General features: G+C 69.7%; 414 protein-coding genes, 2 tRNA genes and 1 pseudogene (2 of these 417 only partly in view). 152 read left to right on the forward strand and 265 right to left on the reverse strand.

Going from position 1 to position 461,373, the window contains the following annotated elements; genetic code table 11:
• Together QU602_RS16710 and cofE are read right to left on the reverse strand one after the other, a co-directional pair.
• Positions 1–62, reverse strand: partial view of a TIGR03557 family F420-dependent LLM class oxidoreductase gene (locus tag QU602_RS16710; protein ID WP_308797584.1) — the 5' portion only. It extends 937 nt beyond the left edge of the window; only the first 62 of its 999 coding nucleotides appear in the window; the start codon lies at positions 60–62; its stop codon lies beyond the left edge, outside the window.
• 179 nt (positions 63–241) lie between these two features.
• Positions 242–1,033, reverse strand: coding sequence for a coenzyme F420-0:L-glutamate ligase (cofE, locus tag QU602_RS16715; RefSeq protein WP_308797585.1), 792 nt, complete (start codon positions 1,031–1,033; stop codon positions 242–244).
• A 99-nt stretch (positions 1,034–1,132) separates the two neighbouring features.
• Between cofE and QU602_RS16720 the strand changes: the two genes are divergently transcribed.
• The 5 genes from QU602_RS16720 to QU602_RS16740 all read left to right on the forward strand — a co-directional run bounded on the left by QU602_RS16720 (position 1,133) and on the right by QU602_RS16740 (position 5,512).
• Positions 1,133–1,675 carry a DUF6328 family protein gene (locus tag QU602_RS16720; protein ID WP_308797586.1) on the forward strand — a complete coding sequence of 181 codons (543 nt, stop codon included), beginning with the start codon at positions 1,133–1,135 and terminating at the stop codon, positions 1,673–1,675.
• A 46-nt stretch (positions 1,676–1,721) separates the two neighbouring features.
• Complete coding sequence (locus QU602_RS16725) at positions 1,722–2,567, forward strand: exodeoxyribonuclease III (protein WP_308797587.1); 846 nt, start codon at positions 1,722–1,724, stop codon at positions 2,565–2,567.
• A 121-nt stretch (positions 2,568–2,688) separates the two neighbouring features.
• Entirely contained in the window at positions 2,689–4,077 is a 1,389-nt protein-coding gene (locus QU602_RS16730) for a serine/threonine-protein kinase (protein ID WP_308797588.1), read from the forward strand.
• Positions 4,074–4,655: a hypothetical protein gene (locus QU602_RS16735; protein WP_308797589.1), complete on the forward strand. Its 582-nt coding sequence runs from the start codon at positions 4,074–4,076 to the stop codon at positions 4,653–4,655. Before QU602_RS16730 ends, QU602_RS16735 begins: the two co-directional genes overlap by 4 nt.
• A gap of 41 nt (positions 4,656–4,696) precedes the next feature.
• The gene (locus tag QU602_RS16740) at positions 4,697–5,512 is read left to right on the forward strand and encodes an alpha/beta fold hydrolase (RefSeq protein WP_308797590.1); all 816 of its coding nucleotides are present in this window, start codon (positions 4,697–4,699) and stop codon (positions 5,510–5,512) included.
• 6 nt (positions 5,513–5,518) lie between these two features.
• Here QU602_RS16740 and QU602_RS16745 read toward each other — a convergent pair whose 3' ends face one another.
• Positions 5,519–8,056 carry an RHS repeat-associated core domain-containing protein gene (locus QU602_RS16745; RefSeq protein ID WP_308800211.1) on the reverse strand — a complete coding sequence of 846 codons (2,538 nt, stop codon included), beginning with the start codon at positions 8,054–8,056 and terminating at the stop codon, positions 5,519–5,521.
• A 335-nt stretch (positions 8,057–8,391) separates the two neighbouring features.
• Here QU602_RS16745 and QU602_RS16750 point away from each other — a divergent pair, with 335 nt between their 5' ends.
• From QU602_RS16750 to acs, 4 genes are all read left to right on the forward strand, one after another.
• Entirely contained in the window at positions 8,392–9,276 is an 885-nt protein-coding gene (locus tag QU602_RS16750) for an ABC transporter ATP-binding protein (RefSeq protein ID WP_308797591.1), read from the forward strand.
• 108 nt (positions 9,277–9,384) lie between these two features.
• Entirely contained in the window at positions 9,385–10,422 is a 1,038-nt protein-coding gene (locus QU602_RS16755; protein ID WP_308797592.1) for an aliphatic sulfonate ABC transporter substrate-binding protein, read from the forward strand.
• A 301-nt stretch (positions 10,423–10,723) separates the two neighbouring features.
• Entirely contained in the window at positions 10,724–11,479 is a 756-nt protein-coding gene (locus QU602_RS16760) for an ABC transporter permease (RefSeq protein ID WP_308800212.1), read from the forward strand.
• Between the two features lie 318 nt (positions 11,480–11,797).
• A complete protein-coding gene (gene acs / locus QU602_RS16765; protein WP_308800213.1) occupies positions 11,798–13,807 on the forward strand; it encodes an acetate--CoA ligase in 2,010 nt (669 codons plus the stop codon).
• Between the two features lie 80 nt (positions 13,808–13,887).
• Here acs and QU602_RS16770 read toward each other — a convergent pair whose 3' ends face one another.
• Positions 13,888–14,475 carry a hypothetical protein gene (locus QU602_RS16770; RefSeq protein ID WP_308797593.1) on the reverse strand — a complete coding sequence of 196 codons (588 nt, stop codon included), beginning with the start codon at positions 14,473–14,475 and terminating at the stop codon, positions 13,888–13,890.
• Positions 14,476–14,717: 242 nt separating this feature from the next.
• On the opposite strand from QU602_RS16770, the gene QU602_RS16775 reads away from it, so the two are divergent.
• Together QU602_RS16775 and QU602_RS16780 are read left to right on the forward strand one after the other, a co-directional pair.
• Positions 14,718–16,163: a DUF6421 family protein gene (locus QU602_RS16775; protein WP_308797594.1), complete on the forward strand. Its 1,446-nt coding sequence runs from the start codon at positions 14,718–14,720 to the stop codon at positions 16,161–16,163.
• Positions 16,156–16,875, forward strand: coding sequence for an SDR family NAD(P)-dependent oxidoreductase (locus tag QU602_RS16780; protein ID WP_308797595.1), 720 nt, complete (start codon positions 16,156–16,158; stop codon positions 16,873–16,875). The genes QU602_RS16775 and QU602_RS16780 overlap by 8 nt, the downstream gene beginning before the upstream one ends.
• Positions 16,876–16,993: 118 nt before the next feature.
• Here QU602_RS16780 and QU602_RS16785 read toward each other — a convergent pair whose 3' ends face one another.
• Positions 16,994–17,971 (reverse strand): hypothetical protein, encoded by a 978-nt coding sequence (locus QU602_RS16785; RefSeq protein WP_308797596.1) that lies wholly within the window; start codon positions 17,969–17,971, stop codon positions 16,994–16,996.
• A gap of 149 nt (positions 17,972–18,120) precedes the next feature.
• Positions 18,121–19,353, reverse strand: coding sequence for an MFS transporter (locus QU602_RS16790; RefSeq protein WP_308800214.1), 1,233 nt, complete (start codon positions 19,351–19,353; stop codon positions 18,121–18,123).
• A 120-nt stretch (positions 19,354–19,473) separates the two neighbouring features.
• Between QU602_RS16790 and QU602_RS16795 the strand changes: the two genes are divergently transcribed.
• The 6 genes from QU602_RS16795 to QU602_RS16820 all read left to right on the forward strand — a co-directional run bounded on the left by QU602_RS16795 (position 19,474) and on the right by QU602_RS16820 (position 23,601).
• On the forward strand, positions 19,474–19,872 hold the full coding sequence (locus QU602_RS16795; protein ID WP_308797597.1) for a phage holin family protein: 399 nt from the start codon (positions 19,474–19,476) through the stop codon (positions 19,870–19,872).
• Between the two features lie 62 nt (positions 19,873–19,934).
• On the forward strand, positions 19,935–21,374 hold the full coding sequence (locus QU602_RS16800) for a sensor histidine kinase (RefSeq protein ID WP_308797598.1): 1,440 nt from the start codon (positions 19,935–19,937) through the stop codon (positions 21,372–21,374).
• Positions 21,371–22,093, forward strand: coding sequence for a response regulator transcription factor (locus tag QU602_RS16805; protein WP_308797599.1), 723 nt, complete (start codon positions 21,371–21,373; stop codon positions 22,091–22,093). The genes QU602_RS16800 and QU602_RS16805 overlap by 4 nt, the downstream gene beginning before the upstream one ends.
• A 101-nt stretch (positions 22,094–22,194) precedes the next feature.
• Positions 22,195–22,533, forward strand: a complete 339-nt coding sequence (locus QU602_RS16810; RefSeq protein ID WP_308797600.1) for an ArsR/SmtB family transcription factor — start codon at positions 22,195–22,197, stop codon at positions 22,531–22,533.
• Positions 22,526–23,038, forward strand: a complete 513-nt coding sequence (locus QU602_RS16815) for an SRPBCC family protein (RefSeq protein ID WP_308797601.1) — start codon at positions 22,526–22,528, stop codon at positions 23,036–23,038. The genes QU602_RS16810 and QU602_RS16815 overlap by 8 nt, the downstream gene beginning before the upstream one ends.
• Complete coding sequence (locus QU602_RS16820; RefSeq protein WP_308797602.1) at positions 23,038–23,601, forward strand: dihydrofolate reductase family protein; 564 nt, start codon at positions 23,038–23,040, stop codon at positions 23,599–23,601. The genes QU602_RS16815 and QU602_RS16820 overlap by 1 nt, the downstream gene beginning before the upstream one ends.
• 50 nt (positions 23,602–23,651) lie before the next feature.
• On the opposite strand, the gene QU602_RS16825 is transcribed toward QU602_RS16820, so the two are convergent.
• Positions 23,652–25,097, reverse strand: coding sequence for an MFS transporter (locus QU602_RS16825; RefSeq protein ID WP_308800216.1), 1,446 nt, complete (start codon positions 25,095–25,097; stop codon positions 23,652–23,654).
• A 257-nt stretch (positions 25,098–25,354) separates the two neighbouring features.
• Between QU602_RS16825 and QU602_RS16830 the strand changes: the two genes are divergently transcribed.
• From QU602_RS16830 to QU602_RS16855, 6 genes are all read left to right on the forward strand, one after another.
• Positions 25,355–26,239 carry an ABC transporter ATP-binding protein gene (locus tag QU602_RS16830; protein ID WP_308797603.1) on the forward strand — a complete coding sequence of 295 codons (885 nt, stop codon included), beginning with the start codon at positions 25,355–25,357 and terminating at the stop codon, positions 26,237–26,239.
• Entirely contained in the window at positions 26,236–27,417 is a 1,182-nt protein-coding gene (locus QU602_RS16835; protein WP_308797604.1) for an ABC transporter permease, read from the forward strand. Before QU602_RS16830 ends, QU602_RS16835 begins: the two co-directional genes overlap by 4 nt.
• Before the next feature lie 153 nt (positions 27,418–27,570).
• Positions 27,571–29,763 (forward strand): putative Ig domain-containing protein, encoded by a 2,193-nt coding sequence (locus QU602_RS16840; RefSeq protein WP_308797605.1) that lies wholly within the window; start codon positions 27,571–27,573, stop codon positions 29,761–29,763.
• Positions 29,764–29,828: 65 nt separating this feature from the next.
• Positions 29,829–30,905 carry a threonine aldolase family protein gene (locus QU602_RS16845; RefSeq protein ID WP_308797606.1) on the forward strand — a complete coding sequence of 359 codons (1,077 nt, stop codon included), beginning with the start codon at positions 29,829–29,831 and terminating at the stop codon, positions 30,903–30,905.
• Positions 30,906–31,044: 139 nt separating this feature from the next.
• Complete coding sequence (locus tag QU602_RS16850; RefSeq protein ID WP_308797607.1) at positions 31,045–31,632, forward strand: nitroreductase family protein; 588 nt, start codon at positions 31,045–31,047, stop codon at positions 31,630–31,632.
• A 64-nt stretch (positions 31,633–31,696) separates the two neighbouring features.
• Positions 31,697–31,819 carry a hypothetical protein gene (locus tag QU602_RS16855; protein WP_308797608.1) on the forward strand — a complete coding sequence of 41 codons (123 nt, stop codon included), beginning with the start codon at positions 31,697–31,699 and terminating at the stop codon, positions 31,817–31,819.
• Here QU602_RS16855 and QU602_RS16860 read toward each other — a convergent pair.
• On the reverse strand, positions 31,794–34,643 hold the full coding sequence (locus tag QU602_RS16860) for an FAD-binding and (Fe-S)-binding domain-containing protein (RefSeq protein WP_308797609.1): 2,850 nt from the start codon (positions 34,641–34,643) through the stop codon (positions 31,794–31,796). The two genes, QU602_RS16855 and QU602_RS16860, sit on opposite strands and share 26 nt — an antisense overlap.
• Before the next feature lie 90 nt (positions 34,644–34,733).
• On the opposite strand from QU602_RS16860, the gene QU602_RS16865 reads away from it, so the two are divergent.
• Positions 34,734–35,378, forward strand: a complete 645-nt coding sequence (locus QU602_RS16865) for a GntR family transcriptional regulator (RefSeq protein ID WP_308797610.1) — start codon at positions 34,734–34,736, stop codon at positions 35,376–35,378.
• A gap of 86 nt (positions 35,379–35,464) precedes the next feature.
• Here the strand turns inward: QU602_RS16865 and QU602_RS16870 are convergent, their stop codons facing one another.
• From QU602_RS16870 to QU602_RS16880, 3 genes are all read right to left on the reverse strand, one after another.
• Complete coding sequence (locus tag QU602_RS16870; RefSeq protein ID WP_308797611.1) at positions 35,465–36,370, reverse strand: carbohydrate ABC transporter permease; 906 nt, start codon at positions 36,368–36,370, stop codon at positions 35,465–35,467.
• Entirely contained in the window at positions 36,367–37,290 is a 924-nt protein-coding gene (locus tag QU602_RS16875) for a carbohydrate ABC transporter permease (RefSeq protein ID WP_308797612.1), read from the reverse strand. Before QU602_RS16875 ends, QU602_RS16870 begins: the two co-directional genes overlap by 4 nt.
• 72 nt (positions 37,291–37,362) lie before the next feature.
• Entirely contained in the window at positions 37,363–38,649 is a 1,287-nt protein-coding gene (locus tag QU602_RS16880; protein ID WP_308797613.1) for an ABC transporter substrate-binding protein, read from the reverse strand.
• Between the two features lie 114 nt (positions 38,650–38,763).
• On the opposite strand from QU602_RS16880, the gene QU602_RS16885 reads away from it, so the two are divergent.
• Positions 38,764–39,585 carry an SDR family NAD(P)-dependent oxidoreductase gene (locus QU602_RS16885; protein ID WP_308797614.1) on the forward strand — a complete coding sequence of 274 codons (822 nt, stop codon included), beginning with the start codon at positions 38,764–38,766 and terminating at the stop codon, positions 39,583–39,585.
• Between the two features lie 14 nt (positions 39,586–39,599).
• On the forward strand, positions 39,600–40,355 hold the full coding sequence (locus tag QU602_RS16890) for a FadR/GntR family transcriptional regulator (protein ID WP_308797615.1): 756 nt from the start codon (positions 39,600–39,602) through the stop codon (positions 40,353–40,355).
• Positions 40,356–40,430: 75 nt separating this feature from the next.
• On the opposite strand, the gene QU602_RS16895 is transcribed toward QU602_RS16890, so the two are convergent.
• Both QU602_RS16895 and QU602_RS16900 read right to left on the reverse strand, forming a co-directional pair.
• Complete coding sequence (locus QU602_RS16895; RefSeq protein WP_308797616.1) at positions 40,431–41,471, reverse strand: zinc-binding dehydrogenase; 1,041 nt, start codon at positions 41,469–41,471, stop codon at positions 40,431–40,433.
• Positions 41,468–42,457, reverse strand: coding sequence for a sugar phosphate isomerase/epimerase family protein (locus tag QU602_RS16900; RefSeq protein ID WP_308797617.1), 990 nt, complete (start codon positions 42,455–42,457; stop codon positions 41,468–41,470). Before QU602_RS16900 ends, QU602_RS16895 begins: the two co-directional genes overlap by 4 nt.
• A 127-nt stretch (positions 42,458–42,584) precedes the next feature.
• On the opposite strand from QU602_RS16900, the gene QU602_RS16905 reads away from it, so the two are divergent.
• Genes QU602_RS16905 through QU602_RS16915 form a run of 3 tightly spaced genes read left to right on the forward strand, consistent with a single transcriptional unit; the run spans position 42,585 to position 45,324 of the window.
• The gene (locus QU602_RS16905) at positions 42,585–43,640 is read left to right on the forward strand and encodes an Ldh family oxidoreductase (RefSeq protein ID WP_308797618.1); all 1,056 of its coding nucleotides are present in this window, start codon (positions 42,585–42,587) and stop codon (positions 43,638–43,640) included.
• Complete coding sequence (locus QU602_RS16910; protein WP_308797619.1) at positions 43,637–44,587, forward strand: NAD(P)-dependent oxidoreductase; 951 nt, start codon at positions 43,637–43,639, stop codon at positions 44,585–44,587. The genes QU602_RS16905 and QU602_RS16910 overlap by 4 nt, the downstream gene beginning before the upstream one ends.
• Positions 44,588–44,589: 2 nt before the next feature.
• Positions 44,590–45,324: an orotidine 5'-phosphate decarboxylase / HUMPS family protein gene (locus QU602_RS16915; RefSeq protein ID WP_308797620.1), complete on the forward strand. Its 735-nt coding sequence runs from the start codon at positions 44,590–44,592 to the stop codon at positions 45,322–45,324.
• Positions 45,325–45,468: 144 nt separating this feature from the next.
• Here the strand turns inward: QU602_RS16915 and map are convergent, their stop codons facing one another.
• Entirely contained in the window at positions 45,469–46,245 is a 777-nt protein-coding gene (gene map, locus QU602_RS16920; protein ID WP_308800217.1) for a type I methionyl aminopeptidase, read from the reverse strand.
• A 48-nt stretch (positions 46,246–46,293) separates the two neighbouring features.
• Here map and QU602_RS16925 point away from each other — a divergent pair, with 48 nt between their 5' ends.
• Both QU602_RS16925 and QU602_RS16930 read left to right on the forward strand, forming a co-directional pair.
• Positions 46,294–46,584, forward strand: coding sequence for a helix-turn-helix domain-containing protein (locus QU602_RS16925; protein WP_308800218.1), 291 nt, complete (start codon positions 46,294–46,296; stop codon positions 46,582–46,584).
• A gap of 71 nt (positions 46,585–46,655) precedes the next feature.
• Positions 46,656–47,255, forward strand: a complete 600-nt coding sequence (locus QU602_RS16930; protein WP_308797621.1) for a dihydrofolate reductase family protein — start codon at positions 46,656–46,658, stop codon at positions 47,253–47,255.
• Between the two features lie 126 nt (positions 47,256–47,381).
• Here QU602_RS16930 and QU602_RS16935 read toward each other — a convergent pair whose 3' ends face one another.
• Both QU602_RS16935 and QU602_RS16940 read right to left on the reverse strand, forming a co-directional pair.
• Positions 47,382–48,443, reverse strand: a complete 1,062-nt coding sequence (locus QU602_RS16935) for a TerC family protein (protein WP_308797622.1) — start codon at positions 48,441–48,443, stop codon at positions 47,382–47,384.
• 402 nt (positions 48,444–48,845) lie between these two features.
• Positions 48,846–51,050 (reverse strand): ATP-dependent Clp protease ATP-binding subunit, encoded by a 2,205-nt coding sequence (locus QU602_RS16940; RefSeq protein ID WP_308800219.1) that lies wholly within the window; start codon positions 51,048–51,050, stop codon positions 48,846–48,848.
• A gap of 167 nt (positions 51,051–51,217) precedes the next feature.
• Between QU602_RS16940 and QU602_RS16945 the strand changes: the two genes are divergently transcribed.
• Complete coding sequence (locus QU602_RS16945; protein WP_308797623.1) at positions 51,218–51,922, forward strand: YceI family protein; 705 nt, start codon at positions 51,218–51,220, stop codon at positions 51,920–51,922.
• Positions 51,923–52,140: 218 nt separating this feature from the next.
• Here QU602_RS16945 and QU602_RS16950 read toward each other — a convergent pair whose 3' ends face one another.
• Both QU602_RS16950 and QU602_RS16955 read right to left on the reverse strand, forming a co-directional pair.
• On the reverse strand, positions 52,141–52,752 hold the full coding sequence (locus tag QU602_RS16950; RefSeq protein WP_308797624.1) for a GNAT family N-acetyltransferase: 612 nt from the start codon (positions 52,750–52,752) through the stop codon (positions 52,141–52,143).
• Between the two features lie 63 nt (positions 52,753–52,815).
• Complete coding sequence (locus tag QU602_RS16955; RefSeq protein WP_308797625.1) at positions 52,816–53,070, reverse strand: hypothetical protein; 255 nt, start codon at positions 53,068–53,070, stop codon at positions 52,816–52,818.
• A gap of 400 nt (positions 53,071–53,470) precedes the next feature.
• Here QU602_RS16955 and QU602_RS16960 point away from each other — a divergent pair, with 400 nt between their 5' ends.
• Entirely contained in the window at positions 53,471–53,905 is a 435-nt protein-coding gene (locus QU602_RS16960; protein ID WP_308797626.1) for a nitroreductase family deazaflavin-dependent oxidoreductase, read from the forward strand.
• A gap of 110 nt (positions 53,906–54,015) precedes the next feature.
• On the opposite strand, the gene QU602_RS16965 is transcribed toward QU602_RS16960, so the two are convergent.
• From QU602_RS16965 to QU602_RS16985, 5 genes are all read right to left on the reverse strand, one after another.
• Positions 54,016–55,269, reverse strand: a complete 1,254-nt coding sequence (locus QU602_RS16965) for an FAD-dependent oxidoreductase (RefSeq protein ID WP_308797627.1) — start codon at positions 55,267–55,269, stop codon at positions 54,016–54,018.
• Positions 55,270–55,481: 212 nt separating this feature from the next.
• Entirely contained in the window at positions 55,482–56,282 is an 801-nt protein-coding gene (locus QU602_RS16970; RefSeq protein ID WP_308797628.1) for a methyltransferase domain-containing protein, read from the reverse strand.
• 1 nt (position 56,283) lies between these two features.
• Positions 56,284–57,426, reverse strand: a complete 1,143-nt coding sequence (locus QU602_RS16975) for a type III polyketide synthase (RefSeq protein ID WP_308797629.1) — start codon at positions 57,424–57,426, stop codon at positions 56,284–56,286.
• A gap of 125 nt (positions 57,427–57,551) precedes the next feature.
• Positions 57,552–57,875 carry an SHOCT domain-containing protein gene (locus QU602_RS16980; protein ID WP_308797630.1) on the reverse strand — a complete coding sequence of 108 codons (324 nt, stop codon included), beginning with the start codon at positions 57,873–57,875 and terminating at the stop codon, positions 57,552–57,554.
• 61 nt (positions 57,876–57,936) lie between these two features.
• Complete coding sequence (locus tag QU602_RS16985) at positions 57,937–58,362, reverse strand: DUF6325 family protein (protein WP_308797631.1); 426 nt, start codon at positions 58,360–58,362, stop codon at positions 57,937–57,939.
• A gap of 128 nt (positions 58,363–58,490) precedes the next feature.
• Between QU602_RS16985 and QU602_RS16990 the strand changes: the two genes are divergently transcribed.
• Positions 58,491–59,918: a DUF2252 domain-containing protein gene (locus QU602_RS16990; protein ID WP_308797632.1), complete on the forward strand. Its 1,428-nt coding sequence runs from the start codon at positions 58,491–58,493 to the stop codon at positions 59,916–59,918.
• A 121-nt stretch (positions 59,919–60,039) separates the two neighbouring features.
• Here the strand turns inward: QU602_RS16990 and QU602_RS16995 are convergent, their stop codons facing one another.
• From QU602_RS16995 to QU602_RS17010, 4 genes are all read right to left on the reverse strand, one after another.
• A complete protein-coding gene (locus tag QU602_RS16995) occupies positions 60,040–61,239 on the reverse strand; it encodes an AI-2E family transporter (RefSeq protein ID WP_308797633.1) in 1,200 nt (399 codons plus the stop codon).
• Between the two features lie 106 nt (positions 61,240–61,345).
• Positions 61,346–62,017, reverse strand: a complete 672-nt coding sequence (locus QU602_RS17000; protein ID WP_308797634.1) for a GAP family protein — start codon at positions 62,015–62,017, stop codon at positions 61,346–61,348.
• Positions 62,014–63,462, reverse strand: coding sequence for a DUF1254 domain-containing protein (locus QU602_RS17005; RefSeq protein ID WP_308797635.1), 1,449 nt, complete (start codon positions 63,460–63,462; stop codon positions 62,014–62,016). Before QU602_RS17005 ends, QU602_RS17000 begins: the two co-directional genes overlap by 4 nt.
• A 64-nt stretch (positions 63,463–63,526) precedes the next feature.
• A complete protein-coding gene (locus tag QU602_RS17010) occupies positions 63,527–64,858 on the reverse strand; it encodes an ion channel protein (protein ID WP_308797636.1) in 1,332 nt (443 codons plus the stop codon).
• Positions 64,859–65,038: 180 nt separating this feature from the next.
• Between QU602_RS17010 and QU602_RS17015 the strand changes: the two genes are divergently transcribed.
• Positions 65,039–65,461, forward strand: a complete 423-nt coding sequence (locus QU602_RS17015) for an SHOCT domain-containing protein (RefSeq protein ID WP_308797637.1) — start codon at positions 65,039–65,041, stop codon at positions 65,459–65,461.
• Between the two features lie 34 nt (positions 65,462–65,495).
• On the opposite strand, the gene QU602_RS17020 is transcribed toward QU602_RS17015, so the two are convergent.
• From QU602_RS17020 to QU602_RS17035, 4 genes are all read right to left on the reverse strand, one after another.
• Positions 65,496–66,680, reverse strand: coding sequence for a hypothetical protein (locus QU602_RS17020; RefSeq protein WP_308797638.1), 1,185 nt, complete (start codon positions 66,678–66,680; stop codon positions 65,496–65,498).
• A 54-nt stretch (positions 66,681–66,734) separates the two neighbouring features.
• A complete protein-coding gene (locus tag QU602_RS17025) occupies positions 66,735–67,226 on the reverse strand; it encodes a DUF2017 family protein (protein ID WP_308797639.1) in 492 nt (163 codons plus the stop codon).
• A complete protein-coding gene (gene clpS, locus QU602_RS17030; RefSeq protein WP_308797640.1) occupies positions 67,223–67,525 on the reverse strand; it encodes an ATP-dependent Clp protease adapter ClpS in 303 nt (100 codons plus the stop codon). The genes QU602_RS17025 and clpS overlap by 4 nt, the downstream gene beginning before the upstream one ends.
• A gap of 186 nt (positions 67,526–67,711) precedes the next feature.
• On the reverse strand, positions 67,712–69,049 hold the full coding sequence (locus QU602_RS17035) for a methyltransferase (RefSeq protein ID WP_308797641.1): 1,338 nt from the start codon (positions 69,047–69,049) through the stop codon (positions 67,712–67,714).
• A gap of 508 nt (positions 69,050–69,557) precedes the next feature.
• Here QU602_RS17035 and QU602_RS17040 point away from each other — a divergent pair.
• Entirely contained in the window at positions 69,558–70,310 is a 753-nt protein-coding gene (locus tag QU602_RS17040) for a hypothetical protein (protein WP_308797642.1), read from the forward strand.
• Positions 70,311–70,326: 16 nt separating this feature from the next.
• On the opposite strand, the gene QU602_RS17045 is transcribed toward QU602_RS17040, so the two are convergent.
• The 5 genes from QU602_RS17045 to QU602_RS17065 all read right to left on the reverse strand — a co-directional run bounded on the left by QU602_RS17045 (position 70,327) and on the right by QU602_RS17065 (position 74,738).
• Positions 70,327–70,743 carry a heat shock protein transcriptional repressor HspR gene (locus QU602_RS17045; RefSeq protein ID WP_308797643.1) on the reverse strand — a complete coding sequence of 139 codons (417 nt, stop codon included), beginning with the start codon at positions 70,741–70,743 and terminating at the stop codon, positions 70,327–70,329.
• Positions 70,744–70,749: 6 nt separating this feature from the next.
• Positions 70,750–71,745, reverse strand: coding sequence for a DnaJ C-terminal domain-containing protein (locus QU602_RS17050; protein WP_308797644.1), 996 nt, complete (start codon positions 71,743–71,745; stop codon positions 70,750–70,752).
• Positions 71,746–71,824: 79 nt separating this feature from the next.
• The gene (locus tag QU602_RS17055) at positions 71,825–72,484 is read right to left on the reverse strand and encodes a nucleotide exchange factor GrpE (RefSeq protein WP_308797645.1); all 660 of its coding nucleotides are present in this window, start codon (positions 72,482–72,484) and stop codon (positions 71,825–71,827) included.
• 2 nt (positions 72,485–72,486) lie between these two features.
• The gene (gene dnaK, locus QU602_RS17060) at positions 72,487–74,364 is read right to left on the reverse strand and encodes a molecular chaperone DnaK (RefSeq protein WP_308797646.1); all 1,878 of its coding nucleotides are present in this window, start codon (positions 74,362–74,364) and stop codon (positions 72,487–72,489) included.
• 119 nt (positions 74,365–74,483) lie between these two features.
• Entirely contained in the window at positions 74,484–74,738 is a 255-nt protein-coding gene (locus tag QU602_RS17065) for a hypothetical protein (protein ID WP_308797647.1), read from the reverse strand.
• Here QU602_RS17065 and QU602_RS17070 point away from each other — a divergent pair.
• A complete protein-coding gene (locus QU602_RS17070; RefSeq protein WP_308797648.1) occupies positions 74,737–75,135 on the forward strand; it encodes a VanZ family protein in 399 nt (132 codons plus the stop codon). The genes QU602_RS17065 and QU602_RS17070 overlap by 2 nt on opposite strands.
• Positions 75,136–75,271: 136 nt before the next feature.
• Positions 75,272–75,736 (forward strand): hypothetical protein, encoded by a 465-nt coding sequence (locus QU602_RS17075; protein WP_308797649.1) that lies wholly within the window; start codon positions 75,272–75,274, stop codon positions 75,734–75,736.
• Here the strand turns inward: QU602_RS17075 and QU602_RS17080 are convergent.
• Entirely contained in the window at positions 75,711–76,880 is a 1,170-nt protein-coding gene (locus QU602_RS17080) for an ATP-binding protein (RefSeq protein ID WP_308797650.1), read from the reverse strand. The two genes, QU602_RS17075 and QU602_RS17080, sit on opposite strands and share 26 nt — an antisense overlap.
• A 224-nt stretch (positions 76,881–77,104) precedes the next feature.
• Here QU602_RS17080 and QU602_RS17085 point away from each other — a divergent pair, with 224 nt between their 5' ends.
• From QU602_RS17085 to QU602_RS17100, 4 genes are all read left to right on the forward strand, one after another.
• Complete coding sequence (locus QU602_RS17085) at positions 77,105–77,695, forward strand: hypothetical protein (protein ID WP_308797651.1); 591 nt, start codon at positions 77,105–77,107, stop codon at positions 77,693–77,695.
• A gap of 103 nt (positions 77,696–77,798) precedes the next feature.
• Positions 77,799–78,809 (forward strand): permease, encoded by a 1,011-nt coding sequence (locus QU602_RS17090; protein ID WP_308797652.1) that lies wholly within the window; start codon positions 77,799–77,801, stop codon positions 78,807–78,809.
• Entirely contained in the window at positions 78,799–79,647 is an 849-nt protein-coding gene (locus QU602_RS17095; protein WP_308797653.1) for a TIGR03943 family putative permease subunit, read from the forward strand. The genes QU602_RS17090 and QU602_RS17095 overlap by 11 nt, the downstream gene beginning before the upstream one ends.
• Positions 79,637–81,106: a hypothetical protein gene (locus QU602_RS17100; protein ID WP_308797654.1), complete on the forward strand. Its 1,470-nt coding sequence runs from the start codon at positions 79,637–79,639 to the stop codon at positions 81,104–81,106. The genes QU602_RS17095 and QU602_RS17100 overlap by 11 nt, the downstream gene beginning before the upstream one ends.
• A gap of 68 nt (positions 81,107–81,174) precedes the next feature.
• Here QU602_RS17100 and QU602_RS17105 read toward each other — a convergent pair whose 3' ends face one another.
• The 10 genes from QU602_RS17105 to QU602_RS17150 all read right to left on the reverse strand — a co-directional run bounded on the left by QU602_RS17105 (position 81,175) and on the right by QU602_RS17150 (position 91,565).
• Complete coding sequence (locus QU602_RS17105; RefSeq protein WP_308797655.1) at positions 81,175–82,776, reverse strand: FAD-dependent oxidoreductase; 1,602 nt, start codon at positions 82,774–82,776, stop codon at positions 81,175–81,177.
• On the reverse strand, positions 82,776–83,483 hold the full coding sequence (locus QU602_RS17110) for a GntR family transcriptional regulator (protein ID WP_308797656.1): 708 nt from the start codon (positions 83,481–83,483) through the stop codon (positions 82,776–82,778). Before QU602_RS17110 ends, QU602_RS17105 begins: the two co-directional genes overlap by 1 nt.
• Positions 83,480–84,166 carry an N-acetylmannosamine-6-phosphate 2-epimerase gene (locus tag QU602_RS17115; RefSeq protein WP_308797657.1) on the reverse strand — a complete coding sequence of 229 codons (687 nt, stop codon included), beginning with the start codon at positions 84,164–84,166 and terminating at the stop codon, positions 83,480–83,482. The genes QU602_RS17110 and QU602_RS17115 overlap by 4 nt, the downstream gene beginning before the upstream one ends.
• Positions 84,163–85,113 carry an N-acetylglucosamine kinase gene (locus QU602_RS17120; protein ID WP_308797658.1) on the reverse strand — a complete coding sequence of 317 codons (951 nt, stop codon included), beginning with the start codon at positions 85,111–85,113 and terminating at the stop codon, positions 84,163–84,165. The genes QU602_RS17115 and QU602_RS17120 overlap by 4 nt, the downstream gene beginning before the upstream one ends.
• Positions 85,110–86,138, reverse strand: coding sequence for an ABC transporter ATP-binding protein (locus QU602_RS17125; protein ID WP_308797659.1), 1,029 nt, complete (start codon positions 86,136–86,138; stop codon positions 85,110–85,112). The genes QU602_RS17120 and QU602_RS17125 overlap by 4 nt, the downstream gene beginning before the upstream one ends.
• Complete coding sequence (locus tag QU602_RS17130) at positions 86,125–87,138, reverse strand: ABC transporter ATP-binding protein (RefSeq protein ID WP_308797660.1); 1,014 nt, start codon at positions 87,136–87,138, stop codon at positions 86,125–86,127. Before QU602_RS17130 ends, QU602_RS17125 begins: the two co-directional genes overlap by 14 nt.
• A gap of 10 nt (positions 87,139–87,148) precedes the next feature.
• Positions 87,149–88,678, reverse strand: a complete 1,530-nt coding sequence (locus QU602_RS17135; RefSeq protein WP_308797661.1) for an ABC transporter substrate-binding protein — start codon at positions 88,676–88,678, stop codon at positions 87,149–87,151.
• 70 nt (positions 88,679–88,748) lie between these two features.
• A complete protein-coding gene (locus tag QU602_RS17140; protein ID WP_308797662.1) occupies positions 88,749–89,657 on the reverse strand; it encodes an ABC transporter permease in 909 nt (302 codons plus the stop codon).
• A complete protein-coding gene (locus QU602_RS17145) occupies positions 89,654–90,583 on the reverse strand; it encodes an ABC transporter permease (protein ID WP_308797663.1) in 930 nt (309 codons plus the stop codon). The genes QU602_RS17140 and QU602_RS17145 overlap by 4 nt, the downstream gene beginning before the upstream one ends.
• A 4-nt stretch (positions 90,584–90,587) precedes the next feature.
• Positions 90,588–91,565, reverse strand: coding sequence for a Gfo/Idh/MocA family protein (locus QU602_RS17150; protein ID WP_308797664.1), 978 nt, complete (start codon positions 91,563–91,565; stop codon positions 90,588–90,590).
• Between the two features lie 317 nt (positions 91,566–91,882).
• Here QU602_RS17150 and QU602_RS17155 point away from each other — a divergent pair, with 317 nt between their 5' ends.
• Positions 91,883–93,244, forward strand: a complete 1,362-nt coding sequence (locus tag QU602_RS17155) for an MFS transporter (protein ID WP_308797665.1) — start codon at positions 91,883–91,885, stop codon at positions 93,242–93,244.
• A gap of 392 nt (positions 93,245–93,636) precedes the next feature.
• On the opposite strand, the gene QU602_RS17160 is transcribed toward QU602_RS17155, so the two are convergent.
• Positions 93,637–93,978 (reverse strand): MarR family winged helix-turn-helix transcriptional regulator, encoded by a 342-nt coding sequence (locus tag QU602_RS17160; RefSeq protein ID WP_308797666.1) that lies wholly within the window; start codon positions 93,976–93,978, stop codon positions 93,637–93,639.
• A gap of 553 nt (positions 93,979–94,531) precedes the next feature.
• Here QU602_RS17160 and QU602_RS17165 point away from each other — a divergent pair.
• Positions 94,532–95,317 (forward strand): MarR family winged helix-turn-helix transcriptional regulator, encoded by a 786-nt coding sequence (locus QU602_RS17165; protein WP_308797667.1) that lies wholly within the window; start codon positions 94,532–94,534, stop codon positions 95,315–95,317.
• A 430-nt stretch (positions 95,318–95,747) separates the two neighbouring features.
• On the opposite strand, the gene QU602_RS17170 is transcribed toward QU602_RS17165, so the two are convergent.
• The gene (locus QU602_RS17170) at positions 95,748–98,465 is read right to left on the reverse strand and encodes an ExeM/NucH family extracellular endonuclease (RefSeq protein ID WP_308797668.1); all 2,718 of its coding nucleotides are present in this window, start codon (positions 98,463–98,465) and stop codon (positions 95,748–95,750) included.
• A gap of 227 nt (positions 98,466–98,692) precedes the next feature.
• On the opposite strand from QU602_RS17170, the gene QU602_RS17175 reads away from it, so the two are divergent.
• Positions 98,693–99,316: a TetR/AcrR family transcriptional regulator gene (locus QU602_RS17175; protein WP_308797669.1), complete on the forward strand. Its 624-nt coding sequence runs from the start codon at positions 98,693–98,695 to the stop codon at positions 99,314–99,316.
• Between the two features lie 115 nt (positions 99,317–99,431).
• Positions 99,432–99,839 (forward strand): RidA family protein, encoded by a 408-nt coding sequence (locus QU602_RS17180; RefSeq protein WP_308797670.1) that lies wholly within the window; start codon positions 99,432–99,434, stop codon positions 99,837–99,839.
• Positions 99,840–99,867: 28 nt separating this feature from the next.
• On the opposite strand, the gene QU602_RS17185 is transcribed toward QU602_RS17180, so the two are convergent.
• A complete protein-coding gene (locus tag QU602_RS17185) occupies positions 99,868–100,470 on the reverse strand; it encodes a small multidrug efflux protein (protein WP_308797671.1) in 603 nt (200 codons plus the stop codon).
• 230 nt (positions 100,471–100,700) lie between these two features.
• Between QU602_RS17185 and QU602_RS17190 the strand changes: the two genes are divergently transcribed.
• Together QU602_RS17190 and QU602_RS17195 are read left to right on the forward strand one after the other, a co-directional pair.
• Positions 100,701–102,440 (forward strand): alpha/beta hydrolase, encoded by a 1,740-nt coding sequence (locus QU602_RS17190; RefSeq protein WP_308797672.1) that lies wholly within the window; start codon positions 100,701–100,703, stop codon positions 102,438–102,440.
• A gap of 125 nt (positions 102,441–102,565) precedes the next feature.
• A complete protein-coding gene (locus tag QU602_RS17195) occupies positions 102,566–104,179 on the forward strand; it encodes an alpha/beta fold hydrolase (RefSeq protein WP_308797673.1) in 1,614 nt (537 codons plus the stop codon).
• Between the two features lie 31 nt (positions 104,180–104,210).
• On the opposite strand, the gene QU602_RS17200 is transcribed toward QU602_RS17195, so the two are convergent.
• The 4 genes from QU602_RS17200 to QU602_RS17215 are packed head-to-tail and all read right to left on the reverse strand — an operon-like array spanning position 104,211 to position 108,298.
• A complete protein-coding gene (locus QU602_RS17200) occupies positions 104,211–105,011 on the reverse strand; it encodes an ABC transporter permease (RefSeq protein WP_308797674.1) in 801 nt (266 codons plus the stop codon).
• 21 nt (positions 105,012–105,032) lie between these two features.
• Complete coding sequence (locus QU602_RS17205) at positions 105,033–105,968, reverse strand: ABC transporter permease (protein ID WP_308797675.1); 936 nt, start codon at positions 105,966–105,968, stop codon at positions 105,033–105,035.
• Positions 105,968–107,146, reverse strand: a complete 1,179-nt coding sequence (locus QU602_RS17210) for an ABC transporter substrate-binding protein (protein WP_308797676.1) — start codon at positions 107,144–107,146, stop codon at positions 105,968–105,970. Before QU602_RS17210 ends, QU602_RS17205 begins: the two co-directional genes overlap by 1 nt.
• Before the next feature lie 15 nt (positions 107,147–107,161).
• On the reverse strand, positions 107,162–108,298 hold the full coding sequence (locus QU602_RS17215; RefSeq protein ID WP_457851469.1) for an ABC transporter ATP-binding protein: 1,137 nt from the start codon (positions 108,296–108,298) through the stop codon (positions 107,162–107,164).
• Between the two features lie 54 nt (positions 108,299–108,352).
• Between QU602_RS17215 and QU602_RS17220 the strand changes: the two genes are divergently transcribed.
• Both QU602_RS17220 and QU602_RS17225 read left to right on the forward strand, forming a co-directional pair.
• On the forward strand, positions 108,353–109,123 hold the full coding sequence (locus QU602_RS17220) for a FadR/GntR family transcriptional regulator (protein WP_308797677.1): 771 nt from the start codon (positions 108,353–108,355) through the stop codon (positions 109,121–109,123).
• A 4-nt stretch (positions 109,124–109,127) separates the two neighbouring features.
• A complete protein-coding gene (locus QU602_RS17225) occupies positions 109,128–109,940 on the forward strand; it encodes a PDC sensor domain-containing protein (protein WP_308797678.1) in 813 nt (270 codons plus the stop codon).
• Positions 109,941–110,367: 427 nt separating this feature from the next.
• Here QU602_RS17225 and QU602_RS17230 read toward each other — a convergent pair whose 3' ends face one another.
• Entirely contained in the window at positions 110,368–111,033 is a 666-nt protein-coding gene (locus QU602_RS17230; protein WP_308797679.1) for a TetR/AcrR family transcriptional regulator, read from the reverse strand.
• Between the two features lie 72 nt (positions 111,034–111,105).
• On the opposite strand from QU602_RS17230, the gene QU602_RS17235 reads away from it, so the two are divergent.
• Positions 111,106–112,032 (forward strand): alpha/beta fold hydrolase, encoded by a 927-nt coding sequence (locus tag QU602_RS17235; RefSeq protein WP_308797680.1) that lies wholly within the window; start codon positions 111,106–111,108, stop codon positions 112,030–112,032.
• 292 nt (positions 112,033–112,324) lie between these two features.
• Here the strand turns inward: QU602_RS17235 and QU602_RS17240 are convergent, their stop codons facing one another.
• The 5 genes from QU602_RS17240 to dcd form a co-directional block, all read right to left on the reverse strand.
• The gene (locus tag QU602_RS17240) at positions 112,325–113,461 is read right to left on the reverse strand and encodes a helix-turn-helix domain-containing protein (RefSeq protein WP_308797681.1); all 1,137 of its coding nucleotides are present in this window, start codon (positions 113,459–113,461) and stop codon (positions 112,325–112,327) included.
• 219 nt (positions 113,462–113,680) lie between these two features.
• Entirely contained in the window at positions 113,681–114,646 is a 966-nt protein-coding gene (locus tag QU602_RS17245; protein WP_308797682.1) for an alpha/beta hydrolase, read from the reverse strand.
• A gap of 196 nt (positions 114,647–114,842) precedes the next feature.
• The gene (locus QU602_RS17250; protein ID WP_308797683.1) at positions 114,843–115,196 is read right to left on the reverse strand and encodes a hypothetical protein; all 354 of its coding nucleotides are present in this window, start codon (positions 115,194–115,196) and stop codon (positions 114,843–114,845) included.
• Positions 115,197–115,288: 92 nt separating this feature from the next.
• Complete coding sequence (locus QU602_RS17255; protein WP_308797684.1) at positions 115,289–117,148, reverse strand: glycosyltransferase family 39 protein; 1,860 nt, start codon at positions 117,146–117,148, stop codon at positions 115,289–115,291.
• 205 nt (positions 117,149–117,353) lie between these two features.
• The gene (dcd, locus tag QU602_RS17260; protein WP_308797685.1) at positions 117,354–117,959 is read right to left on the reverse strand and encodes a dCTP deaminase; all 606 of its coding nucleotides are present in this window, start codon (positions 117,957–117,959) and stop codon (positions 117,354–117,356) included.
• Positions 117,960–118,106: 147 nt separating this feature from the next.
• Between dcd and QU602_RS17265 the strand changes: the two genes are divergently transcribed.
• The 3 genes from QU602_RS17265 (at position 118,107) to QU602_RS17275 (ending at position 119,541) form a co-directional block, all read left to right on the forward strand.
• A tRNA-Gly gene (locus QU602_RS17265) sits at positions 118,107–118,177 on the forward strand.
• A gap of 200 nt (positions 118,178–118,377) precedes the next feature.
• On the forward strand, positions 118,378–118,920 hold the full coding sequence (locus tag QU602_RS17270; protein WP_308797686.1) for a helix-turn-helix domain-containing protein: 543 nt from the start codon (positions 118,378–118,380) through the stop codon (positions 118,918–118,920).
• A gap of 12 nt (positions 118,921–118,932) precedes the next feature.
• Positions 118,933–119,541, forward strand: a complete 609-nt coding sequence (locus QU602_RS17275; RefSeq protein WP_308797687.1) for a PIN domain-containing protein — start codon at positions 118,933–118,935, stop codon at positions 119,539–119,541.
• A 312-nt stretch (positions 119,542–119,853) separates the two neighbouring features.
• Here QU602_RS17275 and QU602_RS17280 read toward each other — a convergent pair whose 3' ends face one another.
• The 4 genes from QU602_RS17280 to QU602_RS17295 all read right to left on the reverse strand — a co-directional run bounded on the left by QU602_RS17280 (position 119,854) and on the right by QU602_RS17295 (position 125,517).
• Positions 119,854–120,888, reverse strand: a complete 1,035-nt coding sequence (locus QU602_RS17280; protein WP_308797688.1) for a LacI family DNA-binding transcriptional regulator — start codon at positions 120,886–120,888, stop codon at positions 119,854–119,856.
• Positions 120,889–121,076: 188 nt separating this feature from the next.
• On the reverse strand, positions 121,077–122,441 hold the full coding sequence (locus tag QU602_RS17285) for a COG1470 family protein (protein ID WP_308797689.1): 1,365 nt from the start codon (positions 122,439–122,441) through the stop codon (positions 121,077–121,079).
• Positions 122,442–122,520: 79 nt separating this feature from the next.
• Complete coding sequence (locus QU602_RS17290) at positions 122,521–123,132, reverse strand: hypothetical protein (protein WP_308797690.1); 612 nt, start codon at positions 123,130–123,132, stop codon at positions 122,521–122,523.
• Positions 123,133–123,228: 96 nt separating this feature from the next.
• Positions 123,229–125,517 (reverse strand): glycosyl hydrolase 53 family protein, encoded by a 2,289-nt coding sequence (locus QU602_RS17295; RefSeq protein WP_308797691.1) that lies wholly within the window; start codon positions 125,515–125,517, stop codon positions 123,229–123,231.
• Positions 125,518–125,798: 281 nt separating this feature from the next.
• On the opposite strand from QU602_RS17295, the gene QU602_RS17300 reads away from it, so the two are divergent.
• The 7 genes from QU602_RS17300 to QU602_RS17330 all read left to right on the forward strand — a co-directional run bounded on the left by QU602_RS17300 (position 125,799) and on the right by QU602_RS17330 (position 134,510).
• Positions 125,799–127,109: an ABC transporter substrate-binding protein gene (locus QU602_RS17300; protein WP_308797692.1), complete on the forward strand. Its 1,311-nt coding sequence runs from the start codon at positions 125,799–125,801 to the stop codon at positions 127,107–127,109.
• A 90-nt stretch (positions 127,110–127,199) separates the two neighbouring features.
• The gene (locus QU602_RS17305; RefSeq protein WP_308797693.1) at positions 127,200–128,168 is read left to right on the forward strand and encodes a carbohydrate ABC transporter permease; all 969 of its coding nucleotides are present in this window, start codon (positions 127,200–127,202) and stop codon (positions 128,166–128,168) included.
• A 1-nt stretch (position 128,169) separates the two neighbouring features.
• Positions 128,170–128,970: a carbohydrate ABC transporter permease gene (locus QU602_RS17310; protein WP_308800221.1), complete on the forward strand. Its 801-nt coding sequence runs from the start codon at positions 128,170–128,172 to the stop codon at positions 128,968–128,970.
• Positions 128,967–131,996: a glycoside hydrolase family 2 TIM barrel-domain containing protein gene (locus QU602_RS17315; RefSeq protein ID WP_308797694.1), complete on the forward strand. Its 3,030-nt coding sequence runs from the start codon at positions 128,967–128,969 to the stop codon at positions 131,994–131,996. Before QU602_RS17310 ends, QU602_RS17315 begins: the two co-directional genes overlap by 4 nt.
• Complete coding sequence (locus tag QU602_RS17320; RefSeq protein WP_308797695.1) at positions 131,996–133,006, forward strand: LacI family DNA-binding transcriptional regulator; 1,011 nt, start codon at positions 131,996–131,998, stop codon at positions 133,004–133,006. Before QU602_RS17315 ends, QU602_RS17320 begins: the two co-directional genes overlap by 1 nt.
• 797 nt (positions 133,007–133,803) lie before the next feature.
• A tRNA-Ser gene (locus QU602_RS17325) sits at positions 133,804–133,879 on the forward strand.
• 334 nt (positions 133,880–134,213) lie between these two features.
• The gene (locus QU602_RS17330) at positions 134,214–134,510 is read left to right on the forward strand and encodes a hypothetical protein (RefSeq protein ID WP_308797696.1); all 297 of its coding nucleotides are present in this window, start codon (positions 134,214–134,216) and stop codon (positions 134,508–134,510) included.
• On the opposite strand, the gene mobF is transcribed toward QU602_RS17330, so the two are convergent.
• Positions 134,504–135,697, reverse strand: a complete 1,194-nt coding sequence (mobF, locus tag QU602_RS17335; RefSeq protein WP_308800222.1) for a MobF family relaxase — start codon at positions 135,695–135,697, stop codon at positions 134,504–134,506. The genes QU602_RS17330 and mobF overlap by 7 nt on opposite strands.
• Before the next feature lie 724 nt (positions 135,698–136,421).
• On the opposite strand from mobF, the gene QU602_RS17340 reads away from it, so the two are divergent.
• Entirely contained in the window at positions 136,422–137,378 is a 957-nt protein-coding gene (locus QU602_RS17340; protein WP_308797697.1) for a TetR/AcrR family transcriptional regulator, read from the forward strand.
• Positions 137,379–137,557: 179 nt separating this feature from the next.
• Here the strand turns inward: QU602_RS17340 and QU602_RS17345 are convergent, their stop codons facing one another.
• From QU602_RS17345 to QU602_RS17380, 9 genes are all read right to left on the reverse strand, one after another.
• Positions 137,558–137,965: a hypothetical protein gene (locus tag QU602_RS17345; protein ID WP_308797698.1), complete on the reverse strand. Its 408-nt coding sequence runs from the start codon at positions 137,963–137,965 to the stop codon at positions 137,558–137,560.
• Between the two features lie 20 nt (positions 137,966–137,985).
• Positions 137,986–138,378 carry a hypothetical protein gene (locus QU602_RS17350; protein ID WP_308797699.1) on the reverse strand — a complete coding sequence of 131 codons (393 nt, stop codon included), beginning with the start codon at positions 138,376–138,378 and terminating at the stop codon, positions 137,986–137,988.
• The gene (locus QU602_RS17355; protein ID WP_308797700.1) at positions 138,335–139,759 is read right to left on the reverse strand and encodes an RHS repeat-associated core domain-containing protein; all 1,425 of its coding nucleotides are present in this window, start codon (positions 139,757–139,759) and stop codon (positions 138,335–138,337) included. Before QU602_RS17355 ends, QU602_RS17350 begins: the two co-directional genes overlap by 44 nt.
• A gap of 140 nt (positions 139,760–139,899) precedes the next feature.
• Positions 139,900–140,202 (reverse strand): hypothetical protein, encoded by a 303-nt coding sequence (locus QU602_RS17360; protein ID WP_308797701.1) that lies wholly within the window; start codon positions 140,200–140,202, stop codon positions 139,900–139,902.
• Positions 140,199–140,423 (reverse strand): polymorphic toxin type 50 domain-containing protein, encoded by a 225-nt coding sequence (locus tag QU602_RS19160; protein WP_373692846.1) that lies wholly within the window; start codon positions 140,421–140,423, stop codon positions 140,199–140,201. Before QU602_RS19160 ends, QU602_RS17360 begins: the two co-directional genes overlap by 4 nt.
• Before the next feature lie 202 nt (positions 140,424–140,625).
• On the reverse strand, positions 140,626–141,042 hold the full coding sequence (locus tag QU602_RS17365) for an RHS repeat-associated core domain-containing protein (protein WP_308797702.1): 417 nt from the start codon (positions 141,040–141,042) through the stop codon (positions 140,626–140,628).
• A gap of 588 nt (positions 141,043–141,630) precedes the next feature.
• Positions 141,631–143,046, reverse strand: coding sequence for an RHS repeat-associated core domain-containing protein (locus QU602_RS17370; protein WP_308797703.1), 1,416 nt, complete (start codon positions 143,044–143,046; stop codon positions 141,631–141,633).
• 264 nt (positions 143,047–143,310) lie between these two features.
• Complete coding sequence (locus tag QU602_RS17375; RefSeq protein WP_308797704.1) at positions 143,311–143,643, reverse strand: hypothetical protein; 333 nt, start codon at positions 143,641–143,643, stop codon at positions 143,311–143,313.
• Between the two features lie 512 nt (positions 143,644–144,155).
• Positions 144,156–144,857 (reverse strand): hypothetical protein, encoded by a 702-nt coding sequence (locus QU602_RS17380; protein WP_308797705.1) that lies wholly within the window; start codon positions 144,855–144,857, stop codon positions 144,156–144,158.
• Positions 144,858–144,993: 136 nt separating this feature from the next.
• On the opposite strand from QU602_RS17380, the gene QU602_RS17385 reads away from it, so the two are divergent.
• The 5 genes from QU602_RS17385 to QU602_RS19165 all read left to right on the forward strand — a co-directional run bounded on the left by QU602_RS17385 (position 144,994) and on the right by QU602_RS19165 (position 148,310).
• Complete coding sequence (locus QU602_RS17385; protein WP_308797706.1) at positions 144,994–145,254, forward strand: toxin; 261 nt, start codon at positions 144,994–144,996, stop codon at positions 145,252–145,254.
• Positions 145,251–145,517, forward strand: coding sequence for a ribbon-helix-helix domain-containing protein (locus tag QU602_RS17390; protein ID WP_308797707.1), 267 nt, complete (start codon positions 145,251–145,253; stop codon positions 145,515–145,517). Before QU602_RS17385 ends, QU602_RS17390 begins: the two co-directional genes overlap by 4 nt.
• Before the next feature lie 401 nt (positions 145,518–145,918).
• Positions 145,919–146,878 (forward strand): hypothetical protein, encoded by a 960-nt coding sequence (locus QU602_RS17395; RefSeq protein WP_308797708.1) that lies wholly within the window; start codon positions 145,919–145,921, stop codon positions 146,876–146,878.
• Positions 146,869–147,636, forward strand: coding sequence for a hypothetical protein (locus tag QU602_RS17400; protein ID WP_308797709.1), 768 nt, complete (start codon positions 146,869–146,871; stop codon positions 147,634–147,636). Before QU602_RS17395 ends, QU602_RS17400 begins: the two co-directional genes overlap by 10 nt.
• Positions 147,637–148,058: 422 nt before the next feature.
• On the forward strand, positions 148,059–148,310 hold the full coding sequence (locus QU602_RS19165) for a DUF6572 domain-containing protein (protein WP_373692952.1): 252 nt from the start codon (positions 148,059–148,061) through the stop codon (positions 148,308–148,310).
• A 384-nt stretch (positions 148,311–148,694) separates the two neighbouring features.
• Here QU602_RS19165 and QU602_RS17410 read toward each other — a convergent pair whose 3' ends face one another.
• The 3 genes from QU602_RS17410 to QU602_RS17420 form a co-directional block, all read right to left on the reverse strand.
• On the reverse strand, positions 148,695–148,982 hold the full coding sequence (locus tag QU602_RS17410; protein ID WP_308797711.1) for a hypothetical protein: 288 nt from the start codon (positions 148,980–148,982) through the stop codon (positions 148,695–148,697).
• Positions 148,983–148,994: 12 nt separating this feature from the next.
• On the reverse strand, positions 148,995–149,651 hold the full coding sequence (locus QU602_RS17415; protein ID WP_308797712.1) for a polymorphic toxin type 50 domain-containing protein: 657 nt from the start codon (positions 149,649–149,651) through the stop codon (positions 148,995–148,997).
• A gap of 224 nt (positions 149,652–149,875) precedes the next feature.
• On the reverse strand, positions 149,876–150,226 hold the full coding sequence (locus QU602_RS17420; protein ID WP_308797713.1) for a hypothetical protein: 351 nt from the start codon (positions 150,224–150,226) through the stop codon (positions 149,876–149,878).
• 169 nt (positions 150,227–150,395) lie between these two features.
• On the opposite strand from QU602_RS17420, the pseudogene QU602_RS17425 reads away from it, so the two are divergent.
• Positions 150,396–150,631: pseudogene (locus tag QU602_RS17425) on the forward strand (IS3 family transposase); the annotation flags it as partial.
• Between the two features lie 206 nt (positions 150,632–150,837).
• Here the strand turns inward: QU602_RS17425 and QU602_RS17430 are convergent.
• The 13 genes from QU602_RS17430 to QU602_RS17490 form a co-directional block, all read right to left on the reverse strand.
• Positions 150,838–151,341 (reverse strand): hypothetical protein, encoded by a 504-nt coding sequence (locus QU602_RS17430; RefSeq protein WP_308797714.1) that lies wholly within the window; start codon positions 151,339–151,341, stop codon positions 150,838–150,840.
• 391 nt (positions 151,342–151,732) lie between these two features.
• Positions 151,733–152,026 (reverse strand): transposase, encoded by a 294-nt coding sequence (locus tag QU602_RS17435; RefSeq protein WP_373692847.1) that lies wholly within the window; start codon positions 152,024–152,026, stop codon positions 151,733–151,735.
• Positions 152,027–152,557: 531 nt separating this feature from the next.
• Positions 152,558–152,905, reverse strand: a complete 348-nt coding sequence (locus tag QU602_RS17440; RefSeq protein WP_308797716.1) for a hypothetical protein — start codon at positions 152,903–152,905, stop codon at positions 152,558–152,560.
• 444 nt (positions 152,906–153,349) lie between these two features.
• A complete protein-coding gene (locus QU602_RS17445) occupies positions 153,350–153,886 on the reverse strand; it encodes a DUF2510 domain-containing protein (protein ID WP_308797717.1) in 537 nt (178 codons plus the stop codon).
• Between the two features lie 144 nt (positions 153,887–154,030).
• Positions 154,031–154,684, reverse strand: a complete 654-nt coding sequence (locus QU602_RS17450) for a hypothetical protein (RefSeq protein ID WP_308797718.1) — start codon at positions 154,682–154,684, stop codon at positions 154,031–154,033.
• A gap of 151 nt (positions 154,685–154,835) precedes the next feature.
• Complete coding sequence (locus QU602_RS17455) at positions 154,836–159,089, reverse strand: LamG-like jellyroll fold domain-containing protein (RefSeq protein ID WP_308797719.1); 4,254 nt, start codon at positions 159,087–159,089, stop codon at positions 154,836–154,838.
• A gap of 208 nt (positions 159,090–159,297) precedes the next feature.
• Positions 159,298–160,662 carry an ABC transporter substrate-binding protein gene (locus tag QU602_RS17460; protein ID WP_308797720.1) on the reverse strand — a complete coding sequence of 455 codons (1,365 nt, stop codon included), beginning with the start codon at positions 160,660–160,662 and terminating at the stop codon, positions 159,298–159,300.
• A 57-nt stretch (positions 160,663–160,719) separates the two neighbouring features.
• Positions 160,720–161,691, reverse strand: a complete 972-nt coding sequence (locus QU602_RS17465; protein WP_308797721.1) for a carbohydrate ABC transporter permease — start codon at positions 161,689–161,691, stop codon at positions 160,720–160,722.
• Positions 161,688–162,623 carry a carbohydrate ABC transporter permease gene (locus tag QU602_RS17470; protein ID WP_373692848.1) on the reverse strand — a complete coding sequence of 312 codons (936 nt, stop codon included), beginning with the start codon at positions 162,621–162,623 and terminating at the stop codon, positions 161,688–161,690. Before QU602_RS17470 ends, QU602_RS17465 begins: the two co-directional genes overlap by 4 nt.
• On the reverse strand, positions 162,620–164,836 hold the full coding sequence (locus QU602_RS17475; protein WP_308800225.1) for an alpha-galactosidase: 2,217 nt from the start codon (positions 164,834–164,836) through the stop codon (positions 162,620–162,622). The genes QU602_RS17470 and QU602_RS17475 overlap by 4 nt, the downstream gene beginning before the upstream one ends.
• 152 nt (positions 164,837–164,988) lie before the next feature.
• Positions 164,989–165,978 (reverse strand): LacI family DNA-binding transcriptional regulator, encoded by a 990-nt coding sequence (locus tag QU602_RS17480; protein ID WP_308800226.1) that lies wholly within the window; start codon positions 165,976–165,978, stop codon positions 164,989–164,991.
• A gap of 297 nt (positions 165,979–166,275) precedes the next feature.
• The gene (locus QU602_RS17485) at positions 166,276–166,638 is read right to left on the reverse strand and encodes a glycerate kinase (protein WP_308797722.1); all 363 of its coding nucleotides are present in this window, start codon (positions 166,636–166,638) and stop codon (positions 166,276–166,278) included.
• Between the two features lie 14 nt (positions 166,639–166,652).
• Positions 166,653–167,069: a hypothetical protein gene (locus QU602_RS17490; protein ID WP_308797723.1), complete on the reverse strand. Its 417-nt coding sequence runs from the start codon at positions 167,067–167,069 to the stop codon at positions 166,653–166,655.
• A gap of 95 nt (positions 167,070–167,164) precedes the next feature.
• Between QU602_RS17490 and QU602_RS17495 the strand changes: the two genes are divergently transcribed.
• Together QU602_RS17495 and QU602_RS17500 are read left to right on the forward strand one after the other, a co-directional pair.
• Positions 167,165–167,818, forward strand: coding sequence for a MerR family transcriptional regulator (locus tag QU602_RS17495; RefSeq protein WP_308797724.1), 654 nt, complete (start codon positions 167,165–167,167; stop codon positions 167,816–167,818).
• A 427-nt stretch (positions 167,819–168,245) separates the two neighbouring features.
• Positions 168,246–169,574 (forward strand): DUF1254 domain-containing protein, encoded by a 1,329-nt coding sequence (locus QU602_RS17500; RefSeq protein ID WP_308797725.1) that lies wholly within the window; start codon positions 168,246–168,248, stop codon positions 169,572–169,574.
• Positions 169,575–169,712: 138 nt separating this feature from the next.
• On the opposite strand, the gene QU602_RS17505 is transcribed toward QU602_RS17500, so the two are convergent.
• The 5 genes from QU602_RS17505 to QU602_RS17525 form a co-directional block, all read right to left on the reverse strand.
• Positions 169,713–171,065, reverse strand: coding sequence for an FGGY-family carbohydrate kinase (locus QU602_RS17505; protein WP_308797726.1), 1,353 nt, complete (start codon positions 171,063–171,065; stop codon positions 169,713–169,715).
• Positions 171,062–171,877: a carbohydrate ABC transporter permease gene (locus tag QU602_RS17510; protein WP_308797727.1), complete on the reverse strand. Its 816-nt coding sequence runs from the start codon at positions 171,875–171,877 to the stop codon at positions 171,062–171,064. Before QU602_RS17510 ends, QU602_RS17505 begins: the two co-directional genes overlap by 4 nt.
• 2 nt (positions 171,878–171,879) lie before the next feature.
• Complete coding sequence (locus QU602_RS17515; protein ID WP_308797728.1) at positions 171,880–172,719, reverse strand: carbohydrate ABC transporter permease; 840 nt, start codon at positions 172,717–172,719, stop codon at positions 171,880–171,882.
• 169 nt (positions 172,720–172,888) lie between these two features.
• Positions 172,889–174,232, reverse strand: coding sequence for an ABC transporter substrate-binding protein (locus QU602_RS17520; protein ID WP_308797729.1), 1,344 nt, complete (start codon positions 174,230–174,232; stop codon positions 172,889–172,891).
• Between the two features lie 183 nt (positions 174,233–174,415).
• A complete protein-coding gene (locus QU602_RS17525) occupies positions 174,416–176,074 on the reverse strand; it encodes an aminotransferase-like domain-containing protein (RefSeq protein ID WP_308797730.1) in 1,659 nt (552 codons plus the stop codon).
• Here QU602_RS17525 and QU602_RS17530 point away from each other — a divergent pair.
• From QU602_RS17530 to QU602_RS17545, 4 genes are all read left to right on the forward strand, one after another.
• Complete coding sequence (locus QU602_RS17530; protein WP_308797731.1) at positions 176,003–176,884, forward strand: NADP-dependent phosphogluconate dehydrogenase; 882 nt, start codon at positions 176,003–176,005, stop codon at positions 176,882–176,884. The two genes, QU602_RS17525 and QU602_RS17530, sit on opposite strands and share 72 nt — an antisense overlap.
• The gene (locus tag QU602_RS17535) at positions 176,881–177,414 is read left to right on the forward strand and encodes an SIS domain-containing protein (RefSeq protein WP_308797732.1); all 534 of its coding nucleotides are present in this window, start codon (positions 176,881–176,883) and stop codon (positions 177,412–177,414) included. Before QU602_RS17530 ends, QU602_RS17535 begins: the two co-directional genes overlap by 4 nt.
• 418 nt (positions 177,415–177,832) lie before the next feature.
• On the forward strand, positions 177,833–179,494 hold the full coding sequence (locus QU602_RS17540; RefSeq protein WP_308797733.1) for an alkyl/aryl-sulfatase: 1,662 nt from the start codon (positions 177,833–177,835) through the stop codon (positions 179,492–179,494).
• Positions 179,495–179,512: 18 nt separating this feature from the next.
• Positions 179,513–181,192 carry a SulP family inorganic anion transporter gene (locus QU602_RS17545; RefSeq protein ID WP_308797734.1) on the forward strand — a complete coding sequence of 560 codons (1,680 nt, stop codon included), beginning with the start codon at positions 179,513–179,515 and terminating at the stop codon, positions 181,190–181,192.
• Between the two features lie 145 nt (positions 181,193–181,337).
• On the opposite strand, the gene QU602_RS17550 is transcribed toward QU602_RS17545, so the two are convergent.
• Both QU602_RS17550 and QU602_RS17555 read right to left on the reverse strand, forming a co-directional pair.
• Positions 181,338–182,219, reverse strand: a complete 882-nt coding sequence (locus QU602_RS17550) for an amidohydrolase family protein (RefSeq protein ID WP_308797735.1) — start codon at positions 182,217–182,219, stop codon at positions 181,338–181,340.
• A complete protein-coding gene (locus QU602_RS17555) occupies positions 182,220–183,044 on the reverse strand; it encodes an IclR family transcriptional regulator (RefSeq protein ID WP_308797736.1) in 825 nt (274 codons plus the stop codon).
• Between the two features lie 194 nt (positions 183,045–183,238).
• Here QU602_RS17555 and QU602_RS17560 point away from each other — a divergent pair, with 194 nt between their 5' ends.
• On the forward strand, positions 183,239–184,153 hold the full coding sequence (locus QU602_RS17560; RefSeq protein WP_308797737.1) for a dihydrodipicolinate synthase family protein: 915 nt from the start codon (positions 183,239–183,241) through the stop codon (positions 184,151–184,153).
• Between the two features lie 61 nt (positions 184,154–184,214).
• On the opposite strand, the gene QU602_RS17565 is transcribed toward QU602_RS17560, so the two are convergent.
• The 20 genes from QU602_RS17565 to QU602_RS17660 form a co-directional block, all read right to left on the reverse strand.
• Positions 184,215–184,595, reverse strand: coding sequence for a RidA family protein (locus QU602_RS17565; RefSeq protein WP_308797738.1), 381 nt, complete (start codon positions 184,593–184,595; stop codon positions 184,215–184,217).
• Positions 184,592–185,551 carry a DUF4862 family protein gene (locus QU602_RS17570; protein ID WP_308797739.1) on the reverse strand — a complete coding sequence of 320 codons (960 nt, stop codon included), beginning with the start codon at positions 185,549–185,551 and terminating at the stop codon, positions 184,592–184,594. The genes QU602_RS17565 and QU602_RS17570 overlap by 4 nt, the downstream gene beginning before the upstream one ends.
• Positions 185,548–186,684: an alanine racemase gene (locus tag QU602_RS17575; protein ID WP_308797740.1), complete on the reverse strand. Its 1,137-nt coding sequence runs from the start codon at positions 186,682–186,684 to the stop codon at positions 185,548–185,550. Before QU602_RS17575 ends, QU602_RS17570 begins: the two co-directional genes overlap by 4 nt.
• On the reverse strand, positions 186,681–187,688 hold the full coding sequence (locus QU602_RS17580; RefSeq protein ID WP_308797741.1) for an ABC transporter ATP-binding protein: 1,008 nt from the start codon (positions 187,686–187,688) through the stop codon (positions 186,681–186,683). The genes QU602_RS17575 and QU602_RS17580 overlap by 4 nt, the downstream gene beginning before the upstream one ends.
• Positions 187,685–188,716, reverse strand: a complete 1,032-nt coding sequence (locus QU602_RS17585) for an ABC transporter ATP-binding protein (RefSeq protein WP_308797742.1) — start codon at positions 188,714–188,716, stop codon at positions 187,685–187,687. Before QU602_RS17585 ends, QU602_RS17580 begins: the two co-directional genes overlap by 4 nt.
• Entirely contained in the window at positions 188,716–189,615 is a 900-nt protein-coding gene (locus tag QU602_RS17590) for an ABC transporter permease (RefSeq protein ID WP_308797743.1), read from the reverse strand. Before QU602_RS17590 ends, QU602_RS17585 begins: the two co-directional genes overlap by 1 nt.
• Positions 189,612–190,571 (reverse strand): ABC transporter permease, encoded by a 960-nt coding sequence (locus QU602_RS17595; protein ID WP_308797744.1) that lies wholly within the window; start codon positions 190,569–190,571, stop codon positions 189,612–189,614. Before QU602_RS17595 ends, QU602_RS17590 begins: the two co-directional genes overlap by 4 nt.
• Before the next feature lie 16 nt (positions 190,572–190,587).
• Positions 190,588–192,189: an ABC transporter substrate-binding protein gene (locus QU602_RS17600; protein ID WP_308797745.1), complete on the reverse strand. Its 1,602-nt coding sequence runs from the start codon at positions 192,187–192,189 to the stop codon at positions 190,588–190,590.
• 64 nt (positions 192,190–192,253) lie between these two features.
• A complete protein-coding gene (locus QU602_RS17605) occupies positions 192,254–193,114 on the reverse strand; it encodes a fumarylacetoacetate hydrolase family protein (protein ID WP_308797746.1) in 861 nt (286 codons plus the stop codon).
• 46 nt (positions 193,115–193,160) lie between these two features.
• The gene (locus QU602_RS17610; protein ID WP_308797747.1) at positions 193,161–194,078 is read right to left on the reverse strand and encodes a Gfo/Idh/MocA family protein; all 918 of its coding nucleotides are present in this window, start codon (positions 194,076–194,078) and stop codon (positions 193,161–193,163) included.
• Between the two features lie 56 nt (positions 194,079–194,134).
• Positions 194,135–195,160 (reverse strand): Gfo/Idh/MocA family protein, encoded by a 1,026-nt coding sequence (locus tag QU602_RS17615; protein WP_308797748.1) that lies wholly within the window; start codon positions 195,158–195,160, stop codon positions 194,135–194,137.
• Entirely contained in the window at positions 195,157–196,710 is a 1,554-nt protein-coding gene (locus QU602_RS17620; RefSeq protein WP_308797749.1) for an N-acyl-D-amino-acid deacylase family protein, read from the reverse strand. Before QU602_RS17620 ends, QU602_RS17615 begins: the two co-directional genes overlap by 4 nt.
• A gap of 34 nt (positions 196,711–196,744) precedes the next feature.
• Entirely contained in the window at positions 196,745–198,967 is a 2,223-nt protein-coding gene (locus tag QU602_RS17625; RefSeq protein WP_308797750.1) for a sialidase family protein, read from the reverse strand.
• A 175-nt stretch (positions 198,968–199,142) separates the two neighbouring features.
• The gene (locus tag QU602_RS17630) at positions 199,143–199,997 is read right to left on the reverse strand and encodes an aldose epimerase family protein (protein ID WP_308797751.1); all 855 of its coding nucleotides are present in this window, start codon (positions 199,995–199,997) and stop codon (positions 199,143–199,145) included.
• 2 nt (positions 199,998–199,999) lie between these two features.
• Positions 200,000–200,740 carry a PIG-L deacetylase family protein gene (locus QU602_RS17635; protein WP_308797752.1) on the reverse strand — a complete coding sequence of 247 codons (741 nt, stop codon included), beginning with the start codon at positions 200,738–200,740 and terminating at the stop codon, positions 200,000–200,002.
• Positions 200,737–201,579 carry a carbohydrate ABC transporter permease gene (locus QU602_RS17640; protein ID WP_308797753.1) on the reverse strand — a complete coding sequence of 281 codons (843 nt, stop codon included), beginning with the start codon at positions 201,577–201,579 and terminating at the stop codon, positions 200,737–200,739. Before QU602_RS17640 ends, QU602_RS17635 begins: the two co-directional genes overlap by 4 nt.
• On the reverse strand, positions 201,572–202,462 hold the full coding sequence (locus QU602_RS17645) for a carbohydrate ABC transporter permease (RefSeq protein ID WP_308797754.1): 891 nt from the start codon (positions 202,460–202,462) through the stop codon (positions 201,572–201,574). Before QU602_RS17645 ends, QU602_RS17640 begins: the two co-directional genes overlap by 8 nt.
• Positions 202,459–203,481: a Gfo/Idh/MocA family protein gene (locus QU602_RS17650; RefSeq protein ID WP_308797755.1), complete on the reverse strand. Its 1,023-nt coding sequence runs from the start codon at positions 203,479–203,481 to the stop codon at positions 202,459–202,461. Before QU602_RS17650 ends, QU602_RS17645 begins: the two co-directional genes overlap by 4 nt.
• Positions 203,482–203,558: 77 nt before the next feature.
• Positions 203,559–205,055: an ABC transporter substrate-binding protein gene (locus QU602_RS17655; protein WP_308797756.1), complete on the reverse strand. Its 1,497-nt coding sequence runs from the start codon at positions 205,053–205,055 to the stop codon at positions 203,559–203,561.
• A gap of 83 nt (positions 205,056–205,138) precedes the next feature.
• Positions 205,139–206,281 carry a mandelate racemase/muconate lactonizing enzyme family protein gene (locus QU602_RS17660; RefSeq protein ID WP_308797757.1) on the reverse strand — a complete coding sequence of 381 codons (1,143 nt, stop codon included), beginning with the start codon at positions 206,279–206,281 and terminating at the stop codon, positions 205,139–205,141.
• Between the two features lie 246 nt (positions 206,282–206,527).
• On the opposite strand from QU602_RS17660, the gene QU602_RS17665 reads away from it, so the two are divergent.
• The 8 genes from QU602_RS17665 to QU602_RS17700 all read left to right on the forward strand — a co-directional run bounded on the left by QU602_RS17665 (position 206,528) and on the right by QU602_RS17700 (position 213,190).
• Complete coding sequence (locus tag QU602_RS17665) at positions 206,528–207,355, forward strand: transporter substrate-binding domain-containing protein (protein ID WP_308797758.1); 828 nt, start codon at positions 206,528–206,530, stop codon at positions 207,353–207,355.
• Between the two features lie 63 nt (positions 207,356–207,418).
• The gene (locus QU602_RS17670) at positions 207,419–208,081 is read left to right on the forward strand and encodes an amino acid ABC transporter permease (protein WP_308797759.1); all 663 of its coding nucleotides are present in this window, start codon (positions 207,419–207,421) and stop codon (positions 208,079–208,081) included.
• Entirely contained in the window at positions 208,081–208,788 is a 708-nt protein-coding gene (locus QU602_RS17675; RefSeq protein ID WP_308797760.1) for an amino acid ABC transporter permease, read from the forward strand. The genes QU602_RS17670 and QU602_RS17675 overlap by 1 nt, the downstream gene beginning before the upstream one ends.
• Positions 208,785–209,513, forward strand: a complete 729-nt coding sequence (locus QU602_RS17680) for an amino acid ABC transporter ATP-binding protein (protein ID WP_308797761.1) — start codon at positions 208,785–208,787, stop codon at positions 209,511–209,513. Before QU602_RS17675 ends, QU602_RS17680 begins: the two co-directional genes overlap by 4 nt.
• Positions 209,514–209,515: 2 nt before the next feature.
• Positions 209,516–211,117: an N-acyl-D-amino-acid deacylase family protein gene (locus QU602_RS17685; RefSeq protein WP_308797762.1), complete on the forward strand. Its 1,602-nt coding sequence runs from the start codon at positions 209,516–209,518 to the stop codon at positions 211,115–211,117.
• Positions 211,118–211,828 (forward strand): GntR family transcriptional regulator, encoded by a 711-nt coding sequence (locus QU602_RS17690; RefSeq protein ID WP_308797763.1) that lies wholly within the window; start codon positions 211,118–211,120, stop codon positions 211,826–211,828.
• Positions 211,825–212,613 (forward strand): SDR family NAD(P)-dependent oxidoreductase, encoded by a 789-nt coding sequence (locus tag QU602_RS17695; protein ID WP_308797764.1) that lies wholly within the window; start codon positions 211,825–211,827, stop codon positions 212,611–212,613. Before QU602_RS17690 ends, QU602_RS17695 begins: the two co-directional genes overlap by 4 nt.
• 13 nt (positions 212,614–212,626) lie before the next feature.
• Positions 212,627–213,190: a GNAT family N-acetyltransferase gene (locus QU602_RS17700; protein ID WP_308797765.1), complete on the forward strand. Its 564-nt coding sequence runs from the start codon at positions 212,627–212,629 to the stop codon at positions 213,188–213,190.
• A gap of 59 nt (positions 213,191–213,249) precedes the next feature.
• On the opposite strand, the gene QU602_RS17705 is transcribed toward QU602_RS17700, so the two are convergent.
• The gene (locus QU602_RS17705; protein ID WP_308797766.1) at positions 213,250–214,470 is read right to left on the reverse strand and encodes a flavin monoamine oxidase family protein; all 1,221 of its coding nucleotides are present in this window, start codon (positions 214,468–214,470) and stop codon (positions 213,250–213,252) included.
• Between the two features lie 283 nt (positions 214,471–214,753).
• On the opposite strand from QU602_RS17705, the gene QU602_RS17710 reads away from it, so the two are divergent.
• Genes QU602_RS17710 through QU602_RS17720 form a run of 3 tightly spaced genes read left to right on the forward strand, consistent with a single transcriptional unit; the run spans position 214,754 to position 217,876 of the window.
• Complete coding sequence (locus QU602_RS17710; RefSeq protein ID WP_308797767.1) at positions 214,754–215,110, forward strand: cupin domain-containing protein; 357 nt, start codon at positions 214,754–214,756, stop codon at positions 215,108–215,110.
• A 56-nt stretch (positions 215,111–215,166) separates the two neighbouring features.
• A complete protein-coding gene (locus QU602_RS17715) occupies positions 215,167–216,624 on the forward strand; it encodes a peptide MFS transporter (protein ID WP_308797768.1) in 1,458 nt (485 codons plus the stop codon).
• A gap of 40 nt (positions 216,625–216,664) precedes the next feature.
• Positions 216,665–217,876: a flavin monoamine oxidase family protein gene (locus tag QU602_RS17720; protein ID WP_308797769.1), complete on the forward strand. Its 1,212-nt coding sequence runs from the start codon at positions 216,665–216,667 to the stop codon at positions 217,874–217,876.
• Between the two features lie 67 nt (positions 217,877–217,943).
• On the opposite strand, the gene QU602_RS17725 is transcribed toward QU602_RS17720, so the two are convergent.
• On the reverse strand, positions 217,944–219,590 hold the full coding sequence (locus QU602_RS17725) for an FAD-dependent oxidoreductase (protein WP_308797770.1): 1,647 nt from the start codon (positions 219,588–219,590) through the stop codon (positions 217,944–217,946).
• Positions 219,587–220,435, reverse strand: coding sequence for an MOSC domain-containing protein (locus QU602_RS17730; RefSeq protein ID WP_308797771.1), 849 nt, complete (start codon positions 220,433–220,435; stop codon positions 219,587–219,589). Before QU602_RS17730 ends, QU602_RS17725 begins: the two co-directional genes overlap by 4 nt.
• A 74-nt stretch (positions 220,436–220,509) precedes the next feature.
• Between QU602_RS17730 and QU602_RS17735 the strand changes: the two genes are divergently transcribed.
• On the forward strand, positions 220,510–221,175 hold the full coding sequence (locus tag QU602_RS17735; RefSeq protein ID WP_308797772.1) for a TetR/AcrR family transcriptional regulator: 666 nt from the start codon (positions 220,510–220,512) through the stop codon (positions 221,173–221,175).
• An 18-nt stretch (positions 221,176–221,193) separates the two neighbouring features.
• On the opposite strand, the gene QU602_RS17740 is transcribed toward QU602_RS17735, so the two are convergent.
• The 10 genes from QU602_RS17740 to QU602_RS17785 form a co-directional block, all read right to left on the reverse strand.
• Positions 221,194–222,624, reverse strand: a complete 1,431-nt coding sequence (locus QU602_RS17740; RefSeq protein WP_308797773.1) for an APC family permease — start codon at positions 222,622–222,624, stop codon at positions 221,194–221,196.
• A 129-nt stretch (positions 222,625–222,753) separates the two neighbouring features.
• On the reverse strand, positions 222,754–225,231 hold the full coding sequence (locus QU602_RS17745; protein ID WP_308797774.1) for a GcvT family protein: 2,478 nt from the start codon (positions 225,229–225,231) through the stop codon (positions 222,754–222,756).
• A 40-nt stretch (positions 225,232–225,271) separates the two neighbouring features.
• On the reverse strand, positions 225,272–226,141 hold the full coding sequence (purU, locus tag QU602_RS17750) for a formyltetrahydrofolate deformylase (protein ID WP_308797775.1): 870 nt from the start codon (positions 226,139–226,141) through the stop codon (positions 225,272–225,274).
• Complete coding sequence (locus QU602_RS17755; protein WP_308797776.1) at positions 226,138–227,502, reverse strand: flavin monoamine oxidase family protein; 1,365 nt, start codon at positions 227,500–227,502, stop codon at positions 226,138–226,140. The genes purU and QU602_RS17755 overlap by 4 nt, the downstream gene beginning before the upstream one ends.
• A 30-nt stretch (positions 227,503–227,532) precedes the next feature.
• Positions 227,533–228,819 carry a flavin monoamine oxidase family protein gene (locus tag QU602_RS17760; protein WP_308797777.1) on the reverse strand — a complete coding sequence of 429 codons (1,287 nt, stop codon included), beginning with the start codon at positions 228,817–228,819 and terminating at the stop codon, positions 227,533–227,535.
• Between the two features lie 60 nt (positions 228,820–228,879).
• Positions 228,880–230,061 carry an ABC transporter ATP-binding protein gene (locus QU602_RS17765; protein ID WP_308797778.1) on the reverse strand — a complete coding sequence of 394 codons (1,182 nt, stop codon included), beginning with the start codon at positions 230,059–230,061 and terminating at the stop codon, positions 228,880–228,882.
• Positions 230,058–230,849 carry an ABC transporter permease gene (locus QU602_RS17770; protein WP_308797779.1) on the reverse strand — a complete coding sequence of 264 codons (792 nt, stop codon included), beginning with the start codon at positions 230,847–230,849 and terminating at the stop codon, positions 230,058–230,060. The genes QU602_RS17765 and QU602_RS17770 overlap by 4 nt, the downstream gene beginning before the upstream one ends.
• Complete coding sequence (locus tag QU602_RS17775) at positions 230,846–231,754, reverse strand: ABC transporter permease (RefSeq protein WP_308797780.1); 909 nt, start codon at positions 231,752–231,754, stop codon at positions 230,846–230,848. Before QU602_RS17775 ends, QU602_RS17770 begins: the two co-directional genes overlap by 4 nt.
• Positions 231,755–231,764: 10 nt before the next feature.
• On the reverse strand, positions 231,765–232,847 hold the full coding sequence (locus QU602_RS17780) for an extracellular solute-binding protein (RefSeq protein WP_308797781.1): 1,083 nt from the start codon (positions 232,845–232,847) through the stop codon (positions 231,765–231,767).
• A gap of 245 nt (positions 232,848–233,092) precedes the next feature.
• Entirely contained in the window at positions 233,093–234,517 is a 1,425-nt protein-coding gene (locus tag QU602_RS17785) for a PucR family transcriptional regulator (RefSeq protein ID WP_308797782.1), read from the reverse strand.
• 110 nt (positions 234,518–234,627) lie between these two features.
• Here QU602_RS17785 and QU602_RS17790 point away from each other — a divergent pair, with 110 nt between their 5' ends.
• Positions 234,628–235,845, forward strand: coding sequence for a flavin monoamine oxidase family protein (locus QU602_RS17790; RefSeq protein ID WP_308797783.1), 1,218 nt, complete (start codon positions 234,628–234,630; stop codon positions 235,843–235,845).
• Positions 235,842–236,471: a dimethylsulfonioproprionate lyase family protein gene (locus QU602_RS17795; protein WP_308797784.1), complete on the forward strand. Its 630-nt coding sequence runs from the start codon at positions 235,842–235,844 to the stop codon at positions 236,469–236,471. The genes QU602_RS17790 and QU602_RS17795 overlap by 4 nt, the downstream gene beginning before the upstream one ends.
• Before the next feature lie 245 nt (positions 236,472–236,716).
• Here the strand turns inward: QU602_RS17795 and QU602_RS17800 are convergent, their stop codons facing one another.
• From QU602_RS17800 to QU602_RS17845, 10 genes are all read right to left on the reverse strand, one after another.
• Positions 236,717–237,694 carry a COG1470 family protein gene (locus QU602_RS17800; protein ID WP_308797785.1) on the reverse strand — a complete coding sequence of 326 codons (978 nt, stop codon included), beginning with the start codon at positions 237,692–237,694 and terminating at the stop codon, positions 236,717–236,719.
• Positions 237,695–237,742: 48 nt separating this feature from the next.
• On the reverse strand, positions 237,743–238,375 hold the full coding sequence (locus QU602_RS17805; protein ID WP_308797786.1) for a hypothetical protein: 633 nt from the start codon (positions 238,373–238,375) through the stop codon (positions 237,743–237,745).
• 60 nt (positions 238,376–238,435) lie between these two features.
• Complete coding sequence (locus QU602_RS17810; protein WP_308797787.1) at positions 238,436–243,199, reverse strand: glycosyl hydrolase family 98 C-terminal domain-containing protein; 4,764 nt, start codon at positions 243,197–243,199, stop codon at positions 238,436–238,438.
• A gap of 305 nt (positions 243,200–243,504) precedes the next feature.
• Positions 243,505–244,347 (reverse strand): amidohydrolase family protein, encoded by an 843-nt coding sequence (locus QU602_RS17815; protein WP_308797788.1) that lies wholly within the window; start codon positions 244,345–244,347, stop codon positions 243,505–243,507.
• A complete protein-coding gene (locus QU602_RS17820) occupies positions 244,344–245,669 on the reverse strand; it encodes an L-fuconate dehydratase (protein ID WP_308797789.1) in 1,326 nt (441 codons plus the stop codon). The genes QU602_RS17815 and QU602_RS17820 overlap by 4 nt, the downstream gene beginning before the upstream one ends.
• 28 nt (positions 245,670–245,697) lie before the next feature.
• Positions 245,698–246,630: a carbohydrate ABC transporter permease gene (locus QU602_RS17825; protein WP_308797790.1), complete on the reverse strand. Its 933-nt coding sequence runs from the start codon at positions 246,628–246,630 to the stop codon at positions 245,698–245,700.
• Entirely contained in the window at positions 246,627–247,553 is a 927-nt protein-coding gene (locus QU602_RS17830) for a carbohydrate ABC transporter permease (RefSeq protein WP_308797791.1), read from the reverse strand. Before QU602_RS17830 ends, QU602_RS17825 begins: the two co-directional genes overlap by 4 nt.
• A gap of 75 nt (positions 247,554–247,628) precedes the next feature.
• Complete coding sequence (locus tag QU602_RS17835; RefSeq protein ID WP_308797792.1) at positions 247,629–248,897, reverse strand: ABC transporter substrate-binding protein; 1,269 nt, start codon at positions 248,895–248,897, stop codon at positions 247,629–247,631.
• Between the two features lie 141 nt (positions 248,898–249,038).
• Positions 249,039–251,438, reverse strand: coding sequence for a glycoside hydrolase family 95 protein (locus QU602_RS17840; protein WP_308797793.1), 2,400 nt, complete (start codon positions 251,436–251,438; stop codon positions 249,039–249,041).
• Complete coding sequence (locus QU602_RS17845) at positions 251,435–252,391, reverse strand: aldo/keto reductase (protein WP_308797794.1); 957 nt, start codon at positions 252,389–252,391, stop codon at positions 251,435–251,437. Before QU602_RS17845 ends, QU602_RS17840 begins: the two co-directional genes overlap by 4 nt.
• 128 nt (positions 252,392–252,519) lie before the next feature.
• On the opposite strand from QU602_RS17845, the gene QU602_RS17850 reads away from it, so the two are divergent.
• The 3 genes from QU602_RS17850 (at position 252,520) to QU602_RS17860 (ending at position 255,157) form a co-directional block, all read left to right on the forward strand.
• Positions 252,520–253,284, forward strand: coding sequence for a FadR/GntR family transcriptional regulator (locus QU602_RS17850; RefSeq protein ID WP_308797795.1), 765 nt, complete (start codon positions 252,520–252,522; stop codon positions 253,282–253,284).
• Between the two features lie 80 nt (positions 253,285–253,364).
• Positions 253,365–254,393, forward strand: a complete 1,029-nt coding sequence (locus QU602_RS17855) for a zinc-dependent alcohol dehydrogenase (RefSeq protein WP_308797796.1) — start codon at positions 253,365–253,367, stop codon at positions 254,391–254,393.
• Positions 254,390–255,157, forward strand: a complete 768-nt coding sequence (locus QU602_RS17860; RefSeq protein ID WP_308797797.1) for an SDR family oxidoreductase — start codon at positions 254,390–254,392, stop codon at positions 255,155–255,157. The genes QU602_RS17855 and QU602_RS17860 overlap by 4 nt, the downstream gene beginning before the upstream one ends.
• A gap of 230 nt (positions 255,158–255,387) precedes the next feature.
• On the opposite strand, the gene QU602_RS17865 is transcribed toward QU602_RS17860, so the two are convergent.
• Entirely contained in the window at positions 255,388–256,425 is a 1,038-nt protein-coding gene (locus QU602_RS17865; RefSeq protein ID WP_308797798.1) for a zinc-binding dehydrogenase, read from the reverse strand.
• A 51-nt stretch (positions 256,426–256,476) separates the two neighbouring features.
• Positions 256,477–256,962: a MarR family winged helix-turn-helix transcriptional regulator gene (locus tag QU602_RS17870; protein WP_308797799.1), complete on the reverse strand. Its 486-nt coding sequence runs from the start codon at positions 256,960–256,962 to the stop codon at positions 256,477–256,479.
• An 86-nt stretch (positions 256,963–257,048) separates the two neighbouring features.
• On the opposite strand from QU602_RS17870, the gene QU602_RS17875 reads away from it, so the two are divergent.
• The 3 genes from QU602_RS17875 to QU602_RS17885 are packed head-to-tail and all read left to right on the forward strand — an operon-like array spanning position 257,049 to position 260,520.
• Positions 257,049–258,254 carry an FAD-dependent monooxygenase gene (locus QU602_RS17875; RefSeq protein ID WP_308797800.1) on the forward strand — a complete coding sequence of 402 codons (1,206 nt, stop codon included), beginning with the start codon at positions 257,049–257,051 and terminating at the stop codon, positions 258,252–258,254.
• Positions 258,251–259,765: a multicopper oxidase family protein gene (locus tag QU602_RS17880; RefSeq protein ID WP_308797801.1), complete on the forward strand. Its 1,515-nt coding sequence runs from the start codon at positions 258,251–258,253 to the stop codon at positions 259,763–259,765. Before QU602_RS17875 ends, QU602_RS17880 begins: the two co-directional genes overlap by 4 nt.
• 59 nt (positions 259,766–259,824) lie before the next feature.
• Positions 259,825–260,520: a GntR family transcriptional regulator gene (locus QU602_RS17885; protein ID WP_308797802.1), complete on the forward strand. Its 696-nt coding sequence runs from the start codon at positions 259,825–259,827 to the stop codon at positions 260,518–260,520.
• A gap of 21 nt (positions 260,521–260,541) precedes the next feature.
• Here QU602_RS17885 and QU602_RS17890 read toward each other — a convergent pair whose 3' ends face one another.
• From QU602_RS17890 to QU602_RS17940, 11 genes are read right to left on the reverse strand one after another with little or no spacing between them, the layout of a single operon-like run.
• Positions 260,542–261,708, reverse strand: coding sequence for an NAD(P)/FAD-dependent oxidoreductase (locus tag QU602_RS17890; RefSeq protein ID WP_308797803.1), 1,167 nt, complete (start codon positions 261,706–261,708; stop codon positions 260,542–260,544).
• On the reverse strand, positions 261,705–262,880 hold the full coding sequence (locus QU602_RS17895) for a M20 family metallopeptidase (RefSeq protein ID WP_308797804.1): 1,176 nt from the start codon (positions 262,878–262,880) through the stop codon (positions 261,705–261,707). Before QU602_RS17895 ends, QU602_RS17890 begins: the two co-directional genes overlap by 4 nt.
• On the reverse strand, positions 262,877–264,313 hold the full coding sequence (locus QU602_RS17900) for a diaminopimelate decarboxylase family protein (RefSeq protein ID WP_308797805.1): 1,437 nt from the start codon (positions 264,311–264,313) through the stop codon (positions 262,877–262,879). Before QU602_RS17900 ends, QU602_RS17895 begins: the two co-directional genes overlap by 4 nt.
• Positions 264,300–265,970: a thiamine pyrophosphate-binding protein gene (locus QU602_RS17905; protein WP_308797806.1), complete on the reverse strand. Its 1,671-nt coding sequence runs from the start codon at positions 265,968–265,970 to the stop codon at positions 264,300–264,302. Before QU602_RS17905 ends, QU602_RS17900 begins: the two co-directional genes overlap by 14 nt.
• Entirely contained in the window at positions 265,967–266,674 is a 708-nt protein-coding gene (locus QU602_RS17910) for a GntR family transcriptional regulator (RefSeq protein WP_308797807.1), read from the reverse strand. The genes QU602_RS17905 and QU602_RS17910 overlap by 4 nt, the downstream gene beginning before the upstream one ends.
• Entirely contained in the window at positions 266,671–267,420 is a 750-nt protein-coding gene (locus tag QU602_RS17915) for an SDR family NAD(P)-dependent oxidoreductase (RefSeq protein ID WP_308797808.1), read from the reverse strand. The genes QU602_RS17910 and QU602_RS17915 overlap by 4 nt, the downstream gene beginning before the upstream one ends.
• A gap of 46 nt (positions 267,421–267,466) precedes the next feature.
• Positions 267,467–268,195, reverse strand: coding sequence for an SDR family NAD(P)-dependent oxidoreductase (locus tag QU602_RS17920; RefSeq protein ID WP_308797809.1), 729 nt, complete (start codon positions 268,193–268,195; stop codon positions 267,467–267,469).
• Positions 268,192–269,295, reverse strand: coding sequence for an ABC transporter ATP-binding protein (locus QU602_RS17925; protein ID WP_308797810.1), 1,104 nt, complete (start codon positions 269,293–269,295; stop codon positions 268,192–268,194). The genes QU602_RS17920 and QU602_RS17925 overlap by 4 nt, the downstream gene beginning before the upstream one ends.
• Positions 269,285–270,082: an ABC transporter permease gene (locus tag QU602_RS17930; protein ID WP_308797811.1), complete on the reverse strand. Its 798-nt coding sequence runs from the start codon at positions 270,080–270,082 to the stop codon at positions 269,285–269,287. Before QU602_RS17930 ends, QU602_RS17925 begins: the two co-directional genes overlap by 11 nt.
• Complete coding sequence (locus QU602_RS17935; RefSeq protein ID WP_308797812.1) at positions 270,069–270,926, reverse strand: ABC transporter permease; 858 nt, start codon at positions 270,924–270,926, stop codon at positions 270,069–270,071. Before QU602_RS17935 ends, QU602_RS17930 begins: the two co-directional genes overlap by 14 nt.
• Positions 270,911–271,969 carry an extracellular solute-binding protein gene (locus QU602_RS17940; RefSeq protein ID WP_308797813.1) on the reverse strand — a complete coding sequence of 353 codons (1,059 nt, stop codon included), beginning with the start codon at positions 271,967–271,969 and terminating at the stop codon, positions 270,911–270,913. Before QU602_RS17940 ends, QU602_RS17935 begins: the two co-directional genes overlap by 16 nt.
• Before the next feature lie 153 nt (positions 271,970–272,122).
• Between QU602_RS17940 and QU602_RS17945 the strand changes: the two genes are divergently transcribed.
• Genes QU602_RS17945 through QU602_RS17960 form a run of 4 tightly spaced genes read left to right on the forward strand, consistent with a single transcriptional unit; the run spans position 272,123 to position 277,864 of the window.
• Complete coding sequence (locus QU602_RS17945) at positions 272,123–273,529, forward strand: aldehyde dehydrogenase family protein (RefSeq protein ID WP_308797814.1); 1,407 nt, start codon at positions 272,123–272,125, stop codon at positions 273,527–273,529.
• The gene (locus tag QU602_RS17950) at positions 273,529–275,418 is read left to right on the forward strand and encodes an FAD-dependent monooxygenase (protein ID WP_308797815.1); all 1,890 of its coding nucleotides are present in this window, start codon (positions 273,529–273,531) and stop codon (positions 275,416–275,418) included. Before QU602_RS17945 ends, QU602_RS17950 begins: the two co-directional genes overlap by 1 nt.
• Positions 275,419–275,421: 3 nt before the next feature.
• Positions 275,422–277,386, forward strand: coding sequence for a primary-amine oxidase (locus tag QU602_RS17955; RefSeq protein WP_308797816.1), 1,965 nt, complete (start codon positions 275,422–275,424; stop codon positions 277,384–277,386).
• Between the two features lies 1 nt (position 277,387).
• Complete coding sequence (locus QU602_RS17960) at positions 277,388–277,864, forward strand: hypothetical protein (protein WP_308797817.1); 477 nt, start codon at positions 277,388–277,390, stop codon at positions 277,862–277,864.
• Between the two features lie 26 nt (positions 277,865–277,890).
• Here QU602_RS17960 and QU602_RS17965 read toward each other — a convergent pair whose 3' ends face one another.
• Positions 277,891–278,439 carry a CGNR zinc finger domain-containing protein gene (locus QU602_RS17965; protein WP_308797818.1) on the reverse strand — a complete coding sequence of 183 codons (549 nt, stop codon included), beginning with the start codon at positions 278,437–278,439 and terminating at the stop codon, positions 277,891–277,893.
• 199 nt (positions 278,440–278,638) lie between these two features.
• Between QU602_RS17965 and QU602_RS17970 the strand changes: the two genes are divergently transcribed.
• The 3 genes from QU602_RS17970 (at position 278,639) to QU602_RS17980 (ending at position 282,450) form a co-directional block, all read left to right on the forward strand.
• The gene (locus QU602_RS17970) at positions 278,639–279,505 is read left to right on the forward strand and encodes a hypothetical protein (protein ID WP_308797819.1); all 867 of its coding nucleotides are present in this window, start codon (positions 278,639–278,641) and stop codon (positions 279,503–279,505) included.
• A gap of 45 nt (positions 279,506–279,550) precedes the next feature.
• On the forward strand, positions 279,551–281,086 hold the full coding sequence (locus QU602_RS17975) for an MFS transporter (protein ID WP_308797820.1): 1,536 nt from the start codon (positions 279,551–279,553) through the stop codon (positions 281,084–281,086).
• Between the two features lie 113 nt (positions 281,087–281,199).
• Positions 281,200–282,450 (forward strand): MFS transporter, encoded by a 1,251-nt coding sequence (locus QU602_RS17980; protein ID WP_308797821.1) that lies wholly within the window; start codon positions 281,200–281,202, stop codon positions 282,448–282,450.
• Here QU602_RS17980 and hpaD read toward each other — a convergent pair.
• From hpaD to hpaH, 6 genes are all read right to left on the reverse strand, one after another.
• Positions 282,447–283,562: a 3,4-dihydroxyphenylacetate 2,3-dioxygenase gene (gene hpaD, locus QU602_RS17985; RefSeq protein WP_308797822.1), complete on the reverse strand. Its 1,116-nt coding sequence runs from the start codon at positions 283,560–283,562 to the stop codon at positions 282,447–282,449. The two genes, QU602_RS17980 and hpaD, sit on opposite strands and share 4 nt — an antisense overlap.
• Positions 283,563–283,623: 61 nt before the next feature.
• On the reverse strand, positions 283,624–285,117 hold the full coding sequence (gene hpaE, locus QU602_RS17990; RefSeq protein WP_308797823.1) for a 5-carboxymethyl-2-hydroxymuconate semialdehyde dehydrogenase: 1,494 nt from the start codon (positions 285,115–285,117) through the stop codon (positions 283,624–283,626).
• A 9-nt stretch (positions 285,118–285,126) separates the two neighbouring features.
• On the reverse strand, positions 285,127–285,837 hold the full coding sequence (locus QU602_RS17995; protein WP_308797824.1) for a GntR family transcriptional regulator: 711 nt from the start codon (positions 285,835–285,837) through the stop codon (positions 285,127–285,129).
• Entirely contained in the window at positions 285,834–287,393 is a 1,560-nt protein-coding gene (locus QU602_RS18000) for a fumarylacetoacetate hydrolase family protein (RefSeq protein WP_373692850.1), read from the reverse strand. The genes QU602_RS17995 and QU602_RS18000 overlap by 4 nt, the downstream gene beginning before the upstream one ends.
• A 56-nt stretch (positions 287,394–287,449) precedes the next feature.
• The gene (locus QU602_RS18005; protein WP_308797826.1) at positions 287,450–288,313 is read right to left on the reverse strand and encodes an HpcH/HpaI aldolase/citrate lyase family protein; all 864 of its coding nucleotides are present in this window, start codon (positions 288,311–288,313) and stop codon (positions 287,450–287,452) included.
• Positions 288,298–289,083, reverse strand: coding sequence for a 2-oxo-hept-4-ene-1,7-dioate hydratase (gene hpaH / locus QU602_RS18010; protein ID WP_308797827.1), 786 nt, complete (start codon positions 289,081–289,083; stop codon positions 288,298–288,300). The genes QU602_RS18005 and hpaH overlap by 16 nt, the downstream gene beginning before the upstream one ends.
• 200 nt (positions 289,084–289,283) lie before the next feature.
• Here hpaH and QU602_RS18015 point away from each other — a divergent pair, with 200 nt between their 5' ends.
• Positions 289,284–289,967, forward strand: a complete 684-nt coding sequence (locus QU602_RS18015) for a LysE family translocator (protein ID WP_308797828.1) — start codon at positions 289,284–289,286, stop codon at positions 289,965–289,967.
• On the opposite strand, the gene QU602_RS18020 is transcribed toward QU602_RS18015, so the two are convergent.
• The 3 genes from QU602_RS18020 to QU602_RS18030 form a co-directional block, all read right to left on the reverse strand.
• A complete protein-coding gene (locus QU602_RS18020; RefSeq protein WP_308797829.1) occupies positions 289,962–291,086 on the reverse strand; it encodes an ABC transporter substrate-binding protein in 1,125 nt (374 codons plus the stop codon). The genes QU602_RS18015 and QU602_RS18020 overlap by 6 nt on opposite strands.
• 76 nt (positions 291,087–291,162) lie before the next feature.
• A complete protein-coding gene (locus QU602_RS18025; protein WP_308800227.1) occupies positions 291,163–291,882 on the reverse strand; it encodes a TSUP family transporter in 720 nt (239 codons plus the stop codon).
• A 51-nt stretch (positions 291,883–291,933) separates the two neighbouring features.
• A complete protein-coding gene (locus QU602_RS18030) occupies positions 291,934–292,728 on the reverse strand; it encodes an SDR family NAD(P)-dependent oxidoreductase (protein ID WP_308797830.1) in 795 nt (264 codons plus the stop codon).
• 234 nt (positions 292,729–292,962) lie between these two features.
• On the opposite strand from QU602_RS18030, the gene soxR reads away from it, so the two are divergent.
• Positions 292,963–293,484 carry a redox-sensitive transcriptional activator SoxR gene (soxR, locus tag QU602_RS18035; RefSeq protein WP_308797831.1) on the forward strand — a complete coding sequence of 174 codons (522 nt, stop codon included), beginning with the start codon at positions 292,963–292,965 and terminating at the stop codon, positions 293,482–293,484.
• 31 nt (positions 293,485–293,515) lie between these two features.
• Positions 293,516–293,935 (forward strand): VOC family protein, encoded by a 420-nt coding sequence (locus QU602_RS18040; RefSeq protein ID WP_308797832.1) that lies wholly within the window; start codon positions 293,516–293,518, stop codon positions 293,933–293,935.
• A gap of 35 nt (positions 293,936–293,970) precedes the next feature.
• On the opposite strand, the gene QU602_RS18045 is transcribed toward QU602_RS18040, so the two are convergent.
• From QU602_RS18045 to QU602_RS18070, 6 genes are all read right to left on the reverse strand, one after another.
• Positions 293,971–294,555: a TetR/AcrR family transcriptional regulator gene (locus QU602_RS18045; protein WP_308797833.1), complete on the reverse strand. Its 585-nt coding sequence runs from the start codon at positions 294,553–294,555 to the stop codon at positions 293,971–293,973.
• Between the two features lie 43 nt (positions 294,556–294,598).
• On the reverse strand, positions 294,599–296,161 hold the full coding sequence (locus tag QU602_RS18050; protein ID WP_308797834.1) for an MFS transporter: 1,563 nt from the start codon (positions 296,159–296,161) through the stop codon (positions 294,599–294,601).
• 155 nt (positions 296,162–296,316) lie between these two features.
• Entirely contained in the window at positions 296,317–297,336 is a 1,020-nt protein-coding gene (gene fgd, locus QU602_RS18055; RefSeq protein WP_308797835.1) for a glucose-6-phosphate dehydrogenase (coenzyme-F420), read from the reverse strand.
• The gene (gene cofC / locus QU602_RS18060; protein WP_308797836.1) at positions 297,333–298,052 is read right to left on the reverse strand and encodes a 2-phospho-L-lactate guanylyltransferase; all 720 of its coding nucleotides are present in this window, start codon (positions 298,050–298,052) and stop codon (positions 297,333–297,335) included. Before cofC ends, fgd (QU602_RS18055) begins: the two co-directional genes overlap by 4 nt.
• Complete coding sequence (locus QU602_RS18065; protein WP_373692953.1) at positions 298,049–299,020, reverse strand: TIGR03557 family F420-dependent LLM class oxidoreductase; 972 nt, start codon at positions 299,018–299,020, stop codon at positions 298,049–298,051. The genes cofC and QU602_RS18065 overlap by 4 nt, the downstream gene beginning before the upstream one ends.
• A gap of 77 nt (positions 299,021–299,097) precedes the next feature.
• Entirely contained in the window at positions 299,098–299,940 is an 843-nt protein-coding gene (locus tag QU602_RS18070) for a DeoR/GlpR family DNA-binding transcription regulator (protein WP_308797838.1), read from the reverse strand.
• 40 nt (positions 299,941–299,980) lie between these two features.
• Here QU602_RS18070 and QU602_RS18075 point away from each other — a divergent pair, with 40 nt between their 5' ends.
• Together QU602_RS18075 and QU602_RS18080 are read left to right on the forward strand one after the other, a co-directional pair.
• On the forward strand, positions 299,981–300,628 hold the full coding sequence (locus tag QU602_RS18075; RefSeq protein WP_308797839.1) for a bifunctional 4-hydroxy-2-oxoglutarate aldolase/2-dehydro-3-deoxy-phosphogluconate aldolase: 648 nt from the start codon (positions 299,981–299,983) through the stop codon (positions 300,626–300,628).
• Positions 300,629–300,644: 16 nt separating this feature from the next.
• Positions 300,645–301,235, forward strand: coding sequence for an AAA family ATPase (locus tag QU602_RS18080; RefSeq protein WP_308797840.1), 591 nt, complete (start codon positions 300,645–300,647; stop codon positions 301,233–301,235).
• Position 301,236: 1 nt separating this feature from the next.
• On the opposite strand, the gene QU602_RS18085 is transcribed toward QU602_RS18080, so the two are convergent.
• The 10 genes from QU602_RS18085 to QU602_RS18130 all read right to left on the reverse strand — a co-directional run bounded on the left by QU602_RS18085 (position 301,237) and on the right by QU602_RS18130 (position 310,522).
• A complete protein-coding gene (locus QU602_RS18085; protein ID WP_308797841.1) occupies positions 301,237–302,220 on the reverse strand; it encodes a Gfo/Idh/MocA family protein in 984 nt (327 codons plus the stop codon).
• Positions 302,217–302,696: a VOC family protein gene (locus QU602_RS18090; protein WP_373692851.1), complete on the reverse strand. Its 480-nt coding sequence runs from the start codon at positions 302,694–302,696 to the stop codon at positions 302,217–302,219. Before QU602_RS18090 ends, QU602_RS18085 begins: the two co-directional genes overlap by 4 nt.
• Positions 302,697–302,761: 65 nt before the next feature.
• A complete protein-coding gene (locus tag QU602_RS18095; RefSeq protein ID WP_308797843.1) occupies positions 302,762–303,778 on the reverse strand; it encodes an LLM class flavin-dependent oxidoreductase in 1,017 nt (338 codons plus the stop codon).
• Positions 303,779–303,860: 82 nt separating this feature from the next.
• Positions 303,861–304,820, reverse strand: a complete 960-nt coding sequence (locus tag QU602_RS18100; RefSeq protein WP_308797844.1) for a Gfo/Idh/MocA family protein — start codon at positions 304,818–304,820, stop codon at positions 303,861–303,863.
• Complete coding sequence (locus tag QU602_RS18105) at positions 304,813–305,625, reverse strand: ABC transporter ATP-binding protein (protein WP_308797845.1); 813 nt, start codon at positions 305,623–305,625, stop codon at positions 304,813–304,815. The genes QU602_RS18100 and QU602_RS18105 overlap by 8 nt, the downstream gene beginning before the upstream one ends.
• Complete coding sequence (locus QU602_RS18110; RefSeq protein ID WP_308797846.1) at positions 305,619–306,677, reverse strand: ABC transporter substrate-binding protein; 1,059 nt, start codon at positions 306,675–306,677, stop codon at positions 305,619–305,621. Before QU602_RS18110 ends, QU602_RS18105 begins: the two co-directional genes overlap by 7 nt.
• 68 nt (positions 306,678–306,745) lie before the next feature.
• The gene (locus QU602_RS18115) at positions 306,746–307,573 is read right to left on the reverse strand and encodes an ABC transporter permease (RefSeq protein ID WP_308797847.1); all 828 of its coding nucleotides are present in this window, start codon (positions 307,571–307,573) and stop codon (positions 306,746–306,748) included.
• Positions 307,574–307,599: 26 nt separating this feature from the next.
• Positions 307,600–308,517 (reverse strand): sugar phosphate isomerase/epimerase family protein, encoded by a 918-nt coding sequence (locus QU602_RS18120; protein ID WP_308797848.1) that lies wholly within the window; start codon positions 308,515–308,517, stop codon positions 307,600–307,602.
• A gap of 107 nt (positions 308,518–308,624) precedes the next feature.
• The gene (locus QU602_RS18125) at positions 308,625–309,617 is read right to left on the reverse strand and encodes a LacI family DNA-binding transcriptional regulator (protein WP_308797849.1); all 993 of its coding nucleotides are present in this window, start codon (positions 309,615–309,617) and stop codon (positions 308,625–308,627) included.
• On the reverse strand, positions 309,605–310,522 hold the full coding sequence (locus QU602_RS18130; RefSeq protein WP_308797850.1) for a Gfo/Idh/MocA family protein: 918 nt from the start codon (positions 310,520–310,522) through the stop codon (positions 309,605–309,607). Before QU602_RS18130 ends, QU602_RS18125 begins: the two co-directional genes overlap by 13 nt.
• A gap of 324 nt (positions 310,523–310,846) precedes the next feature.
• On the opposite strand from QU602_RS18130, the gene QU602_RS18135 reads away from it, so the two are divergent.
• Positions 310,847–311,260 carry a DoxX family protein gene (locus QU602_RS18135; RefSeq protein WP_308797851.1) on the forward strand — a complete coding sequence of 138 codons (414 nt, stop codon included), beginning with the start codon at positions 310,847–310,849 and terminating at the stop codon, positions 311,258–311,260.
• Between the two features lie 59 nt (positions 311,261–311,319).
• On the opposite strand, the gene QU602_RS18140 is transcribed toward QU602_RS18135, so the two are convergent.
• Entirely contained in the window at positions 311,320–316,341 is a 5,022-nt protein-coding gene (locus tag QU602_RS18140) for a metallophosphoesterase (RefSeq protein WP_308797852.1), read from the reverse strand.
• A gap of 306 nt (positions 316,342–316,647) precedes the next feature.
• On the opposite strand from QU602_RS18140, the gene QU602_RS18145 reads away from it, so the two are divergent.
• The 7 genes from QU602_RS18145 to QU602_RS18175 all read left to right on the forward strand — a co-directional run bounded on the left by QU602_RS18145 (position 316,648) and on the right by QU602_RS18175 (position 325,573).
• A complete protein-coding gene (locus tag QU602_RS18145; RefSeq protein ID WP_308797853.1) occupies positions 316,648–317,487 on the forward strand; it encodes a carbon-nitrogen hydrolase family protein in 840 nt (279 codons plus the stop codon).
• A 294-nt stretch (positions 317,488–317,781) separates the two neighbouring features.
• Positions 317,782–317,871: a K(+)-transporting ATPase subunit F gene (kdpF, locus tag QU602_RS18150; RefSeq protein WP_308797854.1), complete on the forward strand. Its 90-nt coding sequence runs from the start codon at positions 317,782–317,784 to the stop codon at positions 317,869–317,871.
• Entirely contained in the window at positions 317,871–319,544 is a 1,674-nt protein-coding gene (gene kdpA, locus QU602_RS18155; RefSeq protein ID WP_308797855.1) for a potassium-transporting ATPase subunit KdpA, read from the forward strand. Before kdpF ends, kdpA begins: the two co-directional genes overlap by 1 nt.
• A 3-nt stretch (positions 319,545–319,547) precedes the next feature.
• Complete coding sequence (gene kdpB, locus QU602_RS18160) at positions 319,548–321,737, forward strand: potassium-transporting ATPase subunit KdpB (RefSeq protein WP_308797856.1); 2,190 nt, start codon at positions 319,548–319,550, stop codon at positions 321,735–321,737.
• A 59-nt stretch (positions 321,738–321,796) separates the two neighbouring features.
• Positions 321,797–322,408: a potassium-transporting ATPase subunit KdpC gene (gene kdpC / locus QU602_RS18165; RefSeq protein WP_308797857.1), complete on the forward strand. Its 612-nt coding sequence runs from the start codon at positions 321,797–321,799 to the stop codon at positions 322,406–322,408.
• Between the two features lie 4 nt (positions 322,409–322,412).
• Complete coding sequence (locus tag QU602_RS18170) at positions 322,413–324,896, forward strand: ATP-binding protein (RefSeq protein WP_308797858.1); 2,484 nt, start codon at positions 322,413–322,415, stop codon at positions 324,894–324,896.
• A complete protein-coding gene (locus QU602_RS18175; protein WP_308797859.1) occupies positions 324,893–325,573 on the forward strand; it encodes a response regulator transcription factor in 681 nt (226 codons plus the stop codon). Before QU602_RS18170 ends, QU602_RS18175 begins: the two co-directional genes overlap by 4 nt.
• An 86-nt stretch (positions 325,574–325,659) precedes the next feature.
• On the opposite strand, the gene QU602_RS18180 is transcribed toward QU602_RS18175, so the two are convergent.
• Positions 325,660–325,908 carry a type II toxin-antitoxin system Phd/YefM family antitoxin gene (locus QU602_RS18180; protein ID WP_308797860.1) on the reverse strand — a complete coding sequence of 83 codons (249 nt, stop codon included), beginning with the start codon at positions 325,906–325,908 and terminating at the stop codon, positions 325,660–325,662.
• Between the two features lie 101 nt (positions 325,909–326,009).
• On the reverse strand, positions 326,010–326,612 hold the full coding sequence (locus QU602_RS18185) for a TetR/AcrR family transcriptional regulator (protein ID WP_308797861.1): 603 nt from the start codon (positions 326,610–326,612) through the stop codon (positions 326,010–326,012).
• A 117-nt stretch (positions 326,613–326,729) separates the two neighbouring features.
• On the opposite strand from QU602_RS18185, the gene QU602_RS18190 reads away from it, so the two are divergent.
• A complete protein-coding gene (locus QU602_RS18190) occupies positions 326,730–327,137 on the forward strand; it encodes a RidA family protein (RefSeq protein WP_308797862.1) in 408 nt (135 codons plus the stop codon).
• A gap of 186 nt (positions 327,138–327,323) precedes the next feature.
• Here the strand turns inward: QU602_RS18190 and QU602_RS18195 are convergent, their stop codons facing one another.
• The 11 genes from QU602_RS18195 to QU602_RS18245 all read right to left on the reverse strand — a co-directional run bounded on the left by QU602_RS18195 (position 327,324) and on the right by QU602_RS18245 (position 339,194).
• Positions 327,324–328,211, reverse strand: coding sequence for a polysaccharide deacetylase family protein (locus QU602_RS18195; RefSeq protein ID WP_308797863.1), 888 nt, complete (start codon positions 328,209–328,211; stop codon positions 327,324–327,326).
• Positions 328,208–329,044, reverse strand: a complete 837-nt coding sequence (locus QU602_RS18200) for a polysaccharide deacetylase family protein (RefSeq protein ID WP_308797864.1) — start codon at positions 329,042–329,044, stop codon at positions 328,208–328,210. The genes QU602_RS18195 and QU602_RS18200 overlap by 4 nt, the downstream gene beginning before the upstream one ends.
• Before the next feature lie 9 nt (positions 329,045–329,053).
• Positions 329,054–330,076: an LLM class flavin-dependent oxidoreductase gene (locus QU602_RS18205; RefSeq protein ID WP_308797865.1), complete on the reverse strand. Its 1,023-nt coding sequence runs from the start codon at positions 330,074–330,076 to the stop codon at positions 329,054–329,056.
• Positions 330,077–330,116: 40 nt separating this feature from the next.
• Positions 330,117–330,890, reverse strand: a complete 774-nt coding sequence (locus QU602_RS18210) for an amino acid ABC transporter ATP-binding protein (RefSeq protein WP_308797866.1) — start codon at positions 330,888–330,890, stop codon at positions 330,117–330,119.
• On the reverse strand, positions 330,887–331,807 hold the full coding sequence (locus QU602_RS18215) for an amino acid ABC transporter permease (RefSeq protein ID WP_308797867.1): 921 nt from the start codon (positions 331,805–331,807) through the stop codon (positions 330,887–330,889). The genes QU602_RS18210 and QU602_RS18215 overlap by 4 nt, the downstream gene beginning before the upstream one ends.
• A gap of 28 nt (positions 331,808–331,835) precedes the next feature.
• Positions 331,836–332,747, reverse strand: coding sequence for an ABC transporter substrate-binding protein (locus QU602_RS18220; RefSeq protein WP_308797868.1), 912 nt, complete (start codon positions 332,745–332,747; stop codon positions 331,836–331,838).
• Positions 332,748–332,877: 130 nt separating this feature from the next.
• Positions 332,878–334,305 (reverse strand): argininosuccinate lyase, encoded by a 1,428-nt coding sequence (gene argH, locus QU602_RS18225; protein WP_308797869.1) that lies wholly within the window; start codon positions 334,303–334,305, stop codon positions 332,878–332,880.
• The gene (locus tag QU602_RS18230; RefSeq protein WP_308797870.1) at positions 334,302–335,276 is read right to left on the reverse strand and encodes a C-terminal binding protein; all 975 of its coding nucleotides are present in this window, start codon (positions 335,274–335,276) and stop codon (positions 334,302–334,304) included. Before QU602_RS18230 ends, argH begins: the two co-directional genes overlap by 4 nt.
• Positions 335,273–336,946, reverse strand: a complete 1,674-nt coding sequence (locus tag QU602_RS18235) for a thiamine pyrophosphate-binding protein (RefSeq protein WP_308797871.1) — start codon at positions 336,944–336,946, stop codon at positions 335,273–335,275. Before QU602_RS18235 ends, QU602_RS18230 begins: the two co-directional genes overlap by 4 nt.
• Positions 336,943–338,181, reverse strand: coding sequence for a M20 family metallo-hydrolase (locus QU602_RS18240; RefSeq protein ID WP_308797872.1), 1,239 nt, complete (start codon positions 338,179–338,181; stop codon positions 336,943–336,945). Before QU602_RS18240 ends, QU602_RS18235 begins: the two co-directional genes overlap by 4 nt.
• Positions 338,182–338,183: 2 nt before the next feature.
• The gene (locus QU602_RS18245) at positions 338,184–339,194 is read right to left on the reverse strand and encodes a dimethylarginine dimethylaminohydrolase family protein (RefSeq protein ID WP_308797873.1); all 1,011 of its coding nucleotides are present in this window, start codon (positions 339,192–339,194) and stop codon (positions 338,184–338,186) included.
• A 224-nt stretch (positions 339,195–339,418) separates the two neighbouring features.
• Here QU602_RS18245 and QU602_RS18250 point away from each other — a divergent pair, with 224 nt between their 5' ends.
• On the forward strand, positions 339,419–339,997 hold the full coding sequence (locus tag QU602_RS18250; protein WP_308797874.1) for a helix-turn-helix domain-containing protein: 579 nt from the start codon (positions 339,419–339,421) through the stop codon (positions 339,995–339,997).
• 129 nt (positions 339,998–340,126) lie between these two features.
• Entirely contained in the window at positions 340,127–341,146 is a 1,020-nt protein-coding gene (fgd, locus tag QU602_RS18255; RefSeq protein WP_308797875.1) for a glucose-6-phosphate dehydrogenase (coenzyme-F420), read from the forward strand.
• A gap of 73 nt (positions 341,147–341,219) precedes the next feature.
• Here fgd (QU602_RS18255) and QU602_RS18260 read toward each other — a convergent pair whose 3' ends face one another.
• From QU602_RS18260 to QU602_RS18310, 11 genes are all read right to left on the reverse strand, one after another.
• Positions 341,220–342,500, reverse strand: a complete 1,281-nt coding sequence (locus QU602_RS18260; protein WP_308797876.1) for an FAD-binding protein — start codon at positions 342,498–342,500, stop codon at positions 341,220–341,222.
• Positions 342,481–342,822, reverse strand: coding sequence for a hypothetical protein (locus QU602_RS18265; protein ID WP_308797877.1), 342 nt, complete (start codon positions 342,820–342,822; stop codon positions 342,481–342,483). Before QU602_RS18265 ends, QU602_RS18260 begins: the two co-directional genes overlap by 20 nt.
• Before the next feature lie 13 nt (positions 342,823–342,835).
• Entirely contained in the window at positions 342,836–343,723 is an 888-nt protein-coding gene (locus QU602_RS18270) for a polysaccharide deacetylase family protein (RefSeq protein WP_308797878.1), read from the reverse strand.
• 70 nt (positions 343,724–343,793) lie between these two features.
• Positions 343,794–344,876: an asparaginase gene (locus QU602_RS18275; protein ID WP_308797879.1), complete on the reverse strand. Its 1,083-nt coding sequence runs from the start codon at positions 344,874–344,876 to the stop codon at positions 343,794–343,796.
• A gap of 25 nt (positions 344,877–344,901) precedes the next feature.
• Positions 344,902–345,705, reverse strand: a complete 804-nt coding sequence (locus tag QU602_RS18280) for an SDR family NAD(P)-dependent oxidoreductase (protein ID WP_308797880.1) — start codon at positions 345,703–345,705, stop codon at positions 344,902–344,904.
• Positions 345,706–345,777: 72 nt separating this feature from the next.
• The gene (locus QU602_RS18285) at positions 345,778–346,593 is read right to left on the reverse strand and encodes a hypothetical protein (RefSeq protein WP_308797881.1); all 816 of its coding nucleotides are present in this window, start codon (positions 346,591–346,593) and stop codon (positions 345,778–345,780) included.
• A gap of 11 nt (positions 346,594–346,604) precedes the next feature.
• Positions 346,605–348,275 (reverse strand): ABC transporter substrate-binding protein, encoded by a 1,671-nt coding sequence (locus tag QU602_RS18290; protein ID WP_308797882.1) that lies wholly within the window; start codon positions 348,273–348,275, stop codon positions 346,605–346,607.
• A gap of 38 nt (positions 348,276–348,313) precedes the next feature.
• A complete protein-coding gene (locus QU602_RS18295) occupies positions 348,314–349,186 on the reverse strand; it encodes an ABC transporter permease (RefSeq protein ID WP_308797883.1) in 873 nt (290 codons plus the stop codon).
• A gap of 7 nt (positions 349,187–349,193) precedes the next feature.
• Complete coding sequence (locus QU602_RS18300; protein ID WP_308797884.1) at positions 349,194–350,354, reverse strand: ABC transporter permease; 1,161 nt, start codon at positions 350,352–350,354, stop codon at positions 349,194–349,196.
• Positions 350,351–351,166, reverse strand: a complete 816-nt coding sequence (locus QU602_RS18305) for an ABC transporter ATP-binding protein (RefSeq protein WP_308797885.1) — start codon at positions 351,164–351,166, stop codon at positions 350,351–350,353. Before QU602_RS18305 ends, QU602_RS18300 begins: the two co-directional genes overlap by 4 nt.
• Complete coding sequence (locus QU602_RS18310) at positions 351,163–352,107, reverse strand: ABC transporter ATP-binding protein (protein WP_308797886.1); 945 nt, start codon at positions 352,105–352,107, stop codon at positions 351,163–351,165. Before QU602_RS18310 ends, QU602_RS18305 begins: the two co-directional genes overlap by 4 nt.
• Positions 352,108–352,252: 145 nt before the next feature.
• Here QU602_RS18310 and QU602_RS18315 point away from each other — a divergent pair, with 145 nt between their 5' ends.
• Complete coding sequence (locus QU602_RS18315) at positions 352,253–353,296, forward strand: LacI family DNA-binding transcriptional regulator (protein ID WP_308797887.1); 1,044 nt, start codon at positions 352,253–352,255, stop codon at positions 353,294–353,296.
• Between the two features lie 6 nt (positions 353,297–353,302).
• On the opposite strand, the gene QU602_RS18320 is transcribed toward QU602_RS18315, so the two are convergent.
• The 5 genes from QU602_RS18320 to QU602_RS18340 all read right to left on the reverse strand — a co-directional run bounded on the left by QU602_RS18320 (position 353,303) and on the right by QU602_RS18340 (position 358,572).
• On the reverse strand, positions 353,303–354,136 hold the full coding sequence (locus QU602_RS18320) for an HpcH/HpaI aldolase/citrate lyase family protein (RefSeq protein WP_308797888.1): 834 nt from the start codon (positions 354,134–354,136) through the stop codon (positions 353,303–353,305).
• A gap of 93 nt (positions 354,137–354,229) precedes the next feature.
• On the reverse strand, positions 354,230–355,243 hold the full coding sequence (locus QU602_RS18325) for a zinc-dependent alcohol dehydrogenase (RefSeq protein ID WP_308797889.1): 1,014 nt from the start codon (positions 355,241–355,243) through the stop codon (positions 354,230–354,232).
• A 70-nt stretch (positions 355,244–355,313) separates the two neighbouring features.
• Positions 355,314–356,678: an ABC transporter substrate-binding protein gene (locus QU602_RS18330; RefSeq protein ID WP_308797890.1), complete on the reverse strand. Its 1,365-nt coding sequence runs from the start codon at positions 356,676–356,678 to the stop codon at positions 355,314–355,316.
• A 47-nt stretch (positions 356,679–356,725) separates the two neighbouring features.
• Entirely contained in the window at positions 356,726–357,655 is a 930-nt protein-coding gene (locus tag QU602_RS18335; protein WP_373692853.1) for a carbohydrate ABC transporter permease, read from the reverse strand.
• Positions 357,652–358,572: a carbohydrate ABC transporter permease gene (locus QU602_RS18340; protein WP_373692855.1), complete on the reverse strand. Its 921-nt coding sequence runs from the start codon at positions 358,570–358,572 to the stop codon at positions 357,652–357,654. Before QU602_RS18340 ends, QU602_RS18335 begins: the two co-directional genes overlap by 4 nt.
• Before the next feature lie 181 nt (positions 358,573–358,753).
• Here QU602_RS18340 and QU602_RS18345 point away from each other — a divergent pair, with 181 nt between their 5' ends.
• Genes QU602_RS18345 through QU602_RS18365 form a run of 5 tightly spaced genes read left to right on the forward strand, consistent with a single transcriptional unit; the run spans position 358,754 to position 363,830 of the window.
• Entirely contained in the window at positions 358,754–359,650 is an 897-nt protein-coding gene (locus QU602_RS18345) for a carbohydrate kinase family protein (protein ID WP_308797891.1), read from the forward strand.
• Complete coding sequence (locus tag QU602_RS18350; protein WP_308797892.1) at positions 359,640–360,548, forward strand: hypothetical protein; 909 nt, start codon at positions 359,640–359,642, stop codon at positions 360,546–360,548. Before QU602_RS18345 ends, QU602_RS18350 begins: the two co-directional genes overlap by 11 nt.
• Entirely contained in the window at positions 360,545–361,357 is an 813-nt protein-coding gene (locus tag QU602_RS18355; protein WP_308797893.1) for a DeoR/GlpR family DNA-binding transcription regulator, read from the forward strand. The genes QU602_RS18350 and QU602_RS18355 overlap by 4 nt, the downstream gene beginning before the upstream one ends.
• Positions 361,354–362,418, forward strand: a complete 1,065-nt coding sequence (locus QU602_RS18360; protein ID WP_308797894.1) for a tartrate dehydrogenase — start codon at positions 361,354–361,356, stop codon at positions 362,416–362,418. Before QU602_RS18355 ends, QU602_RS18360 begins: the two co-directional genes overlap by 4 nt.
• On the forward strand, positions 362,415–363,830 hold the full coding sequence (locus tag QU602_RS18365) for an aldehyde dehydrogenase family protein (protein ID WP_308797895.1): 1,416 nt from the start codon (positions 362,415–362,417) through the stop codon (positions 363,828–363,830). Before QU602_RS18360 ends, QU602_RS18365 begins: the two co-directional genes overlap by 4 nt.
• A gap of 214 nt (positions 363,831–364,044) precedes the next feature.
• On the opposite strand, the gene QU602_RS18370 is transcribed toward QU602_RS18365, so the two are convergent.
• The 3 genes from QU602_RS18370 to QU602_RS18380 are packed head-to-tail and all read right to left on the reverse strand — an operon-like array spanning position 364,045 to position 368,169.
• Complete coding sequence (locus QU602_RS18370) at positions 364,045–364,854, reverse strand: SDR family NAD(P)-dependent oxidoreductase (protein ID WP_308797896.1); 810 nt, start codon at positions 364,852–364,854, stop codon at positions 364,045–364,047.
• Positions 364,855–364,879: 25 nt separating this feature from the next.
• Complete coding sequence (locus QU602_RS18375; RefSeq protein ID WP_308797897.1) at positions 364,880–367,231, reverse strand: glycoside hydrolase family 2 protein; 2,352 nt, start codon at positions 367,229–367,231, stop codon at positions 364,880–364,882.
• On the reverse strand, positions 367,228–368,169 hold the full coding sequence (locus tag QU602_RS18380; protein WP_308797898.1) for a sugar phosphate isomerase/epimerase family protein: 942 nt from the start codon (positions 368,167–368,169) through the stop codon (positions 367,228–367,230). The genes QU602_RS18375 and QU602_RS18380 overlap by 4 nt, the downstream gene beginning before the upstream one ends.
• Before the next feature lie 73 nt (positions 368,170–368,242).
• Between QU602_RS18380 and QU602_RS18385 the strand changes: the two genes are divergently transcribed.
• Entirely contained in the window at positions 368,243–369,103 is an 861-nt protein-coding gene (locus QU602_RS18385; RefSeq protein WP_308797899.1) for an SMP-30/gluconolactonase/LRE family protein, read from the forward strand.
• A 72-nt stretch (positions 369,104–369,175) separates the two neighbouring features.
• On the opposite strand, the gene QU602_RS18390 is transcribed toward QU602_RS18385, so the two are convergent.
• The 26 genes from QU602_RS18390 to tdh form a co-directional block, all read right to left on the reverse strand.
• Entirely contained in the window at positions 369,176–369,976 is an 801-nt protein-coding gene (locus QU602_RS18390) for a siderophore-interacting protein (protein ID WP_308797900.1), read from the reverse strand.
• A 45-nt stretch (positions 369,977–370,021) separates the two neighbouring features.
• On the reverse strand, positions 370,022–370,783 hold the full coding sequence (locus tag QU602_RS18395; RefSeq protein WP_308797901.1) for an iron ABC transporter ATP-binding protein: 762 nt from the start codon (positions 370,781–370,783) through the stop codon (positions 370,022–370,024).
• Positions 370,780–371,826, reverse strand: a complete 1,047-nt coding sequence (locus QU602_RS18400; protein WP_308797902.1) for an iron chelate uptake ABC transporter family permease subunit — start codon at positions 371,824–371,826, stop codon at positions 370,780–370,782. The genes QU602_RS18395 and QU602_RS18400 overlap by 4 nt, the downstream gene beginning before the upstream one ends.
• A complete protein-coding gene (locus tag QU602_RS18405; protein WP_373692856.1) occupies positions 371,819–372,817 on the reverse strand; it encodes an ABC transporter permease in 999 nt (332 codons plus the stop codon). Before QU602_RS18405 ends, QU602_RS18400 begins: the two co-directional genes overlap by 8 nt.
• 5 nt (positions 372,818–372,822) lie before the next feature.
• Positions 372,823–373,812, reverse strand: a complete 990-nt coding sequence (locus tag QU602_RS18410; protein WP_308797903.1) for a siderophore ABC transporter substrate-binding protein — start codon at positions 373,810–373,812, stop codon at positions 372,823–372,825.
• Between the two features lie 103 nt (positions 373,813–373,915).
• Entirely contained in the window at positions 373,916–374,335 is a 420-nt protein-coding gene (locus tag QU602_RS18415) for a GlcG/HbpS family heme-binding protein (protein ID WP_308797904.1), read from the reverse strand.
• A complete protein-coding gene (locus QU602_RS18420) occupies positions 374,332–375,258 on the reverse strand; it encodes a dihydrodipicolinate synthase family protein (protein WP_308797905.1) in 927 nt (308 codons plus the stop codon). The genes QU602_RS18415 and QU602_RS18420 overlap by 4 nt, the downstream gene beginning before the upstream one ends.
• A complete protein-coding gene (locus QU602_RS18425; RefSeq protein ID WP_308797906.1) occupies positions 375,252–376,076 on the reverse strand; it encodes an SDR family oxidoreductase in 825 nt (274 codons plus the stop codon). The genes QU602_RS18420 and QU602_RS18425 overlap by 7 nt, the downstream gene beginning before the upstream one ends.
• Positions 376,073–377,161, reverse strand: coding sequence for a mandelate racemase/muconate lactonizing enzyme family protein (locus tag QU602_RS18430; protein WP_308797907.1), 1,089 nt, complete (start codon positions 377,159–377,161; stop codon positions 376,073–376,075). Before QU602_RS18430 ends, QU602_RS18425 begins: the two co-directional genes overlap by 4 nt.
• A complete protein-coding gene (locus tag QU602_RS18435; protein ID WP_308797908.1) occupies positions 377,158–378,363 on the reverse strand; it encodes an ABC transporter ATP-binding protein in 1,206 nt (401 codons plus the stop codon). Before QU602_RS18435 ends, QU602_RS18430 begins: the two co-directional genes overlap by 4 nt.
• 46 nt (positions 378,364–378,409) lie before the next feature.
• On the reverse strand, positions 378,410–380,062 hold the full coding sequence (locus QU602_RS18440; RefSeq protein WP_308797909.1) for an ABC transporter permease: 1,653 nt from the start codon (positions 380,060–380,062) through the stop codon (positions 378,410–378,412).
• 142 nt (positions 380,063–380,204) lie between these two features.
• On the reverse strand, positions 380,205–381,263 hold the full coding sequence (locus QU602_RS18445) for an ABC transporter substrate-binding protein (protein WP_308797910.1): 1,059 nt from the start codon (positions 381,261–381,263) through the stop codon (positions 380,205–380,207).
• Between the two features lie 105 nt (positions 381,264–381,368).
• The gene (locus tag QU602_RS18450) at positions 381,369–382,094 is read right to left on the reverse strand and encodes a response regulator transcription factor (protein WP_308797911.1); all 726 of its coding nucleotides are present in this window, start codon (positions 382,092–382,094) and stop codon (positions 381,369–381,371) included.
• On the reverse strand, positions 382,091–382,996 hold the full coding sequence (locus QU602_RS18455; RefSeq protein WP_308797912.1) for a sensor histidine kinase: 906 nt from the start codon (positions 382,994–382,996) through the stop codon (positions 382,091–382,093). Before QU602_RS18455 ends, QU602_RS18450 begins: the two co-directional genes overlap by 4 nt.
• Positions 382,997–383,101: 105 nt before the next feature.
• A complete protein-coding gene (locus QU602_RS18460) occupies positions 383,102–384,733 on the reverse strand; it encodes a fucose isomerase (RefSeq protein WP_308797913.1) in 1,632 nt (543 codons plus the stop codon).
• The gene (locus QU602_RS18465) at positions 384,730–386,250 is read right to left on the reverse strand and encodes an FGGY-family carbohydrate kinase (RefSeq protein ID WP_308797914.1); all 1,521 of its coding nucleotides are present in this window, start codon (positions 386,248–386,250) and stop codon (positions 384,730–384,732) included. Before QU602_RS18465 ends, QU602_RS18460 begins: the two co-directional genes overlap by 4 nt.
• 121 nt (positions 386,251–386,371) lie before the next feature.
• Positions 386,372–387,352, reverse strand: coding sequence for a LacI family DNA-binding transcriptional regulator (locus QU602_RS18470; RefSeq protein ID WP_308797915.1), 981 nt, complete (start codon positions 387,350–387,352; stop codon positions 386,372–386,374).
• 90 nt (positions 387,353–387,442) lie between these two features.
• Positions 387,443–388,948: an exo-alpha-sialidase gene (locus QU602_RS18475; protein ID WP_308797916.1), complete on the reverse strand. Its 1,506-nt coding sequence runs from the start codon at positions 388,946–388,948 to the stop codon at positions 387,443–387,445.
• A gap of 143 nt (positions 388,949–389,091) precedes the next feature.
• Positions 389,092–389,958 carry a dihydrodipicolinate synthase family protein gene (locus QU602_RS18480; RefSeq protein WP_308797917.1) on the reverse strand — a complete coding sequence of 289 codons (867 nt, stop codon included), beginning with the start codon at positions 389,956–389,958 and terminating at the stop codon, positions 389,092–389,094.
• Between the two features lie 101 nt (positions 389,959–390,059).
• Positions 390,060–391,319, reverse strand: a complete 1,260-nt coding sequence (locus QU602_RS18485) for an ABC transporter substrate-binding protein (protein WP_308797918.1) — start codon at positions 391,317–391,319, stop codon at positions 390,060–390,062.
• A gap of 66 nt (positions 391,320–391,385) precedes the next feature.
• Positions 391,386–394,073, reverse strand: coding sequence for a family 78 glycoside hydrolase catalytic domain (locus QU602_RS18490; RefSeq protein WP_308797919.1), 2,688 nt, complete (start codon positions 394,071–394,073; stop codon positions 391,386–391,388).
• A complete protein-coding gene (locus QU602_RS18495) occupies positions 394,070–394,891 on the reverse strand; it encodes a carbohydrate ABC transporter permease (protein ID WP_308797920.1) in 822 nt (273 codons plus the stop codon). The genes QU602_RS18490 and QU602_RS18495 overlap by 4 nt, the downstream gene beginning before the upstream one ends.
• Positions 394,891–395,841, reverse strand: coding sequence for a carbohydrate ABC transporter permease (locus QU602_RS18500; RefSeq protein WP_308797921.1), 951 nt, complete (start codon positions 395,839–395,841; stop codon positions 394,891–394,893). Before QU602_RS18500 ends, QU602_RS18495 begins: the two co-directional genes overlap by 1 nt.
• The gene (locus tag QU602_RS18505) at positions 395,838–396,527 is read right to left on the reverse strand and encodes a GntR family transcriptional regulator (RefSeq protein ID WP_308797922.1); all 690 of its coding nucleotides are present in this window, start codon (positions 396,525–396,527) and stop codon (positions 395,838–395,840) included. The genes QU602_RS18500 and QU602_RS18505 overlap by 4 nt, the downstream gene beginning before the upstream one ends.
• Positions 396,528–396,732: 205 nt before the next feature.
• Complete coding sequence (locus QU602_RS18510) at positions 396,733–397,932, reverse strand: glycine C-acetyltransferase (RefSeq protein WP_308797923.1); 1,200 nt, start codon at positions 397,930–397,932, stop codon at positions 396,733–396,735.
• On the reverse strand, positions 397,933–398,976 hold the full coding sequence (gene tdh, locus QU602_RS18515) for an L-threonine 3-dehydrogenase (RefSeq protein ID WP_308797924.1): 1,044 nt from the start codon (positions 398,974–398,976) through the stop codon (positions 397,933–397,935). It abuts the gene before it with no gap.
• 94 nt (positions 398,977–399,070) lie between these two features.
• Between tdh and QU602_RS18520 the strand changes: the two genes are divergently transcribed.
• The 3 genes from QU602_RS18520 (at position 399,071) to QU602_RS18530 (ending at position 402,265) form a co-directional block, all read left to right on the forward strand.
• Complete coding sequence (locus QU602_RS18520) at positions 399,071–399,973, forward strand: LysR family transcriptional regulator (protein WP_373692954.1); 903 nt, start codon at positions 399,071–399,073, stop codon at positions 399,971–399,973.
• 106 nt (positions 399,974–400,079) lie between these two features.
• Positions 400,080–400,862, forward strand: a complete 783-nt coding sequence (locus QU602_RS18525; RefSeq protein ID WP_308797926.1) for an alpha/beta fold hydrolase — start codon at positions 400,080–400,082, stop codon at positions 400,860–400,862.
• Positions 400,859–402,265 carry a diguanylate cyclase gene (locus QU602_RS18530; RefSeq protein WP_308797927.1) on the forward strand — a complete coding sequence of 469 codons (1,407 nt, stop codon included), beginning with the start codon at positions 400,859–400,861 and terminating at the stop codon, positions 402,263–402,265. Before QU602_RS18525 ends, QU602_RS18530 begins: the two co-directional genes overlap by 4 nt.
• Before the next feature lie 81 nt (positions 402,266–402,346).
• Here the strand turns inward: QU602_RS18530 and QU602_RS18535 are convergent, their stop codons facing one another.
• Positions 402,347–403,099, reverse strand: a complete 753-nt coding sequence (locus QU602_RS18535; protein ID WP_308797928.1) for an EAL domain-containing protein — start codon at positions 403,097–403,099, stop codon at positions 402,347–402,349.
• 195 nt (positions 403,100–403,294) lie between these two features.
• The gene (locus tag QU602_RS18540; RefSeq protein ID WP_308797929.1) at positions 403,295–405,862 is read right to left on the reverse strand and encodes a carboxypeptidase regulatory-like domain-containing protein; all 2,568 of its coding nucleotides are present in this window, start codon (positions 405,860–405,862) and stop codon (positions 403,295–403,297) included.
• Positions 405,863–406,023: 161 nt separating this feature from the next.
• Between QU602_RS18540 and QU602_RS18545 the strand changes: the two genes are divergently transcribed.
• On the forward strand, positions 406,024–407,817 hold the full coding sequence (locus QU602_RS18545) for a S8 family serine peptidase (protein WP_308797930.1): 1,794 nt from the start codon (positions 406,024–406,026) through the stop codon (positions 407,815–407,817).
• Between the two features lie 171 nt (positions 407,818–407,988).
• On the opposite strand, the gene QU602_RS18550 is transcribed toward QU602_RS18545, so the two are convergent.
• The 3 genes from QU602_RS18550 to QU602_RS18560 form a co-directional block, all read right to left on the reverse strand.
• Positions 407,989–408,372 (reverse strand): hypothetical protein, encoded by a 384-nt coding sequence (locus QU602_RS18550; RefSeq protein WP_308797931.1) that lies wholly within the window; start codon positions 408,370–408,372, stop codon positions 407,989–407,991.
• Between the two features lie 58 nt (positions 408,373–408,430).
• The gene (locus QU602_RS18555) at positions 408,431–408,817 is read right to left on the reverse strand and encodes a nuclear transport factor 2 family protein (RefSeq protein WP_308797932.1); all 387 of its coding nucleotides are present in this window, start codon (positions 408,815–408,817) and stop codon (positions 408,431–408,433) included.
• A 383-nt stretch (positions 408,818–409,200) separates the two neighbouring features.
• A complete protein-coding gene (locus tag QU602_RS18560; protein ID WP_308797933.1) occupies positions 409,201–409,884 on the reverse strand; it encodes a TetR/AcrR family transcriptional regulator in 684 nt (227 codons plus the stop codon).
• A gap of 484 nt (positions 409,885–410,368) precedes the next feature.
• Between QU602_RS18560 and QU602_RS18565 the strand changes: the two genes are divergently transcribed.
• The 7 genes from QU602_RS18565 to QU602_RS18595 all read left to right on the forward strand — a co-directional run bounded on the left by QU602_RS18565 (position 410,369) and on the right by QU602_RS18595 (position 419,258).
• Positions 410,369–412,195 carry an HNH endonuclease signature motif containing protein gene (locus tag QU602_RS18565; RefSeq protein ID WP_308797934.1) on the forward strand — a complete coding sequence of 609 codons (1,827 nt, stop codon included), beginning with the start codon at positions 410,369–410,371 and terminating at the stop codon, positions 412,193–412,195.
• A gap of 161 nt (positions 412,196–412,356) precedes the next feature.
• On the forward strand, positions 412,357–413,700 hold the full coding sequence (locus QU602_RS18570; protein ID WP_373692857.1) for an N-acetylglucosamine-6-phosphate deacetylase: 1,344 nt from the start codon (positions 412,357–412,359) through the stop codon (positions 413,698–413,700).
• Between the two features lie 268 nt (positions 413,701–413,968).
• Positions 413,969–414,913, forward strand: coding sequence for a DUF4862 family protein (locus QU602_RS18575; RefSeq protein WP_308797936.1), 945 nt, complete (start codon positions 413,969–413,971; stop codon positions 414,911–414,913).
• Positions 414,914–414,985: 72 nt separating this feature from the next.
• On the forward strand, positions 414,986–415,804 hold the full coding sequence (locus tag QU602_RS18580; RefSeq protein WP_308797937.1) for an IclR family transcriptional regulator: 819 nt from the start codon (positions 414,986–414,988) through the stop codon (positions 415,802–415,804).
• A gap of 99 nt (positions 415,805–415,903) precedes the next feature.
• Positions 415,904–416,755, forward strand: coding sequence for an amidohydrolase family protein (locus QU602_RS18585; RefSeq protein WP_308797938.1), 852 nt, complete (start codon positions 415,904–415,906; stop codon positions 416,753–416,755).
• Between the two features lie 101 nt (positions 416,756–416,856).
• Positions 416,857–417,723, forward strand: a complete 867-nt coding sequence (locus tag QU602_RS18590) for a fumarylacetoacetate hydrolase family protein (protein ID WP_308797939.1) — start codon at positions 416,857–416,859, stop codon at positions 417,721–417,723.
• The gene (locus QU602_RS18595; protein ID WP_308797940.1) at positions 417,720–419,258 is read left to right on the forward strand and encodes an N-acyl-D-amino-acid deacylase family protein; all 1,539 of its coding nucleotides are present in this window, start codon (positions 417,720–417,722) and stop codon (positions 419,256–419,258) included. Before QU602_RS18590 ends, QU602_RS18595 begins: the two co-directional genes overlap by 4 nt.
• Before the next feature lie 35 nt (positions 419,259–419,293).
• On the opposite strand, the gene QU602_RS18600 is transcribed toward QU602_RS18595, so the two are convergent.
• The gene (locus QU602_RS18600) at positions 419,294–419,704 is read right to left on the reverse strand and encodes a RidA family protein (protein WP_308797941.1); all 411 of its coding nucleotides are present in this window, start codon (positions 419,702–419,704) and stop codon (positions 419,294–419,296) included.
• A gap of 110 nt (positions 419,705–419,814) precedes the next feature.
• Here QU602_RS18600 and QU602_RS18605 point away from each other — a divergent pair, with 110 nt between their 5' ends.
• Positions 419,815–421,062, forward strand: coding sequence for an alanine racemase (locus tag QU602_RS18605; RefSeq protein WP_308797943.1), 1,248 nt, complete (start codon positions 419,815–419,817; stop codon positions 421,060–421,062).
• 60 nt (positions 421,063–421,122) lie between these two features.
• Here the strand turns inward: QU602_RS18605 and QU602_RS18610 are convergent, their stop codons facing one another.
• The 10 genes from QU602_RS18610 to QU602_RS18655 all read right to left on the reverse strand — a co-directional run bounded on the left by QU602_RS18610 (position 421,123) and on the right by QU602_RS18655 (position 433,733).
• On the reverse strand, positions 421,123–423,708 hold the full coding sequence (locus QU602_RS18610; protein WP_308797944.1) for a sialidase family protein: 2,586 nt from the start codon (positions 423,706–423,708) through the stop codon (positions 421,123–421,125).
• An 85-nt stretch (positions 423,709–423,793) separates the two neighbouring features.
• On the reverse strand, positions 423,794–424,849 hold the full coding sequence (locus QU602_RS18615; protein WP_308797946.1) for an ABC transporter ATP-binding protein: 1,056 nt from the start codon (positions 424,847–424,849) through the stop codon (positions 423,794–423,796).
• Positions 424,846–425,835, reverse strand: a complete 990-nt coding sequence (locus QU602_RS18620) for an ABC transporter ATP-binding protein (protein ID WP_308797947.1) — start codon at positions 425,833–425,835, stop codon at positions 424,846–424,848. Before QU602_RS18620 ends, QU602_RS18615 begins: the two co-directional genes overlap by 4 nt.
• Positions 425,836–425,841: 6 nt before the next feature.
• On the reverse strand, positions 425,842–426,732 hold the full coding sequence (opp4C, locus tag QU602_RS18625) for an oligopeptide ABC transporter permease (RefSeq protein WP_308797948.1): 891 nt from the start codon (positions 426,730–426,732) through the stop codon (positions 425,842–425,844).
• On the reverse strand, positions 426,729–427,688 hold the full coding sequence (locus tag QU602_RS18630) for an ABC transporter permease (RefSeq protein ID WP_308797949.1): 960 nt from the start codon (positions 427,686–427,688) through the stop codon (positions 426,729–426,731). The genes opp4C and QU602_RS18630 overlap by 4 nt, the downstream gene beginning before the upstream one ends.
• Positions 427,689–427,690: 2 nt before the next feature.
• Entirely contained in the window at positions 427,691–429,298 is a 1,608-nt protein-coding gene (locus tag QU602_RS18635) for an ABC transporter substrate-binding protein (protein ID WP_308797950.1), read from the reverse strand.
• Between the two features lie 100 nt (positions 429,299–429,398).
• Positions 429,399–430,379: a Gfo/Idh/MocA family oxidoreductase gene (locus QU602_RS18640; protein WP_308797952.1), complete on the reverse strand. Its 981-nt coding sequence runs from the start codon at positions 430,377–430,379 to the stop codon at positions 429,399–429,401.
• Complete coding sequence (locus QU602_RS18645) at positions 430,376–431,392, reverse strand: Gfo/Idh/MocA family protein (RefSeq protein ID WP_308797953.1); 1,017 nt, start codon at positions 431,390–431,392, stop codon at positions 430,376–430,378. Before QU602_RS18645 ends, QU602_RS18640 begins: the two co-directional genes overlap by 4 nt.
• Positions 431,385–432,722: an aspartate aminotransferase family protein gene (locus QU602_RS18650; RefSeq protein ID WP_308797954.1), complete on the reverse strand. Its 1,338-nt coding sequence runs from the start codon at positions 432,720–432,722 to the stop codon at positions 431,385–431,387. The genes QU602_RS18645 and QU602_RS18650 overlap by 8 nt, the downstream gene beginning before the upstream one ends.
• Before the next feature lie 177 nt (positions 432,723–432,899).
• Positions 432,900–433,733: an amidohydrolase family protein gene (locus tag QU602_RS18655; RefSeq protein ID WP_308797955.1), complete on the reverse strand. Its 834-nt coding sequence runs from the start codon at positions 433,731–433,733 to the stop codon at positions 432,900–432,902.
• 156 nt (positions 433,734–433,889) lie between these two features.
• Between QU602_RS18655 and QU602_RS18660 the strand changes: the two genes are divergently transcribed.
• Positions 433,890–434,690: a DeoR/GlpR family DNA-binding transcription regulator gene (locus QU602_RS18660; RefSeq protein ID WP_308797956.1), complete on the forward strand. Its 801-nt coding sequence runs from the start codon at positions 433,890–433,892 to the stop codon at positions 434,688–434,690.
• On the opposite strand, the gene QU602_RS18665 is transcribed toward QU602_RS18660, so the two are convergent.
• Both QU602_RS18665 and otnK read right to left on the reverse strand, forming a co-directional pair.
• Positions 434,676–435,359: a class II aldolase/adducin family protein gene (locus tag QU602_RS18665; RefSeq protein WP_308797958.1), complete on the reverse strand. Its 684-nt coding sequence runs from the start codon at positions 435,357–435,359 to the stop codon at positions 434,676–434,678. The genes QU602_RS18660 and QU602_RS18665 overlap by 15 nt on opposite strands.
• Positions 435,356–436,609, reverse strand: coding sequence for a 3-oxo-tetronate kinase (otnK, locus tag QU602_RS18670; RefSeq protein ID WP_308797959.1), 1,254 nt, complete (start codon positions 436,607–436,609; stop codon positions 435,356–435,358). The genes QU602_RS18665 and otnK overlap by 4 nt, the downstream gene beginning before the upstream one ends.
• Positions 436,610–436,752: 143 nt before the next feature.
• Here otnK and QU602_RS18675 point away from each other — a divergent pair, with 143 nt between their 5' ends.
• From QU602_RS18675 to QU602_RS18695, 5 genes are all read left to right on the forward strand, one after another.
• Entirely contained in the window at positions 436,753–438,138 is a 1,386-nt protein-coding gene (locus tag QU602_RS18675; protein WP_308797960.1) for a homoserine dehydrogenase, read from the forward strand.
• Positions 438,135–439,661 (forward strand): arabinosylfuranosidase ArfA, encoded by a 1,527-nt coding sequence (gene arfA, locus QU602_RS18680; protein ID WP_308797962.1) that lies wholly within the window; start codon positions 438,135–438,137, stop codon positions 439,659–439,661. The genes QU602_RS18675 and arfA overlap by 4 nt, the downstream gene beginning before the upstream one ends.
• A gap of 98 nt (positions 439,662–439,759) precedes the next feature.
• Entirely contained in the window at positions 439,760–441,094 is a 1,335-nt protein-coding gene (locus QU602_RS18685) for an ABC transporter substrate-binding protein (RefSeq protein ID WP_308797964.1), read from the forward strand.
• Between the two features lie 57 nt (positions 441,095–441,151).
• Positions 441,152–442,120: a carbohydrate ABC transporter permease gene (locus QU602_RS18690; RefSeq protein ID WP_308797965.1), complete on the forward strand. Its 969-nt coding sequence runs from the start codon at positions 441,152–441,154 to the stop codon at positions 442,118–442,120.
• Positions 442,113–443,000 carry a carbohydrate ABC transporter permease gene (locus tag QU602_RS18695; protein ID WP_308797966.1) on the forward strand — a complete coding sequence of 296 codons (888 nt, stop codon included), beginning with the start codon at positions 442,113–442,115 and terminating at the stop codon, positions 442,998–443,000. Before QU602_RS18690 ends, QU602_RS18695 begins: the two co-directional genes overlap by 8 nt.
• A 432-nt stretch (positions 443,001–443,432) precedes the next feature.
• On the opposite strand, the gene QU602_RS18700 is transcribed toward QU602_RS18695, so the two are convergent.
• On the reverse strand, positions 443,433–444,356 hold the full coding sequence (locus QU602_RS18700; protein ID WP_308797968.1) for a hypothetical protein: 924 nt from the start codon (positions 444,354–444,356) through the stop codon (positions 443,433–443,435).
• Between the two features lie 153 nt (positions 444,357–444,509).
• Here QU602_RS18700 and QU602_RS18705 point away from each other — a divergent pair, with 153 nt between their 5' ends.
• Positions 444,510–444,890, forward strand: coding sequence for a VanZ family protein (locus QU602_RS18705; RefSeq protein ID WP_308797970.1), 381 nt, complete (start codon positions 444,510–444,512; stop codon positions 444,888–444,890).
• Between the two features lie 9 nt (positions 444,891–444,899).
• Entirely contained in the window at positions 444,900–445,343 is a 444-nt protein-coding gene (locus tag QU602_RS18710) for a GNAT family N-acetyltransferase (protein ID WP_308797971.1), read from the forward strand.
• A gap of 2 nt (positions 445,344–445,345) precedes the next feature.
• Here QU602_RS18710 and QU602_RS18715 read toward each other — a convergent pair whose 3' ends face one another.
• Positions 445,346–445,615, reverse strand: a complete 270-nt coding sequence (locus QU602_RS18715; protein WP_308797972.1) for a helix-turn-helix domain-containing protein — start codon at positions 445,613–445,615, stop codon at positions 445,346–445,348.
• Between the two features lie 171 nt (positions 445,616–445,786).
• Here QU602_RS18715 and QU602_RS18720 point away from each other — a divergent pair, with 171 nt between their 5' ends.
• From QU602_RS18720 to QU602_RS18730, 3 genes are all read left to right on the forward strand, one after another.
• Complete coding sequence (locus tag QU602_RS18720) at positions 445,787–446,404, forward strand: TetR/AcrR family transcriptional regulator (RefSeq protein ID WP_308797973.1); 618 nt, start codon at positions 445,787–445,789, stop codon at positions 446,402–446,404.
• 98 nt (positions 446,405–446,502) lie between these two features.
• Positions 446,503–447,405, forward strand: a complete 903-nt coding sequence (locus QU602_RS18725) for a LysR family transcriptional regulator (RefSeq protein ID WP_308797974.1) — start codon at positions 446,503–446,505, stop codon at positions 447,403–447,405.
• A gap of 89 nt (positions 447,406–447,494) precedes the next feature.
• A complete protein-coding gene (locus QU602_RS18730) occupies positions 447,495–448,880 on the forward strand; it encodes an L-serine ammonia-lyase (RefSeq protein WP_308797975.1) in 1,386 nt (461 codons plus the stop codon).
• Positions 448,881–448,957: 77 nt separating this feature from the next.
• Here the strand turns inward: QU602_RS18730 and QU602_RS18735 are convergent, their stop codons facing one another.
• The 7 genes from QU602_RS18735 to QU602_RS18765 form a co-directional block, all read right to left on the reverse strand.
• The gene (locus QU602_RS18735; protein ID WP_308797976.1) at positions 448,958–449,767 is read right to left on the reverse strand and encodes a sulfite exporter TauE/SafE family protein; all 810 of its coding nucleotides are present in this window, start codon (positions 449,765–449,767) and stop codon (positions 448,958–448,960) included.
• Entirely contained in the window at positions 449,764–450,663 is a 900-nt protein-coding gene (locus tag QU602_RS18740; protein WP_308797977.1) for a FadR/GntR family transcriptional regulator, read from the reverse strand. Before QU602_RS18740 ends, QU602_RS18735 begins: the two co-directional genes overlap by 4 nt.
• A 251-nt stretch (positions 450,664–450,914) precedes the next feature.
• Entirely contained in the window at positions 450,915–451,904 is a 990-nt protein-coding gene (locus QU602_RS18745; protein WP_308797978.1) for a BadF/BadG/BcrA/BcrD ATPase family protein, read from the reverse strand.
• Entirely contained in the window at positions 451,901–452,800 is a 900-nt protein-coding gene (locus QU602_RS18750; RefSeq protein ID WP_308797979.1) for a carbohydrate ABC transporter permease, read from the reverse strand. Before QU602_RS18750 ends, QU602_RS18745 begins: the two co-directional genes overlap by 4 nt.
• Positions 452,800–453,753, reverse strand: coding sequence for a carbohydrate ABC transporter permease (locus tag QU602_RS18755; protein WP_308797980.1), 954 nt, complete (start codon positions 453,751–453,753; stop codon positions 452,800–452,802). The genes QU602_RS18750 and QU602_RS18755 overlap by 1 nt, the downstream gene beginning before the upstream one ends.
• A 41-nt stretch (positions 453,754–453,794) precedes the next feature.
• Positions 453,795–455,081 carry an ABC transporter substrate-binding protein gene (locus tag QU602_RS18760; protein ID WP_308797981.1) on the reverse strand — a complete coding sequence of 429 codons (1,287 nt, stop codon included), beginning with the start codon at positions 455,079–455,081 and terminating at the stop codon, positions 453,795–453,797.
• A 59-nt stretch (positions 455,082–455,140) separates the two neighbouring features.
• Positions 455,141–456,076 (reverse strand): N-acetylmuramic acid 6-phosphate etherase, encoded by a 936-nt coding sequence (locus tag QU602_RS18765; protein WP_308797983.1) that lies wholly within the window; start codon positions 456,074–456,076, stop codon positions 455,141–455,143.
• Between the two features lie 93 nt (positions 456,077–456,169).
• On the opposite strand from QU602_RS18765, the gene QU602_RS18770 reads away from it, so the two are divergent.
• The 4 genes from QU602_RS18770 to QU602_RS18785 all read left to right on the forward strand — a co-directional run.
• Entirely contained in the window at positions 456,170–457,231 is a 1,062-nt protein-coding gene (locus tag QU602_RS18770; protein ID WP_308797985.1) for a serine hydrolase domain-containing protein, read from the forward strand.
• 115 nt (positions 457,232–457,346) lie between these two features.
• On the forward strand, positions 457,347–458,204 hold the full coding sequence (locus QU602_RS18775; RefSeq protein WP_308800232.1) for a MurR/RpiR family transcriptional regulator: 858 nt from the start codon (positions 457,347–457,349) through the stop codon (positions 458,202–458,204).
• A 199-nt stretch (positions 458,205–458,403) separates the two neighbouring features.
• Positions 458,404–461,040, forward strand: a complete 2,637-nt coding sequence (gene pbp4b / locus QU602_RS18780) for a penicillin binding protein PBP4B (protein WP_308797986.1) — start codon at positions 458,404–458,406, stop codon at positions 461,038–461,040.
• 166 nt (positions 461,041–461,206) lie between these two features.
• Positions 461,207–461,373: the beginning of an RHS repeat domain-containing protein gene (locus QU602_RS18785; RefSeq protein WP_308797987.1), read on the forward strand. The gene runs 2,896 nt beyond the window's last position; the window shows 167 of its 3,063 coding nt (coding positions 1–167); it begins with the start codon at positions 461,207–461,209; the stop codon falls past the right edge of the window.

The following is a 461,373-nucleotide window of genomic DNA, read 5'->3' on the forward strand; positions in this document are numbered from 1 at the left end:
TCGACCGCCTCCGTGGGCGGAAATCGTTCGAGCATCGCGGCGTATCCGATGTGCGCGGGCATGCTCCCATCCTCGCCCACGGCCGCGCCCATGACACCAGCCGGCGGTGTCGCTCGAATCGCGGTCAAGGCACCGCGCCAAGCGCGATCCGCGCGACAACGTCACGGGGTGTGACCCGAATCGCCCGATGGCCGAGCGGGAGACGTCGATGTGCGCGACACAGGGCCGTGCTGTCGCTCATCTAGTCGGACGAGGCGGAGGCGCTGCGGGACTCGGCTTGCGCCTCGTCGAAGCCCGCACGGTAGCCGTCGTCGTAGGCCTCGTCGGCGCCCTGCCGGAACAGGTCACGCTCGGCGGGACGCTGGATGCTCCGTGCACCCGGCAGATCGAGCGATCCCACGAGCCGGCCGAGCCCGCGCACGACCGCGACCGGCACGCCGGCCGACTTGCCCTTGACCAGCTCGGCGGCGCCCGCGAGCTCGTCAGCCACGCACGGCATGGTCACCGACAACGGCTTGCCCGAGGCATCCGCCGACCCGCGGAGATCGTCGAAGACCTGCACGCCCGCCGCGCCGATCGCGATGTCGGTCTGGCCCTCGCGCCAGGGGCGCCCGACGGTGTCGGAGAGGATCACGCCGACTGCGGCGCCCGTGAACGTGCGCACGCCCGCCGCGAGGTCACGCGCGGACGCATCGGGGTCCACGGGCAGCAGCAGGATGACGCCGTCGGGCGCGTTCGAGGCGTCGACGCCCGCCGCGGCCGAGATGATGCCCTGGCGGTTCTCGACGATGCGCGTCACGCCGCCCTCGTACTCGCGGGCAGCGACGAGCCGCACCGTCTCGGCCGTGATCGCGGCCTCGCGGTCCGCACCCGGCACCATGCGCCCCTCGGCTTTGGAGACGATCTTCGACGTCACGACGAGGATGTCGCCGTCTTCGAGCTCGGTCGCGCCGGCGATGATCGCGGCGAGGTCGGCACCGGGTTCGATCTCGCCGATGCCCTCGACGCCCTCGATGCTGAAGCGCATTCCCATCCTCCCGACCGGTTGTCCCGGCGACCATCATCCCAGCCGTCCCGCACTGTTGCGAGCAGGCTACTGCCGAGCGCTCGGCCTCGGCAGTAGCATCCATGCATGACCGCCCCCGCCCACCGTGCCGAACCCGGCGACGACTCCCCGTCCGGCGCCGACGGCGACGCTCGCACGGCCGAGCTCGAAGACGGTCGCGATGAGACGCCACTCGAGCGAGCCGACCGCAACTGGGGCGAGATCCTGCAGGAGCTGCGCGCCGTGCAGACCGGCACGACGATCATCACGGGCTTCCTACTCGCGGTCGCGTTCCAGCCCAGGTTCGACGACCTCGAACCCTACGAACGCGGGCTCTACCTCGTGCTCGTGGTCCTCGCCGGGTTCGCGACGGTGCTCGGCCTCGCGCCCGTCATCATGCACCGTCAGCTGTTCGGCCTCCGGCAGAAGGCGCGCCTCGTGCGCTCGGCCAATCAGCTGCTCATCGCGCTGCTCGTGGTCGTCTCGCTGCTCGCCGCGGGCGTGACGAGCCTCATCTTCGACGTCGTGGTGAACCGCGCCGCGGGCTTCATCGCGCTCGGCGTCGCCCTCGTCGTGCTGGTCGTGTTCTGGACGATCGTGCCGCGGATCGGACACCGGCCGGAGCGGTGAGTCGACGCGGTGGGACTCCGTGGGCGGCGTCTTCTACGCTGATGGGATGCGCATCGCCACGTGGAACGTCAACTCCATCCGCACCCGCTTCGGCCGCGTGGTCGACTGGATGGTGCGCGAAGACGTCGACGTGCTCGCGATGCAGGAGATCAAGTGCAAGCCCGAACAGTTCCCGTTCGCGCCGTTCGAGGAGGCCGGGTACGAGGTCGTCGCGCACGGCCTGAACCAGTGGAACGGGGTCGCGATCGCGTCGAGGCATCCGATCACCGAGGTCGAGACGCACTTCCCGGGCCAGCCGGGGTTCCTGAAGGGCCATGACGGGCCCGAGCTGCCGCTCGAGGCGCGCGCACTCGGCGCGACCGTCGAGGGCGCACGGCTCTGGAGCCTCTACGTGCCGAACGGGCGCGCGCTCGGCGACCCGCACTACACCTACAAGCTCGACTGGCTCGCGGCGCTCACCGAGTACACGCGCGCGGAGACGACCGGCAGGCCCGAGGTGCCGCTCGCGCTCATGGGCGACTTCAACATCGCGCCGCTCGACATCGACAACGGCGACCCCGCCGTCGTCGTGGGCGTGACCACGCACGTGTCGCCCGCCGAGCGCGACGCCTACTTCACGCTCGAGAACGCGGGCGTGACCGACGTGGTGCGTGCACACGTGCCCGAGGGCCTCTACACGTACTGGGACTACAAGCAGCTGAAGTTCCCGCGCAACGAGGGCATGCGCATCGACTTCATCCTGGGGTCGGCCGCGTTCGCGCAGGCGGTGACGGATGCCTCGATCCACCGCAACGAGCGCAAGGGCGACGCCCCGAGCGATCATGTGCCGGTGCTCGTCGACCTCGACCTCGGCCGCGACGACGAGGGCGATCTGCCCATGATCTTCGGGTAGCGCCGGCCACGGGGGCAGTGGATTTCCCGAGGCGCTGCGTTCGGTCGGCGCGCTCGGAGCACCGTCGTCCGGAAGCGCAACCCCAGGCGGACGCCCAAACACCGGGTCTACCCTCGGGGGCGTGACTACGGCACCTCCTGGCTCGGCCGTCGACGATGCGCTCGTCGGCGCGCTCCTCAGCGAGCGCTATCTCGTGACCGGGCTCGTCGGCCGCGGCGGCGTCGCGACCGTCTATCGCGCGACCGACCAGGCGCTCGGGCGCGAGGTCGCGGTCAAGGTCTTCCGCGGCGCCGAAGGGCTCGACGACCCCGCACGGCGGAAGTCCGAGACGGCGTTGCTCGCGAGCCTCACCCACCCGGCCCTCGTCATGTTGCACGACTCGGTGCGCGAGCCGGCCAGCGGTCGCGAGTTCCTGGTGATGGAGCTCGTCGAGGGCCCGAACCTGCGCGAACGCCTCGATGCCGAGGGTCCGCTGGGCGCCGACGAGGCCGCCGCGATGACGGTCGAGCTCGCCGAGGCCCTGCACGTGATCCACACGCGCGGCATCGTGCACCGTGACGTGAAGCCGGCGAACGTGCTGCTCGCGCCATCGCCCGTGCCGACGCGGGCGTGGCGGGCGAAGCTCGCCGACTTCGGCATCGCCCGGCTCATCGACGACGCGCGCCTGACCGCGACCGGCGGCCTCATCGGCACGCCCGCGTATCTCGCGCCCGAGCAGGTGCGCGGGCTCGGTGCGGGGCCGGGCTCCGACATCTACGCGTTCGGACTGCTGCTGCTCGAGTCCCGCACCGGGCACGCCGCGTTCCCGGGGCCGGCGATCGAGGCCGCGGGCGCGAGGCTCACACGCGACCCCGAGCTGCCGGCGTCGCTCGGCACGGATTGGCGCGAGCTGCTCGCGGCCATGCTCGCGCGCGAGCCCGGGGACCGGCCGACGGCGCTCGAGGTCGCCGTGGCGGCGGCCGCGCTCGGGCCGGAGCTCGACGGCGAGCCGGGTTCGGCGCTTCGCGCCACTTCGGGCGCCTCCGCGCCACCTGTGGTGGCGCAGAGCGCGGCAGGTGGCGCGGAGGAGAGCGAGAGCGACGGGCGAGCGGATGCCCCGACCGCGGCGGTCTCGGCCGAGGCCCTCGACGAACGCGGCGAAGCGCCGACCGCGCTGCTGGGCGACCCGGCCGGAATGCTGCCCTCGCCATCCGGCGCGCGCGGGCGCCTCCGCGCCATTTCAGGCAGATCCGCGCCAGCACAGGTGGCGCAGACGCGAGGAAGTGGCGCGGAGGCGGAAGTGCGTGGCGCGACGGGCATCGCCGCGACGGCAACGGGCCGGCGGCGGCCGGGGTGGCTCATCCCGGTCGGCACGGTCGCAGCTCTGCTGGTCGCCGCGGCGATCGTGGTGCCGATGACCCTGTCGGGGGCCGGCGGCGGTGGCGCCGAGCCGACCCCTGCTCCCATCCCGAGCGTGCCGGGCCAGCTCGGCGTGCACCTCGAAGAGCTTGAGGAGGCCGTGACGCCATGATCCGACGACGTCAGCACTCGCCGAACGCCGGGCCGGCACGGCGACGGGCGGGCCGCGGCCTCGCTGCAGTCACGCTCGTGGCCGGGCTCGTGCTCTCCGGGTGCGTCGCACAGGCCGACCTCGGCTCGGAGGACGCCGCCGCGTTCCGCGAGCGGGTCGCCGCGGTGGGCGAGCGTTCGCTCGCGGGCGACTACGCGGGGGCCACCGCCGAGCTCGCGCTGCTCGAGACCGCGGTGGCCGAGGCATCCGATGCCGGGACGCTCGGCGACGCGCGCGAGGCCCGCATCACCGACGCCATCGCCGTGGTCCGCGCCGATCTGGACGCGCAGATCCAGGCGCAGCAGGCGGCCGAGCAGGCCGCGCGCGAAGCCGCTGAGGCGGCCGAGCAAGCCGCCGCCGCGGAGACGGCCAGAGTCGCGGCCGAGCAGGCCGCCGCCGAAGAGGCCGCCCGCCGGGCCGACGAGCGCGGGAAGGACAAAGACAAAGACAACCGCGGCCCGGGCAAGAACAACGGGAACGGGAACAATGGCAACGGGAACGGCAACCGCGGCGGCGGCTCCGACGAGGACGACGAGTGAGCGGTGCAGCATCGGTCGCCGCGGCCGCCTACGCTCGGAACATGCCCCTGCTCGCGGTCCCCGGTGCCGAACTCGCCTATGACGCAGACGGACCCGTGTCGGCGCCCGCGCTCGTGCTGCTCCATTCAGGGGTGGCGACCATGCGCATGTGGGATCCGCAGATCGAAGCCCTCTCGGCGGCGCACCGGGTGGTGCGGCTGGATCTGCGTGGGTTCGGCGCGACGACGCATGAGGACGTGCCGTACTCGAATCGCGCCGATGTGCGCGCGGTCATGGACCATCTCGCGGTGCCGTCGGCGACCCTCGTGGGCGCCGGCCGGGGTGCGACGATCGCGCTCGACCTCGCGCTCGAGTCACCCGACCGGGTCGACGGGGTCGTGCTCGTCGGCGGCGGGCCGAGCGGGTTCGTCACATCGGCGCTGACCGAGGAGGAGCACCGCCGGTTCGACGAGCTCGACGCCGCCGCCGAATCCGGCGACCGGCACGCGCTCATCCGACTCGAGACGGCGCTGTGGGCGGCCGGTTCGCTGCGCCTCGAGTCGGATCTCGACCGCGACTTCGTCGCGTTCGCGCACGAGCTCGCCGCGGCCAACGCTGCGCAGCCCGACGGCGTCGGCACGCCTGAGCCATTGCAGCCACCCGCCGTCGACCGGCTCGCCGACCTCGGCGTGCCCGCGCTCGTCATGGTCGGCGAGTACGACCTGAGCCCGGCCCGCGCCCAGTACGCCCGGCTGCTCGAGGCGCTGCCCGACGCGACGGGCTTCTGCTTCCAAGACGCCGCGCACCTGCCGAACCTCGAGCACCCGGGCGAGTTCACGCACGTGCTGCTCGACTGGCTCACCGAGCGCGCGCTGTAGGCGGGCTCATGTGGCGGTGACCGATGTCGTCGTCAGGATCTCGACGATCTCCTGGAACGTCGTGCGCTCGGGAGACCCGGCGGGGCCGACGACCTCGAGGAACGGCCGGAACACCTTCTTGAATGCGGTCGCTGTCTTCTCGTCCGCGCCCCGCAGGACCCACTTCGACACATGTTCTTCGACGATCTTCTCGATCTCCCGAACGTCCTGCTGGAGATCATCCAGTTCGACGTCGGTGGCGCCCCCCTTCAGCTTCGCGACTTTCGCACTCAGTGCCGCGCTTTTCTCTGCCCCGAGCGCCACTTTCGAAGGGACGTTCGAGCTGAATACGTTGATGAAGTCCTTGTAGGCCTTCGTCTGCGTAACGGCCGCGAATGCGTTCACCCGGTTCGCGGCGAAGAGCTCGTATTGGTCGAACATCGGAAGCGGAAGGTTGGCGTTCGAGGTGGATGACGCGGTGCCGTTCTTCGGCACGTGGATCCGGAGCGCGGGCGCGGCGAGCTTGGTGACGATCCTGGGCGCGGCGATGGCACCGATGGTGGCAAGGGCGCCGGCACCCATGAGGGCGTATTCGGCGTAGTTGAGTCGTCGGCTCGTCTCCGGGTCGAGGAACCTGGTGTAGTGGTCGTCGACGATGCGGAGCGTCGCGATCGTGAACCCGGCGGTGCCGGCGGCCCAGCTGAACGCGCTGAACATGGCCGCAGCGGTCCACGCCGAGGCTGCGAGCGGCGTCGCGAGGCCGAAGGTGCTGACCGCGGTGACGACGGAGAACACTGCGCTCAGCCCGATGACGAGGGTGTTGATCAGGTCCTGCTGCGAGAGATGGCCTGTGGGGTCGATGTTGGTGATGGGGTTGGTGTTGGCGTAGCCGTACCGGTTCTGTAGCGGCATGGTGTCGAGGGTGGTGAACGCGAACCGGTCGGGGGTGTAGGTGCGGACGGCGAGGTGTTGGGTGCCGGACGGGTTGGTGTACTCGCCGGCGTAGAGGAATGGGTATCTGGATGCCTCGTCGGGGGTGGGTTCGACGCTGGTGTGGGTCGTGGTGGTGTGGGTCGTGGTGGTGCCGTAGTCCGTATAGGCGTATCGGGCGGTGGGGGTGCCGGTGGGGTCGGTGAGTTCGGTGGTGTTGCCGTGCCGGTCGTGGATGGCGTAGACGGTGTCGTCGGTGAGGGTGCGGGATTCGCGGGTGAGGCCGGTGAGGTAGCTCGCGGTCTGCGTCGTGTCGGCGGTGGTGTGGGTGTCGTTCAGGAGGGTGCCGTCGTCCCAGTGGAACGTCGTCGTCTGGTCGGTGGTGGTGAGGGTGGCGCGGTCGCCGGTGGCCCAGTACCCGGTGCGGGTCGTGGCACCGGTCGGGGTGGTTTCCTGCACGGGCTGATTCAGCGCGTTGTAGCCGTATCGGGTGCCGTCCGCGGCGAGGGTCATCAGCCCCGACACGTCATAGGCCGACACCACCCGGTTCGTCCCGTCAGTCACCGCGGTCTCGAACCCCACACCCCCCACACCCGCCGCACCGGCCACACCGGCCGCGCCAGCCGCGCCGGCCGTGCCGGCCGACGGCATGCCCACGTCGGGCACTCCGGGCCAACCCGACGCCAACCCCGCGGCCGCGTCCCACCACCGCTCGAGGACCGGCTCACCGGTCACCGGGTCGGTCACCGTCACCCGCTCCACCGCCGAGGTGCCATCCGGCAGCGCCCGCCAGGTCAGGTTCGTCACCGCCCCACTCGCGGTCCCCACCCGGGACACCAAGCCCGACGGGGCGTAGTCCACGGTCGTGCGCGACCCCGCGGCATCCACCACCCCAACCACCTGACCACCATCCAACTCGACCACCCCGGCCGACCGGGGCGCACCCGCACCCGCCCGGGTCTGCACCTGCACCCGGGCCGGATCCGACCAGTCCAGCTCGGTCACCACACCCGTCTCGGTCACCACCCGGGTCAACCGGTGCCCCGGCTGCCAAGACCAATCCACCCGGCCACCGTGCGCGTCGAGCTTCGCGACCGGGTCACCCGCGGCGTCGAAGTACGACACCAGCCCGCCCAGCTCCCGCAGCACGAACGCATACTCCCGCTCGCCCACGACTCCGTCGGCCCGCGCCGGCAACACCCCCGGCGTCTGGCTGAACCGCACCTCATCACCGACATACCCCGCCAGGCCCGACGGCACCGAGTCATCGACCTCGAACACGCCCTGCACACCCCGGGACGGCACCACCCGCACCCCACCCGCGACATCCACGAACCCGACCCCCGCGACCGCCCACCGCGACCCCAACCCGAACCGGCCCCCACCAGACCCCCGCGAATCCCACGCCAGACTCACCCCACCCAACGGCACCTCGACCGAGAACGACCCCACCCGCTCATCAAGCGCACCCTGCACCCCCGCACCCAGAGGCAACACCCCCAGCACCGGCGCACCGCCCTCGGCCCCACCATCAGCAGCCGCCCACGACGGCGACACCCCACCGACCAGCAGACCGGCGCACACCAACCCACCCAGCAGCACACCCCACCACGAACGACGCGACCCTCCGCACATCTTCGTCACGTCAGCCCCCGACGCAGACCCAGCCACACCAGACATCGGCACCCAGACTCCTTCATCCGCTTCTTCGGCTTCATCGGCGCCGACGCGGCAGCGCCCCGCGACAGGCTAACACCTGTGGCATATCAGCATTCTGTTATCCACAGGGGGTCGCTCAGATCGGTCCGCGTCGCGCGATTCGCGTCGTCCTCAGCCGCCCGGCATGACGAACTGTGTCGCCCGACCCTCCGCTTGTGTTACGCCATGGGTCGTCGCGGGCTGACACTCGCACGCCCCGTCGGTACCGTCGGGCGAGTCCCCCGAGCACCGACTTGCCCCGGAGCGAACCCATGTCAACGACCGCGACCACGCCGCGCCCCGCCGCCGGCGGCACTGCGCTGCCGGTCGAGTTCAGCGGCCTCGGCCGTGCGTTCGCGACCGCCGACGGCGCCCGCCCGGTGCTCCGGGACCTCGATCTCGTCGTCGAGGCCGGGGAGATCCTCGCGATCCTCGGGCCCAGCGGGTGCGGCAAGTCGACACTGCTCCGCATCGCGGGCGGACTCGACCACCAGACCTCCGGCACCGTCACGATCGACGGCGCCGAGGTCAAGGGGTTCGACACGCGCTGCGCCGTCGGCTTCCAGGAGCCGCGCCTGCTGCCCTGGCGGTCGGTCGCGCAGAACGTCTCGCTCGGCCTCCCGCGCGGCACCGCCCGCCAGGCCGGCCGTGAGCACGTCGACCGCCTGCTGGAGCTCGTCGGGCTCGCCGACTTCGCCGGGCACCGGCCGCGCGAGATCTCGGGCGGCATGGCGCAGCGCGCCTCGCTCGCCCGGGCACTCGCCAGGAACCCCTCGGTGCTCCTGCTCGACGAGCCTTTCGGCGCGCTCGATGCACTCACCCGGCTGAAGATGCAGGACCTGCTGCTGGACGTGCACGCCGCAGAGCCCACCACGGTGCTGCTCGTCACGCACGACGTCGACGAGGCGCTGCAACTCGCCGACCGCATCATCCTGCTCGGCGCCGAGGAGCCGGACGACGCAGCCGACGCGGCGCCCGCGCGGCCCGGCGCGATCATTCAGCAGACCGTCGTCGTACCGGGTACGCGACCCCGCGACCGCGGCTCGGCCGAGCTCGCCGAGCTGCGCGGCCGTCTGCTCGACGGGCTCGGCATCGACCGGCACGGCTCCGCCCGAGGCATCCCCTCGACGACGACCATCCCCGCCTTCCCCTACTGACCCGCACGACCAGCACCCGCACCAGCACCACACAGCCAGCACCAGCACCACACAGCCAGCACCACCTCACCGACCTGCGACCCACACCCCGCACCAGAGGAGCCACGCATGACCCGCACCACGACCTTCCGCACCGCACTGATCGGTGCGGCCGCCGCGAGCGCCCTGCTCCTGACCGGCTGCGTCGCCGGCGAGGGCAGCAACGCCGCAGCACCCGAAGCCGGCGCTGAGGGCGAGGCGGTCTCACTCGAGGGCCAGACGCTCGCGATCGACTTCGCGACGTACAACCCGCTGAGCCTCATCATCAAGGACCAGGGCTGGCTCGAGGACGCGGGCCTCGAGGTCACGTGGGTGCAGTCGGCCGGATCGAACAAGGCGAACGAGGCGCTGCGCGCCGGCGCCGTCGAGGTCGGTTCGACGGCGGGATCCGCGGCCCTCCTCGCACGCTCGAACGGCTCGCCGATCCAGGTGATCGACATCTACTCGCAGCCCGAGTGGGCGGCGCTCGTCGCCGCGCCGGGCTCCGACATCACCGAGGTCGCCGACCTCGCCGGCAAGCAGGTCGCGGCCACCAAGGGCACGGACCCGTACTTCTTCCTGCTGCAGTCGCTCGAGGCCGAGGGCCTCGCGCCCGAGGACATCGTCGTGCAGAACCTGCAGCACGCCGACGGGTGGGCCGCGCTGCAGAACGGCTCGGTCGACGCGTGGGCGGGTCTCGACCCGATCATGGCCGGCGCCGAGGAGGCCGGCGCGACGCTCTTCTACCGCGACGTCGACTTCAACAGCTATGGCTTCCTGAACGCCCGCGAGGACTTCCTCGAGGACAAGCCCGAGGTCGCGCAGGCGGTCGTCGACGCGTACGAGCAGGCCCGCGCCTGGGCGCAGGAGAACCCCGAAGAGACCGCGCAGATCCTCGCCGACGTCGCGGGCCTCGACCTCGCCGTCGCGACCAAGGTCATCGACGAGCGCTCCAACCTCGACGTCGACCCGGTCCCCGGCGATGCGCAGGTCACGGTGCTCGAGAAGATCGGCCCGATCTTCGTCGAGCTCGGCGACGTCGCGACGCAGCAGCAGGTCGACCAGGCGCTCGACACGCTCATCAACGACGAGTTCGTCACGCGGGCGGACCCGAGCCGCTTCGAGTAAGCGGCTTCCAGGGAAGGACAGATCAGTGACGGATGCCTCGGGGCGGACGGATGGCTCGGGCGCGGGTCTCGAGACACGCGCTCCGGAGTCGCCCGCGACTCGACCAGCGGCGAGTGCGAGCTCAGCGGACGAGCAGTTCGCCTCGCCCGTGACGCAGAACGGACTCGTGGTCGCCGCCGCCGGCTCGGAGCGCTCCGTCGGCATCGACCGCCGCCCGTACGGGCCGACGCCCGAGGCATCCGGATCGTCCGAGTCATCCGGCTCCCGCGAGGCATCCGTCCCCGCCAATCGCCGACGCCTCGTGAACCGGCGCTGGTTCCGAATCGTGGGCGGCGCGCTCATCCCGATCGCACTGCTCGCGGCGTGGCAGTACGTCTCGACGAGCGGCCTCGTGGCGCTGTCGATGCTGCCGAGCCCCGAGATGGTGTGGCTCGCGGCCGTCGACCTGGCCGAACGCGGCCTGCTCGGCCTGTACGTCGCGATCTCGACCCAGCGCGTGTTCCTCGGCTTCGCATTCGGCGCGGTGATCGGGCTCGCGGTCGGCGCGGTCGTCGGGCTGTCGAAGCTCGGTGACATCCTGCTCTCGCCGACGCTCGGCGGGATCCGAGCGGTGCCGTCGCTCGCCTGGGTGCCGCTGCTCATCCTGTGGTTCGGCATCGGCGAGGACTCGAAGGTCATCCTGATCGCGATCGGGGCGTTCTTCCCCGTCTACACGATCGTCGCGTCGTCGTTGCGGCACGTCGACCGGCACCTGCTCGAGGCCGGCCGGGCGTTCGGGTTGCGGGGGTTCCGGCTGTTCGGGGCGGTGCAGCTGCCCGCGGTCGTGCCATCGGTGGTGTCGGCGCTCCGGCTCGCGCTCGCCCAGGCGTGGCTCTTCCTCGTGGCGGCCGAGCTCATCGCGAGCTCGATGGGCCTCGGATTCCTGCTCAACGACTCCGGGCAGAACGGCCGGATCGACCGCATCTTCCTCGCGATCATCACGCTCGCCGTGCTCGGCAAGCTCTCCGACGCGCTCATCGGCCTGTTCGAACGCTGGGCGATCAAGCGCTGGGCGTAGCCGCGATCCGGCCGAGCGGGGATCGCGCGGAGCGCCAGCCGCACCTCGACCCAGGAGGGTCGAGTCCAGATCTTGTATGCCAGTTCCGCCTCAGCGTGAGGCGGAACCGGCATATGGATTCGCGAATGCCGCCGCTCCGCTGACGTCGAGCGCGGCCGACTCGACCGGCATCCCCGAGCGCGCGGCGGCGCGGCCGACTCGCTCGTTACCGAGCGTGACGGGGGGCGCGGCGCGCGGGCGGCGCCTCGCGTAGCGTCGAGGTGACGGATGCTTCGCGCCGAGGGCGTCGCGAGCCAGGCGGCGAAGGGACCCGTGCAGATGACGATCGACACCCTGCTCGACGAGCAGCGGCGCTTCCCCGCGCCGGCGGAGTTCACGGCTCGGGCGAACGTGACGCCCGAGCTCGCCGAGGCACTGTACGCCGCGGCCGAGGCCGATCCCGTCGCATTCTGGGAGGCGCAGGCCGATCGGCTCGACTGGGCCGAGCCGTGGCACACGGCGCACACCTGGCGGCATCCGGCCACCGATGCCGGCGACCCGGGCGCACCCGTCGGTGCGACGTGGTTCGCGGGGGGGAAGCTCAATGCAGCTGTGAACTGCGTCGACCGGCACGTCGATGCCGGGCTCGGCGACAGGGTCGCCTTCTTCTTCGAGGGCGAGCGTGGCGACCGCCGCACGCTCACGTATGCCGAGCTGCAGCGCGAGGTCGCGAAGGCTGCGAACGCGCTCACCGAGCTCGGGGTGACGAAGGGCGACCGGGTCGTCGTCTACCTGCCCGTGCTGCTCGAGACGGTCATCGTGACGCTCGCGATCGCGCGCCTCGGCGCGATCCACTCGCTCGTGTTCGGCGGTTTCTCGGCCGAGGCCCTGCGATTCCGCGTCGAAGACACCGGCGCGAAGCTGCTCGTCACGACCGACGGCCAGTTCCGGCGCGGCGCGGCCGTGCCCGTGAAGGCCGCTGCCGACGCGGCGGTCGAGGGGGTGCCGTCGATCGAGCACGTGCTCGTGATCCGGCGCACGGGCGACGAGACGCCCGGCCTGCCCTGGACCGAGGGCCGCGACGTGTGGTGGCACGACGTCGTCGACCGGCAGCCCGAGACGCACACGCCCGAGTTCTTCGACGCGGAGACCCCGCTGTTCGTCATCTACACCTCGGGCACCACCGGGAAACCGAAGGGCCTCGTGCACACGACGGGCGGCTACCTCACGCACGCGGCGTACTCGCACTGGGCCGTGTTCGACGTCACACCCGACGACGTCTACTGGTGCACGGCCGACCTCGCGTGGGTCACCGCGCACACCTACGAGCTGTACGGGCCACTGCTCAACGCGGTCACCAGCGTGATCTACGAGGGCACCCCGAACACCCCGCACCCCGGGCGGCACTTCGAGGTCATCGAGCGCTACGGCGTGACGATCTACTACACGGCACCGACCCTCATCCGGTCGTTCATGAGCTGGTTCCCCGACGGCGTTCCCGCGACGTTCGACCGCTCGAGCATCCGCCTACTGGGCTCGGTCGGCGAGGCCATCAACCCGGCGGCCTGGGTGTGGTTCCGCGACGAGATCGGCGCCGGCCGGGCGCCCATCGTGGACACCTGGTGGCAGTCCGAGACCGGTGCCGCGGTGATGGCGCCGCTGCCGGGCGTCTCGACATTGAAGCCGGGCTCGTCGCTGCGAGCGCTGCCGGGGCTCACGACGCGGGTCGTCGACGAGCGGGGCGACGACGTCGCCCGCGGTCAGGGCGGCTACCTCGTGATCGACGGCACCTGGCCGGGCATGGCGCGCACCGTCTGGGGAAACCCCGAGCGCTACCGCGACTCGTACTGGACGCGCTTCGCGCACCGCGGATCGTTCTTCTCGGGCGACGGCGCGCGGCTCGATGCCGACGGCGACATCTGGCTCCTGGGCCGGGTCGACGACGTCATCAACGTGGCGGGCCACCGGCTCTCGACGATCGAGATCGAGTCGGCGCTGGTCGCGCACCCCGACGTCGCCGAGGCGGGCGTCGTGGGCGTGACGGATGCCACGACGGGCGAGGCCGTCGCGGCGTTCGTCGTCGTGAGCGGCGACGTGACCGGCCGGCCGGAGGTCTCGCCCGAGGCATCCGCAGCCGCCGCAGCCCTGCGCGCGCACGTCGCGACGACCATCGGACCGATCGCCAAGCCGCGCGACGTGGTGTTCGTCGCCGACCTGCCGAAGACGCGCTCGGGCAAGATCATGCGGCGCCTGCTCGTGGATCTGGCCGAGCGCCGCCCGCTCGGCGACACGACCTCGTTGCAGGACGAGTCCGTGCCCGAGCGCATCGCCGAACTGCTCGCACGCTGAGCTGACGGGTCGCGACCGCGATCAGTCGTCACTTGCGCCGGCGGGTCAGCCCGCGGGCATGTGCCGGCGCACCGGCCCGGTCAGGCGCGGCGGTCGGCGTCGGGCGCAGGCTCGCCGGATGCCTCGTCGCCAGCGCCGGCCGGAGTCGACGCCTCGGTCGGGGTCGCGGGCACGTCGGGCGCCTCGTTCGCCGAGGTCTGGATGATGGGCTCGTCGACCGGGCGGGCCGGTGCCGCGGGTGCCGCCGTGACCGGCGCGGCGGCCGGTGCAGCGGCAGCGGGGGCCGCAGCGGTGGGCACGGCGCCGGCGGGCACGGCCTCGTCGGCGGCCTCGTATTCGCCGTACCCGGCGTCGTCGCCGAACTCATCGGCCAGCGTGTCGGCCGCGGAGCGGCTGAAAGCTCCGAGGGCGATCAGGATGCCCAGCGCGGCGAGCGAGACCACGAGTCCGACGATGCCCGCCGAGAGCAGACCCGACGAGACCACGATGGCCGACTGGCTGCCGTAGACGTCGGCGGCGGTGCCGGTCTGGCTCGTGAGCGCGGTCGTGAGCGTGGAGTTGATCGATGCGGTCCAGAGCGCGCCGGCGACGATGGCGCCGAGCGACACGACGAGCGCGACCACGGGCAGGAGGAGCTTCACGGCGGTGGACGGGCGGGATGCGGACATGGAACGGCCTCGTTTCGTTGGTGGTGTGCTGCGACCGTACGGACGCGGCCTATGAGCACGCTATGCCTTCGCTCTGCATCTGCTCCAGCCCCAGTTGCGTATCGCGCCGGGAATCGCTGCGGATTCTTGCGTCTGCGCAAAAATCCCGCGCGCAACCACAACCAATCGCCGGACGTTCGCTCATAGCCTTGAGCGGACGGCGAATTCCGCCGTATATCAGATGCACGGGGACGGAGGTTCCGATGTCACAGACCAGCACGGCGACGATCGTGGGCGAACCCGAGGTCCTCGAGGACGAGGCGATCATCGCCCTCGCCGACGGCGTCGAACACGACCCGGCATGGCTCGCGCTCAAAGCGGCGGCGACCCGCCTGCAGGCACTGCAGGTGAAGGACGGCTCGGTGCCCGAAGACGGCGACCGGCCCGAGGCATCCGTGCTGGTCGACACCATCGTGACCTCCATCGAGGCGCTCGCGCCGCGCTTCCCGCACGAGGCCGAGTACCTCGCCGCGTCGGTGCGCGACTTCCGCCGCTGGCAGGCCGAAGGGCTCGGGGTGCCTGACTTCCTCGACTCGCTCGTGGCGTTCCAGCCGCAGCAGCACCGCGTCGACGGCATCCGTCATCTCGTGGTGTTCCCGATGTACACGCAGAACGGCTCGCCCGACCGGCACGTCGAGGCGCTCGTCGTCGAGACGATCTGGCCCGAGTTCATCGCGGCGCTCGAGGCCGGCGACTACGGCAACCGGCTCTTCGTGAGCCTGCGGCTCGTCGACTTCACGCCCGGGTACGACACCAACTCGGCGGTGCTGTTCCCCGAGACGGTCGCGATGCGCGAGATCCCGCCCTTCACCTGGGGCGCGATCTTCCAGGACCGCGAGGCGGCGCGTTACCGGCGCGTCGTGCGAACGGCCTCGGAGATCACGAAGCTCGAACTCCCCGAGGACGCCGCGCAGCTGCTCGACGATCAGGACCTCGCCGAGCGCACGTTCGTGATGTGGGACCTCATCCACGACCGCACCCACATGCGCGGCGACCTGCCGTTCGACCCGTTCATGATCAAGCAGCGCATGCCGTTCTTCCTGTATTCGCTCGAAGAGCTCCGCTGCGACCTCACCGCCTTCCGCGAATCCGTGAAGATCGAGCGCGCGCTGCGCGCGCAGGCCGACGCGGGCGAGGAGCTCTCGGTCATCGACGCGCAGCTCGCCGAGCACGCGAAGCTCGTGCAGTACGCCGTGATCTTCGACCGCATCTTCCGGTTCGCGATCACGGGCTCACGTGTGCGGAACTACGACGGGCTCGGCGGGCAGTTGCTGTTCGCGTGGCTGCACCAGCGGCATGTGCTCGAGTGGACCGATGTCTCGTTGAGCTTCGACTGGGCCGCCGTGCCCGATGCGGTCGTCGCCCTCGGGGATGCGATCGACGAGCTCTACTGGAAGTCGATCGACCGGCCGAAGACCGCGCACTGGCTCGCCGCATACGAGCTCGTGCGCGGGGTGCTCACGCCGAACCCGGCGTCGGTGTGGGCTGAAGGGCTGCCTCGCGAGGTGCTCGCGGGCCCGCCCAAGGGGTACACGGACCTCGTGCTCGACGACGAGTTCCCGCTGTCGATGTTCTACGAGGCGCTCGACAAGAAGATGAGACCGGTCATCGAGTCCACGGTCGGCATCACCGCGAAGACGGATGGCTGAGGCGTCCGCCGGGCCCGGCGAGGCGGCCGGCACGGCGGCCGACGCGGCGTCCGGCCGGACGGTGCTCGTCGCGGGGGCGACCAGCCCGTCCGGCCTGGCGGTCGCGCGCGCATTGGCGACCGCCGGCGCGCGGGTCGTGGTCGTCGGTCGCGACGAGCTCCGGGTGCACGCGCTCACGGCGGAGGTGCCGGGTGTCGTCGGCGAGGTCGCCGACCTGGCCGACGAAGACGAGGTCCTCGAGCTCGCGATGCGCGTCCGCGCGCGCCTCGGCCAGGTCGACGGCGTCGTGCACCTCGTCGGCGGCTGGCGCGGTGGCGGCGGCATCCCCGACCAGTCGGACGCCGACTACCGCGTGCTCGAACGCTCGTTCACCGCGCTGCGCCATGTCAGCCGCGCGTTCTGGGACGACCTCGTGGCCTCACCCGCGGGCCGCATCGCGGCCGTGTCGTCGACCACCGTCGCGCGGCCCAGCGCCGGCGGCGCCAACTACACGGCCGTCAAGGCCGCGACCGAGTCGTGGATGCGCTCGCTCGCACACGGCTTCGCCACGGCGGATGCCTCGGCCGCGGCCGTGACCTACCGGGTCGGCTCGCTCGCGGGCCTCGAAGAGCGGCTCGCGGCATCCGTCGTCGCGCTCTGGGACCCCGGGGCCGACGCGACGGCGCTGAACACGGCGACGCGCGACGGCGCGACGGTCCCGCTGGCCGAGTAACGAGCGCACACCCTCACCAACCGTTGGAGGTCGTTTCTCGTCACCGAGGTCGAACCGTTTCGTCCTCGGTGACGAGAAACGTCCTCCAACGCGATCGCGTGGGGGCCGGAGACGGGCGCTACTGGAACTCGCGGTAGTCGACGGCTTGGGCGCCGGTCGTCCAGCAGCCGCCGCCGTCGAGCGGGTGCTCGGCACCCGAGGCGTCGGGCGAGCCGAACGCGGCGGTGTTCCAGGCCGCACGTTGCTCGGCGTTCAGGCCGGCCGGCATGGCGGGCGAGCCATCGGCCGCCTGGTCGGCCGGGTTCCAGTACTCCCAGTACTCGTAGACGAAGCCCTGGCCGGCCATGCACGAGCGAACCGCGTCTTGGAAGGCGAGCCAGCGCTCGCGTTCGGTGGGCGCTGCGGGATCGCGCGCCGGCAGCGGCGCCGTCACCGGATCGCCCGACTGCGCACCCTCGTCGGCGGCGTGCTGCGCGGCACCCTCGCAGCCGCGGCCCTGCCAGCCCGCGGCCGGGTCGACCGGCTCAGGGCCGCGGAGCGCAGCCATCCACGCCGCCTCGGTCGCCGCATCGAAGCCGGCCGGCATGGGCGAGCCGCCCTCCCACCACTGCCAGTCGAGGTACTCGTGTCCGGCCTCGCGCATGCACTGCCGGATCAGGTCCTGCTGGCCGAGCCACGCGGCGCGCTCGGCCTCCGGAATGAACGCCGGGTCGTCGGGATTCAGGTGCGGGTTGTAATCGGGCGACAGCGGATCGGACGGGTCGCGCGGGGGCGCCGGGGTGCTCGGCGTGGGCTGCGGCGCCGCGCTCGGCGGGGTCGTCGGCGATGGCGCGCTGCCGGGCGGCGCGGTGGCCGGCGGCGCACCGTTCGACGGCGGATCGGTCACGGGCGCGCCGTCGACCTCGCCCGCGTCGTAGCGACCGTCGGCGACGACGTCACCGCCGGACCGATCCGGTGCCTTGATGCCGATCTGCGAGCCGAGGGCGGCAGGGCCGGCGCCGTCGCCGATCGCCGCATACGCGCCGAACCCGACGCCCGCCGCGCACAGCGCGGCGACCCCGACGGCGAGAGCGACGGCGGCCGGGCGCTTCCGCATCGACCTGCGACGCTCACGAAACCGCGACGGACGAGTCCGCCGGCCGGGTCGCATGGTCTCGGGCATCGCGTGCCACCCTAAACGGACTGTCGTGTCCCCTGCAAGGGGGGTGACGAAGAGTTCACCCGACACCCAGGTTCACGGCGGGTTCACTCGACATCCGCTGGATCGGCCTGCCGTCGGCTGAGCCACATGAACGGCACCGCGAGCACCTGGATCGCGCCACTCAGCGCGAGCGACCCCGCATACCCCCAGACGTCGGCCGAGCGCCCGAGCACGGGCTGCACCACCGCACCGCCCGCGCTGCCGAGCAGCGAGTCGAACGACAGCACCGTCGCCCGCTGTTGCGACGGGATCATGCCGTTCAGGTACGCCTGCTGCACGGGCCCCGCCGCGGCGTCGACGAGTCCCCACACCACGAGCAGCACCAGCGCGACCCAGAAGTTCTGGAAGACGCCGAGGGCGACGAGCACGAGGCTGCCGACGACCAGGCTGAGCAGGATCGTCGTCGTGCGGCGCCGGAAGCGGCGGCGCACCCACGGCGCCATCCACCCGCCGATCACCTGCGACCCCGACAGGATCGCGGCCGCGAGCCCGGCGATCGTGTAGGCGCCCTCGTCACCCCAGAGCTCCACGAGATACGGCTGCAGGGCGTAGAACACGTAGAAGCCGACGCCGGACGTGAAAAACGAGGCGAACATGACGTACCGCACCGACGGCCTGCCGAGCCCGTACTTCAGCGAGGCGCGCACGACCTGTTTCGTCGCCTCGATCGGATGCGCGCGCCCGGCCGGTGTGAACCCGAGATCGCGCATGACCAGCGCCGCGACCACGAACATGACCACGAGGATGCCCGCGCGGATCAGGAACGGCACCCCGAGGTTCGTCGCCTGCGCGACGATGCCGCCGAGCAGCGAGCCGGCGAACATCGCCGCACCCGACAGGGCGAGACCGCGGCCGAAGACCCGCTCGAGGTCGCCCTGATACCCCGTCGCGGTGAGCGCGTCGACCAGCCAGGCCTCGACCGCGCCCGAGAAGAACGTGAACCCGAGACCGAGCAGCACCGACACGACCGCCCAGGCCCAGAAGTCCGCCTCGGTGAGCCAGAGCAGGTAATACAGCACGGTCGTGAGCGACAGGGTGATCGTCCCGAGCAGGTACGACACGCGGCGTCCCAGCGTGTCGGCGACGACACCGGTGGGCACCTCGAAGACGAGCATGCCGACCGAGAAGAAGGCGTTCGCGGCGAACGCCTCGAGGTTCGACAACCCCGCATCGAGGAGGAAGAGCGTGTTCACCCCCCAGATGAACGACGCCGCGAGGGTGTTGCCGATGAGCAGCGTGAAGTACACGCCCTGCACCCGGCGCGCGGTGTCGCGCACCGCGCCGGGCGTCCCGCCCGCGGAACTCACGCGAACCACCCTCGTCCGCTCACGCGATCATCATGCTCCGGTCGGCAGGCCTCGGCAACGGATGCCTCGCCGGGGAGTACGCTCCGGATCATGGTGCGTCAGCTCATCCGGGTCGGGATCTTCCTCGCGGGCGCCGCGATCGCGCTGCTGCTCGCGGCGCTGCTCGTTCACGCATTTCACCTGCAGTGGACCGGATTCGTGGTCGCGATCCTCGTGTTCGCGATCGTGCAGGCGGCCATCGAGTGGCTCGTGCGCAGGATCTTCGTCCGGAGCGCGCCCGCCGTGGCGGGCGTCGCGGGTCTGCTGTCGACCTTCCTCGCACTCTGGATCGCGTCGCTGTTCCCCGGAGGGGTGAGCTTCGACGGGGTCGGCGGGTGGATCCTCGCGGCGGTCGTCGTGTGGGTCGTGACGGCGGTGATCGGCTGGCTCGGCACGCGATTCCTGCTGCGCCCGCACGAGCATGGGCAGCATGCGAAGGATCGGCGCTGACGGGTCACGGCTCCATCGCACGGCGGATGTCTCGGGCGGGACGCCCGGCTAGCGTGAACCACGTGACCGTTCCATCTGATCCGACCCGAGTGGAGGCTGATCCGACCCGCATGGACGCCACAGCTTCGCCGGGTGCCGCCGCGCTGGGTGCGGCTGCGCCGGGTGCAGCCGCACCGGGTGCGGCCGCGCCGGCGGCGCCGGCCGTGATCGATGGTGTGGAGTGGGTCCGGCCCGGTCCGACGGCTCGGCAGCGACGCGGCGACCTCTGGCTGGCACTGGTGCTGTTCGGCGGGATGCTGATCAGCTGCCTGCTCTATCGCACGACCGGCGTGGGTGCCGATGCGCCGTTCTGGCAGCAGGTGGTCTGGGCCGCGACGATGTCGCTGCCGCTCGCGTTCCGTCGCATCGCTCCCGAGGTCGTGGTCATCGTCTGCAGCGTCGGGCTCGTCGTCGGCGGCACGACCGGCATCGCCGAGCTGCTCGTCTACAACATCTGCCTGTTCATCGCGGTCTACACCGTGGGGGCCTGGGGCCGCAGCCGTCGGATCGCGCTGGTCGTGCGCGGTCTCGTCGTGCTCGGCATGTTCGCGTGGCTGTTCTGGGGCCTCATCATCTCCTCGAACGCGCCCGACGCCCCCTTCTCGGACGAGGTGACGAGCGGTCCGATCTCGCCCTACGTGGGCTATGCACTCATCAACGTGCTCACCAACGTCCTGTTCTTCGGCGGTGCCTGGTACTTCGGCGACACCGCGTACCGGTCGGCCCGCAGCCGTGCGGCGCTCGAGCAGCGCACCGAGGAGCTCGCCATCGAACGCGAGCGTTCGCGCGACCGGGCCGTGGCGCTCGAACGCCTGCGCATCGCGCGCGAACTGCACGACGTGGTCGCGCACCACGTATCGGTCATCGGCGTGCAGGCCGGCGCGGCGCGGCGCGTGCTGGAGCGCGACCCGGCCCGCGCCGCCGCGTCGCTGTCCGCGATCGAAGAGAGCGCCCGCGAGGCCGTGTCCGAGCTGCACGGGCTGCTCGGCACCCTCAGGCACGGGACGAACGGCGGCGACGAGGCGCATCCGTCGACCGGGCCGGTCGCGGCGGCACCCCACGGGCTCGACGAGCTCGAGGCGCTCGCGGCGGACTCGAGCGCGAACGGTGTGCCCACGACCGTCGCGGTGGTGGGCGAGGCCCGCGAGGCGAGCACAGTGGTCGGGCTCACGGCATACCGGCTCGTGCAGGAGGCGCTGACGAACGTGCGCAAGCACGCCGGCGCCGGAGCGTCCGCCGAGGTGCGTCTGCGCTGGACCGACGATGCGCTCGAGGTCGAGGTGAGCGACACGGGCAGGGGGCGGGCTGACGCGCGGTCGTCCGTCGAACCGTCGGGGCTCGGTCAGGTCGGCATGCATGAGCGCGTGGCCGCGGTCGGCGGCAGGCTCGAGCTCGGCGCCCGCCGCCACGGCGGCTATCTCGTCCGGGCGACCCTGCCCGCACGGCGGAAGGAGATCGCGTGACCGTCCGTATCCTCGTCGTCGACGACCAGGCGCTCGTGCGCGGCGGGTTCCGCACGATCCTCGACTCCGAGCCCGGGCTCGAGGTCGTCGGCGAGGCCGCCGACGGGCATGCGGCGATCGCAGCGGTGGCCGAGTTCGACCCCGACGTCGTGTGCATGGACGTACAGATGCCCGGCATGGACGGGCTCGAGGCTACTCGTCGCATCGTCGCCGGAGGCGGCGATCGGCCCGCCGTGCTCGTGCTCACGACCTTCAACCGCGAGGACTATCTCTTCCAGGCGCTCGAGGCCGGCGCAAGCGGGTTCCTGCTCAAGAACTCGAGCCCCGAGCAGCTCATCGACGCGGTGCAGGTCGTGGCGCGCGGCGACGCACTGCTCTCCCCCGACGTCACGCGCCGCGTCATCCAGGCGGTCTCACGATCGGATGCCTCGGCCCCACGCGCCGGCGAAGCCCCCGAGGGTGCGATCCCTTCTGCCGATCCGGCAGGTTCGCAGCAGAGCGAGCCGGCCGAGCTCGGGACGCTCACCGAGCGCGAGCGCGAGGTGCTCGAGCTGCTCGCGGAGGGCATCTCGAACGGGCAGATCGCCGAGCGCCTGTTCGTCGGCGAGGCGACCGTGAAGACGCACGTGTCCAAGGTGCTCATGAAGCTCGGGCTCCGCGACCGTGTGCACGCCGTGGTCTACGCCTACGAGCACGGCGTCGTCCGCCCGCACGCCTGACCCGGGGCATCCGCCCCGCTTCGCTCCCACGCACCGAGAGGGTTGACGGGGGCAGCATTGCAGGTTAGCGTAAGCGAATCGTTAATTAAGGAGTTACTTACGTGGCGGCGACTGATGAGCTGAGCGCGGTCTTCCACGCACTCGCGGACCCGACGCGGCGCGCGATCGTCTCGCGGCTTCGCGAGGGGGCCGTGACGGTGAGCGAGCTCGCTGAGCCCTTCGCGATGAGCCGGCCCGCGATCTCGCAGCATCTGAAGGTCCTCGAACGGGCCGGACTCATCGAACGCACCGCCGACGCGCAGTGGCGACGGTGCACGCTCCGGACGGCTCCGCTCGACGAGGCATCCGCCTGGGTCGACCGGCACCGCGACGAGTGGAACGAACGCTTCGACCTGCTCGACGAGCGACTCCGCGAACGGAAAGGACCGACCGATGTCTGAGCAGACCGAACACCTCGCCAACGCGGCGCAGCCCGACCAGGGCGAGAAGCAGTTCACCATCACCCGCGTCTTCGATGCGCCGCGCGAACTCGTGTGGCGCGCGTGGACGGACCCCGACGAGGCGCCGTACTGGATGCATCCGCACGGACTCACGACTCCACGGGAGCAGGTCGACTTCGACGTGCGCCCCGGCGGACGCTACCGGTACACCATGGTCACCGCCGACGGTGCGACCTACCCGACCGGTGGCACGTATCGCGAGGTCGTCGAGCCAGCCCGCCTGGTCTTCACCTGGGGGTCGCCCGATGACGCCGACGAGATCATGCCCGTCATCACGATCGACCTCGCCGAACACGGTGAAGACGGACGTCAGACCCGCATGACGTTCCACCTCGACGGCATCGCGGGCGTTCCCGGCGACGACGACGTCTACGACGGGTGGTCGGAGGCACTCGACGAGCTCGACGTGCACGCACGCGACCGCTCGGGTGGGAGCGCCGCCTGATGGGCCGGCTCACCGTCGAACAGATCGTAAGCGTCGACGGCTACGCCGCGGAGCCCGACGGCGGCATGCACTTCGCCGAGGCGGCCGAGACGGGCAACCCGAACGACGCCGATCAACTCGCGTTCCTGCACGACATCGACGCGATCCTGCTCGGTGCGACCACCTACCGTATGTTCGCGGACTACTGGCCGACGGCCGACCCCGCCGTCGAGGTGGTCGCGGAGCCGATCAACCGACTGCCGAAGTTCGTCGCCTCGAACACGCTGACGGATGCCCCGTGGGGCGACACCGGCTCGATCGAGATCCTGCGCGGGGACGCCGCAGACTCGATCGCTGCGCTCAAGAAGCGCTTCGGCCACGTCATCGTGTGGGGCAGCCTTACGCTCGCCGACGCCCTGTTCGAGGCGGACCTCGTGGACACCCTGCGGCTGCGCGTGGTGCCCGCGCTCATCGGCGCCGGCCGCTCGTTCACGCCCGCAACCCTCGGCGAACGCCGCCTCGAACTCGAGCGCGCCGTGCCGTTCGAGAGCGGCCACGTCGGCCTCACGTACCGTCTGACCTGAAACCACCGCGCCCCGATCGATGGGTGACGCCGGGGGGCGTGCGCGACGACTCAGCGCCGAGGGTCGCTCGCCGAGCGGTCGAGTTCATCGGCGGCCGCGGCAGCGCCCGGCGAGAGGCCGGGTGCACCGGCGCTCGCCGTTTCGGAAGCCGGGTCACCGCCGTCGGCGACCCCGTCACCCGTCTCGCTCTCGCCCTCAGCCGGCGCGCCCTGCTGATACTCGGCGGAGAGCAGGCGGTAGGCGCGGCTCGCGAAGGCGAGGATCGCGAGCACGACCATCACCAGACCCGCGAACAGGAAGACGAGCGCGATGCCGCGCGCGTCACCTTCGCCGAGCAGCCAGCCCCAGGTCTGCGCGCCGCCCTCGGACTCCATGTACGGGATGATCCAGAACTCCGCGATCGGCGCGATCAGGAACGCCGTCACGGGCGCAGCCGCCGACTCGACGGCCGCGGCGAACCCGAACACCCGCCCCTGGCGCCTGAAGGTCACAACCTTCTGGATGACGGTCTGCTCGGCCGCCTCGATGATCGGCACGATGGCCATGTACGCCCAGATGCCGAGGCCGTAGAGCACCCACCATTCGCGGATCGTGAACAACGCCCCGAGCAACCCCATGCCGATCACCGCGAGCAACATCGTGCGGATCGGGTTCTTGCCGAGCCCGAACTTCGCGATCGCGAGCCCGCCGATGATGAAGCCCGTCGAGGTCACGCCGAGCACGACACCCCAGATCTCGACCGGGAACAGCGTGAGGCCGTACGGGTCCATGAGCGCCATGTAGACGCCGCCGATGAGGTTGTTGAACGTCGAGAACAGGATCAACGCGAAGAGCCCGGGCGCCGACCGGATCGCGGCGATGCTCCCTCGCAGGTCGATGGCCGGCGCGCGTTCGCCCTCGGGCTCGGGCTTCGGCTCGGGGACGCGCAGGAACAGCAGGTGCACGAGCGCGATGAGCGTGAGCCCGATCGCGATGACGAGGGTCCACCCCATGCCGAGGAGGCCGATCGCGAGCCCGCTGAACACGCTCGTCACCATGAACGCGACGCCCTGGACGGTGCCGACGAGACCGTTCGCGTTCGCGTGCCGGTCGACCGGCACGAGCAGCGTGACCGTCGTCGACAGTGCGATGTTGCGCATGTGCTCGATCACCGCGCCGAACAGGATGATGCCCGAGAACAGCCAGAACCACGGACCGCCGAGATCGAGGAGCGCGGCCTCGGGCTGCACGAGGTAGAGCACGCCGGCGATCACGAACGAGGCGAGCGTGACCACGGTCGAGAAGATCATGACCTGCAGCTTGCGGTGCCGGTCGACGATGGTGCCGAAGATCATGGCGAAGACCGCGATGAACAGCATGTACGCGCCGCCGATGATGCCGGTCGCGAGCACCGAGCGGGTCTCGAGGTACACCCAGAACGTGAGCGCGAACCACAGGAAGCTCGTCGTGACGTTCGCGATGAGGGTGTTGCCGAGGACCTGCAGGAACGTGCGCATGCCGTTCGGCGGCGGCACCACGCCGGTCGCCCCGGCAGCCTGCCCAGCAGCCTGCCCGGCAGCCTCCCCAGCAGCCTGCCCAGCCGACCCGATCGAGCTTTCCTCAGTCACGCGTGCGACGCTACCCACCCCCTCCGACATCCGGAAGAGGCAACCCGCCGCTCCGGCCTCCCCCACGCGGCGGAGCCCGCCGATCGCCCCGAATTCCGTCGCGCGACGGATGCCGCCCGCACCGAGGCATCCGTAGCGTGAGCCCCATGCTGGAACTCGACCATCTCACCAAGCGCTACGGCGACCGGCTCGCGCTCGACGACGTGAGCTTCACCGTCGGCGACGGCCGGCTCACGGGCTTCGTCGGCGGCAACGGCGCAGGCAAGACCACGACCATGCGTATCGCGCTGGGCGTGCTCGCCTCCGACGGCGGCAGCGTCCGGCTCGACGGCGCGCCGATCACCGCGGCCGACCGCCGCCGCTTCGGCTACATGCCCGAGGAGCGCGGACTGTACCCGAAGATGAAGGTCCTCGAGCAGACCGTCTACCTCGCGCGCCTGCACGGCTGGAGCCCCGCGGCAGCCCGCCGCAACGCGACGGACCTGCTCGAGCGGCTCGGGCTCGGCGAGCGCCTGAACGACACCGTCGAGTCGCTCTCGCTGGGCAACCAGCAGCGCGCCCAGATCGCCGCGGCGCTCGTGCACCGGCCCGAGGTGCTGGTGCTCGACGAGCCGTTCTCGGGCCTCGACCCGATGGCCGTCGACACCGTGCAGTCGGTGCTCGCCGACGAGGCCGCGAAGGGCGCGCCCGTGCTGTTCTCGTCGCACCAGCTCGACGTCGTCGAGCGCCTGTGCGACGACCTCGTCATCATCGCCGGCGGCCGCATCCGCGCGGCCGGGTCGCGCGATGCGCTGCGCGAGCAGCACGGCTCCGATCGCTGGGAGCTGCTCACGGCCGGCGACGCCGGCTGGGTGCGCGAGATCCCGGGCGTCACGGTGGTCAGCTTCGACGGCGGCTGGGCGCTCTTCGAGGCCGAGACGGATGCCTCGCGGCAGGCCGTGCTCGCCGAGGCGGTCCGCCGCGGCGACGTGGTGAGCTTCACGCGCGAGCAGACGACGCTCGCCCAGATCTTCCGGGAGGTCGTGCAATGAGCAAGGTCGATCAGCGCGCGCAGCGCGCGTCGAACGAGTGGCGCACGCCGGGCTTCGGCCACGGCGCCGGGCTCGTCGCGGGCCGCGAGGTCTCGACGAAGCTGCGCAGCAAGGCGTTCCTGATCACGACGGGACTGCTCATGCTCGCGGTGCTCGCCTCCGTGATCCTGAGCTCGGTGCTGAGCGGCACCGCGTCGGGGCCGACGAAGGTCGCGGTCGTCGGGGCCGCGTCGAGCGTCGTGACCGAGCCTTCCGGCCTCGAGGCTGTTCCCGCCGACGACCTCGCCGCGGCCGAGCAGTTGCTCCGCGACGAGGAGGTCGACGCGATCGTCGCGCCGACCGACGCGGTCGAGGGCGCGGGGCTCACGGCGGCGTCGCCCGGCAGCCCGGATGCGTCGGCCGCGGGCCTCGACGTGACGGTCATCGGGTTCGATCAGGCGCCGGGCTCGGTTGCGAGCGCGCTGTCGATCCAGCCGGCGACGGCGATCCTCGAGCCCGCGGCGGCCGACCCGCTGCTGGCGTACTTCGTCGCCTTCGGGTTCGGCATCGTGTTCTTCTTCGCCGCGCTCACGTTCGGCGGCACCATCGCGGCATCCGTCGTGGAAGAGAAGCAGACCCGGATCGTCGAGATCCTGCTGTCGACCGTGTCGGCACGGCAGCTGCTCACGGGCAAGGTGCTCGGCAACAGTGTGCTCGCGTTCGGGCAGATCATCGCGATCGCGGCACTCGCGATCCTCGGGCTCGCGGTGACCGGTCAGCGGATCCTGCTCGGCGGGCTCGGCCCGTCGGTGCTGTGGTTCGTGGCGTTCTTCATCGTCGGGTTCATCATGCTCGCTGCGCTGTTCGCGGCGACGGCGGCGACCGTCTCGCGGTCGGAGGACGTCGGCGGCGTGACCACGCCCGTGACGATGCTCGTGATGATCCCGTACTTCCTGATCATCTTCTTCAACGACAACCCGACGGTGCTCACGATCATGAGCTATGTGCCGTTCTCGGCGCCCGTGGGCATGCCCGTGCGCGTCTTCCTCGAGCAGGCCGAGTGGTGGGAGCCGATCCTGTCGCTCGTGATCCTCGCGGCGACCGCGGCGCTTGCGGTGCTCGTCGGCGAGCGCGTGTACCGCAACTCGCTGCTCCGCACCGGCGCGCGCGTGCCATTCCTGCAGGCGCTGCGCGGCTGAGCCCCGCGCGAACCCAGGTCGTTCGTCGGCCCCGCCCGGTTGGGCGGGGCCGACGTTCGTCCCGCCCTAACCCTGTCGTGTCATACTCATATACCAGCCGTGATATGCTGGTAGACCACGACCCCCGTGGAGAGAGAAGCAGGGATATCAAGGATGGGTTCGAAACGAACTGGACGACTGTTGGCAGCGCTCGGCTGCGCCGCCATCGTGAGCCTCGTCGCACCGGTGGCGGCGTACGCCGCCGAAGCGGTGCCGACGGAGTCGGTGGCGACCGTTGAGCCGGCGGACACAGCGGCGTCGGACCAGCCCGCGGAGTCGGCCGAGGCATCGGCCACGGCGGAGGCAGCCGAGCCGCCGACCGCCGAAGCGGAGACGACGTCCGCGGCATTCAGCGAGGTGCCCGGCGCGACAGCCGGCGTCCCGTACCGTCACCAGCTCGTGTTCACCGGCTCGGCGACGACGTTCGTCGCCGAGCACCTGCCCGACTGGCTCAGCATGGACTCGAGCGGTCTCCTGACCGGCACGCCCACTGTGGCGAACGCGGACGGCTCGTTCAAGGTGGCGACCGTCGACCGCAGCACGATGCGCCTCGTCGAGCAATGGATGCCAATCATCGTCGCCGAGCCCGTCCCCGTGTTCACCGGCGAACTGCCGCCGGTGCGCCAGAACGAGCCGTACTCCTATCAGGTTCAGGCTGCTGCTGCGGGCGACCCGTCGCTCACGTTCACGGCGAGCGGGCTTCCCGCCGGCTTCTCGATCACCCCCGGCGGTCTCATCACCAGCGTTCCTCTGGCGAAGCCGGGCAGCTACCCCGTCACGATCACGGCGACCACCAACCAGGTGTCGCCGGTGAGCAGCTCCGTCACCTGGACGCTCATCGTGACCGAACCCGAGAAGCCCGTGATCACCAACTCGTTCCCGCCCGCACAGCAGAACCGGGAGTTCTCTCACCAGGTCGAGTTCACCACTCCCCCGGACACCACGGTCACCATCGCAGCCACCGGCCTGCCGAAGGGGTTCTCGATCAAGCCGAGCGGTCTCATCACCGGGAAGCCGGACATGCGGCCCGGCACCTACCCCGTGACCGTCGAGGCCATGGCGCTGTCCAAGATTCCCGGGCGTGGGCCGGTATTCTCCTCAATCCTCTGGACGCTCATCGTGGCCGAACCCGAGAAGCCGGTGATCACCGGCACGCTGCCGGCCGCACGGCAGAACGTGGCGTTCTCCCACCAGGTGCAGGCGACCGCCCCAGCCGACACCTCGCTCACGTTCACGGCGAGCGGACTCCCCGAGGGGTACGCACTCACCCCAGAAGGCCTCATCACCGGCAAGCCGGACACGAAGCCCGGAAGCTACCCCATCACGATCACCGCCACGACAGTGCCGAACCTGCCCGACCGAGTGCCGGTATCCGCCTCCGTCATCTGGACGCTCATCGTGGCCGAACCCGAGAAGCCGGTGATCACCGGCACGCTGCCGGCCGCGAGTGCTGACGAGCAGTACTTCCACGAAGTGCAGGCGACGGCGCCCGCCGACACGTCGCTCACGTTCACGGCGAGCGGACTGCCGCACGGCTACTCGATCGCACCGAACGGCATCATCACGGGCCCGCACGACGCGAAGCCCGGAAGCTACCCGGTCACGATCACCGCTACGGCGCAGCCCCTCCTTCCCGGCAGGGTGCCGGTGTCGAGCTCGGTCACCTGGACGCTCGTCGTCACCGAGCCCGAGCGCCCGGTGCTCGCAGAACTCGTCCTGCCGGCCGCCGTGCATGACACGCCCTATTCGTATCAGGTCGCTGCGAAGGCGCCGGCCTCACGGCCCTATCTGACATTCACGGCATCAGGGTTGCCCCGAGGGTTCTCGATGACGCCGGACGGCCTCATCTCCGCGAACGCGAATGCCGCCAGGCCAGGGAAGTACCCGGTGACCATCGGGGTCACCGCGGATGTCTCGGGCCGGCCGTCAGTCGAGGGCAAGCCGGTCACGGTGATCCTCGAGGTCCGCGACTTCTGGTGGGACGAGCTCGGCCGCTACCACCGGATCGTCAACGACAGCGACTACAACGACCTCAACGACGAGCGAGTCGTCTCCGGGGACTGCCCGGCTGCGATGTTCCTCGACGTCCGTTCGGGAACCGATGGACGGGCCGTGGGCCAGGGCTTCATCGTGAAGACCGACTCGTGGACCACCGCGTTCAGCCGAACCGGCGTCCTCCGGTACAAGGCGCATCCGGACGGCCGAGCGGCCAGCGGCATGGACCTTCGGGTCACTGCCACCGGTAACCCTGGCGTGTACGTCGAGATGGTGTGCACGGGCGACCCCGCCTACGCCTGGAAGGGCTGACCGCTCCACTCCTGCCACCCACGCCCGACCCGCCGAACCGGCGCCGTGGGTGGCAGGATGGTGCGGTGACCTCGCAGCTCCACGACCCCGGCTTCCGGGGCTTCGCCTCCGACAACTACTCCGGCGTGCACCCCGAGGTGCTCGCGGCCGTCGCGGCCGCGAACGTCGGCCACCAGGTCGCGTACGGCGAGGACGTCTACACGGCCCGCCTGCAGGAGGTGTTCGCCGAGCACTTCGGCGCGGGCGTCGAGGCGTTCCCAGTGTTCAACGGCACGGGCGCGAACGTCACTGGCCTGCAGTCCATGCTGCCGCGCTGGGGCGCGGTCGTCGCGGCCGGCACGGCGCACATCAACACCGACGAGGGCGGGGCTCCCGAACGCGTGGCCGGCATCAAGCTGCTCACCGTGCCGACACCCGACGGCAAGCTCACACCAGAACTCATTGACCGCGAGGCGTGGGGCTGGGGCGACGAACACCGCGCGCAGCCACTCGTGGTGTCGATCACGCAGACCACCGAGCTCGGCACCGCCTACTCGGCCGACGAGATCCGCGCGATCGCCGAGCACGCGCACGGCCTCGGCATGCGCGTGCACCTCGACGGCGCCCGCCTCGCGAACGCCGCAGCCTCGCTCGGCCTGCCGCTCAGCGCCTTCACGCGCGACGCGGGCGTCGACGTCGTGAGCTTCGGCGGCACCAAGAACGGTGCGCTCGGTGCCGAGGCGATCGTGGTGCTCAGCCCCGAGGCATCCGATGGCCTCACCTACCTGCGCAAGCTGAACATGCAGCTCGCGTCCAAGATGCGCTTCGTCTCCGCCCAGCTCATCGCGCTGCTCGAGGGCGACCTGTGGCTGCGGAGCGCATCGCACGCGAACGCCATGGCGCGGCGCCTGCGCGACGCGCTCGACGCGGGCATCGCCGCGGGCGAGCTGCCCGGCCTCGGGTTCACGCAGGCGACGCAGTCGAACGGCGTGTTCGCGACGCTGCCGGCCGGCGTCGCCGACCGGCTGCGCGAGCGCGGCTTCCGGTTCTACGACTGGGACGCCGCACGCGGCGAGGTGCGCTGGATGTGCTCGTTCGACACGACCGAGGCCGACATCGACGCGTTCGTGGCGGGCATCCGCGAGGAGCTCGCGGCGGCCTGACGGGTCTCGATACGCCCGCCGGGCCAGCTCGACGCCTCGACCGACCGGACGCGGAATGTTGTGAGCTTTCATGCGTTGTAATGGAGCGGGACGACGGCGCCCCGGCACCGATCCACCGCACTACGAAAGCTGACGTCAGATGACCCTCGTCACCCAGAACCGCCACGCCGACACGACCGCCCCGCTCCTCGACGCGCTCGTCGCCCGCTGGAGCCCGCGCGCCTACGACCCCACGGCCGACGTGCCGACCGAGACCCTCAAGACCGTGTTCGAGGCGGCCCGCTGGGCGCCGTCGGCCAACAACGTACAGCCCTGGCGCTTCGTCGTCGCCCGCCGCGGCACGGAAGGATTCGCGAAGGTCCACGACGCGCTGCTCGGCTTCAACAAGACGTGGGCAGACTCCGCGGCCGTCCTCGTCGTCAACCTCGCCGAAGTCGTCGACGCCGACGGCAACCCGCGCCCGTGGGCACGGTACGACCTCGGCCAGGCCGTCGCGCACCTCACCGTGCAGGCGCAGCACGAAGGCTTGCACACCCACCAGATGGGCGGCTTCGATACGGCCCGCATCCGCGACGCTTTCGAGCTCGACGACCGGCTCGAGGTCGTGTCGGTGACGGCGATCGGCGTGCTCGGCGACGCCGCGACCCTGCCCGACGCCCTGCGGGAGCGCGAGCACGCCCCGCGCGTGCGCCTGCCCCTCGAGGAGCTCGTGACCGTCGCCGCCTGACACCGCGCGGACCGTCGGTCCAGCTCGAGCATACGACGTCAGTGGATACCACTATCCTGATCACATGACTGCGTCTGAGCTCGCCGACTTCTACGCTGCAGCGCTCGAGGAATGGGAGAATTCCGGCGAGGCCGACCTCTGGGCCGGCGCCGACAGACCCGTCACTGCGGCCGAGCGGGCCGGGTGACCGCTTCGAGGAGCTCGAGCACGTGCCGGTACGAGCGGCCGGTCGCGGTGGTCATGCCGATTTCGCACGTGCGGTTCGCCGACACGTGGTCGTCGAACTCGCGCGCCGTGATCTCCGCGGCTTCGGCCGCGGTCGCGCTCGCGGTGAGCTCGGGATGCAGCAGCCCGCGATCGCCCGCGTACGCGCAGCAGCCCCAGTCGACCGGCTCGTAGACCTCGGCGGCGGCCGCCGCCGCGATCGCCAGCAGGTCGCCGTTCGCGCCCAGCGCGGTCGTCGAGCAGGTCCGGTGCACCGCGACCGATCCGACCCGCTGCACGACCGTGAGCCGGTCGAGCACGCGTTCCCTGACGAACGTCGTCGCATCCACGAAGCGGAGTCGTGGCTCGTCGGCGCTCGCGGCCGCCGCGATCGCCTGCATGGTCTCCAGCCCCTCGGTGCAGGATGCCGCATCGCACACGATCGGCAGCCGGCCGCCGTCGCTCGCCGCGAGCAGCGCGGGGAGCACGCGCTCGGTCATGCTGCGGTACCCGTCGAGGAAGCCCTTCGACTTCCACGGGGTTCCGCAGCACAGCGAGCCCGAGTGCTCGGGGACGACGAGGGCGACCCCCGCGCGTTCGGCGAGCCGGAGGAACGCCGTGGTGGCGCCGACCGGTCGGCCGTCGGCGCCGGCCTCCGGGCCGAACATGGTCCCGATGCATGCGGCGAAGAAGACCGCGTCGGCGGTCGCCGGGTCGCCGCCCGGCTTCGGCCGGGCCGTGCCGCCGCCGGGCAGCGACCCGTCGTAGTGCGGCACGGTGTCGGCGCCGAGCACGGCCCGGCCCACGGTCGTCGCCGCGCGCACGAGCGGGGTCGGCAGTGCCTTCGCGGCATCCAGCGCGACGCCGCCCGCGCGGGTCACCGGACCCCACGTCTTCGCGGCCACCGACCAGCCGGCGGCGAGCAGCGGGTTGCGCTGCTCGGCGCGGAGCCGGCGGACCAGGTCGCCCGTGTTGATATCGACCGGGCAGGCGACCGCGCACATCCCGTCGACCGCGCACGTCTGCACGCCGTCGTAGTCGTAGTCGGCGGCGATCTCCGCGACGAGGTCGTGGTCGCCGGCCGCCTCGGCCGCCTGCAGGTCCCGGCGCAGCGCGATGCGCTGGCGGGGTGTGAGGGTGAGGTCTTTGCTCGGGCAGGTCGGCTCGCAGTACCCGCACTCGACGCAGCGGTCGACCTCGGCCTCGACGGTGGGCACGAGCTTGAGATCGCGCAGGTACGAGCCCGGATCGTCCGAGAGCACGACGCCGGGATTCAGCAGCCCCTCGGGGTCGAAGAGCTGCTTGACCTCGAGCATCATGCCGTACAGCACGTCGCCGTACTGGCGGCGCACGAACGGCGCCATGATGCGCCCCGTCCCGTGCTCGGCCTTCAGCGAACCGCCCTGCGCGAGCACGAGCTCCACGAGGTCGTTCGTGAACCGCTCGTAGCGCGCGAGCAGCACCGGATCCTCGAACCGTTCGTTCAGCAGGAAGTGGATGTTGCCGTCTTTGGCGTGGCCGAAGATGACCGAGTCCTCGTACCCGTGCTCGTCGAACAGCTCGATCAGTCGTTCGCAGGTCGCGAGCAGCCGCTCGACGGGCACGACGATGTCCTCGAGCAGCGCGGTCGTCCCCGACGGGCGCGCGCCGGCCACCGCCGTGTAGAGGCCTTTGCGCACGTGCCAGAGCGCTGCGCGCTCGTCGGCATCGGTCGTGAGCGCCGGTTCGACCGCGAGCGGCAGCGCCGCGAACACCGGCGCCACCGCGCTGCGCGCCACGGCCAGCGCATCGGCATCGCCCGCGTGCACCTCGACGAGCAGTGCCGCGTGCTCGACGACGTCGAGCCCGGCGATCGCGGCCGGCGCGTCGGCCGCGCGCTGCGCGACCCGAAGGGATGCGGCATCCATCAACTCGATCGTCGCGAGGCCCGCCGCGACCAGCGCGGGCAGCGCGGCCGTCGCGTCGTGCAGATCCTCGAAGACGAGCAGGCCGGTCGCGACCGCCGGAAGCACGGGCACGGTCGCGAACTCGGCCTCGGCGACGAACGCGAGCGTGCCCTCGCTGCCGATCACGAGGTGCTCGAGAATGCGGGCCGGGTCGTCGAAGTCGAGGAGGGCGTTCAGCCCGTACCCCATGGTGTTCTTCATCGAGAACAGCCGGCGGACGGTCGCCGCGGACTCCTCGTCGGCGAGGAGCCGGCGGCGCAGGTCGAGCAGGCCGTCGTGCAGGCCGGGTTCGAGCTCCCTGAGGCGCGCGGCGGCATCGGGGGCGGATGTCTCGAGGACGGTGCCGCTCGGCAGCACGATGCGCAGCCCGGTGACCGTGCGATAGCTGTTCTCGGTGATCCCGCAGGCCATGCCGCTGGAGTTGTTGGCGATCACGCCGCCGATCGTGCACGCGATCTCGCTCGCCGGGTCGGGCCCGAGTCTGCGGCCGTGCCTGGCCAAGCGCACGTTCGTCTGCCGCACCGTCGCGCCCGGCTGCACGCGGACCGAGCGGCCGTGCTCACCGACGACGATGCGCCGGAACGCCGACCGGGTGTCGACGAGGACATCGCCCGTGACGCCCTGGCCCGACAGGCTGGTCCCGCCCGAGCGGAACGTCACGGAGCGGCCGGCCGCGCGCGCTGCGGCGAACACGCGGGCCACCGCGCCATCGTCGGCGGGCGTGACGACCACGTCGGGCACCAGCAGGTAGTGGGATGCATCGTGCGCCATCGCGAAACGATCGATCGAGCGCTGCCGGACCGGCGCCGACGCGCCGAGCAGGTCGGGTTCGAGCACGGGCGCGAGCACAGGGGACGTCATCGGCCACTCCTCCAGAATTGTCTGACAAGTACACTGTACTGGCAGCTTGGAGCCGGCGGGGTACGCTCGGACCGACGAAGGGGGAGGCCGGTGGCGGGGGTTCAGGTGGTGGGCGTGGTCGACGCGGTCGCCGCAGCGCTCCGGAGCGCGGTGCTCGACGGCGAGCTGTCGTCCGGAGCATCCGTCACCGAGGCATCCGTCGCGACCCGTTTCGAGGTCGCGAGGCCGAGTGCGAAGGCCGCGATCGAGAAGCTGGTCGCCGACGGCCTGCTGGTCCGCAGCGCACACCGCTCGGCGCGGGTCCGGAGTCTCGACGCCGACGCCGTCCTCGACGTGTACGCGACCCGCCGGCGCATCGAGGAGGCGGCCCTCCGCGAGCTCGCGGCCTCGCGCGCCGTGCCCGAGGCCGCGGCCGACGCACAACGCGAGATCGGCGAGCACCTCGGCGGGTCGAGCGTGGACATCGTCGACCCCGACATGCGATTCCACTCCGCGCTCGTCGACGCCATCGGCAGCGAGCGCACGAGCCGCGCCTATGCCGCGCTCGTCGACGAGGTGCGGCTCTGCATGGTGCAGGTGCAGGGGCGCCGGCTCGTGTCGGTCGACGCGATCCTCGCGGAGCATGCGCGCATCCTCGACCACCTGGCGGCCGGTGACGCCGACGCGGCGGCGACCGAGCTCGCCGGGCACCTCGGCCGTGCTGGCCGCCGCCTCGCCGACGCGATGCGAGCCTGAGCCCAGACGGCTCCCCGACGCGCACACGGGGGCCGCGGATGCATCCGCGGCCCCCGTGTCACCGGCCCGGAGCCGGCTGCGATCGCTCAGCCCTTGGTCGCACCCGCCGTGAGGCCCGACACGATGTACTTCTGCGTGAACAGCGCGATGACCATGATCGGCAGCGTCACGATCACCGCCGCGGCCATCAGCCCGCCCCAGTCGATGCTCGCGTAGCCGACGAAGTCGAAGATCGCGACCGGCAGCGTCTTCGTGCTCGCACCGGAGAGCACCAGCGCGAACATGAAATTGTTCCAGGCGAAGATGAACGACAGGATGCCCGCCGTCGCGACGCCGGGCATCGACAGCGGCAGCGTGATCCGCAGGAACGCACCGATGGGCGTCAGGCCGTCGACCTGTGCCGCCTCCTCGAGCTCCTCGGGCATCGACTGGAAGTACGACATCATGATGTAGAGGATCAGCGGCAACGACACGAACATCATCGACAGGATGAGCACGGCGAAGCTGCCGACGAGCCGCATCTGCGAGAACACGATGTACCACGGCACCAGCAGGCTCACGCCGGGGATGATGCGCGCGAGGAGCACCGCCATCGCCGACTTGCCCATCACGAACCGGCTCATGCTGTACGCGGCCGGCACGGCGAGCACCAGCGAGAGCACCGTCGCGACGAAGGCGACGAAGAACGAGTTCCAGATGAATGCGCCGTAATTGGCCTGCCCGAAGACCGTGCCGTAGTTGGCGAGCGTCGGCACGAAGCTGAACATCTTCGAGGGGTCGTAGATGTCGACGTTGGTCTTGAAGCTCGCCAGCACCATCCAGAGGATCGGTGCGACGAACGTCACGATCACGGCCACGAGTCCGACCGTGCGGCCGACCGACGGCCAGGGGAACCGCTTGCGTCGCGCCTCCCGGGGCACGGTCACGCTGCGCGTGCTGTCTGTCTCGGCCGAGCCGCCCGCCGGCGGCAGGGTCAGGTTGCGGGTGCTCAATTGTTCACCGCCTTCTTGCGCAGGGACATGACCCAGATCAAGCCGATGATCATCAGGAAGAAGATGATCAGCACCGCCGAGGACTGCCCGTACCGGTTGTAGTCGAAGCTGAGCCCGTACGCGTAGATGTTGAGCGTCTCGACCTCGTGGAACGAGCCGCCGCCCTTGCCCTTGGTCGCGTACAGGATGTCGAACGTCTTCAGCGCGTCGATCCCGCGCAGGATGACCGCGGCCGCGATGGTCGGCGCGAGCAGGGGGAGCGTCACGAACCACAGCCGCTGCCACCAGTTGGCGCCGTCGACGCGTGCGGCCTCGTCGGGCTCCTCGGGCAGCGCCGTGAGGCCCGCGAGGATGATGAGCGTGACCATCGGCGTCCACTGCCACACGTCGACGAAGATCAGGGTGCTGAGTGCCGTGTCGGGGCTGCTCAACCAGGGCTGCGCGGGAATCCCGAACCAGCCCAGGAACTCGTTGGCGAACCCGATGCTCGGCTCGAAGATGAGCCGCCACATCATGCCGATCGCGACGGGCGTCGCGACCAGCGGGAGCAGGATGGCGACCCGCACCCATTTCTCGCCCTTGAAGGGCTTCCAGAGCAGGAGGGCGATCGCGATGCCGAGCACGACCTCGAAGATGAGCGCCCCGCCCGTGAAGTACACGGTGCGCCCGACTGCCGGCCAGAACCGTTCGGTATCGGTGAGGATGTTCAGGTAGTTCTCGAACCCGATGAAGTCGAACGGCGCCCGCACGGACCCCCTCGAGTTCGTGAGACTGAGGACCAGCGTCCAGGCGAGGGGGAAGATCAGCAGCAGCGCGATGAAGATCATCGCCGGTGCCGCGAACACCCACTTCCGGCGCTTGTTCACCCAGCGCGAGTACTTCTCCCACGCGCCGACGTCGTGCTGTGTAGCCGTGCTCACGGGTCACCTCCTTCGGTGAGGGCGAGCCGGTGGGTCGCGGGGTGCCGGCCCACCGGCTCGGATGCGATGTCGTTACTGGTTCTCGTCGTCGAGGAAGGCCTGGAACTTCTCCTCGGCGCTCTCGGCCGCACCGGCCACGTCGCCGCCGGTGATGCCCACGACGATCGGGTCGCCGACGATCTCACGCGCCTCAGCGACGTTGACGACCTGCGGCCGGTCGTAGCCGACGCCGTTCTCGGCGTTGGCGTTGATCGCCTCGGCGAGCGCGGGCGGGAAGCTGGCCGTGCCGGCCGGGTCGGCCCAGACCGAGGAACGGGCGCCGGGCACGCCCTCCGACTGGGTCGCGAGCACCGTGTCGAAGCTCGTGGCCCATTCGATGAACTGCCACGCGTTGTCCTGGTTCGGCGAGTCGGCGTTGATGCCGAGCGCCCAGGCGGGGATCGAGTAGGGCTTCGAACCAGCCGGGCCCTCGGGGAACGGTGCGTAGCCGAGCTTGTCGGAGACCGTCGAGTTCTCGGGCAGCGCCATGTTCTGGTACAGGCTGCTCGCGTCGGTGTAGAACGCCGCCTGACCCTGGGCGAAGATGGCGGATGCCTCGGCCCAGTTCATGTCGGTGCTGACGTTCTCGGGTCCGTAGTTGTTGATGAGGCCGCCGTAGTACTCGTAGGCCTCGACCGCCTCGGGCGAGTTGACCGTGGCGGTGTCGCCGTCGGCGAAGTCGCCGCCGAAGCTGAACAGGTAGCTCGAGAACTGCGTGACCGCAGCGGACTTGCCCGTTCGCGCGATGAAGCCCGCGGTGCCCGGGTTCGCCTCGGAGATGACCTTGGCGGCGTTCTCGAGCTCGTCGAGGGTGGTCGGCACCTCGAGGCCGGCCTGCTCGAGCAGGTCGGTGCGGTAGTAGAGCACCTCAGACTCGGTGATGAGCGGCACCCCGACGACGGTGTCCTCGTAGCTGGTGGCCTCGGCGGGGCCGGCCTGGAAGTCGCTCCAGTCCCACTCCTCGGCGCCCTCGGCGCGGTCGGTGAGATCCGCGAGGTAGCCGTTCTGCGCGAAGAGCTTGCCCTCCTGCAGCGGCCGGTACATCATGACGTCGATCTCGTCGGTACCCGCATTGAGCTTCACGTTGTACTGGTCGGAGAGCTGGTCCTCGCCGAGCTGCGTCAGCTCGACGGTGAGCCCCGTCTCTTCCTCGAACTCGGGGATCTTGTCCTTGATGATGTCGGTCCACACGTGGTTCGCCAGGGTCACACGAAGGACGTCGGAGCTCTCACCCCCTCCACCGGCGCAGCCGGCGAGCGCGCCGACCGTCAGTACACCCACTGCCAGTGCGGCAGCCTTCAGTCCCACTCGATGCGTCATCGCATCTCCTCTCGGTGATCGCGCTACTTCGCGCGGCCTTGGTGCGGCCGTATGATTACTCTAATAATTCATACTAGTCGTGCAAGCGCGACACAAGACGGACGAAGGAGTTCCATGGAGATCGATCTGCGCGGGAAGGTCGCCATCGTCACGGGAGTCGGCCGGGGTATCGGCCGTGAGATCGTGAGCACGCTGGCTCGCGAGGGCGTGACCACGGTCTCGGTGGACGTGAGCGTGGCCGACCTCGAGGCGACCGGCGAACTGCTCGACGGCCTCGGCGCGACGCACCGCGAACTCGTCTGCGACATCCGGGACAGCGCACGCGTCGCCGAGGTGGTCGCCGAGGTCGAACGCGATTTCGGACGCATCGACATCCTCGTGAACAATGCCGGCGTCGTCGGCAACGGTCCGATCGACACACTCGACGAGGCGACCTGGGACTTCGTGCACGACGTGAACCTCAAGGGCACCTTCCTCATGTGCCGCGCGGTGCTGCCGGTCATGAAGCGGCAACGATCGGGCCGGATCCTGAACGCGGCATCCTTCGCCGCAATCTCGCCGATCTACGCGAGCGGCGCCTACGCATCGTCCAAGATCGCCGTGGCGCACTTCACCAGGGCGCTCGCCGGTGAGGTCGGCCCGTGGAACATCACGGCGAACGCCTACGCACCCGGCATGGTCCCGACCGCGATGAACCACTTCGACGAGCTCCCGCAGGCCGAGCAGGACCGGCTGCTCGACACCCTCACCCTGCGCCGGTGGGGCGCGAAAACGGACATCGCCAGCCTGATTTGCTTCCTGTCCTCCGAGCTTGCGGGGTACATCACCGGTACGCTCATCGATATCAGCGGAGGCAAGCTCGCCACGCAAGTCCCCCGACTCGCCTACGAGGCCGCCGCAGCCGCCGGCGAATACGAGTTCGCGGCACTCGAATGACGGGAGGCTGGACGGTGGCGGACCTCAGGGGCGGCAACACCGCGCGATACCGGTCGAGAATCGGCACCGGTCTCTACGCCCATGTCGTCGACGTGCTCGGCCAGGAGATCATCGACGGGGACATCCCCGTCGGCACCATCCTCTACGCCGACCAGCTGTGCGAGCGACTGTCGGTCTCGCGGTCGGTCGTGCGCGAGGGCATCCGCACCCTCAGCTCGATGGGCCTCGTCGAGGCGCGCCCGCAGGTGGGCACGCGCGTGCTCCCGGCGAGCAGCTGGGATCTGCTCAACCCGTACGTCGTCAAATGGCGCGGCCAGGGCCCCGGCTACATCGACCAGATGAAGCAGCTGCTCGAGCTGCGCCTCGGGCTCGAGCACGCCGCCGCCGGCCTGTCGGCGAAACGGTTGCCGCCCGAGCTCGCCGAGGAGATGCTCACGCGCGCGATCGAGATGCGCGAGGCCTACCGCAGTGGTGACATCCGCACCTTCTTCGAAGCCGACGAGACCTTCCACCGGATCATGCTCGAGGGCACGCAGAACGCCGTGATCGCCCAGCTCGCCGACACGATCGGCGTCACGCTGCACCTGCGCGGCCAGGACACCCGCCCGGGGATGGTCGACATGACGGCCGAAGCGGTCGAGTCACACGTGCGCCTCGCCGAGGCACTGGTCGCGCGGGATGCCGAGCGCGCCCAGGCGTCGGCGCTCGAGCTCGTCCAGCTGACGCTCGCCGAGTTCGAGCAGACCCATACGCGGATCCGCGTGCAGTAGACGGGGGCCGAAGACACGGACGAGGGTGCGCGCCCAGCGGCTCGCACCCTCGTCTCGGTCGTCACACCGTCGTGCTCAGCCCGGCATCACCATCACGGACTTGATGTTGCGGCCGGACTCCATGTGCTCGAACGCCTGCTCCCACTCGGCCAGCTCGTAGACGCCGCCGAGCACCGTGCTGGTGTCCAGCGCCCCCGACGCGAACAGCGCGAGCACACGCTCCCACGTGGTCCACGTGTGCGAGAACGACCCGTAGAGCGTGACCGCCTTCGCGACGAGGGGGTCCAGGCTGAAGTTCAGCGGTTGCGGACCCCAGCCGACCTTGGCGATGGACCCGAACGGACGGACGAGCTCGAGCGCCTGCTTCAGCGCGACGCTCACACCCGTCGCATCGACCACGAGGTCGGCGCCGTTGCCGTCACCGAGGGACCGGATGAGCGCAACCGGGTCCTCCTTGGTGATGTCGACCGTGTAGTCGGCGCCGAGCGCGCGGAGCGTGGCGAGTCGGTGCTCGTCGACCGGCGTTCCCAGCACGACCGTGGTCCCGGCTCCGCGGAGCCGGGCGATGAGGAGCGAGAGCGCCCCGATCGCCCCGGCGCCCTGGATGACCACGAGATCCCCCGGCGTGACCGAGGCCCGCTCCACCAGCGCGTTGAAGGCGACCGCGAACGGCTCGGTCATCGCCGCCTGCTCGAACGAGACGTTCTCGGGGATGCGATGCAGCACACGGGGCTCGGCGAGCAGCAGCTCGCCGAACGCGCCGTCGCGGACCGCACCGTACCCCTGCCGCTCAGGGCAGAGGTTGTACCGGCCGGTGCGGCACAGGGCGCAGACGCCGCAGATCGAGGCCGCGGTCTCGCACACGACGCGATCGCCGACCTCCCAGCCGGTGACGTCGGCGGCGACCGCCGCGATCACGCCGGCGGTCTCGTGTCCGAGCGTGACCGGCAAAGTCACGTCCCAGCTCTGCCCGTTCCGCCACATGTGGATGTCGGAGCCGCACACGCCGACGGCGCGTGCACTCACGAGCACCGTGCCGGGCTGGAGCTGCGGCTCGGGGACGTCCCGGATCTCGACGTCGCCGTCGCCCAGCCCGTACTTCACGAGCGCCTTCATCGGGCGGGCTCCCTCAGCTCGTGCTCGGTCAGCGCGGGCTTCGCGATGCTCGGGAGTCCCGCCGCGGCGAGGGCCTCCTCGTGCTTCTGGACACGGACCGCGGTCGATCCGCCGAAGTAGAGGTCTCTCGCCTCGCGCAGGTAGTCGACCGACTCGGCCATCTCGCCCATGCCGTTGACGCCGTCTTCGATGCTGATCCAGCCGTCGTAGCCGGCGTCCGCGAGCGTGCGGAAGATCCGTGGGTAGTCGTTCATGCCGCGCCCGATGACGCCGTGCTGCAGCAGCGGCGAGTAGCCGATCGTGCCATCGCTCTGACGGAGGTCGTCGAGGCTGCCCCCGGGCGCGAGCGACCGGTCTGAGGCCTGCATGGTCACGACGCGGTCGATGACCGTCTCGAGGAACTCGGCCGAGTCGTCGCCCGCGACGATCGCGTTCGAGGGGTCGTACTGCACACCGAAGGTCGCCCGGTCGTCGATCGCATCGACGATGGCGGTGAAGACCTCGGCCTTCTGCGCGAACTCCGGGTAGGTCCAGTGCCCGTCCTTGTAGTGGTTCTCCATCGCGAGGGTCGTCCCGAGCTCGCGTGCGATCGGGATGAGGCGCGAGTAGGCGTCGACGACCCACTCGACACCCTGCTCGATGGAGACCTCGGGATGACGCTGACCCGAGAGCACGCGCGTGCTCGCACCGCGCCCGCCGAGGCGGGCCGTGATGCGGATCATCTCGACCTCCCGGTCGAACTCGGCCGCGCGGACCTCGGGGTCGGGGTGGGTGAAGTCCGGCGAGGCGCACAACATCGGCATCTCGAACCCGGCGTCCGACAGCGCCTCGCCGACCGAGTCGACGAACGCGTCGTCGGTCTGCCAGAACATGCCGCTGTACAGTTCGAGACCCTCGGCCGGCAGCGGCTTCGCCTTCTCGATCCACTCGAACACCGTCATCGTGCGCTGCACAGCCAGTGCATCCAGGTCCCCCTTGGGGAACACGCTGATCCTCATTCACACTCCCGTTCATCGTTGAAACTAAAAGTCATACGAATAAGACTATTATGAGATTTACCGCCTGCGCCAACATCCCGTGCGCCGCAACGATGCGAAAGGAACCACGAGAGCGATGATCATCGACGGAGGCCGCCTGCAAGGCTGGGCGGCCGAACTGCTCGAGACCTGGGGTTACGACCCCGACGACGCGGCCTACCTCGCCGAGACCCTCGTCGATGCGAACCTGCGCGGCGTGGACTCGCACGGGGTCATCCGGCTGCCCGCGTATCGCGCCCGCATCGACGCAGGCCTGGTCGTCCCGGGCGCACACCCGGTCGTCGAGCGCTCCGGCGCCGTCGTGCGCATCGACGCGGCCGGCGCCCCCGGGCAGCTCGCAGCCCGGGTCGCCGTCGACGAGATTGACCGATTGAGCTCCGAGCACGGCATCGCGACCGCGGCCGTCCGCGGCAGCACGCACTTCGGCACCGCGGGGTTCTATGCGCGCGCTCTCGCCCGCCGCGGCAAGGTCGCACTCGTCGTGTCGAACTCCGAACCGATCGTCGTGCCGTTCGGCGGACGTGAGGCGCTGCTCGGCACCAACCCGTTCGCGTTCGCGGCCCCGACCAGCGGCGATCCGGTCAGCCTCGACATGGCGACGAGCACCAGCGCGATGGGCAAGGTGCTGCTCGCCCAGGCCAAGGGCACGCCGATCCCCGGGGACTGGGGCGTCGACGCGCAGGGCGTGCCGACCACCGACCCGGACGCGGTGACCGCCCTCCTCCCCGCAGGCGGACCGAAGGGGTACGGACTCGGCTTCCTCATCGAGGTGCTGGGCGGCGTCCTGACCGGCGCCGCAGTCGCCGGCGACATCGGGAACATGTACAGCGACTTCAGCAAGCCCCAGGACGTCGGGCACTGGATGATGGCCCTCGACGTGTCGCGGTTCATCCCGCTCGACGACTTCGTGACCCGCATGGACGGGCTCATCGACGCCGCGCACGCGACCGCCCCCGCACCGGGCTTCGATCAGGTCCTGATCCCCGGGGAACCCGAGGAGTCGACGCGGCGATCCCGCGTGGAATCCGGCATCGACCTTCCCGAGGCGACCGCCGAGGAACTCATCGCACTCGGAAAGGCGAGCGCGATCGCCTTCCCGGGCGACGGCTCCACGATCGGCGGCCGCGCATGAAGCTGCTCGTCCCCGACCACGTGGCCTTCGAGACCACGATCCCGGGTGTCGTCGTCGTCCCGTTCGACCCCACCGTCCCGATCCCCGACGAGCACACCGACGCACAGGGCCTCGTGGGGTGGGGCATGCCGAACGAGCTCTTCGCCGACGCGGCGTCGCGCCTCGGCCGGCTCGAATGGCTCCAGCTGCTCTCGGCGGGCAGCGATGCCGCCCTCGCGGCCGGCTTCCGGCCCGAGGTCGCCATTATGAGCGGCCGGTCGTTGCACGACGCCCCGGTCGCCGAGCATGCGCTCGCGCTGACCCTTGCCGCGGCACGCCGCCTGCACTCACTCGTCCGGGCGCAGATCGGCCACCGCTGGGCCGGCGAGTTCGGCGGGATCCAGCCCGAGCCCAGCCCCGGGCTGTTCTCCACGCTCCGCAACGCCAACGTCGTCATCTGGGGATACGGCAGCATCGGCTCGACGCTCTCACCGCACCTCATCGCGCTCGGCGCCGACGTCACGGGCGTGGCGACCCGTACGCGCACCGCGGGCGACGTCCAGGTGGTGACCCCGGCCCAGCTGCCGCAGATCCTGCCCTCGGCCGACGTGCTGATCATGATCCTGCCGTCGACCCCGCAGACCGACGGCGCGCTCGACGCCGACCTGATCGCGGCGCTCCCGGCCCACGCGTGGGTCGTGAACGTGGGCCGCGGCAGCACCATCGACGAATCCGCGCTGATCGACGCGCTCCGCGACGGGCGGATCGGCGGCGCCGCGCTCGACGTGACCGTGCAGGAACCGCTTCCGCCGAGCTCCCCACTCTGGGACCTGACGAACGTCATCCTCACGCCGCACTCGGCGGGCGGTCGCCCGCTCGGCGCGGCCGAGCTCATCGAGGAGAACCTCACCGCCCACCTGCGCGGCACCCCGCTGCGCAACCTCGTCACCCCACGCAGAGAGGCCTGACCGTGTCGACGTCCATCCGCCAGCTCACCCGCGAGACCCTCACCAGGCCACTCGTGCAGATCTCGCTCGACCTGACCAACAATGCCGAGGCCCTCCGCACCGCGGCCATCGCCGTCGAGGCCGGGGCCGACTGGATCGAGGTCGGCACCCCGCTCGTGCTGGCCGAGGGCCTGCACGCCGTGCGCGCGCTGCGCAAGGAGTTCCCCGACCATCCGCTCATCGTGGACCTGAAGACCATGGACGGCGGCTACCTCGAGGCCGAGATGATGGGCGATGCCGGCGCGGACGCCGTGATCGTCATGGGCCGCGCCCACGATGCGACCGTCGACGCCGTGGTCGCCGCGGGCGACCGGTTCGGCATGCTGGTCATGGGCGATGACCTCGGCGCACCCGATCGGGTCGCGGAGTGCGCACGCCTGGAGTCGCTCGGGGTCGGCATGGTCATCCACCACATCGGCTACGACCACCGGAACGCCCACCCCGACTGGGGTCTCACTCCGCTGACGGATCTCGAGGCGATCGTCGCCGCGACCACGGTCCCGGTGCAGGCCGTCGGCGGACTCACCATCGATCAGGCGGTGGGATGCCCCGAGATCGGCGCGCCGGTCGTCGTGTTCGGCGCGCCGCTGGCGATCGACGGCAAGTCGTTCTCGGCCGCCGACGGCGATCTGCTCGGCGTGCTCACCGAGGCGTGCGACCGGGTGCACCGCGCGCCCATCCGCTACCCCGCGCGCTGATGCCGTGCCCGGCGGCCGGAGGGGTTCCGGCCGCCGGGCCGACTCGCTAGGGTCAGGGCCGACGCGCTCGACGAGGAGGGCGACGGTGTGACCGGCGCGACGACCTGACCGGCGCACGTCGCACGACGCGCGCGCCGCGAGCCGCTATGCGCGGGTGGGAAGCGTCAGGATCTCACACCCGCGGTCCGTGATCGCGATGGTGTGCTCGGAGTGGGCTGCACGAGCGCCGGTCGCACTGCGCAGCGTCCAGCCGTCGGCGTCGGTGACGAACTCGTCAGTGTCGGCCATCACCCACGGCTCGAGCGCCAGGAGAAGACCGGGCCGGAGCCGGTAGCCCCGCCCGGGTCGCCCGACATTCGCAACATGAGGGTCCTGATGCATCGTCGAACCGATTCCGTGACCACCGAAGTCCGTGTTCACGGTGAACCCAGCCGAGAGCAGCACCTCGCCGATCGCCGAGGAGATGTCTCCGATTCGTGCGCCCGGGCGGGCTGCCGCGATGCCGGCGGCGAGCGCATGTTCGGTCGCCTCGATCAGTGCGAGGTCGGAGACGGTCGCCGACCCGCCGATCACGAAGCTGATGGCTGCGTCGGCCGCGATCCCGTCCTTGGACACCGCGAGGTCGAGCGTCAGAAGGTCCCCGTCGGCGAGCGCGTAGTCGTGCGGCATCCCGTGCAGCACGGCGTCGTTGACCGCCGTGCAGATGTAGTGGCCGAACCTGCCGGGCGCGAACGACGGAGCGTAATCGACGTAACACGATCGCGCGCCGGCCTTCACGATCATCTCCTGCGTCCACCGGTCGATCTCTCGCAGGTTCGTTCCCACCCGACTGCGGGTCTTGAGGGTCTGCAGAATGTCCGCGACCAGTGCTCCGGCCACCCGCGCGCGGTCGACTTCGCGCGGGGAGAGTATTTGAATCATCCAATAACCATACCGGTACAATCATACCGGTACTAGAATCGTCGCATGATGGTCAGGCTTCCACTCTCCCCTGACGAGGTCGAACGCGGTCAGCGGTTGGGCGCGCTCCTGCGCCGTGCCCGGGGTGAACGCTCGATGCTCGCCATCGCGATTGACGCAGGCATCTCGCCTGAGACCCTGCGGAAGATCGAGACGGGGCGGATCGCAACGCCCGCGTTCCCGACCGTCGCTGCGATCGCCGGCGTACTGGGGCTCTCACTCGACGCCGTGTGGGCCGACCTCAACGGCCCGGTGGGCACCGCGCCTCCGCCGCCGGCGGCCGACCTCCGAGTTTCGTGACGCCCCGGGGTTGCGGCCGCCCGCAGCGCGCGTAGGGTCGGCCCCAACACGCGGATGGAAGGTTACGGGAGATGAGCTCGATCGTGGTGCAGACGTTTCTGACCCTCGACGGCGTCGCGCAGGCGCCGGGCGGTTCCGAGGAGGACCGCGAAGACGGCTTCGAGCATGGCGGGTGGCAGTTCACCTACGACATGGCCGAGGTCGGCGAGTTGGTGGGCGAGTGGGAGTCGAAGACGGAGGCGCTCCTGCTCGGCCGCAAGACGTATGACATCTTCTCGAACTCCTGGGGTGTGTGGGACGAGGACGCCGAGGGGCCGGAAGGCGACCTCACCAGGCTCTACAACCGGGTTCCGAAGTACGTCGCGTCGCGCACGTTGACCGAGCTCGGCTGGCAGAACTCGCACCTGCTCGGAGACGACGTCCCCGCCGCGGTGGCCGGCCTGCGCGACGAACCGGGCGGCGAGATCCGCGTCTGGGGCAGCACCGTCCTGATCAAGAGCCTGGCCGAGCACGACCTGATCGACGAGTATCGGCTCGTCGTCTACCCGCTCGTGATCGGCACCGGCAAGCGGCTGTTCTCGGACGGGTTCCCCTTCAGCCGGCTCGCCCTGGCCGACAGCCGGACGCTCGACGGGGGCGTCGTCGTCAGCACGTACCGCCGCGCCACCTGAGCCGCACCACCTGAGCCGCGCCACCTGAGCCGCGCCACGACTCAGCACGGCACGACAGTGCGCGCGAACGGTCGCGGATGGCGGGTCCGGTCGCTGGACACCCGCCATCCGCGACCGTTCGGCGCGTCAGTCCCGCGCGGGCTCGCTCGCGCGGTCTCCCGTGGGCTCGCTCGGGTCGGCCGTCTGGATGGGCTCGCCGGCGAACTCCTCGCGATCCGCCTTTGCGGCGTCGCCGCGGGTCTTCACGAGGCTCGCGACGGTGGCGACCGCGATGGTCGCGCCGATGAAGGACAACGAGAACCAGATCGGGATCTCGGGCGCCCATTCGACGCCCTGGCCACCGTTGATGAACGGCAGCTCGTTCACGTGCAGGGCGTGCAGCACGAGCTTGACACCGATGAAGCCGAGGATGACCGCAAGACCCTGCGCGAGGTACACGAGGCGCTCGAGCAGGCCGCCGATGAGGAAGTAGAGCTGCCGGAGCCCCATCAGTGCGAACGCGTTCGCCGTGAAGACGAGGTACGCCTCCTCGGTGAGCCCGTAGATCGCGGGGATCGAGTCGAGCGCGAAGACGAGGTCGATGAAGCCGATCGCGATGATCGTGAGGAGCATCGGCGTGACGAAGCGCTTGCCACCCTGCTTGACGGTGAGCTTGTCCTCGTGGAACTCGTCGGTGACGGGGAGGATGCGGCGCACGAAGCGCATGAACCGGTTGTTCGCCGGGTTCGTCTCGTGGTCGCCGAACGCCTGCCGGTACGCCAGCACGAGCAGCAGCGCGCCGAACAGGTAGAAGGCCCATGAGAAGTTCTCGATCAGCGCCGCGCCCGCGGCGATGAACGCGCCGCGAAGGATCAGCGCGATCACGATGCCGATCATCAGCACCTTCTGCTGATACTTCTTCGGCACCGCGAAGCCCGTCATGACGATGAGGAACACGAACAGGTTGTCGATCGACAGCGCCTTCTCGGTCAAGTACCCCGCGAAGTACTCACCACCGAAGCCCCAGCCCGAGACCATGCCGACGCCGACGCCGAAGATCAGGGCGAGGCTGATGTAGAACACCGACCAGCGAGCGGACTCGCCGATCGTGGGCTCGTGCGGCTTGCGCACGTGCGCGAAGAACTCGTAGACGAAGAACGCGATCGTGATGGCGATCGTGATCGCCCAGACCAGGGGCGTGACCTGCATGGGTACTCCAGACGTCGGCGGACTGATGTCGCCAAGGTCTTCTCCATCTCACGGTCGTGAGACCGACGGCCCGAAACGCATCGATGCGTTCGTATTGACGAGCTCGCCGCGGAGGAGTACTCCCCTTGTTCTCGTCTACCCTACCTCGTCTCGCCGACCGTCGCGGTCGACCCCCGGTAGGTCGCGGTCGACCCCCAGTAGAGGGGTGTTGTCGTGCCCGAATTCAGGCTGTGAGAATTTGCGCATACCGTGCGGTGAATCGGGGACGCCTCATCCCCGGGGGGTCACCGAGCGGTCGTGCGGAGATCCGTCGGGGGACGGATCTCCGCCCCACAGCCCGCGACGACCGGTCAGTCGCGACGACCGGGGCAGCCGCGACGACCAGTCAGCCGCGACGACCGGTCACTCGTCGACGATCTCCGCGTCCACGACCTCGTCGTCGACCGGGATCGGGTCGGCCCGGCCGACCGTGAGCGAGTCGCCGTCGGGCGCGAGCCCGACGAGCACGGTGTCCCCGTCGCGGATCTCGCCGGCGAGCAGCGCCCGCGCGAGCCGGTCGTCGACCTCTTTCTGCATGAGTCGCCGCAGCGGGCGGGCGCCGTACAGCGGGTCGTACCCGCGCTCGGCGAGCCAGGCCCGCGCGTCGGGCGTGACGCCGAGTTGCAGCCGGCGCTCGTGCAGTCGCCGCGCGAGTCGGTCGATGTAGAGGTTCACGATCTCGGCGAGTTCCTGCTCGCTCAGCGCGGAGAACACCACGATGTCGTCGAGCCGGTTCACGAACTCGGGCTTGAAGGCCTGCCGCACGGTTGCGAGCACGGCCTCCTCCTTCTCCTCGCGGCTGAGCGACGGGTCGATGAGGTACTGCGAGCCGAGGTTCGAGGTGAGGATCAGGATGACGTTTCGGAAGTCGACCGTTCGGCCCTGGCCGTCGGTGAGCCGGCCGTCGTCGAGCACCTGCAGCAGCACGTCGAACACCTCGGGGTGCGCCTTCTCGACCTCGTCGAGCAGGATCACCGAGTACGGCCGGCGACGCACGGCCTCCGTGAGCTGCCCGCCCTGCTCGTACCCGACGTAGCCGGGAGGAGCGCCCACGAGCCGGGAGACCGAGAACTTCTCGCCGTACTCGGACATGTCGATCCGCACCATGGCGTGCTCGTCGTCGAACAGGAACTCGGCGAGCGCCTTCGCGAGCTCGGTCTTGCCGACACCTGTGGGACCGAGGAAGAGGAACGAGCCGGTCGGCCGGTTCGGGTCGCTGAGGCCCGCCCGCGAGCGGCGCACGGCATCGGCGACCGCGGCGACCGCGGGCTTCTGGCCGATGAGCCGCTTGCCGAGCTCCGCCTCGAGGTGCAGCAGCTTCTCGGTCTCGCCCTGCATGAGCTTGCCGACCGGGATGCCCGTCCACGCCGAGATGACCGCGGCGATGTCCTCTTCGGTGACCTGCTCGTTCACCATGCGGGGCTCGCCCGCGGCATTGCCGGCGGCATCCGCCTGCTCGGCCGCGTCGAGGTCGCGCTTGAGGTTCGCGATCGTCTCGTACTCGAGCCGCGAGGCCTTCGCATAGTCGCCCTCGCGCAGCGCGAGGTCGCGCTGCGTGATCGCCTCGTCGAGCTGCTTCTTGAGCTCACCGACCCGGTTCAGCCCCATGCGCTCGCGCGACCACCGCTCCTCGAGCGCCGCCAACTCGCGTTCGTTCTCGATCAGGCTCTCGCGCAGCTTCGCGAGCCGCTCCTTCGACGCGTCGTCCTTCTCTTTCTTGAGGGCGAGCTCCTCGAGCTTCATCCGGTCGACGACGCGCTTCAGCTGGTCGATCTCGACGGGCGAGGAGTCGATCTCCATCTTGAGCCGCGACATCGCCTCGTCGACGAGGTCGATGGCCTTGTCGGGCAGCTGCCGCGCGGTGATGTAGCGGTTCGAGAGCGACGCGGCGGCCACGAGCGCGGCATCCGTGATGGTGACGCCGTGGTGCGCCTCGTAGCGGCCCTTGAGGCCGCGGAGGATCGCGACCGTGTCTTCGACCGTCGGCTCGCCGACGTAGACCTGCTGGAAGCGGCGCTCGAGCGCGGCGTCCTTCTCGATGTACTCGCGGTACTCGTTGAGCGTGGTCGCGCCGATCAGGTGCAGCTCGCCGCGCGCGAGCATGGGCTTCAGCATGTTGGAGGCCGCGACGGAGCCCTCGCCGCCGCCGGCACCCATGAGCAGGTGCAGCTCGTCGACGAAGGTGATGATCTCGCCCTCGGACTCGTCGATCTCTTTGAGCACGCTCTTCAGGCGTTCTTCGAACTGGCCACGGTACATGGCGCCCGCGACGAGCGCGGCGATGTCGAGCGAGACGAGGCGCTTGCCCTTCAGCGACTCGGCGACGTCACCGGCGACGATGCGCTGCGCGAGGCCCTCGACGACCGCGGTCTTGCCCACGCCGGGCTCACCGATGAGCACGGGGTTGTTCTTGGTGCGGCGCGTGAGCACCTGACTGACGCGCCGGATCTCGGCATCCCGCCCGATGACCGGGTCGAGCTTGCCCGCTTTCGCGAGCGCGGTGAGGTCGACGCCGAACTGTTCGAGCGCCGACTTCTGCTCCTCCTGGGAGTTCGGCGCACCCTGCATGTTCGCCAAGGTGAGTTCCCTTCCACTTCAAACTTGAGTCTATTGAACTCAACTTTGCCCGCGAGGTCAAGACCCCGTGGCCGGACCTTCGGGGAACGTTCGGGAACTTCATGGTTTTGCAAGGAAAACTGAAAGGCGTCACCGTCTCGCGAGCACCGGGGAGCCGCATGCAGAAGCGCACCAAGATCATCGTCGCCTCGATCGTCGCGGGGGTGGTCGTGCTCGGCGCGACCGCCGCCATCGCCGGCCCGATCATCTACCGCGACGTCATCGTCGGCGAGGCCGAGGCGGCGCCGAGCGTCACCGCGGCGCCGAGCGCGTCGGCCGAGACCGGCTCGACCGACACCGCGGACCTGTCGGGTGCCTGGGCGGTCGGGTCGGGATCGTACGCGGGCTACCGCGTCGACGAGGTCTTGAACGGCACGGATGTCACGGTCGTCGGCCGCACCGAGCAGGTGACGGGCGCGCTGCAGGTCGAGGGGCTCTCGCTCACGGCCGCCGAACTCACGGTCGACGTCGCGTCGATCGAGACGGACTCGGGCAACCGCGACGACTACTTCCGCGAGAACGCCGTGCGCGTCGACGAGCACCCGACCGCGACGTTCGTGCTGACCGAGGCGATCACGACCGACGAGGCACCCGCCGTGGGCGAGGTGCAGACCATCCAGGCGACCGGCGACCTCACACTCGCCGGCGTCACCCGGTCGGTGACGGTCGAGCTGGAGGCCGTGCTGAACGGCGAAACCGGTCAGGTCGCCGGGAGCATCCCGATCACGTTCGCCGACTTCGGCGTCGAGGCGCCCAACCTCGGCTTCGTGTCGGTCGAGCCGACCGGCTTCATCGAGTTCTCGCTCGAGCTCGAGCGCGCGTAGCGCGGAGGCATCCGCCCGCGCGCTCGCTCGCTCGCCCACTGCACGCCCGGCCGCTGGGCGTCGGACAGCCGCGCCTCGATCAGCAGCGCCTCAGAAAGTGGGATGCACGTCACATCCTGGGACGGAGTGCGGATCGGCAGACGTTCCAACCCACTTTCCGACTTCCAACGCGCGGCGGGAGGCGGTCCGGAGTGGCGCTCTGCGAGACCGAGACCGGGTCAGCGCCGAAGGGATCGCGCGAGACGGGCGTCGAGACCGAGCCTGACCGTCGGCCATTCGTCGTCGGTGATCGAGAAGACGACCGTGTCGCGCAGGGTGCCGTCCTCGAAGACCGTGTGCTTGCGCAGGACGCCGTCCTGCTTCGCGCCCAGGCGCGCGATCGCGGCGCGCGACTGGTGGTTGTGCCAGTGCGTCCGGAACTCGACCGCGATGCAGTGCAGATCGTCGAACGCCCGTGCGAGCAGCAGCCGCTTCGCCTCGGCGTTGATGCCGGTGCGCTGCGCCTCGACTCCGAGCCAGGTCGAGCCGATCTCCAGACGCCGGTTCCCGGGGTCGAGGTGGAGGTAGGTCGTCATGCCGATCGCCCGGCCGGTCCGAGCATCGACGACGGCCCACGGCGCCATCTTCCCATCGGCGTGCAGTCGCCGCCGGCGCTCGATCTCCGCGACCATGCCGTCGGGCGACGGGATGCGCGTGTACCACGTGCGCCAGAGCTCGTCGACGGCCACCGCCTCGGCGAGTGCGTCGGCGTGGTCGACCGAGAGGGGCTCGAGGCGCGTCAGCGATCCCGAGAGCGTCGGTGTCGAGGCGAAGTCCGTATCAGCATGCACGAGGCCACGGTACCGTCGACCGCGGTGCGCTTCGCGCCGGTCACGTATGCGCCGTCGCCGGCCTCAGTCGGATTCGCCGGGCGCGAGCCCGACCTCCTCTTCGCCCCCGCCCTCGCCGTGCAGATGGCGGATGTCTTCGGCGACCTCGCCGGCCGTCTCGTCGGCGCGGCTGCCGGGGTCGTGACCTCCGTCGTCGAGGGACCCCGCCTGCCCTCGCCGGCCCTGCGGTCCGCCGACGATGCCGGAACCGAACGCCGCCTGGATGCCGATGCTCATCACCTCGGGCTCTTCACCGTATGCCCCGTGCCGATCGCTCATGATCACGCTCCTCGCCGTCTCGGCCGATCGTACGCCGCCGCTCGGGCGGCCACACCCCTGGCTTGCCCGCGAGACGACGTCGCGCGAGCAGTCCCCGACGCGGGCCGCGCCAGCCACACCCCGGCAGCCCCGGCAGCTCGGATGCCCCGGGGCGGGCCCGGGGCATCCGAGGTCTCTGTGGGCGTGCGCGGCCAGGCCCGCGTCGCGCAGACGCCGGAGTTCGAGCGCGCCCGGCGGCGCCCGAGACCGAGAGGCTCACGGTCGAAGATGGCCCGTCGGCAACGGATACGCGCCGTCGGGTTTCACGACGATGAACAGTCGGCGCCCGCGCGGATGCAGGTGGAATGCGCTCGCCCTGGAACGCGTTAGCCTCGGAAAGGACGACTGAGGAGGACCGTAGATGCCGTTGCAGGGTGAGTACGCGCCGAGCACCGCCGAGTGGGCGCGGACGCAGGCCGAGACGTTCGAGCAGACCGCGGGCGCGGAGGCGAACGAGATGCAGGGCCGGCCGATCGTCGTGCTGACGACGCTCGGTGCGAAGTCCGGCAAGCTCCGCAAGACCGCGCTCATGCGCGTCGAGCACGACGGTGAGTACGCCGTCGTCGCCTCGAAGGGTGGCGCACCCGACCAGCCCGCCTGGTACTACAACCTCGTCGCGAACCCCGGCGTCGAGCTGCAGGACGGCGCCGCGAAGCACGACTACGTCGCGCGCGAGGTTCAGGGTGCCGAGCGCGACGCCTGGTGGGCCCGCGCGAACGAGACCTGGCCGCACTACGACGAGTACCAGACGAAGACCGACCGGCAGATCCCGGTCTTCGTGCTCACGCGCGTCTGATCGGCCCGCGGCCCGTCACATCGATCACGGGGTCGAGGCGCGACGCGCGTCGAGGTCGGTCATGATCCCGACACGCGGCCTTCGACGCCTGGCGCCCATCGACGAACGGGTCAGAGCCGCCGCATCGTGAACGCCGACGCCAGCAGCCGGCGCATCGGCCAGACGGCGAGTACCCGGACGAGCCGGTTCCGAGCCGCAAGTCGCACGCCGGCGGCGGGCGCGCCCATGGTCATGTTGAACGCCGCCTGCCGGGTGGCGCGGAGCGCCGCGGACCGCCGAGCCCGGTCGTAGTCCCCGAACGGGGTCGCGGGTGCACCCTCGGCGAGTGCGCGAGCGAGCTCGGCGTCGAGCCGCACGGCGTCGAGCCAGCCGAGGTTCATGCCCTGCCCGCCGATCGGGCTGACTTCGTGGGCCGCATCGCCCACGAGCGCGATGCGGCCGTGCGCGAACCGGTCGGCCAGGTGCTGACGTGCCGCGAACGCGCTCGGCTCGGTCGCGGTCGCGAGGTCGACGGATGCCTCGGTGCGCGCGGCGACGATCGTGGCCAGCGCCGCCGGGGTGAGCGGGGCGGGCGTGCGCCGCACCCAGGCCACCCATCGACGGCGCCCACCGGGCAACGGGAACGACTCGACCACGCCCGCCGGTTCGAACCGCAGCAGGGCGGTGGCCGGGGCATCCGTCGTGTCGTCGCTGTCGCCCATGATGTACTCGGCGCTGCCGCGCCGCGCCCGCCACCCGATACCGGCGAGCCCCCGCACCGTGCTGCGCACGCCGTCGGCCCCGACCACGTATCGCGCGCGCACCACCTCCATGCCGCTCGATGGGCGACTCCGCGTGCCCGTGTCGCCCGAAGGGACCTCTCCAGCTGAACGCGGACGCGATTCCAGCGACACGGCGCGGCCATGTCCCGCGAGCGCACCCGCAGCGGCGGGCGAAGCAGCGATTCGGGCGACACCGCGAACGATCACCTCGACGCGGCCGTCGACCGTGCGCAGGCCGTCAACCGCGGTCCCCCGCCGCAGGGCGGCCGGGGCGAGCTCGGCCAGCCGGGCCTCCAGCAGCCGCTCGGTCTCGCGCTGCGGCAGCGACCAGACGTGCTCGTCGTCGAACGCGAGGCGGCCGAGCTCGCGGCCCTCGCAGGTCACGACGCCGTCGCGGATCGGCACGCCGAGGCGGCGCACGTCGGCGCCGACGCCCGCCGCGTCGAGAGCCCGCAGCCCGGGTGGATGGATGCCGATCGCGCGCGTGCGCTCGCCCGCGCCCGTACGCCGCTCCAGCACGACGACGTCGAGACCCCGCTGCGCGAGCAGGCACGCGAGCAGCAGGCCGACGGCGCCCGCGCCGACGATCGCGACGTCGTGCACCGCACCATCCACAGGCCCAGCGACCTCACGCACCGCACCATCCGCCGATCGAGGATGGAGCGCCAGCGACCGTATCGAGCCCCCGCGAGCTACGCGTTCCTCGGGACCACCGAGTCGCGAAACGCGTCCTCCTCCGTGGGGCGCAACCCCGCCGGCGTGCTCATCGCCGGGCGCAACCCCGCCGGCGGGCCGACCCGCGGAACCACGACCCGTCACAGGGGCGCCTCCCAGACGACCTCCAGCCGCGATGGGAAGCCGCGGCGGACGCGCCAGCCCGGTGGCAGCGCCGCGGCGAGCTCGGCCGCCGTGTGACTGCGGCGGATCGAGGTCAGCCCGTCGGGCCTGATGAAGGACCCGCGCAGCAGGTTCGGCTCGAACGGCAGCGTGCCGAGCCAGAACGCCGCATACCCGTGCCGTGTGCGCTCGATGTCGCCGTGCACGGCCACGCCTCCCGGGGCGACGAGCCGTTCGGAGTCCGCGAGCAGCGCACCGAGCTCGCGACCGTCGAGATGGTGCAGCACATGGTTCGAGGTGACCACGTCGAACCAGTCGCCGGCGGTCACGAGCTCGCGGGTCGACACGCCCCGCAGCTCGAGGCCCGGCATCGGCGGGCGGCGCCGGGCGAAGTCGATCGCTCGCTCGTCCGGGTCGATCGCCACGATCTCCAGCGGCAGGCCGTCGGCGTGCGCCCAGCGCAGCAGCCGGCGCGGCAGATCGGCGCCGCCGGTGCCCACGTCGAGCAGCCGGCCGATGTCGCCGACCGCAGCGCGGCGCCGCAGCCGCGGCCGGATCCAGCTGCGGTACACCGCGCGCTGGCCGGAGACCACGGCGTTCACGAGCCCGAACCGTTCGTAGGTGCGCTCGAGCATGGCGGGGTCGCACGCGGGGTCGTCCATGAGCTCACGCGCGGCGTCGTCGCGTGCGGCCAGCCCGCGGCGCGACGCTCCGCCCGAGGCATCCGCCCGCTCGTCGCGCCCACCGGCGCCGCGCGAGGCGCGTGCCCCGGTCGCCACCTCAGCCCCGCACCGTGAGCAGCGCCGACTCCACGGTCAGCCCTGGGCCGAACGCCATCGCGGCGACCCGATCGCCGTCGGCGGCGTCGGCCTGGTCGAGGATCCGGCGGAGCACGAACAGCACCGTCGCGCTCGACATGTTGCCGTACTCGTGCAGGATCCCGCGGGCCGGCGCGAGCTGCGCCTCGGTCAGCACGAGCCGGGACTCCACCTTGTCGAGGATGCTGCGCCCGCCCGGATGGATCGCCCAGTGCTCGATCGCCTCGCTCGAGGCATCCGTCTCGAGCGCCGTGACGAGCGCCTCTTCCGCCTCGAACAGCGGCTCGAGCGCCCCGGTGACGTGCTCGTCGATGATCGAGGGGACCGCGTTGGAGAGCACCATCTCGAAGCCGTGGTCCCCGATCTTCCACGCCATATCACCCTCACCGACCGGCGTGATCCGGGTCGCGAACCGGTCGAGGTCGAGCGCGCGCTCCCCGGGTTCGAGCGGCCGCGCCGTGACGATGCCCGCTCCCGCACCGTCGGCGAACAGCGACGAGGCGACGATCGTGTCCGGGTCGTTCGACGACCGCAGGTGCAGCGTGCACAACTCGACGCTGACGACCAGCACCACGGCCGTGGCATCCGCCTCACACACCTGCTTCGCCAGCCGCAGCGCCGGAATCGACGCGTAGCAGCCCATGAACCCGAGGTGGTAGCGCTGCACGCCCGCCGGCAGGCCGAGATCGCGCGCGAGCACATAGTCGGGTCCGGGGGCGTAGAAGCCCGTGCAGGACACGGTGATCACATGGGTGACGTCGCCGGCCTCGATGCCGGGCGTCGCCTCGAGCGCGGCGCGACCGGCCTCGAGGTACAGGCGGCTCGCGTGCTCCGCGTAGAGCTCGTTGCGCGCCTTCGTCCCGGGCATCAGCAGGTCGCCGCTCTCGACATCGAAGAACACCGGCTCGTCGGGGTGCGCCTCGCGGTTCAGCTCCTCGATCACGGTGTAGCGGGTCGCGATGCCCGACACATTGAACGACGTCGGGATGATCCGCTGCGCGAGCCGGTTCAGGCCCGGCTGCGCCGAGAACACGTCGCGCACTTCCTCCTGTACGAGCACGGTCGGGGGCACGACGGTGGACAGGCCTCGCAACGCAACGGTCATGCCTGATGGTATGTGTGCCTGCACCACCGCGGGCAAGGGGTGGACACCCTCGCCGCCAGCCCCTAACAGGGTTGCACGCCCGGAGCCTCGGCGTCGTCGACGAGGCATCCGGGCGTCGTCTCGCGTCAGCCGATGAGCTTCGCCTTGGCGGCGGCGAACTCCGCGTCGGAGAGGATGCCCTGCTCCTTCAGCGAGGCGAGCTTCTGCAGCTCGGCGACCAGGTCGACGCCGCCCGGGGGCGGAGTCTGCTGGGTCGCGGCCTGCTGCGCGGCGGCCTGCTCGGCCTGCGCCTGCTGGGCGGCGTACTGCTCTTGATACTGTTCGTCGGCCTTGCGCTGCTGATGCCGGGCGACGCCGCCCGATACAGCGGTCGCGGTGCCCGCGACCACCGCGGTGCGCGCGGCCATGCCGATGAGCCCCGGCCTTCCGGCCCTTCTGATGAACGGCATGTCGCCCTCCTCGGTGTGTACGGTCTCGACGCTGTTCGACGCACTCGCGCTACGCGGGCACCTATTCGCTCGCCGCAGCGAGCACCGCGTTGACCACGGGCGCGGGGATCCGCTCGGCGTGCAGCATCACCCCGCCTGATTCGGCGAACCTCGAGGCGAGTCGTTTCGCCCACACGAGTTCGACCGCGAGCACCGCCGCGGACGTGCCCGGCGGGATCACCTCGCCGAGATCGGCGTAGTCGTCTTCGCCGACGAGACCGCTTGCCACGAGCTCGATCTCGGTGATGTCGACCTCGTCGCCGAGGTCTTCGAACTCGATCGCGTCGAGGTTGCCGTCGGCGTCGCGCGAGATGATCACCGCGTCGAGCAGGCGGATGTCGCCGGCCTCGACGAGATCGGCGATGGCGTCGAAGGTGGGAGCGTCCGGGCGTTCGCCCTCGAATCCGACGACGAGGATCTCTACGGGTCCGTACTCGAAATCAGCCATGAGCTCCCCCTCGCCAGAACGCCGGATGCAGGTGAAGAGTATCGCTCAAATTCGGTTCGCGGTAGAGGCAGCCGCGCTCGTATCATGCAGTCAGACGCCACCACCGCTCGTGGTCCGAGGGGGTAACCATGGACACCGGTTTCGCCACGCTCAGCACCGATCCTGCGACGACCACGCGACACCGCAAGGCGCGTCGAGCGGCGGGCCGCGCGGCGCGGACCGACGCGCCGATCGAGGCGCAGGCCGAACTGGGTTCGGGCGAGCGCGACGCCGTCGCGATCCTCGAATCCCAGGCCCTCACACGCGTGCCCGACCTGATCGCGATCCGATACGGCCGAATGGGCGCGTCGCCCTTCGCGTTCCTCCGAGGCTCCGCCGCGGTCATGGCCGGCGACCTGCGCGAGCGGCCGTCGAGTGGGATCACGTCGCAGCTCTGCGGCGACGCGCACCTCGCCAATGTCGGCCTGTACGCGTCGCCCGAGCGGTCGCTCGTGCTCGATCTCAACGACTTCGACGAGACCGCGACCGGTCCGTTCGAATGGGACGTCAAGCGCATGGCCGCGAGCTTCGAGGTCGCCGCCAGGGCCCGCGGGTTCGAAGACGACCTGCGTCGGCGCATCGTCGAACGGATGGTCCGGGCCTATGCCACCGCGATCGACGAGGCCGCCCGGACCCCGACGATGACGCTGTTCTCGTCGCACGTCGACGCGCGATCCGCGCTGTCGACGATGTCGGCACGATTGCCGGCACGCGCGGCGAAGCGAGGCGCGAAGCTGATCGAGAAGACCGTCGGCCGCGACAGCCGCAGCGCGGCGGCATCGCTCGCGGAAGAGGTCGACGGGGAGCTCCGATTCCGCCTCGATGCACCGCTGGTGCTGCCGTTGCGGCATCTCATCGAGCGGCAGGGGGCCGATCCGGACGTCCTGCGCGAACGGCTCGCCGCGATCCTCGCCGGGTACGAGACGTCGCTGCCGCCGCACCGTCGCAGCATCCTCGCGCGGTATCGGCCGGTGGACCTCGCGTTGAAGGTGGTCGGGGTCGGCAGCGTCGGCACAAGGGCCTGGATCGTGCTGCTGCGCGGCAATGGCGCGAACGATCTGCTGGTACTGCAGGCGAAGGAGGCGCAACGCTCGGTGCTGGAGCCGGATGATGCACCGAGCGCCTACGCGCATCAGGGCCGTCGCGTGGTCGAGGGAGCGCATCTCATGCAGGCGCTGAGCGATGTGCTGCTCGGCTGGACGAGCGCCGAAGGGCTCGACGGTCGGCACCGCGACTTCTATGTGCGACAGTTCCGGGACTGGAAGGGCTCGTTCGCCCCGGAACGCATGGAGCCCGACACGATGCTGCTGTACGCCGAGTACTGCGCCCTCGTGCTCGCGCGGGCGCACGCGCGCGGCGGCGATGCGGCGGCGATCTCCGGCTACGTCGGCGGCGGGCGCGGTTTCGCGGCCGCCCTGGCGACGTTCGCCTCCGCGTACGCGGACCGCACCGAGGCCGACCACGCGGCGCTCCTCGCCGCGGTCGAGTCCGGCCGTCTCGAGTCGCAGATCGCATAGCCGTTCCGCCGGGCGGAGCGAGCCCAGCGGCATCGACCGACGTCACCGCGGCGACGCGGCGACGCGGCGACGCGGCGACGCGGCGACGCGGCGACACGACCGCCGGCGCACGACCGCCGGCTTACGCCCCGGCTGCGTCCTCGGGGTGCCGCCGCCCACGCCGCTCGGCCTTGGCCGCGGCATCCTCGGCGTCCATGACGCGTCTCGCCTGGTTCAGGTCGCCGAGCGCGGGCCTGATCCACGCGTTCGCCGGATTCGAGTCGACGAGCAGCATGCGCACCAGCAATGTCAACGGGATCGCGAGGATCGCCCCGATCGGGCCGAGCACCACGGCCCAGAACAGCACCGAGAAGAACGTCAGCGACTGGCTCAGCGCGACCGCGTTGCCGACCACCCGCGGCTGGATGATCGACTGGATGATCCCGTTCACGAGGCCGTAGACCACGATCACGGCGATCACCAGCGGCCAGCCGCCGACGAGCGCGGCGAACACGATGGGGGGCACGATCGCGATGAAGTACCCGATGTTCGGGATGAAGCTGCAGATGAACGCGAGCAGCCCCCAGAGCGCGGCGCCCGGCACGCCCAGGATCACCAACGCGATCCAGTTCACGAGTCCCTGCGCGGCGCCGAGCACGGTGGTCACCACCATGTAGCGGCGCACCCCGAACGTGTAGCCGACGGATGCCTCGGCGAGGAGTGGCTTCCGCGTCCTGAGGTCGCGCGTGAGCGTCTTCGCGTACGACGCGTCCATCGCCATCAGGATCAGCATGGTGACGAGGATCACGACCCCGCTCAGCAGGCTCGCCGCGCTGCCCAGCACGCCACCGAGCACGCCCGCGATCGCGCCGGGATCGAGGCCCGACACGATGCTCTGCACCTGCGCCTGCCCGAACCCGATGCTCGCGAGCCACTCGCCGAAGCCGTCGACCCAGGACTGCAGCTGATCCGTGTACTGCGGCAGCAGCGCCGCGAACTGCCCGAACGACACGACCAGCGCCCCCGCGAACGCGCCGAGCAGCAGCACGACCGCGAGGATCACCGCGACACTCGCGACCCCCCGCGGGACGCCGTGTCGTTCGAGCCACGACCGGATCGGATAGACGCAGATCGTGAGCACGAGCGCGAAGAACGACAGCGCGAAGATCGTGCCGATCGCCGCCAGCCCGAACGCGGCGACGGTCGCGCCCCCGAGCCCGAGCAGGATGAACGCCGTGCGGTGCGGCGGCGGCGGCGCCTCAGCAGCGGCGACCGGATCGCCGGGCGGCTGCGGCGCGCGCTGACTCTCGGGGGACGGGGGCTTCTTCCGGTTCCACCACATCTCGACTCCTCTCGAGAGTCACCGCAGCAGGCCGCAGTTCGGCTGATGCCGATGATGGCGCAACTCCGCGCCCGCCGCCATCACCGAACGCCCGGTGCAGCACGGCTCAGAAGCTCCCGATCCCCTTTCCGATGACGACGACGCCGATCACGAGCAGCAGCACGGCCATCACGGTGGCGTTGTTGTGCACGAGCCACGCCCGCAGCGCCTCGAGCGGCCCCGCCATGCGGGCCGAGGCGACCAGGTAGGCGATCACGGGCCCCGCGACCGAGATCGCGGCGACCACGGTGAACACGAGGATGGCGACGGCGGATGCTCCGGCGTCGAGCCCGGCCGTCCCGATCACGACCCCGGCCGCGGCGGCCATGAGCAGGTTCTTCGGATTCACCGCCGAGAGGAGGAAGCCGAGGACGAGCCCGCGCACCGCCGTCATGCCGTCGATCGCCGCCATCCACTTCGGCAGCGCCGCCTCCTCGCCGGCCTTCGGCCGCGAGCGCCACTGGCGCGCCGCCAGGAGCAGGAGCAGCACCCCGAGCACCAGCTTGATCGTGCCGGCGATGGGCTTCGAGGCATCCGGATCCTGTTCGGGGATGATCGCGGACAGCAGTGTGAACACGACCACCGCGACCACGATGCCGAGCACCCAGCCTGCGAGGAACCCGACGCTCGTGCCCTTCGCCTTCGGCGAGAGCAGCATGAGGATCGCAGCGATGATCGGGATCGGGCTGATCGCGATGCCGATGGCGAGGGGCAGGATGTCGCCGACGACCCCGTTCACGCGTGCCGCACGATCTCGGGCAGCCGCCATGACCCGTCGAACCACGGTTCGAGCGGGCCGTAGAGACGCAGGATCGGGAACCAGGACTTCCCGGGCGCGGTCTCGATCCAGTTCGTCTCGCGCCCTGCGGGCGCCGAGGGCCCGAACCAGAGCACGTGGCTGCCGTCCGGCTCGGGCACGAGCGAGCCGCTGAGGCTCGACAGTGCGGGGTACGGTGTCGACGGCACCTGCAGCAGCGACCTGGTCTGGGTGTCGTACAGGTCGATCGCCCAGAAGTTCTTCGCAGGCGGGTCGGCCGGGATCGTGAGCGAATAGGTCTCGCCGCCGTCGAGCACGTGCCCATCGGCATCCTCGGCCGTGTAGGCGTACGCGGACCCTGCGCCGACCTGCGCGTGCGCCATCGCGGGCGTGATCACGGTCGCGAAGTAGTGGAACTGGGTGCGCGCGTCGAGCAGCCTCGCCCCCTCGTGCACGAACTCGTAGCTGCCGCCGACGAAGGCGTTCTTCCAGGAATTGCCCGGCCAGTAATAGGCGAGCGGGTCGCGCGGCGTGTAGACGAGTGCGCGCGAGATCGCGGCGCCGAGCTTCGCGGCGTCGTCCAGGATGCTCCGGCGGCGCTCGTCCGGCGCGAACCGTCGCCCGTGCGCGATGCCGAGCGCGGCGAGCTGGCCGGCCAGCTCGACGTCGAGCGAGCCCACCGGTTCCTCCTGGATCAGCTCGTCGATCTCGAGGAAGAAGTCGAAATCGTTCGAGTGCACGGTGTTCTGCGGCACGTCGGCGATGTTCAGGTACGTGTTCTCGCGTGGGGCATCCGCCTCGTGCAGCGGGTAGATGCGCGTCTGCTTCATCGCCGGCACGCCGCCGAGTGTGCGCAGCACGACCCAGTTCGTGAAGGTCGGCGTGCGGTACGTGAAATACCCGTCGGGCACGTCGCCGTCGTATCCCGGCGGCAGGAACAGGTACTTCCCGCCGGCCCCGCGATCGGGGCCGGGGATGCCCATGTCGGCGACGTACCGGAACCAGAAGTCGTCGACGACGCACAGCGACTGCGGCGGCGCCTCGATGACGGTCGGCCCCCACGCCTTCAGGTCGAGGAAGGTCGTGCCGTACGTCGTCTCGGTGTTCGGGGTGAGGTACAGGCTGGCCGAGTTCGCACGCGGGTCGGTGTATCCGATGATCTCGGGCGAGACGACGCCCGCGCTGCGCAGACCCCGCCGCATCGCGACGAGCGATGCGCCCGGCATGGCGTTCAGGAACGCCTGGGCGCCGCGCATCAGGTCGAGTGCGTCGTACATGGTCTCGACGGAGGCGGCGCGCGGCACGCCGTCGAAGAGCTCGAGCTCGCCGAACGGCGTCATCAGGCGGTCGGGCGTGCTCACCCTCGCGATCGCCTGCTCCATCGCTTCTGCGCTGATTCCGGCGCCGGGCGTTCCTTCGTTGACCAATTGCTGGCTCCTTCGGTGGGGGCTGGGGTGGTGGGCTGGGGGCTGGGGCTGGGCCGGGCGCGGCTCAGTCCGCCGATGGTCGCGCCGCCGGGGGCGCCGAGGCAGCCGGCGGGATGATCCGGAACTCCGGCGCGCGAGACACCAGCAGCCAGGCGGGCAGCACGATGACGCAGAACCACGGCAGCAGCGCGAGGTCGCCGGTCACCGCTGCGGCGAGGAAGAGCGCCATCCAGCCGTCGCGCGTGACGACCAGCAGGATGCCGATGAGCCCGCACCCGATCGCGAGCGCGAGCGGGAAGCCCGGGATGAGCGCGTGCGCGAGCATGCCGAGCGCCACTCCGATGAACGCCGACGGGAATACCCGGCCGCCGCGGAACATGGCGCTCGCGGCCACGAGCAGCGCGACGATCTTGATCGCCGCGATGAGTGCGAGGTCGCCCGCCGACTCCTGGCCGACGTTCTGGATGAGCTCGCCCATCTGGCTGAGCCCCTTGAACATCGTGATCGGCCCACCGAGCATGCCGAGCACGCCGAGCACCAGGCCGCCGAGGGTCGGCACCACGATCGGGTTCCGCAGCGCGTGGAACGCGCGGTAGACCCGCGGGAACAGCCAGTTCGCACCGAGACCGATCGCGGCACACACGCACGCGACCACGATGCCGATGAGGAAGTCGACCGGTTCGACCGTGTCCTGCGGCACCGTGAACGCCAGCGGCGGCGTGCCCAGCAGATGCATGGTCACCGATCCCGCTGCCGCCGCCGCGAGCGGCAGGAACAGCTTGTCCCAGAGCGCCCCGCCCCCGCGGATCGCCGCGAGCGTGCCCGTGAACAGCAGCGCCGCGCCGACCGGGGTTCCGAACAGTGCCCCGATCGTGCCCGCCGCGGCCATCAGCATCGCGAGCTTCGGCGACACCGCCGGCATGAACCGCGTCAGCACGAACACGGTGAGCGTGACATTGATCGCGATGATCGGGTTCTCGGGTCCGAGGCTCACGCCCCCGGCGAGCCCGAGCAGCAGCACGACCGCGAGGCCGGGCAGCGTCTTCAAGGGAAGCGGCGGCTCCATGAGCTCGGTCGTGGCCGAGTCGGGTCCGCCGTGGCCGGGCAGGAACCGGAGGCAGAGCCCGACGGCGAAGCCGGTCACGGTGAGCACGAGCAGGATCCACCAGCCGGAGGCGTCGACACCGAGGGCGTCGGGCACCGTCGTCCAGATGACGTCGGACATGGCCTCGGACACGCGGTCCACGACCCAGAGCACCAATGCCGTGACCACGCCGACGAGGATCGCGGGCACCGAGAGCACGAGCAGCTGCCGCGGCGTCGGCGAGGGCAGCTCGGGTCGTTCCTCCGGATCCCCGCGCGGGGCCGGCTCCGGCGACGGGTCTGGCTGGGTCACGACACCTCCGTCCCGGGCCGCGGCCCCGTCCACTTCCGCCCACCCTATTGCCGAGGTGACGGGCGCTGACAACAGGTCGGGCACGTTCCTGAGAAATTCATGACAATCAGCCGGGCTGAGCGCTATGGTGCACCCAAGGGCACTCCCTCAGCGTGCCCAACAACCGAAGAAAGGCCAGCCATGAACTTCTGGAACAGCTTCTGGGACATCATCTGGTGGACGATCTGGATCTTCGCGTTCGTCGCCTATCTCTGGGCGGTCATCGCGATCATCAGCGACCTGTTCCGTGACCACAAGCTCAATGGCTGGTGGAAGGCCGTCTGGATCATCTTCCTGATCTTCGCCCCGTTCATCACCGCGCTCGTGTACCTCATCGCCCGCGGCCGCGGCATGGCCGAGCGCGCCCAGCGCGATGCCACCGAGGCACGTCAGGCCACCGACGAGTACATCCGCCAGACGGTGGGCACGGCGGCGAGCCCGTCCGACGAGATCGCCAAGGCCAAGGGGCTGCTCGACGCTGGCACGATCAACCAGCAGGAGTACGACCTGCTGAAGGCCAAAGCACTCGCCCACTCCACCAACAGCACCAACGTGCAGGTCTAGTCACGATCCGCGCACACCGATCGGATGCCTCGGGCTACACGCCCGAGGCATCCGTCTGTGTCGAGGCATCCGGCTGGGTCGCGGCATCCGGCTGGGTCGCGGTGCGCATGACGCCCGCACTCCGCAGGAACAGGATGATCCAGGCGAAGATGAGCACCGCCGCGACCAGCTCGACCGCCGTGAGGTTGTAGTACCCGGTCGCGAAGAATACCGCGAGCAGCACGATCACGCCGACGAACACGTACCCGAGCAGCACGAACACGCGCGGCATCGACGGCGCCCAGCGCGGCAGCGCGAACACCAGCACCGCGAACACCACCGCCATGCCGGTCGCGACCGAGTTGTGCAGCCAGAAGAAGTCGCTGACCGGGAAGATCCCGACGCACGCGAGGAACACGCCGATCAGCACGAACGCGATGCGCACCCGCGTGCGGCGACCGACCTCGAGCGGCGTCGACGCCGGCAGTGCGGCCGTGCCGTACCGCGCGATGGTCGTGACGATCGCGCCCGCGATGATGAGCGTGAGGTTGAACGCGAGCGAGGACACATCGTTCGTGATGCCGAGCGCCGACAGGTTCTTCTGCCACCACAGCGGGTCGCTCGAGCTCAGCATGCTCGCGAACGCGCCGACCACGAGGAACACGGCGAGCACGAGCGAGAGCAGCATCGGCGTGAGCCGTGCGGACGACAGGAACACCGCATACATCGTGACCGCCGCGGCCACCCCCGACAGCAGCGCGCCCGGGAACGCATAGACCTCCGCGCCGATGAAGCTCTGCTCGAGCACCGCACCGACGCCCGTCCAGCCGAGCAGCACGATCACCGCGTGCGCCAACGCGAGGGCGATCAGGTCGAACCAGTGCAGGCGCGCACCCGCGACCGACAGGCCCGGCCCGATCTCGGCGCGCAGCGCCGGCGACGGCGCCCGCAGCACCAGTCGGCCGAACACGAACGCGGCGATCGCGATCAGCGCCGACGTGACCGCGACGAACTCGGCGAGCGAGCCGGAGCCCGAGATCGGCAGCTCCCGGTTCCAGAAGACGACCCAGGCGACCAGGCCGACCACGACGAAGGCGACGGCGCCGAGCAGCAGCGCCGCGGACTCGAGCGATTCGGCGGTCCCACCGGGGTCGCGGAGCACGCGCCTGAGCGGCTCGGCACGTTCGGTTGTTCGCTGCGGCGCCGCGGTGCCGCTCGTGCGCGGGTTCGCCTGTGACATCCGTCCACCCATCCCTCAGGCGGCCAGATGCCGCGATGGGCACCAGCCTGCCAGTCAGGACTCCGTCGGGTCGAGCACCTCGAGCATCGAGCCCTGCACGAAGCCGGCCCATTCGTACGCCGCGCGCAGGTAGTCGTCGCGCTGCTCGTCCTGCTCGGGCGTGCCCTCTTCGCCGATGCCGACCCGCTCGGCGAGGATCAGCCGCAGATCGGTGAGGAACGTGAGCCAGCCCCACGCCTGCACCTGATCGAGCTCGATCTCGACAAGTCGCTCGCCCTCGCCGACCGAGGTCGCGTCGCGCACCGACTGCGCCGCCTGCCGTTTGCCGTCGACGAGGCTGCCCCGTGTGTAGCGCGCGAACTCGCGCGCGGCGTCGAGGTCGTCGGGGTACGCATTCGGCAGCAGCCGGTCGAGCGCCGGGTCGTCCTCGGAGCCGAGCAACAGGACCGAGTCCACCTGGTCGGCGAGCTCGGAGAGCAGCATGGCCTCTTCGGCCTCGAGCACGAGACGGACCCCGTCGGTCCCGTTGCGGCCGGCGACGATCACGGGTCCACCTTCGACAGCGACGCCTGCAACCCGTAGCCGTGCATCGCCTGCACGTGCCGCTCCATCGCCTCGCGATTGCCGGTCGCGACGACCGCCCGGCCCTCGTGGTGGACGAGCAGCATCAGACGCTCGGCCTCCTCGCGCGAGTAGCCGAAGTAGCTGCGGAAGACGTAGGTGACATAGGTCATCAGGTTGATCGGGTCGTCCCACACGATGGTGCGCCACGCACGCTCGACGACCGACTCGACCCCGAGGTCGAGCCCCTCGTCGAGTTCGGTGCGTTCAAGCGTGTCCGTCACTCACCCAGCCTGACACGATCGGCAGACGCCTGCATCCCCTCACGGGGCACTTGACGGCCGCCGTCGAGCGGCCCTCGCAATCGCCACCGGGTGTCCGCGTCGTCTGCCGACCTGGAGCGCACGCTCCGGCCTGCCACCGTGGCACGATTCGCGTCGCGCGGCGCCGTGTCGTGCGGCCCCCCGCGTTCAGCGGGTGGAGACGGTGACGGTGAACTTCGGGTTGCGCGCGACCTGCCGGGTCGGGCCGACGAGGCGCTCGAGCGCCGGCCGATAGCGCAGGTGCGAGTTCCACACGGCGACGAGGCGCCCGCCCGGCGCGAGCGCGCGGCCGGCGTCGGCGAACAGGCGCTCGGCCAGCGCCGTCGTGACGGCGGCGCCGGCGTGGAAGGGCGGGTTCAGCACCACGAGATCGACGGATGCCTCGTCGGCGAACTCGAGGCCGTCGGCACGGACGACCGTGATGCGGTCGCCGAGACCGTTCGCGGCCGAGGTCTGCGCGGCGCTCGCGACCGCGGCGGCGGACTGGTCGGCGGCGACGACCCGGGCGTCGGGGAAGCGTCGTGCGAGCGCGACCGCGACGATGCCCGTGCCGCAGGCGAGGTCGACGACGGTACGGCTCACGGGCGCGGCGGGATCGGGCGCGGCGAGGCCAGGCGCGGTAGGGCCAGACTCGGCGAGGCCAGGCTCGACGAGGCCAGGCGCGGCGAGGCCAGGCGCGGCGAGGCCAGACGCGGCGAGGCCAGACGCGGCGAGGCCAGACGCGGCGGGGCCGGGCGCGGCGGGGCCGGCGGCGAGCGCCGGGTCGAGCTGGTCCAGGAGGAAGCGTGTGCCGATGTCGACCGTCGCGCCCGCGAACACGCCGCCGTGAGCGACGACCTCGAGATCGAGCGCGGCGTCACGGGCTCGGCGCGGCCAGCCCCGCACCCTCGCCCCGACCTGCTCGCCTGCCGTGGCGGGCGCACCCGGCGCGGGCGCGGGCGCGGCCATCAGCTCGCGCGCGATCAGCACGCGCGACTTCTGCCGCGCATGGGTGACGTCGAGCCGCGCGAAGCGCCGGCGCAACACGTCGTTCATCGCGGTGGACATGTGCTTGAGCCGGCCGCCCGCGACCACGACGACGTCGGGCGCCGCGTGATCTGCGATCAGCGCGGTGAGCTCGTCGAGCGCGTCGAGCGATCGCGGGAGCCTGAGCAGCACGACCCGCGCGTCTCGAACGAGCTCGGGAGTCGCGGGCTGCACGCTGATGGCGCCTGCGAGGCCCAACCGCCGTGCGTTGGCAAGGATCGCCCGCTCGCCGAGCACCGCATCCTGATGCACGCGCACCCCGGTGACGCCGAGGTCGGCCGCGACGCTCAGCGCGAGCGCGCCATGCGTATCGCCGATCACCACGACGCCGGACGCACCGCCGGGGGAATGCGCGAGGATCGGCTGCGCCTCGTCGAGGATCAGCCGGTCGGCGGCATCCGACGCCTCGAGCCCCGGCCCTTCGACGTCAGGCGCCCGGCGCAGGAGCGTGAGATCCATCTCGGCAGACTACCGACTCCGTCGAGTGCGCCGGTTCCGGGCAGCTCACCGGCGATCTCCGCGTGCGGTCTCGCGGGATGGCTCCTTCTGAAAAAGTTCCGCCATGGACTTGCGTTGTGATATATCGATATGCCATACTCGATTCACCGGGGAAAGCACGAACCGGGCTGGAAGGTGTTCCCCGCACGCGCCAGCCCAACACCGCTCACCAGAGCGGTACCCGGGGACCACACACGGACCTGGGCTGGAAGGTGTTCCCCGCACGCGCCAGCCCAACACCCCCGCCGGGCGATCCCGCCGGCGGCAGCGCATCGGGCGCCAGGCAACCCAATACCGGCCTGGCGTCCGAGCGCTGCCAACACCGCCCCGCGCGTCATGCACCCCGCAATTGCTCATCGAACGGTCGCAGATGGCGGGTGTGTCCGCCGAGCACTCGCCATCTGCGACCGTTCGACGCCCGCAACCGGCGATGGAGACCTCAAGCCGCGTTTGCTAGCCTCGGCACCGCATGCGTCAGCACAGAAGGACGAACACCGGGGAACGACGCGCCGCACGCACCCGCGAGGCGGCGACGTTCGGTGTACCCGCAAAGCGGGCCGGAATCAGCCCCCGCCGACGGCTCCGTCGGGCCGGCGGAGTGCTCGCGGCATCCGCGATCTTCGCGCTCGTCGGCACGGTCGCTCTGGCGCCGTTGCACACGACGGCGCCCAGCGGCCCGGCGTTCGCCGAGGCATCCGCCGCCGAGGCGAACCGCGACGCCGTGCAGCGCGTGACGATCGCGGGCGCCGCGAAGCAGCAGGCCGTCTCGCGCGAGTCGTACACCGCGTCCACCGGGCCCGAGACGCTCGTGCTCGGCGGCACCAACCACGACTGGGCCAAGCTCGTGCTCGTGGAGGGCGGGTTCCCCATCACTGACGCGAACGTCGCGGTCATCACGGAGTGGATGCGCGAGGAGAACGGCCCCGACAACTGGTGGAACCGGAACAACCCGCTCAACAACGGCAACGGATCGGGCGGCGGCTCGGGGCTCGGCAGCTACGAGACGCTGCAGGTCGGCGCCGTCTACGCCGCCGACAGCCTGCGCCGGCTCTCGTTCTACGACGCGATCGAGGCCGGACTGGACGCCGGAACCGACGCCGGCGCCACGGCCGCCGCGATCTGGGCCTCGCCCTGGGCGACCAGCCACTACGGCAACGGCGCACACTGGACGACGTCGCCCGTGCCGGTCGTCGAGGCCCCGGCCGCGGCCTGGGGTCGCTGAACGACCGGACGCCCCCTTATTCGCGCTCGAGCGGACGCCAGACGACGACCGCGGTCTCGCGCCGCACGCGCGTGCCGCCCTTGATCGTGATGATCTCGCCCGCGCTGCCAGCGGCGAACACCCGACGGCCGGGCCGGTTCAGCATCTCGTCGGCGAGCGCGGCCTCGAGCTCGCCGACGCGGCGGCGCAGCCCGATCACCTCGTCCTCCAGCTCGAGCACCCTCCGGATGCCCTCGAGGCTCACGCCCTCGGCCGAGAGCTGCGCGATCTCGCGCAACTGGGTGACGTCGCGCATCGAATAGCGACGCGACTTGCCGGCGGTGCGGGTGGGCGAGACGAGTCCGAGACGGTCGTACTGCCGCAGCGTCTGCGGATGCATCCCGGCGAGCTCGGCCGCGACCGAGATCACGAAGAGCGGACTGGTCTCGTTCATGCTGCGCTAGGCCTTCGCGCGCGCGATGAGATCGTCGCGCGGGTTCTCACGGGGCAGCTCGGCGAGGAACGCCTCGAGCTTCTCGCTCGCCTCCTTGCCGAGATGCGACGGCACCGCGACCTGGACCTCGGCGAGCAGGTCGCCCGTGCCCTTCTTCGTCTCGACGCCGCGACCCTTCACCCGCAGCACACGCCCGCTGGGGGTGCCGGGAGCGACCTTGAGCTTCACGGGGTCGCCGCCGAGCGTCGGCACCTCGATCGTGGCGCCGAGGGTGGCCTCGCCGAACGTGATCGGCACCTTCACCCGCAGGTTCAGGCCGTCGCGCTCGAAGACGGGGTGCTTTCGCACGTTGACGGTGAGGATGAGGTCGCCGGCCTCGCCGCCGTCGGGCGACGGCTGGCCCTTGCCCCGGAGCCTGATCTTCTGACCGTCGGCCACGCCCGCGGGAATGCGCACCGTGATCGGCTTGCCGTCTGAGGCCTGCAGGGTGATCTGCTCGCCCTTGGTGGCGGTGATGAAGTCGAGCGTGGTGCTCGCGGTGAAGTCGCGGCCCTTGGTCGGGCCGCCGAATCCCCGGTAGCCCCCGCTCGTCTGCCCGAACCGGCCGCCGCCGAACAGGTTGCCGAGCAGGTCGTCGTACTCGCCGCCGCCCTGTTGGAACGTGTACCCGCGGCCGCCGCCGGGCTGACCGCCGCCGAACATGCCACCGAACACGTCGTCGAAGCCGCCGGCCCCCGGGCCGCCGGGCGCCGTGAATCGCGCGCCGGACCCCATCGCCCGCACGGCGTCGTACTCTTTGCGCTGCTCGGTGTCGGAGAGCACCGAGTAGGCCTCGCTGATCTCTTTGAACTTCGCCTCGGATGCGGCGTCACCCGGGTTGGAGTCGGGGTGATGTTGCCGGGCGAGCTTGCGGTACGTCTTCTTGATCTCCGCCTCGCTGGCGTCTTTGCCGACCCCGAGGGTCGCGTAGAAGTCTTTGTCGAACCAGTCCTGACTGGCCATTCGGCACCTCCTCTCTGATGAAACGTCCGGGTGGTCGGGAAGCGCGAACCGCTCCCCGACCACCGAAGGGTGACTGGCGTTACGCGGGCGTCTTGACGACGACCTTGGCGGGGCGCAGCAGCGTCGAGCCGAGCAGGTACCCCGTCTCCACGACGTCGGCGACGGTGTCGACCTCGACGTCGGGTGACGGCTGCTGGAAGATCGCCTCGTGCTGCGTCGGGTCGAACGGCTCACCCGGCGTGCCGAACGGCTTCAGCCCGAGCTTCTCGACGGCGCCGCGCAGCTTCGCCGCGATCGTCGCGAAGGGCGCGTCGCCCTCGAGGTCGCCGTGCTTCTCGGCCCGGTCGAGGTCGTCGAGCACCGGAAGCAGCACGGCCACAGCGGCACCGACCGCGCGCTCGCGCTCGAGCTCGCGGTTCGCCTCGGTGCGCTTGCGGTAGTTCGCGTACTCCGCGGTGACCCGCTTGAGGTCGGCGAGGTGCTCGGCCGACGGCTCCTGCACCTCGGCCTGCGCCGCGTTCAGGATGTCATCGACGGTCAGCTCTTCGTCGCCGGCCGGCTGGGCGGCGGCGGGCTGGGCGGCGGCGGGCTGGGCGGCGGCGGGCTGGGCGGATGCCTCGGTCGAGGCATCCGCACCCTGCTCGCCGCCTTCGGGCTGACGAACCGCACCCGTCTCGGGGTCGATCCGCCGTTTGTCGCGGATGATCGGCTCTTCGTGGCTCTGGTTCTCGTCAGTCATGGTTACTTCTTCTCGTCCTCGTCGTCGACGACCTCGGCGTCGACCACGTCCTCGTCGGAGGACTCGCCGCCGTCGGTGCCCGTGGCTGATGCGTCTTCACCGGGGTTGCCCGGGTTCGCGCCGGCGTCGGCCGACTGCGAGGCGTAGATCGCCTCGCCCAGCTTGGTCTGCGACTGCGAGAGCTTGTCGAACGCGGTCTTCACCGCGTCGTCGTCGTCGCCCGCGAGCGCGGACTTCAGCGCGTCGACGTCGCCCTGGACCTCGGACTTGACGTCGGCGGGGAGCTTGTCGTCGTTGTCCTTGATGAGCTTGTCGATCTGGTAGACGAGCTGCTCGGCCTGGTTGCGGGTCTCGGCGGACTCGCGGCGCTTCTTGTCTTCGGCCGCGTGCTCCTCGGCGTCGCGGACCATGCGCTCCACGTCCTCCTTCGGCAGCGCCGAGCCGCCCGAGATCGTCATGCGCTGCTCCTTGCCGGTGCCCTTGTCCTTCGCGGACACGTGCACGATGCCGTTGGCGTCGATGTCGAACGTGACCTCGATCTGCGGGATGCCGCGCGGGGCCGGCGCGATGCCGGTCAGCTCGAAGGTGCCGAGCGGCTTGTTGTCGCGCGTGAACTCGCGCTCACCCTGGAAGACCTGGATGGCGACCGACGGCTGGTTGTCGTCGGCGGTCGTGAAGGTCTCGCTGCGCTTGGTCGGAATGGCCGTGTTGCGCTCGATGAGCTTGGTCATGATGCCGCCCTTGGTCTCGATGCCGAGGCTCAGGGGGGTGACGTCGATGAGCAGCACATCCTTGCGCTCACCCTTCAGGACGCCCGCCTGCAGGGCCGCGCCCACGGCGACGACCTCATCGGGGTTCACGCCCTTGTTCGGGTCCTTGCCGGTCTCCTGCTTGACGAGCTCGGAGACGGCCGGCATGCGGGTCGAGCCACCGACGAGCACGACGTGCGCGATGTCGGAGACCTTGATGCCCGCCTCGCGGATGACGTCCTCGAACGGCTTCTTCGTGCGGTCGAGCAGGTCGGAGGTCATGTTCTCGAACTGCGCGCGCGTGAGCGTCTCGTCGAGGTTCGCGGGGCCGTTCTCGGTGAGCGACAGGTACGGCAGCTGGATGCTCGTCGACATGCTCGACGACAGCTCCTTCTTCGCCTGCTCGGCGGCCTCCTTGAGGCGCTGCTTCGCGATCTTGTCGTTCGAGACGTCGACACCGGTGGAGTCCTTGAACCGCTTGATCAGCCACTCGACGATGCGCTCGTCCCAGTCGTCGCCGCCGAGACGGTTGTCACCGGAGGTCGCGCGGACCTGGATGGTCGAGAAGTCGTCGTCTTTGCCCACCTCGAGGAGCGAGACGTCGAAGGTGCCGCCACCGAGGTCGAAGACCAGGATGAGCTCGTCTTCCTTGCCCTTGTCGAGGCCGTACGCGAGCGCCGCCGCGGTGGGCTCGTTGATGATGCGGAGCACATTGAGGCCCGCGATCTCGCCGGCCTCTTTCGTGGCCTGACGCTCGGCGTCGTTGAAGTAGGCCGGCACCGTGATGACGGCGTCGGTGACGGTGTCGCCGAGGTACGACTCGGCGTCGCGCTTCAGCTTCTGCAGGATGCGCGCCGAGATCTCTTGCGGCGTGTAGGTCTTGCCGTCGATCTCGGTCTTCCAGTCGGTGCCCATGTGGCGCTTGACCGACGAGATGGTGCGGTCGACGTTCGTCACGGCCTGGCGCTTGGCGGTCTCGCCGACGAGCACCTCACCGTCTTTCGTGAACGCGACCACCGACGGGGTGGTGCGGAACCCTTCCGCGTTCGGGATGACCGTGGGCTCGCCACCCTCGAGGGCCGAAACCACCGAGTTCGTGGTGCCGAGGTCGATACCAACTGCACGTGACATGTGTGTGTCTCCAAAGTATGTGGGTCGTCAAGACTTGAGTCTCAACGGCTCAAGCTTCGCAAAGGCGTCGAGGCATGTCAAGTGAACTCTGTAAAACTTGAGCCGGTTCGACTCAACTCTCAGCAGGTGTTCAGGATGCTCAGGCGCGCCGAGCCGACGGCGGTTACGGTGTACGAAATGTCATCGGTGTGGGAACGGTACGGGACGGTTATCGCGGCCGGCATCCTGATCGGCTTGCCGATCGGCATCATCGCGATCGCCTGGCTTGCGCGGCGTCGCATCGCGCGCGGCTGGTCACGAGGATGGGCATGGCGCGCCAGCACGGCTGAGGTCTGCCTCGTGCTGGGCACCGCGCCGTGGGTCTGGATGATCATGGCGCCGACGTCCGGCTCAGGCGGCCTTCAGCTCGTGCCGTTCCGCGATCTTCGGGCCGTGCTCACCGGCGACGACAGCATCGTGCAAGTCGTGGGCAACCTCCTGGTGTTCGCTGCGCTCGGGTTCTTCCTCCCGATCCGGTTCCGACTCGCCAGGCCGGCGTGGGTTCCGGGCATCGTCGGACTGGTGGCCGGCGGACTCTCGGTGCTCGTCGAGGCCATCCAGCTCACCCTGCCGCTCGGCCGCGTCGCCTCCGTCGACGACGTCCTGCTGAACGCCGCCGGAGCCGCGATCGCTTCACTCGCATCCGCGAGATACTGGCGCTCCCGCACCAATCCGGATCCTGAGCTCCCCGAAGGACTCGGAAGCGACCCACCTCAGCCCGTTCGGAAATGACCGCGGTACCGCAGGAGCAATGTACCTATGTATTAGCGGGTTAATCTCTTGTGGCCTGATCGCTCCAGCCTTACGTTCTGCCCCCATGAGAAATCAACACTCTTCGCGCGCGGCCGCAATCCTGACAGGAGCTACCGTGACCATCACGGGGCTCGCCTTTGGGTCGCCGACGACCGCGACGGCGAACGAGGCATCGCTCCCCACGTCGACCACGAAGTTCTTCTCACTCAGTGAGCAACACGAGGCCGAGACGATCGTCGAGCGATTCTCGCAGTCCCATACGATGCCAGAGCTGTTGCCCGGCTCATCGACCGACGCCTACGCCGCGTTCCAACGATCACTCGAGGCATATTGGTCTTCGGTGCCGTGGGAATCCGTGTACGCCCAGTGGGATTGCCGGCTCGAGAGCAAGCCGACGATGCGCCGCGGCGTTGCGCAGAACGGCATGCCATTCGTGGTGCTCGAGGAATCGCATGAGTGCGGCGACCCCGACATCGGTGCCGAGTTCGCCGGACTCGTCGAGCCCCGCGATGCTCGGGGCGCCCTACGCTCCGCAGACACCGCTGCCTACTCGGTCAGGGGACGATCTGACGTTCGATAAACGCGGCCATGCCGGGCACGGTGAAGGCGACGACGCCGTGCTCTGGTGCGTAGACCAAGCCCTTCGCGATGAGCGCGGCACGGGTCGGTCCGAGGCTCTTCGGCTTCCTCCCCAACCGTGTGGCGACCACGCCTGAGGAGCTGCCCTCATCGCCATCTGCTGCCATCGCGCGCAGGTACTGCTGTTCGGACGGGGTCGCGCGGTCCCATCTGACCCGGAAGAATCCATTGTCGAGTTGGTGATTGCCCTGGACCACTCCGAGTTCCGCGTCGTGCTTCACGATGACCGGCCCGGCAGCGACGTTCCAGGTCGCCTGCCCGAACTGTTGAAGGAAGTAAGGGTAGCGACCCGATGCGTGGACGACGACATCGACGGCATCGTCATCCCAGGTTGCGTCCTCCTGGGCGGAGGGGATCGTGAGAGCCTCAGCGACGACGTCGACACCGATCTGCTCGATCTTCGCGTACTGGAACCGTTCGGCGTAGGACTTCGCTTCAGCGAGGATCCGAGGCAGGCTGGGCAGGCCGGCGAACGCGAACAGGACCCGCCAGCTGTCCTGTGCTGCGGCGTGGGCGATGACGCACAGCGTCGTCAGTTCCTCCACCGTGAGGTCCTGCGCCTCGTCTACAAGGATCGCGAGGCCGACGCCTTCCTCTTCGGCTGCTTGGGCGAGATCGTGAATGAGCTTGCGGAGGTCGGTATCGAGGATGCCCGTGTCGGCTCCGCCTCCAGTTGTTCCGGCCAGATCGAGCCCAAAGGTCCAGACTCCGGTGGTGTCGTACGACGCTTTGAAACTCAGGGCGGTCTTGAGTGCCTTGAGCAGACGCCGGCCGGCACCTGCGTGCGCGAGGTCCGCCAGTGGCTCGTACAGCGCCTCACCGACCAGTTCCCGTAGCGATTTCCCGGATCCCGCTTCGACCTGCGCGACGATCCATGCCTTCTTCGCGGCATTGCGACGGAACTCGGACAGCAGGACGGTCTTCCCGACGCCGCGAAGTCCATACAGCACGACGGGCTGGTCCGTGCGATCGCGTTCGGCGCGCGCAAGCGACGTGGACCATGCCCACAACGCATCATCACGCCCGACCAGCGCCGCCGGCTTCCGGCCTGCTCCAGGTGAATACGGGTTCCGGATCGGATCCATGCTTCCTCCGATTGAAGAGACCTACCAAAGTCTACTGGAGTCTAACGAAAGGCTAGATATCGGTAGACATCTCTAGATGGAATGCCTCGCCGCTCGCCCGGGCTCCACATGACCGGCGCGCGAACGCGATCACCACCCGCGCAGATCTCAACCCGATCCCCGGCCGAGCCGCCCAGAGGCGAGCCGCTCCTCGGTGGGGGTGTGGAGGTCGATAGGCTGCGGGAGTGACCGCCCGAACCGCGACCACCGCTGCCCGACTGCTACTCGGAGGCACGGTGCTGCTCGCGGGCAGCCTGATGCTCGCCGGATGCACGTCGGCGCCCGAGCCGACCGCAAGCCCGTCGCCGACGGCCTCACCGTCGCCGAGCGCGACCTCCACGGCACCGCCGACGGAGACGTCCGAGCCGGCCCCCGCTCCCGTTCCCGAGCCGGTCACGTGCGACACCGTGCTGACGCCCGAGGCGACGAGCGCGCTCGCCGAGCAGGGCCTCGAGCTCCGGGAAGGCACGACCCCGGGGTATCCGCTCGCCGAGCAGTTCGCCGCCGCAGGCGGCACCGCCTGCACGTGGTCGGTCCGGCAGTCCGACATCTTCTTCACCGTGGTGCAGCTTCCCGTCGCCGACGGCGAGCACGACGCGTGGGCACGCGTGCTGGCCGAGAACGGCTACACGCCGACCGACGATCCCGTGCCGGGCGCACACACCGGGCCGGTCGAGCCCGGCACGGGCATCGCGCCGATCGCCATCGTCGAGACCACGCGCATCACGTTCATGAGCGCGCCGGCCCACGCGACGGATCTCGCGCCCGCGCCGTAACGGCGCTCCGCGCCACCCGCGCCGGCGAAGCCCACCGACGGGGTCACGGACCGGCCGCGAACCATCAGCTTTCCGGTGCGCGCCTCGCCTACCCTTGATCGGGATGTCTCAGACGCTCGCCCCGACTCGCCGCGCCCGCGCGAGGTCCGTCGGCATCGGCATCGGGGTCGCCGGCATCCTCGCGCTCGTCTCGATCCGCCTGTTCGCGCCCGCCGAGCTCGGCGACGTGCTCTCCGACCGCGTGCAGGACTTCATCACGCTGTCCGTGAGCGTGGTCATCGAGAGCCTGCCGTTCGTGTTCCTCGGCATCGGCCTGTCGATCGCCGTGCAGCTGTTCCTGCCCGAGGACTTCCTCATCCGACGGCTCCCCCGCAACCCCGTGCTGCGGCGCATCGTGGTGTCGCTCCTCGGGGTGCTGCTGCCGGTCTGCGAGTGCGGCAACGTGCCGCTCGCGCGCGGGCTCATCCAGCGCGGGCTCACGGTCGGCGAGTCGATGACGTTCCTGCTCGCGGCGCCCATCCTGAACCCGGTCACCATCATCACGACGTACCAGGCGTTCGGCTGGGACGACGGCATCCTCATCGCCCGCATCGCGGGCGGCTTCATCGTCGCGAACCTCATCGGCTGGGTGTACAGCCGCCACCCGCAGCCCATGTCGCTGCTGACGCCCCGGTTCCAGGCGGCCTGCGCCCACCCCGGCACGGATGCCTCGTCGAAGCCTCGCAAGGCGGCGCGCATGTTCGCCGAGGAGACGAGCGCGATGATGCCGGCGCTGTTCGTCGGCTCGGCCATCGCCGGGCTCATCCAGGTCGCCGTGTCGCGCGACTTCCTCGTCACGCTCGGCCAGAACCCCGTGCTCTCGGTGTTCGCGCTGATGCTGCTCGCATTCGTCATCTCGATCTGCGCGAACGTCGACGCGTTCTTCGTGCTGTCGTTCGGGTCGACCTTCATGCCGGGCGCGATCGTCGCGTTCCTCGTGTTCGGTCCGATGATCGACATCAAGATGCTCGCGCTCATGCGCACGACCTTCACGGCGCGCACGCTCGTGCAGTTGACCGCCATCGTCGGGCTCGCGAGCGCCGCCATCGGGTTGGGGGTCAACCTTGTGGCCTAGGCTCATCGAACGCTGGAAGGGCGTCGCGCTGACCCTCATCGGCGTCGTCGCGACCGTGTGGCTCACCGTCACCGGCCAACTCGGGCTGTACATCCACCCGCGGTACTTCGGCTTCACCGCGGTGATGGCGATCGTCGGCGGGGTGCTCGCGCTGCTCGCGCTCGCGCTGGTGCCGGGTCGCGACGAGGGCGACGGGCACGAGCACGAGCACGAGCACGAGCACGAGCACGAGCACGACCACGACCACGACCACGACCACGACCACGACCACGACCACGATCACGAGGAAGCCACTGGTCGAGGCGCGAAGCGACCAGGGGGGCGTGCGGTGGTCGGCGCGATCATGGGTGCCGTGATCGTCGTCGGCGCGCTGGTCGCGCTGCTGGTGTTCCCGCCCGCGACGCTCACCGCATCGACCGCGATGGACCGCGACATCGACCGCACGACCGCCGACCTGGCGGGCGACGCGCCGAGCCTCGCGGGCGCCGATCCGAGCCGGTTCACGGTCAAGGACTGGGCACTGCTGCTGCGGCAGACCGAGGACCCGTCGGCGTTCGCCGGCCAGGAGGTCGCCCTCACGGGCTTCGTGACGCCCGCGCCCGGAGACCCGGACGACTCGTTCTACGTGGCCCGGTTCACGGTCACCTGCTGCGCCGTCGACGCGCAGCCCATCGGTGTCGCGGTGCACCTGCCCGGCTGGCGCGACACGTTCGAGGTCGACGACTGGGTCGAGGCGACCGGCGGCTTCGCGCTCGACCCGGCGGGCGGCGAGCAGCTCGTGCTCGTGCCCGACGCGGTCGAGCCGACCGAGCAGCCGGAGCAGCCGTATGTCTTCTGAGCCGGCCCAGCCGGCACACGCTGCCGACCCGGTCGAGCTGCTCGATCCGGCCGAACCCGCCGCGCCGACCGCGGCCGCATCTCGGCGGTTCCGGCGACGGCTGCTCGGCACGATCGCCGTGCTCGCCGCAGCGGCGGTCTCGCTCGCGTTCGCCGGTGTGGTGCAGGGGCCGCGCCTGTCCGAGGCATCCGTCGATGTGGAGCGCGTGACGCGGCTCGCCGACGGCCGCCTCGTGCTCGCACTCAACCAGCCCATCGCACGCGTCGACGGCGACGTGCGCGTCGAGCCGGCGGAGCCCGCCGAGCTCACGATCGACGGGCGGGCACTCGTGGTCGAGTTCGCTGAGCCGCTGCCGTACGACACCGAGTACACGGTCACGGTCGACGGCGTGGTCGGCGAGGCCCAGCCCACCGCGGTCACCGTGGAGCACCGGTTCACGACGACGGATGCCCCGGTGTACACGCTCGCCCGGCGAAGCCCCGCCGGGCAGACCGATGTGATCCTGCGGTCGAGTTTCGGCGAGCGCACGCCCGAGGTCGTGCTCGAGGCGACGCGACTGCAGTCGTTCGCGCACGCGGGCGACGCCGTCGTGGCGGTCGCCGTCGAGGACGACGACACCAACACCCTGCGCGTCGCCGGGATCGACGAGACCACGCAGACGATGGGGCTGCCCGAGCCGGGCATCGTGCGTTCGATCGGCGGCTCCACGACGCATCCGCTGATCGCGTTCGTGCACGATGGCGTGACGCTCCCCGGCGGGGCCGAGCCCGCCTATCGCGAGACGCTCTTCACGCTCGACGTCTCAGGCGTCGCCGCGGCGCCCGAGCCGGTGCTCGGGCTCGACGGCGAACCGCTCCGGGTCATGGACTGGCGGTTCGTGCCGGGCACCACGTCGCTCGTCGTGCAGGACCTCGACGGCGCGCTGTTCGTCGTCGACGCGCTCGGGCTGACCCCGCCGACCCCGCTCGGATCGGCCGCCGAGCTCCGCGGGCTGATCCCCGGCTCGCGCCTGCTCGTGGTCGCCGACCCCGACCGCGGTCGCATCTTCGACCTCGAGACCGGCGAGGAAGCGCCCAACGAGCTGCCGATCGCCGAACTGCCCGAACAGGCGTACCCGGGCAAGGTGGAGCAGCTCGACGCGTCGGGCGCGCACCTGCTCTCGGTGCTGCTGACGGGCGATGACGGCGCGGGCGGTGTGACGACCGAGTCGCTGCTCGCCCGCGTGGACGCCGAGGGAACGAGCCTGCGCTATGCGACGGGCGAGGGCAGCCGCCTACTCGACTACTGCGTCGCGCCGAACGGCCGCTCCGCGGCCGTCGAGACCGTCGCCGACGGCGCGGCGTCCGACGGCTACCCGCACGCACCCTCGTACGTCGAGCGGCTCACGACCGTGGTCGACCTCGAGACCGGCGACGTGGTGCTGACCCAGAGCGGCGGGTCGTCGGACTGGTGCCGGTGACGTTCTCCACACCGGGCGGAGAAATCTCAAGAATCTCAAGCGGATAAAGCAACCTGCTCCGCCGCCGGTCACACCGGCAGGCGCTCGCCGCCGCGCCAGTGGCGGTCGACGCCCCGGCGATCGAGCAGCTGCTGGAACGTCGCGAGCCGGTCCGGCGCGGCCTGGACCTGGTGCGGTTCGACGCCGGCGGTGACGCAGTGCGCGGCGAGCGCGCCCGCCGCCTCTCCGATCGACCACTCGGACGGGTGGACCCGGTAGCAGCCGTTCGTGATGTGCGTGCTGCCGATGGACTTGCCCGCGCCGATCACGTTGCGCACCCGGACGGGCAGCAGCGCGCCCAGCGGGATCTGGAACGGATGAGCCGCGACGTCGAGATAGCCGTCGCCTCCGGTCGTCGGGTGCAGGTCGATCCGGTAGCAGCCGGTCCCGACGGCGTCGGCGTAGGTCACCGCACCGTGGTCGCCGCGGACCGCGACCGAGAGATCCTGCTCGACGACCGTGGTGATCGCCTCGATGCGACGGCTCTCACGGATGTACGGGGCCTGGGCGAAGCCGTCGTCCGTGCCGGTCACGTCCGGCCGGAGCCTGAGGCCCGGATGCCCCGTTCCCCCGTCGGCGCGCGGCGCCTCCGTCTGCAACCAGTACAGGAACGAGGCGCTGAGGGCGCGCGCCTGCCGCGCGTGACGCTCGTCGTCGCCTGAGTCGTAGAGCCCGCCCTCGGCGTAGTCGTTCATCGGCCAGTTCACGAGCGAGACATCGCTCGTGAAGAAGCCCGGCTCGTAGTTCGCCCGGTCGAGCACGCGGCGGTAGCTCCACAGTTCGGGCCGGATGAGCGCGGTCTCCATGTCGGACGCGCCGTCCGACTGCTCGGGCTCGAACCGGCCGTGCACGACGCGCCCGCCTCGGGGGTCGGGGTACTCCCATCTCAGCAGGGGTCCCGGCCACCCCGGCAGGGTGGCGGTGCGCCAGTGCTCGTAGTCCTCGGGCCGGTCGATCGTGTGATCGCCGTCGGCGAGCTCGAGCGCGAAGACGTGCGTGACCGCCTGCACGTTGCCGGGATCGGCATGCGCCTGCGCCGACGGCTCGCCCGTCAGCGCGGCCGACTCGCTCCCGGTGCGGTGCTCGACGCCCGCGAGCGGGAGGAGCTCGCCGATCTCGGTGGCCTCAAGGACGTAGGCGGCCTCCACACGCATGCGTGCCCCGCGTCTCGACTCGAACTCCACGCCGCGGACGAGGTCACCGTCGACGTCCGCCGCGACCGGCCAGGACTCGCGCAGCACCGTCAGCCGCCCGGAGGCGACCCAGGGGGCGAGCAGCTCCTCGATGACCCCGGCCGCGACGCGCGGCTCAGCGCAGAGCGCGCTGACCCATCCGTTTCCCGGGTTGAACTCGGAACGACCGAGGCTCTCGGCCGTGAGCGGATACGAGCGCGCGTACGCGTCGCGGATCGCCCGGCGGAGCCGCCGGTACGCTGCGGTCGAGCCGTGCGTCTCGATCCACGGATGCTCGTCGGGCGGCACCGCCTGCGAGGTCAGCTGACCGCCGAGCCACGGATGGCGCTCCGTGAGCACGACTCGCGCGCCGCCTTCGCACGCGGCGAGCGCCGCGGCGACGCCGCCGAGGCTGCCGCCCACGACGAGCACCTCGGTCGACCACGAGTCGGACGACATCAGCTCACCCCGTCGCGCGTGGCGATCAGCATGAAGCTGTAGCGGTCGGCGCGATAGTGCGACACCGCCCGCTCCACGATGTGACCGCGATCGTCGAGTCCGATGCGATGGACCGCGAGCAGCGGATCGCCCTCCGCGACGCCGAGCAGGGCGCTCTGCTCGGGGTCCGCGGTCACCGCCGAGACCGACTGCTGCGCGGTCGCCACCTCGACGGCGTACTCGGTGCGGAGCAGGTCGTACAGTCCGCCGGTCAGGTCGTGCGTGAGGAGTCCGGGGAACGGCGTGGCCGGCAGCAGCACCGACTCGACGCACATCGGCTCACGGTCGGCGAGCCGCAACCGGTCGATCGAGTAGGCGAGCTCGCCGTCGGCGACACCGAGTTCGGTGGCGACCGATCCGGTCACCACGACCGGCGCGGCCGAGAGCAGCCGGGACCCGGGTTCCATGCCCCGCGCGCGCATGTCTTCGCTGAAGCCCGAGAGCGAGGAGCCCTTCGTCACCCGCCGGTCGGAGACGAACGTCCCGCTCCCGGGGACGGTGTAGATCAGCCCGCTGCGCTGCAGCGTGCCGAGCGCCTGCCGCAGCGTGGACCGGCTCACGTCCAGTGCATGCGCGAGGTCGACCTCGCGCGGGAGACGTTCGTGCGCAGCCATCCCGGCGATGCGGCGGCGGAGTTCGGCATCGATGCGGCGGATCTTGGTCGTCACGACGGTACCTCGGTCGGGGTCGGGCAGGCTCGGATGAGCTGCTGCGTGAGCCGATACGGATCGGAGATCGCGGTTCCGACCACGACTGACCACGCGCCCGCTTCGAAGGCGGCCGCGACCTCCTGCTGGCGACTGTAGCGTCCTTCCGCGATGACGGGATTGGCCGTCATCGCCGCGAGCCGGCCGACCAGCGCGATGTCGGGCCCGTTCGGCGCGGCGCGTCCGGTGTACCCGGCGAGCGTGGTCCCGATCCAGTCGGCCCCCGCTTCGAGCGCATGCTCGGCGCCTACCTCGCCGTCGACGTCGGCCATGACCAGGGCGCCGTGCGCGTGCGCGGCGGCCACCAGGTCGGCGAGCGGGACCCCGTTCGGCCGGGTTCTGGGCGTGCCGTCCATCGCCACCACTGAGGCACCCGCCCCGGCCAGCTCGACCACATCCTCGACCCGCGGAGTGATGTAGACCTCGCTTCCCGCCGTGCGGCGCTTGACGAGACCGATCACCGGGACCGCTCCCCCGGCGATCGCCCGCACATGCGCGACGCTCTCGAGCCGGAGTGCGCTGGCGCCCGCGGCGACGACGGCGCGCGTCATGATCCGCATCGCGTCGGGGTCGTGGAAGGGGCTGACCTCAGCCGCCTGACACGACACGACCAGCCGCCCTCGGATCTGCTCGGGGATGTTCATCGTTCGGTGCTCATTTCGTTCGTTTCGCGGCTCAGGTGTGTCTCGATCGCATCGGGCATCGTCGGCGCCTCGGCGAGGATGAGTGCGCCCGCGAGCGGATCGGCGTGCGCGCGCACGATCTGCGCGGCCGGGCACCGCTGCGTCAGGGCCGCGCGGAAGCCCTCGCCGAGGAGGTCCGTCTGGCCGAAGACGCCGCCCGTGCCCGCGACCGGGACGGCGTCGGCCGCCAGGTGCAGTCGCTCGAGCACGTCGGCGACCGACGACCCCAGTGCGGTGCCGGCGCCACGCCAGATGTCGAGTGCGAGCCGGTCGCCCGCGCGGGCCGCCTCGGCGACGGCCGGAACGATCGCAGCGACGTCGTCGGGTGGCGGCGGCTCGGCGCGCCATCGGGCCGCGAGTCCGTCGAGGTCACCCCACCGGTCGGTGACCGCGTCGAGCAACGGGCCCGGGCGTCCGCCGTCCCACTGCGCGAGCGCGCCGCGGATCGCCTGCAGGCCGATCCAGTGCCCGGAGCCGCGATCGCCGAGCGCGGCACCCCAGCCGTCGGATCGCGCGACGCGGTTGGGCAGGTCGACGCCCAGCGCCACCGCACCCGTCCCGGCGGCGATCACCGCGCCCGTGACCGGGCCGAGCGCGCCGAGGTAGCCGGTGAAGCTGTCGTCGGCGACCACCACGGTCACCGAGCGGGCGAGCGACGCGATACGGGCGAGGACCGCGCCCGCATCGCCCTTCCCGCCGTTGAGCCCGGTCATGCCGACACCGACGCGAAGCGCGTCGGCCGATCGGCCGTTGACCGCCGCGTGCACGGCATCCGCGATGACGACGGCAGGCAGACGGCTCGACCAGTAGCCGGCGGTCGTCGCCTCGCTCGTCTCGCCGTCGATCGCGCGTGCGCGAGCGCGGCATCCGCCCTGACCGAGGTCGACCCCCACGTGCAGCATGCTCATGCACGACCTCCGGCCGATGCGGCGAGTGCGCGACCGTCGATGTTCTCCTCCGCGAAGTGGCAGGCGACCTCGCGACCCTCGACGACCCGCAGCTCGGGCGTCGTCGTCGCGCACACGTCACGGGCCATGAAGCACCGCGTCCGGAAGCGGCAGCCGCTCGGCGGGTCCGCCGGCGACGGCAGGTCGCCGGCGAGCACGATGCGCTCGCGCGGCGGCTCGGCCCATGGCCGCGCGGCCGGCTCGGCGGAGAGCAGCGACATCGTGTACGGATGCAGCGGACGCTCGTAGACCGTCGCCGCCGGGCCGACCTCCATGATCCGGCCCAGGTACATGACGGCCACGTCGTCACTCACGTGCCGCACGACGGAGAGGTCGTGGGCGATGAACAGGTACCCGAGCCCGAGATCGGCCTGCAGCTCGCGGAGCAGGTTGAGCGTCTGCGCCTGCACCGACACGTCGAGCGCGCTCACGGGCTCGTCGCAGACCACGAGCTTCGGGTGCAGGGTGAGCGCACGGGCGATGCCGACCCGTTGCCGTTGGCCGCCGGACAGCTGATGCGGGTACCGGTCGATCATGTGCGCGGGGAGTCCGACGCGTTCGAGCAGTTCGACCGTGCGGTCGCGTCGTTCGGGCTTCGGCACCGGACCGTCGTGCGCGCGCCAGCCTTCGGCGACGATGAACCCGATGGTCTTGCGCGGATTCAGCGACGTGTACGGGTCTTGGTACACCATCTGGATCTCGCGGGTGAGCTCGCGCCGGCGCCGGGGGCTGGCCGCCTGGATCTGCTCGCCTTCGAACTCGATCGATCCGCCCGAGGCGCGCTGCAGGCCGATCACGGTCCGCGCGAGTGTGGATTTGCCGCAGCCGGACTCGCCCACGAGGCCGAGCGTCGTGTGGTGCCGCACGGTGAGGTCGACGCCGGCGACCGCTCGCACGGCCGGACGGGCGCGCCCGATGCCGCGCGCACCGTAGGACACCTCGAGATCGCGAAGCCTGAGCAGCGGGGTCGATTCAGCGGATGGCATATGCGGGCACCTCCTCGGCGAAGTGGCAGGCTGAGCTCTGGCCGCCCTCGAGCACACGCAGCGCCGGGCGCTCGACGGTGCAGCGCTCTCGCGCCATCGGGCAGCGCGGATGGAAGGCGCAACCCGAGGGCAACGCGTTCGGCGAGGGCGGCAGGCCCGGGATGGTCCGCAGCGGCGCTCCCGGCACGGCCTCCGACGGGATGCTCTGCATGAGCGCCCGGGTGTACGGATGCTTCGGCCCGTCGTACACCTCGCGGAGCGGCCCGGTCTCGACCACCCGCCCGGCGTACATGATCGAGACCCGGTCGGCGTATCGGGCGACCACGCCGAGGTCGTGACTGATCAGGATCATGGCCATGCCGTTCTCCTGCCGGAGCCGCTCCAACAGCTCCATGATCTGCGCCTGCACGGTCACGTCGAGCGCGGTGGTCGGTTCGTCGGCGATGAGCAGCCGCGGCCGGAGCGCGATCGCCATCGCGATCACCGCGCGCTGCCGCATCCCGCCGGAGAACTCGTGCGGGTAGGCGCGGGCCCGCCGGGCGGCGTCGGGGATGCCGACGTGTTCGAGGGCCTCGACCGCCGCCGCCCAGGCCCTTGATCGGTTCCACCCGTGCCGGACCCGGAACAGTTCGGCGATCTGGTAGCCGACCGTGAACACGGGGTTCAACGCAGAGAGCGAGTCCTGGAAGACCATGCCCATCTTGGTGCCGCAGAGTCTCCGGCTCGCCCGCGTGGGCCGGGCCGGAAGCTCGACGCCGTCGAACGTGACGCGACCGGCGGTGATCCGGCCGCGGCGCGGGGGCAGCAAACCCATGACCGCCCGCACCGCGACCGACTTCCCCGATCCGGACTCCCCGATGATCGCGAGCGTCTCGCCGGGCGCCACCTCGAACGAGACGTCGCTGATCACCTGCTGCGGCCCGAGGTCGGTGTCGATCGTGACACCCAGCCGCTCCACTCGCAGCAACGGGTCGACGCCCGTCGCGGAGGTCCGTTCCATGATGCGCGTCCTAGTCGATCGTCACGCCGGCGAAGTTCGGCAGATCGTTCGGGGTGGGCACGAATCCGCTGACGTCCGACCGGAGCACCACGTTGCTCGTGAGGTCCAGCGGGAAGATGCCGACCGCGTCGTTCCAGATGATCTCGCCCGCATCCGCGTACAGCTCGGCACGGCGCTCCTGGTCGAGCTCGGCGCGCGCCGCGAGCAGCAGCTCGTCGAGCTCGGGGTTGGCGTACCCCATGCGGTTCGCCGTCGACAGGTACAGCCGGGCGAGGGTGAAGTCGGCGTCGCCCGTGATCGTGCTCCCCGTGCTCATGGTCGAGTCCCAGTCGAGCGCGAGCAGGCGGTCCAGCCAGACCGCGCGCTCGAGGCGCTGCGGCTCGACCGTGATGCCGACCTTCGCCCAGTCGCTGATCATGGCTTCGGCGAACTGGTCGCCCGCGGCGCAGCATCCGGCACTCCACATCATGGTGGTGCTGATCCCGTCCGGGTATCCCGCCTCGGCCAGCAGCGCCTTCGCCTTCTCGGGGTCGTAGTCGTACGGCGACTGCGCGGCCGAACCGAACACGGCCTCCGGGATCGGGCCCTCCGCGACCTCGCCGACGCCCTCGAACAGGGCCGGGGCGATCGCCTCCAGGTCGATCGCGTGCCAGAGCGCCTGGCGCACGCGGACGTCGGTGAACGGCTCACGAGAGCTGTTGAACCAGATGTAGTAGTTGCCGTAGGTCGGGTAGCTCTCCACGGTCAGATCGGCGTTGCCCTCGACGCTCGCGAGCTGGTCGGCGGGCAGGCCCCATGTCGCGTCGATCTCATCGTTCTGCAGCGCCGTGATGCGACCGGACACCTCGGGGATGTACTCGTAGCGGAGGCCCGCGAGATCCGGCGTCGCGCCGTGGTAGTTGTCGTTGCGCTCGAGCTCGACCTGCTGACTCGGCGTGAACGAGGTGACGACGAAGGGCCCGCTGCCGTACGGCGCCGCGAAGAAGTCGGCGTCGGCGACCTTGTCCGCCGGCACGACCGGCAGCAGGGCGAGGTTGCTCAGCACCGTGCCGAGCGGGTCGCTCGTCGTGATCCGCAGCGTCGTGTCGTCGGGCGCCTCGACGGTCTCCACCGCCGCCCATGTGCTCACGAGCGGGCCTTCGTTCGCGATCAGCTGGTCGAGCGATGCCTTCGCGTCGGCCGAGGTGACCGGCGTCCCGTCGGCGAACTCCACGTCGTCGGCGATGGTGAACTCCCACGTGAGCGGGTCCGGGTTCTCCCAGCTGGTCGCGAGGCGCGGCTCGAACTCACCGTCGACCCGGGCGACCAGCGTCTCGAACACCATCTGCGTGACGGCGAGCGTCGGCAGATCCGCCGAGTTCGCACCGAGCGGGTCGAGCGACGCGATCGGCGTCGGGTTGGCGACCCGGAGGATCGCGTCGTCTGCGCCGGCGTCGCCGCCGGTGCCGCCGTCGTCGCCGCCGAACGCGCAGCCGGTCAGGGCGAGGGCGGCTGCGAGCAACGATGCTCCCAGCGCCGTCATACGTGTGTGCTTCTTCACGAGGTGTGCTCCGCTTCTCGAGGGTGTCGTGGGTGGGATGGTGCAGGAGGGGTGGTCAGGGGTGGATCGGTCATCGCGTGACGCTCCGCGGGTCGAGGATGTCGCGGACCCGGTCGCCGACGATGCCGGCCGCGGTGACGAGGATGACGAGCGCGATGCCGGGCATCGCCGAGATCCACCACGCGGTGTCGAGGTAGTCCCGGCCGTTCGCGATGGTCGCGCCCCAGCTCGGGGTGTTGATGGGCACGCCGAGGCCGAGGAAGCTGAGCGACGATTCGGCGACGACCACGAGACCGAACTGCACGGTCGCGATGACGAGCACCGGGCTCAGCACGACCGGAAGGATCGAGTGCCTGATGACGAAGCCGTCGGTCGCGCCGAGGGTGCGCGCGGCGTTGACATGGTCCCGGTCGCGAGTGGCGAGGGCCTGCCCGCGCGCCACTCTGGCGAACGCCGGCCAGTTGGTGATCGCGAGCGTCAGGATGACGTTCGTCACGCTCGGGCCGAGCACCGCCGCGATGAACACCGCGAGCAGGATGGAGGGGAACGCCAGCTGGATGTCGGCCACCCGCATGACGACGGTGTCGAGCACGCCGCCGAAGTATCCGGCGAGGAGGCCGAGCACGGTGCCGATCACGCCGGCGATCAGCAGGCTCAGCGCGCCGACCACGAGCGAGACGCGCGCCCCCAGCACGATCTGGCTGAGCAGATCGCGGCCGACCTGATCGGTGCCGAGCAGCGCGACCGTGCCGTTCGAGGTGACGCTGCCCGGTGCGAGCAGACGGTCGGCCACGTTCGTGCTCTGCACGTCGGCCGGCATGAAGAGGGGGCCGATGAGCGCGACCAGCACGTACACGCCGATCACCGCGAGCGGGAAGGCGAGCAGCAGCATCGAGCGACGACGACGACCCGCGGCGACGGCGTCCGCCGGCAGCGCGGTCGGGACGAGTCCGGGGGTGGTGGTGAGTTGCGTCGTCACGATCGGCCCTTCGCTCGCACCCGCGGATCGAGCCGTCCGTAGGCGACGTCCACCAGGAAGTTGACGGCGACGAACACGACGGCGACCGAGAGGATGCAGGCCTGCACCACGGTGTAGTCGCGCGCGGCGATCGCGTCGGTCATGAGTCGCCCGACGCCCGGCCAGGCGAAGACGGTCTCGACGATGACGGCACCGCCCAGGAGCCCGCCGAACTCGAGGGCGACCACCGTGACGACGGGGATCAGCATGTTCCGCAGGGCGTGCCAGCCGATGACCCGGCCTTCGCCGAATCCCTTCGCACGCGCGGTGACCACGTAGTCCTCCTGCAGCACCTCGAGCATGCCCGAGCGCACGAGCCGCACGATGACGCTCAGCAAGGGGAGTGAGAGTGCGACCGCGGGCAGGATCATCGCCTGCGGCGTCGAGGCGCCGTAGCTCGGAAGGACATGCAGCACCCGGGCGAAGATGAGGATCAGCATGATGCCGACCCAGAACGTCGGAATCGCCTGCGTGACCATCGAGAGCACCGAGACGATCCGGTCGACGACCCCGCGCGGCCGCAGCGCGGCCGCGATGCCGAGCGGGAACCCGATGACCACGGCGATGGCCGTCGCGGCCAGCGCGAGCGCCGCCGTCGCGACGAACGCCTCGCCGACGAGGCTCGCCGCGGACTCTCCGAGCCGGAACGAGTCGCCGAGGTCGAACGTCACCAGCCTGGTCAGGAAGCTGAGGTACTGCACCCCGATCGGCGCATCGAGCCCGTTGCGTTCCCGGAGCGCCTCGACGGCGTCGTTCGTCGCATCGGGGCCGAGGAGCACGCGCGCCGGATCACCGGGGATCAGCCGCATCGCGAAGAACACGATCGTCGCGGCGCCGAGGATGACGATCAGCGAGTGACCCGCGCGCCGGGCGATGAAGGACAGCATGGGGCTATCGCCCGGCGTCGTCGAGTGCCGCCTCGATCGCCTCGACGACCTGCACGGCCGCGCGGCCGTCGGCGCCGCTGACCGGCGTGGGTCCGCCCGTGCGGGCCGAGGTGACGAAGGCGTCGAGCTCGGACTTGAGGTTGAAGGCGCCCTCCCCGCTCGGGCTCGGCCAGAAGTACGTGTCGCGGTAATTGCCGCCGGCCGCGTCGCGATCGACGTGCAGCAGATCGTTGTGGCTGAGACTCACCTCGACGCTGCCGCGCTCGCCGATGATGCGCAGGCCGGCGTCGGCGCGGGACGGGCGCCCGTGCGGGAGCGTCCAGTTGTTCTCCATGCTGAGCAGGCCCCCGTTGCTGAGATCGAGGGTCGCGTGCACGACGTCGTAGCTCGGCGACAGCACCTTGCGGCCCGACGCGTGCACGACCTCCGCCTCGAGCCCGGTGACGAAGCGCACCAGATCGATGTCGTGGATCCCGAGGAACCACGCGACCGAGGTCCGGTCCCAGATGCCGGCCCCGACCGCCTGCGACGTGCATCGCCACACCTTGACGTGCCAGATCTCGCCGAGCTCGCCGGACTGCACGAGTTCCCGGGCCCGGATCACGCGAGGGTCGAATCGCAGGATGTGCCCGATCATGAGGTCGTCCGGCCGTTCCAGCGCGTCGAGGATGCGATCGCAGCTCTCGGTGGTGACCGCCATTGGCTTCTCGAGCAGCACGCGCTTGCCGGCCTCGAGGGCCTCGATCGTGATCTGTTCGTGGAGATGGTCGGGCATGCAGATGCTGACCGCGTCGATCTCGGGGAAGAGGTCGGCGATCGACGAGGTCGCGCGCACGCCCAGCGTCTGCTCGGCCCATTCGCGATTGCGGTCGCTCAGGTCGGCCACGCCGACCAGTTCGACGTTCGGCATGCCGGCGAGCGTCTCGGCGTGCAGCTTGCCCTGCACTCCGACGCCGACGACCGCCATCTTCAAGACATCCATGTCCCCACCTTGCGTATACCGCGGGCTGATTTGTTTATACAACTAGAGAACAGTTATAAGCATGATGGCGCGGCTTGTCAACCTGGATGCCTCGCCACCCGATCAGACGATGGGCTGGTGCCATCCGGACTCGTCGGGGAGGTGGGCGGCTGATCGTTCGGGAGCCGCGGGTTGCGTCCGCCGCGGTCGCATGCGGGCGTATCGTTCGAGACGCGACCACTGCTGATCGTGGGCGACGACTCCGGCGGGTGACATCCGTCACCAGCCATTCACCCAGTGGAGTGGCACCCGCCACCCGACGGAATGAGACTGCCGACATGACCGACCCCACCACCTCGGCATCCGAGGCATCCGCGCGCTCGGCGACGCGCACCGCTGGCGACTCCGGCGCACCCGGCGACGCGGGCATCCGCCGCAGCCGTGTGCTCGCCTGGGGGCTCTGGGACTGGGGCTCGGCGTCGTTCAACTCGGTCGTGACGACGTTCGTGTTCACGGTGTACCTCTCGAGCGGATCGTTCGGGCCGGCGGGCGCCGTGGAGTCCCAGCTCGGTTGGGCGCTCGCCGCCGCAGGGCTCGTGGTGGCCGTGCTCGCGCCCGTCACCGGGCAACGATCCGACACCAGCGGGCGCCGGAAGTTCTGGCTCGCGATCAACACCGCCCTCGTGGTCGCGTGCACGTTCGGCATGTTCTTCGTGCGACCCGAGCCGTCGTTCCTGCTGCTGGGGCTCGTTCTGCTCGCCGTCGGCAACGTGTTCTTCGAGTTTGCGGGCGTGAACTACAACGCGATGCTCAGGCAGGTCTCGACGCCCGCGACGATCGGCAAGGTCTCCGGTTTCGGCTGGGGCATGGGGTATGTCGGCGGCATCGTGCTGCTGCTCATCGTGTACTTCGGCCTCATCCAGCCGGAGGTCGGGCTGTTCGGCATCACGGGCGACGACGGACTCGACGTGCGGGTGACCATGGTGGTCGCCGCGGCCTGGTTCGCGGTGTTCGCGCTGCCGGTGCTGTTCTCCGTGCCCGAGTTCCGGCCGCCGGCCGCGATGCGCCGCGAGCGCATCGGATTCCTCGCCTCCTACGCGCGGCTCGGCCGCGACATCGCCCGGCTCTGGCGCGAGCAGCGGAACGTGCTCTGGTTCCTCCTCTCGAGCGCGGTGTTCCGTGACGGGCTGGCCGGCGTCTTCACGTTCGGTGGGGTGCTCGCGGGGTCGGTGTTCGGGTTCTCGCCCGGCGAGGTAATCGTGTTCGCCATCGCGGCGAACGTGGTCGCCGGGGTGTCCACGATCGCCGTGGGGGCACTCGACGACCGCCTCGGCGCAAAGCCCGTCATCATCACCGCGCTCATCGGCCTCGTCGTGTCGGCGACGCTCATCTTCGTGCTCCACGACGCCGGGAAGCTCGTGTTCTGGATCGCCGGCCTCGCGCTCTGCCTCTTCGTCGGGCCGGCGCAGTCGGCGAGCCGCACGTTCCTCGGCAGACTCATCCCGCCCGGGCGCGAGGGCGAGATCTACGGCCTCTACGCGACGACCGGACGGGCCGTGAGCTTCCTCGCGCCGATGGCGTTCGCGGTGTTCGTGGCGATCGGCGGCGCGCCCTACTTCGGCATCCTCGGCATCGTCCTCGTCCTCGCCCTCGGCCTGGTGCTGTTCATCCCGGTGAAGTCGGCGCCTGTCGCGCGCTGATCGGATGCTCCGACGTGTGCACGCATCGCGAGCTCCGATCTCGCTCACGAGCCGAATCGCTGCCACCACGCGTTCGACCGCCCTCGCGGACTGGGCAGGCGTGGTGCGATTCGCGTATGCCAGTTGCGCCTCAATCGAGGCGGAACTGGCATACGCGAACAGGGAATGGCACCCGTGATTCGGAGCGCCCCCTCGCCTCGAGCGTCTTGCACGGGACCGCGAACCGGTCGCCTCGGACCATTCAGCGCGGGTCAGCCGCGTTCAGGCACACCAACGCCCGCCGTGCCCGAGCGCCCAGGAGCGCCACGGCCGACGCACCGCTCCATCCCGGGCGGTCGACGGCAGCGTCGCATGTCGGCGGTGGTACGGGCAACCGGACCTGGCATGTGTGATCAGCGGTGGTGGGGCCACGCCTCGACGAATCGAGAGAAGAGGGCGGCGAACTCGGCGCGCTCGGCGTCCGTGAAACCGGCGAGAGCGGTTTCGATGGCGGCCCGGCGGTGGGAGACCGCGGCGGTGAGCATCGCACGGCCGGCATCGGTCACGCTCAGGATGCTCCGCCGCGCGTCATTGGGGTCGACCTCGCGCCGGACGTGACCGGCGGCGATCGCCGCCTGAGCGAGCCGACTCGCGCGGGGCTGGTCGACGCCGATCGCGTCGGCGAGTTGACTGATCGATTCCGGCCCGTTCGCAGCGAGGACCGCGACCAGGCGAAAGGCCGCGCGGCCGCCCACTCGGCCGAGCCCGAACCCGCCCCCCGGGCCGAATCCCCCCGGGCCGAGACCGCCGTGCGGGCCGAACGCGTGCCGATCTTCGGATGGTTCGGCGTCGTGAGTGCCGTGCGCGTCGTGCGCGTCGTCGTGCGCGTCCTGCGCGTCGTGGTCGCTCCCGCTCGACCACGTACCGCGCCCGCGAAACGCGCCCGGGTGAGGCGACGAGCCCTCCGGGCCTCGGCCTCGGCCGCCCCAGGGACCGCCCGGGCTCCACGGCCCCCCCGTGCCTCCGGGACCACCGGAACCACCGGAACCACCGGGACCACCGGGACCACCGGAACCACCGGGACCACCGGGCCCGCCCGGGCGACCCGGACCGCCCCGGCCTCCGCGGAACGCGTCGAGGGCCGCCTCGATGGCGTCGATCGGGTTCGAGTCTGAGGATTCGCCGTGCGGAGCTTGACCCGGACCTGACATACATGTCATTGTACATATACATGTCATGTGACATGCAAATGTCAGATCCGCGCATCGCGCGCCGGGCACCCGAGGGTGCACCGAGAAAGGAACCATCATGACCAGCGATCAGCAGATCCCTGAACCTGAACACCACGACGAGCCGACCGCTCCGACCGAGGCGACGGAGGCGGACGTGTCCGCCGGCGGACGCCCGTTCGGCTTCTGGCTCAAGCTCGTCGACCGCCGCCTGTCTGAGGAGATCGAGCGCGTCCTCGCCGACGACGATCTCACGCGCCGCGAGTGGCGCGCGCTCAACCTGCTCGCGGGCACCGCCCGCGACGAGCACCTCGCCGCGAAGCTCGAGGCCAAGCCCGGTCTCGTGCATGGACTCGCCGAGCGCGGCTGGGTCGAGGGCACGCCGCCCACGCTCACGCCCGCCGGCCGCGAGGCGCTCGACCGGTTGAGCGAGCGAGTGGGCGCCGTTCGCGCCCGAGTCGCCCACGCGGTCTCCCCCGAAGACCTCGCGACCACCGTCGCGACCCTCGAAGCCATCGCCCGCGAACTCGGTTGGGACGAGTCCCAGCCGATGCCGCGCGGACGACGCGGCGGGCGCGGCTTCGGCCGCCGCCACGGCGGTTTCGGCGGCCACGGCCGCTTCGGCGCACATGGTCGCTTCGGCGGCCACGGTTTCGGCGAGCGCGACTTCGGCGGCCACGGCTTGGGCGAGCGCGGCTTCGGCGAGCGCGACTTCGGCGAGCGCGGCGAGGGGGAGCACTTCGACTCTCGTGAGCGCTTCGGCACGCGCAGCCGCTTCGGCCACGGGCCACGGCACCCGCGTCAGGACGTGCACGTGCACGTCCACGTGCACGACGGCCACCGCCGCCCGCACCACGACGCCTGACCGCCCCCAACCCCGCATCGAACGGTCGCAGATGGTGGGTCCGCCGCGCGAACACCCACCATCCGCGACTGTTCGCCGAACAGCTGGGTCCGGACCGACGACACCATTCGTCGAACTGTCGGGAACGAAGGGTCGCCGTCGGCGGATCCGCACGAATGCCGACGCCTCGCGACGGTTCGGCGTCGCGGTGCCCCCTCGGGACCCGGGCATACGTACGGACCGCCCGAGGATCGAAAGATCCTCGGGCGGTCCGTCGTTGTCTCGGCGTTCTCAGCGTTCGACGCCACCGCCCACCGCCATCCGCCACCGCCGGCCGCCAGCCGCCACCGCCTGACGTCAGCGCCCGACGCCAGCCGCCACCGCCTGACGTCAGCGCCCGACGCCAGCCGCCACCGCCACCGCCACCGTCAGCGCCAGCGCCGCGCGGCATCTACCGGTCGAACGGCCAGAGCCCGCGGAGGCCGATGTTCACGGTCTCCGTCGCGGTCGTGGTGTTGCCCGAGGCATCCGTCGCGCGGTACTCGAACGTGTAGTACCCGCGGAGCACCGCACGGACCTTGAACCTCGTGTCCGAGAGCTGCTGGATGTCGGCCCGGCTCGACCCGTGCGCCTCGGCCGACACGAGCTCGACCGTCACCTCGCCCGAGTCATCCGACGCGTCGACGTCGAGCTTCACGGTCCGCCAGCCGCCCGTCGGGATCAGGATGCGGTTCGGGTGCGCATCGACGTCGAGCTCGGGCGCCGTCGTGTCGGGCGGCGTGAGCGCGATGCCGACGATGACCGGGTCGTGATCGCTCGACCGGTACGCGTCGGGCGCGAAGAGTGCGTCCTGCGCGGGTTGCTTGAACGTCATGTCGTAGTCGATGAGGCTCGGCTCGTCCGCATTGATGTGCCACACCGCCGCCCCCGTCACCGACGGCGCGAGCGCCGTGCCCGCGAGCGCGTGGTCGAGGTAGCCCAGCCACCCGTCGAAGATGTACGAGTACGCGTGCTCGCCCTGGAACTGCTTGACGAGGTCGGTGTAGCCCGCAGCGGTCAGCGTCGCGATCGGGTCCTCGTAGTCGTACGCGTTCAGGTCGCCGATGATGAGCTCGCGCCCCGCGCCCTGCCCGGTCGGGTCGCCCGCGAGCCAATCGGCCATCGCGGCCGCGGCCTGGGTGCGCACACCATTGCAGTTGCCCTGCCCGTTCGGGTCGGTCGGGTCGCCCACCGCCTCGCAGCCGGAGCCCTTCGACTTCAGATGGTTCACCACGACCGTGACGGTCTCCCCGGTGACGACCGAGGCGAACGTCTGCGCGAGCGCCGGCCGGTTGAAGTCGTCGAGGAACCGCGGGTCGTCGGCGGTGTCGAGCGACGCGAACGCGCCCTGCGGCGTGACCGCGGCCGGCTTGTAGATCAGCGCGGTCGTGATCTCGTCGGTGCCGAGCACGCCCGTCTCGATCGCCGCGTACGTGCCCGCGCCGACGATGGCGTTGAGCGCATCGGCGAGGGCCTGCACCGCGGTGCCGTTGTTCTCGATCTCGATAAGGCCGACGACATCGGCGTCGATCTCAGCCAGCGCCGCGACGATCTTGGCCTGCTGCCGCTCGAACTCTTCGGGTGTGTCGGCGCCCCGACCGTCGAGCGACGTGAAGTAGTTGAGCACGTTGAAGCTCGCGACCCTCAGATCGCCGCCCACCTCGGGGACCGTCGGCCGCGGGTTGGCGACCTCGAACTCGGCGCCCTGCGTCGGCTGCACCGCCCACGTGTCGAACCGGTAGTCGAGCACACCGGTCGCCCCGGTCACGCGGTCGCCACTGCGGAACGTGTTCTCGAGCGTGAACGGTTCGCCGTTCGGGTGGATCGCGGGGTCGGGGTTCTCTCGGCCACGCGCGTCGTCGAGCACGATCTGGTCGCGCAGGTTCGCCTCGGCGATCGCGACCGCCTCGGGCGAGCCCGGCACGGCGACCGCGGTCGGCTGGTCGAGCCGGCCGGTGCTCAGCGAGACCTGCCCGTACCGGCCGTACTCGAAGGTCTCGCCGATGGTCAGCGTCTGCGGCAGCGTCACGAGCATGCCCTCGTACGCCTCGCGCGCGGCTGGGTCGAGCGGCAGCTCGAGTGCGGTCGCCTCGGGCAATGCGGCACCCGTCTCGCAGACCGCGACCGCGGACGCGGTCACCTGTGTGAGCCCGAAGTACTCGCCCACCGTGCCGACGACGTGCACCACATCGCCTGACGTCACCGCGGCGCCACCCGGGGCATACACGAACACCCCGTCGGAGGTCGCCGGGTCGCCGTCGCCCGCATCCTGCAGGTAATACCCGTCGAATCCGCCGTCTTGGAAGTCGCCCACCACGACGCCCTCGATCTCGACGGTCGCGCCGACGACGGGCGAGACGTCACCGGTCCCCTGCACCGAGCCGATGGACACGACGGATGCCTCGCAGTCGGCCTCGACCGGATCGGGCCCGCCGCCCGCCTCAGTCGTGTTCTCGGCCCCGGGCGTGTTCAACGCCTCGCCGTCGGCGAGCGTGCCGGTCTGGCCCGGGATGCCGGCGAGATCGAAGTCGTTGCGCACCCAGTCGCCTGTGGCATCCGTGTCGACGCCGTCGGGGATGCGCGACGCGCCACCCGGCGCGAACGGCTGCCCGTCGTACGAGACGCCGAGCGTCACCGGGCCGTAGGTGCGGTCGCCCGCGCCGCCGTCGTGCACCGCGACCGAGTCGACGATCGTGAGCCCCGCCGACGCATCGATCACCCCGTCGTCGTCGGCGTCGAGGTCGGCGCCGGGCGCCGGGAAACTCTCGCCCGTGACGAGCAGCAGGCTGACCGTGCCGTTCTCGAGCGCATTGGCGGGCAGCGAGGCCAGCGCGCGCCCGTCGGCGTCGGGTGCGCCGAACGAGATCACCTCGTCGACCACGCCGAACACCGGCGCATCGCCTTCGAGCTCGAGCACGCGGTATCCGCTCAGGTCTGCGCCCGGCGCGGCCAGCACCTCGACGTATTCGACGTCGGTGCCCGCGGTGCTCGCGGAGAACTCGTTGATGACGGGGTGCTCGAGGAGCGCCGCCTCGGCGGCGAGCGCCGGCGGCGCAGCCGCGAGCACCCCCGCCCCCAGCACGGTCGCGGCCACCACGGCCACGGTCGATCGACGAACAGAACGAGGCATGCGCGACTCCCCAGCTCACACGCGGGAGCCCTGCGCCCCCCGAACTGGGGTCAGGCTAGCGGCGCCCACCGACACCCCGGAAGCCCTCGCCACGCGAAGTTCCGGTGAACGCGCGTATTCGCGCGCGCGGATGCCTCTGCTGCACATCTGCGCACGAGGCATCCGCCCGCGCGTGGGACATCGACCCCGACCCACCGCTCGGGTCGTTCCGACCCGACAATGGAGAGGTGCACGACTCATCGCCGTCCGAGCTCGCCCACCGCCTCCTGGACATCGCCTATGACCTCACCGCGGCGTCGGGGCCGGCTGCCGTGTCACTTCGCGACGTGCAACGTCGAGCAGGGGTGTCCGCCGCGACGGCGTACTGGCACTACAAGGACCGTGCGGACCTCCTGCTCGCGGTGAGCCGCCGAGCCACCGCTGCACTCGCGGATGCCCTGGTCGATGCGATCGCCAGCCGAGCGGGCACTGACGAGTCGGACCTCTCGGCGGTGTGTTTCGGCTACCTGCAGTTCGCGCGTGACCATCGGGGCCTCTTCCAGGCGGTCGTCCTGAATTCCTCGATCGAGGAGCTCATGCACCCTGCGGACTCCGCCCGCGGGAGGGCGGGGCTGGCGGCGTTCGAGGTCTTGCAACGGGCCGTCGCGGACTTCGGGCAAGGCAAGGGGGCTGGATCCGGCACCGTCACCGAGACGCACGCCGACACCGGCGAGACCTCGATCCATGTGTGGGCGGCGTGCCACGGGATGGCGATGCTGCTGATCGACACGCCCATGGCGACGCTGCCCGAGGAGGAGCAGGAGCGCCTGCGGCACCAGCACGTGCGCTTCGTCCTGAACTCCGTCTCCTGAGGCGTCGCGGCCTGCCGAACCGGCTGGAACTCTGCCTGGTCACCCTCTAATTTAGCAGTGCTAAACTCGGCCGAGGCGTCGCCCGACGCCGTGATCGCGTTCGAAGGAGATCCGGATGACCGTGCACCTCAGCCACCCCGACGGCCTGCTCCAGCAGTCCGACTATGCGCCAGTCGCTCTGGCGACCGGAACACGCCTGCTGCTGCTCGCCGGACAGGCCTCGGTGACACCCGCGGGCGAGCCGACCGCGGCCGATCTCGCGGGCCAGGTCCATTCCGCACTCCAGAACGTCGCGACCGGAGTCACGGGCGCCGGCGGCGACGTCAGCGACATCGCACGAATGACGTTCTACGTCGTCGGCTGGACGCAGGACATGGCAAGCGACCTCTGGGAGGGCGCGTCACGCGCTCAAGAATCCGAAGGCTTCAGCTCGCCATTGCCGCCCATCACCGTGATCGGCGTTCAGGCGCTGTGGACCCCCGAGCTCCTCGTGGAGATCGAAGCCACAGCCGTCCTGAACTGACCCGACGATCGAGCCACCCTCGGGGTGCTCACCAGCCGAGGAGGCTGACCACCCCGAGGGCGGCCGCGGCGACCAAGCCCGTCCAGAGCACGATGGCCACCGCCTGCCACAGGATGACCCACCCCTTCTTCACGCCGGAGGCGACGAAGAACGCGGCGGTCAGCTGCGTGGGAAGCACCCACGGGGCCAGGATGCTGGCACCTGGGACGCCGAACCGCACCATCCAGGCACCCAGCTTCCTGCGCCCCTTGGACCGGCGAGTCTCCTTGGCGTCGCCGGACGGTTCGCCCGCGGGGCGATCCTCGGTCATGGTCGCCGTTCCGGCGTCGGCGCTCGCCTCGGTACCGACCTCGGCGCCGGCCTTCGCGTCGGCGGCTCTGGCGGCACGACGGGCGACGACCGATTCCCGCACCTTCGAGCTGAGCAGCACGACCAGGATCACGCTCAGCAGGTTGCCCGCAATGCCCGCCAGCGCCGCCACGATGGGATTGATGCCGACGAGGATGCCCAGCGCGGCCGAGCCCTCACCCTCGACATAGGGGATCATGCCGAGACCGGCCACGATCAGCGGCTGAACGACCTCGGGCAATTGATCTACGAAGTTCTGAAGACCTTCGTACGGACTGGACATGGGTTTCCCTTTCTCGATTCGATCTCTCTGAACGAAGTCGAGTAAAAACCATGTTCTTAGAACAGAGTCAAGTCATTCAGGAAACCGGTACGACGTGAAGCCCGGGCGAGGGCAGCGGCCACGAGGTCGGCCTTGACCGTGTGCCTGGAACATGGTGTGTGCTGCTCGTCATGCATCGCCGACACCCCACCGAATCCTCGCGTCCCACCTCGTCCGAGCACCGCAGAACATTGCGGCGCACGATCTGGGGCGCCGTCATCGCGGCGGTGGCCGCGATAGCTGCAGTCGCGATCGTGGTCGTCGGGATCACGGGCACGGACTCGCCGGCGCCTTCAGCGACGGCTTCGGCGACGCCGGACATCGAGCAGCTGGCCGGACCGCTCGCGTCGCAGACGCTCGACTGGCACGCATGCGACTTCTCCGACCCGATCACGGCGCCCCTCCCTGACGTCGACGTATCGAACGTCGAGTGCGCGACGGTACAGGTGCCCAGGGACTGGCACGACAGCACCTCGCCGGCGACCTGGGACGTGGAGATCTCACAGGCCCGCAACGTCGAGGCCGGCGCCGAGAGCGCCACGACGCTGTTCTTGCACCCCGGTGGCCCGTTCAGCGGGCTGTCCTTCGCGGCCACCACGCAGCACGCGACGCCCGAGCTGCGGCCGACGACGAACTACGTGAGCTTCGACCAGCGCGGTCTCGGACAGTCGAGCAGCGTGGTGTGCGAGTACGAGTACGACGCAGCCGGGGGTGCGGCCGCCGACGCGCGTGCGGCCGGGGAGGCGTGCTCGCAGCACGCAGACTTCGCCACCATGACGAGCGAGCAGATCGCGTACGACATGGACCTCATCCGGCACCTGCTGGGAGCCGAGACCGTGTCGTACCTCGGCTACTCCTATGGCACGTGGCTCGGGACGTGGTTCGGCAACCTGTTCGCCGAGAACATCGACCGGATGGTCCTGGACTCGGTGATCGACGGCTCGAGTCCGACCTACGAGAAGAGTTTCACGGACCAGTCCCGCGCCATCGACCGGCACTTCGAGATCCACATGATGAACTGGCTCGCGCGGAACGACGCCGTCTACGGCCTGGGCACCGACCCCGAGGCGATCCTCGACCGGTACTTCGAGGCGACGGCCGGCACCGAGGCCGACGATGCCGCGTATCTCGTGTGGTCCGCGACCGGCGCCGTCACCGCGTTCAACAAGAACGTGCTGTACCCGATCGCGGGTGAGGTGGTGGTCCAGCTCATCGCGGACGGGGAGTCGGGACTGCCGGGGACCGCGCCGGAACGCGCGGTCCGGACGATCGAGCGGATGGATACCGCCGTCCTGCCCGAGGCCGACCGGCCCGCCGTCCTGGCAGCGGTCGAGACCTCGACCACTCAACCCGTGGCGGATCCCGAGACTGGACTCGTCGAGTCGAGCCTCCCGAGCGCCTTCGACTACTCCCGATGCGCCGACGGGCAATGGACCCAGGGCTCGTCGTACTGGGCGGAGGCCAACGAACAGACCGCGGAAGCCTCGCCGCTGGCTGCCCAGCTGCGCCGCGTCGACACGGCGCCGATGTGCGCGTTCTGGCCGACCGAGGTCAAGATGCCTCCGATCGCGAGCAACTTCCCGGCGACGATCGTGGTGCAGAGCGAGCTCGATGCGCTCACGCCGTGGGAGCAGGGACGCGACCTGGTGGCGGCGCTTCCCGACGCCACCTCGCTCGTGGTCGACAATGAAGGCGTCCACGGCGTGTTCCCCTACAACACCGCCGAGGTGGACGAGCCGTTGATCGAGTTCCTGCTCGGCGGCGAGCGTCCATCCGGGACGATCGTCGCCCCCGCGAAACCGCTCCCGCTCGAGCAGAGGACGTTCGAGTCCTGGGCGCCGCTGCGCGGCGACGCGGAACACGACGGACCCGCGGTGGTCGACCCGGCGACTCCGGCGGAGACCGCCGTGATCATCGACCCCGCGACGTGAGACGCCGGCGGCGCCGGGGGCCCGCCCATGGCCGTGCGGAAGCAGTGGTGTGCTCGGGACCACGGTCGCGTGCGAGGGCGAGCAGACTTGACCGTGTGGTGGGGACACAGTGTGTGCTGCTCCTCATGCATCGTTCCGATCAGCTCCAGCCACGACCTGTTCCCCGCCGCCGGCCCGGCGGCCGGCCACTCGGCCGACTGCCCCTGATCGCCGCCGTCGCAGCCCTCACCGCCGTCCTGGCGGCGTGCACCGCGCCCGGCGGCGTGCCCGCCGACGACCCGCGCAATCGGCCGATCGACCGATTCGACACCCAGGAGCTCGCCTGGGAGGGATGCGAGGACTACGCCACCACCGCGCAGGACGACGAGGTCTTCGCGGCGGTGCCCACCGCGGAATGCGCCCGCCTCGAAGTACCCATGGACTACGCCGACCGTGAGGGCGCCACCGCCTCGGTGGCGGTCGTTCGTATCCCGGCGCGCGGCGAGTCGCTTGGGCCGCTGCTGTTCAATCCGGGCGGCCCTGGCGGATCCGGGCTGATCGGTACCGTCGCGGCATCCGCACTCATGTCGGAGAGCGCCATCACCGAGCGGTTCGACCTCGTAGGGTTCGACCCGCGGGGCGTCGGCGCGACCGAGCCCGCCGTGGACTGTCGCCTCACCGATGACTCGCCCGAGGCCGCAGCGCTGCTGCAGCAGCTCGGCTCCGTCACGCCGTCGTTGACCGAGGCCGACACGACGGCCCTCGCCGAGCGGTGCGCCGACGGTTCGGGAGGTATGGACGCGCTCGCGCACGTGGGCACACGCACCACCGCGAACGACATGGACGTCCTCCGCGAGGCACTCGGCGAGGACGAGCTGAACTTCCTCGGGCAGAGCTACGGCACCCGCCTCGGCGCCGTCTACGCCGAGCAGTTCCCGAACCGCGTCCGCGCCATGGTGCTCGACGGCGCATTCGACCCCGACCTGAGCTCGCAGGATCGTCTGCTGGCCTCGTACGTCGGCTTCCAGAGCGCATTCGACGCCATGGCTGCGGCGTGCGCCGCCGAGGCGGACTGCCCGCTGGGAACCGACCCAGCCGGATGGACCCCGACGCTGCAATCCATCATCCAGCCGCTCGGTGCGAACCCGGTCCCGGCCGCGGACACCGAGCTCGACTTCAACCTGGCCATCAGCGGGGTCATGGCCGGCCTGTACCTCCCTGAGCTCTGGCCGCTGATCGCCGACGGCCTCCGCGAGGTGCAGCAGGGACGTGGTGACCAGCTGCTCGCGCTGGCGAACGGGCTGGGCGGGGTCTCGGCGGACGGCGAGAGCTCGAACCAGGTGGATGCCTCCCTCGCGATCAACTGCGTCGATGAGGATCTGCTCACACCGGACGAGCTCGTCGAACTCCGCACCGACACCTTCGCGCAGGTCCCGATCATGGACCCGGGCGCACCAGCCGACGGGCCGCTGCGCGACAAGTGCGCCGACTTCCCGGCGCATGGCGAGCTCGGGATCCCCTACGCACAGGACATCGAAGGGCTGCCCGGCACACTCGTCATCTCCATCACGGGCGACCCCACGACCCCGCACGCGAACGGCATCGCGCTCGCCGAGACGCTCGGGAGCACACTCCTGACCGTCGAGGGCGGCGGCCACACGGTCGTCGCACGGGGAGCCAGCGCATGCGTCGACGAGATCGCCGCGACCTATCTCATCGATCTCGAGTTGCCCGACGAGGCCCCGACGTGCACGCTGTGACCGGCTCCGCTACTTGCGTGCCTCCTCCGCGCTACTTGCGTGCCTCCTCTGCGCCCGAGAGGCGCTGCGCGATCGCGATCGGGATGATCGACACCAGGACGAGCACCACGGCGATCACCGACACGACGGGCGCCTGATTCGGCCGGAACATGTTGTTCAGGATGAAGATCGGCAGCGTCGTCACCCCCGAGCCCGCGGTGAACGTCGTCACGATGATCTCGTCGAAGCTCAGCGCGAACGCGAGCAGTCCGCCCGCGAGCAGCGCCGACCGCAGCTGCGGGAACGTCACCAGCCGGAACGTCGTCCACACCCCGGCCCCGAGATCCGCCGACGCCTCCTCGAGGCTCGTGCCGAGCCGGCGCAGCCGCGCGATCACATTGTTGAACACGGTCACGATGCAGAACGTGGCGTGTGCGATCACGACCGTCCAGATCGACAGCGGCACGCCCATGATCGTGCGGAAGAAGTTGTTCAGCGCGATGCCCGTGATGATGCCCGGCAACGCGATCGGCAGGATCACGAGCAGGCTGATCGCATCGCGCCCGAAGAACGCGAACCGCTGCAGCGCGAGCGAGATGAGCGTCCCGAGCACGAGCGAGATGGCGGTCGCGATGAGCGCCACCACGACGCTCGTCGCGACCGCCTCCATGGCCCCCTGGCTCTGGAACGCGCGCGCCCACCACTCGAGCGTGAACCCCGGCGGCGGCCAGGTCAGCGAGGTCGAGGTCGAGAACGAGTTCACGAGCACCACGACCAGCGGCACATAGACGACGACCAGGATCAGGCCGGTCACGACACCGAGTGTGATCCGGGCAGCTCTGCTCAGACGCATCCGTCGCTCCTGTCTGCCGGTCTAGAGGTTGTCGAGCGCGCCCGTGCGACGCACCAGGAAGAGGTACCCGAAGATGATCGCGATCGGGATGAGCGCGATCGCCGCCGCGAGCGGCAGGTTGTTCGCCGCGCCGACGTTCGTGTAGACGAGGTTGCCGAGCATCTGGCTCGTGCCGCCCACGATGTTCACCGTGATGTAGTCGCCGAGCGACAGCGAGAAGCTGAAGATGGTGCCCGCGATGACGGCCGGCAGCGCGAGCGGCCAGACGACATGGCGCAGCGTCGGCCAGGTGCGTCCACCGAGGTCGGCGGATGCCTCGAGCAGCGAGTCGGGCACCCGCTCGAGCCCGGCGTAGATCGGCAGGATCACGTACGGCAGCCACAGGTACGACAGCGTGATGATCGTCGCGGGCAGCCCGTAGCCGGGCGTCGACCCGCCGAACGGCGCGACGAGCCACTCGAGGATGCCGTCCTGCGAGAGCACCGACCGCCACGCGTACGCCTTCACGAGGTACGACGCCCACAGCGGCGTGAGCACCATGATCACGAGCACGCGCCGCATGCGCGGCGACGCGACCTTCGCCATGAAGAACGCGATCGGCAGCGCGAGCGCGACGTCGATGAGCGTCACGGCGAGCGCGACGCCCACGGTGCGCAGCGTCACCGTCTGGTAGAGCGACCCCGTGACGACCTCGACGATGTTGTCGAGCGTGAACTCGGTCGTGATCTCGCCCGTGAAGGTGTCGACCGACCAGAACGCGGTGACCAGCAGCAGCACGAGCGCCACGATGTACACGAGGCCCAGCCAGAACAGCGGCGCAGCGAGCAGCAGTGTGAGCCGGAGTCGCGGATGTCTCGCGAGGAATGCCGAGCCCGCCCTCGCCGGCGAGCGGCGAGGGCGAGGGCGAGTCTGCACGGGCGCCGATCCGGGAGTCGGTGCCGTCCGGGTCTCGGTCATCAGCCCTTGATCTGCTGCCAGGCGTCGGTCCACGCCGAGTAGTCGGTGCAGGTCACGTCGGTGCGGCCGTCGATGCAGTCCTCGATCGGCGTCGTCCAGTACCAGATGTTCTCGGCGTACGCGGCGTCCCCGGCGTGGTACGCCTCGCAGTCGCTACGGAACTCGCAGGCCTCGTCGTTGGACGGCGCCTCGCCGAAGTACTCCGTCGCCGCGCCGTTCGCCTCGGGGCTCGCGATGTAGTCGAGCCAGGCGTACGCGCAGTTCGGGCTCTCGGTGCCCGACGAGATCATCCAGGTGTCGGACCATCCGGTGACGCCCTCTTCGGGGACGGTGACCGCGGTCGCCGCACCCTGCGACTCGAGCACGTTCTGGATGACCTGCCAGCTCGTGCCGACGACCGTGTCGCCGGTCGTGAACGCCTGGATCTCCTTGAGGTAGTCGGACCAGTACTCGCCGATGTTCTCGCGCTGCTGCTGCAGCACCTCGACCGCGGCGGCCAGCTGCTCCTCGTCGAGCGCGTACGGGTTCTCGATGCCGAGGTCGGGCTCTGTCGCCATGAGGTACATGGCGGCGTCCGCGATGTAGATCGGCGAGTCGTACGCGGTCACCTTGCCCGCGTACGGCGCCGACTCGTCGAACACGACGCTCCAGCTCGTGGGCGCCTCGGGGAACGTCTCGGTGCTGTACATGAGCAGGTTCGCGCCGTAGCCGTGCGGCACCCCGTAGTTCACATCGTCCACGGTGTTCCACGCCTTGTTCTTCAGGAACGGGTAGATGTTCTCGTAGTTCGGGATCAGGTCCATGTTGACCGGCTGGACGTCGCCCGCGGCGACGAGCCGCAGCGAGGCGTCGCCCGACGCCGAGACGACGTCATAGTCGCCCGTCTTCATGAGGTTCACGGCCTCGTCGGAGGTGCCGAAGGTCTTCACGGTGACCTCGCAGCCGGTCTCCTCTTCGAAGGGCGTGACCCAGTCGACCTCGGGGTCGTTCGAGCCGTCTTCGGCGTAGCCCGGCCAGGCGAGCACCGACAGGCTGCCCTCCATGTCGCCGAGCTCGGTCATCGCCTCCTCGGTCGAGCTGGTGCTGGTGCCCGACGTGCCGCAGGCCGCGAGCACGGCGACCGCGGCGATCGCGAGTCCGGCGCCCGCGCCGCGGCGGGCGCTGCGTGTTCTCATCATGGTGTTCTCCTCCACTCACCCCGCGACGGCGGGGATGGCCTCCAGCCCGAGCGGCACGACGTCGTCGTCGTGCCAGGAGACGACGACGCGGTCGCCGCGTTCGTCGTCGTGCAGGCGGTCGCGGTCGTTCTGCTCGAGCACGGTCACCCGGGTGCCGGCGTCGAGGTCGACGACGAGACGGATGCCGCTGCCGAGGTAGATCGCCTCGACCACGGTGCCCGGCGCATTGCGCACGCCCTCACCGGTCAGCCCCGCGCTCGTGACGGTCATCTTCTCGGGCCGTACGGAGTGGTGGCCGGCCCGGCCGAGCAGCGCCTGCGAGTGCTCGTGCCCGAAGAGGTTCGAGGTGCCGACGAAGTCGGCGACGAAGCGCGAGGCGGGGCGTTCGTAAAGCTCAGCCGGGGTGCCGAGCTGCTCGATGCGGCCGGCGTTGAAGACCGCGATGCGATCAGAGAGCGTCAGCGCCTCCTCCTGATCGTGCGTGACGAAGATGAACGTGATGCCGAGGTCGCGCTGGATCTGCTTCAGCTCGACCTGCATCTGCTCGCGGAGCTTCAGGTCGAGCGCGCCGAGCGGCTCGTCGAGCAGCAGCACCTTGGGCTGCACGACGGTGGCCCGCGCGAGCGCGACGCGCTGGCGCTGCCCGCCGCTCAGTTGCGAGGGCTTGCGGCCGCCGAGCTGTTCGAGCCGCACGCTCGCGAGCGCGCGCGTCGCGCGCTCCCTGCGCCCGGCGCGGCCGACGCCGCGCACGCGCAGCCCGTACGCGACGTTCTCGAGCACGTTCATGTGCGGGAAGAGCGCGTAGTCCTGGAAGACGGTGTTCACGTCCCGCTCGAACGGGGCGCGCGACGTGACGTCGCGGCCGAAGAGCTCGATCGTGCCGGCCGTCGGCTGTTCGAACCCGGCGATGAGGCGCAGCACCGTGGTCTTGCCCGAGCCCGACGGCCCCAGCATCGAGAAGAACTCGCCGGCCGCGATCTCGAGGTCGACGCCGTCGACCGCGGTGACCGGGCCGAACTCCTTGGTGAGCCCGGTGAGGCGGATGGCGGGCTGGGTGGGTTCGATGGGCGGCATCGGCGGCATGGCTGCTCCCTCCGGGCGCAGCGTCGCACCCGCACTTGAAATCATATGGTTCCAGATGTCTTCGTCCATAGCCCCGTGTTACGGTCGTGTCACAGATCCTCACGCTGCCCCCGGGAGGTACCGATGCCGCACGCGACGGGCCGCGCCGACGCGGCCCACGCGGTCGTCTTCTCGCCGCTCGACGGCGCCGGGCGAGCCGTGCTCGTCGAGCAGCGGCTGACCGACGCGATCGTCGCGGGCGTGCTGCACGACGGCGAACGCCTGCCGAGCGAGTCGGCCCTCGCGCGGAGTCTGGGGGTCGCGGTCGTCACCGCCCGCGAGGCCCTCGAAGCCCTGCGCGACAAAGGACTCGTGCTCACCCGCCGCGGCCGCGACGGCGGCAGCTTCGTGACCTACGACCGTGACGTCTCGACCCGAATGATCGACGAGCGCGTGCACGCCCTCAGTCGCATCGAGCTGCGCGACCTGTCACTGCACGTGGCCGCGATCGCGGGCATGGCCGCCGAGGTCGCCGCCGACCGCGCGAGCGACGACGACGTGCAGAGCCTCGTCGACATCGACGCGCGCGCCGACCTCAGCACGCCGGGCGGCGCGCGCCGCGCGGCCGGGCGCTTCCAGCTCGAGGTCGCCGCGCTCAGCCAGTCGCCGCGGCTCGTGCACGAGGAGCTGCGGCTGCAGGCGGACGCCGGCCCCCTGCTCTGGCTGTGCCTGCGCGATGAGGACTATCGTGACCGCAGCAGGACGATGCGACTCGAGGTCATCGACGCGATCCGGGCGGTCGACCCCGCGGCCGCACGCCGCGCCACGACCGACCACATCCAGCAGGCCGTCGAGTGGCTCATCGACGAGAAAGCGCGGATCGAGGCATCCGCACCGCCCACCCGGAAGGAGTGAGGCCATGACCGTCACCGTCGACGTCGCCGCCTTGCAGGTCGCGAGCCGGATCGCTTCGACCATCGACCCCGTGTTCGCGACCGTCGACGCCTGGCGCGACGCGCTCGCGGCACGGCTCACCGGCGACCCCGAACCGCTCGCGCGCGAGCTCGACCCCGCGGTGGAACGCCTCGTGCACGACGACCTCGCCCACCCGGGCGGGCTCATCACGGGCGCCGGATTCGTGGCCGCACCCGGGTACCTCGCGGACGCGCCGTGGCACCTCGCCTGGTGGCTCGGCAGCGCCGCAGCGCTCTCCCTCGCCGGGGGCACGGGATTCAACGCGGGCACCGGCGTGCGCCGGCTGATCGCGGTGAGCGACCCCGACTCCGAGCAGTTCCGGGACTACACGACGCTGGAGTGGTGGCGGGTGCCCGCACGCACCGGCACCCGCCACCTGACGGGCCCCTATGTCGACTACCTCTGCACCGACGACTACACCGTGACGATCACGACGCCCGTGACGGTCGGCGACGAGCTGGTCGGCCTCGTCGGCGTCGACCTCTATGTGGCGAAGCTCGAGGAGGAGCTGCTGCCCGTGCTCGCGGAGTCGGCGCGGGCGTGCACCCTCGTGAACGCCTCCGGCCGGATCGTGCTGTCGACCGACCCGCACCGGGCGACGGGCGCACTGCTGCGGCTCGACGGGTTGCCCGAGTCGCTTGCGCTGCTGCGCGGCGTCGAGGGCACGGATGCCGCCGGCGCTGCCGCGCCGACCGTGCTGCCCGACGGTGCGGTCGTGGTGCCGTGCGGCGACACGTCGCTCGCGCTGGTGCTGTGACCTCGCCGCTGTGACGGGCGCGCGACGAGTCGTCGGGAATCGTGCGCAACACGCCGGCACGCCGCGCCCGCACACGGCGTGTCGCACAGAACTCCCGACGACTGGTCACGGCGAGGTCGGCGGTCGATGCGGACGCATGCCGCCCAGACGACGTCGGCCCGAGCGAGGCGCGCGACCAGTCGTCGGGAATCGTGCGCGACACGCCGGCACGCCGCGCCCGCACACGGCGTGTCGCACAGAACTCCCGACGACTGGTCTGGCGCCCGCCGGCGGTCGATGCGGACGCATGCCGCCCAGACCGCATCAGCGCACGGATGGCGTGCGACGAGTCGTCGGGATTCGTGCGCGACACGCCGGCACGCCGCGCCCGCAGACGGCGTGTCGCACAGAACTCCCGACGACTGGTCACGGCGCGGCCGCCGGCGGGTCAGCGCAGGGCGGCGCCGGGGGTGAGCACGAGTTCGGCGATCGCGGGGTCGGCACCGAGGGCGACGAGTCGGTCGCGGTAGGCGCGCCGCGCGCGGCGGTGCGGCAGGTCGTCGTCGTGGATGACCGACATGAGGTTCATCCACTCGAACGTGCCCTGGAGCTCGAACGCGAGCTGGTCGGGGTCGTCGAGGCCGGGGAGCTCGCCCTGCTCGACGCCGTACCTGGCCGACGCCGCGAGGTAACCGAGCCAACGGTCGAGCTGCAGCGCGATCGCGTCGCGCACGACGCCCGGCTTCGCGTGGAAGTCGGCGGCGGACGCCGAGAAGAAGCAGCCGCCGGGGAAGACACGGCCCTCGGAGTACGCGACCACCCGGTCGAGGAGCGCGACCAGGCGGCGGATGCCTCGGGGTTGCACCCTGGCCGGCTCGACGACGGTCTCGGCGAAACGCGCGGCCGCGGTCTCGACCGCCGCGAGCTGGAGCCGTTCCTTGGTGCCGAAGAGGGTCGCGACGCTCGACTTGCTGAGGCTCGCGGCGCCCGCGATGCGGGCGATCGAGAGTTGGTCGAGGCCTTCCAGTGAGGCGAGATCGACCGCGTGCGCGAGGATCGCTCGGCGCGAGGCATCCCCGCGGGCCCGGCGGCCGTCGACCGCGATCTCACTCATGTCTTCAGTTTACGCACGATCGTGCGTATAGTTGCCGTACGACCGTTCGTATTTCTTTCTCGGGAGTGACCCATGCACCCCATCGCCACCGTCACCGCGGTCGCGGCCGCGCGCGCCGCCGATCGCGTCTCCCCGGCCGCCGCTGCGCGGCTCACGCTGCCGCTGTTCATGAGCTCCCGCCCACGGCGGCCGGTGCGTCCGCACGAACGCGCCGTGCACGAGCAGGCTCGCCGCTCGAGCATCCGGGTGCGCGGTCGCGACCTCGCGGTCTTCGAGTGGGGGCAGGGCGCCGACACCGTTCTGCTCGCGCACGGGTGGCGTGGGCGGGCGGCGCAGTTCGCGCCCATCGTCCGGGAGCTGCGCGCCGAGGGATTCCGGCTCGTGGCGTTCGACGCACCCGCGAACGGCGACTCCGAGGGGCGGCGCACCGACATTCGGGACTGGCTCGCCGCGATGGAGGCGCTGCAGTCGCGGCACGGCCGCTTCCACACGATCGTCGGCCACTCGTTCGGCTCGCTCGCGGCGCTCACCGCCGCGCGCGAAGGGGTGACGACGGGCGGCGTGGTCGCGATCGCTGGCATGTCCAGCGCGCGCTACCTCGTCGACGCGTTCGGCGAGCGCGTCGGCCTCGGCTCGGCGTCCCGCGACGCACTCGGGCGATCGTTCGCGCGCCGGGTGCGGCAGCCATCCGCCTCGACGGCCGCCGACGATGCGGCGGCCGTCTGGCGCCGGTTCGACGTCGCCGAGCTCCCGCTCCCGGCCGAGGTGCCGCTGCTCGTCGTCCACGACCGCGGCGACCGCGAGGTCTCGGTGTCCGAGGCCGAGCGCGTGCACGCCGCCCACGGCGAACGCTCGCGCTACGTGCTCTCGAGCGGCTCGGGACACACCCGCGTGCTCGGCGCCGACGCGACGCTCGACGCCGTCGTCGCGTTCACGACCGGCGGCCTCGCGGCCGTCGATGCGGCCGGGCTCGGATCGCGCGACACGGTCGCCGGCTGACCGCGCGCAGGACGCTCGCCTCCTGCACCGGTGCTCGCGTGCCGCGCGCATTGGCCGCCGCACACGGAGGCCGTGGCCCGGCGGCGAGCGCCGCCCGGCCGCCCGGGCGTCAGCCGGTTGGCGCGGTGAGCATGAGCAGGGTGTGCGCGAGGGCGTGGCGGGTCGTAGCCCAGTGTGCCGGTGAGCACTGCGGCGCGCGCCTCCTGCACCGGTGCTCGCATGTCGCGCGCGCATTGGCCGCCGCACACGGAGGCCGTGGCCCGGCGGCGAGCGCCGCGCGTCCGATCGGGCGTCAGCCGGGGGGCTCGGCGAGCGTGAGCAGGGTGCGCGCGAGGGTGTAGCGCGTGCGGCCCCGGGTCGTGCGCGGGTCGTAGCCGAGGGTGTCGGTGAGTGCTGCGGCGCGCGCCTGCACGCTCGAGTGGTGCATACCGAGCTGCGCGGCGGCGGCGCGCACGCTGCCGACGTCCGCGAGCGCGTCGAGCACCCGACGCGAACGGTCGTCGAGCGCGGCGAGTGCGGCGGCGTCCGGGTGAAGCGCCGGAGCGGCGTCGGCCGCCTCGGCGAACAGCAGCAGCGCGCCGAGATCGGCGGCGTCGACGACGGGCTCGGCCGTGCTCGCGATGCGCAGCGCGACGAGCGCCGACGCCCAGGATTCGGGGAGCCGGTCGGGCGGCAGGGCGAGACCGAGACCCGCGGACGATGAGCCGATCCATGGGGTCGAGGCACCGGCCGGGCTCACCACAGCACGCGCGAGGCCGTGCGCCGTCGCGACGATCGCGCTCGGTGCGGCATATGGAAAGGGCTCCCCGGCGGGAAGCGCGTCGGCGCGGAGCGCCGCACCCCCGTCGAGCCGGAGGCGGGCCAGTGCCGTGGCTCGCTCATCGGCCGCGGCATGCGGGTTCACCGCGACCTCGACGACCGCGGACGCATCACCCGTTCGGCGCGCGGACGTGAGGTCGACGGCGATCGCGAGTCGCTCGAGGACCATCGCGTCGTTGGCGTGCGGCTCGCCGGCGCGTTCGATCCAGACGACGCCGTCGTCGCCGACGCGGCGGGAGGAGGCGGATGCGGGCACGTGGGTCCGCGCGCGCGAGCCGACCCCGGGCACTGCGCCGCCTTCCGCGGCCGACCCGCCGGCGGCGCCTGGATCCGCGGTCGGCGGGAACGTGGCCGAGGCATCCGTCTCATGGAGGGGCAGACGCGCGCCGTCCGGGCCGATGCGGGAGCTGCGGGCCGGCGAGGCAAAGCCGACGGGTGCGCCACTGAGCGCCGCGGCACCGCGGAGCAGCGCCTCGACGCCGACGCCGCCGGCGACGAGCGTGTCGAAGTAGGAGATGACCTTCAGCGACTCGCTCGCCTCGGGGTCGAGGGCGGTCAGCCGCCCGACGAGTTCCTTCATGCCCGGCTCCATCGCGTTCGTGACGTGCACGCTGACCGCATGCTACCGGCCGTGGCGGACGCCGATCCGCTCCGGCGGGCCCGGTCGCGACGGTTCCGCCGACCGCGGGAGACAGGCGGACCCGCGGCCGGCGGAGCTCGAATGCGACGCGGGTGCGGCGTCGCGCATCAGACGGTGCGCATCAGACGGTGCGCATCAGACGCGACGCATCACACGGCGCGTCAGACGTCTCGCGTCAGACGTCTCGCGTCAGACGCCGAGGACGCGGGCCAGCCAGCTCGCGCGGGCGGCGAGCGCGGCCTGCGACACGGCCGCCTGCGGCGCGAGTCCCTCGAAGCCGTGGAAGCCGCCCGCCCACACGTGCAGCTCGGCCTGCACGCCCGCGGACCAGAGCGCGGTCGCGTAGGCGACGTCCTCATCCCGGAACACCTCGGCGCTGCCGCAGTCGATGTAGGCGGGCGGGAGTCCCGAGAGGTCGGTGGCACGAGCCGGGGCCGCGTAGATCGACACGTCGTCGGTGCCGCGGCGGTCGCCGAGCAACGCCGTCCAGCCGGTGAGGTTCGACGCCCGGTCCCAGACGCCGATGCCGTCGATCTGCACCGTGGACACCGAGGCGTCCCGGTCGTCGATCATCGGGCACATGAGCAGCTGTCCGGCGAGCGCCGGCCCGCTGCGGTCGCGTGCGAGGAGCGCGGTGCCGGCCGCAAGCCCGCCGCCCGCACTGCCGCCCGCGATGATCAAGCGGTCGGCATCGATGCCGAGTTCGGCGGCGTGCTCGCCGGTCCACACGAGGCCGGCGTAGCAGTCCTCGACCGGGTACGGGTCGGGGAACTCGGGGGCGAGACGGTACTCGACCGTCACGACGACCGCGTTGTGCTGCTCGATCAGGTCGAGGAACCCGGTCACCCCCATCCAGCGATCGCCGATGATCATGCCGCCGCCGTGCGTGTGGAAGATGCCCGGACCCGTGCCCGTGCGACCGCGACGGTGCACGACCGTCACCACGATCTCGTCGCCGCCGTACCCCTCGATCGTCACATCGCGGTACTCGATGCCGCGCTCGTCGAGCAACGCGGGAACCTCCGCGCCGGTCATGCCGGCGCGGAGCGCCGGGATCAGGTCGGCGGTGAACGTCCGCGGCAGTTGTTCGTGGATGAGCTCGAGGGCGGCCGCGAGCTCGGGGTCGAACGGCGGCCGGATCAGCGTGTCGGTCATGTGAACTCCATCGTTCGGGGCCACCTCATTGTGGCCTGTGAAGCTCATCCTGACGGAGCGCGCAGGCGAGGGCGTCCGCCGTCCGTGCCACGTTCCGGCCAGCTCGACCGCCGGATGGCGGGTCGGGTCGGGCCAGGCGTGGCCGACGGCTCGCGGCGCGCGGCCCGGGGCCCGGGGCCCGGATCAGCGGCACGGATCAGCGGAAGAAGACGTTCGCGGGCCGGGTGTAGAGCAGCGCGATGCCGATGCCGGCGAGCAGCGCCGAGATCGCCGCCGACCAGAGCGTGAACGGCGAGAAGAGGAGGAAGAAGGCCGACAGCAGGTTCAGCACGAACACGATCGTCACGACGATCCGCGCGGCGTTCGAACCGCGGAAGAGCCCGAGGCTCACGACGATGGTGACGATGCCGATGATGAGCGCCCACACCCCCGCCGCGAAGTTGTCGCCGCCGGGGAACATCTGGATCACCCCGCCGAGGATGTTCAGCGCTCCCGAGATCCAGGCGATCACCGCGACCACGGTGACGCCGACCGGACGTTGACCTGCCATGACCCATCTCCTTCGTCGGGCGGGACCCTCGGGTGGCCCCGACAGCACTCACGGTATCGATCCGGAGGCCACAGGGCCAGCTTCGTGTGGGGTCACGGGACGCGGACGTATTCCGAGACGGTCATGCGGGCGAACGGTTCGGTGCCGGCGAGCCGGTACCCGGCCTCCGCCATGACCTCCGGGTCGATCGGCGTCACGCGCTGCTCGTCGCCACCGCGTGGAACCCCCGTGGCGTCGATCGCCCAGACCGTCGGGGCGTCGAGGTCGTGCGCGACCGCTGCGAGCGGGGCGACCTCGTCCCAGAGTCCGGGCAGGGCGTCGTACGGCGTCGTGAGCTGGGCATCGACGAGGCCGGCGAAGGCGTCGGGGTAGAGCCGGAGGGCGAGCCGGGGCTCTCGGGAGCGCCGGTCGGCGAGGCCGAAGACGACGGCGTCCCCGGGGCGTGCGTGCTCCCGGACGTACACCGCCACGGCGCGGAAGTCGGCGCCGCCGTCCTTCGCCAGCTCGGTGCGCTGCGCCAGATACTCGGGCGCGGCGGCCAGGGCGAAGAGGGCGAGCAGCGACGCGATGACGAACGTCGCGACGGCGTGCCGCGCGGGCGCGAGAGGCGCGGATCTCGGACCCGCCGAGATGGCGAGGCGGGGTGGGGCATCGTGATCGTCTGAGCCGAGCGCCCGGCGCGAGACATCCGGATCGTCTGAGCCGAGCGCGCTGGGCGAGGCATCCGCCCCACTCGACCCGAGCGCCCGGCGCGAGGCATCCGTCCCGCTCGACGCTCGCGCCCGGCGCGACGCATCCGATCTCGCGAGGAGCGGCGCGAGCCACAGCGCGAGCCAGAGCGCGACGCGTTCGACGCCGAGCGCGACCAGCAGCACGACCGCGGGGACGCAGAAGGCGACGTAGCGGGGGCTGTACGACTTGGTGATCACGACATCGACGAGGAGCAGCGCCGCGGTCGGCAGCACGACCCATGCGAGGACGGGCCAGAGCCCGGGCGGAGCCGCGACCCGGCCCCGGCGAGCCGCCGCGAGCGTCGCGACCACGCCGGTGAGCGCGAGGATCCAGCCGGCCACCGCGACGCCGGGAGACACGAACCACTGCGTGACGAGCACGTGCTCGGGTCGCGCCCAGTCGCGGAGCGCGAGGTAGCCGAGCTGATCCTTCTGCGTGAAGGCGAGCACGACGAACGGCAGGGTGAGCGCCAGCGCCAGCGCCGTCCCGGCGACCCATCCGCGAATGACCGCGCGTGCGGGGCGCGGCCGCTGTGCGGCGAGCGCGACGGCGTGCACGAACACGAGGAGCGCGAGGTGAAGGAACAGCACGATCGCGGCCGCGAGCCCGAGGGCGTACAGGCCCCACCGCCAGCGGCCCGCACGCTCCCGGCGGATGAGCGCGACGAACGCGATTGTGAGCCAGACCGCGGCCGCGGCCGCGAGCGCGTACGAGCGCGCCTCGACGGCGAGGTACGTCGTGCGCGGGAGGACCGCGCAGAGGACGCCCGCGATCAGACCAGCGCGCGCGCCGAACCAGCGGGTGCCGAGGACCACCGTCCCGGCCGCGAGCAGACCGACGGCGATCGAGCTCAGCGCCCGCGTCGACCACTCACTCGGGCCCAACAGGTCGATCCAGATGTGCAGCAGCGCGTAGTAGAGGCCGTGGACGACATCGACCTCGCCGAGCATCGCGACGAGGCTCGGCCAGGAGCGTTCGGCCGACATGACGCTCGCGGCCTCGTCGCCCCAGTACGACGGGACGCCCGCGCCCGCGTAGCCGACGGCTGCTGCGGCGAGGCCGACCAGGGCGGCGATCCAGGCGGTGCGGCGGGCGCGGGGCGCGCGGGGCGCGCGGACGGGGTGCATGGCGGCACGCGGCGACGGATGCGGCTCGAGCGGCACCGGGTCGCCGGGCAGGGCCGGGTCATCCGGCGGAGCCGAGCGAGGCGACGAGGTCACCCTGGCAGGATACTGAGCATTGCTCTGTTTCGGATGCCTCGGCGGCGGTGTCGCGCATGGGGCACCGGCGAGGCATCCGTTCAGGGCGTTCGCCCGAGCCGGAATGGCGGCGCGCAGACCGTGGGACCGAGGCATCCGCTGCCGCGAGTCGCATCCTGCCGACCCGACGCCAGCGCGGCCGCGCGAGGGCCGGGGTCAGGTGCGGTCAGTTGCCGGCGGCGCCGGCCTCGGTGACACCGACGTCGGTGCGGTGGAAGTTCTGGAACGAGCGCGACGCCGTCGGCCCACGCTGACCCTGGTAGCGGCTCGAGTAATCGGCGGAGCCGTACGGGCGCTCGGCGGGCGACGACAGCCGGAAGAAGCACATCTGGCCGATCTTCATGCCGGGCCAGAGCTTGATCGGCAAGGTCGCGACGTTCGACAGCTCGAGCGTGACGTGCCCGGTGAACCCGGGGTCGATGAACCCCGCCGTCGAGTGCGTGAGCAGGCCGAGCCGGCCGAGCGAGCTCTTGCCCTCGAGTCGCGCGGCGACGTCGTCGGGAAGGGTGACCGCCTCATACGTCGACGCCAGCACGAACTCGCCCGGGTGCAGGATGAACGCCTCGTCGGGCCGCACCTCGATGAGATGCGTGAGCTCGGGCTGATCTTCGGCGGGATCGATGAAGGGGTACTTGTGGTTGTCGAACAGCCGGAAGTACCGGTCGAGCCGCACGTCGATCGACGACGGCTGGATCATGCCCGGTTCGTACGGGTCGAGCTGGATGCGCTCGCGGTCGAGCTCGGCACGGATGTCGCGGTCGGAGAGCAGCACGCGAACAGCCTAGCGAGACGCGGGCGACGGGCGCTGCGCGCCGGGTGCCCGCTGGGGAGAACTCGCACGGCGGCGGCCGTGTGAGTTGCTAGCATGGTGGATGCGGTGCCCGTGAGGCGCCGCATGGCGCCGCCGCCAGGCGGCCCTGCCGATGTAGTTCAATGGTAGAACTTCTGCTTCCCAAGCAGACAGCGCGGGTTCGATTCCCGTCATCGGCTCTCTTGAAAAATCCCCTGGTCAATAGGCTTTTTTGTCGCGCCATTTTCGGCCATCCCTGCGGACGAGCATGGGCGAGCCCGCTTGGTGGCTATTTAATGCACATAAATTCCAGCATCCATCCTCATCCCCAGCGGCGCATCCGGCCTAGCCGCAGTACTCGAAATATGTTACGTTTCTTGCGCTTAGGAGGGAACTGACCATGAGTAACGCCGGTTCAGCACTCACGCCGGAAACATACGAAGCCGCCGACGGCGCGGGCATCGCTCGCGTTCACGACTTCCTCGCTGCACACGAAGCCACGGGCCGCGACCGCCCCGCGCCTCGCTACCTTCTTGCCGGTGCCGAACCGGGCGACCAGGTTGAACTGCCCGAGGAGGTCTACCTGGTACTTCGCCAGGCAGTGGAGGCCATGCAGCGCGGGCTCTCGGTTACCATCTCCCCGATCTCGAAGACGTTGACGACCCAGCAGGCAGCTGAATTACTCGGGGTCAGCCGACCGACGGTCATCAAGTTCCTCAACGAGGGGCAGATTCCCTTCGAACGGGTCGGCACTCACCGCAGGGTCACGCTCAGCGACCTGCTCGAGTTCCGCAAGGCTCGGCGCGAGGAGCAGTATGCCGCGCTCAGCGCACTGTCGAGCGACGTCGATGAAGACACACCATTGGAAGCGATCCTCGGCGAACTCAAGACTGCGCGGCGGGCCGTCGCGGCGCGGCGCCGAAACGACGCGGACGCAAGCTGACATTCTCGAGGAATGTTCATCGCTCTCCTCGACACGAGCGTGCTCTGGCCGAGCCTGCAGCGAGATTTCCTGCTCTCACTCGCGTTCGAACAGATCTACCGGCCGATCTGGAGCAGCGCCATTCTTGACGAGCTCGAGTACCACGAGGCTCGCAAACTCCAGAATCGCTACGGCCTTCCATCACGATTGGCCGAAGAGCGCGCCGCCCGGCTTGTCGGACGGATGAGATCCGCATTCGTCGATGCCGAGATCGCAGGCTGGGAGCCACTCGAGGGCACGTACGGCCTGCCCGACCCGGATGACGAGCACGTCGTCGCGGCCGCACAGATCGCGGGCGCCGGGGTCATCGTCACCTCGAACCTGAAGGATTTCCCCGTGGCGCGACTCCCGAACGGCATCAGCGCCGTTCCGCCGCATCAATTCGCGCTCGACGCCGTGAATATCAGTCCCGAACGCGCCCTCGTGGCCCTCACCGAAATCGCCACCCGGAGCGGGAACTCCGGCCCCGCACTCTCACGCCAAGAGGTCATACAGAGACTCGAAGCGCGCTACGGAATGTCCGAGGCAATGCTCCTTGTCCGGCAGGAACTGGCAATCGGGGAGCCGCACAGTCACACCTAGCCAGCCAAGCACGCCGAGGGTGATCACCGCCAACCGACCGGACGCTCCGAACAACCGCCAAGCTCGCCGACGACAGCCGGCAGAAAAAAGCCCCGCCAGTCCCAGAGGACGGCGGGGAGTTATAGATTTATAGTATACGAATTTTCGAGCTCCCTCGCGCCTCCGGCACATTGGGCCCATGCGAGGCACCGCGAGGGCACAACCCCCACGGCGACGGACCTTCAAGCCAGCCGCGCAAAGCGTGACCGCCACGATGCCAGACGTGTTCATCTTCCTCGACTTCCCTCCGCGCAGTCGTCGGGACTGTGGCGTTCATGCCGCCGAGGACTCGCGGACGATGAGTTCGGGAGCGAGGATGCAGTCTTCACGGGGGGCATCCTCGTCCGTGATCTGGTCGAGGAGGACGCGCGCGGCGATGGCGCCCATCTCGACGCTCTGCTGGCGCACCGAAGACAAGGGAATCGCGGCGGCCTCCGCCCAGGGAATGTCGTCATACCCAACGACGGCGATGTCGTCCGGGATCCGTATTCCTTCACGAAGCATCGCGTGCATCACCTCAATCGCGAGCACGTCGTTGCTCACGACGAATCCTTCGGGACGCTCCGCTCGCGGCAACGCGAGAATCCGCTCGACCACCGACGCTCCTGAGCTCGGCGCTGGGCCGCCCGAGTACCACACTCCGAGTGAGTTCGGGTCGAGGCCGTGGACGCGGAAAGCCGTCTTCGCACCGGCAATGCGGTCTGCGATCTGCGGGACGACAGCCGGCGTGCTCAGGAAATCTACACGTTGACGCCCGCTCGAGAGCAGATGCGCTGTCGCCAGGCATCCGCCCGCGACATGGTCCGTACGCACGGCCGAGTAGGTATCAGATGGGGGTCGCGCGTCCACGAGTACGGTCGGGATGCCCCTCGTTCGAAGACGAGCGAGCGCTAGTGAGACGTCGCCGACGGGAGAGGCGAGCAGGCCATGCACCCGCATCGAGTCGAACGACCCGAGGTAGGCGTTCTCGCGGCTGGCATCGCCATGGGCACTCGCGATGAGCGGAAATCTCCCCTCCGCCCACACCACCTCGCCAGCCCCTCGTGAGATCTCAGTGAAAAAGGGATTGCCGGAATCGGGGACCAGGAGGACGACGGTCCGACTGGTTCCGCTACGCAGATGGCGCGCGGCCTCGTTCCGAACGAATCCGAGCTCGTGGACGGACTCGAGCACACGCGCCCGTAACTCGGGTGCCACTGTCGCCAAGTCGTTGACCACATTTGAGACTGTGCCGAGGCCCACCGCAGCGTGACGAGCCACGTCTTTCATACTCGCCGTGCGCTTCGCGGTCGTTCGCACCACGTCCATGAACGCCGCCCTCCAGGAGATCCTTTGTCAACGTTTCGGCACAGCGAGGTTCGCTCGATGCGATCGTGACCACACACACACCCACACCTCCGAGTCCGCCGCGCATCCACTCGACCCGCCGATCGAGGCCCGGAACTGGGAGCAAGGGGCGGCGGGACGCTATTCCCTGCTTGAGGCCGTGGACGAGTTCAGCGGCGGGCGGTGACCCCAGCGCGTTCCCTGCGAGAGGCGAGCGCTCGATTGCCGACCAGGATCCCGGAGCCGAGAAGGAACGCTAGACCTGCAAGCGCGAGGATTGGCGTGAAGTCGCCCGCGCCGGTCGTCGCGAGGTCGTCCGGTTCTGGTGGGATAGTCGATGGAGGTGCAGTAGGGACGGTAGTTGGCGGGGGCGTAACCTCCACTTCAACCAACACCTGACGATGATCCTGATCGTCAGCCGCGTACGCCGGCGCCACAGTTCCAGGCAAGCCGGTGAGCAGGAGACCTATCACCAGGAGCGTGGGGGCGATGCTGGACACCGCACGAACTCCCGCCGATTCCGCCCGTGCGTCGTTGCGGGCACGGTCGATCAGCCGCTCTATGTGCTTCGCCTTACGCCGACGATCCCACCGGGCGAGCAACAAGATGATCGCGACGATGACGAGAACTCCGAGTTGCGACCACGGGATGGCCCACACGACCGACGATGCGTCGGTGGTCGTCGTCGCGACCTCCGCCGATGAGTTGCCGACGACCTCCGCCTGCGTGCGCCGATCAAGGAACAGCGCGACGAACGGCCAGACCCCGCTCACCTGCTGCCGGATCGTCCGCGTCTCTCCAGGTGCGATTTCGTCGATCTGCTCGACGGCGACGTCGCGCGCAAACCACCCGAACGGACCGGAAAGCGACAGCACCGAATCGACGGCGAGCCGTGTGTTCCCCTCGTTCTCGACGTCATAGGTGAATGTGACGTGGCCGGGCTCGAACGGGTTGATCGACCCGCTGAAGTTCGCGCCGAGCTTCGTGCCCACCGCTGGAGCGAGCTCGCCGGCGACGCGAGTCATGACCCTGAAGCCGACACGAGACTCGACCCCGACTTCGGCGTCTCCGCCGGAGCGGATGCTGGCCGCGACGCCGGCGGGATGGTCCCCGGGTTCGGCGTTCTCCGGCACCGTCACAGAGAAGGGCACGACGACGTCCGCACCGGAGGCCACCTCAACCGAGTCCTGGATGCCGATCCAGGTGCCGGCGCCTGTCGAAACCTCGCCCGCGGTGAGCATGTTGAACCGCCCGGTCTCGGTGAAGTACCCATCCGCCGCAGCGAGTCGGAAGGTGACCGCCGCCGGACTGAGATTGCGGATCAGGAGATGCTCTTCTGCCACCTCACCGGCTCGGAGTTCTAACTCTACCCATGACCGGCCGTCCTCACCCGTTCCGTCGCTGGGGCGAACCATCCAGGTGATCGTCTCCTCCGAGGATTCCGTCGTCGCCGCGTGCGTGGCCGTTGCAGGCAGCACGACGGAGGCGATGGAGATGGCCAGGATGAGGAACAGACGGCGAAGGCGACGATGCATGCGACTCTCTCGATCGATCGGCGTGAGGCGAGGACGGAGGCGGGGGCGGCCGGGCGGCCGCCCCCCGCCGTCGGTCGGGCTATTCGAAGAGGGACAGGGTGAGCACCGAGGTGTAGCTCCCTGGCTCGACGGTGGTCGCATCCACCTTGAGGTGAAGGCCCGCGGATGCGCTCCATGAACCCTGGCTGTATGTTGCGACCTGGTCGGTGTTCACGTAGAGCAGCTCGCCGTCGGCGTACCCGAGCCCCTCGCTCGCGGGGTCGTCGATCACGGTATCGATGTCGAACCCGGCCTCGAGGGCGGGTCCGTAGTCGTCGGCGAGATAGGGCGCCCAGCCGAGGTGATCGGCGGTGATCGTGTTTCCGCCGCTGACGAAATCGCTCGCGGTGCCGAGGACGTACCACGGCACGTCGGGCACGTCCGCCCGCGTGTCGGTCACTGTGACCTCGGGCAGGCTGCCGGTGAATTCTCGGACCAGCGGATCGCCGCTGTCCACCTCCGCGAGTGCGGTGGAGTTCGCGGCGACGCTCAGGGCGAGCACCCCGGAGGGGTACCGGTCGGTCACCTCGACGTTGATCTCGACTTCGCCGTCATCCACGATCTCATCGGCCGCGGCCATCGCCGCGCCCGCGGAGAGCAGCAACGCTCCGAGCGCGGCGGCGCCGACCCGGGCTGCACTTGACTTCTTCATTTCAGACCTTTCTTCGTCGTTTCGGGTATTCCTATGCACGGTTGCGCGGCACCCAGGGTGAGGGCGGGTACCGCCCCCACCCTGGGAGCTCGGTCGTCAGCCGCCGATCGCGAACGGCGCGTACGACACCGACTTGGTCTCGGATACTGACTCACCGGTGACAGCCACGGTCACGTTGCCAGCGGGGACCGCTGTGAGTCGCGAGTTGGCCGATGCGCTCACCGTCGCACCCGGTGCGACGTTTGCGAACGTCTTGCTTCCGTACGCGGTGCTCACGACGATGCTTACCGGGACGTCGTACGTGTTGGTCACCGCGACAGACAGGTACACCTTGCCTGCAAGCGATCGCGGCGTCACCTCGACACCCACCGTCGGAACGACGTCCACGATAGCGACGATCGTGCCGAACTCGGTGGATCCTCTGACCTCGACCCGACCCGCAGTGGCCGTCTCGTCGCCGGTAGTGATCCATTGCACGGCTGCGGGCGAGACCACCCCATCCGCGACAGACAGGACATCGACAGTCGACGGCAGGGTGAGCTCTTCGCCCACCCCGGCGGACGAGAACACTCGGTCCTCCACGACGTGCGTCGCCGCGCTCTTGTTGTAGATGTCAATCGACGCGTGCGGCTCGGAGGTGTTGGTCAAACCGGGCACGCTGCGGAACATGGACTGCCAGCGCTGCGGCTCCCATGTCAGCACGCCCGCACCCGTGTGGTTCGGCAGATCGTTCACCATCTGGAACACACGCTGAATCGCGTCAGCCTGCCCCTGCACGGTCCTCGGATAGGTCGAGTTCGGCATCGGCGCCCCATTCGCCCCCGACGCGGGGTACGACGTCTCAGCGACGGTCATCTTGTACTCCGGGTGCGCGGCGCTGATGGTCTGGAGGTTGCGCTCCATGACCTCGGGCGAGCCGTGCCACTCCGGATAGTACGAGTGAGCGATGTAGTCCGGCGCGAGGCCCTTTGCCTCGAGTCGACTCAGCACTTGGCCCCAGAACTCCGAAGTCATTTCGAGTCCGGTACGGCCGTCGTACCCTTCGTTCCGGACGACGGCGTGCAGCTCAACCTTGGTCTCGGGCGACGCGTCATGAACCGCGCTGATTCCCGCTGCGAGCAACGTCGTGAACCGGTCGAACGATTCCAGGTACAGCGCCCGCTCACCGGCGTCCTCGGAGTTCCAGTACTGCCAGAGAATCCCGCCGCCGGGCTGCGACTGGTAGACGGCGGCCTGGTTGCGGAAGTATCCAGGGTTCGCGCCTGACCATACCGGAGCACTGTCGTCGGCGGAGAGCTGCGCCTCGCTGCCCCACATCATGCCGTGGATGATCTCGTTCCCGACCGCGACCTTGTCGGGCGTGGTGCCTTGGTCGATGAGCTGTCCGACGTAGTCGTGCGTGTAGTCGTACACGGCGTCGGTGAGCTGATCGAACGGCAGCTCGGCCCATGCGCGCGGTTTCGGCTGCTTACCGGGGTCCGCCCACGAGTCGGCGTAGTGGAAGTCGATGCCGAGTTGCATGCCGCGATCGACGACCTGTTCGGCCACCGCGAGCGAGCGAGCCGGCCCCTGAGAGGGAACGGCGAGCACCGCTCCGTTGCCCTCGTTCCGGGGCTCGTTGAAGATACGGAGTCGCGTGAACTCCATACCACGGTCCTTCGCCACGTCGAGCAGGTGCGGTCCGGCGCCGCGATCCGCTTCGAGGGGTGAGACCCAGTACTGACGGGTATCGCCGTCGACCCAAGACATATCCGCCCCGAGCACCATCTCATCGCGCAGATAGTTGTAGACGGCGATCTCGGTGATCCCCAGCCGGGCGCCCTCGGTCGCCCCCTGGATCGTCACCCTGATGTACCGCGTTCCTTCAACCGTGAACACATGCACGCCGCCGGCGCGCGCCTGCGTCGACTCGCTCTCGTCTGCGATCGTGCTCCACGTCTGCCCGTCGGCAGATCCCTCGACCGTGTACTGGTAGACCGCTCCGGCGTCGGGAAACTCCAGTGCGAGCTTGCGGGCGTTGTTGTAGGCGCCTCCCAGGTCGAGCGTGAGTGCATCGCCGGCTGCGGCGGCGATCCACGCGGTGCTGGCATCCTGATCGATGGCGAAGTGTGCCGTGTCGTCGCCACCCGTCGCCGACGCGGATGCCCAGTACTTCGACGCCAGGTTGCTTTCGATCGGATTGATCTCGGCTTCCCCGAACAGTCCGGCCGCTGGCGAGGCGACGCCGACGCCGGTTGCGGCCAACGCCAGGGCGGTCGCGAAGACCGCTCCAGTCCGTATTGACTTTCTCATTCTTGCTCCTTTGCATGACTGATCGGCAGTCGGACATCGCAGGGGGCCGATGCCCGGACTCCGCCGCGCTCCCCGACAGGTTTGCGCATACATTCCGTTGGAGTAAATAGCCGGGCGACGATGCGGCCGGAACCGGCCAACTCCGATATTTCGACCCGCTGAAACACGCGGGCGGCTCAAATAAATTTCAGACAAACACTGGCATGGTGACGTTGCCAGTGCTACTTTCGGGCTCGGGACAGCTCGTTCCGCTCGAGGGAAGAGGTCGACAGCGCGGCATACGCGTCAGATCGGACCTTCCCTGGGCATATTCGTCTGCACGTATGTCGTGAGGCACGATCTGCGACGCTGCAGAAACCCGGAAGGATTCGAAGGTGAAACGTTCCAAGAGGCTCGCTACGACCGCAATCGCGCTCGCGCTCCCCGCCGCACTGCTGCTCACTTCATGCGCCGCGGCAGGCGACGCAAACGAGGGCCAGGATTCCGCGGACGAGGGGAACACGCTCACGGTGTGGACGTGGGATCCCGCATTCAACATCTACGCGATGGAAGAGGCGGAAAAGGTCTATCAGCAAGACAACCCGGACTTCGAGCTCGAAGTCGTCGAAGTGCCCTGGGAGGATCTGCAGACCCGGCTCACGACGATCGCGCAGTCTCAGGCGTGGGGGGAGCTGCCGGATATCTTCCTCATGCAGAACAATGCGTTCCAGAAGAACGGCATCAACTACCCAGACCTGTTCAGCGACCTCGGCGGCGCGGACATCGACTTCTCGCAGTTCCCGGAGTCGGTCGTAGCGTATTCGACGCTGGACGGTGTAAATTACGGCGTGCCCTTTGACTCGGGCACCGCGGTCACGGCACTCCGCACGGATATCCTCGGTGAGGCCGGATACACGCTCGACGACTTCACCGACATCGACTGGAACACCTTCATCGCGCAGGGCCAGGATGTCCTGTCCAAGACCGGGAAGCCCTTGCTCTCCGGTCCGGCAGGCTCGTCCGACCTGGTTGTGATGATGCTGCAGTCCGCCGGCGCGAGCCTCTTCGACGAAGACGGAAACCCGACCATCGTCGACAACGACGCACTCAACGGGGCAATCGACGCGTACACCCAACTGGTGGAGACGGGGGTCTTCCTCGAAGTCAACTCCTGGGATGAGTACGTTGGCAGCTTCGTGAATGGGAATGTCGCCGGAACGCAGCAGGGAGTGTGGATCGTCGGCTCGATCCAGACGGCCGAGGATCAAAGCGGATCGTGGGGAATCACCAACGTGCCGAGCCTTGACGGGGTCACAGGTGCGACGAACTACACCGCGAATGGGGGCTCGTCGTGGGCCGTCTCGTCGAACGCCGACGTCGAGCTCGCATCGGACTTCCTCGCCTCGACCTTTGCCGGATCGACCGAGCTGTACGACATCATCCTCCCCGCCTCAGGTGCAGTGGCGAACTGGATCCCCGCTGGCGACAGCCCCGTCTACGCAGAGCCCGTCGAGTTCTTCGGGGGCGAGGCTGTGTTCGCCAAAGTGGTCGAGTTCGGCTCAGAGGTTCCCTCGAACAACACCGGCGCGTATTACTACGAAGGGAGGGACGCGGTGAGTGCGGCCATCACACAGATCCTGAACGGCGCGGATCGCGACACCGCCCTCGCCGAAGCCCAAGCGAACGTCGAATTCGCGATGCAGTGACGCAGCAGATCGGCCGGCCGGCCCAGATCCGGCCGGCCGATCCCTGCTAACCCATCGGCAGTGCCTTTCCCGCGGAAGAGAGACAACGTTGTGGCATTCCAGTTGAAGGCGCCTGCCAAGTCGCCAGAGAAGCGCGGTACTCCGCCGCTGAACACCTCCTTCGACCGGCGAAAGCCTTGGCTGAACCCCGGTCGGCGGAGAAGCCTGACCGGCTGGGGATTTCTTATCCCGGCGGCGCTGCTTATCGTCGGCATCAACTTCGTCCCGATGTTCCAGGCGTTCCTGCTGTCGCTGCAGACTGGACGTGGAGCTCAGCTGACCTGGGCGGATCCGCCGTGGTTCAACTACCAGCGACTGCTCAACGACGAGATCTTCAAGCTGACCCTGCAGAACACCTTCATCTACCTGATCATTCAGGTCCCCATCATGCTCATCCTGGCGATGATCCTCGCCAACCTGCTCAACGACAAGAACCTGAAATTCAAGGGCCTTTGGCGCACGGCCATTTTCCTCCCCTGCGCGGTTTCACTCGTCTCGTACTCGCTGGTGTTCCGCACGATGTTCGCCAACAACGGCTTCGTCAACGACATGCTCATGGGCATTGGCCTCATCGACAGCGAGGTCAATTGGTTGGGAGACGCCGAGAGCGCGCGATTCGTCATCATCCTCGGTCTGCTCTGGCGTTGGACGGGCTACAACATGGTCTTCTTCCTCGCGGCGCTCCAGAACGTGGATCGCTCGAGTATCGAAGCGGCACGCATGGACGGCGCGAATGCGTTCCAGGTGTTCTGGCATGTGACCGTCCCGCAGCTGAAGCCGATGATCGTGCTCACGGCGATCCTGTCCACGAACGGCACCCTGCAGCTCTTCGACGAGTCTTGGGCTCTCACGCGCGGTGGCCCCGCATACATGACGATGTCGATGTCGCATTACCTGTACGAAGTCTCGTTCCTCAAGAACCCCAACTTCGGGTATGCCGCCGCCATCTCCTACGTGATCCTCATCCTTGTCGCGGTGCTCGCCCTCGTCCAGATGAAGATCGGAGACAAGCGTGACTAACATGCTCCGCCGGCTGCCGGGATATGCCTTCTTAACGGTTTTCGCGATCTTCTCTCTGTTTCCGCTGTACTTCATGGTCGTCTCGGCGACCAACAGCAGCGCAGACGTGCTGTCATCTCGACTCCTGCCGGGCACCCACCTGTTCGAGAACGTCGCAGTACTCTTTCAGACTCACAACGTCTTGGCGGCGATGTGGAGCTCTGCGGCCATCGCAGTCGGCACCACCGTCCTGTCACTCGCGGTGTGCTCGATCGCAGGCTACGGGTTCGAGATATTCCATTCGCGGGGCAAGGATCTGCTGATGTCGGTCTTGCTCCTGGCCATGATGATCCCCTTCGCCGCCATCATGATCCCGCTGTTCCAGCTCTTCGCCGGTGCCGGCATGGTCAACTCGCTGTGGGCGGTGATCATCCCGGCGATCTCTACGCCGTTCCTCATCCTGCTCTTCCGGCAGGCATCGCGTTCGTTCCCCCACGAGCTCGTCGAGGCGGCGCGGATCGATGGGCTGAACGAGCTGTCAATCTTCGCTCGTATCTACATCCCGACGATGAAGTCCACATTCGCCGCCGCCGCGGTGATCACCTTCATGATCGCGTGGAACAACTTCCTCTGGCCCAAGGTTATTTTGATCGACAGCGCGGTGTTCACCATGCCGATGTTGATCGCCAACCTGAGCGCCGGATATGTCACCGACTACGGAGTCCTCATGCTCGCCGTCCTTCTGGCCTCGCTTCCGACCATGTTCGTCTTCTTCCTCCTGCAACGCGCCTTCGCCGAGGGCATCACGGGAGCGATCAAGTGAGTTTCCCCATCACACGCCTGGCCGACCCTACGTTCGTCTCCGAGAACCGGTTGCCTGCGCATTCCGATCATCGCTGGTTCCGCGACGAGGGCGAGGCGCTCGAGTCGGTGAGCAGTTTCGAACAATCACTGAACGGTCGCTGGAAGTTTCACTACGCGAACAACTTGAGCACAACCGTCGATGGGTTCCAGGACCCTTCGTACGACACCTCCGGCTGGGACGACATTCCGGTCCCCGCGCATATTCAACTCGAGGGCTACGATCGTCCGCAGTACGTCAACGTGCAATATCCGTGGGATGGGATCGAGCAGATCCAACCCGGACAGATCCCCTCGCGGCACAATCCCATCGGCTCGTACGTGCACGCATTCGAGCTGAACGAACCTCTCCGCTTCGGCGAATCCTTGAGCATCGTCTTCCACGGGGCCGAGAGCGCGGTCGCGGTGTGGCTCAACGGGCAGTACGTCGGATATGCGACCGACAGTTTCACCCCCTCCGAGTTCGATCTCACCAACGCACTGGTCGACGGTCGCAACGTCATCGCTGCGCAGGTGTTCAAGTGGACGGCGGGGTCGTGGCTCGAGGACCAGGACTTCTATCGCTTCTCCGGCATCTTCCGGGACGTGACACTGTACCGACGGCCCGCGGTTCACATCGAGAATCTGCGAGTCGAGACCGACGTCGCTACGACGGGCGAATGGGCGGACCTCACGATGAGGGTCGACGTTCGCGGTTCTGGCTCCGTATCCGCGAATCTCGAGGGCGTCGGTCACCTGGAGGACCGCGGTGACGGCCTGCTCGTGATCCGCATCGATGAACCCCGCCTCTGGAGTCCCGAAGACCCCTGGCTCTATCAGCTGATCATCGAGGTCACCGACGATGCGGGCAACCGAACCGAGGTCATACCTCAACGCGTCGGGGTGCGCCGATTCGGCATCGAGAACGGCGTGCTCACCCTGAACGGCAGCCGCGTCGTCTTCTTCGGCGTCAATCGTCATGAGTTCGGCCCGCGTGGCCGCGTGATGACTCGCGACGAGATCTCCCACGACCTGGTCCAGCTCAAACGCATCGGCGTGAACGCGGTGCGCACGAGCCACTACCCCAACAGTGCGCCGTTCTACGAATTGGCCGACGAGTACGGCCTGATGGTCATCGACGAGATGAACCTGGAGACCCACGGCCTGTGGGACCGCATTCGCTACTTCGATGCGCCCGTCGAAGAGGCCGTCCCGGGTGATCGCCCGGAGTGGCTGCCCGCCCTGCGCGAACGAGCGACGAACATGTTCGAGCGCGACAAGAATCACGCCAGCATCGTCATCTGGTCGCTCGGGAACGAGTCGTACGGCGGTACTAACCTCCGAGACCTCGCCGACTGGTTCCGCTCGACGGATTCCCGCCCCGTTCATTACGAAGGTGTCGATTGGGACACGCGGTACCCGGACACCACCGACATCGTCAGCCGGATGTACACGCCCGCTGCCGAGGTCGAGGTGTACCTTCGCGAACACCGCGACAAGCCCATGATCCTGTGCGAGTTCGCCCACGCGATGGGCAATTCATTCGGGGCTGTCGGCGAGTACATGGACCTCGCGTTCCGAGAGCCGCTGTTCCAGGGCGGCTTCATCTGGGACTTCGCTGATCAGGCGATCCTGCTCAGTGACCAACACGGCCGGACGTACTTCGGTTACGGAGGCGACTGCGGTGAGGCGCCGCACGATGGCGCGTTCTGCGGCAACGGCATCTTCTTCGCCGACCACTCGCCGACACCGAAGGCGCAGGAGGTCAGCTACCTCTACCAGCAGCTGAGCATCCGGATCGGCGAGACGTCCTTCGAAGTCCGCAATCGCTTCCTCTTCACCTCCACGGACGAGTTTGAGTGCAACATCACGCTGGCGCGTGAGGGGAGAACAATCCGCACCGCAAGCGTACCCACCTTCTGCGCCCCTCAGCACGCTGAAACGTACGGGATACCGTTCAAGACGCCCTCGCGGCCGGGTGAGTACACGATCGATGTGTCGTTCCGCCTCAAGGCGGATACACCCTGGGCTGCACGCGGTCACGAGATAGCTCGTGAGCAACGCGTGACCACAGTGGCTCAGGGAGCACCCGGTGGCGGCGTCACACCACCCACGCCGACACCGACACCGCCGCGACTCGTACTCGGCACGCACAACCTCGGCGTTCACGGAGACGGGTTCAGTGCGGTGTTCTCGCGTCTGCACGGTGGGCTGCAGTCGTATCGGCATGGGTCAGGCCCGGAAAGTGGGCGTCAACTGCTCACCTCGATCCCGATGCCATCCTTCTGGCACGCCCCCACCGAGAACGAGGTGGGCTGGGGCGCTCCGTTCGAGGACGGCCAGTGGCTGCTCGCGAGCCGATACGCGCGCGTTGCCGATCCTGTGCGAGACATCACCTTCGAATCCGACGATCTCGCCGTGACCGTGAGTTACACCTATCAACTTCCCACCGAGCGGGAGGCGTCGTGCGTCGTGTCGTATCGGGTCGACGGCCGAGGCCGAGTCGAGGTCACGCAGACCGTGCACCGCTCGGATGGCATGGCCGACCTTCCCGAGTTCGGCATGCAGCTCACGACTCAGCCTGAGCTCGACACGCTCCGCTGGTACGGCGACGGGCCGGACGAATGCTACGTGGATCGTCGAGACGGCGCCCGAGTGGGCGTCTACCAGCGTGATGTGGCGACCGCGCTGACCCCGTACTTGCGCCCTCAGGAAGCCGGAAATCGCACCGGAGTCCGCTGGGCCGAGGTCGTCGATCGAAACGGGAGGGGACTGCGGTTCGAGTGTGATGGCGGAATGGAGTTTTCCGCGCTGCCGTGGACGCCGCACGAGATCGAGAACGCCCGTCATCACACTGAACTCCCGCCGGTCTACCAGACCGTGGTGCGGCCTGCCCTCATGCGACGGGGGGTGGGCGGCGACGACTCCTGGGGCGCGCGCACGCACCCGCAGTACCGTCTCCCCGCGACGGGTAGTCTGACCTTCCGCTTTTCGTTTCAAGGAGTGTGATGGCAGGACAGCGTGCACCCTCGCAGCTTGACGTCGCACGGCTCGCGGGCGCGTCGCCCCAGACCGTGTCACGAGTCGCCAAAGGCGAATCCAATGTCAGTGAGGCATTGCGCGCGCGCGTGATGCACGCCATGATCGAGCTCGGATACCGGCCGAACGCGGCCGCTCGAGCTGTGCGGCTCGGCGCATTTCGAGCCGTGGGAGTTGTTTACAACACCCTGGGACCGGTCGGTATCCATCGCTCGCTTGAGGAGATCTCGGAACGGGCCGCGGAACGCGGCCACGCAACGACACTCATTCCGCTGGCCGCCTCGTCGACACGTGATGCGAATGGCGCCTTCACCCGCCTGAGTGAGATGTCGGTCGATGTACTCATCGCCCTGATCGCCGACCAGCTTCAAGCGGATGGGTCCCTGCGACTGCCGAAGGGCGTTCCCGCTGTTGTCATCGGACCCCCGGTTCTGCCGGGGGCGTCTTCAGTGGACTTCGACCAGGCCGGAGGCGCAGAACTCGCGGTCACTCACCTCCTAGAACTGGGCCATCGGACCGTGCACCACATCAGGGGGCCCGAAAACTCATTCTCCGCGAGCGCCCGAATGCTCAGCTGGGCATCAACGCTGAGCCGCCACGGCCGCAGGGTTCCGCCGCCGGAACGTGGCAACTGGAGCGCCGCGTCAGGCTATATGGCCGCACGGCGGTTGTTGGAAGTGCAGAAACCGACCGCGATCTTCGCCGCGAACGATCAGATGGCGCTCGGCGCATACCGAGCGATTCAAGAAGCGGGCATGCGCATTCCCGAGGACGTGTCCGTCGTCGGATTCGACGGCATCGACGAGGTCGCGATGCTGGTTCCACCCCTCACGACGATCGCGCAGCCCTGGGATCGGCTTGGCAGCGAAGCCCTCCGCGTTGCGCTCTCAATGGGCAGCGGAGCGGGGCCCGAGACCGTGATCATACCGACACGCCTCGTTGTCCGGCACTCCACGTCCACTCCGAAGGGAGTCTCGTGATGTTGGTGCGGAGACGGGGTCCTCCGAGCAACTCCTCGAGACACACGTATGGCGAGATGCCTCGACCGCGCGAACATCGCGGTCGACGAATCTATCTGCGCACCTCCGCGGCCCACGTGCGAGCGACGCGATCGGAGTTCACATGCGGTCCCGATGGATTGGACGGGACCGAATCACTCGGAAGGCAACGATGCTACGAGTCACGCCTCACTCCGTCCCTGCCAACCGATGCGCGTGTGAGCCCCATGCGGCTCGCGCCCACAAGAATGAGCGCAATGAGTGGGACGTCGATGACCAGGATCTCCTGATACTCGAAGACCTGGCGGCCGGCAGGACGCTCAACACCATTGCGCACGAACGCCACCTTTCTGAGCGATCAGTGCGTCGTCGCATCAGGCGAGCATGTGAGACCTTGGACGTCGACACGGGCATCGAGGCCGTCGTGAGGGCGGTTCGCCTCGGCTTGATCTAATCGAGCGTCCTGTACCCGGTGGGATGGATGCCGCACGCGGCTCGACGGCGCTGTGTCGGCGCAATCACGCGGTGGCAGCCGGCTATCGGAGTGCTCAGCGGCACCGGGTTTCGGGTGCGGACCGTTCGCGCTTAGCGGAGCTGGGTTGGCTGGGCTGGGCCGCGCTGGGCTGGGCCATTGCGCGCCGACATCGCTACGCGCGTGCAGCCGAGTAAGCGTGCCGTCGACCCCAGCGAGTGGCTACTTAATGACTACATATTCGAGCGCACAGTGACTCACCACGGCTCACGCTCCCGCGGAATCTCAACGATGTGAGCCCCAGTGAGCCGCCGTGAACCACCACTTGGTAACTTCTGCTTCCCAAGCAGACAGCGCGGGTTCGATTCCCGTCATCGGCTCCAATTGTGGGGTTGCGGGGTGTTCAACCCTTTCGCGAAACGCTCGCCGATCGGCTGTGTAGACGTTCAAGCACGTAATTGATTGCATGGACCGAGCGGAGCATTCCCGACAGCCGATCCCCGGCTCGGCCCACGATCGCGTCGCGCTCGGCCACGAGCGAATGTTCACCCGTTAGAACGCCGGCCTGATCGAGGCAGATGAACGACGCCCCGGGCCCCTTCGAGCAACGGGACGCTCCATCGCCGCAGTTCTCGAGGCGGGCGGATGAATGGGTGACGAAGCACATCTCGGGCGATCCAGGGAGACTGTCGCCCTCGACCCAGCTACGCTTCGCTCATGTCGGAGTCCACCCGCTTCCCTCACCGCATGCGACCAGATGATGACCAAGTGGTTGCGCGGCTGCTGAGCGCGTGGGAGGACGCTCGCCTCAAGGTTGAAGTGGCGGCTCCCGCGCTCGACGAGCTTGATGCCGCCATCCGAGCGGCCGGACAGGACGGACTCAATGCGATGGCAGTCCGGCTGGAGAGTGGAATCGAGTTTGACCTAGCAAGGCACGTCCTGGCTGGCGGCTCCGCGATGATGTATCTCGCCGAGAAGAAGGATCGCCTGGCCCGAGGCGATCCAGCTCAATAGATCGTGCGGTCTACCGTTCTCGCGAAGCCGCCCCAGGGAGCCGCGCGCTGGACCCAATCGGCGGAGAGCTCCTCGAGCGACCGCGCGACCTTTGCTGCCCGCGTCGTCCGGGTCGCGGTGTGCCGCATCCGCCAGATCTCGAACCGTGAGGGCTCCCGCCCGACGCGCTCACGGAACGCGTCGATCAGCTCGTCTTTCGTCTGAGCGATCCGTGCGGCGCGCTGCGAGAACTCCTCGAGGAGCGGCAGGTCGATCCCGACGAGCTCCCATTTGCGGTTGCGCGGCTCGATGCCCGAGGCATCCGCGAACAGTCCGCGGGACTCTTGCGAGTCGGTGAGCTGGTTCGCCTCGATGAACGCCTCGTAGCCGAGCGGGTCGCGGAGCACCGAGCGCTCCGTCCACTCGAGCCCGAGCCGATTCGAGAGCGCGTCCATGAGTGCCGCGTCGTACGTCTCGGACAGCGTCACGACATGCGGCGACAGCGCGTGACGCGAATCAATGGTCCGCCACCGGCCGTCGGCCGCCTTGACACGGTTGGCGATGAGCAGGTGGGTGTGCAGCTGCGGGTCGCCCTCACGCGAATCCCAGTGGTCGAACGCGGCCGCCACGGCGCCGGTGACCTCGATCTGCGCGACCCCGCCCGAGCCGACCCGGGTCCGGAGCGCGTCACGCTCCAGGATCGCGAGCGTCTCCTGCAACGCCTGATGATGCGCGGCGCGGATCTGGAACTGCACGGACTCCGGCGCGAGCCCCCAGAGCACGCTCACCGATTTCGGCGGGTTGAAGACGAGCTCGAACCCCGCCACCGAGGCGGTCGGGGCGCGGGCGGTCTCTTCGGCGGTGATCCTCGCGATCGCGGCCTCGCGCTGCGCGTCATCGATGCCGGCGTCGATGGCCTCGATGCGAGCGCTGACGCGCTCGGCCAGGGACGTGACGACGACATAGCGGCGCGCCAACAGTTCACCGGTGAGCGGATGCCTCCCACGGCCGAACAGGTTCGACAGCTCCGCCGGCGTCGCGGACCGCCCTTCGGCGAGCCCGAGTTCGGCAGCGCCGCTGCCGAGCCACCGACCAGCCGGCGTGCCCTCGTCCACGTAATAGTCGATGGCGGCGCCAACGCTCGCCTCGTCGGCGACGGTGCTCTGGAAGTAGCGCCACGCGTCCTCGCCCGACGCGATCTTGACCATCGAGATCACGCGTCACTCCGGGGCCGACGGCGCTCACGCGACGCGTAGGCGCGACACGTCGATGAGCAGTACTGCTTGCCGGCACGACGGGCTTCGATCATGTCGCCGCAGTGCAGGCATCGCGACCGGCGGGGCGCAGTCACCTGGTTCTGGTCGCGCCATGAGCGGGTGCGACCTGCGTCGCGGCAGAAGCGGTGTCGCGGGTGGGATGGGGCGAAGATCGCCAGGCAGCCCTCGCACTGGCGAAGCATTGATGTCGCGACAGTCGCGCCATGTCGGTGTCGCCGACGACGCGTCGCGACGCGACATTCCTCGGAGCAGTGCTCGACGAGTCGCGATCCGGAGCTGAAGCGTGCACCGCACTCGCGACACCGCGCCACCCATCGACGGTGACCGACACGACGTGGCGCGGCGTCCGGCCGTGCGAGCTGCTCGATGGCGCGGCGCAGCGCCTCGTCGTGAGCGGCGCTTACTTGCGATGGCTGGGGACGACGGCGATGAGTCACACCTCTGTGATGGTCCGCTGTGCGCGCTCGTCACGCGGCGCTGCCGCGGTCGCCAGGCCGAGATAGGCTCCGCCGCATGGACGAGCTACCCGCAACAGATCCGGATTGTCCGTCCTGCGGGACCCGATGTCACCCCGTCGGCGGAACATGGGTATGTCGACGCTGCGAGATCAGCGTCCTCGGCCGTGAGGCTCCTCATCGGAACTCGCGTCGCCGACTTGACCGTTGAGATCCGCTTCGGCCCGCGCAACGATTGCCGATGCTTCGAGGTTGAGCGACACCGCCATCCGGTAGAGCGCCCCGATGGGAACATCCTGCTCGTCGTACAGATACCGAGCCAGCGTGCTGCGATTGAACTCGCCTCGACGAGCCAGCTCATCCACCGTGAGTCGTTGCTGTTCGCGCTCGGTCCGAACGATGCCCATGACCGTTCGCGTGAACGCAGCGCCTCGCGCATACATGCGAAGTACTTTACCCGTCCAGAATCCAGTATTGTAATCCCAGATTCGGGACTGTACGATCCCGACATGGGGACTGAGGAACCAGCGGAGCGACGGCGCCGGCAGGTGCGCAGCCAACGGACCCACGAGCGCCTCCTCCACGCCGCCGCGGTGGAGTTCGAGCGATTCGGGTACGAGAACTCGTCGATGGCGCGCCTTTCCAAGGAAGCAGGCGTCACGACCGGAGCCGCGTACAACCATTTCCCCTCGAAATGGGCGATCGCGGAAGAAATCCTGGGCCGCCAACGACTCCGTGTCCGAGAAGTCGCCGCGAACGTAAAGACCGCACTCCCAGGCGCCTTCGAACGGCTGCTGTGCTTCTCGGCGGACCTCTCAGAGCTCCTCATGCAGGACCCCGGCGTGCGTGCGAGTGTTCAGCTGTCAATGGAACCGGCGCTACCCGTCGCCACCCCCGCATGGCGCGAATGGGCCGATCTCGCCGATGAGCTCGCCGCCACCGCACCCGATGGCGCTGACGCGCTCCGGGTGACCGACCGACTGGGCTCGCTCACCGTCAGCCTCATCGTGAGCGCGTGGCTGCTCACTCGAGACCAGGACGAAGAAGCCTTCGACGCACTCCTGCAACCGCTGTGGAATGCGCTCGTCACCGGGCTCGTCAGGTCGGATGGTGAGGTGTCCGCGTTAGCGTCCGTCGAGACGATCTTCGGACGATAGCGACAGGGCCGCGTTACCGGCGCGTTTCGCTTTCGCAACGCGGCTGACCTCAAGTGCCAGACGTGTTCGGACTCATCGCCCGCGTGGCTCGCTCTCGTCACCAGCCTTGCGCACTCATCGACGGTCGCCAACGCTCCTTTCTGGTGATCGCCATGCGCTCGAATGTGGGTGTGCGGGCTTCACGTGGCCTCATCAGAGGGTCCGTCGGAGGATTCGTACCGCGCCGCGTACCACCCGAATGCGCCAGAAGACACGAGAATGCCCAGAACGCCGAACCATATCGGAGGTGCCTGAAACTCGAACACCCACCACGACGCATATGCGATCGGCACTCCCCCAAGAGCGGCAATCGCCGCAACGATGGCCGCCCGCGGTCGCCTCTCAAGATGCTGGAACCGCGGCCTCAGAATCAGCCATACGATCACAACCGCTTCAGCCGCCAGGAAGAACGCGATGAGGTAGAGCGGAGCCAGATAGACCGCGTAGATGCCCATCACGCCATCGCGGACAAGGTATACGCCTACAACGCCTACCATCAACACACCGGCGAAGGCGAACGCGAAGAACGTGTATGCGCCGAAGGGCATCCAAGAGAGCGAACGGCGCATTACCCACCACCAGACTCTCTCAGCACCGCGTCACGAAGCCTGACGGCCTGCATGTGCCAGGGAAGGGACGCCCCGCCGTAGTACACCGTCACCGCTGCGAACACATTGACGTCGGTTGCATTCGCCTCGCGGCGAAGCGCATATCCTTCTTGTCCCAACGTCTCCTGCGCGTCCACGATACTGAACTTGATGGTCGAGCCGCGCCCGTCGAAGTACGTGTCATCGTCGACCGTGAAGGTCACGCTCGTGGCCGTTGTTGTAACATCCATCCATCCACTTCCGTCGGGAAACGGAATCGCACCGATCAGCTCGCACCGGCCTCCATGGGTGAACTCGTCGCATCCAACTTCAAATGGAAAAATCTCGGCCGGCCGATCCTTGAAAACGTCCATGATCGACTCCGGGGTTTCGCCTTCGAGGCCAAGACCCAAGCCAATCATCAATCACGTAGTCGTACGCGGAGATGTATGGCCACGGACGATCCTCGCCCGACCCGCTACCCGTCGAATCCTCCCAGCTCGTGACCGGAATATCCACCGTGGCGGGCGCCTGATTCTGCTTGGCACGATTGGCGATAGCGCGATCCATGCTGTCGAAGGTTGCGCTCGAGTAGCCCTGGGGCAGGAGTCCGGTGGGGTCGGTGAACGAGACTGGATTGTTGTGCGCGTAGGCGTAGCCGTTCCACTGTTGCGGGTCTGTCAGATCGAGGAGTGGGTCGACGCTGATGAATGAGCCGACGAGTTCGTCGTAGTAGCGGGCGCCGATTTGGGTAAGGCCGGTGGATTCGTCGCGGGTCTTGCCTAGGAACTGCTTGTCTCCGGGCACGGTGTCCTCCCATGAGCCTCCGCGTGTGCCGCCGAAGGGATCCGTGTAGAGCCGGGATACGTTTGACGTGCGGGGGTGTGCGCCGTTGGAGATGGCGCCGATGGGTGTGCCGTGGTGGTCGTTGACGAGGGAGGTTACGGCGTTGCCCAGTCCGCGGCCGGTTCGCATCGCCACCGTTTGGCCTGAGAACGAGTAGTACCGCGTAGCTTTCACCGCGCCGCTGTAGGTGAGTGTGATTTCTTGGCTGCCTGCGTAGATCGTGGTGAATCCGTTGCTGGCACGAACGATTCGGTTGCCGTCGGCGTCGTAAATGTATGAGTCATCGGCAGGCATGCCGTGGAACCCCATACCGGTGGAGCCGATGAGTTCGCCTTCCGCATCCCAGGTGTAGTCGATGAGGTCGTAAGTGCCCTCGTAGAACACGTTGGCTTTGAAGCTCGTGCGGTTTCCGGCGTCGTCGTAGGCGAACAGCAACGACATGCCGGCTGCGGACACCGACGTCACGGCGTGCGGACCGGCCGGTCCTGCCCCGTAATCCAGGGTGGCGGTATCACTCCCTCCGTCGTAGTGCGAGGTCTGGCTGGTGACATTGCCCGCGGGGTCGTACGTGTACCGCAAACCGATGTCGGTGCCGCTGATCTGTTCACGGTCGAGGCTGATGCTCGATAACCGCTTCGTGCCGTGTTCGTAGCCGTAGGTCACGACGGCGCCGTACGTGTTGCCGAGGTCGGTGCTCATGAGTCGGCCGTCGGCGGCGAACCGGGAGGACGCGACGTAGGTGCCCCACCCGAATCCGCCGCTGGTCCAAGACGGCGTCGATGATGTTTCGTCGTAGACCGTGGTCACGGTCTCCGCACCGAGGATCGTTTTGCCCTCGGGCGTTCCGTCGGCCTCGATCACGGCCGGATGCGTCACACTGGCCTGTTCTCCCGGACGAGTGAGCAGCACAGCAGTTGCTGCATACGTCGGCCCGGGCGGAGGTACCGCTGATGCGCCCGCCAGTGGGAGCGCCGACTGACGAAGAAGCAGTTGCTGGGACTACTGCCGACCGCCCGCCGGCCCGGCTTGCGCGTCCGCTCAGCCCGTACTCAATCCGACTCTTTGCGCATGTAAACCCACTCTTCCCCGATGTCGAGGTCACGCGAAACAGGTACGGGCAGCCACACGCACGTGGCATCAACTGAAACCGAGTCCTCGAAGTCGGCGATCACGTACGTCTCTGCCAAGGAGACGTTCTCATGATCGTCCTCGCTCGGATCGTTCTCGAACATGAATCGCAGGCGAATGTTCGGCTCTTGAGCCGCGACCGCCACGGCGCGCAGGTTTGGGGTGACCAGATCCCACATGGCCCTCTGAACAGAGAGAAGAACTCGTACGCGGAAGCTCATCATCCGCCGGGCCTACTCGGAACCACGTGAATCCCCTTCTTTCCGTAGTGAATAATCCCTCTAGTTGTGGGTGTGATCATTCCGGTACTTTGATCGACGAACTGTCCAATCTGTTCGCGAAAGTCGACCCGCTCCTTGTAACCCGGCTGACCAACAGGAATGCGGCCAGCCTGTGCGCCTGTCCCAGACTGTCGGCCGAGGACTCGAGGGTCAGCTGTCAACATACTGCGACCCACGGTGTAGTTGTTATGACCAGGGAAGTGCTTTTCCTGCTAGCCCCAATTTACGGCTGGCGCGCAAACGGATCTCCGTTGACCATCTCGCTCGCGTCAAGGGTGCGATCAGCCGATTCTTCCCAGTCGGAGCAATCCAGCACGATGGGCGGACAGCCGTCCATGTCTGGCGGAGCCGGCGTGCTCCGTTCACCTAGCGCCTGTTCCCAAAGCCAAGCAGCCTGCCGACTGCGCCCCACGTTATTTCAGTGAGCCACGAGGCTCCTCCGGTCGCAGCGAGCGGGACCGCAACGACGCTCGCATCAGCCACCGGAAGATCTACCGTGGCGGGCGCCTGTTTGTGCTTGGCACGGTCGGCCATGGCGCGATCCATACTGTCGAAGGTTGCGCTCGAGTAGCCCTGGGGCAGAAGTCCCGTGGGGACGGTGAACGAGACTGGATTGTTGTGCGCGTACGCGTACCCGTTCCACTGTTGCGGGTCGGCGAGGTCGAGGAGTGGGTCGACGCTGATGAATGAGCCGACGAGTTCGTCGTAGTAGCGGGCGCCGATTTGGGTAAGGCCGGTGGATTCGTCGCGGGTCTTGCCTAGGAATTGCTTGTCTCGGGGCACGGTGTTGGCCTGGGAGCTTCCGCGTACGCCGCGTTCGCGCTTCGGCCTTGTTTCCGATACGGGCGAGTCCCGCCCTTTGGGAGCGAACACGTGCCCTCGCGATGGCGCCAGTCGTAGCCACAATGGGAGCGCGGGCACGGGCCGTGTCAATGTGACCTTACCCATCGTCTCTCATGAGAAAGCGGCGCTCCCCCTCGTCTGGATGACCGATGTAGTCGGCAAGCAACAGTGTGAAACCCGACCGTTCAGCGAGGAATTCTGCACCCGGAGTGTTCCTACCGTCGTCGATCACAAGCAGCACCGCCCCCCCCACAAGACTCCAGCGCCCTGTGCCCGAGCCCACTTCCATGCCGCGGGACTGCAGGTCGACGGCGGCGGCTGTCCCGTCAGAATGCAACACCAGAGACTCGCTGGGATCCTCCTCGGACACCCAGGCCCCCACGACGTCCGCTTCCGTCACAGGACGCAGAGAGGCCCATATATGGACTCCCGCGAAAATGAGGGCTGCCACGAACACAGTTGCAGCGACGATCCCCACACCGATAGCAACCGCACCGATGACCCTCTGCTTGCGAGATTCCGTTCTCATTAGTAGTGAACGCGCTCCGTCCAGGTGAGCGTTTGATCGATTCGCTTGTACGTGCCGAAAAGCTGATTGGACATGTCCATTGGACCCTTGAAATACTCGAAGAAATTCTCGCGATCCCACGGGATTCGCGTGAAACTTTCGATGGTGGTCGGGTTCGTAACGGTAATCTGCACAATAGCTGCACGTTCCACTGACTGCTCCACGACTTGGAACTCATAGTTGAACGAGCCGGTGAACGCTTCGGGCAGGTTCCCACCGTGGCCGTTGCTCGCAATGACAATCGCATCACGTACGAACATCTCAGGTGTTACCTCCACAGAGCCGGCCTCCGCACTTTTTCCTTGCCGCAGCCACTCCTCGATCCTCTCGCGCATTAATCCTGCCGTTTCGCCTAGCATGAAGCGCTTTGCATAGGCGTCCGTGCCGTCGAACCTGTAGTGGCCGTCTGGCCGCCCAAGCCCAGTCACGAACAAGCCAAAGAGCTCCCACACAGTCTCGTTTGCTTCCCGTTCAGTCGCCGTGATCTCTTCCGCAGCATCACACGCACCAGCGGAAGGGGCCATACAGCCAGGCGGGGCGACCTCGACCGGCATGGAGATCCGCGTCGCGCGGTCGGCGCGGTCGGCGACCGTTTGGTGTCCGCTCGGGTCTCGAGGCAGAAGCCCGGTGGGATCGGCGAAGGAGACGGGGTTGTTGTGCGCGTAGGCGTACCCGTTCCACTGTTGTGGGTCCGTGAGGTCGAGGAGTGGGTCGACGCTGATGAAGGAGCCGACGAGTTCGTCGTAGTAGCGGGCGCCTATCTGGGTGAGCCCGGTGGATTCGTCGCGGGTCTTGCCTAGGAATTGCTTGTCTCCGGGCACGGTGTTGGCGTGAGAGCTTCCGCGTACGCCGCCGAACGGGGTGGTGTAGAGCCGGGTGACGTCGGACGTGCGGGGGTGTGCGCCGTTGGAGATAGCGCCGATGGGTGTGCCGTGGTGGTCGTTCACGAGGGATGTAACGGCGTTGCCCAGTCCGCGGCCCGTTCGCATCGCCACCGTTTGGCTTGAGAAGGAGTAGTACCTGGTGGCGGTGACCATGCCGGTAACGGAGATGGCGATCTCTTGGCTGCCGGCGTAGATAGTGGTGATTCCATATGGGCAATCGCTCAGGAGCTTCTTCACAATCAGCGGGAGCAGGTCGAAGCGCTCGCCGAGCACGTGAGGGACCAGCTGCCGAGAGCGTTCGAGAGGCTGCTGTGCTTCTCCGCCGACCTTTCGGAGCTCCTCATGCGAGATGCGGGCCTTCGGGCCAGCATTCAGCTCTCGACCGAACCCGCGCTCTCGCTGGATCCGGTCTGGAAGCGGTGGGCCGATCTCGCTGATGAGCTCGTTGCCAGCGCAGTCGGCGGCACCGAGGCCCTCCGGGTCACGCACCATCTGGGCTCGATCACGGTCACTCTGCTTGTGAGCGCCTGGCTCCTTGTTCGCGATCAGAATGAGGCAGCGTTGGATGCCATCCTGCAACCACTGTGGTCTGCGCTTGCGGCCGGGATTGTACTGACCGATCGGGAGCAGTCCGCTCTCGCGTCCGTCGAAACGATCTTCGGGAAATAGAACCCCCCTTGGACGCGTTTCGCTTTCGCAACGCGGCCGACCTCAAGTGCCAGACGTGTTCGGCTTCTGCCGCGGCGTCAGTTCCGTCTAGTCGAGGCTGGCGTACAAATCTTCACCCGATGGGGTTGCGCTGTACCGGATGGAAACCGCGTTAGCCTCGGGCGCCTCCCAAGCTCGTTCATCGGTCAGCAGACCAACGGCCAGCTCAGCGTCGATCGCGGCTAAGGCACCGTACGGTTCCTGACAGTGATAGAGCGCCACGAGGTCCGATTTCAGCAGATCGATCAGAATCGACCGAGCGCGGACGGCGAGTTCCCGCTCTAGAGCATTCGGATGAAGTGATTTGAGTTGCCACACCGCCTCCCACAGGCCGGAATAGTCCTCAATCCCTAGCCATAACAGCGCTTTCAAATCCGACATCATCTTTCCCCGAGCACTGGATTACCTTGCAGGGGTATCCGCTCAACCACTCCATCTCGACTTATCTTCACATAGGGACCCGAGTGAAGTGGGTCGGCATGATTCGGCCAGCCGTTTTCAATGGCGATTGATTCACCGGGGGCGTCGGGGTTAAGGAATCGAACTCCGGCGCCCTTCTTCAGTGGCTTCTCGGTCCAGGTACTGGGCACCAGATCGCGCACTTCTTGCGAGGTTGCCCCCCGCAAACTCGACAAATCGTCGAGGCGCCGGTCGATGTTGTCGATCGCGACCGCGTGCTCGAACGCGCACGTCGCATCGGGGTGGGCTACCGGATCCTGCGCGACACCGTGCCGCTGTGACCGAGGACGAAGCCGACGAGATTGTCGCTGACTTCACTAGTCCGTGAAAAGATCCGCCACCGCCTCGGCCACCGCCATAGAGCTCGCGGGCAAGCCTGATCCCAGTTCGGGCTCAGCCTCGCGCGAGGGCTTGATTGGATAGGCCGCGCATGTTCAAGTCCGGGCCTGAGTCACGAACGCGTGCAATGCGTTCTGGGCGTCCTGGAGCGCCGGCCCGCCCATCGTGAAGATCCTCGGTGCTGTCTCCCGTTGCAGGAGCAGCGGCAACCGGACGGGCTCAGCGCCGCGGCCCGTCGAGATGACAAGCACCAGGCACTCATTCGCGGTCGTTACGTTGAACGTCTGGCCGATTTCCACCCGCTCGATTGCGCCGACAGGAATGACGAGGTTCGGTCCTCGCTCGGCTGGCGCTCGGACAAGCACGGCAGCCGACTTCAACTCGAGCATCATCACGAACGGGACGCGGTCGATCGCACCTTTGCTCAGGCTCGCTAGGGCGGCCCTCGTCTCCGCTGTCGGACTGAATAGCCAGGCCTGCTCCCCGTGTCGCCTCGCGGCCTCGAGGGCTCGAAGCGGACGTCCATAGAAGCGCAGGAAGACGGTGTAGGCGAAGAGTGCGAAACCGCATGCGATCGCGATCCATTGCAGGATCACCGACAAAGGGCGGAGGCCGGGATCCTCGGATCGCAGGCCGATCGCGAACGCCTGACTCGCCACGAAGACGACGAGCATGGCCCCTACGCCGAGTATCCAGCCCGAAGCGCTTCGGCCACCCTTCATGTCGAGCGACGCTACCGCAACCCCGTTAACCCAGCCGAGTTCCGCGTCGCCGCCAACGTACGACGAAATGCCCAATTTCTGAGCATATTGCAATTCTAGTGTTCGTTTGAGAACATCCAGACGTCGCTGACATAAGCCTCCGCGGTCGGTAGCCGCCGGGTTTCGTTTACACAATGGCGGATTTCGTTTACGATTTGAGGAGCGAGACGACGTGACGGAGACTCGCGTGCACCCATCCGCGTTGCGGCACGGGTTGAGCGCCGACGAGATCATCGGGCTCTGGTCCGTGGGATTGGAGGACACGTGGCTCGACGACCTCGACCCGACGCGGCTCCTGCGGATCAGTCTGGACGAGGCCGGCCGACCGTGGGAACTCGTAGGTCTCGTCTTCGACGGCGGCGCTCGACACCTCGTCATTCACGCGATGCCGCTACGCAAAGGAACGATCGAACTGATCAGGAGGGCTCGATGAGCAGAAGCCACGGCACCGTCAACGGCGCCGAGATCTCCGAAGACGTGATCGACCGCCTCGTCGCAAACGCCGAAGCCGGATTCCCCGGGGTCACGGCACGGCGTGCCGGGCGCCCTACGATGGGCGAGGGACCGGCGACGACGGTCGCCGTCCGCCTCGACCCCACCCTGCACCAGGCGCTCGTCGAACGCGTCGAAGGTGAGAACTCGAACGCCTCCCAGGTCATTCGCGACGCACTTCGCGAGTACCTGCACGTAGCGTGACCTACAACCAGTTCACGCCCGGCCACGCGCCCAGTGGTTACTTAATGACCACAAATTCAAGTGCACAGTGACTCACCACGGCTCACGCTCCCGCGGAATTCCAGCGATGTGAGCCTCAATGAGCCACCGTGAACCACCACTTGGTAACTTCTGCTTCCCAAGCAGATAGCGCGGGTTCGATTCCCGTCATCGGCTCCATGTGCGAAATACCTGGTCACCCTGCTTTTGTTTCTATACAGAGGCATCTTCCATGGGTGTGCGACCAGGCCGCCTCGCATTCAGTGGCCACGTAGTAGACATAAATTCGCGTGCTGCGCCCATCGCAGGACAGCACGCGCACGCTTCAATCCAGCCGAATATAACCTTGCAGACCCTGTTAGCTGCGGGGTTATATTTTGGGTGTGGCCATCGAGTTGGAGCGCGCGAACGATGTCCTCGCTCAGGCGGGGAAGTCGGTTCGTGTCGCGGGCTCGACGGCACTTCGCATCGATGGCCGCGCGTACGAGGTCAAGGTGCGCAGCCGGCCGTCGCCGGCCGATCTTCGACGGGAGCACAAACGACTCTCGCAACACGGACCGGCGCTCCGGCTCATGTACGTGGTGCCACGGATTTCACCGGCGCTCGCGGCAGCCGCAGCCGCGTTGCCCGACGTCCTCGTGGTCGGTGTCGACGATGGGGTGATCATCGAGGACGGCCAGTCCCGCCGGGCCAACAGCGATCCGTCCGAGCTTGCGCCGTCGTCGCCGCCTCGATATGCGTGGGGGCGGTTCGCGGTGATGCGGGCCCTCGTTCAGCATCCGGGGCGACGTCAGGTCGATCTGGCCGCCATCACCGGTGTGTCCCAGGCCGCCGTATCCAAGGCGCTCGGCACGATCGGCTCGGTCGCGATTGACGCACGTGCCGGCTCACGTCAGGCCGCCGAGCGGCTCTGGGACCGCTTCCTCGCCGAGTACCCGGGCCCGCGCGGAATCACCACGAACTGGTACTCCCTCGACCCGCCCACGCATCAGTCCGCACAGGTGCAGGCGAGACATCCGGAAGCCCTGATCTCCGGCGACGCCGGGGCCGACGAGCTCGCACCCTGGCGCGCCGTCCGACGCGCCAAGATGTACGCCGCCACCGGACTCGAGCTCGCCGAGCTCGGATTCGCAGAGGCAGACCCCGCCGATGCGACCCTCGCCATGACCGTGCCCGACGATCACACCGTCTTCGCCACAGCCCGCGCCTGGCACCGCAACCCCCGCGCTGCCCTGACCGCCGACCCGATGATCGTGGCCTGGGACGTCAGCCGCATCGGCGGCGCCGACGCCGACGAAGCCGCCGCAAAACTCAGAGCACTCGCGTTCGAGGCATGGCCGTGATCCGACGCACCGTCCACACCGTCTCGACCTCCAACGCCGACGACGCCGCGTTCGGCGCGCTCGCTGACGCATCCAAGATGCTCGATGGCGCATCCGATGCCCGTATCGTGGGCGGCCAGATGGTCGCGCTGCTGCTCGCCGCGTTCCCCACCCCGGACGCGATCATCCGACGAACCGCCGACGCTGACCTCGCGATCTCGACCACGCTCGCAACGGCGGGAACCCTGCATGACCAGCTCACCGCAGCAGGCTACGAAGCCACCGCCGGCAACAGCTACGCCAAGCAGGACCAGACGATCGACCTCCTAGTCCCCTCCCGAGCTGGAACCTTCACCAGAGCAGAGCACGGCGGCCGAACCTTCGACGCCGCACCAGGCCTCAGCCTCGCCCTCGCAGCCGACCCGATCGAGCTCGACGTCACCGTCATCCTCCGCGACGGCTCGGCCCTGCGCCTCAACACCCGCCTCCCAACGCCCGAGATCGCAACCGTGCTGAAGGCGTACGCCTCAAGATCCCGCGCCGCTGTGAAGGACGCGGTCGATCTGCACAATCTGCTCTCCATCGCCGACGCGCACCCGCCAACCGAGATCGGCGGGTGGTCACTCACCGAACCCGCGCTCAGCGGCAGCCGGCGGGACGCCGCCCGCATCCTGAACGCCCTCGCCACGCGCGCCCGTCGAGACCCGACGCTCCGCGCGTCCGGAGTCAACCCTGCACGACTGAGCGCACTCATCCAACGACACGTCGCCCCACAGTAGGCCGCATCCCTCGGAGACCTCGCCCCACCCGACAGGCCCCATCGTCGACAGCCCTCGAGCGCCAGACGTGTTCGCCTTCCCTGCACATATGAGCGGCGTCCGCCTTTCTCGCTCTTGCGCTGGACGCTGTTAGCAGGCTGCATCTCGGTCCGGCACTCGCTCGCACGGAGCCACAATCGAACGCTCGCGAGCATCGAACCGAGTACGCTCGCCATTACGCTTTCTGCTGCCCGAACCGGCGTGTCTCCGACGAACAAGAACTCGACCTCACGTCCGCGATCACCTGCCGCATCGAATCCGTCCCCGTCACCACCAATACTGCAAGTTCACACAGCGCACTGGAGGCCCACATGCCCGGACTCGCCGAGACGAACAGGATCGATCTCATTGCTCAGGACGCTGACGGCACGTACCTGCTCATCATGGTCGAAGATCGCCGCTGGGGCGTCGATCCCGACCAGGCTAGGCAGCTGCAAGAAAAGGTCAACACATACGCTGGCTACGTGCTCGATGGAAGCCTCTCCAAGCAGTATCCCGAAACCGCCAGTGGACCGATCCGGATACGTCTCGACTGCGCTGAAGCGCCGGCCGGGCACATTGCGCATATTGCGGCGCACTCCGTCAGCCAGCTCGCCGCCCACGGAATCGACTTCCAGGTCAACCCGAAGAGCTGAGCGCGAGCCGTCTGCGGAATGCAACGACAAACGAGCGCAATTCAACAGCAGCCGCGTCATCGCGATCGCCCACACCCGCCTCGGCGGCGTCAGCGAGCCTGACCGCGCGATCGACGTCGCCAGCAAGCTTCCAGGCGACGGGTTGTCGGTAGCAAGCTGGTGCTCGAACCCCAGCCCTTGGTCCAGGAGGTCGCACAATGCCGTCAACGACGCGTTCGACTGCTTCGGCACCTGGGCGAGTTCCATCTATGCGCTCGGTTCGCGGAGCAGATAGCCGTTCCGGGCGCGACCATTGTCCGGATTGTCAGCGTGGCAGCGTCTACCGGTCCGCTGCTAGGAGCAGTGCCCCTTAGCGTCGAGTAGCGCGGTGGCCCGGCCCCTCCCTCAGTCTGACTCTTTCCTCATGTAAACACCCTCTTCGCCGTCTTGTAGCTGAAGGCGAGTGGTCATGGGCACCCATTCGCAGTCAGCCTCGACCGTGACGAAATCCTCGAAGTCCGCAATCACGTACGTCTCCGCCAACGCGACATTCTCGCGATCGTCTTCACTCGGATCGTTTTCGAATATGAATCGTAGGCGTATGGTCGGCTTTCGAGCCGCCACTGCCACGCCACGCAGATTCGGGGTGACTAGACCCAAAAGAGCGCCCTGAACTGAGAGCAGAACGCGCACACGAAAGCCTACTCATTCGATCGGCCTGCTCGGAACCACGTGAATTCCTTTCTTTCCGTAATGAGTGATGCCTCTCGTCGTTTCAGTGATCGCCCCAGTATTTCTATCAACGAACCGCCCAATTGGTTCGCCGAAGTCCACGCGTTCCCTCGAACCTGGGTGCCCGACAGGCAGCTTTCCAACCGGTGTCCCGGTACCCGCGTGCCGGGCGAGCAGTCTGGGATCAGCCGTCAACACGCTCTTTCTCGGATCGACGTTGAAATGGTCCGGGAAGTGCTTTTCCTGCTGGCCCCAATTCACGGCTGGCGCAAACGGATCTCCGTTGACCATCTCGCTCGCGTCAAGGGTGCGATCAGCCGATTCTTCCCAGTCGGAGCAATCCAGCACGATGGGCGGACAGCCGTCCATGTCTGGCGGAGCCGGCGTGCTCTGTTCACCTAGCGCCTGTTCGTTGGAGTTTGCGCAGCTTTCGGTTGAAGAACCGCACATCATGAGCACGCCGCCGAGCGCGCCCCCAAAGCCAAGCAGTCTGCCGACTGCGCCCCACGTTATTTCAGTGAGCCACGAGGCTCCTCCGGCCGCAGCGAGGGGGACCGCTACTACGCTCGCGCCGGCCACGGGAAGATCTATGGTGGCGGGCGCCTGTTTGTGCTTGGCACGGTCGGCCATGGCGCGATCCATGCTGTCGAAGGTTGCGCTCGAGTAGCCCTGGGGCAGAAGTCCGGTGGGATCGGTGAACGAGACTGGATTGTTGTGCGCGTACGCGTAGCCGTTCCGCTGTTGCGGGTCTGTCAGATCGAGCAGCGGGTCGACGCTGATGAATGATCAGCGCCGTTCACATCGGAGGACACCGCGCTCCCCCACCACCAGCGACTTGACCGGGGAGAGCCGTCCTAGTTCGTCCGCTCTGCAAATGGAGAGTCGAAGATATCGCCCTCGTGCTCCTCGACCCTGAGCCCGGCCGCGACGATCGGGAACCGCTTGCCAGCTGAGACAAGAACGCGAAGGCGATCGATTTCGAACGGGCCAAACTCGGCCGTCACGGCAACCCGATCCGACTCGCGGTGAGCGTCGAGCGAGAGCCCCCTGAAAACTCTCGGGACGGCGAGATACTCGACGCCCACGAAGATGAAGTCAACGCTTCGTGTGGCGTCAAGGCCTCGTGGGCTGCGAATCAGGAGCGATCCGTGACTGACGCGGTACTCCCACAGCTGGAAACGTCGATCCGAGTAGTCGGCGTTCATTCGAAGGGGCTCCCAACCTTCTGTCCGCCCTTCCAGTATTCCACGTTCGGGAAGGAACCTCCGCGAAGTTGCAAGAGTTCCCAGTCAGTTGCGCCGCCTCCTCCAGAAGAAGCTCGAGTCAATCCGGGCCATACCTCGACGCTGTCAAGGTTGAACATGACCCGCTGATATGGGACGGGTGGGGGCTGCCGGGAGATAACGCCGCGATGAAAATCGTTCTGGTCAGTGCTGCAAACGAACGTGCTCAACCAGCAACGCTGGGCGAACCGGCAGGAGCTGCGCCTGGCGATCGTGGTCTGGATCGAGCGGAAGTACCACCGACAACGAGCCCAAGACGCCCTCGGCGGATTGACGCCGATCGAGTTCGAGACGAAGCTAATCGAGCCGCGATCCCTCGCGGCCTAAACCACACCTGTCACCGAAACCTTTCTCACGCCCCACCGGCGAAGGCGAACGCGAAGAACGTGTATGCGCCGAAGGGCATCCAAGAGAGCGAACGGCGCATTACCCACCACCAGACTCTCTCAGCACGACTTCGCGACACTGCAGATGCCGGGCTACTCACCCGGCTGGTTTCGCCCACAGGACCGTTTCCGTCAACGACGAGCTCGTCAGTCGAAAAGGTCAGCAGTCGTCATACGCCCGGCAGGTTTGAGCTCTTCAAAGGCCTCGAGCCACGGGGCTAGCCCGAGCCAGGCGCGCAGGGCTTTTTCTAGCCGAACCGGCGCAACCGTTTTCCGGTACGGCAACAGTTCCGTCTCGACCTTGCTCGCGGGCCGCCGACGATCACCCGTGAAATCGACGACCTCGACATTCTCCGGCGTGCCAACCGCGACCTTATAGGCCGGCAATGGCAGATCGTCACCGACCGGTGCGTGGTCGACCACCGTCCAATGGCCAGCGTGCAATTTCCCGTCCAACGAGAGCGCCACGAACAGTATCGGCTGCCCCAACGCTTGGCGGGCATGCGCGCGAGCATCCTCCAATGACAGAACGGCCTCGAAGATCGCAAAATAGTATCCGGCGCCGCCGTACCTTGCGACGATCTGACCGACGCCCGCACGTCCGTCACCGACCGGGACAATAAACACATCACCAACGTTCAGCCTCATCACCACAGATCTCCACCCGCGTCCATGTGCCTCTGATCGTTCATCTGGTGCCGACGGTTCGCAAGGCCGCCGTCCGGATTGCCCGCGTTCGTCGGACCTCCTCCTCGGCGAATGAAGAACTCTTCCATCCGATCAAGTTGGGCGCCCGGCGCTGCTCGTCCAAGCTCTTGGAAGGGTAGTCTTATCCGCGAGTACCCGGTCGGGGCGGGACCGTGGTCGGCCTCGTGCGCCGACGACGCGAATCTCGCTCAGCGTCGCCGTCAGCATGCGCGTGTCGGCCGCCTGCCCCGAGGTGAGGATGAATGCGAGAGCACGCCCTTTCCCATCACAGACCAGATGGCTCTTCGTCGTCAGCCCGCCTCGAGATCGGCCGATTGCGTGATCGGACGGCTCGTCACCGAACTTCTTGTAGTTCGATCCCGCCCCCTGTGGCGCGGGGCAGAGTGGCACCGTGCTGGTGCACACGCACGATCGTCGAGTCGATCGACGCGACCCAGTCGAGGTCCCCGGCCTGCTGAGCGATCGACTGCGTCTTCTCCAACACGCGCGCCCAGACACCCTGCTCGGCCCACCTGTTGAAGTTCTTGTAGATCGTGTTCCAGTTCCCGAATCGCTCCGGCACGTCACGCCACGGCGCTCCGGTGCGGAATCGCCACGCCGTCGCTTCGACCACCGTGCGCCGATCCACCGGCGGTCGTCCGGTCGACTTCGCCTTCGGGAACAACGGGCCGTCACAGCCCAGACCTCATCTGAGAGCACGTCGCGCGACACGCATCAAGCCTCGTTACGAGCGACTAGAAATGGGTTTAGCAACAGGCCCTAGTCGAGACTGGCGTACAAATCTTCACCCGATGGGGTTGCGCTGTACCGGATGGAATAGGTCCTCCTAAGACGGAGGACCCCAACCCGACACGACCCGGCATCTTTCCCACCTCCGCCGCCAGTGAGCTCGAACCCTCTAGGGATTGGAGTTCTGTCAGTCGTCACGCCGTCGCTTCTCGTCCTTCTCTGGGTCCCCCTCGGTTGGAGCATCCTCTCCGCGCCGTGCATCGCGGTATACGGACAGACAGTAGAGCCCAACAATCACGAGGCCCAACATGATGAGCGCCGGAAGGTACCACCAGGGCGCGCCTGTCCAGTCACGCAGAGAAGCCGACGCATCCAGGACCGTCGAACTGTTCGCGGCCACCGTGAATAAACTTGACGAGCTCACTGTCGATCATTCAACTCGTGGTTGGCGCGCTCGCGGATGGCTTGCCGGGAGCCACAACAGCACGGCTGCGAGCACAGTCAGTAGTGCGCTCGCCCAGGTAAGCGGCCCACCTAAGAAGAGAAACTGCGTGATCGCCACTGCAATCACAACGAACCGAACCCAACGAAATGCCAGCCAGGCGAATAGCGCACAGAGGAGAGGGGCGCCGACGTACCAGATGCTGGTGATGATCGCGCCAGCCACGTAGAGCGCAGCCACCGATTGCGACACCGCCGACAGAGCCGGCGTCGTGAGCGCAAGCACAGCTTCCACCAGTGCGAGCACGGCACTACCGAGCAGCGCGAACGCTGCCATAGTCATCCCCTGTGGACGAGGTGCCGACGCCGTCTGTCCAAGGTGGTGACTCATCCTTCTCCTACTGTCCATCGCCGCTAACCGCCGATACGTAAACGCTACGGCGTCGCGGGCGCGGGCGCGGGCGCGGGCGGCGACGTTCCCGGAGGTTCGGAACGTGGGGACGATTCCAGATCGCCAACTGGGCATCTGTGTATCCCTTCAGGCTCAACGCCCACTCGGCCGCGGATTGGGGATCGATCGCACCTGCATGCCGGGAACGCACTGAAGCGATGACTTCGGGTGCGATCAACAACGAGCTCAGGCTTGTCCGGCTTGTCCAAACGTAAGGCACGTCGCGTTCCCAGGGGATACGCGTGAAACTTTCCACGGTGGTCGAGTTGCGATCAGTGATATCGACAAGCGCCGATCCTTCAGATTCGGTGACGGACTCCCGAAAGCAGGCTATGAAGCCACTGCAACCACCTCGTACGCGTGGGGGAGCGCTTCGACCAGGGCCCAGACTCCGAACGCGACAGCGACGCACGACACCGCAAGCGAAACACGGGCCTGCCCCGCACGGCGCCCGGCATGGCGCTGGCCATTGACGATGGCGATCACACTCACGAACACATTCCACACGGAGAGAAACAGAACCGCTGCGACACTCCCAGCCAGTAGCACGGCGCCCACAGTCGGGAGCATCGCGGCGCGAAGATCAATCGCAAGAACGAGGAGGGCGACGACTCCGGCGAGCGCGATGAACGACGCGATGAGCGTCGACCGTGCGATGGCATTCGTCGGCGAGTTGGGAAGTTGGTCCTTGTAGCTCTGCACGTAATCCGACACCACCGCGCGCGCTGCGCTTTCGCGGCGCGGCGGGCGGAACTCCGTGTCTGACCATCGGTAGCCATCCCACCACCGCTCGAGGTCTGATTCCTCAGGATCCTCGTACCAGCCCGGTTCAGGGCGTGGAGCGATCTCGTCGTACCCGCCGCGCATCAGCCCACCCACCTCGTTGCCGTCGCCCCGACGACGCCCTCGCTAGGAGCAAGTTTCCCCAAACCTCGCCGGGCATGACAAGAGTGCATCTTCCGCTGATACGAGATCAGGAACGAGAGGTGCTCGTGCCGTAGCACCACCCCGTCAGTTCGCTGCCCGGCTGGTGTCGATCGGTGCTTGAGCGCCGGGAAGATCAGCACACACGTCGCGCAACAGCGCTTGGTACATCGCTCCATCGAACGAACGAGGAAAGAAGGATGCCTCGCGCATCGGGATTATCGGGAGTTCCACCGCACTGTCCTCGGCGTGAGTGCGAGCAAGCAGGGCTGTGAAGGTGCCAGCGTTGTGCGGGAGTTCTGCGAGTCGAAATCCACCTGGCACGATGTCCGCTTTGGCGGCGAGCTTCGGTCGGACGCCGATGAACCAGCAGACCCAGTCCCGGGTGATCACTGCCGACGCCACGTGCGGTGATTTGTAGCGTTGCGTGGTGTGTGCGCCCGCCTGGAACACGTGGTCGTCTTGAGACCGCAAGACCACCCGCAAGACAATGGCGTCCGGATACCGCCGCCGCAGCACGCTGAGCGCCTGGCGCGCGTTCCGGCGCTGCCACAGGAATCCGATCGCCAGGAGAATCGCCGAAAGGAGAAATGATCCGACGACGAGGTCAACCGCGTTGAACCCAAACTCGTGCTCCACACGCACTGCTCCAGAGATGCCCACGATCAGGCGCAACACGATCGCGGCGGCAGCCAGAGCGAGAACGACCCCGAGCACGTACCGAACAGCGTGTCGCTTCATGGGCCAGTCGTTCCTCCTCGAACGTGGAAGCCAGGATCCAACGATCCTGACAGAACACCACGGCGCTCCATCGGAATGGAGCGCCGTGTGCGCGGGAAGGCCGTGGCGGCCGGCACGTGATCCGTGCCGACCGCCACCTCATTGACCGGAGCTACTGCATGTCGTCGGCCGCGGGGTCGCCCGCGCCGCGCTTCTTCATCCGGAGGGCCAGTCCGACCCCGGCCGCCGCGAGCCCGAGCGCGAGGAGCAGGCCGATCGGCACCGTGACACCGGTGTTGGCGAGCCAGCCGTCTCCGCCGCCGTCCTGGCCGCCCGGCCCACCGGGCTGGCCCGGCGTGCCCGGCTCGCCCGGTCCCGGCTGACCCGGACCACCCGGCTCGCCCGGACCACCCGGTTCACCCGGTCCGCCCGATCCCACGACCTCGAACGGCGCGGATGGCGCGGAAGCCGGCGAGACACCGACGCCGTTCGTCGCGAGCACGCGTGCGACCCACACACCGGCGGGCACGTCGTCCAGGCGTGCGCTCATCTCGGCGCCGAGGCCCTCGGACACCGTGAGCACCCGGGCCGGCTCGCCGACGCCGACCGCGTCGGCCGGCCACAGCTCGACCGAGTACGACGAGATCGCCGAACCGTTGTCGGCCGGAGCCGTCCACGACACCTCGACGGTCGATCCGTCGACGGTGGCCTCTGGGGCCGCGGGCGCGTCCGGCACCGAGACATCCGACCCATCGGTCGTCAGCACCAGCGGCGCGAACGCGATCCAGTCGACGTCGGGCGCAATCGCGTAGCCCTCGAGCACGACCTGCTCGTACATGCCGCCGCGCTCATCGATGACGATGGTCGGACGCGTGTTCCCGAAGGTCAGCGCTCCACCGTCGGTCGAGAGCTCCAGCGGCATGATCGCCTCCCAGAAGTTGGTCGCGGTGTACGTGTACCGGAACGTCGATCGCCCGACGAGCCCGTCACCCGCGCCTTCCTCCGTGGCCTGCAGCCCGAGGTCGACCACCTGCGGGTTGTAGTCGTGCGTGCCCTCGATGTCGTCGTTCGAGAAGTGCACGATCGCGTTGTACGAACCCGCCGCGTCGAAGCCGTCGAGCCGGGGAACCGTCATGGTGCCCTCGTTCTCGGGGTCGGCATCGGTGATGCCCAGCCCGGTCACGTACCCCGTGCCGCCGCCGTTGGTGAGCGCGTCACCGAACCCGGACACCTCGGCGGTGCCGTTGAGGCTCACCAGCTCGCCGTCTTCGGCCTCGATCCTGATGATGTGCTGGTCGCCCTCGACGGCACGCGTCGTCGAGAGTGCTGCGACGTGCGCACCGCCCGTGCTGCGAAGCTCGATCTCGGTGATGCCTTCCGGCAGGTGCACGCGGGCCTCCGACTCGGAGCCGCCCGAGAACACCGTCGCGAGACGGCCGTCCACGTGCAGTTCGAGATCGCTGCCTTCCCAGTCGGCCACGATGTCGTAGTAGCCCGACTCGTACGACGAGACGTACAGGTCGGCTCGTTGCCCCGCTTCGACCACGACGGCACCGCTGTCGAGCACCGCACCATCGATCAGACGGAACGTGCTCGCCGGGTACTCGGTCCGCTCGGTGCTGACGTCGTCACCGACGCGCAGCAGCTCGAACCGGTCGAGCGTGACTCCGCCGTCCTCCGCTGCGCCGGGCAGCGGGGTCGCACCGTCGACGCTCGTGCGAAGGCTCAGGGTGTGCTCCCCCGCCTCGAGCTGCAGCGTGATCTCGGCGGTTCCACGAGCAACGGTCCGCACATTGGGTGGCCGTACGGCGTTCACGCCGTACTGCACGGTGTCGGCGTACTCGTCGTTCAGGAACACCGCGTGCTGGGCCGCGCGACCGGGGGTCGCGCCGAGCACGGTGAACCGGTAGAGCCCCGCCTCATCGACGGCCACGTCCCAGTCCGCACGCGAGGCAGCGGTACTGAATCCGGCGACATCGCCGTCGTTGGAGGCACGGTAGCCGCCCGGCGAGTTCCGGACGTACGCGTCGGTGAGACGCGTGTGCTCCGCCTCGGCCACCAGCCGCGTCGACTGCGCCGTGAGTCCTGCGGCCACGTCGCGATCGCTCGCCGGAGTGATGATGACCTGGAACGCGCTACTCGTCGCGGACGAGGGGACGCGCACGGTGAGCGAGCCGTCCTCCACCTCTGCCGAGTCGTACGCGGCGACCAGCCGCGGCGTCACCGCGACGCCGTCGGTGCCGTTGACGACGTTCTCACGGATCTCGACGTCGACCGCCGAACCGAAGGTCCCGGCGGGCAGGCCGCTGACCTGCAGTTCGCCGTCACGTCCCGCGGTAATGCCGCCCAGGATCACCTGGGCGCGGGCATTGCCCTCATCGATCGCAGCGATCGCCTTCTCCTGATTGGCGGTCACGCGTGCGGTCTCCGCACCGAGCAGATCGCTGTACCACTTGTACAGCCACCATCCGCCGTTGGCGGCGTTGACCTTCGCCTGGTTGTCCGACATGGTGCCCGACGCGGTCCAGTACGCGCTCTGCGCGTAGATCTTCGCCGCCTCGAAGCCCGAGAACCACCGCAGGATGTTGGCGGGCGAACTCATGTCGGTGCTCGCACCCCACTCCATGATGTTGATCTGCGGGATGTCCGCTTCGGCGATGCCGAGGTCGCGTGCGTACTGCCGGAACGCTTCGGCACGCGTCGGCATCCACTGGTAGCCGCGCAGCTCGTGCCAGACATACACATCGGGCACCGTGTCGGTCTCGATGGCCATCTCGAGGAACCGCTTGATGTTTCCCTCGCCGCGCCACACCGAGTCACCGGGGCCCGCAATCTTCGGCGCCCCGAGGCCGTGACGGTCGTAGATCTCGTGGATCAGGTTCCACGCGGCCACCCAGTCCGACTCACCGTTCGGCGTGAAGCTGTCGGGCTGCCCGCCCTCGATGAGGTACCGGTTGTAGAGGCTGTCCGTCCGGAGCCACTGCAGGTCGAGCTCGTTGAACGGCTTGTAGACGTAGTCCTCGGCACGATCCGAGTCACGCGCGATGGTGTCGACGACGATCTCGAGCACCTCGAGGTAGTCCCAGACGCCGTTGCCGCCCTCGACGCGCTCCCCCGTGAGGATGCCGTTCTCGTCGCGCGTGTACGTCCAGTCGTCGCCCGGTCGGACACCGCGGTTGTAGGGCCAATCCGGGTAGTAGTCCTGGGTGTTGACGTAGAGGTGCTGCCCGTACTTGTCGAAGAAGGTGTCCTCGACGTTGAAGGCGTCGCCGCCCGGGTGCTGAGTGCCGAACGGCGGCTTCTGCGAGGCGGTCTGGAGTCCGGCTCCGTTGACGAGCGCCTGGGTCGGGGATGCCTCGTCGCCCAGTCCGTACAGCGTGCCGGCTGCACCACCGCGGAAGTCACCCGTTCGCTGGGCGAAGTCCACCGCAACGGCCTCGGTCTGACGCTGGGTCACCGTCACGCTGGCCGTGAGCGGTGTCGCCCAGCCGGCCACGGTGCCTTCGACGGTGAACTCGGCCCCCGGCGTCGCGTACTGCGCCGGGCTCACGTGCGCCCAGTCGATGGCTGCCGTGCTCTCGAGGCCGCTCTCGTAGGTCACGCCGACCGTGGCCGGCAGGATGGGCGGCGCTCCCGCATCCGTGGTGAGGTTCCATGCCCCCTGTGCGAGCGAGGCGATCGCACCCGCCTGGTCGGTGAAGAGCGTGGAGACCTGCTCACCCGAGAGGGCGCTCGTGTAGATCGCGAAATCGTCGAACTCCCCGCCGAACAACGCGGCCCATTGGGGTGCCCACGGGACGCGCCCGATGAGCCCCGACCGGGTGCTCTCGTCGGCGGCGAGCAGCTCGAAGTCCACCTCGACCGCCTCGGAACGGACCAGTTGCCCGTTCAGGTAGTACGACAGGGTCGAGCCGTCGACGACCGAGGCGATGTGATTCCACGCGTCGGCGCGCAACGGCGCCGACGCCGAGGCCTTGACCTCGGTACCGGAGTTCGCGACGGCCCGAGACATGTTGCCCTCGTTCGGCGTGAAGTACGTGCCCCAGTTGTTCGACGGGAGCGCATCGCTGCCGATGATGTACGCGTAGGGCACCTGGCCCGCGTTGCGGCCGTCCCACTTGACCCAGGTCGCGACGGTCATCGCGTCCACCTCGTCGAACAGCCCGGCGGGCACCTCGAGGTAGGGCGCGCTGGCCTGGGGCGTTCCCTGCGCGCCGCCCGGGAAGACGCCGGACTGGCCGGCGCCTTCCGTCGGCCCGTTTCCCCGCTGGAGCGAGTCCGAGTTCCGCACGCGCGCGTCGAACGCTTCGCCGAGCGCCCCCTCGTTCTGGATCGTCGAGGGGCCGTCCTCCCCATCGAAGGTGTACAGGATCGCGGGTTCGGGAGCGGGCTCAGCCGCCGCGGCCGTCGCGCCGACGACGGTCATCCCGCCGACCATTGGCACGGCCGCGCAGGCGGCGAGGAACGTGCGCCATGGGCGTCTCGCTCTGTTGGGTTGCGAACTCATCTTCTCTCTTCCTCTTCTTCGAGTGGATTGAGGCCTGGTTCGGGCAGCAGGCATTGACGCAGCGCCGCTCCTTCAGACACTGCGCGGGTGGTCCAGGCGCCGCGAGTCGTCGCGGCGCCTGGCGCGCTTACTGGAACAGTGCGTTGACCTGCTCGTTGGCGTCGGTCAACGTCGAGGCGTCACCGTTGCCCTGCAGGAACTGCTCGACCGCAGCCGAGATGGTGTCGTTGACCACTGACCACTGGTCCGCGATCGGCAGGAGCGCCGTGGTGCCCTCATCGACCTGCACCGTGAAGCCCGAGACATCCCAGCCCTTCTCGGCGAAGGCTTCGGTCGCCTTCTCGGTCGAGGTCTTGATCGCCGGGAAGACGACCGCGGACTCTGCGATGACGTCCTGGCAGGCGGCCGAGCCGAGGTACTTGACCCATTCCCAGGCCTCGTCCGGCTGGTCGGTTCCCGCCCAGATCCCGTCGGAGAGGCCGTTGAAGACGCTCGCCCGCTCACCGCTCGGGCCGACCGGCGTCGGCGCGACGAGCGTGGGCACATCGGACTGACCGAGGTACGAGCCGTTCATCCAGCTGCCGTCCGTGACGGTCGCGTACCGGCCGGCGAGGTAGCCGTTCATCGGGTCCTGCTCGGAGAGGGCGATATCGACCGACGGCATGTAGCCCTTCTCCTGCAGCGACTTGTACCAGGTGAGGGTCTCGACGAACTCGTCGGCGCCGAAGTTCCATTCCGTGGTCCACGGGGTGGTGTCGCCGTAGTACCAGGAGTTGCTGAGTGCGAACGGCGACCAGGTCTGCTGGCCGGTCGCGTTCAGGCCGTTGCCCGAGAGCGCCAGTCCGTAGACCGCGACGTTGTTCGCGTCGAAGCCCTCCTCGTTGCCCCGCACGCCGTTCCCGTCGACGGTGAGTGCCGCGATCGCGGCTTCGAAGGTGCCGCCGTCCGTGGTGTTCCACTCGAGTTCGGCGAGCTGTTCGGTGGTGAGGCCCGCCTCGGCGGCCATCTGCTCGTTGTAGAAGAGCGCGACGGTGTCGAAGTCCTTGGGCAGGCCGTAGCGCTCGCCCTCCTGGTCCTGCCAGAGGTCGGCGAGGCCGTCCTGGTAGATGTCGAGATCGATGCCGTCGGCCTCGATCCGATCGGAGATCCCGAGCAGCTGACCCTGGCCGACGAACTCGGGGTAGTACGAGAGGTGGTCGGCGAAGACGTCGGGGGCGGTCCCGGACGCGAATCCGGTGGTGAGGCCCTGCCAGTAGTCCGCCCAGCCGTACTGCTCGATCTTGACTGAGATGCCCGACTCCGCTTCGAAGTCGTCGGCGCACTGCTGGTAGGCCGGCTGCTGGTTGCTGTCCCAGAGCCAATACGTGATCGCCGCGTTCTCGGACTGCGCGCCCTCCGGGCTGCTGCAGCCTGCGAGGGCCATCGCGGAGGCCGTTGTGACTGCAGCCGCAGTGAGTGCGATGCGTCCGCGGCGGCGGGTGAGGTGCGTCATTGCAGAACCTTTCAGTGGGGGGATGGGCTCGGTGCCGGTCGGCACGCGATCGACTCGCTACTTGATGCCCGAGTAGCCGAGGTTGTTGACGAGTTTCTTGCCGAACATGAGGAACAACACGAGCACTGGGAGTGCCGCGATGAGGGTCGCGGCCATCAGACCCGCCCAGTCGGGTCCGGTCTGCGGGGTCTGCGACCGGAAGATGCCGAGTGCCACGGTGAGGACTCGGGAGTCTTCGCTCCGACCGACGAGGAGCGGCCAGAAGTACTCGCTCCACGCGGTGATGAACGTCAGGAGGGCCAGCGTCAGCATGGGCGTCCACGACATCGGCAGGATGATGCGGAAGAAGATGCGCGCGTGGCCGGCGCCGTCGATCATGGCCGACTCTTCGACCTCGCGGCTGATACCGAGGAAGAACTGGCGCATGAAGAAGACCGCGAACGGGGTCATGAACAGGAACGGCAGGATGACTCCGAGGAGCGTGTTCAGCAGGCCGAGGTCCCGGATCAGGACGAAGTTCGGCAGCTGCACGAAGATCGGCGGGATCATCAGCGCTGTGAGGAAGAGGAAGAAGACCGCGTCCCGGCCACGCCACGTCAGCCGAGCGAAGGCGTACGCGGCCATCGAGCTGAAGAGCACCTGCCCGACGGTGATCGTGGTGGACACGATCAGGGAGTTCCGCAGGTAGAGCCAGAAGTTCAGCGCCGCCGTGGTGCCGCCGTCGGCCGCGATCTCCTCCGGAGTGGCCAGACCGAGCACGCGCCGGAATCCGCCCCAGCTGAATTCGACCGGGAGCAGATTCCCGGGCTGCAGGTACAACGCGCTGTTGCTCGAGAGTGCGGTGCGGAGCATCCAGTAGAACGGGAAGAGCGTGACGATGAGCACGACGATCAGCGACGCCCAGGCCAGGATCCGACCCGCGGATGCGCGCGGCCGGCCTGCTCGGCGTTCCCTCGGCGTCGCGCGGCTCGGCGTCGCGCGGCTCGGCGACGCGACGTCGTCCTTGGGTGCGGGGGCAGTCGTGGTCATGCGAGGTCCGATTTGTTGGAGCGCAGCAGCTTGAGCTGGGCGTAGGCGATGATCGCGAGGACGACGAGCAGGAACACCGAGATCGCGGATGCGTAGCCGAGGTCGAATCGCTCGAACGCCTGCTGGTAGATGTAGTAGTAGATGACTCGCGTGGAGTTGACCGGACCACCCTGGGTGGTGACGGCGACGGTGTCGAAGATCTGGAAGGATCCGACGACCGTGATGACCAGGACGAGGGCCATCACGGGCCTCAGCAGCGGAAGCGTGATGGTCCAGAACATGCGCCATTCGCTCGCGCCGTCGAGCGCCCCGGCTTCGTAGAGCTCCTTCGGGATGGTCTGCAGACCGGCGAACACGAGGAGAGCGGTGTAGCCGACGAAGCGCCAGACGTTGATGAGCGCGATGGTGGGGATCGCGGTCGCCGCGTCACCGAAGAATGCGACCCGGTCGATGCCGAGCCCGTCGATGATCACGTTCACGATGCCGGTCGAGTAGTCGAACATCCAGAACCACACGAGCGCGACGACCACGTTGGCGACCAGGTACGGCAGGAGGATGATGCCCCGGATGACGATGGACTGGGTGAGCCGGTGCATGAGGACGGCGATGCCGACGGCGAGGACGGTTTGCACCCCGATGTTGATCAGCACGTACTGGACGGTGACCCCGAGGGAGTTCCAGAACAGCGGATCTGCGAACATCCGTTCGTAGTTCCCGGTGCCGATGAACTCACCACTGCCGATGAGGTTCTGGTCGGTGAAACTGAACCAGATTCCCCGGATGGTCGGGATCAGGAAGAAGACGATGAACCCGATGGCCGCGGGGGCGATGAAGAACATCGCGGCCTTGAAGTCCGATCGCCCTTTTCGCGGACGCTGGTCGAGCCGGTCGACCCGGCCGACCCGCTCCAGCCGGGCCGTACTGCTCGTCATGACCCGCTTCCTTCCGCCAGGGTCTGGGGCTCGCGCTCGACCGCGATCCACGCAGCACGGTCGGGATGCAGCGCGGGGACGTCCAACCCGACGGTCGCGAGCGTTGCGCCGGTGAGGGTCACCGAGCCGTTCCGCCACCACTCGGGATAGATCTTCGGATTGCCGGCGTCGCCGTCGGCCGGGCCGGCGGGCGTGACGACATAGCTCGCCTCCGGGCTGAGACCCGGCAGCAGGACCCGTCCGGCCGGCCAGGTGACGGGACGCTCCATGAACGCGATCGCGAAGAGCCCGGCGCTCTGGTCGGGCGCCACGACGCCGGTCAGCCACAGCGCACCCGCTTCGAGATCGCGGCGGATCAGGGTGCCGGTGTGGATGAGCGCCCGCTGCGCCTTATAGAACGACACCCAGTCGGCGAGCTCGAAGCGCTGCTCGGCGGTGGCTTCGGTGAGATCCCATTCGACGCCGAAGTGGCCGAGCACGGCGGTGCCGCCGCGGAAGCTCAGCGGGAGCTTGCGGCCGGTCGTGTGCGACTTCTCCGCCCCGATGTGACTGCCGATGAGCTCCAGCGGGACGAGCTGCGAAGTCCAGCGCTGGATCTGCTGGCGCTCGTGCGCGTCGATGCAGTCTGAGGCCCAGACCCGGTCGGTGTGCTCGAGTATCTCGAGGTCCACCCGGGCTCCGCCGGACGAGCACGACTCGATCTCGAGACCGGGGCACGCGGCGCGGATCTCGTCGAGCAGACGATAGGCAGCGAGCGTCTGCTCGTGCACCCCTGCACGCCCGGTGACGGTCGATCCGGCGTCGACGAGGTCCCGGTTGTGGTCCCACTTGATGAAGTCGATGCCGTACTCGGTGACGAGTGAGACGATGCTGCGCAGGACGTGCGCGTAGGCGTCGGGTTGCGCGATGTCCAAGACCTGCTGGTGACGGAACTCCACCGGCAGACGCCCCGGCACCTGGAGCAGCCACTCTGGATGGCTGCGTGCGAGGTCGGAGTCGAGATTCACCATCTCGGGCTCGAACCACAGCCCGAACTCCATGCCGAGCGCCTTGACATGGTCGACGAGCCTGCGGAACCGTCCATCGCCCCAGACCGCGTCTGAGATCGCCCAGTCACCGAGCCCGGCCGTGTCGTTGCGGCGGTCGCCGAACCATCCGTCATCGAGGACGAAGCGTTCGACGCCTACGGATGCGGCGAGATCCGCGAGTTCGAGGAGGCGGTCGAGGTCGTGATCGAAGTAGACGGCCTCCCAGACGTTCATCGTCACAGGTCGCGGGCTCCTCGGGTGCCCTGCCCGCGCGCGCAGGTGCCGGTGGAACCGGGCCGCGACGTCATCGAGCCCATCCCTGCCGTACGCACCCCACAGATACGGGCTGGTGTAGCTTTCGCCCGGCCGCAGCACGACCTCACCGGGAAGCAGAAGCTCCCCACCGCCGATGAGTCGTTCGCCGGTGAAGATCCGCTCGGCGACGGTGCGGTGGTTTCCGCTGAAGGCGACATGGACGCCCCACGCCTCGCCGGATCCGAAGTCGAGGCCGGTCGTGCCGGCGGTCAGGAGGGTTGCCGCGTCGGCACCGGTGCGGCCGTGGCGCCCTTCGCGGGTATAGGTTCCGACACGGAAGGTTCCACGCTGCGGCACCCGCTCCTTCGACCACCGGCCGGCCATGTCGAGGAGCTCGTCGGCTCGGGTCGGCACGGGCAGCATGAGCGTGAGCCCGTCTACGCGGTACGCGTCCGAACCCTCGTTGCGCACCGAGGCACGTGCGCGAACGAGGCCACTCGGGAGCATCTCGATCACCAGCGTGAGGCCGAGATCGGTGATGGCGTCGCGTGCTTCGACCTCGATGCCGCCGCCGTTCCACTCCTGGGTGACGGTCACCGCGGTCGTCCGGAAGCGCGGGGACCAGTCCCGTCCGTCACGGTGGCCCGAGATTCCCGGGGTGCCGGTCCATCCCGTCCACGCTTCCGGCAGGATCGCGGGGCTCGTGTCGACATCGATGCCATTCGCGGCATTCGGCCGCGTAGTCGCCTGGACCAGAGCCGCAAAGTCCGCCTCTGACAGCTGACCGGTGTCCGGACCCCAGTGGAGCACTCGCGGAAGCCCGTCCTCGGGCAACGCGACGACGATGGAGCTTCCGGCTGCGGCGAGCCGAACGATCGGCGACCAGGTGCGGGGGGATTCACTCGCGCCCGCTGGCTCGGCGACCGACATCGTTGACACGCTTCCGTACTCCTTTGTGCGCAGTTCGATACGTTCTGCAAACGTACGTCAGCGACGCTAACACGAGCTGCGCCAATCCTGCAAACGTAGGTCAAATTGTCATCAGGAAACGTAGGTCACATCGCGAACGGCGCACTGCGGAATCACAGCGACGGAGGCGCGGACGTACTCTCACGGATGCGCAACTCGGGCGCAACCAGCGAATCTTGGGGGGCCTCGTCGGTATTCACCCAACCGGTGAGAAGCTCGAAGGTGCGCCGTCCGAGGTCGATGAAGTCCTGACTCACGGTGCTGAGGGAAGGCGCCCACATCGCAGCGAACGGCTGATCGTCGAACCCCATCACGCTCACGTCTTCCGGAACCCGCACCCCGCGCTCATGAAGTGCGCGCATCACACCGATGGCGATTTCGTCGTTTCCGCAGAGGATCGCGGTCACCCCGGCGAGATCGAGTGACAACCCCGCCTCATGACCCGACACCGGGTCGTAGTCGGCTTCGATCACCGGCGGAACCTCCGCACCCGCGTCCTCGAGCGCACGTCGCCAGCCCCACTCACGGCCCGAATTCTCTCGAGTGGACGGAATGGCGACATGATGCACGGTTCTGTGCCCGAGCGAGAGAAGATACTCCGTCGCGGCCCTGCCACCCTCGTAGTCATCGAGGAACGCGTGAGGTCGCCCCGAGGAGTCGTCTCGCGCTCCAGCTGCCGCGACGACGGGAACCGTACGAGGCAAGGCCTCAAGCGTGGCCACCCCGACGGCATCGAACTCGATCACGATGGCGCCGGCGAGCGGCTGCGTGAGGACCTGGTTCACGCCACGGCGGATGTCATCGGGAGATTCGGATTCCACGACGGCGATCGTGACCGCATACCCGGCCGCCCGCGCGGCCTCCTCGATTCCTCGCAGCGTCGCCGCATACCCGTATCGCAGGGTGTTCCGGGCAAGCACGGCGACCGTGGACCGGCGCCCGCTCACCAGCACCTGCGCCGCCGCGTTCGGCCGGTATCCAAGTTCGTCGACCGCCGCGAGCACCCGCTCGCGCACGCGCGCGCTCACCGGGGTGCGGCCGGTCACCACCCGCGACGCAGTCGACAGGCTCACGTTCGCGAGCGCCGCGACATCGGCCAACACCGGCAGGCCACCAACTCGATCCATGTCATGGACCATAACGCGTTGCGCTACCGACACCCCATTCGGCCCGAGCGGAAGGGCGCCGAGTGATCGGTGTTCCACCAGCGGTATCAACGCCCTAGACGTCCGTGTCGACGAGCGTCCCTTCGGCGCGCAGATGGGCGACCGCATCGGCAGCAGTGAGCGCCATCGCGATGGCGCCGCTCTGACGAATCGGCCTGGGCGAGGCCGGGCGACCTTTGGAGCTGTTCGGTCGGGTGGTCGCGCCCAGCTCGACCCGCCCTGCCGGCCAGGCGTCTAGGCGAGTGACGTCCCCCTCGAGTGGACGTCGGCGAGGCGACGCCCGTCCTCTTCGAGCCAAAGCCGGGCAGCGCCCGGGACTGACGGATCGTGCCCGGTCATGCGCGCCCAGTTGCTCAGCGCCGCTCCGATGAACGCGATCTCGTCGGGTCCGGCACCCTTCTGCGGCCCGAACACGGTCGCTTCGCCCGTCGGACCGAGCGGTGGTGCGCTCACATCCGACAGGATCGTCACGCCCCCGGGCGGCTTCGCAACGAGGCCGGCCAGATCCGCATCGACTCCGTGAACGAGACCTCGAGCACCGTCTGGAATCGCCTCACCGTCTCGAGTACGCACCTTCGCGCCCTTGTGGGACTCCACATGCTCCGGCCGGCTCAGAGGGCTTCGACGCCGCCCATGATCAGCCCGACACCACCCGTGATGAGTGCGGCGGTGAGGACGCCGGCTCCGATCCAGACAAGCGCGATGAGTGCGTTGGGCCGCTTCGGGTCTCGGCCGAGCACCGACAGGAAGAATCCGGCGGGCATGAGGATGGCTGCTATCGGCACGCCGACGCGCGCCAGCCACAGCCAGAATCCGTCGAGGGCCGCCGCGTGCAGCACGGCGAGCATCACGATGGAGAGGATGAGCAGCACGCCCGCGTGTGCGTGTCCGGCCCGGAAGAACCCGGTCTGGAGCTCGTTCGCGGACGTCTTGCCGCGAACCACGCGCGTGAGGAACCACCCACCGCTCTCGACCGTGACCAGCGCGAGCAGCAGTGCGCCGATGAGGATGGTGTCGGGTGCCGACATCGAAAGATCCGTTCCGGGCCCGGAGACCCTGCGTATAATTAGATAGCTGGACTCTCCAATATTAGAGAGTCTAACTATCCAATACAAGGAGACCTATGCGCATCTCGGCTCTCGCGGCCGCGGCCGACCTCCCGGTCGCCACGGTCAAGTACTACCTGCGCGAGGGCCTGCTTCCCCCTGGCGCAGCGAGCTCGGCCACTCAGGCGACCTATGACGACCGTCACCTCCAGCGACTCCGCCTGATCCGAGCCCTGATCGGCACGGTCGGCCTCTCTGTCGATCACACGCGACAGATCCTGAAGCTCGTCGACGAACCGGGCGACGACCTGTACCGCACGCTCGGGAGCGCGATCGACGTACTGCCCCCTCAGGGCGCCGCTCCGCGCGACGACGCAGACCCCTACCCGCGGGCGCGCGCAGCACTGGCGGCACTCGGCCGCACCCCTGATCCGGCCTTCAGCGCGACCGCACAGCTGGAGGCAGCACTCGCCGCCGCCGAGGCCGGCGGCCTCCCCATCGACGACGACAGGCTGCGCGTCTACGGCGAGATGACGGCACGCCTCGCGGCGTTCGACCTCGACCACCTCCCGGCCGATCATGGGGCCGCAGTCGAGTACGCCGTCCTCGGCACCGCACTGCACGAACCCGTGTTGCTCGCGCTCAGGCGCCTCGCACATCAGCAGGTCGCGCTCGAGCTGCGCTCAGGGCTCGGCCGGAACCTCAGCACGCACCGTCGCACTGAGAGCTGACGGCGGCCTCGACCGCATCGATCGAAGCGGATGCCTCGGGCGCGGCGCCGAACGGGTCTGGGAGCGTGCCGCACGTCGGGTGACGACCGAGAGCACGAGTATGACCGCGACGCGCGCGCGATAGGCCGAGGCATCCGCTTCGGTGCAGATCTCGGGCGCGGAGACCTCGGCGAGCTTCGCATCGCAGGCCGGTCGATGGCCTCAGCGGCGCGAGCACCGCGACCTCGGTCGCGCACGCGCCGCCCCACGCCAGGCCGAGCACACACTGTACGAGCAGGTCGTCCTGCGCCGCGACCCCACTGCCGAGCGGAGCACATTCGGGCACGACGCTCGCTCGCGTGCCGGCCCGACCCTTCGTACGGGTCGGGAGGCCGCTGAGCTGACGCGACACCCCGGGAAGCCGAGCGTTCATCGTTATGATCTCCGCATGGCTGGAGCACGTGAGAAGGCCCAGGTGCGCCGAGCGGTCGAGGCGGCCCTGTGGGGCATCCCGTATGTCAACTATCGGCTGATGGCGCGCGCGGGGGAGCAGCTCGGCGCCGCGCCGAATCAGATCGTGTACTGGTCACGCCTCTTCGGCTGGCGCAACCAGACGCTGACCCCGAACCCGGATGTCGTGTACCTCATGCCGTTCATCGACACCACGACGGCCGGGCCGATGGTGCTCGAGATCCCGCCCGCCGACGGCGGTGCCCTCAACGGGTCGGTGATGAACGCCTGGCAGGCGCCCATCGAGGACGTCGGCCCCGCCGGAGTCGACGCGGGCCGGGGCGGAATGTATCTGATCCTTCCTCCCGGCTACTCCGAGGCGGTCCCCGACGGCTACATCCCGATGCCCTCCGACACCTTCGAGGTGTATGCGCTGCTCAGATCGCTCCTCCGCTCGGCGAGCGACGACGACGTCGCCACTGCAGTCGAGTACGCCAAGCAGACGCGGCTCTACCCGTTGAGCACGGCCCACGCCCGACCCGAGACCACCTTCGTCGACGTGCACGGCGAGCTCTATGACTCAGCCATCCCGTACGACCGGCAATTCTTCGAGGTGCTGCACGAGGTCGTGCAGCGCGAACCCTGGATCGAACGGGATCGCATCATGATCGATCACCTCGCGAGCATCGGCATCCGAAAAGGACAGCCCTTCCAGCCGGACGACCGCCTGGCCTCGATCCTCGACGAAGCGGCCGGCGAGGCGAGGGAATGGCTGGATGCGAGGTACCGCGAGCTCAACGTCCCCTTCGCCGATGCGGCCCGGTGGGCCGTGCCGATCGACCCTGCGTACCTCCGGGCGACGGCAGACGGTTTCGCCGATCCCGACGCGTACCCAATCGATGCGCGGGCGGTGCCGTTCCACTATGGCTTCTTCTCCGCGCGCCACCTCGGCACGGGCCAGTTCTACCTGATGACGATCTCGGATTCGCGCGGCAACCCGCTCGATGGAGGTCGGCGATACACGCTCACGGTTCCCCCCGATGCGCCCGTCGAGGCGTTCTGGTCGGCGACGGCCTATGACCGCGAGACCCACACGCTGATCCGCGACACGCCCTGGTCGAGCCGCTCGTCCGGCACTCCGGGGCTGCGGACGGACAGCGACGGCTCGGTCACGCTCACCTTCGCCCCCGACCCACCCGGCTCTGGAGAGGCCAACTGGGTCCCGACGCGCCCCGGTGCCGACTTCGAGGTGCTGTTCCGCTTCTACCAGCCGACGCCCGCGCTGCGCGAGAAGACCTGGCGGCTCCCCGACCTCGTCCCCGCCTGACGGCAGCAGCGCGTGCTCGAGCCGCCTGGGGCAGATCCGGATGGTCCGGCCAGTGGCACCCGGTTCGATCCGGGCGCAGCCGGTGCCCGGACCTGAGATGACACCAGCCTTCGGTCCGGGAGCCCGCCCTCGCCCCCGCTACGGATTCATCCGCTCCGCGATCGCTGACGTCCACTCCGGTCGAGGGAGGAGTGGCTCGCGTGAGGGCCATGCCGCCACGCGTCCGCGGGCGCGGAGCGCCGCTCCGGCGAGGGACGATTCATCCGCGTCCGAGGGGTACACCGGCTGGCCGGTCGCGTCGGCGAGCAGTTGGGCGAACTCGGGCCGGGCGTTCAGGATGCCGCCCGCGGCGATGAACGAGGAGACGGTCGGGACGGCCGTGAGGGTGAGCTCGGTCAGCTGCCGGTAGGTGGCGAGCAGCGAGAACACGAGGGCGTGAGCGATGTCGCTACGGGTGTGATGGAGGCGGAGGCCGTCGAGTGCGCCGGTGGCGCTGCGCGAATAGCCCGGTCCTCGTTCGCCGGCGAAGTGCGGCTGCGCGACCAGGCCATCGAACGCCGGTGGCTCTCCGGCCGCGAACGCGAGCGGGTCGTCCACGCCGAGCGTGCCGCGGATCCAGTGCAGGAGGTTTCCGGCGTTGGAGACGGCGCCCCCGATGCCGGTGTAGTCGTCGAGCCGGTATCGCCAGAGACCGAACGGGGCGTGAGGTGCGTCGCCGTCGAGCAGGACCCGGAGACTCCCCGACGTGCCGGCCGTGAGCGCCGAGACCGTCGGGCCGACCGCGCCGATGCCGATGCTGTTGCAGACGCCGTCCCCGTACGGCGGAATGACGACCGCGTCCTCGAGCCCGAACGTTCGAGCGCGTGGTCCGGTCGGCCGGGATTCGCGCCAGGGAGCGCCGAGCGACGACAGGTCGACGCCCACGGCATGAGCTGTGGGGGCATCCCACTCGGCGAGGTCTTGGTTCCACATGCCGGAGCCCGCCGCGATGTCGACGCTCCAGCCGCCCTCGACGCCGAGCACCTCGGCCATCAACCAGCCGGGCAGGTCCGACCACCGATGCGCGGTCACCTGCTGCTGCCGGAGATACCACCAGGCCGCGAGCGGATACGACGCGTGGAAGTAGGACCCGGTTCGCCGTCGGTACTCGAGCAGGTCCAGGTGCTCGGCGAGCGTGTCGAGGGTGGCATCCGGCGCAGACGCCTCCCAGGTGTAGACGTCGGTGCAGGGCGCACCGTCCTGGTCGATCCCGAGGAGGCTGTGCCACAGGCTGGAGACGGCGACGTGCCGGACCCCGGTCAGGTCGAGCTCGTGCAACACCTCGCGGAGCACGAGTGCGATACCGGCCGCGGGGAAGACGCCGGCTGCTCCTCGGTCGGCTCGGTGCGCATACGACCTCCCCGCGAGCTGACGACGTTCGCCGGCCGCGTCGAACACGGCACCGCGGACGCTGCTGCTTCCGATGTCGAGGGCGAGGACGGCACCCGTCATCCCTTGACGGCTCCCGCCGTGAGCCCCGAGACGATCCATCGCTGCACGACGAGGGAGATCACCACGACGGGGACGGTGATGACGACGGCCGACGCGGCGATCTGACCCCAGTTGTTGGAGCCGTACGAGAGGAAGTTGAACACGGCCACGGGGACAGTCTGCGTGTGACGACCGGACAAGACCACCGCGAACAGGAACTGATTCCAGGAGAAGATGAACGCCATGATGGCGGCCGCAGCCATGCCGGTGCGCACCAGCGGCAGCGCCATCGTGAAGAAGTAGCGTGGCTGTGTCGCGCCGTCGACGAGCGAGGCCTCGAAGATGTCGCGCGGCAGCTCTTCGAAGAACGGGATCATCATCCAGGTGATGAACGGCATGGTGATGAACACGTGGGAGAGGATCATGCCGAGGTAGGTGTCGATCAGCCCGACCTGGGTGTAGATCACGAACCACGGGACGACGAGCGCGATGCCCGGCAGCATGCGCGCGACCAGGAAGACGAAGCTCGTGCGCCTGAAGCTCCAGTGCGCGAGGGCGAACGCCGCGGGCACGCCGAAGACGAGCGAGAGCGCGGTCGAGCCGACGCCGATGACGAGCGAGTTGAACAGGAACGAGAAGAAGTCGCCGGCGGCGAAGACCTGGACGAAGTTGTCGAGGGTCGGTCCTCGCTCGAACCAGAGATTGCCCGCCGTGATGTCGAGCGGCTGCTGGAACGCGATGAGGATCATGTACGCGAACACCGACAGGAACGGCAGGATCGCGATGACGGCGATGATCCCCGCGCGGATCGATCTGGTGCGGGAACTCGACACGGTCAGGACCTCCGGGAGAGACGGATGATGACGAAGCTGAACAGCAGCATCACGAGGACGAAGAGCACGACGACGGCGGCCGCGTAACCCGGGTCGAGGAACTGGAACGCGAGGTTGTACGCGTAGATGTTCAGCGTCTCCGTGGCCTGGCCCGGCCCGCCGCCGGTGATCACGTAGATCGGGTCGAACGTGCGCATCGCCTCGATGAGCCGGGTGACTGCCGCGACGGCGATGACGGGACGGAGGGCGGGGAGCGTGATGTGCCAGAAGCGCTGCCACGCATTCGCTCCGTCGACCATCGCGGCCTCCTGCGTCTCCGTGGGCAGACCGGAGAGGCCCGCGAGCACGAGCAGGGCGATGAACGGGGTCCACTGCCACACGTCGACCAGCATCAGCGACGGCAGCGCGAGGAGGGGATCGGAGAGGAAGGGGATGCTCGGCAGACCGAAGAACGACCCGATGGTGGCGAACAGGCCGAGGTCGGGCTGGAACATCAGCCGCCACACCATGGCGACGGCGACCGGAGTCGCGATCATGGGGATGAGGAACAGGGCGCGTACGATGCCGCGGCCACGGAAATGCTGGTTGAGCAGGAGCGCGTAGCCGATGCCGAGGACCAGCTGGACGGCGACCGAGCCGACCGAGTAGATGATGGTGCGGAGCGTGGCGTTCCAGAATCGCTGGTCCTGCGAGATCTCGATGAAGTTCCCGAAGCCGATGAACTCGCCGCCCTCGAGCGAGGCGGGGACGTCCTGGAACGCCATGATGAGGTTGTTGACCAGGGGGTAGGCGACCAGGATCACCAGCAGCGCGAGCGCAGGTCCGAGGAACGCGGCCTTCATGCCCCATTCGCGCTGGCCTGAGCTGCGTCGACGAGCCGACGGCGGCCCCTGGCGTCGCTCGGGGACGCGCCGTTCGGGGACGGTAAGGGTGCGGGTGCTACTCATGTCCTGTTCCTGGTCGTGTCCGTGGGGCCGCTGACGCGGCCCCACGGACAGTGATCATGCGGGGTCAGCGGCTCAGCGAGTCGAACGTTGCCGCGGACTCTTCGACGGCTGCCGGCACGTCGCCACCCTGGATCGCGGTGACGAGGGCAGCGCCGATCGCATCCCGCGCTTCGGGGACCTGCGCGATGGTCGGGTGCTGCGAGACCGCGTTCTGGCGGGATGCGTCGAACGCCTCGACCCATTCCGCCGGCAGCGTGTCGGGGAACGCGGTGATCGAGGTCCGGGCACCCGCGACGCCGTCCTCTTCCTGCACGGCCTCGACGACGTCCGGGCTGGTCGCCCACTGCATGAACAGCCACGCGGCGCCCTGGTTCTCGGAGAAGTTCGACATCGCGAGGTCCCAGCCGTAGAACGCCTGCGTGTCACCGCCGGGGCCGGCCGGCACCGGAAGGAAGCCGACGCTGTCGGCGACGGTGGACGCGGCCGGGTCGATGAGCTGGGTGGCGAAGACGCTGGAGTCGGGGAACATCGCCACGCGACCCTGCTGGAACAACGGCAGGATCTCCTGCCAGGAGTTGTTCACCGCACCTTCGGGGCCGTATTCGCGCACCAGGTCGCCGTAGTACTCGAACGCCTCGATGCCGTCCGGCGAGTTGAAGGCGGCCGTGCCGTCTTCGGTGTTCCACTCGGCGCCGAAGTTGTAGAGGAACGGCGTGAACTGGCTGGTCGCCGACGCCCCCTTGCCCCGGCCGGTGAAGCCGTAGAGCTCACCGGAGTCGGTGATCGTCTTCGCAGCCGTCTCGAGCTCGTCGAGCGTGGCCGGCGGGGTCAGCCCGAGCGTCTCGAAGACATCGGTGCGGTAGTACAGCATCGTGGTCTCGATCTGGATCGGCACGCCGATGACCTCGCCGTCGATGGTGTCGGCCGCGAGCACATCGGCCGAGAAGTCGTCGTAGGCGTAGTCGTCCGAGGTGAGCGACGGGTTGTCGAGGAACGGCGCGAGGTCGGCGTACCACCCGTTCTCCTGGAACAGACGACCCTCGGCGGTGGGGCCGGTCATGAAGACGTCGAGGGCATCGGACCGGGCGGAGAGGTTCACCTGCACCCGCTGGCGGAACTGGTCCTCGGGCAGCGCGGACACGTTGACGGTGATGCCGGTGAGCGCTTCGAACTCCTCGAGGCGCGGCTCGATGGCCTGCTGCCACGGGTGCTGGTTCAGAAGCACCTCGATGGTGGAACCGTCGAAGCGCTTCCAGTCGAACGCGCCGGACGCATCGGCGCCCTGGTCGGACGTGCCGCCGCCGCTGCCGCCGCTGCAGGCGGCGAGGACGAGGCCTGCGACGGACAGCGCGGCGACCGTGCCGACGATCCGGGCCGGTCGTCGACGCCGCGCATGGGTGCTGTTCACGTGATTACTCCTTCGGAATACGCGAGTCCGTGCGTCTGGGGAACGCGCGGGCCGTGTGGTCAGGACTGCTGGACGGCAGACCAACTGCCGCCACCGCTGTCCATCGTCAGGTGGGATTGGCCCCTAAACTAGGTCCACATCTCCGGTATTGGTCTGGAATTCCGGGGAGGCGTCGGTTCCCCGCTAGACGAGCGGATCCGCCGGGCGCAGCGCGATCGCCGGCGTCCGATCGAACTCGGACCACGCGGCGGCGAGCCGGCGGATGCCAGCTTCGAAGATCGACGGAGACCCCCCGATCGCGACGCGGATGTATGCGTCGCTAGCACCGTCCGCGGAGAGGGAGTCCCCGGGGACGATGGCCACGCCGCGCCGGCGCGCGGTCTCGGCGAACGGCCGGGACGCGCCGCGGGGCATCCGCAGCCACAGGGCGACGGCCCCCGCCGCAGGTGTGATCTCGAACTCGGGCAGCAGCTCGGCGATGATGCGCGTGGCCTCCTCGATGCGGCCGCGCACCTCGACCTGCCGGCCCTCCCGGATCTCGGCGCGACGGTGCAGCAACCAGGCCGAGACGACCTGGCTGAGCACCGGGGTGCCGAGGTCGGCACGCGCCTTCGCCCGGGAGAGGCGGACGATGGCGTTCTCATCCCCCCGGATCCAGCCGACACGCAATCCGCCCCAGAAAAGCTTGCTCATCGAGCCGACCGTGAACACGGTGGTGTCCCTCACGACGGACGCGAGGTAGGGCGGCGGGTCATCCCACACGAGTTGCCGCGAGCTGGTGTCCTCGATCACGGCGCCCTCGAACCCGCTCAGTCCTTTGGCCAGACGAAGGATGGCGTCTCGTTCGCTCACCAATCCCTCCGGACCCAGAGCGGTGATGGTGTAGACCAACGCCGGCGAAGCACGGTTGACCAGATCGAGCAGGGGGCGTTCGCCGGCCGATGCGACCGAACGCGTGGTGCGGATCGTGACGGCACGGTGCCGAAGCAGGTCGAGCATGCCCGGCGAGGTGGGATCCTCGAGCACGACGCTGTCGCCCGTCTCCACGAGGTGCTGGGTGAGGAGCGAGAGCGCCTGCTGGTCGCCGGTCGTGATCAGGACCTGCTCCGGGGTGGTCGGCAGCCCTTCCTCGCTGTACATCGTCGCGACCGCTCGCCGCAACTCGGCGAGACCGACCGCCGAGTAGCCCGTCTGCGACAGCAGCTGGTCGAACAGATCTCCGCGCAACGCCGCCGTCGCTTCGCGCACCGCCGGAACGGCCGGCAGCGACGCGGTCGCGAGGTCGATGAGCGTGTCGTTCTCCGACAGCGCTGCGCGCCCCAGCGACTCGGGCTGCCCGCCCTTCGACGCGCTGTTGCGCTCGGCACCGGAGACCCAGGTACCGCTGCCTTGCTTGCTCTCGAGCACGCCGTCCGATCGCAGAAGGTCGTACGCGCCGACGACGGTGCTGCGGCCGACCGCGAGCATCCGGGCCATGTGGCGCTCGGCCGGGAGAATGGTGCCGGGCGGGAGGTCCCCGCGGACCACGGCAGTGCGGATGGCGGTGGCCAGCCGCTGATACAGCGGTCCGCTGTGCATCGTCCACTGGCCGACGGCATCCAGCACATTCGTCATTCCGAGCTCCACTTCGAGTCCAATGTGCGTCGAGTGGCCCTGTTCCCGTCGCATTACGGTCTCGATGATGAACAATGGCGGCCTCAAACGCAACTTGATCCGTCGATTGGCTTGCAGGTACACGCGCTCGGCGCGGTGTTGACGAAGAGGGACTTCATGCAGATCGGACTGCTCGGCCTGGGCAAGATGGGCGGCGGCATGGCGCTGCGCCTGGTACGCGGTGGGCACCAGGTCGTCGGAGCGGACCTGTCCGCCGCTTCCCGCGAGCGCGCCGAGGCGGTCGGGGCGAAGGCGGTCGGCTCGCTGCGCGAGCTGGTCTCCGAGCTCGCCGCACCCCGGATCGTGTGGGTGATGCTCCCTCCGGGCGACCTGACCCGCGCAGCCGTCGATGAGCTCGCCGCGATGCTCGAGCCCGGCGATCTGGTCGTGGACGGCGGCAACAGCGACTTCCGCGACGCCCCGCACCACGCCGCCACCCTCGGCGCACGCGACATCCGGTTCGCCGATGTCGGCACCAGCGGTGGCCAGTGGGGCTGGCAGAACGGCTACGGCCTGATGGTCGGGGCCGATGACGCCACCTACGCCGAGCTCGTACCGTTCCTCGACGCCCTCGCCGCCGAGAACGGCTATTCCCTGGTCGGCGGCGTCGGCGCGGGCCATCTGGTGAAAGCGATCCACAACGGGGTCCAATACGGCGTGCTGCAGGCCTATGCAGAGGGGTTCGCCCTCCTCGAAGGTCACCCTGAGGTCGACACGCTGGCCGCTATGTCCGCGTGGCAGGGAGGGAGCTCCATCCGCTCCTGGCTGCTCGAGCAGACCGTCGAAGCGCTGCGCGAGAACCCGACCCTCGACGGGGTCGATAGCCGGGTGTCCGACTCCGGGATGGGTCGATGGACCGCCGAGGAGGCCATCCGTCTCGCCATCCCGACGCCGGTCCTCACCGCGGGCCTGCAGGCCCGCTTCGCGAGCCGTGCCGACAGCGCGCAGCAGAGGCTGCTGGTCGCCGCCCGTGGTCGCATCGGAGGACAGAAGTCGTGACCGTGAAGCAGAACGCGGAGGCCGCGGTCGCGGAGCTGGCCGCCCTCGTGGCAGCGCTCGACGATGCGCAACTCGATGCCGCCGCACAGATCGTCGCGGACGCGCCGCGGCTCTTCTTCACCGGCATCGGGCGCTCCGGCCTGTCGGCACGTGCGGTGGCGATGCGCCTCATGCACATCGGGAAAGAACTCTACGTGGTCGGCGACGTGGCCACGCCGGCGATCATGGCGGGTGACGTGCTCGTCGCGCTGACCTCGAGCGGACGCGGCTCCGTACTCGAGCAGGCGCGAGCCGCGCTCGCGCACGGCGCCCGCGTGGTGACCTTCAGCACCGGCGAGAACGACCTCACCGCGCTCAGCGAGGTGTTCGTCACACTCCCCGCGCGGACCGCCGTTCCGACCGAGCAGCACGCCGGCTCCCTCTTCGAGCAAGGATGCCTCGTGGTCGGCGATGCACTCTGCCGCGCCGTCCAGGCCCGACTCGGTGTGCCCACGTCCGAGCTGGACGCGCGGCACGCGAACCTCCTCTGAACAGAGGTCGGTGACCCGAGAGCCCGGAGCCGCGACGGGCGACGCCGAGGCGTACGCGTGGCGAGCCCGAGCCGCCGCACAACCTGAGTCCTTGTGCAGGTTCCGGCTCCAGAACTAGGGTCGGGGATACTGCGGCGTCGCGGGATCTGCGCGACCTGCGTCTCGACGAGGGCATCCGGGGTGGGGCGGTCATGGCATACGAACCGAAGGACGCATCGGCGTTCACGACGCAGGCGAACCGGGATGCGCGTGCGAGCTACGCGCTCGACGACACCGAGGACTTCGATCTCGCTGACCGCGGGTTCATCGCCCCGATCCCCGGCGGGGTCGTCCCCGCCGTCGACGGGAAGGTCTCGCTCGACCTGGCCGACTTCGACTTCATCGACGGCGACGCCCCGCCCTCGGTGAACCCGAGCCTGTGGCGGCAGTCCCGGGTCATCCGTACCGGGTCGTGGACCGCATCTACCAGGTGCGGAACACCGACATCGCGAACGTCACGTTCGTCGAGGGCGACGACGGCGTCATCGTCATCGACTGCAGCGCGAACGTGTCGGCCGCACAGCAGGCGCTCGAGCTGCTCCGCGCGCACGTGACCGACAAACCCGTCGTCGCGGTGATCTACACGCACACGCACGTCGATCACTACGGCGGCGTCAAGGGCATCGTCGACCCGGCCAGGGTCGCCGACGGCACGGTCCCGATCATCGCGCCGGGCACGATCGCCTCGTTCGACAAGTACGCGATCGGTGAGAACGTCATCGCGGGCAACGCCATGTCCCGCCGCGCCGGGTATGCGTTCGGCAGTCTGATCGGACACGGCGACCACCTCACGGTCACCGCAGGCATCGGCATCGCGTCCGCGGCCAACAGCGAGATCTCCTACCTCTCGCCGACCGATCCCATCACCGAGACCGGTCAGCGCCGCACCATCTCGGGGCTGACGTTCGAGTTCCTCTACGCCCCCGACACCGAGGCGCCCGAGGAGATGCACATCTGGATCCCGGAGCTCAAGGCGCTCACCTGCGCCGAGAACGCCAACCACGGTCTGCACAACATCCAGACGCTGCGCGGTGCGCGCACGCGCGACGCCCGGAACTTCGCCCGGTACCTCGACGAGACGCTCGTGCGCTGGGGCGACGAGGCCGAGGTGCACTACGGCCCGCACACCTGGCCCGTCTGGGGCAACGCCGAGGTCGTCGCGTTCATCGAGTCGCAGCGGGACACGTACAAGTACATCCACGACCAGGCGCTCCGCCTCGCGAACCAGGGGTACACGCCGCTCGAGGCCGCCGAGGTCGTCGAGCTGCCCGAGGCGCTCGGCCGGAAATGGTTCAACCGCGGGTACCACGGCACCCTCCACCACGACGTGCGCGCCGTGTTCACGAAGGAGCTCGGCATGTGGGACGGCGACCCCGTGTCGCTGCACCCGCACACCCCGGTCGACACCGCCGAACGCTACGTCGCGCTCGTCGGACGGGACGCGCTCGTCGAGGAGGGCCGGCGCGCGATCGCCGACGGCGACTACCGGTGGGCCACGCAGGTGCTGCACCACGTCGTCTTCGCCCGGCCCGACGACGCCGAGGCCAAGGGGCTGCAGGCCGACGCATACGAGCAGCTCGGCTACCAGGTCGAGGGCCCGCAGTGGCGCGGCATCTACCTCGCCGCGGCGCGCGAGCTCCGCGAGGGCATCGCTCCGGCCGCGTTCGCGACCGCGAGCTCGGACACGATACTCGCGATGCCGCTCGACATCCTGTTCGACTTCGCCGCCGTGCACGTCGACGGCCCGCGCGCCGCGCAGGTCGACGTGCGGATCGACCTCGAGTTCAGCGACTCGGATGACACGTGGACGATGTGGGTGCGCAACGGCGTGCTCAACGCGCGCCCCGGCGCGTCGAAGCATCCGCAGCTCACGGTGACGGGCGCGAAGGGCGACCTGGTCGCGGTGCTGCTGCAACCGGCCGCGGCGGGCCGGCTCGCCGAGGCCGGCCGGATCACCTTCGACGGCGACCGCGCGGCGCTCGACACATACGCCGGCGTGCTCGACGAGTTCGACCCCGACTTCGCCATCGTCACGCCGTAGCCCGCGATGGCGTCCCGCGTGCAGCTCCCGCTCGCCGGGCTGACCTGGCAGAACCTGGCGCGCGAGCTCACCGCGGGCGTCACCCTGCTCGCGATCGCGATCCCGCTGAACATCGGGTACGCCCAGATCGCCGGGCTCCCGGCGACGGCGGGCCTGTACGCGCTGATCGTGCCGACCGTCGTGTACGCGCTCGCCGTGTCGAGCCGGCAGGTGGTCGCATCGCCCGACGCGGCGGCGGCGGCGCTCGTCGCGTCCTCGATCGGCGGGCTCGCGGTCGCCGGCTCCGAGGACTACGCGACCCTCGCGATGGCGCAGGCGATCATCTGCGGGGTCATGTTCGTGCTGCTGAGCGTGTTCCGGCTGGGATTCCTCGCGAACTTCCTCTCGAAGCCGATCCTCGTCGGGTTCGTCGGCGGGCTCGCCCTCGACATCCTCGTGAGCCAGATCGCGAAGATGCTCGGCGTCCACATCGACTCCGGTGGCGAGTTCGTCGACAAGGTCGCCGGCCTGGTCATGGGGCTCGGGACGACGAACCTCGTGTCGCTGACGATCTCGGTGCTCGCGGTGGTCGTGCTGCTCGGCGGCCGGCGGCTGCTGCCGGCCGTGCCGTGGGCGCTGGTCGTCCTGATCGTCGCCACGGTCGTCGTGGTGGTCGCCGACCTCGACGACGCCGGCGTCGACGTGCTCGGCGAGGTGCCGGCCGGGCCGCCCGTGCTCACCTGGCCGATCATCGACTGGACGACCTGGCTCCTGCTCATCCCGTCGGCGATCGCGCTGACGCTCGTCACGACGGCCGAAGGCCTGCTCGTGTCCCGGTCGTACAGCGAGAAGCGCGGCTACCCGACCGACCCGAACCGCGACCTGTTCGCGTTCGGGCTCGGCAACCTCGCGGCCGGCGCGTCCGGCAGCTTCGCCGTCGGATCGTCTACCTCACGTACCGCCGCCATGGATCAGGCGGGGTCCCGCACGCAACTGCCCTCGCTCGTGCTCGCGGCCGGCACGTTGCTCCTGCTGCTGTTCGGCACCGCGCTGCTCGCCGACATCCCGTCGCCCGCGATCGGCGCGATCGTCGGCGTCGCGATCCTGCCGCTGCTCGGCCTCCGCGACTTCGCCGCGCTCTGGCGCGCCGATCGGTTCGAGTTCGCCGTCGGCGCCGTCTGCTTCCTCGTGACACTCTTCGTCGGCGCGATCGCGGGCATCGTCGTGTCGTTCGTGCTCGCGCTCATCAACCTCGCCAGGCGGGCCGCGAACCCGGCGATCGACGTGCTGCGCTCCGACGGAGAGCCGGGCGACTCGCTCCTCGACCCTGCCCCCGACGGCACCGTGACCGCGCCGGGCGTCCTCGTCGTCCGGCTCGCGGCACCGCTGTTCTTCGCCAACGGCGCGGTGTTCGCGCAGGCGGTGAAGGACGCCGTCACCGCGGCGAACGAGGCCGGACACGGCCCGGTGCGCCACGTCGTGATCGACATGGAAGCAGTCACCGACGTCGATGTCACCGGGGCCGAGAGCTTCGACGCTCTGGTCGCCTGGCTCACGAACGCGCAGATCGAGCTCGGGTTCAGCCGCGTCCGGCCGGACGCACGCCTGCGTCTCCGGAAGCTGGGCCTGCTCGGCGATCGTGCGACCTACCCGACCAATCGTGCGGCGATCGCCGCCCTGAACCCCGATGACGACCGAACGCACTCGGGCGGGAACTGACCCGGCAGGTCAGACGTGATCCGCCCTCCATCACGCACTCATCGAGCGCGTCGAGGTGAGGACGCGAACGCCTCCGAGACGGCCTGCTCGATGACCGCGCGCAGTCAACGGCCTGAGACAGCTCGGCGGCGTGATCCTCGCGGTATCAGGCTTCGAGCGACAGGCCGAGGAGTGAGAGCGCGTCGCGTGTGATCAACGCGTCCACCTGGTCCCCGTCGAGCCCGCCGAATCCCGGCATCCGGATCCCGGCGAGGCGACGCAGCTCCGCGATCGTGTCATCCACTGTCGTGAACGGGAAGTCGCTGCCGAACAGCAATTTGTGCCAGACCCCATACTCCTGGGCGAGCATCAGCGCGTTCCAGAACTGGTGCGGTCGGTAGTGCAACGCACTGATATCGGCGAACACGTTCGGATGTTTCCGGATGACCGCCAGACACTCGCCCTCGTAGGGGTGGCCGAGGTGCGCGAGAATCAGCCGGAGGTCGGGGAACTCACGCGCGATGTCATCGGCGATGACGGGGCGCGTGTACTTGAGGACCGCCTGACTCATGAACGTCGTTCCCGTGTGCATCAGGACGGGCAGCCCGTGATCGCTGGCATACCGCCAGAGGGGGCGGACGAGATCCGATCCGGGATCGAAGCCCGCGTACATCGGCATCAACTTGATCCCCCTGAGGCCCAGGTGTTCGTGGCCGAAGCGCAGCTCGTCCTGCCAGCCCGGCTGGGTCGGGTCGAGTGAGAGGAAGCCGATCGCACGACTGGGATACGTACGGACCAGGGCGGAGACAGCGGAGTCGTCGACCCAGATGCCCGACAGCCGCGCCTTCCCCCCGATGACGATGGCGACGGTGTCTGGCGGCGAGGTGCTCAGGTACGTGTCCCAGTGCGATGAGAGGTCCACGTCGTGACCGGCAGCTTTCGCAGCCTGGCTGACGAAGGTCGTGTCAAGGTCGCGGTGCTGGTCCATCAGGTGGGCGTGAACGTCGACGATCAATGTGGGCCTTCCTGTTCCGGTCTCGGGATGCAATCAGGTCCGGGCCGGTCCAGGCAACTCGTGTTCTCGAGCGCCGAACCGATCGGCGGCGACATACCCCATCGCAAAGGACACGTCGGCGGCGCACGCCGCAACGAGCGCGCCGATCCGTTCGCTGTCCGACGGGCGCAACCCGCTCTTCAGCCGTGTGACGCTGATACCACCGGCCGGCCGGCCGGAATGGTCGCGCACCACGGCCCCGACGCAGACGACGCCCTCGGCATCCTCTTCATCGTCGATGGCCCAGCCGCGGCGACGCGTGAGCTCGATCTCATCGATGAGCGCATCGAGGTCGAGAATCGTCCGACTCGTGCGCCGGATCATCGGCACGGCTGCCATGGTGCGACGGATCTCGTGATCGGTCAGCGCGGAGAGGATCGCTTTCCCGACCGACGTCGAGTGCAGATACTCGCGTTGCCCCATATGGAGTTCGAAGCGGACACCCTCGAGATTGTCCACACGGCCGACCGCGACCGCGAAGTTCTCAGCCCGCGTGACGACCCGTGAGGTGAGACCCGTCGCGACGGTCAAGCGACGTAGGAACGGCATGGCCGCCTCGCGGATGGACACCCGCGACAGGGCCTGCTCGCCGAGGTAGGTGAGTCTGAGGCCGAGCGCGTATCGCCGATCGACGCCCGCGCCCGTCGATCGTACGAGCCCCCGCGCGCAGAGTGTCTGCAGGGTGGTGAACACCGCGCTCTTGGATCCGCCGACGGCGGCCGCGATCGCGGTGACGGTCTCGCCGCCCATGGATTCCGCGAGCACATCGAGGATGTCGGCCGCCCGGTCGACGCTTCGCACTCGTTCCTGGCCGCTCATCTCCGGTCTCCTTTCATGCCGGGCTTCCCGCTCGGGCGATCCACCCGCCCCGGACGACATTCCCGAGCGTGAGGACGCACGCGAACCCACTGACGCGTTCGGCGGAGCCGTACGCGGTTTGGGAGCACCTCACACGGCTCCATAGCGTGTGTGCAACCGGGACTCCGGGGCACGAAACACACAGGAGACGTGACGTGACGAACAGACTTCAAGGGGTGCTCCCCGTCATCGCGACGCCGTTCGACGAGCGCTGGCAGATCGACCGGGACGCGTTGGCGCGCGAGATCGACTGGCTCTACGACCATCGCGTCGACGGCGTCGTCGTCGCGATGGTGTCTGAGATCCTGCGACTGTCGACGGAGGAACGGAAGGAGCTGCATGAGGCGGTGATCGCCGCCAATCGCGGCCGCGGGCCGGTCGTGGTGGGCGTCGGGGCCGAGAGCACGGTGGTCGCGCGCGACCTCGCCCAGCACGCGGAGGCGTCCGGCGCGGACGCGGTGATGATCACGCCCCCGTTGCTGACGCGGGTCAGCGAGGATCAGCTCCTCGCCCACCTCGACGCGGTCGTCGAACGCGTGTCGATCCCCGTCGTCTTCCAGGACGCGAGCTCGTACGTCGGAGAGCCGGTGAGCGTGCGGCTTCAGGCCGAGCTCGTGACGAGCTTCGGCGCGGACCGGCTGCTGCTGAAGCCGGAGGCCGATCCCCTCGGTCAGCGGGTCAGCGCGATTCTCGAGGCCACCGGCGGCCGCGCGCGCATCTTCGACGGCAGCGGCGGCGTCGCCCTGTTCGATACGTTCCGCCGGGGCATCGTGGGCACGATGCCCGGACCGGACCTCGTCTGGGCGGTGCGCGGCATGTGGGATGCGCTGACCCAGGGCGACGACGAGCTGGCGGTCCGCATCAGCAATCCGTTGACGGCACTCATCTCGATGGTTCCCGGCCTCGACGGATACGTCGCATTCGAGAAGTACATGCTCGTCAAGCAGGGGGTGCTTCCCCACCCTCGGATGCGCGGCCCGGTGAGCTTCGAGATCGACGCTGGGACCGAGGCCATGCTCGAGCTCCAGGCTCAGGCACTCAGGGACGCGGTGGCCGGCGCCCCGGTGTGAACAGGACCGCGCTCGGGGTCGGGCCGTGCGACGTTCGGTCGCACGGCCCGATCCGCGAGCGTCAGTCGCTCGCGAGGTGCAGGATCGCATCGATCTCGATCTCGAATCCGAGCAGATCGGCCTGAATGGTCGTCCGAGCCGGGAACGGCTCGTCCAGGAACTCTCGGGCGATCTGGTTGAACTCCTCGAAGTTGGCGAGGTCGTCGAGGTATGCGCCCATTCGGACGATGTCGGAAAGGCTGCCGCCTGCCGCCTCCGCCACGGCGGCGAGGTTCCGGAACGTCTGGCGCGTCTGCTCGGCGAACGTCGCCCCCACAAGGGATCCGTCGGTCGCGAACGGCCCCTGTCCGGCGAGGAAGACGAGGTCCCCGACCCGGATCGCGGGTGAATAGGGTCCGACCGGTGCCGGGACGTTCGAGGGGACGATGCCGTGCTTCTTCATGCTGTCCTTTCAGATTCGTCGGCCTGCCCGTCGCGCGCGGCGGCGAGCAGTTCGACGGCGGGGGTGACGAGCGCGATTCGCTCGCCCATGGTCAGCGAGTCCGGCTTCGCGGCCGTCTTCACCGCCAGGTACCACAGCCCGCGAGGCAGGCGGCTGAGCGCCTCCCGCGCGAGCAATGTCGTGAGGAGCGAGGTGCTGGCGCGTCGGGGTACGACGGGCGTGTGGGCGTCCGCCCACGCGGGGCCGTATCCGGTGTCGTGGTCGCTCACGCCCGACAGGATGAACCCTCGAAGTCGCTCGTGGACCTGCTCGATGTCGCGGGAGGCCCCGCCCACATCACGGTGTTCGATCACGGATCGGGCCCAGTTGACGGCCAGGCCGCACTCGGTGGGGGCGTCGTCGGTCCGTGCGATGACGTTCACCTCCCGATCCAGCGGAAGGTATCCCTTCTCGGGCTCTCGTCCGGCGCGGCGGGCGTCGCAGTGCTCCACGACGAGCCGGGTCGGACCCCAATCCCAGCTGCGGATCTCCCGGAGACTGGCCTCGAACGCGCGTTCCGCGGCGTCGAGGTCGGGCATCTGCGGCGCGCTCGGCACCGCGATCACGGTCAGCTCACGGCCGTGGTCACGCCAACGCCGGACCGTTCCGTGCAGCTCGCGGATCAGCTCGACCGCTGCGGCACGCCCGTCCTCTCGATGCGAGGCCAGCCCGAACCCTGGGTCCTGTCGTCCGCGGATCGCGAAGGCCGGAATCACGGTCACCGCGCTCGGGCGTCCCGCCGGAGTCCACTCCAGCCATCGCTCATCGGTCGCCTGGTCGATCATGAGCGGAAGCTCCAGCCCGTCGACCCCGGGAAGCTCCAGCACGAGTCGGACGTAGCGGGCGTGATCGTCGATCGGCGCGTGAGCCGGGAGCGCCGCATACGCGCCGACCATCACCGGCACTCGCGCGGTCATCGGCGGGCCACGATCGGCCAGGCGTCGACCACGCGCTCATCCTCGACGACCCAGACGACGGAGTGCATGTTGACAGTGCCGCACGCGTGGTTCGGCCGGATTCGAACGAGCTCGCCGAGCTGCAGCGCACCGGCGTCGATCAGGAACCCGTGCTCCTCGTGTGCTGCGCTCAACGTCGCCGGCGAAGCCGGCAGGCTGCCGAAGCGCCCGTCGCCTCTCGCGCTGCCGTCACCGCTCATGGCCTTCAGCCCCGCATCGACGATCAGGGTCTGGCCGCGTTCGACGCTGACGACGCGAGCGAGCACGGAGAGCGCACAGTCCGCTTCGTCGATGACCTGGAGCCAGAGCTGATTGTCGTCACCGTAGACGTATGTCCCCGGCCGCATCTCGTTCACCCCCGGCACCATCGGCGCGCTCGAGGCACCCGGTGTGGAGCCGACGGAGACGCTCGCCACCGCGATGCCGCGGGCACGCACCGCGTCGGCCGCCTCCACCAGCACCGCTCCGACTCGCCGGCCGGCCGTGCTCCGCTCCTCGGGCGCGGCGCCGAGTCGCGCGAGCTGCCCCTCATGGGTGAACACCCCTTCGACGGCGATGCCCGGCATCCCGGCGATCCGCTCCGCCAGGTCGGCGACCGCCCCGGGCTCGGTCCCGGTCCGCCCGAGCCCGGTGTCCACTTCGATCCGGACGGGCACGACGACCCCGCGCTCGTGCGCCACCCGCGCGAGCTCGCTCGCGGCGCCGAACGAGTCGAGCCCGACGATCACGCGCGCGACCTCGTTGAGCCGAACGGCGGTCTCGACCCGGTCGCGCCCGATCGGCGGAAAGGCCCAGAACACGTCGGTGTGCCCGGCGCCGACGAGCGTCTCCGCTTCGAGCGCGGTCGCGCAGGTGAACCCGATCGCGCCGGCGTCGCGTTGCATCCGGGCGACCTCGAGGCACTTCGTGGTCTTCCAGTGCGGTCGCAGGGCGACCTCGGCGCGCTCGGCGACGAGTGCCATCCGCGTGATGTTGCGCTCGAGGACCGTGCGCTCGACCAGCAGAGCGGGGGTCGGCAGCTGCGAGAGCGGCGCTCCGACGAATTCGGCGAGCCGATGCTGCGGCGAGTGGCTGGTCAACGAGTGGGTGGTCAAACCGTGGCTCCTTCATGCTGGCTGACGGTGACGAGATCGCCGACCGGGAAATGGCATGCGGCACTGCGCCCGTCTCCGAGCGACCTGAGTTGTGGCTCCTCGACCGCGCAGAGCTCCTGAGCGCGCCAGCATCGAGTGCGGAAGCGGCATCCGCTCGGCGGATTGCTCGGCGACGGCAGGTCGCCGGTCAGCACGATCCGCTCCCGACGCTCCCAGGGGTCCGCCGGCGGGGTCGCCGAGGCGAGCGCGAGCGTGTACGGGTGCGCGGGCCCGTCGAGCACGGCCTGCGTCGGGCCGACCTCGACGATCTTCCCGAGGTACATCACGGCGGTGCGATCCGCGGAATGGCGGACCACCTCGAGATCGTGCGTGATCATCAGGAAGGTCGCGGCCCGCTGTTCCTTGAGGTCGAGCAGCAGGTTCAGCACCTGGGCCTGCACCGAGACGTCCAGGCCGGACACCGGCTCGTCGAGGACGAGCAGACTCGGCCCGAGCGCGAGCCCTCGGGCGAGCCCGATTCGTTGCCGCTGTCCACCGGAGAACTCATGCGGATACCGGCCGAGCGCCGCGCCTTCCATGCCGACGCTCTCCAGGAGCGAGGTCAGCACCGCATCCCCGCCGCGCCGGGGAAGCATCCCGTGTGCGCGCAGCGGCTCCGCGAGGATCTCGCGGACCGTCTGCCGCCCATTCAGCGACGAGTGGGGGTCCTGGAAGACGAACTGGATCTCCCGGCGAAGCCGGCGCAATCCGGCCCGGGACGGACGGGTCACGTCTTCGCCGCGGTACCGGATCACCCCGCCGGTGGGAACGTTCAGATGGACGAGCGCGCGGCCCATGGACGACTTCCCGCACCCGGACTCGCCGATGACCCCGAGGAACTCGTGCTCTCGAACCTGCAGGGAGAGCCCGTCGACCGCGCGGATGACCGGCCTGGCCCCCGCACGTCGACCCGGCGCCCGGAAGTGGACCTCGAGGTCGCGCACGTCGAGCAGTGGATCGTTCATTGGAAGGTCCCTTCCGCGTACTGGTTCCGGAAATGACACGCGCTGAGCCGGCCGTCCGCGGAGGACCGCAGCGGTGGCCTCTCGCTCCGACATCGTTCGTCCTTGAGCGGGAACGAGCATCGTGGCGCGAAGGGGCATCCGTCGCCCACCGAGCCGGGGGCGGGTGGCCGGCCGGGAATGGTGGGCAGGCGTGCCCCCGGCGGCGTCGCCCCCGGCCGGCTCGCCATCAGCGCGCGCGTGTAGGGGTGATGGCTGTTCGCGAAGACCGCCTCCGTCGATGCCGTCTCCATCACTCGACCCGCGTACATGACGATGGTGCGACCGGCGATCTGCGCGATCAGCCCGAGATCGTGCGTGATGAACAGGACCGAGATGCCGAGCTCCGCGCGGGCGCGGGTGAGCACGTCGAGCACCTGCGCCTGGATCGTGGCATCGAGCGCCGTCGTGCTCTCATCGGCGATGAGGAGCTCGGGATCGTTGACGAGCGCCATCGCGATCACGGCGCGCTGACGCATGCCGCCCGACCACTGATGGGGGTACTGTTCGGCGCGGGCAGCGGTGTCCGGGACGCCGACGAGTCCGAGCATGTCCAGAGCCCGTTGCTTCGCACGCCGGCGGCCTTCGCGGGGGTGATGGATCGCGTAGGCTTCCGCGATCTGTTCGCCGACGCGCATGAGCGGGTTCAGTGTCGTCATCGGGTCCTGGAAGACCATGCCGATGCGGCGACCGCGGATGGCTCGCATCGCCGCGGCCGAGAGCTGCGTGAGCTCCTCGCCCGCGAATCGGATCGATCCGTTCAGACGCGCTCTGGGCGGAAGCAGCCCGAGCACCGACATCGCGGTCATGCTCTTGCCCGATCCGCTTTCCCCCGCGACCCCGACGATCTCGCCGCGACCGATACTCAGGTTCACGCCGTCCAGGACACGCACGGGCCCGGCCTGCGTCGGCAGGTCGACCGTGAGGCCGACGATCTCGAGCACCGGCGTGTCGCCGTCGAGCTCCGGTTCGTCATGCAGATGTGCGCCCATCAGCTGTTCCTCCGAGGGTCGAGGGCGTCGCGGAGCCCGTCGCCGAGCGACATCGCGGCGAGGACGGTGACCGCGATCGTCAGCCCGGTCGGGATCCAGAGCCACGGCATGCCGGCGAGCACGGTGACGGACTGCGCTTCGGTCAGCATGTTCCCCCAGCTGGGTGTGGGCGGCTGAACGCCGACACCGAGGAAGGACAGCGCGGCCTCAAGGAGGATGGCTTCGGACACGAGCAGCGTGGCGGCGACGGTGACATGGGGCAGCACGTAGGGGACGAGATGCCGACGCAGGATGTATCCCGTGCGAGTTCCCATGACGGCCGCCGCCTGCATGAACTCCTCACGCTTGAGGCCGAGGACGACGCTGCGCGCGATTCGCGCCGACGACGGCCAGGACAAGCCCGCGATCACCGCGAGCAGCATCGGCAGGTTGGGGCCGAGGATGCCCGCGAGCACGATCGCCACGAGCACCGGCGGCACCGAGAGGAACGCGTCGATGATCCGAGTCGCGACGGCGTCGAACCATCCGCCGAACCAGCCCGCCGTGACGCCGACGATCGTCCCGACCGTCACCGCGATCGCGGCGGATGCGAGCCCGACGGTGAGTGACACGCGGCCGCCGTACAGCAGACGCGTGAAGACGTCCCGGCCGATGGAGTCGGTGCCGAGCAGGTGTTCGGCGCTCGGCGCCTGGCGCACCGACAGCAGGTCCACCTGTTCCGGCGCGTACGGCGTGAGCCAGGGCGCGAACGCCGCCGCGAGGCAGACGAGCGTGAGCACGACGAGGCCGAACACCGCCAGGACGTTCCGGCGGAACCGGCGCCGCGCCAGCGCCCCGGGCGAGAGCTCGTCGAGCGAGCGCGACCGGCGGGGTGGCGCGAGGGCTGTGGTGATCGTCATCGTTGGCTCCTCACACGCGGATCGAGCAGGACGTAGGCGATGTCGGCGATGAGGTTGCAGGCCAGCACCAGCAGCGCGACGTACAGGCCGAAGCCGATGATCACGGGGTAGTCCCTGGCCGCGACGGCCTGGATCGAGAGCTGCCCCATTCCCGGCCAGGCGAAGACCTGTTCGACGGCGACCGCGCCGGCGAGGAACACGGGGATGTAGAGCATCAGCACCGTGACAAGCGAGAGGAGCGTGTTCCGGAGCGCGTGGCCGACCACTCGCACTCGATTGCCGCCCTTGGCGACGACGGTCCGGACGTAGTCCTTGCCGAGCTCCTCGAGCATGCCGCCGCGCACGAAGCGGGTGAACGGCGCCGCGACGGTGAGCGCGAGGAGGGAGACCGGGAGGATGAGGTGCAGCAGGACGTCCCCGGGGCCACCGCCGCCGGACGAGGTCATGCCCGAGCTCGGCAGCAGCCTGAGCTGCACGGCGAAGACGTAGATGCCGAGCATAGCCAGGAAGAAGCCCGGGAAGCAGATGGCCAGCACGCTCACCGTGCTGATCGTGTAGTCGGCAGGCGTGTTGCGCTTCACCGCGGCGACGATGCCGGCGGGGATCGCGATCAGCGTTCCGATGAGCAGCGCGCCGCCCATGAGCAGCAGGGTGGGACCGAGCCGGTCAGCCAGGATCTGGCTGACCGGCCGGCCCGTGGAGAGGGAGTACCCGAGGTCCCCCGTGAGCACCCCGCCGAACCACCGCCCGAACTGCACGATCATCGGATCGTTCAGTCCGAGCGCTTCGCGCCGGGCTGCGATGTAGGCTTCCCGGTCTGCTCCGCCCAGCTCGGGCGGGATGGACATCTCGATCGGGTCGCCGGGGGCCGCATGGACCAGCACGAAGAGGCCGACCGCGATGGCGATGAAGACGCCGATGCTCGAGACGACGCGAAGGCTGAGCGAGGTGATCATTCGGAAGGTGCTCCTGTTACTCGATCGTCCACTCGGCGGCGTTCCAGAAGCCGTTCGTGGCGTCGCCGTTCGGGATGAACCCCTTCAGCCGTTCGCTGGTCGCCCAGATCGTGTCGGGGCGGTTCAGCCAGATGTAGGGGACCGCAGCGTTGTCGAGCCGCGCGGCATCCTGGTACGCGGTGGCACGCGCAGACTGCTCGCTGGTGCCGGCGCCCTCGGTCATCAGCGCGTCCAGCTGCTCGTCGCAGAACAGCGAGAGGTTGGATCCGGCCGGGAACCGCGAGTCGCAGGAGAGGATCGGGAAGGAGCTCGCGGGGTCCATCGAGTACACGCCGCCGCCGAAGAGCAGCAGGTCGAAGCTCTTCGCGTCCAGCGCCGCCGACTGACCGGCCGAGTCCACCTGTGCCGCGCTGGCCTGGATGCCCACCGCCTTGAGGTTCTCCACGATGACGTTGACCATGAGATCGCGGTCTCGCTGCCCCGGGATCCAGGTGATCGCGACCGGTGTCGCCGGGTCCCAGCCGGCTTCGGCGAGGAGCTGCCTCGCGCGCTCAGGGTCGTACTCGTACTCGTCGAGATCCGCGGGCAGCGCCCACGAGGTCAGGATGGTGCTGTTCAGCGGGGAGGCCTGACCGGCGAGGATGCCCTCGATGATGCCCTCCCGGTCGATGGCGGTCAGGATGGCCTGACGGACCCGCGGGTCCACGAACTGCGGCTTCTCCTGGTTGACCGCCATCCGGGTGAAGCCAGGCGAGGCGGCAGTGCTGACCTGCACGCCCCCGATCCCTTCGACCGTGCCGAGGTCGCTCGGCGAGACCTGCACGAGGTCGATCTCCCCGGTCGAGAGCTGCGACGTCGCGACATCGCTCGTGACGAGCTTCAGGAAGAGGCGATCGATGCCGACCTCAGTGCGGTACTCCGGGTTCGCCGAGAGCGCGAGCTCTTGATCGGCTCGGAACTCGTCGAGCACGTACGGCCCCATGCCGGCGGTCGGTTCGGTGAAGAAGGCGTCGTCCATCACCTCGCTCGCGGGCACCTCGCCCAGGACGTGTTCGGGGAGGATGAAGAAGACGGGCCCGTACCCGATGAGCGCGAGGAACCCGGCGTTGGGCTCGGAGAGCGCAATCTCGACGGTGTGGTCGTCGACCGCGGTCACGCCGCTGAGCTCGGTCGCCGCGCCCGACTGCAGCTCGTCGTACCCCACGACTCCCGCGAGTCGCGAGGACTGCGCGCTGGCCACCTCGGGGTTGGCATAGAGGTTGTAGCTGAAGACGACGTCGGCGGCGCCGAACGGCTCGCCGTCGCTCCACTTCAGGCCTTCTCGAAGGGTGAACGTGTACGTGGTCGCGTCCTCGGACACCGTCCACGACTCCGCGAGGCGCGGGATGTACTCGGCGTCCGGGTCGGTCGTCACGAGATTGTCGTAGAGCAACGACATGACCAGCTGCTCTCCACCCGCGAAGGGCTTGAGCGGGTTGAAGGTGGACGGATCCTGGTACAGGTAGACGCTCGCGGACGTCGTCTCCGTTCCGGTCTCCGGCGCCGGAGCGGTACAGCCTGCGAGCAGGCCGGCACCGGCCGCGAGCACCGCGGCCTTCGTCAAGAGGCGAGTTCTCATAGGGGGATACCTCGGTTTCGTGTGTGGGATGGGATGTGCTGGGTTGGGTTGGGTTGGGAGTGGATCACGCGGGAGCGGCGATGACCGGGGTCCGAAGACGCCCGAGCCCTTCCACCTCGGCGACCATGACGTCTCCCGGGGCGAGGAAGGTCCCTGAGCTGGCGCCGACCCCGGCTGGGGTGCCGGTGAGGATCACGTCTCCGGGGTTCAGGGTCATGAGTCGCGAGGCGAAGGCGATGATCTCGGCGACGGAGAAGATCATGGCGCCGGTGGTCGAGCTCTGCCGTGTCTCGCCGTTCACCTCGAGGGTGAGCGCCAGGTCGTGCGGGTCGCCGACCTCGTCGGCGGACACGAGCCAGGGGCCGATCGGCGCGGAGGCGTCCAGCCACTTGCCCGCGAGCCAGTCGAAGAACGCGGTCCATGGTTCGCCGTCCCGCTCGTGCCCGACGACGAGTGAGCGTGCCGAGAGATCGTTGCTCGTCATGTAGCCGAAGACGTGATCGAGCGCGTGCCGTTCGTCGACCGCTCGGGCCGGCGTGCCGATCACCACCGCGAGCTCGGCCTCCCAGTCGAGCTGCTCGGTGATGTCGGGAATGGCGATGGGCTCGTCGGGCCCGGCGATGGAGGTGTCCGGCTTCAGGAACAACCGCGGGGTGCTGATGCGCTTCTCGCGATCGGCGAAGCCTCCCTCGCGCACGTGCTCCTGGTAGTTCGCCGCGACGGCGAGCACTTTGCCGGGCCTCTGCAGCGGCGCCGTCAGCGAGACCTCGTCGAGCGCGAGACGTTCGACGGGCCGTGCATCGGCGTGCGCGCCGGCGGACGTGACGATCCGCGAGAGATCGCCGTCGCCCAGCACCCTCAGCTCTTCGCCCTCGACGATGCCGTGGGCGAGCCGGCCCCGGTTGCGGAAGGTCACGTACTTCATTGCGGTTCGGTCCTGTCGTCGTCATGTGGTTCGTGCGGCGTCGAGGTCACCATCGGCTGGCGACCTCGCATCCCTCGCGGGCGGACCGCCCGAGGTCGTCGAGCGCGGCGGACACCACGCAGAGGTCGTCGATCGCGGCGAGGCCATGCCGCGCGTCGGGTGATTCGGCGCATCGCCGGAAGGCGTCGACGAGCGCATCCACCGAGCTCTGACCGAACGGAGCCCGACGCGTACCGGACGGGGTCCGCACCGTCATGCTCGGAGCGGTCAGGTCCGCGACCGCGCCGCCGTGGCTGCCGAGCACCCGCAGGCTGCCCTCGAGGATCGCCGGCAGCCCCGCACTGGCACGGCTGACGTGCAGGCTCGCGATGAGGTCCCGATCCGTGCGGGCGAGCACGGTCCACGCTTCTCCGGCACGTTCACCTGCCGGTTGGGCGACCGCCGACACGACCACCTCGGCGGCGCCGACGAACAGGCGGAACACGTCGAGCAGATACACCACGAGATTGCGCAGTTCGCCGTCGGCCGAGGGCCCGTCGCCACCGGTCACGATGAGTTCGGCGTGCACGGCGCGCAGCAGGCCGAACCGCCCGGCGGACACCGCCTGATGGAGTGCCCGGACGGACTCGTGGAAGCGAAGGTGGTGCCCCGGCAGCACCACGACATCGGGTGCCGCCTCGGCGAGCGCGCGAAGTGCTCCCGTGTCGTCGAGCGTCGGCTTGTCCAGCAGGACCGGGACCCCGGCGGCGGCGCTTGCCCGCAGGGCCCGTCGTCGAGCGTCGCCCCTGAGGCACGCGATGACCCCGCTCGTGCCCGTCAGGTCCGGCATCGGACCGGTGAGGAGCTCGAGCCCGGCGTCGTGTGCGAGCGTCCGCGCCTGGGCGAGGTGGTGCTCGGTGGCGTCGCTCGGCACCCAGATCCCGGCGACGTCCAGGCCGGCTCGCCGGGCTGCCGGAAGATACATGTCTCGTTGATGGTGCTGCGTCGGGCTTCCTTCGCACCCCGCAAGCAGGATCGGCATCATCGGTCAGCTCCGATCGTCACGACTCGTCCAACGTCGGCCGACCGGGTCGCCGCTTCGGCCAACCGGATCACGGCCACCGCATCGCGGGGCGGCGGATTCGCGAGCGAGCGGTCTTCCATCGCCTCGACGAATGCGTCGAGCTGTCGACGGAACGCCCGCCGGATCGGAGCGGGGACGTCGAGCACGCGGCTTCCGGCGTCACCCCAGGTAACGACTCCCTCGGCGTCCCACCGTCGGTCGATCACGCCGTCGGCGCCGGCGACCCGGACCTCGACGAAGGCCTGGTCGCGGGGATGCTCCGCGCGGCTGACCTCGCAGATCGCGGCGCGTCCTCCGGGGTAGGACAGCTGGATCGTCAGGTAGTCGTGGATGGCCAACGCGGCACTGGTCACGTGCTGCCCCGCTGCGAACACGCGATCGGGCACCCGGTCGATCCACCAGCTCGCGAGGTCCATGAGGTGCACGCCGTTGTGGAGCGCGTGCCCGCCGGACTGCGCTGGGTCGAGCACCCACGATTCCCAGCCGCCCCAGAGCCAGCCGCCGTTCATCGTGATGCGCACGAATCTCGGTTCGCCGATCGCTCCCGCTGCGATGAGGGCGCGGATGGCGATCCCCTGATCGGTGTGCCGGTGGATGTGACCGACGACGAGGGCCAGGTCCCGGTCCGCCGCGAGCCCGGCGAGCTCCTCCGCCGCCGAATGCGACATCGCGAGCGGCTTCTCCATCAGCAGATGCTTCCCGGCCTCGAGGACGCGACGACCGATCGCCCCGTGCGTGCGATTGGGCGTGCAGACGATCACCGCATCCACCTCGTCGTCGCGGAGCACCTCGTCGAGGTCGGCCGTCCAGGGGACGCGCCAGGACTCCCCGAACGCGCGTGCACGCTCGGCGTCCAGGTCGCAGACGACGTGCAGGGCGGCGCGGTCGGTGTCGCCGAGCGCGGTCGCGTGCGAGACCGCGATCCCGCCAGTGCCCACAATGGCGAGGTTGCGGCGGCGTGACCGCTCGGGCCATGACTTCACGATGCATTCCTTTCCGACAGCAGCGTTCCTGGTCGGCGTCCGGTGGGCTGTCCGTCCTCGAGCACCGCGTCGCCGGAGACGAAGACGTGCTCGACGCCCAGGGCCGGCGACAGGGGTGCGCTGAACGTCGAGGTGTCGCGCAGCTCCGCGTCGTCGAACACGACGAGGTCTGCACGAGCTCCCTCGGTCACGGTCGCGCGCGACCCGACCCGTTGGGCGGGCGCGTGGGTCATCCGGCGGATGACCTCCCCGATCGGCACGCCGAGGTCGCGCATCAGGCGATAGGCGCGAGGGAACGTGCCCCAGGAGCGCGGATGAGCCGCCGACGACCGGTGCGCCGACGAGAGTGCTGCGCCGTCCGAGGCGATGCTGATCCACGGCGTGCGGAGGGCGACCGCGAGGCTGTCCGCGGTCGAGCCGACGACGGCGACGTCGACGTCTCCGGCGTTCTCGAGGATCAGCTGCGCCAGTCGTTCCCAGGGAGCGTCGAACGATCCCGCGTTCGCCCCGACGACGTCCGGGGTCCGGGGCGCCTTCATGATCGTGATCGCGTCCGGCGCGAATCGGCACCGGGCGAGCGCGGTCGCGAGGGCCCCGGGCCGGTCGGATTCCATGGCGAGCGCCGCGGGAACCCCGTTCGCGCGCACCGACGACGGCAGCAGTTGCAGCAGGGTCGTGTGTCCCGAGAGGTACGGATAGACGTCGGCCTCGACGTCGACCACCGCTCGTGCGTGCTCGACGAGCTCGAGCACGCGTTCATAGGTTCCCTGATCGGCGCCGATCAGTCGCAGATGGGAGAGCTGGAGCCGGACGCCGGTGCGCTCGGCGACTCGGAGCATCGAGCGGACGGCCGCTTCGAGACCGTCGGTGTCGTACGCCGCGAGGTGGACCGCCAGCAGCCGGCCGCGTCCGGCGACGGCCCTGGCGACCGCGGTCAACTCGTCCTTCGAGGCGCGTTCGCCCGGTGCGTACATGAGCCCCAGGCTGACTCCGGCGCATCCATCGTCCAGAGCGGAGTCGACCGCCGCGCCGAGTCGCGCGGTCTCGGCCGGGGTGAGCGCACCGGCCCGGGGCGCCACCGCGAGGCGCAGCGCCCCGTGTCCGGCGAGCGCGGTGAGGTGCGTCGAACGCGGGGTCCGGTGATAGTGGTCGAGCAGGTCGCCGATGCCAGACCATGACCAGGCGACGCCGGGCACGACGTCGACGGGTCCGATCGCGGCTCGAAGCGCCGGCTCGTCGACGACCGGGGCGGGGAGCATCCCGCAGTTGCCGACCACCTCGGTGGTCACACCCTGAGTGATCCGGCTCTCGTTGTCGGGATACGCGAGCACGCTCAGATCCGAGTGCGTGTGCACGTCGACGAACCCGGGCGCGACGATCCGACCGGAGACGTCGACCACGCGCACCTCGGGCCCGAGCTCGGCCGGCGCGAGCCTGCCCGGTTCGAGCAGCCTCGCGATTCGGGGACCCTCGATCACCACATCCTGGGCGGTGGGCTCGCCGCCCAGGCCGTCGACGACGCGCCCGCCGCGCAGAACCGTGACGCTCACGCTCGGCCGTCCGCACTCGCGGGCGGTGCGCCGATCACGGCGACACCACGATCGAGGCGATCCCCGAGGTGTTCGTCGCCGTGTCGTAGACGCGGTACTGCACGGTCGAGCCCACCGGCGCGTCGACCGACACGCTGCTGGAGGCCAGTGGCGTCGGCAGGGTCGTGGTCGTCCATGCACCGGCTCCCTGCAGGAGATATCCGATGGTCTTGACCCCCGAGAGCGCGTCCGTGCCCGTGATCGTGAGCCGCCGCGTGTTCGGGTCGCCCGTGGGCGCCAGCGAGGCCGAGGCCGAGGGTGGCGTGAGGTCGATGTTGACGCTCACCGTCCGCAACGTGGACTCGTTGAGCGCGCTGTCTCGCGTCCGGTAGCTGAAGGCATGGCGGCCCTCGCCGTAGCCCGACGTGGGCACGGTGGCGGTCGAAGCGCTCGTCTGCCAGCCCGAGCCGGAGTCGACGTCGACCTGCGGGTTCGCGTCATGCCGGTCTCGGACGGCGAGCGTGATCTGAGCGGGTACCGCCTTGAACCATCCGCTCGAGGGCTCGAGCGGGGTGAGCTGGGCGTAGGGGGCGACCGTGTCCGCCCCGGGCGCCGAACGCTCGAAGCTCGTCGCCGGTGCACGCATCGCGACGCCCGCGAGCGCCGCCCACCCTTCGCTCTTCGTGATCGTGACCCGGAGGCCGGTGAGGTCTGCCGCGCGACCGAGACCGAACCAGTCGAGCGTGCCGATCTCGGCGTCGTCGTAGGTCCGAACAGCGGACCACACCTTGGCAGCGCCCTCACCGGTCGCGATCTCGATCGTCGCCGACTCCTCGTAGCCGGGCTTGAGGGCGATGCCGATCTCGCCGGTCCGGACGGGCTCGTCGAGGTCCATCTGCCAGACGTGCGGCGCACCGTTGGCGTGGACGCTCGTGTTCGCCACGGCCATGGTCGCGTAGTCCACCGTGCCGTCGATCGGTCCGGTCGGTGCGTACCCCGCCGCCGAGTGGTTCAGCGTCGTGGTGATCGTCAGCCCGTCGTTCGCCGCGATCTCGGCGAGCGGGGCTTCGACCGCGGTGAGATCGAGGAACGTGCCTCCGATCGTTCCCGCCATCCGGTCGTAGTACACCGTCAGGACCCCGCCGTCGGGCAGCTGCACCGAGCCGGAGTACGCCTGGTCACCGAAATCGCGCGGGCCACGGTAGATCAGCTTCTGCTCACTGCCCGTCCAGCCGTTCGACGGGTCGTAGATCAGGCCCGCGGTCGGCCGCCCCTGACCCCACGCCCTCGACCGGTCGCCCCAGGTGAGCAGCACCGTGCCGTCACGCAGGGGGAGCAGGTGCGGGGCATCGCCCTTCAGGCCGGCGATGTCCACCGGGCTGGTCCAGGTGTCGCCGTGGTCCGACGAGTAGCTGACCCGCATGACCGCGTCCTGCGGGTTGTAGGACGTGCGAGCCACCATCATCACCTCGCCGTCGCCGAGGTCCACCAACGCGGGCTCCACGTACCAGGTCGCCGGCGTCGTCGTTCCGGGCACGTAGTAGTCCGGGCCCGACCACATCACGACGCGTTCATCGGCGACGTCCCACGTGACCCCGCCGTCGAAGCTCCGCAGCACGTGAGCGCCCGGCGCCCCGGCGTGGCCGCGCCGGTCGCGCATGGCGGTGAAGGGCAGGAGGAGGTCGCCGTTCTCGAGCTCGATGAGCTCGCCGTTGCCCGCCGCGTACCCGTAGGTGCTCGTGTAGGCCACGGTGCTCGGCACGATCGGCGCCGACCAGGTCATCCCGTCATCGGTGCTGCGGATGAGGTTGATGGTCCGGTTGTTGGAGCGGTTCGGATTGTTGAAGTCGTAGTACCAGATCAGGACGTCGCCGTTGCGGAGGACGGTGACGTTCGGCTCCTTCTCGTCGGGCACGCCCGGGGTGTCGACGATGGTGCGGGCCTCAGACCAGGTTCGACCCTGATCGCTCGACGTCCGCATCGCGATACTGCTGAAGTTCGAGTGGCTCGGCGAATCGGAGTAGGCCACGATCAGGTCGCCGTTGGCCAGCACGGCGATCGACGGGAACCACCCGCAGTCGACGACCTCGTTGTCGTGGCGACTCTTGGTCATGTCCCAGGGGGCGCACGCCGAGTTCTCGGGCGAGACGATCTCGACATCGGGCTGGATCGGAAGGTCGATCTGGGCCGCTGCGGCGCTGACCGGTGCGGCTGGGACGAGCGCGACGACCACCGTCGCAGCGGCGAGCGCGATGGCGCCGAGGACTCGAGTGCGCATAGCTGGGACCTCCGTGTGGGGAGCGGGACGCGACGGATGAGCTCCGGATTCGGGCGACATCGCCGCCGGAGTTCGGCCATGCAAGCACCCGTGATTCGGCCGGGACAACTTGCGTTCGGTTGTTCCGAACCGGCGAAGCCCAGGGCCGACGCCCACTGAACTCGTGGGCCGGGTCCTACCGGTCGCGCACCCACCGAAGCGTCGTCCGCCAGGCCGTGCGCTCACCGGCCGAGAGCACCCGGACGGCGTCGGCAAGGCAGGCTTCGGACCAGCCGAGGCCGGGTGCCGATGCCGGCTCCCAGGCGATGACGTCCATGCCGGCTGCGGCGGAGCGGCGTTCCCAGAGGACCGCGTAGGGCAGATCGGACGTGATCTCCAGTGATCCGCCGAGGAGCGGCGCCGTGATCAGGACGGTCCGCCTGGCCGCCTCGAAGACCCGGTGCCGCGCGAGCCCGTCGGGCTCTGGTTCGATCGGAACGGCGATGACGGGCGCGTCCCGGTTCCGCGCCTCGAGGGTTCCTCCGGCGAAGAGCGCGCGGTCGAGACACGGATGCTCTCCGGCGCTGTATCGCAGCGGCGCGCCGCCGAGATGCGTCGCGAGCGTCGAGACGATCAGTGCGGACCGCCGGATCGACACGACGCGTCGGAGTCGGATGCACCGCCGGCCATCGCCGTACGTCAGGCTCATCGCGAACGCCGCGTCCCGACGCATCGTGACCGACCACGGCCTGCGGGGCGCCCAGCCATGCTGCCACGTCGGCTCCGCCGGGTCGTCGCCGGGTTGCCCGGCGGTCGGGAACATGACGAACCATCCGCCGATCAGCAGGCCCTGATCGAACGTCGAGATCGACGCCGGACCGGGCTCCCCCAGCTCGCCCTGCACTCGTCGCGGTGACTCGCCCGCGCGCTGCCAGAGCAGGTTGGCATCGACCCCGGCAGGACGGATGTCGATGAGCGTTCCCCCGTGCCCGGGTGCCGCCGTGACTCGCCACTCGTCGGTGTCCAGAGCAACCAGGTGGTCGTCGGACATGGTCACGAGCGGACGTCGAGCCACCCGTTCGGGAGCTGCTCGGGGCCTCCGGTGACGGGGTACGTACGTACGGAGGTGAAGCCTTCGGCGAATCGGAGACCGGCGGCCGCAGCTCTGAGCTCGGACTGCGCCCGGGCGTCGGCGATGTAGTCGTCGCCGTAGGCGATGCGCATCCATTCGACCTGCGACGCGTGCGTCCGGAGCAGCTCTTCCTTCTCGAGCTGCTGATCGGCGATGTCGACGAGGTGTTCCGGATCGAACGCGACGCCGCCGAGCGTGTCCATGACGAACAGATGCGGGATGCGTGCGAGCGCGGGGCGGGTCGTGCGGACCAGCGGGACGGCCGACGGGATCCGCGCATCGAGCGCGACCTGCCCGGCGATCCGGTGATCGGGGTGATAGTCGTCGGTCGAGTGGACGAAGACGACGTCCGGTTCCGTCTCCCGGTAGGCGTCGATGAATCGGGTACGGACCTCGGGGGTATTGAAGAGCATCTCGTCTTGGAAGCCCATCCAGATCAGGTCGGCGCCGATCCGGTCAGCGCTGGCGCGCGCCTCCTCGTGGCGTATCGCCGCGATCCGTGCCGGGTCGTCGCCCGGACCGCCGACTTCGCCGTTGGTGGCGATGGCGATGGTGACGCGCGCTCCCTCGGCGACGTAGCGGAGCATCGTGCCCCCGCAGAGGATCTCGGCGTCGTCGGGGTGGGCCCCGATGACGAGCACGCTGATGGGGCGTTCGCTCATTTCACACTCCCGGCGGTCAGACCTTGGACGAGGAATCGTTGGCAGAAGATCACGAGCAGAATCCCGGGCACCATGCTCACCAGTGCGATCGCGGCTGCGGCGCCGAACTCCGCGCCCGTGGGCGACTGCAGCAGGCTGGAGATCAGCTTCGTGACGGTGGCCGTGTGCTGCCCGGTGAAGGTCACCGACAGCATGAGCTCGTTCCATGAGGCGAGGAAGGCGAAGAACGCCACGACGACGACGGCCGGCGTGATCATCGGCACGACGATGCGGAGCAGACTGCCGAGCTCCGAGAGGCCGTCGATCTGCGCGGCTTCCTGCACCTCGAGCGGGAAGTCCTGGAAGAACCCGCGGAGCATCCAGATCGCGAACGGGACGTTGAACGTCGAGAACGCGAGGATGAGGCCGCCATAGGTGTCGAGGAGCCCCAGCGCCGAGTACACGAGATAGAGCGGGATGAGCAGGATGACCGGTGGCAGTGCCCGCAGCGCGAGCACCGTGATCGGCGCCTTCCGGAGGATCCCCGCCCGTGCCCGGGCGATCGCGTACGCCGCCGGCACCGAGACGATCAGCGTGAGCAGCATCGATCCGATCGAGATGAGCAGACTGTTGCCGATGGCCTGGGCGCCGCCGAGATCGCCGAAGAGGCGAGCGTAGTGCTCGAAGGTGATCGTGTCGGGGAACCACTGGAACGGTTTCGCGAAGTAGTCCCGCGGAACCTTCACGGAGGTCAGCGCGATCCACGCGATCGGGAACAGCGAGGCGAGCGCCCCGATCGCGAGAGCGATGACGACCAGCGCCTGTCCGGTCCGCCTTCGGGTGCGGTGGTGGTCAGTCACGCGGACGTCTCCCTTCGAGCAGGCGGATCAAGACACCGCTGATGAGGACCGTGATCAACGCCAGGACGAGTCCGAGCGAAGCCGCGTAGCCGACGTCGAAGTACTGGATCCCCTGGCGATAGATGAAGTAGGAGATGGTCTCCGTCGCCCCCGACGGCCCGCCACTGGTCATGACGAAGATCACGTCGAAGATGCGGAACAGATCGATGAGGCGGAAGAGGAGCGCCACCACGAGGAACTTGCGGATGAGCGGGAACGTGATGGTCGCGAACCGTTGGGCACCGTTCGCGCCGTCCACAGCCGCGGCCTCGTTCACCTCTTTGGGAATGCCCGCGAGCGCGGCGAGGGTGATCAGCATCACGAACGGGGTGTTCTGCCAGACGTCCGCGATGACGATCGCGACCCGAGCGAGGTCTGGTGACCCGAGCCAGTCGATCGAGGTGCCGGTGATCGGCCGCAGGAGGTTGTCGATGGGCCCCCACTCCGGCGTGAACAGCATGCGGAACGCCATACCCGCCGAGGCGCCCGAGACCATCACCGGGAGGGCGAGCAACGTCGTCGCGATCGCCCGGCCGCGGGGGAGGCTGTTGATCGCGAGCGCCCAGGCCACGCCGAGCGTCATCTCGATCACGATCGACGGGAGGACGATCCATCCGGTCGCCGCGATGGCGCTCGCGAGCGCGGGGTCCTGGAGCATCCGGAGGTAGTTGGCGAAGCCGACCGGGACCGGCTCGGGGCTGGCGAAGGAGTAGCTGAAGAACGACGCCCACACGGCGTATCCGAGCGGTGCGACGACGAGCGCGACGGTGACGAGGATGGCGCCGCCGGAATACCCCCAGACGTACTTGCGCGGCGTCCGCGCGGCCGTCGTGTGCGCGCTCATCGAAGCAGCTTGGCCGCGTCCGGCCAGGTCGCGGCGAGATCGACTCCCGCGCCCGTGTCGAGGGAGTGCTGCAGTCCGGCGAGGACCATGACGGTCTGCAGCCCGTCCCTCGCGTTCGGACTGACGGGCTCCCCCGCGGTGACCGACGCCGTGAAGCTGCGGCAGGACCGATTCCACCAGTCCTCGGCCGACCCGCCCGCAGCAGCGTCCCACATGACCGAGGCCGTGCGACCCGGCCCGCTCACTCTGAGGCCCTGCTCCCCCATGTCGAGGTCGATCACGCCGTCGGCGCCGTGCACCGTGATGGCCAGGTCGATGTCGCGCGGATACTCGGAGGGCATGTCCCACGTGCTCTCCAGCACGGCGGTCGCACCACCGGAGAAGTTGAGCACCGCGGTCGTCGTGGTCGCGGCGCCGTCCCGGGCCCTGCCGTTCGCCGCGTACACGTCGACGACGACGTCATCGACCATCCACTGCACGAAGTCGGTGACATGGGAGAGCAGGAACCAGAGCGCACTCGTCTGCGCGCTCCATGCGAGGGTGGCGGTCTTCTCCGCCTTCTCATTCAGGCGCATGCGGGCGTAGCGCACCGCGCCGATGCCTCCCGAGCGGATGAGTTCGTACGCCCGGCGCGCGGCCGGGCGATGCCGGTTGCCGAAGTTCACCATGACCTGGCGGTCGGAGGCCGCTGCGGCGAACGCCATCGCCGCAGCATCGTCGACCGTCGTGGCCAGTGGCTTTTCGCACAGGACGTGCAGGCCGGCGTCGAGGGCTGTGGCCAAGGGTGCCCGGTGGGCGAAGTCCGGTGTGGCGACGATGACCGCGTCGAGGCGTTCGGCGTCGAGCATGGCATCGAAGTCGGCGTAGCGACCGCCGACGCCGAACCGGTCGGCGAGACTGACGCGGCGCTCGTGATCGAGGTCGGCGATCGCCACGACGCGGCCGTTCGGGTCTTCGGAGTAGGCCTCGACGTAGCGACGCCCCATGACGCCGGCGCCGATGAGACCGAGTTTCAGCACGGGGAGATTCCGTTCTCTCGAGAGTGGGAAAGGTGTGCCGGTGCGGGAGGCAGGCGCAGCCCGCACCGGCACTCGGCCTACTCGGCCCAGGTGGGCTCGTACTCGATGCCGATACTGCGCATGGCGTCCGCCTGAGCCTGCCACGCCGCGAGCTGCGTGTCCCTGCCGAGCTTGTCGGTGATCGCGTCCCACTCCTTGGCGGCGGCGTCGAGCGCCTCCTGAGCGGACTTCTCACCGGCGAGCGCCGCGATGATCTGCCGGTCCAATGCGTTCAGATACTCGTTGGACCCGGGGATCTGCAGATCGGGCATGCCCGTGTCCACGGTCTCCGACTGCACGGCGATGAACGCCTCGCCGTAGTCCGGGCTCTGATCGAACGCCGCCCGCCACGCCTCGGTGTCCGCGAACGAGCTGGCGCGCCACGGATCGATCGCCGTCTTGGGGTCGACTGCGAGCTCGAGTGCACGGTCGGGCGCGGAGATCCAGGCGAGGAGGCTCGCCGCGGCCGCGGCGTTCTCAGCTTTCGACGGGACACCGGCGGTCCAGCCGGTGGGCAGGGCGGGACGAACGGTCGTCGTGCCGTCGCCGAGCTCGACGCCGGGCACCATGGCCACACCGACGTTGCCCACGATGTCCGAGACCGCCGGGTCCTCAGCCGCCTTCCCGGTCGAGGACCACTGGATGACCATCGGCACCTGCTGCTTGAGGAGCGCGGCCTCCAGCTCGGGATACCCGAAGTTCAGCGACCCGGGCGGGGTGAACGGGACGATCTCCATCGACGCTTCCAGCGCTGCGACCCCTGACGCGGAATTGATCAGCGGCTGCATCTCATCGTCGAACCAGACGCCGCCGTGCGTGCCGAACTTGTTCGTCCACCACCAGGTGGCGTATCCACCCTGCTGCCACGCCTCGGCGACGCCGTACTTCTGCGCGCCATCGCCGTTCCAGTCGAATCCGGCCATGAACTCCGCAACGTCGCGGTACTGCTCCCACGTGGTCGGCGGGGCGAGTTCGTAACCGTACGCGGCCTGGAACGCCTCGGGGTTCTCGGCTCGCTCGAAGGCGGCGACGTTGTAGAAGAGGTTGTGCTGGTCACCGTCCCACGGCACCGTGTACCTGGTTCCTGCCCAGCTCGTGTAGACGTCGTTGTACACGGGCTCGATGTCGTCGACGTCGAAGTCGAGGTCGAGCTCGTCCGCGAGCTCGTCGAGCGGGTGGAGATAGGCGCTGTAGTCAGCGAGGTTGGCGGGCTGCAGCAACACGATGTCGTGGGAGGCCTTGCCCGACCGGAACTCGAGCATGTCCTTGGTGTACGCGTCCGTCGGGGGCGTCACGTCGAACTCCATCGTGATGCCGAGCTCGTCCGCGATCTCCGATTCGAACTTCTTGAAGCCCTGGACGTAGACATCGGCGATCGCACTGATGCGGACGGTGACGTCGTCGAAGCGCCCGTCGCTGGGCAGCGGGCCGAGGTCATCCTGCGCAGCAGGTGCGCACGCGGCGAGGCCGAGCGCGACGGCGGCGATGGATGCGATGGCGGACGCACGGGTGATGAGATGGAGCCGTTGCGACATTGCTACTCCTTTGAAGAGGGGGAAGTGAGACCCATGTTAGGTCGATTGTCGACCATCGTCAATCGACAATTATGCTGGTGAGGTCAGCGCTGCTCAGAGTCGGCGAACGTCGGCCGCGTGCCGTAGTTCTCGAGCGCCTCGGGGTTCAGCGTGATACCGAGACCCGGGGCGGAAGGGATGGCCAGCAACCCTTCCTCGTCGAGTGACCATCCGCCGTTCGTGAGCTCGTCGATGTAGGCGCTGCCGGTCTTGTACTCGACCATGTCCGTCGCCGAAAGCGCCGCGGCGAGCTGCAGGTCCGCAGCCAGCCCGACGCCGGTGTTCCAGCCGTGGGGAATCAGACGAACGCCTTGGTCCTGCGCCTGCCAGCCGATGCGTCGGGACTCGCTGAGCCCACCGCCCTTCGTGGTGTCGGGTTGCACGATGTCGAATGCGCGCCGGTTCAGATACGGCGCGAACCCCTGACGTCTGGTCAGCACCTCCCCGCCGCTGATCGGCACGGGCGAGCTCGCCCGCAACTCGACGAATCCCTCGAGGTCGTCCGGCGCGAGCGCCTCCTCGAACCAGGCGACGTCGTAGTCGGCGAGCATTCGCGCCGTCCGCTTCGCCCAGGCGAGGTTCCCCGGGAAGTACCCCTCGGAGCCGCCCGCGTCCACCGCGAGCAACCGGTCGCCGACGGCCGCCCTGGCCGCGGCCACGGTCCGCTCGTCGGTCGCGAAGTCGACACGGCCGAACTTCCACCACCCGATCTTGAATGCCGTGAACCCCTCATCAGCGAGGGCGAGCAGGTTCTCGGTCATCGGTCCGGCCTCATCCATGAGGACGGACGCGTACGGCCGGACCCGCTCGCGATGCCGCCCACCGAGCAGCCGGCCGACCGGCTGCTCGACCACCTGCCCCGCGATGTCCCACAGCGCGATGTCGATCGCACTCGTCGCGTGCGTCAGTGACCCACCTCGCCCCATCCAGAAGGCGGTCTGATGCAGGGTTTCCGTGAGGCGTTCGACTTCCACGGGGTTCTGGCCGATCAGGTGCGGAAGGAACAGGTCGATGGCACCTCGCACCAGGTCCTCGGTCGTGAAGGCGCTGCCGACCCCGACGACGCCTTCGTCGGTGTGCACCGCGACGAGCGTGTGGACGACGTCGTCCGGCCGCAGCTCGTTCGACCAACCGCCCTCGGGCGTGGCCCCGCGCAGTCCGCACGTCTCGACCTTGGTGATTCTCATGGATGCCTCTCGTACGTCTCTCGCGCGGCCTCGTAGAGTTCGTCGGGCCGTCCGCTGAAATGAAGATAGTCGATCGTCGACAATCGTGCAACGTTCCGCTAGCATCCCCGGTACGGCTCAAGCGAAGCCGACCACGACGACCGAGCCGACCGGTGAGGGCCGCAGCCGGCGTACACGCCGCGCGACGTCGAGGACCTGCAGCGGGGCGCCGACGAGCGTCGCCCCACGCCATCGAAAGGCAGCACCATGAAGTTGACTCGCGTCCTGGCCGCGGCGGCGGCCGCCGCCCTCAGCCTTGCGGCACTCACCGCCTGCACGTCGGGGAGCGGTGCCGGCGCCGCCGATCCGGCAAGCGGCGAGAGCACGCTCACGAAGATCCTCAGCAGCAAGAAGATCACGATCGGCGTCTTCGCCGACGCCCCGCCGTACGGCGTGATGAACAGCTCTGGCGAGTACGAGGGCTTCGACATCGACAAGGCCGAGGCGCTCGCCGCATCGCTCGGGGCCGAGGTCGAGTACGTGTCGACGACGAACGCGAACCGGATTCCGTTGCTCGAGACCGGGAAGGTCGATGTGATCATCGCGGCGCTCACGAACCTCGATGAGCGGGCCCAGGCGGTGGCGATGACCCGGCCGTACGCCGCGGAGGGCCAGGTCGTGCTCGTTCCCAACGGCAGCGACATCGCCTCGTACGACGACCTGAGCGGCCGGTCGGTCGCGGCGACCCGCGGGAGCGTGCCGGCGACGATCCTCGAGAACCGGTTCCCCGAGGCGAACGCGAGCCTGTTCGAGGCCGTCGCGGACTCCGTCCAAGCGCTCCGGAGCAACAAGGTGGACGCGCTCATGGAGAGCAACTCCGTCGCCCTGGGCATCCTCGAAGACGCCCCCGGCACCTTCCAGCTCGTCGAGGGCCCCGAGCTGAGCCCATCCGTGGTGTCGTTCGGCGTCAAGATGGGCGACCAGCTCTGGCTGAACTACCTCGACAACTTCCTGCTCAACTACAACATCAGCGACGCCGCGAACGACTCGTACAACACGTGGCTCGGCCGGGACGTCCCGGAGCTGATCAAGTAATCACCGCCCACCGCGCCTGCTCCACCGGCATCCGCCCGGTGGAGCAGGCGGATTGGAACTCGCATGCAGCTCTATTTCGGGGACCTCATCCCCTTCGCTGATGAGCTTCTCCACGGGCTCGGGATCAGCATCCTCATCACGGCCGCCGCGGTGGTCATCGGAAGCACGCTCGGCATCATCGTCTACCTGGGTCGGGCTTCCCGGCTCCGGGCACTCCGCGTCCTCGCGGGCGCGTACATCGAGGTGATCCGGAACACGCCGCTTCTGCTCCAGCTCTATCTCATCTACTTCGCCCTGCCGTCGGTCGGCGTCAATTTCGACCCCATCACCGCGGGCATCATCGCCCTCAGCGTGAACCACTCGGCGTACGTCGCAGAGATCTACCGCGCCGGATTCGAGTCGGTCCCGCGCGGGCTCACCGAGGCGGCGTCCGCACTGGGCATGGGTGGATACACCACATTCGTGCACGTGCGGCTCGTGCCGGCACTGCGGGCGGTCCTGCCGTCGCTGACGAACCAGGTGATCCTGCTCTTCCTCGCCTCCTCGATCGCCTCGATCGTCGCCGTGCCGGAACTGATGCACGCCATGATGGGCATCACGACCACCACCTTCCGCACGATCGAGACCTTCGTCGTGGGCGGGCTCATGTACTTCGCCGTGGCGCTGCTCCTCGCGCTCGTCTCGCGCGTCATCGAAACGCGCGTCATCCGATGGAAGGTCGCCTGATGTTCACCTCGTTCGACGGACAGGATCTGCTGCTCATCCTCCAGGGCACGATCATCACCCTGCAGATCTGCGCACTCTCCGTCCTCCTCGGCGGTGTGCTCGGGCTGGTCTTCGGCGTCCTCGCCACGGCGCCCGTCGCGCCGCTGCGCTGGATCAGCGGCATCTGGGTCGGAGCGATCCGCGGCGTCCCGGTCCTGCTGATCATCTTCTTCGTCTATTTCGGTCTGCCGCTCGCCGTGCCCGGGAGCAACGTGCCCGAGTACTGGGCGGCCGTCGCCGCACTGTCCGTCTTCGCCTCGGCCTACATCAGCGAAATCGTTCGCGGAAGCATCCGGGCGATCCCGCGCGGCCAATTCGAAGCCGCCGACGCCCTCGGACTGTCGTACCTGCAGACGCTGCGATGGGTGGTGATGCCGCAGGCCACCCGCATCATCATCCCGCCCGGGATCGGCTTCCTCGTCATCCTGATCAAGGACAGCTCGCTCGTCGCCGTCATCGGGCTCATCGAGCTCATGCGCGCCGGCAACATCGTCGCCTCGCAGACCGGGCAGCCGATCCTGGCGTATCTCGTGGTCGGCGCGGTGTACTTCGTCATCTGCTATCCGCTTTCCCTCCTCGGTCGCCGCTACGAGCGCCGCCTCACCATCCGCGCCGCCGCTCCGAAGATCGGCGACGCCCTTTCGTTCTCCAAAGGAGCCACCCGATGATCGACGTCACAGACCTCCGCCTCAGCTTCGGCGACACCGAGGTGCTGCACGGCATCAGCTGCCAGGTCGCCGAGCAGGAGGTGGTGTGCATCATCGGCGCCTCCGGATCCGGGAAGAGCACGCTCCTCCGGTGCATGAACGGCCTCGAGACCCCGAGCCACGGCACCATCGCCATCAACGGGCACCGGCTCGGGCCGAACGAGGCCAAGGCGAACCTGGGCGTCGTCCGGCGTGAGGTCGGCATGGTCTTCCAGCAGTTCAACCTGTTCCCGCACCTCACCGTCGAGGAGAACGTGACGCTCGCTCCACGCAAGGTGCTCGGACTCTCACGCGAGGTCGCGCGGTCGCGTGCCGAGATCCTGCTCGAGAAGGTCGGCCTCGGCGGGAAGATCGATGCGTACCCGGGCGCCCTGTCGGGCGGACAGTCGCAGCGGGTCGCCATCGCGCGCGCACTGGCGATGGAGCCGAAGGTGATGCTCTTCGACGAACCGACGAGCGCCCTCGACCCCGAGATCGTGGGCGAGGTCCTCGCCGTGATGAAGGACCTGGCCCAGGACGGCATGACCATGGTCGTGGTCACCCACGAGATGGGCTTCGCACGAGAGGTCGCCGATCGGGTGGTGTACATGGACCACGGGCGGATCATCGAGACCGGAACGCCGGCGGAGCTCTTCGGGAATGCACAGGCTGAGCGCACCAGGGCCTTCCTCAGCAAGGTGCTCTGACGATGCTCGACGTACTCATCCGCGGTGGGCAGCTCATCGACGGCACCGGTCGAAGCCCCCGCGTCGCAGACATCGGCATCCTCGGCGACCGCGTCGCGTTGGTGGGGTCCGCAGGCCCAGCGACGGCGCGCGAGGTCGTGGATGCCACTGGCATGCTCGTCACGCCCGGATTGATCGACCCGCACAGTCACAGCGACTGGTCGATTCTCGGCAATCGTGATGCCTTGAGCACGATCCATCAGGGCGTGACGACCGAGGTCGTCGGCAACTGCGGCGTGACCCACGCCCCGATCGCCGCTCGGGACGTGGCCGCGACGCGCGCGACCCTCGCCGCGTATGGGTACGACGGGCCGGTCGAGTGGCGCGGCTTCGGGGACTACCTCGATCGGGTGCACGCGTCCGGGACCGCGCAGAACCTCATGTGGTTCGTCGGCCACACCGCACTACGCCAGATCGCCATGGCCGACGCGGACGAGGGCGCCGACTTCCAGCGCTCATTGGAACGACACCTCGCCGAAGCGCTGGACGCGGGCGCGATCGGGTTCTCCTCGGGGCTCGAGTACGGCGCAGGCCGCTTCGCCGGCACTGACGAGCTGGCCTCGCTCGCGCGGGTCATGTCGCGGCACGGTGGGATGTACGCGAGCCACATCCGGAACCGCGACGCGCACCTGCGGGACGCCGTCGACGAGTTCTTCCGGATCGTGCACGCGGGTGAGGTGAAGGCGCAGCTCTCGCACCTCAACGTGCGGCACAACACCGGCGCCGACGCGCACGCGTGGACCGACGCCGTCGAGCGGCTCCTGCGGGAACGCGAGCAGGGCGTCGACGTGCTGGCCGATATGACGCCGTACCCCGACGGGATCGGCCTGGCGACGGGCTTGCTCCCGGCATGGCTTGCCGATCGCGGCGCCGCCGAGGCATCCGAACTCCTCTCGGACCCTGAGATCCGGGACCGCGTTCGGCGCGACGGCGATCGCTACTGGCGCTTCGTGCATCGAGGCGAGTGGGGCCGCGTGCGTCTGGCGGTCAGCCCGGCGACGCCCGAGCTGGAAGGCTTGACGTTCCCGCAGATCGCGCAGGCGACGGGCAAAGACGAGTGGGAGTCGTACTTCGACGTCCTTGCCGCAGCCGGACCTGACATGGGTGCCGTGCAGTTCATCGGCGAGCTCTTCCAGGACGACCACATCGCTGAGGCCGTCGCGCACGACGACTTCCTCCTGGGCGTGGACGGGTACACCTCGCGGCGCGACGGGCCGCTCGCGGACCGGACGCGGCATCCGCTGTTCTTCCACGGGTACCTGCACTTCCTGAGCTATCACGCCATCCGCCGAAGCACCCTCCCGCTCGAGGCCGCGATCCACAAGATGACCGGGGCCGTCGCGCAGCATTTCGCCATCGCCGATCGCGGCACCCTCGTCGAGGGCAACTACGCGGATGTCGTCGTGTTCGACACGGACGCATTGCATCGCGTAGACACCTTCACCATGCCCGACGAGTACGCGACGGCCGCTCGCCACGTCTGGGTCAACGGCGCCGCGGCCGTGCACGACGGAGTCCGAACGAACGACCGTTCCGGGCGACGTCTCGATCGAAAGGGGTCCTGATTGCCGATTGCCGACAAAATGCGAAGTGCTACGCTCGCTCCCATGACCGGCTTGCCCGCGCTCTCCCGCGCCTCCCTCGCATCCCGACGCGAGACTGTGGCGGACGTGCTCCGCGATGCCATCACCTCCGGCCGCCTCCAACCCGGACAGAAGCTCACCGAGGCCGGTATCGCTGAGCAGCTGGGGACGAGCCGGGCCCCCGTTCGAGAGGCGCTGCGCCAGCTCGAACAAGAGGGTCTGGTCATCTCGTATCCCTATCGCGGCACCGAGGTGCTCGGCGTCTCGCAGGAGGAGATCGAGCACGTCCTCGTGCCGGTGCGGGTCGCCCTCGAGAAATACGCCTTCCGGAAAGCGATGCCGCGCCTCGAAGAGGCGGACTACGAGCGTCTGGAGTCGGTGATCGCCAGTATGGATGCCGCCGCGGCTGCCGGCGATACCGGCTCACTCGCGGACGAAGACATCCGCTTCCACGAGACCGTCGTCGAGCTCTCCGAGCAGCAGCACTGCCTGCAGATCTGGAAATCCATCCAGCCCCGCGTTCGGGCGTATTTTCAGCGTGACGCCGGGTACTACGCCGAACCGAGCAAGGTTGCCGTGCAGCACCGCGAGCTGATCGACGCCCTTCGCAGCGGTGACCCCGACCGCCTCGACGAAGCCGTGGTCGCGCACGTCGGCACGCACTTCAACGCCATGAAGCCGTCTGACTCGTGACGAAGTCGATCCTCGTCACCGGTGCGGCGAGCGGGATCGGTCGCGCCACCGCACTCGGGGCAGCTCAGCGCGGGTGGGCGATCGCCCTCCTCGATCGCGACGGAGCCGGCGCCGCATCCGCAGCCGATGAGGCACGCCAGGCGGGAGCCCCCCAGGCCTTGGCCGTCGAGGTGGACGTGACCAACGAGGTCGACCTGGAGCGAGCATTCACCGAAGTGACCGCCCGACTCGGCCCGCCCGAGGGAATCGTGGCGAGCGCCGGCATCGAGACGAGCGCGCATCTGATGGATGCCTCGTTGGCCGACTGGCGCCGAGTCGTCGAGGTGAACCTCACCGGGACCTTCCTCACGGTGCGCGAAGCCGCCCGCCAGCTGAAGTCCGCCGACCGTCCAGGTTCGATCGTCTGCGTCTCCTCTCCGTCGGCTTTCGTGGGGTTCGCGGGCGGCTCGAACACGGCGTACGGGGCCTCGAAGGGTGGGATCTCGGCCTTCACCCGGGCCGCTGCGCTCGATCTTGCGCCGCTCGGCGTGCGGGTCAACGCGGTCGTTCCGGGCGCGACGGACACACCGATGCTGTACTTCGGGCTCGACGGCGCCGCCCTCGAGGCGGAACGGCGTCGGCTTCGAGACGCATCGAAGACGCAGATACCGCTCGGCCGCATGGCCGACCCGAGCGAGGTCGCCGCCGCGGTGACCTGGCTGTTGAGCGACGAGTCGTCGTACGTGACCGGGAGCCATCTCGTGTGCGACGGCGGCCTGATGGCGAAGAGCGCGAACGATTTCTGACCGGACCGAACGTATGACTGCAGGCGCTCGCCTCGCCGCGCCCGCTGATCTCGCCGCGGCCGCAGAGGTGTTGACCGCTGCGTTCATGGAGTACCCGTGGACGCGTTACGTCCTTCCTGAGGATGACTATCCGGGGCGGCTGCTTGAGCTGCAGCGTCTCTACCTCACGCACGCCCTGCACTACGGGATCGTTGCCGTCAGTGCCCACGTGGCAGGCGTCATCGCACTCCTTCCACCGGACGCACCCCAGCCGGCACGGTCGGTCATCACCCGGATCGTCGCCCTTCACGGCGACCGGATCGATCGGCTCGCGAGCAACCCGCACCCGCACCTCGACTGGCGACTCGAGACGCTCGGCGTCCTGCCGGACGCACGAGGAAGCGGCATCGGCGGCGCGCTGATCCGGTTCGCGCTCGAGGAATCTGCGCGTCGGGGAGCGCGAGCGGTGCGTCTCGAGACGTCGGACGAACGAAACGTGCGGCTCTATGAGCGACACGGTTTCGGCGTCATCGAGTACGTCGATGCCGGGGGCGCGCCCCCGATCTGGACCATGAGAGCGGTCGTCCCAGCTCAGTGACGCCCTGGCGCCCGCAACCGCCGCGCACACCTCAGTCCGCGCGGGTCGTCCAGAGCATCTCAGCCATCGAGCTGGGACGCGACAGCTGAGGCCGCGCGGCGTCCACTGAGGAGGGCGCTCTCCACGTACCCGAAGAGCGGCTGCGTGTGCTCGCCGGCGAAGTGGATGCGGCCCTGCGGCAGCTGGAGGTCTCGCAAGGCCGTGAGATAGCCGGGCTGGGGGGCGCTGTAGGTGAGACCCGAGTCGGGATCCAGGCTCCACCACACCGCATGCGGTGGCTCGGAGGCGGGGACGGCGTCGGGGAACCATCTGGCGAAATCGCGCACGACGGCGGCCGGAGCGAGGGGGTCGACGCTGTATGCGGCGAGGACGCCGCCCGCGCCAGGCTGATGCGGGGCGGTTTCGTAGACGAATGCCATCGGCGCCAATCCCCCGGACGCGTGGACGGGAGCATCCCATGCCCGTCGTGCGTACGGCACGAGCAGCTTCCCGCCTCGGCCTCCCGCGATCCGCGGCACCGAGAGGGCGGGCGTGACCTCGATGCGGTCCAGAGCGATGAGCGGCACCGCCACGACGACGGCATCGACACGCCAACTCCGACCCGCCGTCGACACCACAGCGCCGTCGACCGTATGGGCGATGGAGAGGACGGGGTTCCCCAAATGGATACGGTCTGACCCGAGATCCTGTGCCATCGCCTGCGGGAGCGACGCGGTACCGTCTCGGAGCCGGAAACGTCGATCGACTCCCTCGAAGCTGCTCTCGACGACGTATGCCGCGAGTGACAGCTCGTCGGGCTGCGTCATGTAGTTCCCGCGAATGTGGCGGAAGAACCGTCGACGCGTCGCGGAGTCTGCTTCGACGGAGCACGCCCATTCCGCGACATCGCGTTCATCCAGCGTCCGCAGGAAGGGGTCGTTCCAGGGTTCGGCCGCATCCGAGACGTGCGACACGAGATCCTCGAGTGCGGCATCCAAGGTCGCGAGCGCGCCGTCGTCGGACACGAGTCGCCCGTTCTCGGCCAGGGCCTCGAAGCCGGGAACTTCGAGCAGGTCGAGCCCGTACCGTTCGGCAAGTGCGCGGGCGATCAGATCGCCCGAATTCAGCCACTCCGCTCCCGCATTCGCCCACGTGCCGTCCGCGAAGTGCACCGTGTGGATTCGCCCACCCACTCGCCTGCGCGACTCGAGCACCACCGGCTCATACCCGGCGGCACGGAGGTCCAACGCGGCCATGAGGCCCGCCGCACCCGCACCGATGATGGCAACCGTCTTCGTCATCTGTTCTTCTCTCGCGTCGCGCACTGAGCCACGCCGAGCGACTCGCCATCAGAGGCTCGTCCGAGCGTGGAGCACGGAACTCGCATCAAATTATTTTCGTGATAATGTAACAGCCTCCGTAGCCCCCGGCAATGAAGTGCGGGTCCGGGCGAACGAGATCGTTCGGTGACGGAGACCGCACCCGTACCCAGCGAACGCGAGCACACTCGCCCATCGAACGCGACGCCGACACCGCAGTCGGCGCCACACCACGGGGCGACGACACGAACCAGGAGGACAGGTCATGGTGGAGATTCTTCACATCCCGCAGGGTCTCGTGCAGGCGCACGGCGAGAAGGTGGCACGGGAGGATCCTGCCGAAGGCGCTCCCATGGAGAGCACCCTGGCCCTGTGGACGCAACGTGGCGGCACGGTGCGCTCGGGCACCTGGGAATGCACGCCCGGCTCGATCCACGTGCGGCGTGAGGGCTTCGACGAGTTCGCCGTGATCCTGGCGGGGCGCGGGGTGCTGGAGTCCGAAGACGGCGAACGATACGAGCACCGCGCCGGAGACGTCCTCGTGATCCCCGACGGCTTCCGGGGGACGTGGACCGTCATCGAACCGATCAGGAAGCTCTCGGTGGCGGCGCCCTCGAGCTGACGGGGCTGCCATCCCCGCACTTCATCCACATTCATCTCTGACAAGGAAGTCAACGAGTGGCTCTCTCAACAACGACGCGTCCGTCCCTGAAGCTGCTTCCGCGGGGTGCTGGTGGCATCGCCTTCACCGAGTTCTGGGAACGCTTCTCCTTCTACGGCCTCCAGGCAGTCCTCTTCTATTACCTGATCTTCTCGCTGGCCGATGGCGGCCTGGAGTTGGACGCCGCGGTCGCGGCAAGCCTGGTCGGCGGCTATGCGGGATTGGTGTACTTCGCACAGATCGGCGGCGGATGGCTGGGTGACCGCGTGCTCGCTCCGCAGTGGGCGGTGCTCGCGGGAGGCATCGGCATCTTCGCCGGGCATATCGTGCTCGCCGCCGTACCCGAGCTGACGGGGCTGACCATCGGTCTCGGCTTGATCGTGCTCGGTACCGGGGCGTTGAAGACGAACATCACGTCGCTCTTCGGTTTCACGCTCGATGAGCACGGCACGGCGTCGCGGGATTCGAGCTTCTCCTACTTCTATGTAGCGATCAATCTCGGCGCGGTCGTCGGGCCGTTGCTGACGGGATGGCTGCAGAGCGACGGAGGTTTCCACTGGGCGTTCGGGGCAGCGGCCGTTGGGATGGGTGCGGCGCTCGCCATCTACGTCGCGAACCTGAGGAAGCTGCCCGAGCGAGCGCGCGTCATCGCGAATCAGCTCTCCAGGAGCCAGGGGTTCGTCGCGCTCGCCGGCGGAACCACGCTGGTGGTCCTGATCGCCGCTGCCATCTGGGCACAGTGGATCACGTTCGAGAACCTCTCGCTCGTGACGTCGGGGCTCGCGGCTGCGGCTGCCGTCGCGTACTTCGTCGCGATCTTCGGTTCACGGTTGCATTCCCGCGTCGAGAAGCGCCGGGTGGCCGGCTTCCTTCCGCTGTTCATCGCGGCGTGCGTCTACTACGCGATCGCCTATCAGGCCTACACCGCGGTCTCCACGCTCATCGCCACCGAGCTCGATCTGCAGATCTTCGGCTGGGCGTTCCCCATCGGCTGGGTGCTCGCCTTCGCCGCATTCCTTCCGATCCTCGCCGGACCCGTCATCGCGGAGATCTGGAAGCGTCAGGGCGATCGGCAGGCGACGGCTCCCGTGAAGTTCGCCACCGCGCTCGCCATCGTCGGCCTCGTCTACCTGCTCCTCACGGGGACGGCACAGGTGATCGGATCCTGGCAGATCCCGCTTCTGCTGTTCATGCTGCTCATCGGCGTCGCCTTCATCTCGGATGTCTTCCTCGGCCCTGTCGCACTGTCGCTGGCCACGGAGGTCGGACCCTCGCGGGCGCCGGGTCAGCTCGTGGCGCTGAACTTCCTGTCGCTCGCGATCGGCAGTGCCTTCTCCGGCGTGCTCGGTGGCCTCTACCTCGAGCTGGGGGCCTCCCTGTACTTCGCCGCCATCGGTGGCGTCGCGTGCGCGTGCGCCGCGGCGCTGCTCGCCGGGCGACGGCCGATCGTGCATCTGCTCCGAACCGCACGGTGAGGATCGAGGGCCGACAGGTGGAGCGACGAAAGGGTGACCGATGAGGGTTGTCGTAGTGGGCGCCGGCCTCGCAGGGTTGAGCGCGGCATGGGAGTTGTACAAAGCGGGACACGAGCCGGTCATCTTGGAAGCACGCGATCGCGTGGGCGGCCGCTCGTACTCCCATCGCTTGGAGAACGGCGAGTTCGTCGAGCGCGGCGGAGAGTTCATCGAGCCGCACGATTTCGCGATCCGTCATCTCGCAGCCGAGCTCGGGATACCCCTCGTCAGCCATAACGTCCCCTTCCATCGTCGGAGCGTCGACGGACATCGGCCGTCCCTGCGCGACATCGCTCGCGAGCGACAGGCGATCGACGACGCATACCATGCGCTGCAACATACGCCGCGGGCCTCTGCAGCCGAGGTCTTCGAGGTCGCATTCGGCGCCGATTTCCGCTCCGAGCGCGCCTACAAGCAATGGGCGACCTCGCTCGCGCTCGACCTGGAGACCGTCAGCGCGCGGGTCTTGGAGGGAACCGCGCTCGCGACACTCGTGGAGGACGGCAATCGTGCACTGAGCGGCAATCAGTCGATCGCAATGGAGATCGCGCGCCGGCTGAGCCCGCACCTGCAGCTCGCGGAGCCCGTCGAAGCGGTGTCGCAGACCTCGCGAGGCGTCGAGGTGACGCTCATGAGCGGCCGCACCGTGCCGGGCGACGCGGCAATCGTTGCCGTCCCCCTCCCCTTGCTCAGAGAGATGACGTTCACGTTCCCCCTCCCCGACCGCGTTCAGACCGCGCTCGAGCATCGATCGATGGCTGTTGCGGCGAAGTACGGCGTCGCCGTAGTCGGCGAAGCCCCGGGGGATTCCGCGATGCAGCACCCCACGCAACTCTGGTGGTCCTGTCAGTCGGTGTCGACCGACGCGGAGCACCGGCGTCCGGCGCTGTCAGGATTCGCCGGCTCTGCGCACACCCTCAGGGAACTGCGCACGTCAGAAGGCGCCGCGGGATGGTCGACGGCCCTTCGGCAGCTTCGCCCCGACGTCCAGCTCGTCGGTGACGCCGTCATCACCGACTGGAGCGAGGAGATGTGGAGCCGTGGCGCGTACTCGGTCCCGAACCTCGAGTGGTCACCGAGCGATGCGACGGCATTCGATGAGCCGATCGGGCGCGTTGCGCTCGCGGGTGAGCACACGACGATGGGTTCGCTCAACGGGGCGGTCGTCTCCGGCCGACGCGCCGCGCAGCAGGTCGCGCGCGCGGTCGCGTGAGGCGGAGCATCGGCGTGCACGATCCGCCCGCCCGGTCTGGCGTGACGTACGCGGCCTGGCACCGGATTCATCGACTCCGAGTCGCCGCGGCGCGCGAGGCGGCGAGGAGCTGTTCGACCGACACGAACGGGACCCGCGGTCGGCCCTGCGCGGCTCCCGCGTCCGTCTCCCGCTCGTCGATGCGCCGCCATCCGCGACCCGTGACCGCCTCGGCGTGCTCCCGCTCGACGAGGCGCGCGAACTCGGCCGGACTCCGTGTCGGCGCGGGAAGCATGCCGGCGGCATGGTCCGCGAGCAGCGCCGCCACGGTCTCGGCGGAGTCGATCCGGTTGGTCCCGATCACACCCGAGGGACCACGCTTGATCCACCCGGTGCAGTACACGCCCGGGATCCGCTCGCCCGTCTCCGGGTCGACGACGCGGCCTGAATCGCTCGGAATCGTCCCCGTCGCCGCGTCGAATGGCAGGCCGGGCGTGGCGCGACCGTGGAAGCCGATGGCACGGAGGACCAGCGACGTCTCGATCGTCTCGACGGTTCCGTCAGGCCGCGTGAGCACGATGCCGTCGACTCGGTCGGTGCCCGTGATCCGCGTCGGCGTCAGCCGGTATCGCAGCACGACCTTCTTCGCGCTGCTCGGGGTCTTCGACGCGGCATCGGCGACGATCGCGAGGCGTCGCTGAAGGTCTGCCTCGGAACGCCGGAGGAGCGCATCGGCCTCGTCGTGGGCGGTCGTGGCGATCTCGTGAGATTCCGCGAGCAACTCGACATCCGAGAGGTGTGCCAGCTCCGTGAGCTCGGCCGTGCTGTGCGCGGCGAACGCGGGTCCGCGTCGCGCCACGACGTGCACCTCCTCGACAGCGCTTCTCTCCAGCGCCCGGATGGCGTGATCGGCCATCGAGGTGCGCTCGTAGAGCTCAGAGGGGCGGGTCAGCGCGCGGGCGATGTCGAGCGCGACATTGCCGTTGCCGATGATGACCGCGCGCCTGGTCTGAAGATCGAAGTCGCGATCGGCGTAGTCGGGGTGACCGTTGTACCAGGCGACGAACTCGCGGGCGCCGTGCGACCCCGGAAGCGCTTCGCCGGGAACTCCCAACGCCCGGTCGTCCGGGGCCCCGGTGGCGACGATCACCGCGTCATGATGTGATCGGATCTCATCCATCGAGAGATCGCGACCGATCTCGGTGTTGAACCAGCACGAGACGTTTCTGCGGTCGAAGATCCGAGCGAACACGTCGCCGATGCGTTTGGTGCGATCGTGGTCGGGTGCGACGCCGGAGCGGATGAGCCCGAACGGCACGGGAAGCCGCTCGAAGATGCTGACCTCGACGCCGCGCAGCTCACTGAGTTCCTCGGCGGCGTACATGGCCGACGGGCCCGTGCCGACGATCGCCACGCGAAGCGGGCCGCGCTCAGCGGGGCGGCGGCGCTGGATCGGCAGCGGCGAGACATCACCGAGCGGGCGTGCGGCGAAGTACTCGGCATTGATCGTCGCGAACGGCTCGGACTCCCGATCGAGCTCGGTGTCGAGGACGATGGCATCGACCGGGCATGCTTGCGCGCACGCCCCGCACTCGATGCACGTCGTGGGGTCGATGTAGAGCTGCTCGGTCGTGCCCCAGTCGTCGTCTCCTGGCCGGGGGCGGATGCACTGCACCGGGCAGACGGCGATGCAGGTCGTGTCTGCGCAGCAGCTGCGGGTGATGACCAGACTCATCGTGGTGCCTCTCCATGTTCGATGTCGACCGGGTCGGCCGGAGGCGGCACCAGCAGGACCGGATCGTCCAGCTGCACGATCCCCGGCTGCAGGACCTCCGCGTAACAGCCGAAGGGAACATTGGGCCCCCAACGACTCGGGGTGGCACCCCGCACCTCCCGGATGCGCTTCTGCATCTGCAGGGCACGGTCGCCGTCGGCCGGCCGGTGCTCGACCGCGAGGCAGCGCGGGACGCTCTCCCGCACCCGGAGACGGCACGTGCCGACCGCGATCTCGCGTCCTTCCCAGGCGTCCTCGATGAACGGCGTGCCTCCGAGGTCGAGTGTGAGATTGAGGCGGAACCGACGCGGGTCGACCGGCGTGCCGTCGCGTTCGGTACCGAGTGCCGCGAGCGAGGCCGTCGACACCACCGTGACCGGGTAGACGTCGTGTCCGCCCTCAGTGCCGGCGCACTGCACGAGCCGGAGGTCGCGTCCGGCGAGCGTGGAGAGGATCGCATCCCAGGGACCTGGGCATGGCCAGGCCTGAACCGTCCTGTCGTCGAGGCGGAACACGCCGACCGGATCGGGATGCTCGATCGGTGCAGACGCGACGACGCGGGTACCGTGCCCGATCGAGAAGGTCCCGGCTGAGCGGTCGAATGCCGTCCACCAGGACAGGAAGACGGGATCCCGTGGCACCGAGTAAAGGTAGTCATCGACGTCCACGAGGAAGAACTCACGGTTGCCGACGATGCGCGTTCGATCGACTTCGATACTGGGCACGGAGTGCAGCGCGAACCCCTTCGTGGCCGTGACGAGCAGTTCCGACACTCGGCCGACCGGCTGTCCTTCGTCCACCGACATCAGTTCGTTGTTCCAGTGATAATGTGCCGGCCCGGCGGCTTGAGCCGCGTGCAGGGGTCGTGGACAATCGTCGAATGAGCATCGCGTCGGCCCCCCGCACACCCCCTGACGGGTCGAAGCCGAACCCCCTCGTTCCTTCGCCCGATGCGCGCGAGGGGCAGCCGGAACGTCGCCGCGAACGTCTGATCGCTGCCGCGGCATCCGAGATCGCCGCGAAGGGATTCGCCGCAGTCCGCCTCCGCGACGTGGCGGCCCGCTGCGAGGTCACGACCGGAATGGTTCAGTACTACTTCGAGACGAGGGATGACCTTCTCGCAGCGGCGCTGGAATATGCCGCCACACGGCACATCCGGCAGTGGAACGACGCGCTGAGCACCGTCGACCACGGTGAACGACGGATCCGCGCTCTGTTGACCGAGATGGCCGAGGAGTTCTCCCACTCCGAGGACAATGTCGTCTGGATCGAACTGTGTGCGCTCGCCTCGCGTGACGATCGCTTCAGGACCTTGGTCTCGCGGGTCTTCGACGAGTGGCAGTCGGCGATCGAGCAGGCGATCACGACGGCCGCGAACGCGGGGGCGGTCACGGTGAGTGTTCCGATCGCGGATGCTGCCCGGATCCTGGTCGCGGCGATCGACGGATTCGAGCTGCGGCTGGCCTCGACCGCGTCGACGAAGACCGCCCCGCAGGATCAACGACACATCGCACAACTCGTGGACCTCCTGCTGATCGAACCCTGACCGCCCTGCGGTCGCGCGCTACACCGATTCGTCGAGCACCCGAAGGTCGGCGGCGCGACCTCGGCGCTGATCGACGATGAGCACGACGAGGAACACGACGAGGATGAGCGCCGAGCTGATCCAGGGCAGCGCCGTCTCCGGCGTGGCCCAGCCGAGGCTCAGGACGTACACGAGGAATGCGGCATAGCCCACTGCGCAGACGATCGTGGCGGCGAGCGAGATGAGCACTCTGCGTCGCGACCGCCACACGAGCACGGCCGCCGCGATCGCTGCGACCACGTATGGCGCAGCCCACATGTAGGCGGTGCCCTCAGCGAAGTAGATGCCGGCCTCGATCGGAGACATCCCGAAGGACAGGGCGACGATCGCGGGGAGCACCGCCGCGGCGATCCCGAGGATCACGATGGCGACGATCGGCGTCCGCGAGACGGGCGTCAGCGTGGCGACCGCGCGTGGCAGCAACCCGATCGTCGCGGCCGCGGCGAAGAGCCGGCTCCCGTACGTCAGCGTGGCGATCCCGGCGGCGAACAGTGCGAGACAGAGCATGACGTTCAGCAGGGTCCCGAGTCCTTCCAGCCCCGCGGCGGCAGCGAGGATCGAGAGCGGCGAGAAGCCTTCGGCGATGGCATCGGTATGCGCACTCAGCACCGGGATCTGCGCGACGACGATGACGAGGTAGATGCCGAGCGATCCGATCGCGACGGTGTGCAGGATGCGAGGCACGTTGCGCTGCGGCTCCGGGGTCTCGGCTGCGAGGAAGGCCAGCCCGTCGAACCCGATGAAGTTCGCGAGCACCAGCGTCACGGGTGCGACGAGCAGGGCGATGTTCCCGAACTCCGGCGACAGCGCCCCCCAGTGCACGTCCGGGGCGACGGCGAGGGCCTGCACCGTGATCCAGACGATGAAGGGGATGCACGCGGCGCCGAGCACGATGGCGACCGTCGAGGCGATGCGAAGACCCGTCAAGGCGGTCACCGTCATCAGTGCGCCGACGATCACGAAGGTGGCGGCCTGGGCACCGGGCGAGCTGAGCACATCGAGGCCGAGGTCGTAGAACACCGCCTGCGCGAAGTAGGTGACGGAGGTCGCGACGGCTGCCGACAGGGCCAGGTAGCCGATCAGGTTCGCGCTTCCGACGAAGAGCCCGGAGCGCCGACGGTTCGCTTGGACCAGGTACGTCATCAAGCCACCGGTCGCCACGAAGCGTTGCGAGAAGACTCTCACCACCTCGGTGACCGAGAGGATGAGCGGAACGGCCAGCACGATCGAGAACCAGCTCCCGCCGCCGCCGGTGAGCAGCAGGTACCCGGCGAAGATCGCCATGCTCGGCCCGATCTGCATGGAGACGAAGCCGAAGTTGATCGCCTTGGCCAGCGAGATCCGTCGGCCCTGCAGATCGGCGACGAGTCGCTCCTCGCGAGGGATGTCAGTGCGTTGCTCTGGCTCCACGTCCCGTGCCTCCCTGCGCGTTCGTCCTGTCGTGCGTCACATTATTACGGTAATAATCTCCCGTCGTCAATCATCAGCCGCAGCGCGCTTCCCACTGCGATCTGAGCGCAGCGCGCACCGGCGGTGCGCTCACCCCTTCAGGCGCGTCCCGCGGGGGTCGTAGAACGGCTCCTGCGAGATCACCGCTGGCACCTCCCTGCCTGCGCAATCGACCGTGAACTCCGCGTCATCGGGGACATCCGCATCGATGTAGCCGATGCCGCACGCGCGACCGACGGTGTACCCGTAGGCGCCGCTGGTCACCCGTCCGACCACACGCCCCCCACTCAGAATGCTCTCGTCGTGGAAGAGGTCGGCATCGGGGTCCTCGAGTGCGAGGTAGACGGCGCGACGGGTGAGCGCTTCCGGCGTTCGGCGCTTCAGCGCCTCGCGCCCGACGAAATCCGCGGTCTTCTTGGTCGAGACCGTGAATCCGAGGCCGGCCTCGAACGGGTCATCCACCGGGCCGATGTCATGGCCCAGATGCCGGTACCCTTTCTCGATCCGCAGCGAGTCCAGAGCGTGATAGCCGGCATGGCGCAATCCGAGATCCGCACCTGCCGCAACGATCGCGTCGTACACGTTGACGGCGAGGTCTGCCGGCGGGTAGAGCTCGTAGCCCAGTTCCCCGACGAAGCTCACGCGGAGGGCCCAGGCATATCCGTCGGCGATCTCCACGCGACGGGCATGGGTGTATCGCTGCGCGTCGTTGGACCAGTCCTCGGGCGAGATCCGCTCCAACAACGCTCGGCTCAGCGGGCCCATCACGGCGAGCGTCGCGTATCCGGCCGTGGCATCGAACACCGCCGCGGCTGTGCCTCGGGCGAGCCGTTGCAACATGCCGATCGTCTTCCACTGCGTGGCCGCAGGCGTGATGACCCAGAACCGTTCGGCATCGAGACGCACGACCGTGCCGTCGAGCTCGATGCCACCGCTGCCGTTGAGCATCAGGGTGTATCGCACGCGTCCGACCGCGAGGTCGACGTCGGCGGTGCAGAACCGCTGCAGCACCGCCAGGGCATCCGGCCCCGCGACTTCGACCTTCGTGAAGGAGCTCAGATCGAACAGAGCGACCCGCTCGCGCGCCGCGAGGTGTTCCTCGCCGACGGCCTCGAACCAGTTCTGTCGGCCGTAGCGATAGTCGTAGCGGGGGGTCGTCCCGGCGGGCGCGAACCAATTCGCTCGTTCCCAGCCGACCGCTTCACCGAAGCCGGCGTTCGCGGCGACGAGGCGCTCGTGAAGTGGTGTCCGGCGGATGCCCCGCGCCGTGACGGGTTGCAGATGCGGCCAATGCATCGCATAGAGGCGGCCGAGCGCCTCCTCGGTCCGTGCGTGCAGATAGCGGCGATTGCTCTGCATCTCCGAGAACCTCCTGACGTCGACCGAAGACGCGTCGAAGGTGGGCGAGCCGCGGACGATCCATTCAGCCAGGGCCTTCCCGGCGCCCGGCGCGAAGATGATGCCCTGGGAGTTGAAGCCCGCCGCGACGAACAGGTTCGCGACTTCCGCGGACTCGCCGAGGCAGAAGTTGCCGTCGGGCGTGAACGATTCGGGAGCGTTGAGGAATCGGTCGTAGGCGACCCCGTGCAGGGTGGGCACCCGCTGTTCCGCATGCTGACGCACCCCGTCGAAGTGCGGCCAATCCGCCGGGAACTCGGCGAAGCCACTCGTGTCGATCTCCTGGACCGACCTGGGGATCCCTTCGGGCTCGAATGCCCCGACGAGCAGTCGGCCGTGCTCGTGACGGACGTAGAGGTATCCGTCCATGTCCCGCAGGACCGGAAGACCGGATACCGCACCCTCCATAGGCTCGGTGCGCACGTGCACGTGCTCGGCGGCATAGAGGGGGAGGTTCACGCCACAGGATGCAGCGAGGTCACGACCCCAGAGACCCGCGGCGATGACCACACGGTCGCACGCGATCTCACGGTCCGACGTGGCGACGCCGGTGACCACGCCGTCCACGACACGGATCCCGGTGACCTCGACGCCTTCGACGATCGAGACCCCGCGCTCGTGCGCGAGCTTTGCGAACGCGAGTGCCGCGTGGCCGGGATTGAGATGTCCGTCTTCAGGAAGGTGGAGCGCACCCACGAGCCCTTCGGCGGTCGCCAGCGGCCAGAGTTCAGTGACCTCGAGCGGCGTCAGGAGCTTCGCCGCCACCCCGAGTTGCCGGGCAAGCGCTTCCATGTAGCGCAGCTCGTCCATCCGGCCGTCGGTTCGAGCCAGCATGATGGACCCGCATTGGTTGAACGACACGTCCATGCCGGATTCCGCTGCGAGCGTCGCGTACCTCGCGACGCTGTAGCGGGCGAGCTCGGCCATCGCGTGGCTGCTCCGAAGGCTGGATACGAGTCCGGCGGCGTGCCAGGATGTCCCGCTTCCGAGCACTGCGCGTTCGAGGACGACGATGTCGGACTCGCCGAGCTCCGCGAGATGGAGCGCGACGCTCGTGCCGATGATGCCACCACCGATGACGACCGTGCGGGCCCGCTCCGGGAGCGACGGCTCGGCGCCGGAGGGCCGGAAGATCGAGGCGGACAGGTTCTTGTCGACGAGACGTTCCAATTGCGGGTCCTTGCGTGAGATGAGTTCGGAGAACCAGACGTCAGCGCAGCACGATCGTGCTGCCGCCGTTGAGCAGAACGCGGCCCTGGGCATGCCACTGGACGGCACGGGCGAGCGCCAGCGCCTCGGCGTCTCGACCCGCGACGGTGAGCTGCTCGACGCTGGTGGCGTGGTCGACGCGGATGACTTGCTGCTCGATGATCGGCCCCTCGTCGAGGTCGGCGGTCACGTAGTGCGCGGTCGCACCGACCAGCTTCACGCCGCGGGCGTGCGCCTGGTGGTAGGGCTTCGCGCCCTTGAAGCTCGGCAGGAACGAGTGGTGGATGTTGATCGCACGTCCGGCGAGTCGACGGCACAGGTCGTCGGACAGCACTTGCATGTACCGGGCGAGCACGACGAGCTCGATCTCCCGGTCGTCGACGAGGTCGGCGAGTGCGGCCTCGGCGGCCGGCTTGGTGTCCGGCGTGACGGGGAGGTGCACGAACTCGACCCCGTAGCTTTCGACGAGCGGCTGGAGATCGCGGTGGTTGGAGACCACCACGGGCACGTCGATCGAGAGGTGCCCCGACCGCCACCGGAACAGGAGGTCGTTGAGGCAGTGGTCGAACTTCGACACGAGGATCGCCACGCGGGTTCTCGCGCCCGTGTCGGCCAGCGTCCACTGCATGGAGAGCGAGTCGGCGAGCGGCTCGAACTCCGCGCGAAGCTCCTGGAGCGATCGGAGCCCCTGCGGGAGCCTGACCTCCACTCGCATGAAGAACCGCCCGCTGTCCGGGTCGCCGTATTGCTGGCTCTCGGCGATGTCGCCGCCGCGAGCGAGGAAATACCCCGTGACCGCGTGCACGATCCCGGGCCGGTCGGGGCAGGTGAGCGTCAGGGTGATCCGTGCGGGGTGGGTGTCGATCGTCATGTCGTGGTCCTCTCGTGACCTCGGTCGGAACGCGCGCGGGCGTCCCGTGCATCGGCGAGGACGGCCGCCGCGGCCGCGCGGCCGGTACGCACCGCACCTTCCATGTAGCCGCACACCCATTGGTCGGATCCGCAGACGTAGAAGGGGGGTTCGTGGGTCGCGTGGAGCGGGCCGACCCGCATGACGTCACCGGGACGCCACGCGGTGATGTATCCCTGGGTCCACGGATCGAGGCCCCACCGGCGGATGAACAGGTCGGTGGGGTTCAGTGCCGCCGACCCGAACGCTCGAGCGAAGTCCTGCAGGAGTTCGCCCCGGACGTGTTCCGCGGGCGATGCCTCGAACACACCGTGTCGCTCGGGAGGCACGAGTGCGGAGAGCACGCCGTCGCGTTGCGACCAGGTGCCGCCGACCAGGCCGTGTTCGAGGTACGAGGAGCCGTTCTGCCCCTGCCCCTCCCAGAAGGAGCCGTCGTAGACCGCGACGACCTTGCTCACCTTCGCGTGACGTTGCGCCCGCAGTGACGCGAGCCGCCGGTCGGAGACGCCGTCGATGTGCAGATCGCGGAGAGGTCCGGCCGGCAGACTCGAGACCACCGCGTCGCTCTCGTAGCGCTCGCCGTCGCGAGTCGTGACGGCGCACGACGACGGACGGATCCGGATGCTCCGGACCGGGCTGTCGTAATGAATGCTCGATGCCATCCGCTCGGCGAGTCGTGCAGGCACGGTGGCCGACCCCTCTCGCACGCGCAGGCTCTCCCAGGCCACGTAGTCGTAGAACCGTGGTGTGGGCACGGTCGCCTCCTTGCGGAGGTCCGCGAGCAGCGACGTCCGCTCCGGGGATTCGGCGGCGAGCGCGAGCATCGCGAGGGAGCGTGCGCGGATGACGTTCGGCGTGGCACCTTGGGCGCGCAGCCAGTCGGCGACGGAGGTCCGGTCGAGGGCCGCCGCGTCGGGGTGGGACCACGGATCGTCCGGGTCGACGCTCGCCGCGAGCTTCCCGAACTCGTGCTCGCACCTGAGGTAGAGGTCGCGCTCGGCGACCGTGAGCCACCCGAAGTCGTCCCCGATGAATCGCTGCTCGGCGAGTACGTGGGTGTCCTCACCCGGGAGGTCGGTGAACGAGTTCTCGAGCGTCAATCCCAGCTCGTCCACGAGGGCGCGATAGGCGACGTGGTGCGGGCCGATCACCTCGCCCCCGAGTTGGACCCGTCGCCCGTCGGTGAGGGTGTGCTGTGCGACCCGCCCGCCGGGGCGGCCGCGTGCTTCGAGGACGACGACGTCGGCGCCGGCGGCGCGGAGGTCGGCCGCGGCGGCCAGCCCCGAGAGTCCAGCTCCGATGATGACGACATCACAACGCATGGGTGCTTCCTTCGTTCAGCTGAGAGAGAGTCAGGGCGTCAGCTTCTCAAGCAGCTGGGTCGCGGCGATACGGCCGGTCTTGACGGCACCTTCCATCCCGCCGACGAACGCGCCGCTCGTGTCTGCCCCGGAGATGGCGACGCGACCGACGACGCGTTGGGCGAAGGCCTCGTTCATCTCCGGGTCCCATCCGACGCCCCAGTTCGGGTACGAGCCGCGGCTCCACTCCTCGGTGCGCCAGTCGGTGATCACGATGTCGGGCGCTTCGGGGAAGGTGCATCCGGGCAGGACCGCGCTCACGCGGGCCTGCGCGACCTCGGGGCCGCCTTCGAGCACGCGGTCGATGACCGGATCGGTCCCGAAGAATGCGGTGACCGCGGACTCGCTCGCGAGCTCGTTCGACGCGCTCGCCCACGTGCACGCCGTCCACCACTCGGTCGGTTCGGCGGCGCACTCGGGCCGGCCCGGTGTCTCGAGCGCGAAGTTGGCCATCGCGCTCGCGCCCATGACCAGCGTGTCGATGGCACGGCGCATCTGCAGCGGAAGCGCGAACCCGAGCTTGAGCTCGCGGAGCAAGGGCAGCGGCAGCGCGATGATCGCGCCATCGCCGTGCACGGTGGATCCGTCGGCGAGTTCGAACGTCACGCTGTCGGCGTCCTGCGTCACGTTGACGACCGGAGACCCCAGTCGAACGGCGTCGCCGAGTCGGCGTGCCAGCTCTGTCGCCGGTCGCTGGTTTCCACCGTGGATCCGCGACGCATGCTCCACGATGCCCGGGTCGAACGCGCCATCCTCCGCATGCTCGTCGCTCCCCCATACGGACCCGAAGTACTGCGCGACGAATCCGTTCGCGCTGAGCCGATCGAGCGGCACGCTCAGCGCCGCGGTCGTATTGAGGTAGGTGGGGTGCGTTCGGTAGTCCTGTCCGACGACCGCCTCGAACGCCGCATCGAGCGACTCGTCGCCGTCGCCGTTCGCGATCCGCGCGTGCGCGCGGGCGCCCAGCGCCTCGTACAGCCAGCTCACCTCGTCGACGGTGTGGTGCTCGTCGAGCCCGACCTCCCAGCGTCCGACGGGGAAGCCGATGCCGATCATCTCGATCTCGAGCTCAGCGCAGAGACCACGAAGCGCATGGTCTTCCGATCGGATGGTGAGCGCACCGTGATCGACGATGACCCCGTTGGCGAGGGGGGTGGAGTAGGTACGGCCTCCGACTCGGTCGCGGGCATCGAAGACGACGACCTCGTGGCCGGCCTCCTTCAGACGCCAGGCGGAGTGCAGACCGGACAGACCGGCGCCGGCGATGAGGATCTTCATGTGCAGCTCTCCTTCGGAGTGAGCGGGGAGTGAGCGGGGAGCGCGGGATGGCACACGGGTTCAGGTGGCGGGATCCGATGCGCCGCCGTCGTCGGCGAGCAGGATCCCATCGGCGGTCTTCCACGACATCTGAGCCGCCGCCCCAGGCGAGACGTGGCTGGCATCGCTACCGAGCCGGACCGTGCCGGCGGTGCCGTCAGGGAGACGTACGGTCACTCGTCGCGTGGCCCCGAGGTACGTCACGTCCTCGATGGTCACGGGCAGACGCTCCCGATCTGCCGTCTCGGGTCCGCGTTCGGCGTCCAAGGTGAGATTCTCCGGCCGGATCAGCAGCGCCGCCCGCCCCGATCGCACGCCGGGTGCGCGCACTCGGTGCGACCCGACCTCAACGGTGCTCGTCGCCGGTGTCGAGGGCGTGGCGTCGCCGACGAGCACGGTCGACTCACCCAGGAACCGGCCGACGAACAGCGTCTCGGGACGCTCGTAGAGGGTCTCCGCCGCGCCCACCTGCTCGATGCGTCCTTGGTTGAAGACCGCGATGCGGTCCGACATCGACAGCGCCTCCTCCTGGTCGTGGGTCACGTAGACGAACGTGGATCCGACCTCGCGGTGGATGCGCGTGATCTCGGCCTGCAACCACTCCCGCAGCTTGCGGTCGAGCGCGCCGAGCGGCTCATCCATCAGCAGGACGCGAGGCTCGTAGACCAGTGCGCGCGCCAGCGCGACGCGCTGCTGCTGCCCGCCGGAGAGCTCAGACGGATAGCGGTCGCCATACGACGACATCCGCACCATCTCCATCGCGCCGTCGACCAGCGCACGTTGCCGCATCTTGCCGATCCGTCGACGTTTGAGCGGGTATGCGATGTTCTCGGCAACCGTCTGGTGCGGGAAGAGGGCGTAGTTCTGGAACACCATGCCGATGTCGCGCTTGTGCGGCGGAAGCTTCGCGACGGGACGGCCGTAGATGTGCAGCAGCCCCGACGTGATGCCGGTGAAGCCGGCGATCATGTTGAGGGTGGTCGTCTTCCCAGAGCCCGACGGCCCCAGGAACGTCATGAACTCGCCGGGTTCGATCACGAGATCGATGTGATCGACGACGGTGTCGGACCCATACGTCTTCGTCACGTCGCGGAGACTGATCCCCGCGTCGCCGATCTGCTCGATGGCGGTGGTGTCGAGGTCGAGCGTTCTGAGCTCGTTCTCGTGTTCGGCGGCGATTCCGGGTCCGCTCGGTGAACTCATGACGTCGCTCGCTTTCTCTTGCGCTTCCGGGTGGCGAGTTGGGCGCCGAGCATGATGACGATCGAGGTCAGCATCGTGATCACGGCGACCGCCGCCACCGTCGGGTCGTTCGTCTGCGTGACGCTGTTGAAGATCTTCACGGGCAGCGTCTGCAGCGTCGGGCTTTGGATGAACAGCGACAGGATCACCTCGTCGAACGAGGTGACGAACGCGAAGAGCGCCCCGGCGGTGACCCCGGGCACGATCAGCGGGAGCGTGACGGTGAAGAACGCGGTGACGCGATTTGCGCCCAGGCTCGCGGCGGCATGCTCCAGGCGTGGATCGATCCCCTGGAGTGAAGCGAGGACATTGGTGATGACGAGCGGCAGCGACACGACCGTGTGCGCCAGGACGAATCCCACCAGGCTTCCGAGCAACCCGAACCTGAGGAACACCGAATACAGCCCGACCGCGAGGACGATGCCCGGGACGATGAGCGGGAGCAGGAAGTACCCCTCGAGGACGCTCTTCCCGCGGAACCGCACCTTCGACAGCCCCAGCGCCGCGAGCACGCCGATGCTCGTCGCCACGATCGTGGTGAGTACCGCGACCTGCAGGGATGCGGCGAGCGAACGCAGCCACGAGGCATCCGTGAAGAAGTTCTCGTACCACTGGAGCGACCACCCCTGTGGAGGGAAATTGAACGAGGACACCGAGTTGAACGACATCGGCACGATGACGAGGGTGGGCAGGATGAGCCACGCGACGATGATGATCGCGAAGACGCCCAACGTTCGCTTCAGGGTCATGAGCGGTCCATCCCGGGGAAGAGGCTGGCGCCCTTCGAGAAGCGACTGAGCACGACGAGGATGAGGATCGTGACGAGCAGCAGGAAGATGCCGAGCGCCGTGCCGTACCCCCACATCAGGAAGGCGCTGATCTGCTGCTGGATGAGCGCCGAGATCATGATCTCTTTCGATGAGCCGAGCAGTGCGGGGATGATGTAGAAGCCCAACCCCAGGATGAACACGGTCACCGACCCCGCGAAGATGCCCGCTCGCGAGAGCGGCAGGTACACCGTGAAGAATGCGGTGATCGGCCGGGCGCCGAGATTCGCCGCCGCCGGCAGCAGCGTGCGGTCGATCTTCGCCATCGCGGAGTACAGCGGAAGGACCATGAACGGCAGTAGCACCTGCGCCATGCCGAGCGCGACCCCGAACGTGGTCCGGATGAGCGGGACGGGCCCGATACCGATCGCCTGGAGGAAGCCGTTGATGGGTCCGGTGTCCTGAAGGAGGACGAGCCAGGCGAGGGTGCGGACGAGGATGCTCGTCCAGAGCGGCAGCATGACGCACAGCTGCAGGACGTTCCGGGTCCGGTCACTGACGATGGTCATCAGGTAGGCGTACGGGTACGCGAGCAGGAGACAGACGAGCGTCACGACGAACGCCGTGCCGAAGGTGCGCGCGGTGACGATGAGGTTCGTCTCGTTCGTCAGCAGCCAGACATAGTTCTGCAGGCCCGGTTGCGGGTCGGTGAGCGAGCGGACGAGGACGTCGAAGAGCGGGACGACGAAGAACAGCAGGACCGCGGCGAACGCGGGCACCAGGAGCAGAAGTGGGCGCCAGTTGCGAGGCGCCCGCTTCTGCCCGCTGGGTTCGTCTCCGTCACTGAGCACGTTCGCCGCAGCGATGGAGCCGAGTTGGGTGGTCATGCTCGAGTGCTCAGTTTCCGGTCGTCCAGTCGGCCCATGCCGCGTTCAGCGCGTCGTAGTGCTCGATCCAGAAGTCGAGGTCTGAGGCGTGCCCGGTGTCGAGCCGGTCCGTCGTCAGCCATTCCTGCAGGAGATCGTCGACCTCCGGGTCCGCGTTGACGTTGACCGGGCTGTACGACGTCAGCTCCGTCGCGCGAGCCTGCTGCTCAGCGCCGAGGAAGACGTTGATCGCGGCGTGCGCGGCCTGCGGATCCTTCACGCCCTTCGGGATGGCGAGCGAGTCCACCAGGACGATCCAGTCCTCCCACATCGGGGCGACCGGCGCGCCCGCAGCAGCGGCGCCGTAGCCTCGTCCGGACCAGACCAGGCCCATGACCGCCTCGCCGCTCTCGAGCTGTTGCTGCGCCTGCGCACCCGTGGTCCAGGTGATGAGATCGTCACCCAGATCCTTGTAGAGGTCGAGGCCGGTGGGGATGTCCTCGGGCGTGATGTCGGCCGGGTCCTTGCCCTGGGCCAGGAACCCGAACTCGATCATCTCCTGCGAGGGGTACGTGGACTGGCCGACGGTCCGCTTGCCCGGGAACTTCTCCGTGTCGAAGAAGTCCGCGGCGCTCGTCGGTGGATTCTCACCGAAGGCGTCGGTGTTGTACGCGACGACGAGTCCGTACAGGATGTTCGGCACCATGCAGTCGTCGGTGATGGTGCCCTCGGGAACGTTGGAGACATCCAGCAGGGAGTAGTCGATCTCCTCGTAGAGCTCGCCGCAGCCCTCAGCGGTGTCGAGGTTTCCGGTGATGACGAGGTCCCACTGCGATGACCCGCTTTCGACCATCGCCTTGAGCTTTCCGGTGTCGAACGCGTCCTGGAGGAACGTGGCGCCGGACTGCGTGGCGAACGGGTCCCAGATCGCCTCGGCCTGGCCGTCTTGGAGGATGCCACCGGAGCCGGCGTAGGTGAGGGTGACTCCCGAGAGCACGCCCTCGGCGATCTCGCCCGCGACCGGCGTGCCCAGATCGCGCTCTTCCGGCGGCGTCGCGGGTTCCGTCCCCGCACAGCCGGCGAGGAGTGCGATCGTCGCTGGGATCGCGAGCACGCTCGCCAGCCGACGCGGATGATTCCTGTCTGATCTCATGGCTTCTCGCTCCGTCGTGATGGGTGTCCGGTGCGAGGCGAGTCGTCCGATACGTGAATCGGACGTGGCTTCGGCGCCGGGGTTGCCGATCATTGTTCAGCGGAAGACGGCGGGCACGGCGTGCTCGTTTGGCCCAAACGGAGTCCGAAGATTAGCCAGATGTCGAACATCGCGCCCACGCGGTCGGGCAGTCCGGGCGGGCGGGCTCAGCCCTCTGGCCAGCCGACCCGGTCGGCGGCCTCGAGCGCGATCCACAGCATCGCCGTCCCGGCCGACGTGGTCGGATCGAGGCCGCTGATCTTCGCCACTGAGCGCAACCGGTACATGAGCGTGTGCCGATGGATGTGCAGCTCCGCCGCGGCCTTAGCGGCGGACCGATCACGTCGCAGGTAGGTCCGAACGGTGTCGAGCAACGTCGCGTCGTGGGCGCGGTCGTGCGCGAGCAACGGCGACAAATAGTGCTCGGCGATGAGCCGGCACTCGTCGGGCGCGGTCGGGACGATGGCGGTGACGGCGGCGGGCGCGAAGACCCGGGGGGCGCCGGGGCGCGCCGACGCCAGGGCCATCTTCGCCTGTCGTGCAGCGTGCTGCGGCGGGTTCAGCGAGGAGATGGGTTCACTCACACCGATCTTGGCGCCCTCGCCGAGGCGCTGCCGCAGATCCGACTGCACCCGGGGATCGGACGCGCAGAACAGGATGAACGTCTCGTCCTGCCACGCCCCGAGCAGGGGTGCTCCCCACAGCGCCGGGGCGGCGGACCGGTCGACGCCGTTCGTCTCCCACTGCACGGCGGCCGCGACCATCTGGCCGGCGCGCACGTGCCCCCGTTCCTCGAGCGCGTCGGCCAGCGCTGCGTCAGATCGCACCCCGTTGATGACGTCTTCCACGACGTAGCGCGCCGCCGCTGACGCTGCCCGGTGGTCCCTGGCGTGCTGCTGAAGCTCCAGGACGACGATCGTGGAGAAACTGTGCTCGAGCGCCGGGTCGATTCGCGCGCCGTCTCGCGTCCTCAACCGGAGCTCGGCCCGGAACGGGGTCATCGGCGGCTTCAACGTCAGGATCGTCGTCGACTCGTCGAACGACGTGATCGAATCCGTCCCGGCGATTCGGAGACCTGCATCGTCGAACAGCTCGAAGTCGAGCGCGACACTTCGACAGAGACTCCGGAGCCGCTCGTCGAGCGATTCGGTGCGCGACAACGACGTCGAGTAGGTGTCGAACACCCGATGCACCGCGGCCATCCGGCGTCCCTCGCGACGCAACGTATCGTCGATGACCCGCCTGGCGAGGTCGACGAACTTCAGGTCGAAGCTCGCCGCGAGCACGGGGAAGGATGCCTCGTCCGCGATCGACACGGCTGCGGCGCCGAGCTCGTGGACGCCGGGGCGGGGAGCGACCACCAACCCGCTCACCCCCGACGTGATCACCGCACTGAGCCATTCACGCTGGTCTGCGGGCGGGGGAATGCCGGGCCCCGTCGTCAGGAGGAGGTCGCCCGGGCCGACCCAGTTCCACGGGTCTTCGAGGTCGACGACGTGCACCCACGACACGGGGCGGATTCCTCCCGCACGGCCTGCCAGGTAGGACAGGCCGAACGAACGGTCGGCGACCAGTGAGTCGACATCGAGCATGAGGCCTCCAGGTTGGCCGTTTGTCCAGCGACGCGTGGGACGTTTGTCGCATTGTCGCATGAGCCTGCGTGCTGTCCGCCCGAGAGGATGGGAGCCATGGGAGGTGTGCGATGAAGGTGACCGTGATCGGCGCAGGACTCTCCGGCCTGGCAGCGGCAGATGCGCTGACCGCCGCCGGCGTGGATGTCGTGGTCCTCGAGGCCCGCAACCGCGTCGGAGGACGGACCTGGTCGCAGCCCATCGGCGACGGCCTGATCGCCGAGCGCGGTGCGGAGTTCATCTTCGCGACCGACCACGCGCTGCGCGGCCTCGCTGCGCGGTTCGAAGTCCCGGTGATCTCTCACGGCGTTCGCTTCGCGCGCCGGAGCAACATGGGGCGCTACGTGTCGGCCGCCGAGCTCGATCACACGATGGACCGGCTGCGACGCACGCTCGAGCGTCTCGAAGCCGACGAGGCACCTGAGGTCTCGTTCGAAGCCCTCGGACGCGAAGCGCTCGGCGCGTCCTTCGAAGCTGACCCCGTCTATCTCCGCCTCGCGACCTCGCTCGCCGCGAACCCCGCGGCGGCGAGCGCCGCGAGTGTGCTCCACGAGTATCCGCCGGGGACCCATCTCGGACACGAGGGCCACCTCTTCGGCGGCAACCAGGCCTTGAGCCTCGCGATCGCGGCTCAGCTTCCGACTCGAGTCCGGTTCGACTCGCCCGTCGTCGCGATCGAACAGGATCGGCGCGGCGCCCTCACCACCGTCTCGGACGGCACCGAAGTCGCGAGCGACGCGGTGATCCTGACGGTGCCGTTGCCGATCCTCTCGACCATCGAGTTCGGCTTCGAACTTCCCGCGACCCTGACGGATGCCCTCTCACGGCGCGGGATGGGCGTCGCCGCAAAGATGAGTTTCGAACTGCCCGAGGGGCACGTCCGCGACACGGCGCAGCAGCATCCCGGCGCCACCTGGTGGACGTGGCAATCCCTCGCGCCCGACGCCGAACATCGGGCGGCGATGCTCACCGGCTTCGCCGGCGGACCCGCGACCCTCGACGGTCTCGACACCGCATCCGGCCCGGACACCTGGCTGTCCCTCCTCGATGTCAGCCCGCCCGACGGGCATGACGCGCTCCTGACCGACTGGAGAGCAGATCCGTGGACGTTGGGCGCCTACTCGTTCGCGGGCCTGCACTGGCGTGCCGATGATCTCATCGCGCTCCAGGCGCCGGTCGGCCGAATGGCCCTCGCGGGCGAACACACCGGGCTCGAGCAGACCATGAACGGGGCCGTGGTGAGCGGCACTCGCGCGGCATCGGCCGTCCTTCGACAGCTGGACCGGTGAACGCGGCTGCGCCGAATGCGCGCGCCCTCGTCGAGGCTGTGTCGCTCTCGCTTCGACAGGTGGTCACCACGCCGTCGATGGCGTGGGCGCACGAGCGCGTCTTCGGCACGGGGGCGCTCACGTTCTCCGAGACGGCGGAGGTCAGCGCGCATCGGCAGCCGGCGTGCGACTTCCTCGCGGAGAGCTTCGCGCGGCTCGATGACGTGCTCCGCCAGGGCACCGCCGACGCTCGTCTCCACCAGATCGCATTGCTCTTGCGAGCGCTCGAACCCCGCCTGCACTGGACACTCGGAGACCTGGAGTCGGAGCTCTCGGACCCGCTGACGCAGAACTACGCCGAGGCCGCCGTCGTGGGCCCGAACGCATCGGTCACCTGCGACACCGTCGAGGTCAGAATCCTCGTCATGGGCCCGCACAGCACGTATCCCGAGCATTCCCACGCACTCGAATCGCTCACGCTCGTGCTCTCGGAAGGCGAATGGCGGCGCGCACGAGGGGCGTGGTTCCGGCCCGGAACAGGCGGCGTCGCGTGGAATCCGGGAGGCATCACCCACGCCATGCGCACACACCGCGAGCCGATGCTGGCGATCCGGTGCCTCGGCCTGCCTGCGCCCTTCAGCGGGTAGACCTCGTGGTGCCAAGGCGTGTCACCGCGGTTCCGACGTCCGCGATGCCCGCCTCGAGGCGATGAGGAGGCCTATTCCGGCGAGCACTGCGACACACACGAGGGCCAGTGCGAGAGTGAGCTCGCCGCCGGTGGCGGCGAGCACGGCCGGCGACTCGCCACATGCGGTGGCGCATGCGCGCGGGGAAATGGTCACCTCGAGCGTGACAGTGCCGGGCAGTGCGTCTGGTTGCAGCGTGCCGTCGTTCATCCGAGCGCCTCGCGACGCCCGCGTTCCCGTGCCTCATCGAGACGTTCCTGGAGGCGCGTCTGCGATCGCCGCCGGCCTGCGATCCCGGCGACGACGAGCAGCGCGACGCCCGCCAGCACAGCGAGCTGTGGCCAGGGGATGGCCCAGACCAAGATCGTCTCCTTGACGGCGACCGCACCGTCCTCTGAGCCGGGGGCTGTCGCCGAGAGCTCCAGATCGACCGGCACCACGATCAGCGGCCATGCCGCCTGCTCGATCTCGACGGTGCGCGTCTCCCCTGGGAGGAGATCACCGCGCCGTGTTCGCTCCCCTGCATTGATCTGGTCCTCGTACGCCAGTTGAGCGTTGCCGGTGTTCGTGGCGATGTACCCGATGGTGAGTGTGCCGGGAGCCAGGGGGTTCCATGAGTGTGCGTAGCTGGTGGTCACCGCGTCGATCGCCATACCGGGACGAAGTTCGCCGGCGACACGCGTGATCACTCGGAAGCCGACCCGGCTTTCCACGCCGATGGTGCCTGACCCGCCGGCGCGCTCACTTCGGATGGATGCAGCGATGCCGGCCGCGTGGTCGCCCGGGGTGGCGTTCTCCGGCACCGTCAAGGTGTACGGGATCACGGCGACGTCCCCCGGTTCCACGCGCACGCTTCCCTGGACGTCCAACCAGGTACCTGCCGCCTCGGAGGGGTGACCGGACGGCAGCATGTTGAATCGGCCGGTGCGGGTGAAATAGCCGTCTGCTGCACTGAGCCGGAACTCGGCCGCGACGGTGCTGAGGTTCCGGACGGCGAGGTGCTCGGTGATCGTCTCTCCCGGGTCGAGTTCGTGCTCGACCCACGAGCGTCCGTCGGGCCCCGCGGCTGAGGCGGGTGTCACTGCCCACGTGATCGAGGCGGTCTGCGGCTCTTCGCTACTCAGCGGGACACCGGCTGGGAACGTCAGCGAGACGGCCGCCGCGAACGCCAGGACCAGGTTCATGTGGTTCTCCCGTTCACGGCAGCCGTCCCATCGGAGCTGGACGTCTGATTACTCGAACAGCGACAGCGTCAGCGTCGAGCTGTAGGAGCCCGGTGCGACCGTCGCCGGCGTGCGGAGGCTGAGATCGGCGGTCGCGGTCCACTGGCCGTCGGCGGCGATGGCGCCGGAGTCGGACGCGACGGCGAACAGCTCTTCGTCGACCAGGCCCACGTTGTTGGGTGCCTCGTTCGCGTCGACGACTGAGAAGACCTCGTCGCCGGCAGACACGCTGCCAGGGTCGGCATCGATCAGCCGCGGGGCCCAACCGAGGTACTCCGCACCGATCGGCGCCTCGCCGTTGGACCCGATGAAGGAGGTCGCCGTCCCGAGGACGTACCAGAAGGCGCCGTCGGGGATCTCATCGGCCTCACGGGTATCGGTCACGGTCACCGTGGGCAGAGCGCCCGTGAACTCTCGGATGAGCGCGTCCGATCCGGTCTCGGTCAGCGTGGTCGAGGTTCCGGCGATCGTGAGGGCGAGCACGCCGGGTTCGTCGATCTCGGCGATGTCGACGGTGACGTCGACGTCCGAGTCGCCGAGGTGCTCCTCGGCGGTCGCCGCCCCGGCGACCGCGACGCAGCTCAACACGAGCGCGCCGAGCGCAGCGGTACCGACGCGGATGGCGTTCATTCGGTGCTTCATAGGTCTCTCCTTCTCGGGTGATGCGGTGGCCTCTGAGGACACAGAGGCCACCGCGATGGGTCAGCTGCAGCTGCGCGCTTCGTGCCCGGCATCGATCGAGACGGTCACCGGATCGTCGTCGATCGTCGCGGTCCCGACGACCGATACCGGCCCCTCGGGCACACTGTTCAACCGCGTCGTGAAGGTGTGGAACGCACTCTTCCCCGGCGCGATGCCCGTGAACGACTTCGTTCCGTATGCGGTCTCGAACGTCAGGTCGACCGGGACGGTCTCGGTGTTCGTGACTTGGACCGTCACCACCGCCTTGCCGGCGATGCATCGCGTGCCCGTCGTGACCGTCAGGTCCAGGGTCGGCTCGACGGCCGCGAGCTTGCCCCACACCTCGAACTCGAACACGGCGGTGCCGTACCGATGTGCGGTCGACTTCTCGTCGGTGAACACCCGCACGTACCTCGCGGTGACCGGCTCGTCGAGCTGGTGCCGGTCGAGCGTCAGCGTCCCGGTTCCGGTCGATACGGGCTGCCAGACGCTGTCCTCTGCCGCGATCACGTGGTCCGGACCGAAGACGGCGCCGGACCGCCGCGTGCACACCGAGCTGTTCCTGGCCTGCTCTCCCGCGGCGGCGGCTTCCGCCTCCGTCAGCGTCTCGATCCGATACGGCGCGTTGAACATGCCGCCGAAGTTCGTGACGTTCTCGCCGAACTGGATGGCGTAGCTCGAGATCGAGTGGTCGGCGCCGAGGTCGACGTACGCCCATGAGCAGAGTGAGCCCTGCGTCGACGACGAGGTGCCGTCCGAGAACGCGCCGTCGTTCGCGCCGCCCGTGTACCACCCGGTCGTCGTCGAGCCGTCGACCATCTTGTCCCCGGCGCGGGTCGCGTTCGCAGGCTGCACGCCGCCGAACACGGTGACCGGCTTGTTCAGGGCGACGTTCTGGTCGTCACCCGGCTCGGGCGGCTGTTGCACCGTGACGGTGGCGGTGACCTTCTGCCAGGGCCAGTCGCCGATGGAACCGGTGATGGTCTGCGTCGTCGGCGCGTCCGGCGAGGTGTCCGGCGTGTGGTCCCACCTGACGTACAGCACCTTCGTCCAGTTCCGCGTCCCGTCGGTGAAGGTGCCCGTCGCCGGGACCTGGTTGGGCACCGTCGGGTTGTCGGCCGTGTAGGTGTGCGCCACATCGACAGGGGTGACGAGGTTCGGCATGACCGTGACGAGCACGGGGATGGTGAGGTCGGTGCCTTCCACGTCACCTTCGACCGTGAACTTGCCCTGTGACGGCCCATCCACGGTGGGCGCTGTCGAGACCGCGAGTTGCTCTTCGGAGATGCTCGGCCAGGAGACAGCGACCTGCTCTTTCGTGCCGTCGGAGAAACGGGCGGTCACGGTCGCGGGCATCTCGGGCTGCACGGTCCGCGCGGTCTTCACGGCGACGTGATCGAAGCCCGTGATCTGCCGATCGGCCCCCTCGCTCAGCGCCACCTCCTGGATCGCGGGTCGCGGCTCCGTCACCGGCGTGGCGGTCCTGGCGATGACGCGCGCGTCATCGACCTCGACGGATGCTCCGGGCGCACCCCAGACCCCGACACCGCCGGAGCCGTGCGTGCTGTCGACCACTTCGAGCGCGCGTTCGCCGTCGACCAGGACTGTGAACAGCGGCCCGCGTGCTTCGATCTCGACCAGCGTCCACTGCTCCGCTGCCAGCTCGACCGGGCTGGCCGTCGCGGCGAGCTCCGTCCACACGCCGTCGTCGAGGCGACCGAACGAGACCGTTCCCTCGGCGATGTCGAGGCGAGCCTGATACATGTTCGACGCGTCAGTGGCGCGGACCGCGAGACCGGCCTCGTCGCCTTCCGTCACACGCAGCCAGGTCCACGCGTCGTATCCGCCGTGGTCGGCCCATGCCGCCTCGGCCCCGCCGATCGCCGTGAAGTCGGCGTCGCCGTCGGCCGTTGCCCGGAACGTGCCGGACATGCCGGAGGTGAAGGCGTCGGTGCGCTGGAACTCCCAGTCGCCGCCGCTCGTCTCCCACTCCCACGGGAAGGTGAACGAGCTGCGCGGGTCGTCCTTCTCATGCCAGTCGAACACGAGGGGGGTCTCCGTCATCCAGCCCTCGGCGTCGGCCCAGCTGTCGAACCCGGACTCGTAGACCACGGCACCGGTGTCGAGGTCGGTGATCGCGACGTCATCGAGTTCGACGAACTGGCCGAGACGGTGGCCGGCGTCCGACTGCATCTGCGGTGCTCGCACCCCGGTGTACCCGGCGGCCCGCACGTTGTCGCCGGTTGCGGTGTAGGAGAGCACCTCCTGCCCGTCGATCGAGGCGCGGATGAGGTTGCCCTCCGCGGTCACCGAGACGGCGTACTCGCGATTCGGCTCGAGCGTCAACGACGACGGGCACGTCGCGAGCGCCGTCGCCCCGTAGTCGATCATGAGCGAGCAGGAGTAGTTCGCCGAACCCGTTCGGCCCTCTGCGGTCCGGGACGGGTCGAGTCGGAAGTGGTACCCGGACTTCTCGTCCTCGTCCGCACGGAAGACCAGCGCACCCGACGTGCCCTGCACGAGCGTGAGCTTGGCGTCGTAGCGCAGATTCTCGAGCGAGTGGTTCGTGTTGTACACGGTCGTGTCGCCGTAGAAGGGGAACACGTAGCCGACGAGCTTCAGCCGACCGTCGATGACCCGCCAGTGCTCGCTGCCGTAGAGGAGGTCTTCGTCGGATTCGGCCGTGCCGTAGTTGAAGTCGTTCGTCTCGATGTCATTCGCCGAGTGCTCGACCGACGGCACGTATCGAAGGTCACCGGTCCCTCGGCCGACCCCGTCGATGCGGAGCACGTGCACCGAGTTCGACAGCCCGGTGGCACGGAACACCGTTCCCGGGTCCGCGAGATCGACGCCCTGCGCGAACGGCACGCCATCGATGCTGATGTCGGCGCTGCGCCCGGCCAGTCCCTCAGGCAGCGACCAGGCGACGGAGGTCCCGTCGAACACGAACTCGTGTGCGAGTAGCGAGCCGGTCACCGCGTCGGCGTTCGCCTCGGTCCAGCCGGCCTCGTGGTCCGCCGTCGACAGCCTGATGTCGACGACCCCGTTGTGCTGCACGGTGAGGGTGTACTGACGGGTGTTGGGGTCCCACGCCTCGCTGTAGGTGTAGCCGTTCCGGTCGTACCCCGAGATGGTGAGCGTCGGCCGCTCGGGCACGTCGAAGCGCATGGTCGTCGTACGGAGCTCGGCGTCCTGCGGGTTCGGGACGTAGGCGTACTTCACGAAGTTCCGGTTGAACTCCATGTCGCGGCGGCCACCCGGTTTCAGCAGGTCCTCGGTGCGGTCGGTCTGATAGTTGTCGAGCAGCACCTCGATCGCGTGCTCCTCTTCCGTGACCATCGCCCAGGTGTGCGGTGTGATCTCGGGCATCTCGAGGCGGGAGAACGTTCCGCCGCCGAGCTGCATCGCGGCATCCTGGTTGAAGTTGTCCCGGTCGTTGGTGTTGTAGACGAGCCAGTTGTCGCCGGACCTCTGCACGAACGCCTCGCCCTCCGAGATCGGCGGGTATGCGGTGTCGAACAGCTCCGCACGGGCGTCGCCGTACTGCAGGGAGGCGTCGTACGTCGTCTTGGTGAGCACGTGGTCGAACTGGGCGACCAGGTCTGCTGAGGCGAGCTTCGGGATACGCGGGATGATGCCGTACTGTCCGCTCGAGCGCAGGTAGAACCACATGCTCTTCTGCACGGCGGTGAGGGCCGGCGTCCGCTCGTACATGGAGAAGAACGTGGTGCGGTTCGGGTTGCCGCTCCGTCCGGCCGGTGCCGAGTCGGCGAGTGCATGCACCGGGCCTTCGGTCTCCGAGAACACGATCTTCGTCCGCTCGATGACGTCGTCCTTGGACGGCGTCGGGTTGTTCAGGATGTAGCGGAGCGCGGGCAGGATCGACTGGTAGAAGTACGGGGAGTAGAGGCTCCCGGTCGTGGGCACGTCGAGCTGGTTCTCCAGGTGGAACACCGTGGCGCCGTTCTGCCACTGATCCAGCATCATCATCGACGAGACGGTCTCGCCGATGCTTCGTGCCCAGCGGTCACCGCAGGCGTTGTAGTTCGAGGTGTGGTCGAAGAATCCGCAGCCGTAGTAGGGGTAACCGTCGAAGTACGGGCCCCAGTTGTCGAAGACGCCGGAAAGCCAGGCACCCTGGGTCCACGAGTTCACCGTCTCGAAGTTCTCGTGGAAGTTCTTCGGATTGAAGATGAAGTTCTGCGAGTATCGCGTCACCTGATCCCAGTAGGCCTGCCCTTCGAGCCGGTTGGCGAGCTGATTCGTCTCCTCGAGAGATCCGAGCACGTGGAACCCGCCGTAGAGGTTGGAGATACGGAGCACCTCAGGCAGGTCGCCGAGCGTGTCCGCCTGCTCGGAGACGACCGTGCCCATGAAGTTGGGATAGGTGCGGTAGAGGTGCTCCAGGAACTCCCAGCGCGTCCCGTTGGTGAGGATCGTCTTGCCCTCGTCCCAGAGGATGAAGATCGGGATGTCGAGCGCGTCGGCCTCGGCGACGTTCGCCTCGAGCCACTCCGCGGACATGTCCGGGTTCTGGTCGGACAGCGCCGTGTGCCCCTGATGCAGGACGAACCCGAAGTTGTGCTTGACGTCGTCGGGCACCGATGCCCAGAGCTGGGCGAGCGACCATCCGCTGTTGTAGTTGCGGACGAACCCCTCGGTCTTCCCCATGTCATTGCCGATGTTGAGCTGGGTCAGCAGGAGCGGGTTCTCGCTGCTCACCTCGAGACGCATGGGCGCGTCGGTGGCCGGCTCGATCGCCGATGCCGGCGACGCGACGACCATCGTCTGGAAGGTCGCGGCGAGCAGAGACGCGATCGCGAAGAACGCGACCGACGCCGTCCGGCGACGAACGCGAGGGCTTCGCTGTCGCGCTCCGGCTGCGCGCGCACGACGCGCTGCTGAGGGGGAGTGAAACATCTTTGGTTCAGTCCTTCGTGTCGGCGCAGAGTGCGCACGGTCGATTTACCTGATGACTTTTACGCTATCGGACGAATTAACGGCATGTAAAGCGCAGACGTGGTTAATTAGTCCGATTAATTTGATTCATGCCGACTGAAGCATGTTTCGAGGAGCGCAGCCGACCGCTCTCAGCCCTCGAGGCCGTAGAACCTCTTGGCCGTGAGATCAGACACGGCGCGCCACTCCGCTTCGCTCGGAGCCAGGCACTGCTGCACGATCCGGAACCAGTCGTCCCTGGACGAGGAGAAACCCACGGCGGACACGGGCCAGTCACTGCCGAGCATGCTCCGGTCGGGCCCGAAGAGCTCCGTCGCGCAGCGCAGCCATGGCCCGTAGTCGGCCCCGAGACCGCGGTCGGCCTCAGCAGGCAGTCCGGAGAGCTTCACGGAGACGTTGGGCAGCGCCGCGAGCCGCTGCAGATGCAGCCGCCATTCGGTGAATGCATCGCTGTTCGGTCCGCTCCGCAACGGCGGCTTCCCGAGGTGGTCGAGCACGATGGCCAGCGCGGGATGCCGGGCAGCCAGGTCGGCCAACGCCGGCAGTTGACGCCATCGAACGCACGCGTCGAAGGTCCATCCCCGGCCGGCCACCGCCCTGAGCCCGGCGTGGAGAGCCGGTGCGGCGAGGAACTCGTCCGGTTCCTGTTGCAGGAGTCGGCGAACCCCCACAACGGACGGTATGGATGCGAGGGCGTCGAGCGCGCGCTCGGCGTCCTGATGCTCCAACGGCGCATAGGCGACGATCCCCGCCAGCCGCTCATGACCTGGATCGAGCGACTCGACCCAGGCCGCTTCGTCATACCCCTCGGCGGCGGCCGTATCCGCCTGGACGAAGACGAACCGTTCGCTGAGGTCGCTGCTCGCCGCCAGGTCGTCGGCGAGGAACCTCCTCGGCAGCGCCGGCTCCTGATCGAGCCAGTCGTACCGGAAGCGTCTCCGGTCCCACAGGTGGGTGTGGGCGTCGGTGATCACGCGGGTTGTGCCGTCGCCTGAAGCGTGCGCTCCGCCCAGTAGGTCCCGAACGGGTAGGAGTACTCAGCGATCGAGGCACTGTGCATCTCGGCAGAGTAGCCCGGCATGCTCGGCACCCGGTAGGCGCCGTTCTCGACGATGCACGGGTCGACGAAATGCTCGTGGAGGTGGTCGACGAACTCGGTGACCCGGTTCTCGAGGCTGCCGGACACCGCGACGTAGTCGAAGATCGAGAGATGCTGGACGAGCTCGCAGAGCCCGACTCCGCCGGCGTGCGGGCAGACCGGTACGTCGAACTTCTTCGCCAGGAGGTAGACGGCGAGGATCTCGTTGATGCTCGCGAGGCGGGCTGAATCGAGCTGGCAGAAGTCGATGGCTTCCGCCTGGAACATCTGCTTGAACAACACCCGGTTCATCCCGTGCTCGCCCGTGGCGACGCCGATCGGAGCGACGGCGCGCCGGATCGCTGCATGGCCCAGCACGTCATCCGGGCTCGTCGGCTCTTCGATCCAGAGCGGGTCGAACTCGGCGAGCGCCTTGACCCATTCGATGGCCTGCGGTACATCCCACACCTGGTTGGCATCGATCATGAGCTTGGCATCCGGGCCGATCTCCTCACGGGCGATGCGGCAGCGACGGATGTCCTCGTCGAGGTTCGCGCCGACCTTGAGCTTGACGTGCCGGTAGCCCTCGTCGACCGCCTCGCGCAGGAGGCGGCGGAGCTTGTCATCGGAGTATCCGAGCCATCCGGCGCTCGTGGTGTAGCACGGGTAGCCCGTCTGCTCGAGCTCCGCGATGCGGGCCGCGCGCGTGGGCATCTGCTCGCGCAGGAGCGCGACCGCCTCGTCACGGGTGAGTGCGTCACTGAGGTACTGCAGATCCGCCACATCGACGAGTTCTTCAGGCGACATGTCGGCGAGCAGACGCCAGAGCGGCTTCCCGGCGCGCCGGGCGGCCATGTCCCAGAGTGCGTTCATGACGGCGGCCATCGCGAGATGCTCGACGCCCTTCTCCGGGCCGAGCCACCGCAGCTGGGAATCGGTCTTCAGATCTCGGTACGTCGCTCCGAGGTCGTCGAGCACGTCGTCGGCGTCTCGGCCGATGAGGGGCTGGGCGCGCTGCTCCGACGCGAGCACGCAGATGTCATTGCCGCGCCCGATGGTGAAGGTGAAGCCGTAGCCATTGAGGGCTGGGTCGTCCGTGCGCAGGACGACGTACGCCGCCGAGTAGTCGCCGTCCTTGTTCATCGCGTCCGAACCGTCGGCGGTGAGCGAGGTGGGGAAGCGGACGTCGTGAACTTCGACGGCGGTGATCGTGGTCATGGAGAGTGGTTCCTTCCGTCGATGGGGTTCAGTCTTTGGTGCTGCCGCTGGTCAGCCCGTTCACGATGAACCGGAGACCGAAGAGCACGAAAAGTACGGCGGGGATGGCGAGGAGGACGAGGCTGGCGTTGTACCGTCCGAAGTCCTCGGGGCTGCGTCCCAGAACGTTTGAGAACGAGGCCACGGCTTGCGCGGCGCTGGTGAGATCAGGGTTGGTGAACAGCATCGACGGCCAGAGGAAGTCCTGCAGCGACCAGATGAAGCAGAGCACGATCAGGTTGACGACCACAGGTCGCGCGAGCGGCAGGAACACGTGCCAGAACGCGCGGAAATGTCCGGCGCCGTCGAGCATCGCCGCCTCCATCAGCGCATCGTCGATGTGCCGCCCGTAGTTGCGCATGAGCAGCACACCGAACGGGATCGTCAGTGCCGCTTCGGGCAGCGCGACACCGAGGTGGGTGTTGAAGAGGTTCAGCTCACCCGTGATGTGGAAGACGGGGACGATGAGCGCTGTTCCGGGGACCGCGAGGAACAGGATGATGCCGACGAACGAGATCTCGCGGCCGCGGAACTTGAGCTTGGAGAGCGCGTACCCGGCGGTGGTGGAGATGACCACCACGATCGCCGCGTGGAACGCGCCGATGATGAACGAGTTGACGTAGGTCGTGAGGATCGAGACCCCGCCGACCGGTTGGGTGAACAGGCTGGTGTAGTTGTCGATCCCGAATCCTTGGAGCGACTTCGCGACCATGGAGTAGAGCGGGAAGGCGAACGCCAGCGCCATGATGATCAGCAGGGCGTAGATGGCGATGCGGTCCGACCCGCGGGTGATGACCATCTTCATGGGGTTGTCGTCGGTCGGGCCCCGGCGCTTCCGCCGCGTGCGAGTCGGCTCGTCGGCGACGGTGATCGTCCGCGTCGAGTCGTCTTGGAGCGGCGGGAACATGTCGGTGGTGGTCATCGGTCCGCCTTCCGGGTGCGGGTGAAGTACATCTGCAGCAGTGAGATCACCAGCGCGATGAGCAGGACGACGATCGAGGCGGCCGCGGCGTATCCGACGGTCTTCCCGGTGGAGTTCACGTAGCCGTAGAGGTAGGTGCCGACGATCTCGGTGGTCGTGCCGGGGCCGCCCTGCGTGCTGAAGAGCACCACTTCGAGGGCTCGGAACGAGCCGAGCAGCAGCGCGAGGATGACCGTGATGTGGGTGCCCCGCATCATCGGGTAGATGATCGAGCGCATGATCCGCCACGTGCCGGCGCCGTCCAGCAGGGCGGCTTCCAGGGAGGAAGTCGGAAGCGCGGAGAGGTCCGCCGTGTAGTACATGATCGGCAGCCCGATCAGATAGCAGAAGATCACTGCGACCGCCGCATAGGCCCAGCCCGGCGTGGTCAGCCATGACTGAGCGAGGTCACCGAGCCCGATCGCTCGGAGCGTCTCGTTCAACACACCGAAGCGTTCCTGGAGCATGCTGCCGAAGACCGTCGCGACGAGCGAGACCGGCATGAGCGCGGGCAGCAGGAAGATGAGGTAGAACACCTTGCGACCGCGGACACCCGTCGAGAGCGAGACCGCGATGAAGAAGGCGATGGTGAGAGCTGCGACGACCGAGATCGCGGCGAACACCAGGTTGTTGAGGATCGCCTGCCCGAAGACCGGATCGGCGAAGAGTTGGGCGAAGTTCTCGAACCCGATCTCGATCGGCCGCAGCAGCGAGATGCCCACGCGCTGCGTGCTGGTCTGCCCGAGGAAGAAGATGCTGTAGACGAAGTAGACCGCGTAGATGACCAGGAGTGGCGCGAGGAAGATCACCGCGATCCATCCGTCGCCGCGCTTCTTCTTGCGTCGCTTCGGCGGTGCGGTTCCCGGCTCGGTGGTGGTGCTCACGGTCGTGCTCCAGATCTGAGGGACGGTCCGGGCCGCCGACGGGGTGCATCGGCGGCCCGGAAGGAAGGTCAGGGCCTAGAAGTTGCCCTTCTCCAGTTCGGCTTGGTCTGCGTCAGCCGCTTCCTGCGCGGTGATGGCACCGAGCACGGCCTGCTTGACGTTCGAGCCGACGAAGTCGGAGAACGCGCCCATGTTGTTCCGGTCGCCGTGCGGGTTGTTGATGAGCTCGAGCAGCGTCTCGTAGCTCTGCTGCTGGAGTTCGGTGGTCAGCACGCCGTCGGGAAGCGTGTAGCCGTCGACAGCCGGCACGCCCTTGAGCGCGCTCGCCCACTCGTCGACGCCGTCGCCCGCCGAGATGAACTCGGCGAACTTCGCGGCAGCCTCCGTCTTCGTCGACTCCGCCGGGATGCCGACGAGCACGTCGAGGAACGCCCGGAGCGATGCCTGCTCTGCGGTCTCCGCGGGCATCGGGATGACCCCGTAGTTGCCGTTGAGGATGCGGCCGACCTCCCACGATCCGTTGAATGCGACCGCAGACTTGCCCTCTTCGAACGTGGTCATGGCCGTGCCGTAGTCCATGTCGAGGGTGGCCTTGTCGAAGGTGCCGTCGTCGAACAGCGCCTTGTACTGCTCGAGGCCTTCGACGTAGGAGTCGGTGTTCCACGCGGCGTCGTCGTAGCGGACGGCGTTGAAGAACTCGGGGTCGGACTGGCCGACGATCGTCAGGGCCGCTTCGTCCTGGAACCAGTCGTCGCCGGGCATCGTCACGGGCAGGATCTCGCCGCCCTGTTGCGCGAGCGCGTCGCTGAGCGCCTTGAACTCGGCCCAGGTCACGGGCGGGGCGATGCCCAGCTCGTCGAGGATGTCGGCGTTGTAGATGCCGACCGCGGAGCCGGTCGAGTAGAGGGGTACGGCCATGAGCTCACCGTCGGTGAAGAGGCGCTCAGTCTGCTCGACGGTCGCCGGCTGGAACTGCTCGATGAGCGCTTCGCCGCCCTCCCACTCCGCCACGGGGAGCAGGTAGTCCTCGATCTCGGACGCCCAGGCGCTCGGCTGGACGCCGAGGACGTCGATCTCCTCACCCGCGCCGAGGGACTGCGCGACCTTGGTCTTGTAGTCGGCCTGCGGGATCTCCGTGTAATTGACGGTGATGTCGGGGTTCGCGGCTTCGAACGCTTCGATCATCGGTGTGACGATCGCCTCGCCGGGGGCGCCGTCCCAGCTCCAGTAGTTGATCGTGGTCGTGCCGTCGGCTTCGCCGGCATCGCCGGAGCAGCCGGTGAGGGTGAGTGCGAGAACGCCTGCAGAGGCGGCCAGCATCATCGCCGGTCGGGTGCGGTTCATTGGTCCTCCATTGTGACCTGATGACTGGTGGTGGGGGTCGGCCCATACACGCGTCCGCTCGAACGCCGTTGGCCGATCTGCTGTGTTTTCATCGGATACATTAGCGCAGTTATCACTCGTAATCCACGAATACCCTTCGATTTACCCAAATTCATCTGATTTATCGAGAGTCAGCAAGACAGGCTCGCCGATGTCGATCAGGTCCACCTCGTGGGCCCCGCCGTTCACGACGACCACGTGACGGCCGAGCGCTCCGGCATGTCTCGCTCGCACGGCCACCGACGTGGCGCGGGGTCCGGCGCCTGACTCCTGCACCCACTCGAGATCGACCTCGATGCCGGGTCGGGCGACCAGCCCGGTGATCCGGCCGTCGCCGACCGTGCTCGGGACCGCCGGAAGCAATTCGATCCTGCCGCGGTGCGACTGCACGAAGAACTCGGCGACCGCGGCGACGAATCCGAGGTTCCCGTCGATCTGGAACGGTGGATGTGCGGCGAGCAGGCTGGGATAGAGTCCGCCCACCCAATCTCCCCGTTCACCCGCACCGATGTCTCGGAACACCAGCGCCAACAGACGATCGAGATGTGCAGGCTGACGCAGGCGTGCCCGCAATGCGAGCTTCCACGCGAGGGACCAGCCGGTCGCATCGTCGCCCCGTGCTTCGAGGAACCGTGACGCGGCCTGTGCTTCGGCCTCGGAGACCGGGCCGTCGTCCGGGTACACGAAGAGGAGCGGAGACAGGTGCCGATGGTGCGGGTCGACGTACTCCACGTCATCCGCCCACTCGACGATCGCGCCTGCGGCGTCGATGACGACCGGCACCAGTTCCCGCGCCGCCTCACGGGCGCGCGACACGACGGGATCGTCCGTCACTCCGCACGATTCAGCGAGCTGCTCGAGCAGTGCGAAGTGGCCGACGATGAGGCTGAGGTCGAGCGTGGACGAGTTGCCGACCGCTGCGATCTGACCGTCCGCGGTCGTGAACTCGTTCTCCGGCGAGGTCGACGGGTTCGTGCCGAGCCGCCCGTCCGGCATGCGTACGAGCCAGGCCAGCGCGAACTCGGCGGCACCCCGAGCGATCGCGTACATCCGCTCGAGCTCGTCGGGCCCCGGTCGCCCGAACCGCAACCGATCCTGGAACTGACGACAGAGCCAGAGCCCACCCATCGGCCAGAAGGCCCACTTCGGATCATGTTCGCCGTTCCCGACGGGTTGCGTGTAGGCCCAGGCATCGGTGTTGTGATGTGCGACCCAGCCCGGCGCGTCGTACAGCCGCGCCGCGGTCGCGCGCCCATGCTCGGCGATGGCTTCGATGAGGTCCAGCAGCGGCGCCGTGGTCTCCGCGAGATTGGCGACCTCCGCCGGCCAGTAGTTCATCTGGACGTTGATGTTCGTCGTGTAGTTCGAGCTCCACGGCGGCCGCATCTGGTCATTCCAGAGGCCTTGGAGGTTCGCTGGGAGCCCGCCCGGCCGGGATGAGCTGATCAGCAGGTACCTCCCGAAGTTGAACAGCAACGCGATCAAGCCGGGGTCGGAGCTCACATCCACGGGGTCGCTGGCATTCACGGCGCGAAGTCGCTCCGCCGTGCTGACGCGCGTCGGGCCGGACCCGAGCTGCAGTTCGGCTCGGCGGTAGAGCGCGGCGTGGTCGGCGAGCTGCTGGCGGCGTACGGCAGCGAGGCCCGCCGCACGTGCGCTCAGGATCCGCTCGGTGGCTCGTTCGTAGGCCGTCGTCGCGTCGCCCTCCGGTGCCTGCCCGGGGCCGACGAACGTGGTTTCGGTCGTCGCGAAGACGGCCAGGCGGCGCGCCGCGGTCACGTGCGTCGTGCCATCCGACTCGCGCACGACGCCATCGGTATCGATCGACACCTGAATCGCGCCCTCGAGCGAGAGCTCACCCTCGACGTACGTGACCGGATCGTCACTCAGGTCATGCGGCGGGGTCACATCCGTCGGCAGGCGGAGCAGCACACCGAAGGCATGTGTGTCCGTGCGTCGACCGAGCTCCCGGAGCGGAGTGGTGAGTTCGAACGCCACGTCGACCGCGCTGTCGGCCTCGATCTCGTGGACGAGGACCCCGTGCGGTCGGCTCACCCACGTGCGGTGCTCGACGTGGACCCCATCGACGGTCGAGGTCGTCGAATGTGTCGCCGTTCTGAGGTCCAGCGATCGCCGGTACGAGCCGTCGGCGGGCGCTCCTGACGGCGGCGCACTCACGCGGATCACCAGGTCCGCGAAGGGCAGGAACGACTGGGTGTGGCGGTGCTGCAGTCGACGTACGGCCTCGCCCGCGTCGGCGAAACGGCCCGCATCGACCGCCGCCCGGGCCTCGGCGATGGCCGACGAGGCATCTTCGGCGCTCACCACAGGCGGCATGGATTCGCTTCTCGGGCTGCCCGACCAGGCGGTCCCGTCGTTGATCTGCAGCCGCATCGCGCGTGCATCGCCGAAACACATCGCCCCGATGCGCCCGTTCCCCACCGGCAGCGCTTCGGTCCAGACGCGCGCCGGCGTGTCGAACTGGAGGACGTGCTCGGTCATGCCGCGACCTTCGGGATCAGGTTCTCGCCCTCGAGCTCCACCCACAGCGCGTCGGGGATCGCCGTGCGTGCGTACTCCAAGGTCGGACCGACATGGCGCGGCCTTCCCATACCGACGGTGACGTTGACGATCGCCGGGTGCCGAAGCGGGAATTGCAGTGCGGCATGTGGAAGATCGACGTCGAACGTTCGGCAGATCTCCGCGATGCGAATGGCGCGATCGAGGACGGCCGGCGGCACATCACCGTACTCATAGCGCAGCGACGCATCCGGCACCGGCTTCGCGAGGACACCCGAGTTGTACACGCCCACTGCGATCACGTCGACGGCATGCGCGAGCGCGGCCGGCAGCACGCCCGCAGCAGCGGGCTGCTCGAGCAGCGTGTAGCGCCCGGCAACCATCGCCACATCGATCAGATCGGTCTCGATGAGCCGTCGAAGCGCGCCGACGTCTTTGGAACCCACACCGATGGCGGTCACCTGCCCCTGGTCGCGGAGTTCGACGAGTGCGGGCACCGCTTCCGCGATCGCCTGGTCGAGATGCCCTTCGGGATCGTGCAGCAGCACGAGGTCGACCCGGTCCGTACCGATCCGCTCGAGGGACTGTTCGAGGGAGCGGCGGACCCCCGCAGCACTGAAGTCCCATCGGCGTCGCAGTGTCGCCTCGACCGCAAACCCCTCGTCGTCGAGGGTCCCGATTCCTCCCGGGTTCGGCTCGAGCACCCTGCCGACCTTGGTAGAGATCACATAGTCCTCGCGCGGCCTTCCCGCGAGCGCACGACCAAGTCGGCGCTCCGAGAGCCCCAGGCCGTAGTGTGGGGCGGTGTCGAAATACCTGACACCTCCATCCCACATCCGGCCGACGACCTCGCTCGCCGCGTCGTCATCGACCGGGCGGTAGAGGTTGCCGAGTGCGGAGGCACCGTATCCGAGCGTGCCGAGCGTGAGCCGCATGGCATCACCGTCCTTCGTGGGCGAGGGATTGATCTGATCTATTATGAACTGCTGAGCATGAACCGCGGATCACGCTCAGGTTCCCGGCGGCATCGCAGCCGGCCGAGACAGAAAGGGAGCCGACTGGTATGACAACCATGGTCAACGATCTCAGCCAGGACGAGAACGGTCAGATGTCGCAGACCGACGTGGTCGTCTATGGGATCAAGCGGATGATCCTCGATGGCGAACTCGCTCCGGGAGACAAGCTTCCGATCGAGAAGGACCTCGCACCCAAGCTCGGCGTGTCGCGCGGATCCCTTCGCGAGGGCGTGCGCGCCCTGTCGATCATGGGGGTGCTCGAGACCCGCCAGGGCGCCGGGATGTTCGTGACCTCACTGGACGCGTCCCTGCTGCTCGCCCCGATGGGCTTCGTGGTCGACCTGCAAGAGCACTCGGGCGTTCATCACGTCCACTCGGTCCGACGGACGCTCGAGACGGACGCGGCCGCACGCGCAGCACTCCGGGTCACCGACGACGACCTCGCCGTGGCATCCGAGATCCTCGACCGTGCGGAGCGCGCAATCGAGGAGCGCGACCATGAGGCCGTCATCGAAGCGGACATGCAGTTCCACCGAGTGATCGCCGAGGCCGCGGGCAATCCGGTGCTCGCCGCCCTCATCGAGGCACTGTCGAGCCGCACCTTGCGCGGCCGCATGTGGCGGTCGATCCGCGACGAACACGCGGACGCCGCCACGGCGAAGGAGCACCGCGCGATCTTGCGCGCCCTGTCCGAGCACGACCCGCAGGCCGCACAGATCCGGATGTCGAATCACCTGCTCGAGGTGGAGGAGTTCCTGCAGGAACGCCCCCCGGTGGATGCCGATCTCTCGGATTCATCTGATCAAAGCTGAACTGTCTCCCACTCAAGCCGATAGAGTGACTCATCAACCCCTGATTCATCAGCTCTATCGTGTCGCTCGAGGGAGACATCGTGCTTGCCGCCACCTACGCCGGACATCAGACCATCCAGCTCACGCCGGTCACTCCGGAACCACCCACGACCGGTCAGGTTCAGGTGCGCGTCGCCTACGTCGGGCTGTGCGGGACCGATCTGCACATCTTCCACGGCAATATGGACGGCCGCGTCGAACGGCCTCTGATCTTCGGACACGAGATGTCCGGGACCATCGAGGCCGTCGGAGCGGGCGTCGACGATTGGGCGGTCGGCGACCACGTGACCGTGATGCCGTTGGCCTGGGATGGCACGTGCCCGGCCTGCCGAGCAGGCCACACGCATATCTGCCAGCACCTGGACTTCATCGGCATCGACTCACCCGGTGCACTCCAGCCGCTATGGAACGTTCCGGCCACCACACTGGTCCGACTGCCCGAGACGCTCGCCCTGGACCACGCGGCACTGGTCGAGCCGGTCGCGGTTGCGGTGCACGACGTCCGGCGGGCCGGCGTCTCACGTGGCGACCGGGCCGTCGTCATCGGCGGTGGACCGATCGGCGTGCTCATCGCGTCGGTCGCGCGTGCGACGGGCGCCGACGTGCTCGTGATCGAGCCGGACGCCGGTCGGCGCGGGCGCATCGAGGCCCTGGGATTCGCCACGACCGACCCCATCGCCGGCGATCAGGTCGCCGTCGTCGAAGCGTGGACCGGCGGAGCGGGCGCCGATGTGGTGTTCGAGGTGTCCGGAGCCGCGGCCGCGGTGCTCGGCGCCACGTCGCTCGCCAAGGTGCGCGGCACTCTCGTCGTCGTGGCGATCCATCCGACGCCTCGAGAGATCGACCTGCAGCGTGTGTTCTGGCGCGAGCTCAGCATTCTCGGCGCGCGCGTGTACGAACGCACCGACTTCGATGAGGCCGTGCGGCTGCTTGCGTCGGGCGAGATTCCGGTCGACGCGATGATCACCGACGTCGTGCCGCTCGACGGTGTCGCCGACGCCTTCGCGGAACTCGAGGCCGGGCGCGCCATGAAGGTGCTCGTGAACGTGCAGAGCGGAGCCGCGCGATGAGCCGGCCCGCCGACCTCGGCATGTTCGATCTCACCGGCAAGACCGCGGTGGTCACCGGTGCCAGTCGCGGAATCGGCGCAGGCATCGCCGAAGCCCTCGCCACAGCCGGCGCCGACATCATCGGCGTCAGCGCCAACATCGCGGCCAGCACCATCGGCGAGACGGTTCGCGCGCGCGGACGCCGCTTCCAGGGGATCCAGGCCGACTTCGGGGACCGCGGTCAGGTCTTGGAGGTCGGCGCCGCGATCGCCGATCTCTCGCCCGACATCCTGGTCAACAACGCCGGAACCATCGAGCGGGCACCGGCGGCGGAGCATCCGCTCGACGCGTGGGACCGGGTGCTCGCCGTGAACCTCTCGAGCCAGTTCGCACTCACGCAGCTGATCGCCGGACCGATGCTCGAGCGCGGGGCCGGCAAGGTGATCTTCACCGCGAGCCTGCTGAGCTTCCAGGGCGGCATCAACGTCCCTGGCTACACCGCGGCGAAGTCCGGCGTCGCCGGCCTGACGAAGGCACTGTCCAACGAGTGGGCGCCGCGCGGGGTGAACGTCAACGCGATCGCGCCCGGGTACATCGCGACGGACAACACCCGCGCACTTCGCGAGGACGCCGATCGGTCCGAGGCGATCCTGGCGCGGATCCCGGCCGGGCGCTGGGGGCGCGCGGACGACCTGGCGGGCGCTGCGGTGTTCCTCGCGTCCACGGCGTCCGACTATGTGGATGGAGCGATCCTCCCGGTCGACGGCGGATGGCTCGGCCGATGACCGCCCCGATGTGGCCCGGCGACTCGAAGCACTGATCGACGATCTCGGTCGCGCTGGATCCCTCGGGGTTCCACACCTCCAGCTTCGATCTGTCGAGCCACCCGGGCTGGGACGGTCGGCTGTATCAGCTGCGGTTCGACGCCACGCAAGGGGCGACCGCGGGCGAGGTCGACCTGGAGTCCTCAGGCTCATCCCCGCTTCCTGATCGATGGATGCTCCGTGCCTGACGGTCAGGGTGTGACGAGCACCTTGAGGGCCTCGCGGGCGTCCATCGCGGCGTAGCCGGCCGGCACATCGTCGATCGTGACGGTGCGGTCGAACACCTTGCCGGGGTCGATCTCGCCGTTCAGCACCTGCTGGATGGCGGGCTCGAGATACGCGCGCACGGGAGCCGGACCACCGGTGAGGGTGATGTTCCTGCCGAACAACGACGCGAAGCCGACCGGCGCGTCGGCGTACTGCGGCACGCCGACGCGTGAGATCACTCCCCCGGGGCGGACGACCCCGTAGGACTGCTCGTAGGCGGGCATGTGCCCGACGGCTTCGAGCACGACGTGCGTGCCCTCGCCGCCCGTGAGCTCGAGCACCCTGGCGATGCCCTCCTCGCCGCGTTCGGCGACGACGGAGGTCGCACCCCATTCGACCCCGAGGTCGGTGCGGGACGTGTGCCGGCCCATGAGGATGATCTGCTCGGCGCCGAGCCGCTTGGCGGCGAGTACCGCCGAGAGCCCGACGGCGCCGTCGCCGATCACCGTGACGGTCTTGCCCGGTTCGACGCGGCCCATGTGTGCCGCATGGTAGCCGGTGAGGTAGACGTCCGAGAGCGTGAGCAGGCTCGGCAGGAGCTCGGTGTCGCGCTCGGTCACGCCGGGCACGGCGACGAGGGTGCCGTCGGCTTGCGGCACGCGGGCAAGCTGGGCTTGCAGGCCGCTGACGCCCGGACCGAAGAACCCGCCGTGCTTGCACGCGGTGTGGAAGCCGTCGCGGCAGAACGAGCATGTGTTATCGCTGAATGCGAAGGGCACGACCACGAGGTCGCCCCGCTTCACGGTGCGCACGTCGGCCCCGGTGTCTTCGACCACGCCGACGAGCTCGTGACCCATCGCGGCGTGCCGGCCGGCCGGGAGCGAGTGGTACGGGTGCAGGTCGGAGCCGCAGATGCACGACACGACCGTGCGCACGATCGCGTCGGTGGGCTCGATGATGACGGGATCGGGTGCGGTCTCGACGCGGACGTCGCCTGCGCCGTGCATGAACGTTGCCTTCATGTCATCGAGGCTACGTCGCCCGCGCGTCGGACCGCGCGTCAGCCCGCGCCGTCAGCCCGCGCCGTCGGCCAGGGTCCGCGCCTCGGCGGCCTGGATGTCGGCGGCGCGCTGCTGATACTCCGCGATCACGGCCAGCTGCTCGGTCGAGTAGTCGGCCTGCAGTTCGCCGAGCCGGGTCATCATGCCCGTGAAGAGATCGCCGATCCGTGCCACACCCTCCTCGGTGGCGACGATCGCCACCTTGCGCCCGTCGGTGGGGTGCGCTTCGCGCGTGACGAAGCCCTTCGTCTCCAGGCGGTCGAGCAGGTCGCTGATGGAGTTCTTGGCGAGGCCGGTCTCCTCGGCGAGCTCGCTCACGGTGGGGTGCCCGAGACGGCGGACGAGCTCGAGCACCTTCTCTTCGCTCGGGCCGAGGCCGACGCGCTTCGCGAGATTGGCGTGGAACAGGATCATCGCCGTGCTCTGGCGCCGGCCGGCGTCGGCCAACGCCTCGAGCACCTCGGCTCGCGCTGCGTCGCCCTTCGTGGTCCGGCTCACCCCACCATGCTCCCATCTGCCGTGCACCGCGCTCGACCATGCTACATTTAGTTCGTTCGCACGATCGATCTATTTGGAGGCGCAGGGTGTCACACGGCAAGGTACTCATCGTCGGCGGCGGCATCGGGGGCTCGACCCTCGCCTACGCCCTGACCCGGCTCGGCATGCGCCCGATCGTCGCCGAGGCGCGATCCGCGCTCGAAGACACGGGCGGCGCATTCCTCACCCTCGCGCCGAACGGCGTGAACGCGCTCGGCGATCTCGGGCTCGGCGACGTGCCGGCCGCAGCCGGGGGCTTTCCGGTTTCCGGCCTGGATTTCTTCAACGCCCGGGGGCGGCGGATCGCGGAGGTCCCCGGCGAACACGACGAGCAGGAGTACGGTGCCCGGGGCGTCGTGTTGCGTCGCGCCCGCCTGCACGACACGCTCGCCGAGCGAGCCAGAGCCGCCGGCGCCGAGTACATCCACGAGGCCAAGCTGATCGACCTGCGGCCGTCGGCGCTCGGACGGCGAGCCGTGTTCGCCGACGGTCGCACCATCGATGCGGACGTGGTGATCGGCGCGGACGGCATCTGGTCGACGGTGCGCCGGCTGACCTGGCCGGATGCCCCGAGCCCTCGATACACGGGCATCGTCGACTGCGGCGGCTGGGCCCAGGTCGACCTCCCCGACACCGCGCGCCAGCAGATGTTCTTCGGCCGCCGCGCATTCTTCGGCTACGTCGTCAAGGGCGGCACCGCGTACTGGTTCACCAATGTCGCCCGCGCCGACGAGCCCGCCCGCGACGAGCTCGACCACCTCGATCGGAACGCATGGATGACCCGCATCCGCGCCCTGCACGCCGACGATCCGGCGCCCGTGCGCACCGTCCTCGACACGGCCGACGCCGCACTCGGCGCCTGGGCGGTCTATGACATGCCCGCCCTCGACAGCTGGCACACCGACCACGTGTGCCTCGTCGGGGACGCTGCGCACGCGGTGAGTCCGTCGAGCGGCCAGGGCGCGAGCCTCGCGATCGAGGACGCGGTCGTGCTCGCCGACCACCTCCGAGACGCCCCCGACGCCACGACCGCGTTCCGCGCCTACTCCCGGGACCGCAAGGATCGCGCGGAGCGCATCGTGCGGTTCGGCCGGCAGATCGGCGCCCGCAAAGCGTCTTCGGCGGCCGGGAGCATCTTCCGGGACGCGACGCTCGGACTCTTCCTCCGGATGGGCGCCCGCGCGACGAAGGACCAGTACGCCTACCGCGCACCGCGCCGCGCGGGCCGGATCGACCGCATGGATCACGCGTGACGCCGCGCCGCGGCGAGCTCACCCGACGCGGATTCCTCGCCGGTGCGACCGGAGCGGCGGCGGTGCTGGCCCTCGCGGGGTGCGGGCCGTTCGGGTTCCGCGCACCGGTGAACACCGTCGGTCGCGTCGACTTCCGGAACCCGCTCCACATCCCACCGCTCGCCGAGTCGGTGCAGGACGGCGGGGCGCGCGTGTTCGACCTGGTCGCGCAGGCCGGGCGATCCGCCATCGTGCCGAGCGGCACCGCGGAGACCTGGGGCATCAACGGTCCGCTGCTCGGGCCCACCCTCCGCGCGCACCGCGGCGAACAGGTCCGCATCCGATTCCGCAACGACCTCCCGGTGCCGACGACGCTGCACTGGCACGGCATGCACCTCCCGGCCGTGGCCGACGGCGGACCGCACCAGATGGTCGCCCCGGGCGAGACCTGGGAGCCCGGATGGAAGGTCGCGCAGCCGGCGGCGTCGCTCTGGTACCACCCGCATCCGCACGGTGAGACCGAGATCCACGTCTACCGGGGTATGGCCGGCCTGTTCATCCTCGACGATGACGACGAAGCAGCGCTTCCGCTCCCGCGCACGTACGGGGTCGACGACATCCCGCTCATCGTCCAGGACAAGACCTTCGACGCGAGCGGCGGGCTCATCGAGACCGGCCGGGGCAACATCGGCATGCTCGGCGACACGATCCTCGTCAACGGGACGCTCGCACCCGTCCTCGACCTCACCGCCGAACGGACCAGGCTCCGGATCCTCAACGGGTCGACGGCACGCAGCTACGCGTTCGGCTTCTCCGACGACCGCGGCTTCCACCTCATCGCCACCGACGGCGGCCTCCTTCGCGAACCGGTCCCGGTGCGCCGCGTCACGCTCACCCCCGGCGAACGCGCCGAGATCGTCCTCGCGGCGACCGGCGGGGAATCCATCACGCTCCGCTCGTTCCCGCAGGATCTCGGTCTCTCAGGCGGTGCCGCCGACATGGCCGGCGCGAACGACGAGCTCGACCTCCTCCTGCTGCGGGCTGCGGCGACCCTGACCCCCTCGGCACAGCTCCCGGCGCACCTCGCCGAGATCGCCCCGCTGACCCCGCCGCACGAGCTGGACTGGCGGAAGTTCGACCTCCGCGGCGTGCAGATCAACGGCAAGACCATGGACATGGCGCGCATCGACACGGTCGTCGAGCTCGACACGACCGAGGTCTGGGAGGTGCGGAACAGCGACGGCCAGCCGCACAACTTCCACGTGCACGACGTCCAGTTCCAGATCCTCGACCTCGACGACGCAGCTCCCCCACCCGAGCTCTCCGGCTGGAAGGACACGGTCTACCTGCCCCCGGGCCGGCGCGTGCGCCTCATCATGCGATTCACCGACTACGCCGACCCCGCCGTGCCGTACATGTACCACTGCCACCTGCTCTGGCACGAGGATCTCGGCATGATGGGTCAGTTCGTCGTCGTCGAGCCGGGGCAGGCGCCGGTCGCTCCCGGCCCGGAGACCGGCCACGCCCACTGAACCGCCGGCGCCCGCGACTGTGACAGTGTGTATACCCTTGCCGTGGAGGAAGGCGAATCTTGAGTGCGTCCACACCGATCATCACTGCGCCGCCTCAGCGACCGGGTGACTCGTCGTCGTCGTACGCCGCGAGCGCGATCCGCGCAGCGATCCTCGACGGGGTGCTCGAACCCGGGTCGGTGATCCCTCAGGGCGCATTGGCGGAGCAGCTCGGCATGAGCCGCATCCCGGTCCGTGACGCGCTGCGCCAGCTCGAGACGGAAGGCCTCGTGAGCATCCCGGCGAACAAGGCCGCCAGGGTGTCGCGCCTCGACCTCGACGAGTTCGTGGAGATCTACGACCTCCGTGAGATGGTCGAGCCCTACGCGGTCGCGCAGAGCGCGGCTCGGCTCACGCGTCAGGAACTCGAGCGCGTCGCGACGCTCGCCGCCATGTTCGATGCCAGCACGCATTCCACCGACGAACTGCTGCGAGTCGACCGGGAGTTCCACATGCTCACCATGTCGGCCGCTCCGGGTCAGCGTGTGCGTCGGCTGATCGACGAGCTCCAGAACGCCTCACAGCGCTTCCGGCGCGCCTACCACCTGATGGCGCGTGACGACGCGCTCGGCCCGGTCAGCCACGACCATCACGCGCTCGTGAGCGCGCTGACCGCTCGCGACGCCGACGCGTCACGGGAGATCGCGCTGCGGCACATCCGGCGGACGCGAGGTCTGCTCGAGCCGATCCTGCACCAGGAGCTCGGGCACCCCTGATCCGCCGCCGCGGGCGCCCCCTCACCTGCGGAAGAGCGACGGCACCGAGTGCGCGAGGATCTCCGGCTCGGTCAACCCCTCCGGCGGATGGATCACCTGCGTGTTGATCCGCGTCTTGATCGTCTTCGCGGCCTCACCCGTGTGCGCCACCTCGCGATCCCAGCCGCGGGTGAACACTGCGCCGCTGTCCCCGAGGTCGAGGCAGGTCACGTACGTGGGCTGCCCGTATCGCAGCAGGGGCCGTCCGAGCAGGGATCGCGCCGCGTTCTCGCCGGCGAATCGTCCGAGCTGCAACGCGTGCTGGCATGACTGCATCACCAGGTGGTCGTCGATGCCGTACGCGTGCGCGGCGTCGCCGGCGACGAACAGGCCGGGCACGCCGATCGCCTCGAGATGCTGGTCGACCGGGATCCGCCCCAGATCGTCGCGATCGACGGGCAGCACCGAGGTGAAGCCGGCCGCTCGGGTTCCCGTGGCCAGCACGGTCAGATCGGAGCGCAGCTCGAGGTCGGCGCCCAGCTGCACCGAGGACTCGTCGATGCGGGTGACCCGAAGACCGAGCCGCACCTCCACCCCGGCGGCAGCGAGCGCATCTGCGATCACCGGACGCGGACGCTCGCCGAGACCCGCCCCGACCTCGCGACCAGGGTCGATCATCGTGACCCGCAGGTCGCGGGATGCGCCCGCGCGGATCGCGTCGACCCGCTCGCGCAGCTCGAGTGCCAGCTCGATGCCGGTGAAGCCGCCGCCGACGACGGTCACCGACGTCTCGCCGCCGCGGTGCACGGCCCGGCGCAGTGCGGCGTCGAACTCGACCGCCTCGGCGAGCGAGTCGATCGAGTACGCGTGCTCGACGCCGGCGATCGCCGGTGTCGCCATGACGCTGCCCGTTGCGACGACGAGGCGCTGGAACGCCAACGGGCCGACGGATGTCTCGACGATGCGCCGTTCGAGATCGGCTCCGGAGGCCTCTGCAGGCACGAACCGCACCCCGACCTCGTCGAGGATCGGGCGGAGGTCGACCCGCAGACGCTCCGGGTTGCTCTGGTAGAGCCGCGGCCGCAGCTCCAGGAACGGCGAACGCGACACGAGCGCGACGGACATGCGGCGGCCGCCGACCCTTCGCGCCGAGACCGCGGACCAGAACCCGCCGAACCCTCCTCCGATGATGACGATGTCTGCGGTCATGAGCGCGGTTCCTTTCCGATCGAGGCGATGGCAGTGGCGAGGATCTCCGACGCCCGCTCGACCTCGGAGATCAGGATGCGCTCGTCCGGCCCGTGGGCGAGCTCGAGCTCACCCGGGCCGAACAGCACCGTGTCGACCCCGCTGACGCCGTAGTAGCCGGCATCCGATCCGGCGGTGAGCACGAGCGTGGGCAAGTCCTGGAAGGCGGCGACGAGCGGCGACGCGGGCGACGTCCACCAGCCGCTGAGCGCATGCAGCACGCGCACGTCCGAAGCGACCGGCGAGCCGTGCTCGCGGTCGACGCGAGCGACGAGCTCGACGAGCGCAGCACGTTCGGCATCGATGTCGGCGTCGATCGAGAGCCCGATCCGGCCCGACATCCTCGCAAGCGCCGGCACCGCCATCGGATAGTCGCCGGCCTGCACGGCGCCGACGACGAACGGGAGCGGGTCGGGCACGGCGGCGAACCCTTCGACCGCGAACGCGGCACGTCGTGCCTCCTCGCGCTCCGACAGCGCGCCGCGGATCGCGAGCAGGTGCGCGAGGGCGTCGCGACCTTCCCACGGCTTCGAGGAGTGCGCGGTGACTCCGTGCGCCGTGATCTCGAACGCGAGCACCCCGGTGCTCGCGGTCACGAGCTCGTTGCCGCTCGGCTCGAGGACGATCGCCATCGCCGGCCGTTCGCCCGACCGGAGGGCGGTGCGGGTGCCGACGCCGTCCCCCTCTTCACCGACGACGAGGTGCAGTTCGAGATCGACCGCCAGCTCCGCCGACGACCGGGTGAGCACGTCTGCCGCGAGCAGCGCCGACACGATGGGACCTTTCGTGTCGACGGCGCCGCGCCCGTGGACGTATCCGTGCTCGACCCGGCCGTCGAACGGCTCCCCGCTCCACGCGTCGGCATCGCCGACCGGCACCACGTCGAGGTGCCCGTTGATCACGAGAAGCGGCCGGCCCGCGCGTGCGAACGGTCGCGCGAGCAGATTCCACCGCGCTCGGGCACCGGGCTCGTCTGGCACCGGCTGGGTCTCGGTGTGCCAGCCGCGCGCCTCGCACCAGGCCCGCAGGTACGACGCGTACCCGGCCTCGTCACCGCTGATGCTGGAGCAGCGGATCGATGCCGAGAGCAGGTCGGCGATCTCGGCCGTGCGGGTGCCACCGGCGGCGATCATCGCGACGCCTCCTCGACCTCGCGCGCGAGGATGTCGGCGAGCTCCTCGCGCCGGCGCACGAGCCAGGCCTGATCGCCGTCGACCATGACGACCGCGGGCCTGGGGAACCCGTTGAACTGCGTCGAGGTCGTCTCGGCGTACGCGCCCTGGTTGAGGAGGGCGAGCAGGTCGCCGGGTTCGACGTCGGGCAGCGAGATGTCCTCGGCGATGGAGTCGTAGGCGCAGGTCGGTCCGACGATCTCGACGGGCGTCGAATGCGGCGTGGTCCCATCGGGCTTGCCGACGGCCACGACGGGGTAGCCGACGCGCGACGAGCCGCGCGTGGTGAACATCGTCATGGCCGAGTCGACGGTGACGAAGCGCCGCTTGGTCGGAAAGACGGACTCCTTGACGTCCTGCACGGTGGTGAGCAATACCCCCGCGTTGGCGACGTGGAAGCCGCCCGTCTCGTACTGGATGATCGGCCGCGGACCCTCCGTCCAGCCGTCATCGAGCCCGGCGGCGAGCGCGGCGGCGTAGGCCTCCGGGGTCGGCAGGGGGTGCAGTGCGACGTCGTGGCCGTCCCCGGGTGTGGAGATGACGACGTGCTCCCCTGAGCGAAGTCCGCCACCCACGTCCAGACGCTCGACGGGGTCGCCGCGCTGCGCGAGCAGCCCGGCGAACTCGGCCATCTCCCGGACGCACTCGCGCACGTGCACGAGCTGGTGGTCGGGGGTGTAGTTCGCGCGGTACCCCGGGAAGCCCGCGTGGTGCGACAGACCGCGGAACTCGAGCCACGGACTCGCCTGGATCGCGTCGATGATCGCGATCGCCTCGCCGTTCGCGATGCTCGACCCGAACTTCGCCTCGGCCACGCGCAGCGTGCGCTCGTACGACGGATCGTGTTCGAGCAGCCGGCTGTAGGTCAGCTTGACCCGGACGACGCAGCTCACCCGGCGGCCGGCGCGTTCCGCGAGCTCGTCGAGCCGGTGCACCTCGGCCAGCGAGTCGACGTTGATCTGCCGCACGCCGGCGTCGACGGCGAGCGCGAGATACCCCGCCGACTTGCCGTTGCCGTTGAGGATCACGCGGTTCCCGGCGATCCCCGCCCGCAGGACCATCCGGAGCTCCCACTCCGACGAGCAGTCGAACAGGACGCCCTCGGCCGCGACCGTCCGCAGCACGCTCAGGTTGTTGTTGGCCTTCATCGAGTACGCGATCTCGACCGCGCCGAGGTGCGCGGCCGTGGCGTCGCGTAGCGTCTGCAGATTCGAGCGGATCTGCGTGCGCGAGACGACCCACGTGGGCGATCCGAACTGCTCGGCGATCCGGGCCGCCGACACGCCCTCGATGTGGGTCACGCCGTCGGGGCCCAGGGGGATGCTCGCCGGCACGACGTCCCGCAGGGCGGGCACCGCGGGATGCGCGAGGGGGATGACACTACTTTCCGACATGGCGTTCCTTTCTGAATGGCGGCAGCTCGCTGCCGGTCGTGACGATGTCGACGACGGACAGACCGGGTGCGCGCGACGCGCGCAGCGCCGGCAGCACGGCCTCGAGCGAATCGACCCGGTGGCCCTGCGCGCCCACCGCGCGGGCGAGCTCGTCGTGACGGACGTCGGCGAAGCCGAGCAGTCGCGCTTCGGTGCCGTTGAGCTCGTGCCACAGTCGCTGGTACGCGAACTCGGAGTTGTTCAGGATGACGCAGGTGATGTCGGCGCCGACGCGCACGGCGGTCTCGAGCTCGGCCCAGCCGAAGCCGAACCCGCCGTCGCCGCAGACGACGAAGACCCGTCGGCCGCGGAACGCGCGTGCCGCCCCGATCGCCGCCGGGAATCCGAACCCCAGGGTGCCCGCCCCGCGCCCGGCCGTCGTGCGCTCGAAATGCACGCCCTGCTGCAGGTAGCTGAGCGCCCAGATGCTGCTGTAGGCGGCGTCGCACACCAGGATGTCTCGCGGGGTCATCACCTCGCGCAACGCGCCGAACACCTGCGCCGGCGAGATCGCGCCGTCATGCCGCTCGTGCATGCGCTCGTCCTGGGCCGCGCGGACGGCGCGCCAGAGCTCGGCGATCTGCGCGATCCGGTCGTCCGCATCGCGCCGCTCCGCACCGGTGCGGGACGCGAGGTCGCGCAGCGCGTCGTGCAGGTCGCCGACCATGGCGACGTCGGAGCGTCGGTCGACCGCGAGCGCCGCGGCGTCCACGTCCAGACGGATCAGCGTCGTGGCCGACGGCAGCAGCCGGCCGCCGTCGGTCGTGGCCGGATCCAGCCCGGTGCCGAGCGCGAACACGACGTCGGCATCGCGGAGGATGCGGTTGGCCACGGCCCCGCTGCCGTCCTCGCGATCGCTCATGAACCCGCAGACGCCCGCGAACAGCGGGTGCGTCTCGGGGAACGCGCCGCGCGCGAGCGCGGTGACGCAGACGGCGGCGCCGAACCGTTCGGCCGCGCGCACGGTGAGCTCCGGGTCGCTGTGCACCGCCGCGGATCCGAGGAGGAGCACGGGCCGTCGCGCGTGCCGCAGCATGTCGACGACGGACTCAGGCAAGGGCGCCCCGCGGTGTGTGGTTCTCGGCGGGACGGGCGTGCTCGCCGCAGCCGGCTGCGGCGCAGCGAGCACATCGTTCGGGAGGTCGATCAGGACCGGGCCCATGCGGCCGGCCGTGGCGAGCGCGATGCCGCGCTCGATCGTCTGCTCGATGCGATCGGGGCGTTCGACGCGGGTCGCCCATGTGACGAGGTCGCGCGCCACACCCACCTGGTCCAGCTCCTGGAAGGCACCGAGACCCTTCGTCGTCGTCTCGGTTCCGCTCACCAGCGCGATCACCGGCGAGCTCGCCTCGCGGGCCTCGTACAGCGCGGTCAGCAGGTTGAGGAACCCCGGACCATGGATGCCGGTGGCCACGGTCGGTCGCCCGGTCAACCGCGCGACCGCGTCCGCGGCGAATCCGGCCGACCGCTCGTCGCGCGTGACGGTGACCGTGAACGTGTCGTGGTCCAACGCGGAGAAGACCCACTCCGGCGAATCCTGCCCGAAGATGTGGGTGATGCCGTGGCGGGAGAGCACATCGGCGACCAGATGGCCGCCGTGGCGAGGTGCGGGATTCACGGAATGGTCTCCTGATGATCGGTGAGCAAGGGTTCGAGCAGTGCGCGGGTCCGTTGCAGGTGGGTGAGGGCGATGGCGCCGGCGCGTGATCCGTCCCGGCTGCGGAGCGCGTCGACGAGGCCGTGGTGCTCGGCGCTGATCGGCCCGCGGGCGTGTTCACGCGCGAGCATGTTGTACGCGCGGCGGAAGTGCTGCGACGCGTTCTGCAGCTCCGAGATCATGCGCTGGACGCGAAGTCCCGGCGCCGCGGACATCGTCAGCATGTGGAACTCGCGGTCGATCCGGAGCACCTCCTCGGGGGAGTCCGCTCGCGCGTCGAACATGTTCGCGAGCGTCTCGAGCCGGTCGAGCTGCGCATCCGTCAGCAGGGTCGTGCTCTTGCGGACCGCATAGGGCTCGACCATCTCGCGGAGGTCGTAGACCTCGACGAACTCGGCGACGTCGAGTTTCGCCACGCGAGCGGTGCGGTTGGTCGGGATCGACACGAGCCCCTCCGACTCCAGCTGGCGCAACGCGTCGCGCACCGGGATCCGGCTCATGCCGAGCTGCTCAGCGATGGTGGTCTGCGGAACGACGGCGCCCGGCTCGAAGGCCCCGGTGAGGATCGCGTCACGGATGACCCGGGCGGCGAACGCCGACGACGACTCGCCGTCGCCCTGCCCGTGCGCGTCGAGGACCGGCAGCTCGAAGGACAGCCGTCTCATGCGGTGAGCCCCCCGTCCACCGCGATGACCGCACCCGTCACATAGTCCGAGAGCGGGGTGACGAGGAACTCGAGCACGCCCGCGCAGTCCTCCGGGGTGCCGAGCCGCTGCTGCGGGATCTCGGCGACGACCCGGCTCATGCCCATGGCCTGCATCTTCGGCAGCAGCCGCTCGGTGCCGATCGCGCCGGGGATGAGCACGTTCGCGGTGACCCCGGACGCGGCCACCTCGCGCGCGAGCGCCTTCGTGTACACGATGACGCCCGCCTTGGCACTGGCGTAGTGCGCGTACCCGCCGTCGGGGCGTACCTTGACCGCGGCCGTCGACGAGACCGTGACGACCTTGCCGCGGCGGCGATCCACCATCTGCGGAACGACGGCCCGGCACACCGTCGCCATGGTCGCCACGTTGACCTCGAACGCGAGACGGAGGGCATCCATGTCGACGGCGAGCGGGCTGTTCTGCCACATCTCGCCGACACCCCCGCCGGCGTTGCAGACGAGCGTGTCGATCGGGCCGCGCGTCGCCAGGATCTCGTCGACGACGACCGCGGTCGCAGCAGCGTCGGCGAGATCGACCGCGTACTCGTGGAAGCCGCCCCTTCCGGCGACGGCCTCGGTCGCGGCATCCCCGGCGGGCCTGAGGTCGAGCGCGCACACCGTGGCGCCGAGCTCGCGCAGCCGCTCCGCGTAGGCTCGGCCGATTCCGCGTGAACCACCGGTGACCACCGCGACCGTCCCGGTCAACGGCCGCCATCCTGGTCGTGACTCCGTCATCTCCCCCGCCCTCCTCTCAATAGGCGGAGCGTCCGCCGGACAGGTCCAGCGCGCTCCCGGTCGTGAAACTGCACTCCTCGGAGACCAGCCAGGCCACCGCGGCGGCGACCTCCTGCGGCTGCGCCAGCCGCCCGAGCGGCGTGCGGTCGATGACGTACCGCACGAGGTCGGGCGCCTGGGCGATCATCGGCGTCGCGGTCGGTCCGGGGGCGACCGCGTTGACGAGCACGCCGTCCTCGGCGACCTCGCGAGCCACCGCCTTGACCAGGCCGAGCAGACCAGCCTTCGATGCCGAGTACGCGGCGACGCCGGGGTTGCCCTCTTTGCCGGCGGCCGAGGCCACGGCGACGATCCGCCCGCGCCGACGCGGGCGCATGACGCCCGCCGCAGCCCGGATCACATAGGCGGCGGCCGTCAGATTGATCTGGATGATGCGATCGATCTCGTGCGGGTCCGCCTCCGCGAGCGGCACGCGCGGCCCACCGACGCCGTGGCTCAGCACCACGGCGGACACGCCGTCTCCGGCGGCATCCAGTTCGCGGAACGTCTCGTCGACCAGCCGGGCGTCGCGCAGGTCGAGCGCGATCGCCTCGGCGACGCCGCCGGCATCGCGGATGCGACCCGCCGTCTCGGACGCGTCGGCCTGGTCGACGAGGACCAGGTCGAACCCGTCCCGCGCGAGCCGCTCGGCGATGGCCCCGCCGATGCCGCCTGCGGCCCCGGTCACCACCGCCAGCGCGCTCATTCGTCCTCCGCTGCGAGCACCGAGCCCGATGCGGCCGACCACGAGACCTCGACCGGTTCGCCCCGGCCGAGCACCTCACGGCCGTCGGCGGGGACGCGGACCTGCCGCTGCACGCCGTCTCCGCCGTCCACGAGGTATTTCTGCGACGACCCGATGTACACCGAGTCGATGACCCGGCCCGTGAACCGGTTCGTGCCGGCGCGGGGCGCATCCCCGACGGGACGCGCGACCGTCATCATCTCGGGCCGCACGATGAGCGCGACCGGGCGGTCCGCGAGCGCCGCATCGAAGTCGGGCGTCGCGAAGGCCCCGAGGCCGGGCACCTCGACACGGGCCGCCGCGCCGTCCCGAGCGCCGACGCCGACGAAGGTGTTGGACTCGCCGATGAACTCCGCGACGTAGCGCGACTCGGGATGTGAGTACAGCGCCTGCGCCGTGCCGATCTGCGCGATCCGGCCTTCGCGGTAGACCGCGATCCGGTCGCTCATGGTCAGCGCCTCCTCCTGATCGTGCGTGACGGAGACCACCGTCATGTCGAGCTCGCGATGCAGGCGCATCACCTCGAGCCGCAACTGCTCCCTGAGGTTCTTGTCGAGGGCGCCCATGGGCTCGTCGAGCAGCAGCAGCCGCGGATTGAACACGATCGCGCGGGCGATCGCGACGCGCTGCTGCTGCCCGCCCGAGAGCTCGGTCGGCTTCCGGTCGCCGAGCTTCGGCAGCCGGACCAGATCGAGGGCGCGGGCCACCCGCTCCGCGATCTCGGGCCTGGGCATCTTCCGGGCGCGGAGCGGGTACGCGATGTTCTCGGCGACGGTCATGTGCGGGAACAGCGCATAGTTCTGGAACACCACCCCGATGTCCCGGCGATACGCCGGGACCTTGGTGATGCTCCGGCCGGCGAGCTCGACCTCGCCCGAGGTCGCGTGCACGAACCCCGCGATGCAGCCGAGTGTGGTGGTCTTCCCGGACCCGGAGGCGCCGAGCAGGGTGACGAACTCGCCCTGTGCGACGGTGAGGTCGACGGAGTCGAGCGCGGTCGCGTGGCCGTAGGTCTTGCACAGTGCGGCGACCCGCAGGTAGGCATCGGTTTCAGTTGGCATGACGGTTCCTTCTCTGCCGGGCGGCTCGCCCGGTGATCCAGGCCAGGAGGAGCAGGACGACGGTGACGAGCAGCAGCAGCGAGGCGGCCGCGGCCACCGACGGCTCGACGCCGCTCGAGATCTGACTGAAGATGAGCACCGGCAGGGTCCGGACCCGGGGCGTGCTGAGGAACAGCGCTACGACCGCCTCATCCCATGACGTGATGAACGCGAACATCGCACCGGTCAGCAGGCCCGGCGCCATCTGCGGCAGGGTGATCGTCCGAAAGGTGCGGAACGGCCCGGCGCCGAGACTGTATCCGGCCAGCTCCAGGTTGCGATCGATGCGGCTGAGCGCGTTCATGACCGAGACCACGACGAACGGCAGCGCGAGGACCGTGTGCGCCGCGACGAGACCGCCGATCGTGCCGACGAGGCCCCAGCGCACGAAGACGAAGTACACGCCGACCGCCATGATCACGGTCGGCACGATCATGGGCGCGAGCACTCCGAGCGTCGCGAAGCTGCGGCCCCGGCTGCCGCCGCGCGAGATCGCGAGCGCGATGCCGCCGCCGAGCACGGTGGCCGAGATCGCGGTGAGCACCGCGACCTGGAAGCTGGTCACGGCCGCTCCGCGCCAATTGCCGTCGGTGAGCACCTCGGTGTACCAGTCGAGCGTGAAGCCCGATGGCGGCCAGCGCAGCACCGTGTACTCGGTGAACGACAGCGGCACCACGACGAGCGTGGGCAGCACCAGGAACGCGCCGACCAGGCAGGCGTAGACCACGAGCCACTTAGGCGCCTTCATCGTCCCTCCTCAGACCGAACACGTCGTCGAACCGCGCGAAGCGCAATCCGATCGCCAGCAGCCCGATCGTGACGATCAGCAGCAGCACCCCGATCGCGCTGCCGTAGCCGAAGTTCAGGGCTCGGTTGATCTGCTCGACGATGAGCTGGCCGACCAGGGGCCGTGTCGAGTCCCCGAGGATGGCGGGCGTCAGGTAGAAGCCGATCGACGTGACGAACACGATGAGCGATCCGGCCATGACCCCCGGCAGGCTGAGCGGCAGGTAGACCCGCACGAAGGTGCGGATCGGCCCGGCGCCGAGACTGCGCGAGGCGAGTTCGAGGCGCGGATCGATCCGGCGCATCGCGGCGTAGATCGACAGGACCATGAACGGCAGCAGCACGTGCGACATGCCGATCGTGGTGCCGAGCGCGTTCCGCATGAGCTGCAGCGGCTCGTCGATGAGGCCGTTCGCGATGAGGGTGCTGTTGACGATGCCGGTGTTCTGCAACCAGACCGTCCAGGCGTAGGTGCGGACGAGGATGCTGAGCCAGAACGGCACGAGCACGAGGCAGCCGAGGACCAGGGCGAAGCCCGACCCTGCGCGGGCCATCACGTACGCGTACGGATAGCCCAGCACGAGGCAGACCAGCACCGAGACCAGGGCGACGCCGAGCGTCGTCAGCGACGACGACTGCACCACCGCCGACGTCACCGCCCTGAGGTAGTTGCTCGGCGACGGGTCCGTGAGCGATCGCAGCAGGATCTCCGCGAGTGGGACCACGAAGAACACCACGAGCGCGATCGCACCCGGCACGCCGAGCACCGCCCAGGCTCGGCGCGAGGAGGCTACTCCTGCAGCCATGCCGTGAACCGCTCGGTGTAGGCGTCCAGGTTCTCGGCGTACCAGGGGCCGTCGAAGATGTAGGACTCGTCCGCCTTGTCGGCGGTGGGCAGGAACGGGTACGTCTCGGCGTCCTCAGACACGACGGCGTCGGGATTGCCCGGAGCGACGGGGTAGATCTCGGACATCCGGTGGTTGTGCTCGGCGCTGGTGATGAAGCCGATCAGCGCGTTGGCGCCCTCGACGTTCCGCGCGCCCTTGGGGATGACCAGATAGTCGATGCCGAGCCCCACGCCCTCCCACACGATCTCGACCGGCGAACCGTTCTTGGACATGTTGTACGCCTGGCTCGAGAACACGTTGCCCATGACGGCTTCTCCGTCGGCGACGAGCCTGGCCGCATCGGTCGGGCTGGGCGCCCAGACGATCTCGCTCTTGATCGTGTCGTACTTGGCGAGGGCTCGTTCGTAGTCCAGCGGGTAGAGGTCCTCGGGTGCGACGCCGTCGGCGAGGAGCGCAGCCTCGAAGATGCCGGTGGCGGCGGCGAGCTGGAAGATCGCGCGCTTGCCCGGGAACTTCTCCAGGTCGAAGAAGTCCTCCCAGCCGGTCGGTGCGGTGTCGACCGCATCCGGGTTGTAGGCGAGGATCGCGCCGTACTGGTGCGTCGGGATGCGGTAGCCGTCGCCGTCAGCAGGGCATTCCACGACCGCGCAATCGATCGGCTCGAAGTACGCGGCGGGGTCGTGCGCACCGAAGTCGCCACCGATGTCGGCGACGTCCCAGAGCACGTTCCCCGACTCGACCTGCGCCTGGAACTTGGCGTAGTCGGTCGAGCCGGTGTCCTCGAGCACCTCGTACTGCGGGTTGTCCGCCAGGAAGGCGTCGATGTAGGCGGCCGATTGCGCCTCCTGCAGCGCCCCGCCGTTGCTGGCGAAGGTGATGGGCCCGCCGCTCTCGGCGGCGGGGCCGGGAGACCCGGCGCATGAGCTGACGGCGAGGACGACGGCCGCAGCGCCGCCCAGCACGACGACGAGGCGAGAGACGGATCGGGTGTTCGACTTCATCGGGAACCTCCTTGATCGGGTGCCACCCTTGGCGGATGAACGTATGCGTGTATACACTTTGCACAGTGACGGGCGAATTGGCAAGCGCGACATCGAAGTCCGAGCGCCGGATCCGTCATCCCGATCCACACGACGACCCCCTGGAGGCCGAAGATGACCACGACCACGCTCCTCGATGCCGTCTCCGTCGCGGAGGGCGACGGGCGCGCGATCCCGGACGCGGCGACGCGGGAGGTGCTGGGGTACGCGCCGGTGCACTCGATCGCCGACCTCGGGCGCGCGATCGCGTCGGCCCGGGGCGCCCAGCCGGGCTGGAACGCACGCGGCCACTCGGCCCGGAGCCGGATCCTGCACGACATCGCCGACGACATCGAAGCGCACGCCGACGAGCTCGCGGTCGTGCTCTCGCGCGAGCAGGGCAAGCCGCTCAACGGGCCCAACGCCCGGTTCGAGGTCGGCGCCTGCGCGGCCTGGCTCCGCAATGCCGCCGATACCGTGCTCGAACCCGAGACGGTGCTCGACGACGGCGGCACCCACGCCGAACTGCACTACGCAGCGCTCGGAGTCGTGGGCGCCATCGGTCCGTGGAACTGGCCGATGCTCATCTCGATCTGGCAGATCGGGCCATCGCTGCGCATGGGCAACACGGTCGTCGTGAAGCCGAGCGAGTACACGCCGCTCTCGGTGCTCGCGCTGGTCGAGGTGTGCAATCGCCACCTGCCCGCCGGCGTGCTCTCGGTCGTCTCGGGCAACCGCGAGGTCGGCGCTGCGATGGCGGCGCATTCCGGCTTCGACAAGATCATGTTCACCGGGTCGACGGCCACCGGCCGGCGCATCGTCGAGGCATCCGCCCACAACCTGGCCCGGCTCACGCTGGAACTCGGCGGCAACGACGCCGGCATCGTGCTCCCGGGCACCGACGTGTCGGCGATCGCCGAAGGCCTGTTCTGGGGATGCTTCCTGAACACCGGCCAGACCTGCGCGGCACTCAAGCGCCTCTACGTGCACGACTCGGTGTACGACGAGGTCGTCGACGCGCTCGCCGGCCTGGCGGCCTCGATGCCGATGGGTGTCGGGCTCGACGAGGCCAACGTGCTCGGGCCGCTGCAGAACGAGCGGCAGTTCGAGATCGTCCGCGAGCTGGTGGATGCGGCACGTACCGCCGGTGCACGGGTCGCGGTCGGAGGCGAGCCGGCGCCTGAGCTCGGGCCGCTGTTCTACCGCGCCACCGTGGTCGCCGACATCACCGACGGTGAGCGGCTCGTCGACGAGGAGCAGTTCGGACCGGTCATCCCGGTGATCAGGTACTCCGACGTCGACGACGCGGTTCGTCGAGCCAACGCCTCGGCGCAGGGACTGGGCGCGTCGGTGTGGTCGAGCGACGCCGACGCCGCGCTCGAGGTCGCCGAGCGGCTCGAGGCCGGCACGGTGTGGATCAACCAGCACGGCGTGATCAACCCCGCGGTGCCGTTCGGCGGGCTCAAGGACTCCGGCTACGGGCACGAGTTCGGGGTCGCGGGGCTCAAGGCGGTCTCGGCGCCGAAGGTCATCATCCGCTGATGCAGTTCCACCACCACGGGTACGTGCCGACCGATCCCCGGCTGCAGACGGCGGCGGGTGCCGGGCTCGCCCGGCCGGACGAGATCCCCGACGAGGTCGACGTGCTCATCGTCGGCGCAGGGCCGGCGGGCATGCTCCTGGCCGCTCAGCTCGCGCAGTTCCCGACGATCGTCACGCGGATCGTCGAGCGGCGACCGGGCCGCCTGGAGATCGGTCAGGCCGACGGGATCCAGGCTCGCACCGTCGAGACGTTCCAGGCTTTCGGCTTCGCCGAGCGGATCGCCGAGGAGGCGTACCGGATCTCGGAGGTGAACTTCTGGGCGCCGGACCCGGCTCATCCGTCCCGGATCACGCGGACGGCGCGGACCGACGACGATCCGGCCGGCCTCAGCGAGTTCCCGCATCTCGTGGTGAACCAGGCGCGGGTGCTCGACTACCTGGCCGAGGCCGCGTCGAACGCCCCCGCGCGGGTCTCGGTCGACTACGGCGTCGAGTTCGTCGACCTCACGGTCGGCGCCGACGGCGCCCCGGTCGAGGTGGAGCTGCGGGAGCACGATCCCGCCGGGGTGAGCCGAACGCGGAGGATCCGTGCGCGGTACGTCGTCGGCTGCGACGGCGCGCGCAGCCGGGTCCGCGAGTCGATCGGCCGCAGCTACACCGGCGGAGCCGCGATGCACGCATGGGGCGTCATGGACGTGCTCGCGGTCACGGACTTCCCCGACGTCCGGCTGAAGTGCGCGATCCAGTCCCAGGCGGGGAGCATCCTGCTCATCCCCCGCGAGGGCGGATTCCTCGTCCGCATGTACGTCGACCTCGGCGACGTGCCGGCTCACGACCGGGGCGCCGTGCGGTCGACGCCGCTCGCCGACATCGTCCGGCGGGCGCAGGCGATCCTGCACCCGTACACGCTCGACGTCCGGGATGTGGCCTGGTGGTCGGTGTACGAGGTCGGCCATCGCGTCGTCGACCGCTTCGACGACGCGACTGAGGGCGAAGTCCGCCTGCCGCGGGTCTTCATCTGCGGGGACGCGTGCCACACGCACAGCGCCAAGGCCGGCCAGGGGATGAACGTCTCGATGCAGGACGCGTTCAACCTCGGCTGGAAGCTCGGATCGGTGCTGGACGGCCGGGCTCCGGCGTCGCTGCTTCGGACCTATTCCGAGGAGCGGCGCGAGGTCGCCGTCGATCTGATCGAGTTCGACAAGCAGTGGTCGAGCCTCATGGCGCAGGGGGCGGAAGACGCCGACGACCCGGATACGCTCGCGACCTTCTACACGTCGAACGCGGAGTTCGCGGCCGGCTTCATGACCAGGTATCGCCCGTCCATGATCACCGGCGACGACGCGCACCAGCACCTCGCTGCCGGCTTTCCCATCGGCAAACGCTTCCGGTCGGCGCCCGTGATCCGGGTGGCGGACGCCACACCCCGGCAGCTCGGGCACCATGCCCGCGCCGACGGTCGCTGGCGCCTCTACGCGTTCGCCGACCGGGACGGCTCGGCCTTGCGGGAGTGGGCCGGATGGCTCCGCGACTCGGCCGACAGCCCGGTGCGGCGCACGATGCGACCGGATGCGGATCTCGACCGCGTGTTCGACGTGAAGGTCGTCTTCCAACAGCGCCACGACGACCTCGGACTGCTCGATGCACCCGCCGTCTTCCTGCCGCAGGTCGGCCCGTTCGGCCTCACCGACTACGAGAAGGTGTACGCGGCCGACGAGTCGGCTGACATCTTCGACCTGCGCACGATCGATCGGAGCGGGGTCGTCGTGGTCGTCCGTCCAGACCAGTACGTGGCGAACGTGCTGCCGTTCTCGGCGCGCGACGAGCTCTCCGCCTTCTTCGCCGCGTGCCTGGCGAGCGCGACCCGCCGATCCCCCGAAAGAGAGTAGGACATGGACACTGCCGTCACCCCGCACCCGCTCGCACGCCTGTCGGCCGCCGAGATCGAATCCGCCCGCACCATCGCCGAGGCGGCCGGCCTCGTGACATCCCGCACGCGCTTCTCCTACGTGATGGTGCGCGAGCCCGACAAGGCCGACGTCCTAGCCGGCCGCACCGACCTGCCGCGCGAGGTGAGCATGCTGCTCACGGAGCTCGACTCGACCGTCCGCCTGCGCTCGGTGATCGTCGACCTCCGTGCCGGCGACGTCGTCGCAGTCCACGAGCTGGATCCGCGACTCGACGGTTTCGGGCCGACGCTCGACGAGGACTTCGCGCGCGGCGATGCGATCGTGAAGGCCGACGCCGAGTGGGTCGCCGCACTCGCCCGACGCGGCGTGACCGATCTCGACACCGTGCGTACCGTGCCGCTCTCGGCCGGCGTATACGGCTACGCCGACGAGGTCGGCCGCCGGGTCTACCGGGTGCTCGCGTTCCAGCAGATGCACCCCGCCGACCCGCCGTGGGCACACCCGATCGACGGCGTCGTCGCGCACATCGACATCGACGCCGGCCGGGTGCTGCGCGTCGTGGAGACCGCCGTCGAGCACGTGCCCGCCGAATCGGGCGACTACCTCGACGACGCGGTCCGCGGGCCGATCCGGACCGCGCCGCGGCCGATCGAGATCCGGCAGCCCGAAGGCGTGAGCTTCACGCTCGTCGACGACGTGCTCACCTGGCAGAACTGGAGCCTCCGCATCGGGTACAACGGTCGCGAAGGTCTCACGCTCCATCAGGTGCGGTATCGCGACGGCGACGAAGACCGCGACATCCTCTACCGCGCCTCGGTGAGCGAGATGGTGGTCAACTACGGCGACCCGTCGCCCACGCACGCCTGGCAGAACTACTTCGACGTCAGCGAATACCAGTTCGGACGGCTCGCCAACGCGCTCGAACTCGGCTGCGACTGCGTCGGCGAGATCACCTACCTGGATGCCGTCGTCGTCGACGACCACGGCGCACCGCGAGTGCTCCCGAACGCCATCTGCATCCACGAGGAAGACGCGGGCGTGCTCTGGAAGCATCGCGACGACTTCGCCGGGACGGCCGTGACGCGCCGCAACCGGCGGCTCGTCATCTCATTCTTCGTCACCGTCGGCAACTACGACTACGGCTTCTACTGGTACCTCACCCTCGACGGCGCGATCCGGCTCGAGAGCAAGGCGACCGGCATCGTGTTCCCCTCGGGCGACAGCGGCGAACGCGAGTTCACCACACCGCTCGCTCCGGGGCTCGGCGCCCCGGTCCATCAGCACATGTTCTGCGCACGGCTCGATCTGACCATCGACGGCGTGCGCAATCAGGTCGACGAGCTCGACGTCCGGCGGGTCCCCACCGGGCCGGGCAACCCCTGGGGCAACGCGTTCACGCGCACGGTCACGCGCCTGCGCCGCGAGTCCGAGGGGGTCCGGGATGCCGCGAACCAACTCGGCCGCACGTGGCGTGTGAGCAGCGCTGAACGCGCCAATCGCACCGGGGAGGCGACCGCCTACGTGCTCGCGCCAGAGGGGCAGCCCGCGCTGCTGAGTGCCGACGACTCCTCGACACGCCGTCGTGCGGGGTTCGCCGCCCACCACCTCTGGGTCACGCGTTACGAGCGCGACGAGCTCTGGGCTGCCGGGTACACCGTGAACCAGCACCCCGGCGGCAACGGGCTCCCCCGCTACGCCGCTGCCGACCGCGACATCGACGGGCAGGACATCGTGCTCTGGCACAGCTTCGGCCTCACGCACTTCCCGCGTCTCGAGGACTGGCCGATCATGCCCGTCGACACCGCAGGCTTCGTGCTCAAGCCGCACGGGTTCTTCGACCGCAACCCCACGCTCGACCTGCCTGAGGACCCGGCGGCGTGCCACCCGGAGCACGGCCACCACGCTGCAGCGGGTCATTCGCACGGCGGTCACGGGAACCACGAGTGAGGTGCTGCTGCCCACGATCGTGATGGCCGCGTGCGCGATCCCACTCGCGCTCGGGCCTGAGCGGAGATGCTCGCGCGCGTGGGGCGCGCTCGCCCTGCCCGTGGCCGCCATGGCGGCGGGGGCGGTCATCGCGACCCCCGGAGCGTATCTCTGTGGCGGAGTGCTCGCGCTCCTGTCGGCGCCGATCGCCGTCGCCGGGGCACCTCGTGGGGCCGGCCTCGCAGGGCTCCATCGTGCGATCGCGGCGCTCCTGACGGCATGGTGCCTGTTCTCGGGGGCCGCCGGTCACACCCCTGCGGCGAACGGGCCGGCCCACCACATGGTGACCCCGCTCGGGCCCCTGCTCGCCGGGCTGTACGGCCTGATCGCCGTCATCGCCGTCGCCCATCACTGGCGGCGCCGCGAGGGGCGCTTCGCCGCGTGCGGCGAGGTCGCCGGGATGTCGGCCGGCGTGGCGATCATGCTCCTGCCGGCCTAGGCGCCGCACGACACCGCAGGCTCGGGTCACCGAGCGGCGTGCTCGGCCTGCCTGGCGCGATAGGCGCGTGTGCGCGCCCGGTTCTGGCAGATCAGGGAGCAGTAGCGGCGTCGGCCGCCCGGCGACGCGTCGACGTAGACGTCGGCGCAGGCCGCACCCGTGCAGGTGCCGAGCCGACGAGCGTCGGGGTCGTCCTCGAGCTGCATGACGACCGCGAGGAGCGCGGACGAGAGCAGCTCCCGACCAGGGCGCGCCGTGCGCCAGACTCGGCTGACATCCCACTCGGCCGCCTCGAGCTGCGAGACGAGACCCGCGACGTTCATGAGGGTGTTCACGCGTTCTGCGCACGCGAAGCCCGAGGGCGCCTCGAACACGGGATGCAGGAGGTCCGCGACCTCGGTCAGTTCGGCGTCACTGTGCCGAGCGGCGGAGCGCAAGCCACCATCGGGCGCATCCAGCACTGACGGGTACGGGTCGCCGGACTCGCCGCAGGCGGCGCGCGGCGCCGACCCCCACTCGTTCACGATGAAGACCACGTCCGAGATCGGCAGCGGTTCGATGACCTGGTCCGGCATCTCTCTCCCTCCGGCGTCTCGTCCCCATGATACGGGCTCCCTGCGCCGAGCCGCCCCGGCTGGTGTCACGCGCTGAATCGCGGTGGCACGTTCGAGATCTCTCATCGAATCGCCGAGGCTCACAGGAAGGCTAGCGCTTGACACGCAATGCAGGCGGATAATTCGTGACAATCGACTCTCGTGCGAATACGCTTCCGCCATGACTCCCCCGTCTCGCGCGGCCCTCCTCGCGCTGGTTGCCGCCCTCGCCACGATGCTGTCCGCCTGCGCTCCGGCCGCGGACTCCGGTCACGGCGCCACGGGCGACACGTGGCCTGACCAGCTCACGGTCGAGATCATGCAGTACCGATCGGACGTCGCGACTCGAGAGGCGCACGTGCTGGTCACCAACGGCTCGGACGAGGCGATCACGATCGACACGCTCGTCGTCCAGGACCCGCGATTCCAGCACGACGCGCAGCGCGCCGTCGAGCGCGCCAGCACGATCCCGGCCGGCGTCACCACGGGCGTGCGCGTCGCGTTGCCGCCGATGGCCTGCCCGGCCGACGCTCCGGGCGCAACCCAGGTCGTCATCAGCTACACCGAGAACGACACGCCGCGCGAAGCCACGGCCCCGCTGCCCGATCCGCTCGACTTCCTCACCCCGCTGCACGAGCGCGAGTGCCGGGCCGCCGAGCTGGCGCACGCCGCCGACGTGACATTCGAACGCTTCGAGCCGGGTTCCCCGGGCGTGCTCACGCTCTCGATCCATCCGACCGGCGACGGCGAGGCGGAGGTGACCGCGCTCCAGCCGACCAACCTGATCCGATTCGCGGGCCAGAGTGGGCCGCTCCCGCTCGACGTGCAGATCACCGAAGGCGCCACCGACATCACCACGATCGACGTGCCGATCGAACCCACCAGGTGCGACCCGCACGCCGTCCAAGAGGACAAGCGCGGCACGATCTTCACCCTCGAGGTGAACCTGCATGGTCAACCGGGCTCGATCGAGCTCCCGGCCTCCGACGAACTGAAAGGACGCATCCTCACGTGGGTCCCCGAGTGGTGCGTCGCCAACGCGGGCTGAACGCCGCTTGACCTCGACCTACGTCGAGGTTCAACACTCGACTACGTGGACACTCAACCGCGACCCCCCGTTCCGACCGTCGCCCCGAAGACCCGCCGCACCGGCTGGTGGGGAGTGGCGGCGCTCGCGCTTCCCGCGCTCCTCGCCTCACTCGAACTGACGGTGACGAATCTCGCGCTCCCGTCGATCGCGATCGCCCTCCAGGCGACGAGCCTGCAGCTGCTCTGGATCGCGGACGTGTACGCGCTCCTGCTCGCGGGCTCGCTCGTGCTGATGGGCGCGCTCGGCGATCGGTTCGGCTCGCGGCGGATCCTGCTCCTCGGCGCAGCGGGCTACGGGGTCGCCAGCTGTCTCGCCGCCTTCGCGCCCACGGCCGACACACTGATCGTCGCGCGCGGCCTCATGGGCATCGCCGGAGCCACCCTCATGCCGTCGACCCTCGCCCTTGCCAGCTCGCTCTTCCCCGACGCGCGCCGGCGTGCGACCGCGGTGGCCATGATCATCGCGAGCGTCTCGGCGGGCACGGCGCTCGGCCCGCTCGTCGGGGGCGTCCTCCTCGAACAGTTCTGGTGGGGCTCGGCGTTCCTGATCGGCGCCCCCATCATGCTGCTCGTCCTGGTGCTCGTGCCGATGTTCGTCCCCGAGCGGCCCCGCGTCCCCGGCGCACGCCTCGACGTGCTGAGCGCAGCCCTGATCTGCGCGTGCCTGCTGCTCTGCGTGGCCGCGCTCAAGCGCCTCGCGACCGGTGAGCTCACGGTCTTCCCGCTGCTCGCGATCCTCCTGGCGGTCGGCCTCGGCGTCTGGTTCGTCCGCCGCCAGTTGCGCAGCCCCTTCCCGCTCCTCGACGTCCGGCTGTTCGCGGGGCGGCGCTTCACCACGACGGTGCTCACGCTGACCCTGGGCATCTTCGTGCTCTGGGGCTCGAACTATGCGCTCGCGCAGCTGCTCCAGCTCGTACTGGGCCTGAGCCCGATCGTCGCGGGGATCTGGACCGCCGCTCCGGCGGTCGCCGTGATCGCCGGCTCGACGCTCGCGCCGCGCTGGGCTGCACGGTTCACGCCCGAGCGGGTCACGATCGCGAGCCTCGTCCTGGCCGGGATCGGCTACACGCTGCTCGGCGTCGTCAGCGGTTCGGGGGACCCGCTGCTGATCATCGCCGCCGCCGTGCTCATCTCCGCCGGACTCGGCCCCATCATGGTGCTCACCACCGCGGCGATCATCGAGTCCGGCGGACCGGAACGCGCCGGAGCTGCGGCGGCGATCTCCTCCACAGCGCCGCAGGTTGGCGGCGCGGTCGGGCTCGCGGTGCTCGGCAGCATCGGCCTCGGCGTGTACCGGTCGACCCTCGAAGCCGCCGACCTCCCGCGGCGCGCCGCGGAGCTCCGCGACCGCGCCATGGACGGGCTCGCGGCGATCGCACCGCCCCAGGGCGGCGACTCGCCGGTCGACCCGCTGCTCGGCGCGGTGCGCACCGTCGCCGTGGAGGCGCAGATCGCGGGCCTGCAGGCCGTCGCGTTCACGTGCGCCGGCGTTCTGCTCGCGTGCGTGATCGCGAACATCCTCGCGTTCCGGAAACCGTGACGGCGCACGGTGACGGCGAACGACGACGGCGCACGGTGACGGCGCGCGATCCGCGGCACGCGCGGTCCATTTTCCGCCAGCGCACGACCCGGTCCTCCGTCCAGAGTGAAGGCGTGCCGAACTCGACGTCCACCCGACTCCCCGGCAGCTTCGTGCGCGTGGGCTGGTCCAGCGTCCTCGTGCAGAGCTCCGAGCAGATCGCACTCGCCGCGGCTCCGCTCGCCGCGGTGCTCATCCTCGCCGCGAGCCCCTCCGAGACCGCCCTGCTCCAGCTGGCGCAGACGGCACCCTTCCTGCTGTGCGCGATCCCGATCGGCGTGCTCGTGGACCGGGTCTCGCGCAAGGCGGTGCTGATCGGGAGCGAGGCGCTCCGAGCGGTCACGCTCGCGGTCCTCGTCCTGCTGATCACGGCGGAGACGCTGGACTACACGTGGCTGCTGGTCCTCGGGCTCGTGGGCGCCATCGGCACCGTCGGCTTCAGCGTCTCCGCCCCCGCGGTCGTGCCGCTGCTCGTCAGCCGGGACCGCCTGACCGACGCGAACCGCTGGCTCGAGCTCGGGCGGAGCGCCGCCTTCATCGGCGGGCCCGCGGCGGCCGGCGCGCTCGTGAGCCTGAGCGGCGCACCGGCCGCGTTCGCGGTCGGAACGGTGATCTGCGTGATCGCCCTCACCCTGCTCGTCCGGCTCGACGTCCCACCCGTTCCTTCGGCACCACGACGCCACATCCTCCGGGACCTGCGCGAGAGCGCGGCGTTCGCCGCGCGGAGCGACGTGCTCCGGCCCATCATCGTGACGGCGATCGTCTTCAACACGGGCTGGTTCGTGATCCAAGCCGTCTTCGTCGTGTACGCGATCGAGCACCTCTCGATGGACGCGGCGACCGTCGGCCTGACGCTCGGCGGCTACGGCGTGGGCATGGTCACCGGGGCGCTGATCGCCCGGAGGGTCGCAACCTGGCTCAGCATCGGCCGGATGACGCTCCTCGGCCCGATCGGCGGCTTCGCGGCAGCGCTGGCCCTCGCAGCGACCCTCGTCGCGCCGTCACCGTTGCTCGCGGGCGCCGCGTTCTTCCTGTTCGGGGTCGGCCCGGTGATCTGGGCGATCACCACCACGTCGCTCCGCCAGGCCATCACGCCGTTCGAGATGCTCGGCCAGGTGTCCTCGCTCCTCGTCATGGCGACCTATGGCGCTCGCCCGATCGGGGCGGGCCTCGCCGCGCTCGTCGCGGCGCGGTGGGGCGTGGCCGCGTGCCTCGTGATCGCCACGGTGATCTTCGCGGCGCAACTGGTGTACGTCTCCTGCTCGGCGCTTCCCCGTCTGACGGAGCTGCCCCCGGCGCCCGTGAGCGGGCACACCCAGGCCTAGAGCGTATGCCCGAGCTTGAAGCCGTGCTCCTCGTCGCCCTTGCGGGTGTAGGAGAACCCGTCGGCGCCGATCGTGACCGCCATCTCGGAGTCCTCGGTGCGCGACACGAGCGGTTGCGGCCGGCCGTCGAGGTCGAGCACGAGCGAGGCGTCGGTGTACCAGCTGGGCACGACCGGGTTGCCCCACCAGTCGCGGCGCTGGTTGTCGTGCACGTCCCAGGTCACGACGGGGTTGTCGGGGTCACCCGTCCAGTAGTCCTGCGTGTAGATCTCGACCCGGTGGCCGTCGGGGTCGCGCAGATAGAGGTAGAACGCGTTCGAGACGCCGTGCCGGCCAGGGCCTCGTTCGATCGCGTCGGACCTGCGCAGCGCACCGAGCTTGTCGCAGATGGCGATGATGTTGTGCTTCTCGTGCGTCGCGAACGCGATGTGGTGCATGCGGGGGCCGTCGCCGCCGGTCATCGCGGTGTCGTGCACGGTGGGCTTGCGCCGCATCCACGCGGCGTAGGTGGTGCCCGCCTCGTCCTGGATGTCCTCGGTCACCCGGAACCCCAGGTCCTCCATGTGCCGCACGGCACGCGGCACGTCGGGTGTCACCTGGTTGAAGTGATCGAGCCGCACGAGGCATCCGGGGGTCTGCAGGTCGTAGCGCCAGGCGAGCCGCTCGACGTGCTCGACCTCGTGGAAGAACTCGAGCGGGAACCCGAGCGGGTCCTCGACCCGCACCGAGTCGCCGATGCCGCGGACGAATCCGTCGGCCCGCCGTTCGACGCGGCAGCCGAGCTCGGTGTAGAACGCGACGGCCCGGTCGAGGTCCTCCGGCGTGCGCACGCGGTACGAGAAGGCGGCGACCGCCGCGACCGGCCCTCGGCGCAGCACGAGGTTGTGGTGGATGAACTCCTCGAAACTCCGCAGGTAGACGGTGTCCTCGTCCTCCTCGGTGACGACGAGGTCGAGCACGTCGACGTAGAAGCGGCGCGAGGCCTCGAGGTCGGTGACCACGAGCTCGAGGTACGCGCAGCGCACGACGTCGGGCGCGGCCGACTCGGGCGTCGGCACCGCGTGTGCCGGTGCGGGGATCGGGTTCTGGTCGGTGACGATGGGTTCGGTCATCTTCGCGTCCTTGCGAGGTCGGTGGGAGGGGGCGAGCGGATGTCTCGGTCGGGTCGGCGTCTCAGCCGCGGCCGAAGCGCGGCGAGTGGGCTTCGTCGAGCGTGATGTGCACGGCCTGCTGGTCGGTGTAGAAGTCGATCGAGCGGTAGCCGCCCTCGTGGCCGAGCCCGGAGGCCTTGACGCCGCCGAACGGGGTGCGCAGGTCGCGCACATTGTTCGAGTTGAGCCAGACCATGCCGGCATCGACCGACTGGGCGAAGGTGTGCGCCCGGGTCAGCGAGGTGGTCCAGAGGTACGCCGCGAGCCCGTACTTCACGCCGTTGGCGAGCGCGAGCGCCTCCTCGTCGGTGTCGAAGGGCGTGATCGCGACGACGGGCCCGAAGATCTCCTCCTGGAAGATGCGGGCCTCCGGCGGGACATCCGCGAAGACCGTCGGCGCGATCCAGTTGCCCTCCGGCCGGTGGGCCGGCCGGCCGCCGCCCGCGACCAACCGGCCCTCGCTCGCGCCGAGCTCGACGTAGGACAGCACCTTCGCGGTGTGCTCGGGGTGCACGAGCGCGCCGACCTCGGTCGCGGGGTCGTGCGGGTCGCCGACGACGATGTTCCTGGCGCGTTCGGCGTACCGTTCGACGAACTCGTCGTAGATCGGGCGTTCGACGAGGATGCGGCTGCCGGCCGTGCACCGCTCGCCGTTCAGTGAGAACACGCCGAAGATGGTCGCGTCGAGGGCGGCCTCGAGGTCGGCGTCGGCGAAGACCACGGCGGGCGACTTGCCGCCCAGCTCCATCGAGAGCCCCTTCAGGAAGGGCGCGGCGTTGGCGAAGATGAGCGCCCCGGTCGAGCTCTCGCCGGTGAACGAGATGAGCGGGACGTCCGGATGCTTCACCAGCGCGTCGCCCGCCTCCTCGCCGAGCCCGTTGACGAGGTTGAAGACCCCGTCGGGCACGCCTGCCTCGCGGAAGATCTCGGGCCACAGCGACGCCGACAACGGCGTGAACTCGGCGGGCTTCAGCACGACGGTGTTGCCGGTCGCGAGTGCGGGTGCGAGCTTCCACGACTCGAGCATGAACGGCGTGTTCCACGGCGTGATGAGCCCCGCGACGCCCTTCGGCTTGCGGTTGACGTAGTTCAGCTGGCGGCCCGGCACCTTGAACGCGTCGTCATGCTGGGCGACGATGAGGTCGGCGAAGAACCGGAAGTTCTCGGCCGCACGGCGGGCCTGGCCGAGCGCCTGCGAGATCGGCAGCCCGGTGTCGAACGTCTCGAGCTCGGCGAGCCTTGCATCGCGCTCCTCGACGAGGTCGGCGATGCGGTGCAGCACGCGCGATCGCTCGCGGGGCAGCAGCTTCGGCCAGGGCCCGTCGGTGAACGCGCGACGGGCGGCGGCGACGGCCCGCTCGACGTCGGCCTGCCGGCCGGCCGCGGCCTGCACGTACGGCTCGTTCGTGACGGGGTCGAGCACGTCGAACGTCTCGCCGCCGAGCGAGTCGACGAACGCACCGTCGATGAAGTGGCGGACGCGGTCGGGGAGGCCCGCGGGCACATGGTGGGTCATCGCGATTCCTTACTGACGGGCCGCGGCCGTCGACTGAGGGGCCGCGACCGGCGCGGACCCCGTTGCGGGTGTCTTCTGGGCAGCCTGGTAGGCCAGGACGGCGTCGAGCGTGGCGGTGCGGTGCTCGCGCACGACGAGCTCGAGCTCGCGCGGATCGGCGCCTGCCTCGATGAGCTCGAGGATGCGCTCGTGCTCCTCGACCGATTCGCGCGCCCGGCCCGGCACGAAGCCGAACGACGACGCGCGCAGCACCTTCATCCGGCTCCAGCCACGGTGCACGAGGTCGAGGAGGTGCGGGTTCGGACAGGCTTCGAACAGCACCGCGTGGAACTCGAGGTTGAGCTCGGTGAACCGGCGCGGATCGAAGGCCTCGAGCGTCTGCCGCATGCGCTCGTTGATCAGCCGGGCGCGGGCGATGTGGCCGGGGGTGAGGTACGGGGCCGAGAGCGACGTCGCATACCCTTCGACGACCGCGAGCGTCTGCATCGTGTAGAGGTACTCGGTCTCTTTGATGAGCGCGACCTGCGCGCCGACGTTTCGTTCGAAGGTGACGAGGCCCTCGGCCTCGAGCAACCGGATCGCCTCACGCACGGGCACGACCGAGACATTCAGTTCGCGCGCGATCTGGCCGAGCACCAGGCGGTACCCCGGAACGTAGCTGCCGTCATCGATCCGCTCGCGGATGAACCGGTACGCACGCTGCGCCTTGCTCTCGGTCATCGCGCATCCCCCTCGTTCGCCTCGGGTGCGCCCGCCGCCTGTTCGGCGTCGTAGCGGGCGCGCCAGGACGCGTTCATCGGGAACAGCCCGTCGACCGGCACGCCGGCCGCGACCTGCCCGGCGACCCAGGCGTCCTCACGCTCCTGCGCCTCGGCCTCGGCGAGCACCTCGGCGACCAGCGCGGGAGGGATGACGATGACCCCGTCCGCGTCGCCCACGATCACGTCGCCAGGCTGCACCGCGGCCCCGCCGCACGCGATCGTCACGTCGACCTCCCACGGCACATGGCGGCGGCCGAGCACCGACGGGTGCGGACCCTGCGAGAACACGGGCAGGCCGATCTCGGCCACCGCGTCGAAGTCGCGCACGCCGCCGTCGGTCACCACGCCGGCCGCACCGCGGACCTTCGCTCGGAGTGCGAGCACGTCGCCCACCGTGCCCGTGCCGCGTTCCCCGCGCGCCTCGATCACGAGCACCTCGCCCGGCTCGACCGTGTCGAAGGCGCGCTTCTGGGCGTTGAACCCGCCGCCGTGCGCGGCGAACAGGTCGGGGCGGAACGGCACGAACCGCAGGGTCTTCGCACGGCCGACGAGGCGGGTGCCCGGCCGCTGGGCATGCACGCCCTCGACGAACACGTCGTGGTAGCCGCGCTTGCGGAGCGCGACCGAGAGGGTCGCGACCGCGACCCGCTCGAACCGGTCGCGCAGCTCTGCCGTCAGCTCGAACCCGCCGGGTGACGCGGCCTCGGACCCGGGTGCCGGCCGCCCGGCGTCGGTCGAGGGCGAACGTCCCTCGGCGACCGCGGCGGCGAGCGCCTCCTCGGAACCCCACGCCTCGAGGCGCTGCTGGTCGTCGACGGCGGGCGACGTGCCGGTGTCCGCGAACGCCACCGTCCCCTGTACCACGGTCGTCGTGAGGCGACCGGTCGTCGGTGCGCCCGGAGCATCCGGAGCGTCGACCTCGATCTCGACGACCTGGCCCGGCACGACGACCGACGAGCCCGCCGGCGTGCCCGTGAGCACGATGTCGCCGGTCTCGAGCGTCATGAGCTGCGACAGGTCGGCGACGAGCTGCCCGAACGGGAAGAGCAGGTCGGCGGTCGTGTCGTCCTGCACCAGGGCGCCGTCGACCCACGTGCGCACGCGGAGTCCGGCCGGGTCGAGCCCCGACGCGGGGATCGTGGCCGGACCGAGCGGCGTGAACCCGTCGCCGCCTTTGGACCGGACGTTCGACCCCTTGTCGGCGGCGCGCAGATCGTACAGCCCGAAGTCGTTCGCGGCCGTGACGGCCGCCACGTGGGACCAGCCCTGCTCGGACGACACCCGGCGCGCAGGAGCGCCGATGATGAGGGCGACCTCGCCTTCGAACGCGAGGAGCTCGGTTCCGGCCGGGCGCTCAACGGTGCCGCCCGTCTCCGCGATCGAGCTGGTCGGCTTGAAGAAGTAGCTCGGCGCGGCGGGCGTGCGGCCGCGCTGGGCCGCGCGCGAGCGGTAGTTCAGATGGACGGCGACGATCTTGCCGTGGGCGGCGGACCGGTCGGTGTCGTCGGAAGCCATGGACGTCCTCTGCGTGTGAGATCTCGGATCGAAGTGTGGGTGGACGCGCTGCACCGTCAGTAGGACGCGCGGGGCGCCGCGTCCGGCGGCGGATCGTCGGGGCGCTGCGCTGACGGGCGCCGGGAGCCCACGAAGCGGTCGGCGAGCGCCTCCGACGCCCGCGCGAAGAGCGACACGTCCGCGCCGACCGCGACGAAGTCGGCACCCGCCTCGAGGTATCGCTCGGCGACCTCGGGGACGAAGGCGTTCACACCCACCGGGACGCCCGCCGTCTTCGCGGCCCGTACGGCACGGAGCACCGCGTCATCGACCTCGGGATGGTCCGGATCGCCGAGACGCCCCATCGAGGCGGCGAGGTCGGCGGGGCCGACGAAGATCGCGTCGACACCGTCGACCGCGAGGATGTCGTCGACCGCGGCGACCGCCGCGGCCGACTCGATCTGCACGGTGAGGCTGATGGTCGACGAGGCATCCCGCAGGTAGTGCTCGACGCGATTCCAGCGCGACGAGCGCGCGAGCGAAGCGCCCACGCCGCGCATGCCCGGCGCGCCCGACGCGGCCGCCGCGGGATACCGCACGGCGCGGACCACCTCGGCCGCGTGCGCCGCGGAGTCGACCATGGGCACGAGCAGGTTCTGCGCACCGAGGTCGAGCATCTGCTTGATGATCACGGGCTCGCCGAAGGGGACCCGCACCACAGGGGCGACCGGGTACGCGGAGACCGCGTAGAGCTGGGTCAGGATCGACTCGAGCCCGTTCGGCGAGTGCTCGCCGTCGATGAGCACCCAGTCGACGCCGCTTCCGGCGGCGATCTCCGCCATGATCGGGTTGCCCGAGCAGACCCACAGGCCGATCTGCGGCCGAGTCGCAGCCGCGAGTCGCGCCGTGAACGTGTCGGGCAGTGTCAGACGAACCGGCATGCGATCGCCCCCAGCGTTCCATAGTCGGCGTGTACGACGTCGCCGCGCTCGACCCACATCGGGCGTGTGAACGAGCCCGCGAGCACGAGGTCGGCGGCCGCGAGCGCCTGGCCGTGCTGCGCGAGCTTCCGCGCGAGCCAGGCCACGCCCATCGCGGGATGCCCGAGCACGGCGGCCGCGACGCCCGTCTCCTCGATGACCTCGTTGCGGGAGAGCAGGGCGCCGATCCAGCGCAGGTCGACCGCGTCCGGCGACACCGGCCGGCCGCCGAGCACCATCGCGCCCATCGCCGCATTGTCGGAGATCGTGTCGACGATCGTGCGCCCCTCGAGCGCGATGTGCGAGTTCAGGATCTCGAGCGCGGGGACGACGTAGGCCGTCGCGTCGAGCACGTCGAACATCGTGACGTCGGGGCCGGCCAGCGGCTGGGCCAGCACGAACGCGAGCTCGACCTCGATGCGGACGTTCGAGAACCGGTCGAACTCGATCACCGAGCCCGACTCGTGCACCATGTCGTCGAGGATCACCCCGTAGTCGGGCTCGCTGATCCCGGTGGCGGCCTGCATGACCTTCGAGGTCAATCCGATCTTGCGGCCGACGACACGGCGACCGCGAGCCACGGCGCGGTCGGTCCATTCACGCTGGACGGCGTACGCGTCCTCGACGGTCATGCCCGGGTTGCGGGCCGTGAGCAGCGGCACGACCGTACGGTCACGGTCGGCCGCCGTCAGCTCGTCGGCGATCTCCGCGATGCGGCCAGGGTCGAGCATCCGGTCTCCACTTCGTCGGTGAGGCGGTCGGACGGTCTCCGACTTCCGACCGAACGATATTCGAGATCATATACGATCACCGGCCGCTCGACAATCGTGCGTTCGATGCGTGGCTGCGCATCCCGTGAGCGTGTAACGTTCAACTGGCATTCATTGCGTGACATGCCTCCGACTCGGATCGTCAATGAGAGGTGCATCCCATGGAGAGTCTCGGCCTCTTCCTGATCGCCGCGTCTGCGGTCGCGGTGATCCCGGGACCGGATCACTTCTACCTCGGCGCCGTCGCGCTGCGGGACGGTCGCCGCGTCGCGCTCGTCTCCGCGGTCGGCATGGCCGCGGGCATGACCGTGCACAGCGTCGTCGCCGCCACCGGCCTCGGCGCGCTGCTGCTTACGGTGCCCGGGGCGCTGATCGGGGTGCGTGCATTGGGTGCGCTCTACCTGCTCTACCTCGGGATCAGTGCGATCAGGGCGAACCCGCAGCCCGACGACGTGGCAGAGGCCCCCCGCGGCCGAAGCTTCGTCCGTGCGATGACCGTGAACCTGCTCAACCCGAAGATCGTGCTGTTCTATCTCGCGTTCCTCCCCCAGTTCGTCACGCCCTCGACCATCCCGATCGGCGTGCAGCTCCTCATGCTGGGGCTGCTCTTCGTGGCGATCGGACTCGTGGTGGATGTCGCCTACGCGTTCGTCGGCGTCGCCGCGAACGCATTCCTGCGACGACGAGGGGTCGGCAGCCGCGCGCTCTCCGTGGCGTCGGGCGTGGCGTACCTGGCGCTCGCGGCATTCGTGGCGAGTACCGTCGTGCTCGAACTGGCCGGTGCGTCAGGACCTCCCGATGCACCGTCGGCCGCGGCGCCGATGCCGACGGCGCCTTGGTCATGATCGGGCGTACAGCACTCGCAGACGCTCGGGCGAAGCCGGGTCCCGGTCGACGACTTGAACAGGTGCCCACGCCCACTGCCACGCGCTGACGTCCGGGACGCGCGAGAACTGGATCACGCCTCGACTGCCGGCCACCGAAGGCGTCGACCAGGACTCGATGATCCGCGCGCGGTCCGCACCCGCGGTGCGCACGACCGAGGCGAGGACGAGGGCCGAGTCGAAGCCCTCGAAGGCAACGAAGGAGGGTCGGGCCCCGAGTTTACGTCGAAGACGATCGTCGACGCGCACGCCGATCGGGGTGAGCCGTTCGGGCAGGTAGCGGAGGAAGGGCACGCCGGCCCCCTCGACCCCGAGTGCCTCCGCCCACTCGGGGAACTCGGGTTGCCCCGCCGGCGCACCGAGCAGGATGGCGTGCATCCGGTCGTCGTGACGCACCGCCCGCACGATCGAGGTCGCCGGCTCCGGGTGTCCGGTGAGGAGCAGGATCGCGGTCACCTGTGCCGCGAGTGCCGCATCGCAGAGCGACGCCACGGACTGCGTCCGTGCGTCCAGCTCGATGACGCTGCCGCCTCGTGGTGCGAGATGCTCCGCCAGGAGGCGCGCGCCCGCAGCCCAGTACACGCTCGGCTCGATCGCCACGGCGATGCGGCGGTGTCCACGGTCGAGCAGGAAGTCTCCGTAGACCCTCCATCCGTGGGACTGCGCGGGCGCGAGACGCGCGACCGCGCGCGTCTCGCGCTCCGGGATGGCGTCGAGCACGGCGGACGAGCAGAGGAAGGGGACACCGAGCGCGTCAGCGGTCGCGGCGGCGGCCTGCGCGGCGACGCTGTGATACTCGCCGACGAGCGCGACGACGTCCAGGCGCTCGAGCTCTCGGACGGCGTCGGCGGCGCGGTGCGGGTCGGCCGAGGTATCCCTGACCAGGAGCTCCAGGGGGTGTCCGTCGACGCCGCCCGAGGCGTTGATCTCGTCGACGCCGAGTGCCAGGCCCGCGAGCAGATGGCGACCGGCCTCGGTCCATCCCGGCGGACTGAGCGGGGCGAGGGCTCCGATCCGAATCGGTGCCCGGTCGGATCGCCGGGCATCGGCGCCGTGCTGGTCGCTCCGCCGCAGGTTCATCTCGTCCTCCTCCGTGGGCCCCGGCCCGGATCGCTCATCCTCACCGTAACGCAGTGAGCGCTCAGTTTCCGTGACGTCAGGCCGCCAGGCCCAGCACCCCCTGTGCGACGACGCCGAGCGCACCGAGGAACGCCACGACGAGGCACCACCGGCGCGCGGCGCGCACGCCGACGCGACGCGAGGCCGCCGACCCCACCCAGAGGCCGGCGGCGAGCGCGAGGACGGCGACGGCCCACTCGGTCGGCGTGAGGGCCGGAGGGACGCCTCGGACGAGGAGCGACCAGACGCCGAGGACGACGAAGTAGAACTGCACGCTCAGGGCGAACCGATCATGCGGCCATCGGGCCGCGACGGCGTAGGCGGCGACCGCGGGCCCGCCGACGCCCGCGGCCACGTTCATGGCCCCCGACAGGGCGCCGGCGGCGATGAGGCCCGGCCGGCCGGCGATCCCGCGGACCCGCTGTGCGGTTACGCTCAGCGCGAGGGCACCGAGCACGAGACACCCCGCGATGACCGCGAGCACGTCGGCGGGCAGGTCGCGGGTGAGGAGCGCGCAGGGCACAGCCGCGACACAGGCCGCGAGCAGCAGTGGGAGGATCTTGCGGTACTCGACGTCGCGCGCGTGCCGGATGTAGACGCTCAGCGCCGTGAGCACGGCGAACACGTTGGTGACCACCACACCCTGCACCGGCCCGAGGAGCAGGATCAGCACGGGTGCGGCGACGAGCGCGAACCCGATGCCCGAGATGCGCTGCGTCAGCGCACCGGCCAGCACGGCGGCGGCCAGGGCCGCCACCGCGATCAACCGCGCTCCGCTCGCGCGACGGGTGGCCGGATGCGTCGCACGTCAGTCGACGATCGCTCCGCCGGTGAGGTTGGCGACCACACCGGTCAGCACACCCACGCGGTCGGATGCGGCGAAGGCGAGGTACTCGGCCACCTCGATCGTCTCGGGCAATCGCCCGATGGGCGCTCCGGATGCGGCGCCGGCGAGCCACTCGTCGAGCGTTAGCCCGGCACCCTGGGCGATCCGGGCGAACATGGCCCCGGTGTAGGACGTCGACACCGCGTCGGAGAGGGCATGCGGCCGGACGCACACCACCCGCACTCCGTGGGGCGCGAGCTCGCCGGCGAGCGCACGCGAGAACCCTTCCAGCCCGGCGCTCTGCGCGGCGTTCCCCACGAGTCCGGGGCCGCTCAGTCTCGCGCCGGGCGTGGAGATCGTGAGCACGACGCCTGCTCCCTGCGGCACCATCACTCGAGCGGCGGCCCGCGCGGTGAGGAAATTGGTCCGCAAGTAGGTCGTGACCGGGTAGAGGAAGTCCTCGACCCCGGTGTCGACGATCGGCAGACCCTGCACGTGATCCACGCCGACCGCGTTCAACACGATGTCGACCCGGCCGCGGTCGCGCGCGACCGTGTCGACATAGCGCTCGACCGCCGACTCGTCGAGTGCATCCACGACCTCGGCCTGGACCGAGCCACCCGCGTCGGCGAGGGCGTCGGCCACCCGGTCGAGGTCGGCCGCGGTGCGGCCCGCGAGCGCGACGTGCGCACCTTCGCGGCTGAACACCGCGGCGGTCGCGGAGCCGATCGCCCCGGCACCGCCGAAGACGATCGCCGTCTTTCCTTCGAGCAACATGTCACCCTCCCGACTGCCCGGTCGCCGGCGAGCCGGACCGGATTCCTTCGCAGGAACCCCTGCGGTGCGATCCACCCTAGCTGCAACTTATTGGTTGCACAAGATTGGTTTGCTGAAACGTGCATATTGCGATCTGTGCGTGACAGATTCGCGAACGCCTGCATAGTATGGACAAAATCTTCAGCGCAATCTACGCGCTGACATCGTCAACACGTGACCGAGAGGGTGCCCCGGATGCCACGACTCGCACCCGAGCACACCGCGTTGACCATCCGTCAGGTCTCCGAGCGATCCGGGGTGGCGATCACCGCACTCAGGTTCTACGAGCGACGCGGGCTGATCTCGAGCCTGCGAACCACGGGAAACCACCGCAGATACGAGCGGGGCGTGCTGCGGCGCATCGCCGTCATCCGAGTCGCGCAGCGCATCGGCATCCCGCTCAGAGTGGTCCGTGACGCCTTCGACACCCTGCCGTCCGGGCGCACGCCCACGCGAGAGGACTGGGCCGAGCTGTCGCGCTCGTGGAGTGCGGAGATCGACGCACGCATCGCCGGCCTCAGTGCCCTTCGCGACGAACTCGAGTCCTGCGTCGGATGCGGCTGCCTATCGATGACCACGTGCGCGCTGAGCAACCCCGGCGACCGGTACGGCGCAGACGGCCCGGGCCCCCGACGACTCCTGGAACACCTCCAGGAGTCGTCGCACGCGCGCGAGCGCACCATCCCCGAACACCAGACCACCGCCAGAGCACAGTGAGGCGCCGCACGGCGCCAGAACAGGAGCATCCATGTTTCGAGGCATCGCCACCATCTCGTTGACCGCGTCCGATCTGGACGCCGCCGCGACCTGGTACACCGAGGTGTTCGGCATCGAGCCGTACTTCCGGGTGCCCGGCTACGTCGAGTTCCGGGTCGGCGACCACAGCACCGAGGTCGGGATCATCGAGGCCCAGTTCGCCGGATCCGAGCTCTCCCGCACCGCCGCGGCGGATCCCGCGCGTCCCGCAGGCGCGGTCGTGCTCTGGCACGTCGACGACCTCGATGGCGCGCTGGCCAAGCTGACGACGATGGGTGCCCGGGAGTGGGACCCGGTCCGAGACCGCGGCGAAGGATTCACGACCGCCACGGTCGTCGACCCGTTCGGCAACGTGCTCGGCGTCATGCGCAACCCGAACTACCTCGCGGTCCACGACGGACAGGACGGCTGACACGCCGCCGCCGACCCCGATGGCGGGAGGCGACGTCAGCGCGTGCTGCGCGTCGTTCGACCGACCGCGCGTTGGAGCACGGCCCGGAGGTGGTCGACGTCGGCCGAGCCGTTGTCCAGCAGGATCGCGGTGCACAGTCCGTCGGAGGCGGCGACCAGGGCGGCGATGGCCTCTGGGTCGTCGGTGAGCGTGGCGGCGAGTTCGGCGACATCCTCTCGCCAGCGCCGCGCGACCGGACGCAGCGACGGCCGGCGCGCGGCGAGGGTGGCCAGCTCGCGTTCCGCGAGCGCACGGTCCCTCCCGGTCCCGGCCGTCTCGGCGATCAGTTCCGCCAGCCCCGTGAGTGGATCCCCTCCCCCGACGACGATGGCCCGTATGCGCGCCGTGTACGCATCGGCGACACTCGTCAAGGCGGCGACCAGGAGGTCGTCCAGCGTCGCGAAGTAGTAGGTGCTGAGCGACGTCGTCATACCGGCCTGCTGCGCGACGGTACGGTGGGTCACGCCCGCGGCTCCATCGCGCGTGATCACGGCCAGGGTGGCGTCGATGATCGCGGAGCGGCGCTTCTCGCCGCGGAGCCGCCGCCCATCCTCGGGGCCGTCGGCGACGGCGTGAGCCATGGATCCCTCCTTGCGCCTCCCATCAGGATAGTCGGCGCATCGTTCACCTGCCGGTGTCGCCCTCCCGGACGAGCTCGAGCCGGGGCACGTGCCGAAGCAGCCGGAAGCACAGCACGGTCGCCAGCGCGATCGCGACGCCGGCGACCAGCGCGGCCGTGTTCAGCCCCGTGGTGAAGGCCAGCCGCGCCGACTCCACCGACTGGGCGGGAAGGGCATCGGCGATCGAGATCGTCGCGTTGAGGCTGTCGCTCAGCGCGTCGGCCGCGTCGGCATCGAGGCCCGCCGGGACGTCGTCGATCCGACGGCGGTAGATCCCCGTCGTCAGGCTGCCGAGAAGGGCGACCCCGACGGCGATGCCGAGCTCCTGGACCGTCTCGGACAGCGCAGCCGCCGAGCCGGACTTCGACGCCGGAACGGCGCCGATGACGATGTCGGTGCCCAACGCCGCGATCGCCCCGAGCCCGAGATAGACGAAGGCGAACCCGACGGCGACGTGCAACTCGTCATCGAGTCCCGCGCTCGCGAGCATCCCGTAGCCGATCAGCGAGATCCCGAGGGTCACGCCCATCACGACGCCCGGCCGGATGCGCCGGGCGATCACCGGGGCTCCGATGGCCACGGCGAACATCGCGAGAGCCGGCGGGCCCATCCACAGCCCCGCCGCGAACGGGCTGAGTCCCTCGACGAGCTGGAGGTACTGCGTCACCAGGTACATGGAACCGCCGACGCCGACCAAGCCGATCAGCAGCACGACGAGGGCCGCGCTGAAGGCGCGGTTCGTGAACAGTGCCAGGTCGAGCAGCGGGTGAGCGAGGCGGCGCTGACGGCGGATGAACAGCAGACCGGCGACCAGACTCATCGCGGCGAACGCCAACGATTGCCCGTCCGCCTCGGAGGCCGCGAGGTGTTTCACGGCGTAGATCGCGGGCAGGATCGACCCGAGCGACAACGCCACGCTGACGAGATCGAGTTGACCTGCTCCGGGGTCGGCGTACTCGGGCAGCAGGGCGCGCGCGCCGATCAGCACGACGATCGCGACGGGCACGGCCAGCAGGAAGGGCGCTCCCCACCAGAGGGCGTCGACCAGCACGCCACCGACGATCGGCCCCGCGGCCATCCCGAGGGCGAACATGGTGGCCCAGACACCGATCGCGACGGCCCGCTCACGCGCTTCCGGGAACATGTTCGAGACCAGGGAGAGCGTCGACGGCATCAGGGTCGCACCCGCGATCCCCAGCAGGGCGCGCGCGAGGATGAGCAGCCCGGCGGTGGGCGCGAATGCGGCACACACGGATGCCGCCGCGAACGCGACCATGCCGATCATCAGCAGGCGGCGCCGGCCGATGCGGTCACCCAGGGTGCCCATCGTGATCAGGAACCCCGCGATGAAGAAGCCGTACGCGTCCATGATCCACAGCAGCTGTGTCCCGGAGGGCGAGAGGTCGGCCGCCACGCTCGGCGCAACCAGGTACAACACCGTCACGTCGAGACCGAGCAAGACCGTCGGGAGGGCGAGGAGCGCGAGCCCCGCCCACTTCCGCACGCCTCCAGGCATCGACCACACCTCCTCAGCACCCACCGTCAATGTAGTTGGACGATAGTACAAGTAGAACTATCGTTCAACTACAGCGCGTGGGCGGACGCGGAGCGGTGCGCGACGCAGGCTGCGTCGCGTCACGCCGGAACCCGAGCGGACGGTCGTCGTGCGTGCTCCACACGCGCACGGCGACCGCCCACCCGGGAGTCGTGAGACTGCGCGGCTCAGCCGAGCGCGCGCAGCCGCGGCGCGAGATCCCGTTCGAACAGCGCCATGAACCGGCGTTGATCGTTCCCCGGCGCGTGGAACACGAGATGGTTGAAGCCGGCGTCCACATACTTCGCGATCTCGGCGACCACCCGGTCGGGCTCGGTGCCGACGATCCAGCGCTTGGCGATCTGCTCGATCGGCAGCGCATCGGCCGCGCGCTCCATCTCGACCGGGTCGGTGATGTCGTGCTTCTGCTCCTTCGAGAGCGACAGCGGCGACCAGAAACGGGTGTTCTCGAGCGCGGCCTCCTCCGTCTCTTCGTACGAGAGCTTGATCTCGATCATGCGGTCGACGTCGGTGAGGGCGCGGCCGGATGCCTCGGCCCCTTCCTTCACCGCAGGCAGGAGCTGCTCGGTGTAGAGCTCCATGCCCTTGCCCGACGTGCAGATGAAGCCGTCGCCGGCGCGGCCCGCGTACTTCGCGACGGTCGGCCCTCCGGCCGCGATGTAGATCGGCACGCCACCCTCCGGCCGGTCGTAGATCGACGCGTCGTGCGTGGAGTAGTACTCGCCGTCGAAGCTCACACGGTCGCCCGACCAGAGTTCGCGCATGAGCCGGATCGACTCCCGCAAGCGACCGAACCGCTCGCGGAACTCAGGCCAGTTCTGCTCGCCCGCGCCGCGGAACCCCGTCGCGATCTCGTTGAGCGCTTCACCGGAGCCGACCCCGAGCATGATCCGGCCCGGGTACAGGCATCCGAGCGTCGCGAACGCCTGCGCGATGACCGCGGGGTTGTAGCGGAACGTCGGCGTCATCACCGAGGTGCCGATCCGGATGGTCGAGGTGCGCTCGCCGACCGCCGCGATCCAGGCCAGGGAGAACGGCGCATGCCCGCCCTGATGTCGCCAGGGCTGGAAATGGTCGCTCACCGCGACGGATTCGAAGCCGTGTGCCTCGGCGGCCACCGAGAGCTCGACGAGCTCCCGGGGAGCGAACTGCTCCGCGGAGGCCTTGTACCCGAGCGTGAGGGTCATGGTCGTACCTTTCTGTTGCGGGCGATGGTCAGCCTGTGGGAACGCACACCCTCGGCGAGCGCCGTGACGGCTTCAGCCGTGCGTGACCCGACGCCGAGGCGCAGCGCCTGCTCGAGTGCGTCGAGTGTGTCGACGTCCGCGCGCACACCCGGGACGATCGCAGGGCGTTCCACCGTCACGAGATCGGTGAAGCCCGCGCCGAGGTGCCGCGCGGCGGATCCGTCGCCGAACGCCGGCGCGAACGGCTCCCCGGCGCGCGCGGTCGCGAGGGTCGTGCCCGTGCCGTCGGCATCGCGCACGAACGCGAGCGGATACCGCGCTGCGGCGGCGAGCGCCGAATCGAGCCCGTCGGCTCGTATCGCCGGGAGATCGCCGAGCATGACGGCGACGGCGATGTCGCTCCCGCTGCGGGCCGCGGCGATGCCGGTCTCGATCGCGGAGGCGAGCCCCGCGCCGGGTACCTCGTGCAGCACCTCGACGCCGTCGGCGAGGTGCGTATGGAGGTCGGCGTCGCCCGTCACGACGAGAATCCTGTCGATGCTCCGCGCGGCGCGCGCCGTCTCGATGGTGTCGAGGGCGAACGCTCGAGCCAGCGCGAGGCGCGCGGTCGGCGACACGGTCGGCGCGAGCCGCGACTTGGCCGTCGCGAGGGCCTTGACCGGGATCACCAGTGTCCAGCGGTTCATGCGTCGGCCGCTCCCACTCGCGGCCGTCATGCCCTCAGCCTCGGAAGCACTTCACGGCCGAACACCTCGAGCCAGTCCGCCTGGTTGCGACTCGTGTTGTGCAGGTAGACGCGGTCGAAGCCGAGGTCGAGGTGGCGCTGGATCTCGGCCCGGTGACGGTCCGGGTCGGCCGAGACGACCATGCGGCCCTCGAAATCCGCGGGCCGCACCGTGCGCGCGAGCTGCGCGAACTCGAACGGTGAGCGGATGTCGCCGCGCCCCATGCGCATACCCGCGACCGGCCACTCGGCGATCGCGTTCCGCATCGCCTCTTCGTCGGTCGCCGCCCACGAGAGGTGGAGCTGCAGCACCTTCGGCATCGTGGCCGAGTCCCGACCGGCTTCACGGGCACCGTCGCGGAACCGCGTCAGCACCTCGTCGAGCCGATCGACGGGCCCGTTCGACGTGATCAGCCCGTCGGCCACCTTCCCCGCCCGCCGCGCCGTGACGGGGCCCGCCGTGGCGACCAGGATCTCCGGGGGCGTGACCGGCATCGTCCAGAGGCGTGCGGATTCGAGCCTGAAGGCCGGGCCGGCATGCCGCACATCCCGTCCGGCGAGGGAGGCCACGAAGAGCTTCCGGATCATGTGAATCGCTTCGAACATGCGGTTGATGCGCTCAGGCGCCTCAGGCCAGTAGCCGCCCACGACGTGCTCGTTGAGCGCCTCGCCTGAGCCGATACCGAGCCAGTGACGGCCCGGGTACATGGCGGCGAGCGTCGCGCTGGCCTGGGCGACGACGGCGGGGTGGGTACGAAAGGTCGGCGTCGCGGCACCCGGCCCGAAGTCGCCCTGCGTGCGTGCACCCAGCGCGCCGAGCACGCTCCAGACGTGCGCGGACTGTCCATGCTGCGGCAGCCACGGCTGGAAATGATCGGTCGCCATGACCCCGGAGAACCCGTGCTGCTCGGCGAGCTCGGCGAGCGCGACCGCCTCTGACGGGGTGAACTGCTCGAGCATCGCGGAGTACCCGACCCGCACCGGCTCCCCCGCCCGCCCGCCGGGCACCGCGGAGCCGAGGGCTGGGAGCCGCTCGGTCACTCGGACCCCGCCTCGTCCACCCCGGAATCGGCTCGCGCGCGCACACCGTGCCCCTTCGCGCCCGCCGGTCGGGCGAACGTGATCTCGAGCTTCGCCGCCTCGAGCTCGCTCCGGGCGGCGGTCCCCAAGCGGTCGTCGGTGATCACCTGCTCGAGCATGGCGAGCGGCGCGACGTGGTAGCGCTCGCTGACCCCGTACTTCGAGCTGCCCGCCACCAGGACGCAGCGCGCGGCCGACTCGACCGCCGCGATCTTGACCGCGACCTTGTCCGCCGACGTGGTGGATACGCCTCGCCGCAGGTCCCACGCCCCGGTGCTCAAGAAGCAGAGGTCGGTGTTGATCCGTCTCGCCGTGGACGCGGCGAACAGGCCGGCGCTGGAGCCGCTCGCGGGGTCGATCTCGCCGCCCGTGTGGATCGTACGCACACCGGGGTCGCCCATCAGCGCCACGGCCGTCGAGAAGTCCGAGGTGACCACGGTGAGTCGCGACCGGCCGCGGAGGTTCCTCGCGATCGCCTCGCACGTCGTCCCGGCATCGAGATAGATCGCCATGCCGTCCTCGATCAGGTCGGCGGCGGCGGCCGCGATGGCCCACTTCTCCTCGGTCTCGAGGATCGCCCGCTCACCACGGGCCTCCGGCGGTCTCCGCCCAGAGGCCAGCCTCGCGCCGCCGCTCACCGCGGATGCGACTCCCGCACGCTCCAGCTCGGCGAGGTCGCGTCGGACGGTGATCGCGGAGACGCCGAGCTTCACCGCCACATCGCGAGTGATCACGACGCCCTCCGAGTGCAGGATCTCCTCCAGGACGCGTCGGCGTTGCTCGGGAATCAGCGTGGACATACCCCCACGCTAGATCATTTTTGAACTAAACTGTGCATTTATGTTCACCAAACTGGAACGCCTGAAGACCATCGACGACACCGGGGTCGTCCTCATCGTCCGCCTCGATGACCCGGAGGAGGCGTATTCGGTCGCCGAGGCCGCCATCGAGGGCGGCATCCGCGCCCTCGAGATCACATACTCGGTCCCGGGCGCGCTCGGCCTGATCGAGCGGCTCGCATCCCGCCACCGTCATGAGGGCGTCGTGATCGGCGCTGGGACCGTGCTCGACGGCCAGGCGGCCTTCGCGGCGATCCAGGCCGGGGCCGAGCTCCTGGTCAGCCCGCAGCTGAACCCCGAGATGCTCGCGACCGCGCAGCGGTACCAGGCGGTGAGCATGAGCGGCGCGTTCACGCCGACGGAGATCGTCGACTCGGTGACCGCAGGCGCGGACATCGTGAAGCTGTTCCCGGCCGAGTTCGTCGGTCCGGCGTACGTGAAGACCGTGCTCGCGCCCCTCGCCGGCGTCCCCATCGCGCCGGCCGGCGGGGTCACCGAGGCGAACGTCGCGGAGTGGTTCGAGGCGGGCGTGTGCTCGGTCGGGGTCGGGAGCGCCATCACGAAGGCCGCTCGCGGCACCGGCGACTACACCCGCGTCGTCGATGCAGCGCGCGGGTTCCTCGCGGCGGTCGCCCAAGCGCGCGCCTGATCGGCGGGATGCGATCATGGAGCGCATGCGCCCGACGGCGATCATCTTCATCGGCACCGCCGGCTCGGGGAAGTCGAGCGTCAGCAAGATGGCGGCGCGCGAGCTCCGCGCGGCATACCTCGACAAAGACACCATGGTCACCCCGCTCACCGAGTTGGTGCTGCGCGAGCGCGGCGAGGATCCGCAGCAACGGGAGAGCAGCGCCTACTACCGTGAAGCCGTCTTCCCGGCCGAGTACACCGCGCTCATGCGCACCGCGGCCGACAACCTTCGCCTCGGGATCCCGGTCGTGATCGACGCCCCCTTCTTCGCGTTTCTCGGGGACGCCTCATACCTGCGCCGCGCGAAGGCCGAGTCCGGCTGGCCGGAGAGCGACGTCTTCGTCGTGCGCGTCGTCGCGGCCGACCACATCGTGCGGGAACGCCTGGTCTCCCGCGGACTGTCGCGCGATCGCTGGAAGCTCGATCACTGGGACGAGTACCTGGCCATGATGCAGGGGGTGCGATGCACCTGGGACGGCGCGGTGCACCTCGAGCTGGACAACAGCGGCCCGCAGCCCGATCTCGCCGTGCTCGAGGAGGCGATCCGGACGGCGGGCCGCGGATGACTCACCGCACCGCGTGGCTCGACCACGCCCTGCCGGGTTGCTCGGCCGTCGGCAGGCCGGCGACCTCGAGGATGCGGTCGAGCAGCTCCTGAGTCCGCGCAGCCTCGCGGCCGGACGTGAGCGGCTGGGTTCGGTCACGGACGCACTCGAGGAAGTGATCGACCGAGGCCCGGAAGCCGAAGGTCGAGGTGGCCGTCGCCCATCCGAAGGCTTCGGCGCGCATCTCGCGCGTGACGGTCTCTCCCGACCGCGTCACGGCGATGCGGTCGGGCGCTTCGATGTGCACCGACGTGGCCGCGCCGTACGCGTCGAGCGATTCCTCCCACCCGCCCGCGTTCCGCGCCGCCATGAGCACGCCGGTGTGGCCGTTGTCGAACCGGACCAGCGCCGCAGTGCCCTCCTCCTGCCAGGGGTCGTCTCCGGCGGCATGCGCCGCGACCTGCTCGACCTCGCCGCCGCAGTACCAGCGCATCAAATCGACCATGTGGATCGAGTTCTCGAACGTCGCCCGGTACTCCGAGCCGTTGCGATTCTTCTGCGCGACACAGAAGGTCGACCCGGCGTCACCGAACGCGGCGCGCCCCTCCTGGTACGTCGGCGCGAAGCGACGATTGAACCCCACCATCAGCAGACGCCCCGTCTCGTCGGCCAGGTCCGCGAGCCGCACGGCGTCGGCGGTCGCGGTGGCCAGCGGTTTCTCGCAGAACACGTCGACCCCGGCGGTGAGCGCCGACTCCACCCCGTGCACGTGCTCGGATCGTGGCGTCAGGACGAACACGGCGTCCAGCCGCTCGGCGTCGAGCATCGCCTCGACCGTGTGGTACGCCGCACGGAATCCCCATCGCTGCACGAGATCCGACGGGTCGGGCCTCCGCGAGACGAGCGCGGTCAGCTCGACATCCTCACGTCCCGCCAACGAGGGCAGCTGCGCGATCGCGGCGATGTTGCCGGCCCCGACCACTCCCACCCGCAACCTGTCGGTCATCGATCCTTCCAATCTTCGGGACCGACGAAGCGAGGCGGGTCCGCCACACGCGATCGGTCGACGAGTTCGATCATGAGCCCCCACGGGGCGACGAGATAGGTCCATCGGTTGCCGGCCACGCGTGGGCTGTCGCCGGCCACCTGCTTCACCCCACCGAGGATGCGGACACCGGGGACCCGCTCCAGATGCGCGACCGCGGCGTCGACGTCGTCGACGACGAACGCGAGGTGGTGCCCGCCGGCATCCCCATGCCGGGGCCGATCCGTTCTCAGCTCGGCGCCGCGCCATTCGAACACCTCGATGTTCAGGTTGGGCGGCATCCGGAGCATCGCCAGGGTGAGCGAGGCATCCGCCGGCATCTCGAAGTTCTCAGGAATGAAGCCCGCGTCCGGTCCGCGGGTCGACCGGTAGAGCTCCTCGGCACCGAGCACCTCGACGAAGAAGGCGACCGCCTCTTCGAGGTCCGGGACCGTCACCCCCACATGGTCGACGTGGCGCAGGCCGGGAACCGGCCCGCGCCCGCCGACCGGGCTCGATGCGTTCACAGCACCGGCCGCGACACCTGCATCGCCTTGAGCTTGGGCAGCAGCTCGCTGCCCCACAGCTCGAGCTGCGCGGGGTCGTCGGTGTAGGGGTGGATGATGAGGTGTTCGACGCCGACGTCGACCCTGGCCTGGCACTGCGCGACCACTTCATCCAGCGTCCCGAACATGTAGGAGCGTTCGAGGTGCTCCGTGTCGCGGCCGTCACCCAGGACCTCGGCGGCCATCTGATGCTGGATCTTCCTGGCGGCCGCAGGGTCGTCCTCCTCGGTGAGGTGCAGCCACTGCCCGTGGGCGATGACCATGTCGTCCGGGTTCCTGCCCTCCTCGACGAGCGCCTCCGCGACCAGCTTCCAGTCGTCGGCGACCTGCTCGGGCTGCGCGCTCGGCCGAGAGAACCATCCGTCGGAGTTCACGATGCGCCGTTTCACCGCGGGGTTCAGCTCGGGCTTCTCCACCGACTGGTCACCGGAGACCTGGCTGCCGCCGCCGACCCACACGGGAAGCGGCACGGGAGAGGGCTCGATGTGCACGTCGTTCAGCGAGTAGAACTTGCCCTCGTACGTCAGCTCCTCGCCGGACATGAGCCGGCGCGTGATGTCGAGCACCTCGTCCGTGCGCCGGCCGCGCTCCTTGGGAAGGGTGCCCATGGCGTACATCTCCGGGTGGTACCAGCCGGTGCCTGCGCCCAGGATGAAACGGTCGTTCGACATCTGCTGCAGGCTCGAGAGCGTCTTGGCGAGCAGCACGGGGTGGCGGAGGGGCAGCAGCAGCACGCCGGTGCCGAGCGTGACCTTCTTGGTCACGGCGGCCGCGAAGGCCAGGGCGGTGAGCGGCTCGATCCAGGTGTATGCGTACATGTTGCGGGCACGCAGCATGTGGTCCGTCACCCAGATCGAGTCGAATCCGAGCTCCTCGGCGCGGATGCACCATTGGCGAAGCCGTTCCGCGTGGTCGATTCCGTCCTTCGCGTAGCCGAAGCTCGGCAGATAGATTCCGACTTTCAGGTTGGTCATGTGCGTGTCCTCGTGTTCGTAGGGTTGGTTGGTGATTTCGGTTCGCGCTCGGGGAGCGGATCTGGCGCGACGCCGTTCGGCCTCAGGTGGCGTCCCGGATCGGGAGTCCGGCCGCGGCGAGCACGCGTTCCATCAGCTCTTGCGATCGGAACGCTTCGCGTGCGCCGGTGAGGGGTGCCTCGCGTGCGCGGACGCAGTGCAGGAAATGACGGACGGCGGGCGCGAAGCCGGCGGTCTCCGTGAGGTCCGCCCACCCTGCCGATCGCGGGCGCATGTGCAGTTGGGTGCGCTCTCCGCCACGGCTGATCTCGAGCTCGTCGGGCGCGACGACCCGGACGCTCGTCCCACCGCCGTACGCTTCGAGGCGCTCGTCCCACTCTCCCGCCGTGCGTGCCGCGGCGAACAGGGCGACGGCTCCTGAGTCGAAGCGGATCAGGGCCGCGGCGCCGTCTTCGCGGAAGGGGTCGTCGGCGCGCGCTGCTCCGGTCACCTCCACGGCCTCGCCGCAGAACCACCGGAGCAGGTCCACCATATGGATGCCGTTCTCGAGCGTTGCTCGGTACTCGGTTCCGACCCGGTGCTTCTGCCCCACGACGAAGTCGGGTCGGCGTTCGGCGAACTCGGCGCGCGCCCGGACGTAGAGTTCGGCGAAGCGCCGGTTCAGGCCGACCATGAGCTCACCCGGGGCACGTTCGGCGGCGTCGACCATCGCTTGCGCATCATCGAGGCTCGCTGCCAGGGGCTTCTCGCAGAACACGTCGAGACCCGCGGCCAGACCTCGTTCGACGAACGATCGGTGCGCCGACTTCGGGGTGAGCACGAACAGCGCGTCCAACCGGGCGTCGGCGATCATGGCGTCGACGTCGGGGTAGGCGCGTTCGATCGGCCAGCGGCGCACGGTCTCGTGCGACTCGTCGGGCGATGCGGTGACCACCCCTGCGATCGTCACCGTCGGGTCGGCGCTGAGCACCGGCAGCTGGGCGAGGCGGGCGATCACGCCCGCCCCGACCAGCCCGACTCGAAGCGGCCGCGGTTCAGTCATGCAGCACGCCGAGCTGTTTGAAGATGTCGTAGATCTGTCCCGAGTACTCGGCGAACGCCTCCTCGTCCCCCATCTGGACCGGACGCGGCCGGGGCAGGTCGATGACGATCTCCTCGACGATCCGTCCGGGCGAGGGGCCCATCACGATCACCCGATCGGACAGACCCACCGCCTCCTCGACGCTGTGCGTGATGAACAGCACCGATTTCGGTCGCTCGAGCCACAGCGCCTCGAGGTCGACCCGCATCTGGGTGCGCGTCAGTGCGTCGAGGGCGCCGAAGGGTTCGTCCATGAGCAGCACCGACGGCTCGTGGACGAGCGCGCGGGCGATCGACACGCGCTGCCGCATGCCGCCGGACAGCTGGTTGGGGTATCGGTTCTTCGCCTTGTCGACGCCGAGCTGCGCCATGAGCTCGTCGGTGCGGGCCTCCTGCTGGTCACGCGAGAGGCCGCGCACCTTTCCCTGGAGGAGGATGTTGTCCCGCGCGGTCCGGAAGTCGAGCAGGAGGTCGTCCTGGAAGACGATTCCGACGTCGGTCAGCGCGTGGGCCAACGGCTCACCGTTGATCAGCACCTGGCCGCTCGTCGGCTGCAGGAGCCCTGCGACCATGAGCATGAGGGTGCTCTTCCCGCAGCCACTCGGCCCGACCACGCTGACGAACTCCCCGGGCGCGATGGTGAAGTCCGTCGGCTGCAGTGCGACGTTCACGCCGTCCTTCGTGTGGAACTCCCTCGAGAGCTGCCGACCGGCGATCTCGAGGCCCGTCACGGTGTTCGTGGCGGCCGGGCGGTCCTGGCTCAGCATGCTGGCAGCTCCTCGGGCAGGTAGTCGTTCGTGTAGTAGAACTCGATGGGCTCGTTCGTCGGAAGGTCGAGGTACTCGACGAGGAGGTCGTAGGTCTCCTGCCAGGTCTCCGGCGCGACCTTGCCGAGACCTTCCGACCCGGCGGAGCACAGGAGTTCGATGTCGACGGCGAGCTGCTTCTCGATGGCCTCGGTGTCCGCGCCCTGGGGGAACTGCTCAGCGACGATGGCGGACGCTTCAGCGGGGTCGTTGCGCGCGTCGTCCCAGCCGCGAAGGGATGCCTCGACGAACGCCGAGACGAGCTCCGGGTTCTCCTCGGCATAGCTGCGCGCCGTGATCATCGACAGACCCACGGTGGGCACGCCTGCGTCGCGGTACATGATCTCGTTGATGTCGGCGCCCTGCTCACGGAGCTGGACGCCCTGGCTGTCTGCACCGGCGGTGATGGCATCGACACTGCCCTGCAGCAATGACCCGACGAGCGCCGACGGGTCGATGTTCACGACCTCGACGCTCGCCTTGTCCACGCCGTTCGCCGCGAGGAGCGCGTCGAACAGGCTCGACTGCGCCGTGCCCGGCTGCACCCCGACGCTCTTGCCCGCGAGATCTGCGACCTCTTCAATGCCTTGATCGGCGAGCGACATGGTCGAGAAGCCGTTGGTCTGGAGGATCTGGCCGATGTTGACGAGGTCGCCGCCCTGCGAGGCGACGGTCATCGCCGACGGACCGTCGGCGAAGCCGAACTCCGAGTTGCCCTGGGCGACGAGCGACGCGGTGGACCCGGAACCCTGACCCTCCTGAATGGTGACGTTGAGGCCCGCCTCCTCGTAGTACCCCTTCTCCTGCGCGACCATGAAACCCGAGTTCGGCCCGCCCGCCAGGAAGTTGAGGGTGAGCGTGACATCGGTCAGATCAGCGGGTGCGGCCGAAGGGTCGTCCTCCGGTGCCGCGGGGGAGCCGGCACATGCGGCCAGGAGCAGTGCTGAGGCGCCGGCGATCAGTGTCGCGCCGATTCGAGTTCGACGCGTCGTTGCGTGCAGTGTGCGAGACATTACTCAACCTTTCGTGGATGTGGGTGCGTGCGTGGTGGTGCGCGTACGGGATGGCATGGGGCGACCGGTCAATGTTTGCGCTGCCACGGGGTGACCAGCCGTTCGGCGAACTCGACCGCATAGGCGAAGACGAGGCCCATGATGCTCAGGGCGATGAGCACCGCGAACATGAGCGCGGTGTCGAGGTTCGCCGAGGCGCGGAGCAGCACGTAGCCGAGTCCGGCGCTGGACCCGACGAACTCCGCGACGATCGCGCCGGTGACGGCGAGCACGATGGCGACCTTCAGACCGGAGAAGATGAAGGGCAGCGCGGCGGGCATCCGGACGTAGGAGAAGGTCTGCATCCGCGTCGCGCCCATCGACTTGGTGATGTAGAGGAGCCGTGGGTCGAGGGCTTTGAACCCCGTGAGCGCGTCAACGAGGATCGGGAAGAAGCACAGCAGGAAGGTCAGGAGCACCTTCGGCAACATCCCGAAGCCGAACCACACGATGAACAGGGGGGCGACAGCGATCTTCGGGATGGTCTGCAGGACCACGATCAGCGGGTACAGCGTGATCTCGACGATCGGGACCGAGGCGATCAGGTAGGCCAGCGGGATGCTGATCACGGCGGCGAGCAGGAAGCCGAGCAACACCTCCGAGCCCGTCACCAGGGAGGCGTCCCAGAGGGTGGGGAGCTCCTCGATGAACGACTCGAACACGATGGTCGGCGCCGGCAGGATGTACGGCGGGATGTTGAAGGCAACGACAATCAGTTGCCAGAGCGCGATACTCACCACGAAGGCGGCGGTGGGCAGCGTGTACCGGACCGCTGGGCTCAGGCGCTTCGCCTCGCGCGAGGGCTTCGGCGGCAGTTCCGCGGTGTCAGGTGCGGCGGAGGTCGGAGTCGTGGTCATCTTCTCGTCTTCCTAGATGGAGTGATTCAGCGGGCTTCGGCGAGTGCGAGGTATTCGCGCAGCTTGTCGGCGCCGCGTGCGAAACCCTCCAGGGGATCCGGCAGGTCCTGGGGATGCCACCGGTACTCGTACTCGAGGGAGATGACGCCGTCGTACCCCTCGGCGAGGAGCGCAGCGACGATGGCCCCCCAGTCCATCTCGCCGTCACCGATGACGCGTGAGCGCACCGCACGCTCTTCCCCCGTGACGTTCGCCACGGCGGAGGCGGAGAATGGACGGTCGGGATCGACGAACGTGAGGTCCTTGGCGTGGACGTGCGCGATGTGTCCGCGCTGCAGCTCGATCGCCTGCGCGAAGTCCTCGTTGTGGGTGAAGGTGAGGTTGGCCTGGTCGTACAGGATCTCCACCGCGGGACTCTGTACGGCCTCGATCAGCTGAATGGTCTCCTGCGCGGACACGGTCATCGTGTTGAAGTGGTTCTCGACGGCGAGCACGACGCCGTGCTCGCCCGCGACCGGCGCGAGCTCGCCCAGCGAGCGAACGAGCCGCTCCCACAGCTGGGGCCGCTGGTCGAGCTGGTCCGGACTGTAGGCCCCCGCGTACACGCGGACGACTCCGGCGCCGAGGGCGGCGGCATCCTCGATGCATCGCGCGAACCGCTCGACATCACGGGTGCGTTCGCTCTCGTCGAGGGAGTTGATGCCCGTCATGTACGGGGTGAGCCCGACGACGGGAAGCCCGGTCTCTGCGCTCGCGCGGCGGATGTCGGCCAGCAGGCCGGCGTTGTCGGTCTCCGGGATCGCGCTCAGGTAGCCGTCCTGCCAGATCAGTTCGGCGCCATCGAGTCCGGCCTGCGCGAACAGCCCGATCGCGTCGACCGCGGAGTACTGCGGCGTGCCGAGGGTGTGACCGGCGAGGCGGAGAGGACCAGAACGAGTCGTCATTGACATACTTTCTGCAATCGTTGTTAGCAATCGTTTGCAAGATTGTACGCAGCGGTTCGATCAGAGATCAATAGGGGCGTCGAGAATTCTCTGAACGCGAGTCCGACCTACTTCAGCCGTCGCGTCGATCGCCGGATCAGGAGTTCCGGGACGAGCAGTTCGTGCTCGATCACGCCGGTGGAGACGAACCGCTCGGCGACCTCGATCGCGCGGCGGCCGAGCTCGGCGAGGGGCTGGGCCACGGTCGTGATCGACGGGTTGAAGGTCGCGCCGATCGCCACGCCGTCGAAGCCGGTGACGGAAAGGTCCTCGGGGATTCGAACGCCGCGCTCCGACACCTGCGACATGAAACCGAACGCCGCCATGTCGTTCGAGGCGATCACGGCCGTCGGACGCGACGGGAGGGCCAAGAACTGCTCTGCCGCGGCTCGACCGGCTTCCGGCCCGTATCCTCCGTTGATGACGCTCGGCGCGAGTCCGTGCGCCGTCGCGAGGATGCGGAACTCGTCGAGGCGCTCCTGGCCGGAGTAGGTGCCGACCGTTCCGGTGAGGTAGGCGATCTCGCGGTGGCCGAGTTCGAGCAGATGCTCGAACGACAGCCGCACGCCGAGCCGGTTGTCGATGAACACGGTCGGCACGTCCAGCTCAGGAGGCACGCGATCGATCACGATCAGCCGCTTCGCGAGCGCCGCCTGTCCGAGCGCGTCGACGTCGAGCTTGGTCGAGGGCGCGACGATCGCGAACGGCGAGAACAACGCATCCATCGACGCGAGGTAGGCACTGGTCTGCCCCGGGACGCCCTCGGTGACGCACAACACCAGTTGATAGCCGCGCGGACCGGCGACCGCGGCGATCGCCTTGGCCAGCTCTCCGTAGAACGGGTTGGTGATGTCGGGCACGATGAGCGGAACGAGATTGCTCGCCTTGCGACGCAGGGCTTGCCCGAGCGGGTTCACGCGGTACCCGAGCTCCTCGGCGATCCGGAGAATCCGCTCGCGCGTCTTGACATTGACCGCCTCCGGGCGCGAGAGCGCGCGGGAGACGGTGGAGCTGTGCACGCCGGCCGCCTTGGCGACGTCGTGGAGGCTCAACTCGCCCATGCCCGGCCCCGATCACGATCGCCGTGCATATCCCGATACGCGAGGTCGACCACCTCCATCGCTGCGACGAGATCGTCGATCTGCGGCAACGCCGCGAACCCTGCGTCGAACGACTCCGCGACCTCCGCAACGAAATCCCGGAACAACAGGTCACTGTCCACGTCGATCCGCGCTCGCTCGATGGTGCCGTCGGCGCGGGTCAGCGACACGTCGCCCCCGGCCCCGATGCTGACGAACCCGTCCTCTCCCGCCAGAGTCATACTCACATGACGTTTCGCCGCCGCAGACGGAAACACGTACCCGAGCTCCACGGTTGCCGAGCGTCCGTCCTCGGTGGTCAGAATCATGACCGCATGGTCCTCGATGTCCAGGTGGTGCAGCGCGTGGTGGCCGACGGCGCGGACTGACGCGATCGGTGCACCGAACAGCTCGGTCGCGACATCCGCGAAGTGCGCGCCCAGATTGACGAGGACTCCGCCGCCGGAGTCCGGGTCGAGCATCCATGCGCACTCCGCATCGACGTACCGTTGCGGCGGGCCGACGAGGTAGGTGACGGTGAGATACGTGGGCCTCGCGATCGACCGCAAGACGCTCATGAACGGGGCTGCGCGGTGTACCAGCGGTACCGCCACCGGCACGCCGTGCCGATGGGCCAGGTCGCGGAGCGACCGCAGGTCGGCCAGGTTCAACGCCCCCGGCTTTTCCAGCACGACCGGGATGCCCCGCTCGATGAAGTGTGCGGCCTGCGCGGCCATCCGTTCGTGCGCGGTCATCACGAACGCGACATCGATACCGGAGTCGGCCCCTGCCGACCCCCTTTCCTCGGCGACCTCGACGAGGTCGAACCGGGTTCGCAGTGCGTCCATGTAGAGGGGCGCGTGCCAGTGCGCGGCACCGACGAGCACGGTCCTGGGGCGCTTCACCGCTGCCACCTTCCTCCCCGCCAATCGATTGCGGTTAGGGAACAGTATGGACGATCGACGCGCTGACGCTCATTCGCAGATCTCCGTCTCCGCGGCGACGGCCGCGATCACACCGTGCCGGTGAGATGAACGGAGTCCGCGCGTCACGCACGGAGTACCTGTTCCAGCCCGAGCTCGTGGTCCGGGAGTCCACCGGCCCCGCGCCCGCACGCGCGAGATGAGTCGAGCTGCGTCGTGGGCGATCGCGGCACACCACGTGCGCGCCCGTCGCGTAGGGTGAAGGCGAATCTCACCCTGGAGGCGGCCATGTCACGCGACGACGTTCCGGCGAGCACCGTGCCCCGCACGATCGGACGCGTCGCCCTCGCCGCGGCGCTGGTGTTCGCGGGCGTCAGTCACCTGTTCTGGGCGCGGAAGGAGTTCCGCGCCCAGGTGCCGACCTGGGTGCCGCTCGACGCGGACGCCGTCGTGGTGGCGTCGGGCGCGGTCGAGATCGGGCTGGGCGGCGCGCTCGTCGCGTTGCCGCGCGAGCGACGCCGCATCGGATGGATCGTCGCGGCGTTCTTCGCCGCGGTCTTCCCCGGGAACATCGCGCAGTTCACCGAGAAGCGCGACGCGTTCGGCCTGGACTCGGATCGCGCCCGAGGCATCCGTCTCCTCTTCCAGCCGGCGCTCATCGCCCTCGCGATCTGGTCGACCAGCGCGCCGCGCCGGCGCTGAGCGGCCGCCGCGGAGTGGTCGCACCCACCCCACGACGGCCGCTCGTCGTCGCCTGGCCGCTACGCGACCGGGCGTGACTCCACACCATCACGACGGTGACTGTTCCGCCGACGGAGCAGCAACCACGCTCCGAGCGCCATCACCAGTGCCGCGAAGCCGCCGATGGTCCAGGCGCCCGCCGCGTCGATCGGCGATCCGGTGTTCGCGAGCTCGCCGTCGGAGCCGGATCCGGCAGGCGCGCCGATGCCGGCCGGGGACGAGCCCGGAGCGCCCGGCGCGCCAGGCCCACCAGGCGTTCCCGGCGTACCGGGCGTGCCCGGATCCGTCGGATCCACAGGCACCTCCGCCGCAGGGATCACGGTGAACAGGCTCACGCCGGAATAATCCACGGCCCCGAAGGGGTCGGCGCTCTGCACATACCAACCGTGCTCACCGAGCTCGGTCAGCGGCCAGGTCGCCGTCAGCACGGATCCGCTCGGCACGTCCGCGAAGGCGGCGATCTCATTCGTGGTGAGGATCTCGGCCGAGAAGGCGTCGGTCGCGAGCGCCCGGGTCTTCGGAGCGATGCCGAGGTCCGCGTACGAGATCTCGAACTCCTGGTCCGCGTACGGGTCCTCCGGCGGCCCGACCAGGCCGGGGTCGTCGGAGTTGTACTGGCCGAGCGAGTGCGAGTACGTGCGGACCAGCATCTGCTGCGTCTCGTTGTCGAAGTGCAGCATCCGGAAGAAGCCCTGCCCGCCCTCCGGCAGCGCCTGATAGTCGAACAGCATGTTGTACACCGTGCGGTCGGCGACGCCGTCGCCGTCGTCGTCGAACGTGTCGGCACGCGTGGCCGCGTCGTGGTAGTGGCCGGAGAGGACCATCTTCACGTTCGGGTTCGGCGCGACGACCTCGTCCTGGATCTGCTGCGGCACCGGCCCGAGCCCACCGCTCGGCAGCAGGTTCTCGTGCAGGTTGATGATCGCGATGCGCTCGGGGTGCGCCGCGAGCACCTCGTTCATCCACGCGATCTCGGCGGCGGCCGGCCCCCAGCCCATGTAGAGCATGAGGAAGTCGATGCCACCGGACGAGATCAGGTCGTAGTGACCGCGGTTGTTCTCGTAGCTGCCGCCGTACCAGGGGTTGGCCGCGTAGCGGGCCTCGCCGAAGAACTGCCCGTACGTCGAGTAGTCCACCTCGTAGCCCACGTCATGGTTGCCCGCGAGCACGCCATAGGGCAGCCCCGCCTCGTCGAAGCGCAGGTACTGCGCGTCGGCGTTCGTCCACTGCTCCATCACCGTGTGGTTGTCGATGATGTCACCGGTGTGGATGACGTACTGCAGGTTGAGCTCCTCGCGGCGATCGAGCAGGTAGTCGTGGATCGAGACCTGATGCTCGTAGTGCGTCGCGTTGTAGTACTGCGTGTCGGACTCCCAGCCGAACGTGAAGTCGTACTGCGATCGGGGCACGTCGTCCGGGTGGGCGGGCTGCACGGGCGAGTCGCGCTCGGTGAGGTTCTCACCGGCAAAGCCCTCCGAGTGCTGGACGAGGAACGTGACCTGGCCGTCTTGGGCGTATGTGCCCGCTTCCACGACCCCGTCGAGACCGAAGGCCTCCGCCTCGGCGCCGGTCGTGAGGTGCCGGTCGATCTCGATCCACGAGGAGCCCGTGGGGTCGAGCGCGTAGAGCATCACCTGGGCGCCGGGGTTCGCCGAACCGGCCCATTCCACGCGCACGAGCGAGTCGTCGGCGGTGCCCGCGGGCACCTCCACGTCGAACATCTGGAACGGGAACTGCTCGTCCGAGCTGATCTCGGTCGCGAGGCCGTCGACCCCGGCGAGGGTCTGCACCTCTTCGCGGCTCAGCCTCTGCGCCTGGCCGCGGTCCGTGGTCGCGGCGTCGGAGACCAGGCCGGCGTGGGACTTCACGGCGCCGTCGCCGAGCTCGAGCCGGTGGCCCTCGCGGAACGACACCTGGAGGGTGTCGCCCGTCGGGTCCTCGACGCGGGCCTGCAGCGACACGTCACCGGCCTCGACCTCCGAGCCGTCCAGCGGCCCGATGATGCCGGCCGAGGGGTACTCGTCGTACGTCGTGAAGCTCACCGTGTAGGTGCCCGCGTTGCCGACCTGGTCGGTGGCCTCGATCTCGAGGACGTGCTCGCCGGGGGCGAGCTCGAGCGACGAGGTCTCGTAGGGCAGCTCGATCGCTGCACCGTCGAGGGTCGCGGTGACGGATGCCACACCGGCGCCCGCGTCCGTGACGTCGGCCTCGATCCGGATCGTGCCCTGGTAGGGCGTCCCGTCCACGATCGACGAACTGACCTCGGGCGCGGTGTTGTCGACGTGCACCGTGCGGGTGGCGGTGTGCACCTCGTCGGCGGCCGTCAGCGCGTACGACCCGTCGGCCACCGCGGCCGTCGCCCAGGTGTGCGACAGCCCGGTGAAGGCGTCGGCGGGCAGCTCGAAGCGGGCCTCGTAGAAGTCGAGCTTGCCGGCGCTGTCACCGATCTCGATGACGCCGCCCTCGTACCCGGCAGGGATGAGCGTGCGACCGTCGGGCAGGATCAGACGCGGGTCGAACGCGCCGAAGTCGTCATTGTTCTCCTCGAGGTCGATCTCGGGTGCCGCCTTCGTGCCGGCCCAGATGCTCACGACGAGCTCATCGCCCTCGACGATGTACTCGAGCGGGATCGGCGTGACGATGGTCTCGGAGCCGACGTAGATGCCCTTCTCGAAGATCTGCAGGACGTCGTCGCCGACCTTGACCCCGTTCTTGAAGTAGTTGTCGACCCGCTCCGCCTCGAACGCGAAGTACGGTGCCCGCTCGAGCATGGGCTCGGTCTCGACGGCCTCGCCGTCGATCGTGAGCTCGAGCTCGGTCGGGTGGGCGTCGGAGGCCGCGACGACGCGGGTGTCGCCCGCGACGTACTGGCCCTCGTCGAGGTTGAACCGGATGGGATCGGTCTCGGCCCCGGCGACCGGCAGTCGGCGCGGCTCGCTGGTGGAGGTGTTCGTGCCGTCGCTCACCTCGAGCGTGTACTCGAACCACGCCTTGCCGGCGAGGTCGACCCAGTGCACCCGATGGCTGTACACATCGCCGTCACCGGGCATGAGGTTCAGCACGCGCGACCCGGGGTCGACGTCGTTGGTGAGCGTCATCGTGACGGTGCGCACCTGGACGTCGTCGGTGATGTGGAACGCCGGGATGAAGTCGACGGTCGGGTCGATCTCGGCCGCGACGCGGTCCTCCACGACCGGGAGCGTCGTGTCGGGCGCCTCGATCATGAGCCCCGCGGGAACCTGGTCCGCCTGCACCCGGCCCGGCGTCGGAGCGTCGAGTCCGAGCAGCCGCTGCACGGTCTGGTCGGCCGCGTCGATGCCGTATCGGATGCTCCGGTCGGGGAACGTGTCATCGACACCCGCAACCATGTTGTACTGCGCCTGGTTCACGGTGTACCCGGTGTTCGTCATGATCTCGATGCCGCGCGGGCTGCTGTTCGCCATGCCGCCCGTGAAGATCTCGGCGAGGTCTTCACCGAGCGTGAGGTCGGTGCCGAACTCGGCGTTGAAGTCCGCGGCGGTGAGGTGGGTGTTGGCGCCGTTCTTGATCCAGAGCACGAGCGTGCCCCCGCCGCGGATGACGACGTCCGACGGCTGCGCCGGCCACAGCACCTCGGCGCCGTTCATGTGCAGGTAGTTGATCGTGTAGTCCGCGAAGTCGATCGGCTCGCTGGTCGCGTTGTAGACCTCGATGAACTCGTACGCGTCGGCACCGTCGACGTTGCTCGTGTCGGGCATCAGCTCGGTCACCTGCAGGCGCGAGGTGACGATCGTGGGGTCGGGCTCGGGGGTGAAGGGCGGAGCGGTGAACGCCTCGGGTGCGACCACGCCGGGGCTCGGCGTGGCGAGCGTCTCGAGCACGGCCATGCCCTTGGTGTGCACGTCGCCCGGGATCCGGAAGTTCGCGCTGAGGTCCTGACCGACGCCGCCGCCCGGGACGTGCGACCAGCTGACGATCTGGTCGCCCTGCAGCACGCGGATGCCGCGGTCGCCGCCGTTCGCGATGCCGTTCTGGCCGCTCACACGGACGATGCGCGCGTCGGAGCCCATGCCGAAGTGCGCACGGAAGTCCGCCTCGGTCTTCGCGTACGAGTCGACGCTGCCCGCGGTGTAGCTCAGCCAGAAGACGACCATCTCACGCGGGTCGACGACGAGGGTCTCGTCTTCGACGACGAGCGGGATGTCGCGCGTGCGATCCGGCGTGTTCACGTAGCTGTACGCGAACGAGTACCCGGCCTCGGCGAGATCGATCGGCTCGTTGGTGGTGTTCGCGACCTCGAAGAACTCGAAGTGGTCGTGGCTGACGTTGTCCGGCGCGATCTCGGTGACCATGAGCGGCCAGTTCGACGCGGGGCCGGGCTCGGGGTTCGGCTCGGGCTCGGGCTCGGGCCGCACGAGCTGCGCGGGGTCGACGACGCCGGGCGACGGCGGCGCGAGCTGCGCCAGCACGTCCATCCCGAGCGCCGAGGGGTCGGCGGGGAGCCTGAAGTGGGTCACGGCGTCCGGCCCCATGGAACCGGTCGGGTAGAAGGAGTACGACAGCAGCTGGTCGCCCTGCGCGACGCGCACCGCGCGCGATCCACCGTTGGCCATCCCCGGCTGGCCCGTGATCCGGGCGACCTGCGCCGTCTGGTCCATGCCGAAGTGGTCGCGGAAGTCGTCGATCTCGTACTGGAACGAGTCGGGTGAGCCCGACTCCGCCGTGTAGCTGAGCCACAGGACCACGGTCTCGCCGCCGGCGATCGTGAGATCGCCCTCCACCGCGAGCTTCGTGCCGATGCCCAGGTCGGTGCTCTCGCGGGTGACGTACGAGAACTCGATGTCCGACTCGGCGAGGTTCATCGCCTGATCGGTGGTGTTGTGCACCTCGAAGTACTCGAAGTGGTCAGCCCCGACGTTGTCCGCAGCGATCTCGGTGATGATCAGCGGTGAGGTCTGCGCCGCAGCGTGGGCGGTCGGCGCGGTCAACAGGGCGAATCCGACGGCGCACACGGTGGCCGTCGCAATCGTTCCCGTGAGGCGCCGGAGTCGTGAGAGAGGCACGGCTGTCCTTCGGTCTGGAAAGGGGATCGGCCCGACCGTAGGGAGGCCGCACGAATGCGGAGCGAACGATCCGTTACCAGCGTGTGAATCACCCTGCGCCGTCCTGCTGCCGAATTGATAGACCAAACCGTTTGACGAACCGACGAGGTCGCAGCGATCACCGGACTCGGTCGCGCTGACGGCCGGCTCTTCGACGCCGATCCCGAGCGCATGGAGGTCGTGTAGACGACTGCGCGCGTCATCAGGCACACCTCGGTCGGGGTCACCGCGATCCGGCGCAGCGTGAACTGTGCTCGAATAGGCGGCATGACGAACACCGACGACGAGCTGAAGATCGCCGTGCTGCAGGCGAGCAGTATCCCGGGCGACGTCGAGGCGAATCTCCGGGCGGTCGACGAGGCGGCCGGGCAGGCCGCGGACCGAGGCATCCACCTCCTGGTCACGCCGGAGATGCTGCTGACGGGGTACAACATCAGCGACCGGGTCGTCGAGCTGGCTCGGCAGGCGCCGCTCGAGCGGGTCCGCGAGATCGCCGCGGACCACCGGGTAGCGATCGTCGCCAGCGGGCCCGAGCTCCTCGACGGGCCGGATGCCTCGGCGGCACGCGTGGCGAACTCGGCGTGGTTCTTCGACGAGACCGGCGCGGTGCTCGGACGGCATCGGAAGATCCAGCTGTTCGGCCAACTCGACCGGGACATGTTCGTCGAGGGAGCGACGCCTACGACGCTCGTGGACTATCGCGGCTTCCGGGTCGCGCTGCTGATCTGCTTCGACGTCGAGTTCCCCGAGACCGTGCGCGCCGCCGCCCTCGCGGGCGCCGACCTCGTCGCCGTGCCGACGGCGCAGATGCAGCCGTTCGGGTTCGTCAACGACCACCTCATCCGGGTCCGCGCGTGGGAGAACGGGGTCTACGTCGCCTATGCGAACCACTACGGCACCGACGGATCGCTCGAGTACGTGGGCCGGAGCGTGATCGCGGATCCGCTCGGCGAACACCTCGCCCAGGCGCAGCCCGACGGCGGCGCCCTGCTCACCGCGACCATGGACCGCGAGGTGCTGGGCGTGGCACGCCGGCAGAGCCCCTACCTCACCGAAGTGCGGAGCGAGCTCTTCGCCCGGCCGCCCGCCGAACGGCACGAGACGTGACACGCGTCAGCGACGAGTAAGGAACCGCAGCCCGCCCGTTAGGGAACGGTGAGGATCGCCCGCGGCCGCTCGCGGGAGGAGTTGCATCGAGCACGCAGCATCTCAGCTGCCCGCCGGCCGCGTTCGCGGCGACGGAAGGTCCCCGTCTGGAGTCCTCGTGCTCGACCTCGTCTACGTCCTGCTGATCGCGGCGACGTTCGCCCTAGTCGGCCTCATCGCGAAGGGGGTCGAGAAGCTGGGCCCACGCGCCGGAGGCTCGCCCCAACGCGAAGCGTTGAGGGGAGGGGAGCGGGGATGATCATCGCAGAGCTCGCCGCCGCCGTGCTGGGCGTCGCCGCCGTCGCCTACCTCGTGTACGCCCTCGTCCGGCCTGAGCGGTTCTGATGGAGGCACTGTTCGCCGTCCTCCAAGCGGTCACGCTCGCGCTCGTCATCGCGGTGCTCTGCCGGCCCTTGGGCGACTACATGGCGCGCCTCTTCACGACCGACCGCGACTGGAAACTCGAGCGCGGCCTGTACCGGCTCGTCGGCGTCGACCCGCGCACCGAGCAGTCCTGGTCGGCGTACCTGCGCGGTGTGCTCGCGTTCAGCGTCGTCGGCGTGCTGTTCGTCTACCTGCTGCAGCGCCTGCAGGCGTGGCTGCCGTACTCGCTCGGCCTCCCGGCCGTGCCGGAGGGGCTCTCGTTCAACACCGCGGCGAGCTTCGTCGCGAACACGAACTGGCAGTCGTACTCGCCCGAGCTGACCATGGGCTACACCGTGCAGCTCGCGGGCCTCGCGGTGCAGAACTTCGTGTCGGCGGCCGTCGGCATCGCCGTGGCGATCGCGCTCGTCCGCGGCTTCGCGCGTCGCCGCTCGGGGACGATCGGCAACGTCTGGGTCGACCTGTTCCGCGGCTCCTTCCGGTTGCTGCTGCCGCTCTCGGTCCTCGGCGCCATGGTGCTGCTCATCGGCGGCGTGATCCAGAACTTCACCGGATTCACCGAGATCACGACGCTCACGGGCGGCACGCAGAACCTGCCCGGCGGCCCGGTCGCCTCGCAGGAGGCGATCAAGCTGCTCGGCACGAACGGCGGCGGCTTCTTCAATGCCAACTCCGCGCACCCGTTCGAGAACCCGACCGCGTGGACGAGCCTGTTCCAGAACGTGCTCATGCTCGCGATCCCGTTCGCGCTGCCGCGCACGTTCGGCCGCATGGTCGGCTCAGACCGGCAGGGGTACGCGATCCTCGCGGTCATGGCCACGCTCTTCGTCCTCTCACTGACGGCGGTCACACTGCTCGAGTCGGCGGGCATGGGCACCGCGCCCGAGCTCGCGGGCGGCGCGATGGAGGGCAAGGAGCAGCGCTTCGGGATCCCCGGCACGACGCTCTTCGGCTCGACCTCGACGCTCACGTCGACCGGCGCGGTGAACGGCATGTTCGACTCGTACACCGCGCTCGGCGGCATGCTGCCGATGCTCAACATGATGCTCGGCGAGGTCGCGCCCGGCGGCGTCGGGTCGGGGCTCTACGGCATGCTCGTGCTCGCGGTCATCGCGGTGTTCATCGCGGGTCTGCTGGTCGGCCGCACGCCCGAGTACCTCGGCAAGAAGATCGGCCCGCGCGAGATCAAACTCGCGAGCCTGTACATCCTGGTCACGCCGATCCTCGTGCTCGCGGGCACCGCCCTGAGCTTCGCGATCCCTGGCGTGCGCGCCGACGTCGAGGCGACCTCGATCTGGAACCCCGGCGTGCACGGCCTGTCCGAGGTGCTCTACGCCTTCACGAGCGCGTCGAACAACAACGGCTCGGCGTTCGCCGGCCTGACCGCGAACACGCCCTGGTTCAACACCGCACTCGGCATCGCGATGCTGCTCGGCCGGTTCATCCCGATCGTGCTCGTGCTCGCGCTCGCCGGAAGCCTCGCCGCGCAAGACAGGGTCCCGGCCACCACCGGCACTCTGCCCACCCACCGGCCGCAGTTCGTCGGCCTCCTCGTCGGCGTGACGGTCATCGTCACCGCACTCACCTATTTCCCCGTTCTCACGCTGGGTCCCCTGGCGGAAGGGCTGAGCTGATCCATGTCCACCATCACCACTCCCACGTCCGCGACCGGTGCGCCGGCCGACGAAAACCACCCACACCGGCACCCGAAGCCCAAGGCGCCCTTCGGGCCGAAGCAGCTCGCCGCCGCCCTCCCGGGCGCGCTCCGCAAGCTGCACCCGCGCGACATGTGGCGGAACCCCGTCATGTTCATCGTCGAGGTCGGCGCGGCGCTCACGACGGTGATCGCGATCGCCGAGCCGTTCCTCGGCGGTCCGACCGCCTCCGGCGGCACCGCCGTGCCGAGCAGCTTCACGTGGGCGATCGCCGTCTGGCTCTGGCTCACCGTGCTCTTCGCGAACCTCGCGGAGGCGGTCGCCGAGGGCCGCGGGAAGGCGCAGGCGGACTCGCTGCGGCATACGCGCACGTCGACGGTCGCGCACCTCGTGCGCGGCTACGACCAGGCGACGGATGCCTCCGCGCTCCGCGCGACGATCTCCGACGTCCCGAGCAGCGACCTGCGGCCGGGCGACCTGGTCGTGGTGACGGCGGGCGACCTGATCCCGGGCGACGGTGACATCGTCGACGGCATCGCGTCGGTCGACGAGTCCGCGATCACAGGCGAGTCGGCGCCGGTCGTGCGCGAGTCGGGCGGCGACCGCAGCGCCGTCACGGGCGGCACGCGCGTGCTCTCGGACCGCATCGTCGTGCGCGTCACGTCGAAGCCCGGCGAGACGTTCGTCGACCGGATGATCGCGCTCGTCGAGGGTGCTTCGCGGCAGAAGACGCCGAACGAGATCGCGCTGAACATCCTGCTCGCGAGCCTGTCGATCGTCTTCGTGGTCGTCGCGCTCACGCTGAACCCGATCGCCTCGTACGCCGCCGCCCCCGCGAGCGTGCCCGTGCTGATCGCGCTCCTGGTCTGCCTGATCCCGACCACCATCGGCGCGCTGCTCTCGGCCATCGGCATCGCGGGCATGGACCGGTTGGTCCAGCAGAACGTGCTCGCCATGTCCGGCCGCGCCGTCGAGGCCGCCGGCGACGTGACGACGCTGCTGCTCGACAAGACCGGCACCATCACGTACGGCAACCGGCGGGCGAGCGAGTTCGTCCCGCTCTCGGGCGTCGACGAGACCGAGCTGATCCGAGCCGCCGCACTCGCCTCGCTCGCCGACCCGACCCCGGAGGGCAGCTCCATCGTCGAGCTGGCGGCCGACCGGGGCATCCGCTTCACCGAGCAGCCGGCCGGCGAGGTCGTGCCGTTCACCGCCCAGACCCGCATGTCGGGGCTGGACCTCGCCGACGGCGAGGTCGTGCGGAAGGGCGCGGGCTCGGCCGTGACCGCGTGGGTCGAGGAGCAGGGGCCCGTTGCTTCGTTGGAGCGCAGCCCGTCCGCCGAGCGCGACGAGCTCGACGAGCACGTCGCGGCGATCTCACGCTCGGGCGGCACGCCGCTCGTCGTCGCGAAACGCGACGCCGGGGGCACGGCGCGCGTGCTCGGTGTCGTGCACCTGAAGGACATCGTCAAGGACGGGCTGAGCGACCGGTTCGCCGAACTGCGTGCGATGGGCATCCGCACGGTCATGATCACGGGCGACAACCCGCTCACGGCCGCCGCCATCGCGAAGGAGGCCGGCGTCGACGACTACCTCGCCGAGGCCACGCCCGAGGACAAGCTCGCACTCATCCGCACGGAGCAGGAGGGCGGCCACCTCGTCGCGATGACCGGCGACGGCACGAACGACGCGCCGGCGCTCGCGCAGGCCGACGTGGGCGTCGCGATGAACACGGGCACATCAGCGGCCAAGGAGGCCGGCAACATGGTCGACCTCGACTCCGACCCGACGAAACTCATCGACATCGTGCGCATCGGCAAGCAGCTGCTCATCACGCGCGGCGCGCTCACCACGTTCTCGATCGCGAACGACCTCGCGAAGTACTTCGCGATCATCCCCGCGATGTTCGCGGGCGTGTTCCCCGGGCTCGCGGCGCTGAACCTCATGCAGTTGCACTCGCCGGCCTCGGCCGTGCTGTCGGCGATCATCTTCAACGCGATCGTGATCGTGCTCCTGATCCCGCTGGCGCTCCGCGGCGTGCGGTTCCGGGCGGGCGACGCGTCGAAGATCCTCGGTCGCAACCTGCTCGTCTACGGCCTCGGCGGCGTCATCGCGCCGTTCATCGGCATCAAGCTCATCGACCTCGTCGTGAGCCTCATCCCGGGCTTCTGATGCCGGACACAGCTCTGCGCAAGAGAACAGCTCTGCGCACGAGAAAGGACACCTGACTCATGACCTCCACCAGGCAGACCATGCGCACCCACTGGGTGGCGCTCCGCGCCCTGCTCGTCTTCACCGCGGTGCTCGGCGTCGCGTACACCCTCGTCGTCACGGGCATCGGGCAGCTCGTGCTGCCCGCGCAGGCGAACGGGTCACTCGAACGCGGCGCGAACGGCGAGGTGGTCGGCTCGGCCCTCATCGGCCAGTCGTTCGCCGACCGCGACGGCATGCCGCTGCCCGAGTGGTTCCAGCCGCGGCCGTCGGCCGCGGGCGACGGCTACGACTCGGGCGCGTCGAGCGGCAGCAACCTCGGCCCCGAGAACGCCGACCTGGTCGCGGCGATCGCGGACCGCAAGGCGCAGGTCGCCGAGCTCGACGGCGTCAGCGAGACGGATGTCCCGGTCGACGCCCTCACCGCGTCCGGGTCGGGGCTCGACCCGCACATCAGCCCGGAGTACGCGCTGCTGCAGGTGCCACGTGTCACCGCTGAGCGCGACCTCGACGAGGCCGACGTGCGCGCCCTCGTCGACGCGCACACCCGGGGCCGGGACCTCGGCTATCTCGGCGAACCGACCGTGAACGTGCTGCAGCTCAATCTCGCGCTCGCGGAACTGCGAGACTGACGCTATGAGACGCGGGCGGCTCCGGGTGCTGCTCGGCGCCGCCCCCGGCGTCGGCAAGACCTACACCATGCTCGAAGAGGGCCGGCGGCTCCGCGACGAGGGCCGTGACGTGGTCGTGGCCTTCGTCGAGACGCACGGCCGCACGGCGACCGCCGCCATGGTCGAGGAGCTCGAGGTCGTGGCCCGCCGGAGCGAGACGCATCGCGGCCTGGCGCTCGAGGAGATGGACCTCGACGCGGTGCTCGCCCGCCGCCCCGAGATCGCCCTCGTCGACGAGCTCGCGCACACCAACGCCCCGGGCGGGGCGCATCCGAAGCGCTGGCAGGACGTCGACGCGCTGCTCGCGGCCGGCATCGACGTGATCTCGACGGTCAACGCACAGCACATCGAGTCGCTCGGCGACGTCGTGCTCGAGATCACCGGCGCCCCCCAGCGCGAGACCATCCCCGACGCCGTCCTGCGGTCGGCCGATCAGATCGAGGTCGTCGACCTCGCGCCGCAGGCGCTGCGCGATCGCCTCGCGGGCGGGCTCGTCTACCCCGCCGATCGCATCGACGCGGCGCTCTCGAACTACTTTCGCCTCGGCAACCTCACCGCGCTCCGCGAGCTCGCCCTGCTGTGGCTCGCCGACGAGGTCGACCAGGCGCTCAAGACGTACCGCGCCGAGCACGGCATCCAGGGCACCTGGGAGGCGCGCGAGCGCGTCGTCGTCGCGTTGCCCGGCGGTCCCGAGGGCGAGACCCTGCTGCGCCGGGGCGCCCGGATCGCCGCCCGGTCGTCGGGCGGCGAGCTCATCGCCGTGCACGTGACCGCGCCCGACGGGCTGCGCACGAGACATCCCGATGCCGTCGCCGCGCAGCGCGCGCTCGTCGAGCGCCTCGGCGGCTCCTTCCATCAGGTGGTCGGCGAAGACGTGCCGCGCGCGCTGGTCGAGTTCGCGAGGTCGGCGGATGCCACGCAGCTGGTGATCGGCGTGAGCCGCCGATCCCGGATCGCGGCGGCCTTCACCGGCCCGGGGATCGGCGCGACCGTCATCCGCGAGTCCGGCGACATCGACGTGCACATCGTCACCCACGCCGCCGCGGGCTCCACGTTCTCGTTGCCCCGCCTCGGCGGCGCGCTCAGCCGGACCCGGCTCATCGCCGGGTTCGCCGTCGCGCTCGTCGCCGGCCCGCTGCTCAGCTGGCTGCTCACGCTGTTCCACTCCGAGGCCTCGATCACGAGCGACGTGCTCGCGTACCAGCTGCTGGTCATCGTGGTCGCCCTCGTCGGCGGGATCTGGCCGGGGCTGTTCGCGGCCGTGCTCTCCGGGCTCACGCTCAACTACCTGTTCATCCAGCCCCTGTACTCGCTCACGATCACCGAGCCCAGGCAGCTGCTCGCGCTCCTCTTCTATGTCGCGAACGCGCTGCTGGTCAGCTACGTCGTGGACCAGGCCGCGCGACGCACGCGGCTCGCGCAGCGCGCCGCCGCGGAGTCGGAGCTGCTCGCGACCGTCGCCGGCAGTGTGCTGCGCGGCGAGGACGCGCTGCAGGCGATGGTGGCGCGCACCCGCGAGGCGTTCGGGCTCTCGGGCGTGCGACTGCTCGTCGACGGCCAGCCGCGCGTGACCGACGGCGAGCCGGCGACCGGCGACCGCGTCACCAGCGTGCCGATCGGCACGCGCGGCGTGCTCGAACTGCACGGGTCCGACCTCGAGGCATCCGAACGCCGCCTGCTCCAGGTGATCGCGACCCAGCTCGACGCCGCGATCGAGCACGGAGCGCTCGCCTCGGCGGCCGAAGCGGCCGGCGAGCTCGCGGAGACCGACCGGGTGCGCTCGGCGTTGCTCGCCGCGGTCGGACACGACCTGCGCCGGCCGCTCACCTCGGCCTCGGCGGCGATCAGCGCCCTGCGCGCACCCGACCTCTCGCTCGCGCGCGCCGAGCGCGACGAGCTGCTCGACACCGCGGCCGAGAGCCTCGACTCGCTCGCGGCGCTCGTGACGAACCTGCTCGACGTCAGCCGTGTGCAGGCCGGCGCGCTGGCCGTGACGCTCGCACCCACCGACCTCGGCGACGTCGTCTTCCCCGCCCTCGACGAGCTCGGGCTCGGCCCCGGCGAGGTGGAGCTCGATCTCGCCGAGGACCTGCATCCGGTCGCCGCGGATGCCGGCCTGCTGCAGCGCGTCGTCGTCAATCTGCTCGCGAACGCGGTGCGGCACTCGCCCGACGGCGAGCGCGTGCGGCTCGCGGCGAGCACGTTCCGCGGCAGCACCGAGCTGCGCGTCGCGGACCATGGACCCGGCGTGCCACCGGAGCGTCACGATGAGATCTTCACCGCGTTCCAACGACTCGGCGACACCGACAACGAGGCGGGCCTCGGGCTCGGGCTCGCTCTCTCGAGGGGCTTCGTCGAGGGCATGGGCGGGACGCTCACGGTCGAGGACACGCCCGGCGGTGGGCTCACCATGGTGATCGCGCTGCCCGTCGCCGAGGAGACCGCATGAGAATCCTGATCGCCGACGACGATGCCCAACTGCAGCGCGCGCTCCGCATCACGCTCGCGGCCCGCGGCTACGACGTGGTCGCGGCGCACGACGGCGCCGAGGCGATCGACCTCGCCGCGAGCGCACACCCCGACCTGATCCTGCTCGACCTCGGCATGCCGAACGTCGACGGCACCGACGTGATCCGGGCGGTCCGGGGGTGGTCGAAGGTGCCCATCCTCGTGCTCTCGGGCCGCACCGACTCGGCCGAGAAGGTCGAGGCCCTCGACGCGGGCGCCGACGACTACGTCACCAAGCCGTTCGCGATGGACGAGCTGCTCGCGCGTATCCGGGCGCGCTCGCGGGTCGTGACCGGCGACGAGCCGGACGCGGCCGAGTTCCGGGTCGGGGAGCTGTCGGTCGATCTCGCGGCCAAGACGGTGCGGCGGGGCGCCGACGGGGCATCCGTTCGCCTGACGCCCACCGAGTGGCGCCTCCTCGAGCTGTTCCTGCGGAACCCCGGCAAGCTCTTGACCCGGCAGATGCTGCTCTCGGACGTGTGGGGTCCGTACCACGCGAACGACGCAGGATACCTGCGGCTCTACGTGGCGCAGCTGCGCCGCAAGCTCGAGCCGGTGCCGTCGGAGCCCCGGCATTTCCTCAACGAGCCGGGTCTCGGGTACCGGTTCGAGCCGTAGGCGGACCTAGAGGTCGCAGATGTCTCGTCGGTGACCGATCCGCTTCAGCGCTCGCAGCGCGGCCGGTCGGAGTTCGATCCGATAGGTCAATCCCAGCCGAGGTCCTTCGTGACCTCATCCCACGGAATGTTCGCGCCTTCTTCCGCAATGGCTTCGTCGAAGTCGGCGGCGTCGGCCGCGTCCTCGAGAGCTTCGAGCATGCGCTCGTAGTGTTCGGGGCTCACCACCACGGCAGCGCGCTGGCCCCGTCGTTCGATGAACACGGCCTCCTGCTGCGAGCGGGCGATGACCTCCGAGAAGTGGCTCCGCGCTTCCGCGACGCTGACGATCGACATGCCTCAAATGTCCCTTACGCGGATCGAAATGTACATCTGGTCCGACCCGTGGGCGGTCGGTTCGTGCTGGGTGGGAAGGCATTGCCGCGCCCGCGTCATCGTCAGGGCCTGGACAGCAGCCTGCGCAGGCCGGTGCCGACGACCGCCTCGGGGTCGACGGCATGTCTCGCGTGAGCTCGGGCGTACAACGGCGCGACGTCTCGGTCGATCTCCGTCGCGGCTTCGTTCACGGCCATGGGAGCGGTCGTCGCGCACCCGATCACGAAGTTCGAGAGGATGTACGCCGACGTCAGGGGGTCGGACGAGCCCGCGTCGGTGAGGAGTGCGATCATGCGCTCCGACAGTCGGATGTAGGAGGGTCCACGCGGGGCTCGCCACGCTATCACCTGCGGCGCCCACGGATGCCGCACCAGGTGCCGGTAATAGGTGAGCATCAGGTCCATGAGGTCGGCGTCCCGCACCGCCGTATCGATCGCCGGGTCGTCGGCGAGTGCACGATCCAGCGCGAGATCGAACAGATCGTCCACCGACGCCACGCGCGAGTACAGGCTCGCGGGCGCGACGTCGAGCTGCGACGCGACGGCGCGGAGCGTGAGCGATCGGAGGCCCCCCGCATCGAGGAGCGCCGCCGCGGCGCGCGCGAGGTCGCCCACGTCGATCGCACGTGAGCGGATGACCGGCTTCCGGTGTTCCCAATACCCCACGGGGTGAGCCTAGCCCGAGGATCGCCACTAAACGATCTATGTTAGTTTTAGCGCCGGCGGAGTCGCCCTTCCTCGCACGTCGTCCCGCCGAGCCGCCCTCGACCACGAAGGATCCGAATGCCCAGCGCCGTCACCCTGATCCGCTCCACCTCGCTCTCCGACGTGGCCGAGTACGCCTACGCGGCGACCGCGCCGGCGGAGGCCCGGCTGATCTTCCTCGCCGGCGCCTGCCCGCTGAACGACGACGGGTCCACGGCCGGCATCGGCGACTACGCCGCCCAGGCCGAGGCATCCGTCGAGAACCTGAAGACCGCCCTCGCAGCCGCCGGCGCCGCACTGACCGATGTGATCAGCACCCGGGTGCTCGTCGCATCGACCTCCCAGGCGGACCTCGTCACCGCCTGGGAGGTCGTGCGCGATGCGTTCGGCGACCATGACGCGCCGAGCACCCTCCTGGGCGTCACCGTGCTCGGCTACGACCACCAACTCGTGGAGATCGAGGCCGTCGCCGCCGTCGTCGACTGACGCGACCGACATCCGGGGTCAGCTTCGGCCGGATCGAGCCGCCGAAGCCGTCGAAGCCGTCGAACGCGCCGGTGAGATCGCCTCGGTCGACGCCGCCGAAGGCGTCGCAGGTGTCTGGGCCGACGCCCCGCCGAGCGGCGGACGCGCCTCCTACTAGCGTCGGTCCAGTGAGCGTCGGTCCAGCGATCAGTAGTGCGGCCAGCCCGCCTCGGCGAGGAAGACCCGCTCGGCGCTTCCGGCGTCTGGCGCTTCACCGTGCACGCGCCACCAGCTCGCGAGTGTGGAACCGCGCGCGACCCAGACGTCGTCATGGCGCCGGATTCGTCTGAGCATCTCGCGGAGCAGGCCGATCCGGCCGGGTGTGCCGATGATGTGCGGGTGGACGGTGAGCACCCAGAGCAGGCCCTCGTCGCGGCACCCCTCGAACTCCCACGTCCAGCTCTCGAGCGTCTCCTCGTACGACGCGATGCGGGAGTGCCCCTTCGGCAGCGCGGGGGCGAAGTTCCACTCGAACGCCTGGCGGTCGTCGGCGACGTGGTGGAAGGGCAGATCGACGAGGCTCCGGCCGTCGCCGGCGGGCAGCATGGCGGGCAGGTCGCCCGCGACCCAGGAACTCGACCAGTCGATGCCCGCGTCGAGCAGGTCCGCGGCGAGACCGAGCGGCCAGTCGCCGCGCGGCAGCCGGAAGCCGGTCGGCTCGAGGCCGCGGTCGCGGAACGCCTCGACCGCTCGGGCGATGAGCCGTCGCCGCTCGTCCGGTTCGATACCGTCGAGCCGCTCGAGGTCGTCGCCGCGAATGCCGAGGTCGTGCCCGTCGCGCGCGATCTCGTCGAACGCTCCGGGGTGTTCGCGGACCACGGATCCCGGCGCGAAGAAGCTCGCGGGAACAGCGGCGTGCCGGAGTTCGGCCAGGATGGCCGGGAGCCCCCGGCGGATCCCGTATCGCGCCGTCGACAGCGTCTTCGTACGCCCCTCGAGCGTGGGGTCGAGGGTCAGCAGCGACCGCTCGGCGTCCACGTTCACGGTGATCAGGACCGCAGCGCGGTGCCCGTCGGGCCATCGTGCGGTCGTCATGCCCGCTCCTCCGCATTCCTCGCATGGTCGGCGACCCGGTGCGCGGGCGCGACCCAACGATCGCGCTGCGCGGCGAGATGCTCCACCAGCCGGTCGACGACGCGCGCCCGCCCGGGCGTCGCGATCACCTTCGGGTGGAACGTCGTGATGAAGCATCCGCCGACCGCGTGGTGGCCGTCGGCCTCGCGCAGGTAGTTGTCGAGCACGGGCCGGTATCCGGCGATCCGGTCCCCGCTCGACGGATAGTCGGGGTCGCGGCTGTACGCGAAGGCCGCATAGTCGTCGAGGTCGACCCTCGCCGGGATCTCGACGAGCCGCGTCGGCTCCCCGTCGATCACGTGCAGGTACGGCGTGTGATCGTCGCGCAGCGAGCTCGAGTACGAGAACCCCTCGTCGACGAGGATCGCGGGCGTCTCGGCACTCCAATCCCCCGTGGGCGTGCGGTAGCCCACGGCGCGCACACCGAGCACCCGTTCGAACACCTCCTGCGAACGAGCGATCACGTCACGCTGCTGCGTCGGCGTCAGGTCGGCGAAGCGCTCATGCCGGTAGCCGTGGTGTGCGACCTCATGGCCGGCATCGGCGATCCGGCGGACGGCGTCGGGCCAGCGCTCGACCACCCAGCCGGGCACGAAATACGTCGCCGTGACCCCGTGCCGCTCCAGAATGCGCAGCGTGCGCGGCAACGCGCTCGTGACGTCGTACGCCCCCTCGGCGAACCGTCGAGGGGCCGACCAGATCGTGCCGTCGATGAGCGCGCCCCCGGTCGGGCCGTCGAGGTCGAACGCGACGACCGACGCCGAGGCGACGGCACCGGGCCACTGCAGACTCATTCCACGAACCTAGGCGCTGAGCCGCGACGCCCCGGCCAGCAGCGCCGGGATCTGGTGCGGCGCGGTCGCGCGGAGGATCGGGAAGTCCACACCCGCCGCCCGGTACTGCCGCACGCGCGCTTCGACGTCGTCGATCGTGCCCGAGGCCGTGAGGGCCGCCGCAAAGTCGTCGTCGATCGCGTCGAGCAACGCCTGCTCGCCCTGGCTCTGGTAGATCGCGGAGAGCCGGTCGGGCGAATCCGCCGGGATGGCAGTCTCGCCGACGGCGATCTTGCCGCGCCCGGTGCTCGCGAACTTGAACTTCGACGCGACCTCCCATCGGATCGCGTCGAGCGCCCGCTCCCGGGTGTCCTCGATCGACGTGTTCACGAGCTGCGCGACCGAGTAGTCCGCCATGCCGAGCCCCGCCTCCTCGCGGACCTCGCGGATCCGGGCAATGGCGTTCGCGCTGTACTCGGGCGACGTGCCGGCGTCGAGCAGGATCCCGTCGCCCAGTTGCGCCGAGATCTTCAGTCCCAGCGGGCTCGACCCGGCGACCCAGATCGGGATCGACCGGCGCACGGGCGTGAAGTTCAGCCCCACACCGTCGAACTTCACGAACTGGCCCTCGTACGTGATCTTCTCGCCCGTGAGCAGCAGGCGCACCGTCTCGATGTACTCGCGCAGCACCTGCGGCGGCTTCATGGGCGCGAGCCCGTTGCGTGCGGCATGCTTGTCGGTCGCCGCCCCGAGCACGAGCACGAGTCGCCCGCCCGACATCTCGTCGAGCGTCGCGGCCGTCTGCGCCATCACGAGCGGCGAGCGCAGCCGGACGACCTGCGTCGCGCCGAGCGCCATCCGCTCGGTCGCCAGCGAGAACGCCGACAGCGCCGACACCGAGTCCCGGTTCGTGAAGAAGGTCTCCGAGAAGAAGCCCATCGAGAACCCCGCGGCCTCCGCGCGGGCGATCGAGTCGGCCATCTCGCGGACCGTCGCGGTCGCGTCGTAGCCGAGCCCGAAGCCGAGTCCTGAGCTGAAGGTGGTCGCGGTCATGGGGTGGGTCGCCTTTCGGTCGGAGCTGGTGAGTGGATCGTCAGTGCAGGATGCTGCTCACGAAGGCGCGTGTGCGCTCCTCACGAGGGTCGTCGAAGATCTGGGCCGGCTCGCCGGTCTCGACCACGCTCCCGTCGGCCATGAACACGATGCGATCGGCGGCCTCGCGCGCGAAGCCCATCTCGTGGGTCACGACGACCATGGTCATGCCGTCACGCGCGAGCTCGCGCATCACGGCCAGCACCTCGCCGACCAGCTCGGGGTCGAGCGCCGAGGTCGGCTCGTCGAAGAGCATGAGCTTGGGCTTCATCGCGAGCGCCCGCGCGATCGCGACCCGCTGCTGTTGGCCGCCCGACAGGTGGCGCGGGTAGGCGTTCTCCTTGTCGGAGAGGCCGACGCGGTCGAGCAGCGTCCGCGCCTCCTCGACCGCCTGCGCGCGCGGCAGCTTTCGCACGCCGATCGGCGCCTCGATGATGTTCTGCAGGATGGTCAGGTGCGGGAACAGGTTGAACTGCTGGAAGACCATCCCGATACCGGCCCGCGTACGCGCCGACTCACGGTCGTTCATCTCGTAGAGCTTGTTGTCCTTGCGCCGGTAGCCGACGCGCACGCCGTCGACGCGCAGGTCGCCGCCCGAGAGCTTCTCGAGGTGGTTGATGCACCGCAGGAACGTGCTCTTGCCCGAGCCGGACGGCCCCATGAGGCAGACCACCTCGCCCTCGAACACGTCGAGCGTGATGCCCTTCAACGCCTGGACGGAGCCGTAGTTCTTCCGGACGTCGACCGACTGGACGAGCGGGGTTGGGGCAGTCATCGTGATCTCTCCTTCGCGCGGCGCGACGCCCGCGTCTCGGGCCGCGCGTTCCGCTCGGACCCGCGACCGAAGTGCCGCTCGAGATAGTGCTGGCCGACCGTGAGCGCCCCCGTCATGACGAGGTACCAGATGCTCGCGACGATGAGCAGCGGGATCTGCAGGAAATTGCGTGTGTAGATGTGGGTGACCGTGGTCATGAGATCGGGCAGCGCGATGACGAGCACGAGCGAGGTCGTCTTCAGCAGGATGATGACCTGGTTGCCCGTGGGCGGCAGGATCACGCGCATCGCCTGCGGGAAGATGATCCGCCGGAAGATCCGCCCCTTCGACATGCCGAGTGCGGCCGCGGCCTCACGCTGGCCCTGGTCGACGCTCACGATGCCCGAACGCACGATCTCGGACATGTAGGCGGCCTCGTGCAGGCCGAACGCGAGCAGCGCGGCGCCCAGCTGCGAGATGACGGCGTTCGTCTCGACCTCGATGAACTGCGGTCCGAACGGGATCCCGATGCCCAGCATCGGCACGAGCGCCGAGAGGAAGTACCAGAAGAGCAGCTGGACGATGACCGGCACGCCACGGAAGATGAGCCCGTAGGTGACGCTCACCCAGCGGAGCACCGGATTGTCCGAGAGGCGCATGATCGCGAGCACGACGCCCAGGGCGACGCCGATGACCATGGCGAGGACGGTCAGCTGGATCGTCATCCAGAGGCCCTCGAGGATGAGCGGCGAGAACAGGTATTCGCCGACGACGTCCCAGCGCATGTTGGGGTTCGTCGCGGCCCCGATGACGAGGTACGCGACGATGAGCGTGACGACGGCGACGCCGATCCACCGCCCGGGGCGGCGGAGGGGCACGATGACGTCCTCCGCCGCCCCGGGCGCCTGAGACGCCGCGGGTCGAGTCGTGGTGTTCATGGCGTTCACGGTGCTCCTGGGATCGCGGTCAGCTCGTCGCGCCGTTGACCTGGACGGGGTCGAGGATCTGGTCCTCGAGGCCCCACTCGGCCATGATCTCGGCGGTCTGGCCGCTGTCGACCATGGACTGCAGGGCGGCCTGGAGAGCCTCGATCAGCTGCTCGCTGCCCTTCGGCACCACGATGCCGGTCAGCTGCGGGTTGTAGGTCTCGCCCACCGACTCGAGCGCGCCGTTGCTCTGCGACGCGAAGTAGTTGTGCGCCATCATGCTCGCGAAGCTGAAGTCGGCGCGCCCCGTGGACACGGCCTGCGTGGTCTCGGGGCCCGACTGGTAGGTCTGCACCTCGATCGGCTCGTTCCCGGCCGCGACGCAGTCCTCGGAGAACCCGGTGACGATGTCGATGTAGGTCGTGCCGATGGTCTCGGCGGCGGTCAGGCCGCAGAGGTCCTCGGGCGTCTCGATGTCGTTCGGGTTGCCCTCGGGGACGAGGAAGTTCGACCCGGTGTTGATGTAGTTGATGAAGTCGACCTGCTGCTCGCGCTCGAGCGTGTCGCTCATGCCCGAGAGCACGACGTCGAAGCGGTTGGCCTCGAGGCCGGTGAGCAGTCCGGCGAAGTTCGTCGTCACGTGTTCGATCTCGACGCCGAGCACCTCGCCGAGCGCGAACCCGAGCTGGATCTCGGAGCCGTCGAGGTCGCCGTCCACGTCCTCGAAGTTGCCTGGCGGGAAGTTCGCGGAGACGCCGATCCGCAGCACGCCCGCCTCCTGGATGTTCTCGGGAAGCAGGTCGAAGAACTCACCACCCGACGCGGCCGCGGTCTCCTCGGGTGCGGCCTCGGTGGCCGAGTCGGCCGCACAGCCGGCGAGGGCGAGTGCGGCGACGCCGGCGATGGCGGGAAGGATCAGGCGGGCCTGGCGGCCGGAGCTGGTGCGTCGCATCTTGGTGCCTTTCTTTCGGTGGGTGGTACGGCCGGAATGCCCGGCCGCGTGCGGTGCGGATGGTGCAGGACAGTGCTGGTCAGGAAGCGGTGCCGGTCACGACGCGGTGCCGGTCACGACGCGGTGCCGGTCAAAATCTCGGGCCGTCGTACGCGTCGATCCAGGTGCGGAACGCGGCGACGGCCGCGCGCACCCGGGTGAGCTGCTCGGCGACGCGCGCCGGTGCGGTGCCGCCGGTCGCATCGTGCGCCGCGAGCGCGGCCTCGAGCGTGAGCGCGGGGAGCACGTCAGCGGTCAGTCGCTCGTCGATGCCCGCGAGCGCGCTCTCGGGGATCTCGTGCAGCTCGATGCCGCGCTCCTCGCAGTAGCGCACCATCGCGCCCGAGACCTCGTGCGCCTCGCTGAAGGGCACGCCGCGACGCGCCAGCCAGTCGGCCGCCTCGGTCGCGAGCGTGAAGCCCTTGGTCGCGTCGGCGCGCATGCGCTCGGCGTTCGGGGTGAAGGTGGCGACGAGCCCGGTGAGCGCGGGCAGCGCGAGCTCGAACGACTCGACGGCGTCGAGCACGGCGTGCTTGTCACCGATGAGGTCGCGGTTGTACGCGAGCGGCAGCGACTTCACGGTAGCCATGAGCCCGACGAGGTCGCCGAGCACCTGGCCGGCGCGGCCGCGCGCGAGCTCGGCGATGTCGGGGTTCTTCTTCTGCGGCATGATCGAGCTGCCGGTGCACCAGGCGTCGTCCAACCGGATCCAGCCGAACTGCACCGACGCCCACATCGTGATCTCCTCGCAGAGGCGTGAGAGGTCGACGAACGCGAGCGAACTGATGAAGAGGAACTCGAGCGGGACGTCGCGGCTCGCGACCGCGTCGATCGAGTTCTCGGCGACCCCGGCGTAGCCGAGCTCGGCGGCCGAGGTCTCGGGCGAACGCGAGAACGTGGACCCCGCGAGCGCGGCCGCTCCCAGAGGCGACACCCCCGCCCGCTCGTCCCAGTGGCGGAGGCGGGCGAGGTCGCGAACGAGCGGCTGCGCGTGAGCGAGCAGCTGGTGGGCGAACACGACGGGCTGCGCGGGCTGTAGGTGGGTGAAGCCCGGCACCGGCAGGTCGAGGCTGCGTTCGGCCTGGTCGGCGAGCGCGTCGATCAGGCCGACGAGGAGGGCGGCGACCGTGCGGGCCTGGTCGCGCAGGTACAGGCGCAGGTCGTTCGCGGCCTGGTCGTTGCGCGACCGCCCGGCGCGCACCTTCCCGCCGAGCGGGCCGAGTCGTTCGATCAGCTCACGCTCGAGGAAGGTGTGCACGTCCTCGTCCGCCTCGATCGGCTGCGTCGCCCCGGTCAGCACATCCGCCGTGAGCTCGTCGATCGCGGTCGTGATGAGCGCGAGCTCCGCGTCGTCGATGAGGCCCGCGCGATTGAGCTCGCGCACGTGGGCGCGCGAACCCTGGAGGTCGTACGGCGCGAGCGAGAAGTAGCGCTCCGGCGAGCGCGAGAAGCGTCGGAGCGCCTCGCTCGGCCCCGATGAGAAGCGGCCGCCCCAGAGTTGCGTCGGGCGTTCGGTCATGATGTGGCCTCCATGGCGGTGATGGTTCCGGTCGCAACCGGCCGGGCGGGGCCGAGCCGGTCGAGGATCGTGCGGGCGGGCGAGAGCAGGTACCGCTCGAGGGAGCGGTCGGAGAGGAAGGCGATGTGCGGGGTGACGATCGCGCGCGGGTGGCGGCGCAGCGGATCGGCCGCCTGAGGCGGTTCGCCCGCGAGCACGTCGGCGGCGTACGCCGAGACCCGCCCGGACTCGAGCGCGGCGAGCACGGCCGCATCGTCGACGAGCTCGCCGCGCGACGTGTTCACGATGACCGAGCCCGCGGGCAGGCGACCGATCGCGTCGGCCGAGACGATGCCCCGGTTCGCTTCGGTGAGCGGCACATGGAGCGAGAGCACGTCGGCTCGGGCGAGCAGGTCGTCGAACCCGACGTGCTCGGCGCCCGGCGCCGACTGGAACGGGTCGTGCGCGATGATGCGGCCGAAGACCGGCCGCGCGAGCTCCGCGGTCGCCTGCGCGATGCGCCCGAACCCGAGCAGACCGAACACGAGGTCCTCGGTGGCCCGGGGGATCCGATCGAAGTGCGTCGTCCACCCGCCGTCGCGCGCGACGGCGGTCGCGGCCGGCAGTTCGCGGACGGCGGCGAGGGCGAGCGCGAGCGTGTGGGTCGCGACCTCCCGAGTGGATGCCCCGGCGAGCCCCACGACCTCGACGCCGTGCCGCGCGGCCGCGGCCTCATCGACCATGTCGGTGCCGACCGAGCTCGTGCAGAGCACGCGCAGGTCGGGCAGCTGCTGCAGCACCGCGTCGCCGATCCGTGCGTAGCCGACGATGGCGGCCACGGCACGGCGCGCGTCCTCGGGCACCAGCGGGTCGTTCGCGAGGTCGAGCACCGCGCTGTCGAAGCCGTTCGCCTCGAGCAGGTCGATGGCGGGGACGGGGTCGAGGTCGGCCCGGTCGGTGAAGATCACGAGGGGGCGGGCTGCGGTGCTCATGCGTCATCCCCGTTCCGGCCCGAACCCGTGACGCGATGCAGGTGCGTCGGCGCGAAGAGCCCGATGGTCGCGGGCAGCACCACGCACGACGGACCGGGTGCGGCGAGTGCGCTCGCCAGGTCGTCGCGAAGCCGTTCGACGCTTGTGGTGACCGCGCGCACGCCGAAGCTCGCGGCGAGTGCCGCGAAGTCGGGGGTCACGAGGTCGGTCGCGGTCGCGACGCCGAACGCCCCGCGCATGTACTCCGCGAGGATGCCGTACCCGCCGTCGTCGACGATCAGCCAGGTCACGTCGAGCCCGTGCTGCACGGCCGTCGCGAGCTCGGCGATGCCGTACAGGGCGCCGCCGTCGCCCGAGACGGCGAGCACGGGTCGACCGGGCGCGCCGAACGCGGCGCCGAGGGCCGCGGGGAACGCGTAGCCGAGACCGCCGGCGCCCTGCGCCGAGCTGAACCGACCGTCCCGGCCCTCCCACGCCGACCACGCCCAGTACGCGAGCATCGTCATGTCCCAGAAGCTGTCGGCGCCGTCGGGCAGCGCGTCGCGCACGGCCCGGAGGACGGCCCGCTCGGCGGTGAACCCCTGCTCGTCGATACGACGCTGCACCGTGGCATCCAGCGCCTCGATCTCAGCCAGCCGCGTCGCGCGACGCGACGCGTCCGTCCCCCTCCCGATCGCGCCCAGCAGACGGCCGAGCGCCTCGCGCGCGTCGGCGTGCACGCCGACCACGGCGTGGTTCGAGCCGATCACCCCGAGATCGGCGTCGATCTGGATGACCCGTCCCTCGGGCGCGAACGTGTGGTAGTTGCTCGACAGCTCGCCGAGCGCGCTGCCGACGACCAGCAGCACGTCCGCGTGCTCGAGGTACTCGGTCGTCGCGATGTCCTCGAGCCAGGCGCCCGCGTGCAGCTCGTGGTCGCCGGCCATCGCGTCGCGGCCGCTGAACGTCGTGAAGACCGGCGCGTCGAGCGCCTCGGCGAGCGCGACGACCTCGTCGCGGGCGCCCGCACGGGCCGCTCCGCCACCGACGAGGAGGGTGGGCCTCTCGGCCGCCGTGAGCAGGTCGGCGGCGAGGCGGATCAGCTCGTCGCGCGCCACGGGGGACGAGATCGTCGTGGGCACGTCGGCGACGGGCGGCAGGTCGTCGCCGACGTCGGCGAGGAGCACGTCCTGGGGGATCTCGACGAGCACGGGCCCCTGCGGTGCGCTCGCGGCGAGCGACCAGGCCTCGGCGAGCGCCGAAGGGATCTGCGCGGCCGCGCGCACCGTGAACGTCGACTTCACGATCTGGGCGAAGGACGCCGACTGCTCGGGAAGCTCGTGCAGGTAGCCGTGCCGGCCGCCGCCGAGCCCCGCGACGGGGATCTGCGCGGAGACCGCGAGCACCGGGATCGACGACGACGCGGCCTCCATGAGCGCGGGCAGCGCGGTGAGCGCGCCAGGACCCGTCGACAGGAGCAGCGGCGCGACCGAACCGGTGCGTCGCGCGAGGCCGTCGGCCATGAAACCCGCGTTGTTCTCGACGCGCGCGGACAGCAATCGCAGATCGCTTCGGCGCAGCGCGTCGAAGAGCCCGAGCGCGTGCTGCCCCGGCAGGCCGACGACGGCACGCGCGCCGAGCGCGCGCAGCGTCTCGATCGCGACGTCGCCGCCGGTTCGCGTCCGGCTCACGACGTGCGCTCCGTTTCGAGCTCGCCCGCGCACAGGCGGTAGAGCACCGACTGCAACACGTCGAGCCCGGCGAGCAGGTCGTCGTCCGAGGTGAACTCGCGCTCGTTGTGCGAGATGCCGTCGACGCTGGGGACGAAGAGCATGACGGTCGGCACGACCTCTTTGAGGTTGGTCGCGTCGTGCCCTGCGACGGTCGCCGAACGGCGGTGCGAGTAGCCGAGCCGGGCGGCCTCCTCCCCGGCGAGCAGCACACCGGCCTCGAGGAACGGGCCGCTCGACCACTCCACGACGTCGACGATGTCGATCTCGACCCGCGCCTCGGCGGCGATGGACCCAATGGTCGTGCGGAGCCTGGCGACCGCGGTCTCGAGCAGGTCCTGGCGCGGCGACCTGATGTCGACGAGCATGCGCACCTCGCGCGCGAGGGCGACCGGTGAGTTCGGGTCGAGGTACATCTCGCTCACGGCGGTGTGGAGCTGCTCGACCTCGAATCCGTCGATGAGCTCGCGCACGGCCACGATGAGCTTCGCGGCCCCGAAGAGCGCGTCACGCCGGTCGGCCATGGGAGCCGCACCCGTGTGGGCCTGCTCGCCCGTGACGACGACCTCGAGCTTCTGCGCCGTCCACGTCGACGCGACGAGCCCGATCGTGGTGCCCGTGGCCTCGAGCTCACGGCCCTGTTCGACGTGGATCTCCGCGTAGGCCGAGACATCCAGACCGGTGAACTCGCCCCGCCCGCCGATCGCGTCGAGCGCGTCGGCGACCGACACCCCCCGCGGGTCGGTCGTCGCGAGCGCTGTCTCGAGCGGCAGCCGGCCGATGTGCACGGCGCTGCCCATCATGCTCGGCTTGAAGCGGCTGCCCTCCTCGTTGAACCAGTCGACGACGGCGACGTTGAAGCGCGGCGTCGCGCCCTCGGCCGCGGCGCGGTCGCGCACGCTGCGCGCGGCGTGCGCGCCCGCCAGTACGCCGTACGCGCCGTCGAAGCGACCCGCGAGCGGCTGGCTGTCGAGGTGCGAGCCGACGAGCACGTACGGCGCGCCCGGCACGAGCTCGAGCAGACCGAAGATGTTGCCGATCGCGTCGACCTCGACCCGGAACCCCTGCTCGGCGAGCCAGCCGCCGAACCAGCGGCGGGTCTCGCCGTCGGCCGCGCTCGCCGCCTGACGTTCGACGCCGCCGCCCGGCGTCGCGCCGAACGTCGACATCGTCCTGAAGTCGTCGAGGAAGGACATCGTCAGCTCCAGTCCCGCTGCAGTTCCATGGTCGAGCAGTGCAGGCCGCCGCCGTTCTTGAGGATCTCGCGGAACTCCACCGGGATGACCTCGACGTCGTAGCGGTCGGCGAGGAGCTCGGCGGTGCGCGGCAGGTGGGCCGGCAGGATGGCTCGGCGGCGGTCGAGCACGAGCATGTTCGACGCCCACTCCTCGTCCGGATGCACGTCGACGGTCTCGATGCCGAGGTCCCACAGCGCCGACAGGTAGTCGTAGGGCGCGAGGCGCGGGTTGACCAGCGCGAGGTCGTCGTCGAGCATGACGGCGCACATGTCGAGGTGGATCAGGTAGCCGGGGAGACTGACGGTCGAGAGGCGGATGCCGTGTTCGTCGAGCAGTCGCCCGAGCTGGCGACCGCCCTCGGGGTTGCAGCGGACCGAGGTGCCGAAGAACGCGTGGTCGCGGCGGACCTTGACGAAGCTGCCGCCCTCGACGAGCCCCGAACCCGTGATCGTGCCGAGGATCGGCATGCCGGCGGCGGCGACCGTCGCGGTGATCGACTGCTCCTCGCCGCGACGCATGCGCGGTGCGAGCCGCCCGATGATCGCTCCGCCGGGGATGGTCACGAGCGGGTCGCGGGTATAGACGGCCTTCGTGAACCGGGGCGGCAGATCGGGTGCGAACACGACGACGACGCCCTCGCGGCGCAGCACGTCGACGAACGCGTCGTACTGCGCGCGCACCGCGTCGAGGTCGGGCAGGGTGTCGCCGGTCCAGTACCAGCTGCGGTCGGGGTCGACGAACGCGTCCAGGTCGGGGTCATAGGCGTCAGCGCGCACCTCGGCCAGACCGGCGCTCGGCCGGCGCATGAGCACCGACCGGAGGGGACTCACCTCGTCGGCTGCGCCCCATCGGCGACCCCAGGTCTGCTCCAACTCGACGAGGTCGAGGAAGGGCGGATCCGCCTCCGGGCCCATCAGCTGATGGAAGCGGCCGTCCGCGATCTCCTTGGTGGAATCTGTCTTGGTGGTCATTCCCCGTCACTCTGCTCAGTCGGCCCGAAGTTTCGTCCTGGGCAATTCTCGTTGCTTGAAGTGACACTAAACCGCCTTTGTGACGGATGCGCAAGAGAAAAATTTCGAGCGTGTTACGTTTCGCACTGGTGCACTGGGGTTTCATGTGAGTAACTTCTTGAGCACTACACTCGTGACAGGATCCGCGTGGACGGCGAGTGCCACGTTGACGAGGAAGGCCGTGGATGCGCCCAATTCCGATCGAATCGCACGCTGAACGAGCGGCAATCGGAAGCCGCCTGCGCGCGCGCCGTCAGGAACGTCAGATGACGATCGGGCACGTCGCCGAGAGCACCGGCTTGACGAAGGGGTTCCTGAGTCGCGTCGAACGCGACCTGACCTCCCCGAGCGTGTCGACGCTCGTGTCCATCTGCGACGTCCTCAGCATCGAGATCGGCGACCTGTTCGTCGCCTCCGACGTGCAGGTCGTGACGGCCGATGAGGCACCCCGCATCAATCTCGGCGGCGACGGCACGAGTGAACGTCTGCTGAGCCCGCGACGCGAGTCGCGCATGCAGGTGATCCGCTCGACCGTGGAACCCGGCGGCAACGGCGGCGACAAGCCCTACACCGTGAACTCGGAGCTCGAACTGCTGCATGTGATCTCGGGCTCGGTCGACTTCTGGGTGAGCGACGGGGCCTGGTCCCTGAACGCCGGGGACTCGATCACGTTCGACGGTCGGGAGCCGCACCAGTGGCGATCGGACGATGGTGCGGAGCTGCTCTGGGTGCTCGTTCCCGCCGCATGGGGCGGCGCGATCTGACCCACCAGGGCGCGCGCGTGCGTCGCCGCGAGCGCGAGTGCGCCACCGCGAGCGCGAGTGCGCCGCCGCGAGCGCGAGTGCGCCGCCGCGAGCGCGAGTGCGCCTCGCTTCGAGGAAAGGAAGAATCGGATGACGGTGACGCTCGGGTACAAGGCATCGGCGGAGCAGTTCGGGCCCCGCGAGCTCGTGGAGCTGGCGGTGGCCGCCGAAGGGCACGGGTTCGAGTCCGCATTCGCGAGCGATCACTTCCAGCCGTGGCGGCACGAGGGCGGGCATGCGCCGTCGTCGCTCGCCTGGCTCGCCGCGGCCGGCGAGCGCACCACGAGCATCCGCCTCGGCACGAGCGTGATGACGCCGACGTTCCGGTACAACCCCGCGGTGCTGGCCCAGTCGTTCGCGACGCTCGGCTGCCTCTACCCCGGCCGCGTGATCGCCGGGTTCGGCACCGGTGAGGCACTCAACGAGATCGCGACCGGCTTCCGCGGCGCAGGCACGCAGGACTGGCCCGAGTTCCGGGAGCGGTTCGCGCGGCTCCGCGAGGCCGTGCGGCTGATGCGCGCGCTCTGGAGCGAGGACCGGGTCAGCTTCGAGGGCGAGTACTACTCCACGCACGACGCCTCGATCTACGACCGACCCGACCAGCCGATCCCGGTCTACATCGCCGCCGGCGGACCGGTCGTGGCCAAGTACGCGGGCCGCGCGGGAGACGGGTTCATCTGCACCTCGGGAAAGGGCTGGGACCTGTACACCGAGAAGCTGATTCCCGCAGTGCAGGAAGGCGCCGCCGCCGCCGATCGGCCGTTCACGCAGATCGACCGCATGATCGAGATCAAGATCTCCTACGAGGAGACCGAAGCGGCCTCCCTCGAGAACACCCGGTTCTGGTCGCCGCTGTCGCTGAGCGCGGAGCAGAAGCACTCGATCACCGACCCGGTCGAGATGGAGCGCGCGGCCGACGCCCTCCCGATCGAGCAGGTCGCGAAACGCTGGATCGTCGGGGTGGATCCGGACCAGGTCGTCGCCGAGGTCGCCAAGTACGTCGACGCGGGCCTGAACCATCTCGTCTTCCACGCCCCCGGCGCCGACCAGCGCCGCTTCATGCACCTCTTCGAGCGCGACCTCGCACCGCGGCTCCGGAAGCTCGGCTGAAGCCCACGACACGGGAGCCGACCGCGCGGAGCGTCGAAGCGCCTCCGCCCCGCACCCGACCCGTGAACGCCGCTCACCCGGGCAGTCGCAGGACCCGCTCGAGGTAGGCGTTGCCGAACCGGTGCTCAGGGTCGAGGCGTTCGCGCAGCGCGCGGAACGCGTCGTACTGCCGGTACTTCGGCACGATCGTGTCGGCGTCCATCGCGAACCACTTGCCCCAGTGCGGGCGCGGGTCGAACGGCTCGAGCGCGGCCTCGATCTTCGGCAGCACCGCGCGCACCTCGTCCGGCCGGTTCCGCCAGGTGAAGTGGATCGCGAAGTTGTCGCGTCCGACGTGCGGACTCATCCAGAGCGCGTCGGCGGCGATCGTCCGGAACTCGGTCACGAGCAGCACCGGGTCGATCTCATCCGCCAGCGCGCGGACCGCGGTGAGGGCGTCGCGCACGTGCGCACGCTCCACGAAGTACTCGGACTGGATCTCATCGCCGTTGCTCGGCACCGTGTCGAACCGGAAGTGCGGCAGCCGCTCGGCCCACGGCCCGACGACCCCGCCCTGCACCGTGGTGTTGTCGTGGTCCTCGTCGGCCGGTGACATCACCCGCTCGCCCGCCGGCACGGCGCCGAAGAACGCGTCGCTGTCCGAGGCATCCGTCTCGCCGTCGACGACCCGCTTGCGCCACACCTGCGCGAGCGTGTCGGCGCCCCACCGACCGAAGACGCTGACGCTGTAGCCGCCCGCCATCACCTCGGCGGAGCGCTCGAGGAACGTCGCCCAGGGCAGATCGAGGTACACGTCCTGCCGCATGAGGTACCGGGGGATCGCGGCCAGCCTCAGCCGGGTCGCGATGCCGAGCGCACCGAGCCCGATGACCGCGCCGGCGAACTCGGGGTCGCCGCGGCGCAGGGTGACGATCTCGCCCCGCCCGTCGACGAGCTCGAGCCCGGTGACCGACGTCGACAGGCAGCCGTTCGCATCGCCCGAGCCGTGCGTGCCGGCCGCACAGGCCCCCGCGACCGAGATGTGCGGCAGCGAGCCGAGGTTCGGCAGCGCGAACCCGCGGGCATCGAGCCAGCCCGCGAGCGCGCCATACGGCAGGCCGGCCGGCACCCACACCTCGCTCGCGTCAGGATCGAGCACCGGTTCGCCCCGCATGCGCTGCAACGACACCAGCGAACCTGGCGAGTCCGCGAGGTCGTTGAACGAGTGCCGGGTTCCGAGCGCGCGCACCCGGGGCTCGCTGCGGACGATCGCCCGCACGTCGTCCACGGTCTCCGGGAACACGACGCGGGCGGCGGCGTAGCGATGCGTCGCCGCCCAGCTCACGCCGGACGGTTCATGGTGCAGGGGTGGCATCGGGCTCCGATCTGAAGGAAGACACGCTCATCACAGGGTAGGTGTCGCGTCCGGCCTCACGCGCGACGACGAGCACGCGCTCGAGCAACCGATCGTGGTCGATCCGCAGCCGAGGGGCCAAGCGCTCGACGAGCCGGTCGACGCGCGTGAACACCTCAGCGCCGCCCGTACGCGAGCTGATCGTCCAGCCGCCGACGAACGGCCGGATGCCCGGGGCACCGGGCAACCCCTGGAGGTACCGCGCGATCGCGTCGCGGACGCGAGGGCCGGCGACCCGTTGCCCGAACGGGTCGCCGACACCTCCGCCGCAGGCTCCGCACATCAGCGCGGTCCGATCACGCCGCGCTCGACCTCGGCGAGCGCGCGATGAAGTCCTGCGCGATCTGGTCGAAGGTCGCCCACGTCACGCCCGAGTGCCCGTTGATGTACTCGATCAACCGCTCGAGCATGAGCAGCACCTGCGGCCGGCCGGAGACGTCCGGGTGGATCGTGAAGGTGAACACGCCGTAGTCCTGCTCGCGATAGACCCAGTCGAACTGGTCACGCCACATCTCCTCGATGTGCCGCGGGTTGACGAAGCCATGACTGTTGGGGCTGCCCTTGATGAACATCATCGGCGGAAGGTCGTCGAGGTACCAGCTCGCGGGGATCTCGACGAGATCGGTCTCCTCGCCGCGCACGAGGGGGCGCATCCACTCGCTCGCCGACTTCTCGTAGTCGATGGGCGTCCAGCTGTCGCCGACGCGCACGTAGTAGGGCTCGAAATCGCGATGCATGAGCGAGTGGTCATAGCGGATGCCACGCTCGACGAGCAGCTCGTTGGTGACCCGCGAGAACTCCCACCAGGGTGCGACGTATCCCGTCGGGCGGCGCCCGGTGCGCGAGCTGATCAGCTCGATGCAGTGGTCGAGCACATCCGATTCCTGCTGCCGCGACATCGCGATCGGGTTCTCGTGGCTGTAGCCGTGGATGCCGATCTCGTGACCGGCGTCGACGACCTGTTGGAACTGTTCGGGGAAGGTCTCCACGGAGTGCCCGGGCCAGAACCAGGTCGAGGGCAGGTCGTACTTGGCGAGCATCCGGTTGAGGCGGGGCACGCCGACCTCGCCGGCGAAGAGGCCGCGCGAGATGTCCCCCGGCGAGTCCTGGCCGCCGTACGAGCCGAGCCATCCGCCGACCGCGTCGACGTCGATCCCGAACGATACGAAGATCTCCTTGGGCATGGTGTTCCTTTCGTTGTTGCGAGCAGTGCGTTCTGTGCTGAGTGGGTGCGACATACCCGGTCGCGACGGGTCAGACGTGGTCGGTGAACCGCGACCTGACCGAGTCAGGCGGTTGTCCGGAGGAGAGGAGCAATGCCAAGAGGATCCGCGCCTGGAATGCCGGCAAGAACTCCGCCACGACGGCGCCCGCTCGCACCAGATCCGCCCCGCCGCCGTTGCCATAGAGCGGGATGACGGGCCCATCGGACACTCGCGTCGACAGGGCGACGACCACGCCCGCCGCGGTGAGCTCTGCGACTGTCGCTGCGATGGTCGGGTTCGCGTTCCCGATCCCGCTGCCGGCGATCACGATGCCTCGTGCACCGGCGTCGACCGCGGCCCGGAGCAGGCGGTCGTCGGCGCCGGGATACATGGCGACCACGTCGACACGGACGTGGTCGAACCGTTCGGTCGGCAGCGCGAGCGGTTGCGACCGCACGGGCCGGACGTGGATCCGCACGCGACGGTCGTCGACATGTCCGATCGCTCCCGAACCGAGGGTGTCGAACGCCGAGAGGTCGCTGGTCTGCACCTTCCGAGTGCCCTTCGCCCGCAGGATCTCACCTGCGAAGCAGATCGCGACGCCCAGGCCCCTCGCCTCGGGCGCCGCCGCGACGGCGATCGCGTGCGAGAGGTTCCGCGGACCGTCGGTGTCGGCTGCGTCGGCGGGGCGCTGCGCTCCTGTGAGGACCACCGGTCGGCGATCGTCGTGCACCAGGTCGAGGAGGATCGCCGATTCCTCGAGCGTGTCCGTGCCATGGGTGATGACGATCCCGTCGACGGCCTGCCGGCCGGTGCGCGCGAACGCCTCGATCACGGCATCGGAGAGCGCACGCAGATCAGCGAGTCGCATCTGGTAGGAGCCGACGCGCATGAGATCGACGTACTCGACCTCGACATCCGGCGGGACCTGTACCTCTCCGAGCACGTCGAAGGCGCCGTCCGTTGCGACCAGACCGGCTCCCGCCCGGCGGGACGAAATGGTTCCGCCGGTGGTGAGCACCAGGACTCGGGCTCGCGGTGCGCGACGCTCCGTGGTGGCAGATGACCTGAGCTCCTCCGCCTCTGCTCCGCCCACGACCGCCGGGAATCCGCTCCCCAGCGTCCCGGTCATGGCCGACTCACCCATCGATGCGCCCTCACGCGGGCCACTGGATGGTCTGGCCGCCATCGACGAGGAACTCTTGGCCGGTGACGAAGGTCGAGTCGTCACCCGAGAGGAAGCGGATGACGCGGGCCACCTCGTCGGGCCGGCCCACACGGCGCAAGGGGATCGCCGCCTCAGACGCGCGGAGGCCCTCCGGGCCGAGCGAGTTGACCGGGTCCAGCGACTGCGGCGTCTCGATGAGCCCCGGGATGATGGCGTTGACCCGGATCCCACGCGGGGCGAGCTCGACCGCCAACGAACGACTCAACCCGAGCACACCTGACTTCGCAGCGGCATAGTGCGCGTGGTCGTCCCAGCCGTAGACGCCTCCGGCGATGGACGACACCGCGATCATCGCCCCCGGGCCCGTCATGACGGCGGCCGCTGCGCGGAACGTCCGCATCACTCCGCCGAGGTCGACCGCGAGCAGATCGTCCCAGGCGGCGTCGTCGAGGTCGGCGAGCGCGGCTCGGCGAAGAATGCCGGCGCCCGCCACCGCAACGTCGAGCCTGCCGAACCGTTCGATCGCGGTCTCGGCGAGCGCACGCACAGAGTCGTAGCTCCGCACATCCGTCTGTACGGCGATCGCGTCACCGCCGAGCTCCGCGACCTCCGCGAGCACCTCGTCCGGATCGTGCGGGTCCGCCGGGTAGTAGCCCAGTACGGAGCGCACTCCGGCGCGGGCATACGCGACCGCGAGCGCGCGTCCGATCCCGCTCGCACCGCCCGTGATGAGCGCGACCTTCCCGGCGAGGCCGTCATCCCGACGCAATCCCTCGTATGTCTCGTGTTCCACTTGATTCCTTCGTGTGACGTCTGGGTCGAGTTGAGCCGGCCTCCGGGGCTCGCCCGGAGGCCGGCCGGCCGATCAGGAGCTCGAGGCGGCCATCGTGAACGGGGTCGCGTCGATGAATCCTTCGAGCGACTCCTTGGTGCCCTCGAGCGGGAAGTAGTCGGTCCTCGCCATCGGCCCGGTCTGGATGATCATGAGACCGCCCGAGTGCGAGCCGTATGGCCCGTGCGGATAGTTCGCGGGATTGCACGCGAGGAAGCCTGGCTCTCCCGCGCCGCGACCCGCGAAGTACACGTCTCCGGCAACGATGAAGACCTCTTCCCATGCATCGTGCGTCTCCCGCTCGAAGGAGGCGTACCCCGGCAGGAAGTGGAGCAGCCCGAGGCTGCCACCGGCGACGATGCCCTCGAGCTGCGGCCGAAGACCCTTGCGGGACACGCCATTTCCTTCCAGCAGGTCCTCGCGGCTCTCGTTGTTGCCCGAGATCCAGCGCAGATCCGGTGAGCGCAGAATGACGGGCGAGCCGCCGTAGCACTCGCCGACCGCGGGGTCGGGGTTCCAGTAGGCGAGCAGCGCACCGGCCTCGGTCGCCGTGACCTCGAGCTCGGTACCAGGGGGCGCCCCGATGAATCCGGCGGAGCCGAGGCGCTGCCCGCTCGCCTCCAATCCGCCCGCGAGGATGAAGAACTCCAGAGTTCCGTGCTCGACGGTCCACGAGAGCTTCCAGTCCTCGGCGAACGAGAACAGCCAGGTCTCAGCGCCCGTCGTCTCGTCGCGCGAGATCTGCCGCCCCAGGAGGCCGGCCGCGAACGAGAGGTCGCTGCTCACCTGTTCCGGCAGGTCCGTGACCCGGAACCACTGCGGTTCGTCGCGCTTCCACGTGTCTCCCATGCGCCGCCCCCTTATTCCTGGTCCGCGAACGTCATCGAGGCCAGGTCGTTCGTGCCGTCGGTGCGGTACGCCCAGTTCTCCAGGCGCGTGGTCAGGGCGACGGCCGGCAGTTGCTTGGCCATGTACACGACGCCGGCGTCATTGAGCATGAGGCTCTCGGCCTGGTTCCAGAACGCGCCCGCCTCGTCGGACGTCACTTCACCCGCGGCCATGCCCTGCTCTACTGCCTGCTCGAACTCTGGGCTCTTCCATCGCGAGCCCGACTGCGGCTCGTAGTAGTTGAGCAGGAGTGCGTAGGCCGGCGAGACGTTCCAGTACCCGTCGACGCTGAGGAAGGCCTGCGCAGTTCCGGCAGCCCACACCTCGCGATACTGCGATGCCGGGAGTCGCTCGATCTCGATCTCGAAGCCGGCGTCGCGAGCGGAATCCTGCATCGAGACGGCGATGTCCGCGAGCTGCGGGTCGTCGTTCGAGATCGTGAGCGTGAACGGGACGCCGCCACTGAGTCCGGCCTCGGCGAGGAGCTGCTGCGACTTCTCGACGTCGTAGGTCCACTGCGGCAGCCCGTCGCTGGAGTAGCCGGGCAGCGTCGGGTTGAGCCAGCCGTGCTCCTCGGTGGCGCGCCCGTAGCTGTTGTCCTCGATGATGCGCTCGTAGTTGATCGCGTACGCGAGCGCCTGGCGAACGCGCACGTCATCGAAGGGCGCATTGTTGACGACCATCGTGGTGACCAAGCGGTTGCCGGTCGGGACACTCGGCACCAGGACATTCCCCTCGGCCTCGAGGTCGACGAGGTCGTTCGGCCGGAGCGCGAGCGCCATGTCGACGTCGCCGCTCCGGACCGCGAGCGCCCGGTTGCCGGCGTCCGGCACGACACGGCGGACGACGCGCTGGATCTCGGGCTCACCGAGCACCCAGTTCTCGTCGGCGACGATGATGGTCTCGCCCTCCGTCATCTGTTCGACGCGGTACGGCCCGAATCCGAATCCGGTCTGCCCTTCCGACCACTCGACGGCGTACGGATCCTCAGGCGTCGCGTGCTCGCTCAGGAACGTCGAGTCGTAGACCTGGGCGGCGTTGTCCGAGAGCGTGCCGAGGAGCGTGAACCCGTAGCCGGGCTGAGCGACCGTGAAGGAGACCGTGTAGTCGTCGATCTTCTGCATCTGGCTGGCCGGGTCCGAGAGTCCCGAGGCGATGAGCAGCCCGGGCGAGATGCTCGCCGGCGCGTTGAACTTCCGCTCGAAGGACCAGATCACGTCATCGGCGGTGAGCTCGTTCCCCGCCTGGCTGATCACGCCCTCTTTCAGATGGAACGTGTACGTGAGCTGGTCCTCACTCACGTCGTAGGACTCGGCGAGGTAGGGCTCGTACTTGGAGACGTCCTGGATGAGCACGCCGGCCTGTTCGGACTCCATGTAGGGCTTCCGGATCAGGGTTCCGTTCAGGAGCCCCTGCAGGTCCAGGTAGTCGGGTGAGTTGACCCATCCGGCGTCCCAGCTGAGTTGCGTGGCCTGGCTCGGCACGGCGACGACGACCGTCCCGTCGTTCTGTGCGGGCGGTTGCGCGGCACAGCCGGCGACCAGTGAGGCGACGGCCGTGCCGACGAGTGCGAGCAGCGCGAGCGATCGTGGTCGCGTCCGCCTCGACGCGCGGGCGCCGCTGGGAAGGTGATTCTGAGACAACAGGGTTCCTTTCATCGGGATTGGAGCGTGCACAGCAGTCATTTGGACGTGGGAGTTCGCAGCAGCCGGTTCGCAGCCGTCGACACGATGACGACGGTCGCCGTCAGCGTGACCGCGGGGGCGAGTGCCGCCCACCAGCGGCCCACGAGGGCGTCACTGGTGCCCTGCGCGAGCATCGAGCCCCACTCCGGAGTGGGCGGCGGCATCCCCGCGCCGATGAATCCGAGCGCGGCGGTCACGATGATGCTGATTGCGAAGAGGTTCGAGGCATTCTGCAGGGCCGCCCACGAGGCGTTCGGGAGCACGTGGCGGAAGGTCAGTCGCGCCTCGCTGTCGCCCGCCATCCTGGCCGCGTCGAGGTATGCCTCGGTCCGGACCCGCAGCACCTCGGTTCGGGTGAGGCGGGTCTGGCTGCTGCAGAGGATGATCCCCATGACCAGGATCAGGGTGACGACGTTGGCGCCGAACACGCTGACGGCGACGAGACCGAGGATCACGCCGGGGATGGACTCCATCAGGTCGATGAGGCGGGCGAGACCGCGCGCGAGCCAGGCGAACGGCCCCGTGGCGGATTCGTTCATCCCGGAGATCAAACCGAGTGCGATGCCGAGCACGGTGGCGAGCAGCGCCGTCAGCGCGGCGATCATCATGTTCAGACCGGTCGCCGCAACGGTTCGCGAGAAGACGTCCAAGCCCGCCGAGTCGGTGCCGAACCAGTGGTCGGCTGACGGTGGCGACGATGGCGGGCCGACCACTCGGATCGGGTCGTACGGAACGACGAAGCTGCCGAAGACGGCAACCGCGACGAGCAGGAACAGCGGGATGAGTGCCAACCAGCCGCTCGGTGCGGATCGCCGGTCGCGGGCGGCGCTGCGGGAAGGTACGGGCTGGGGATTCACTGTCGTGGTCATGGGCACCTCAGATTCGCGTTCCGGGCCGGCGGCGGGGGTCGAGGATCATGTTGGTCATGTCGATGACCAGGAAGATCACGAGCATCAGGGCTGCCGTGGCGAGGAGGAAGCCCTGCAGGGCGAGGTAGTCGCCGGTCGCGACCGCCTCAGCGGCATACCTGCCCGCACCGGTGAAGCCGAACAGGTTCTCGATCACCACGGCACCGCCGATCATTCCTCCGAAGATCGAACCCGCGACCGTGACGACCGGCGGAAGCGCTCGGCGATAGACGCTCAAGAGGACCGTGAACCGCGGCGCACCCGATGCGACGCGGAACAGCGTGGCGGGAGCCTCGATCGCCTTCTCGAGTCCGGCGATGGTGAGGCGGATCAGGATCGGGACCTGGGCGAGGGCGAGCGCGATGACGGGGAGCGCGAGGTGCGCCAGCATGGACCCGGCGCCGGCCCAGTATCCCTGTGCGATGGCGTCGATCAGCGGGAAGCCGGTGATCTGCGTCGGGGGCGCAAGCCCCGCGTCGAGTCTGCCGATCGGCGCCGGAATCCAACGCAGCAATGAATAGAAGAGGAGGATTCCGCCGATCGCGAGGACGAAGTCCGGCACCGCCCCGGCCGCTCGGGCGTAGCCGTGAGCGAGGCGGGCGATGACGCCCTTCGGTCGCGAGATCGCCATGAAGGATCCGATCCCGCTGATGATCGCCGCGATGATCAAGCTGAGGAAGGCGAGCTCGATCGTGCCCGGAAGCCGCAGCGCGAGCTCGGTCGAGATATCCCGTTTGGTGATGAACGACTGGCCGAGGTCGAGCGTGACGAGCTGGCTGAGGTACGTGGCGAGCTGATCGAAGATCGAGCCGTCCAGGCCGAGCGCGGCCTGCAGCCGGTCGTAGTCCTCCTGGGTCCACGACTGGTTTCCCAGGAGTGCGATCACGGGGTCGCCGGGCATGAGCCGGATCAGGATGAACGTGAAGATCGCGAACAGCAGGAGATGCACGGGGAGCACCGCGACACGCGTGATCCACCATCGCTGTCGCTGGAACCAGCCGAACAGGCGTGATCCGGCCGACCGAGTTCGGTCTGCGCCGTCGAACGCCGTGTCGAGCTCGATCGCCTCGGCCGCTTCGGCGGCTTCCGCGCCCTTCGCACCAGCGGGCGGTGCCGTCGTCGACGTCATGCGTGCACTCCTTCGTGGTCTGAGGTACTCGGGCCGCGGTAGCTGTCGAGGAGCCGCCGCGTGTACTCGGCTTCGGGGTTCTCGAGGATCTCCGAGACCGCACCCCGTTCGACGATTCGCCCGTGGAGCATGACGATGAGGTCGTCGGCGACGAATGCCGTCGCAGGCAGACCGTGCGAGACGAAGATCAGTCCGGTGCCGAACTCCCGTGCGATATGGCGCAGGTGGTTGAGCACGACGGCTTGCGCGGAGACATCCAGCGCGGAGACCACCTCGTCGCAGATCAGCATCTGCGGTCCGACGACGAGCGCACGGGCCAGGGCGAATCTCTGCCGCTGGCCGCCCGAGACCTGCGAAGCGTACCGGTCGGTGAGGCCGGCCGGCAGGTCGAGTCGACGCACGACATCGTCGACGCGCTCGCTCGCCGCGGTTCGCGACAGCCCCAGCAGGTTCATCGCCGGGTACATCACGGCCTCGCGGAGCGTGTGCCGCGGGTCGAACGATGAAGTGGTGTCCTGGCCGACGAACTGCACAAGGCGGCGCATGTCCTTTCGGCCCTCGGCCGTCTTCAGCGCGGAGCGCAGGTCGTGATCGCCATAGCTGACACGGCCCGCCGATGGCGTCTCGAGCCCGACGAGGATCCGCGCGAGCGTGGACTTGCCCGACCCGGATTCACCGACGATCCCCGTGAGCGAACCCGACTCGAACGACACCGAGACGTCGTCGAGTGCGCGGTGCTTGGTGATGCTGCCGAAGGTCTTGGAGACGCCCTCAGCGCGCACCGCGATGGCGGGAGTGGTCGTTTCGTTCATCGTGCGAGCTCCTTCGCGGGCTGGCCGGTACTGCTGCCGGACGCCGGGCCGCCCGTCGCGGCCATGAACGAGGCGAGGGTCGGTAGTTCCTCGGAGCTCGCGTTTTCAAGAGTGGGCACGCAGTGCAGGAGTCCCTGCGTATACGGATGATCGGCGTGCTGGGCGAGCAGGCGCGACGGGCCCTGCTCCACGACGTCACCCCGGTACATCACCACGAGCGAGTCGGCATATTCGAGGCAGAGATGGATGTCATGGCTGACGATGAGCAGCGACACACCGGTGGCTTCCACGAGCTCGACGAGCAGATCCATGGTGCCGCGCGCCAGGGATGCGTCGAGGGCGCTGGTCGGCTCGTCCGCAATCAGCAGTCTCGGACGGCCGCACAGGGAGAGGGCGATCATCACCCGCTGGCGCATGCCGCCCGACAACTCGTACGGTCGCGACTTCATCACGCGCTCGGTGTCATGGAGGCCGACTCTGATCAGCCAGTCCCGCGCGGCGGCGTCGAGCTCACGACGCGGTGTCGAACCATCCGCTTTGAGCACCGCTCGCAACTGACTGCCGATCGACCAGACGGGGTCCAGCGAGGTCATCGCGTCTTGGAAGACCATCGAGATTCCGGGCGTACGGGACGGGATGCGATGCGCCTGCGCGGGGGTCTGCACACGCCCCTCGAATGTGATCGTGCCCTCGACCGCGGCGAGTTCGTCGGCTCGCAGGAAGCCGGCGACCGCCAGCGCGAGCGTGCTCTTGCCTGACCCGGACTCTCCGACGATCGCCACGCGCTCACCCGGGCGGATGTCGAGGCTGGCACCGTTGATCGCCCGCGTGCCTGCGGCGTAGTCGACGCTGGAGTCGCGTACCTCAAGCAGGGCGTCGCCGCGGTCCTGGTCGTTCGAGTCGCGCGATCTCACCGGAGACGCATCGATCGGTTTGGTCATTTCTCCCTCGCTCCTTCGGGATGGAGAGGCTGTTGCCCCGACGGATGGGGACTATCAAAGCGGGATTTCGCAATTTGCACAATCGTTTGGCCCAATCGATTGTGTAACTAATGTGTTTCGTCCCCGCTTCGAATAGGGTGCAGGTATGAGCGAGCGCGCGAAGGTGCTGGGCCACGGCCCGGTCACCCTTCGCACGCTCGCGAGCGATCTGGCAGTGAGCGTTTCGACCGTGTCGCGCGTGCTGCGGGCCCAGAGCGCCGAAGAGGCAGAGCGGTGGGCCTCGCCGGAAACGGTCGAACGGATCCGGCGCAGTGCCCTCGAACGCGGCTACCGGGCGAACCCCATCGCTGCGAGCCTGCGAACGTCTCGATCGGGGCTCGTCGGCGTGCTCGTGCCTCGCCTCCAGGACTTCGTGCTCGCCACCATCTACGAGGGCATCGAGGATGCGGCGACCGAGGCCGGCCTCTCGACCTTCGTCACGAACTCGTTCGACGACCCCGCGAGTCAGGCCGCGAAGAGCGAGATGATGCTGCAGCGCCGGGTCGACGGACTGATCTTCGGCGACGCCCACCTCGACCACAGCTTCCTCGACGAGTTCGCGGAGCGCGGGGTGCCGTTCGTGCTGGTGTCGCGGCACGCGGGCGATCACATCGCCGTCACATGCGACGACGTCGTCGGCGGCCGCCTCGTCGGCGAGCACCTGCTCCACGGCGGACGCACACGCCCCGTGGTCCTGGCGGGGCTCCCCTTCGCCTCGACAGCTCAGGATCGGACTCGCGGGCTCGTCGAGGCATACGAGCACGCGGGGCATCGCGTCGACCCCTCGCACGTCGTGTACAGCGGCTTCGACGCCGCAGGCGGGCGCGCCGGCATGGAGCAGGTGCTCGCCTCGGGATATCTCCCCGACGCCGTGTTCGCCACGAACGACTTTGCCGCGATCGGCGCGCTCGGCGCGCTCCGCGACCACGGGCTTCGGGTTCCCGACGACGTCGCGATCGTCGGTTACAACGACACGCCGCTGGCCGCTGAGATCGCGACCCCGCTCACCACCGTTCGGTCTCCGATGCACGAACTCGGCCGGACCGCGCTGGACACCTTGCGCCACCTGATGAACGGCGACGACGTCTCATCTGTGCAGCTCGCGCCCACGCTCATCGCGCGCGCCTCGAGTCTGCCCCGCCCGAGTTAGCCGGCGTCACGCCGGCTCGACGTTGAAGGCGCGCGCGAGCGTTTCGATCTTGCGAGCGCGACCGAGCCGCGGGAGATCCGAGCCGTCGCGAACGACACCGCCGCGGAACTCGAAATCAGCGAGGAAGTCCCGGGCCCAGGCGACGTCGGAGGAGGTCGGCGAGATCACTTCATTCACGACGGACAGCTGCTCGAGATGCAGACACAGTTTTCCGGTGAGCCCGAGCGAGACCGTCACCTCGCTCTGCTCGCGAAGTTGACGGTGCGCGGAGCCGACCGTCGGTCCATCGATCGGACCAGGAAGCCCTCCGATTCGAGAGGCGACAACCAGCCGAGAACGCGGGTATGCCATGGCGAGCTCATCTGCGCTGGCACCGGTGTCACGGCGATAGTCGCCGGACCCGAACGCGAGCCGGAAGCATCCGCGCGCTCTGGCTATGGCCACCGCTTCCTCGATGCCCAGCGCCGATTCGATCAGCGCCAGCACCGGTGTCGCGCCGCCAAGACGATCGAAGGTCTCCGTCACGTGAGCGGCGCCCTCCGCTTTGGCGAGCATCACCCCGCGCAGCCCGGCAAGGCCCTTCAGCACGTCGACGTCGTCCGACCAGAACTCGGTTGATCGGTCGTTGATGCGTACCCATGCTTCGTTCCCTGGCTGCGAAAGCCACGACGCAACGTCGCGTCGCGCCCCCGCTTTCAGGAGCGGATCAACAGCATCCTCGACATCGAGCACGATCTGGTCTGCGCGAGAGGCCGACGCCTCGTCGAACAGCTCGGGTTTGGCCGCGTTCACCAGGAGCCATGAGCGAGCGATCTCCGGCGCGACGTCGTTGCGGTTCACAGACCACCACGCTAACGGAGCTGCCGGGCCCGCCCGCCGCGATGTCTCGACATCGAACAGTCCAGCCCGAGCGTCGGCAGGAGCGACTCGGGCTCACCGTCGCGGGTCCACGACCACCTTGGGCGGCGAGCCGTCGGCGTGGGCGCGGCGGCCCGCGAGCTCGCCGTCGAGGTCGGCCAGTCCGATCGTCTCGGCGATGAGCGGCACCGGGTCGACCCGGCCCGTCGCGAAGGCCTCGATGGCCTCGGCGATCCCGGCGGAGCCGCCGAGGACACCGACGATCGTGGCGTCCTTGTGCACGCTGACCCTGGAGTCGACGAGGCTCGGCGTCGGCGAGACGCCGACGAGCACGACCCGGCCGGCCGGCGCGACCACGTCCAGCGCGAACGCCGGCATCGTCGGCGCGTCGGTCGCATCGATCACGGCATCCCACGTCTCACGCGCGACCGCCGCGGCGTCGATGCTCACCCGGAGTCCGAGCCGCCTCGGGAGCGCGGCCGAGCCCTCCCGCCGCCCGAGCAGGGTCACATCGGCGCCGGCCGCCGCGGCGAAGAGCGCACACAGCACGCCGATGGTGCCCGGCCCGATGACGAGCACTCGGCCCACCCGGTCGGCGAGCGCCGCCCGGACCGCGCGCACGGCGTTCGCCGCGGGCTCGACCAGCGCGCCCGCCTCGTCCGAGACCTCGTCGGGCAGCGGATGCAGCGAGGCGACGGGCATCAGCAGGCGTTCGGCGAACGCACCGGACCATCCGCCGCGCACACCGACCTCGATGCGGTCCGCGCAGACGTGATGGTGGCCGCGTCGGCACGCGTCGCATTCGCCGCATCCGATCATGGTGTCGCCGACCACGCGCCGTCCGAGCCACGCCGGATCGACGCCGTCGCCGAGCTCGACGACGACGCCCATCCATTCGTGGCCGATCCTCAGCGGGAAGTCCATGCGCGCTCGCGCGATCCGCGCGTCGTCCGCCTCGAACAGGCCGACGTCGGTGCCGCAGATACCGACGCGACGCACCTCGACGACGGCCTCGCCCGGTCCGGCGACCGGCGGTTCGACCTGCTGCACCGACCCGTGCCCCCGACGGTCCACGACGAACGCCTTCATGCTCTGCATCCTCTCCCGCGGGCGAGGGGAACGGCCGCGCCGGAGCCCGGCGCGGCCGCTCCCGATCGCCTCACTCGACGTCGAATCCCTGCGCCTCGGCGTAGGACCGCAGGCTGGTCTGCCACTGCTCGAGGGCCGTGGTCAGGTCGATCTCACCGGCGAACGCGCTTCCGACGCTGTCGGGGAAGATGCTGTTGGCATAGGTCTGGAACGGCAGGAACTCCCAGCCTGAGCCCACACTGGCCGCCGACTCGGCGAAGATCTGGTTGATCTGCTGGCCGCCGAAGTACTCGACCTCGGCGTCCAGCCACTCGTCGGAGTCGGTCGTCAGCGTCCCGGCGGGGAAGCCGCCGAGCGAGACCCAGATCTCCTGCGCCTCGGGCGCCGAGGCCATCCACTGCACGAACCCGACCGCGGCCAGCTTGTGCTCACTCGCCTCCGTGACGGCCGACAGCGAGCCGCCGTTCTGCGAGGTGACGAAGTCGCCGTCCTCGAACTGCGGCAACGGCGCGACGCGCCAGAGTCCGCTGGCCTCGGGGATGCGGCGCTGCAGCGTGCCGGCGCCCCAGGCACCGGTCACCCACGTCGCGTAGGTGCCGTTCGCGAGCCCGGCGTTCCACTCGGGCGTGAAGCCCGCGGTGCGGGTGTCGAGGAGACCTTCGTCGATGAGCGGCTGCCAGACGTCGACGAACCGCTCGACGCCCTCGTCCGCGAAGTCGATGCCGACCGTCGTGCCGTCGACCGAGTAGGGGCGTCCGCCGGCCTCCCAGATCAGCGCGTTGAAGAGGTTCGGCTCGCCGACGTCGGCCGCGATGAACCGGGCCGGGTCCGCGGCCTGCAGGGCGCGCGCGACCTCGGTGTACTCCTCCCACGTGGTCGGCACCTCGAGTCCGAACTGGTCGAACACGTCCTGCCGGTAGAACAGAGCGAGGGGGCCGGCGTCCTGGGGAAGCCCGTAGAGCCCGCCGGCGTACTGCGACGCGCCCCAGGCGGCGTTCGTGAAGTCCTCCTCCATGGAGCCGAGCCCGTACTCGTTCAGGTCGACGATCGAGTCGCCGAGCGCGAACTGCGGGAACGCGAGGAACTCGAGCTGCACGACGTCGGGCACGCCGGATCCGGCGGAGATGACGTTCTGCAGCTTGGTGTACTGCTCGGCGTTCGCGCCCTGGTTCTGCAGCGTGACGTTCATGTTCGGGTACGCCGCGTTGAACGCCTCGACGACCGCCTCGTACTGTGGGCCCCAGGCCCAGAACGTGAGGTCGGCGCCCTCCTCGAGCGCGGCGTCGATGTCGGCCTGGCTGTACTCGGCGGCGACGGTCGGCTGCTCTGCCGACCCACCGCCGCCGGCGCAGCCCGTGACGGCGAGCGTTGAGGCGACGCCGATGGCGAGTGCACTGACCAGCCGGCGCATGGCGGTTCTCGATGATGCGGACACCATGGATCCTTTCGTAAGGGTGTTCGTGCGGGTTGCGGGGTGGTGCGTTAGGCCTTGACGCTTCCGGCGGTCAGACCCGACTGCCAGTAGCGCTGCATGAGCAGGAAGATGACGATGATCGGGACGATCGTGAGCAGGGATCCCGTGACGATCAGCTCGTAGATCGCGACGCCGCCGGGTTGATTCGCCTGCGTGCTCCAGAGATTGAGCCCGACCGTGAGCGGATACCACGTGGGGTCGCTGAGCATGATCAGCGGGAGGAAGTAGTTGTTCCAGGTCTCCACGACGTTGAACAGCAGCACGGTGATGAATCCCGGCATGAGCAGCCGGAGCGCGATCGTGAAGAAGATGCGGAACTCGCCGGCCCCATCGACCCGCGCCGCCTCGATGACCTCGGCCGGGATGGCGTCGGTCGCGTAGATCCAGATCAGGTAGAGCCCGAACGGGCTCACCGCCGACGGGATGATGACCGCGAGCGGCCCGTTCGTCAGCCCGAGCGAGCTGAACATGAGGAAGGTCGGCACCGCGAGCGCGGTTCCCGGGATGGCGATCGCACCGATCACGATCGCGAACACCGCGCGCTTCCCGGCGAACTGGAACCTCGCCAGACCGTACCCCGCGAGCGTCGCGAGCACGGTCGCACCGCCGGCGCCGGCGACGACGTACAGCAGCGTGTTGCCGAACCAGGACAGGAAGATGCCGTTGTCGTAGGTGACGGTCGCGACGATGTTGTCCCAGAGAGCGAAGTCGCCGGAGAACCACAGGCCGAAGCTCGAGAGGATGGCGGACTGGGTCTTCGTCGAGGTGATGACGAGCCACACGATGGGCAGCAGGCAGTAGAGCAGCAGGATCGTCATCAGCACGCCGAGCGGGATCGAGGCCCGGGGCTTCAAGAACGAGTTCGACGACCGGCGCAGCAGCCCTCGGTCGAGGGTGTCCTTGGATCGGCGAGGGGCTCGCGCGGCGGTGGCGGTCATCGTTCGCTCCCATCGCGGCGGCCGACTCGCTGCGCGGCATAGGCGACGATCATCGTCAGCAGGCCCATGACGATCGCGATCGCGGCCGCGTAGTTGTGCTGCTGGCCGGCGAAGGACAGCGAGTAGGCGTACATGTTCGGGGTGAAGTTCGAGGAGATGGTGTTGGGGCTGAGGCTTCGCAGGATGTTCGGCTGGTTGAACAGCTGGAAGCTGCCGATCACCGAGAAGACCAGGCAGACCGCGAAGGCCGGGCGGAGGGCGGGCAATTTGATCGAGCGGATGACCCGCCAGCGGCCTGCACCGTCGATCGCCGCCGACTCGTAGAGCTCCCGGGGCACGGTGCGCAATGCCGAGTACATGACGAGCATGTTGTATCCGAGGAAGCTCCAGGTCGCGATGTTCGCGATCGCCGCGAGCACCCACTCGCCGGAGAGCGGATCCGGCAGCGCGATGCCGAAGAACTCGTTGAGGTTGCCGACGAGACCGAACCGGCTGCCGTAGAGGAAGCCCCACATGAGCGCCGCGATGACGCCCGGCACCGCGAACGGCAGGAACAGCATGATCCGGTAGAGCGGCGCCCAGCGCAGGCTCGCGCTGTCGAGCGCCAGCGCGGCGAACAGCGAGAGCCCGAGCATGATGGGCACCTGTACGGCGAAGAACAGCAGGATCCGCCCGACCGCCTCGTGGAACTGCGGGTCGGTGAACGCGTAGACGAAGTTGTCGATGCCGACGAACGCGGTGCCGCCGACGAGCCGGTCCTGGAACAGGCTCAGGTAGACGGCGTAGCAGACCGGCGCGACGATCGCGAAGAGGAAGACGACGCCGAAGGGTGCGATGAAGAGCCAGCCCATCCAGCCGCGTGCGCTGGTGCCGCGGCGGCGGGTGGCGACCCGGCGGGGCCGGACGATCGCCGTCACCTGGGATCTCCGCACGGACTCGAAGGGGTGTGCATCTTGCGCTCGCATTCGTCGTTGAAGGGACCGAACTCGGCCAGGTTAGCCATGAAAGTGTGAGAAATCAAACATCGGATGAGCATTACCGAACAAATCATGTACTGTGGTGCTCATCCGATGATGGCGTGTGGGAGGAGGCGGCCTGGTGGCTGACCTGGAAGTGCTCTGCGTCGGCTCGGCCACGCACGACACCATCGCCGTCACCGACCGGTATCCGTCCGAGGACAGCCGGGTCGAGGCGCGCGCGATCGTGACGGCCGGGGGCGGCCCCGCCGCCACCGCGGCCGTCGCGCTCGCGCGGCTCGGCATCGCCGTCGGCTTCGCCGGAGTCGTGGGCGACGACGACACCGGGCGGGCGGTGCGGCGTGGCCTCGAGGCCGAGGGCGTCGACACGCGCTGGCTCGTCGGCGGGGGCACCCACACGGGCGCCAGTGTCATCGTCGTGTCGGGCGATGCATCCCGAACCATCTTCACCAGACCGGCGCCGATGCCGGCCCCCGAATCGATCCCCGTCGACGCGGCGCCGTGGATCCACGTCGACCAGACCGGCTATCCGGCCGTCGCGGCGGCCCGCTCGGCGGGTCTGCGCGCCCGGATCAGCATCGACGCGGGCAATCCCGTCCCGGCACTCGCCCTGCGCGACGTCGCGCTGTACGCGCCGACGCGTTCGGCCCTGCTCGAGCGCTACCCGGGCGACGTCGACCGCGCGCTCGACCGCGCGCACGCCGACGGCGCCGCCGCGGTCGTCATGACCGACGGCGCGCGCGGCGCCCGGTACTCGGGCGGCGGAGCCCGAGGCGCCGTCCCGGCCGTCGAGGTCGACGCGGTCTCGACCCTCGGGGCCGGCGACGTGTTCCACGGCGCCCTGCTCGCCGGGATCGTCGGCGGCGGCGATCTGGGTTCGGCCACCGCGCTGGCGTCCTGGGTCGCGGCGCGCTCGTGCCTGGCGCTCGACGGCAGATCTGCGATCCCGTTCCGGGACGACGTCCACGCGGAGTACTCCGCCCAGACCCATCGTGAGAGAGGCGACCATGCCCGCTAGTGCGGCAGACACCAGACTCGAAGCTCTGCGCAGCCCCGAGGGCGCGTTCACCATGGTCGCGCTCGACCAGCGCGAATCGCTCCGCGAGATGTTCCCGCCGGGGCCCGACGGCGAACTCGTCGACGACGCCGCGCTCGCCGAGTTCAAGGCCGCGGCCACCCGCACGCTGAGCCCGCTGGCCTCCGGCATGCTGCTCGACCACCCGCTCGGTGTGCCCGGTCGGTTCCGGCCTGCGGCGCTCGCCGCCGGGTGCGGCCTCCTGCTCGCCGCGGACCGGCTGCACAGCGCCCGCGGCGTCGGCGTGATGTCGACGGACCTCGACCCGGCGATCGACGCCGCGTATGTCTCGCATGTGCGCGCCGACGCACTCAAGTACCTCGTCATCTGGCGCCGCGGCGACGACGACTTCCGGGCCGACCTCGAGGCGTTCCTGAATCTCGCGTCGCGTGCAGGATTGCCGACGTTCATCGAGGGGATCGTCCGGCCCCCGCTCGGCGAGCAGTGGCGCTCGACTCGCGACCGCTTCGACGCCATTCTGGAGGCAGCGAACGATCTGAGCCGGGATGCGTCGGTCTACAAGGCGGAGGTCCCGGGCTATGTCGCCCAGGATGTCTCGGGCGTGGAAGCGGAGGCGAAGGTGCTGACCGAGACCATCGACGTGCCCTGGGTGGTGCTGTCCAACGGCGTCGAGCGCGACGACTTCGCGGACGCGGTGGCCGCTGCGTGCGCCGGCGGCGCCGACGGGTTCCTCGCCGGCCGGGCCATCTGGGCGGACACCGTGTCCGACCCGGACCCGGCGGCGTCGATGGCCGAGCGGTCCGTGGCACGGCTCGAGACGCTCAAGGCGCTCGTGGCCGATGCCCGCCGGGGCTCGCTGGCCGAGGACCCGATCCGATGAGCACGCCCGAGCGCTTCGCCTACGGCTCAGCGGCCGAACGCCGTGACCGGCTCGCGCGGTACGTCAACGAGCAGGGCTACTGCACCATCGCGGAGCTCTCCTCCCGGCTCGGCGTCTCGGAGATGACCATCCGCCGCGACATCGCCCGGCTGGTCGGCGAGAAGCAGGTCCGTGCGTTCCACGGCGGCGTCGGCTCCCTCGCGCCGGGCGACCTCTCCGGCATCGAGTACGTGGATCGCGACCGGCGGCGCTCCGACGCCAAGCTCGCCATCGCACAGCACGCCGTGGACTCGCTGCCGCGTGGCTCGGTGATCGGCATCGATGCCGGCACCACCGCCGCGCACATCGCCGCGAGCCTTCCCCACGACGCGGCACTCCGCGTCGTCACGCCGTCCCTGCCGGCGATCACGGCGCTCGCGGGCAACCGGGGCGTCGAGCTGACCGGACTCGGCGGCCTGCTGCACTGGGAGTCGCTGTCCTTCGCGGGTGAGACGACGCTCGCCATGATCTCGGAGCTGCGTCTCGACGTGCTGTTCCTCGCGGCCAGCGGCCTCGACGAGCGGGGCGCCTACTGCGGCAACGGGTTCGACGCGGTCACCAAACGCGCGCTGATCGAGGTCGCCGACACGGTGGTGCTCGTCGCCGACAGCTCCAAGTTCACCGCGTCCGGCATGGTGCGCATCTGCGACTGGGAGGCGATCGACGTGCTCATCTCCGACGACGAGATCTCGCCCGAGTCGGCCGCGATCGTCGCGGCCGCCGACGTCGACCTGCAGCGGGTCGCGGTCGCCGCCGAGGTGCAGCGATGAGCCGGTCGCACCGGATCAGCGTCATCGCCGGCGACGGCATCGGGCTCGAGACCGTGCCCGCCGCGATCGCCTGCCTCGACGTGATCGCCGACCGGCACGATCTCCGGCTCGAGTGGGAGGAACTGCCCTGGGGCACCGACCACTTCCGTCGCCACGGGCGCATGATGCCCACGGACGGACTCGAGCGGATCACGGGAACCGACGCCATCTTCCTGGGCGCCGTCGGCGACCCCGAGATCCCCGACGCCGAGACGCTCTGGGGGCTGCTCATCCCCATCCGTCGCGAGTTCGACCAGTACATCAACCTGCGGCCGGCCCGCTCGCTCCCCGGGGTGCCGAGCGTGCTCGCCCGCGACGTCCCGATCGACCTCGTCATCGTCCGCGAGAACACCGAGGGCGAGTACTCGTCGGTGGGCGGGCGACAGGGCTCGGGCGACCATGAGATCGCGATCCAGTCGGCGGTGTTCAGCCGGCGCGGAGTGGCCAGGGTCGCCGGGTTCGCCGCCCGGCTCGCGCGCAGCCGCACCGGGCATCTCACCTCGGCGAGCAAGGGCAACGGCATCATCCACACGATGCCGTTCTGGGACGAGGTCGTCGCCGAGGCGGTCGACGGGGTCGAGGTCCGGACCGTTCTGGTCGACGCGCTCGCCGCCGCGCTCGTGCTGCACCCCGATCGGTTCGACGTGATCGTCGCGTCCAACCTGCTCGGCGACATCCTCTCGGACCTCGCCAGCGCGGTCACCGGCTCGATCGGCGTCGCGCCGAGCGCCAACCTCAACCCCGAGCGGCGCCTGCCCTCGATGTTCGAACCGGTGCACGGCACCGCGCCCGACATCGCGGGCCAGGGCCTCGCCAACCCGACCGGGCAGATCTGGAGCGGCGCGCTGATGCTCGAGCATCTGGGGCATCCGGAGGCGGCGGCGCACCTCACGCGTGCCTTCGAGCACGCCCTCGCGTCCGGGACCCGGACCCGCGACCTCGGCGGCACGGCCACGACCAGCGAGTTCACGGCCGCGGTGATCGCGGGCATCGCCGCGACCGAGTCGGAGCGCGCGGCATGACCGGACAGGGCCTGTTCATCGGCGGACGCTGGGAACAGACGGATGCCTCGCGCCCGACGTTCGACCGCTGGACCGGCGAGCCGACCGGCCACGTCGCCGTCGCGTCCGCGGCCGACGCCGTCCGCGCCGTCGACGCGGCGGCGGCCGCGATGCGCACCGCGTTCCCCGTCGCCGACCGGGCACGCGTGCTCGCCGAGACCGCGCGGCTCGTCGAGACCCGCTCCGAAGCCCTCGCGCAGCTGATCACCGCCGAGGTCGGCAAGCCCATCACCGCGTCTCGCGCGGAGGTCGGCCGGGCGGCCGAGACGCTTCGCACCTGCGCGGAGGAGGCGCGCCGACTGCCGTCGGAGACGGTGCCGCTCGACGCGGTGCCGGCCGGCGAGGGGACGTTCGCGTTCACGATCCCGACACCCATGGGCGTGGTCGCCGCGATCACGCCGTTCAACTTCCCGCTCAACCTCCTCCTGCACAAGGTGGGCCCCGCGATCGCCGCCGGCTGCGCGGTGGTCGTGAAGCCCTCGGACCACGCCCCGCGCACGGCCGGGTTCGTCGCCGACCTCCTGCACGAAGCCGGCCTGCCCGCGGGCTGGATCGGCATCGTGACGGGGCCGCCGGCCGAGATCGTCGACGCGCTGCAATCCGACGACCGGGTGGAGGTCGTGACCTTCACGGGCTCGTCCGAGGTCGGCTGGCGCCTCAAGGAGTCCGCGCCCAAGAAGCACCACGTGCTCGAGCTCGGCTCGAACACGGCCCTCGTCGTCGCCGCGGACGCGGATCTGGCGCGAGCGGCACGCGCCGCCACGGATGCCGCACTCGGCAACTCGGGACAGGCCTGTGTCTCCTTGCAGCGCGTCTACGTCGAGCGACCGGCCGCCGACGCGTTCATCGACGCGCTCGCCGCGGCCGTCGCGGCGTCCCCAGTCGGAGACCCCCGCGATGAGCGGACCGTCGTCGGCCCGCTGATCACGGGCACCGCGGTCGACCGGCTCTCCGAGTGGATCGCCGACGCCACCGCCGACGGCGCGAGGCTCGTGACCGGCGGCGGGCGCGACGGCGACGTGCTCGCCCCGACCGTGCTCGCCGACGTCGCCGCGCAGAGTCCGCTGGTCTGCGAAGAGGCGTTCGGTCCCGTCGTGAGCGTGGTGCCCGTCGACGACCTCGCCGCGGCGCTCGACGCGGTCAACGCCTCGCGCTACGCCCTCAACACCGCGATCTACACGTCGGACCTCGCGACCGCGATGTGGTTCGCACGCGAGGCCGAGGCCGGCTCCGTGCTCGTCAACATGCCGCCCTCGTTCCGCGCCGACCACATGCCGTACGGCGGGGTCAAGGACTCGGGCCAGGGCCGCGAGGGCGTCAAGTACGCGATCGACGCGCTCGTCCGCCAGCGCCTCGTCGTCCTCCACCCCTGACCCCCCTCTCCCCCCTCCCTCTCTCTCCCCCCTCCCCCCTCCCCCCTCCCCCCCGGGTCCCCCCAGGGGTCGCCGAGTGATGACGAAACGCCTCGAGTGATGACGAAACGCCCCGCGCGACGGGGCGTTTCGTCATCACTCGGCGATGCGGGTGGGTGGGGTTGGGGTGGGTGGGTCGGGGGGGGTCGGGTTGGGGGGTGGGCAGGGCCGGGGGTCAGAGGATGGTGGCCGGGTCGCCGCTCGCCTCGTACTCGTACGCGACGGACGGGACCTGGGTGGCGAACTTGCCGCCGCTGACGTCGATGAGCTGACCCGTGATGTAGCCGGCCTGCTCCGAGGCGAGGAAGCACACGAGATTCCCGATGTCCTCCGTCGATCCCCACCGGCGCAGGGTGAGCGTCGAGAGCAGCCGATCCTGATCGGCCTGCGATCGCTCGGTGAAGCCGTTGAGGCTCGTCGGCACCATGCCGGGGGCGTAGGAGTTCACCGTGATCCCCCACGGCCCGAGCTCGCCGGCGAGCGCGCGCCCGAAGTGCGCGACGGCCGCCTTGGATGCCCCGTAGGCGGCGTGCGCGACGCTCGGGATGATGGCCGCGAACGAGGCCGCGTTGATGATCCGGCCCGACCGCTGCGCCTTCATCACCGGGATGACCGCCTGCGAGGCGAGGAACACGCCCGTGACGTTGACGTCGAGGCAGCGGCGCCACGCGGCCTCGTCGAGCAGGTCGGTCGGGGCCGTCGCACCGACGCCGGCGTTGTTGACGAGCACGTCCACGCGCCCGAACGCCTCGACGGTCTCGGCGACGACCCGTTCCATGTCCTCCTTCGAGGTGACGTCGGCCTGCAGGCGGAGCGATGCCGGCGCGCCCTCGAGGTCGGCGGCGAGCGCGTCGAGCGTCGTGGGATTGCGGTCCACGGCGACGACATGGGCGCCCTCGTGCGCCAGGCGCAGCACGAGATCGCGCCCGATGCCCTGGGCGCCGCCGGTGACGATGACGACGCGGTCGGTGAGATCGATGAGCATGGTTCTCCTCGGGGTCGGTGCCCGCTCAGCGGGCGGGCAGGATGTCGATGATCGCGGTCTCGGCGCCGAAGCCGTCGGCGGTGGCGGTGAGGATCGCCCGCCCGGTCGCGCCGGGGGTCGAGCGCACCCAGACGGCCGCGACGGCTCCGGTCTCGGCGAGGTCGATACGCGGGTCGCCGACGAGCTCCGCCGGGCCCTCGAGGCGCAGCTCGACGATCGCGTTGGTCCGGCCCCGCGCGACGCCGTGCCGGTCCTGCACCGCGACGACGACGCGTGTCGCGTCGTTGCCCTCGACGATGGCCTCGTCGTCGGGCGTGAGCGCGAGCGTGTCGGCGGCGCGTGTCCCGCTCACCCGGTGCGTCAGAACGAGCTCGCCGCCGAGGTATCCGTCGATCTCGAGGTCCGGCACGTCCTCCTCCCCGAGCCGCAGGTCGACGAAGGTCGGCGCGTGCTCGAGGTGCGGGAACCGCTCGCGGTCCGGCTCGGCCGAGGCGACGGTGCGGCCACCCAGCCGAACCTCCAGCCGGTCGAGATTCGAGCAGATCATCGCGCGCTCGCCCGGGCCCCAGAGGCGGCCCTCCGGACGGCCGCCGAACGCGTTCGCCTGGCCGAACTCCGGCGGATCCCAGGTGAACGCGGGCGCGATGACCGGGCGCACCCGCGGGTCGATCTGCGACCGGTAGATCGCCGCGCCGGGCTTGAGCACCCGGAAGACGTCGCCGAGGCCCGAGGTCTTGATGCCGCGATGATGGTTGCCCATGTTGGCCTCGTAGTCGAACCCGACCCAGGCGAGCAGCCCGCTGAACCGCTCGTCGCCACGGGCGTGATCGTGCCCCACGGCGTAGTCGAGGGCCTGGTGCTGCTGTACGAGTGCGCCGTCGTTGCGGAGGTAGAAGGTCGTCGGGCTGCTCCGCGTCGAGATCGCCTCGCTCACGAGGTAGGGCTTGCCGGGCACCGGATCGAGCAACACCGGGATCCGCTCCCCGGTCTCGTCGACCCTCGTCGTGTAGTCGTCGTAGGAGAACACGTCGTGCTGGAAGACCTGCCGGCGCGCGTAGTCGCCGAACATGGTGCCGCTCGTGGCGCGCGACGGGTCGAGCTCCTTCACGAGCGCCTCGGTGCGTGCGTAGAACTCGGGGCGATCGGCGGTCTCGTTGAGCCGAGCGCCCCACACCACGATCGAGGGCCGGTGCCGGTCGCGGGCGATCATCGCCGTGATGTCGTCGACTGCGGCGTCCTGCCACGTGTCGTCTCCGACGTATTGCCACCCGGGCGACTCCTCCCAGACGACGAGCCCGAGCTCGTCGCAGGCGTCGAGGAACGACGCGGTCTGCGGGTAGTGCGAGCACCTGACCATCTGACAGTTCAGCTCGTTCTTGATGATCTCGGCGTCGCGGCGGTGCACGCGGTCGGGCATCGCGAATCCGCCGAACGGGAAGTACCCGTGCCGGTTCACGCCCATGAGGTACCGCCTGGTGCCGTTGAGGAAGAACCCGTCCGTCTCGAAGCGGGCCTCGCGGTAGCCGGTCCGGCGCGACAGCGTGTGCACGGTGCTGCCGTCGACCCGCAGCTCCGCGACGACGCGGTACAGCCGCGGCGCGTCGAGGTCCCAGAGCTCGATCGCGTCGAGCCCCGTGATCGTCAGCGCGACCTCGGCGGCCGCCGGCGCGCTCGCGCGGGCGATCTCGCGGCCGTCGAGCTCGAGCACGCGCACCACGACCTCGGCACGGTCGTCGAGCGGACCGCCGGCGTCGATCGTGACCACGGCCTCGGTCCGACGGCGCCCGGGATCGAGGACGTCGCCATGCGTGAGCGCGAGCTCGGCGACGAAGGCGGACGGCGTGCGCAGGATCGAGACGGACCGGTGGATGCCTCCCGGCTGGAGATAGTCGATCGATGAGCTGAGCGCGGGCGCCGGCAGGTTGGGTGGCACGTTGACGTTGAAGCGCGCGTCGAGCGCGACCGCGAGCACCGAGGCGCGGCCCGCACGGACCGCGTCGGTGATCTCGAACCGGAAGGGCAGATACCCGCCGCGGTGCTCGCCGAGCGGAACCCCGTCGAGTGAGACGGTCGCGTTCGTCATGGCGCCGTCGAACTCCACGAACACCCGCTCACCCTCGCGAGCTTCGAGCTCGAGCGGCCTGCGGTAGGCCCACACCTTCTCCCAGGCGGCGGGGTCCCACGAGCGCCACGACAGGTCGCAGACGACATGCGGAAGCGTGACGGACGCCCAGCCCGAGACATCCCGTCGCGGATCGGCGAACGCCTCGACCACCTCGGGGAAGAGCCCGTCCTCGGGACCGGGCAACGGGATCTCACCACCGAACAGCCACCCGTCGTCGATCACCTGGCGGATCGTCTCCGTCATCGTCGTCATGCCTCCTCCGTCGCGCGGCGCCGTGCCGCGACATCCACATCCTTGGAACCGCCGAACCACTCGTCGCGGGCCGCGCGCAGGAACGCCGCCGACTCCGCCATCTCACCCAGGCCGTTCACGCCGTCCTCGATGCTGATCCAGCCGTCATACCCCGCGCCCCGCAGGGTCTCGAAAATGCGCGGGTAGTCGTTGAGTCCGCGGCCGATCACGCCGTGCCGCAAGTCCGGCGAGTAGCCGATCGTGCCGTCGGCGAGGCGCAGCGCGTCGAGGCTCGCGCCGTCGGCGAGGTACCGGTCCGACGCCTGCATGGTGAACACCCGGTCGACCACCTCGGCGAGGAAGGCGGCGGAGTCCTCGCCCGCGACCAGCGCGTTCGAGGGATCGAACTGCACGCCGAACCACTCGCGATCCTCGATCCGGCTGAGCAGCTCGAGGAAGACCGGCTTGCGTTGGGCGAACTCGGGGTACTGCCACGTCGACGCCTTGTAGTGGTTCTCGAGACAGAGCGCGACGCCGAGCTCTCGGGCGAGCGGCAGCAGCTCCTCGATCGCCTCGGTGGCCCAGTCGAGTCCCTGCTCGACGGCGACCTGCGGGTGGGCCTGCCCCGACAGCACCCGGCAGGTCGGTGCGTCGCCACCGAGCGCCGCGGCGAGCCGGATCGCATCGGCCTGGTGGTCGCGTTCCCGCGCCCGCTGTGCGGCGTCGGGGTGCGTGAAGTCGGGTGAGGCGCAGAGCATGGGCATCTCGAACCCGGCGTCGGCGAGCGCCTCGCCGACGGCGTCGATCTCGGCCCGCCCACCCTCGTGGAAGAAGCCCGGGTGCAGCTCGAGACCGTCGACACCGAGCGTGCGGGCGAGCTCGATCCACTCGAAGATCGTCATCGAACGGTCCACGATGAGTTCGTGCAGGAAGGCCTTGGGGAAGGCGGCTATGCGCATGGGTCCGATCCTCGTCGTCCGGTTTGTTATATATTGAACATATATTTGCGAAAAAGCACAACTTGGAGGTTCGATGATCGCCGAGCAGCTCACGGATCCCGTGGTCTACCACGGCGAAGGCGCGCATTGGCACGAGCCCTGGGGCGGGGTGCGCTGGGTCGACATGCTCGCGGGCGATGTGCTGTTCCGCAGCGATGCCACCGGCGAGATCCGCCGCACGCCGACCGGCTCGCGCGTGGCGGCGATGGTGCGCCCACGCACGGGCGGCGGTCTCGTCGTGGCCACCGAACGCGGCTTCCTGCTCTGGGACGCCGCGGAGCGCGAGGAGTGGCGATCGGCCGACCTCATCCCGGCCGACGCCCGCTTCAACGAGGGCGCGATCGATCCGCTGGGCCGGGTGCTGTGCGGCACCATCCACGACTCCCGTGAGCCGGGCAGTGCCGATGTGTGGCGCCTCGGCGTGGACCGCGGGGCGACGCGGATCCTCGACGGCGTGACGATCTCGAACGGCCTCGGCTTCGCAGCCGACGGATCGCGCGCGTTCTACGTCGACTCACGGACGAGGCGCGTGGACGTGTTCGACGTGGACGCCGACGGCGAGCTCGTCGCCCGCCGGCCCTTCGTCGTGGTGCCCGACGAGGTCGTGGGCAATCCCGACGGGCTCTGCGTCGACGCCGAAGGCGGGGTCTGGGTCGCGTTCTACAACGGGGGCGCGGCGCGGCACTACGACCGCGACGGCAGGCTGGACGCGGTGGTCGAGGTCCCGGGCGTCTCCCGCGTGACCTCGTGCGCGCTCGGCGGCTCGAGCGGCACCACGCTCTACCTCACGACCTCTCGCGAGGGACTCGACGACGAAGCCGAGCCCTCGGCGGGTGCGCTCTTCGTCGCGACGGCGGATGCGCCCGCCGTCCCGGTGCGAGAAGCCGCCCTCTGACGATCACGCCCACGGCCTGCTGACGCACGCGCGGGCGTCGGATCATCCGATGAGATCGTCGGCCACCCACGCTCAGTGCGGCGCGTGGTACTCGGCCTCCCCGCGTCGCCAGTAGCCCTTCACGATCACGCGCTCGGCGTCGAGAGCCCATCGGTCGAGGACCAGCGCGCGGCCGGGTTTGACGATCGAGTGCTCGGCCGCGATGAACGCGAACACGTCGCCCGCGTCGGCGGCCGGCGCAGGGCGGTCGGCAGCGCCGAGCGCGTCCAGCGCGGCGGCGAGGGCGGACCCTTCGGATGCCTCGCCGCGATGCACCCAGCGCAGCTCGGTGCCGGCCGGGGCCTCGATGGGCGGCCGGTGGTCCGCATCCGGCACCTCGACGAGTACGAGGCCGCGCCCGTCCGGCGCGACCCGCGAGAGTTGCTCCAGGAAGCGGCGGATCGCGGGCAGCGCGGTCTCGTCGCCGGCCAGGAACCATCCGGCGGGCGAGCCGTCGACCACCATGGACCCGCGCGGTCCGCCGACGCCGACGAGGCTGCCGACCGCCGCCTCGGCCGCCCAACGCCCGGCCACACCGTGGCCGTGCACGACGAACTCGAGGTCGAGCGAGCCGCCCGAGGCATCCCACGCGAGCGGCGTGTACTCACGACTCGGGAACTCGCGCAGCGCGTCGGTGTCGACCAGGTCCGGCACCGACGCGCCGTCGGGGAAGAACACCCGGAGGTGATCGTCGCTGCCCGGCGAGTCGAACCCGCGCAGCGCGTCTCCTTCGAGGCGGACGCGGACGTAGTGCGGCGCGAGCCAGGTGCGTGCCGTGAGCCGCACCGGGCGGAAGACCAGCTCGTTGGGCCGGCGGGTCAGGGTGAACGGCATGGGGGCTCCTTCGCTGAGGGGTTGGGGGGTGGGGCATCCGCGCGCTCAGACGCGGTAGTACACGGCGAGGCGACGACCGCGGTGCTCGAGCACCTCGACGGGCGTCTCGAACACCTCGCTCAGCACCTCGGGTCGCATGATCTCGTCCGGCGTGCCGGCTGCGGCGATCCGGCCGCCCGACAGCGCGACGATGCGGTCGGCGTACGCCGCGGCGAAGTTGAGGTCGTGCACGACGAGCACGATGGTCCGCTCGAGCGCGTCGGCGGCGTCGCGCAGCCGCTGCATCATGGCCGCCGCGTGCCGCATGTCGAGGCTCGCGAGCGGCTCGTCGAGCAGCACGTAGTCCGTGTCCTGCGCGAGCACCATCGCGACGAACGCGCGCTGGCGCTGCCCGCCGGAGAGCTCGTCGAGGAACCGGTCCTCGAGACCGCCGAGGTCGAGGAAGCCGATCGCGCGCTCGATCGCCGCGTGGTCCTCGGCCGTGAGCCGGCCGCGCGAGTGCGGGAAGCGCCCGAAGCCGACGAGCTGGCGCACCGTGAGCCGGGCCACGAAATGGTTCTCCTGTTTGAGGATCGAGACCACCTTCGCGAGCTCCCGGGGCCGGGCGGTGACCACGTCGAAGTCGCCGACCCGCACGGTGCCGCTGTCGGCGTCGAGCAGCCGGCCGATGATGGTGAGCATGGTCGACTTGCCCGCGCCGTTCGGACCGACGAGCGCGGTGATGCCGCCGCGTGCGATCTCGAGGTCGATCGGGCCGAGGGCGTGCGCTCCGCCGTACCGTTTGGCGACGCGTTCGAGGGTGATCATCTGAGCCCCTTCTTCAGGATGACGACGAGGAATGCGACGCCGCCGACGAACTCGATGATGATCGTCACGAGGCCCGCGGCGTAGAAGACGTGCTGCAGCACGAAGTACGCCCCGAGCAGCGTCGCGATCGCGACGAGCACGGCCATGGGCAGCGTGCGCGCATGGTCGTCGACGCGGACGAACTGGTAGGTCATGGTCGCGACCAGGAACCCGAAGAACGTCATCGGCCCGACCATGGTCGTCGAGATCGAGATGAGTGCGGCCACGACGACGAGGAGCGCGACGACCTCGCGCCGGTAGCGCAGGCCGAGGTTCGTCGCGGCGTCGCGGCCGAGCGCGAGCACGTCGAGGCTGCGACGGCGCAGCCACATGAGCACCGCGACAGCCGCCACGATGACGCCCGCCCACGGCAGCACCTCGGGGTTGCCGCGCCCGATGCTGCCGAACAGCCGCGCCGCGAGGATGTCGAACTCGCTCGGCGTCAGCAGCCGCTGCAGGAACGTCGACACCGAGGCGAAGCCGACCCCGAGCACGACCCCGACGAGCAGCAGCACGTGCAGGTTCTGCCGCTTCCCGGAGAACAGCCAGCCGTACAGCACGCTCGCGAACACGATCATGGCGAGGCTCTGCACGACGATCTTGCCGACGCCCTCGACCTGCGTCGCGGCCATGCCGAACACGAAGACGAGCGCCGTCTGCATGAGCGTGTACAGCGCGTCGAAGCCGAGGATCGAGGGGGTCAGGATGCGGTTGCCGGTCGCGGTGTGGAACAGCACGGTCGCGAGCGCCTGGCAGGTCGCCACGAGGGCGATGGTGCCGACCGCGGTCGCCCGGGACTGCACGATGATCCAGAAGCCGGGCTCGCCGAACGGCAGCGGATTCGCCCAGGTGAGCAGCAGCACGGCGAACACGATCGCGAGGCCCCCCGCGACGGTGAGCCCGATGACCTGGGCGCGATCGGTGCGCGCGGTCGTCGCGGACCGCGCGGCGCGCGCGGCGGGGCGGATGCCTCGGGCCGAGCCGTGCACGGTCGCCTCAGCCACGGCGCCGGACCAGGAGCGTGACGAAGACCGCGCTGCCGACGATGCCGAGCACCATCGACACCGGGACCTCGAACGGCCAGCGCACGACGCGCCCGATGAGGTCGCAGACGGTGACGAGCAGGACGCCGCCGAGGCACACCCACGGCAGGTTGCTGCGGAGGTCGTCGCCGCGGATCATGGACACGATGTTCGGCACGACGAGGCCGATGAACGGCAGGAACCCGACGACCACGGTCGTCACGCCCGTCGCGACGGCGACCAGCGCGGTCCCGCCGAAGAGCACGACCTCGTATCGCAGGCCGACCGAGGTCGCGACGTCGCGACCCAGGCCGGCGACGGTGAACCGGTCGGCCGCGATGAACACGAGGAGCGTCACGATCGCGACCACCCACAGCACCTCGTACCGGCCGCGCACCACGCTCGTGAAGCTGCCCATGAACCAGGTGCCGAGCATCTGCAGCGAGTTCGTGGATGCCGCGAGGAAGGTCGTGAACGCGCTCACGACCGCACCGAGCATGATGCCGATGAGCGGCACCACGAGGGTGGTGCGCAGCACGACCCGGCGAAGCACCGCCAGGAAGACGAGCGTGCCGGCGAACGCGGTGAGGCTCGCGACGATCATCTGCGTGGTGAGCCCGGCGGCCGGTGCGATGAGCACGGTGAGCAGCAGGCCGAGCGCCGCCCACTCGGTCGTGCCGGCGGTGGTCGCGTCGACGAAGCGGTTCTGCGTGAGCATCTGCATGACGAGCCCGCTGACCGCCATTGCGCAACCGGCGAGGACCAACGCGATCGTGCGCGGGATGCGCGTGATCGCGAACATCTCGCCGCCGAGCTCGCCGCCGACGACGTCGTAGACCCCGACGAACAGGGACGCGGCGAGCACGGCCAGGGTGACGAGCAACGCCGCGGGCAACGCGAAGCGCCGGAGGCGCGCACCGCGACGGGTGCGCACCTCCGGGCCGACGGCGGATGCCGTTCGCGAGGTCGTCACGGGGCTCAGGCTCCGAACGCCTCGGCGATCTGCTCGTAGAGCGCGGTGTACGACTGGATGTCCTCGGTGAGGTAGAAGTTCGGGTCGACGTAGATGATCTGGCCCTCCTTCACCGCGGTCACGTTGGCGAGCGCCTCCGAGCCCTCGATGAGCTCCACCGCCGGCACATACCCCTCGGCGTTGGTGAGGGCGCCGTCGCGGTCCATCACGATGAGCCAGTCGGGGTTCGCGGCCGCGATCGCCTCGACGCTGATGTCGTCGCCGTGCGAGGTGTCCTCCGCGGCCTGCTCGATGGCGGGCACGAGGTCGAGGGTCGGGTACAGCACGCCGAGGCTGCGGCCGGTCACCGGCGCGATGTAGGCGATCTCGCCGCCTGAGGTGAGCAGCGTGGTGACGGTCGACTCGCCGTCGTAGGCGCCCTTCGCCTCGTCGATCGCCGACTCGAACGCGGCCGCGAGCTCTGCGGCCTCCGCCTCACGGTCGAAGATCTGGCCGAGGATCTCGATCTGACGGACGAGCTCGGCACCCGGCTCCTCACCCTCGCGGGGTGCGATCTCGATGACCGCCGCGTCGGGGTTCTGCGCCACGATCGCATCGTACGACTCCGCGAAGCGGTACCCGCCGATCACGAGGTCGGGCTGAGCGGCGACGATCGACTCGAGCTTCGGCTCGAAGTGCGCGCCCGCGTCGAGCACCGCCTCGTCGTCCGTGTAGACCGGCCAGATCGTGCCCATGATCTGCTTCGGCGCCGCGACGAGCGGCACGTCCCAGGCCGACAGCGTCTCGAACACGTGATTGTCGAGCGCGACGACGCGCTCGGGGTTCACCGGCACCTCGATCTCGCCGTGGTTGTCCTCGATCGTGATCGTGCCGCTCGCGGCCGCACTCGTCGCCGGTTCCTCGGCATCGCTCGCGGGAGCGGCACACCCCGTGAACGCGAGCGACACGGCGGCGAGCGCGCTGATGACGATGAGGTCGGAACGGCGTCTGGGCATGGCGGAAGAGCTCCATTTCCTTCACTGGATGCTGATGCAGAAGCGCATCGAATTAGGTAAGGCTAACCTATATCTGGTGATGGAATCGCGAAAGGGGCTGCACTCAGACGAGGCGCTGGACGAGTTCGACGGCGATCGCTTCGTCGTCATCCGCGCTGAGCCCGCTCACCCCCACGGCGCCCAGCACCGCTCCCCCCGAGCGCACGGGCTCACCCCCGGGCACGACCAGGAGCTCGTCGTCTCCGAGTTGCTCGAGGTCGAGGCGCCCGTCCGCCACCGATGCCGCCGCCTCCCGCGTGCTGCGCCGCAACAGCACGGCGGTGTACGCCTTCCGCAGTGCGACGCGACGCGGGAGCGGACCGACGAGGTCGTGGGCTCCGAACGCGACGAGCTCGCCGGCGGGCCCGACGACCGCGACCGCGACCCCGCTCGTCTCACCGTGTGCGGCACGAGCGTCGTTCAGCCCCCCATACACGGCCGCGAGCGCCGCCTCGACGCCGACCACCGGGCGCGTGACGCTCATCGCGTCCCCGTGGCCGACTCATCGGCGGCCTCGCCGATCCAGGCGTCGAGACGCTCGGCGAGGCGGCGCACGCGTTCGCGGGCCTCGTCGGCGAGCGGAGTGAACGGTGCCCGGCACTCCCCGAGCGACCCGCCGCGCACGCCCGAGAGCATCTTCGCGGCGGGGAAGACGTCGATGGCGACGAGCTCATCGACGACGGTGTTGATACGGGCCTGCCAGCGTCGCGCCTCCTCGAGGTCGCCGCGTTCGAGGGCTGCGCGAGCCATCCGGAACAGCTCGACCTGCACGCCCACGGTGGTGCCGATCGACCCGCGTGTCCCCGCAGCTGAAGCGGCGACGAAGATCTCGTCGAAGCCGTTGATCACTGCGAGCCGCGGATGCCGCGCGGTGATGCGCTCGACGGCGAACAGGTCGTGGGAGGTGTGCTTGACACCGACCACCCTCGGGTCGGCCAGGAGCTCGCGTCCGAGTTCTCCGGTCATGTCGACGCCGGTGAACTGCGGGATGTTGTAGACGATCATCGGCACGTCCACCCGGTCCATCACCGAGCGGTAGTGACCCAGCACCTGCGCGGGGGTGTAGCGGTAGTAGATCGGCGGGATCATGGACACCGCGGCGGCTCCTGCGGCGTGTGCCTGCTCGGCGAGCCCGATCGAGCTTCGCGTGCTCAGCGCCCCCACGTGCGCCACGACCGGAACGCGTCCCGCGGCGGCCGACACGGCGGTCGCCGTGACCAGCGCGCGCTCCGCCTCGTCGAGCAGCAGGCCTTCTCCCGACGAACCCGCACAGTAGATGCCTTCGACCCCGCGCCGGACGTACTCGTCGACGAGCGCTGCGAGTCGATCGGCGTCCACGGCACCGCTCGTGTCGTACGGCGTCGCGATCGCGGCGAACAGCACGCCGAGGTCGGGCGTGCTCACCATGCCGTCCACCCGCCGTCCACCACCAGGTTCGCGCCAGTCATGTAGCGCGAACCGTCGGCGAGGAGGAAGACCAGCGCCGCGTCGAACTCGTCGGCCTCGGCCATGCGCCCGATCGGGATACGGCCCGTGTAGCGCTCTTGGAACGTCGGATGCTGCGTCTCGCGTCGCACTCCGGAGGGCGTGAGCGTGTTCACCCGGATACCGTGCCGACCCCAGTAGGTGGCGCAGTAGCGGGTGAGGTTGTAGACGCCCGACTTGGCGGCGGAATAGGCGACGGGCTTGATGAACGGGACACCGGTCTCCTCCTCCGCGTAGGTGTAGAGGTCCTGCACCGGTGAGACCATGCCGTAGATCGAGCCCACGTTCACGATCGAGCCGCCGTCGCGCTCGCGCATGGCCGCACCCACGGCCTGGGTGACGAGGAAGGTGCCGACGAGGTTCACCTCCACCACCTCGCGGAACACCTCGACCGGGAATCCCTCGAACGGACCGGACACCTCCGGCGCGGACCCCGGCTGCGTGTCCAGCCCCGCGTTGTTGACCAGGCCGTCGATGCCGCCCCAGTGCTGCACGATCTGCTCGACCGCGGCCGACACACTCGCGGCCTCGGTGATGTCGAGGGGGACCGCCAGCAGCCGGTCGGGATCGGCGCCGGGAACGGCAGCGTGCAGCGCCGTGGCCGTGACACTCCGCGAGCCGACCGCGACGCGGGCGCCTCGCGCGTGCAGTGCCCGGACGAACGCGGTACCGATCTGGCCGAGGCCGCCGGTCACGAGAACGACGCGGCCGGTCAGGTCGAACAGTGGGTCGGCGCTCACGCGTCCACCTCGTGCGCACGCAGGCGATCGCGGTCGTAGACGAGCCCCAGACCCGGACGTTCCGACGGGACGAAGAACCCGTCGACCACCGGGTGCGGCTCGATGACGCCGAGATCGCTGAGCGTCCCGCCGTCGGTCATCTCCGACCACAGTGCGTTGGGCACGGACGCGAGGACGGTCGCGCTGAGCTCCATGACGAAGTGCGGCGTCATCGGCAGGTTGAACGCGCGTGCGAGCTGCGCGATCCCGAGGTACGGCGTGATCCCGCCCACTCGGCCGAGGTCGGCCTGCACGAAGTCGCACGCGTCGGCGACGATGTACTCACGGAACTGCTCGAGGGTGTAGAGGTTCTCACCCAGGCCGAGCGGAATGGACGAACGGGCGCGGAGCCGGGCGTGCGAGAGCACGTCATCGACGCGGAACGGCTCCTCGAGCCATACCAGCCCGAGATCGCGGAAGCGCTCGGCCGCGATGACCGCGGCAGGCAGCGTCCATCCCTGATTCGCATCGACCATGAGCGGATACGGGCCCACCGCCTCGCGGATGAGCGTGAGCCGTTCCAGGTCCTCCTGCACATCGGGTTTGCCGACCTTCACCTTGCCGGCGGCATAGCCGGCGGCCTTCCACCCTTGGACCTGGTCGATCACCTCTTCGACGGTGAGGTGCAGGTTGATCCCACTGCCGTACAGCGGAATGCGGTCGTGGAAGCGGCCGAGCAGCCCCGACAGCGGCACCCGGTGATGCTGGGCCACGAGGTCCCACAGCGCGATGTCGACCGCGGCGAGCGCGAGAGTGGTGACCCCGCCCGTGCCGCTGTCGCGGATGTGGCGCCACGCCTGATCCCACAACGCCCTGGGGTCGACCTCGGCGCCGATGAGCGTGGGCACGAGCTCACGCAGCATCGACAGCAGGGTGACGCCGCCGACGCCGCTGGTGTGGGTGAACCCGGTGCCGGTCAGGCCGGTGTCGGTGCGCACGTCCGCGACGAGGATCTCGATGTGGGTCACATGGTGGATCTGGTCGCCCCAGTCGCCGTTCGGCAGCGGGATGCGGGACAGGTGCAGCTCGATCGCGTCGATTCTCATACGGATGCTCCTTCGCGGGGGGTCTCGGTGGCGTGACGTGAGGGTTGCGACTCCTGAGGGAGCAACCAGGAGCGCTCCGGGCTGCGGAGGCGCACCCGGACCGGGGCGCCGACGTCGATGAGGGATCCGGCGTCGGGGTCGGAGACGGTCACGAGCATGTTGCCGCCGTCGGTCTCGACGTCGTACTCGACACTGCTGCCGCGGAAGACGCGCGCGAGCACGTGGCCGATGTCACCGCCCTCGTCCGACTCCGCCTCGGGCACGGGCGAGACCTCGACGGTCTCGGGCCGCACGACGAGCACGGAGGCCCCGTCGGAGGTCACGCCGGGGTGGGCGGGCACCGTCAGTTCGCGACCGAGCACGTGCACGCGGGCCATGCCGTCGCGCGGCTCGGCGATCAGGGTGGTGGACACGAAGTTGGCCCGGCCGATGAAGTCGGCGACGAAGGTCGACGCGGGCCGGTGGTACACGCCCTCGGCGGTGTCGATCTGCTCGATCTGCCCGGCGCGCAGCACCACGATGCGGTCGGACATCTCGATCGCCTCGTCTTGGTCGTGGGTGACGAAGACCGCGGTGATGCCCAGTCGACGCTGAATGCGGCGGATCTCGGCCCGCATCTGGATACGCAGCTTCGCATCGAGGTTCGACAGGGGCTCGTCGAACAGCAGCACCTTGGGCCGCATGACGAGGGCGCGAGCGAGGGCCACGCGCTGCTGCTGCCCGCCGGACAGCTGGTGCGGGGCGCGCTCGGCGTAGCTCAGCAGGTTCATCGTCGTGAGGGCCGAGTCGACCTCCTCGGCGAGCTGCGCTTTCGAGCGTTTCTTGATCTTCAGCCCGTACGCGACGTTCTCTCGCACGGTCATGTGCGGAAAGAGGGCGTAGGACTGGAACACCATCGCCATCGGCCGCTTGTCTGGCGAGATGCGGGTGAGATCGGCGCCGTCGAGACGGATGCCACCGTCGGTGGTCTGCTCGAATCCCGCGATCATGCGCAGGAGCGTGGTCTTGCCGCATCCGGAGGGGCCGAGCAGCGTGACGAACTCACCTGGCTTGATGTCGATCGAGACGCCGTCGACCGCGGTGACACTTCGGCCGGCCGGCCCGAAGCGCTTGGTCACGTCGACCAGGCTCAACCGGCCCTGAGCCGGGGCGGGCGTCGGGGCGTCGAGCGTGCGCACGGCATCCGGGGCGGTGTGGGTCATGGCGGGCTCCTTCGCGGCGCGTGCGGGGACGGGGTCGATTCGGTGGTCAGTCATCGTCTCCGCCGCGTACGAGGAGGCGGGAACGCAGCACGAGGTTCATCAGGCCGACCACGGTGAGCACGATGACGATCAGGAGCGTGCAGAACGCGAATGCGTTGCCGAAGCGCCCCGACTCCACCTCGTTGAGGATCTGCGCGGTCATCAGCTGGACGCTCGGCGTGGTGATGAACACGATCGCCGAGAGCAGCGTCATGCATTTCGCGAACGCCGAGACCAGACCAGTCAGCAAGGCCGGACGGATGAGCGGCAGCGTCACGGTGCGGAAGGTGCGCGCGCCGCTGGCGCCCAGCGACGTCGCCGCCTCGTCGATCGCCGGATGGATCTGCTGCAGTGACGAGATCGCCGCCCGCTGCCCCATCGGCACGGTGGTCGCGACGAAGACCATGACGATGGCGACGACGCCGCCGAGGATCGCGGCACCACCGGCGAGCGCGGGGAACACCTGCAGGCCGAATATCTCGACCGGCGTGCTGTACGAGACCGCGTAGCCGATGCCGAGCACCGTCCCGGGGACGGCGACACCGAGCATGCCGACGAAGTCGAGCACGCCGCCCAGGCGCCGGAGCTTGCGCACGACGAGCCATCCGATGGCCATGCCGAGGATGCCCGCGATGGGCGTCGCGATGAGGGCGAGCATCACCGTGTCCCTGGTCGCGTCGGAGCCCACTCCGAGCAGGATGTAGCGGTAGTGGTCCAGGGTGAGCTCGTTGTTCACGCCGAGGATCTTCACGAAGCCGCCGATGAGCACGGTCGCGTAGATGAGGATGATGAACAGCGCGATCGCGACGACGATCGTGAGCACCGGGATCGCGATCCGCAGATCACGGATGGGTCGCTGGGTTCCGGCCGGCTTGCCCGTGATGGTGACCACGTTCTTGCGAGTGACCCAGTACCTCTGCAGCCCGAACACGAGCAGGGCGGGCAGGAGCAGTGCGATCGAGTAGCCTGCGGCGGCCGGGACGTTGTATTCGCCCGTGAGGGCGAGGTAGGCGCGCGCGGCCAGCACGGTGTAGTCGCCGCCGATGACCAGGGGGTTGGCGAGGTCGGCGATCGCCTCCACGAACAGCAGCAGGAACGAGCCGGCGATCGCCGGGAGCATGAGCGGCAGGGTGACCTTGCGGAATGTGCGCAACGCGGTCCCGCCGAGATCGGAGGACGCCTCGTCGAGCGCCGGGTCCATGCTCTCGAGCATCCCCTTCATGTTCATGTACGCCACCGGGAAGAACGACAGCGACAACACGATGGTCAGCCCGCTCAGGCCGTAGACGTCGAGCGAGAGACCGAGGAGGTCGGAACTGATCATGCCGTTGCGGCCGAACAGCGTGATGAGCGACGTCGCCACGGCGAAGGGCGGTGAGACGATCGGCAGCAGGGCGATCAGATGGAGGAGCTTCTTTCCGCGGAAGCGCAGGCGGACCTGGGCGAACGCGAAGAGGAAGCCGACGACCGTTCCCACGGTTCCCACCGTGACACCCAGCACCAGCGTGTTGATCGCGATGCGGACGTTGGTGGGGTTGGTCACGATGCTGGCCAGCACGCCCAGACCGTCGGGCGTGAGCGCGTACTGGATCACGCGCCACAGCGGGACGGCGATGAGGAAGACCAGCGCGATCACGACGATCGCGAGGACGATTCGCACGGTGGGATCCGTGGGGATCCCCCGGCGGTTTCGGCGCGGCGCAGGCGTCGCTGACGATGCCATCGCGCCGATCGGCGGCGTCATAACCGGTGCGCTCATGGCGAGCCCTCTCGAGGTGTGTGGGAACGGTCGTCGGCGCGGGTCACTCGCGGGGTGCCGTGGCGATCTCGTTGTCGAAACGCGCCGTCAGCTCGGCGCGCATCGCACCCGCGGCGACGGCGTCATACGGCACGAGGGTGAGCGATCCGAGGTCGACCATGTTCTCGCTGACCGGGGTCTCGGGATTCGACGGGATCTGGAAGGCGCTGGCGGTCTCGCCGAGCGCCTGCGCCTCGGGCGAGAGCGCCCAGTCGACGAACGCGTGCGCACCCGACTCGTTCGGGCCGTCCGCCACCACGCTGATCGCACCGATCTCGAAGCCGGTGCCCTCCTCGGGGAACGCCACCTCGAGGGCGGAGAAGCCCTCGTTGATGTACTGCTGGCAGTCGTGGGCGAACACGATGCCGACGGCGACCTCGCCGCGACCGGCCATCTGCCCGGGCGCGCCACCCGTCTTCGGATACTGGAGGATGTTCTGGTTGAGCTTGGCGAAGTAGTCCAGCGCCGCGTCCTCGTCGCCGTCGTTGAGTTCGACCTGCGTCCACAATGCGGTGTACGACGTGCCCGAGGTCGACGGGTGCGCGAGCGCGACCTGACTCTTCAGAGCGGGGTCGAGCAGGTCGTCCCACGTGGTGGGGACGTCGACCCCCAGGTCGCTGAGCACCTCGGTGTTGCTGCAGAAGCTGAGCGCGCCCAGGTAGAGCCCGGTCCAATGCCCGTCCGGGTCGCGATAGTCGGGGTCGATCGCCTCGGCGACCGGCGACTCGTACGCGGCGAGGAGCCCCTCGTCCCACGCAGCGATGTGGCTGTCGGCGTTGCCGCCGACCCACACGTCGAACTCGGGCGCCGCGGAGGCCGCCTGCAGCCGTGCGAGCGTCTCGCCGGTGTTGATGCGCACGAAGCGCGCGGGGATGCCGGTGTCGGCGGTGAACGCGTCGGACATGACCTGGCACCAGTCGTCCTGGACGTTGCAGACGAAGGTGACGGGGTCGTTGCTCGCGGCCGGGCCGCCGGCGGCGGTGTCGGTGGCGCAGGCCGAGAGCAGGCCGACGGCGATCGCCGCCGCCCCCGCCCCGGCGATTCTCCGGAAGGTGCGGTGCATTGCTGTGACTCCTTTGTCCTCGGAAAACCGGGCCGACGGTGCTGTCGGCGGTCCAAGCCTAGGAGCGCAATTTCGGGCCCTCGGTCACGATCGAGGGCCCGACGGTCACGGTTCCGTGACCGTCGGCGCGGGGTCCGGATCGGTCGCCAGGATGTACCCGACCCCGCGCACTGAGCGGATGCAGTCACCACCTCCGGTGCTGGCCGCGTCCAGCTTGAGACGGAGCCGATACACGGCCGTCTTGACCAGCTCCCGCGCGCCGATGCGCTCGTTCTCGCCCCACGCGAAGGCCAGCAGCTGCGCGAATCCCAGGGTCTCGTCGGGGTGCGTCATGAGCGCGAGCAACACTCGGTACTCATTGGGCGAGAGCGTCACGGGGGTGCGCCGCACGAGCACCGTCGAGGTGAGCGGCTGCAGGACGAGGTCGCCCCGCACGATCTCCTCGACATCGCGCAGCCGCGTCCGGCGCACGAGAGCGCGGGCGCGCAGCGCGAGCTCTCGGGGGTGAAACGGCTTGGTGACATAGTCGTCAGCGCCCGCCTCCAGCCCTTCCACCCGGTCGTCGGTCTCTTTACGAGCCGTCAGCATCATCACGGGGAGGTTGCCCTGGGCGCGGACGCGTTTGCACAGCGTCAGTCCCGACTCCCCCGGCAGCATGACGTCGAGCACCAGGAGATCGGGCCGCTGCTCTCGCTGCAGCGCGGTCCAGGCGCGCTCCGCGTTCGTGAACGCGCGGCATCGGAACCCCTGCGTCTCCAGTGCGAAGGTCACGATGTCGAGCATCGCGCGTTCGTCGTCCACGACGAACGCCAGCGGTTCGGTCTCGGTCATCGGGGCCCCTCGATCGGCAGCGTGAACACGATGTCGGTGCCCCGCCCTAGCAGCGTGTCCAAGTAGATCCTCCCCTGGTGCAGCTCGATGATCTGCCGCGAGATGTACAGCCCGATCCCCGATCCGCCGCTGTCGCGGCTGCGTTCGCCCGAGAAGTTCCGGGTGAAGATGCTCTGACGCTCGGCCACCGACATGCCGGCGCCGTCGTCGCTCACCGCGATCGTCACGTCGTCCTCGCTCCGCGAGAGGCGTACGGTCACCACACGGTCGTCGTCGGAGTGGCGAACCGCGTTGGAGACGAGGTTGATCAGCACCTGTTTGATGAGCTGCGCGTCGATCCGAGCGCTCACCGGCGGTCCAGGGGCGTCGAGCACGATGCGGTGTCCGTGCACGCTGCGCAGTTCGTCGACCGACTCACGCACCACCGTGCGCAGCTCGGTCCACTCCAGCCGCAGTGAGAAGATGCCGGCGTCGATCCGCGCCTCCACGAGCAGCTGCTCCGATAGCACGCTCAGCGTCTCGGCGCCGCCCAGGATGGTTCGCAGGAACCGCACCTGTCGTTCGGTGAGCGGCCCCGGCCTGCCCTCGGCGAGCAGCTCCGCCGACCCACGGATCACCGCGAGCGGCGTCCGCACCTCGTGCGCGAGCACCGACACCTGGTCGGCGCGATTGCGCGCGAGGTGCTCCAGCTCCGCGGCGTCGCGCTTGAGCGTGTGCAGCCGCACGGCGACGAACGCGCCGAGGACCGAGGCGATCGCGAGTGCGACGATCGCGACGACGACCGCGAGGCCCGCGGCGCGAACGACCGCCGCCGCAGCGACGACGAGCACCGCGAGCGCGCACAGGGAGGAGAGCACCAGCGTGAGGACGTGCGTCTGGGTGGCGGGGCGGACCAGGCGCACGGACTCACCGCCGCCCGGTCGACGTCGATTGCATATGCATCAGCATCGCGCATCCCGAGTGATCGAGTGGCCGGCCGACCGGGCGCGCGCCGCGGCTCCGAGGGATCAGAGCGCGACGCGACCGATGAGGTTCACCTTCACGCCCATGCGATCGAGCATCGCGGCCTTGGCCACGAGCGCCTTGTCCGCGGTCTCGGCGTCGGGCGCGTACACGACCTGCGCGTGGTTCGCCTTGTGCCGGGCCATGAACTGGTCGCGGCTGACGTCGTGCAGCACGACGTGCGCGATCGGCCACTCCGGGTTGGTCGCATCCTTGCGACGCCGAGTCTCCTCCTCGGGCAACGCCACGACGGAGCCGCGGAAGATGTCGGCCTGCAGGATCCCGTCGGCGATGAACACGCGGGATACGACGATCTCACCCGGCTTGGACACGCCATTGATGGTCGCGCCACCGGCGGGGAAGAAGACGTGCCCCTGCCGCCATCCCTCGGCCTGGTCCCAGCCGCCCAGGTGCGAGCCCGGGACGGAGCCCGAGATCTCGTACACCCACACGAACTCGCCGTCATACTCCTCGCCCCAGCGCACGTCATGCAGCGTGTTGTCGGGAACGAGCCCCATGGCACGCCACACCCGGTCCGTCACGAGCGCGTCCACGGCGACGCCCTCGTCGGCCTCGTTGAAGTGCGGGAACGCCCGCCCCGGGAACAGCTCGCGCGATCCGTCCCGCGAGGACACCGGCGGGCGCTCGGTGGAGTTGAGGAGGCCCTCCGCGAGATCGGACGCCGGGACGAGGTCCTTGAGTCCCTGCTGGTACTGGATGCCCACCGCATCCAGGCCGAAGTCGTCGGCGATGCGCAGCGCCGCGATGTACATCTTCAACTGCCAGCCCACCTGCGCCTCGGTCAGTTCGGTCGCCTCGTCGGTGCCGAATCGGAACGTCATGCCGCGCCCCAGCAGCCATTCGCGAGCCTCGTCGGCTTCGGCATCCGTCACCTTCAGCATCTCGGCGTAGAGCGCGGACTGCGAGAGCCGCTCCTTGTAGATGCCGATCGGGTTGAGCAGCTCGTCGTCGAAGATCGCGTTGTACATCCCCATGCAGCCCTCGTCGAACACGCCGATGAGGGCCTTGTCGGCCAGCAGCTCGTCGCCGAGCGCACGTCCGAGGGCGACCTCCGGGGTCTGCGGCAGCTCGGGAAGCGGGCGTACGTGCGACGCATCGTGGGTGATCCGGCCGGTCTCCGTCCACTCCTTGAGGCCATCGCGGAACCAGGGATCGGTGAAGTCGACCGACCAGGTCGTGGCGTACGGCTTGCCCATCTTGGTCAGACAGGCGTTGAGACCGAGCAGGCCGACGAGGCCGGGCCAGTCGCCCGCGAAGTTCGCGACGGTGAGGATCGGGCCACGATGGGTGCGGAGTCCGGCGAGCACGTGGTGCGAGTACTGCCACACCGCTTCCGCGACGATCAGCGGTGCATCGGCCGGAATGTGCTTGAACACCTCGAGACCCATCCTCTGGCTCGAGATGAACCCGTGGCCGGTGGCCGGATCCACCTCGTTGGCACGGATCACGCTCCACCCGAGGTCCTCGAGCGCGCGCGCGACGTCGGCCTCCATCGCGGCCTGCGTGGGCCAGCCGGCGGTGTTCGCCGACTCCCGAAGATCGCCTGAGGCGATGAGATACGCCGTCTTCGGCGCGACCTCGGGGCGTGTCGAAGGGGCGGGCAGGGTGTAGGTCATGCGGGTGTTCCTTCCGTGCGTTGCAGGGCGGTGAGGGCGTGCGTCACCGGGACGGTCGCCTCGTAGAGCGCGAGATAGTGCGGGAAGAGCTCGTCGTAGCGCCGGGCTGCTTCCGGGCGGGGCGTCACCGTCGTGACCATCGGATTCCAGTCGGCGATCACGGGGGCCGCACCCCCTTCGGCGATCGCTGCGGCCGCGAGATGGGCCGCCCCGTAGCTCGCGCCGACGGTCGTGCGCGGGACCTCCTGCACGAGGCCCGTGACGTCGGACACGATCTGGAGCCACAGCGCACCCTGGGTGCCGCCGCCGACCGCGACGATGCGCCGGATGTCGGCGCCTGCGGCACGCATCGTCTCGACGTTGTGGCGCACGGCGAAGGCCGTCGCCTCCAGCACGGCGCGGTACAGGTCGCCTCGTCCGTGCCTGAGCGTGAGCCCGGCGATGACACCGCGCGCGTCGGGGTCGAGGATCGGCGTACGCTCACCGGCGAAGTACGGCAACGCGAGCAGGCCGTGCGCCCCCGCGGGCGACGCCGCCGCCTCGAGCAGCAGGGTCTGGTAGTCGGCCCCGGTGAGATCCTTCAGCCAGCCGGTGAGCGCCCCAGACGTGGCCAGGCCCCCGGCGAGGTTGCGGGTACCGGGGAACGCGCCCGCCGTGGTCCACATCGACGGGGTGCGGAGCGTCTGCGGGCCGGTCGCGACGAGGAACATCGTCGTGCCGTACATGAGCATGAGATCGCCCTCGCCGTGGGCTCCGACGCTGACCGCCTCCGACCACGCGTCGATCGTGCCGGCGACGACGGGCGTACCGGTCGCCAAGCCGGTCTCGGCGGCGGCCTCGGCGGTCACGGTGCCCGCGACCTCCCCGGCCCACAGCAGCTGCGGCGCCTCGATCCCGGGCGCGAAGCGTTCGAGCCAGGGGCCGTGCCACCGCTCGTTCTCGACGTCGTACAGCGGTGACATCTGGCTCGCCGACTGGTGATCGAGCACGTACGCGCCGGTCAAGCGGCGGGCCAGCCACGACGCCGGCATGAACAGGCGCCGCGCGCGGGCGTACGCATCGGGCTCCTCGTCGGCGATCCACTGCACCTTCGGACCGCCGGCCTGGGTGGTGAGCGCGGATCCGCCGATCTCGACGATCGCCTCGGTGCCGAGCTCCTCCGTCATCCGCGCGATCTGGGCGGTGGCACGCGTGTCGACGCCGTACAGGATGGCGGGGCGCACCGGCACATCGTCGGCGTCGGTCAGCAGCACGCACGGCCCCATGCCGCTGACGCCGATCGCGGTGATCACGACCTCGTCCTCGCGGTCGCCGATCTGGGCGAGCAGGTCGCGGGCGAGCACGACGAACTCGCGCCACCAGACCTCGCCGTCCATCTCTACCCACCCGTCGCGCGGGCGCGACACCTCATGCGCGACGGTGGCGGCGGCGATCACGGAGCCGCCCGCGTCGACCAGCACGCCCTTGCTGCTGGACGTGCCGATGTCGACACCGAGCGTGCACGCGATGCGGCGCATGGAACCTCCTCGTGGAACTCAACGAGCGTAAGCTGAAACCGATTTCATTTCTACTCGGGCGCGGCTGACCGAGGATGTCGCGGGGCGGCGGGGCGAGGAGCCGCCGCCCACGGTCACGAACTCACCGAGGCTGTGCGGGACGCACGACGCCGTGCAGCGTGAGTGTGCGCGGCGGCCGGCCGTCGCCGTGCAGGCGATCGAGCAGCATCTGCGCGCCGGTCTCGCCCATGTCGCGCGCAGGGAGGCGCACCACCGTGACGGCGTCGACCGGCAGCGTCGCGTAGGGGAGCGAGCCGATCACGGCCACCCCGAGGGCGGGCGGTGTGAGCCCGTGCTCGGCGAGGCGCTGAAGGACGCCGACGCCGAGCAGGTTGTTGCCGGCCACGATGGCGTCCGGGGGGTCCGATGCGGCCAGCAGCTCGTCGACCGCCGAGCGACCCCCTTCGACGCGGAAGGTCGAGTACCGCAACCGCGCACTCGGCGCCGCGAGCCCTCGCCGCTCCAGTGCGGCGCGCCATCCCTCCGCGCGCTGACGGGCGGTCTCGACCGTCTCGGGCCCGGTCACGCACGCGATCCGGCCGTACCCCGCATCGAGCAGGGCCTCGGTCGCCGCAGCACCCGCTTCGCGGTTGTCCATCACGACCGCGTCCATCGCGGCCTCCAACGTTCGGTCCACGGCGACCACCGGACGCCCGTGCTCGTGCAGGGCGCCGAGGTCGGTTCCCGCGTCGGCCGCGGCGATGATCACGCCCGCCATCCGCGCCGACACCGCGACGTCGAGATACGCCGCCTCCTTGGCACGGTCGCCGTCGGTGTTGCAGAGCACCACCGAGTACCCGGCGTCGTTGGCGACGTCCTCGACACCGCGGGCCATCTCCGTGAAATACGGATTCTCGATGTCGGGGATGACGAGGGCGATGACCTCCGACGACTGCGTGCGCAACGCGCGGGCCGTGCCGCTGGGGGTGAATCGCAGCTCGGCGGCCGCACGGCGCACGGCCTCGGCCTTGCCGGCCGAGACCGGGACGACACCGCTGTAGACGCGGGACACCGTGGCCGGCGAGACGCCCGCGAGCTTCGCGACGTCGTAGATCGTGGCCATCGGCTCACTGTAGCGGGCGCTCGGGGGCGACGCGGGTGCCGCCGCAGCGTCACGCTCGACCCTGCGGCGGCACCCCGTGCGTGCGGCCCGTCAGTGCGTGCGGCCCGTCACCGTCACCCACGCCGACGGGTCCGACGCCGCGCCGGCGCCGTACTCGTTCACCGCCGTGACCGTGACCTGGTAGCGGCCCGGCTTGAGGTCCGTCAGCACCGCGGCCGTGGCATCCGTCGCGGTCTCGACGCGCGCCGTCGCCCCCGACTTGGCCGCCGCCTCGACGACGTAGCCGGTGATGGGCGCGTCGCCGCCGTCGACGGGCGCGGCCCACGACACCTGCAGCGACCGGCCACCGCCGACGGCGACCGCCTCGGTCGGCGCCGCGGGCACGTCCCGCAGCGAGAGGTCGGCGACCGGGATGCGCGTGAACTCGACGTCCTCCTTGTTCGTGCCGTAGGCGACCCAGAGGTGCTCATCCCAGACGATGCTCTTCTGGTAGCTGTAGCCGAGGTTCTTCGACCGGCCCTCGTAGCGGCGCGGCTGCAGGTCGTTCGAGTCCCGCAGCGCGTAGCCCTGATCGAATGTCTCGCCGTCCGCGCTCAGCACGACGACGAGCGGGAACCGATCCCGGGTGCCGGTCAGGCTGCCGACGAGGAAGGCGGTGCCGTCGGGCAGGTTGCCGGCGCTCTGCTTCGTGCGCGAGTCCGGGATGTTCGTGACGACCGAGCGCGACCAGGTCTCGCCGTCGTCCTCGCTCACCGAGGCGAGCTTGAACATGCTGCTGCCACCCTGGTCGCGGAAGGTCATGACGATGTCGCCGTCCGCCTGCACGAACCAGCTCGGCTCGAGCTCGCGCGACATCTCGTCCTCGAGGTACGGCTGGTTCTCGAGCTCGCCCTGCGTCCAGCCGGTCAGACCCAGCGGGTCGTCGGTGAAGTACGGCTTCACCTGCAGACCGGGCTGCACGTGGAACGCGGTGAGGATCCGGCCGCTCGGCAGCGCTCTGACGTCCTGTTCGATGATGCCGAGCACCGGGTTGCCGTCGGCGTCCGTGACGGGTTGCGGGTCCGTCCAGTTCACGCCGTCGGTGCTCGTGACGGCCAGCGTGTAGCCACCACGGGGCACGAGCGCGGCGGGCCACACGTTGAGGTAGGCGACGAGGGTCTCGCCGTCGGTCCACAGTCCGCCGTTCGAGGTGTAGCCGTCCGTCCGCGGCTCGGTCAGCGGGATCGGCTCCGACCACACGTCGCCGTCGTCGCTGACGCTGTACGTGACGATCGTGTCCGGCGAGTCCTCGTCCTGCGCCGAGCTCTGCCACTGCGCGTAGAGCTTGCCCTTGAAGGGCAAGAGGACCGTGCCGTGGTTGAACTTGAGGTCGTCGTCTCCGGGTTCGAAGATCGTGACGGTCTCGGCGTGCTCGGCCTGTGGCAGCCCGAGGGCGTTGCGCTCGGACGTGTCGATCAGGCCGTCGGTCACGCGGATGGGCGAGGACTCCTCGGCGTGCGCCGGCGCGCCGGCCAGGCCGGCGATCAGCGCGGCGGCGCCGAGCACGGCTCCGCCCGTGAGCAGCCGTCTCCGGCGTGAGATGTTCGAGGGCGACATTGCAACTCCTTCATCGTGTGGCATCCGTCAGCGGACACCGTCTTGGGTGGTTGCGGGTTTCCAGTGGGCTGGGGCGGCCGCAGGGGCCGGGCTGCTCTGGGACCGGGCCGCGCGTCGCCGCAGCCCGGTGGTGGTGCCGGGACTCAGTGGAAGCGGGGAACGGCCTGCTCGAGGTGTGCGAGCACCTGCGCATCCGGCTCCGGGATGGGCATCCGCCGGCCGCCGACCGATCGCCCGGCGAGGCGGTGGACGGCACGCATCCGCGCGGGTGAGCCGTCGACGATCGCGACGACCTGGTCGATGTCGTGCTGGAGCTCCGCGACGCGCGCGTCGTCGGCGACGATGAGCGCCTCGCGCATGGCGAGGAACGGGGGCGCGAACACGGATGCCACGCCCGAGATCACGCCGTCGGCCCCCGCCTGCCCGGCGCGGGCGAAATCGCCGTCCGCGCCGGTGTAGATGCGGAAGCCCTCGGGCAGGCGGGCACGGAACGACGAGATGAGGTCGAGCGATTCGCCGCTCACCTTCACTCCCACCACGCCGGGCAGGCCCGCGAGCCGCACGATGAGGTCCTCGTCGACGGGGATCCCCGTACGCGCCTCGAACATGTACACGTAGATGTCGAGGCCGTCCGCCTCGGCGGCGACGCCGCGGAAGAAGTCGTAGACCTCCTCGGGCGGCGCGGGCAGGTAGTAGGGCGTGAGCACCGCGATCTCCCGGGCGCCCGCGCGGCGCGCCCCGTCGATCAGCTGCGACACCTCGAACCGACTCGCCGCACCGACGTGCACGATCACGCGCATATCGGTGAGGATCTCGACGGAAAGCCGCGCGATGGTGTTCCGCTCGTCGATCGAGAGCGCGGGGAACTCGCCCGTCGTGCCGAGTACCAGCGCGCCCTGCACACCCGAGGCGGCGACGTAGTCGAGGATCTGCCGGGACCCGTCGAGGTCGAGTGCGCCGGCCTCGTCGAAGGCGAGCGGAACGGCGGTGATGATGTCGTGCGAGCGCATGGAGATCAGGTCTTTCGAACGGAGAACGAGGGTGAGAGGGTGCCGGCGCGCGGGTCAGCGGAGCCGCGCGCCGGCACTGGGCCGACCGGCGAACGCGCGGGTCAGCCTGCGAAGGCCTCGTCCATCGAACGGAGCACCCCGTCGACGTCGGACTGGCCGGAGAAGAGCTGCTGCACCCCGATGAAGAGCGCCGACTGCGCCTTGGCGTTCGGCCAGCCCTGGTCGGGCATCGGGGCGGTGTCGCCCTCGGCGATGAGATCGGCCGCGGTCTGCATGACCGGGTCGAGCTCGACCGTGGCATCCGTCAGCGCCGGGATGCCGGGAGCGGCCTCGAACCAGATGGTCGTGGCTTCCGGCGTGGCCAGCCAGTCGACGAAGTCGAGCGCGTTCACCTTGTTCGTCGCGTTCTCGTTCACGGCGAAGCTCACGCCGATGCCACGCGGGATCGACGTGGTGCCCGAGTCGTCGCCCGGCAGGGCGAAGAAGCCGAACTCGCTGCCCTCGGGCGCGGTCGAGCTGATCTGCGGGTACGAGGCGAGCACCTGGACCACGCCGACGGCCTGCCCGCTGTGGACCAGGTTGTACGAGGCCGTGACGTCGGTGCCGAGCGGGTCGTCGTTGAAGCAGCCGGCTTCGCTCATCTCGAGGTACTTGACGAAGGCGTCGGCCCAGCCGGACCCCTCGAAGGTGGCCTCACCGTCGGTGAGCTGCGCGTCGAAGTCGGGGTCGTCCGCGTAGACGGTCGAGGCGACCAGCGCGTACGGGATGAGCTGGGTGACCCACTCGGTCTGGATCCCGAGGGCGAACGCCACCTTGCCCGCGGCCGCGACGTCGCCGCAGTAGGCGAGGAGCTCGCTGTAGGTGGTCGGGATCTCGAGTCCGAGCTCGTCGAGCGTGGCGGTGTTGTAGATCGTCCCGACGGCGTCGAGCTTGGACGGCAGGCCGTAGGTGTTGCCGTCGATCTGCAGCGTCTCCGCGGTGCCGGGGTCGACGGTGTCGACCCAGTCCCGGTCGGAGAGGTCGGTCAGGTAGCCCGCGCCCTGCAGCACGTCGATCGCGCCGGGGTTTCCGCCGCCCGCCCAGACGGTGAACACGTCGGGCGCGGTGCCGCTCGAGAGCTGGGTGCGGATGGTGGTCTGGAACTGACCCGTGTCCGCGACCGTCAGGTTGATGTCGAGGCCGGTCTTCTCCTCGTACGCCTCGACCACGGCCTCCATCGGCGCCTGGTTGTTCGAGGTGGTCGCGATCGTGAGCGAGTCGCTGGGTTCGGTCGATCCGGGGTTCGAGGCCGACGAGCACGCCGACAGCCCCAGGGCTACGACGGCGACACCGGCGACGGCGGCGATGTGACGCGGTTTCATGGTGAATAGACTCCAATTGGAAGGGGGCGGGAGCCCCTGAGTACAGGTGGTGACGGGTCAGCAGGGTCATCCGGCCGGGAACCGGAAGGTGAAGGTTCCGGGTTCCAGCCGCAGACGGGTGCCTCTGCTGGTTCGATCCATCAGGGTGACGCCGTTCGCGTGCGTCGCGTTCTCGCCTCCTTCCGTGATGTCGGATGCCTCGGGGCACGGGAGTTCGACGACGGCGGGCGAGCCCGGGGGCACGGTCACCGCCCATTCGATGTGGTCGGCGTGACGACGCCACGAGCTGGCGACCCGCCCGCGCGGGGTCTCCAGCGCCCCCTCGGCATGGTCCAGGAACGGGTCGAGGCGTGGCGCGAGCACCAGGTCGAAGTAGCCGGAGGACGCCTCGGCCTGACCGATGCCGAGGATGCCCGAGACGAACCACGCCCCGACGGACCCCAGCGAATAGTGGTTGAAGCTGTTCATCCGCGCGGATTGGAACCCGGCCTCTGGGGTCCAGCCGTCCCAGCGCTCCCAGATCGTCGTGGCCCCGTTCTTGACGGAGAAGAGCCACGACGGGTACCGGTCGTTGTGGAGCAGACGGAACGCGAGATCCTCGCGCCCGATCGAGGCGAGCACCGGGCAGAGCAGGCCGACGGTGACGAACCCCGTCGTCAGCGACACGTCACGGCGGAGCACCGCCTCGACGAGCCGGTCGGCCACGCGGTCGCGCTCAGCGGTGTCAGCGGTGAGCCCGAAGGCGAGCGCGAGCAGGTAACCGCCCTGCGTGTCGCCGGCGACCGTGCCGTCCGGTTGGACGAACGCCTCGCGGAACACCGCCGCGATCCGCTCGCGGAGCGCCTCGAGCGGTTCCGCCTCGGCGTCGCGTCCGAGCACGCGGAGCGTGCGTGCGGTCAGGTCGGCACTGTGCGCGAAGTACGCGGTCGCGAGGACGTCCTTGCGGGTCTCCTCGCCGATCTGCAGCCAGTCGCCGTAGTCGTTGCCGACCTGCTCGCGCCAGATCAGGTCGGGATTGTGCCGTTCGATGTGCCGCACCCACGCGATCATCGAGTCCGCCGCCTCCTCGAGGACGGCGCGGTCGCCCGTGGCGCGGTACACGCTCCACGGGATCGTCACGCCGCCGTCGCCCCACGCCGGCGCGCCCTCACGGAGGTGGATGAGGTGCGGCGCGATGTCGGGGAACGCGCCGTCGGCGTTCTGCGCACTGCGCACGTCGCGCAGCCACCTGCGCAGGAGCGGGCCGACGTCCGCGATGGCGAGCGCGGTCGGTGCGAAGACCTGCGCGTCTGCGAGCCAGCCGAGCCGCTCGTCGCGCTGCGGGCAGTCGGTGGGGATCGACACGAAGTTCCCGCGCAGACCCCAGGAGATGTTCTGGAACAGGCGGTCGAGCTCGGGGCTCGATGACGAGAACTCGCCGACGACGTCGAACGCGTTGTGGAGCACGACGGCCTCGATGTCGGCCGGATCCAGATCGCCGTCGATGCCCTGCACCTCGGCGAATCGGAAGCCGTGCAGCGTGAATCGCGGCTCGAACACCTGCTCGGCGTCGCCGTTCGTCCAGAACACGTCGACCGGCTCGGCCGTGCGGAGGTTCGCGGTGTAGAGGTCGCCCTCGTCGAGCACCTCGGCGTGGTCGAGCTGGATCCTGCGGTCGGCGGGCTGGTCGCGGAGCGTCAGCCGGACCCGGCCCACGAGGTTCTGGCCGAAGTCGACGATGTGCCGCCCGTTCCCACGCGCGGTCACCGACACCGCGGGAAGCCGCCCGGTCACGCGGACGCCCGGGTCGACCTCGGGCGTGAGCAGACGGATGTCCCGGTCGAGGACGATCGCATCCGACCAGTCGTCGAGGTCGCACTCCGGCAGGTGCCAGTCCGGCTGGGCGACGCGCGAGTCCTCGTACTGCCCCATGAGCATGTCGGCGTAGAGGATGTCGCTCGCGCTCTCCTTCCAGCCCTCGCCCGTGCCGACGACCGTCCGGCCACCGTCCGCGCCGTCGAGCATGAGCTGCGCGAGCAGCGCGGGCTCCGTGCCGTAGTGCTGCGCCTGGTGCCGGCGATCGGTGCCGATGAACCCGGCGTACCAGCCGTCGCCGAGGAGCGCGGCGAGGCTGTTCCGCCCCGGCCGGAGCATCCCGCTCACGTCCCAGGACTGGTAGGTGATGCGGTCGCGGTACTCGGTCCACCCGGGTGCGAGCTCATCGTCCCCGACCTTGCGCCCGTTGACGTAGAGCCGGTAGGCGCCCTTCGCGGAGACGTGCACCTTGGCGACCGCGGGCACGTCGTCGAGCTCGAAGTGGTGGACGAACCTGCGCACCGGCTGCAGCTTGTTGACCGTGAAGCTGATGTCGGTGTCCTGCGGCGGCAATGCCGTGCGCCGGAAGTTCGGATTGCGTGCGATCCACGCGGCGTCCCACTCGTCGGGGTGGACGATCCCGGTGGCGAAGCGTGCGGCGCGAACCGTCGTCTCGCCGCGCTCGTCCTCGGTCTCCAGCGTCCACTCGTAGTCGGCGGAGCTCATGAGCGGTGCGCCCGCGTAGCGCGCACCGACCGTGAGGTCGGAGCCGATGCGGCCCGAATCCCAGACCCGAGCCGTGTCCCCGCCGGGGAGGCGGAGCACGACCGTGATGCGATACGCGGTCTGCCGCGCACCGCGGCGGTCGGAGCGCAGTCGCCAGGAGAACGTCGGCGCGGCGATCACCCCCTGCGGCGCGGATTGCCCGTCGACGCGCAGCGCGTACGGCTCGAGGCTCATCCCTTGAGCCCTCCGGCGAAGCCCTTGATGATCTGCTTCTGCATGAGGAAGTAGACGAGCAGGACCGGCACCACGCTGATCACGAGGCCCGCGAAGACCACCGGCCAGTTCGAGACGAACTGCCCGACGAACGCGTAGAGCGCGACGGTGACGGTCTGCTGCGGCGTGCCGCTCAGGTAGAGCAGCGGGACGAGGAAGTCGTTCCACACCGTGATCGCGTTGAGGATGATGACGGTGCCCGTGATCGGTCGCAGCAGCGGGAAGACGATGCTGAGGAACGTCCGGAACGTGCCGGCGCCGTCGAGGGCGGCGGCCTCCTCGTAGTCGCGATCGAGCGTGCGGAGGAACCCGGTGTAGAGGAACACCGAGAAGGGCACCTGGCTGCCCGTGTAGAAGAGGATCAGCGAGGCCAGCGACCCGAGCAGGCCGAGGTCGCGCATGGTCTGGTAGAGCGGGATGAGCGCGACCTGGAACGGGATCATCATCCCGGCGAGCACGATCCAGAACAGCGTCGAGGACAGCCGCGACATCACGCGGGCCAGCGGATACGCCGCCATGGACGAGATCGTCACGATGAGCACGACGCTGGTGATCGTCACGATCGCGCTGTTGAGCAGCGCCTGACCGAGGCCGGCCTGGTTCCAGGCCTCCATGAAGTTGTTCAAGGTCGGCTGCGTCGCCGGCACGAGCGGCGATGACGTGTCGTTCGCGGCGCGCAACGACATGTTCACCAGGATGTAGACCGGGAAGACGAACACGAGCGCGGCGAGCAGCATCACGATCTCGCGGGCGAAGGTGCCCTTGGTGTAGCGGAACATCAGCGGTTCCCCCTTCGAGCCATCCGTTGCTGCGCGACCGAGAAGAAGGCGACGACGCCGGCGAGCACGAGGGCGAGCGAGATGCCGTAGCCGAACTCGTTGAACTGGAACGCCGACTTGTAGAGCAGCGTGGAGAGCGTCTCGGTCGATCCGCCGGGGCCACCCGCGGTGAGCACGAACACCTCGGTGAACATCTTCAGGCCGCCGATGATCGTCAGCATGACGTTGATCGCGGTCGCCGGGGCGAGCAGCGGCCAGGTCACCGACCAGAACCTGCGCCAAGACCCGGCGCCGTCGACGGCGGCCGCCTCGTTCAGCTCTTGCGGAATGGACTGGAGGCCGGCGATGTAGATGACCATCGAGTAGCCGGCGTGCTGCCAGACGATCATCATGATGACGGAGACGGCGGCCCAGAAGGGATCGCCGAGCCAGCTCGGCGCGAGGTCGCCGAGCCCGACCCCGCCGAGGATCGTGTTCACCGCGCCGTCCGGCGTGAGCAGGAACTTCCAGAGGTAGGCGACGACGACCGGCGTGATCACGACGGGCGCGAAGAAGAGCACCCGGAGGAAGTTCTGCGACTTCAGGCCGCTGTTCACCCCGAGCGCGAGGAGCAGGCCGATGCCGTTCTGCAGGATCGTGACCGCGAGCGCGAAGATCAGCGTCATCCGCAACGCGTCGAGCGAGCTCTGCGTCGTGAAGATGCGGATGAAGTTGTCGAACCCGATGAAGTCGTACGACTGGGAGAGCCCGTCCCAGTTCGTGAAGGCCAGCACCGCCCCGCGAATCGACGGCACGACGACGGCGAACCCGTAGAAGATCAGGCCGGGGATCGCCAGGAGGAGGAGCGCTTTCGACTGCGCGACGCCGACGAACCGGCGACGGGTCCGTGCTTCCCTCTGCGCCGGCTCGGTGGGAGGTGTGGCCGGTGCGATGGTCTCGACGACGGTCACGACGCGAGCTCCCCTCCGGGCGCCTCGATGAGCATCTCCAGCGCGTGCGCCATGCGCGCCCTGGCCCCGCCCAGGTGGTCGCGGAGCTCGGCCTGGAGCTCGGCGGCGTCGCCCGCCTCGATGAGATCGAGCAGTCGGCCGTGGTCGAGTGCGGACGGGTGCAGGTCGACGTCCTCCTCCACGGTCAGCTGGATGAGGCTCGCGAAGACCGGCTCGTACGCCTCCCACACGTCCTGCAGGCGACGGTTGCCGCCCATGCGGTACAGCAGGGCGTGGAAGCGCATGTCCGCTTCCGCGAAGCCGTCGGCCGCCGAACGGTCGGCGCACGCGAGCATGTCGTCGACGATGTCCCGGCCGAGACGCAGTTGCTCGGCGGTGGCCTGTTCGACGGCACGGACGACGGCGACGAGCTCGATGGACTCGCGCAGCTCGTAGAGATCGTCGATGTCGCTCCGGCTGAGGCCGACGACGAAGAAGCCGCGGCGGCGGGACTCCACGAGCCCCTGCGACTCCAGCTGGCGGAGCGCGTCGCGCACCGGCCCACGGCTCACGTCGTATTCGGCGGCGAGCGAGTCCTCGACCAGATGCGTGCCGGGTGCGAGTTGCCGCCGAACGATCTGGTCGCGCAGCACGCCTGCCAGCTGATCGCCCAGAGCGGGAGCCCGGGTCGGTCTCGTCATGCTCATCTCGCACCCCTTTGTGTACCGTTAACGAACGACAGTTAACCGTAAGCTCTGGGCAGCGTCAAATCGCTCGCGCGGCGCGGCGAAGGGCCGGGCCACGGAGCTGCGAGGTGCGGAGCTGCGGGGTGCGGAATCGCGGGGGTGCGGAACCGCGAGGTGCGGAGCTGCGGGATGCGGAGCTGCGGGATGCGGAACCGCGGTGCTCGCGTCAGTCCGCGAGCGGGCCGCCGCCGGCGGCCTCATCGCGCGCCTCGACGAAGGCCGCGACGCAGCGACGGATCTGTTCCTCGGTGTGGGCGGCCGAGAGCTGCACCCGGATGCGCGCCGCCCCCTGGGGCACGACGGGATAGCTGAACGCCGTCACGTAGACCCCTGCGCGCTGCATGGCGTCGGCGATGCGCGCGGTGCGTGCCGCATCGCCGAACATCACCGGCACGATCGGGTGTTCGCCGGGCAGCAGGTCGAACCCCTCGGCCGCCATGAGCGAGCGGAACAGCGCCGCGTTCTCTCGCAGCCGGCTTCGCAGCCCGCCAGAGCTCTCGAGCAGGTCGATCGCCGCGAGCGTTCCGGCGACGATCGACGGCGCGAGCGTGTTGGAGAAGAGGTACGGACGCGACCGCTGCCGCAGCAGCGCCACGATCTCGCGCGGCCCGCTCACGTAGCCACCCGAGGCGCCGCCGAGCGCCTTGCCGAACGTGCCGGTCAGGAGGTCGACGCGCCCCTCGACGCCGGCGAGCTCGGGCGTGCCCCGCCCGTGCTCGCCGACGAAGCCGACCGCGTGCGAGTCGTCGACGAGCACCAGCGCGTCGTAGCGCTCCGCGAGATCGCAGATCTCGGGCAACGGCGCGATCGAACCGTCCATCGAGAACACGCCATCCGTCACGATCACCCGGAAGCGCGCGTCCGCCGCGCTCGCGAGCCGCGCTTCGAGCTCGCCCATGTCGCGGTTGCGATAGCGCAGGCGGCGCGCCTTCGAGAGCCGGATGCCGTCGATGATCGACGCGTGATTGAGCTCGTCGGAGATGATCGCGTCCTCCGCGCCGAAGAGCACCTCGAACACCCCGCCGTTCGCGTCGAAGCACGACGAGTAGAGGATGGTGTCCTCGGTGCCGAGGAACCCGGAGATGCGGCGTTCGAGCTCGAGGTGCTGATCCTGCGTCCCGCAGATGAACCTGACGCTGGCGAGCCCGTACCCCCACTCGTCGAGCGAGGCCTTGGCCGCCTCGACCAGACGCGGGTCGTCGGCCAGGCCGAGGTAGTTGTTGGCGCAGAAGTTCAGCACCTCGGCGCCGTCGGTGACGACCGTCGCGCCCTGCGGGCCGCGGATGCCGCGTTCGCGCTTCGTGAGACCCGCCGCCTCGATCGCGGCGAGCTCGTTCAGGACGTGGTCCTTGAGTCCGGCGTACATCTACAGCTCCGTCCAGTCGAGGATGATCTTGCCCGCGTCGGCGGCGGACGCCGCGGCGAACCCCGCGCGCCAGTCGCGTGCGGGCATGCAATCGGAGATGACCGAGGTCACCGCGTCTCGCAGCGGCGCACTGGTCTGCAGCATGGCGCCCATGGCATTCCAGGTCTCGAACATCTCACGTCCGTAGATGCCCTTGATCGTGAGCATATGCGTGACGACCTTGCCCCAGTCGACGCCGAACTGCTCGGTGGGCAGGCCGAGCATGGCGATCCGGCCGCCGTGGTTCAGGTTCTCGATCATCTCCGGGAGTGCGGTCGGCGCCCCGCTCATCTCGAACCCGACGTCGAAGCCCTCGCGCATGCCGAGCGACGCCTGCGCCGCGGCGATCCGGGTGCTCGAGACATCCACCACCTCGCTCGCGCCCAGGCGCTCGGCGAGCGCGAGTCGCGAGCTGCTGACGTCGGTGCCGACGATGAATCTCGCGCCCACATGCCTCGCGACCGCGATGGCCATGAGCCCGATGGGGCCGCACCCGGTCACGAGCACGTCCTCGCCGACGAGGGGGAACATGAGCGCGGTGTGCACGGCGTTGCCGAGGGGATCGAAGATCGCGCCGAGCTCGGGCGCGACATCCGGGTGGTGCACCCAGACATTGCTCGCGGGCAGCGCGAGGAACTCCGCGAAGGCCCCGTCGCGCTGCAGACCGAGTCCGATCGTCCTGATGCACATCTGTCGACGCCCGGCGCGGCAGTTGCGGCAGGTGCCGCACACGATGTGCCCCTCGCCGGAGACCCGGTCGCCGATCGCGACGTCGTGCACGAGGTCGCCCACCTCGACGACCTCGCCGTAGAACTCGTGCCCGGGGACGAGCGGTGCGGCGATGGTCGACTCGGCCCAGGCGTCCCAGCGTTCGATGTGCAGGTCGGTGCCGCAGATGCCGGTGCGCAGCACGCGGATGAGGACCTCACCGGGGCCCGCGACCGGCATCGGTCGATCGACGAGTTCGAGGCCCGGTGCCGCCGTGCTCTTCTGGAGCGCCTTCATGGTCCCATGGTGGGTGCGACCACACCGAAGAGGAAGGATATGTGTCTTCATCGACCCTTTAGGCCGAGCTTCATCGTACGATCGCCGGGTGGAGATGCATCAGTTCCGGATGCTCCGCGAGCTGGCGACGCTCGGCAGTGTCACCGCGGTCGCGGACTCGTTGGGCGTGTCGGCCTCAGCTGTGTCGCAGCAGCTCGCCGCCGTGCAGCGCGGCTTCGCCGCACCGCTCACCCGCCGGAAGGGCCGCACGGTCGTGCTCACCGAGGCCGGACTCGTCCTCGCCGATGCCGGCGCGAAAGTCATCGAGGCGATGGCCGACGCACGCGGCGCGGTCGAGGAGTTCGAGCAGTCCTCGACGGGCGAGGTGAAGGTCAGCGGATTCCACAGCGCCGGCCAAGCGTTGTTCGGGCCGCTCATCGCGGAGCTCGACGGGGCCGGCCCCGACGTGCGTTTCACCGACGAGGACGTCGCTCAGAGCGAGTTCCCGGCGCTCACCGCCCGGTACGACCTCGTCCTCGCGCAGCGCATGGAGTACGGGCCGATGTGGCCCTCGTCCGGTCTCGAGGTCCTGACCCTCGCGCGGGAGCCCCTCGACGTCGCGCTGCCCGCGACGCACCCGCTCGCCGGGCTTTCGGAGATCTCGCCGACCGACCTCGTCGGTGAGCGGTGGGTGACGAGTCGTCGCGGGTATTCGCCCGACGACGTGCTCGCCGCGATCGCCGCGGTCGCCAACCGGCCGGCGCACGTCGCCCACCGGGTGAACGACTACGGCGTAGTCGCGGCCATCGTCGCGGCCGGCGATGCGATCGGCATCCTGCCCAGGTACACGTCGGTGCGTGCGCACGCGCAGGGCGTCGTGTTGCGACCGATCACGGGCATCGGCGCCGCGCGCAGCATCGACGTGCTCGCGCGCCCCGAAAACCTGAGGCGAACCTCCGTTCGTCTGGTGGCCGCCGGGCTTCGGCGCGTCATGGCACGGCTGGTCGCGTCCACCTGACCTCCTCGCCCCAGAGCACCCGGTCGCACAGCCTTTTCCACGGCGCGGACCCAATAGGATTCGACACGAGAGAAAGGGAGGACCCATGCGTGTGATGGATCCTCTCGTGCGGAACAACGTCCGGGTCACCGGGAGTCCGGACGGGCCAGTCATCGTGTTCGCGCACGCCTTCGGCGGATCGGGAGATTCGTGGCGACTGGTCGCGCCCGCGTTCGAGGACGACTTCACCGTCGTCGTCTACGACAACGTGGGCGTCGGCGGCTCCGACCGGACGGCATACGACCCCGTGAAGTACGACTCACTGCACGGGTACGCCGACGACGTGATCGAGATCATCGAGACGCTCGACGCCGGCCGCGTCACCTTCGTCGGCCACTCCGTGAGCGCGACGGTCGGCATGCTCGCGGCGAACCGCCGCCCCGAGCTGTTCGACCGGCTCATCATGGTGGGCCCGTCGCCGCGGTACCTCGACGACGACGGATACACCGGCGGCTTCACCCGGGCGGCGGTCGACGAGCTGCTCGACTCGCTGGAGTTCAACTACCCGGCGGCCGCAAGCGCCCTCTCGACCGTCCTCATGGGGTATCCCGAGCGCCCCGAGCTCACCGCCACGCTCACCGAATCCATCACCGCGGCTGATCCCGGCATCGCCGCGCACTTCGCCCGCGTGACGTTCCTGTCGGATCACCGCCGGGACCTCGCCGACGTCGTCGTCCCGACCGTCATCCTGCAGTCGGTGGAGGACAACATCGCCGCGCCCGCCGTCGGCCGATACGTGCACGACCGGATCCCGGGCAGCCGGTACGTCGAGCTGTCGGCGCACGGCCACATCCCGAACCTCTCCGATCCGGCCGAGCTCGTCGAACGCATCCGGGAGGCGATCGCATGATCCGGATCGACGCCGTCCCCTGCGGTCTGCTGCTCACGGACGCGCAGGATGTGGTGACGAGGGTCAATGCGACCTTTCTCGAGTGGACGGGCTACGGCCGCGGCGACGTCATCGGCCGGCCGTTCCACGACCTGCTCGACGCCGGCAGCCAGGCCTACTACAGCACCTGGTTCGGCGACCAGGTCCGGGCGCAGACCGAACTCCGCGCCGTCTGGCTGCGCCTCATCCGCGGCGACGGCGGCATCCTGCCCATCCTGGTGAACGCCGTGGTCGGCGTCGCCGAAGACGGGTCCGAGGAGGTGCGGCTCGCGGTCTTCGACGGGACGAGCCGGGAGGAGTTCGAGCGGGAGATGCTGAGCGCCAAGCGCGCCGCCGAGGCATCCGCTTCGAGCGTCCACATCCTGCACGAGGCCGCGACGCACTTCCTCGGAGCGCGCACCGAAGACCAGGTCGCGGCGGTGCTCGCGGACATGGCCCGTGCCGGTCTCTCCGCCTCTGACGTGGCGGTCGTCGCCTACGAGCCCGACGGCTCGAGCTACCGCATGCTCAACGGCGAGCACCTGCGCGAGCTGCTGCGGGTCGTCCGCGCGTCGCGCCCCGAGGGTCCGCGCGCGCTGAAGCCCGACGAGATGGTGCTGATCCCCGACCTCGAAGAGGCGTACGCGCGATCCGAGGAGCTCGGGGAACTGCTCCACGCGCAGCGTGCTGCCGCGTTCAGCGCGATCGCCATCACCGACGGCGACCAGCTGCTCGGCGCCTTCGCCTGCCTCTACGGTCGTCCGCGCGAGTTCGACGACGCGATCGAGCTGCATCGTGCCCTCGCCAAACAGGCCGGGCTCGCGTTCTCGCACGTCTGGCTGCAGTCCCGGATGCGTGAGCTCGCCTCGGTCGACCAGCTGACGCAGGTCGCCACCCGCGTCGCGATCGACGAGATCGCCGAGGAGACCTTCGCCGCGGCCAGGGACTCGGATCGTCACCTGTCGCTGATCTTCCTCGACCTCGACGGGTTCAAGGCGATGAACGATCGCTTCGGTCATCGCACCGGCGATCGGGTGCTCGCCGTGTCGGCCAGCCGCATCCGCGAGTCGGTCCGCGCGGAGGACCGCATCGGCCGGTTCGGCGGCGACGAGTTCCTGATCGTGTGCGACGGCGCGACCGCCGAGGCGGCGCTCGCCATCGCCGAGCGGATCGCCGCGGCGGTCAGGCAGCCGATCGAGGGGCTCCCTCCCGGCTTCCACGTGACCGCGTCCATCGGGATCGCGACGCATCGCCCGGGCGACTCGCGGTACGCGTCGGCGGAGGCGATGACGGGTGGCGCCGACCTGGCCATGTACGCCTCGAAGCGGAACGGGCGCGATCAGATCGCAATCGACACCGCCGAGGCGACCACCTCGGCCGGCTGAGCCGCCGCGCGTCGAGGCGCGACCGAGCCGCCGCGCGTCGAGGCGCGACCGAGCCGCCGCGCGTCGAGCCCTGGCCTCCCGTCACCGGGCGGCGAGGACCTCGGCCAGGTCGGCCTTCCGCATCGGACGGCCGAGGAAGTACCCCTGAGCCCGATCGCATCCGACGCGCGCGATCCGCTGCAGCTGCTCGATGGTCTCGACCCCCTCGGCCACCACGCGGATCCCCGCCCGGTGCGCGACGCCGACGATCTCCGTCAGCAGGTCGAACGCCGCGGATGACGCGTCGACGACGAGCGTCCGATCGATCTTCAGCTCGGTGCCGTGGAGCCGCTTGAGTTGCGTGATCGAGGCGTGACCGGCGCCGAAGTCGTCGATCGCGACGCCCGCGCCGACCGCTCGGAGCCGGTCGAGCCGCCGCACGACCGCGGTGGCGTGCTCGATCGCGCGACCCTCCGTGATCTCGAGCGTGAGCCGCCCCCGGGCGGCACGGAACCGGCGGAGGGTGCGCTCGAGCCAGTCCGTGAACGAGGAGTCCTCGAGCTGGGTGGGGGAGACGTTCACCGAGACGTCGAGGTCCCACTCGGAGATGGCGATGCAGGCCTCCTCGGCCATGAACCGGCCGATCTCCGCGATCTCGCCCGTCTCCTCCGCGATCGGGATGAACTCGGTCGGCGGCACGGATCCGAGGTCGGGGTGGCGCCATCTGGCCAGCGCCTCGGCGCCCACGATCCGGCCGGTCTGCACGTCGACCTGAGGCTGGAACCAGGCCCGGATCTCGCCGCGTTCCGCCGCGCCAGGCAGGCGTGCAGCCAGTTCGGGGTCGGTGTGGACCATGCGGGCTCGGAGCCTCCTGACGTGGACCCGGAACGCCACGTGTCGACGTCCATGCCCGAGTCGATGCTGGCACACCGCTGCCCGACGACCCGACGGTTGACCTGACGGCGAACCTGTGGGACGCGTCACGACGCTGAGCGGATGCCCCGGGGCATCCGCTCAGCGTCGATCGGTGTCGGCCGTGGGCCGACCGGGTCAGCCCTCCAGCGCGTTCCAGCGGGCGAGGAACGTCGCGAGCTCCTCGCGCGACGTGGTCGCGGTGGGCCGGAACGTGCCGGTGACGGTGGTGAGCCGCTCGGCGGCCACCCATTCGATGGCCGTGAAGTAGGCCGATCCGACCGGCACATCGGTGAACGAGGCCGTGCCGGGCGCCGTGAACGACGGTGCCGAGCCGCGGTGCAGGAACGCGGCGAGGTGCTGGCGCTTCAGCGTGTCGGCCGGGCCGAAGGAGCCGTTGCCGTACCCGAAGGCGACACCGACGCTCGCGAGGTACTCGACCGCCGTGTAGGCCTCGTGGTCGGCCGGCACGTCCGCGAAGGTGGGCGCGGCGGGCGCCTCGAACGCCGGCGATCCGGCGAGGCGGTACAGCGCGATCGCCGCCGTGGCGCGCGTGGCCGTGGCCTTCGCGTCGTAGCGCACGATGCCGTCGTCGCCGCGGACGCCGTCGATGACGCCGGCGGAGCCGGCCCAGCGCACGTTCTCGGCGTGGCCGCCCGTGGTCACGTCGGCGAACCGCGGCAGCACCGCGGCGGATGCGGCGGACGTGACCGTCTCCGGTGCGGCGCCGCTGCGGGTTCCCGTCACGGCCACCGTGAGCGTCGCGCCGGCGTGGTCGTCGGCGGGCACGAACTCGGCACCCGTCGCGCCGTCGACCGGCGCGCCGTCGGCGAACCACTGGTACGCGATCTCTGCGCCGGCACCCCAGTCGCCGGACTCCGCCGTCAGGGTCTGCCCGACCTGCGCGACCCCCGCGAGCGTGGGCGTCGGGGCGGGCTCGGGCTCGGGCTCGGGCGCGGTGCGGGTCATGACCGCGTTGATGCCGGTGAACTCGCCGCCGTCTGGCGCCTCGAGCACGGTCGCCGCGTCCTGTGTGGCCGCGTGCTCCCAGTACTGCGTGACGTAGGGCGCTTCGGCGTCGCTCGTGTCCTGGAACTTCACGATGTAGTCGCCAGGCGGCAGGCCGCCCATCCGGAACGAGATGTCGTCGCCGGCGCCGCCGAACAGCTCGGGCTGGACCCAGACGCCGGGCTCGCGCTCCAGGAGCAGCTGCGCGTATGCTCCCGGCGCGGGGCCGCCGTGCTCGTCGATCACGCTGCCCGAGATGCTCACGCCCGGCGCGGTCTGCACGTCGACGCCGGTGGCCACCTGATCGGGGGCGACCGTCACTTCCGTCGCCTCGTCGCCGAAGTAGACGCCGCCGTGGTAGGTGGTCGCCCAGTTGCCGCTCGACGAGCCGTACGACACGACCGTGTACTCCCCGGCCGCGAGGCCCGAGATCTCGTAGGCGCCCGCCGCATCCGCACGATCCGAGGTGATGCGCTGCCACGCGCCGTCGGTGTCCTTGCGGAGCACGTCGAAGTATGCGGCGGACGCGGCGCTCGCGGCGCCGCTCCCCTCGGTGAGCGTGCCGGCGAGCGCGCCGCCCGCCGTCAGGTTCGCGTCGATGCCGTCGACGAGGTCGCCCGGGCTGACCTCGAGCCGCGTCGCCGCGGCACGCTCGCTCGACCCCTGCCAGAACTGCTGCGCCCACGCACCGTCGAAGTCCGAGAACTCGACGACGTACTCGCCGGCCTCGAGTCCGCCGAGTCGGTACGTGCCGTCGGCTGCGGTCACGCCGGTCACCGGCTCGACCCAGCGATCGGATGCTCCGTCATATGTCGCCGTCACCTCGAGGCCTTCGACGGGCGCACCGCCTCCGGAGACCGCGCCTTCGATGACCCCTCCGGCATTCAGCTCGAAGTCGGCCGGGAAGGACTGCCCGGCGACGAGGTCGACGCGGGTCGCCTCGTCCTGGGAGTACGCGTCCTGCCAGTACTCGTCGACGAGCTCCGACTCGCTGCCCCAGCCGGGGCCGGCCTCGAGCAGGTACTCGCCGGCGGGCAGGCCGGAGATCGTGTAGCTGCCGTCCGCGGCCACCGACGTGCCGCCGCGCGTCGAGTTCAGGTCGTTCGAGAGGTACGCGTAGACGAACCCGCCCGCGACCGGCGCACCGGCCTCGTCGACGACGCGGCCCGTGACCGTCGCGCCGACCTCGAGCACCGGCGCGATGCTCGCCGCCCCGCCAGCCGTCACCTCGATGTCGGTCGCGCCCTCGAGGGTGTCGGAACCGTCCCAGTACTCGGACACGTACTGCGCGGTCGCCGACTGCGGATGGACCACGGCCCGGTATGTGCCCGGCTCGAGCGCGTCGATCGAGAACGTCCCGTCGGCGGCCGTCTTCGCGTCCTGGCCCTCGCCCCACAGCAGGTTCCAGCAGTCGCGTTGCTCGAACGGGTCGAAGTCGGGCGTGCAGTGGAAGAGCTGCACGAGCACGCCCTCGAGCGGGGCGCCGGCCTCTCCCGTCACGGTGCCCGCGATCGAGCCGGTCGTGTCCGATTCAGCGGCGTGCGCGGGCGAGGCCACGCCGGCGAGGCCGACGGCCATGGCGAGCGCACCGACCGCGGCGAGTGCGCCGCGGGCGCCGCGGGCGCCGAGTGCGCCGCCGGCGCCTCGGAATCGCCGTCGGCGTGACGCCGGCTGGGGCTGAGGGATGGTGGAGTGCATTGGACGTCCTTCCGTACGAGCCGGGATCGGCACCGCCACTCACGCTATAAACGGAGACTCACCTACGCCATGGGCAGGACTCCCCGTCCCGTGCGGACCCGGTTGAGTAGTTCCACTCCCACCCCGATCCGGATAGCGCTTGCTCATTACACTCGACCCCTGTGAGACGACTGACCGTTCTGCTGGGCGTGCCCACCCTCGCCGCCGCCCTCCTCGCCGCATCCCCCTCCGTCGCGAATGCGGCAGAGACCGCATGCACGCCCGCGCCGGCCTCTGCCGTCGCGGACTTCCTCGGCATCGACCAGCTGCACGCCAGCGGGCTCGACGGCGCCGGGCTCACCATCGGGGTCATCTCCACGTCGTACAACAACTACGACCCTGCGCTCGGCAGCCCGGCGACGACAGCGCCCGTCGATGTCGCCTCGGGCGCCCTGCCCGGCGCCGGCAACCCCTGCGGCCACACGCAGGAGGTCGAGGTCATCAACGACGACGCGCCCAACGATGACGAAGGCCGCGCCATGCTGCAGATCGTGCACGCGATCGCACCCGCCGCCGACCTGGTGTTCACGACGGGTGCCGGCGGCGACGACCTCGTCACCGGCGATCAGGCGATGGCCGACGCGATCGACAGCATGGTCGCTGCCGGGGTGGACGTGATCGTCGACGACATCATGGAGGAGGGCGACCTCGCCTTCGCGTCCGGGTTCGCGGCGACCGCCGCCCAGCGCGCCACGGACGCCGGCGTCATCTACACCGTCGCGGCCGGCAACCTGAACGTCGTGGGCGTGCCCGTCACCTGGAACGGCGAGCAGCTCCCCAGCGTCGGACACAGCATCGGCAGCTGGCAGACCACGGAGTTCCGTGCGACGACCTGCCCCCAGGCCATCATCGACTCCGACACCACGAAGACGTTCGAGTGCATGGACTTCGACCCGTCCGCGGCCGTCGACAACCAGGCCACGTACTGGATCTACCCCTACAGCGGCCTGGCCGCGGATGCGCGCACCGCGATGGGCTTCCTCGAGTGGGGCGACGCGCCGTACGCGGTCACGTCCGCCTTCTCGGCGTACTTCCTCGACGCGGACGAGGCCATCGTCGCCACCGACGTGATCGCGAACGATCCCACGTCGCCGTACGCGGTCGCGGGCAACACCGACCTGTTCGCCGGGCTCGCCGTCGACACGCTCGTCCAGCGCAATCTCGTGATCGCCCGTGAGGTGCGCGAGTCCAACCGGTCCGTCCCGGTGCGGTTCTCGTTCTTCGACGACAATGACCCGAATGTCGTCGTCGCCGCCGAGTACTACGAGTCGACCGAGACCGACACGATCGGCTCGTCGCTCGTCGGGCGCGCCGCCAACCCCAGCTCGGTCACCGTCGCCGCGGCTTCGATGCAGCGGCAACCACTGAGCCTCGACACGTACAGCGGCATCGGCCCGCAGGTCCGGTACTTCGGCGCGTTCGACGTGGGCGAGGCTCCCAGCCCGCTGGAGGTCCCCGTGCGCAAGGAGGGGCCGACCATCACCGGCCTCGACGTCATCCCGACGACGTTCTTCAGCGTGCCCGTCGACGGCGGGTACCTGTACCCCGGCACCTCGGCGGCCACGCCCGTCATCGGCGCCACGCTCGCCCTCGCCAAGCAGTCGGCCCCCAACGCCTCGAACGAGCACCTGATCGGCGCCCTCACCGCGACCGCGACGCCGCTCGCCGAGACCTGGACCGGCACGGTCCCGGCGCAGACCAGCGGTGCCGGCATCGTGAATCCGACCGCGCTGATCGCCGCGGTGCGCGAGGCGCCCCCGGCGCCGGCGCCCGTGCCCGACCCGGCCGCACCGGCGCGCCTCCCCGACACCGGCGCATCGACCGAGGGCGGGATCTGGGCCTTCGGCCTGATGCTGCTGGGCCTGGCCGGCGTGGCCGCGGCCCGCATCCGGCGCAGCACGCGCTCCGCCGCGTGACGCCGCGCTCCGCGTGACGCCGCGCTCCGCGTGACGCCGCGCTCCGCGTGACGCCGCGCTCCGTGTGACCTCAGAGGCCGTGAGTCCCCGTGCGGGGCTCACGGCCTCTCTCGTCGCCTCACCTCGCCGGTGACGAGGGCGATCAGCCGCGACCGATCTGTGAGATCGACATCACTCGCGAGAGCTGATCAGCACCCCTTCGGCGGCGAGGCGCTCGTGCACCGCAGCGGCGGTGGCACGGTACTCCTTGTCGAGGTGCATGAGTTCGACGTTGTCGCGTCCCGACCCGCCCACGCCGTAGAGCGTCGGGCGCTTGAGCTCGATCTCGACGCCGCTGTCGGTCTCGGTGAACAGCACGCTCAGGAGCACGGGCTTGTGCGCGTTCGTGAACATCTGCTGCATGAAGCTGGGCTGCGTGCCGTACTGGGCGTGCCACTCGGCGGGCGTGGCCTCGTCGACGTCGAAGCCCTGCTGCTGGAGCACCTCGCGGATCGCCTCCCGCGCGGAGTCAGCACTCCCAGACACGTCATACAGCCACGTGAACATCCCGGTCATCGGACTCCCCCTCGTTCGGACCCGGCTTCGAACCTATCGCCCGGAGGGTGGCCTCACCTTACAGATTCCAGAAGTCGTCCTCGGCGCTCTGATCCGAGGAGAAGAGCCAGACCTCCGCGATCCGGTCGTCGCTGACGCGGAAGAGGTCCACGCCCGACATCTCGATGCGAGCGTCGCCGCGGCTCGCCGAGAACCGGACGGTCGCCGCGATGAGATCGCCGTTCTCCATGGCCGACTCGGCGTCGACCCTGAGTGAACCGTCACTGTGCTGCGCCATCGCCGCAAGGAGACTGAAGACGTCTGCTGTGCCGCGGCGGGTACCGGAAAACCGATGCGCGCCAGGCTGGTGCCAGACGACATCGTCGGTGAACACCGCGGCGAGCGCCTCGAGGTCGCCGGACGCAAGCGCGTCGATGTAGCGGGTGAAGACGTGGAGATGGGCCACGTTGCCTCCGATCCTGCGGTTGCGCGTGAAAGGTTGCGCGTCACGCGTTGCGCGCGCACCGTGCGAACGCGCGTTGCGCACATCCGCAAAAACATACTGAGCATTGTGTTTTGCCCCGCGACATCCGAAACACAACATCCCGCGACATCCGAAACAAAACATATTGTCCGTTATGTTTTGCCGAACGCTTTCCCAAGCTGCCGTCCGACGCCGAAGCGACGAGGCTGCGGGATCGACACCCGATACTCGCGGACGTGTGGACCGATTAGCAGATCCATCGGCTCACGCACGAGAGCGTACCGCTCCATGGTGGAAGACGCCAGGATATGTGCACATTAATATTTACATAGCAGTTGGTCGACGTGATGGCGTCAGCTTCGGGTTCATCGCATGCCGGGAGGCTCGCACGCGTCGGACGCGCGCACCCAAGCCGGCGATGGCGGCTCGAGCGGCGAGCCGGGGTGCCGGAACGCATCGAGCATGTACTGACCGAAGCGCTTCCAGGCGTTCGGTGCGGAGCGCTGCGATACACGGAGGAGTCCGGCGTTCGCCTGTTGCAGCAGGTAGAAGTCGGATTCGTCGAAGTCGGGTCGGATGACGCCGGCATCGCGCGCGCGCACCACGAGCAAGCGCGTGGCGGCCAATGCCCTGGTGCGGTCCGCACGCAGGCGGTCCGTGCCGAGGCCGGGCAACAGGATGGCGTCGGTGAACGCGAGGTTCTCGGCCTGCTGGCGCAGCATGTAGCCGATGAACTCCCCGAAGGCGCGCGCCGCATCGGTCTGCGCATGCTCGGCAGCCTGCTCGGCGACGTCCGCGTAGCGGGCCATCTTCCCTTCGAACACCTCGCCGAGCAATCCCTGCACCGTGCGGAACCGCCGGTAGACGGTTCCGATCCCGACGCCCGCGACGTCGGCGATGTGCTCGAGCGTCACGCTCGAGCCTTGCTCGGCGAACACCCGACTCGCCGCCACGAGGATCGCCTGGCGGTTCCGTTCAGCATCTGCCCGCAATGGTCGCGTCGACTCGATCACGGACGCGATTGTATTATTCTGGGATTCATTCCCCAAGTGGCTTGGTCGACTTTTTCACCGATCTTTGCCGTCCGAGGCATCCATGCGGCGTAGCCCGATGCCGGCAGACGCCTGCTCGACGACATCGTTCGCGAGAATCCGCGGAGCGTGCGACCGTATCCGGCACCACAGTCAGGGCGCTGCCTCACCGGCGCGGAGGCGATGACTCGCGGGAGGGCGCGCAGCACGAGGGCGACCGCTGCGGTTGTGGCGGCGACCCAGACCGGGCTGAGGTCGCCGAGGGTCGTGGTGAGCCTCACCGCAGCGATGGCGGGTCCTGCCGCGGCTCGGACAGGTGAGCGGCGCAGTGGCGTACGACCCGCCGATGCTCGGGGCGCCCACCTGTCGACCCCCTCCCGACCGCCGGGACGGGTCCTCCACAGGACGCCTCGGCGGTGATTCCTCCACAGGTGAAAGCGCTGGTCGAGGTGGGTTTCTGCGGCAGCGGGCGATGTCGGTGGGTGTGTGGATACTGGTGCGCATGACGATCTCTCCGCTCGACCGGTTGCACGCCGATCTCGGTGCGCTGGCCGTGGTGTGGGCGCAGGCGCAGCCTGCGTTCGGGGTCGCGAGCGCTGCCGGTGCGGGCGGTGGCGCGGGTGGCGGCTCCGGTGCGGGTGTGAGTGGCGGTGCCGGTGGCGGCGCGGGTGGCGGTTCCGGTGCGGGTGGTGGTGCGGGTGGTGGTGTGGATGGCTTTGCGGCGTTGAGTGGGCCGGGGTTGGTGCGGGTGGTCGAGGGTGCGGCGCGGTTGAAGCGGTCGGTGGAGGCGTTTCTGGCGCTGGCTGGTGCTGAGGTCGCGGCCCGGTCGGCGCCGGAGTTCGGGGCTGAGAGCTTGGCGAAACAGTACGGGCACTCGTCCCCGGCGAAGCTGGTCGCGGCGGTGACCGGGGGTGGGCAGGGTGAGGCGTCCCGGTTGCTCGCGGTCGGTGAAGCGACCCGGCAGCGGGAGTCGTTCACGGGCGAGGTGTTGCCGGCGAAGTTCGCGCACGTCCGGGCGGGGCTTGATGCGGGGGTGTTGAGCATCGAGGCGGCGAATCTGATCACGGGCATGCTGGCCCGGGTCGAGCTGCGCACCGACCCTGGACGGTTGGCCGCGGCTGAGGAGCGCCTGGTGCAGGTCGCGGCCGGGCAACCACTGTCACTGGTCGGCCGGGCAGTCAAAGTTGCCGAAGCGCAGCTGAATGCCGGCGGTCTGGCACGGGCCGATGCGCGGATGCATGCCGAGCGGTCGCTGACGTTCCGCGAAGACGCCGACGGGGTGTTCCATCTGCGAGCCCGCCTCGACCCGGTCACCGCCGCGCCGGTGAAGGCGGCGCTGGACGCGCTGGTCAGCGACGCACTCCGCCGACGCGGGTCAGGCGGCACGGTCCCTAGCGGCAGCGGCAGCGGCAGCGGCAGCGGCAGCGGGAGCGGGAGCGGTGGCGGCGGCAGCGCCAGTGCCGCTTTGGCCGGAGGTGAGACCGTTGCCGCGGAGGCCGGCGCCGCTGACGGTGGCCCGAGCGGTGGCGGTGGCCCGAGCGGTGGCGGTGTCACCAACGGTGGCGGAGCTGGCGGCGACGGCCGTGGTGCGGCGCCGGTGATCCAGGACAGGCGGTCGATCCCGCAGGTGCAGGCCGACGCGTTGGCCGAGCTGGCGCGGCACGCGCTGGGCTGTCAAGCCGCACCCGGGTCGGTACCCGCGACCACGATCGTGGTCCGGATGAGTCTCGACGCGCTCCGCGACGGCGTAGGGACAGCGGAGATCGATGGCATCGACCGGCCGATCAGCGCGGGCGCGGTCCGCAAGCTCGCCGCCGACGCCGAACTCATCCCCGCCGTGCTCGGCGCCGACAGCGTCCCACTCGACCTCGGCCGCGGCACCCGCCTGTTCACCCGGTACCAACGCATCGCGCTCATGGAACGCGACGGTGGGTGCGCGTCCTGCGGGGCGAACATCACCTACGCCGAAGCGCACCACATCGACTGGTGGTCCGCCGGCGGCACCACCGACCTGAGCAACGGGGTCATGCTCTGCGCCAGCTGCCACCACCAGATCCACGACCAAGGCTGGCAAATCCGCATCACCGGGCGCGACCGACGCGGGCAGGTCTGGTTCATCCCACCACCACACCTCGACCCGAAACAGACCCCCAAACTCGGCGGCAAAGCCCGCTTCACCCCCACACCAGGCGCCCCACCACAACCCGAACCCGCGCCGCCCCCGGCGATACGGTCCGATGACGAATCCAGCCAGCGATCACCCGCGCTCCTCGACCCGCCGGTATCCCTGCATCACCCGGCACCGGGCAACCCCTCGCATGTGGTGTGAACGCACTCGACTCACCGGCTGGTGGGTCGAGCACAGCTGGTGGCCCTCCGGTACTGACCACGCCCGGCGCACCGCCGTGATGTGTGGCAGTTCCGGCCGTGACGGGCGGCCTCAAGGAGGAACCTCCGATTGGCCGACGGTCGGCGACGGGGGTCGGTATCGTGGCGGACGTGACCCGCCTCCCCCCGACGATCATCCACTCCGCCCGACTGGTCAGCGCCGGCGAGACCGTGCCCGACGCGTGGGTGCGCTTCGAGGGCGGCCGAGTCGTCGCGCGCGGCACGCGCGACGGCTGGCGCGACGCCCTCGGTGCTGATGGCTCGGCGGCGGATTCCGCGGCGGCGAAAGCCACGGGGACGGATGCCGCTCCGGCGGACTCCTCGGTGGTGGATGCCGCGGCGGCGGCTGCCTCGGCGGCGGGCGCCACGGCGGACTCCCCGGTGGTGGACGCCACGGCGGACTCCTCGGTGGTGGACGCCACGGCGGCGGCTGCCACAGTGGTCGATGCCGCGGGCCGCATCCTCGTCCCGGGGTTCATCGACCTGCACTGCCACGGCGCGGGCGGCGCGGCCGCCGAGGATGGCGAGGCGGCGCTCGAGACCATGCTCGACGTGCACTCGGCCCACGGTACGACGCGCACGGTCTGCTCGCTCGTCTCCGCGCCGGTCGAGGCGCTGGTCCCGCGACTGGAGGCCATCGCCCGGCTGGCGGCGCGCGATCCGCGCGTGCTCGGCGCGCACCTCGAGGGTCCGTTCCTCGACGACGAGTTCCGTGGCGCGCACGACCCCGCCGCGCTGCGCGCACCCGATGACGCCGCCGTCGATGCGCTGCTCGAGGCATCCGCCGGCACGCTCCGCCAGGTGACGCTCGCACCCGAGCACGACCGCGGCTTCGCCGCGCTGCACCGGTTCACCGGCGCGGGCGTCGCGGTCGCCGTCGGCCACTCGGGAGCCGACTACGCCCTGGCGCTCGCGGCATTCGACGCCGGCGCGTCGATCCTGACGCATGCCTTCAACGGCATGCGTGGCATCCACCACCGCCAGCCCGGACCCGTCGTCGCGGCGATGCACGCGCCACACGTGACACTCGAGGTCATCAACGACGGCGTGCACCTGCACCCGGACGTGGTCAAGCTCGCGTTCCAAGGCGCCCCGGGCCGGGTCGCGCTCGTGACCGACGCGATGGCCGCGACCGGATCGGCAGACGGTTCGTACGTGCTCGGCTCGCTCGAGGTCGACGTGCGAGACGGAGTCGCGCGCATCGTCGAGACCGGGTCCATCGCAGGTTCGACGCTGACGCAGGACGAGTCACTCCGCCGGGCGGTGACCGACAGCGGCATCCCGTTCGAGGTCGCCATCGCGGCACTCACGACCGTGCCCGCCGCGGCGATCGGCCGCGCCGACGACCTCGGCCGACTCGAGGTCGGCTACGCCGCCGACGCAGTGCTGCTCGCCGACGACCTCACGGTCGACGCGGTGTGGTCGGCGGGCCGCCGCGTGCGCTGACCGACGCGGGCCGACAGACCACAGACCACAGACCACAGACCACAGCCGAATGCGCAGGGCGCACAGCGCAGCCCGCAGCCCGCAGCCCGCAGCCCGCAGCCCGCAGCCCGCAGCCCGCAGCACCGCAGCACCGCAGCACCGCAGCACCGCAGCACCGCAGCACCGCAGCACCGCGCTAACATGAAACCATGTGCCATGTTGCTGCAGTCGTGACCGAAGCTGAACGCTGCGCCCCGCGGGCCTCGTCCGGACCGATGGTGGCACGCCGATGACTCCACGCACGCCGGCGGTGGTGGTCGGTGCGTACGCGGCACTCCCGTCCGAGGCATCCGCGCAGGATCGCTTCATCCGGGGCGTCCTCGACCTGCCCGGCGTCGACGGATTCGAGCTCCCGCTCATGATCGATGCGGCCACCGATCGACGATGGCTTGACTGGACTCCGCCAGGACGCCCGAGCGTGGCGACCCTGATCCCGGCCTTCGCGATCCGCAGCCGGCAGGACCCCCGGTTCGGTCTGGCCTCGGCCGACCCCGAGGGCCGGGCCGCGGCGCTCGACCTACTCCGCCGGCTCCACGACACCGCCCGGCAGTGGCACGACCTCGGGCGCGAACTGTCCGTCGTGTCGATGTCCAGCGCACCGCAGATGACGGACCCGGCCGCGGCGGAGCGCGCGTTCGAATGCAGCCTCCGTGAGATCCGCGGCTGGGATTGGGGCTCGACGCGACTCGTCGTCGAGCACTGCGACGCCCCACGACCCGAGCATGCGCCGGAGAAGGGCTACCTCGCATTGGAGCGAGAGGTGCGGGCGATCGAACGAACCGACGACGGACGCACCGAGTGCGGGATCGCGGTCAATTGGGGGCGGTCCGTGCTCGAGCACCGGGACGTGGCCGGCGCCGCACGAGACGCCGCGCGCGCAGGCGACCGACTGCGCGGCTTCATCCTGTCGGGCGTGAGCGATCGGGACACCGAGTACGGGCCGGCGTGGGCCGATGCGCATACTCCCGTGGTGCACGAGGCGAGTGACGACTCCCTGCTGACCCTGTCGCGTGCGCGTGACGTGCTCGCCCGGCTACCGCGGGAGCTCTGGTACCTGGCGGTGAAAACCGGGGCGAAGCCCGCTTCGCTCAGCGCGACGCAGCGCATCGCGCTCATCGCGCCCGCCGTCCAGCTTCTGACCGCCACCCGTGACCTCGCGGAGGCAGCAAAGTAGAATGCGGTTCCACATGGAGGCGACCTCCTCTACGATGGGAGTCGTCTCGCCCACCACGACCGCAGGACTCGCATGAAGAACGGCAATGACGGCGCCCAGGGACACGGCTATCACTCGCACGCGCTGAGCCGCGGCCTGGCGATCATCCAGGCGGTCGCGCAGACCGAAGACGTGGCCACCCTCGCCGAGCTCCATGAGACGACCGGGCTGCCGAAGAGCACGCTGGTCCGCTTGCTCTCGGTCCTCGAGGACGAGGACTACCTCATCAAGGTCGACGAGCGGCCCGCCTACCGCCTCGGCCATGCGATCCTGCCGATCGCCGCCTCGTACATGAGCTCCGCGTCGGTGGCCGACCTCTTGCGGCCGCACCTGCGACCGCTCGCGCAGGAGACCGGGTGGACCGCGAACTTCGGAATCCTCGACGGGCTCGACGTCGTGCACCTCTGCGTCGAGTTCCCCAACCGGCCGATCCACTACAACACGACCGAGGGCAGCTCCTCGGAGGCGTACTGCACCGGGCTCGGCAAGGCCGTCTTCCTCGAGCTCTCCGAGGAGGCGATCCGGCGGAGCCTGCCGCCCGAGCCGTTCGCCCGTCGGACGGCGAACACGCTCACGACCTGGGACGAGCTGGCCGCCGACCTCGAGCTCAGCCGCGCACGCGGCTATGCGGTCGACGCCGAGGAGGCGGACGCCGGCCTGCGTTGCGTCTCGGTTCCGGTCGTCTCGAACGGGCAGGTCCTCGGCGCGGTCTCCGTGTCTGGACCGGCCGGCGAGGGCGACCCCGAGACCGAGCGGCGCTTCGTCGCGCTGCTGCTCGAGGCCCGCGACCGCATCGCTCGCGAGAGCGGGCTCCGTGGCGCGCTCGGAATCGGAGCGTCTCCCGCGGCCTGACGCCGGATCATCCAACTCGTTGACATGGAATAGCGTTCCACGTAATGTCGACCTCGGCGAGGCAGCCCGATCAGGGGCGATGCCGCCGAAGGAGCGCACATGATCGTCGACGTCCACAGTCATAATCTCCAGCCGGAGCACTGGGGTGACGAACACCGCAACAACTGGGAACCCGCATACGGCGAGCCCTACCCGCGGATCTCACCGCAGGAGTACGACGCCGCGATGATCGAAGCCGGCGTCGACGTCGCGATCGTCTTCGGCCTCGCGGCATCCCGCGCCGGCGTGCGCACGCCGAACACGTTCGTCGCGGAGTACTGCGCCCAGGTCACCACGCCGACCGTCGCCTTCACCGCGATGGACCCGCTCGACCCGGATTGGCGCGAGCAGCTCGAGGAGGCGATCGCGCTCGGGTTCCGCGGCGTGAAGCTGTACCCGGTACTCGCGCTGTTCGACCCGCTCGCCCCCGAGTTCGACGAGTTCTACCGCACATGCCTGCGGCACGGTCTCGTCCTGCTCTGGCACATCGGAGCCACGGCGAGCCCGCAGGGCCGACTCTCCCTCAGCACACCGTTCCTCATCGAAGAGGTCGCCCGCCGGCACCCCGACCTCACCCAGATCATGGCGCACATGGGCCACCCCTGGCAGCGCGACGTGATGGTCGTGCTGCGGAAGCACGCCCGGGTCTTCGCCGACGTCTCGGCCTCGTGGGCGCGCCCCATGGACGGCTTCATGGCGCTCGTCGCCGCCCAGGAATGGAAGGTGACCGACAAGCTGCTCTTCGGCAGCGACTTCCCGCTGTGGCGTCCGGCCGAGGCGATAGCCGGCCTCCGCCGGCTCGCCGCCTTCCGCGCCGGCGACCTGCCGTTCGTCACCGAGGACACGGTGGAGTCGATCATCCATCGCGACACGCTCAGCCTGCTGGGCATCCCCGACCCGCGCCGCGCCTGACCCGGCGCCGCATCGCCCACACCAGCACCGACCTGCGCCCACCAGCACCCACCAGCACCCACCAGCTCCCGACCTGCCCGCACCTGACCATGGAGGCTTTCATGCGGTTCCTCAGCTACACCCACCACGGCGCCACGAAACACGGCGTGCTCCGCCCCGACGGCGACATCGACGAACTCGGCGACGGCGATCTGCTCGCGCTCATCGAGCGCGGCGGCCTGAACGACCCTCCCGCTCCTCGCGGGCGCATCGCCGTCGAGGAGATCGAGATCGTCGCGCCGCTCCGACGCCCGCCGAAGCTGCTCGCGGTGGCCGCGAACTACGCCTCGCACGTCCTGGCGAGCGGCGGCACCCCGCTCGACCCGCGTGCGGCGACGCCGCGGCTCTTCCTCAAGCCCTCGAGTGCGGTCGCCGGGCCGCAGGACGTGCTCACACCGCCCTCGATCGCGAGCAACGTCGACTGGGAGGTCGAGCTCGCGGTGGTGATCGGCACCCGGGTGAAGGACATCTCCCCCGAGGACGCCATGTCTGCGGTGGCCGGCTACATGACCGCGAACGACATCTCCACGCGCGCGTTCGACTTCGGGTTCGCGCGCGACGAGCACAGCGTGGCCCCGTTCTTCGATTGGCTCGCGGGCAAGTGGTCCGACGGCTACGCCCCGTTCGGGCCGTACCTGGTCAGCGCCGACGAGGTGCCGGACCCGGGCAACCTCGAGCTGCACCTCGAGGTCAACGGCGAGGTGCGGCAATCGGGTTCGACCTCCGAGCTGCTGTTCGGCATCCCCGAGCTCATCTCGTTCGCGTCCACGCTGATGACGCTCGAACCGGGCGATGTCATCGAGACCGGCACGACGGCCGGTGCGGGCATCGAGACCGGCCTCCAGCTGGCCGACGGCGACGTCATGGTCGCGCGGGTCGGCGATCTCGGCGAGATCCGCACCGCGGTGCGGATCCCCGCGGCTCGATGAGCCGACTCGCGCTTCGCGGCGGATGGATCGTCGACGGCACGGGGGCGCCGGGATACGCCGGCGACCTCGCGATCGTCGACGGCCGGATCGCCGCGGTCGGCGAGCTCGGCGACTTCCGCGCCGACCGTGAGGTCGACGTCGGCGGCCGAGTGATCGCGCCGGGGTTCGTCGATCTGCACTCGCACTCCGACCTCAGCATCCTCGGCCACCCCGCCGGCACGAGCAAGGTGCTGCAGGGCGTGACCACCGAGGTGGTCGGCAACTGCGGCCTGTCGGTCGCCCCCGTCAGCTCGGCCGACGTCGCGGCGGCGCTGCGCCCGCTCATGACGTACGCCGACGATCCGGCCGTCGACTGGTCGTGGTGCTCGGTGGCGGAGTACGCCGAACGGGTCCGGCAGGCCGACCCGGCGATCGACATCCGGATCCTCGCCGGCCACAACACCATCCGCGGCTCGGTGGTGGGCCTCGCCGACCGGCCGGCGACGGCCGACGAGATCCGCCGGATGCAGCAGATGCTCGCCGACGCCCTCGGCGACGGCGCGGTGGGGCTCTCGCTGGGGCTCATGTACCCGCCGAGTGGATATGCCACGGAGGCGGAGCTGATCGCCCTGGGCGAGACGCTCGCCGAGCACGACGCGCTGCTCGCGTCGCACATGGCCAGCTACGCGGACGGCCTCATCGACGCGGTCGCGTCCATGATCCGGGTCGCGGCGGGTTCCGGATGCCGCGTGCAGATCTCGCACCTCGCGGCGGCGGGCCGGCAGAACTGGGGCAAGGTCGCCGAGGCGTTGGAGCTCGTCGACGCCGCGCGCGCCGAGGGGCTCGATGTCGCGGTCGACTTCTACCCCTATCTCGCAGGCAGCACGAACCTCTCGCAGCGGGCGCCGACGTGGGCGCTCGAGGGCGGTCGCGCGGCATTCCTCGCCCGGCTGGCGGACGGGCCGACGCGCGAGCGGATCCGCGAGCACCTCAGGACGGGCCCGGGCCGATGGGACGAGATCCTCCTCGTCGACGTGCAGACCCGTCCCGAGCTGAACGGGTCGACCGTCGCCGCCCTCGCGGACGTGGCGTCGGCCGACCCGATCGACGTGGTGCTCGACCTGCTCACCGCGGAGGATCCCACGATCGTGGCGTTCGGGCGGTCCGAGGAGGACCTGCGGGCCGCCATCGTGCACCCTCATTCGATGCTGGGCTCGGATGGCCTCGCGGTCGAGACCGCCGGGCGGGTCGGCGGCCCGGTGCCGCATCCGCGGTTCTTCGGCGCGTTCCCGACGCTCTTCGAGCGCTATGTCCGCGAGACGCCGCTGCTCTCGCTGGAGACGGCGGTCCGCAAGTGCACGGCGCTGCCCGCCGAGCGCGTGCGGCTCCGTGATCGAGGCATCCTCGCACCAGGGCTGCGCGCCGACGTGGTGGTGTTCGACCCGGCGACGATCGCCGGGAACTCGACGTACGAGGACTCCCGACGTGTGCCCCGGGGCATCCATTCGGTCTACCTCGCGGGGCGCCAGACGGCCGCGGACGGCCGGGTCGTGTGACCCGACCGTCCGTGGTCGTCCGAGGCGCCGGCAGGTCAGTCGCCGGCGGTCTCGGCGACCCGGTCGCGCGGGATCACGGCGATGCAGTCGATCTCGATCTGGATGAACGAGAAGTGGTTGCCGGTCGTCGTCCGCGACGGATACGGCGGCGTGAAGGCCTCGGCGTACAGGCGGTTGTAGAGGGGCCGGGACTCCTCGTCGCGGAGGTAGGCGTTCACGCGCACCACGTCGTCGAGCGTGCCGCCGGCCGCCGCGAGGATCTCTTCCACATTGCGGATGGTCCGGTGGAACTCGCCTTCGAAGGTGTCCTCGACGATGCCTCGCCCGGGCTCGGTCGACACCTGCCCCGACACGTAGACGAGGTCGCCGACGCGCACGGCCGAGCTGATGGGGATGCCGGGCGGGTTGGCGGGGTCGGGCTCGATGGGCTCGAAGGGACGGGTCATCGCGAAGCTCCTCACGTTGGTATGGAATACTGTTCCATGTTAGCGCCGACGCGTGTCGGCGCCAGTCCCGGCCGATAGGTTCGGATGGTTCACCCCGAGGAGGCGGCTCCATGGCAACACCGATCGATCCGATCCTGGACGGTGCCGATCGCGGCTTCCCGCCCGCCTCGGCCGGGATCCGGGCCAGCGAGGTCGCGGCACAGGGCTGGCGGCTCCACGAGGACTTCGACACCCCGATCGCGGTGATCGACGCGGAGGCCGGCGGCCACAACGTCCGGCTCATGGCGGCGTGGTGTGCGACCCGCGACGCGGAGCTCTGGCCGCACGCGAAGACCGTGATGTCGCCCCAGCTCATCCGCCTCCAGCTCGATGCGGGTGCGCACGGCCTCACGGCCGCGACCGGGCAGCAAGCCGACCTGGTACTGAGCTGGGGCGCGCCAGCCGTGCTCATCGCCAACCAGCTCGTGCAGCCACGGCTCGCGGCCCGCCTCGCGCGCCGCGTCGCCGACTCGGATCAGCGCGTCATGAGCTACGTCGACTCCGTGGCGAGCATCGAGATCCTCGACGAGGCCGCTCGTCGGGCCGGCGTGGTGTGGGACGTGCTCGTCGAGCTCGGCTCGCCCGGCGCCCGGACGGGGCTGCGCAGCGCCGACGACTTCGAGTCGCTGCGCCCCGCGCTCGGCCGCGCCGGGAACCTGCGGCTGGTGGGGGTCGCCGGCTACGAGGGATCCATCTCCTCAGACCGGTCCGATGACGCGCTCGCGCGAGCCGACCGCTTCCTGCAGGCCCAGGCTGCGCTGCTCGACCTCCTCGCGGATCGCGGCGACTTCGCGACCGAGACGCCCGTGTACTCGGCGGGCGGGAGCATGTTCTTCGATCGGGTCGAACTCGCCAGACGAGGCATCCGCACGCCCAACCGGCTCGTGCTGCGCAGCGGGTGCTACCAGCTGCACGACATCGGGCTCTTCGCGCACGCCACACCGCTGCCGCCGACCGCCGAGGGCGGCGGCCTGCGCTCGGCGCTGACCGTCTGGGGCACCGTGCACTCGCGTCCCGAGCCGACGCTCGCGTATCTCGACATCGGCCGGCGCGATGCCGGCACCGATGCCGGGCTGCCCCAGCCGCTCCGCCGCGTACCACGCGGCGCGACGGTCGAGGAGCCGTTCACGGACGCCGAGACGCGCGGGCTCAATGACCAGCACCTGCACCTGTCGATCCCGGCCGACTCCCCCCTCGCCGTCGGCGATCGCGTGGGGTTCGGCATCTCGCACCCCTGCACGACCATGGACAAGTGGCGCGCACTGGCCGTCACCGACGCATCCGGCGCCGTGACCGGCGCGGTCACGACCCGCTTCTGACGCCGGACGCGATCGAGCGGAGCCGCCCGGGTGGGCGACTCCGCTCGACGCGCACGCGGATCAGTAGTCGGCGTCGGTGGTGAAGATGCCGTAGAGCGAGGCGGCCACGACGTCGTATCCCAGCGTCAGATACTCGCCCGGTGCGATCTCGACGCTCGAGGGGTTGCCCTGGTCGCTGTTGCCGGCGTCGTAGATCGGCGTGGACGTCGCCGCGAGCCCGTCCCAGCTGCCCGACGGGTCGTCGATCATGATGCCGCTCGTCGGACGGTTCGGGCGCGTGATGTCGCCGTACGTGAGCAGCACCCGGCCGTCGCTCGTGAGCAGCTGGTGGTGCGACTGCGCCGGGATGTCCGTCGCGACGGCCGTCGTCCAGGTCTGACCGTCGTCGAACGAGCGTGACAGGTAGGCCCGGACGGGCGAGGACGTCGTGCGGATGAGCGCCACGATCTCACCCGACGGCAGCACCGTCAGGTTCGGCTCCTGATAGGCGATCGTGCCGACCGCGATGGTCGACTCGTTCGCGGCGTCCCAGGTCAGGCCGCCGTCGGTGCTGCGCACGACGGTCGCCCGCGATCGCGGATCGGTGGGCAGATCGCCGTAGAGCGGGATCAGCAGGTCGCCGTTCGCGAGCTCGACGATCGGGCCGTGCGTGAACGCGGCTCCGGTCGGCCGCGAGCCGTTGCTCGGGCCGCAGCTGCAGCTCATCTGCGTGTCGACCGCGGCGGGCGCCGACCAGGTCGCGCCGTGGTCGGTCGACCGGACCGTGAACGGTCCGTGCGCGGCGTGCGACGGCGTCCACTGCGTGACGAAGTAGCTCAGGATGACGGTGCCGTCGCTGAGCGCGACGAGCTTCGGGTCGCGCGCGTCGTAGGCGATGTCGACCGCGACCCTCGGCGGCGACCAGGTGTGCCCGCCGTCGCTGCTCTCGGTGACCTTGATCACGCCGTCCGCCGCACCGTGCTCGGCGGCCTCGTGGTAGGCCACGAGGATGTTCCCGTTCTGCAGGGTCACCGCGTCGGGGAAGCGGATCTCGTTCGGCGGTGCGGACGTGGCGATGAGCACCTGATCCTCGGGCGTGATGAAGATCTCGCGCGTCGCCGTGACCGGCACGCCGTCGGGTCCGGTGACGGTCGCGCCGATCGCGGCGCTGCCCGTCGCGCTGTACGTGTGCGACCCGCTGATCGTGACATAGCCTTCCGCGTCGGGAGCCGAGAGGGTGGCGGCACCGGTGGCGCCCACACCCCAGACCACCTCGGCGGTGTAGTCGGCGGGCGTCAGTCCGGCGGCGGGCTGGAACCGCGCCACGGGCAGGTCGGTCAGGACCTGGCCGACGGATGCTCCGCCGGGAGCGATCACCTCGACACGCGTCGCCGTCGTGGCCGAGGCCGGAAGGCTCGTGCGGAAGGCGAGGTCGTCGATGAGCACGTTCGTGCCCACCGGCGCGGTGCCGGACGACCCGATGAGCAGCCCGCCGAGCGACGTCGCCGTCGCCGCACGTACGCTCGTCCGGAGCACGGTGCCGTCGAACTCGAGCTGGGCGGCCGTCGTGGTGGCCGCGATGCGCACGGTGCCCCAGGCGCTCGTGGGGCGCGCGACCGCGCCGACCTGGTGCCAGGCCGACCCGTCGTAGGCGCGCACCGAGATGCCACCGGCGTCGAGCGCCCGGAGGCTGAGCCGCCAGACCCCGTTCGGCGCGGTGCTCGCGCCGCCGAGCACCGCGACGACCAGACCCGCGTCGAGCTGCGCGACGGAGTAGCGGAACGAGATCGTCTTCTCGGGCGCCGCGGCGTTGCCGCAGGTCATCCGCGTGTGGACGCTCTCGCTCTGGTCGTTGAGACGGACGGCGTTCCCGGTCCGGCCGCCGACCGTGGCCGATGTGACCTGGACGTCGCCGACCACGGTGCATCCGGCCGGCTCGGCGCCCGTCGGCTCGCCCGCGAAGGTGCGCGCGGCGAAGGCCCCGGTGGGCACGGCGCCGTCGACCTCGAGGTCGTCGACGTAGGCGACGACGCCGACCGGCGCGGTGCCGGAGGACCCGATGGTGACGTCGTCGAGCGACGTCGCCGTCGACGCACGGACGTCGGTGTCGATGACGGCGCCGGCGATCGCGAGCTCGGCGCGCGAGGTCGTGGCGGTGAGTCGCACGTCGGTCCACGCACCCGCGGTCGCGGCGGCGTTCACGTGGCCGACGGTGTGCCAGGCGGCCCCGTCGTACGCCCGCACGAGGATCTGCGAGCCGGCCGCCGGGGCGAGGCTGAACCGCCACGCGCCGTTCGCCGACGCGCCGGCGCCGCCCAGGGCGACGAGGAGCGCGACGTCGTGCTGCTCCAGCGAGAGGCGGAACGCCACCGACTTCTGGGCGGCCGCGGTTCCGTCGCACGTGAAGCGGGTGTGCACCGTCGAGCTCTGGTCGCTGAGCCGCACGGCGCGGTTGCCCGCCGCGCTGCCGCCGAACTCGGCTGCGGCGACGGTGACGTCGCCGACCGCGGTGCAGGCGGCGGGCGGCGAGCCCAGTGGCTCATCATCGAAGCCGCGGGGCCCGGTGTCGGCGGCCGCTGCCGGTGCCGAGCCGAGCGCCGCGGCGCAGAGCGCTGCCGCGAGCACGAGTGCCGCGCCGGCGCGAGATCGTCGTCGTACAGGTGTCATCGTGAGCCTCCCTGATCGTTGGCGTTAACATGGCACGCTGTTCCATTCCATGTCAACGATCAGTGGTCGCCCGGCCGGGGATCGGTCAGGCACCCGCGAGACGCGGCCTCACTCCGAGCTCGATCGGGACCCCGCCCTCGACGGGATGGTGGCACGCGACGAGGCGATCGCCACCCCGGACGGGCCTGAGCTCCGGAACGACGGTGGCGCACAGCTCATCGGCCTTCCAGCACCGCGTGCGGAATCGGCACCCCGACGGCGGTGCGGCCGCAGAGGGCACATCGCCGTGCAGCACGATGCGCTCGCGCGCCTCGGCCGGGCTCGCGGGCGGTACCGCCGACGCGAGGGCCATCGTGTACGGATGCGCCGGGTCGTCCAGCACGGTGTCGACCTCGCCGGTCTCGACGACCGTGCCGAGGTACATCACGAGCACCCGGTCGGTCACGTGGCGCACGACATCCAGGTCGTGGGAGATGAGTACGTACGCGAGCGACCGCGACTCCCGCAGCTCCATCAGGAGGTTGAGCACCTGCGCCTGCACCGAGACATCCAGCGCCGAGACCGGCTCGTCCAGGACCAGCAGCTCGGGGTCGAGAGCGAGCGCGCGGGCGATCCCGATGCGTTGCCGCTGCCCGCCGGAAAACTCGTGCGGGTACCGGTTGCCGGCGTCCGCGGCCAGTCCGACGGCATCCATGAGCGAACGCACCTCGGCCGGGCCGGAGGCCCGATCCCAGCGCCCGAACGCGCGCAACGGCTCGGCGATGACCTCCTGGACCGTCATCCGCGGATTGAGCGAGGACTGCGGATCCTGGAACACGAACTGGATCTGCTCGCGCAGCGCGCGCAGCTGCTGCCGCCCGGGGCGCGTGACGTCCGCGCCGCGGTACGTCAGCCGCCCCGACGTGGGCTCGTTCAGGTGCACGACCGCGCGGCCCGTCGTGCTCTTGCCGCAGCCGGACTCGCCGATGATGCCGAGCGCTTCGCGCTCGCGCACGTCGAAGCTCACCCCGTCGACGGCACGGATGAGCTGCTTGGGACCGAAGGCCGAGCGCAATGGGAAATGCACCTTGAGGTCGTCGACGCTCAGCAGCGGCGCGGCCGAAGCCGAGGTCGAAGCCGAGGCGGAAACCGACGCGCTCATACCAGTGCCCCCTGCCGTTCGTCGCGGTAGTGACAGGCGCTCAGGCGCCCGTCGTGACTCAGCTCCAGCGCCGGCCGCTCCTCGTCGCACCGCTCCGAGCGGTACGGCGACGCGCACCGCGGCGCGAAGGGACATCCCTTCGGGAGCTGGTTCAGCGCGGGCGGACGGCCGGGGATGGCGAAGAGCGGCTCGCCCCGGTCGTGCGCTGAGGGCCGCGCGCGCATGAGCCCGACCGAGTACGGATGCCGGCTGTCGGCCCACAGCTCGGCCGTGTCGGCGACCTCCATGATGCGCCCGGCGTACATGACCACCACACGCGAGGCGAACTGCGCGATGAGGCCGAGATCGTGCGTGATGAGCACGACCGCCACGCCGAGCACGTCGCGGACCCGCACGAGCACGTCGAGCACCTGGGACTGGATCGTCGCGTCGAGGGCCGTGGTCGGCTCGTCGGCGATGATCACCTCGGGATCGTTCACGAGGGCCATCGCGATCACGGCACGCTGCCGCATGCCGCCCGACCACTGATGCGGGTACTGCCGGGCCCGATTCGCGACATCCGGGACGCCGACCAGCTCGAGGATCTCGTGCGCTCGCCGGCGCACCTCCGCGCGCGAGGCGCGGGGGTGATGGATCCGGTACGCCTCCTCGATCTGCCGGCCGACCTGCAGCACGGGATCGAGCGTGGTCATCGGGTCCTGGAAGACCATGCCGATGCGCGCGCCGCGGACCTCGCGCATGCGGCGGTCCGAGATCGCGACGAGATCCTCCCCGTCGAGGCTGATCCGGCCGCCGACCACCGCCCCCGGCGGCAGCAGGCGCATCACGGCGAGCGCGGTCATGCTCTTGCCCGAGCCGCTCTCGCCCACGACGCCGACGATCTCGCCGGCGCCGACCTCGAAGCTGACGCCGTCGAGGACGCGGACGGGCCCCGACTGACCCGGCAGGTCGAGCGTGAGCTGATCGATCGAGAGTTTGCTGGTCACGTCAGATCACCTGTTCTTCCGAGGGTCGATCGCGTCGCGGAGGCCGTCGCCGACCGCCATGGCCGAGAGCACGGTCGCGGCGATGAGCACACCCGGCGGGATCCACAGCCAGGGCATCCCGGAGAGCACGGTGATCGACTGCGCCTCAGTGAGCATGTTGCCCCAGCTGGGCTGCGGCGGACGGACGCCCGCGCCGAGGAACGACAGCGCGGATTCGAGCAGCACGGCCTCCGACACGAGCAGCGTGGCCGCCACGGTCACGGGCGGGAGCACGCCGGGCACGAGGTGCCGGCGGATGATGTAGCCCGTGCGCGAGCCGAGCACGCGCGCCGCCTGCACGAACTCCTCCTCGCGCAGACCGAGCACGACGCCGCGCGCGATGCGCGCCGACGACGGCCACGAGAGCCCCGCGATCACTGCGATGAGCATCGGCACGCTCGGTCCGATGATGCCCGCGAGCACGATCACCACGAGCACCGGCGGCACCGAGAGCATGAGGTCGATGATGCGGCTGATGATGTTGTCGGTGGCCCCGCCCGTCCAGCCGGCGATGACGCCGGTCAGGGTGCCGATGGTCACCGCGATGAACGCGGCGAGGAAGCCGACGGCCAGCGACACCTGGCCGCCGTAGAGCAGCCGGCTGAGCACGTCGCGCCCGGTCGAGTCGGTGCCGAGCGGATGCAACTCGGAGGGCGGCTGCCGGATGGCGGTGAGGTCGATCTCATTGGGCCCGAACGGGCTCAGGACCGGGGCCAGGACGCTCGCCGAGACGATCACGACGAGGACGACCGCCCCGATCACCGCGACCGGGTTGCGGAGGAATCGCCGCATCGCGGCCCGGTCGGGCGACAGGGCCTTCGGCTCGAGCGCGGGAGGAAGCGTGGTCGCGGTCATCATCTCGCCGTCCTGACTCGGGGATCGACGACCGCGTAGAGCAGGTCGGCGATCAGGTTGCAGGTCAGCACGAGCACGGCGACGTAGAGGCCGAACCCGATGATGACCGGATAGTCGCGTGTGGTGAGCGCGGTGATCGCGAGCTGCCCCATGCCCGGCCAGGCGAAGACCTGCTCCAGCACGACGGCGCCCGCGAGGAATCCGGGGATGTACAGCGCGAGCACCGTGACGAGCGAGATGAGGCTGTTGCGCAGCGCGTGCCCGACGACCCGCCGCGGCGAGGCGCCCTTCGCCACCACCGCCCTGACGTAGTCCTTGCCGAGCTCCTCGAGCATGCCGCTGCGGACGTAGCGGATGAACGGCGCGGCGACCGTGAGTCCCAGGATCGTGACCGGCAGGACCATGTGCATGAGCAGGTCAGGCAGGTCGTTCCGGCCCGAGGAGTACATGCCCGATGACGGGAAGATGGGGATGCGCAGGGCGAAGACGTAGATCGCGAGCATCGCGAGGAAGAAGCTCGGCACGGCGATCGCGATGACGCTCAGGCTGCTGATCGCGTAGTCGGCCGAGCGGTTGCGCTTGACGGCGGCGATGACGCCCGCGGGCACCGCGATCAGCAGCCCGATCACGATCGCGGTGCCCATGAGCAGCACGGTCGGGCCGAGCCGGTCGGCCAGGAGCTGGCCGACCGGCTGGCCGTTCGCGTAGGAGTATCCCAGGTCACCCGTGAGCATCCCGCCGAACCAGCGCACGAACTGCACGTACAGCGGCTGGTCGAGGCCGAGCCGTTCGCGCAGGCCGTCGAGGTACTCCTCCCGGCCCTCTCCGGCCACGTCCGGCGGCACCATCATCTCGACGGGGTCGCCGGGCGCGAGCCGGACCAGTCCGAACAGCGCGATCGCGATGACGAAGAACACCGCGACGCTGGAAAGGAGGCGGGTGACGAGGGATCGGACCATGCTTAGCCCGTCACCGTCCAGTCGGCGGCGTTCCAGAACCCGTTGGTGAAGTCACCGTGCGGCACGAAGCCCTGGAGCCGCTCGGTCGTCGCCCAGATGGTGTCGGGCACGTTCAGCCAGATGTACGGTACGTTCGCGTTCTCGAGGCGCGCGGCTTCCTGGTAGGACTCGGCGCGGACCTCCTGGTCCGCGGTCGCGGCGCCGGCCTTCATCGCGGCGTCGAGCTCCTCGTCGCAGATCTGGGTCATGTTGCCGCCCGTCGGGTACAGGACGCACGAGAAGATCGGGAACGTGCTGGCGGGGTCCGGCGTGTACACGCCACCGCCGAACAGGACCAGGTCGAACGTCATGTTCCGGTAGCTGTCCGTGAGCATGCCGGCGTCGACCTGGTTGGCGACGGCGTTCACGCCCGCCGCCTGCAGGTTCTCGATGATCACCGTGGCCATCTGGTCGCGGTCGCGCTGACCCGGCACCCACGACAGGGCGATCTCCTGGGCGGGATCCCAGCCGGCCTCGGCCAGCAGCGCGGCTGCGGCGTCGGCGTCGTACTCGTACTCGTCGAGGTCGTCCGGGATGGCCCATGGCGTCATGATCGAGGTGTTGAGCGCCGAGGCGTAGCCGCCGAGCACGCCGTCGATGATGCCCTGACGGTCGATGGCCTGCACGAGCGCCTGACGCACGCGCGGGTCGGCGAGGTAGGGCTTGGAGCCGTTCACGCCGAGCCGGTTGAAGCCCGCCGACGGGCTCGCCTCGACGGTCACGCCGGGCAGCGTCTCGACCGTACCCATGTCGAGCGGCGAGACCTGCACGAGGTCGAGCTCGCCCGTGCCGAGCTGCGCGGTCGCGACGTCGCTGGTCACCATCTTCAGGTAGAGCGTGTCGATGCCGACGTCGGTGCGGTAGTTCTCGTTGGCCGAGAGCTCGATCTGCTGGTCGACCTGGAACGCGTCCATGACATAGGGCCCCATACCCACGTTCGGCAGGTCGAAGAACTCGTTCTCCAGCAGCGTCGCGCGGTCGGCGTCCGCGAGCACGTGCTCGGGCATGATGAAGAAGACCGTGCCGTAGCCGATGACCGAGAGGAACCCGGCATTCGGCTCGGAGAGGACGATCTCGACCGTGTTCTCGTCGACGGCCGTCACGCCGGCGAGCGAGTCCGCCGATCCGTCCTGGTACGCCGCGTAGCCTTCGACGCCGGAGAGGCGCGACGACCAGGCACTCCCGACCGCCGGGTCCGCGAACGCGTTGTAGCTGAACACGACGTCATCGGCCGTGAACGGCTCACCGTCGCTCCAGGTCAGGCCTTCCCGCAGGTGGAAGGTGAACGTGCGTGCGTCGTCGGAGACGTCCCACGACTCGGCGAGCCGGGGCTCGAACTCGAAGTCGGGGTTCGTCGTCAGCAGGTTGTCGAACACCAGCGACATCGTCAGCTGTTCGGCGCCCTGGGCCGACTTCAGCGGGTTGAACGAGACCGGCTTCTGGTAGAGGTACACGTTGGCCGAGGTCGGGCCGGTCGCTTCGGGGGCCGGAGCGGGATCGGACGTACAGCCGGTGACGAACAACATCGTTGCGGCGACCACGGTGGTGGCCGCAAGCAATCGCTTTCTCATCAGTTCTCCTTCTGTGATGCCTGTGATGCGGGGACGGTGGTGCACGGTGGAGCGGGAAGGGTGGTGCACGAGCACACGGCGCGCATGGAGCGCACGCCGGTCACCAGGCGATCTCCACGGGCTCGCGCGTGGCCGCCGAGTGGGCCACGCCGTCGAGCGCACGGGAGAGCGCGAGGAGGTCGGAGAGGGGCGGCGTCGCGGTCTCCCCGCGCGCCGCCGAGGCGAGTCGGCCCAGCAGTGCGACGACCGAGTTCTCGCCGTACGGCACGCGCCGCTGGCCGGCCGAGCCGCGGACCGTCAGCGCGGGGCGCGTGAGGTCCGCCATCGCGGACCCGTGCGTGCCCTGCACCCGCACGGCGGCGCGCAGCGGTGAGGCATCGCCCGAGGCATCCGTCGCCGTCGCCGGGAGCCGGCTGACGTGGGCGCTCACGACGACGTCGTGCGCGCCGGTGCCGAGCAGCGTCCACGAGGCGCCGTCTGGGGTGCCGCCGGCCTGCAGGCGGATCTCGCCGGCACCGGTGAGGGCCCGCACGAGGTCGAGCAGGTAGACGCCGAGGTTCCGCAGTTCGCCGACCGGGCTGAGCCCGTCGCCGGACGGCACGACGAGCTCGGCGAACACGGCGCGGAGCAGGCCGACCTCTGCGCCGCGCACCGCGGCGAGCAGGCGAACGAACGCCGGGTGCGCGGCGAGATGGTGGCCCGGGAGCACGTGGGCGTCGGGCACCGACGCGACGAGGCGCTCGAGCTCCTGGGTGGAATCGAGGGTCGGCTTGTCGAGCAGGACCGGCATGCCGGTCTCGGCCGCGTGCCGGAGCAGCGTGATCCGGTCGTCGCCGCGCAGACAGGCGACCGTCGCCTGAGCGGGGCGCGTGGGCGAAGCCGACTGGTCGAGCGGGACGCCGAGGTCGGCGGAGAGCCGCGTCGCACGGCCGATCTCGTCGTCGGTCGCGTGCTGCGGGATCCAGACGCCGACCGGGTCCAGCCCGGCGGCTGCCAGGTTCGGCGCCCACATCCGGCGCTGGTGGTCTTGCGCGCCCGCGCCGCTCACGCCGGCGAGCAGGACGGGGACCCGGGCGGTCATCGGGCACCTCCCACGAGCACGGTGCGGCCGGTTCGCAGGGACGCTTCGGATGCCTCGGCGACCTCGACGGCCGCCACGGCATCGCGGGTCGGCGGAACGACGCTGCCGATGCCACGTGCGGCGTTCGCGAAGCTCTCGATCTCGCGGACGAACGTCCGGGCCGAGCCGCCAGGCACGGGCCACGTCGTGAGGCCGGTCTCGGTCCACGCCAGCAGGCCGTCGGCATCCCACGTGCGCTCGATGAGCCCGGCGTCGCCCGCGACGACGAGCTCGAGGAACGAGCCGGTGCGCGGGCGCTCGGCCCGGCTGACCTCGCAGATCGCGCTGGCGCCCGAGGCGAAGCCGAGTTGGATGACGAGGTAGTCGTGGATCTGCAGCGCCGCGCTGGTCGCGTGCTGGCCCGCGGCGTACACGCTCGTGGCGGGCTCGCCCATCCACCAGGCCGCGAGATCGGTGAGGTGCACGCCGTTGTGCAGCGAGTGCCCGCCGGAGCGTGCCGGGTCGAGCACCCAGGCGTCCCAGCCCGGCCAGATCCAGCCGCCGTTCATGGTGATGCGGACGTAGTTCGGCCGCCCGATGCCGCCCGAGTCGATCGCCGACCGCACGGCGAGGCTCTGGTCTGAGAAGCGATGGCTGTGCCCGACGGCCAGCACCTTGCCGGCGCGCTCGGCGTGGGCCTCGAGCCCCGCCGCGCCCTCGACGGTCATCGCGAGCGGCTTCTCCATGAGCAGGTGGCGACCGGCGTCGAGCACCCGGTGCCCGAGCTCCTCGTGCGTGATGTTCGGCGTGCAGACGATCACGGCCTCGACCTCGGGGGCCGCGAGCAGCGCGTCCACGTCGGGGTAGACGGCGCAGCCCTCACGATCCGCGACCTGCGCGGCGAGTCCCAGCGCCAGGTCGGTGACCCCGACGAGCCGGGCCTCGTCGGTGCTGCGCAGCGCGGCGAGATGCGAGGCGGCGATCCCGCCCACGCCGATGAGCGCCACGCCGAGCGGCGTCCGCGGCTCAGACATTCGCGCGCCCGTGCTGCCGGACGGCCGAGAACGCGCCCTCGCGTGCCATCGCGGCGAGGACGTCACCGGCCTGCTCGAGCGTCCGGTCGACGTCGGCGTCGGTGTGCGCGTACGAGATGTGATTGCGCTTCAGCGCCATCGGGTACATGTACGAGCCCTGGTCGATCATGCGCCGGTGGAAGGTGGCGTACGCGTCGTCGTCGTTGCGGAGCAGGTCGCGGTAGCCGCGCACCGCACCGTCGAGGAAGTAGGTGACGAACACCGAGCCGACGCCGGTCACGACGGCCGGGATCTCGAGGTCGGTCGTGATCTCGGTGAGTCCGGCGCGCATGCGCGCCCCGAGCCGGAACAGGTGCTCGTGCACGCGGAGCTCCGGGTCCTGCAACGCCCCGATGGTCGCGATCGCCGCGGCCATGGAGACGGAGTTGCCGTTGAACGTGCCCGCGAGCATGACGCTGCCGCCCTGCGAGCTGAAGTTCGACATCAGCTCGGCCGAGCCGCCCATGCCCGCCACGGGGTAGCCGTTGCCCATCGCCTTGCCGAAGGTGGTCAGGTCGGGCGTCACTCCGCACAGCTCCTGATAGCCGCCGAGCGCGTGCCGGAAGCCCGTGATGACCTCGTCGAAGATGAGCACCGAGCCGTGCTCGCGGGTGATCCGCCGCAGGCCCTCGAGGAACGCCTGTTCGGGCAGCAGCGCGCCCACGTTGTGCGGCACCGGCTCGAGGATGACGGCCGCGATGTCGTCGCCGTAGCGGCGGAAGATCTCCTCGACGCTCTCGAGGTCGTTGAACTCGGCGATGTGCGTGTGCTGCATGGCGTCGTCGAGGACGCCGCTGGAGTTGGGGTCCCACCCGTAGGCGCGATCGGCCGGCGAGATGACGTTGCGGGCGATCGCGTCGTAGCTGCCGTGGAAGCAGCCCTGGAACTTCACGATCCGCGAGCGTCCGGTCGCACCGCGGGCGAGCCGCAGCGCCTGGAACACCGCCTCGGAGCCGCTCATCGTCGTGATGACCATCTCGACGGAGGGGATCGCGTCGACCATCATGCGCGCCGCCGTCACCTCGAGCTCGGTCGCGCCGAGCCCGACGAGGTCCATGTCCCGGATCGCCGCGGTGATCGCGTCGTTCACGCGCTCGTCGGTGTGGCCCAGCAGGATGGCGCCGAAGGCGGCGTGATAATCGGTGAACCGGCGCCCCTCGACATCCGTCATGTACGCGCCGTGCGCCGACGCGAACGTCGCCGGTGCGCCGACGTTCCGGGTGGCGGAGTTGACGCCTCCCGGGATGAGCGCCTTGGCAGCGACTTCAAGCTGCTGAGTAGCCGAGACCACAGATTTCTCCTCGCTGTGTGCCCTGACCGGTGTGTTGCACCCCGGTCGAGGCTGACATGGAACGTGATTCCATATCGTACGAAGCGAACCCTGATCCGTCAACGATGCATTTTCCGCGGGGGCCGCGACCGGCGTTGCGGCGGGGCTCCGGCGGGCGCCACAGCGCCCGCCGGTCGGTCACCGGAGCCCGAGCGCGGCGAGGTGGTCGGACTCGACCAGATGCTCGATCGTCGACGCCTCGATGTGCGGCCAATCGACGGGCCGGCGGGCCGCCATGGCGCGCAGCCCGTCGACCGCCTGCTTGGGCGTCCAATGCGGATAGTCGGAGCCGAAGACGAGCTTGTCGACCACGCCCCACTCCTGTGCCCGCACGAGCGCCTGGAATCCGTCCTGCGGCCGCGACCAGGTCGCCGAGACATCCGCGAACACGCGCGGGTTCTTCCGGATGACGACGATCGCCTCGCGCTGCCACGGGTGGGCCATGTGGGCGATGATCTGCGTGAGATCGGGGTGCCGCCGCGCCACCTCGTCGATCGAGAAGGGCAGGCTGAGCAGCAGCGATCCGGCGGGGCTGGGCGTCGCACCCTGATGCCAGAGCAGCACGAGGCCCTGCTCGGCCGCACGCCGGTAGAACGCGTCGAACCGCTCGTCGGCCGGGTCGAACAGCGCCGTCGCCGGGTACAGCTTGATCCCCCTGAACCCGCGGGCGATGCCGTCCTCGAGCTGCGCGTCCGCGCCGGGCGCCGAGGGATCGAGCGCCATGAACGGGATCGTCTCGATCGGCATGCGCGCGCAGAACTGCTCGACGAAGTCGTTCGGGGTTTGGGCGCCCGCCGCGTGCGAGGTCACCCCGAACACGATCGCCGTGTCGACGCCGCCCTCGATCATCGCCTCGCCGACGGCTTCGGGCGTGTACGACCAGTCGCGGTCCCCGTAGGCCCGGCTCGCGAAGCTCGCCCACTCGGCGCTCCGGTGCTCGGGCTGGTGACAATGGACATGGACGTCGATCACGGATGCCTCCTGCGCTGGTGTTTCAAAATAGAATGCCATTCCACGTTAACGATGGGCAAGCGAAACTCCGCCACGAACGCGCTCGGCTCGGTCATCCGTGTGATCGCGTGTGAATCGCTGTTACACTCACGGGCGCAGTACCTATGGAGGTGGGCCGTGATCCCTGACCAACGGCGAGAAGAGCTGCTGCGTCTCCTGCGGGAGTCGACGGTGCTCTCGGTTCGAGAGCTCACCGAGCAGCTGGGCGTCTCGCACATGACCGTCCGGCGCGACATCGACGTGCTCGAGCGCGCCGGCCGCGCGTACTCGGTGCAGGGCGGCGTGCGGCTCGCCAGCCACCTCGGCGCCGAGCCGTCGCGGCTCGACAAGGAGACGGTCGATATCGGCCACAAGCGCGCGATGGCGCGCGCCGCGGCCGAGCTCGTCGCCGACGACATGACGGTCTACCTCGATGCGGGCACCACGATCCTCAGCATGGTGCCCCACCTCATGGCGCGCCGGCGGCTCACGATCGTGACGAACGACTTCAGCACGCTCGACGCCCTGGCGGACGCCGAGCAGTTCGAGGTCATCCACACCGGCGGCCTCCTCGATCACCGGAACCGGTCGTCCGTCGGCCGCCTGGCGGCCGCGACGCTGCGGCAGCTCAACGTCGACATCGCCTTCATCAGCTCGAGCAGCTGGGATGCGAACCGCGGTGTGACCACGCCGCACGAGGCGAAGGTCGATGTGAAGCGCACCGCGATGGAGACGTCGGCGTCCCGCGTCCTCGTGGCCGGCAGCGTCAAGTACGGGCTCTTCGCCACACATCGCGTCGCCGACCTGCGCGAGTTCGACACCGTGCTGACCGACGACGGCCTGCCTCTCGGCGCGGCGGCCGGCATCAAGGACCGCGGCGTCGAGCTCGTCCTGGCCCCCTCCGACGAGACCGACGTCACGCCCTCACTCGCCGGCTGAGCCCAGCCCGCCGTCCCAGCACGAGTCGTACCGGTCGGCGAGCTCGCGCGCCTGCGCGTCGCTGAGCGGGGTGAACTCCTGTGCTCCGAGTCGCATGAGCACCTCCGACGCCGCCTCGAGCTCGATCGCGGCATCGACCGCGCGCGTCACCGAGTCGCCGGCCACGATCAAGCCGTGGTTCTGCAGGAGCGCCGCCCGGAATGCGAACGTGCGCTGCTCGATCTGACTCGCGAGCTCGCTCGATCCGGGGGCCGCGTACGGGATGAGCGGCGTCTGGCCGACCCGCATCACGAAGTACGGGGTGATGGGCGGCAGCGCGCTGAGGTCCGAGTGCGGCGGCAGGCAGGAGGCCGCGACCGCGGCCGCCGAGTGCAGGTGGACGACGGCCCGGGTGCGGTCCGTCTTCCGGTAGAACGCCAGGTGCAGCGGCGCCTCCTTCGTCGGCCGCGGGCCCGCGACGTGCGTGCCGTCGAGCGCGAGCTCCGCGAGATCGGCCGGCGTGAGCGCGGCCATGCTCGCGCCGGTGGCCGAGAGGAAGACCCGGTCGTCGACCCGCACGCTCAGATTGCCGGAGGTGCCGGGGCTGAGCCCGAGCGTGGCGAGCGCGTGCGCCGCGTCGATGAGGTCGTCGATCGCAGCGGTCGCGGTCGTCGTGGCGATGGTGGTCATGCGAGCCGCCTCCAGGCGTCCAGGAAGAAGTCTTCTCGGCCGAAGTTGCCCGACTTCAGCGCGAGGGCGATCGTGGCCGGTCCGCCGGCCGTGCCGGTGGTCGCGAAGGTCCACGCGAGGCCGGGACCGATCGGCTCACCGACGGCGAGCTCACCGACGCCGAGCGCACGCACGACCGCTCCCGAGGTCTCGCCCCCGGCGACGACGAACCGGCGGATCCCGGCGTCCGCGAACCTCCGTGCGAGCTCGCCGAACGCCGCTTCGAGTGCGACGGCGCGTGCCGATCCGGTGCCGGTCGTGGCATCCACCCGCGTCGCGGTCTCCTCCGGTGCGATCACCGGCGTGGCGCCGGGGTCGCGCGCGAGACATCCGATCGCCCACTCGAATGCGCGCTCGACGCTCGCGTCCAGCTCGTCGACGTCGAGCCGGTGCACCGGCAGACCCGATTCGGCCGCGTAGGCGAGCTGGGCGCGCGTCGCGGCCGAGGCGCTGCCCGCGAGGACGATGCCGGGGCCGCTCCGCAGCCCCTCCGGCGCGGGCATCGCGCCCGATCCGGCCGGCCCGGTCATGCCGAGTGCAAGTCCCGAGCCGCCGGTCACGACGGATGCCTCGGCGGTGGCCTCGGCGATGATCCCGAGATCGCCGTCGTCGATCGCGTCGACCACCGCGTACCGGACCCCTCGCGCGCTGAGCTCGGCGAGCGCGTCGCGCACCGCGGCGGCGCCGCGCCGGACGGTCGCGAGGGGGATCGGCTCGACGCTCGACGTCGTCTGCCGCTGCAGCACGCGGACGATGTTCGAGTCGGTCATGGGCGTGAGCGGATGTCCCGCGAGCGAGCTCTCGTGCAGCGGCACGTCGCCCACGAAGAGGTGTCCGAGGTAGAGCGTGCGCCCGGTGTCGGGGAAGCTCGGGACCACCACGGTGGTCGTCGCCGCCAGGCGTTCGACGACGAGGTCGCACACCGGTCCGATGTTGCCCAGCGGGGTGGAGTCGAAGGTGGAGCAGTACTTGACGTAGATCCGGTCCGCGCCCGCCGCGAGCAGGGCGTCGAGCGACGCCGCGCTCTCGGCGACCGCCTCCGCGACGGGAGCGGTGCGTGTCTTGAGCGCGATGACGAGGGCGTCGGCGTCTGTGGCGTCGGGGGCGCCAGCCGGCACCCCGAACCGCAGGCGCGTGCGGAATCCGCGCGAGACGAGGTTCGCGGCGAGGTCGACCGCGCCGGTGACGTCGTCGGCGATCGCTCCAAGCATTCGGCCACTCCCCTTCGCTGGTGTCGGCTCTCGGCGCCGCTCGCCGACCGTGACGGTGTGACAACATGTTACACACTGTTCCGAGATGTTATTCTGCCGATGCGGTCACCGTCCGATCGCCGAATCAGGAAAGAGTCCGCCACGTGACCTCACCCCGACCGATCACCTCGCCGATCCGCGTCGCCCTGACGGGCGCGGCGGGCGGCTTCGGACGAACGGTGCTCCTGGCGCTCCGCGACCATCGGTCGCAGCGACCCGCCGTGCTCTGCGATCTCGATCTCCCGTCGGTCCGCCGCCAGCTCGACGAGCTCGGGTACGCCCCCGAGCTCGTCGCCGAGTGCGCGACGGCCGACGAGGTGACCGCCGCGGTCGACGCAGGCGGCATCGCCCTCGTGGCGGCGACCGATCTGCTCGTCCCCGACGCCTACGACGTCCTCGTCGAGGCGACCGGATCGGTCGCGGTCAGTGTGCGCGCCGCGCTCGGCGCGATCGACGCCGCGCGGCCCGTCGTGCTCGCCAGCAAGGAGACGGAGTCGCTCTTCGGGCATGTGCTCGCCGAACGCGCGGCCGAACGCGGCGTCGTCTCGACGACAGGTGCGGGCGACCAGCCGGCGAACCTCGTGGCCCTGCTCGGCTGGGCCGACCGGCTCGGTCTCGAGGTCGTCGCCGCCGGCAAGTCGAGCGAGTACGACCTGGTCTTCGACCGCGCGACGGGCACGGCGTCCGTGCTCGACCACACGATCGACGCGCCGGGGCTCGGTGAGCACTGGGACCTGGGCGACGACCTCGCCGCGACCCTCGCCGCACGCCGCGAGGCGGTCCGCGACCTGAAGCTCGGTGCCGCTGCCGACTACTGCGAGATCGCCGTGGTCGCGAACCTCACCGGCCTCGAGGTCGACACCCCGGAGATGCACTACCCCATCGCCCGGTACCGCGAGCTGGCCGACGTGCTGCGCCCCCGGTCCGCCGGCGGCATCCTCGGCGGAACAGGTGTCCTCGACGTCTTCACGCTGCTGCGCGAGCCCGGCGAGGCGAGCTTCGCGGGCGGCGAGTTCATCGTCGTGCGCTGCCCCGACCGCGAGGTGGCGCGCGTGCTGGCGCAGAAGGGGCACGTGGTCAGCCTGAGCGGCGACCACCTGTGCATCGGCCTGCCGTTCCATCTCATGGGCCTCGAGATCCCGGGCACGATCGCCGACGCGGCGGCGGGCATCCCCGTCGCCATACCCAGTGCACGGCGGACGACCATGATCGCCACGGCATCGCGCTCGCTGTCCGCGGGTTTCGCGTTCCGGGTCGCGGGCCACCACCACGAGATCGACGGCACGGCCCCCGCACTGGTGGCGGCCGCCGAGGCCGGCGCCGACCTCGTCCCCTACTACCTGCTCGACGGCGCGCGGCTCCGTCGCGACGTCGCAGCCGGCGCTCGCATCGGCTACGACGACGTCGAGGGCATCGACGGCACGCTGCTCGACCTCGCCGCGCTCGAACGCACGACCAGCTCAGTCCGAACCCACGAAGGAGTGTCATGACCGTCACCGCCCGAGTCCTCGTCGACCCCAGCTTCTCGCTCGGCGAGATCGACCCGCGGATCTACGGATCGTTCGTCGAGCACATGGGCCGCTGCGTCTACGACGGCATCTACGACCCCGAGCACGAGACCGCCGACGAGGACGGCTTCCGGCAGGACGTCGCCGAGCTGGTGCGCGAGCTCGGGCCGACCATCCTCCGCTACCCCGGCGGCAACTTCGTCTCCGGCTACCGCTGGGAGGACGGGGTCGGGCCGCGCGAGGACCGCCCGGTGCGCCGCGAGCTCGCCTGGAAGAGCATCGAACCGAACCTCGTCGGCACGAACGAGTTCATGCGGTACTGCCAGCGGCTCGGCATCGAGCCGATGATGGCGGTGAACCTCGGCACGCGCGGCATCGAGGCGGCCACGGCGCTCGTGGAGTACACGACGCTGGCGGGCGGCACGTACTGGTCCGACCTCCGCCGTGCGCACGGCGTCGAGGACCCCTGGGACGTCCGCGTGTGGTGCCTCGGCAATGAGATGGACGGCCCCTGGCAGCTCGGCCACAAGACCGCATACGAGTACGGCCGGCTCGCGGCGGAGACCGCGGTGGCCCTCCGCCGTGTGAACCCGAACCTCGAGCTCGTCGCGTGCGGCACCTCGAAGCCGATCATGCCCACCTTCGGGTCGTGGGAGGCCGAGGTGCTCGAGCAGAGCTATGCGCACGTCGACTACCTCTCGATGCACATGTACGTCGACCCCGACCTCACCGACGACGTGCCCACGCTCCTCGCGGCGGGCGTCGAGATCGACGCCTACATCGACGCGGTCATCGCGAGTGCCGACTTCGCACGCGCCCGCGGGCGCCACAGCAAGGTCATGCCGCTCTCGTTCGACGAGTGGAACGTCTGGTACAACTCCCGCCCGCGCGAGATCGGCGAGTGGCCGTTCGCGCCGGACCTGATCGGCGACATCTACTCATTCGCCGACGCCCTCGTGGTGGGCAGCTTCATCAACTCGATCCTGCGTCGCTCGGACCGGGTGCGCATGGCGTGCCTCGCACAGCTGGTCAACGTGATCGCGCCGATCCGCACGGAGCCCGGCGGGGGCGCTGCCTGGCGGCAGTCGACGTTCTATCCGTTCGCGCTCGCGAGCCGCTTCGGCCGCGGCGAGTCGCTGCGGGTCGGCCTCACGAGCGCGCGCCACGACACGTCACGGCACGAGGACGTGCCGGCGTTGGATGTCGCGGCGGTGCACGATCCCGAGACCGGCGCCGTGACCTTCTTCGTGGTGAACCGCGACGTGGAGCACGCCGTCCCGCTCGAGCTCGCGACCGGCGGCTTCGCCGGCTTCGCCGGCGGCGCGAGCGTCGAACACACGACGCTGACGGGGCCGTCCGCGTCCGCGACCAACAGCGCGGCAGCACCCGACACCATCGCCCCCCGCACGGCGCCCGCGGTGCCGTGGGAGGGCGCGCCGGTGGTCGTCCCGCCGATGTCCTGGAACATGATCCGGCTCGTACCGGGAACAGGAACTCACATCTAGGTATCAAGGATTCACATCCGATGTGAATTCTTGATATGCTCCCCATCGTCGCGACCGACGCCCATGCGGTCGCACCATCTGCTTCAAGGAGGAAACACATGGCTGTACACGTCTCCCGAACGGCACGCCGGTGGCTCGGCGTCGGCGTCGCGGCCCTGACGGCCGCCGGCCTCGTCGCCTGCAGCCCGGGCGCATCCGGCGGCGGCGCCGATGAGAACGGCGTCACCACCGTGACGCTCTGGTCCTGGTACCCCGAGGTCCAGCAGATCGTCGACGTCTTCAACGAGAACCACGAGGACGTCCAGATCGACCTCGTGAACGCGGGCGTCGGTGAGGACGCCTACGCCAAGCTGCGGACCGCACTCGAGTCCGGCACCGGCGCCCCCGACGTCATCCAGATGGAGCTCAGCGAGCTGCCGAGCTTCCAGGTCATGAGCGGCCTGCTCGACATCGCCGAGTACGGTGCGAGCGAGGTCGAGGGCGACTACCCCGAGTGGGTGTGGGACCAGGTCTCGCAGGGCGACTCGGTCTACGCGATCCCCGTGGACGCCGGCCCCATCGCCCAGTTCTACCGTGCTGACCTGTACGAGCAGTACGGGCTGCAGCCCGCGACGACGTGGGACGAGTACCGCGCCAACGCCGAGGCCCTCAAGGCGGCGAACCCCGCCCTGTACCTCTCGGACTTCCAGGTCGGCAACGCGTCGAACCTCGTCGGCCTCATCCAGCAGGCGGGCGGTCAGCCGTACGGCTACGACTTCGACTCGCCCGAAGAGGTCACCATCGACTTCGACAATGACATCACGCGCAAGGTGCTGAACTACTGGGGCGACATGATCGCCGCCGGGCTCATCGACGACGCGGCCTATCACTCGACCGAATGGGACAGCGGCATCGCGGCCGGCACCTATCTGACCACGGTCGAGGCCGCCTGGCGTCCGGGCTACCTCGGCAACGTGGCCTCGGCGACGGCCGGCAGCTGGCGGGTCGCCCCGATGCCCCAGTGGCAGGCCGGCGACGACCTCCAGGGCAACCACGGCGGGTCGACCTTCGCGGTGACGAGTCAGACCGACTCGCCCGAGGCATCCGCCCAGGTCGCGATCGAGCTCCTCGGTTCGGAAGAGCCCTGGGAGGTGGGCATCGAGCAGGCCTTCCTGTTCCCGGTGTTCAACCCCGTCGCCGAATCCGACGCGTTCCTGGAGCGCCCGTACCCGTTCTTCGGCGACCAGGCCGCGAACGAGGTGTTCGTGCCCGCGGCGCAGGCCGTGAGCCCGCTCGAGTTCACGCCGTTCGACTCGTTCGCGAAGTCGACGATCAACGAGCAGGTCGCGGCCGCGATCGCCGGCTCGCAGACGATGGACGAGGCCGCCGCCGAGATCCAGCGGATCCTCGTCGGCTACGCCGAGTCCGTCGGGCTGACCGTCACCGAAGGCTGATGTGATCTCCGCCCGGCGCCGTGACCGCGGCGCCGGGCGGCTGACCAGAGGAGAGTCATGACCAACGTCATCACCGCGGACGTCGTCGAGGACGCCGCGGCAGCCGCGGACACCCCGCCGCCGAAGGGTGCGCCCCGGCGGATCAGCCAGGACGAGCGGCGCGGCCGGTTCGGATGGGTGCTGCTCGCGCCGTTCGCCGTCACCTTCGTACTGTTCCTGATCGTGCCGCTGGTGTACGCCCTCTGGCTCAGCCTGCACTCGCGTTCCATCACGGGCGCGCAGAACTGGGCCGGGTTCGACAACTACCTCCGCGCGTTCGCCGACCCGTCCTTCCTCGGCGGCCTCGGGCGCGTCCTCGTGTTCGGTCTGCTGCAGGCGCCGATCATGCTGGTCCTCGCGCTGGTCCTCGCGCTCATGCTCGACGCCGTCACGACGCGACTCTCCCGGGTCTCGCGGATCGTGGCGTTCATGCCCTACGCCGTGCCCGCCGTGATCGGTGTGCTCATGTGGGGCTTCCTGTACAGCCCGCAGCTCGGCCCGGCCGCGATCCTGACCACGCTCTTCGGCGACGCCGCGCCAGACCTGCTCGGCTCGAACATGGTGCTGTACTCGCTCGTCAACGTCGTCACCTGGCAGATGACGGGCTACAACATGATCATCATCTACGCGGCGCTGCAGGGCCTGCCGCGTGACATCTACGAGGCGGCGCGGCTCGACGGCGCCGGCGGGTGGAAGCTCGCGACCCAGATCAAACTGCCGCTCGTCGCCCCCGCCGTCGTGCTCTCGACCGTGTTCACGATCATCGGCACGCTGCAGCTGTTCTCGGAGCCCAAGGTCATGCAGTCGACCCGGCCCGACGCGGTCCCCGCCGACTTCACGCCGAACATGTACGCGTACAACCAGGCCTTCGCCTACGGGCAGTTCAACTACGCGGCGACGATCTCGTTCGTGCTCGGCATCGTGATCATCATCGGCTCGTACGTCTTCCTGTTCATCACCCGCCGAAGGAGCGGACTCAATGACTGACCTCGCTACGCGCCGGCGCCGGCCGCGGCAGCCGATGAGCCTCGGCCGCATCGGCCTCGTCCTGGGCTTCACCGTCACGATCGTCTACTTCTTCCTGCCGTTCTGGTGGCTGCTCGTCGCCTCGACGAAGACGACCGGCGGCCTCTTCTCGAGCCCGTCCCTCTGGTTCGCCGACGGCTTCGCGTTCTTCGACAACATCGCGCGCACGTTCTCGTACCAGAACGGGATCTTCTTCACCTGGATCGGCAACACCGTCATCTACTCGGTGACCTCGGCCGTCGGCGCGACGCTGCTCGCGACGATGGGCGGGTACGCCTTCGCGAAGTACCGGTTCAAGGGCCGCAAGGTCTCGTTCGCGATCCTGCTCGGTGCGGTCATGATCCCGAACACGGTACTCGTGCTGCCGACCTACATGATCATGTCGAGCCTCGGGCTCGTGAACACCATGTGGGCGGTCATCCTGCCCGGCCTGCTCAACCCGCTCGGCGTCTACCTCGTCCGCATCTACGCGCAGGACGCCGTGCCCGACGAGGTCATCGAGTCGGCCCGCATCGACGGCGCCGGCGAGTTCCGCATCCTCGGCCAGATCGCGCTGCCCATGCTGCGGCCGGCCATCGCCACCGTGCTGCTCTTCTCGCTCGTCGCGACGTGGAACAACTTCTTCCTCCCGCTCGTGATGATCTCCGACAACCGGCTCTACCCGCTGACCGTCGGCCTCAACAACTGGCGCGCGCTCGCGACGATCGACGGCAGTGCCGGCCAGGACCTGTACCCGCTGCTCATCATGGGCTCGCTGCTCGCGGTCGTGCCGCTCGTCATCGCCTTCCTCGCCATGCAGCGGCAGTGGCAGAGCGGACTCGCGCTCGGCGCGGTGAAGTAGGCCGCACCGCCCCTCCGTCCGACGCGAACGCGCGGCCTCGATCTCGGATCGGGGCCGCGCGTTCATGTTCGGGGGCCTGCGGAATGTGGGGGTCGACCCTGCGAGATTTGGGAGTTCAGGCCTGCGAAATTTGGTAGTTCATGGCTGCGAAATTTGGTAGTTCATGGCTGCGAAATTTGGTAGTTCATGGCTGCGAAATTTGGTAGTTCGGCCCTGCGGGCCGCGGTTCATCGCGGGCGTCGCGCTCAGCACAGGCCGGCGCTCGTACACGTATGAGGACCGCCTCCACGTGATGCCGATCGATCGCCTCTGGCGACCCAACGGCCGCGCGGAGGGCATGCCCTGACCTCATTCCGGCAGGGCGCCGCACACGCAGAACGGGGCGATGCCGTGGCATCGCCCCCGTTCAGGGCGTTCGTCGCAGTGCTGGGATCAGCGCTGCAGCGACGCGCGCGTGCGGCGCGTCACGAGGAGCGCACCGGCACCGAAGGCCAGGAGCGCGAGCGCGGTGATGCCGATGCCGAGGTCGACACCCGTGTCGGGAAGACGGTTCACGTCACCCGCCGGCGCGGCGGGGGCCGGTGCCGGGTCGACCGGGGTGGGCGCCGGCGCCGGGACCTCGACGACCTGGATCCATGCGGCGGCGATGCGACCGCCCTCGCCGTAGATGTTGACCTCGACGGTGTCGCCGGGCTGCGCGCCCTCGAGCGCCGCCGTGACCGTGCCGGCACCGTTGGAGTCGGCCTGCGTGTTGCCCCAGTCCTCGTCGATGAGCTGCTCGCCCTCGGCTTCGGTCCACCGCCACAGGAGGAACTCGTATCCGATGGGCTCGTCCGACGCGAAGCCGGCGTAGGTCGCCGTGATTCCGGCGGCGATCTCGGCGGCGGTGAGCTCGCCGGGCGCGGTGACCGAGGCGCCCTCGGTGATCGTCAGCGTGACGGGGTTCGACACGAGCCACTGCGGAGTGCCGACGTTCTGGGCCACCGACACGGTGTAGATCGGGTAGCCGTTGGCGTCCGGCGCCTGGGTGGGCACGCGCGGGTCGATCACGGCCTCGAACGTGCCCTCCGAGGTGATGTCGACGTCGTCGAAGAAGATCCCGCCGCCGCCGTTCTCACCGCTCGCGCCGATCGAGAGGGACGCGGTCGGGAACTCCGGGTCGAACCCGTATCCGGTGACGGTGAACCCGCCGAGCCAGTCCCCGGCGGGGAACGTGGTCTGGCTGAGCTCGATGGTGGGCTGGTCCTGTTCGATCGGTTCGGCGGCGGCCGGCGAGGCGGCGACGAGGCCGCCGAGGGTGAGGGCCCCGGCGGCGACGAGCGCGCCGGCGCGGAGGCGAAGGGCAGAGTGAGCCAAGGGTGGATCCTTCGTTCGGTAGGGAAACGGACACGATGGCCCGCAAACGTGCTGCTCCGAGGCTATCCCAAAACGGAAACCGTTCTCCATGGGGATGACTCCCCACGTCGCCGATGTGCTCGGCGGTCGAGCCCGGCATGACACCATCGAGCCATGGCCGCCTGGATCCGACGCACGCTCTGGATCGCGTTCGCGCTCACCCTCCTGCTCCAGCTGGTCGTCCTCTACGTGCCGTCCGCACCTGCCGGACCGGGGATTCCCGGCTTCGACAAGCTCGTCCACACGGGGGTGTTCCTGCTGCCCGCCGCACTCGGAGTGGTCGCGGGCATTCGTGCCGCCTGGCTCGCCGCAGGTCTCGCGGTGCACGCGGTCGTCTCCGAGCTCGTGCAACTGACTCTGCTGCCCGCGCGAGCGGGTGACGTCTGGGATGTGGTCGCCGACCTCGTCGGCGTCGCGCTCGGCACAGCGCTCGGCCTCGCCGTGCGACATCGGATCCGCGCACGCGCCTCCGCGGCCGCGGTCCGCGACGCCTAGGCTGGCGCGGTGCCCATCGAACTGCGTCGTGCCGCCGTCACCGAGATGGATCCGGCGACGCTCTACCGTCTGCTCTGGCTGCGGGTGTCGGTGTTCGTCGTCGAACAGCGAGCCGCGTACGCCGAACTCGACGGGCGCGACCTCGAGTCCGGCGCCGAGCTCCTGTGGGCGGAGGAGGAGGGACACGTGCTCTCCACCGCACGCGTGCTGCGCGAGCCGGACGCGCTGCGTATCGGGCGCGTGGCCACCGCGCCCGAGGCGCGGAGCCGCGGGGTCGCCTCGGCCATCATGCGGGCTGCGGTCGAGCGGTGCGACGAGATCGGCCCGGGCCTCCCGATCCTGCTCGACGCGCAGGAGCACCTCGTCGACTGGTACGCCCGTTTCGGATTCGTCGCCGAGGGCGAGCGGCACTTCGAGGACGGCATTCCGCACCGTGTGATGCGCCGTCCCTGACGTCAGGGACGGCCGTCGGCCGCGAGCCGCTCGGCGAGCGGGCGCACCGCGGCCCTGGCCAGGATCTCGGCGGGCTCCAGGTCGAGTGCGACCGCGATCTGGTAGAGCGCGGGCACCGGGATGGCGCGCTGGTTGTAGAAATACCGGAGCATGGTGGAGCGATTGAGTTCGGACCGATGCACCAGCTCTTCGATCGTCATCCCCGAATCCTGCCGCGCGACGCGGAGTTCGAACGCGACGGCGCCGTTGAAGTCTGCAGCGGCTGGGATCACGTAACCGAGTGTAGCAATTTGCACATCAGTATCGCATTCCCCGAGCGGACCCAATCGGCTACAATGTTGCGTATCAGTATTGCAATCCGCCTCCCGCCAAGTTAGGATCTCCGTGTGGGGACCAACGACCACCGAATCGCCAGAGACCGTATGTCACAACCAAGAGGCCGTATGCCGCGCTACCGCAAACAAACGCGCAGCAGACTCATTCAGATCGCCGCGCGCGAGTTCGATCGTGTCGGCTATCCCAAAGCATCGCTGTCCGCCGTCTGCCGCCAGGCAGGACTGACGACGGGTGCGCTGTATCACTACTTCGACTCGAAGAGCGAGCTCGCGGGCGCCATCCTTGACGATCACATGGAGCGCATCGAGACCATGTCCGACGAGGTGCGCTCGACGACCCGGTCGTCGGTCGAACGGCTCGTGTACTTCATGGCCGCCCTCAGCGCGCTGCTCACCGAGGATTATCTGGTCCGAGCCGCGTCTCGTCTGGCGGTCGATCGAACCGTCGCCGAGTCGTCCGACCTGTTCGTCCCGTGGGCCGAGATCGCCACGGCGCTCGTCAACGACGGCGACATGGCCGAGTCGACGTACTCCGTCGATACCGAACGGCTCGGTTCGTTCGCCACCTCGATCGTCATCGGCGCCTGGTTCGTCATGGACCCGATCGATCCGGCGGCACGCGAGCGGCTGATCGGCCAGATGTGTGCCGCGTTGCTGATCGGGGCGTTGCGAGTCGAAGACCGCGAGCACGCACGCGCCGCCATCGAACGGGCCTTCGGCTGCTGACCCACGCCCTCGCCGCCCGGGTTCGGCCCGGGCGGCGTGGGTTACGGTGAACGCGCGGCGTCACGGCAGCGCTGCACCGGACCCCGGGCGGAGGCGACGTGTTCGATCAGCGCAGACTCGAGATCCTCCGCGCGTTCGCGCGGCACAAGACCATGACTGCGGCTGCCGAGAGCCTGTTCATGTCCACATCGGGCGTGAGCCAGCAGCTCGCCATCCTCGAACGCGAGGCGGGCGTCGAACTGATCAGCAGGGCGGGCCGCCGTGCCGCGCTGACCGACGCCGGGCGCGCACTCGCGGCGCACGCCGACCGCATCGCCGCCGAGTCCGAGGCGGCGGCGGTGAGCATGCGCCGGTACGGCAGCACGCTCCAGGGCACCGTGCGGTTGAGCGCGTTCCCGAGCTTCTGCGCGACCGTCGTGCCGGCCGTCGTCGGCGACCTGAGACCACGCTTCCCAGAACTGTCCCTGGAGATCTCCGACCTCGAACCACGTCAGAGTCTGAGCGCGCTGCGCGACGGCACGGTCGATCTCGCGGTGATCGACGATCTCAACCCCTTCGATGGCACGGGGCTCGACACCGAACTCCTGGCGACCGACGAGCTGCTGCTCTGTCTGCCGACCGCACGGGCCGGCGTCTCCGGCTCAGCGGTTCGCATCGATGAGCTACGCGACGCTCGGTGGGTGCTCGACGGCAGCCAGGCCGTCTTCGACGGGTACCTGCATCAGTTGTGCGAGCGGCACGGGTTCAGCCCCGACATCGTCGCGCGCTGCAGCAACGTCACGGTGACGCTCGCGCTCGTCGAGGCCTTCGACGGCGTGGCGCTCGTCAGCGGCATGCAGACCCGGCACTCGCGGTTCGCGGTCGCCGCGCGCACCGTGGAACCGCGGTGCGAGCGCAACGTCATCCTGGCGCGGCGCGCCAGCAGCCGGGGCTCAGCGCAGCTCGACGTGGTCGCGGCCTCACTGCGCGAGCACAGCAGCGCGCTAGTGAAGCAAAACTGAACAACGCCTTGAGAATTCCGGCCTGGTTCTTGGAGTCCGCCGGTGGTTGAGTGAGTTCCGCTTCACGATCGAGGAGGTTCGCGGCTCTCATGCTCAGCGCATTGGACATGTTCTCCATCGGCATCGGCCCATCGTCCTCCCACACGGTCGGCCCGATGCGGGCCGGGCGCACGTTCGCGACGAACCTCGCCTCGGCGGGTCTACTCGACCGGGTCGCTCGAATCCGTGTCGACCTGTTCGGCTCGCTCGGGGCGACAGGCCGCGGTCACGGCAGCGACACGGCCGTGGTACTCGGGCTGCTCGGTGAACAGCCCGAGACGGTCGACGTCGACGAGGTCGAGCGCACCGTCGCCGAGATCCGGCGCCGGGGCGTCCTCCGACTCGCCGGCACCCACGAGGTCGAGTTCGACTGGGCGACCGACCTGACGCTGCACCTGCGCCGATCGCTCCCGGCGCATCCGAACGCCATGACGTTCACCGCGAGCGACGCCGACGGGCAGGTGCTCGCCGAACGCACCTGCTACTCGGTCGGCGGGGGCTTCGTCCTCGACGAGACCGAGATGGATGCGCCGCCCGTCGGCCCCGAGGCATCCGTGCCGTTCCCCTTCGCGAGCGCCGACGAGCTGCTGCGCCTCTGCGCGACGCACGGTCTCTCGATCAGCGAGCTCATGTGGCAGAACGAGCTCGCCCGGCGGCCCGAGTCCGAGCTCCGAGCCCAGCTGCTGCGCATCTGGCGCGCCATGCAGGAGTGCGTGGAACGCGGCTGCACCCGACCCGACGGTGTGCTGCCCGGCGGCCTCGAGGTGCGGCGCCGCGCGCCGCGCCTGTATGCCGAGCTGCACGCCGGGGCCGGTGACGGGTCAGCCGCGGCGGGTGACCCGCTGCACGCACTCGAATGGGTGAACCTCTACGCGCTCGCGGTGAACGAGGAGAACGCGTCGGGTGGGCGGGTGGTGACCGCGCCGACGAACGGCGCGGCCGGCATCATCCCGGCCGTGCTGCACTACTACGTCGCCTTCGTGCCGGGCGCCTCCGAGGACGACGTGATCCGGTTCCTGCTGACCGCGGCGGCCGTCGGCATCCTGTTCAAGTCGAATGCCTCGATCTCGGGAGCCGAGGTGGGCTGCCAGGGCGAGGTCGGGTCGGCCTGTTCGATGGCGGCTGCGGGCCTCGCCGAGGTGCTGGACGCGACGCCGGCCCAGGTCGAGAACGCGGCGGAGATCGGCATCGAGCACAATCTGGGCCTCACGTGCGATCCGATCGGCGGCCTCGTGCAGATCCCGTGCATCGAGCGGAACGCGATTGCGAGCACGAAGGCGATCAACGCGGCACGGATGGCCCTGCGCGGCGACGGCACCCACCGCGTGTCGCTCGATCAGGCGATCGCGACGATGCGCGAGACCGGTGCCGACATGCACGACAAGTACAAGGAGACCTCGCGCGGCGGCCTCGCGGTCAACGTCGTCGCCTGCTGACGGCCCGCGGCGTCCCGCGCCGCCGGCGCCCAGCGCCCGCAGCGCTCAGCGCCCGCAGCGCCCAGCGCCCGCAGCGCTCAGCGCCGGCGGCGCGATCTGACGTGCTTCACGACCAGCTGGGCCGCGACGCCTGCGAGCAGGACCGAGAAGGTCACGTTCGACCAGAACGGCGAGATCACGGTCGCGGTGAGCAGCCCGAGCGGCGACGCCACGCACGCGGCGAGACCGACGACGACCGCCGCGCGCAGGTCGACGTTGCGTCGCCGGGTGTTCCCGATCGTCGCCGAGATTGAGCCGGGCACCATCATGAGCAGCGACGTGCCCTTCGCGATGAGGTCGCTCGCCCCGAAGAAGAACATCAGCACGGGCACCACGATGATGCCGCCGCCCACACCCAGGAGCCCCGAGAGGATGCCGGTGATCAGACCGGTGAGCACGAGCGCGGCCCCGGTCCACAGGTCGATGGCGATCTCGGCGTCGCGCTGCGGCACCGACAGCCAGAGGTTGACCATGACGACCACGAGGAACGCCACGAACATCCAGAACAGCACGTCCTTCGGCAGGCGGGCGAGCAGATAGGTGCCGAGCTGTGCCCCCGCGACGATGCCGATCGCGAGCATGAGCCCCGCGAGCCAGTCGATGTTGCCCGAGATGGCGTACCCGGTGGCTCCGACGATCGAGGTCGGCAGGATCGCCGCGACCGACGTGCCCGCCGCGAGCCGCTGGTCGAGCCCGAGCATGAGCAGCATGGGCACCACGATGATGCCGCCGCCGACCCCGAACAGTCCCGAGAGGTACCCGGCCGCGATCCCGAGCAGGATGAGCGAGATGATCGCCGGCCTGGGCCGGGACATCTCCGTCGGGGGCTCCATTGACGAGCGGGTCATGGTCGTCGGTCTCCATTCCTGGGGTCGCGCGTGTCTCGGACGTTGCGCTCGGCGACAGTCTGGACGGATGCCTCGGCGACAGCCTCGGCGGATGCCTCGGCGACAGCCTCGGCGGATGCCTCCGCGGCCGCTGCGCCGGTCGGCACCCCGGTCGGCACCCCGGTCGGCACCCCGGTCGTCGATGCCGCGCGCAGCGCTTCGCGCAGCACGCTCTCGACGTGCGCCCTGGCCTCGGTCTCTGCGCGTTCGCCGTCGTGTGCGGCGATCGCCTCGAAGATGCGCCGGTGGGCGGCGCTCGACGCGTGGCGCCGCTCGGGGGACTGCAGCGACCGGCGGCGGCTCGGTGCGATCTCGGTCGCGATGAGCTCGGTGAGCTGGGTGAGCAGCGGATTGTGGGTGTACACGGCAATGGCGTGGTGGAACGCGCGGTCGAGGTCGGCGTAGCGCTCGAGGTCGGTCTCGGCCTCCATCTCCGCGACGAGCGCGCGGAGCTGTTCGGTGTCACGCGGGGTCACGCGTGCGGCGGCGAGGGCCGCGATGGGCGGCTCGATCACCGCGCGGAGCTCCATGATCCGGGCGAGCTCCATGACCCCGTCTGCGCCGGCTCCCGTCATGAGCGCGGAGATCGCATCGCCGGTGTGCCCGCCGCGCTGGGCCGGCGCGAGCACGATCGTGCCGCGACCCGGCTTGCGGTCGATCAGTCCGCGCGCCTGCAGCTCGTGCAGCGCCTGCCGGACCGAGACCCGGGAGACACCGAGCAGTTCGCACAGCTCGGGCTCGCTCGGGAGGCGGTCACCGGGGCGGAGCTGACCCTCGAGGATGCGCCGTTCGAGATCGAGCGAGAGCCGGTCGGGTACGGAGAGCGCCGGCGAGCGCCGAAGCGACGACCATTCCATGTGCGTTCCTGACGACGAGGGGCCGGCGTCGCACAGGGGCGGTCGCCCGGTGGGGCGCGACCCCGCGATGACGTGACATTCGAACAGCGCTGCGGAAGCCTGCCGCAGCGCGTCCATCTTGACGGTTTGTCCTACAAACTGTCAAACCCAGACGCCGGTTCCGGTCGCCGACCGTGCCGTGCAGCTCCGTCGCCCGAGCCGCTGTTCGCCCCGCCGAACGCCCCCAACGGTTCATCTCGAAGCTGCCCGCGTCAGCGGCTCGCCGGATCGCCCGCGACCCACACGAATGGCCCGCGTCCGGCGAGCTCGCCCCGCGCCGCACGGGCGGCGAGCACCAGGGCGCCGTCGAGCGGGTCGCCGAGCGGCTCACGGAGCTCGACGCCGGGCCGCAGCTCGGCAATCGTCGCCGCAAAGGACTCGGCGAGTACGCCGCCCGCCCGGAACAGCCCGCCCGTCGCCGCCAGGCGCGGCGGCAGGCCCGGCATGAGGGCAGAGACTCCGCTGCGCGCCGCCTCCGCGCCGGCCTCGGCCGCGATGCCGGCGGCCACGGCGTCGCCGTCGGCCGCGAGGGCAAGCACGTCGGGCGCGAACGCCGCGAGCACACCGGCCCGGTCGGCCCGGGTGTAGAGCTGGGCGGGCCAGCCGGGCGGGTCGCCGAAGCGGGCGCGGCCGGCCGCCAGCAGCGCGGCTCCGGATGCCTCCACGCCGTCGTGGGCCCGCATCGCGATCTCGAGCCCGCGGCGTCCGATCCAGGCCCCGCCGCCGCGATCGCCGAGCAGGTGTCCCCAGCCGTCGACGCGCCGCCAGGTGGTGCGTCCGTCGCCACCGAGCGCGATCGCACCCGTGCCGAGCGCGACGGTCGCTCCCGCCTCGCCACCGAGCGCGCCCAGATGCGCGGTGACCGCGTCGAGCGCGACCACGACCCTCGGGCGCGAGCGCGAGGCATCCGCCGCGCCGCCCGCGGCCGATTCGACGCGTATCGCCTCGGCGAGCGCCGCGGGATCGGCGACGAGCGACGCGAGGCCTGTGGCGCCGAGACCGACGCCGGTGAGTTCGGCGAACTCCTCCGGCCAGCGCTCGCGCGCGACGCGGAGCAGCTGCACCGCCACATCGGGCACCGAGCTGCCCGTGGCCGTCACACCGACACGCTCGCCGGTGAACTCGCGACGCTGGCCGTCCGCGCCGCGAAGCGCCACCCGGCTGCCCGAGCCGCCGAGATCGATGCCGAGGCTGAGACTCACTTGCTCATGCCGGCGGTCAGGCCCGACACGATCTGCTTCGTCGCGAGCAGGAACAGGACCACGAGCGGGATCGTCGCAAGCGTCAACCCGGCGAACAGCGTGGCCCAGTCGGTCTGATACTCGCCGAAGAACCGGGTGATGCCGACCGGCAGGGTGTATGAGCTCTGGTCGCGGATCAGGATCAGCGGGTAGAAGAAGTCGTTCCAGACCGGCACGAACCGGAACACGATGACCGTCGCGATCGCAGGCCGGACGAGCGGGAGGTGCACGCGCCAGAACGTCGCGAACGGCCCCGCGCCGTCGAGCCGTGCGGCCTCGTCGAGCTCGATCGGCAGCTGTCTGAAGAAGCTCGCGAGCACGAACGTGGAGAACGGGATGCCGAGGGCCGCGTACACGAGGATCAGGCTCCACAGGTTCGACACCAGGCCGGCCGCGTCGAGCATGAAGAACAGGGGCAGGATCGCGAGGTACACGGGCAGCATGAGCCCGGAGAGGAACATGCCCTCGAGCGTCGTGAAGAGCTTCGACCGGGTCCGGGCGAAGGCGTACGCCGCGAGCAGCGACACCGCCGTGGACAGCACCACCGAGGCGAACGTGACAAAGATCGAGTTGAAGAAGTAGGTGTCGAACGACGCGGTGATCCACGCCTTCTGATAGCTCGTGAAGTTCGGCGGCGCCGGCAGGCCGAGCGGGTGTTGCGCCATGTCCTGGGTGGTGCGCAGCGAGTTCGACACCATGAGCAGCAGCGGGGCGATCGAGATCGCCGCGTACAGCCAGAGGAATGTGCTCGACGCGATGCCGCCCGCGGTCACGCGGGGCCGGCGTCTGCGTACGGGGCGACGCTCCGCGGGGGCCGAGGCCGCTTCGCGTGTGCTGGGAGAGATCGTCGCGGTCATCAGAAGAGCTTCCGTTCGGTCCGGCGAAGCAGCCAGGTGATCAGGATCGCGACGCCGAAGATGAAGAGGAACAGCAGGGTGGCGATCGCGGAGCTCGTGCCGATCGCGTTCGAAGAACCCGATTCGAAGGCCGTGCGGTAGAAGAGCAGGCTGAGCACATCGGTGGCCCCCGCCGGGTTGCCCTGGGAACCGCCGAGCGCGTACGGGATCGGGAACGCCTCCATGGCCCCGATGAACGTGAGGACGCTCACGGTGCCGATCGCTGGCACGAGCATCGGCAGGGTGATGGAGCGGAAGCGCTGCCACGCGCTCGCCCCGTCGAGCGACGCCGCCTCGTCGATCTCCTCGGGGATTCCGCCGAGGGCCGCGCCGTAGAGCAGCACGGGGAAGCCGATCCACTGCCACGCGGTGACGAAGACGACGACCCAGATGGCGGTCTGGGGGTTGCCGAGCCATGGCTGCGCGAGCTCACCGAGTCCGATCGACCGCAGCACCGCGTTCACCGGACCGAACAAAGGGGAGAGCATGAGCGACCAGAGGTAGCCGATGACGAGCGGCGAGACGAGATAGGGCAGGGTGTACATCGTCTGGAAGAACCGCTTGAACCGGCTGATCCGGTGCAGCAGGGTCGCGAGTGCCAGCCCGACGGTGTTCTGGAAGAGCATCGCGCCGGCGAACAGCAGGATGTTGTGCACGAACGCGTTCGGGATGTCCTCGCTGTAGGGCAACTTCGTGAACAGCGCGACGTAGTTCTCGAGTCCGACGAATTCGCCGCGCACGATGCCGGTCCAGGCGAAGAACGAGTAGCTGAGCGCCGTGAGCAGCGGGTACGCGATGAAGACCGCGAAGAGGATCAGCGCGGGGAGGACGAAGACCATGCCCGCGCGTCGGGAAAGGGCGATGCCCGTGTTCCCTCGGCGGCGCGGCGCCTTGAGTGTCGTGATGGCGGACATGGTCTTCGTTCCTCGCTATCGGATGCGTTCTGGGGAGCCGGTCACTCGCCGGGGGTGAACCACTGCGAGATCCCGGTCTGCAGCGCTGCGGCAGCACCGGCCGCGTCGGTCTGCCCGAGGAACATCTTCTGCACCTCGGCGCCGAGCACGGCGGTGCCGAGCGGCTCACCGTACCGGAAGTCGACGAGCAGCAGGTACGGAGCCTGCCCGGCTTCCGCGTTCGCCCACGCCTCCTTCATCACGGCATCCTCATACTCGACGCCGGGGATCGCCGAGAACTGGTTCAGCTCGTCGGCCACGAGCTGCCCGAACTCGGGCGTCGCGAGCCAGTTGAGCAGCTTCAGCGACTCTTCCTTGTGCTTCGACTTGGCGTTGATGGCGAAGTTGCCGTCGGCGTACGCGGGCGAGACGGGAGCGTCGAGCACCGCCCCCTCGGGCAGCGGCACCTGGTACGAGGCGAACTCGAGGTCGGGCGCCTGGTTGCGGAAGGTCGCGATCTCGAACGAGCCGCCGGGGAACTGCGCCGCCTGACCGGAGGTGAACTGGATCTGGCTGTCGGTGTAGCTCACACCGACGACGTCGGGCGTGAGGTACTTCTGCAGGTCGGTGATCAGACCGAGCGACGCGACATAGTCGGGGTCGGTGAAGTCGGTCTCGCCCGAAAGCACCTTCGCTTCGAAGTCCGCGCCGCCGTAGCGCGCGCTGCCGACGATGTCGGCGAAGATCGGCAGGATCCAGTCGTCCTTCGCACCGAGTGCGATGGGCGTGACTCCCGCTGCGAGCAGGGTCTCCTGCACGTCGATGAACTCGTCCCAGGTGGTGGGCACCTCGAGTCCGTGCTCGTCGAAGATCGCCGTGTTGTAGAACATCTGGAGCGTCTGAGTGGCGAGCGGGACGGCGTAGGTCTTGCCGTCGGCCTTGCCCTTCGCACCGGCGATGACGCTCGGGGCGATGTCGTCGAGTCCGTCGACGTCGCCGTCGATGGGCTCGAGCTGGCCCGCCTCGATGTTCGGCTGCAGCTGGCCATAGGCACGCACCATGGGCACGTCGGGACCGTCGCTGCCGGCAAGGCCGGTGGTCAGGATCTGGTTGTACTCAGTGTTCTGGAACGCCTCGAACTCGACGGTGATGCCGGGGTTCTCTTCCTCGAAGACATCGAAGATCTTGGTGTAGGCGTCGACGTCTTCAGTGCGCCAGGACCAGACCTTCAGGGTGACGTCGTCGCCGCTCGCCTGGTCATCGCCGCTCGACGCGCTCGGTGCGCAGGCGCTGAGCAGGAGGGCGGAGCCGGCCAGGAGGGCCGCGGTCGTGAGGATGCGTCGCCTCATCGTGATTTCTCCTTCATGTGGATGGTGCAGGGGGTGGGTGGTGCAGGTACCGGCCGACGTCAGCGGGATGCCTCGGCGAGCGCGTCGCGGACGGATCCGCCGTGCTCGGCGATGAGCCGGCGGGCCTCGTCGATCTCGATGCCGCCGACGGCGGCGACGATCGCGGTCTTCAGCTCGCCGTCGGCCGAGGCGAGGAGCTGGCGGGCGGCGGCGGGCTGGAGGCCGGTCGCATCGGCAAGGATGCGCACCGTGCGGTGACGCAGCTTGTCGTTGGTCGCGACGACCGACACCATGAGGTTCGACCAGGTGCGACCCACCGCGACCATGAGCGCGGTCGAGAATCCGTTCAGCACGAGCTTCTCGGCGGTCGCCGCCTTCAGGCGGGTCGAACCGGTCAGCACCTCGGCACCAGTCTCGAGCACGATCACGGTGTCGGCGAGGTGCGCGAGGTCGGCGTGCGGGTTGCTCGAGACGAGCGCGGTGTGCGCACCGGCCGCTCGTGCCACCGCGAGCGCGCCGCCGACGTATGGTGTGTTGCCGCTCGCCGCGAGACCGATCGCGACGTCGTCGGGGCCGAGGTCTGCGGCCGCGGCGCGGCCTTCGGCGTCGGAATCCTCGGCGTCCTCGACCGCGTTCACCAGGGCGGCGGCGCCGCCCGCGATGTGGCCGACGACGCGGCCGGGCTCGAGGTTGAACGTCGGGAGCAGTTCGGCCGCGTCGAGCACGCCGAGTCGTCCGGAGGTGCCCGCGCCGAAGTAGTGGACGGTTCCGCCCCGGCGGAACCGTCCGGCGGTGAGGTCGACGAGGCCCGCGAGCTGCGGCAGCACAGCATCGACCGCTTCCACCGCGACCCGGTCCTCGGCGTTCAGCAGACGGAGCACCTCGAGACTGGACTTCGCGTCGAGCTCGGCAGAGGCCTCGAGCCGCTCCTCGGTGGGCGGGAGCGGCCGCTCGCCGTCTGGTCGGCGGTCCAGCAGGAGGTCTGGGGTGCTCATTTGGGAGACTGGATCCTTCACGTCGTCGGGTGGTTCCGACCCAGTATGTATAAAAGTATCGAGTTTCGGAAGCACAAAGATTATTTTTTTCATATGACTCGGTCATCTGCGTCGTTGAGCACCGCGATCGATGAGGCTCTCACTCTGGGGCTCGGCTCGGCCGCCTCGGTCGTGCTCGCGGTCGAGGGCGATGTGGTCGTCGAGCATCATGCCGGGACGACCCGCTCGTGGGAGGGGCCCGGAATCCGCAAGGTCCGGCACGGACGCCGCGTCGAGGCATCCACCCGCTTCGATCTCGCCTCCGTGACCAAGCCGATCGTCGCTGCCGCCCTGCTCGCAGAGCTGGACGCACGCGCGCTCGATCCCGCGCTGCCGGTCGCCGAGCTCCTGCCCGAGTTCCGCGATGGGCCCGCCCGATCGACCACCATCGCGCAGTTGCTCAACCACACGGCCGGTTTCGCGGCGGAGTGGCCCGATCGAGCCCCTGATCCCCGCGCGGTTCGGTTCCGGGCCGGCGCCCGGCCCGAGGCGCCGCCGGGCACGCGCCACCACTACTCGTGTGTCGGATACATCTGGGCTGGCCTTGCGGCGGAGGCGCTAGCCGGCATCCCGCTCGACGACCTGGTCCGCCAACGCGTGCTCGGCCCGCTCGGCATGCACCAGACGGGGTACCGTCCGGACCCGTCTACCCGATCGGGCATCGCCGCGACCGAGGTGCAGCTGGGGCGCGGTCTCGTGCACGGCGAGGTCCACGACGAGACCGCCGCCGCGCTCGGCGGCGTGAGCGGCAACGCCGGGCTGTTCGGCACCGCCCGCGACCTGCTCAGGTTCGCCGAGGCGCTGCGCACCGGCGGTCTCGTCGACGGCCGGCGGGTGCTGGCGCCCGCCGTGACCGAGGCGCTGACCACGCTCCGCCCGCTGCCGACCGACCCGGGCTTCGGTCAGGCGCTCGGCCCGCGGCTCGACGAGGCGTGGATGCGCGGACTCGGCCGCACGACCGCCGGGCACACCGGGTTCACCGGGACTGCGTTCGCGACGGAGCCAGGGGGAGCGCGATCGATCGTGCTCCTGACCAACCGGGTACATCCCACGCGCGACGATGACGCGATCCACGGACTGCGCGCCAGGGTCGCCGGGCTGGCGGGGCAGTGGTGATCCGGATGGCCCTCATCGGCGGACCCGCGGTCGCACCGGAGCGGACGCGGCATCTTCGCTCGATAGGATGCGACTCCAGTACCGCCGACGCCGTAGGAGGCCGACCTTGACCGACGTGTTCGTCGCCCTCCGCCAGCGGATGCCCTCGCTCTCGAAAGCCGAGCACCACATCGCCGAGCTCGTGCTGGACCGTCCGGCCGTCGTGGTCGAGTCCACGATCACCCGGCTCGCCACGCTGGCCGGCACCTCTCCGGCCTCGGTGGCCCGGTTCTGCCGCGCGGTCGGCTATGCCGGCTACAAGGAGTTCCGCATCGCGATCGCCGCCGCGAACAGCCGTGAGGAGGCGGCGCGCGAGCTGTTCCGGGTCGACGACGCCGAGATCGACGCGAACGACTCGGCGCTCGACGTGGTCACGAAGGTCGCGTACCAGGAAGCTCGCGCGATCGAGGAGACCGCACGGAGCCTCGACCTCGACGCGCTCGACGCGGTCGTCCAGGCGATCCGGTCCGCACCGCGAATCGACGTGTTCGGCGCCGGGTCGAGCGGACTCACCGCGCAGGACCTGCAGCTGAAGCTGCACCGGGTCGGGGTGCCGAGCTTCTGCTGGACGGATGCGCACCTCGCGCTGACCTCGTTCGCCCTGACCGGTCCCGAGTGTGTCGCGATCGGCATCTCGCACTCGGGTCAGACGGTCGAGCCGAATCAAATGCTCGCGCTCGCCCGGAGCCGAGGCGCGACGACGGTCGCCATCACGAACTACCCCGACTCCCCCATCGCCGACGTCGCCGACCTCCTGCTGGTCACGAGCGCACGCGAGTCGCGCTACCGCACCGGGGCGATGTCGAGCCGACTCGCGCAGATGGCCATCGTCGACTTCCTCGTCGTCAGGCTGCTGCAGGGCGAGATCGATCGGGTCGGCGGACTCCTCCGACTCACATACGACGCAGTGCAGGCGCATCGCCTCGACGGCTGAGCGGCGCGAAGGCGGGCGGCGAAGGCGAGCCGCGAAGCTCGCGGTAAAATTTCTTCATCAGTTCCAGAGTTTCTGGTACTTTTTTTCATCAACGCCTCAGACCGCAGTCATGCGAGCTCCCGACCGGAGCGCCGCGGTCGCGGGCGGACGCGGCTGATCCGCCGACCCTTCTTCGTGTTCGAACGCAATGGAGCTTCATGTGAAGATCTTGAGACGTCTCGCCGTGCTCGCGGCGAGCTCATTGGCCATCGCCCCGCTGGTGTCGGTGCCCGCGGCTCACGCCGCACCTCCACCGGGCCTGACGGTTCACTACACCGACTCGACCTCCGCGCCCGTCGGCGCCATCGCGGCACAGTTGCTCGACGGCACCGCGCCGTCGTCCACCGAGGTCGCGACCGACGCCTTCGGCGAGGTGACCCGATTCTCGTTCGACGCGTCGCTCGACGACACGGTCGGGTTCCGCGTCACCGGGGACTCCGCCTTCGCCGACGACGTGCGCTATGTCACTCCTGAGAGCGGGAGCGCCGAGGTCTGGGTCGTGGACGGCGACCCGCGCGTGTACGAGGCGCCCGTCGCGATCGATCAGGACCAGCTGCGCGTGCAGGACCGGCGCGCCTACGTCGGCGTCAGCACACTCGCGGAACTCACCGACCTGCGCTTCCAGTACGGCATGAACGGCTACCGGTTCGACGGATCACCGACCGGCAGCCTCGAGATCCTCACCGTCTACCGGGACCGCGACTACTTCGAGATCGCGGTCGACACGAATCGGATCGGGTCGAACGTCACCGGCAACATGCTCAACGCGCACACCGGGCTGGTGTTCGACGACGTCGACGGCTTCCGAGCAGACGGCGACTACTTCCTGTCGCTCGGCGCGGTCGAGCGCATCCTCCAGCTCGGCACGCTCGTGCACCCGGCCGGCACCTTCCTGCTCGAGCCGCAGGCCGTCGCGCACGACCGGCTCGTCGAGGCAGCGCCCGCGACCGTCGGCTTCGACGAGGCGAAGCTCGCCGAGCTCGATGCGTTCGTGCAACGCCAGGTCGACGCCGGCGGCCCTGCGGTCGCCGTGTCCGTGACCAAGGACGGTCGGCTCGTCAAGGACGACGCCTGGGGCTTCGCGCAGAAGTACTCCACGTCGATTGCCCCGGACGGCACGACCCAGCCCGCGGCCCTGCTGCCCGAATCCGAGTGGACGCCGGCGACGAGCGAGACCGTCTTCGACCTCGCCTCGAACAGCAAGATGTACGCGACGAACTACGCGATCCAGCGCCTCGTCAGCGAAGGCCGGCTCGACCTCGACCGCACGCTGCAGAGCTTCCCGGGGTGGGAGGGCTTCACCGACGCCAACTCCGAGTACACGGGCAAGTGGACGGTCGGCGGAGCCGGCGGCATCCCCGCCGTCTACACCGGCAAGGAGACGGTGACGATCCGCGACATCCTGCATCACGTGGGCGGCATGATCCCCGATCCGGAGTACCCGAACCTCGCCTCGGCCGGCGGGCTCTGGTACCAGACCGACGACGCCGACGACCGCGCCGGGATCGTCGACGCCATCTCGCGGACTCCCCTGCGCTACACCCCTCGCACCGTCTTCGCCTACAGCGACGTGGACTACATGATCCTCGGCCTGCTCGTCGAGCAGATCACGGGCGAGCGACTCGACGTGTACCTCGAGCGCGAGTTCTACGGCCCGCTCGGGCTCAGCGACACCGGGTTCCGCCCGCTCGACGCGGGTGTCGACCCCGCACGGATCGCCGCGACCGAACTCAACGGCAACACCCGCGACGGCAACATCTCGTTCGGTGTGGACGACGAGGGCCGGCCGGTGCCGATCCGCGACTACACGCTCCGGGGCGAGGTGCACGACGAGAAGGCGTACTACTCGATGGCCGGCGTCGCCGGGCACGCGGGGCTCTTCTCGACCGCGGGCGACATGGCGGTGCTCACGCAACTCATGCTGAACGGTGGCACCTACGGCGGACGCGAGTACTTCTCGAAGGAGGTCGCCGACGCGTTCATCGAGCCGTACTCGGTCAATCCGGCGACGATCGGCAGCTCGACGATCGGGCTCGGCTGGCGCTTGCACTCGCAGAACGCCGCGGCCTACTACTACTTCAACTGGGGCCCGAGTCGGAGCACCTTCGGGCACCAGGGCTGGACCGGCACGCTGACCGTCATCGACCCCGTGCACCAGATGACGATCACCATCCTCACCAACATGCGGCACTCGCCGGTCGTCAGCCCGCCGAACGGATTCCAGGGGGCGAGCTTCGACGTCTCCGACCTCGCCCCGGTATCGGCCATGGTCTACCGGGCGCTGGTGCACGACGAGCCCGACTATGTTGCCGAGGCATCCGTGTCGTCGGTCGAGCCGGTCGCCGTGGATCACGGCACGGCCGAGGCCGAGGCGCTCGCGACGCTGCCGGCCACGGTCACGATCACCGATGAGGCGGATGTCTCACACGAGGTCGCCGTGAGCTGGTCGCTCGACGGCTACGACGGAGCGCTGAGCGACGCGTACGCCGCGCGCGGTGAGCTGCAGCGGCCCGCCTGGCTCATCGCCGCCGACGGCGCCGAACCGCTCGTCGCTGAGACGACGGTCACCGTGCGCGCGGCAGCCGACCCCGGCGGGCCCGGCGAAGGCGGCCCCGGCGGCGGTACCCCGGGCGCTCCCGGCGGCTCGGACCCCGGAACCGCGAAACCGGCCGGCGGTGACCTCGCGTCGACCGGCCTGCCCGCGGAAGCCTGGGCCGGGTTCGCCCTGCTGGTCCTCGCGCTCGGCGGCCTGTTCACCGGCGTCGCAATCAGGCGACGCCACCTCCGCAGCGAATGATCGCGGTCTGATCCGGGCGTGGGGTGGCGTGCGTGCACGCCGCCCCACGCTTCGTTGAGCGGTCCGGCCGACCCGTCGACGCCCGCACACCGGCACACCGCGCTCGACGCAAAGGTGGGATATTACTACCCTGAACCACACGTCGACGACGCGTGAGGGGGTCCGGGTGGTGCACCATCTTCGTCGAGGTCGGCCGGCGGTCCTCGCGCTGCTGACGAGCGTCGCCCTGGTGGCCGGGTTCGCGACCGCGGCGACCGCCGGCGAGCGGGAACACGACGCGGCGGCCGTCGTCGGCGACTTCGGTATCGGCGACGGCCTCGAAGGGGCGATCGA

Source organism: Agromyces protaetiae (genome assembly GCF_030866785.1).
GTDB lineage: Bacteria > Actinomycetota > Actinomycetes > Actinomycetales > Microbacteriaceae > Agromyces > Agromyces silvae.

What these genes read in the sequence shown, in the direction of transcription:
- QU602_RS17665 (WP_308797758.1), top strand. Translation starts at nt 206,528, where the DNA reads ATGAAGTTGACTCGCGTCCTGGCCGCGGCGGCGGCCGCCGCCCTCAGC.
- QU602_RS18265 (WP_308797877.1), bottom strand. Translation starts at nt 342,822, where the DNA reads ATGTGCGGAGCCTGCGGCGGAGGTGTCGGCGACCCGTTCGGGCAACGG.
- QU602_RS16825 (WP_308800216.1), bottom strand. Translation starts at nt 25,097, where the DNA reads ATGCGCACGTTCCTGCAGGTCCTCGGCAACACCCTCATCGCGAACGTC.
- QU602_RS18520 (WP_373692954.1), top strand. Translation starts at nt 399,071, where the DNA reads ATGCATCAGTTCCGGATGCTCCGCGAGCTGGCGACGCTCGGCAGTGTC.
- QU602_RS18195 (WP_308797863.1), bottom strand. Translation starts at nt 328,211, where the DNA reads ATGACGACCGCACGATGGCCCGACGGGCACCGCGCTGCGGTCCTGATC.
- QU602_RS18595 (WP_308797940.1), top strand. Translation starts at nt 417,720, where the DNA reads ATGAGCCGACTCGCGCTTCGCGGCGGATGGATCGTCGACGGCACGGGG.
- QU602_RS18695 (WP_308797966.1), top strand. Translation starts at nt 442,113, where the DNA reads ATGACTGACCTCGCTACGCGCCGGCGCCGGCCGCGGCAGCCGATGAGC.
- QU602_RS18030 (WP_308797830.1), bottom strand. Translation starts at nt 292,728, where the DNA reads ATGTTGCTCGAAGGAAAGACGGCGATCGTCTTCGGCGGTGCCGGGGCG.
- QU602_RS17700 (WP_308797765.1), top strand. Translation starts at nt 212,627, where the DNA reads ATGACTGCAGGCGCTCGCCTCGCCGCGCCCGCTGATCTCGCCGCGGCC.
- QU602_RS17685 (WP_308797762.1), top strand. Translation starts at nt 209,516, where the DNA reads ATGCTCGACGTACTCATCCGCGGTGGGCAGCTCATCGACGGCACCGGT.
- map (WP_308800217.1), bottom strand. Translation starts at nt 46,245, where the DNA reads ATGATTCAAATACTCTCCCCGCGCGAAGTCGACCGCGCGCGGGTGGCC.
- QU602_RS17235 (WP_308797680.1), top strand. Translation starts at nt 111,106, where the DNA reads ATGCACCCCATCGCCACCGTCACCGCGGTCGCGGCCGCGCGCGCCGCC.
- QU602_RS17155 (WP_308797665.1), top strand. Translation starts at nt 91,883, where the DNA reads ATGACCGACCCCACCACCTCGGCATCCGAGGCATCCGCGCGCTCGGCG.
- QU602_RS17040 (WP_308797642.1), top strand. Translation starts at nt 69,558, where the DNA reads ATGCGTCAGCACAGAAGGACGAACACCGGGGAACGACGCGCCGCACGC.
- QU602_RS18445 (WP_308797910.1), bottom strand. Translation starts at nt 381,263, where the DNA reads ATGCACCGCACCTTCCGGAGAATCGCCGGGGCGGGGGCGGCGGCGATC.
- QU602_RS17195 (WP_308797673.1), top strand. Translation starts at nt 102,566, where the DNA reads ATGCATCGTTCCGATCAGCTCCAGCCACGACCTGTTCCCCGCCGCCGG.
- QU602_RS17790 (WP_308797783.1), top strand. Translation starts at nt 234,628, where the DNA reads ATGAAGGTGACCGTGATCGGCGCAGGACTCTCCGGCCTGGCAGCGGCA.
- QU602_RS18580 (WP_308797937.1), top strand. Translation starts at nt 414,986, where the DNA reads ATGAAGAACGGCAATGACGGCGCCCAGGGACACGGCTATCACTCGCAC.
- QU602_RS18040 (WP_308797832.1), top strand. Translation starts at nt 293,516, where the DNA reads ATGTTTCGAGGCATCGCCACCATCTCGTTGACCGCGTCCGATCTGGAC.
- QU602_RS16955 (WP_308797625.1), bottom strand. Translation starts at nt 53,070, where the DNA reads ATGAGCGATCGGCACGGGGCATACGGTGAAGAGCCCGAGGTGATGAGC.
- QU602_RS17165 (WP_308797667.1), top strand. Translation starts at nt 94,532, where the DNA reads ATGACCAGCGATCAGCAGATCCCTGAACCTGAACACCACGACGAGCCG.
- QU602_RS17270 (WP_308797686.1), top strand. Translation starts at nt 118,378, where the DNA reads ATGAGTAACGCCGGTTCAGCACTCACGCCGGAAACATACGAAGCCGCC.
- QU602_RS18315 (WP_308797887.1), top strand. Translation starts at nt 352,253, where the DNA reads ATGAGCGAGCGCGCGAAGGTGCTGGGCCACGGCCCGGTCACCCTTCGC.
- kdpB (WP_308797856.1), top strand. Translation starts at nt 319,548, where the DNA reads ATGTCCACCATCACCACTCCCACGTCCGCGACCGGTGCGCCGGCCGAC.
- QU602_RS18175 (WP_308797859.1), top strand. Translation starts at nt 324,893, where the DNA reads ATGAGAATCCTGATCGCCGACGACGATGCCCAACTGCAGCGCGCGCTC.
- soxR (WP_308797831.1), top strand. Translation starts at nt 292,963, where the DNA reads ATGCCACGACTCGCACCCGAGCACACCGCGTTGACCATCCGTCAGGTC.
- QU602_RS18005 (WP_308797826.1), bottom strand. Translation starts at nt 288,313, where the DNA reads ATGCCGGTTCGTCTGACACTGCCCGACACGTTCACGGCGCGACTCGCG.
- QU602_RS17295 (WP_308797691.1), bottom strand. Translation starts at nt 125,517, where the DNA reads ATGTATGCGCAAACCTGTCGGGGAGCGCGGCGGAGTCCGGGCATCGGC.
- QU602_RS17735 (WP_308797772.1), top strand. Translation starts at nt 220,510, where the DNA reads ATGAGCATCGCGTCGGCCCCCCGCACACCCCCTGACGGGTCGAAGCCG.
- QU602_RS18420 (WP_308797905.1), bottom strand. Translation starts at nt 375,258, where the DNA reads ATGGTGAGCACGCCCGACCTCGGCGTGCTGTTCGCCGCGATCGCGACG.
- QU602_RS18240 (WP_308797872.1), bottom strand. Translation starts at nt 338,181, where the DNA reads ATGTCCTTCCTCGACGACTTCAGGACGATGTCGACGTTCGGCGCGACG.
- QU602_RS17675 (WP_308797760.1), top strand. Translation starts at nt 208,081, where the DNA reads ATGTTCACCTCGTTCGACGGACAGGATCTGCTGCTCATCCTCCAGGGC.
- QU602_RS17580 (WP_308797741.1), bottom strand. Translation starts at nt 187,688, where the DNA reads ATGAACGATCCACTGCTCGACGTGCGCGACCTCGAGGTCCACTTCCGG.
- QU602_RS16735 (WP_308797589.1), top strand. Translation starts at nt 4,074, where the DNA reads ATGATCCGACGACGTCAGCACTCGCCGAACGCCGGGCCGGCACGGCGA.
- QU602_RS18755 (WP_308797980.1), bottom strand. Translation starts at nt 453,753, where the DNA reads ATGTCCGCCATCACGACACTCAAGGCGCCGCGCCGCCGAGGGAACACG.
- QU602_RS18395 (WP_308797901.1), bottom strand. Translation starts at nt 370,783, where the DNA reads ATGATCACCCTCGAACGCGTCGCCAAACGGTACGGCGGAGCGCACGCC.
- kdpF (WP_308797854.1), top strand. Translation starts at nt 317,782, where the DNA reads ATGATCATCGCAGAGCTCGCCGCCGCCGTGCTGGGCGTCGCCGCCGTC.
- QU602_RS18375 (WP_308797897.1), bottom strand. Translation starts at nt 367,231, where the DNA reads ATGACGACGATGACGGAGACGATCCGCCAGGTGATCGACGACGGGTGG.
- QU602_RS17130 (WP_308797660.1), bottom strand. Translation starts at nt 87,138, where the DNA reads ATGGAACGGACCTCCGCGACGGGCGTCGACCCGTTGCTGCGAGTGGAG.
- QU602_RS16960 (WP_308797626.1), top strand. Translation starts at nt 53,471, where the DNA reads ATGCCGTTGCAGGGTGAGTACGCGCCGAGCACCGCCGAGTGGGCGCGG.
- QU602_RS17765 (WP_308797778.1), bottom strand. Translation starts at nt 230,061, where the DNA reads ATGAGTTCACCGAGCGGACCCGGAATCGCCGCCGAACACGAGAACGAG.
- QU602_RS19165 (WP_373692952.1), top strand. Translation starts at nt 148,059, where the DNA reads ATGGTCGAAGATCGCCGCTGGGGCGTCGATCCCGACCAGGCTAGGCAG.
- QU602_RS18550 (WP_308797931.1), bottom strand. Translation starts at nt 408,372, where the DNA reads ATGACCGGGATGTTCACGTGGCTGTATGACGTGTCTGGGAGTGCTGAC.
- fgd (WP_308797875.1), top strand. Translation starts at nt 340,127, where the DNA reads ATGACGGTGACGCTCGGGTACAAGGCATCGGCGGAGCAGTTCGGGCCC.
- QU602_RS18170 (WP_308797858.1), top strand. Translation starts at nt 322,413, where the DNA reads ATGAGACGCGGGCGGCTCCGGGTGCTGCTCGGCGCCGCCCCCGGCGTC.
- QU602_RS18430 (WP_308797907.1), bottom strand. Translation starts at nt 377,161, where the DNA reads ATGAGAATCGACGCGATCGAGCTGCACCTGTCCCGCATCCCGCTGCCG.
- QU602_RS18720 (WP_308797973.1), top strand. Translation starts at nt 445,787, where the DNA reads ATGCCGCGCTACCGCAAACAAACGCGCAGCAGACTCATTCAGATCGCC.
- QU602_RS17610 (WP_308797747.1), bottom strand. Translation starts at nt 194,078, where the DNA reads ATGTATCTTCCGGCAGCCCGGCGAGCCGGCCTGGACGTCGCCGGGATC.
- QU602_RS18690 (WP_308797965.1), top strand. Translation starts at nt 441,152, where the DNA reads ATGACCAACGTCATCACCGCGGACGTCGTCGAGGACGCCGCGGCAGCC.
- QU602_RS17460 (WP_308797720.1), bottom strand. Translation starts at nt 160,662, where the DNA reads ATGACGCACCTCACCCGCCGCCGCGGACGCATCGCACTCACTGCGGCT.
- hpaD (WP_308797822.1), bottom strand. Translation starts at nt 283,562, where the DNA reads ATGACCGAACCCATCGTCACCGACCAGAACCCGATCCCCGCACCGGCA.
- QU602_RS18415 (WP_308797904.1), bottom strand. Translation starts at nt 374,335, where the DNA reads ATGAGCGTCACGCGCCCGGTGGTCGGCGTCGAGGCGGCGCTCGCGGCC.
- QU602_RS17150 (WP_308797664.1), bottom strand. Translation starts at nt 91,565, where the DNA reads ATGGATGTCTTGAAGATGGCGGTCGTCGGCGTCGGAGTGCAGGGCAAG.
- QU602_RS17825 (WP_308797790.1), bottom strand. Translation starts at nt 246,630, where the DNA reads ATGACCACCACCGACATGTTCCCGCCGCTCCAAGACGACTCGACGCGG.
- opp4C (WP_308797948.1), bottom strand. Translation starts at nt 426,732, where the DNA reads ATGATGACCGCGACCACGCTTCCTCCCGCGCTCGAGCCGAAGGCCCTG.
- QU602_RS18485 (WP_308797918.1), bottom strand. Translation starts at nt 391,319, where the DNA reads ATGAAACCGCGTCACATCGCCGCCGTCGCCGGTGTCGCCGTCGTAGCC.
- QU602_RS18250 (WP_308797874.1), top strand. Translation starts at nt 339,419, where the DNA reads ATGCGCCCAATTCCGATCGAATCGCACGCTGAACGAGCGGCAATCGGA.
- QU602_RS17180 (WP_308797670.1), top strand. Translation starts at nt 99,432, where the DNA reads ATGACCGTGCACCTCAGCCACCCCGACGGCCTGCTCCAGCAGTCCGAC.
- QU602_RS17440 (WP_308797716.1), bottom strand. Translation starts at nt 152,905, where the DNA reads ATGGCAGCGTTCGCGCTGCTCGGTAGTGCCGTGCTCGCACTGGTGGAA.
- QU602_RS17895 (WP_308797804.1), bottom strand. Translation starts at nt 262,880, where the DNA reads ATGATCGCCGCCGGTGGCACCCGCACGGCCGAGATCGCCGACCTGCTC.
- QU602_RS18645 (WP_308797953.1), bottom strand. Translation starts at nt 431,392, where the DNA reads ATGTCTGAGCCGCGGACGCCGCTCGGCGTGGCGCTCATCGGCGTGGGC.
- QU602_RS17020 (WP_308797638.1), bottom strand. Translation starts at nt 66,680, where the DNA reads ATGTCACAGGCGAACCCGCGCACGAGCGGCACCGCGGCGCCGCAGCGA.
- QU602_RS18635 (WP_308797950.1), bottom strand. Translation starts at nt 429,298, where the DNA reads ATGAGAAAGCGATTGCTTGCGGCCACCACCGTGGTCGCCGCAACGATG.
- QU602_RS17910 (WP_308797807.1), bottom strand. Translation starts at nt 266,674, where the DNA reads ATGAGACGGCTGTCCTTCGAGCTGCCGGTCCTCGACGCGCACGGGCAG.
- QU602_RS18590 (WP_308797939.1), top strand. Translation starts at nt 416,857, where the DNA reads ATGCGGTTCCTCAGCTACACCCACCACGGCGCCACGAAACACGGCGTG.
- QU602_RS16775 (WP_308797594.1), top strand. Translation starts at nt 14,718, where the DNA reads ATGTCACAGACCAGCACGGCGACGATCGTGGGCGAACCCGAGGTCCTC.
- QU602_RS17840 (WP_308797793.1), bottom strand. Translation starts at nt 251,438, where the DNA reads ATGACCGAGCACGTCCTCCAGTTCGACACGCCGGCGCGCGTCTGGACC.
- QU602_RS16975 (WP_308797629.1), bottom strand. Translation starts at nt 57,426, where the DNA reads ATGACCGTTGCGTTGCGAGGCCTGTCCACCGTCGTGCCCCCGACCGTG.
- QU602_RS17320 (WP_308797695.1), top strand. Translation starts at nt 131,996, where the DNA reads ATGGCAGGACAGCGTGCACCCTCGCAGCTTGACGTCGCACGGCTCGCG.
- QU602_RS18460 (WP_308797913.1), bottom strand. Translation starts at nt 384,733, where the DNA reads ATGACCTACACCCTGCCCGCCCCTTCGACACGCCCCGAGGTCGCGCCG.
- QU602_RS17100 (WP_308797654.1), top strand. Translation starts at nt 79,637, where the DNA reads ATGTCTTCTGAGCCGGCCCAGCCGGCACACGCTGCCGACCCGGTCGAG.
- QU602_RS17370 (WP_308797703.1), bottom strand. Translation starts at nt 143,046, where the DNA reads ATGGTGCGTGACCCGGAGGGCCTCGGTGCCGCCGACTGCGCTGGCAAC.
- QU602_RS18180 (WP_308797860.1), bottom strand. Translation starts at nt 325,908, where the DNA reads ATGTCGATCGTCAGCGTCGCGGAAGCGCGGAGCCACTTCTCGGAGGTC.
- QU602_RS16940 (WP_308800219.1), bottom strand. Translation starts at nt 51,050, where the DNA reads ATGCAGGGTGCGCCGAACTCCCAGGAGGAGCAGAAGTCGGCGCTCGAA.
- QU602_RS17940 (WP_308797813.1), bottom strand. Translation starts at nt 271,969, where the DNA reads ATGAAGTCGAACACCCGATCCGTCTCTCGCCTCGTCGTCGTGCTGGGC.
- QU602_RS17850 (WP_308797795.1), top strand. Translation starts at nt 252,520, where the DNA reads ATGACAACCATGGTCAACGATCTCAGCCAGGACGAGAACGGTCAGATG.
- QU602_RS16720 (WP_308797586.1), top strand. Translation starts at nt 1,133, where the DNA reads ATGACCGCCCCCGCCCACCGTGCCGAACCCGGCGACGACTCCCCGTCC.
- QU602_RS17275 (WP_308797687.1), top strand. Translation starts at nt 118,933, where the DNA reads ATGTTCATCGCTCTCCTCGACACGAGCGTGCTCTGGCCGAGCCTGCAG.
- QU602_RS18380 (WP_308797898.1), bottom strand. Translation starts at nt 368,169, where the DNA reads ATGCGCATAGCCGCCTTCCCCAAGGCCTTCCTGCACGAACTCATCGTG.
- QU602_RS18075 (WP_308797839.1), top strand. Translation starts at nt 299,981, where the DNA reads ATGTTCACCAAACTGGAACGCCTGAAGACCATCGACGACACCGGGGTC.
- QU602_RS17970 (WP_308797819.1), top strand. Translation starts at nt 278,639, where the DNA reads ATGACTCCCCCGTCTCGCGCGGCCCTCCTCGCGCTGGTTGCCGCCCTC.
- QU602_RS18215 (WP_308797867.1), bottom strand. Translation starts at nt 331,807, where the DNA reads ATGAACACCACGACTCGACCCGCGGCGTCTCAGGCGCCCGGGGCGGCG.
- QU602_RS18095 (WP_308797843.1), bottom strand. Translation starts at nt 303,778, where the DNA reads ATGACCAACCTGAAAGTCGGAATCTATCTGCCGAGCTTCGGCTACGCG.
- QU602_RS17930 (WP_308797811.1), bottom strand. Translation starts at nt 270,082, where the DNA reads ATGAAGGCGCCTAAGTGGCTCGTGGTCTACGCCTGCCTGGTCGGCGCG.
- QU602_RS17375 (WP_308797704.1), bottom strand. Translation starts at nt 143,643, where the DNA reads ATGTCGGATTTGAAAGCGCTGTTATGGCTAGGGATTGAGGACTATTCC.
- QU602_RS17595 (WP_308797744.1), bottom strand. Translation starts at nt 190,571, where the DNA reads ATGATCACCTCGCTCAGCCTTCGCGTCGTCTCGAGCATCGGCGTCTTC.
- QU602_RS17835 (WP_308797792.1), bottom strand. Translation starts at nt 248,897, where the DNA reads ATGAACCGCACCCGACCGGCGATGATGCTGGCCGCCTCTGCAGGCGTT.
- QU602_RS17035 (WP_308797641.1), bottom strand. Translation starts at nt 69,049, where the DNA reads ATGGATCTCACGCTCCTGCGCCGGGCGCCTGACGTCGAAGGGCCGGGG.
- QU602_RS18065 (WP_373692953.1), bottom strand. Translation starts at nt 299,020, where the DNA reads ATGCTCGAGCAGTTCACCCCGTCAGAGGCGGTCGCGCTCGCCGAGCTC.
- QU602_RS17755 (WP_308797776.1), bottom strand. Translation starts at nt 227,502, where the DNA reads ATGCGTTGTGATGTCGTCATCATCGGAGCTGGACTCTCGGGGCTGGCC.
- QU602_RS17330 (WP_308797696.1), top strand. Translation starts at nt 134,214, where the DNA reads ATGTCGGAGTCCACCCGCTTCCCTCACCGCATGCGACCAGATGATGAC.
- QU602_RS18045 (WP_308797833.1), bottom strand. Translation starts at nt 294,555, where the DNA reads ATGGCTCACGCCGTCGCCGACGGCCCCGAGGATGGGCGGCGGCTCCGC.
- QU602_RS18205 (WP_308797865.1), bottom strand. Translation starts at nt 330,076, where the DNA reads ATGACCGCGACCACCTTCAGCTCAGGACTCGGCTTCGGGCTCGGCTAC.
- QU602_RS17705 (WP_308797766.1), bottom strand. Translation starts at nt 214,470, where the DNA reads ATGACGAAGACGGTTGCCATCATCGGTGCGGGTGCGGCGGGCCTCATG.
- QU602_RS17600 (WP_308797745.1), bottom strand. Translation starts at nt 192,189, where the DNA reads ATGAGAACTCGCCTCTTGACGAAGGCCGCGGTGCTCGCGGCCGGTGCC.
- QU602_RS17065 (WP_308797647.1), bottom strand. Translation starts at nt 74,738, where the DNA reads ATGATCATCCAGACCCACGGCGCGGTGCCCAGCACGAGGCAGACCTCA.
- QU602_RS18600 (WP_308797941.1), bottom strand. Translation starts at nt 419,704, where the DNA reads ATGACCCGTCCCTTCGAGCCCATCGAGCCCGACCCCGCCAACCCGCCC.
- QU602_RS18740 (WP_308797977.1), bottom strand. Translation starts at nt 450,663, where the DNA reads ATGGAATGGTCGTCGCTTCGGCGCTCGCCGGCGCTCTCCGTACCCGAC.
- QU602_RS18495 (WP_308797920.1), bottom strand. Translation starts at nt 394,891, where the DNA reads ATGTTCCGCTACACCAAGGGCACCTTCGCCCGCGAGATCGTGATGCTG.
- QU602_RS17415 (WP_308797712.1), bottom strand. Translation starts at nt 149,651, where the DNA reads ATGGCCGACCGTGCCAAGCACAAACAGGCGCCCGCCACCATAGATCTT.
- QU602_RS17205 (WP_308797675.1), bottom strand. Translation starts at nt 105,968, where the DNA reads ATGACCGAGACCCGGACGGCACCGACTCCCGGATCGGCGCCCGTGCAG.
- QU602_RS17125 (WP_308797659.1), bottom strand. Translation starts at nt 86,138, where the DNA reads ATGCCATCCGCTGAATCGACCCCGCTGCTCAGGCTTCGCGATCTCGAG.
- QU602_RS18125 (WP_308797849.1), bottom strand. Translation starts at nt 309,617, where the DNA reads ATGGGCGAGTTGAGCCTCCACGACGTCGCCAAGGCGGCCGGCGTGCAC.
- QU602_RS18000 (WP_373692850.1), bottom strand. Translation starts at nt 287,393, where the DNA reads ATGGCTTCCGACGACACCGACCGGTCCGCCGCCCACGGCAAGATCGTC.
- fgd (WP_308797835.1), bottom strand. Translation starts at nt 297,336, where the DNA reads ATGACCCTCACGCTCGGGTACAAGGCCTCCGCGGAGCAGTTCGCTCCC.
- QU602_RS17890 (WP_308797803.1), bottom strand. Translation starts at nt 261,708, where the DNA reads ATGACCGCAGACATCGTCATCATCGGAGGAGGGTTCGGCGGGTTCTGG.
- QU602_RS17810 (WP_308797787.1), bottom strand. Translation starts at nt 243,199, where the DNA reads ATGGTCGTCGCGTCGCCGGCATCGGCGATCGAGCCGGCCACCGACGCG.
- QU602_RS18085 (WP_308797841.1), bottom strand. Translation starts at nt 302,220, where the DNA reads ATGACCGACAGGTTGCGGGTGGGAGTGGTCGGGGCCGGCAACATCGCC.
- QU602_RS18535 (WP_308797928.1), bottom strand. Translation starts at nt 403,099, where the DNA reads ATGGTCCACACCGACCCCGAACTGGCTGCACGCCTGCCTGGCGCGGCG.
- QU602_RS16755 (WP_308797592.1), top strand. Translation starts at nt 9,385, where the DNA reads ATGACCCGCACCACGACCTTCCGCACCGCACTGATCGGTGCGGCCGCC.
- QU602_RS16985 (WP_308797631.1), bottom strand. Translation starts at nt 58,362, where the DNA reads ATGGCTGATTTCGAGTACGGACCCGTAGAGATCCTCGTCGTCGGATTC.
- QU602_RS17965 (WP_308797818.1), bottom strand. Translation starts at nt 278,439, where the DNA reads ATGCCGGACCAGGTCATCGAACCGCTGCCGATCTCGGACGTGGTCTTC.
- cofC (WP_308797836.1), bottom strand. Translation starts at nt 298,052, where the DNA reads ATGACGGCCGCGAGTGGGAGCGGCCGACGCATGAACCGCTGGACACTG.
- arfA (WP_308797962.1), top strand. Translation starts at nt 438,135, where the DNA reads ATGACCGTCACCGCCCGAGTCCTCGTCGACCCCAGCTTCTCGCTCGGC.
- QU602_RS17720 (WP_308797769.1), top strand. Translation starts at nt 216,665, where the DNA reads ATGAGGGTTGTCGTAGTGGGCGCCGGCCTCGCAGGGTTGAGCGCGGCA.
- QU602_RS16840 (WP_308797605.1), top strand. Translation starts at nt 27,571, where the DNA reads ATGGGTTCGAAACGAACTGGACGACTGTTGGCAGCGCTCGGCTGCGCC.
- QU602_RS18105 (WP_308797845.1), bottom strand. Translation starts at nt 305,625, where the DNA reads ATGCTGAGCCAGGACCGCCCGGCCGCCACGAACACCGTGACGGGCCTC.
- QU602_RS18245 (WP_308797873.1), bottom strand. Translation starts at nt 339,194, where the DNA reads ATGACCACCAAGACAGATTCCACCAAGGAGATCGCGGACGGCCGCTTC.
- QU602_RS17080 (WP_308797650.1), bottom strand. Translation starts at nt 76,880, where the DNA reads ATGGATCCGATCCGGAACCCGTATTCACCTGGAGCAGGCCGGAAGCCG.
- QU602_RS18220 (WP_308797868.1), bottom strand. Translation starts at nt 332,747, where the DNA reads ATGCGACGCACCAGCTCCGGCCGCCAGGCCCGCCTGATCCTTCCCGCC.
- QU602_RS17215 (WP_457851469.1), bottom strand. Translation starts at nt 108,298, where the DNA reads ATGGACGAAGACATCTGGAACCATATGATTTCAAGTGCGGGTGCGACG.
- QU602_RS18475 (WP_308797916.1), bottom strand. Translation starts at nt 388,948, where the DNA reads ATGTCGCCCTCGAACATCTCACGCCGGAGACGGCTGCTCACGGGCGGA.
- QU602_RS16785 (WP_308797596.1), bottom strand. Translation starts at nt 17,971, where the DNA reads ATGCGGAAGCGCCCGGCCGCCGTCGCTCTCGCCGTCGGGGTCGCCGCG.
- QU602_RS17070 (WP_308797648.1), top strand. Translation starts at nt 74,737, where the DNA reads ATGGCGCCGACGTCCGGCTCAGGCGGCCTTCAGCTCGTGCCGTTCCGC.
- QU602_RS17730 (WP_308797771.1), bottom strand. Translation starts at nt 220,435, where the DNA reads ATGTCGGTGGACGAAGGACAGCCGGTCGGCCGAGTGTCGGAACTGCTC.
- QU602_RS18190 (WP_308797862.1), top strand. Translation starts at nt 326,730, where the DNA reads ATGCCCAGCGCCGTCACCCTGATCCGCTCCACCTCGCTCTCCGACGTG.
- QU602_RS18365 (WP_308797895.1), top strand. Translation starts at nt 362,415, where the DNA reads ATGACCGGACAGGGCCTGTTCATCGGCGGACGCTGGGAACAGACGGAT.
- argH (WP_308797869.1), bottom strand. Translation starts at nt 334,305, where the DNA reads ATGACCGAACGCCCGACGCAACTCTGGGGCGGCCGCTTCTCATCGGGG.
- QU602_RS18540 (WP_308797929.1), bottom strand. Translation starts at nt 405,862, where the DNA reads ATGCACTCCACCATCCCTCAGCCCCAGCCGGCGTCACGCCGACGGCGA.
- QU602_RS16905 (WP_308797618.1), top strand. Translation starts at nt 42,585, where the DNA reads ATGATCATCGACGGAGGCCGCCTGCAAGGCTGGGCGGCCGAACTGCTC.
- tdh (WP_308797924.1), bottom strand. Translation starts at nt 398,976, where the DNA reads ATGAAGGCGCTCCAGAAGAGCACGGCGGCACCGGGCCTCGAACTCGTC.
- QU602_RS17445 (WP_308797717.1), bottom strand. Translation starts at nt 153,886, where the DNA reads ATGCGCGGCGGGTACGACGAGATCGCTCCACGCCCTGAACCGGGCTGG.
- QU602_RS17055 (WP_308797645.1), bottom strand. Translation starts at nt 72,484, where the DNA reads ATGACTGACGAGAACCAGAGCCACGAAGAGCCGATCATCCGCGACAAA.
- QU602_RS18510 (WP_308797923.1), bottom strand. Translation starts at nt 397,932, where the DNA reads ATGTACGCCGGACTCAAGGACCACGTCCTGAACGAGCTCGCCGCGATC.
- QU602_RS18640 (WP_308797952.1), bottom strand. Translation starts at nt 430,379, where the DNA reads ATGACCGCCCGGGTCCCCGTCCTGCTCGCCGGCGTGAGCGGCGCGGGC.
- QU602_RS16725 (WP_308797587.1), top strand. Translation starts at nt 1,722, where the DNA reads ATGCGCATCGCCACGTGGAACGTCAACTCCATCCGCACCCGCTTCGGC.
- QU602_RS18450 (WP_308797911.1), bottom strand. Translation starts at nt 382,094, where the DNA reads ATGACCGAGACCGAACCGCTGGCGTTCGTCGTGGACGACGAACGCGCG.
- QU602_RS17935 (WP_308797812.1), bottom strand. Translation starts at nt 270,926, where the DNA reads ATGGCTGCAGGAGTAGCCTCCTCGCGCCGAGCCTGGGCGGTGCTCGGC.
- QU602_RS17530 (WP_308797731.1), top strand. Translation starts at nt 176,003, where the DNA reads ATGCAGATCGGACTGCTCGGCCTGGGCAAGATGGGCGGCGGCATGGCG.
- QU602_RS17450 (WP_308797718.1), bottom strand. Translation starts at nt 154,684, where the DNA reads ATGAAGCGACACGCTGTTCGGTACGTGCTCGGGGTCGTTCTCGCTCTG.
- QU602_RS17400 (WP_308797709.1), top strand. Translation starts at nt 146,869, where the DNA reads ATGGCCGTGATCCGACGCACCGTCCACACCGTCTCGACCTCCAACGCC.
- QU602_RS18605 (WP_308797943.1), top strand. Translation starts at nt 419,815, where the DNA reads ATGGCAACACCGATCGATCCGATCCTGGACGGTGCCGATCGCGGCTTC.
- QU602_RS18300 (WP_308797884.1), bottom strand. Translation starts at nt 350,354, where the DNA reads ATGACGTCGACGACGGCACCGCCCGCTGGTGCGAAGGGCGCGGAAGCC.
- QU602_RS17200 (WP_308797674.1), bottom strand. Translation starts at nt 105,011, where the DNA reads ATGCGTCTGAGCAGAGCTGCCCGGATCACACTCGGTGTCGTGACCGGC.
- QU602_RS17490 (WP_308797723.1), bottom strand. Translation starts at nt 167,069, where the DNA reads ATGTCGGCACCCGACACCATCCTCATCGGCGCACTGCTGCTCGCGCTG.
- QU602_RS16830 (WP_308797603.1), top strand. Translation starts at nt 25,355, where the DNA reads ATGCTGGAACTCGACCATCTCACCAAGCGCTACGGCGACCGGCTCGCG.
- QU602_RS18120 (WP_308797848.1), bottom strand. Translation starts at nt 308,517, where the DNA reads ATGACGACTCGTTCTGGTCCTCTCCGCCTCGCCGGTCACACCCTCGGC.
- QU602_RS17950 (WP_308797815.1), top strand. Translation starts at nt 273,529, where the DNA reads ATGCAGTTCCACCACCACGGGTACGTGCCGACCGATCCCCGGCTGCAG.
- QU602_RS17170 (WP_308797668.1), bottom strand. Translation starts at nt 98,465, where the DNA reads ATGCCTCGTTCTGTTCGTCGATCGACCGTGGCCGTGGTGGCCGCGACC.
- QU602_RS18260 (WP_308797876.1), bottom strand. Translation starts at nt 342,500, where the DNA reads ATGCCACCCCTGCACCATGAACCGTCCGGCGTGAGCTGGGCGGCGACG.
- QU602_RS17105 (WP_308797655.1), bottom strand. Translation starts at nt 82,776, where the DNA reads ATGTCGTCCGACTCGTGGTCGACCGAGGTGCTCGTCGTGGGCGGCAGC.
- QU602_RS16995 (WP_308797633.1), bottom strand. Translation starts at nt 61,239, where the DNA reads ATGTGGTGGAACCGGAAGAAGCCCCCGTCCCCCGAGAGTCAGCGCGCG.
- QU602_RS17680 (WP_308797761.1), top strand. Translation starts at nt 208,785, where the DNA reads ATGATCGACGTCACAGACCTCCGCCTCAGCTTCGGCGACACCGAGGTG.
- QU602_RS18615 (WP_308797946.1), bottom strand. Translation starts at nt 424,849, where the DNA reads ATGAGCGCGTCGGTTTCCGCCTCGGCTTCGACCTCGGCTTCGGCCGCG.
- QU602_RS17310 (WP_308800221.1), top strand. Translation starts at nt 128,170, where the DNA reads ATGCTCCGCCGGCTGCCGGGATATGCCTTCTTAACGGTTTTCGCGATC.
- QU602_RS18200 (WP_308797864.1), bottom strand. Translation starts at nt 329,044, where the DNA reads ATGAGTCTGCAGTGGCCCGGTGCCGTCGCCTCGGCGTCGGTCGTCGCG.
- QU602_RS17250 (WP_308797683.1), bottom strand. Translation starts at nt 115,196, where the DNA reads ATGGCAGGTCAACGTCCGGTCGGCGTCACCGTGGTCGCGGTGATCGCC.
- QU602_RS17465 (WP_308797721.1), bottom strand. Translation starts at nt 161,691, where the DNA reads ATGACCACGACTGCCCCCGCACCCAAGGACGACGTCGCGTCGCCGAGC.
- QU602_RS16910 (WP_308797619.1), top strand. Translation starts at nt 43,637, where the DNA reads ATGAAGCTGCTCGTCCCCGACCACGTGGCCTTCGAGACCACGATCCCG.
- QU602_RS16750 (WP_308797591.1), top strand. Translation starts at nt 8,392, where the DNA reads ATGTCAACGACCGCGACCACGCCGCGCCCCGCCGCCGGCGGCACTGCG.
- QU602_RS18750 (WP_308797979.1), bottom strand. Translation starts at nt 452,800, where the DNA reads ATGACCGCGACGATCTCTCCCAGCACACGCGAAGCGGCCTCGGCCCCC.
- QU602_RS17820 (WP_308797789.1), bottom strand. Translation starts at nt 245,669, where the DNA reads ATGACCACGATCACCGCCGTCGAAGTTCACGACGTCCGCTTCCCCACC.
- QU602_RS17775 (WP_308797780.1), bottom strand. Translation starts at nt 231,754, where the DNA reads ATGACCACCCAACTCGGCTCCATCGCTGCGGCGAACGTGCTCAGTGAC.
- QU602_RS17635 (WP_308797752.1), bottom strand. Translation starts at nt 200,740, where the DNA reads ATGAGCGAACGCCCCATCAGCGTGCTCGTCATCGGGGCCCACCCCGAC.
- QU602_RS19160 (WP_373692846.1), bottom strand. Translation starts at nt 140,423, where the DNA reads ATGTTGACAGCTGACCCTCGAGTCCTCGGCCGACAGTCTGGGACAGGC.
- QU602_RS17805 (WP_308797786.1), bottom strand. Translation starts at nt 238,375, where the DNA reads ATGAAGCACCGAATGAACGCCATCCGCGTCGGTACCGCTGCGCTCGGC.
- QU602_RS18575 (WP_308797936.1), top strand. Translation starts at nt 413,969, where the DNA reads ATGACTCCACGCACGCCGGCGGTGGTGGTCGGTGCGTACGCGGCACTC.
- QU602_RS16850 (WP_308797607.1), top strand. Translation starts at nt 31,045, where the DNA reads ATGACCCTCGTCACCCAGAACCGCCACGCCGACACGACCGCCCCGCTC.
- QU602_RS18145 (WP_308797853.1), top strand. Translation starts at nt 316,648, where the DNA reads ATGACGAACACCGACGACGAGCTGAAGATCGCCGTGCTGCAGGCGAGC.
- QU602_RS18295 (WP_308797883.1), bottom strand. Translation starts at nt 349,186, where the DNA reads ATGACCACGACAGTGAATCCCCAGCCCGTACCTTCCCGCAGCGCCGCC.
- QU602_RS17590 (WP_308797743.1), bottom strand. Translation starts at nt 189,615, where the DNA reads ATGACGATCACCACAGCCCTCGCGCCACCCCGCCGGTCGCGCTCGCTC.
- QU602_RS18610 (WP_308797944.1), bottom strand. Translation starts at nt 423,708, where the DNA reads ATGACACCTGTACGACGACGATCTCGCGCCGGCGCGGCACTCGTGCTC.
- QU602_RS18530 (WP_308797927.1), top strand. Translation starts at nt 400,859, where the DNA reads ATGATCCGGATCGACGCCGTCCCCTGCGGTCTGCTGCTCACGGACGCG.
- QU602_RS18705 (WP_308797970.1), top strand. Translation starts at nt 444,510, where the DNA reads ATGGCCGCCTGGATCCGACGCACGCTCTGGATCGCGTTCGCGCTCACC.
- QU602_RS17455 (WP_308797719.1), bottom strand. Translation starts at nt 159,089, where the DNA reads ATGACCGTCGTCGGCGCGACGGCCGCGGCGGCTGAGCCCGCTCCCGAA.
- QU602_RS17220 (WP_308797677.1), top strand. Translation starts at nt 108,353, where the DNA reads ATGCCGCACGCGACGGGCCGCGCCGACGCGGCCCACGCGGTCGTCTTC.
- QU602_RS17280 (WP_308797688.1), bottom strand. Translation starts at nt 120,888, where the DNA reads ATGGACGTGGTGCGAACGACCGCGAAGCGCACGGCGAGTATGAAAGAC.
- QU602_RS18435 (WP_308797908.1), bottom strand. Translation starts at nt 378,363, where the DNA reads ATGACCCACACCGCCCCGGATGCCGTGCGCACGCTCGACGCCCCGACG.
- QU602_RS16980 (WP_308797630.1), bottom strand. Translation starts at nt 57,875, where the DNA reads ATGCCGTTCATCAGAAGGGCCGGAAGGCCGGGGCTCATCGGCATGGCC.
- QU602_RS18410 (WP_308797903.1), bottom strand. Translation starts at nt 373,812, where the DNA reads ATGCCCAGACGCCGTTCCGACCTCATCGTCATCAGCGCGCTCGCCGCC.
- QU602_RS18325 (WP_308797889.1), bottom strand. Translation starts at nt 355,243, where the DNA reads ATGAAGGCGTTCGTCGTGGACCGTCGGGGGCACGGGTCGGTGCAGCAG.
- QU602_RS17660 (WP_308797757.1), bottom strand. Translation starts at nt 206,281, where the DNA reads ATGAGAATCACCAAGGTCGAGACGTGCGGACTGCGCGGGGCCACGCCC.
- QU602_RS17645 (WP_308797754.1), bottom strand. Translation starts at nt 202,462, where the DNA reads ATGAGCGCGCACACGACGGCCGCGCGGACGCCGCGCAAGTACGTCTGG.
- QU602_RS18070 (WP_308797838.1), bottom strand. Translation starts at nt 299,940, where the DNA reads ATGTCCACGCTGATTCCCGAGCAACGCCGACGCGTCCTGGAGGAGATC.
- QU602_RS17515 (WP_308797728.1), bottom strand. Translation starts at nt 172,719, where the DNA reads ATGAAGGCCGCGTTCCTCGGACCTGCGCTCGCGCTGCTGGTGATCCTG.
- QU602_RS17185 (WP_308797671.1), bottom strand. Translation starts at nt 100,470, where the DNA reads ATGTCCAGTCCGTACGAAGGTCTTCAGAACTTCGTAGATCAATTGCCC.
- QU602_RS18465 (WP_308797914.1), bottom strand. Translation starts at nt 386,250, where the DNA reads ATGCGCCGCATCGCGTGCACGCTCGGTGTCGACATCGGCACGTCCAGC.
- QU602_RS17245 (WP_308797682.1), bottom strand. Translation starts at nt 114,646, where the DNA reads ATGACCGACACGCTGATCCGGCCGCCGTTCGACCCCGAGCTCGCGGCC.
- QU602_RS17230 (WP_308797679.1), bottom strand. Translation starts at nt 111,033, where the DNA reads ATGAGTGAGATCGCGGTCGACGGCCGCCGGGCCCGCGGGGATGCCTCG.
- acs (WP_308800213.1), top strand. Translation starts at nt 11,798, where the DNA reads ATGACGATCGACACCCTGCTCGACGAGCAGCGGCGCTTCCCCGCGCCG.
- QU602_RS18385 (WP_308797899.1), top strand. Translation starts at nt 368,243, where the DNA reads ATGATCGCCGAGCAGCTCACGGATCCCGTGGTCTACCACGGCGAAGGC.
- QU602_RS16780 (WP_308797595.1), top strand. Translation starts at nt 16,156, where the DNA reads ATGGCTGAGGCGTCCGCCGGGCCCGGCGAGGCGGCCGGCACGGCGGCC.
- QU602_RS17500 (WP_308797725.1), top strand. Translation starts at nt 168,246, where the DNA reads ATGGCTGGAGCACGTGAGAAGGCCCAGGTGCGCCGAGCGGTCGAGGCG.
- QU602_RS18080 (WP_308797840.1), top strand. Translation starts at nt 300,645, where the DNA reads ATGGAGCGCATGCGCCCGACGGCGATCATCTTCATCGGCACCGCCGGC.
- QU602_RS18350 (WP_308797892.1), top strand. Translation starts at nt 359,640, where the DNA reads ATGCCCGCTAGTGCGGCAGACACCAGACTCGAAGCTCTGCGCAGCCCC.
- QU602_RS17945 (WP_308797814.1), top strand. Translation starts at nt 272,123, where the DNA reads ATGACCACGACCACGCTCCTCGATGCCGTCTCCGTCGCGGAGGGCGAC.
- QU602_RS16880 (WP_308797613.1), bottom strand. Translation starts at nt 38,649, where the DNA reads ATGACGCATCGAGTGGGACTGAAGGCTGCCGCACTGGCAGTGGGTGTA.
- QU602_RS18470 (WP_308797915.1), bottom strand. Translation starts at nt 387,352, where the DNA reads ATGGCCACGATCTACGACGTCGCGAAGCTCGCGGGCGTCTCGCCGGCC.
- QU602_RS17630 (WP_308797751.1), bottom strand. Translation starts at nt 199,997, where the DNA reads ATGTCCGACGACCACCTGGTTGCTCTGGACACCGACGAGTGGCGAGTC.
- QU602_RS17800 (WP_308797785.1), bottom strand. Translation starts at nt 237,694, where the DNA reads ATGAACCTGGTCCTGGCGTTCGCGGCGGCCGTCTCGCTGACGTTCCCA.
- QU602_RS17570 (WP_308797739.1), bottom strand. Translation starts at nt 185,551, where the DNA reads ATGACCGCGCGAGTGCCGGTGATGGTCGGCGCGTATGCGGCGCTCCCG.
- QU602_RS18270 (WP_308797878.1), bottom strand. Translation starts at nt 343,723, where the DNA reads ATGCCCAAGGAGATCTTCGTATCGTTCGGGATCGACGTCGACGCGGTC.
- QU602_RS17210 (WP_308797676.1), bottom strand. Translation starts at nt 107,146, where the DNA reads ATGATGAGAACACGCAGCGCCCGCCGCGGCGCGGGCGCCGGACTCGCG.
- QU602_RS17115 (WP_308797657.1), bottom strand. Translation starts at nt 84,166, where the DNA reads ATGAACATCCCCGAGCAGATCCGAGGGCGGCTGGTCGTGTCGTGTCAG.
- QU602_RS17865 (WP_308797798.1), bottom strand. Translation starts at nt 256,425, where the DNA reads ATGAAGGCAACGTTCATGCACGGCGCAGGCGACGTCCGCGTCGAGACC.
- QU602_RS17145 (WP_308797663.1), bottom strand. Translation starts at nt 90,583, where the DNA reads ATGCTGTCCTTCATCGCCCGGCGCGCGGGTCACTCGCTGATCGTCATC.
- QU602_RS18665 (WP_308797958.1), bottom strand. Translation starts at nt 435,359, where the DNA reads ATGACCACCATCGCCACGACGACCGCGACCGCTGCGATCGACGACCTC.
- QU602_RS18335 (WP_373692853.1), bottom strand. Translation starts at nt 357,655, where the DNA reads ATGACCGCCACCGCCGCGCGAGCCCCTCGCCGATCCAAGGACACCCTC.
- QU602_RS18480 (WP_308797917.1), bottom strand. Translation starts at nt 389,958, where the DNA reads ATGCGCTCGCACGACATCATCACCGCCGTTCCGCTCGCCTTCGACGAG.
- QU602_RS16990 (WP_308797632.1), top strand. Translation starts at nt 58,491, where the DNA reads ATGGACACCGGTTTCGCCACGCTCAGCACCGATCCTGCGACGACCACG.
- QU602_RS17565 (WP_308797738.1), bottom strand. Translation starts at nt 184,595, where the DNA reads ATGAAGAAGCACGGCATCGTCCCCTCGAACGTCCCGGCACCGGTCGGA.
- kdpC (WP_308797857.1), top strand. Translation starts at nt 321,797, where the DNA reads ATGACCTCCACCAGGCAGACCATGCGCACCCACTGGGTGGCGCTCCGC.
- QU602_RS17350 (WP_308797699.1), bottom strand. Translation starts at nt 138,378, where the DNA reads ATGGACGTTTTCAAGGATCGGCCGGCCGAGATTTTTCCATTTGAAGTT.
- QU602_RS18230 (WP_308797870.1), bottom strand. Translation starts at nt 335,276, where the DNA reads ATGAGCACCGCAGCCCGCCCCCTCGTGATCTTCACCGACCGGGCCGAC.
- QU602_RS18390 (WP_308797900.1), bottom strand. Translation starts at nt 369,976, where the DNA reads ATGCCGTTCACCCTGACCCGCCGGCCCAACGAGCTGGTCTTCCGCCCG.
- QU602_RS17845 (WP_308797794.1), bottom strand. Translation starts at nt 252,391, where the DNA reads ATGCGGCTCACGCTCGGCACGCTCGGATACGGTGCCTCCGCACTCGGC.
- QU602_RS17050 (WP_308797644.1), bottom strand. Translation starts at nt 71,745, where the DNA reads ATGGCCAGTCAGGACTGGTTCGACAAAGACTTCTACGCGACCCTCGGG.
- otnK (WP_308797959.1), bottom strand. Translation starts at nt 436,609, where the DNA reads ATGCTTGGAGCGATCGCCGACGACGTCACCGGCGCGGTCGACCTCGCC.
- cofE (WP_308797585.1), bottom strand. Translation starts at nt 1,033, where the DNA reads ATGGGAATGCGCTTCAGCATCGAGGGCGTCGAGGGCATCGGCGAGATC.
- hpaE (WP_308797823.1), bottom strand. Translation starts at nt 285,117, where the DNA reads ATGACCCACCATGTGCCCGCGGGCCTCCCCGACCGCGTCCGCCACTTC.
- QU602_RS17860 (WP_308797797.1), top strand. Translation starts at nt 254,390, where the DNA reads ATGAGCCGGCCCGCCGACCTCGGCATGTTCGATCTCACCGGCAAGACC.
- QU602_RS16895 (WP_308797616.1), bottom strand. Translation starts at nt 41,471, where the DNA reads ATGAAGGCGCTCGTGAAGTACGGGCTGGGCGACGGCGACGTCGAGATC.
- QU602_RS17390 (WP_308797707.1), top strand. Translation starts at nt 145,251, where the DNA reads ATGAGCAGAAGCCACGGCACCGTCAACGGCGCCGAGATCTCCGAAGAC.
- QU602_RS16815 (WP_308797601.1), top strand. Translation starts at nt 22,526, where the DNA reads ATGTCTGAGCAGACCGAACACCTCGCCAACGCGGCGCAGCCCGACCAG.
- mobF (WP_308800222.1), bottom strand. Translation starts at nt 135,697, where the DNA reads ATGGTCAAGATCGCGTCGGGCGAGGACGCGTGGCGCTACTTCCAGAGC.
- QU602_RS17015 (WP_308797637.1), top strand. Translation starts at nt 65,039, where the DNA reads ATGAACTTCTGGAACAGCTTCTGGGACATCATCTGGTGGACGATCTGG.
- QU602_RS16835 (WP_308797604.1), top strand. Translation starts at nt 26,236, where the DNA reads ATGAGCAAGGTCGATCAGCGCGCGCAGCGCGCGTCGAACGAGTGGCGC.
- QU602_RS16745 (WP_308800211.1), bottom strand. Translation starts at nt 8,056, where the DNA reads ATGTGCGGAGGGTCGCGTCGTTCGTGGTGGGGTGTGCTGCTGGGTGGG.
- QU602_RS16925 (WP_308800218.1), top strand. Translation starts at nt 46,294, where the DNA reads ATGGTCAGGCTTCCACTCTCCCCTGACGAGGTCGAACGCGGTCAGCGG.
- QU602_RS18685 (WP_308797964.1), top strand. Translation starts at nt 439,760, where the DNA reads ATGGCTGTACACGTCTCCCGAACGGCACGCCGGTGGCTCGGCGTCGGC.
- QU602_RS16855 (WP_308797608.1), top strand. Translation starts at nt 31,697, where the DNA reads ATGACTGCGTCTGAGCTCGCCGACTTCTACGCTGCAGCGCTCGAGGAA.
- QU602_RS18285 (WP_308797881.1), bottom strand. Translation starts at nt 346,593, where the DNA reads ATGGGAGACACGTGGAAGCGCGACGAACCGCAGTGGTTCCGGGTCACG.
- QU602_RS18310 (WP_308797886.1), bottom strand. Translation starts at nt 352,107, where the DNA reads ATGACCAAACCGATCGATGCGTCTCCGGTGAGATCGCGCGACTCGAAC.
- hpaH (WP_308797827.1), bottom strand. Translation starts at nt 289,083, where the DNA reads ATGCTCGACCCTGGCCGCATCGCGGAGATCGCCGACGAGCTGACGGCG.
- QU602_RS17360 (WP_308797701.1), bottom strand. Translation starts at nt 140,202, where the DNA reads ATGATGAGCTTCCGCGTACGAGTTCTTCTCTCTGTTCAGAGGGCCATG.
- QU602_RS17225 (WP_308797678.1), top strand. Translation starts at nt 109,128, where the DNA reads ATGACCGTCACCGTCGACGTCGCCGCCTTGCAGGTCGCGAGCCGGATC.
- QU602_RS17290 (WP_308797690.1), bottom strand. Translation starts at nt 123,132, where the DNA reads ATGAAGAAGTCAAGTGCAGCCCGGGTCGGCGCCGCCGCGCTCGGAGCG.
- QU602_RS18275 (WP_308797879.1), bottom strand. Translation starts at nt 344,876, where the DNA reads ATGACCGGGACGCTGGGGAGCGGATTCCCGGCGGTCGTGGGCGGAGCA.
- QU602_RS18765 (WP_308797983.1), bottom strand. Translation starts at nt 456,076, where the DNA reads ATGAGCACCCCAGACCTCCTGCTGGACCGCCGACCAGACGGCGAGCGG.
- QU602_RS18305 (WP_308797885.1), bottom strand. Translation starts at nt 351,166, where the DNA reads ATGAACGAAACGACCACTCCCGCCATCGCGGTGCGCGCTGAGGGCGTC.
- QU602_RS17760 (WP_308797777.1), bottom strand. Translation starts at nt 228,819, where the DNA reads ATGAAGATCCTCATCGCCGGCGCCGGTCTGTCCGGTCTGCACTCCGCC.
- QU602_RS16795 (WP_308797597.1), top strand. Translation starts at nt 19,474, where the DNA reads ATGGTGCGTCAGCTCATCCGGGTCGGGATCTTCCTCGCGGGCGCCGCG.
- QU602_RS17605 (WP_308797746.1), bottom strand. Translation starts at nt 193,114, where the DNA reads ATGAAGTACGTGACCTTCCGCAACCGGGGCCGGCTCGCCCACGGCATC.
- QU602_RS18735 (WP_308797976.1), bottom strand. Translation starts at nt 449,767, where the DNA reads ATGACCCGCTCGTCAATGGAGCCCCCGACGGAGATGTCCCGGCCCAGG.
- QU602_RS17710 (WP_308797767.1), top strand. Translation starts at nt 214,754, where the DNA reads ATGGTGGAGATTCTTCACATCCCGCAGGGTCTCGTGCAGGCGCACGGC.
- QU602_RS16770 (WP_308797593.1), bottom strand. Translation starts at nt 14,475, where the DNA reads ATGTCCGCATCCCGCCCGTCCACCGCCGTGAAGCTCCTCCTGCCCGTG.
- QU602_RS18210 (WP_308797866.1), bottom strand. Translation starts at nt 330,890, where the DNA reads ATGACTGCCCCAACCCCGCTCGTCCAGTCGGTCGACGTCCGGAAGAAC.
- QU602_RS17470 (WP_373692848.1), bottom strand. Translation starts at nt 162,623, where the DNA reads ATGACGAGCAGTACGGCCCGGCTGGAGCGGGTCGGCCGGGTCGACCGG.
- purU (WP_308797775.1), bottom strand. Translation starts at nt 226,141, where the DNA reads ATGACGATCGACACCCACCCCGCACGGATCACCCTGACGCTCACCTGC.
- QU602_RS17770 (WP_308797779.1), bottom strand. Translation starts at nt 230,849, where the DNA reads ATGACCCTGAAGCGAACGTTGGGCGTCTTCGCGATCATCATCGTCGCG.
- QU602_RS17475 (WP_308800225.1), bottom strand. Translation starts at nt 164,836, where the DNA reads ATGTCGGTCGCCGAGCCAGCGGGCGCGAGTGAATCCCCCCGCACCTGG.
- QU602_RS17925 (WP_308797810.1), bottom strand. Translation starts at nt 269,295, where the DNA reads ATGCCAACTGAAACCGATGCCTACCTGCGGGTCGCCGCACTGTGCAAG.
- QU602_RS18110 (WP_308797846.1), bottom strand. Translation starts at nt 306,677, where the DNA reads ATGTCTCGCACACTGCACGCAACGACGCGTCGAACTCGAATCGGCGCG.
- QU602_RS17420 (WP_308797713.1), bottom strand. Translation starts at nt 150,226, where the DNA reads ATGAACGCCGACTACTCGGATCGACGTTTCCAGCTGTGGGAGTACCGC.
- QU602_RS18565 (WP_308797934.1), top strand. Translation starts at nt 410,369, where the DNA reads ATGACGATCTCTCCGCTCGACCGGTTGCACGCCGATCTCGGTGCGCTG.
- QU602_RS18115 (WP_308797847.1), bottom strand. Translation starts at nt 307,573, where the DNA reads ATGACCACGACTCCGACCTCCGCCGCACCTGACACCGCGGAACTGCCG.
- QU602_RS17995 (WP_308797824.1), bottom strand. Translation starts at nt 285,837, where the DNA reads ATGACCGAGAGCAAGGCGCAGCGTGCGTACCGGTTCATCCGCGAGCGG.
- kdpA (WP_308797855.1), top strand. Translation starts at nt 317,871, where the DNA reads ATGGAGGCACTGTTCGCCGTCCTCCAAGCGGTCACGCTCGCGCTCGTC.
- QU602_RS17725 (WP_308797770.1), bottom strand. Translation starts at nt 219,590, where the DNA reads ATGAGTCTGGTCATCACCCGCAGCTGCTGCGCAGACACGACCTGCATC.
- QU602_RS17625 (WP_308797750.1), bottom strand. Translation starts at nt 198,967, where the DNA reads ATGCGCACTCGAGTCCTCGGCGCCATCGCGCTCGCCGCTGCGACGGTG.
- QU602_RS17655 (WP_308797756.1), bottom strand. Translation starts at nt 205,055, where the DNA reads ATGTCGCAACGGCTCCATCTCATCACCCGTGCGTCCGCCATCGCATCC.
- QU602_RS17955 (WP_308797816.1), top strand. Translation starts at nt 275,422, where the DNA reads ATGGACACTGCCGTCACCCCGCACCCGCTCGCACGCCTGTCGGCCGCC.
- QU602_RS18355 (WP_308797893.1), top strand. Translation starts at nt 360,545, where the DNA reads ATGAGCACGCCCGAGCGCTTCGCCTACGGCTCAGCGGCCGAACGCCGT.
- QU602_RS18770 (WP_308797985.1), top strand. Translation starts at nt 456,170, where the DNA reads ATGACTCGGTCATCTGCGTCGTTGAGCACCGCGATCGATGAGGCTCTC.
- QU602_RS18760 (WP_308797981.1), bottom strand. Translation starts at nt 455,081, where the DNA reads ATGAGGCGACGCATCCTCACGACCGCGGCCCTCCTGGCCGGCTCCGCC.
- QU602_RS17585 (WP_308797742.1), bottom strand. Translation starts at nt 188,716, where the DNA reads ATGGGCGCACATCTGCATGACGAACCGGAGCTCGACGGCGACACGCCG.
- QU602_RS18585 (WP_308797938.1), top strand. Translation starts at nt 415,904, where the DNA reads ATGATCGTCGACGTCCACAGTCATAATCTCCAGCCGGAGCACTGGGGT.
- QU602_RS17900 (WP_308797805.1), bottom strand. Translation starts at nt 264,313, where the DNA reads ATGTCGGAAAGTAGTGTCATCCCCCTCGCGCATCCCGCGGTGCCCGCC.
- QU602_RS17090 (WP_308797652.1), top strand. Translation starts at nt 77,799, where the DNA reads ATGTCTCAGACGCTCGCCCCGACTCGCCGCGCCCGCGCGAGGTCCGTC.
- QU602_RS18360 (WP_308797894.1), top strand. Translation starts at nt 361,354, where the DNA reads ATGAGCCGGTCGCACCGGATCAGCGTCATCGCCGGCGACGGCATCGGG.
- QU602_RS17285 (WP_308797689.1), bottom strand. Translation starts at nt 122,441, where the DNA reads ATGCATCGTCGCCTTCGCCGTCTGTTCCTCATCCTGGCCATCTCCATC.
- QU602_RS17120 (WP_308797658.1), bottom strand. Translation starts at nt 85,113, where the DNA reads ATGAGCATGCTGCACGTGGGGGTCGACCTCGGTCAGGGCGGATGCCGC.
- dnaK (WP_308797646.1), bottom strand. Translation starts at nt 74,364, where the DNA reads ATGTCACGTGCAGTTGGTATCGACCTCGGCACCACGAACTCGGTGGTT.
- QU602_RS18630 (WP_308797949.1), bottom strand. Translation starts at nt 427,688, where the DNA reads ATGGTCCGATCCCTCGTCACCCGCCTCCTTTCCAGCGTCGCGGTGTTC.
- QU602_RS17345 (WP_308797698.1), bottom strand. Translation starts at nt 137,965, where the DNA reads ATGCCCTTCGGCGCATACACGTTCTTCGCGTTCGCCTTCGCCGGTGTG.
- QU602_RS18505 (WP_308797922.1), bottom strand. Translation starts at nt 396,527, where the DNA reads ATGAGCATGACGAGACCGACCCGGGCTCCCGCTCTGGGCGATCAGCTG.
- QU602_RS17920 (WP_308797809.1), bottom strand. Translation starts at nt 268,195, where the DNA reads ATGAGCGCGCTGGCGGTGGTGACCGGGGCCGCAGGCGGCATCGGCGGG.
- QU602_RS17670 (WP_308797759.1), top strand. Translation starts at nt 207,419, where the DNA reads ATGCAGCTCTATTTCGGGGACCTCATCCCCTTCGCTGATGAGCTTCTC.
- QU602_RS18370 (WP_308797896.1), bottom strand. Translation starts at nt 364,854, where the DNA reads ATGCTCATCGATCTCACCGACCGCGTCGTCATCGTCACCGGCGGCGCC.
- QU602_RS18020 (WP_308797829.1), bottom strand. Translation starts at nt 291,086, where the DNA reads ATGAACCTGCGGCGGAGCGACCAGCACGGCGCCGATGCCCGGCGATCC.
- QU602_RS18730 (WP_308797975.1), top strand. Translation starts at nt 447,495, where the DNA reads ATGCTCAGCGCATTGGACATGTTCTCCATCGGCATCGGCCCATCGTCC.
- QU602_RS18015 (WP_308797828.1), top strand. Translation starts at nt 289,284, where the DNA reads ATGGAGAGTCTCGGCCTCTTCCTGATCGCCGCGTCTGCGGTCGCGGTG.
- QU602_RS17555 (WP_308797736.1), bottom strand. Translation starts at nt 183,044, where the DNA reads ATGAGCGGCCAGGAACGAGTGCGAAGCGTCGACCGGGCGGCCGACATC.
- QU602_RS18135 (WP_308797851.1), top strand. Translation starts at nt 310,847, where the DNA reads ATGTCACGCGACGACGTTCCGGCGAGCACCGTGCCCCGCACGATCGGA.
- QU602_RS17785 (WP_308797782.1), bottom strand. Translation starts at nt 234,517, where the DNA reads ATGCTCGATGTCGACTCACTGGTCGCCGACCGTTCGTTCGGCCTGTCC.
- QU602_RS16860 (WP_308797609.1), bottom strand. Translation starts at nt 34,643, where the DNA reads ATGACGTCCCCTGTGCTCGCGCCCGTGCTCGAACCCGACCTGCTCGGC.
- QU602_RS16945 (WP_308797623.1), top strand. Translation starts at nt 51,218, where the DNA reads ATGCAGAAGCGCACCAAGATCATCGTCGCCTCGATCGTCGCGGGGGTG.
- QU602_RS17505 (WP_308797726.1), bottom strand. Translation starts at nt 171,065, where the DNA reads ATGACGGGTGCCGTCCTCGCCCTCGACATCGGAAGCAGCAGCGTCCGC.
- QU602_RS16740 (WP_308797590.1), top strand. Translation starts at nt 4,697, where the DNA reads ATGCCCCTGCTCGCGGTCCCCGGTGCCGAACTCGCCTATGACGCAGAC.
- QU602_RS16935 (WP_308797622.1), bottom strand. Translation starts at nt 48,443, where the DNA reads ATGCAGGTCACGCCCCTGGTCTGGGCGATCACGATCGCCATCACGATC.
- QU602_RS16930 (WP_308797621.1), top strand. Translation starts at nt 46,656, where the DNA reads ATGAGCTCGATCGTGGTGCAGACGTTTCTGACCCTCGACGGCGTCGCG.
- QU602_RS18490 (WP_308797919.1), bottom strand. Translation starts at nt 394,073, where the DNA reads ATGAGCCTCGAGCCGTACGCGCTGCGCGTCGACGGGCAATCCGCGCCG.
- QU602_RS16820 (WP_308797602.1), top strand. Translation starts at nt 23,038, where the DNA reads ATGGGCCGGCTCACCGTCGAACAGATCGTAAGCGTCGACGGCTACGCC.
- QU602_RS18100 (WP_308797844.1), bottom strand. Translation starts at nt 304,820, where the DNA reads ATGACTGAACCGCGGCCGCTTCGAGTCGGGCTGGTCGGGGCGGGCGTG.
- QU602_RS17495 (WP_308797724.1), top strand. Translation starts at nt 167,165, where the DNA reads ATGCGCATCTCGGCTCTCGCGGCCGCGGCCGACCTCCCGGTCGCCACG.
- QU602_RS16885 (WP_308797614.1), top strand. Translation starts at nt 38,764, where the DNA reads ATGGAGATCGATCTGCGCGGGAAGGTCGCCATCGTCACGGGAGTCGGC.
- QU602_RS17045 (WP_308797643.1), bottom strand. Translation starts at nt 70,743, where the DNA reads ATGAACGAGACCAGTCCGCTCTTCGTGATCTCGGTCGCGGCCGAGCTC.